Annotated in this window: 420 protein-coding genes, 5 tRNA genes, 1 rRNA gene, 2 pseudogenes and 1 riboswitch (1 of these 429 only partly in view); of the genes and pseudogenes, 257 read left to right on the top strand and 171 right to left on the bottom strand. The window is 61.7% G+C overall.

What is annotated here, in order from left to right; genetic code table 11:
* From AB8A27_RS23835 to AB8A27_RS23820, 4 genes are all read right to left on the bottom strand, one after another.
* Positions 1–130 carry the 5' portion of a hypothetical protein gene (locus AB8A27_RS23835; RefSeq protein WP_441244049.1) on the bottom strand. 47 nt of this gene lie to the left of the window's left edge, so the window shows 130 of its 177 coding nt (coding positions 1–130); its start codon is at positions 128–130; the stop codon falls past the left edge of the window.
* 208 nt (positions 131–338) lie between these two features.
* On the bottom strand, positions 339–1,391 hold the full coding sequence (locus tag AB8A27_RS23830; RefSeq protein ID WP_441244048.1) for a polysaccharide deacetylase family protein: 1,053 nt from the start codon (positions 1,389–1,391) through the stop codon (positions 339–341).
* A gap of 115 nt (positions 1,392–1,506) precedes the next feature.
* Entirely contained in the window at positions 1,507–1,911 is a 405-nt protein-coding gene (locus AB8A27_RS23825) for a YccF domain-containing protein (protein ID WP_441244047.1), read from the bottom strand.
* Between the two features lie 94 nt (positions 1,912–2,005).
* Positions 2,006–3,811 (bottom strand): putative bifunctional diguanylate cyclase/phosphodiesterase, encoded by a 1,806-nt coding sequence (locus tag AB8A27_RS23820; RefSeq protein WP_441244046.1) that lies wholly within the window; start codon positions 3,809–3,811, stop codon positions 2,006–2,008.
* A gap of 528 nt (positions 3,812–4,339) precedes the next feature.
* On the opposite strand from AB8A27_RS23820, the gene ssuD reads away from it, so the two are divergent.
* The 4 genes from ssuD to AB8A27_RS23800 are packed head-to-tail and all read left to right on the top strand — an operon-like array spanning position 4,340 to position 7,815.
* Complete coding sequence (ssuD, locus tag AB8A27_RS23815; RefSeq protein ID WP_441244045.1) at positions 4,340–5,497, top strand: FMNH2-dependent alkanesulfonate monooxygenase; 1,158 nt, start codon at positions 4,340–4,342, stop codon at positions 5,495–5,497.
* Positions 5,498–5,515: 18 nt separating this feature from the next.
* Complete coding sequence (gene ssuC, locus AB8A27_RS23810; RefSeq protein WP_115032426.1) at positions 5,516–6,322, top strand: aliphatic sulfonate ABC transporter permease SsuC; 807 nt, start codon at positions 5,516–5,518, stop codon at positions 6,320–6,322.
* Positions 6,323–6,353: 31 nt separating this feature from the next.
* Positions 6,354–7,205: an ATP-binding cassette domain-containing protein gene (locus AB8A27_RS23805; RefSeq protein WP_441245002.1), complete on the top strand. Its 852-nt coding sequence runs from the start codon at positions 6,354–6,356 to the stop codon at positions 7,203–7,205.
* A 25-nt stretch (positions 7,206–7,230) separates the two neighbouring features.
* Positions 7,231–7,815 carry a flavin reductase family protein gene (locus tag AB8A27_RS23800; protein ID WP_441244044.1) on the top strand — a complete coding sequence of 195 codons (585 nt, stop codon included), beginning with the start codon at positions 7,231–7,233 and terminating at the stop codon, positions 7,813–7,815.
* 862 nt (positions 7,816–8,677) lie between these two features.
* On the opposite strand, the gene AB8A27_RS23795 is transcribed toward AB8A27_RS23800, so the two are convergent.
* The 4 genes from AB8A27_RS23795 to AB8A27_RS23780 all read right to left on the bottom strand — a co-directional run bounded on the left by AB8A27_RS23795 (position 8,678) and on the right by AB8A27_RS23780 (position 18,657).
* The gene (locus AB8A27_RS23795; RefSeq protein WP_441244043.1) at positions 8,678–10,903 is read right to left on the bottom strand and encodes a CHASE2 domain-containing protein; all 2,226 of its coding nucleotides are present in this window, start codon (positions 10,901–10,903) and stop codon (positions 8,678–8,680) included.
* 10 nt (positions 10,904–10,913) lie between these two features.
* Complete coding sequence (locus AB8A27_RS23790) at positions 10,914–12,221, bottom strand: HlyD family type I secretion periplasmic adaptor subunit (RefSeq protein WP_441244042.1); 1,308 nt, start codon at positions 12,219–12,221, stop codon at positions 10,914–10,916.
* A complete protein-coding gene (locus AB8A27_RS23785) occupies positions 12,218–13,996 on the bottom strand; it encodes a type I secretion system permease/ATPase (protein ID WP_441244041.1) in 1,779 nt (592 codons plus the stop codon). The genes AB8A27_RS23790 and AB8A27_RS23785 overlap by 4 nt, the downstream gene beginning before the upstream one ends.
* 116 nt (positions 13,997–14,112) lie before the next feature.
* Positions 14,113–18,657 carry a cadherin-like domain-containing protein gene (locus AB8A27_RS23780; protein WP_441244040.1) on the bottom strand — a complete coding sequence of 1,515 codons (4,545 nt, stop codon included), beginning with the start codon at positions 18,655–18,657 and terminating at the stop codon, positions 14,113–14,115.
* A gap of 443 nt (positions 18,658–19,100) precedes the next feature.
* Here AB8A27_RS23780 and AB8A27_RS23775 point away from each other — a divergent pair, with 443 nt between their 5' ends.
* A complete protein-coding gene (locus AB8A27_RS23775; protein WP_441244039.1) occupies positions 19,101–19,904 on the top strand; it encodes a transglutaminase-like cysteine peptidase in 804 nt (267 codons plus the stop codon).
* Between the two features lie 45 nt (positions 19,905–19,949).
* On the opposite strand, the gene AB8A27_RS23770 is transcribed toward AB8A27_RS23775, so the two are convergent.
* On the bottom strand, positions 19,950–21,638 hold the full coding sequence (locus tag AB8A27_RS23770; RefSeq protein WP_441244038.1) for a methyl-accepting chemotaxis protein: 1,689 nt from the start codon (positions 21,636–21,638) through the stop codon (positions 19,950–19,952).
* Positions 21,639–21,883: 245 nt separating this feature from the next.
* Between AB8A27_RS23770 and AB8A27_RS23765 the strand changes: the two genes are divergently transcribed.
* Together AB8A27_RS23765 and AB8A27_RS23760 are read left to right on the top strand one after the other, a co-directional pair.
* Positions 21,884–22,726, top strand: a complete 843-nt coding sequence (locus AB8A27_RS23765; RefSeq protein WP_441244037.1) for an SDR family NAD(P)-dependent oxidoreductase — start codon at positions 21,884–21,886, stop codon at positions 22,724–22,726.
* Between the two features lie 18 nt (positions 22,727–22,744).
* The gene (locus AB8A27_RS23760; RefSeq protein WP_441244036.1) at positions 22,745–23,254 is read left to right on the top strand and encodes a cupin domain-containing protein; all 510 of its coding nucleotides are present in this window, start codon (positions 22,745–22,747) and stop codon (positions 23,252–23,254) included.
* Here AB8A27_RS23760 and AB8A27_RS23755 read toward each other — a convergent pair.
* Positions 23,235–23,531, bottom strand: a complete 297-nt coding sequence (locus AB8A27_RS23755) for a hypothetical protein (protein ID WP_441244035.1) — start codon at positions 23,529–23,531, stop codon at positions 23,235–23,237. The genes AB8A27_RS23760 and AB8A27_RS23755 overlap by 20 nt on opposite strands.
* Before the next feature lie 119 nt (positions 23,532–23,650).
* Here AB8A27_RS23755 and AB8A27_RS23750 point away from each other — a divergent pair, with 119 nt between their 5' ends.
* Positions 23,651–24,454, top strand: coding sequence for a DUF4886 domain-containing protein (locus AB8A27_RS23750; protein WP_441245001.1), 804 nt, complete (start codon positions 23,651–23,653; stop codon positions 24,452–24,454).
* A 132-nt stretch (positions 24,455–24,586) separates the two neighbouring features.
* Here the strand turns inward: AB8A27_RS23750 and AB8A27_RS23745 are convergent, their stop codons facing one another.
* Both AB8A27_RS23745 and AB8A27_RS23740 read right to left on the bottom strand, forming a co-directional pair.
* Positions 24,587–25,813 carry an LLM class flavin-dependent oxidoreductase gene (locus AB8A27_RS23745; protein ID WP_441244034.1) on the bottom strand — a complete coding sequence of 409 codons (1,227 nt, stop codon included), beginning with the start codon at positions 25,811–25,813 and terminating at the stop codon, positions 24,587–24,589.
* Complete coding sequence (locus tag AB8A27_RS23740; protein WP_441244033.1) at positions 25,801–25,959, bottom strand: hypothetical protein; 159 nt, start codon at positions 25,957–25,959, stop codon at positions 25,801–25,803. Before AB8A27_RS23740 ends, AB8A27_RS23745 begins: the two co-directional genes overlap by 13 nt.
* 60 nt (positions 25,960–26,019) lie before the next feature.
* On the opposite strand from AB8A27_RS23740, the gene htpX reads away from it, so the two are divergent.
* The 3 genes from htpX (at position 26,020) to AB8A27_RS23725 (ending at position 28,384) form a co-directional block, all read left to right on the top strand.
* Positions 26,020–26,949, top strand: coding sequence for a zinc metalloprotease HtpX (gene htpX / locus AB8A27_RS23735; RefSeq protein ID WP_441244032.1), 930 nt, complete (start codon positions 26,020–26,022; stop codon positions 26,947–26,949).
* A gap of 228 nt (positions 26,950–27,177) precedes the next feature.
* Entirely contained in the window at positions 27,178–27,600 is a 423-nt protein-coding gene (locus AB8A27_RS23730; RefSeq protein ID WP_441244031.1) for a hypothetical protein, read from the top strand.
* Between the two features lie 46 nt (positions 27,601–27,646).
* Positions 27,647–28,384, top strand: a complete 738-nt coding sequence (locus AB8A27_RS23725; protein ID WP_441244030.1) for a cupin domain-containing protein — start codon at positions 27,647–27,649, stop codon at positions 28,382–28,384.
* Positions 28,385–28,459: 75 nt separating this feature from the next.
* Here the strand turns inward: AB8A27_RS23725 and sthA are convergent, their stop codons facing one another.
* Positions 28,460–29,854 (bottom strand): Si-specific NAD(P)(+) transhydrogenase, encoded by a 1,395-nt coding sequence (gene sthA / locus AB8A27_RS23720; protein WP_441245000.1) that lies wholly within the window; start codon positions 29,852–29,854, stop codon positions 28,460–28,462.
* A gap of 278 nt (positions 29,855–30,132) precedes the next feature.
* Here sthA and AB8A27_RS23715 point away from each other — a divergent pair, with 278 nt between their 5' ends.
* The 9 genes from AB8A27_RS23715 to AB8A27_RS23675 all read left to right on the top strand — a co-directional run bounded on the left by AB8A27_RS23715 (position 30,133) and on the right by AB8A27_RS23675 (position 40,313).
* Positions 30,133–31,545 (top strand): MFS transporter, encoded by a 1,413-nt coding sequence (locus AB8A27_RS23715; RefSeq protein WP_441244029.1) that lies wholly within the window; start codon positions 30,133–30,135, stop codon positions 31,543–31,545.
* 145 nt (positions 31,546–31,690) lie between these two features.
* Complete coding sequence (locus tag AB8A27_RS23710) at positions 31,691–32,509, top strand: chromate resistance protein ChrB domain-containing protein (RefSeq protein ID WP_441244028.1); 819 nt, start codon at positions 31,691–31,693, stop codon at positions 32,507–32,509.
* Position 32,510: 1 nt separating this feature from the next.
* Complete coding sequence (gene chrA, locus AB8A27_RS23705) at positions 32,511–33,908, top strand: chromate efflux transporter (protein ID WP_441244027.1); 1,398 nt, start codon at positions 32,511–32,513, stop codon at positions 33,906–33,908.
* 101 nt (positions 33,909–34,009) lie between these two features.
* Positions 34,010–34,258 (top strand): hypothetical protein, encoded by a 249-nt coding sequence (locus AB8A27_RS23700; protein ID WP_441244026.1) that lies wholly within the window; start codon positions 34,010–34,012, stop codon positions 34,256–34,258.
* Positions 34,259–34,472: 214 nt separating this feature from the next.
* Positions 34,473–35,660: an extracellular catalytic domain type 1 short-chain-length polyhydroxyalkanoate depolymerase gene (locus AB8A27_RS23695; protein ID WP_441244025.1), complete on the top strand. Its 1,188-nt coding sequence runs from the start codon at positions 34,473–34,475 to the stop codon at positions 35,658–35,660.
* A 104-nt stretch (positions 35,661–35,764) separates the two neighbouring features.
* Positions 35,765–38,254 carry a PAS domain-containing protein gene (locus tag AB8A27_RS23690; RefSeq protein ID WP_441244024.1) on the top strand — a complete coding sequence of 830 codons (2,490 nt, stop codon included), beginning with the start codon at positions 35,765–35,767 and terminating at the stop codon, positions 38,252–38,254.
* Between the two features lie 196 nt (positions 38,255–38,450).
* Complete coding sequence (locus tag AB8A27_RS23685; RefSeq protein WP_092149140.1) at positions 38,451–38,870, top strand: DUF1236 domain-containing protein; 420 nt, start codon at positions 38,451–38,453, stop codon at positions 38,868–38,870.
* 166 nt (positions 38,871–39,036) lie between these two features.
* Entirely contained in the window at positions 39,037–40,008 is a 972-nt protein-coding gene (locus AB8A27_RS23680; protein WP_441244023.1) for an acyl-CoA desaturase, read from the top strand.
* A gap of 65 nt (positions 40,009–40,073) precedes the next feature.
* The gene (locus AB8A27_RS23675) at positions 40,074–40,313 is read left to right on the top strand and encodes a hypothetical protein (RefSeq protein ID WP_441244022.1); all 240 of its coding nucleotides are present in this window, start codon (positions 40,074–40,076) and stop codon (positions 40,311–40,313) included.
* A 45-nt stretch (positions 40,314–40,358) separates the two neighbouring features.
* Here the strand turns inward: AB8A27_RS23675 and AB8A27_RS23670 are convergent, their stop codons facing one another.
* A complete protein-coding gene (locus tag AB8A27_RS23670) occupies positions 40,359–41,027 on the bottom strand; it encodes an MBL fold metallo-hydrolase (RefSeq protein ID WP_441244021.1) in 669 nt (222 codons plus the stop codon).
* 112 nt (positions 41,028–41,139) lie between these two features.
* Positions 41,140–42,264: a vWA domain-containing protein gene (locus AB8A27_RS23665; RefSeq protein ID WP_441244020.1), complete on the bottom strand. Its 1,125-nt coding sequence runs from the start codon at positions 42,262–42,264 to the stop codon at positions 41,140–41,142.
* Between the two features lie 148 nt (positions 42,265–42,412).
* Between AB8A27_RS23665 and AB8A27_RS23660 the strand changes: the two genes are divergently transcribed.
* The gene (locus AB8A27_RS23660) at positions 42,413–42,907 is read left to right on the top strand and encodes an MmcB family DNA repair protein (protein ID WP_441244019.1); all 495 of its coding nucleotides are present in this window, start codon (positions 42,413–42,415) and stop codon (positions 42,905–42,907) included.
* A 14-nt stretch (positions 42,908–42,921) separates the two neighbouring features.
* Here AB8A27_RS23660 and AB8A27_RS23655 read toward each other — a convergent pair whose 3' ends face one another.
* Positions 42,922–43,476, bottom strand: coding sequence for an ActR/PrrA/RegA family redox response regulator transcription factor (locus tag AB8A27_RS23655; protein ID WP_441244018.1), 555 nt, complete (start codon positions 43,474–43,476; stop codon positions 42,922–42,924).
* Between the two features lie 215 nt (positions 43,477–43,691).
* On the opposite strand from AB8A27_RS23655, the gene AB8A27_RS23650 reads away from it, so the two are divergent.
* Complete coding sequence (locus AB8A27_RS23650; RefSeq protein ID WP_441244017.1) at positions 43,692–44,942, top strand: MFS transporter; 1,251 nt, start codon at positions 43,692–43,694, stop codon at positions 44,940–44,942.
* A 158-nt stretch (positions 44,943–45,100) separates the two neighbouring features.
* Here AB8A27_RS23650 and AB8A27_RS23645 read toward each other — a convergent pair whose 3' ends face one another.
* Positions 45,101–45,598: a VOC family protein gene (locus AB8A27_RS23645; RefSeq protein WP_441244016.1), complete on the bottom strand. Its 498-nt coding sequence runs from the start codon at positions 45,596–45,598 to the stop codon at positions 45,101–45,103.
* A 54-nt stretch (positions 45,599–45,652) separates the two neighbouring features.
* Positions 45,653–46,198: a carboxymuconolactone decarboxylase family protein gene (locus tag AB8A27_RS23640; protein WP_441244015.1), complete on the bottom strand. Its 546-nt coding sequence runs from the start codon at positions 46,196–46,198 to the stop codon at positions 45,653–45,655.
* Positions 46,199–46,370: 172 nt separating this feature from the next.
* On the opposite strand from AB8A27_RS23640, the gene AB8A27_RS23635 reads away from it, so the two are divergent.
* Both AB8A27_RS23635 and AB8A27_RS23630 read left to right on the top strand, forming a co-directional pair.
* Positions 46,371–47,555: an acyl-CoA dehydrogenase family protein gene (locus AB8A27_RS23635; protein ID WP_441244014.1), complete on the top strand. Its 1,185-nt coding sequence runs from the start codon at positions 46,371–46,373 to the stop codon at positions 47,553–47,555.
* 166 nt (positions 47,556–47,721) lie between these two features.
* A complete protein-coding gene (locus AB8A27_RS23630) occupies positions 47,722–48,858 on the top strand; it encodes an acyl-CoA dehydrogenase family protein (protein ID WP_441244013.1) in 1,137 nt (378 codons plus the stop codon).
* 265 nt (positions 48,859–49,123) lie between these two features.
* On the opposite strand, the gene AB8A27_RS23625 is transcribed toward AB8A27_RS23630, so the two are convergent.
* The 11 genes from AB8A27_RS23625 to AB8A27_RS23575 all read right to left on the bottom strand — a co-directional run bounded on the left by AB8A27_RS23625 (position 49,124) and on the right by AB8A27_RS23575 (position 60,412).
* On the bottom strand, positions 49,124–50,164 hold the full coding sequence (locus AB8A27_RS23625; RefSeq protein WP_441244999.1) for an amino acid ABC transporter substrate-binding protein: 1,041 nt from the start codon (positions 50,162–50,164) through the stop codon (positions 49,124–49,126).
* Between the two features lie 85 nt (positions 50,165–50,249).
* On the bottom strand, positions 50,250–50,852 hold the full coding sequence (locus tag AB8A27_RS23620) for a L,D-transpeptidase (RefSeq protein WP_441244012.1): 603 nt from the start codon (positions 50,850–50,852) through the stop codon (positions 50,250–50,252).
* Positions 50,853–51,012: 160 nt separating this feature from the next.
* Complete coding sequence (locus AB8A27_RS23615) at positions 51,013–51,162, bottom strand: DUF2474 domain-containing protein (RefSeq protein WP_441244011.1); 150 nt, start codon at positions 51,160–51,162, stop codon at positions 51,013–51,015.
* Entirely contained in the window at positions 51,162–52,163 is a 1,002-nt protein-coding gene (cydB, locus tag AB8A27_RS23610; RefSeq protein WP_441244010.1) for a cytochrome d ubiquinol oxidase subunit II, read from the bottom strand. The genes AB8A27_RS23615 and cydB overlap by 1 nt, the downstream gene beginning before the upstream one ends.
* On the bottom strand, positions 52,160–53,569 hold the full coding sequence (locus AB8A27_RS23605) for a cytochrome ubiquinol oxidase subunit I (RefSeq protein WP_441244009.1): 1,410 nt from the start codon (positions 53,567–53,569) through the stop codon (positions 52,160–52,162). The genes cydB and AB8A27_RS23605 overlap by 4 nt, the downstream gene beginning before the upstream one ends.
* Before the next feature lie 80 nt (positions 53,570–53,649).
* Positions 53,650–54,201 carry a thioredoxin family protein gene (locus tag AB8A27_RS23600; RefSeq protein ID WP_441244008.1) on the bottom strand — a complete coding sequence of 184 codons (552 nt, stop codon included), beginning with the start codon at positions 54,199–54,201 and terminating at the stop codon, positions 53,650–53,652.
* A gap of 24 nt (positions 54,202–54,225) precedes the next feature.
* The gene (locus AB8A27_RS23595; RefSeq protein ID WP_441244007.1) at positions 54,226–54,915 is read right to left on the bottom strand and encodes a cytochrome c biogenesis CcdA family protein; all 690 of its coding nucleotides are present in this window, start codon (positions 54,913–54,915) and stop codon (positions 54,226–54,228) included.
* 229 nt (positions 54,916–55,144) lie between these two features.
* Positions 55,145–55,756, bottom strand: a complete 612-nt coding sequence (locus AB8A27_RS23590; RefSeq protein WP_092148952.1) for a sigma-70 family RNA polymerase sigma factor — start codon at positions 55,754–55,756, stop codon at positions 55,145–55,147.
* Between the two features lie 194 nt (positions 55,757–55,950).
* The gene (locus AB8A27_RS23585; RefSeq protein WP_092148949.1) at positions 55,951–56,688 is read right to left on the bottom strand and encodes a response regulator; all 738 of its coding nucleotides are present in this window, start codon (positions 56,686–56,688) and stop codon (positions 55,951–55,953) included.
* On the bottom strand, positions 56,685–58,439 hold the full coding sequence (locus AB8A27_RS23580) for an ATP-binding response regulator (RefSeq protein ID WP_441244006.1): 1,755 nt from the start codon (positions 58,437–58,439) through the stop codon (positions 56,685–56,687). Before AB8A27_RS23580 ends, AB8A27_RS23585 begins: the two co-directional genes overlap by 4 nt.
* Complete coding sequence (locus AB8A27_RS23575; protein ID WP_441244998.1) at positions 58,409–60,412, bottom strand: ATP-binding protein; 2,004 nt, start codon at positions 60,410–60,412, stop codon at positions 58,409–58,411. The genes AB8A27_RS23580 and AB8A27_RS23575 overlap by 31 nt, the downstream gene beginning before the upstream one ends.
* 439 nt (positions 60,413–60,851) lie before the next feature.
* Here AB8A27_RS23575 and ugpB point away from each other — a divergent pair, with 439 nt between their 5' ends.
* Positions 60,852–62,174: a sn-glycerol-3-phosphate ABC transporter substrate-binding protein UgpB gene (gene ugpB, locus AB8A27_RS23570; RefSeq protein WP_441244005.1), complete on the top strand. Its 1,323-nt coding sequence runs from the start codon at positions 60,852–60,854 to the stop codon at positions 62,172–62,174.
* A gap of 40 nt (positions 62,175–62,214) precedes the next feature.
* On the opposite strand, the gene AB8A27_RS23565 is transcribed toward ugpB, so the two are convergent.
* The 4 genes from AB8A27_RS23565 to AB8A27_RS23550 all read right to left on the bottom strand — a co-directional run bounded on the left by AB8A27_RS23565 (position 62,215) and on the right by AB8A27_RS23550 (position 66,489).
* Complete coding sequence (locus AB8A27_RS23565; RefSeq protein ID WP_441244004.1) at positions 62,215–63,066, bottom strand: energy transducer TonB family protein; 852 nt, start codon at positions 63,064–63,066, stop codon at positions 62,215–62,217.
* A complete protein-coding gene (exbD, locus tag AB8A27_RS23560; protein ID WP_441244003.1) occupies positions 63,063–63,500 on the bottom strand; it encodes a TonB system transport protein ExbD in 438 nt (145 codons plus the stop codon). The genes AB8A27_RS23565 and exbD overlap by 4 nt, the downstream gene beginning before the upstream one ends.
* A gap of 3 nt (positions 63,501–63,503) precedes the next feature.
* Entirely contained in the window at positions 63,504–64,289 is a 786-nt protein-coding gene (gene exbB, locus AB8A27_RS23555; protein WP_441244002.1) for a tonB-system energizer ExbB, read from the bottom strand.
* A gap of 130 nt (positions 64,290–64,419) precedes the next feature.
* Positions 64,420–66,489, bottom strand: a complete 2,070-nt coding sequence (locus AB8A27_RS23550; RefSeq protein ID WP_441244001.1) for a TonB-dependent receptor — start codon at positions 66,487–66,489, stop codon at positions 64,420–64,422.
* Between the two features lie 319 nt (positions 66,490–66,808).
* On the opposite strand from AB8A27_RS23550, the gene AB8A27_RS23545 reads away from it, so the two are divergent.
* The 13 genes from AB8A27_RS23545 (at position 66,809) to AB8A27_RS23485 (ending at position 80,501) form a co-directional block, all read left to right on the top strand.
* Positions 66,809–68,428 carry an ABC transporter substrate-binding protein gene (locus AB8A27_RS23545; RefSeq protein ID WP_441244000.1) on the top strand — a complete coding sequence of 540 codons (1,620 nt, stop codon included), beginning with the start codon at positions 66,809–66,811 and terminating at the stop codon, positions 68,426–68,428.
* Positions 68,429–68,434: 6 nt separating this feature from the next.
* Entirely contained in the window at positions 68,435–69,448 is a 1,014-nt protein-coding gene (locus AB8A27_RS23540) for an ABC transporter permease (protein WP_441243999.1), read from the top strand.
* A gap of 10 nt (positions 69,449–69,458) precedes the next feature.
* Positions 69,459–70,379 carry an ABC transporter permease gene (locus AB8A27_RS23535; RefSeq protein WP_441243998.1) on the top strand — a complete coding sequence of 307 codons (921 nt, stop codon included), beginning with the start codon at positions 69,459–69,461 and terminating at the stop codon, positions 70,377–70,379.
* A 10-nt stretch (positions 70,380–70,389) separates the two neighbouring features.
* On the top strand, positions 70,390–72,111 hold the full coding sequence (locus tag AB8A27_RS23530) for a dipeptide ABC transporter ATP-binding protein (RefSeq protein ID WP_441243997.1): 1,722 nt from the start codon (positions 70,390–70,392) through the stop codon (positions 72,109–72,111).
* A 20-nt stretch (positions 72,112–72,131) separates the two neighbouring features.
* Positions 72,132–72,311, top strand: a complete 180-nt coding sequence (locus tag AB8A27_RS23525) for a DUF4089 domain-containing protein (protein ID WP_441243996.1) — start codon at positions 72,132–72,134, stop codon at positions 72,309–72,311.
* Positions 72,301–73,716: an AtzE family amidohydrolase gene (locus AB8A27_RS23520; RefSeq protein WP_441243995.1), complete on the top strand. Its 1,416-nt coding sequence runs from the start codon at positions 72,301–72,303 to the stop codon at positions 73,714–73,716. Before AB8A27_RS23525 ends, AB8A27_RS23520 begins: the two co-directional genes overlap by 11 nt.
* A 1-nt stretch (position 73,717) precedes the next feature.
* Complete coding sequence (hpxZ, locus tag AB8A27_RS23515; protein ID WP_441243994.1) at positions 73,718–74,116, top strand: oxalurate catabolism protein HpxZ; 399 nt, start codon at positions 73,718–73,720, stop codon at positions 74,114–74,116.
* 11 nt (positions 74,117–74,127) lie between these two features.
* Positions 74,128–74,853, top strand: coding sequence for a GntR family transcriptional regulator (locus AB8A27_RS23510; RefSeq protein ID WP_441244997.1), 726 nt, complete (start codon positions 74,128–74,130; stop codon positions 74,851–74,853).
* 174 nt (positions 74,854–75,027) lie between these two features.
* Positions 75,028–76,521: an MFS transporter gene (locus AB8A27_RS23505; protein ID WP_441243993.1), complete on the top strand. Its 1,494-nt coding sequence runs from the start codon at positions 75,028–75,030 to the stop codon at positions 76,519–76,521.
* A 4-nt stretch (positions 76,522–76,525) separates the two neighbouring features.
* Positions 76,526–77,347, top strand: coding sequence for a trehalose-phosphatase (gene otsB / locus AB8A27_RS23500; RefSeq protein WP_441243992.1), 822 nt, complete (start codon positions 76,526–76,528; stop codon positions 77,345–77,347).
* A 158-nt stretch (positions 77,348–77,505) separates the two neighbouring features.
* Positions 77,506–78,978 (top strand): trehalose-6-phosphate synthase, encoded by a 1,473-nt coding sequence (locus AB8A27_RS23495; protein ID WP_441243991.1) that lies wholly within the window; start codon positions 77,506–77,508, stop codon positions 78,976–78,978.
* 223 nt (positions 78,979–79,201) lie between these two features.
* Positions 79,202–79,291: transfer RNA gene (locus tag AB8A27_RS23490), tRNA-Ser, on the top strand.
* Positions 79,292–79,658: 367 nt separating this feature from the next.
* Positions 79,659–80,501, top strand: a complete 843-nt coding sequence (locus AB8A27_RS23485; RefSeq protein ID WP_441243990.1) for a DUF2778 domain-containing protein — start codon at positions 79,659–79,661, stop codon at positions 80,499–80,501.
* Between the two features lie 298 nt (positions 80,502–80,799).
* Here the strand turns inward: AB8A27_RS23485 and AB8A27_RS23480 are convergent, their stop codons facing one another.
* The 3 genes from AB8A27_RS23480 to AB8A27_RS23470 form a co-directional block, all read right to left on the bottom strand.
* Entirely contained in the window at positions 80,800–82,026 is a 1,227-nt protein-coding gene (locus AB8A27_RS23480) for an alpha/beta fold hydrolase (protein WP_441243989.1), read from the bottom strand.
* 12 nt (positions 82,027–82,038) lie between these two features.
* Positions 82,039–82,929, bottom strand: coding sequence for an NAD(P)-dependent oxidoreductase (locus tag AB8A27_RS23475; RefSeq protein WP_441243988.1), 891 nt, complete (start codon positions 82,927–82,929; stop codon positions 82,039–82,041).
* 61 nt (positions 82,930–82,990) lie between these two features.
* Positions 82,991–83,674 carry a GntR family transcriptional regulator gene (locus AB8A27_RS23470; RefSeq protein WP_441243987.1) on the bottom strand — a complete coding sequence of 228 codons (684 nt, stop codon included), beginning with the start codon at positions 83,672–83,674 and terminating at the stop codon, positions 82,991–82,993.
* A 114-nt stretch (positions 83,675–83,788) separates the two neighbouring features.
* On the opposite strand from AB8A27_RS23470, the gene AB8A27_RS23465 reads away from it, so the two are divergent.
* From AB8A27_RS23465 to AB8A27_RS23440, 6 genes are read left to right on the top strand one after another with little or no spacing between them, the layout of a single operon-like run.
* Complete coding sequence (locus AB8A27_RS23465; protein ID WP_441243986.1) at positions 83,789–85,012, top strand: ABC transporter substrate-binding protein; 1,224 nt, start codon at positions 83,789–83,791, stop codon at positions 85,010–85,012.
* 20 nt (positions 85,013–85,032) lie between these two features.
* On the top strand, positions 85,033–85,893 hold the full coding sequence (locus AB8A27_RS23460) for a branched-chain amino acid ABC transporter permease (protein ID WP_089263519.1): 861 nt from the start codon (positions 85,033–85,035) through the stop codon (positions 85,891–85,893).
* Positions 85,890–86,861 carry a branched-chain amino acid ABC transporter permease gene (locus AB8A27_RS23455; protein ID WP_441243985.1) on the top strand — a complete coding sequence of 324 codons (972 nt, stop codon included), beginning with the start codon at positions 85,890–85,892 and terminating at the stop codon, positions 86,859–86,861. Before AB8A27_RS23460 ends, AB8A27_RS23455 begins: the two co-directional genes overlap by 4 nt.
* Positions 86,858–87,583: an ABC transporter ATP-binding protein gene (locus tag AB8A27_RS23450; RefSeq protein ID WP_441243984.1), complete on the top strand. Its 726-nt coding sequence runs from the start codon at positions 86,858–86,860 to the stop codon at positions 87,581–87,583. Before AB8A27_RS23455 ends, AB8A27_RS23450 begins: the two co-directional genes overlap by 4 nt.
* Positions 87,580–88,302, top strand: a complete 723-nt coding sequence (locus AB8A27_RS23445; protein ID WP_441243983.1) for an ABC transporter ATP-binding protein — start codon at positions 87,580–87,582, stop codon at positions 88,300–88,302. The genes AB8A27_RS23450 and AB8A27_RS23445 overlap by 4 nt, the downstream gene beginning before the upstream one ends.
* Positions 88,303–88,360: 58 nt before the next feature.
* Positions 88,361–88,765, top strand: coding sequence for a carboxymuconolactone decarboxylase family protein (locus tag AB8A27_RS23440; protein WP_175500506.1), 405 nt, complete (start codon positions 88,361–88,363; stop codon positions 88,763–88,765).
* A gap of 180 nt (positions 88,766–88,945) precedes the next feature.
* Here AB8A27_RS23440 and AB8A27_RS23435 read toward each other — a convergent pair whose 3' ends face one another.
* A complete protein-coding gene (locus AB8A27_RS23435) occupies positions 88,946–89,101 on the bottom strand; it encodes a hypothetical protein (protein ID WP_441243982.1) in 156 nt (51 codons plus the stop codon).
* Between the two features lie 200 nt (positions 89,102–89,301).
* Between AB8A27_RS23435 and AB8A27_RS23430 the strand changes: the two genes are divergently transcribed.
* The 6 genes from AB8A27_RS23430 (at position 89,302) to AB8A27_RS23405 (ending at position 94,809) form a co-directional block, all read left to right on the top strand.
* A complete protein-coding gene (locus AB8A27_RS23430; protein WP_441243981.1) occupies positions 89,302–89,808 on the top strand; it encodes a cytochrome c oxidase subunit 3 in 507 nt (168 codons plus the stop codon).
* A gap of 4 nt (positions 89,809–89,812) precedes the next feature.
* Positions 89,813–90,082 (top strand): cytochrome C oxidase subunit IV family protein, encoded by a 270-nt coding sequence (locus AB8A27_RS23425; RefSeq protein ID WP_441243980.1) that lies wholly within the window; start codon positions 89,813–89,815, stop codon positions 90,080–90,082.
* A gap of 94 nt (positions 90,083–90,176) precedes the next feature.
* The gene (locus AB8A27_RS23420; RefSeq protein ID WP_441243979.1) at positions 90,177–90,629 is read left to right on the top strand and encodes a c-type cytochrome; all 453 of its coding nucleotides are present in this window, start codon (positions 90,177–90,179) and stop codon (positions 90,627–90,629) included.
* A 40-nt stretch (positions 90,630–90,669) separates the two neighbouring features.
* A complete protein-coding gene (locus AB8A27_RS23415; RefSeq protein ID WP_441243978.1) occupies positions 90,670–92,016 on the top strand; it encodes a cbb3-type cytochrome c oxidase subunit I in 1,347 nt (448 codons plus the stop codon).
* A 57-nt stretch (positions 92,017–92,073) separates the two neighbouring features.
* Positions 92,074–92,886, top strand: coding sequence for a CbbQ/NirQ/NorQ/GpvN family protein (locus AB8A27_RS23410; protein WP_441243977.1), 813 nt, complete (start codon positions 92,074–92,076; stop codon positions 92,884–92,886).
* A gap of 3 nt (positions 92,887–92,889) precedes the next feature.
* Positions 92,890–94,809, top strand: coding sequence for a nitric oxide reductase activation protein NorD (locus AB8A27_RS23405; RefSeq protein ID WP_441243976.1), 1,920 nt, complete (start codon positions 92,890–92,892; stop codon positions 94,807–94,809).
* An 81-nt stretch (positions 94,810–94,890) separates the two neighbouring features.
* Here the strand turns inward: AB8A27_RS23405 and hemN are convergent, their stop codons facing one another.
* The 5 genes from hemN to AB8A27_RS23380 form a co-directional block, all read right to left on the bottom strand.
* Positions 94,891–96,243 (bottom strand): oxygen-independent coproporphyrinogen III oxidase, encoded by a 1,353-nt coding sequence (gene hemN / locus AB8A27_RS23400; protein ID WP_441243975.1) that lies wholly within the window; start codon positions 96,241–96,243, stop codon positions 94,891–94,893.
* Positions 96,244–96,320: 77 nt separating this feature from the next.
* Entirely contained in the window at positions 96,321–96,743 is a 423-nt protein-coding gene (locus AB8A27_RS23395) for a CopD family protein (RefSeq protein ID WP_441243974.1), read from the bottom strand.
* Between the two features lie 14 nt (positions 96,744–96,757).
* Positions 96,758–97,609, bottom strand: a complete 852-nt coding sequence (locus tag AB8A27_RS23390; RefSeq protein WP_441243973.1) for a formylglycine-generating enzyme family protein — start codon at positions 97,607–97,609, stop codon at positions 96,758–96,760.
* A gap of 58 nt (positions 97,610–97,667) precedes the next feature.
* Positions 97,668–98,795, bottom strand: coding sequence for a copper-containing nitrite reductase (gene nirK, locus AB8A27_RS23385; protein ID WP_441243972.1), 1,128 nt, complete (start codon positions 98,793–98,795; stop codon positions 97,668–97,670).
* 168 nt (positions 98,796–98,963) lie between these two features.
* Positions 98,964–99,686: a Crp/Fnr family transcriptional regulator gene (locus AB8A27_RS23380; RefSeq protein ID WP_441243971.1), complete on the bottom strand. Its 723-nt coding sequence runs from the start codon at positions 99,684–99,686 to the stop codon at positions 98,964–98,966.
* A gap of 176 nt (positions 99,687–99,862) precedes the next feature.
* Here AB8A27_RS23380 and AB8A27_RS23375 point away from each other — a divergent pair, with 176 nt between their 5' ends.
* From AB8A27_RS23375 to AB8A27_RS23355, 5 genes are all read left to right on the top strand, one after another.
* On the top strand, positions 99,863–100,312 hold the full coding sequence (locus AB8A27_RS23375) for a pseudoazurin (RefSeq protein ID WP_441243970.1): 450 nt from the start codon (positions 99,863–99,865) through the stop codon (positions 100,310–100,312).
* Positions 100,313–100,516: 204 nt separating this feature from the next.
* Entirely contained in the window at positions 100,517–100,735 is a 219-nt protein-coding gene (locus AB8A27_RS23370; protein ID WP_441243969.1) for an NnrS family protein, read from the top strand.
* A complete protein-coding gene (locus AB8A27_RS23365; RefSeq protein ID WP_441243968.1) occupies positions 100,735–102,072 on the top strand; it encodes a hypothetical protein in 1,338 nt (445 codons plus the stop codon). Before AB8A27_RS23370 ends, AB8A27_RS23365 begins: the two co-directional genes overlap by 1 nt.
* 12 nt (positions 102,073–102,084) lie before the next feature.
* Complete coding sequence (locus AB8A27_RS23360) at positions 102,085–102,615, top strand: DUF2249 domain-containing protein (RefSeq protein WP_441243967.1); 531 nt, start codon at positions 102,085–102,087, stop codon at positions 102,613–102,615.
* A complete protein-coding gene (locus AB8A27_RS23355; RefSeq protein ID WP_441243966.1) occupies positions 102,612–102,926 on the top strand; it encodes a metal-sulfur cluster assembly factor in 315 nt (104 codons plus the stop codon). Before AB8A27_RS23360 ends, AB8A27_RS23355 begins: the two co-directional genes overlap by 4 nt.
* Positions 102,927–103,033: 107 nt before the next feature.
* On the opposite strand, the gene AB8A27_RS23350 is transcribed toward AB8A27_RS23355, so the two are convergent.
* The 3 genes from AB8A27_RS23350 to AB8A27_RS23340 form a co-directional block, all read right to left on the bottom strand.
* Positions 103,034–103,588 (bottom strand): DUF1269 domain-containing protein, encoded by a 555-nt coding sequence (locus AB8A27_RS23350; RefSeq protein ID WP_441243965.1) that lies wholly within the window; start codon positions 103,586–103,588, stop codon positions 103,034–103,036.
* A 70-nt stretch (positions 103,589–103,658) separates the two neighbouring features.
* Complete coding sequence (locus tag AB8A27_RS23345; RefSeq protein WP_441243964.1) at positions 103,659–104,222, bottom strand: HdeD family acid-resistance protein; 564 nt, start codon at positions 104,220–104,222, stop codon at positions 103,659–103,661.
* A gap of 77 nt (positions 104,223–104,299) precedes the next feature.
* A complete protein-coding gene (locus tag AB8A27_RS23340) occupies positions 104,300–104,578 on the bottom strand; it encodes a hypothetical protein (RefSeq protein ID WP_441243963.1) in 279 nt (92 codons plus the stop codon).
* A 299-nt stretch (positions 104,579–104,877) separates the two neighbouring features.
* On the opposite strand from AB8A27_RS23340, the gene AB8A27_RS23335 reads away from it, so the two are divergent.
* Together AB8A27_RS23335 and AB8A27_RS23330 are read left to right on the top strand one after the other, a co-directional pair.
* Positions 104,878–106,704, top strand: coding sequence for a metallophosphoesterase family protein (locus AB8A27_RS23335; RefSeq protein WP_441243962.1), 1,827 nt, complete (start codon positions 104,878–104,880; stop codon positions 106,702–106,704).
* Positions 106,705–106,878: 174 nt separating this feature from the next.
* Complete coding sequence (locus tag AB8A27_RS23330; protein ID WP_441243961.1) at positions 106,879–107,349, top strand: DUF992 domain-containing protein; 471 nt, start codon at positions 106,879–106,881, stop codon at positions 107,347–107,349.
* A gap of 401 nt (positions 107,350–107,750) precedes the next feature.
* On the opposite strand, the gene AB8A27_RS23325 is transcribed toward AB8A27_RS23330, so the two are convergent.
* Positions 107,751–108,434: a hypothetical protein gene (locus AB8A27_RS23325; protein ID WP_441243960.1), complete on the bottom strand. Its 684-nt coding sequence runs from the start codon at positions 108,432–108,434 to the stop codon at positions 107,751–107,753.
* Between the two features lie 380 nt (positions 108,435–108,814).
* Here AB8A27_RS23325 and AB8A27_RS23320 point away from each other — a divergent pair, with 380 nt between their 5' ends.
* Positions 108,815–109,360, top strand: a complete 546-nt coding sequence (locus tag AB8A27_RS23320) for a hypothetical protein (protein WP_441243959.1) — start codon at positions 108,815–108,817, stop codon at positions 109,358–109,360.
* A gap of 107 nt (positions 109,361–109,467) precedes the next feature.
* On the top strand, positions 109,468–110,907 hold the full coding sequence (locus tag AB8A27_RS23315) for a basic amino acid/polyamine antiporter (protein WP_441243958.1): 1,440 nt from the start codon (positions 109,468–109,470) through the stop codon (positions 110,905–110,907).
* A gap of 16 nt (positions 110,908–110,923) precedes the next feature.
* Here AB8A27_RS23315 and AB8A27_RS23310 read toward each other — a convergent pair whose 3' ends face one another.
* The 4 genes from AB8A27_RS23310 to AB8A27_RS23295 all read right to left on the bottom strand — a co-directional run bounded on the left by AB8A27_RS23310 (position 110,924) and on the right by AB8A27_RS23295 (position 114,437).
* Positions 110,924–112,024, bottom strand: coding sequence for an AI-2E family transporter (locus tag AB8A27_RS23310; RefSeq protein WP_441243957.1), 1,101 nt, complete (start codon positions 112,022–112,024; stop codon positions 110,924–110,926).
* Positions 112,025–112,063: 39 nt separating this feature from the next.
* A complete protein-coding gene (locus AB8A27_RS23305; RefSeq protein ID WP_441243956.1) occupies positions 112,064–112,699 on the bottom strand; it encodes a response regulator transcription factor in 636 nt (211 codons plus the stop codon).
* 132 nt (positions 112,700–112,831) lie between these two features.
* Positions 112,832–113,461 carry a response regulator transcription factor gene (locus AB8A27_RS23300; RefSeq protein WP_441243955.1) on the bottom strand — a complete coding sequence of 210 codons (630 nt, stop codon included), beginning with the start codon at positions 113,459–113,461 and terminating at the stop codon, positions 112,832–112,834.
* A 121-nt stretch (positions 113,462–113,582) separates the two neighbouring features.
* Positions 113,583–114,437: a sensor histidine kinase gene (locus AB8A27_RS23295; protein ID WP_441243954.1), complete on the bottom strand. Its 855-nt coding sequence runs from the start codon at positions 114,435–114,437 to the stop codon at positions 113,583–113,585.
* A gap of 454 nt (positions 114,438–114,891) precedes the next feature.
* On the opposite strand from AB8A27_RS23295, the gene AB8A27_RS23290 reads away from it, so the two are divergent.
* The 13 genes from AB8A27_RS23290 to AB8A27_RS23230 all read left to right on the top strand — a co-directional run bounded on the left by AB8A27_RS23290 (position 114,892) and on the right by AB8A27_RS23230 (position 129,016).
* The gene (locus tag AB8A27_RS23290; RefSeq protein WP_441243953.1) at positions 114,892–116,034 is read left to right on the top strand and encodes an efflux RND transporter periplasmic adaptor subunit; all 1,143 of its coding nucleotides are present in this window, start codon (positions 114,892–114,894) and stop codon (positions 116,032–116,034) included.
* The gene (locus AB8A27_RS23285) at positions 116,031–119,096 is read left to right on the top strand and encodes an efflux RND transporter permease subunit (protein ID WP_441243952.1); all 3,066 of its coding nucleotides are present in this window, start codon (positions 116,031–116,033) and stop codon (positions 119,094–119,096) included. The genes AB8A27_RS23290 and AB8A27_RS23285 overlap by 4 nt, the downstream gene beginning before the upstream one ends.
* A gap of 369 nt (positions 119,097–119,465) precedes the next feature.
* Entirely contained in the window at positions 119,466–120,896 is a 1,431-nt protein-coding gene (locus AB8A27_RS23280) for a basic amino acid/polyamine antiporter (protein ID WP_441243951.1), read from the top strand.
* 20 nt (positions 120,897–120,916) lie between these two features.
* Positions 120,917–122,170, top strand: coding sequence for an arginine deiminase (gene arcA, locus AB8A27_RS23275; RefSeq protein ID WP_441243950.1), 1,254 nt, complete (start codon positions 120,917–120,919; stop codon positions 122,168–122,170).
* Between the two features lie 102 nt (positions 122,171–122,272).
* Entirely contained in the window at positions 122,273–123,085 is an 813-nt protein-coding gene (locus tag AB8A27_RS23270; protein WP_441243949.1) for an outer membrane beta-barrel protein, read from the top strand.
* Between the two features lie 20 nt (positions 123,086–123,105).
* Complete coding sequence (locus AB8A27_RS23265; protein WP_441243948.1) at positions 123,106–123,357, top strand: hypothetical protein; 252 nt, start codon at positions 123,106–123,108, stop codon at positions 123,355–123,357.
* A 63-nt stretch (positions 123,358–123,420) separates the two neighbouring features.
* Positions 123,421–124,017 (top strand): Na+/H+ antiporter subunit E, encoded by a 597-nt coding sequence (locus AB8A27_RS23260; protein WP_441243947.1) that lies wholly within the window; start codon positions 123,421–123,423, stop codon positions 124,015–124,017.
* Entirely contained in the window at positions 124,010–124,285 is a 276-nt protein-coding gene (locus tag AB8A27_RS23255) for a monovalent cation/H+ antiporter complex subunit F (protein ID WP_441243946.1), read from the top strand. The genes AB8A27_RS23260 and AB8A27_RS23255 overlap by 8 nt, the downstream gene beginning before the upstream one ends.
* Before the next feature lie 7 nt (positions 124,286–124,292).
* A complete protein-coding gene (locus AB8A27_RS23250) occupies positions 124,293–124,586 on the top strand; it encodes a monovalent cation/H(+) antiporter subunit G (protein WP_441243945.1) in 294 nt (97 codons plus the stop codon).
* Complete coding sequence (locus AB8A27_RS23245) at positions 124,583–125,524, top strand: MnhB domain-containing protein (RefSeq protein ID WP_441243944.1); 942 nt, start codon at positions 124,583–124,585, stop codon at positions 125,522–125,524. Before AB8A27_RS23250 ends, AB8A27_RS23245 begins: the two co-directional genes overlap by 4 nt.
* Positions 125,521–125,859 carry an NADH-quinone oxidoreductase subunit K gene (locus AB8A27_RS23240; protein WP_441243943.1) on the top strand — a complete coding sequence of 113 codons (339 nt, stop codon included), beginning with the start codon at positions 125,521–125,523 and terminating at the stop codon, positions 125,857–125,859. The genes AB8A27_RS23245 and AB8A27_RS23240 overlap by 4 nt, the downstream gene beginning before the upstream one ends.
* Positions 125,859–127,388 carry a complex I subunit 5 family protein gene (locus tag AB8A27_RS23235; RefSeq protein ID WP_441243942.1) on the top strand — a complete coding sequence of 510 codons (1,530 nt, stop codon included), beginning with the start codon at positions 125,859–125,861 and terminating at the stop codon, positions 127,386–127,388. Before AB8A27_RS23240 ends, AB8A27_RS23235 begins: the two co-directional genes overlap by 1 nt.
* An 86-nt stretch (positions 127,389–127,474) precedes the next feature.
* A complete protein-coding gene (locus AB8A27_RS23230; protein ID WP_441243941.1) occupies positions 127,475–129,016 on the top strand; it encodes a proton-conducting transporter transmembrane domain-containing protein in 1,542 nt (513 codons plus the stop codon).
* Positions 129,017–129,061: 45 nt separating this feature from the next.
* On the opposite strand, the gene AB8A27_RS23225 is transcribed toward AB8A27_RS23230, so the two are convergent.
* Entirely contained in the window at positions 129,062–129,595 is a 534-nt protein-coding gene (locus AB8A27_RS23225) for a TerB family tellurite resistance protein (protein WP_441243940.1), read from the bottom strand.
* Positions 129,596–129,933: 338 nt separating this feature from the next.
* On the opposite strand from AB8A27_RS23225, the gene AB8A27_RS23220 reads away from it, so the two are divergent.
* A complete protein-coding gene (locus AB8A27_RS23220; RefSeq protein ID WP_441243939.1) occupies positions 129,934–130,407 on the top strand; it encodes a DUF992 domain-containing protein in 474 nt (157 codons plus the stop codon).
* Positions 130,408–130,497: 90 nt separating this feature from the next.
* Complete coding sequence (locus tag AB8A27_RS23215) at positions 130,498–130,878, top strand: PLDc N-terminal domain-containing protein (protein ID WP_441243938.1); 381 nt, start codon at positions 130,498–130,500, stop codon at positions 130,876–130,878.
* Between the two features lie 13 nt (positions 130,879–130,891).
* Here the strand turns inward: AB8A27_RS23215 and AB8A27_RS23210 are convergent, their stop codons facing one another.
* Both AB8A27_RS23210 and AB8A27_RS23205 read right to left on the bottom strand, forming a co-directional pair.
* Positions 130,892–132,334: an alpha/beta hydrolase gene (locus tag AB8A27_RS23210; RefSeq protein WP_441243937.1), complete on the bottom strand. Its 1,443-nt coding sequence runs from the start codon at positions 132,332–132,334 to the stop codon at positions 130,892–130,894.
* 208 nt (positions 132,335–132,542) lie between these two features.
* Positions 132,543–132,872: a DUF6894 family protein gene (locus AB8A27_RS23205; RefSeq protein WP_441243936.1), complete on the bottom strand. Its 330-nt coding sequence runs from the start codon at positions 132,870–132,872 to the stop codon at positions 132,543–132,545.
* 98 nt (positions 132,873–132,970) lie between these two features.
* On the opposite strand from AB8A27_RS23205, the gene AB8A27_RS23200 reads away from it, so the two are divergent.
* Positions 132,971–133,255 (top strand): YMGG-like glycine zipper-containing protein, encoded by a 285-nt coding sequence (locus AB8A27_RS23200; RefSeq protein ID WP_441243935.1) that lies wholly within the window; start codon positions 132,971–132,973, stop codon positions 133,253–133,255.
* Between the two features lie 160 nt (positions 133,256–133,415).
* Positions 133,416–133,634, top strand: coding sequence for a DUF3551 domain-containing protein (locus tag AB8A27_RS23195; RefSeq protein WP_441243934.1), 219 nt, complete (start codon positions 133,416–133,418; stop codon positions 133,632–133,634).
* A gap of 113 nt (positions 133,635–133,747) precedes the next feature.
* Here the strand turns inward: AB8A27_RS23195 and AB8A27_RS23190 are convergent, their stop codons facing one another.
* On the bottom strand, positions 133,748–135,394 hold the full coding sequence (locus AB8A27_RS23190) for an amidohydrolase (RefSeq protein ID WP_441243933.1): 1,647 nt from the start codon (positions 135,392–135,394) through the stop codon (positions 133,748–133,750).
* Between the two features lie 190 nt (positions 135,395–135,584).
* Here AB8A27_RS23190 and AB8A27_RS23185 point away from each other — a divergent pair, with 190 nt between their 5' ends.
* The 3 genes from AB8A27_RS23185 to AB8A27_RS23175 all read left to right on the top strand — a co-directional run bounded on the left by AB8A27_RS23185 (position 135,585) and on the right by AB8A27_RS23175 (position 139,372).
* A complete protein-coding gene (locus AB8A27_RS23185) occupies positions 135,585–135,968 on the top strand; it encodes a nitrile hydratase accessory protein (protein ID WP_441243932.1) in 384 nt (127 codons plus the stop codon).
* Positions 135,969–136,405: 437 nt separating this feature from the next.
* A complete protein-coding gene (locus tag AB8A27_RS23180) occupies positions 136,406–137,773 on the top strand; it encodes an aspartate aminotransferase family protein (RefSeq protein ID WP_441243931.1) in 1,368 nt (455 codons plus the stop codon).
* A gap of 27 nt (positions 137,774–137,800) precedes the next feature.
* Complete coding sequence (locus AB8A27_RS23175; RefSeq protein ID WP_441243930.1) at positions 137,801–139,372, top strand: ABC transporter substrate-binding protein; 1,572 nt, start codon at positions 137,801–137,803, stop codon at positions 139,370–139,372.
* 315 nt (positions 139,373–139,687) lie between these two features.
* Here AB8A27_RS23175 and AB8A27_RS23170 read toward each other — a convergent pair whose 3' ends face one another.
* The 4 genes from AB8A27_RS23170 to AB8A27_RS23155 are packed head-to-tail and all read right to left on the bottom strand — an operon-like array spanning position 139,688 to position 144,363.
* Positions 139,688–141,337 (bottom strand): dipeptide ABC transporter ATP-binding protein, encoded by a 1,650-nt coding sequence (locus AB8A27_RS23170; RefSeq protein WP_441244996.1) that lies wholly within the window; start codon positions 141,335–141,337, stop codon positions 139,688–139,690.
* 10 nt (positions 141,338–141,347) lie between these two features.
* Entirely contained in the window at positions 141,348–142,178 is an 831-nt protein-coding gene (locus AB8A27_RS23165) for an ABC transporter permease (RefSeq protein ID WP_441244995.1), read from the bottom strand.
* Between the two features lie 13 nt (positions 142,179–142,191).
* A complete protein-coding gene (locus tag AB8A27_RS23160; RefSeq protein ID WP_441244994.1) occupies positions 142,192–143,133 on the bottom strand; it encodes an ABC transporter permease in 942 nt (313 codons plus the stop codon).
* Between the two features lie 15 nt (positions 143,134–143,148).
* On the bottom strand, positions 143,149–144,363 hold the full coding sequence (locus AB8A27_RS23155; protein ID WP_441243929.1) for a serine hydrolase domain-containing protein: 1,215 nt from the start codon (positions 144,361–144,363) through the stop codon (positions 143,149–143,151).
* Positions 144,364–144,531: 168 nt separating this feature from the next.
* On the opposite strand from AB8A27_RS23155, the gene AB8A27_RS23150 reads away from it, so the two are divergent.
* Positions 144,532–145,662 carry a LysR substrate-binding domain-containing protein gene (locus AB8A27_RS23150; protein WP_441243928.1) on the top strand — a complete coding sequence of 377 codons (1,131 nt, stop codon included), beginning with the start codon at positions 144,532–144,534 and terminating at the stop codon, positions 145,660–145,662.
* A 143-nt stretch (positions 145,663–145,805) separates the two neighbouring features.
* Here AB8A27_RS23150 and AB8A27_RS23145 read toward each other — a convergent pair whose 3' ends face one another.
* Both AB8A27_RS23145 and AB8A27_RS23140 read right to left on the bottom strand, forming a co-directional pair.
* A complete protein-coding gene (locus AB8A27_RS23145; protein ID WP_441244993.1) occupies positions 145,806–147,017 on the bottom strand; it encodes a serine hydrolase domain-containing protein in 1,212 nt (403 codons plus the stop codon).
* 179 nt (positions 147,018–147,196) lie between these two features.
* Positions 147,197–147,394, bottom strand: coding sequence for a hypothetical protein (locus AB8A27_RS23140; RefSeq protein ID WP_089263559.1), 198 nt, complete (start codon positions 147,392–147,394; stop codon positions 147,197–147,199).
* Positions 147,395–148,581: 1,187 nt separating this feature from the next.
* On the opposite strand from AB8A27_RS23140, the gene AB8A27_RS23135 reads away from it, so the two are divergent.
* Both AB8A27_RS23135 and AB8A27_RS23130 read left to right on the top strand, forming a co-directional pair.
* Entirely contained in the window at positions 148,582–149,085 is a 504-nt protein-coding gene (locus AB8A27_RS23135; RefSeq protein ID WP_441243927.1) for a hypothetical protein, read from the top strand.
* 35 nt (positions 149,086–149,120) lie between these two features.
* A complete protein-coding gene (locus tag AB8A27_RS23130) occupies positions 149,121–149,453 on the top strand; it encodes a GYD domain-containing protein (protein ID WP_092148735.1) in 333 nt (110 codons plus the stop codon).
* Positions 149,454–149,476: 23 nt separating this feature from the next.
* Here AB8A27_RS23130 and recQ read toward each other — a convergent pair whose 3' ends face one another.
* The 3 genes from recQ to AB8A27_RS23115 form a co-directional block, all read right to left on the bottom strand.
* Positions 149,477–151,333, bottom strand: coding sequence for a DNA helicase RecQ (gene recQ / locus AB8A27_RS23125; protein WP_441244992.1), 1,857 nt, complete (start codon positions 151,331–151,333; stop codon positions 149,477–149,479).
* 63 nt (positions 151,334–151,396) lie between these two features.
* A complete protein-coding gene (locus tag AB8A27_RS23120; protein ID WP_441243926.1) occupies positions 151,397–152,890 on the bottom strand; it encodes a hypothetical protein in 1,494 nt (497 codons plus the stop codon).
* Between the two features lie 111 nt (positions 152,891–153,001).
* Entirely contained in the window at positions 153,002–154,150 is a 1,149-nt protein-coding gene (locus AB8A27_RS23115) for a hypothetical protein (protein ID WP_441243925.1), read from the bottom strand.
* Positions 154,151–154,601: 451 nt separating this feature from the next.
* On the opposite strand from AB8A27_RS23115, the gene AB8A27_RS23110 reads away from it, so the two are divergent.
* From AB8A27_RS23110 to AB8A27_RS23100, 3 genes are all read left to right on the top strand, one after another.
* The gene (locus AB8A27_RS23110) at positions 154,602–154,829 is read left to right on the top strand and encodes a hypothetical protein (protein ID WP_441243924.1); all 228 of its coding nucleotides are present in this window, start codon (positions 154,602–154,604) and stop codon (positions 154,827–154,829) included.
* Positions 154,830–154,949: 120 nt separating this feature from the next.
* Positions 154,950–155,294: a RidA family protein gene (locus tag AB8A27_RS23105; protein WP_120288051.1), complete on the top strand. Its 345-nt coding sequence runs from the start codon at positions 154,950–154,952 to the stop codon at positions 155,292–155,294.
* Between the two features lie 3 nt (positions 155,295–155,297).
* Positions 155,298–156,113 carry a 3-keto-5-aminohexanoate cleavage protein gene (locus tag AB8A27_RS23100; protein ID WP_441243923.1) on the top strand — a complete coding sequence of 272 codons (816 nt, stop codon included), beginning with the start codon at positions 155,298–155,300 and terminating at the stop codon, positions 156,111–156,113.
* A gap of 216 nt (positions 156,114–156,329) precedes the next feature.
* Here AB8A27_RS23100 and ilvD read toward each other — a convergent pair whose 3' ends face one another.
* Both ilvD and AB8A27_RS23090 read right to left on the bottom strand, forming a co-directional pair.
* A complete protein-coding gene (gene ilvD, locus AB8A27_RS23095) occupies positions 156,330–158,024 on the bottom strand; it encodes a dihydroxy-acid dehydratase (protein WP_441243922.1) in 1,695 nt (564 codons plus the stop codon).
* 100 nt (positions 158,025–158,124) lie between these two features.
* Positions 158,125–159,108 (bottom strand): ABC transporter substrate-binding protein, encoded by a 984-nt coding sequence (locus AB8A27_RS23090; protein WP_441243921.1) that lies wholly within the window; start codon positions 159,106–159,108, stop codon positions 158,125–158,127.
* Positions 159,109–159,351: 243 nt separating this feature from the next.
* On the opposite strand from AB8A27_RS23090, the gene AB8A27_RS23085 reads away from it, so the two are divergent.
* The 3 genes from AB8A27_RS23085 to AB8A27_RS23075 are packed head-to-tail and all read left to right on the top strand — an operon-like array spanning position 159,352 to position 161,762.
* A complete protein-coding gene (locus AB8A27_RS23085) occupies positions 159,352–160,248 on the top strand; it encodes an NAD(P)-dependent oxidoreductase (RefSeq protein WP_441244991.1) in 897 nt (298 codons plus the stop codon).
* Entirely contained in the window at positions 160,245–161,225 is a 981-nt protein-coding gene (gene denD, locus AB8A27_RS23080) for a D-erythronate dehydrogenase (protein WP_441243920.1), read from the top strand. The genes AB8A27_RS23085 and denD overlap by 4 nt, the downstream gene beginning before the upstream one ends.
* Positions 161,226–161,240: 15 nt before the next feature.
* The gene (locus AB8A27_RS23075; protein WP_441243919.1) at positions 161,241–161,762 is read left to right on the top strand and encodes an NUDIX hydrolase; all 522 of its coding nucleotides are present in this window, start codon (positions 161,241–161,243) and stop codon (positions 161,760–161,762) included.
* A 35-nt stretch (positions 161,763–161,797) separates the two neighbouring features.
* Here AB8A27_RS23075 and AB8A27_RS23070 read toward each other — a convergent pair whose 3' ends face one another.
* Positions 161,798–162,163, bottom strand: a complete 366-nt coding sequence (locus tag AB8A27_RS23070; protein WP_441243918.1) for a glyoxalase superfamily protein — start codon at positions 162,161–162,163, stop codon at positions 161,798–161,800.
* Between the two features lie 67 nt (positions 162,164–162,230).
* Positions 162,231–163,301, bottom strand: coding sequence for a methyl-accepting chemotaxis protein (locus AB8A27_RS23065; RefSeq protein ID WP_441244990.1), 1,071 nt, complete (start codon positions 163,299–163,301; stop codon positions 162,231–162,233).
* A 325-nt stretch (positions 163,302–163,626) separates the two neighbouring features.
* Here AB8A27_RS23065 and AB8A27_RS23060 point away from each other — a divergent pair, with 325 nt between their 5' ends.
* The 6 genes from AB8A27_RS23060 (at position 163,627) to AB8A27_RS23035 (ending at position 168,206) form a co-directional block, all read left to right on the top strand.
* A complete protein-coding gene (locus tag AB8A27_RS23060; RefSeq protein WP_441243917.1) occupies positions 163,627–163,941 on the top strand; it encodes a hypothetical protein in 315 nt (104 codons plus the stop codon).
* Positions 163,942–164,082: 141 nt separating this feature from the next.
* A complete protein-coding gene (locus AB8A27_RS23055) occupies positions 164,083–164,259 on the top strand; it encodes a hypothetical protein (protein ID WP_441243916.1) in 177 nt (58 codons plus the stop codon).
* 32 nt (positions 164,260–164,291) lie between these two features.
* A complete protein-coding gene (locus tag AB8A27_RS23050) occupies positions 164,292–164,588 on the top strand; it encodes a DUF3303 family protein (RefSeq protein WP_441243915.1) in 297 nt (98 codons plus the stop codon).
* Positions 164,589–164,710: 122 nt separating this feature from the next.
* The gene (gene htpG, locus AB8A27_RS23045; RefSeq protein WP_441243914.1) at positions 164,711–166,582 is read left to right on the top strand and encodes a molecular chaperone HtpG; all 1,872 of its coding nucleotides are present in this window, start codon (positions 164,711–164,713) and stop codon (positions 166,580–166,582) included.
* A 60-nt stretch (positions 166,583–166,642) separates the two neighbouring features.
* Entirely contained in the window at positions 166,643–166,864 is a 222-nt protein-coding gene (locus AB8A27_RS23040; RefSeq protein WP_441243913.1) for a hypothetical protein, read from the top strand.
* 148 nt (positions 166,865–167,012) lie between these two features.
* Positions 167,013–168,206, top strand: coding sequence for an ABC transporter substrate-binding protein (locus AB8A27_RS23035; protein ID WP_441243912.1), 1,194 nt, complete (start codon positions 167,013–167,015; stop codon positions 168,204–168,206).
* Between the two features lie 140 nt (positions 168,207–168,346).
* Here AB8A27_RS23035 and AB8A27_RS23030 read toward each other — a convergent pair whose 3' ends face one another.
* The 4 genes from AB8A27_RS23030 to AB8A27_RS23015 are packed head-to-tail and all read right to left on the bottom strand — an operon-like array spanning position 168,347 to position 173,797.
* Positions 168,347–169,432, bottom strand: coding sequence for a lipocalin-like domain-containing protein (locus AB8A27_RS23030; RefSeq protein ID WP_441243911.1), 1,086 nt, complete (start codon positions 169,430–169,432; stop codon positions 168,347–168,349).
* Complete coding sequence (locus tag AB8A27_RS23025; protein ID WP_441243910.1) at positions 169,422–171,884, bottom strand: FtsX-like permease family protein; 2,463 nt, start codon at positions 171,882–171,884, stop codon at positions 169,422–169,424. The genes AB8A27_RS23030 and AB8A27_RS23025 overlap by 11 nt, the downstream gene beginning before the upstream one ends.
* On the bottom strand, positions 171,881–172,534 hold the full coding sequence (locus tag AB8A27_RS23020) for an ABC transporter ATP-binding protein (protein ID WP_441243909.1): 654 nt from the start codon (positions 172,532–172,534) through the stop codon (positions 171,881–171,883). The genes AB8A27_RS23025 and AB8A27_RS23020 overlap by 4 nt, the downstream gene beginning before the upstream one ends.
* 48 nt (positions 172,535–172,582) lie before the next feature.
* Positions 172,583–173,797: an MFS transporter gene (locus AB8A27_RS23015; protein WP_441243908.1), complete on the bottom strand. Its 1,215-nt coding sequence runs from the start codon at positions 173,795–173,797 to the stop codon at positions 172,583–172,585.
* Positions 173,798–173,972: 175 nt separating this feature from the next.
* On the opposite strand from AB8A27_RS23015, the gene AB8A27_RS23010 reads away from it, so the two are divergent.
* The 13 genes from AB8A27_RS23010 (at position 173,973) to AB8A27_RS22950 (ending at position 186,978) form a co-directional block, all read left to right on the top strand.
* Complete coding sequence (locus AB8A27_RS23010) at positions 173,973–175,226, top strand: hypothetical protein (protein ID WP_441243907.1); 1,254 nt, start codon at positions 173,973–173,975, stop codon at positions 175,224–175,226.
* A 104-nt stretch (positions 175,227–175,330) separates the two neighbouring features.
* The gene (locus tag AB8A27_RS23005) at positions 175,331–176,041 is read left to right on the top strand and encodes a Crp/Fnr family transcriptional regulator (RefSeq protein ID WP_441243906.1); all 711 of its coding nucleotides are present in this window, start codon (positions 175,331–175,333) and stop codon (positions 176,039–176,041) included.
* Positions 176,042–176,174: 133 nt separating this feature from the next.
* On the top strand, positions 176,175–177,806 hold the full coding sequence (ccoN, locus tag AB8A27_RS23000) for a cytochrome-c oxidase, cbb3-type subunit I (RefSeq protein ID WP_441244989.1): 1,632 nt from the start codon (positions 176,175–176,177) through the stop codon (positions 177,804–177,806).
* 9 nt (positions 177,807–177,815) lie between these two features.
* A complete protein-coding gene (gene ccoO, locus AB8A27_RS22995) occupies positions 177,816–178,550 on the top strand; it encodes a cytochrome-c oxidase, cbb3-type subunit II (protein ID WP_441243905.1) in 735 nt (244 codons plus the stop codon).
* A gap of 12 nt (positions 178,551–178,562) precedes the next feature.
* Positions 178,563–178,727, top strand: coding sequence for a cbb3-type cytochrome oxidase subunit 3 (locus AB8A27_RS22990; RefSeq protein ID WP_068729582.1), 165 nt, complete (start codon positions 178,563–178,565; stop codon positions 178,725–178,727).
* Between the two features lie 7 nt (positions 178,728–178,734).
* Positions 178,735–179,610, top strand: a complete 876-nt coding sequence (gene ccoP, locus AB8A27_RS22985; RefSeq protein ID WP_441243904.1) for a cytochrome-c oxidase, cbb3-type subunit III — start codon at positions 178,735–178,737, stop codon at positions 179,608–179,610.
* 100 nt (positions 179,611–179,710) lie between these two features.
* The gene (gene ccoG, locus AB8A27_RS22980) at positions 179,711–181,159 is read left to right on the top strand and encodes a cytochrome c oxidase accessory protein CcoG (protein WP_441243903.1); all 1,449 of its coding nucleotides are present in this window, start codon (positions 179,711–179,713) and stop codon (positions 181,157–181,159) included.
* Between the two features lie 11 nt (positions 181,160–181,170).
* A complete protein-coding gene (locus tag AB8A27_RS22975) occupies positions 181,171–181,671 on the top strand; it encodes a FixH family protein (protein WP_441243902.1) in 501 nt (166 codons plus the stop codon).
* 7 nt (positions 181,672–181,678) lie between these two features.
* Positions 181,679–181,849 carry a cbb3-type cytochrome oxidase assembly protein CcoS gene (gene ccoS, locus AB8A27_RS22970; protein WP_439090964.1) on the top strand — a complete coding sequence of 57 codons (171 nt, stop codon included), beginning with the start codon at positions 181,679–181,681 and terminating at the stop codon, positions 181,847–181,849.
* Between the two features lie 203 nt (positions 181,850–182,052).
* Entirely contained in the window at positions 182,053–183,633 is a 1,581-nt protein-coding gene (locus tag AB8A27_RS22965; RefSeq protein WP_441243901.1) for a GMC family oxidoreductase, read from the top strand.
* 44 nt (positions 183,634–183,677) lie between these two features.
* The gene (locus tag AB8A27_RS22960) at positions 183,678–184,841 is read left to right on the top strand and encodes a M20 family metallopeptidase (RefSeq protein WP_441243900.1); all 1,164 of its coding nucleotides are present in this window, start codon (positions 183,678–183,680) and stop codon (positions 184,839–184,841) included.
* 83 nt (positions 184,842–184,924) lie between these two features.
* The gene (locus AB8A27_RS22955) at positions 184,925–186,646 is read left to right on the top strand and encodes an FAD-binding protein (protein WP_441243899.1); all 1,722 of its coding nucleotides are present in this window, start codon (positions 184,925–184,927) and stop codon (positions 186,644–186,646) included.
* The gene (locus tag AB8A27_RS22950; protein WP_441243898.1) at positions 186,643–186,978 is read left to right on the top strand and encodes a 2Fe-2S iron-sulfur cluster-binding protein; all 336 of its coding nucleotides are present in this window, start codon (positions 186,643–186,645) and stop codon (positions 186,976–186,978) included. The genes AB8A27_RS22955 and AB8A27_RS22950 overlap by 4 nt, the downstream gene beginning before the upstream one ends.
* Before the next feature lie 78 nt (positions 186,979–187,056).
* Here AB8A27_RS22950 and AB8A27_RS22945 read toward each other — a convergent pair whose 3' ends face one another.
* Complete coding sequence (locus AB8A27_RS22945; RefSeq protein ID WP_441243897.1) at positions 187,057–187,551, bottom strand: MarR family winged helix-turn-helix transcriptional regulator; 495 nt, start codon at positions 187,549–187,551, stop codon at positions 187,057–187,059.
* 160 nt (positions 187,552–187,711) lie between these two features.
* Between AB8A27_RS22945 and AB8A27_RS22940 the strand changes: the two genes are divergently transcribed.
* The 11 genes from AB8A27_RS22940 to AB8A27_RS22890 all read left to right on the top strand — a co-directional run bounded on the left by AB8A27_RS22940 (position 187,712) and on the right by AB8A27_RS22890 (position 199,960).
* Entirely contained in the window at positions 187,712–188,989 is a 1,278-nt protein-coding gene (locus tag AB8A27_RS22940) for an amidohydrolase/deacetylase family metallohydrolase (RefSeq protein WP_441243896.1), read from the top strand.
* Between the two features lie 39 nt (positions 188,990–189,028).
* Entirely contained in the window at positions 189,029–191,410 is a 2,382-nt protein-coding gene (locus tag AB8A27_RS22935; protein ID WP_441243895.1) for a xanthine dehydrogenase family protein molybdopterin-binding subunit, read from the top strand.
* The gene (locus AB8A27_RS22930) at positions 191,407–192,243 is read left to right on the top strand and encodes an FAD binding domain-containing protein (RefSeq protein ID WP_441243894.1); all 837 of its coding nucleotides are present in this window, start codon (positions 191,407–191,409) and stop codon (positions 192,241–192,243) included. The genes AB8A27_RS22935 and AB8A27_RS22930 overlap by 4 nt, the downstream gene beginning before the upstream one ends.
* Positions 192,240–193,445 (top strand): xanthine dehydrogenase family Fe-S subunit, encoded by a 1,206-nt coding sequence (locus AB8A27_RS22925; protein WP_441243893.1) that lies wholly within the window; start codon positions 192,240–192,242, stop codon positions 193,443–193,445. The genes AB8A27_RS22930 and AB8A27_RS22925 overlap by 4 nt, the downstream gene beginning before the upstream one ends.
* 79 nt (positions 193,446–193,524) lie before the next feature.
* Positions 193,525–194,679, top strand: a complete 1,155-nt coding sequence (locus tag AB8A27_RS22920; RefSeq protein ID WP_441243892.1) for an ABC transporter substrate-binding protein — start codon at positions 193,525–193,527, stop codon at positions 194,677–194,679.
* Positions 194,680–194,841: 162 nt separating this feature from the next.
* Complete coding sequence (locus tag AB8A27_RS22915) at positions 194,842–195,714, top strand: branched-chain amino acid ABC transporter permease (protein ID WP_441243891.1); 873 nt, start codon at positions 194,842–194,844, stop codon at positions 195,712–195,714.
* Positions 195,711–196,757, top strand: coding sequence for a branched-chain amino acid ABC transporter permease (locus tag AB8A27_RS22910; RefSeq protein ID WP_441243890.1), 1,047 nt, complete (start codon positions 195,711–195,713; stop codon positions 196,755–196,757). Before AB8A27_RS22915 ends, AB8A27_RS22910 begins: the two co-directional genes overlap by 4 nt.
* Positions 196,757–197,557, top strand: coding sequence for an ABC transporter ATP-binding protein (locus AB8A27_RS22905; RefSeq protein ID WP_441243889.1), 801 nt, complete (start codon positions 196,757–196,759; stop codon positions 197,555–197,557). Before AB8A27_RS22910 ends, AB8A27_RS22905 begins: the two co-directional genes overlap by 1 nt.
* Positions 197,550–198,254 carry an ABC transporter ATP-binding protein gene (locus AB8A27_RS22900; protein ID WP_441243888.1) on the top strand — a complete coding sequence of 235 codons (705 nt, stop codon included), beginning with the start codon at positions 197,550–197,552 and terminating at the stop codon, positions 198,252–198,254. Before AB8A27_RS22905 ends, AB8A27_RS22900 begins: the two co-directional genes overlap by 8 nt.
* The gene (locus AB8A27_RS22895) at positions 198,244–198,588 is read left to right on the top strand and encodes a Rieske (2Fe-2S) protein (protein ID WP_441243887.1); all 345 of its coding nucleotides are present in this window, start codon (positions 198,244–198,246) and stop codon (positions 198,586–198,588) included. Before AB8A27_RS22900 ends, AB8A27_RS22895 begins: the two co-directional genes overlap by 11 nt.
* Before the next feature lie 229 nt (positions 198,589–198,817).
* Entirely contained in the window at positions 198,818–199,960 is a 1,143-nt protein-coding gene (locus AB8A27_RS22890) for an alpha/beta hydrolase family protein (protein ID WP_441243886.1), read from the top strand.
* A 43-nt stretch (positions 199,961–200,003) separates the two neighbouring features.
* Here the strand turns inward: AB8A27_RS22890 and AB8A27_RS22885 are convergent, their stop codons facing one another.
* A complete protein-coding gene (locus AB8A27_RS22885) occupies positions 200,004–200,549 on the bottom strand; it encodes a MarR family winged helix-turn-helix transcriptional regulator (RefSeq protein ID WP_441243885.1) in 546 nt (181 codons plus the stop codon).
* Positions 200,550–200,897: 348 nt separating this feature from the next.
* Here AB8A27_RS22885 and AB8A27_RS22880 point away from each other — a divergent pair, with 348 nt between their 5' ends.
* From AB8A27_RS22880 to AB8A27_RS22840, 9 genes are all read left to right on the top strand, one after another.
* Entirely contained in the window at positions 200,898–202,427 is a 1,530-nt protein-coding gene (locus tag AB8A27_RS22880) for a porin (protein WP_441243884.1), read from the top strand.
* A 196-nt stretch (positions 202,428–202,623) separates the two neighbouring features.
* Entirely contained in the window at positions 202,624–204,621 is a 1,998-nt protein-coding gene (locus tag AB8A27_RS22875; RefSeq protein ID WP_441243883.1) for an O-linked N-acetylglucosamine transferase, SPINDLY family protein, read from the top strand.
* 471 nt (positions 204,622–205,092) lie between these two features.
* Positions 205,093–205,299, top strand: coding sequence for a hypothetical protein (locus AB8A27_RS22870; RefSeq protein ID WP_068729538.1), 207 nt, complete (start codon positions 205,093–205,095; stop codon positions 205,297–205,299).
* Between the two features lie 275 nt (positions 205,300–205,574).
* A complete protein-coding gene (locus tag AB8A27_RS22865) occupies positions 205,575–206,474 on the top strand; it encodes a LysR family transcriptional regulator (RefSeq protein ID WP_441243882.1) in 900 nt (299 codons plus the stop codon).
* 178 nt (positions 206,475–206,652) lie between these two features.
* Complete coding sequence (locus AB8A27_RS22860) at positions 206,653–207,144, top strand: formate dehydrogenase subunit gamma (protein ID WP_184512234.1); 492 nt, start codon at positions 206,653–206,655, stop codon at positions 207,142–207,144.
* On the top strand, positions 207,141–208,697 hold the full coding sequence (locus tag AB8A27_RS22855; RefSeq protein WP_441243881.1) for a formate dehydrogenase beta subunit: 1,557 nt from the start codon (positions 207,141–207,143) through the stop codon (positions 208,695–208,697). The genes AB8A27_RS22860 and AB8A27_RS22855 overlap by 4 nt, the downstream gene beginning before the upstream one ends.
* An 11-nt stretch (positions 208,698–208,708) precedes the next feature.
* Positions 208,709–211,612 (top strand): formate dehydrogenase subunit alpha, encoded by a 2,904-nt coding sequence (fdhF, locus tag AB8A27_RS22850; RefSeq protein ID WP_441243880.1) that lies wholly within the window; start codon positions 208,709–208,711, stop codon positions 211,610–211,612.
* A gap of 3 nt (positions 211,613–211,615) precedes the next feature.
* On the top strand, positions 211,616–212,470 hold the full coding sequence (gene fdhD, locus AB8A27_RS22845) for a formate dehydrogenase accessory sulfurtransferase FdhD (protein WP_441243879.1): 855 nt from the start codon (positions 211,616–211,618) through the stop codon (positions 212,468–212,470).
* Complete coding sequence (locus AB8A27_RS22840; protein ID WP_115032620.1) at positions 212,442–212,669, top strand: formate dehydrogenase subunit delta; 228 nt, start codon at positions 212,442–212,444, stop codon at positions 212,667–212,669. Before fdhD ends, AB8A27_RS22840 begins: the two co-directional genes overlap by 29 nt.
* 167 nt (positions 212,670–212,836) lie before the next feature.
* Here the strand turns inward: AB8A27_RS22840 and AB8A27_RS22835 are convergent, their stop codons facing one another.
* On the bottom strand, positions 212,837–213,112 hold the full coding sequence (locus AB8A27_RS22835) for a BolA family protein (RefSeq protein ID WP_441243878.1): 276 nt from the start codon (positions 213,110–213,112) through the stop codon (positions 212,837–212,839).
* Between the two features lie 137 nt (positions 213,113–213,249).
* Between AB8A27_RS22835 and AB8A27_RS22830 the strand changes: the two genes are divergently transcribed.
* On the top strand, positions 213,250–213,903 hold the full coding sequence (locus AB8A27_RS22830) for a J domain-containing protein (RefSeq protein WP_441243877.1): 654 nt from the start codon (positions 213,250–213,252) through the stop codon (positions 213,901–213,903).
* Positions 213,904–214,204: 301 nt separating this feature from the next.
* Complete coding sequence (locus AB8A27_RS22825; RefSeq protein ID WP_441243876.1) at positions 214,205–215,710, top strand: L,D-transpeptidase family protein; 1,506 nt, start codon at positions 214,205–214,207, stop codon at positions 215,708–215,710.
* A 32-nt stretch (positions 215,711–215,742) separates the two neighbouring features.
* Here the strand turns inward: AB8A27_RS22825 and AB8A27_RS22820 are convergent, their stop codons facing one another.
* A complete protein-coding gene (locus AB8A27_RS22820; protein WP_441243875.1) occupies positions 215,743–216,447 on the bottom strand; it encodes an MgtC/SapB family protein in 705 nt (234 codons plus the stop codon).
* 204 nt (positions 216,448–216,651) lie between these two features.
* Entirely contained in the window at positions 216,652–219,498 is a 2,847-nt protein-coding gene (gene secA / locus AB8A27_RS22815) for a preprotein translocase subunit SecA (RefSeq protein ID WP_441243874.1), read from the bottom strand.
* A 369-nt stretch (positions 219,499–219,867) separates the two neighbouring features.
* Here secA and AB8A27_RS22810 point away from each other — a divergent pair, with 369 nt between their 5' ends.
* Positions 219,868–220,806 (top strand): peptidylprolyl isomerase, encoded by a 939-nt coding sequence (locus AB8A27_RS22810; protein WP_441243873.1) that lies wholly within the window; start codon positions 219,868–219,870, stop codon positions 220,804–220,806.
* A gap of 124 nt (positions 220,807–220,930) precedes the next feature.
* Here AB8A27_RS22810 and AB8A27_RS22805 read toward each other — a convergent pair whose 3' ends face one another.
* Positions 220,931–221,737: an SDR family NAD(P)-dependent oxidoreductase gene (locus tag AB8A27_RS22805; RefSeq protein WP_441243872.1), complete on the bottom strand. Its 807-nt coding sequence runs from the start codon at positions 221,735–221,737 to the stop codon at positions 220,931–220,933.
* Between the two features lie 122 nt (positions 221,738–221,859).
* On the opposite strand from AB8A27_RS22805, the gene AB8A27_RS22800 reads away from it, so the two are divergent.
* Positions 221,860–222,804, top strand: coding sequence for a GlxA family transcriptional regulator (locus tag AB8A27_RS22800; RefSeq protein ID WP_441243871.1), 945 nt, complete (start codon positions 221,860–221,862; stop codon positions 222,802–222,804).
* 12 nt (positions 222,805–222,816) lie between these two features.
* Here the strand turns inward: AB8A27_RS22800 and AB8A27_RS22795 are convergent, their stop codons facing one another.
* From AB8A27_RS22795 to AB8A27_RS22785, 3 genes are all read right to left on the bottom strand, one after another.
* Entirely contained in the window at positions 222,817–223,779 is a 963-nt protein-coding gene (locus AB8A27_RS22795) for an acetyl-CoA carboxylase carboxyltransferase subunit alpha (RefSeq protein WP_441243870.1), read from the bottom strand.
* A gap of 139 nt (positions 223,780–223,918) precedes the next feature.
* Entirely contained in the window at positions 223,919–224,569 is a 651-nt protein-coding gene (locus AB8A27_RS22790; RefSeq protein ID WP_441243869.1) for a DedA family protein, read from the bottom strand.
* 26 nt (positions 224,570–224,595) lie between these two features.
* On the bottom strand, positions 224,596–224,724 hold the full coding sequence (locus AB8A27_RS22785) for a hypothetical protein (protein WP_441243868.1): 129 nt from the start codon (positions 224,722–224,724) through the stop codon (positions 224,596–224,598).
* Positions 224,725–224,882: 158 nt separating this feature from the next.
* On the opposite strand from AB8A27_RS22785, the gene cobS reads away from it, so the two are divergent.
* From cobS to AB8A27_RS22765, 4 genes are read left to right on the top strand one after another with little or no spacing between them, the layout of a single operon-like run.
* Positions 224,883–225,890, top strand: a complete 1,008-nt coding sequence (cobS, locus tag AB8A27_RS22780) for a cobaltochelatase subunit CobS (protein ID WP_092148573.1) — start codon at positions 224,883–224,885, stop codon at positions 225,888–225,890.
* A gap of 4 nt (positions 225,891–225,894) precedes the next feature.
* Complete coding sequence (locus tag AB8A27_RS22775; protein WP_315839533.1) at positions 225,895–226,305, top strand: GNAT family N-acetyltransferase; 411 nt, start codon at positions 225,895–225,897, stop codon at positions 226,303–226,305.
* Between the two features lie 9 nt (positions 226,306–226,314).
* Positions 226,315–228,216, top strand: coding sequence for a cobaltochelatase subunit CobT (cobT, locus tag AB8A27_RS22770; RefSeq protein WP_441243867.1), 1,902 nt, complete (start codon positions 226,315–226,317; stop codon positions 228,214–228,216).
* A 51-nt stretch (positions 228,217–228,267) separates the two neighbouring features.
* Entirely contained in the window at positions 228,268–229,320 is a 1,053-nt protein-coding gene (locus AB8A27_RS22765) for an esterase-like activity of phytase family protein (RefSeq protein ID WP_441243866.1), read from the top strand.
* A 4-nt stretch (positions 229,321–229,324) separates the two neighbouring features.
* Here the strand turns inward: AB8A27_RS22765 and AB8A27_RS22760 are convergent, their stop codons facing one another.
* The 3 genes from AB8A27_RS22760 to AB8A27_RS22750 form a co-directional block, all read right to left on the bottom strand.
* Entirely contained in the window at positions 229,325–232,054 is a 2,730-nt protein-coding gene (locus tag AB8A27_RS22760; protein ID WP_441243865.1) for a bifunctional diguanylate cyclase/phosphodiesterase, read from the bottom strand.
* A 125-nt stretch (positions 232,055–232,179) separates the two neighbouring features.
* The gene (locus AB8A27_RS22755) at positions 232,180–233,670 is read right to left on the bottom strand and encodes a diguanylate cyclase (protein ID WP_441243864.1); all 1,491 of its coding nucleotides are present in this window, start codon (positions 233,668–233,670) and stop codon (positions 232,180–232,182) included.
* Between the two features lie 259 nt (positions 233,671–233,929).
* Positions 233,930–234,679 carry an SDR family NAD(P)-dependent oxidoreductase gene (locus AB8A27_RS22750; RefSeq protein ID WP_441243863.1) on the bottom strand — a complete coding sequence of 250 codons (750 nt, stop codon included), beginning with the start codon at positions 234,677–234,679 and terminating at the stop codon, positions 233,930–233,932.
* Positions 234,680–235,042: 363 nt separating this feature from the next.
* Between AB8A27_RS22750 and AB8A27_RS22745 the strand changes: the two genes are divergently transcribed.
* Together AB8A27_RS22745 and AB8A27_RS22740 are read left to right on the top strand one after the other, a co-directional pair.
* Positions 235,043–235,969, top strand: a complete 927-nt coding sequence (locus tag AB8A27_RS22745; RefSeq protein ID WP_441243862.1) for an AraC family transcriptional regulator — start codon at positions 235,043–235,045, stop codon at positions 235,967–235,969.
* A gap of 223 nt (positions 235,970–236,192) precedes the next feature.
* Entirely contained in the window at positions 236,193–236,825 is a 633-nt protein-coding gene (locus AB8A27_RS22740) for an HAD-IA family hydrolase (RefSeq protein ID WP_441243861.1), read from the top strand.
* Between the two features lie 237 nt (positions 236,826–237,062).
* Here AB8A27_RS22740 and AB8A27_RS22735 read toward each other — a convergent pair whose 3' ends face one another.
* The 5 genes from AB8A27_RS22735 to rpmB form a co-directional block, all read right to left on the bottom strand.
* A complete protein-coding gene (locus AB8A27_RS22735) occupies positions 237,063–237,398 on the bottom strand; it encodes a PepSY domain-containing protein (RefSeq protein WP_441243860.1) in 336 nt (111 codons plus the stop codon).
* Between the two features lie 117 nt (positions 237,399–237,515).
* Positions 237,516–237,677 (bottom strand): hypothetical protein, encoded by a 162-nt coding sequence (locus AB8A27_RS22730; RefSeq protein WP_441243859.1) that lies wholly within the window; start codon positions 237,675–237,677, stop codon positions 237,516–237,518.
* Positions 237,678–237,791: 114 nt separating this feature from the next.
* A complete protein-coding gene (locus AB8A27_RS22725; RefSeq protein ID WP_441243858.1) occupies positions 237,792–240,134 on the bottom strand; it encodes a S8 family peptidase in 2,343 nt (780 codons plus the stop codon).
* Positions 240,135–240,153: 19 nt separating this feature from the next.
* A complete protein-coding gene (locus AB8A27_RS22720; protein WP_441243857.1) occupies positions 240,154–241,113 on the bottom strand; it encodes an AAA family ATPase in 960 nt (319 codons plus the stop codon).
* 175 nt (positions 241,114–241,288) lie between these two features.
* A complete protein-coding gene (gene rpmB, locus AB8A27_RS22715; RefSeq protein WP_092148544.1) occupies positions 241,289–241,594 on the bottom strand; it encodes a 50S ribosomal protein L28 in 306 nt (101 codons plus the stop codon).
* 431 nt (positions 241,595–242,025) lie between these two features.
* On the opposite strand from rpmB, the gene AB8A27_RS22710 reads away from it, so the two are divergent.
* From AB8A27_RS22710 to AB8A27_RS22690, 5 genes are all read left to right on the top strand, one after another.
* Positions 242,026–242,919, top strand: coding sequence for a DUF3108 domain-containing protein (locus tag AB8A27_RS22710; protein WP_441243856.1), 894 nt, complete (start codon positions 242,026–242,028; stop codon positions 242,917–242,919).
* Positions 242,920–243,461: 542 nt separating this feature from the next.
* Positions 243,462–246,893, top strand: a complete 3,432-nt coding sequence (locus AB8A27_RS22705) for a helicase-related protein (protein WP_441243855.1) — start codon at positions 243,462–243,464, stop codon at positions 246,891–246,893.
* Positions 246,894–246,941: 48 nt separating this feature from the next.
* Positions 246,942–247,211: an RNA-binding S4 domain-containing protein gene (locus AB8A27_RS22700; protein ID WP_441243854.1), complete on the top strand. Its 270-nt coding sequence runs from the start codon at positions 246,942–246,944 to the stop codon at positions 247,209–247,211.
* Between the two features lie 151 nt (positions 247,212–247,362).
* Positions 247,363–247,701: a ferredoxin FdxA gene (gene fdxA, locus AB8A27_RS22695; RefSeq protein ID WP_092148535.1), complete on the top strand. Its 339-nt coding sequence runs from the start codon at positions 247,363–247,365 to the stop codon at positions 247,699–247,701.
* 196 nt (positions 247,702–247,897) lie between these two features.
* Complete coding sequence (locus AB8A27_RS22690; protein WP_441243853.1) at positions 247,898–249,040, top strand: CarD family transcriptional regulator; 1,143 nt, start codon at positions 247,898–247,900, stop codon at positions 249,038–249,040.
* 83 nt (positions 249,041–249,123) lie between these two features.
* Here AB8A27_RS22690 and AB8A27_RS22685 read toward each other — a convergent pair whose 3' ends face one another.
* Positions 249,124–250,587, bottom strand: a complete 1,464-nt coding sequence (locus AB8A27_RS22685; RefSeq protein ID WP_441243852.1) for a M48 family metalloprotease — start codon at positions 250,585–250,587, stop codon at positions 249,124–249,126.
* Positions 250,588–250,688: 101 nt separating this feature from the next.
* Positions 250,689–251,687, bottom strand: coding sequence for a thermonuclease family protein (locus tag AB8A27_RS22680; RefSeq protein ID WP_441243851.1), 999 nt, complete (start codon positions 251,685–251,687; stop codon positions 250,689–250,691).
* Between AB8A27_RS22680 and AB8A27_RS22675 the strand changes: the two genes are divergently transcribed.
* The 4 genes from AB8A27_RS22675 (at position 251,674) to AB8A27_RS22660 (ending at position 256,723) form a co-directional block, all read left to right on the top strand.
* Complete coding sequence (locus tag AB8A27_RS22675; RefSeq protein ID WP_441243850.1) at positions 251,674–252,879, top strand: ABC transporter substrate-binding protein; 1,206 nt, start codon at positions 251,674–251,676, stop codon at positions 252,877–252,879. The genes AB8A27_RS22680 and AB8A27_RS22675 overlap by 14 nt on opposite strands.
* Before the next feature lie 52 nt (positions 252,880–252,931).
* Positions 252,932–253,720: an enoyl-CoA hydratase gene (locus AB8A27_RS22670; protein WP_441243849.1), complete on the top strand. Its 789-nt coding sequence runs from the start codon at positions 252,932–252,934 to the stop codon at positions 253,718–253,720.
* 2 nt (positions 253,721–253,722) lie between these two features.
* The gene (locus tag AB8A27_RS22665) at positions 253,723–254,484 is read left to right on the top strand and encodes a hypothetical protein (RefSeq protein WP_441243848.1); all 762 of its coding nucleotides are present in this window, start codon (positions 253,723–253,725) and stop codon (positions 254,482–254,484) included.
* A 109-nt stretch (positions 254,485–254,593) separates the two neighbouring features.
* Positions 254,594–256,723, top strand: a complete 2,130-nt coding sequence (locus AB8A27_RS22660; protein ID WP_441243847.1) for an acetate--CoA ligase family protein — start codon at positions 254,594–254,596, stop codon at positions 256,721–256,723.
* Between the two features lie 121 nt (positions 256,724–256,844).
* On the opposite strand, the gene AB8A27_RS22655 is transcribed toward AB8A27_RS22660, so the two are convergent.
* Genes AB8A27_RS22655 through AB8A27_RS22645 form a run of 3 tightly spaced genes read right to left on the bottom strand, consistent with a single transcriptional unit; the run spans position 256,845 to position 259,929 of the window.
* Positions 256,845–257,651, bottom strand: coding sequence for an enoyl-CoA hydratase/isomerase family protein (locus AB8A27_RS22655; protein ID WP_441243846.1), 807 nt, complete (start codon positions 257,649–257,651; stop codon positions 256,845–256,847).
* Between the two features lie 25 nt (positions 257,652–257,676).
* On the bottom strand, positions 257,677–258,837 hold the full coding sequence (locus AB8A27_RS22650) for an acyl-CoA dehydrogenase family protein (protein WP_441243845.1): 1,161 nt from the start codon (positions 258,835–258,837) through the stop codon (positions 257,677–257,679).
* A 27-nt stretch (positions 258,838–258,864) separates the two neighbouring features.
* A complete protein-coding gene (locus AB8A27_RS22645) occupies positions 258,865–259,929 on the bottom strand; it encodes an acyl-CoA dehydrogenase family protein (RefSeq protein WP_441243844.1) in 1,065 nt (354 codons plus the stop codon).
* A gap of 258 nt (positions 259,930–260,187) precedes the next feature.
* Here AB8A27_RS22645 and AB8A27_RS22640 point away from each other — a divergent pair, with 258 nt between their 5' ends.
* Positions 260,188–260,973 (top strand): SDR family NAD(P)-dependent oxidoreductase, encoded by a 786-nt coding sequence (locus AB8A27_RS22640; protein ID WP_441243843.1) that lies wholly within the window; start codon positions 260,188–260,190, stop codon positions 260,971–260,973.
* A 72-nt stretch (positions 260,974–261,045) separates the two neighbouring features.
* Here AB8A27_RS22640 and AB8A27_RS22635 read toward each other — a convergent pair whose 3' ends face one another.
* A complete protein-coding gene (locus AB8A27_RS22635) occupies positions 261,046–261,315 on the bottom strand; it encodes a GlsB/YeaQ/YmgE family stress response membrane protein (RefSeq protein WP_115032676.1) in 270 nt (89 codons plus the stop codon).
* Between the two features lie 27 nt (positions 261,316–261,342).
* A complete protein-coding gene (locus tag AB8A27_RS22630; protein ID WP_441243842.1) occupies positions 261,343–261,972 on the bottom strand; it encodes a YidB family protein in 630 nt (209 codons plus the stop codon).
* Between the two features lie 133 nt (positions 261,973–262,105).
* Here AB8A27_RS22630 and AB8A27_RS22625 point away from each other — a divergent pair, with 133 nt between their 5' ends.
* The 3 genes from AB8A27_RS22625 to AB8A27_RS22615 all read left to right on the top strand — a co-directional run bounded on the left by AB8A27_RS22625 (position 262,106) and on the right by AB8A27_RS22615 (position 264,627).
* On the top strand, positions 262,106–263,107 hold the full coding sequence (locus AB8A27_RS22625) for a 2-dehydropantoate 2-reductase (protein ID WP_441243841.1): 1,002 nt from the start codon (positions 262,106–262,108) through the stop codon (positions 263,105–263,107).
* Positions 263,108–263,594: 487 nt separating this feature from the next.
* Complete coding sequence (locus AB8A27_RS22620) at positions 263,595–263,852, top strand: hypothetical protein (protein WP_246664137.1); 258 nt, start codon at positions 263,595–263,597, stop codon at positions 263,850–263,852.
* Between the two features lie 310 nt (positions 263,853–264,162).
* Positions 264,163–264,627: a CAP domain-containing protein gene (locus tag AB8A27_RS22615; protein WP_441243840.1), complete on the top strand. Its 465-nt coding sequence runs from the start codon at positions 264,163–264,165 to the stop codon at positions 264,625–264,627.
* 21 nt (positions 264,628–264,648) lie between these two features.
* Here the strand turns inward: AB8A27_RS22615 and AB8A27_RS22610 are convergent, their stop codons facing one another.
* On the bottom strand, positions 264,649–265,374 hold the full coding sequence (locus AB8A27_RS22610; protein ID WP_441243839.1) for a hypothetical protein: 726 nt from the start codon (positions 265,372–265,374) through the stop codon (positions 264,649–264,651).
* A gap of 287 nt (positions 265,375–265,661) precedes the next feature.
* Positions 265,662–265,904 (bottom strand): annotated as a pseudogene (locus AB8A27_RS22605) (hypothetical protein); the annotation flags it as partial.
* A gap of 330 nt (positions 265,905–266,234) precedes the next feature.
* Here AB8A27_RS22605 and AB8A27_RS22600 point away from each other — a divergent pair.
* A tRNA-Arg gene (locus tag AB8A27_RS22600) sits at positions 266,235–266,311 on the top strand.
* A 54-nt stretch (positions 266,312–266,365) separates the two neighbouring features.
* Here the strand turns inward: AB8A27_RS22600 and AB8A27_RS22595 are convergent.
* Positions 266,366–269,093 (bottom strand): annotated as a pseudogene (locus AB8A27_RS22595) (bifunctional diguanylate cyclase/phosphodiesterase).
* A 107-nt stretch (positions 269,094–269,200) separates the two neighbouring features.
* The gene (locus AB8A27_RS22590; RefSeq protein WP_441243838.1) at positions 269,201–269,950 is read right to left on the bottom strand and encodes a GntR family transcriptional regulator; all 750 of its coding nucleotides are present in this window, start codon (positions 269,948–269,950) and stop codon (positions 269,201–269,203) included.
* Between the two features lie 227 nt (positions 269,951–270,177).
* Here AB8A27_RS22590 and AB8A27_RS22585 point away from each other — a divergent pair, with 227 nt between their 5' ends.
* The 22 genes from AB8A27_RS22585 to AB8A27_RS22480 all read left to right on the top strand — a co-directional run bounded on the left by AB8A27_RS22585 (position 270,178) and on the right by AB8A27_RS22480 (position 290,773).
* The gene (locus AB8A27_RS22585; protein WP_441243837.1) at positions 270,178–271,419 is read left to right on the top strand and encodes an alpha/beta hydrolase family protein; all 1,242 of its coding nucleotides are present in this window, start codon (positions 270,178–270,180) and stop codon (positions 271,417–271,419) included.
* 2 nt (positions 271,420–271,421) lie between these two features.
* The gene (locus tag AB8A27_RS22580) at positions 271,422–272,069 is read left to right on the top strand and encodes a cysteine hydrolase (protein WP_441243836.1); all 648 of its coding nucleotides are present in this window, start codon (positions 271,422–271,424) and stop codon (positions 272,067–272,069) included.
* A 37-nt stretch (positions 272,070–272,106) separates the two neighbouring features.
* Complete coding sequence (locus AB8A27_RS22575) at positions 272,107–272,991, top strand: polysaccharide deacetylase family protein (RefSeq protein ID WP_441243835.1); 885 nt, start codon at positions 272,107–272,109, stop codon at positions 272,989–272,991.
* Between the two features lie 2 nt (positions 272,992–272,993).
* Positions 272,994–273,695, top strand: a complete 702-nt coding sequence (locus tag AB8A27_RS22570) for a fumarylacetoacetate hydrolase family protein (RefSeq protein WP_441243834.1) — start codon at positions 272,994–272,996, stop codon at positions 273,693–273,695.
* A gap of 15 nt (positions 273,696–273,710) precedes the next feature.
* Positions 273,711–274,595, top strand: coding sequence for a polysaccharide deacetylase family protein (locus AB8A27_RS22565; protein ID WP_441243833.1), 885 nt, complete (start codon positions 273,711–273,713; stop codon positions 274,593–274,595).
* Positions 274,596–274,614: 19 nt separating this feature from the next.
* Complete coding sequence (locus AB8A27_RS22560) at positions 274,615–275,466, top strand: branched-chain amino acid ABC transporter permease (protein WP_441243832.1); 852 nt, start codon at positions 274,615–274,617, stop codon at positions 275,464–275,466.
* Positions 275,463–276,425: a branched-chain amino acid ABC transporter permease gene (locus AB8A27_RS22555; RefSeq protein WP_441243831.1), complete on the top strand. Its 963-nt coding sequence runs from the start codon at positions 275,463–275,465 to the stop codon at positions 276,423–276,425. The genes AB8A27_RS22560 and AB8A27_RS22555 overlap by 4 nt, the downstream gene beginning before the upstream one ends.
* A gap of 45 nt (positions 276,426–276,470) precedes the next feature.
* Positions 276,471–277,730: an ABC transporter substrate-binding protein gene (locus tag AB8A27_RS22550; RefSeq protein WP_441243830.1), complete on the top strand. Its 1,260-nt coding sequence runs from the start codon at positions 276,471–276,473 to the stop codon at positions 277,728–277,730.
* Between the two features lie 58 nt (positions 277,731–277,788).
* A complete protein-coding gene (locus tag AB8A27_RS22545) occupies positions 277,789–278,544 on the top strand; it encodes an ABC transporter ATP-binding protein (RefSeq protein ID WP_441243829.1) in 756 nt (251 codons plus the stop codon).
* Positions 278,537–279,241 carry an ABC transporter ATP-binding protein gene (locus AB8A27_RS22540; protein WP_441243828.1) on the top strand — a complete coding sequence of 235 codons (705 nt, stop codon included), beginning with the start codon at positions 278,537–278,539 and terminating at the stop codon, positions 279,239–279,241. Before AB8A27_RS22545 ends, AB8A27_RS22540 begins: the two co-directional genes overlap by 8 nt.
* A 7-nt stretch (positions 279,242–279,248) precedes the next feature.
* Entirely contained in the window at positions 279,249–279,443 is a 195-nt protein-coding gene (locus AB8A27_RS22535) for a hypothetical protein (RefSeq protein ID WP_441243827.1), read from the top strand.
* Entirely contained in the window at positions 279,443–280,828 is a 1,386-nt protein-coding gene (locus tag AB8A27_RS22530) for an amidase (RefSeq protein WP_441243826.1), read from the top strand. Before AB8A27_RS22535 ends, AB8A27_RS22530 begins: the two co-directional genes overlap by 1 nt.
* Positions 280,829–280,841: 13 nt before the next feature.
* Positions 280,842–281,831 carry an amidohydrolase family protein gene (locus AB8A27_RS22525; protein WP_441243825.1) on the top strand — a complete coding sequence of 330 codons (990 nt, stop codon included), beginning with the start codon at positions 280,842–280,844 and terminating at the stop codon, positions 281,829–281,831.
* On the top strand, positions 281,803–282,516 hold the full coding sequence (locus AB8A27_RS22520) for a flavin reductase family protein (RefSeq protein WP_441243824.1): 714 nt from the start codon (positions 281,803–281,805) through the stop codon (positions 282,514–282,516). The genes AB8A27_RS22525 and AB8A27_RS22520 overlap by 29 nt, the downstream gene beginning before the upstream one ends.
* A 115-nt stretch (positions 282,517–282,631) precedes the next feature.
* A complete protein-coding gene (locus AB8A27_RS22515) occupies positions 282,632–282,982 on the top strand; it encodes a VanZ family protein (protein WP_441243823.1) in 351 nt (116 codons plus the stop codon).
* 427 nt (positions 282,983–283,409) lie between these two features.
* A complete protein-coding gene (locus tag AB8A27_RS22510; RefSeq protein WP_441243822.1) occupies positions 283,410–284,231 on the top strand; it encodes a LysR family transcriptional regulator in 822 nt (273 codons plus the stop codon).
* A gap of 152 nt (positions 284,232–284,383) precedes the next feature.
* Positions 284,384–284,818: a TadE/TadG family type IV pilus assembly protein gene (locus AB8A27_RS22505; RefSeq protein WP_441243821.1), complete on the top strand. Its 435-nt coding sequence runs from the start codon at positions 284,384–284,386 to the stop codon at positions 284,816–284,818.
* Between the two features lie 3 nt (positions 284,819–284,821).
* Positions 284,822–286,489, top strand: a complete 1,668-nt coding sequence (locus AB8A27_RS22500) for a pilus assembly protein TadG-related protein (protein WP_441243820.1) — start codon at positions 284,822–284,824, stop codon at positions 286,487–286,489.
* Positions 286,490–286,559: 70 nt separating this feature from the next.
* Complete coding sequence (locus tag AB8A27_RS22495) at positions 286,560–286,925, top strand: ribbon-helix-helix domain-containing protein (RefSeq protein ID WP_441243819.1); 366 nt, start codon at positions 286,560–286,562, stop codon at positions 286,923–286,925.
* 115 nt (positions 286,926–287,040) lie between these two features.
* Positions 287,041–288,708 (top strand): methyl-accepting chemotaxis protein, encoded by a 1,668-nt coding sequence (locus AB8A27_RS22490; RefSeq protein WP_441243818.1) that lies wholly within the window; start codon positions 287,041–287,043, stop codon positions 288,706–288,708.
* Between the two features lie 56 nt (positions 288,709–288,764).
* Entirely contained in the window at positions 288,765–289,394 is a 630-nt protein-coding gene (locus AB8A27_RS22485; RefSeq protein ID WP_441243817.1) for an NUDIX hydrolase, read from the top strand.
* Between the two features lie 242 nt (positions 289,395–289,636).
* Entirely contained in the window at positions 289,637–290,773 is a 1,137-nt protein-coding gene (locus AB8A27_RS22480; RefSeq protein ID WP_441244988.1) for a hypothetical protein, read from the top strand.
* Between the two features lie 54 nt (positions 290,774–290,827).
* On the opposite strand, the gene AB8A27_RS22475 is transcribed toward AB8A27_RS22480, so the two are convergent.
* From AB8A27_RS22475 to AB8A27_RS22455, 5 genes are all read right to left on the bottom strand, one after another.
* Complete coding sequence (locus tag AB8A27_RS22475) at positions 290,828–291,601, bottom strand: DUF4167 domain-containing protein (protein WP_441243816.1); 774 nt, start codon at positions 291,599–291,601, stop codon at positions 290,828–290,830.
* A 478-nt stretch (positions 291,602–292,079) separates the two neighbouring features.
* Positions 292,080–292,970: a peptide chain release factor N(5)-glutamine methyltransferase gene (gene prmC, locus AB8A27_RS22470; protein WP_441243815.1), complete on the bottom strand. Its 891-nt coding sequence runs from the start codon at positions 292,968–292,970 to the stop codon at positions 292,080–292,082.
* Entirely contained in the window at positions 292,967–294,052 is a 1,086-nt protein-coding gene (gene prfA, locus AB8A27_RS22465; protein WP_441243814.1) for a peptide chain release factor 1, read from the bottom strand. Before prfA ends, prmC begins: the two co-directional genes overlap by 4 nt.
* A 57-nt stretch (positions 294,053–294,109) precedes the next feature.
* Positions 294,110–296,377 (bottom strand): phosphoenolpyruvate--protein phosphotransferase, encoded by a 2,268-nt coding sequence (gene ptsP, locus AB8A27_RS22460; protein WP_441243813.1) that lies wholly within the window; start codon positions 296,375–296,377, stop codon positions 294,110–294,112.
* A 266-nt stretch (positions 296,378–296,643) separates the two neighbouring features.
* A complete protein-coding gene (locus AB8A27_RS22455; protein ID WP_441243812.1) occupies positions 296,644–297,897 on the bottom strand; it encodes an aspartate kinase in 1,254 nt (417 codons plus the stop codon).
* 155 nt (positions 297,898–298,052) lie between these two features.
* Here AB8A27_RS22455 and AB8A27_RS22450 point away from each other — a divergent pair, with 155 nt between their 5' ends.
* Positions 298,053–298,520: a PH domain-containing protein gene (locus AB8A27_RS22450; protein ID WP_441243811.1), complete on the top strand. Its 468-nt coding sequence runs from the start codon at positions 298,053–298,055 to the stop codon at positions 298,518–298,520.
* 15 nt (positions 298,521–298,535) lie between these two features.
* The gene (gene ubiG, locus AB8A27_RS22445; RefSeq protein WP_441243810.1) at positions 298,536–299,294 is read left to right on the top strand and encodes a bifunctional 2-polyprenyl-6-hydroxyphenol methylase/3-demethylubiquinol 3-O-methyltransferase UbiG; all 759 of its coding nucleotides are present in this window, start codon (positions 298,536–298,538) and stop codon (positions 299,292–299,294) included.
* Positions 299,295–299,330: 36 nt separating this feature from the next.
* Here ubiG and AB8A27_RS22440 read toward each other — a convergent pair whose 3' ends face one another.
* On the bottom strand, positions 299,331–300,152 hold the full coding sequence (locus AB8A27_RS22440) for an MBL fold metallo-hydrolase (protein ID WP_441243809.1): 822 nt from the start codon (positions 300,150–300,152) through the stop codon (positions 299,331–299,333).
* Between the two features lie 219 nt (positions 300,153–300,371).
* On the opposite strand from AB8A27_RS22440, the gene AB8A27_RS22435 reads away from it, so the two are divergent.
* From AB8A27_RS22435 to AB8A27_RS22410, 6 genes are all read left to right on the top strand, one after another.
* Positions 300,372–301,295 carry a GAF domain-containing DNA-binding protein gene (locus AB8A27_RS22435; RefSeq protein WP_441243808.1) on the top strand — a complete coding sequence of 308 codons (924 nt, stop codon included), beginning with the start codon at positions 300,372–300,374 and terminating at the stop codon, positions 301,293–301,295.
* A gap of 279 nt (positions 301,296–301,574) precedes the next feature.
* Positions 301,575–307,715 (top strand): autotransporter-associated beta strand repeat-containing protein, encoded by a 6,141-nt coding sequence (locus tag AB8A27_RS22430; RefSeq protein ID WP_441243807.1) that lies wholly within the window; start codon positions 301,575–301,577, stop codon positions 307,713–307,715.
* Between the two features lie 111 nt (positions 307,716–307,826).
* Complete coding sequence (locus AB8A27_RS22425; protein WP_441243806.1) at positions 307,827–308,726, top strand: EamA family transporter; 900 nt, start codon at positions 307,827–307,829, stop codon at positions 308,724–308,726.
* 91 nt (positions 308,727–308,817) lie between these two features.
* On the top strand, positions 308,818–309,579 hold the full coding sequence (locus AB8A27_RS22420; RefSeq protein ID WP_441243805.1) for a thermonuclease family protein: 762 nt from the start codon (positions 308,818–308,820) through the stop codon (positions 309,577–309,579).
* 130 nt (positions 309,580–309,709) lie between these two features.
* Positions 309,710–310,660, top strand: a complete 951-nt coding sequence (locus AB8A27_RS22415; protein WP_441243804.1) for an AAA family ATPase — start codon at positions 309,710–309,712, stop codon at positions 310,658–310,660.
* A 3-nt stretch (positions 310,661–310,663) separates the two neighbouring features.
* Complete coding sequence (locus AB8A27_RS22410) at positions 310,664–312,043, top strand: VWA domain-containing protein (RefSeq protein ID WP_441243803.1); 1,380 nt, start codon at positions 310,664–310,666, stop codon at positions 312,041–312,043.
* An 11-nt stretch (positions 312,044–312,054) separates the two neighbouring features.
* Here AB8A27_RS22410 and AB8A27_RS22405 read toward each other — a convergent pair whose 3' ends face one another.
* Complete coding sequence (locus tag AB8A27_RS22405) at positions 312,055–313,797, bottom strand: cytochrome c biogenesis protein DipZ (protein ID WP_441243802.1); 1,743 nt, start codon at positions 313,795–313,797, stop codon at positions 312,055–312,057.
* A gap of 95 nt (positions 313,798–313,892) precedes the next feature.
* Complete coding sequence (locus tag AB8A27_RS22400; protein WP_441243801.1) at positions 313,893–314,315, bottom strand: organic hydroperoxide resistance protein; 423 nt, start codon at positions 314,313–314,315, stop codon at positions 313,893–313,895.
* A 149-nt stretch (positions 314,316–314,464) separates the two neighbouring features.
* Here AB8A27_RS22400 and AB8A27_RS22395 point away from each other — a divergent pair, with 149 nt between their 5' ends.
* From AB8A27_RS22395 to AB8A27_RS22385, 3 genes are all read left to right on the top strand, one after another.
* Entirely contained in the window at positions 314,465–314,950 is a 486-nt protein-coding gene (locus AB8A27_RS22395; RefSeq protein WP_441243800.1) for a MarR family winged helix-turn-helix transcriptional regulator, read from the top strand.
* A gap of 93 nt (positions 314,951–315,043) precedes the next feature.
* Positions 315,044–316,252 carry an amidohydrolase family protein gene (locus AB8A27_RS22390; RefSeq protein ID WP_441243799.1) on the top strand — a complete coding sequence of 403 codons (1,209 nt, stop codon included), beginning with the start codon at positions 315,044–315,046 and terminating at the stop codon, positions 316,250–316,252.
* Between the two features lie 70 nt (positions 316,253–316,322).
* Positions 316,323–317,912 carry a gamma-glutamyltransferase family protein gene (locus AB8A27_RS22385; RefSeq protein WP_441243798.1) on the top strand — a complete coding sequence of 530 codons (1,590 nt, stop codon included), beginning with the start codon at positions 316,323–316,325 and terminating at the stop codon, positions 317,910–317,912.
* On the opposite strand, the gene AB8A27_RS22380 is transcribed toward AB8A27_RS22385, so the two are convergent.
* From AB8A27_RS22380 to AB8A27_RS22335, 10 genes are all read right to left on the bottom strand, one after another.
* Positions 317,913–319,505, bottom strand: coding sequence for a class I adenylate-forming enzyme family protein (locus AB8A27_RS22380; RefSeq protein ID WP_441243797.1), 1,593 nt, complete (start codon positions 319,503–319,505; stop codon positions 317,913–317,915). It abuts the gene before it with no gap.
* Positions 319,506–319,648: 143 nt separating this feature from the next.
* Complete coding sequence (dmeF, locus tag AB8A27_RS22375) at positions 319,649–320,590, bottom strand: CDF family Co(II)/Ni(II) efflux transporter DmeF (RefSeq protein ID WP_441243796.1); 942 nt, start codon at positions 320,588–320,590, stop codon at positions 319,649–319,651.
* Between the two features lie 11 nt (positions 320,591–320,601).
* Positions 320,602–320,877, bottom strand: coding sequence for a metal/formaldehyde-sensitive transcriptional repressor (locus AB8A27_RS22370; RefSeq protein WP_441243795.1), 276 nt, complete (start codon positions 320,875–320,877; stop codon positions 320,602–320,604).
* 98 nt (positions 320,878–320,975) lie between these two features.
* Complete coding sequence (locus AB8A27_RS22365; RefSeq protein ID WP_441243794.1) at positions 320,976–322,511, bottom strand: SpoVR family protein; 1,536 nt, start codon at positions 322,509–322,511, stop codon at positions 320,976–320,978.
* Positions 322,508–323,779, bottom strand: a complete 1,272-nt coding sequence (locus tag AB8A27_RS22360; RefSeq protein ID WP_441244987.1) for a YeaH/YhbH family protein — start codon at positions 323,777–323,779, stop codon at positions 322,508–322,510. Before AB8A27_RS22360 ends, AB8A27_RS22365 begins: the two co-directional genes overlap by 4 nt.
* 25 nt (positions 323,780–323,804) lie before the next feature.
* The gene (locus AB8A27_RS22355) at positions 323,805–325,748 is read right to left on the bottom strand and encodes a PrkA family serine protein kinase (protein ID WP_115032743.1); all 1,944 of its coding nucleotides are present in this window, start codon (positions 325,746–325,748) and stop codon (positions 323,805–323,807) included.
* 353 nt (positions 325,749–326,101) lie between these two features.
* Positions 326,102–326,572 (bottom strand): DUF1178 family protein, encoded by a 471-nt coding sequence (locus AB8A27_RS22350; RefSeq protein WP_092150212.1) that lies wholly within the window; start codon positions 326,570–326,572, stop codon positions 326,102–326,104.
* The gene (locus AB8A27_RS22345) at positions 326,569–327,468 is read right to left on the bottom strand and encodes a carbon-nitrogen hydrolase family protein (RefSeq protein WP_441243793.1); all 900 of its coding nucleotides are present in this window, start codon (positions 327,466–327,468) and stop codon (positions 326,569–326,571) included. Before AB8A27_RS22345 ends, AB8A27_RS22350 begins: the two co-directional genes overlap by 4 nt.
* Positions 327,465–327,740, bottom strand: a complete 276-nt coding sequence (gene grxC, locus AB8A27_RS22340) for a glutaredoxin 3 (protein WP_092150217.1) — start codon at positions 327,738–327,740, stop codon at positions 327,465–327,467. The genes AB8A27_RS22345 and grxC overlap by 4 nt, the downstream gene beginning before the upstream one ends.
* Positions 327,741–327,771: 31 nt before the next feature.
* Positions 327,772–328,581: a ComF family protein gene (locus AB8A27_RS22335; RefSeq protein ID WP_441243792.1), complete on the bottom strand. Its 810-nt coding sequence runs from the start codon at positions 328,579–328,581 to the stop codon at positions 327,772–327,774.
* A gap of 77 nt (positions 328,582–328,658) precedes the next feature.
* Between AB8A27_RS22335 and AB8A27_RS22330 the strand changes: the two genes are divergently transcribed.
* Positions 328,659–329,507 carry a methyltransferase domain-containing protein gene (locus AB8A27_RS22330; protein ID WP_441243791.1) on the top strand — a complete coding sequence of 283 codons (849 nt, stop codon included), beginning with the start codon at positions 328,659–328,661 and terminating at the stop codon, positions 329,505–329,507.
* Here the strand turns inward: AB8A27_RS22330 and AB8A27_RS22325 are convergent.
* The 3 genes from AB8A27_RS22325 to AB8A27_RS22315 all read right to left on the bottom strand — a co-directional run bounded on the left by AB8A27_RS22325 (position 329,504) and on the right by AB8A27_RS22315 (position 332,104).
* On the bottom strand, positions 329,504–329,902 hold the full coding sequence (locus AB8A27_RS22325; protein WP_441243790.1) for a (deoxy)nucleoside triphosphate pyrophosphohydrolase: 399 nt from the start codon (positions 329,900–329,902) through the stop codon (positions 329,504–329,506). The two genes, AB8A27_RS22330 and AB8A27_RS22325, sit on opposite strands and share 4 nt — an antisense overlap.
* 505 nt (positions 329,903–330,407) lie before the next feature.
* The gene (gene argJ, locus AB8A27_RS22320; protein ID WP_441243789.1) at positions 330,408–331,655 is read right to left on the bottom strand and encodes a bifunctional glutamate N-acetyltransferase/amino-acid acetyltransferase ArgJ; all 1,248 of its coding nucleotides are present in this window, start codon (positions 331,653–331,655) and stop codon (positions 330,408–330,410) included.
* A gap of 146 nt (positions 331,656–331,801) precedes the next feature.
* Positions 331,802–332,104 carry a hypothetical protein gene (locus AB8A27_RS22315; RefSeq protein WP_441243788.1) on the bottom strand — a complete coding sequence of 101 codons (303 nt, stop codon included), beginning with the start codon at positions 332,102–332,104 and terminating at the stop codon, positions 331,802–331,804.
* Between the two features lie 201 nt (positions 332,105–332,305).
* On the opposite strand from AB8A27_RS22315, the gene AB8A27_RS22310 reads away from it, so the two are divergent.
* Positions 332,306–332,782 (top strand): hypothetical protein, encoded by a 477-nt coding sequence (locus AB8A27_RS22310; protein ID WP_092150239.1) that lies wholly within the window; start codon positions 332,306–332,308, stop codon positions 332,780–332,782.
* Positions 332,783–334,059: 1,277 nt separating this feature from the next.
* Here AB8A27_RS22310 and AB8A27_RS22305 read toward each other — a convergent pair.
* From AB8A27_RS22305 to AB8A27_RS22290, 4 genes are all read right to left on the bottom strand, one after another.
* Positions 334,060–335,061: a Bug family tripartite tricarboxylate transporter substrate binding protein gene (locus AB8A27_RS22305; protein ID WP_441243787.1), complete on the bottom strand. Its 1,002-nt coding sequence runs from the start codon at positions 335,059–335,061 to the stop codon at positions 334,060–334,062.
* Between the two features lie 569 nt (positions 335,062–335,630).
* Complete coding sequence (locus AB8A27_RS22300) at positions 335,631–336,602, bottom strand: TAXI family TRAP transporter solute-binding subunit (RefSeq protein ID WP_441243786.1); 972 nt, start codon at positions 336,600–336,602, stop codon at positions 335,631–335,633.
* A 38-nt stretch (positions 336,603–336,640) separates the two neighbouring features.
* Positions 336,641–337,627 carry a TAXI family TRAP transporter solute-binding subunit gene (locus AB8A27_RS22295; RefSeq protein ID WP_092150251.1) on the bottom strand — a complete coding sequence of 329 codons (987 nt, stop codon included), beginning with the start codon at positions 337,625–337,627 and terminating at the stop codon, positions 336,641–336,643.
* 87 nt (positions 337,628–337,714) lie between these two features.
* Positions 337,715–339,730, bottom strand: a complete 2,016-nt coding sequence (locus AB8A27_RS22290; RefSeq protein WP_441243785.1) for a TRAP transporter permease — start codon at positions 339,728–339,730, stop codon at positions 337,715–337,717.
* Between the two features lie 201 nt (positions 339,731–339,931).
* Here AB8A27_RS22290 and AB8A27_RS22285 point away from each other — a divergent pair, with 201 nt between their 5' ends.
* The 7 genes from AB8A27_RS22285 (at position 339,932) to AB8A27_RS22255 (ending at position 346,139) form a co-directional block, all read left to right on the top strand.
* Complete coding sequence (locus AB8A27_RS22285) at positions 339,932–340,879, top strand: TAXI family TRAP transporter solute-binding subunit (protein WP_441243784.1); 948 nt, start codon at positions 339,932–339,934, stop codon at positions 340,877–340,879.
* Positions 340,880–340,965: 86 nt separating this feature from the next.
* Positions 340,966–341,964 (top strand): tetratricopeptide repeat protein, encoded by a 999-nt coding sequence (locus tag AB8A27_RS22280; RefSeq protein ID WP_441243783.1) that lies wholly within the window; start codon positions 340,966–340,968, stop codon positions 341,962–341,964.
* 2 nt (positions 341,965–341,966) lie between these two features.
* Positions 341,967–342,494 carry a tetratricopeptide repeat protein gene (locus AB8A27_RS22275; protein ID WP_441243782.1) on the top strand — a complete coding sequence of 176 codons (528 nt, stop codon included), beginning with the start codon at positions 341,967–341,969 and terminating at the stop codon, positions 342,492–342,494.
* A 66-nt stretch (positions 342,495–342,560) separates the two neighbouring features.
* A complete protein-coding gene (locus AB8A27_RS22270) occupies positions 342,561–344,471 on the top strand; it encodes a propionyl-CoA synthetase (protein WP_441243781.1) in 1,911 nt (636 codons plus the stop codon).
* A 169-nt stretch (positions 344,472–344,640) separates the two neighbouring features.
* Entirely contained in the window at positions 344,641–344,907 is a 267-nt protein-coding gene (locus AB8A27_RS22265; RefSeq protein ID WP_441243780.1) for a hypothetical protein, read from the top strand.
* Positions 344,908–345,087: 180 nt separating this feature from the next.
* Positions 345,088–345,780 (top strand): OmpW/AlkL family protein, encoded by a 693-nt coding sequence (locus tag AB8A27_RS22260; protein WP_115032770.1) that lies wholly within the window; start codon positions 345,088–345,090, stop codon positions 345,778–345,780.
* Between the two features lie 140 nt (positions 345,781–345,920).
* Positions 345,921–346,139 carry an alkylphosphonate utilization protein gene (locus AB8A27_RS22255; RefSeq protein ID WP_011665834.1) on the top strand — a complete coding sequence of 73 codons (219 nt, stop codon included), beginning with the start codon at positions 345,921–345,923 and terminating at the stop codon, positions 346,137–346,139.
* Between the two features lie 12 nt (positions 346,140–346,151).
* On the opposite strand, the gene AB8A27_RS22250 is transcribed toward AB8A27_RS22255, so the two are convergent.
* From AB8A27_RS22250 to AB8A27_RS22240, 3 genes are all read right to left on the bottom strand, one after another.
* Positions 346,152–346,358, bottom strand: coding sequence for a type II toxin-antitoxin system HicB family antitoxin (locus AB8A27_RS22250; protein WP_441243779.1), 207 nt, complete (start codon positions 346,356–346,358; stop codon positions 346,152–346,154).
* A gap of 77 nt (positions 346,359–346,435) precedes the next feature.
* Complete coding sequence (locus tag AB8A27_RS22245; protein ID WP_441243778.1) at positions 346,436–346,765, bottom strand: potassium channel family protein; 330 nt, start codon at positions 346,763–346,765, stop codon at positions 346,436–346,438.
* A gap of 282 nt (positions 346,766–347,047) precedes the next feature.
* Positions 347,048–347,746, bottom strand: coding sequence for a DUF1013 domain-containing protein (locus tag AB8A27_RS22240; RefSeq protein ID WP_092150281.1), 699 nt, complete (start codon positions 347,744–347,746; stop codon positions 347,048–347,050).
* 258 nt (positions 347,747–348,004) lie between these two features.
* Between AB8A27_RS22240 and ispH the strand changes: the two genes are divergently transcribed.
* Genes ispH through rnhA form a run of 3 tightly spaced genes read left to right on the top strand, consistent with a single transcriptional unit; the run spans position 348,005 to position 350,427 of the window.
* Entirely contained in the window at positions 348,005–348,967 is a 963-nt protein-coding gene (gene ispH / locus AB8A27_RS22235; protein ID WP_441243777.1) for a 4-hydroxy-3-methylbut-2-enyl diphosphate reductase, read from the top strand.
* A gap of 5 nt (positions 348,968–348,972) precedes the next feature.
* The gene (locus tag AB8A27_RS22230) at positions 348,973–349,953 is read left to right on the top strand and encodes a homoserine kinase (protein ID WP_441243776.1); all 981 of its coding nucleotides are present in this window, start codon (positions 348,973–348,975) and stop codon (positions 349,951–349,953) included.
* Positions 349,954–349,977: 24 nt separating this feature from the next.
* Entirely contained in the window at positions 349,978–350,427 is a 450-nt protein-coding gene (rnhA, locus tag AB8A27_RS22225; RefSeq protein ID WP_092150290.1) for a ribonuclease HI, read from the top strand.
* 155 nt (positions 350,428–350,582) lie between these two features.
* Here the strand turns inward: rnhA and AB8A27_RS22220 are convergent, their stop codons facing one another.
* The 6 genes from AB8A27_RS22220 to AB8A27_RS22195 all read right to left on the bottom strand — a co-directional run bounded on the left by AB8A27_RS22220 (position 350,583) and on the right by AB8A27_RS22195 (position 358,313).
* Positions 350,583–351,068, bottom strand: coding sequence for a peroxiredoxin (locus tag AB8A27_RS22220; RefSeq protein ID WP_441243775.1), 486 nt, complete (start codon positions 351,066–351,068; stop codon positions 350,583–350,585).
* A 108-nt stretch (positions 351,069–351,176) separates the two neighbouring features.
* Positions 351,177–351,722, bottom strand: coding sequence for a DUF924 family protein (locus tag AB8A27_RS22215; RefSeq protein WP_441243774.1), 546 nt, complete (start codon positions 351,720–351,722; stop codon positions 351,177–351,179).
* Positions 351,723–351,775: 53 nt separating this feature from the next.
* Positions 351,776–353,464, bottom strand: a complete 1,689-nt coding sequence (locus AB8A27_RS22210) for a long-chain fatty acid--CoA ligase (protein ID WP_441243773.1) — start codon at positions 353,462–353,464, stop codon at positions 351,776–351,778.
* Positions 353,465–353,599: 135 nt separating this feature from the next.
* Positions 353,600–355,099 (bottom strand): D-alanyl-D-alanine carboxypeptidase family protein, encoded by a 1,500-nt coding sequence (locus AB8A27_RS22205; RefSeq protein WP_441243772.1) that lies wholly within the window; start codon positions 355,097–355,099, stop codon positions 353,600–353,602.
* Positions 355,100–355,322: 223 nt separating this feature from the next.
* Complete coding sequence (locus AB8A27_RS22200; protein WP_441243771.1) at positions 355,323–357,119, bottom strand: glucan ABC transporter ATP-binding protein/ permease; 1,797 nt, start codon at positions 357,117–357,119, stop codon at positions 355,323–355,325.
* A gap of 105 nt (positions 357,120–357,224) precedes the next feature.
* Positions 357,225–358,313 (bottom strand): ABC transporter substrate-binding protein, encoded by a 1,089-nt coding sequence (locus tag AB8A27_RS22195; protein WP_441243770.1) that lies wholly within the window; start codon positions 358,311–358,313, stop codon positions 357,225–357,227.
* Positions 358,314–358,544: 231 nt separating this feature from the next.
* Here AB8A27_RS22195 and AB8A27_RS22190 point away from each other — a divergent pair, with 231 nt between their 5' ends.
* From AB8A27_RS22190 to AB8A27_RS22175, 4 genes are all read left to right on the top strand, one after another.
* Positions 358,545–358,979, top strand: coding sequence for a hypothetical protein (locus AB8A27_RS22190; RefSeq protein ID WP_441243769.1), 435 nt, complete (start codon positions 358,545–358,547; stop codon positions 358,977–358,979).
* A gap of 150 nt (positions 358,980–359,129) precedes the next feature.
* Positions 359,130–359,537 carry a phosphoribosyl-ATP diphosphatase gene (hisE, locus tag AB8A27_RS22185; RefSeq protein ID WP_441243768.1) on the top strand — a complete coding sequence of 136 codons (408 nt, stop codon included), beginning with the start codon at positions 359,130–359,132 and terminating at the stop codon, positions 359,535–359,537.
* Between the two features lie 80 nt (positions 359,538–359,617).
* Positions 359,618–360,199 carry a YqaA family protein gene (locus tag AB8A27_RS22180; RefSeq protein ID WP_441243767.1) on the top strand — a complete coding sequence of 194 codons (582 nt, stop codon included), beginning with the start codon at positions 359,618–359,620 and terminating at the stop codon, positions 360,197–360,199.
* A 46-nt stretch (positions 360,200–360,245) separates the two neighbouring features.
* Positions 360,246–360,833, top strand: coding sequence for a hypothetical protein (locus AB8A27_RS22175; RefSeq protein WP_441243766.1), 588 nt, complete (start codon positions 360,246–360,248; stop codon positions 360,831–360,833).
* 2 nt (positions 360,834–360,835) lie between these two features.
* Here the strand turns inward: AB8A27_RS22175 and AB8A27_RS22170 are convergent, their stop codons facing one another.
* The gene (locus AB8A27_RS22170) at positions 360,836–361,399 is read right to left on the bottom strand and encodes a TetR/AcrR family transcriptional regulator (protein WP_441243765.1); all 564 of its coding nucleotides are present in this window, start codon (positions 361,397–361,399) and stop codon (positions 360,836–360,838) included.
* Positions 361,400–361,555: 156 nt separating this feature from the next.
* Between AB8A27_RS22170 and AB8A27_RS22165 the strand changes: the two genes are divergently transcribed.
* The 8 genes from AB8A27_RS22165 (at position 361,556) to AB8A27_RS22130 (ending at position 370,740) form a co-directional block, all read left to right on the top strand.
* Positions 361,556–362,200, top strand: a complete 645-nt coding sequence (locus AB8A27_RS22165) for a glutathione S-transferase (protein ID WP_441244986.1) — start codon at positions 361,556–361,558, stop codon at positions 362,198–362,200.
* Positions 362,201–362,434: 234 nt separating this feature from the next.
* Positions 362,435–363,403 (top strand): NAD(P)H-dependent flavin oxidoreductase, encoded by a 969-nt coding sequence (locus AB8A27_RS22160; RefSeq protein WP_092150320.1) that lies wholly within the window; start codon positions 362,435–362,437, stop codon positions 363,401–363,403.
* Positions 363,404–363,426: 23 nt separating this feature from the next.
* Entirely contained in the window at positions 363,427–364,200 is a 774-nt protein-coding gene (locus AB8A27_RS22155) for a thioesterase family protein (RefSeq protein WP_441243764.1), read from the top strand.
* An 83-nt stretch (positions 364,201–364,283) separates the two neighbouring features.
* Positions 364,284–365,780, top strand: a complete 1,497-nt coding sequence (locus tag AB8A27_RS22150) for an ATPase domain-containing protein (RefSeq protein ID WP_441243763.1) — start codon at positions 364,284–364,286, stop codon at positions 365,778–365,780.
* The gene (locus AB8A27_RS22145; protein ID WP_441243762.1) at positions 365,777–367,834 is read left to right on the top strand and encodes an ATP-binding protein; all 2,058 of its coding nucleotides are present in this window, start codon (positions 365,777–365,779) and stop codon (positions 367,832–367,834) included. Before AB8A27_RS22150 ends, AB8A27_RS22145 begins: the two co-directional genes overlap by 4 nt.
* 114 nt (positions 367,835–367,948) lie before the next feature.
* A complete protein-coding gene (locus AB8A27_RS22140; RefSeq protein WP_092150332.1) occupies positions 367,949–368,197 on the top strand; it encodes a hypothetical protein in 249 nt (82 codons plus the stop codon).
* 106 nt (positions 368,198–368,303) lie between these two features.
* Positions 368,304–368,975 (top strand): hypothetical protein, encoded by a 672-nt coding sequence (locus AB8A27_RS22135; protein WP_441243761.1) that lies wholly within the window; start codon positions 368,304–368,306, stop codon positions 368,973–368,975.
* Positions 368,976–369,111: 136 nt separating this feature from the next.
* Positions 369,112–370,740 (top strand): inorganic phosphate transporter, encoded by a 1,629-nt coding sequence (locus AB8A27_RS22130; RefSeq protein WP_441243760.1) that lies wholly within the window; start codon positions 369,112–369,114, stop codon positions 370,738–370,740.
* A 248-nt stretch (positions 370,741–370,988) separates the two neighbouring features.
* Here AB8A27_RS22130 and AB8A27_RS22125 read toward each other — a convergent pair whose 3' ends face one another.
* A complete protein-coding gene (locus tag AB8A27_RS22125; RefSeq protein ID WP_441243759.1) occupies positions 370,989–372,149 on the bottom strand; it encodes a patatin-like phospholipase family protein in 1,161 nt (386 codons plus the stop codon).
* Positions 372,150–372,353: 204 nt separating this feature from the next.
* On the opposite strand from AB8A27_RS22125, the gene AB8A27_RS22120 reads away from it, so the two are divergent.
* The 4 genes from AB8A27_RS22120 (at position 372,354) to AB8A27_RS22105 (ending at position 376,500) form a co-directional block, all read left to right on the top strand.
* Entirely contained in the window at positions 372,354–373,136 is a 783-nt protein-coding gene (locus AB8A27_RS22120) for a 3-hydroxybutyrate dehydrogenase (protein WP_441243758.1), read from the top strand.
* A gap of 50 nt (positions 373,137–373,186) precedes the next feature.
* Complete coding sequence (locus AB8A27_RS22115) at positions 373,187–373,960, top strand: acetoacetate decarboxylase (protein ID WP_441243757.1); 774 nt, start codon at positions 373,187–373,189, stop codon at positions 373,958–373,960.
* A gap of 138 nt (positions 373,961–374,098) precedes the next feature.
* The gene (locus tag AB8A27_RS22110) at positions 374,099–375,130 is read left to right on the top strand and encodes a transporter (protein ID WP_441243756.1); all 1,032 of its coding nucleotides are present in this window, start codon (positions 374,099–374,101) and stop codon (positions 375,128–375,130) included.
* A gap of 5 nt (positions 375,131–375,135) precedes the next feature.
* Positions 375,136–376,500: a carbohydrate porin gene (locus AB8A27_RS22105; RefSeq protein WP_441243755.1), complete on the top strand. Its 1,365-nt coding sequence runs from the start codon at positions 375,136–375,138 to the stop codon at positions 376,498–376,500.
* Between the two features lie 6 nt (positions 376,501–376,506).
* Here the strand turns inward: AB8A27_RS22105 and AB8A27_RS22100 are convergent, their stop codons facing one another.
* From AB8A27_RS22100 to AB8A27_RS22090, 3 genes are all read right to left on the bottom strand, one after another.
* Entirely contained in the window at positions 376,507–377,520 is a 1,014-nt protein-coding gene (locus AB8A27_RS22100) for an LLM class flavin-dependent oxidoreductase (protein ID WP_441243754.1), read from the bottom strand.
* Positions 377,521–377,618: 98 nt separating this feature from the next.
* Positions 377,619–378,533 carry an alpha/beta fold hydrolase gene (locus AB8A27_RS22095; protein WP_441243753.1) on the bottom strand — a complete coding sequence of 305 codons (915 nt, stop codon included), beginning with the start codon at positions 378,531–378,533 and terminating at the stop codon, positions 377,619–377,621.
* Between the two features lie 189 nt (positions 378,534–378,722).
* A complete protein-coding gene (locus AB8A27_RS22090) occupies positions 378,723–379,949 on the bottom strand; it encodes a hypothetical protein (protein ID WP_441243752.1) in 1,227 nt (408 codons plus the stop codon).
* Positions 379,950–380,232: 283 nt separating this feature from the next.
* On the opposite strand from AB8A27_RS22090, the gene AB8A27_RS22085 reads away from it, so the two are divergent.
* Positions 380,233–381,450 carry an MFS transporter gene (locus AB8A27_RS22085; protein ID WP_441243751.1) on the top strand — a complete coding sequence of 406 codons (1,218 nt, stop codon included), beginning with the start codon at positions 380,233–380,235 and terminating at the stop codon, positions 381,448–381,450.
* An 82-nt stretch (positions 381,451–381,532) separates the two neighbouring features.
* On the opposite strand, the gene AB8A27_RS22080 is transcribed toward AB8A27_RS22085, so the two are convergent.
* Positions 381,533–383,257 (bottom strand): hypothetical protein, encoded by a 1,725-nt coding sequence (locus AB8A27_RS22080; protein ID WP_441243750.1) that lies wholly within the window; start codon positions 383,255–383,257, stop codon positions 381,533–381,535.
* A 236-nt stretch (positions 383,258–383,493) separates the two neighbouring features.
* Positions 383,494–383,578 (bottom strand) — tRNA-Leu (locus tag AB8A27_RS22075).
* A 176-nt stretch (positions 383,579–383,754) separates the two neighbouring features.
* Here AB8A27_RS22075 and AB8A27_RS22070 point away from each other — a divergent pair.
* Complete coding sequence (locus AB8A27_RS22070) at positions 383,755–384,294, top strand: disulfide bond formation protein B (protein ID WP_441243749.1); 540 nt, start codon at positions 383,755–383,757, stop codon at positions 384,292–384,294.
* 31 nt (positions 384,295–384,325) lie between these two features.
* On the opposite strand, the gene AB8A27_RS22065 is transcribed toward AB8A27_RS22070, so the two are convergent.
* From AB8A27_RS22065 to AB8A27_RS22055, 3 genes are all read right to left on the bottom strand, one after another.
* Positions 384,326–386,590 (bottom strand): TonB-dependent siderophore receptor, encoded by a 2,265-nt coding sequence (locus AB8A27_RS22065; protein WP_441243748.1) that lies wholly within the window; start codon positions 386,588–386,590, stop codon positions 384,326–384,328.
* 193 nt (positions 386,591–386,783) lie between these two features.
* Positions 386,784–387,848, bottom strand: a complete 1,065-nt coding sequence (locus tag AB8A27_RS22060) for an AbrB family transcriptional regulator (RefSeq protein ID WP_441243747.1) — start codon at positions 387,846–387,848, stop codon at positions 386,784–386,786.
* Positions 387,849–387,962: 114 nt separating this feature from the next.
* Complete coding sequence (locus tag AB8A27_RS22055) at positions 387,963–388,247, bottom strand: PsiF family protein (RefSeq protein WP_441244985.1); 285 nt, start codon at positions 388,245–388,247, stop codon at positions 387,963–387,965.
* Positions 388,248–388,445: 198 nt separating this feature from the next.
* Between AB8A27_RS22055 and AB8A27_RS22050 the strand changes: the two genes are divergently transcribed.
* From AB8A27_RS22050 to AB8A27_RS22025, 6 genes are all read left to right on the top strand, one after another.
* Positions 388,446–388,952 (top strand): hypothetical protein, encoded by a 507-nt coding sequence (locus AB8A27_RS22050; protein ID WP_441243746.1) that lies wholly within the window; start codon positions 388,446–388,448, stop codon positions 388,950–388,952.
* 168 nt (positions 388,953–389,120) lie between these two features.
* On the top strand, positions 389,121–390,110 hold the full coding sequence (locus AB8A27_RS22045) for an HNH endonuclease (protein ID WP_441243745.1): 990 nt from the start codon (positions 389,121–389,123) through the stop codon (positions 390,108–390,110).
* 144 nt (positions 390,111–390,254) lie between these two features.
* Positions 390,255–390,641: a CidA/LrgA family protein gene (locus AB8A27_RS22040; RefSeq protein ID WP_092150378.1), complete on the top strand. Its 387-nt coding sequence runs from the start codon at positions 390,255–390,257 to the stop codon at positions 390,639–390,641.
* On the top strand, positions 390,638–391,360 hold the full coding sequence (locus AB8A27_RS22035) for an LrgB family protein (RefSeq protein WP_441243744.1): 723 nt from the start codon (positions 390,638–390,640) through the stop codon (positions 391,358–391,360). Before AB8A27_RS22040 ends, AB8A27_RS22035 begins: the two co-directional genes overlap by 4 nt.
* A gap of 165 nt (positions 391,361–391,525) precedes the next feature.
* Entirely contained in the window at positions 391,526–392,305 is a 780-nt protein-coding gene (locus AB8A27_RS22030; protein WP_441243743.1) for a sulfite exporter TauE/SafE family protein, read from the top strand.
* A 34-nt stretch (positions 392,306–392,339) separates the two neighbouring features.
* The gene (locus AB8A27_RS22025) at positions 392,340–393,017 is read left to right on the top strand and encodes a DsbA family protein (RefSeq protein ID WP_441243742.1); all 678 of its coding nucleotides are present in this window, start codon (positions 392,340–392,342) and stop codon (positions 393,015–393,017) included.
* Between the two features lie 86 nt (positions 393,018–393,103).
* Here AB8A27_RS22025 and AB8A27_RS22020 read toward each other — a convergent pair whose 3' ends face one another.
* Positions 393,104–393,319: a hypothetical protein gene (locus AB8A27_RS22020; RefSeq protein WP_439087470.1), complete on the bottom strand. Its 216-nt coding sequence runs from the start codon at positions 393,317–393,319 to the stop codon at positions 393,104–393,106.
* Between the two features lie 135 nt (positions 393,320–393,454).
* Between AB8A27_RS22020 and AB8A27_RS22015 the strand changes: the two genes are divergently transcribed.
* Both AB8A27_RS22015 and AB8A27_RS22010 read left to right on the top strand, forming a co-directional pair.
* Positions 393,455–394,111 carry a DNA-3-methyladenine glycosylase family protein gene (locus tag AB8A27_RS22015; protein WP_441243741.1) on the top strand — a complete coding sequence of 219 codons (657 nt, stop codon included), beginning with the start codon at positions 393,455–393,457 and terminating at the stop codon, positions 394,109–394,111.
* Between the two features lie 132 nt (positions 394,112–394,243).
* Positions 394,244–395,338, top strand: a complete 1,095-nt coding sequence (locus AB8A27_RS22010; RefSeq protein WP_441243740.1) for a DUF2855 family protein — start codon at positions 394,244–394,246, stop codon at positions 395,336–395,338.
* A gap of 10 nt (positions 395,339–395,348) precedes the next feature.
* On the opposite strand, the gene AB8A27_RS22005 is transcribed toward AB8A27_RS22010, so the two are convergent.
* Positions 395,349–397,103, bottom strand: a complete 1,755-nt coding sequence (locus AB8A27_RS22005) for a chloride channel protein (RefSeq protein WP_441243739.1) — start codon at positions 397,101–397,103, stop codon at positions 395,349–395,351.
* Positions 397,104–397,324: 221 nt separating this feature from the next.
* Between AB8A27_RS22005 and AB8A27_RS22000 the strand changes: the two genes are divergently transcribed.
* Positions 397,325–397,882, top strand: a complete 558-nt coding sequence (locus AB8A27_RS22000; protein ID WP_089267641.1) for an HNH endonuclease — start codon at positions 397,325–397,327, stop codon at positions 397,880–397,882.
* A 423-nt stretch (positions 397,883–398,305) separates the two neighbouring features.
* Here the strand turns inward: AB8A27_RS22000 and AB8A27_RS21995 are convergent, their stop codons facing one another.
* From AB8A27_RS21995 to AB8A27_RS21970, 6 genes are all read right to left on the bottom strand, one after another.
* Positions 398,306–398,986: a peroxiredoxin-like family protein gene (locus tag AB8A27_RS21995; protein ID WP_441243738.1), complete on the bottom strand. Its 681-nt coding sequence runs from the start codon at positions 398,984–398,986 to the stop codon at positions 398,306–398,308.
* A gap of 20 nt (positions 398,987–399,006) precedes the next feature.
* Positions 399,007–402,330 carry an adenylate/guanylate cyclase domain-containing protein gene (locus tag AB8A27_RS21990; RefSeq protein WP_441243737.1) on the bottom strand — a complete coding sequence of 1,108 codons (3,324 nt, stop codon included), beginning with the start codon at positions 402,328–402,330 and terminating at the stop codon, positions 399,007–399,009.
* A gap of 143 nt (positions 402,331–402,473) precedes the next feature.
* Positions 402,474–403,451, bottom strand: coding sequence for a Bug family tripartite tricarboxylate transporter substrate binding protein (locus tag AB8A27_RS21985; RefSeq protein ID WP_441243736.1), 978 nt, complete (start codon positions 403,449–403,451; stop codon positions 402,474–402,476).
* 58 nt (positions 403,452–403,509) lie between these two features.
* Positions 403,510–404,406, bottom strand: coding sequence for a polysaccharide deacetylase family protein (locus tag AB8A27_RS21980; protein ID WP_441243735.1), 897 nt, complete (start codon positions 404,404–404,406; stop codon positions 403,510–403,512).
* Positions 404,407–404,442: 36 nt separating this feature from the next.
* Positions 404,443–405,342, bottom strand: a complete 900-nt coding sequence (locus tag AB8A27_RS21975) for a fumarylacetoacetate hydrolase family protein (protein ID WP_441243734.1) — start codon at positions 405,340–405,342, stop codon at positions 404,443–404,445.
* On the bottom strand, positions 405,339–406,034 hold the full coding sequence (locus tag AB8A27_RS21970; RefSeq protein ID WP_441243733.1) for a GntR family transcriptional regulator: 696 nt from the start codon (positions 406,032–406,034) through the stop codon (positions 405,339–405,341). Before AB8A27_RS21970 ends, AB8A27_RS21975 begins: the two co-directional genes overlap by 4 nt.
* A gap of 219 nt (positions 406,035–406,253) precedes the next feature.
* On the opposite strand from AB8A27_RS21970, the gene AB8A27_RS21965 reads away from it, so the two are divergent.
* The 3 genes from AB8A27_RS21965 to AB8A27_RS21955 all read left to right on the top strand — a co-directional run bounded on the left by AB8A27_RS21965 (position 406,254) and on the right by AB8A27_RS21955 (position 408,849).
* Positions 406,254–407,330 carry a phospholipase gene (locus tag AB8A27_RS21965; protein ID WP_441243732.1) on the top strand — a complete coding sequence of 359 codons (1,077 nt, stop codon included), beginning with the start codon at positions 406,254–406,256 and terminating at the stop codon, positions 407,328–407,330.
* A gap of 101 nt (positions 407,331–407,431) precedes the next feature.
* Entirely contained in the window at positions 407,432–408,403 is a 972-nt protein-coding gene (locus AB8A27_RS21960; protein WP_441243731.1) for a S1C family serine protease, read from the top strand.
* A 245-nt stretch (positions 408,404–408,648) separates the two neighbouring features.
* Entirely contained in the window at positions 408,649–408,849 is a 201-nt protein-coding gene (locus AB8A27_RS21955) for a hypothetical protein (protein WP_441243730.1), read from the top strand.
* 47 nt (positions 408,850–408,896) lie between these two features.
* Here the strand turns inward: AB8A27_RS21955 and AB8A27_RS21950 are convergent, their stop codons facing one another.
* From AB8A27_RS21950 to AB8A27_RS21935, 4 genes are all read right to left on the bottom strand, one after another.
* A complete protein-coding gene (locus AB8A27_RS21950; protein ID WP_441243729.1) occupies positions 408,897–409,859 on the bottom strand; it encodes a DUF1775 domain-containing protein in 963 nt (320 codons plus the stop codon).
* Positions 409,860–409,903: 44 nt separating this feature from the next.
* The gene (locus tag AB8A27_RS21945) at positions 409,904–412,108 is read right to left on the bottom strand and encodes a TonB-dependent receptor domain-containing protein (protein ID WP_441243728.1); all 2,205 of its coding nucleotides are present in this window, start codon (positions 412,106–412,108) and stop codon (positions 409,904–409,906) included.
* Positions 412,109–412,178: 70 nt separating this feature from the next.
* Positions 412,179–412,562, bottom strand: a complete 384-nt coding sequence (locus AB8A27_RS21940; RefSeq protein WP_441243727.1) for a DUF2946 family protein — start codon at positions 412,560–412,562, stop codon at positions 412,179–412,181.
* A gap of 78 nt (positions 412,563–412,640) precedes the next feature.
* Positions 412,641–413,528, bottom strand: coding sequence for a cation diffusion facilitator family transporter (locus AB8A27_RS21935; protein WP_441243726.1), 888 nt, complete (start codon positions 413,526–413,528; stop codon positions 412,641–412,643).
* A gap of 653 nt (positions 413,529–414,181) precedes the next feature.
* Here AB8A27_RS21935 and AB8A27_RS21930 point away from each other — a divergent pair.
* A complete protein-coding gene (locus AB8A27_RS21930) occupies positions 414,182–414,766 on the top strand; it encodes a L,D-transpeptidase (RefSeq protein WP_441243725.1) in 585 nt (194 codons plus the stop codon).
* A gap of 93 nt (positions 414,767–414,859) precedes the next feature.
* Positions 414,860–415,987, top strand: coding sequence for a DUF2252 family protein (locus AB8A27_RS21925; RefSeq protein ID WP_441243724.1), 1,128 nt, complete (start codon positions 414,860–414,862; stop codon positions 415,985–415,987).
* A gap of 24 nt (positions 415,988–416,011) precedes the next feature.
* On the opposite strand, the gene AB8A27_RS21920 is transcribed toward AB8A27_RS21925, so the two are convergent.
* On the bottom strand, positions 416,012–416,752 hold the full coding sequence (locus AB8A27_RS21920; RefSeq protein ID WP_441243723.1) for an SDR family oxidoreductase: 741 nt from the start codon (positions 416,750–416,752) through the stop codon (positions 416,012–416,014).
* Between the two features lie 127 nt (positions 416,753–416,879).
* Between AB8A27_RS21920 and AB8A27_RS21915 the strand changes: the two genes are divergently transcribed.
* The 3 genes from AB8A27_RS21915 to AB8A27_RS21905 all read left to right on the top strand — a co-directional run bounded on the left by AB8A27_RS21915 (position 416,880) and on the right by AB8A27_RS21905 (position 420,032).
* Complete coding sequence (locus AB8A27_RS21915) at positions 416,880–417,773, top strand: LysR family transcriptional regulator (protein WP_441243722.1); 894 nt, start codon at positions 416,880–416,882, stop codon at positions 417,771–417,773.
* A gap of 11 nt (positions 417,774–417,784) precedes the next feature.
* Positions 417,785–418,672: a tRNA glutamyl-Q(34) synthetase GluQRS gene (gene gluQRS, locus AB8A27_RS21910; protein ID WP_441243721.1), complete on the top strand. Its 888-nt coding sequence runs from the start codon at positions 417,785–417,787 to the stop codon at positions 418,670–418,672.
* Positions 418,673–418,772: 100 nt separating this feature from the next.
* Entirely contained in the window at positions 418,773–420,032 is a 1,260-nt protein-coding gene (locus tag AB8A27_RS21905) for an ATP-binding protein (protein ID WP_441243720.1), read from the top strand.
* Here the strand turns inward: AB8A27_RS21905 and AB8A27_RS21900 are convergent.
* Positions 419,959–420,852 (bottom strand): YihY/virulence factor BrkB family protein, encoded by an 894-nt coding sequence (locus AB8A27_RS21900; protein WP_441243719.1) that lies wholly within the window; start codon positions 420,850–420,852, stop codon positions 419,959–419,961. The genes AB8A27_RS21905 and AB8A27_RS21900 overlap by 74 nt on opposite strands.
* A 165-nt stretch (positions 420,853–421,017) precedes the next feature.
* Here AB8A27_RS21900 and AB8A27_RS21895 point away from each other — a divergent pair, with 165 nt between their 5' ends.
* The 5 genes from AB8A27_RS21895 to AB8A27_RS21875 all read left to right on the top strand — a co-directional run bounded on the left by AB8A27_RS21895 (position 421,018) and on the right by AB8A27_RS21875 (position 424,714).
* Positions 421,018–421,212, top strand: coding sequence for a twin transmembrane helix small protein (locus tag AB8A27_RS21895; protein WP_068730376.1), 195 nt, complete (start codon positions 421,018–421,020; stop codon positions 421,210–421,212).
* Between the two features lie 32 nt (positions 421,213–421,244).
* Positions 421,245–421,817 (top strand): cob(I)yrinic acid a,c-diamide adenosyltransferase, encoded by a 573-nt coding sequence (locus tag AB8A27_RS21890; RefSeq protein WP_441243718.1) that lies wholly within the window; start codon positions 421,245–421,247, stop codon positions 421,815–421,817.
* Between the two features lie 163 nt (positions 421,818–421,980).
* A complete protein-coding gene (locus AB8A27_RS21885; protein WP_441243717.1) occupies positions 421,981–422,730 on the top strand; it encodes an electron transfer flavoprotein subunit beta/FixA family protein in 750 nt (249 codons plus the stop codon).
* A complete protein-coding gene (locus AB8A27_RS21880; RefSeq protein ID WP_441243716.1) occupies positions 422,730–423,665 on the top strand; it encodes an electron transfer flavoprotein subunit alpha/FixB family protein in 936 nt (311 codons plus the stop codon). Before AB8A27_RS21885 ends, AB8A27_RS21880 begins: the two co-directional genes overlap by 1 nt.
* Before the next feature lie 167 nt (positions 423,666–423,832).
* A complete protein-coding gene (locus AB8A27_RS21875; RefSeq protein WP_441243715.1) occupies positions 423,833–424,714 on the top strand; it encodes a 3-hydroxybutyryl-CoA dehydrogenase in 882 nt (293 codons plus the stop codon).
* 206 nt (positions 424,715–424,920) lie between these two features.
* On the opposite strand, the gene AB8A27_RS21870 is transcribed toward AB8A27_RS21875, so the two are convergent.
* Positions 424,921–425,304 carry a tautomerase family protein gene (locus AB8A27_RS21870; protein ID WP_441243714.1) on the bottom strand — a complete coding sequence of 128 codons (384 nt, stop codon included), beginning with the start codon at positions 425,302–425,304 and terminating at the stop codon, positions 424,921–424,923.
* Between the two features lie 109 nt (positions 425,305–425,413).
* Here AB8A27_RS21870 and AB8A27_RS21865 point away from each other — a divergent pair, with 109 nt between their 5' ends.
* Together AB8A27_RS21865 and AB8A27_RS21860 are read left to right on the top strand one after the other, a co-directional pair.
* A complete protein-coding gene (locus tag AB8A27_RS21865) occupies positions 425,414–426,265 on the top strand; it encodes a LysR family transcriptional regulator (protein WP_441243713.1) in 852 nt (283 codons plus the stop codon).
* Positions 426,266–426,336: 71 nt separating this feature from the next.
* Positions 426,337–426,531: a putative motility protein gene (locus AB8A27_RS21860; protein ID WP_441243712.1), complete on the top strand. Its 195-nt coding sequence runs from the start codon at positions 426,337–426,339 to the stop codon at positions 426,529–426,531.
* 68 nt (positions 426,532–426,599) lie between these two features.
* Here AB8A27_RS21860 and AB8A27_RS21855 read toward each other — a convergent pair whose 3' ends face one another.
* On the bottom strand, positions 426,600–427,577 hold the full coding sequence (locus AB8A27_RS21855) for an AraC family transcriptional regulator (RefSeq protein WP_441243711.1): 978 nt from the start codon (positions 427,575–427,577) through the stop codon (positions 426,600–426,602).
* A gap of 68 nt (positions 427,578–427,645) precedes the next feature.
* On the opposite strand from AB8A27_RS21855, the gene AB8A27_RS21850 reads away from it, so the two are divergent.
* Complete coding sequence (locus tag AB8A27_RS21850) at positions 427,646–428,857, top strand: MFS transporter (RefSeq protein ID WP_441243710.1); 1,212 nt, start codon at positions 427,646–427,648, stop codon at positions 428,855–428,857.
* A 41-nt stretch (positions 428,858–428,898) separates the two neighbouring features.
* On the opposite strand, the gene AB8A27_RS21845 is transcribed toward AB8A27_RS21850, so the two are convergent.
* From AB8A27_RS21845 to AB8A27_RS21835, 3 genes are all read right to left on the bottom strand, one after another.
* Positions 428,899–429,276 carry a VOC family protein gene (locus AB8A27_RS21845; protein WP_441243709.1) on the bottom strand — a complete coding sequence of 126 codons (378 nt, stop codon included), beginning with the start codon at positions 429,274–429,276 and terminating at the stop codon, positions 428,899–428,901.
* 21 nt (positions 429,277–429,297) lie between these two features.
* Entirely contained in the window at positions 429,298–429,657 is a 360-nt protein-coding gene (locus AB8A27_RS21840; RefSeq protein ID WP_441243708.1) for a DUF1428 domain-containing protein, read from the bottom strand.
* Positions 429,658–429,952: 295 nt separating this feature from the next.
* Complete coding sequence (locus AB8A27_RS21835) at positions 429,953–430,675, bottom strand: LytTR family DNA-binding domain-containing protein (RefSeq protein ID WP_441243707.1); 723 nt, start codon at positions 430,673–430,675, stop codon at positions 429,953–429,955.
* Positions 430,676–430,696: 21 nt separating this feature from the next.
* Here AB8A27_RS21835 and AB8A27_RS21830 point away from each other — a divergent pair, with 21 nt between their 5' ends.
* Positions 430,697–431,887, top strand: coding sequence for an alpha/beta hydrolase family protein (locus AB8A27_RS21830; RefSeq protein WP_441243706.1), 1,191 nt, complete (start codon positions 430,697–430,699; stop codon positions 431,885–431,887).
* 24 nt (positions 431,888–431,911) lie between these two features.
* Here AB8A27_RS21830 and tlpA read toward each other — a convergent pair whose 3' ends face one another.
* A complete protein-coding gene (gene tlpA / locus AB8A27_RS21825) occupies positions 431,912–432,571 on the bottom strand; it encodes a thiol:disulfide interchange protein TlpA (protein WP_441243705.1) in 660 nt (219 codons plus the stop codon).
* A gap of 141 nt (positions 432,572–432,712) precedes the next feature.
* Between tlpA and argH the strand changes: the two genes are divergently transcribed.
* From argH to AB8A27_RS21805, 4 genes are all read left to right on the top strand, one after another.
* Positions 432,713–434,110 carry an argininosuccinate lyase gene (gene argH, locus AB8A27_RS21820; RefSeq protein WP_441244984.1) on the top strand — a complete coding sequence of 466 codons (1,398 nt, stop codon included), beginning with the start codon at positions 432,713–432,715 and terminating at the stop codon, positions 434,108–434,110.
* 92 nt (positions 434,111–434,202) lie between these two features.
* A complete protein-coding gene (gene lptM, locus AB8A27_RS21815; RefSeq protein ID WP_441243704.1) occupies positions 434,203–434,487 on the top strand; it encodes an LPS translocon maturation chaperone LptM in 285 nt (94 codons plus the stop codon).
* Positions 434,488–434,493: 6 nt separating this feature from the next.
* Entirely contained in the window at positions 434,494–435,759 is a 1,266-nt protein-coding gene (lysA, locus tag AB8A27_RS21810) for a diaminopimelate decarboxylase (protein WP_441243703.1), read from the top strand.
* A gap of 299 nt (positions 435,760–436,058) precedes the next feature.
* On the top strand, positions 436,059–438,674 hold the full coding sequence (locus AB8A27_RS21805; protein ID WP_441243702.1) for a TIGR02302 family protein: 2,616 nt from the start codon (positions 436,059–436,061) through the stop codon (positions 438,672–438,674).
* Positions 438,675–438,730: 56 nt separating this feature from the next.
* Here the strand turns inward: AB8A27_RS21805 and AB8A27_RS21800 are convergent, their stop codons facing one another.
* Together AB8A27_RS21800 and AB8A27_RS21795 are read right to left on the bottom strand one after the other, a co-directional pair.
* Positions 438,731–439,108, bottom strand: coding sequence for a response regulator (locus AB8A27_RS21800; protein ID WP_441243701.1), 378 nt, complete (start codon positions 439,106–439,108; stop codon positions 438,731–438,733).
* An 83-nt stretch (positions 439,109–439,191) separates the two neighbouring features.
* Complete coding sequence (locus AB8A27_RS21795; protein ID WP_441244983.1) at positions 439,192–440,052, bottom strand: MJ0042-type zinc finger domain-containing protein; 861 nt, start codon at positions 440,050–440,052, stop codon at positions 439,192–439,194.
* Positions 440,053–440,180: 128 nt separating this feature from the next.
* Between AB8A27_RS21795 and ftsE the strand changes: the two genes are divergently transcribed.
* From ftsE to AB8A27_RS21775, 4 genes are all read left to right on the top strand, one after another.
* Positions 440,181–440,840: a cell division ATP-binding protein FtsE gene (gene ftsE / locus AB8A27_RS21790; RefSeq protein WP_441243700.1), complete on the top strand. Its 660-nt coding sequence runs from the start codon at positions 440,181–440,183 to the stop codon at positions 440,838–440,840.
* Positions 440,833–441,804 (top strand): cell division protein FtsX, encoded by a 972-nt coding sequence (locus AB8A27_RS21785; protein WP_441243699.1) that lies wholly within the window; start codon positions 440,833–440,835, stop codon positions 441,802–441,804. Before ftsE ends, AB8A27_RS21785 begins: the two co-directional genes overlap by 8 nt.
* Positions 441,805–441,884: 80 nt before the next feature.
* Entirely contained in the window at positions 441,885–442,610 is a 726-nt protein-coding gene (locus tag AB8A27_RS21780) for a YdcF family protein (RefSeq protein WP_115032861.1), read from the top strand.
* A gap of 26 nt (positions 442,611–442,636) precedes the next feature.
* Positions 442,637–443,410: a lysophospholipid acyltransferase family protein gene (locus AB8A27_RS21775; RefSeq protein WP_441243698.1), complete on the top strand. Its 774-nt coding sequence runs from the start codon at positions 442,637–442,639 to the stop codon at positions 443,408–443,410.
* A gap of 148 nt (positions 443,411–443,558) precedes the next feature.
* On the opposite strand, the gene AB8A27_RS21770 is transcribed toward AB8A27_RS21775, so the two are convergent.
* On the bottom strand, positions 443,559–444,116 hold the full coding sequence (locus AB8A27_RS21770) for a gamma-glutamylcyclotransferase (protein ID WP_441243697.1): 558 nt from the start codon (positions 444,114–444,116) through the stop codon (positions 443,559–443,561).
* 126 nt (positions 444,117–444,242) lie between these two features.
* Here AB8A27_RS21770 and AB8A27_RS21765 point away from each other — a divergent pair, with 126 nt between their 5' ends.
* Positions 444,243–445,433, top strand: a complete 1,191-nt coding sequence (locus AB8A27_RS21765) for a DUF2125 domain-containing protein (protein WP_441244982.1) — start codon at positions 444,243–444,245, stop codon at positions 445,431–445,433.
* 187 nt (positions 445,434–445,620) lie between these two features.
* Here AB8A27_RS21765 and AB8A27_RS21760 read toward each other — a convergent pair whose 3' ends face one another.
* From AB8A27_RS21760 to AB8A27_RS21750, 3 genes are read right to left on the bottom strand one after another with little or no spacing between them, the layout of a single operon-like run.
* Complete coding sequence (locus AB8A27_RS21760) at positions 445,621–446,562, bottom strand: prephenate/arogenate dehydrogenase family protein (RefSeq protein ID WP_441243696.1); 942 nt, start codon at positions 446,560–446,562, stop codon at positions 445,621–445,623.
* 1 nt (position 446,563) lies between these two features.
* Positions 446,564–447,667 carry a histidinol-phosphate transaminase gene (gene hisC, locus AB8A27_RS21755; protein WP_441243695.1) on the bottom strand — a complete coding sequence of 368 codons (1,104 nt, stop codon included), beginning with the start codon at positions 447,665–447,667 and terminating at the stop codon, positions 446,564–446,566.
* A 26-nt stretch (positions 447,668–447,693) separates the two neighbouring features.
* Positions 447,694–448,545: a chorismate mutase gene (locus AB8A27_RS21750; protein WP_441243694.1), complete on the bottom strand. Its 852-nt coding sequence runs from the start codon at positions 448,543–448,545 to the stop codon at positions 447,694–447,696.
* Between the two features lie 214 nt (positions 448,546–448,759).
* Positions 448,760–448,839, top strand: a riboswitch (SAM riboswitch).
* An 87-nt stretch (positions 448,840–448,926) separates the two neighbouring features.
* On the opposite strand from AB8A27_RS21750, the gene metX reads away from it, so the two are divergent.
* From metX to AB8A27_RS21735, 3 genes are all read left to right on the top strand, one after another.
* On the top strand, positions 448,927–450,129 hold the full coding sequence (gene metX / locus AB8A27_RS21745) for a homoserine O-acetyltransferase MetX (RefSeq protein WP_441243693.1): 1,203 nt from the start codon (positions 448,927–448,929) through the stop codon (positions 450,127–450,129).
* Between the two features lie 2 nt (positions 450,130–450,131).
* Positions 450,132–450,818: a methionine biosynthesis protein MetW gene (metW, locus tag AB8A27_RS21740; protein WP_441243692.1), complete on the top strand. Its 687-nt coding sequence runs from the start codon at positions 450,132–450,134 to the stop codon at positions 450,816–450,818.
* 341 nt (positions 450,819–451,159) lie between these two features.
* Positions 451,160–451,804: a TIGR02594 family protein gene (locus AB8A27_RS21735; protein WP_441243691.1), complete on the top strand. Its 645-nt coding sequence runs from the start codon at positions 451,160–451,162 to the stop codon at positions 451,802–451,804.
* A gap of 6 nt (positions 451,805–451,810) precedes the next feature.
* On the opposite strand, the gene AB8A27_RS21730 is transcribed toward AB8A27_RS21735, so the two are convergent.
* Positions 451,811–452,584, bottom strand: coding sequence for an MOSC domain-containing protein (locus AB8A27_RS21730; RefSeq protein WP_441243690.1), 774 nt, complete (start codon positions 452,582–452,584; stop codon positions 451,811–451,813).
* Positions 452,585–452,815: 231 nt separating this feature from the next.
* On the opposite strand from AB8A27_RS21730, the gene clpB reads away from it, so the two are divergent.
* Both clpB and AB8A27_RS21720 read left to right on the top strand, forming a co-directional pair.
* On the top strand, positions 452,816–455,455 hold the full coding sequence (clpB, locus tag AB8A27_RS21725) for an ATP-dependent chaperone ClpB (protein ID WP_441243689.1): 2,640 nt from the start codon (positions 452,816–452,818) through the stop codon (positions 455,453–455,455).
* A 74-nt stretch (positions 455,456–455,529) separates the two neighbouring features.
* Positions 455,530–456,168 carry an NAD(P)H-binding protein gene (locus tag AB8A27_RS21720; protein WP_441243688.1) on the top strand — a complete coding sequence of 213 codons (639 nt, stop codon included), beginning with the start codon at positions 455,530–455,532 and terminating at the stop codon, positions 456,166–456,168.
* 78 nt (positions 456,169–456,246) lie between these two features.
* Here AB8A27_RS21720 and AB8A27_RS21715 read toward each other — a convergent pair whose 3' ends face one another.
* The gene (locus tag AB8A27_RS21715; protein WP_441243687.1) at positions 456,247–458,310 is read right to left on the bottom strand and encodes a peptidoglycan DD-metalloendopeptidase family protein; all 2,064 of its coding nucleotides are present in this window, start codon (positions 458,308–458,310) and stop codon (positions 456,247–456,249) included.
* Positions 458,311–459,143: 833 nt separating this feature from the next.
* Between AB8A27_RS21715 and AB8A27_RS21710 the strand changes: the two genes are divergently transcribed.
* The 3 genes from AB8A27_RS21710 to AB8A27_RS21700 all read left to right on the top strand — a co-directional run bounded on the left by AB8A27_RS21710 (position 459,144) and on the right by AB8A27_RS21700 (position 461,076).
* Positions 459,144–460,630: ribosomal RNA gene (locus AB8A27_RS21710) — 16S ribosomal RNA — on the top strand.
* A gap of 201 nt (positions 460,631–460,831) precedes the next feature.
* Positions 460,832–460,908 (top strand) — tRNA-Ile (locus tag AB8A27_RS21705).
* A 92-nt stretch (positions 460,909–461,000) separates the two neighbouring features.
* Positions 461,001–461,076: transfer RNA gene (locus AB8A27_RS21700), tRNA-Ala, on the top strand.
* The last annotated feature ends 297 nt before the right edge of the window (positions 461,077–461,373 follow it).

Raw genomic sequence — 461,373 nt, 5'->3', positions numbered from 1 at the left:
TATCGGAGGCGATCTGCGCGCCGTTGTATGAAAAGGTGCCGATGCCCGGCAGGTCGTTCATCGCGGTGCCGGAGAATGACGGGCCGGCAAAGGCGAACGAGAAGGCAAAGATGAAACCGATGATGCGCATGTGACTGTCCCTGTTGGGCGGCGCTGTGTGCCGCTTCGTTGGACAGATGGATAACCATGCAAGGTTTCGGGCGGTCTGCGTCGAAGTGGACAATGGTTTCGTCGGGGGATCGTTTTGTTTCGCCGCGTGCCTTGCCACGAAACACAAAAAGGCCGGGGCAGCGGTGCCGCCCCGGCCTGAATTTGGCTTAAGCCAGTTAGATTAGCCGCTAGTCGACCGTCTGGATCACGTTGGAGATCGGGCGGGCGTTGCTGGTCTTCACCGGCTGCAGCTCGGCCGCGATCGCGGCATCATAGCTTGCGATCGTCGGCAGCGTGTCCTTGGCGCGGATATGCACGACCTTGTAGCCGCCGGCCTTGAGCTGGGCGAGCAGGTCCGGCACCGCGGCCGCGGACCACTTGTGCAGGTCATGCATCAGGATGATGCCCTTGCCCTTCTTCTTCAGCTTGTCCATCACCGAGGCGACCAGCTTGCCGGCATTATGGATGCGGAAGTCCTCGGAATCGATGTCGATGGAGAAAGCCGCGATGTTGCGCTCGGCGAGATAGGCCTTCAGCTCCGCATTCTGGCGCAATTGCGGGAAGCGGAAGAAGGGCGACAGCGGCTGGCCGGCCATCAGGGTGATGGCGCTGATGCCGCGCTCGATCTCGTCCTTGGCTTCCTGCGGCGTCTTGCTCGCCAGGTTCTGGTGCGACCAGGTATGGGTGCCGACCGAATGGCCGGCCGCAATCACCTGCTTCAGCACCGCGGGATGCCAGGTGGCATGTTTGCCGATCGGGAAGAACACGGCCTGTACGCATTGCGCGCTGAGCGCAGCCAGCACGGCAGGCGTGGTCACCGGCCACGGGCCGTCGTCGAAGGTCAGCACGACTTCGCCGGGCTGCAGGAAGTCATAGTCGCGATATTGCGACATGCCGAGGCCGGGACCGCCGGTGGTGTCGATCTGCACGGTGCGCGATACGCCGAGCGCATTGGGATTGTTGCAGACGGGTTTGGCGATGGTCGGACGCTTCTCCACGGCCGGAGCGGCGGGTATCGGCGCGGCAGCCGGTGCGGCGGCGACGGCCTGCACGCGCGGCGGCGGTTCGGTCGAATTCGACTTCGGCGCGCGCGTGTCGATCGAGGCGGTGGTCAGCTCGCCTTTATCGGCTTTGGCGCTGGTCTGAGCGCCGGCGGGACCGAAGAAATGCCAGGCGCCAGCGCCTGCGGCGACAACCGCCGTGAAAGAACCTGCAACGATCAAAAAAGGAAGTTTACGCATAATCACTCCGGCGCCCGAGGCCCACCTCGTTTCACCATTGAGCGAAATAGTTAATCACGCGTATGCACGGCGCACTCTCAACGAGAAAATTTGAATTTGTTCAACGCAGTGCGCGTCAGGCCGGTACGATGACCTTGCCGATCGGCCAGAGCGCGATGCCGGCGAGCTTCAGATGCGCCCAGGCAAAGGGAATGCCGACGATGGTGATCGCCAGGGCCAGCGCCGCCAGGAGATGGCCGATTGCCAGCCACCAGCCTGCCAGCACCAGCCAGATGATGTTGCCGATCAGGCCGAGCACGCCGGTGCCGATGTCGCTGCGGCCGGTAACGGTTTCGCGGTCGACCGCGCGCTGACCGAAGGGCAGCAGCGTATAGGCGGCGATATTGAAGGCGGCGCGGGCCCAGGGCAGGCCGATGATGGTGATGGCCATGACAACGGCTGCGATCAGCCAGCCGACCGCCATTCCCAATCCGCCGAACACGATCCAGAGGATATTCAGAAATAGCGGGACGACGGGCATGGGGTCTCTCTGGTGATGTTCAGCGCGTGGTTTTCAGTCCCTTAACAGATGGGATGTGGTTGCGGCATGACAATGACGGGGAGAGGGCGGTGCCTCAATATCCCCGGCCGCCGGCGCGGGAATAGGCCGGGCGAGCATCTGCTGCCGGGCGAGCCGATGATGCGCCGCGCGGGTCGCTACTGGTGTGCGTCTGTGGCTGCAGCTCCTCCAGAAAAATCGGCTTGGAGAAATAATAGCCCTGCGCATAGCGGATCTTGGTCGCGGCCTGCAGATAGGCCAGTTCCTCGAAGGTCTCGACGCCTTCCGCAATCACGGTCATGCCGAGCGCCTCGCTGAGCGACTCGATGGCGCGGAGAATGCCCTGGCTGCGCGGGCGCTTGTGAATGTCCGTAATGAAGGAGCGGTCGATCTTGATTTCGTCGGCAGTGATGTCCGCCAGCGCCGACAGCGAGGAATAGCCGACGCCGAAATCATCGATGGAGATGCCGACGCCAAGCGCGCGGAACATCGGCAGGATGTCGTCCTGGAAATGCGTCTTGGCAACGAATGCGTCTTCGGTCACTTCGACCATGAAGCGCGTCGGGCAGCCAGTCTCCTCGATCGCCCTGGCAAAAGCGCGCATGAATTCCGGATTGCCAGCCTGTTTGGCGGCGACGTTGATGCTGATAGTGGCCGTGGCGCCGAAGGTCTCGTCAATCAGGTCGATCGACTTCATGATCTCGGCGAGCACCAGATGGGTGAGCTCGTCAATCAGGCCGAGTTCGACGGCCAGATTGATGAAGGTGCTGGGCGCCTGAATCACGCCATCGTCGTTACGCAGCCGCACCAGGGCCTCGATACCCTTGATTTCCAGGCTGCGGATATCGACCTTCGGCTGAAACGCGCAGCAGAACCGCTTGTCGAGGATCGCCAGCCGCAATGACTGTTCGGTGGCCATGCGGGTCAGCGCCTCGCTCTCCATGCTGGAGTCGAAGAACACCGCAGCGCCCTTGGTCTCATTCTTCACGCGATACATCGCGATATCGGCGTTCTGATGCAGCGCGTCGTAGTTGCGACCGTGTTCGGGATAAAGGCTGACACCGATCGAGGCGGAGGCGAATATTTCTGAGCCGTCGATGAAGAACGGCGCGCGCAGCCGCTGTACCAGCAGCTCCAGATATTCGGCGACCTCCTGCTGGCTCTGGATCGGGTTCAGCAGCAGCAGGAATTCATCACCGGAAATCCGCGACAGCATATCGGTGCTGCGCAGGTCGAGTGCCAGCCGCTTGGCGAACTGCACCAGCAGCGCATCACCGACGCTGTGACCGTAATAGTCGTTGATGTGCTTGAAATTGTCGATGTCGAGGAAGGCTAGTGCGAAATGTGATGTCTCGCCGGAATGGCCAATGATGTCGCCGACATGTTTCTCGATCACGCGCCGCGTCGGCAGATCGGTCAGCTCGTCGTAATAGGCGCGACGAAACAGCTCTTCTTCCATCTCTTTCTGCCGGCTCACGTCGGTGGCGCTGGACAGCAGCACGCTTCGATCACCGATACGAGCCGGACGATGCGTGGTCAGGAACACCCGCCTGTCGCGCTCGGAATTGACGCGTTCCTCGAACACCGCGGAGCGGCCGGACTGCAGCAGGTCGAGCGCAGTGGCGCGTCGATGCGTCAGTGCCTGCACCAGAAAATGTGATTGCGGATCGGGCCTGTTGAATTGGTCTGCCGATGCATTGAACTGGATTGCCGCGGCATCATTCACCAGCAGAAAGTCACCCTGATCGTCTTGCACGGTGACGGAGGCGGGCAGCATGCGTACGATCTCGCGCAGCATCTCCAATTCGTGTGCGGCATCGCTATCCACGAATCCGGTAGCAGCCTCGGTCGAAGAGGTTGCGGTGGGGCGGTCGTTGTCCATTGGAGAGGTCGACGAGCCTGGGGCGGATGCATTCTGCATGGTGGCCGAGCCTCGCAAAACGCCTTGTCGATTTGGTTAAATCGGTTCGCAAAACGCGGGTAGTTGTGTAAATGCCGCAGGATTTGGAGCGGTAGCGGTGCTGACGTCATTAACAAAGCGTCAATGACCGGAGAGAAAGCGGCAATCTGCCCGATCAGGCCATGAGATATTATGCTCGCGCGATGCCTCCACGCGAAACAATGTGGGTGTCTGATGCTGTCATCTCAGCATGAAATTCCCCACTGAGTTGCGTTGATCACCACGCGCCCCCGTGCGTTCCGACCCACGCGGTTGTGATCGCCGTAAGCTGCAAGATCCGTAGAGAAAAATGCGCTGCATATGCCCGGAAGTTTGAAAGGAACGCCTCGTCATCGGCGTAAGCCACAGTGCGTGCATCGCTATTTTCCCGGGCCACTCGACAGACTTATGTCATGACACCATCCTCTCGCGATGCCGCAATGGTGGCCCGATGCGAGAGAGACGTCGCCGATGAGCAATCCATCCAAAGCCAATATTCTCTGGTTCCTGCCGACCCACGGCGATGGACGCTATCTCGCCTCGACCCAGGGTGCGCGCGACATCGACTTCAAATATCTCCGCCAGATCGCGCAGGCTGCCGATCAGCTGGGCTATTTCGGCGTGCTGCTGCCTACGGGGCGCAGCTGCGAGGACTCGTGGGTGGTTGCTTCCGCTGTGGCCCCGTGGACCGAACAGCTTCGCTATCTCGTTGCCGTGCGACCGGGCCTGCAATCGCCGAGTGTCGCGGCGCGCATGACGGCAACGCTGGACCGCGTTACCAACGGTCGTCTCCTGATCAATGTCGTGACCGGCGGCGATCCGGTCGAGAACAAGGGCGACGGCATCTTTCTGCCGCATGACGAGCGCTATGCCGTCACCCGCGAATTCCTCAACGTCTATAACGACCTGCTGGCCGGCAAGACCGTCAATGTCCAGGGCAAGCATATCCAGATCGAGGATGGTCGTCTGATCTTCCCGCCGGTGCAGTCGCCGCGCCCACCGCTCTATTTCGGTGGTTCGTCGGATGCCGGCATCGACGTCGCGGTGGACACCGTCGACAAGTATCTCACCTGGGGCGAACCGCCGGCGCTGGTCGCCGAGAAGGTCGCGCGCGTCAAGGCTGCTGCCGAGAAGCGCGGCCGCAAGCTGTCGTTTGGCATCCGTCTTCATGTGGTCGTGCGCGAGACCAATGAGGCGGCGTGGAAGGCCGCCGACGAACTCATTCAATATGTCACCGACGACGTCATCGCGAATGCGCAGAAGACATTGGCCCGGCAGGACTCGGTCGGCCAGCAGCGCATGATGCAGCTGCATGGCGGGCGTCGCGACAAGCTCGAGATCAGCCCGAATCTCTGGGCCGGCGTCGGCCTCGTGCGCGGCGGCGCCGGCACCGCGCTGGTCGGCGATGCGCAGACCGTGGCGGCGCGCATCAAGGAATATCAGGACGTCGGCGTCGATACATTCATCATGTCCGGCTATCCGCATCTCGAGGAAGCCTATCGCTTCGCCGAGCTCGTCTTCCCGCTGTTGTCGCTGCAGCAGCATGACAACGTCACGTCGCTGCGTACGCGTAACGGCCCCGTTGGCGAAATCGTCGCCAATGAGCATCGCGCGCAGAGCGCCTCGTAGTTCCGACAGGCACCCATCATGAGCATTGTTGAAATCCTTCCCCGCGTTCGCAGCTTTCGCTTGCCGCGCATCGATGGTCTTACCCAGTGGATCGTGCCGCTGGTGATCCTGCTCGTCTGGCAGGCGGCTTGCGTGACCGGTTACGTGCCGGCGCGGGTGATGCCGGCGCCGACCGATGTGGCCCTGGCCGGGTGGAAGCTGCTGGTCTCGGGAGAACTCGCCCAGAATATCTGGGTGTCGTTCTGGCGTGCCTCCGTCGGCTTCCTGATCGGCGGCAGCATCGGCTTTGCCTTCGGCCTTGCGAATGGTCTGTCTCAGCTCAGCAGCAAGCTCACCGATACGACGTTGCAGATGGTGCGCAACGTGCCGCATCTGGCGCTGATCCCGCTGGTCATCCTGTGGTTCGGCATCGATGAGTCAGCCAAGCTGTTCCTGGTCGCGCTTGGCGTCTTCTTCCCGATCTATCTCAACACGCTGCACGGCATTCGCACCGTCGATCCGCAATTGATCGAGATGGGCCGCATCTATGGCATGAGCAACAGCGAACTGTTCCGCCGCGTGATCTTCCCGGGGGCGCTGCCGTCGATCTTCGTCGGCGTCCGCTTCGCGCTTGGCATCATGTGGCTGACACTGATCGTTGCAGAAACCATCGCGGCATCATCTGGCCTTGGCTACATGGCGATGCAGGCGCGTGAATTCATGCAGATCGACGTCGTGGTGCTGAGCATCCTGATCTATGCCCTGCTGGGTAAGGTCGCCGACAGCGCCTCGCGCGCGCTGGAACGGCTGACATTGTCCTGGCATCCGGCCTTTCAGAAACACTGAGCGAAGTTGAAAGCGAGAATTTGAAATGACCGTGCAACAGTCTCTTCGCCTCAGCCATGCCGATGCTCAGGTCATCGATGCGCCCGTTGATTTCGAACAGGCCCTCGCCACGCAGGCGCGGCGTCCGTCCGAGCAGAAGTCCCGTGGTCTGTCGCTGACCATCCGCGGTCTCCGCAAATCCTTCGGCAGCAATGAGGTGCTGCGCGGCGTCGATCTGCATATTCCTGCCGGCCAGTTCGTTGCCATTGTCGGCCAGAGCGGCTGCGGCAAGAGCACGCTGCTGCGCCTGATCGCTGGCCTCGACAAGCCGACCGCCGGCACGATCAGCTTTGGCGAGGAAACCCGCGCGGAGGACATCCGCGTGATGTTCCAGGAACCGCGCCTGTTGCCATGGGCCAGTGTGCTCTCGAATGTTGAAGTGGGCCTCGGTACCGACCGGACATCGGCCGATGCCAGGGCGCGCGCTGAAAGCGCATTGACGGAAGTCGGCCTCGCCGAGAAGCGCGATCAATGGCCGTCCGTGCTGTCAGGTGGCCAGAAGCAGCGTGTCGCGCTGGCCCGCGCTCTGGTCAGCCATCCGCGCGTGCTGGCGCTGGACGAGCCGCTCGGCGCGCTGGATGCGCTGACACGTATTTCGATGCAGCAGCTGCTCGGTCGTGTGTGGCACGACCAGACCTTCACCTCGATTCTGGTGACGCATGATGTGTCCGAGGCCGTGGCATTGGCCGATCGTGTGCTGGTGATTGAAGACGGCCGTATCGCCCACGATATCAATGTTGACATCGCCCGGCCGCGCCAGCGTGGCTCGGCCGATCTTGCGGCGCTGGAAGGTTCGATCCTGCGCAATCTGCTCGGCCCGGGAGCCGACGCCACTGGCTTGTGAGACTATTGTGACCTGCGAGGCTGCCATGAATTCCATCGTTCGTAACATCACTGTTGATCGCGAGGTTTCTTCGCAGGAATTCCGTGGCGCCATGCGGGTGCTGGCGGGTGGCGTCAGCGTCATCACGGTCGGGCGCGGCAAGGACATCACCGGCATGACGGTGACTTCGGTTTCGTCCCTGTCGGTCGATCCACCGACGCTGATTGTCAGCGTCAACAGGGAGTCGTCGTCCTGGCCGCTGCTGCAGCGCTACGGTGCTTTCGGTGTCAACATTTTGTCGGCTGATCAGCTCGACGTGGCCGAGCGGTTTTCTGGCAAGGGTGGATTGAAGGGCGCAGAACGTTTCGCCGGAGCGCAGTGGGTGACCCGGGCAACCGGCGTGCCGCTGCTGGCGGGCAGCCTTGCGGCGATCGATTGCGACGTCGAGGAAGTCATCGAGCGCCACTCCCACGCCATCGTCATCGGCCGCGTCCGTGATGTCATCACCTCCGTTCCGCATACCGCGCTGACCTATTGGGACGGGCAATATGTGGCGATCGATCAGAACGAGGATAATCTGAAGCTCGCCGAAGTCAGCGTGCCCAGCATGCGGGCGCTCAGGGAGATCTGAGGCGCGTCTGCGCGAAGACGCGCCCGCGCCCTCAGGCAAACCAATTGGTTTGCCGGGGAATGACAATGTACGACCGCGCTGCCCTCTCCGCGTCGTCCCCGCGCAGGCGGGGACCCATAACCACGGTGAGCGTGATTGAAGCGGCAGAGCCACAACGACAACGCTCTCACCAGTTCTCCAGCGTGTATGGGTCCCCGCCTGCGCGGGGACGACAGCGGAGAGGTTCTGGTTAAAGATTTTTTCCTATTTGCGATTGACAATATCCCTGCATAGATTATATTCTCCTCCGTCCTGCCCCACCGAGAGGGGCGATCGCGATCGTCACGTTCGCGGGGCAGGGTGCGGTGGACGCCGGAGATGCGGCGTTACGCGGTTCATGGGGGACGTCTGTCTTCGGGCAGGACGGATCTGCGCCAGCACTGCCACTGGCAAGGACACGGCCAACCTTGAGATGGAAAGACCCCTGGACAGTGTGACGGACGACCAAATCGAAATGCGTCCGGCCCAAGTGCTTGAGGCTCCCTTCCCATCGCCTTGGGACTTTAATTCGGTGATCGGATCGTTCGCTGAGGCAAAGTGCAAGCAAGTCGAAAAAAAACACCGCAGGCGGAACGCCGGGCACTTGCCTGACGCTTCCGAAAGTCCTGATGCACACTCACTTGCGGAAGACCGCATTCGCATCAGGCCCAAGGGTGCAACGGGCACCTGGCGTTCCGCACGCCCTCTTTCAGGAGGGTGGGAATGCAAGAGACGACGGCGCCCCCGCGCCGCAAACAACAGGGGCGATGACGCATGTCTGAAGCAGTGGCTGTTTGAAGTTCAAACGATCGCCGAGTCAGCGGTCGCGCCTCGAAATGACAGCTCACTTCGTCAGCAATGCAAACGCGCCGTTCCAATCCTCAGGCGGCGGGTTCTCCTGATAGGCACGAATACGCTTCTCATAGAGCTCGTAGAGCTTCTCCAGTGCATTCGCGACATCGGAATTGCGGCCACGCTCGATCGCAAACAAGGCTTCGCTCCAATCGCGATTGCGATAGCAAGCCAGCATCTCGATGGTCAGGTTGCGCAGCATCTGGAAGCGTTCCGAATGCGTCACGTCCTCACGTCCGGCGATGGCGTAGATCACTTCCGGTTCTTTCTTGCCCTTCACCATGATGAAGTCGAGCTCGAGAATGGCGAACTTGTCCTTGGCGGCGAGTGCGGTCTTCGAGCCGACGATGATCGGAAAGCCGTATTCCTTTGACTGGCCTTCGAGGCGCGAGGCCAGATTGACGCTGTCGCCGAGCACCGAATAGTCGAAGCGCAGGTCCGATCCCATATTGCCGACGACGCAAATGCCGGTATTAAGCCCGATACCGACATTGATGGGGATATAGACGTGGCCGCCATTCTCGGCCTCGGTCTGGCGCAGCCTGTTCAGCGCGTCGATGCGATCCAGCATGTCGAGCGCCGCGTCACATGCATTGATCTGGTGCCGGTCGTCGTCGAGCGGCGCGTTCCAGAACGCCATGATGGCGTCACCCATATATTTGTCGATGGTGCCCTTGCGATCGAGGATGGCATTGGTGAGCGGCGTGAGAAAACGGTTCATCAGCGTGGTCAGGCCGTGCGGATCGTGCTTGTAGGATTCCGAGATCGTGGTGAAGCCGCGCACGTCCGAGAACATGATGGTCATCTCGCGCTCCTCGCCGCCCAGCACCAGTTTCTCTGGCGACTGCGCGAGCTGTGCCACCAGCGCCGGCGACAGATACTGGCTGAAGGCCGAACGGATGCGACGGCGCTGTGCCTGTTCGCGCACGAAATTGCTGAAGATCAGTGTGAGATAGATCAGCGTGGTCGAGAGCAGGGGGTATGTGAAGTCGATCAGCAGGCGATGCTGCGTGTAGAAGTACCAGGATGTGCCGGCCAGCAGCGCTGCGAACACAGCACCCATGATGACCAGCGTCACGGGACCGAACATCGGTGCCAGCGAGATCACCACAACACCAAGCAGTAACGCGACGCAGAGCTCGACGACGATCGCATAGTTCGGCTGCGACAGTACCTGCCGTGTCAACGCACTTTCCAAGACCTGCGCGTGCACTTCGACGCCCGGCAGCACCGGATCGATCGGTGTTGTCTTGACGTCGAGCAATCCCACCGACGATGTCCCGATCAACACCAGCTTGCCTGCAATGGCACCGGGCGGGAAGCTGCCGTCGAGTATATCCGACGCCGGGATATATATCGTCGGATCGTGCTTTGCGAAATGCACCCAGAATTGTCCGTTGCGATCGGTCGGGATCTGCAGGCCCTTGACCGCGATACTGCGAATACCCGCCTCGTCCGATCTGGTTAGAATGGTATCCGTACCGGTGGCGACGCGCAGCATTTCGAAACTCAGAGAAGGCAGCGTCATGCCCTGGGCCTGCATCAGCATAGGCACGCGCCGTACGATCGCGTCGCGCTCGGTACGAATGGTCAGCAGACCGCGACCGGCAGCGGCGGATTCCAGCGTCGATACGTTGCGGAGCAGCCCCGGAAAATTGATCATGAACGGGCCAGGATCGCCGCCCAGCATGGCGAGCCCCGTCAACGGCAGCGAATTGTCCAACGTCCTGACCGGGTTGGGCAAGCCTGATTCACCCAATACCACGCGCGACTGCTTTATCGCCTGTGCGAGTATCGCATCATTGCTCGGAAGCGCGCGGAGTTTGGCACGGGTCTCATCATCGAGCCCCTGAAAGAAGTCTGCTGCGATGGCGGGCGTCATTCGGTCCGGCTCGGGAAACACGATGTCGAAAGCGATCACCACTGCGCCGGCGCGTGTCAGCTTGGTGACGAGTTCGGCAACGCGGGTGCGAGGCCACGGCCATTGACCGTCTTTTGCAAGACTCTTTTCATCGATGTCGACGATCACGACGGGTCTGACCGTCTTCACGCGTGGTTCGATCACCTGATAGGTGTCGAAAGTCCGCATGCGTAATTCCTCGACGGCCGAAGGATCTGCAATGCGCAGCGCTGCGAGCCCGAGCAGCAGGAGCACGCAGAACGCCCGTGCCCGCCCAAACTTCTGCGCCAGCCGTCTTACTCGCCGCATGCGCTTCATGGTTGTCTGGTCATTTCTCGCGGAAGGCGCGCATCAATTGATCGCTTAGCGGCTTGGCGAGATAGGACAGCATGGTGCGGTCGCCGGTCTGCACGAAGGCTTCGACGGGCATGCCGGGGATCAGGCGCACATCGCCGAGCTTGGCGACTTCCGATGCCGGCATTGAAATCCGGATCGTGTAATAGCTCTGTCCGGTGCGCTGATCCGTCGTCGTATCCGGCGAGACGCGGCTGACGGCGCCGTTGAGCTCGGGCGTGGTGCGCTGGTTGAAGGCGGAGAGTCGCAGTAGCGTCTTCTGGCCGATCTGCAGCTTGTCGATGTCCTGCGGATTGACCCGGGCTTCCACCGACAGATTGTCGGTCTGCGGCACGATCAGCATGATGGCGTCGCCGGCAGTGATGACGCCGCCGATCGTATGCACGGTGGATTGCAGCACCATGCCGTCCTGCGGTGCGCGGATGTCGATGCGGCGCAGCTGGTCTTCGGCAGTGACCTTGCGTTCGACGAACTCGCCGATCTTGTCATTGGTCTCGCGCAGATCCTTGGAGACTTCGCTGACCAGATCCTTGTCGATCTGGAAAATCTGCAGTTCGATCTCGGTGATCTTGCCCTTGGCCTGGGCGCGGGCGGCGACGAACTGGGCGCGTTCGCCGGCGAGGCGGGCGGCATCGCGCTCCAGCACGGTCAGGCGAGAGATCTGCACCAGTTGCTGGTCGAACAGGCCGCGGACGCCGACCAGTTCCTTCTCGACCAGTGCGATCTCGCGCGTTTTGGCGGACTCCTGCGCGGTGAGACCCGCGATTTCCTCGTTGAGCTGGGCGATGCGCTCGCGCAGCTGCGACTTCTGCCCGACGCGTCCTGCGGAGCGGACGTTGAACAGCTTGGTCTCGCTGGCGATGACATTCTTCACGTCGTCATCGGCGATCTGCTCGAGCAGCAGTGTCGGAAAGGTAATGTATTCAGCGCCGCGCTGTTCCGCTTCCAGCCGTGCCGCGCGTGCCCACAATCCGTTGAGGTTCTTGGTAACGATCGCAAGGCCGGCCTTGGTCACGGTGTCGTCGAGGCGCACCACGACATCGCCGCCCTTCACCACGTCGCCATCGCGCGCACGCAATTCGCCGACGACGCCGCCGGTCGGGTGCTGGACTTTCTTGACGTTGGAGTCGACGACCACCGAGCCCGGCGCAATCAGGGCGCCGGAAATCTGCGCCGTCGATGCCCAGCCGCCCAAACCTCCAGCCAGCACGAGCACGACCGCAACGCCGATCATCAGATGGACGCGAATGGAACGGCGCGAACCTGTGAGCGGTGCACTCATGGCTTGGCAACTCCGCCATCGGCGACGATCTTGATCGGCTGCGACGCCGGGCGCTGCAACACCTGGCCGAGCACGGTCTCCTTCGGCCCGAAGGCCTGCATGCGTCCGTCCTTCAGCACCAGCAGCATGTCGACGCCTTCGATGCCGATCGGCCGATGTGCAACTACAATGACGATGGCGCCGCGCGTACGGGCCGCGCGGACGGCCTTGGTCAGCGCTTCGTCGCCTTCGGTATCGAGATTGGAATTGGGTTCGTCCAGAACGATCAGGAACGGATCGCCGTAAAGCGCCCGCGCCAGCGCGATGCGCTGCGCCTGGCCGGCCGACAGAACGCTGCCGTGATCGCCGACCTGCGTGTCGTAGCCCTCGCGCATGCCGACGATGAGGTCATGTACGCCGGCCTGCCTTGCCGCGGCGATGATGTCGTCATCCTTCGCATCGGGATCGAAGCGGCAGATATTGTCGGCAATGGAGCCCGCAAACAGTTCGACATCCTGCGGCAGGTAGCCGATATGGCGGCCGAGATCGTCAGGCGCCCATTGCTCCAGGGCCGCGGCATCAAGCCGGACATGCCCGCGCACCGGCTTCCATACGCCAACCAGCGCGCGCAGCAGCGATGACTTGCCGGAGCCCGACGGTCCGATGATGCCGAGGCCATGACCGGCTTCCAGCGCAAAATTAATGTCGCTGACGGTGACTTTCTGCTCGCCAGGCGGCGCGATACTGACGCCCTCGATGCTCAGCTTCTGCGACGGGCTCTGAAGCTGGGTCAGCGCCGCTTGCTCCGGCAAGGCATGCAGCAGCCCGTTGAGGCGCCGCCAGCTCTGCCGCGCGGTGACAAAACCCTTCCAGTGCGCAATCGCCAGATCGACCGGCGCCAGCGCACGTGCGCTGAGGATCGAGCCGGCGATGATAATGCCGGCGGTGGCTTCCTGATTGATTACGAGATAGGCGCCGACGCCGAGCACCGCGGATTGCAGCACCATGCGCATCACCTTGGCGATGGCGCCGAGACCGCCGGCCACATCGCTGGTGCGCTGGTTGCCGGCCAGATAGGTCTCGTTGGCCTCGCGCCAGCGCTGCGTCAGGCGCCCGGCCATGCCCATCGCGACGACGACTTCGGCATTGCGCCGGCTGGCCGAGGCAATCCCGCTGCGACGTGCCGCAAGATCGTTGGCCTCGCGCGCAGGTTCGCGGGTCATGATTTCCGTGAGGATCGTCAGGCCCACCAGCAGAACTGCACCGACCAGCGCGGTGACGCCGATCATCGGATGGAAGGCAAAGCAGATCGCCAGATAGAGCGGCAGCCAGGGCAGGTCGAACAGTGCGCTTGGCCCCATGCCGGACAGGAAGGAGCGGACGTTATCGAGATCGCGCAGCGGCTGCAGGCCTTCGTTGCGTCCACCGGCGAGCAGCGGCAGTCGCACCACGGTCTGGAAGACGCGTGGGCTCAGCGCCTCGTCGAGCGAACTGCCGATCCGCACCAGGATGCGCCCGCGCAGCAGGTCGAGCACGCCTTGGGCGACATAGAGGCCGCCGGCCAGGATGATGAGACCGACGAGGGTCGGCACGCTGCGGCTCGGCAGCACGCGGTCATAGACCTCGAGCATGAAGAACGAGCCGGTCAGATACAGGATATTGATCATGCAGCTCATCAGCCCGACGCCCAGAAAGGCGCCGCGGCAGGCCCGCAAGGCATCGCCGAGCTCGGTCCGCGCCGGTAGACTGGAGGTTCGTGACAGGCCACGCTGCATCGTCAAACCTTTGCGGATCATGCGGACGGTCGCTCGTCAGGCATCAAGCGCCCCCCAAGCCCCGATCAGATGGCCATTATGCCATCAGTCAGGCGACTTGTGCAGATGCTGTCCACGGGACGGTTAACGGTGCCGCGTTACGCCACGTTGGAATAGGGGTGCACGATGAAGTCGCTGGCGTGCAGTTGGGACATATGCACGTTATTGAGTTGCAGCGTGTCACCGCCATCGAGGTGGATCAGGGTATTGTTTCCCTTTTGCTCGATTCCGCCCGACAATTCCCAAAGGGCCAGCTTCAAATCGCCCAGCGGGCCTGAAAGATTGGGCACGCCACGAATGTGATCGAGCACGATCTTGTCGATGCCGACTTCGAAGTCCGTGACGATATCCTTGTCGATCGATCCGCTATGCGACCCGAAGACGAATTGATCCGAACCGTGGCCACCCGTCAGCGTGTCTTTATTGACCGTTGCGAAGATGACGTCATTTCCGGCCGTGCCGTTCAGCGACACCTGCGTATTGGACTGGAGAGGCGCTGTATTGAAGATGAAGTTGACATGCTCGCTAGCGCCGAACCCGTCGGTGATGGTGACAGCGACAGTGGCCTGAGGCGCGTCGGAACTGGAAGGCTTAAAGGTGAAACCGTCCTCGAGGTAGTGGTCTATAGAGGCGAGTGATCCTGACTTGACGACATGCCCATTGATGTCCAGCTGATAGTTCTCGCTGCCGGACGAATCCCTGTCCCACACGGAGATGTCGGAAATCTTGAAAGATCCGTCGCCGCGCTTGGAAAGTTCAGCTGATGACGTGTCGAATTCCGGCGCATCGTTCTTCCAGGTCATCTCGGTGCCACCGCGATGGTCCGAGTCGATGTCGAGATGTTTCAGCACACCCGGATCTGTCAGCGTGAAATAGTCGTTCTTGCCCCAGCCGTAATGCACATCGACGACACCGTCGTGCTGGTCGAACCAGAGCTGCCAGGGCGAGATGCCCTTCAGGTCGATCGTGTCGCCATAGGACAGACCGGATATCGTGCCGACAAAGTGCGAGCCGCGATCGAGGATCAATTCGTCGCTGCTGGCGCCGGAGAAGATGACATTGGCGTTCGACCAGCCGCCGAATTCGAGATTGCCGCCGCTGATCCTGGCGGTACCGTGTCCGGTGACATCGCCGCCGATCTCGAACAGGCCGGCATAGGCTCCGATGGTCCCGTAATTGACCAGATCGCCTTTGATCTCGAGACCGCCGGTGGCCATCGACGCGATGACACCGAAATTGATCAGGCTGCCCTTGCCGGTGTCGATGATCAGTGCATGCGAGTAGTTGGATGCGATGATCTTGCCGTCGCATTCATTGACGATGCTGAGCTTGCCGTCGCCGAGCTTGCCATAACCATTGATCGTATTGTCGGCATTGATGAGTTTCGAGCTGAGCGAGTCGCCGGTGATCCGGTCGGCGCTTCCGTCGAGCGTCACGGTGCCTTCGCCATCGAGCGTGACCGTGCCGTGGATCAGCAGGGTCGCGCCGGCCGTGTGGTCATCGACCAGCAGCGTGCCGGTGTTTTGCACAACACCGTTGACTTCGAGCGTCGTGCCCGGTGCGAGCTGGATATCGCCGTCGTTCACCAGCGTGCCGGTGACATTCAGCGTTCCAGTGCCGGTCAAATCGAGCTCGGCGCCATCTCCGATGTGAAGCCCCGCAATTTCCAGCAGGCCGTTGAGATTGAAAGTGACCGCCGGCGGAGCAACTGTATTGATATAAACGATCTCGTCTGCCGTCGGGACGATGCCGAGCGACCAGTTGCCCGGCGTGGTCCAGTTGTTGTCACCGGCAGCACCGGTCCAGACGTTGGAAGCGCCGAGGCCGATAATTGCGCCGGTTGCAGAGCTGATGACCGCTTCGTTCGTCCCGTCGCCGTCGGTATAGCTGGCGACGACATAGACGGTCAGGCCGACATCTGCGGCAGTGAGGACGTAGCTGCTACCTGTGGCCTGCGAAATCGCGACAGGTGCATTGGAGCCGGGGCTCGATCGGTACCATTGATAGTGAAACGTCCCCAGTCCATCGACATCGGCCACGCTGCCGGTCAGGGCGGTGATCGTCGCGCCTTCCTGGAACGTTCCGGAGAGCGTGACCTTGCCGCTGGGCAGGTCATTCACTGGCGTGACATCAAGCGTTGCACCGCCGGAAACGGACGTTACGCCGTCGGAGATCTTGTAGGTGAACTCCACAGGGCCATTGAAATTGGCCGCGGGCGTGAAGGTCCAGGTGCCCGCCCCGTTATATGTCAGCGTGCCGCAGCCGTTCGCGACTTCAAGACAGGTCACGTGCAGCGTCTGGCCGTCGGCATCCGTGGCGTTTGCCAGCAGTTGGGCCTCTGTGATGGTCAGGCTGCCGTCTTCGTCGATAGCCGCGAGTGTCACATCGCTCCCGGCAACGGGTGCGTGATTTTGACCGGGCGCGACAGTGCCCTCAAAGGGGGCGCTGAGATTGTTGTGGCTGCCCCCATCGTCGACCTGCACCGTGAAGGTGGGCTCGCTGGTGCTGCCGTCACTGACGAAGCGCACGTGATGCTGGGCGAGCTGCTCGCTCGTGAATGTGTAGGTGGTCTCCGACTCGCTCGTCTCGCTCATGAGCCGGAAGACCGACGGCGTGGCCGGCACCCATTCGGTGCCGTCCCATATTTCAAACGTGCCGCCAGTGACGTTGCTCACCGTGAAAGTGAAGTCGGTCGTTCCGTCGGGATCGTTGACCGTGAAGCTTGTGCCGCTCAGCACCGTCACGCCGCCGAGGACGACTTCGATCGACGTGCCGGTGATCACCGGCGCGTCGTTGACGCCCGTGATCGTAATCGTCTCGGTCTGCGCCACGCTCGCGCCGTGGGCATCGATGATATTATAGGTGACCTTGAGGGTCGCCGTCTGGCCTTCGCCGAGATAGGCAAATGCGCTTGGATCGACATGGAGGGTCGTGCCGTTCAGCGTCACGCCAGTCGGCGCAGCAGGCTGCGCGGTGCCGCCGTTCAGCGCGAACTTGACGTTACCCACGGTCAGCGTTGCTGTTTCGCCAAGATCGGCGTCCGATGCGCCGGCAAGCAGATTGAAACTCTGTGCGCTGTCATTCTGGTTCGCGGCAGCCGTCAGCGCGGATGCAACGACCGGCGCATCATTGGAGCCGTCGACCGTGAAGGTCAGGGTCTCATGGGTCGTGTCCGGCCCGGACTGGCTGTCGAAGCCGATGGTGTAGACGGCCTGTTGTCCTGCGGCGAGGAACTTGAACGCTGCCGGATTGTAACTGACATGGCCGGTTTGCGGATCGACGGTGATCAGCGACTTGAGGTCAAGCGACGTAGGTGTGCCGCTCGGGCCGCTTGCCGAAATGATATGCGCCGTGCCTGGCACATAGGGTGTCGCAACGTCGCCGCTATCCGGATCGGTGATATGCACCTGATCCTTGATCTCGAAGCTCGCCTTGTCGACCGGTAGCATCACGACAACCGGCGCAACGGTGATGGTCGGCGCCGTGTTGAAGCGCGTAATCGTGACCTCGATCGGCGGCGTAATCGGGGTGTCGCCCGGCAGGTTGATCGGGACCTGGAAGTGCTGGCCCGGCAACACATCTGGCAGCTGAAAGAATTTCAGCGGGTCCGGACTAGTGCCCGAATTGGGATCTGCAGGCGACGATCCACCGCCGGATCCGTTGCTGCGTGGATTGGCGTTCGGCACATAGTTCGGGAAGTAGGTCTGCAGCGTCTGCTCAATGATCGCCCGTGCGATCGGCGTCAGCGGATCGGCGATGCCTGTGGCCGTATCGCCATTGCCGAGCACGCTGGTCACCTGACCGGCTGCATTCACGGTGCCGATGATCTGGCCGCTCGTCTTGCTATACAGCACATAAGAGCCGACGCGCCCGCCCGGCTCGACGAGCACCTGGAATTTCACCGGTGGGGCACTGCCTTGACCGGGCACTTCGAAGCCGATTTCGACCAGCACGGCGGTGCCGCGGATGCCCATGGTGGCAACCGGCGTGTCGACGCGCATATTGCCATGCTTGGCCGTCTCGCCGGCAACGAAGGTGATCGTACCCTGCACGAGGCTGAGCAGGGATGAGTTCGACGATCCGTTGGGATCGTAGATCATCTCGTTCAGCACCATGCGTGCATTGGCCGAGAGGCCAAACACGGTGCCATCGACGAAAGTCATGGTCAGCGACGAGTCTGCGCCGGCCTGGACCACGTCGCCTTTCTGAACCTGGTCGCCGACATTGAGCATCACGGAGACGCCATTGCGGATCGCAGTCGCGCTGCCGGCTAGCTTGCTAACAGTACCAATGACTTGCGCGGCGGCATTGGCGCCGCCGCCGAGCTGCGCCACCTGCACTTCGCCAACGAGGGCAGTGACGAGATCGCCGGACAGCTGCGCGCCATCGGGCGACGACAGAGCCGCGCGCAGCGAACCCTTGAAGTAGTCGGAGACGACGTGTTCGTGCCCGTCCTTGGACAGCACAAGATCGACGCCGGAGCGCTTGTAGTCGCCGGAGAACAGCAGGTTGGCATCCTGCACGACAATCGTGGAACCGGCTGTATGAGCGGAAAACGTATGGCCAATAGTATCGGCGCCAGCCGCCGGTTCGGCCGGCGCATCGCCAAATTGCGAAAATTCAAATGGACCCGCGTAGTTCAATGTCTGCCGCGCATGATTATGGTTATTAATTGGCTAATTTTCGAGGCATGCATACCACCGCGGGGTGCAATGCGATAGTGGACGTCTGCGCATCACTTTTTCAGGCTATGGGCCGCTTTGTGAAATCGTCTCGATGCCACTGATCCATATAGTAAATTTTCATTAACGATGTTCCGATTTCAGTTTGTGTTCCGATTACGGAACTCGACGCCTCGGGGAACAAAGAGCCGGGGTAATATAATCCTCTAATCTGGGGTTTCCGGCCATTTCGATAAAATTGTCGCAAAGCCGGTCAGGCCCCTTTCAGCCTGTCTGCGAACTTCGTCGACCCGGCTAACCCCTTTTAATCCCGTCGAAAATCAGCCGCCTCAAGATGGCCCCACAAATGATCCGGTCACGTGCGAGCAGCCCTGCTTGCCGATGCCCGGACAGACGGGGCGTCTATGATGTGGACTTCTGCTTTTGCGCGGGTGCGCTGCGCGTCTGTGCTGGTCTTGGGGCTGGCGATTTTCGCGGCACCCGCTGATCTCCTGGCCGGAACGGCCTTTCCTGATCAGGCGATCGACGCTGTCGACCGGCCTGCGGAGCCGTTTGGCCTCGCCACATCGGCGCTGCCGGAAGGCGAGCTCAAAGCCAAGTGGCGCGGGGTGGAACGCGAGCAGGACGACGAGCAGCTTGCCCTTGAGCTTTGTGCCGAAACGCCCGTCCGCTGCTCGCCAGAGGCGGCGAAGTTTCTGGATATCGTCGGCGATGCCAGTGCCCGCGACGGTCGCGCCCGCATGGGTGAGGTCAATCGCGCGATCAATCTGGCGGTTCGGCCCGGTGACGATCTTGTGCTCTATGGCGCAACGGATGTCTGGCGTTCGCCGCTGGCACTGCTCGCCACCGGCGCTGGCGATTGCGAGGACTATGCCATCGCCAAGTTCAGCGCGCTGCGCGCTGCAGGCGTCGCTGCGGAGGATCTGCGGGTCGTGATCCTGCGCGACACGTTGCGCCAGGAAGACCACGCCGTTGCGGCCGCCCGTCTCGATGGCCGCTGGTTCATGCTCGACAACCGCCGCATGGCGATGGTCGAGGACATCAACATGAAGAACACGAAGCCGCTCTTCGTGATGGACCACAACGGCATCCGGCAATATGTCGATGCGCCGCTGCTGGCAGCTACGCAGCATCCCGTTGCGGATGAAGCAGCTCTGACCACGCTGGCGTACAGTGCCAAAAGGACATCGGGCCGCCCCGCGCTGTAAGCGGAACGGCCCGTATCCGATCGAAGCGTCAGTCGGCCGCCTGATTTAGGCCGCGCGCACCTTGGTCAGGAAGTCCGTCACCGCCGATTGCAGCATGCTTGCCTGCCCGTCGAGCTCACGCGCACCATTGAGAACCTGGCCGGCCGCTTGTCCGGTGGCGGAGGCCGCCGCATTGACGCTGCCGATATTGGTGGCGATTTCGCTGGAGCCCGTGGCCGCAGCCTGAATGTTGCGGGCGATTTCGCGGGTCGCGGCGCCTTGCTCCTCGACGGCCGATGAGATCGCCATCGAAATCTCGCTCATCTTTTCGATGGTCGCGCTGATATTGCCGATCGCCGAGACGGCATCGCCGGTTGTCGACTGCATACTGGCGACCTGCGCCGAGATTTCCTCCGTCGCCTTGGCTGTCTGGGTTGCCAGGGCCTTCACCTCCGAGGCGACAACCGCGAAACCGCGCCCCGCTTCGCCTGCGCGGGCGGCCTCGATGGTGGCATTGAGCGCCAGGAGGTTGGTCTGTGCTGCAATCGTGTCGATCAACTGCACCACAACGCCGATCTTCTCAGCTGCGCCGGACAGGAGCTGAACCGTTGCGTTGGTTCGGTCTGCTTCGCCGACGGCCTGCCGTGCGATCTCGGTCGATTGCGCAACCTGCCGCGAGATTTCCTCGACGGAGGCGGTCAGTTCTTCCGCTGCGGCGGCAACGGTCTGGACATTGTTTAGCGCCTTCTCGGACGCCATGCTGACGCTGGCGACGCGATCGGTGGTTTCGCTTGCGGTGTTGGTCATGGACGATGCGGTGGCCTGCATTCCGGCCGCGGACGTCGCAACCGATTTGACGACGCCGTTGACGCTTTGCTCGAAGCCATCGGCAAGGCTGTTCATCGCCGACTTGCGTTCGGCGGCGGCGCGCTGCTGGACGGCTTCCTCTTCCTGCTCGAGGCCATGCATGCGGATCGCATTGTCCTTGAACACCTGCACCGTCGTGGCCATCGCACCGATCTCGTCGCGACGGTCGGCGCCGGGTATCTCGGCTTCCAGCTTGCCATCGGCGAGATCCCGCATGCGGGTGCCGAGCTGGCTCAGTGGCTTCGTGATGCTGCGGGCGATGAACCAGGCGATCAGGCCGGCAACGACAGCGATACCGAGGATCGCTGTCGCCAGCGACCAGATGATCGGCGTCAGCTTCGCATCGAGATCGTCGAGATAGGCGCCGGTGCCGACGAACAGGTTCCAGTCGGGCACGGCAACCGCATAGGAGAACTTGCGGATCAATTCGGTCGTACCCGGCTTCATGTATTCGTAATACAGCGTGACATCGCCCTTGGCGGCGACGCCATCGCGCAACTCGCGGGTCAGCGCACGGCCGTTGGTCGGGACGTCCAGCCGGTTGGTGCCGAACTGTTTCGGATCCGGTGTCACCAGCGCGATGCCGTTCATGTCATAGGAGAAAACGTAGCCGTTGCCCTTGTCATAGGTCATCGTGCGGGCGCGCTTGACGAATTCCTGGATCGCAGCATCCTTCGTCAGCTCGCCGGCTGTCACCTGCTTCTGCAGACCGAGCGCCAGATTGCGCGCCGTTTCGACGATGGCGAGAACCTGCTCCATGCGGGAGCTGCGCATCTCGGCGCTGACGAGGCGCGTTGCCTGCACGCCGGCGAGGCAGAGACCGATCAGAGTAACGGTGACGAGAAGCCCAAGCTTGGCGGAAATCGGCAGGTTATTGAGCAGCTTCACGGAAAAGGTCTCCAGCAATCGCGAGCCATGCCTGGATGGCGGTACAATGCTGCACAATATGCAGATGCGTCTTAGAACTTCCTTAATCGTAATTCTCGGAGGTCACCGACGGTTGTGACTTGGAAAGTTCGCCGCTTCATCTGCAAATTCAGTGAGCTGCGCGTCGCACTGACTCCAAATACGCCTTGCGTTGTTGCGCGTCAGAGGCGTCAAATACGGACCATAAAAACAAATGGGGAAACGATATGGGGCGTCTCGACAACAAGGTCGCAGTCATCACCGGTGCAACCAGCGGCATCGGATACCGTACGGCGGAAATCTTCATCGAACAGGGTGCGAAAGTCGTGATTGCCGGGCGTCGCGCGTCGGAAGGCAATGCGCTTGCCTTGAGGCTCGGCGCAAATTGCAGTTTCCGTCAGACCGACGTGACCGATGAAACGCAGATGAGCGCGCTGATCGGTCATGCGGTCGAGAAATTCGGCCGCATCGATTGTCTGTTCAACAATGCCGGCGGTCCGGCGCAAACCGGCGGTATCGAGAGTCTCGACGTCGATCGTTTCGATGCGGCGATGGCCACACTCGTGCGTAGCGTCATGCTCGGCATGAAACACGCCGCCCCGCATATGAAGAAGCAGGGCTCGGGCACCATTATCAACAATGGCAGTATCGCCGGCCATCTCGCCGGTTACTCATCCTCGGTGGTCTATGGCGCCGCCAAAGCCGCGGTCATCCACTTGACCAAATGCGTGGCGATGGAGCTCGGTGAGAGCGGCGTGCGCGTCAACAGCATCTCGCCAGGCGCCATCGCGACCGGAATCTTCGGCAAGGCGCTGGGATTATCGGTGGAAGCGGCCGAGCAGACGCCGGCACAGATGCGTGAGGTGTTCAAGGCTGCACAGCCGATTCCGCGCGCTGGTCTGCCGGACGACATTGCTCATGCCGCCGTATTTTTGGCGAGCGACGAGTCCTCCTTCGTCAACGGAACGGATATTGTGATTGACGGCGGTGTGATTGGCGGCCGCAACTGGAGCCAGCAGCAGGCGGGCTATGTGGTGATGCGCAAGGCGTTCGGCCAGGACAATGGCTGACGGGCAGGGGAGCGAAGAATGTCCATCACATACGATGCGATCGTACCGAGGCCGCCTGAAACCCGCTATGTGTCTATTGCCGTTGCCGCCGGACTGATGTGTGCGATTGCCTTTGGCAAGGCACTTCCGACGACGATGGACGCCTTATCGACTGTTCTTGCGCCGCTCTGTGCCGTCAATAATGGCTCCAGCGCCAATCCCGGCGATGCGGTGGAACTGATCACGTCGCATGCGCTGCCGAATGTGCCAGGCAAGCGCGTGACCATTGTGCGCGTGTCCTATGGACCTGGCGGCTTCAGCGCGCCGCATCGTCATTCCGGCACGGTGACGGCCTACATCACCAAGGGTGAGATTCGCTCGCAGCTCGGTGGTGGACCGGTCGAAACCTTCAAGGTTGGGCAGTCATTCTTCGAGCCGCCGGGCTCGACGCATCTCGTCTCGGCCAATGCGAGCAATACGGAGCCGGCCGAGCTGATCGCGGTGTTTGTGGCCGATGAAGGCGCGCAGCTTACGATGCCACTGGACTAGTTGCGGTGATCAGGGCTGGCGTCTTGGGCATGACGCGGTCATGCCGTTGCAGGAAGGACAAGCCTGCGGCCGTCACCTGAACGACGGAGCCATGTCCGGCGACGTGCATGCGCGTGGCAAACCCACGATCGATGCAGTCTTCCCACACCGTCAGTCGCGGGCACGACGTCCGCCATGCATCGAGCACGTCGGCATAGGATCTGGGTTCGCGCGCGATCCACTCCAGGAGATCAAGGATCAGGGGATCGAGGTCATGAGAGGAGAACTCATGGGGCATGGCGCTGTCTGCCTCCCGCGATCGAGGCCGGCGCAATCCGCACAGCTCTATGCTATCGATACGCATATACGCAGATAATAAGAACCGGGAGACACTCCATGTCCAGAACTTTGCGAGTCATGCTCGTCGCTGTGGCGACTCTTGCTGCCACGGCCAGCGCGCCCGCTGCGGCGCAAGCGCAGACCAAACCCAAGGTCACGTCGCTGGGGCCCGATTTTCCGAAGACCGAGATCTTCATCGGCAACAGCTTCTTCTATTTCAACAACAGCATGCACAGCCACGTGCTGGCGATGGTGCGCGCTGCCGACCCCGCCAACAGGACGAGCTATCAGGCGACCTCGGTGACCATCGGCGGTTCCGGCTTCGAATGGCACGATGTCGAGAGCTATTTCCGACCCAACGCCATCGCGTCCTATTCCTTCGATGACAATAACAACATCATCTTCAACAAGCGCGAGCGGCTGTTCGATGCCGCCATCATGATGGATTGCAGCCAGTGCCCGCTCCATCCCAAGCTGAAGTCAGTCTTTACTGAATATGCGAAGAAGGATGCCGACATCGTCAGGGCGCACGGCGCGAAACCGGTCTTCTTCATGTCCTGGGCCTATGAAGACAAGCCGGAGATGACGCAGCAACTGGCCGAGGCCTATACGGTTGCCGGCAACGACAACAATGCCTTGGTGATTCCGGCAGGTCTGGCATTTGCCAGAATGCGTGCGAAGCAGCCCGAGCTCAATCTGTACCAGCCCGACAAGCGCCATCCGAGCATGGCCGGCACATACCTTGCGTCCTGCGTAGTCTTCACCGCGCTGACCGGGCGCTCACCGGTCGGCAATCCCTATCTCGCGGGTCTCGATGAAGCGACTGCGAAGATGCTGCAGATGGCGGCGTGGGAAACGGTGCAGGATTATTACGGGAAGTGAGCGCCACATTCTCCGTCATGGCCGGGCAAAGCGCGAAGCGCGGCTTCGCTGGATGTCCCGGCCATCTACGTCTTTGCCTGGTGGTCTAAGACGTGGATACGCGGGACAAGCCCGCGCATGACGGAACTCTAGCTACCCTTTCTTCTGCAGATCCGGTGCATTCACCAGCGGGATCGCCACGCGTCCCGGTCCCGTCAGTGGCAGCGCCGCCGCTGCCTTGTCGTTGGCCATGATCTTGGCCATCACGGCCTGACCCGCGCGCTCGAACACCTCGCGGTTCTCGATCACGAATTGCTGCGATTTGCGCAGTGATGCGATGTAGCCGTTGATCTCCGGCACCACATAGCGCGCCACCATGTCCCAGCTGCGCCTCGTGTTCTCCGGATTGGCCCAGTCATGCACGAAGCCGATGATGGTGCCGACACCGCCTGAGACCTGCATCAGGTTCTTGATGGTCTTGATCAGGTCATCCGGCGTGCCGATGGTGGAGGCCGCGCTCTCGCCGCCTGCAGTCTTCTCGACAGCATCTTCCGGTGAGGTGAAGGGCTGCAGGCCCGGCCGTTGCAGCGTGCCGACATTATATTCGTTGTGCCAGCGCATCAGGCCGGGGCCGGCCTCACGCGCCGCCTGTTCGCGGGTCTCGGCGATGTGCCAGGACAGCAGCACGCGCCAGTTGGCGCGGTCCACGGTGGTGCCATGCTTCTTCGCCGCATCCTCCGCAAAGCCCCATTGCGTCGGCAGTGCCATCAGGCCCTGTGTCGACATCGAGCCCAGCGAGATGATGCCGATGCCGTATTTGCCGGCCAGCGTCATGCCCGAGGGCGAGATCTGCGACGCCACCACGAAGGGCATCTCCTCCTGCAGGGGCAGGATCTGCAGCGCGGCGTCGTTCATGGTGAACCAGTCGCTTCTGGCGGTGACGCGCTCGCCGTTGAACAGGCGGCGGATGACGGCAATGGCTTCGTCCTGGCGATCGCGTTGCGTCATTGGATCAATGCCGAGCGTATGTGCGTCGGAAGCGAGCGCGCCCGGCCCGGAGCCGAAGATGGCGCGGCCGCCAGTCATATGGTCGAGCTGCACCATGCGCTGGGCGACATTGTAGGGGTGGTGATAGGGCAGCGAGATCACGCCGGTCCCCAGGCGAATGCGCTTGGTGCGCTCGCCGGCCGCGGCGAGGAACATTTCCGGCGAGGCGATCATCTCCCAGCCCGACGAATGATGCTCGCCGCACCAGAATTCATCGTAGCCAAGTGAATCCAGTTGTTCGACGAGATCGAGGTCCCGCCGGAACTGCAGCATCGGATGTTCGCCGATCGGATGATGCGGTGCGAGAAAGGCGCCGAACTTTACGCGAGCCATAGTGTTTCCTCTTTGTAATGTTTTTTAATGTTTTTCGTCGCGCGCAGCCTATGGCCCCATGTCGCGGCATTCAATGCAATCCGCTGCATGGCCGCGACGCGCTGCCGCACAACGCCGTCTTGCGGAACGATCGGGCGGATCACCATTTGATGCCTGCACCGCAGCGTTTCCCGCACATGTGCTGGCGCACGGGGGCAGGAGGACCAATGAGCTACTTCAAGACCGCGATTCTGCTGGCCGGCATGACCGCCCTGTTCATGGGCGTCGGCTATCTCATGGGCGGCGCGTCGGGTGCGATGATCGCGCTGGTGGTTGCCGCCGGCATGAACATGTTCGCCTATTGGAATTCGGACCGCGCGGTCCTGTCGATGCACGGCGCGCAGCCGGTAGATGCGCGTAACGCGCCGGACCTGTATCGCATGGTTGGCGAACTCGCGAACAATGCCGGCCTGCCGATGCCCAAGATCTACATCATGGACAATCCGCAGCCGAACGCCTTTGCGACCGGTCGTAATCCGGAGAACGCGGCCGTTGCCGTGACCACCGGCCTGATGCAGCAGCTGTCGCGCGAGGAACTCGCCGGCGTGGTGGCGCATGAGCTTGCGCATATCAAGCATCACGACACGCTGCTGATGACCATCACCGCGACCATCGCCGGTGCGATTTCGATGATCGCCCAGTTCGGCATGTTCTTCGGCGGCAACCGCAATAGCAATGGCCCCGGCGTCATCGGTCAGATCGCGCTGATGATCCTGGCGCCGCTCGCTGCCATGCTGGTGCAGATGGCGATCAGCCGCACGCGTGAATATGCTGCCGACGAAATGGGCGCGCGGATCTGCGGCCAGCCCATGTGGCTCGCTTCAGCGCTGGCCAAGATCGACAACGCCGCGCATCAGATCCCGAACGAGGATGCCGAGCGCGCCCCTGCGACCGCGCATATGTTCATCATCAACCCGCTGTCGGGTCGTGCCATGGACAATCTGTTCACCACGCATCCTGCGACGCAAAATCGAATCGCGGCGCTGCAGCAGCTTGCGGGGCAGATGAGTGTTCAGTCGCACGCCCCTGTGCGTCCGGCACCGCCCCCGACTGGCCCATGGAACGGCGGCCAGTCGCGCCGTGGTCCGTGGGGCTAGGAAGCTTTCGACCTGACGAGATTGGTCGCCGCGCGGCGCCGAGACCGGCACACTGACGTTGAACATAGTTCTCGCCCCTGCATTTGCGCGCTCCGAATGACGGTCGCGTGAAGGCTTGGCGTTCTCCAAGTTCTACCAAAGCCCAATAGTCTCGAAGAAGCAGCCGGAGATACTGTTATCGGAAGTTGATGGAAAGGTTGTTGCCCGGACAGATAGAAGGGTAATCGCATGACGCCTAATGCCGTCGCCTTGGCCGCTATGGTAATTCTGCTTTTTCCGATGGGTTTCTTTCTGCTGTCGTCGCCGGCCTTTCTGCTGGTGAAGCTGGATATTCCGGAAGTGACCCAGCTGCTGCGGGGCCTGTTCAGTTCCTATTTTCTGATGGTGAGCATTGCCGGTGTCATCGCGACCGGGGCTTTTGCCTGGGCTGGTCGATTGGTTTTCACAATGGGCATTGGCTTGATCACGGCTTTCGCGGTCTGGGCGCGTGGCTGGTTTTTGCGACGGATGGATAGTCAGCTGATTGCCAGAGATGCCGGTGATGCCGATGCGGTGCGCCGGCTGCGACGGATACATTGGGGTGGCATGCTGTCGAATGCACTCCAGCTTGCCGTTGTGCTGGGGAGCACGCCCTACATGATGTCAGCCTGATCGGCTTCGCCATAGAACGAGGCTTCTGTCGCAATGGGGAATGCAGATGAGCAAATTCTCTTGGCGCTGGTTGTCACGACGCAAGTCCAGATCCCCGGATGCCGGCGCGCTTTCTTGTGAACGATTTGAAGACGGAGATCGGCGTCAGCTGCTCCACGCGTTGTCGGCCATCGCCGCCGGTGGCGCTTTGGCTGCGATACCGCAAAGCTCGGACGCGAAAGATTCCAGAGACCTGCCACCTCCCAAACGGGCACTTACCGGCCGCGATGAAGCCGGCAAGTCGGTGTTCAAGTCCTTCGATGTCACGTCCAAGGTCGTGGAGATCGATGCCAATCCCGGCCTGACTTTCTACGAACTCTACATGACTGAGGGAGTGCCCGGCCTCACCGGCCTGGAGCCCGACCCGATGCTCAAGGGAACGCGCGCTTTTCCCGGTCCGGGAGGGACGATGTTTCGCCTGATTTCCTATCCGCCCAAACGGCCCGAAGGCTGGAAGCCGCCGTCCGGCGTCACGTTCGAGAGCGGGCTGAAAGAGATGTCGGACAAGGTCCCTGGCATGGGCGACCATTTCGAACGCGATGCGCCGGGCATGCACACATCGGATACCATCGACTACGGGGTCGTGGTTCGCGGCGAGATGACGCTGGAACTGGACGATGGACAGAAAGTCCATTTACGCCAGGGCGATTGCGTCGTGCAGAACGGGACGCGCCATCGCTGGCGCAATCCGTTGCCGGAGCCCTGTCTCATGGCCTTCATCTCGATCGGCGGCAAGCGTAGTTAGAACCTGGGCGTCCACGCGTGACGTCAGGCCATGAATCCATGTGGCCATAATCCATGTGGCCATAGCGCTCCTGCGCTATCGCGCCGTCATCCTGTTCCACGCATCCAGCCCCGCGATCTTGTAGGCCTCCGCCAGCGTCGGATAGTTGAACGTGTTCTGGATGAAGTAGTCGATCGTGCCTTTGAGATTGAGCACGGCCTGGCCGATATGGATCAGTTCGGTCGCGCCTTCGCCAAGGATATGCACGCCGAGCAGGCGGCGGGTCTTGGTGGAGAAGATCATCTTCATCATGCCGCTATCCAGGCCCATGATGTGGCCGCGCGAGGTTTCGCGAAAGCGAGCGACGCCGACCTCATAGGGGATGCCCTTCTGGCGGACTTCCTCTTCGGTGAGCCCGGTCGTGGAAATCTCCGGCACCGAATAGATGCCGTAGGGGAAGAATTCCGGCGGTGCCAGCGGATCAATGCCGAGCGCGTGGCAGGCAGCAACGCGGCCCTGCTCCATGGACGTGGAGGCCAGCGAGGGAAAGCCGATGACATCGCCCGCGGCATAGATATGCGGCACGCTGGTCTGCAGCGTGACGGGATCGACATTGATACGGCCGCGGTGATCGACTGTGATGCCGGCGGCGTCGAGATTGAGCCGGTCGGTGGCGCCGACGCGGCCGGCGGCGAACAGCAGCATTTCCGAGGTGACGTTGCGGCCGTCTGCGAGTTTGGTCACGATGTGCCCGCTCGGTGCCTGCTCGATCGCATTGACCTTGGAGCCGAGCCGCAGCGCGACATTGCGATCGCGCAGCTCATGCATGAATTCGTCGATCAGTTCCTTGTCGATGAAATCGAGAAAGGTCGGCCGTGGCTCGATCAGTGTCACGGCGACATCGAGCGCGCTGAAGATGGTGGCATATTCGACGCCGATCACGCCCGCGCCGATCACCGCGAGGCTGCGCGGCAGTTTCGGCAGGTCGATGATCTCGTCGCTATCGAACACGGTCTTGTTGTCGAACGGCACGTAATCGGGCCGGAATGGCCGCGTGCCACAGGCAATCAGGATATGGCCGGCGGAGACATTCTTGATCTCGTTCTTCTCGTTGGCGATCTCGATCTGGTGCGGTCCGGTGAAACGCGCCTCGCCGAGCGCCGTCTTCACGGCATTGCGGCTGAACTGATGCTCCAGCACCTCGACCTCGTGGTCGAGTGTCTTCTGCAGCCGCACAATCAGGTCGTGGGCCTCGATATCCTGTTTCACCCGATAGGAGCGGCCGTAGAAGCCGCGCTCGCGCCAGCCGGACAGGTTGAGCACGGTCTCGCGCAGGGTCTTCGAGGGGATGGTGCCGGTATGGACCGAGACGCCGCCGACCCGCCGGCCCTTCTCCACGACCAGCACCGATTTACCTAGCTTGGCGAACTGGACGGCTGCGCGCCGGCCAGAGGGGCCGGAGCCGATCACGATCATGTCGTAGTCATACATCGAAGAGGCCTCGAAACCGGAAGGGCCGGCATATGCAATTGCTTCGCCATGCAGCAATCGGGCCACAGGCGGTATCTTCCTGCACGAGGAATGCAAATTCGGTGTGACTTGGACGGGGAGATCGACCTGCGAAGCCGAGCCTGCGGTCAGCGCGCCACCAATGCTGACGGGAGAGCTCAATTGAATAAAGCTACCTCCGAGGTAATCGACGCGATGACCGGAAGCTGGGATCAACGCGGACGGCCGCTTCAGGCCGAACCGTTGAGCGAGGCGTTGCCATGCACCAGATCATTGCCAATCCTGTCGACTCCGCGCGCCGCTGGTGGGTGCTGTCGATCGTCGTTGCGGCGCAGTTCATGTTTGGCGTCGATGCCTTCATCGTCAATGTCGCGATCCCGACCATCGCCGTGGAGCTTCGTGCCAGCGCGGCGCAGATTGAGGCCGTGATTGCGGTCTATCTGATCGGATATGCGACGCTGGTGATCACTGGCGGCCGGCTCGGTGACATCTATGGCACCAGGAACACCTTTCTCGCCGGCGTGCTCGGCTTCACCCTGACGTCGCTGTGGTGCGGGCTCGCGCAATCCGGACCGGAGCTGATTTTGGCCCGGCTGGCACAGGGCGCCACTGCGGCGCTGATGGTGCCGCAGGTGCTGGCCACCATCCATGTGCTGTTTGTGGATGGAGATAGCCGCGCCCGGGCCTTCGCTGTCTATGGCATGGTGCTCGGCCTTGCCGGCGCTGCGGGCTTTCTGCTCGGTGGCCTGCTGGTGACGATGGACCTTGCAGGCCTCGGCTGGCGTGCGGTGTTCTTCGTCAATGTACCGGTGGGGCTTGTCATCATCGCGGCCGCGTGGCGGCTGATGCCATCCATTCCCCGCCGTCCAGGCACGCGGCTGGATATACCGGGTGCGCTGGTGCTGTTCGCCGGATTACTCGGTCTGATCGGCCCACTGCTGTTCGGGCACGAACTGCAGTGGGCGCCGTCTGTGTGGCTGGCGATGGCTGTGGGGGTGGCAGTGATCGCCGGCTTCGTCAGGCTGGAGCGTCGCGTCGCGCTGCACGGAGGCATGCCGCTGATTGACCTGGCATTGCTGGCGGATGCTGCGTTCATGCGCGGGCTGTGCGCGGTGTTCTTTTTCTTCTTCGCCAATCTGTCATTTTATCTGGTGATGACGTTGTTCATGCAGAACGCGCTGCATATTCCGCCGCTGCGGGCCGGTGTCATCTTCGCACCGCTGGCGCTGGCCTTTGTTGTCGCGTCGCGTCACAGCGGCATGCGGGCGCGCCATCGTGGCGGCTTGGTGCTGATTGAGGGGGGCGTGGTGCAGGTCACCGGTCTTGCCGCGCTGGCTGCAACGGTGCTGGCCGTGAACACGTCGTCTGCATTGCTGCTGGCGGTGCCGCTTGCCGTATTCGGTTACGGCCAGGGTCTGGTCATGGCGCCGCTGTCCAGTGCCGTGCTGTCGACCGTACAGACGTCGAGCGCCGGAGCCGGCTCGGGCATGTACGGCACCACGACGCAAATCGCCAACGCAGCCGGCGTTGCTGCGATCGGCGCGGTCTATTTCGCGGTACAATCCGCCGCATCGGCAGTCATCGCGCTGCTCGCAAGCTTCGCATTGTGTGTGTTGTCGGTCGCCGCCTGCGCGGGCTTTCTGCTGTGGATGCGCCGCGCGGGCAACGCATAGAATTCCTGCACGGCGTTTGACCGCCCAGCACGCGCCTTGACAGGTTAATCGCGATGGCTTGATATTAGAGGCATGGGGACAAAGCGATCTCCCCACGAGGCGACATGCCCAAGTATCGCGTCCCGCATTCCTGCAAGGACGCGCCATGTCATCGATTAACAGCATTTCCGTTGAAAAACTCGCTCGCCTGATCGGGACCCCGAAATGTCCCGCGCTCGTCGATGTCCGCACCGACGAGGATTTCGCCCGGTCGCCGTTTCTCCTGCCAGGTTCGGTCCGGCGGCCATTCGGCGACGTGAATGGTTGGGCCGCGGCGCTGCGCGGTCGGTCCGCCATCGTGATCTGCCAGAAAGGTCTCAAGCTCAGTCACGGCGTTGCCGCGCTGCTGCGCGATGCCGGTATCCCGGCCGAGGATCTGGAAGGCGGGTATCTCGCATGGGAGAGTGCAGGCCTGCCGCGCGTTCCCGCCGGCAAGTTGCCGCCGCAAAACACGCAGGGCCGCACCCTGTGGGTGACGCGCGAACGCCCAAAGATCGACCGCATTGCCTGTCCCTGGCTGATCCGGCGTTTCGTCGATCCGGCGGCGCTGTTCATGTTCGTTGCACCGTCGGAAGTCTCGGCCGTCGGCGAGAAATTTGATGCTGCGCCTTTCGATATCGAAGGCGTGTTCTGGAGCCATCGCGGCGAGCTCTGTACTTTCGATGTAATGATCGAGGAATTCGGCCTCGCCACGCCGCCATTGCTGCGGCTGGCTACCATTGTCCGCGCGGCGGATACAGCGCGGCTCGATCTTGCCCCGGAAGCGCCGGGCCTGTTGGCGGCGTCACTCGGCCTGTCGCGGATGTATGCCGACGATCTCGAGCAGCTTGAGGCTGGACTGAATCTGTACGATGCGTTCTATCGCTGGTGCCGCGATGCCAGCACTGAAACCCACAACTGGCCGACGGCAAAGACGAGAGCTTGAGATGACGGAAGCAACTTCGGTCACGCCACCGGCCATTCCCCAGCCGCAGACCCACGGCGTTTCCTTCTCGGAGGCATTTTCGGTGTGGCTGCGGATCGCGTTGCTTTCCTTCGGCGGTCCGGCGGGGCAGATCGCGGTGATGCATCGCATCCTCGTCGACGAGAAGCGCTGGGTGTCGGAAAGCCGGTTTCTGCATGCGCTGAACTATTGCATGCTGTTGCCGGGCCCGGAGGCGCAGCAGCTCGCCACCTATATCGGCTGGCTGATGCACCGGACCGCTGGAGGGTTGATGGCCGGCGGGCTGTTCATCCTTCCCGGTGCGATCAGCATCATGGTGCTGAGCTGGATCTACGCTGCATTCGGCAATGTCGGCATCGTCGCGGCGCTGTTCTTCGGCCTGAAGGCCGCGGTGCTCGCGATCGTGCTGCAGGCGCTGGTGCGGGTCGGTAGCCGCGCACTGAAGAACAACGTGATGCGCGCGCTGGCGGCCATTGCCTTCCTCGCGATCTTCTTTCTCGATGTGCCGTTCCCGGTGATCGTTTTCGGTGCGGCAGCAATTGGCTTCCTCGGTGGCCGGGCCGGCCTGCCGGCCTTCACGGTGAGTGCGGGCCATGGATCATCAGGCGGCGACGACGCTGATAGTTTGCTCGGAGATCAGCTTCCTCTCCATGCCCGGCCGAGCATACGGCAGTCGCTGATCGTTGCGGCCGTCTGGCTGGTGCTGTGGCTCACGCCCGTCGCTGTGCTGCTCGTGGCGTTCGGCAGCAACGATGTGTTCAGCCAGATTGCCGTTTTCTTCTCCAAGATGGCGATGGTCACCTTTGGCGGCGCCTATGCGGTTCTCGCTTATGTCGCGCAGCAGGCTGTCGATCACTATGCATGGCTGAAGCCGGGCGAGATGCTCGATGGCCTTGGCATGGCCGAGACCACGCCTGGTCCGTTGATCATGGTGCTGCAATTCGTCGGCTTCATGGCCGCCTTCCGTGCGCCGGGGATGTTGCCGCCGCTGCTGGCGGGCACGCTTGGTGGATTGCTCGCGACCTGGGTGACCTTTGCGCCGTGCTTTCTCTGGATTTTCCTCGGGGCGCCGTTCGTCGAAACCCTCCGTGGCAATCGCGCGCTGAGCGCCGCGCTGGCGGCGATTACCGCCGCAGTGGTCGGCGTCATCCTCAACCTGGCAATATGGTTCGCCATCCACACGATGTTTCGCGACGTGAAACCTGTTCGTGCGCTCGGGCTCAGCTTCGACATGCCGGTTCTGCAGAGCGTCAACGGATGGGCTGTCGCGCTGTCGGTCGCGGCCCTGCTTGGGATCTTTTATCTGAGGATTGGTCTGCTGCAGATATTGTTGGCTTGTGCAGGTGCGGGCGTGCTTTTGCATATCGCCGGCCTGGTATGACCTCGCGAAACCGTGTGCGGAAGCGGTATTCGACGGCTGACGGAACAGGAACGTTTCGAACGACGTCGCGTTGAAGGCGGTTCACTCAACAGGAGCCGACCATGCGGAAAACCATTCTTGCTGCGATCTGCGCCACGGCCATCGGTGCTACTCCGTTCGCAGCCATCGCCCAGACGACCGGGCCCTCCGGTCAGGATTCGACCAAGATGGGCACCGGTACGACGGCCAGGGATGGCGAGTCGCGGACCACAGGCACCCAGGGAATGTCGAAAGACAGCGCGAAGAAGAGTTCCATGCACAAGGACGGCATGAAGAAAGACAAGATGATGAAGAACGAAATGAAACAATAACGCGTCATCGTCTCCCCGACTTGCCCCGTTTGGTGTGGTCACGTTATGGCCGGTCCTGCGGGGCTTCCTTTGCAATATAGGTAATTTCTGAAGCGTCCGTGGCGCCTCTCGTTTCCTTGATAGGTATATTGAAACCGTATTTGTTTTATTTCGCAGTGCAGCAACCATATGTCGTCGGTACTGTTGTATAAGCCTGACGACCCTAGGAGCTGCCGTGTCTCTCGCCGATAATATCGATTTCCTCCGCAACCTCCCGAAACCGCCCGGAATCAATACGTTGGAAGGGTTGGTGCGCGGCCGTGCGTCGGCAGGTTTGAGCCCAATCAGCGAATCAACGGGTTTCGGCAGCAATCCCGGCGACCTCCGTATGTTCAGTTACGTGCCCGCCACGCTGGCAGCGAAGCCGGCATTGGTCGTTGTGCTGCACGGATGCACCCAGAACGCGGCGGGTTATGATAGCGGCACCGGCTGGTCTGCTCTTGCCGAGCGCTATGGTTTTGCGCTGCTGATGCCCGAGCAGAAGTCATCCAATAACGGCAACACCTGTTTCAACTGGTTCAATGCCGATGATATCGCGCGCGATAGCGGCGAAGCGCTCTCGATTCGTGAGATGATCGAGCAGATGGCCGTGGACCACGACGTGGATCGCAAGCGCATCTTCGTTACGGGTCTGTCGGCCGGCGGCGCGATGACCTCTGTCATGCTTGCGACTTATCCTGATGTGTTTGCGGCCGGCGCCATCATTGCGGGTTTACCCTATGGCATCGCCACCACCATGCAGGAGGCGCTGAGCGGCATGTATCGCGCGGCATCGCGTCCCGCGAACGACCTCGGCAATCTCGTCCGCAAGGCGTCGCCCTATACAGGGCCATGGCCGAAAGTATCCGTCTGGCACGGCAGCGCCGATCGCACCGTCAATCCGGCCAATGCCGGTGAGATCGTCAAGCAGTGGCTCGACCTTCATGGCCTGCCGCCAGCGCCGATGTCGGCGGTGGATGTCGACGGCTATCCGCGCGAGGTGTGGTGGAACAAGGACGGTGAAACCGTCGTTGAATCCTACACGATCACCGATATGGCGCATGGCGCACCGTTGGCGATTGCCGGACAGGACGAGCCGTATGGTGCCGCCGGTGCCTTCCTGCTCGAAGCCGGCATCTCATCCTCCTATCATATCGCGCAGTTCTTCGGTCTCACCCGGCAGGTCGCACCGCGCAATGTCGGAACTGCGGTGGTAGAAGCCGCGGCTTCGACGGATGCCATTGTCTCGTCGGCGACACAAAAGAAGCGCATGTCGGGCGATCGACGTGCCGCGCGCCGCGATCCGGCAGGGCGGCGGTCCATCGATATCAATGGCGCGATTACCCGGGCCCTCACGGCCGCCGGTCTCATCAAGTCACCCTGACAAGTAAGTAACAGGGCGTGATTTGCGCCGATTTGCGCCAGGTCTGACAGGGCGCTAAGTTCTCGAGATCCGTCAGCCTGGTCCTGCGTACCGGTTGCCCGCGCATGTTGGATGCTCATCGACCGAATTGGCCCGACTTTCTCGCCGGTGGAGGCGAGATGGGGGCGTTGATGCGCGCTTACGATTGGGCATCGCATCCGATCGGCGCACCAGACACCTGGCCGCAGAGTCTGCGTACCGCGATCCGGATCGTTCTGAATACCAACCACCCGATGTTCATCTGGTGGGGACCGGAACTCTTCCAGTTCTACAACGACGCCTGCGCCCGGACACTGGATGCGCAACAGCATCCCGCGGCGCTGGGCGCGCGCGGTCGTGAATTCTGGCATGAGCTCTGGCACATCATCGGCCCGCAGATCGCGCAGGTGATGAGTGGTGGCGGTGCCACCTGGCACGAGAACCAGTTGATCCCCATCACGCGCGACGGCAAGCTCGAACACGGTTACTGGACCTACAGCTACAGTCCGCTTGATCTGGATGACGGTGTCGGCGGCGTGCTGGTGATTTTCCGCGATGTGACCCGGGATCATGAAGCGACGGTCGCCTTGCGCGAGCGCGAAACGGAACTCGCGCGCGTGCAGAAGATTGGCCAAATCGGTGGCCTCGAAGTTGACCTCCGCACCGGGTTTCACAATCGCCGTTCGCCCGAATATCTGATTGTTCACGGTCTGCCGCCGGAGGCAGTCAACGAGTCGCACGAGGATTGGGTGCGCCGTATTCATCCCGAGGATCGCGAGGCGGTCGAGCAGAAGTTTCGTGACGCGGTGGAAAGCGACGTGCGCGATTACACGGCGCAGTATCGCATCATTCGCCCGAGCGATGGCCAGACCCGCTGGATTTCAGTGCGGTCCTATATCGAGCGTGACGAGGCGGGAAAGCCGTTGCGGCTGGTCGGCGCGCATACCGACGTCACCGATCAGGTACTGGTCGAGCAGGCGCTGCGCAAGAGTGAGGAAGAGGCGCGCCAGCTCGCGGCAAAACTCGCGGACCTCAATGAGACGCTGGAACAGCGCGTGCGCGACAAGACGCGCGAGCGCGACCGGATCTGGAGTGTGTCGCAGGATCTCCTGATGGTCTCCGACTATGACGGCGTCTGGCGCACCGTCAATCCGGCCTGGACGCGCATGCTCGGCTGGAGCGAGGCCGAGCTTCTGAACAGGACCTCGCGCTGGCTCGAACATCCCGACGACCAGGCCAGGACGATGGCCGAGATCGGAAAGCTTGCTGATGGCGAACCGACGATCCGTTTCGAGAATCGCATTCGCCACAAGGATGGCTCCTATCGCTGGCTGTCCTGGACGGCGGTGCCGGATCAGAACCAGATCTATTGTGTGGCGCGCGATATCACTGCCGAGAAGGTCGCCGCCGAGCGCCTTAAAAACACGGAAGAGGCGCTGCGGCAGTCGCAGAAAATGGAGGCTGTCGGTCAGCTCACCGGTGGCATCGCGCATGACTTCAACAATCTGCTCACCGGCATCGTCGGCTCGCTCGACCTGATGCAGACACGGCTCGGTCAGGGCCGCACCGACAACATCGCGCGCTATATCGACGCTGCGATGACCTCGGCCAATCGTGCGGCGGCGCTGACGCACCGGCTGCTGGCCTTCGCGCGGCGACAGCCGCTGATTCCCAAAAGCGTCGATGTCAATGCACTGATCGTCTCGCTGGAAGATCTGTTGCGCCGGACCATTGGTGAGACGCTGAATCTCGATATTGCGGCGGCGCCTGATCTGTGGTGCACGCTGTGCGATCCGAACCAGTTGGAGAGCGCGTTGCTCAATCTGGCGATCAATGCGCGCGACGCGATGCCTGATGGTGGGCACTTGAAGATCGCGACACAGAATGTGCGCGTCGATGCCATCAATGCCAGTGGGCCGGCTTTGACGCCTGGCAACTACATTTGTATCAGCGTCAGCGACAGCGGAACCGGCATGAGTCCGGAGGTCGTGGCGCGCGCCTTCGATCCGTTCTTCACGACAAAGCCGATCGGGCAGGGCACGGGCCTCGGCCTGTCGATGATCTACGGCTTCGCGCGTCAGTCCAATGGACATGTCAGCATCGAGAGCGGGGTCGGTATCGGGACGGTCGTGAAATTGTATCTGCCGCGTCACGAGGGAGACGCTGCCGCACAGGATGCCGATCCGCTGAAGGGCGATCAGCACGTGGCTGCGGGCGAAACCCTGCTGGTCGTCGAGGATGAGCCGGTGGTGCGCTCCGTCATCGTCGATATGTTGCAGGACGAAGGCTATCGCGTGCTCGAGGCTGGTGATGGCCCGTCGGGCTTGCGGGTCCTGCGCGAGACGCCGCAGATCGATCTGCTGGTCACCGATATCGGGCTGCCCGGCATGAGCGGCCTTCAGCTTGCCGATCAGGCGCGCGAGGCGCGGCCAGAGTTGAAAATCCTGTTCATCACCGGCTATTCCGAAAGCGTCGTAATGGCGAAGGGCTTTCTGCTGCCCGGGATGGAGATGATCACCAAGCCATTCGACCTCGATCATTTCTTGCGACGCATCCGCGCGATGGTCACGAATTAAAGCGTTTTCAAGCGAAGTGGGTACCGGTTCGCGTCAAGAAAACGCGTCAAAATAAAAGACTCTGATCGCCCGGTTCCATATCTCTCCAGATATTTGAGCGTCTCTGCGCAGGCTCTAACAGTTCAATCTCCGGAACCATCGTGCGGTCGCGAACTTGTATCGGCGCAATATGGATCAATCAGAACTGGAGATCATCATGATCCGCCGTCTTCTTGGAACCGCTGCCATCGTCGCCGTGATGGCTCTTCCCGTTGTTGCTCAGGCCCAGGGTGTCCCTGGAGGCATTGAGCGTGGCGCGCGCGATGGCGAGCGCGCTGCCGGTCCTGTCGGCGCTATCGTTGGCGGCACCATCGGTGGTGTTGTCGGCGGTGTAGCCGGTGTGCTCGGCGTCGACGATCGTCCGCGGTTCCGCAACTACGTCGTGGAACAGCGTCGCCCATCCTACACCTATAGCAACGAGGTTCGTGTCGGTGCCGTGCTGCCCGAGAGCGGCGTGACCTATTACGAAGTTCCGGCGGAATACAATTCCGCTCGTGAATACCGCTACACCGTGGTCAATGGTCGCACGGTTCTCGTCGAGCCGCGCACCCATCGCATCGTGGAAGTGATCGATTAAGCCGATCGCGAAGTAACTTATGGAACAGGCTGCCTTCGGGCAGCCTGTTTTGTTCCGTCTATGGCCTGCAGCGTATCTGTAGTCAGCGCCGATCTTCTCGCGTAGAGAAGTGCAGGGGAATCACACGAGCACCACGCGGCGATCCGTCGCCCGGATGCGGAGTTAAATGGCCGTCAGCAATCGCGACCAGATCGCTCCTGCTATCGCACTCGATGTTCCGCTTGCTGATCGCGCTGAAACAGGTCTCTCTTTGCCGGAGGGCGTGCAGCCTTACCGGATCGACTGGCTCAACACGCTCACCATCGGCACTTTTCACGCACTCGCATTGCTCGCTCTGATGCCGATGTTCTTCAACTGGACCGCGGTGATCGTGGCGGTCATCGCAGCACGGTTGTTCGGCCTCATCGGCATCAATATCGGTTATCACCGGTTGCTGACGCATCGCGGTTTCAAGTGCCCGAAATGGCTGGAGCACGCTTTCGTTGTGGTAGCGATCTGCTGTGCCGAGGATACGCCGGCGCGCTGGGTTGCCATCCATCGCCGTCATCACGAGAAGTCCGACGAGCAGCCGGACCCACACAGCCCGCTTGCCAGCTTCTTCTGGGGCCATATGGGCTGGTTGCTGGTGAAGAACCCAGACCTGTCTCGCCTCGGCATCTATGAACGATATGCCAAGGACGTCCTGCGTGATCCGTTCTATGTCGCGCTGGAGCGTAATCTCTGGCAGCTGAAGATCCTGCTCATCCAGATCAACGTCTTCTTCTTTGCGGGCCTCGCCGGCAAACTGCTGTGGGGCGGCTCATGGGCCGAGGCCGTGCAGTTCGCTCTCAGCATCGTCGTCTGGGCGGTCTTCATGCGAACCGTCCTCGTCTGGCATCAGACCTGGGCGGTCAATTCGGTCACCCACATCTGGGGCTATCGCAACTACGCGACCGACGAGGACAGCCGCAACAATCTGTTCATTGGCTACCTCGCCCATGGTGAGGGCTGGCACAACAATCACCACGCCGATCAGCGCTCCGCGCGCCATGGCCATCGCTGGTGGGAGTTCGATACCACCTATCTGACGATCCGCCTGCTGGAGAAGCTCAGCCTGGTATCGGATGTTGTCGAGCCGCGGCATACAACCAAGAGGTAAGGCCTGCCGAGCCTGAGCGTGCCACACGAGATGCAACTTTTCGTCACAATTCGCGTTACTACACCATGATGACGAAGCCCGATATCTGGTACGTGGCGTTTGGCCCCGACAAATCAGTGAAGTCCGATACCCGCGTGACAAATGGCGTGCGTACGACCAGGACCTTCAAATCCGAAATCGATGCAAAACTGTTCGCCCGGGAAATCCTGGCCAAGGGCTGGACCGCGACGGCCGGTACCCTGAATCCATATCAGCCCAAGCGAACCATTGCGGCATCGCAGATCGAGGACTGGACAAATCTCTGAAGGCGCTGCGAGGCGCTCAGATCACTTCATACGTCGCCTATGACGCTACGCTTCGCCGGTGAGGAACGGGTTGGTCATGCGCTCCTGGCCGATGCTGGAGCCTGGTCCGTGGCCGCAGATGAACCCGACATCGTCGCCGAGCGGGATCAGCTTGGTCATGATCGAACTGATCAGTGTTTCATGGCTACCGCCGGGGAAGTCGGTCCGCCCGATGGAGCCTGCGAACAGCACGTCGCCCACATGGGCGAACTTCATCGCACGGCTGTAATACACGACGCTGCCGGGCGAATGGCCGGGGCAGTGCAACACGTCGAATGTCAGACCGCCGACACTGACGGTGTCGCCTTCATTGAGCCAGCGGTCAGGCATGAAGTTGCGGGTGCCCGTCATGCCGTATTTTGCGCCGCTGTCCTCGACGTGTTCGAGCAGGAACGTATCGGCGACATGCGGGCCGATGATCTCGACCTTCAGCGTCTCGCGGAGTTCGTCGGCGCCGCCGACATGGTCGATATGGCCGTGGGTCAGCCAGATCTGTTCGACCTTCACATTGGCCTTGGCAATGGCGTCCAGGATCAGCGGTACGTCGCCGCCGGGATCGATCACCACGGCCTGCCGCGTGGCCTCATCCCACAGCAACATGCAGTTCTGCTGAAACAGGGTCACCGGGATGATGGTGCCGCCGGCCTGGGCTTTATGTTCGGTTTCGTTTGTCATCGCGCCACAATGCTGATTTTTGCGGGCGAGAAAAGGGGAATCTGATCGCTTTCTTTCTTCCCCTCTCCCGCCAGACGCGACTACGCCGCGCCCGGGGGAGAGGGGACAAAGATCACTTCTTCAATTGTACCTTCAACGTCGCCTCCACCTCGCGGTCGAAGGACGACGTCTTGGCCGGCACCTTGTCGCGCTGGGTCATGAGGTATGCATCGCGCTTGGCCACCAGCGCGGTCAGCTTGTCGTTCAGCGCCTTGCGATCTTTCATCTGCTTGCCGAGTTCTTCGGCGCGCTGCTGCGGTGACAATTTGCGCATGGCCTCAGGCAATTCATCCTCTTTCACGCTGTCGAGCTTCTGCTTGCCGGCGGACACGTCGCTGACGAGATCGCCGCCGCCGGTGACAGCTTCCGACGACACTTTCGCGCGCTTGTTGATGTAGCTCGCCATATCAGTCGCCGATGCTGGCGCCGCCGCAGCGACTTCCGAGAGCTGTCGGGTCTTGTTCTCGGTATGCTTCTGCAGCGGAGGGGGGCCGTAGGGGATCACCGTCTTGTTGATGTCATTCTGCAGGATGATGATCTCTTCGTCATAGGGCGTCTGGATGATGACGACCTGTCCGCCATCCTGGGGGATCGCAATGAAACGGCCGTCGCCGCGCTGGGCGATATCGCGCCACGCCTTCTCCGTGTCGCGCGCCGCGCCGGTCAGTACGGCGTTGACGATGATGTCCTTCTGCTTCGCGACTTCGAGCGTGGTCATGTATTTCGTGTCTTGCTGATAATCCATATGCGGCGGTGCGTCGCCGACCAGGAAGACGATACGCCTGACATCGTTGCCCTTGGTCCATTGCAGCTTGTTGACCGCGACATCGAGTGCTTCGTTGACGCTTTCCGGCCAGTCGCCGCCGCCCTGCGCCCGGACCTGCAGCAGATTGCCATAGAGATCCTGGATGTCGGTGGTGAGGTCGAAGGTCTTGGTGACGTAGTCGTCGCCAATGTCGCGATAGGCGACGAGGCCCATGCGGATGTCAGCGTCAGGATTGCTGTCGAGGATCGTGGTCGCGATCGACCAGATCTTGCGCTTTGCACCCTCGATCAGCCCGCTCATGGAACCGGTGGTGTCGAGCACAAAGGCGACTTCAACGGTCGGCTTGGCACGTGCGGAACCGGCGAAAATCGCTTGCGGCAAAGTTGCGGCAGCCGCGGTCAGGATGACGCGACTGAGATGGGCTAAGCTCATGGGATGTCTCCGTAATCCAGACTGCAACGATGAAAGGCCACGCCCGTTGCCGCTTGCGGAAAACTTGCGTCCGGCTTGCGACATTCGTGCGGCAGACTGGCGGGAGATGTGATGGGCGGTCCCGCCGAAATCGGCTAAGTTTGTCGCCATGGAATCGAATGCCGTTCACACGCCCGCGCTGATTTTCGATGGTCGCCAGTCGGAGACGGCGCTCGCGATTGCGCGCGGAACCACCCGGCTGTTGCGATCGCTCGGGTTTTCATGCGTCAGCGAGTTGCCGCTGCCGTCCGGACGGCGTGCGGACCTGGTCGCGCTGAACGAGCGTGGGGATGTCTGGATCGTCGAGATCAAGTCATCGATCGAGGATTTGCGGGCCGATCAGAAATGGCCGGACTACCGCGCCCATTGCGACCGGCTGTTCTTCGCCTTCACGCAGGATCTGCCCTGCGAGATTTTTCCCGGCGAGACAGGCTTGATCGTGGCGGATTCCTATGGGGCGCATATCCATTGCGATGCGCCGGAACATCGCCTGCCCGCGCCGACGCGCAAAAGCATGATGCTGCGCTTCGCGATGACCGCGGCGCACAGACTGAACAGGCTGCATGACCCTCAAGGTCATGCAGCCTGGCCGAACGAAATCTAGCTTTTAAAGAAGGCTCAGCGCGGCGCGCGCTTGGCGAGAATGCGCTGCAGCGTGCGGCGATGCATGTTCAGACGACGCGCCGTTTCCGAGACGTTGCGATTGCACATCTCATAGATGCGCTGGATGTGTTCCCAGCGCACGCGGTCGGCTGACATCGGGTTGTTCGGCAATTCAGACTTGTCATTGTCGATCGCAAGCAGCGCCGCAACAACGTCGTCGGCATCGGCCGGTTTCGACAGATAGTCGACGGCACCCATCTTCACCGCGGTCACGGCGGTGGCGATGTTGCCATAGCCAGTGAGCACGATGGCGCGCGCATCGGGACGCTGCTGTTTCAGTGCGGATACGACATCGAGGCCGTTGCCGTCGCCAAGACGAAGATCGACCACGGCAAAAGCGGGCGCCGACTTGCCGATCTGGGCGAGACCTTCGGAAACGGAGTCGCAGGATGTTACCGTGAAGCCGCGTGTTTCCATCGCACGCGAAAGACGCTCCAGAAACGGCTTGTCATCCTCTACGATCAGGAGCGAGCGGTCGGTCTGTTCGGTCACTTCGGCGAGTGCATTCACGGTTCAAAATCCTCCATATCCAATACCCTAGCATATGGCTGCGCGAATGGCAGCTGCCAAGGGTGTGAGGCTTTGAATGGCTCGATTGTGAAGTTAATCCAAACGCGATTTTCACCGGTAAAACGGGTGGTTAATTCCAGTCAGGATGGTACATCAGCGCGGCGTGTTGTCGCATAGCGGCATCATGAAGGAAACGTAATGAAGGCAGATCCGGAATGGACGCAACTTCACCTAAGGTAAATGACGAGACATCGGCGCGTTACGACGGCTGGCGTATCGTCGGTGTTTGTTTTCTGCTCGCAACATTCGGCTGGGCCCTCGGCTTCTATGGCCAGAGCGTCTATCTCGCGGAACTGCAGCGCGTGCATGGCTGGCCGGCCTCGACCATCGCAACGGCGACGACCTTCTTCTATCTCGTTGGCGCACTTCTGGTCGCATTCGTGAGCGAAGCGATGCGTGCGCTCGGGCCACGGAACTGCCTGCTGGCCGGCGTCGGCGTGATGGCTTTCGCCACCATCCTGCTCGGACAGATCACCTCGCCCTGGCAACTCTATGCGGTGAATGTGCTGCTCGCGTTCGGATGGGCCGGTACCAGTCTCGGTGCCATCACCAACACGCTTGGTTTGTGGTTCGACAAGAAGCGCGGCATGGCCATCAGCCTCGCGCTGAATGGCGCGAGCTTCGGCGGCATTGTCGGTGTGCCTCTGATGGTGACGGCGAGCAGTGCATTCGGCTTTGGTGGCGCGACCATCGCAGCAGCGGTTGCGATGCTTGTGTTGCTCGTTCCGGTGATCATCATCTTCGTCGGTCATCCGCCGCATCGTGCAGTGTCTGCTGCGCAGGGCGGCATTGCCGCTACGGCTAATGCACCATCGCCGACACGCATGCGCGCGGAGGCGATGCGCGACGTTGCGTTCCTGACGCTCACCATCGCCTTCGCATTCGGATTGTTTGCGCAAGTCGGTTTCATCGTTCACCTGATCTCGTTTCTCGATCCGGTGATCGGCCGGGAGCGTGCAGCGGCCGCGGTATCGCTGCTGACGCTGATGGCGGTGGTTGGCCGCGTGTTATTCTCGACGGTGATCGACAGGCTTAATCAGCGGCTGGCCTCGGCCTGTTCGTTCCTCAGCCAGGCGGCGGCGCTTGCCATCATCATCAATTCGCGTAACGAGGCGCTGGTGTTCTTCGCCTGCGCGTTGTTCGGTTTTTCAGTTGGCAATCTCATCACGCTGCCTGCGCTGATCGTGCAGCGCGAATTCGATGCGCGGTCGTTCGGGGTGCTGGTGAGCCTGATCACGGCTGTGACGCAGGTCACTTACGCTTTCGGTCCGGGCATCGTCGGCTGGCTGCGCGATCTGTCGGGAAGCTATGCCGTGCCGTTCTATGCCTGCATGGCGCTGCAGGCGGCCGCGGCCGTGTTGATCATGGTGCGGGGACGGAGGGGAGCGCCTTCGTCAAAGCCATAGATCGCTACGCCATCCACTGTCGTCCCCGCGAAGGCGGGGACCCATACACGCTGCAGAACTAATTGAAGCGCCGATAGTCGCGGCTCTGCCGTTCCGATTTCTTTATCGGAGGTTATGGGTCCCCGCCTTCGCGGGGACGACGAGAGGTAAGGTGTGCGTCACCCCACCCGTTGTTTCAGCAGCTCCTCGACGTCCAGCCGCTTTGTGAACATCGCAATCCCGCCATTGGCATCGCGTGGCCAGTCCGCCTCCGGTCGGTCCCAATACAGTTCGACGCCATTCTGGTCGGGGTCGCGCAGATACAGCGCCTCACTGACGCCGTGGTCGCTGGCACCGTCGAGCTGAATGCCGGCTTCGAGCACGCGGTGCAGCGCCTCAGCTAATGCTGCTCGGGTCGGATACAGGATCGCGGTATGGAAAAGACCTGTCGTGCCGGGCGCCGGCGGCTGGCCGCCTTTGCTTTCCCAGGTGTTGAGGCCGATGTGATGATGATAATCGCCAGCGGCGATGAAGACGGCCTGATCGCCATAGCGCTGCTTGACCTGAAAGCCGAGCACATCGCGGTAAAAACCGAGCGCGCGCTCGAGATCGGCAACCTTCAGATGAACATGCCCGATCCGTGTGCCTGAGGGGATCGGCGGGGTTGGGGCGGGCATGTGGGGGCTCCTGAGGACCGGGATGCGTCAGGGCGATCTAGTCACGATCGGAACTTACGCAAGCTCCGAGACCAGCCCGTCCGGCAGGCCGAATTCATAGGTGTTCAGCGTCATCGAGACCATCGTGTAGTAACCGCAAAGCCCGATGATCTCGACGAGGCCCTGCGCGCCCAGCGTCTCGGTGGCCTCGTCATAGAGCGGCTTGGACAAACCCTGCGCCTCGTGCAGCGACCGGGCGACGTCATAGATCACCCGCGCCTTCTTCTCGCTGAAGGTCGGTGTGCGGCGGTTCTTGATGTCTTCGATAATGGCGGGATCGAGGCCGCCATCCAGCGCCATCTTCTTGTGCGCATACCATTCGAAATGTGCGGTCCAGTGCCGGGCGGTGACGAGGATCGCCAGCTCGGCATGCGCGGGTGTCAGCGTGGTGTCGTAGCGCAGAAACGCGCCGAGGCGGGTCGCGTGCCGGGCCATGGTCGGGCTGGCGAGCCAGGCCATCATCGGCTCCGGCGGGCGTCCGCGCTTGCTGGCGATCGACTCGTCATAGATGGACTTCTGGTCGGCAGACATTTCGCCAGGCGAAAGCCACTTGAGACGCATGTTGTTTCCTCGTGTGTTTTTGCTCGCTGTCCTCTGGCGATACACCGGAATGGGGAGCCTGACTACTTCCGCTTTGCAGCAAGCCATTGAATTCCACGAAGTGGCGAGTAAGCTTCGCCCAACAACATTGCGGATGCTCGGCATCCCGCGCACAAAACGGATGGAAACGCTGATGTCGGATCTCGATCAATTTCGCAGCGAGACGCGCGCCTGGCTCGAGGCCAATTGCCCGCCGGAGATGCGCAAGCCGATGAGTTCGGACGAAGATACGTTCTGGGGCGGACGTAATGCCAAATATTCATCCGAGCCGCAGCGTCTCTGGTTTGAACGGATGCGCGACAAGGGCTGGACCGTGCCGCATTGGCCCAAGGAATATGGTGGCGGCGGACTCGATGGCGAACAGACGAAGATCCTGCGCCAGGAAATGGCAGCGATCTCGGCCCGTCTGCCACTGGTGTCGTTCGGCATCTCCATGCTCGGACCGGCGCTGCTGAAATACGGCACCGGCGCCCAGAAGCAGGAGCATCTGCCGAAGATCGCTGCAGGTTTGATCCGCTGGTGCCAGGGCTATTCCGAACCCAATGCCGGATCCGATCTCGCCTCGCTCCAGACCCGCGCCGAGAGTGACGGCGACGACTATCTCATCACGGGCCAGAAGATCTGGACGTCCTATGCGAATTATGCCGACTGGATCTTCTGTCTGGTGCGTACCGACGCGTCTGGCAAGAAGCATGATGGCATCAGCTTCATCCTGTTCGACATGACGTCGAAGGGTGTCTCGACCAAGCCGATCCTGCTGATCTCCGGCAAGTCGCCGTTCTGTGAAACCTTCTTCGACAATGTGCGCGTGCCGAAGTCCCATGTGCTCGGCACCGTCAATCGCGGCTGGGACGTCGCGAAATATCTGCTGCAGCACGAGCGCGCGATGATCTCCGGCATGGGTGAGCGCGGCGCCGGCCGGCCGCTCGGCCAGATCGCTGTCGACTCCATCGGCGCTGATGCGGAGGGCCGTCTCGATGATGCGATGCTGCGCGGACAGATCGCAAGCTTCGAAGTCGACGAGGCCGCATTGGCCTGTGCGGCTGAGCGCGCCGTCGATCTGGCGAAAGCCGGGCAGGCGCATCCGGCGTTTTCGTCGGCGATGAAATATTACGGCACCGAGCTCAACAAGCGCCGCCATGAAATCCTGATGTCATCAGGTGGCATCGATGCGCTGGAATGGGAAAGCCAGCGATCCCATGAAGGCGCACGTCCGCGTGCGTGGCTGCGCACCAAGGCAAATTCGATCGAAGGCGGCACCAGCGAGGTGATGTTGGGGATTGTCGCCAAACGCATTCTGGATCTGCCGGGGGCTTAGGCCTCACGCCACCGTCATCCTGAGGAGCGCGCAACGCGCGCGTCTCGAAGGATCGCGGTGGACATGAACATCTCATGGTTCGAGATGGCGCCTTGCGCCTCCTCACCATGAGGGACTGAGTTTCGGATCAATTCGGTCGAAAGACCTTCATTATCGGATCACAACCATGCCTCTCCTCCTCAACGAAGAACAGACCATGCTGCGCGACAGCGCCCGAGGCTTTATCGGCGACAAGGCGCCGGTCAGTCATTTCCGGCAGTTGCGGGATGCCAAGGATGCGACCGGGTTCTCGCGCGACTACTGGCGCACGTTTTCCGAGATGGGGTTTGCCGGGCTGCTGGTGCCGGAAGTATTCGGCGGCAGCGGGCTCGGCGCGGTCGAGGCCGGCGTGGTGATGGAGGAGATCGGCCACACGCTGATGCCGTCGCCATTCTTCTCCACGGCCGTGCTGGGTGTCTCGGCGCTGAACCGCGGCAGCGATGCGCAGAAGGCGGAATACCTGGCAAAGATTGCCAATGGCGCGTTACTCACGGCGCTGGCCATCGATGAAGGCGCGAAGCATCGTCCGCTACAGACGGCGATGAAGGCCGCGCGCTCTGGCAATGGTTTCAAGCTGAACGGCGCGAAGTCTTTCGTCGTCGATGGTCACACCGCCGACCTCCTGATCGTTGCGGCGCGTAGCGCAGGCGCGCCGGGCGAGCGCGACGGGCTCACGCTGTTTCTGGTCGATCCGAAGGCCGAGGGCATCGCGGTGGAGCGCACCGCGATGGTGGATTCGCACAATGCAGCGCGGATCACGTTCGACAACGTCGAAGTCACCGCCGACAGTGTGCTCGGCGATGTCGATCAGGGCGGCGCATTGCTGGACAGCGTGCTGAATATCGGCCGCGGTGCCGTCGCTGCGGAAATGGTCGGCCTGTCAGACGAAGTATTCGGCCGCACCGTGACCTATCTCAAGGAACGCAAGCAGTTCGGCAAACTGATCGGTGAATTCCAGGCGCTGCAGCACCGCGCCGCGCATCTCTATACCGAGATCGAGGTGACTCGCGCGGCGGTGCTGAAGGCGCTGCAACTCATCGATGACGGCGCGCCGACGGCGCCGGCCGCGATTGCCGTCGCCAAGGCCAAGGCCGGCACCACGGCGACGCTCGCGGTGCAGGAAGGTGTGCAGATGCATGGCGGCATGGGCATGACCGACCAGTTCGACATCGGCTTCTTCATGAAGCGGGCGCGGGTCTGTCAGGAATTGCTGGGGGACAGCAATTACCATGCGGATCAACTGGCGCGGCTGAAGAATTATTGAGGCATCTTGCTTAACCTCGCCCCGCTCTTTGCGGGGAGAGGTCGGCGCGCAGCGCCGGGTGAGGGGCATGGCACATATGTGCCTTGCATGCGGGCCATCGGATCGCTCCGATGATTGCCGCGCTCCGATTTGCAAAGAAAATCTTCGATCCAAAAGTTGCGAGATTGGCACTGGCCTTGTGCCATGCCCCTCACCCGACCGGCTACGCTGCGCTTCGCCACTCGACCTCTCCCCGCGCAAGATGCGGGGAGAGGTAAGAAAGAAACTACCTGATCGGTGGCGCGTATTGAATGCCGCCGGCGCTCCAGATCTGGTTGAGCCCACGCGGAATCTTCAGCTTCGAGCCTTCACCGATATTGCGGTCATAGACTTCGCCGTAATTGCCGACATGGCGGATGATGCGGGCGGCCCAGTCCTTGGGAAGGCTGAGGTCTTCGCCGTAAGCGCCTTCGGTGCCAACCAGACGCATCACGTCGGGCTTCTTGGACTTCAGGGCTTCGTCGATGTTCTTCGAGGTGATGCCGAGCTCCTCGGCATTGATCATGGCGTAGAGCGTCCACTTCACGATCATCATCCAGTCGTCGTCACGCTGGCGCACCACGGGAGCCAGCGGCTCCTTGGAGATGACATCGGGCAGGATCAGGTGGTCGTCGGGCTTGCTCATGGTCAGGCGCAGCGCATAGAGCTGCGACGCATCCGCGGTGAAAGTGTCGCACTGGCCGGAATTATAGGCCTTGAGGACATCGTCCAGCTTCGGGAACTTCATTTCGGTGTATTTGATGTTGTTGCTGCGGAAGTAGTCGGCAAGGTTCAGCACTGTGGTCGTGCCGTCCTGGACGCAAACCTTGCTGCCGTCGAGCTCCAGCGCGGAGTCGATCTTGCGGGACTTCGGCACCATGAAGCCCTGGCCGTCATAATAGGACACCGCAGGGAAATAGAGATCGTAATTGGTCTCGCGCGACATGCTCCAGGTGGAGTTGCGCGACAGGATATCGACCTTACGGCTCTGCAACTCCTTGAAGCGGTCGGAGGCATCGAGCGGGACGAACGTCACCTTTTTCGGATCGTTGAAGATCGCGGCGGCGACGGCGCGACAGAAGTCGACATCGAAGCCGGTCCAGGTGCCCTGCGCGTCCGGCGACGAGAAGCCGGGCAGGCCGGTATTGACGCCGCACAAGACGGCATCGCGCTTGACCGTGCGCTTCAGCGTCTTGGTGTCGTAGCGCTCATAGGTGATTGCAGCCGCAGCCACTGCAGTGGCAACCGCCAGGCCGATGGCCAGCCCGGTCGTGAAAGTCCGCTTCATCGCCATGCGAAATCCGCCCTATTGTCGGTGATAAGGTGTGTCAGAGGAAAAGCTGGATCGAAGAGCTGTGCGATCACGCGCAGGATCAGATTTCAGGCTTCTGGCGCACGATGACCTTGGTACCCACCGGGATCCGGTCATAGAGATCGGCGACATCGGCATTGACCAGCCGGAAGCAGCCGGACGACACGGCGGTGCCGATGGTGTCGGGCCGGTTGGTGCCGTGGATGCGATAGACGGTGGCGCCGAGATAGAGTGCGCGGGCGCCGAGCGGATTGCCGGGGCCGCCAGCCATGAAGCGTGGCAGGTAAGGCTGGCGCGCGATCATTTCCGGCGGCGGCGTCCAGTCCGGCCATTCCGCCTTGCGCGAGATCTTCAAGAGGCCCTGCCACTGGAAGCCATCGCGGCCGACGCCGATGCCGTATCGCAGCGCGCGGCCATTGCCTTGCACCACATAGAGATGGCGTTCCGAAGTCGCGATGATGATGGTGCCCGGCGCCTCGGTGGTGCGGTACAGCACCATCTGCTTCTGGAATTCCGGTTCAAGCTGAACGGAGTCGTCGGCAATCAGCCCGGGCTCGTCGCCAACATCCGGACGCGGCTGCTGGGCGAGGCCTTGCGTGATCGACAACATCAGGCTGACTGCGGCGACGAGTTGAAAGCCAAGCAGGCGGCGGATGTTGATCATCGCGGGCATCTCCGGTTTCGCGTCCGATATTCTGTATCATCCCAGCCAAATCACGGAAACCATGAAATCAGCGGGCATAGCGACGGTCCGCGCGCGGACGTCGCGAGGCGTCGGCAGTTTTGCCGTCCGCGGGTGACGATTTGATTAAAGGTCACCGCGCCTATTTCGGTGCGATCCACAGTCGCAGCACGTAGCTGACGAGGGTCACACTGGTGACGCCGCCCAGCCACAGCGCAACAAACCACAACAGGCGCTGCGTCAGCGGGCGCTTGCCCAAAGAGTCAGGCTTTTGCTGCGATGCAGGTGTCATCAGTGATAGCCCACGCCGGCGCGAACCTTGCCGCGAAACACGTAATAGGCCCAAGCGGTGTAACCGAGGATGATGGGAACCAGCACGGCAACGCCGTAGCTCATGAAATGCAGGCTGTTGTCGGGAGATGCGGCCTGCCAGATGGTGATGCTGCGCGGCACGATATAGGGCCACATGCTGATGCCCAATCCGGCATAGGACAATGCGAACAGCGCCAGCGACAGGAAGAACGGCCGGTAGTCTTGCTTCGCTGCGAGGCTCCGCATCAGGAGTGCGGTGACGGCAGCGACCGCGACGGGTACCGGCGCCGTCAGAATGATGTTGGGCCAGGTGAACCAGCGCCGCGCATATTCGGCATCCAGAAATGGTGTCACGATGCTGACGAGACCGATCGCGCCGAGCATGGCGAACAGCAGCCACCAGCTCAGACGATAGGCCTGATCGCGCAATGCGCCTTCGGTCTTCAACACGAGCCATGTGGCGCCGAGCAGGCCGTAGCCGACCATCAGCGCGAGTCCAGTCAGGACGCTGAACGGTGTCAGCCAGTCCCACCAGCCGCCGCCATAGTGGCGACCATTGACGACGATGCCCTGCAGGATCGCGCCGAGCGCGACGCCTTGCGCCAGTGTAGCCATCAGCGATCCGCCGGCAAAGGCGATGTCCCACAGATTGCGCTCGCGCGTGGTGCGCCAGCGGAATTCGAAAGCGACGCCGCGGAATACGAGGCCGAGCAGCATCACGATCATCGGCGTGTACAGCGCCGGCATCAGCACTGCATAGGCCAGCGGAAACGCCGCCATCAACCCGCCGCCGCCCAGCACCAGCCAGGTCTCGTTGCCGTCCCAGACCGGAGCGACCGAGTTCATCATGACGTCACGGTCTTCCTTCTTCGGGAAAAGCGGAAACAGCATGCCGAGGCCGAGATCGAAGCCGTCCATGACGACATAGACGAATACGGCAAAGGCGATGATGAAGGCCCAGACGACCGCGATATCGATCATGACGCGTGCCCCGATGCGGTGGCGCCTACAGCCGGGGTAATGCCCGCCGCACGGCTCGGGACGTCGCCCGACGGGCCTTGCTCGTCATGATGCGGCGGCGCGGCCATGAGCCGGAGCAGATAGATCGTGCCGGCGGCGAAGACCAGGAAATAGACAATGGCGAAGGCGATCAGCGATGACGCAACGGCAGGCGCAGCCAGCGGCGAAACCGAATCGCTGGTCCGCAGCAGGCCGAACACCGTGAAGGGTTGCCGCCCGGTTTCGGTGGTCACCCATCCGGCCAGCACAGCGATGAAGCCGGCCGGGCCCATCGCGAGCGCAAAGCTGTGAAGCAAACGCGACTCATAGAACTTGCCGCGGAAACGCATGAAAAGGCTCAGCAGGCCCAGCCCCAGCATCAGAAAGCCGATGCCGACCATGATACGGAACGACCAGAAGGTCACCGGCACCGGCGGCCAGTTCTCGCGCGGGATGGTGTCGAGGCCGGCCATCGGTGCATTCGGATCGTGCTTCAAGATCAGGGATCCGAGCTTGGGTATCTCGATGGCGTAGTTCACCCTGCCTTCGGTCTCGCTTGGAAGGCCGAACAGGATCAGCGGTGCACCATGGGGATGACTCTCGAAATGGCCTTCCATGGCCATGATCTTGGTTGGCTGGTGCTCGAGCGTGTTGAGGCCGTGTTGATCGCCGGCGAGGATCTGCAGCGGCGCGACCAGCGTGGCCATCCACATCGCCATGGAGAACATCACGCGCGGGCCCGGCAGGCGCGAGTCCTTGAGAAGATGCCAGGCGCCGACGGCACCGACCACGAAAGCCGTGGTGAGATAGGCCGCCAGAACCATATGCACGAGCCGATAGGGGAAGGACGGATTGAAGATCACCTTCCACCAGTCGGCCGCGACGAACTGGCCGGCAGCGTTGATGCTGTAGCCGGCCGGCGTTTGCATCCAGGAATTCGCCGAGAGAATCCAGAACGCTGAAAACAGCGTGCCGATCGCGACCATCAACGTTGCGAAGAAATGCAGCCTTGGACCGACGCGCTTGAGGCCGAACAGCATGACGCCGAGAAAGCCCGCTTCGAGAAAGAAAGCGGTGAGGACTTCATAGGCCATCAGCGGGCCGATGATCGGTCCGGCCTTGTCGGAGAAGGTCGACCAGTTGGTGCCGAACTGGTAGGACATCACGATGCCCGAGACCACGCCCATGCCGAAGGCAACGGCGAAGATCTTGAGCCAGTAATTGAACAGGTTGAGGAAGACGTCGCGCCCGGCCCACAGCCAGAGCGCTTCGAGAACGGCGAGATAGCTCGCGAGCCCGATCGAGAACGCTGGAAAGATGATGTGAAATGACATCGTGAACGCAAATTGCGCTCGGGCTAGTATGACAGGGTCAAAGCCTTCGAACATCTGCATCCGTCCAATTTTAGTTACTGGACGGATGCTATCACGGTGTTGTGGCCAAGCCTACTATACGCAGGTTTCGGGGCTTAGCTGTTTGCGCTCAGCAACTTCTTGATAATACTATCCATCTGCTCGTATTGGCCTTCCCCGTCGTGCTGGTAGACAATTTGTCCACTCTGATCGACGATGTATTGCGCGGGCCAATAGCGGTTGCTGTAGGCGTTCCAGGTCTTGGACTCATTGTCCTGTGCCACGGGATAGGTGATGCCGTGGCGCTTCAGTGCGTTCTGCACGTTGCTGGCAGATTTCTCGAACGGGAATTCCGGCGTGTGAACGCCGACAATGACGAGACCGCGATCCTTGTATTTGGCGTGCAGCGCCGTGACATGCGGCAGCGTGTTGACGCAGTTGATGCAGCCATAGGTCCAGAAGTCCACCAGCACGACCTTGCCGCGCAGGCTCTTGATATCGAGTGGAGGGGAATTAAACCAGTTGCTGATGCCGGTGAAATTCGGTGCGGTGCCTTGCACGGCAGCTATCTGCGCCGGCGTAGTTTCAGCACTAAATCCCGGCGCTGTCGCGCCAAACAGGCACAGCGCGATCAGTGAGGCCGATGTCGCGAGCGATCGTATGGTCATGGCAAACTCCGTTGTCTCAAAGTGTCAAAGGCCTATCTGGCCGCTTGGGTAAAATCCCGTCAGCCACGCGACGATCAGCGTGTCGTACTGAAAGTAGGAGGCGATCGCGAAGCCGATCACGATGACGCCGAAGGCTTGCTGTAGCCGCGGAGTGAGGCGGGCGAGGCTGCGCACGCGCGTCGTGATGGCCTGTCCGCCATAGGCGATGATGAGCATCGGGATAGCTGCACCGATGGTGTAGGCAATGAGCAGAACGCTGGCCCAGGCGACATCCTTGGACGTTGCGATGATGGTGAGGATCGAGCCGAGGACGGGGCCGGCACAGGGTGTCCAGACGAGGCCGAGCGTGGTGCCAAGCACGAAGCCGCCAAGATTGCTGAGATCTGTGGTGGTGGACTGGCTGGCGAGCCCGCCGATCCGGGCTGTCAGCCATTCGAACGGCGTCGGAAAGATCATCAACAGCCCGAAACCGAGCAGAAGCACTGCGGCTATGGTGCGCAGGATGTTCGGATCGAAGTCGAAGATCTGCGTGAGGCCGCCGAGCAGCAACGCAACGGCCGAGAACGACACCACGAAGCCAAAGGCAATCAGCGCCGGGCGAATGCGGCTGGTCTGGCCCACGGAGGACCCGAGCAGGATCGGTAATACCGGTAGCGTGCAAGGTGTCGCTATCGTTACGACACCGGCAAGCACAGCGAGCAGAAGATTGAGCATCGGCCGGATCCATTCAGCGTTGGCGGTCAGGCCTGTTGGCTTGATGCGCGCTTGATGGTCTTCGGCTGATACGGTGCTGATGTTACGCCCTGGGCGTCACGTATTCGTGTTCTCGCCTGAATGGCCAACAGAATGCGACCCGGAAGGGGGCATCCCGTCCGGGTCGCTGGAGGTGGGGAGGTTTACGCGAACTGACGTCTGGAACGTTGGAGCAAAAGGATCCGGCAGATTACGCAGCGATACTGTCGATGCCCGCGGTCTTCAGGAGATCGGCGAGCTGCTTGCGGGCGTAGAACATACGGGTCTTCACCGTCGATGCGGGGATACCGATCAGGCCGGCGACCTCTTCCACTGACTTCTCATGATAGTAGACGAGGTTGACGATCTCGCGATGCGCCGGCGACAGCTTGGCGACACAGGCCCGGAGAATGGCGCTGGTGCGGCTGCGATCGAGCGATGCCTCAGGTGTATCGGCCTCGTCAGCGATTTCCATGACATCGTCCTGGTCGATGTCTTCATATTTACGCTGGCGCAGCGCGGTCAGTGCCTTGAAGCGTGCGATCGACAACAGCCAGGTGGAGACCTGCGAGCGGCCTTCGAACTGGCTGGCGGTCCGCCACACATCGAGGAAAACCTGGCTGACCAGATCTTCCGCCGCCGACGCGTCACGCAGCATGCGGAGAACGAAGCGATAGACCCGCACATTGTGCCGGGCATAAAGCGTGTGCATCGCCGTGCGGTCACCGCCCGCGATATTCTCCAGCAGCATCTCGTCCGAGGTGGCGCGGGCCGTGATGATACCCTGCTGACCGGCGGCATTGAGGGCGATGACGTTCTGCATGACTAACTCCCGTAAGAGACCGCGTGGCGGCTTCGTTGGGAGGATTGTTAAGGAGCCCCGGTTTCAGGACGTTGGCTCCAAAAGCGGAAAATGGTTTCATGGAACCGGAGAATTGTTTCGTCGCAAGCTTGGCGACGAAACATTCAGAGGTGAAATGCGTGCAAATTGAATGAGATAGATTCAAAAAGGGGTGCTCAGGCCTTCTCACCCGATGGGGAGAACAAATAGCCGCCGCCGCGAATTGTACGGATCACGGCGGGCTTCGTCGGATCGGGCTCGATCTTGCGGCGGATTCGCATGATCCGCAGGTCGACCGCCCGGTCGAAAGCCTCGGCATCCCTGGCATTGGCCAGTTCGAGCAACCGTTCGCGCGAGAGCACGCGCTTCGGATTCGCGGCAAATACCTTGAGCAGGCCAAATTCGGAAGCCGTCAGCGGATGTTCGTTGCCTTCGTCGTCACGCAAGGCCTGCGCTTCCAGATCGAGCCATTTCGTGCCGAAGCGCACGAGATGATCCTTGCTCTCCTTGGCAGGCGCTGCATCTGCTGCTGCGCCTTTCACCGGCGTGCTTCGGCGCAAGACCGAGCGGATGCGTGCCATCAATTCGCGGAGTTCGCAGGGCTTGGCGATGTAATCATCGGCGCCGAGTTCGAGGCCGACGACCCGGTCGATCGGGCTTGCGGTGGCGGTGAGCATGATCACCGGCACATTGATGCGGCTCTTGAGATCGCGGATGATCGAGAGCCCGTCTTCCTCGGGCATATTGAGGTCGAGCACCACGAGATCCGGCACCTTGGTCTCGATTTCGCTGCGCAGGCTCTTGCCGCCGTCGCACAGGGTCACGGCAAAGCCGTGCATCTTGAGATAGTCGCCCACCATCTCGCGGGCGGGCGCTTCGTCGTCGACGATGACGATATGCGGGCTCTGGCTCATGACAGGCCCTCGGTGGTGGCTGGCAGCAGGATGGTGAAGATGGCGCCCTGGCCGGGGCCTGGACTGTCAGCATTGACCTCGCCGCCATGCATGTCGATGATGCGCTTGACGATCGACAGGCCAAGGCCGGTCGAGCTTTCGCCCCCGGTCGGCTTGGCTGAAAGCCGCTGGAAACGGCCAAACAAACGGTCGAGATCTTCCGGCGACAGGCCGGGACCTTCGTCGCTGATGCTGATGCGGACATAATCTGCGTCGCCCGTGATGAGCAGCGCGATCTTGCCGCCGATCGGGCTGTACTTGATGGCGTTGCTGACGAGATTGTCGATGGCTTCGCGGATTCTGTCAGCATCGCACATGGTGAGATCGTGGTGATCCGGCGCCGAGACAGAGAGATCCTGCTGTTTGTTCACGGCAGACGGCCGGTTCGCTTCCGCGACATCCCGAACCAGCGTCGCCAGATCGACCGGCTCACGGCGGATGGTGATATCGAACGCGTCCGCCATGGCATCGGAGATCAGGTGATCGACCATCGAGGTCAGTCGCTTGGTGGCGTCACGAATATGATCGATCTGCGCGGAGACGTTCTCCTTCGGTGATCCCGCCGATATCAATTCGGTCAGCATCTCGGTGCGCCCGAGGATCACACCGAGCGGATTCTTCAGGTCATGGGCGACGGTGCCCAGAATCTCGTTCTTGAAGCCGTTGGCGCGCTGCAGCCGCAGCCACTGCGCGGAGAGACGGCGGTTGGCCTGCATCAGCGCGCGGGTGCGCTGTGCCACGCGATCTTCCAACTGCGTATTGGCCTCGTGCAGTTGCTGATAGAGGATCACATTGTCGAAGGCGATCGATAACCGGCTGCCGAAGATCTCCACCAGCGAACGATCGGTCTCCGACAATGGCCGCTCTGCCTGCAGCAGCACGACAACCTCGCGGCCGCTTCCGGTGCGGATATAGAGCGCCGTCCGATGGTCGGCGAAGTCATGCTTGCGGCGCTTGAAGGCCTCTTCGACCATCTGGCGCAGGTCCGGGTCGAGCGACTGCGAAGTCGCGGTACCCATGAAGCGGCTGTAGCAGCCTGATCCGGCAAGGACGGCATAGTCGTCGCCGACAACGCCACCATCGCGCAGCACCAGAATGCCGGCGCAGTCCACATTCAGCAGCGATGCGATCTGGGTCAGCACGCCTTCGGCGAGCCGCTGCATCGATTTGAAATCGTAGAGCGTCGAGGCTGCGTCGATGATGATTTCGAGGCCGCGCCGCGTCTGCACCATGCGCTCGAGCTGCTGATAGCTGCGCAGTGCCGCCGTCAGCGAGGTGAACAGCTTATCGGCGGTCAGTTCGGTCTTCGCCTTGTAGTCGTTGATGTCATAATCGACGATGACGCGACGCTCCGGCGCCTGACCGGGCTGGCCGGTGCGCAGGATGATGCGAACGGTTTCGTTGTGCAGTTCGTTGCGGATGAACTCGACCAGTTCAAGGCCGGCGGCATCCGTCTCCATGATGACGTCGAGCAGTACGGCCGCGATATCCGGATGTTCGCGCATCAGGATCTGACCTTCGGCGGCGGAATAGGCCGACAGGATTTCCAGGGACTGGCCGTTCAGGGTGTAGTCGCTCAGCGCGAAGCGCGTGCCCTCATGCACGGCCTGGTCATCGTCAATGACCGCGATCTTCCATTTTCGATTATTGGATTCTTCCGGGGCGTCCCCGGCATCTTCAATCAGGTAGAGGACATCGTCCTGGTCGGCCATTGCGTAGTCCCGTCAAATGATCCAGCGGCGCCAGTGGCGGCCCGCGGCATGATAATGCGAAATGTCGTGCCTTGTCCCAGTCTTGACTCCAGCATCATCCGGCCACCCAGCTGCTGGGTCACCAGATTGTACACGATGTGGAGGCCGAGGCCGGTGCCGCCTTCGTTGCGGCGCGTGGTGAAAAATGGGTCGAACGCCTGCCGCTGGACGTCCGGGCTCATGCCCGCGCCGTTGTCGGAGAAGCTGATCTCGATATCGTCGGTGCCGCGCGGTTTCGCGGTGATCGCAATGGCGCCGGGCTTGCCGTCCGGGAATGCGTGATTGGCTGCATTCAGGAACAGATTGGTCAGGATCTGGCCATAGGACCCGGGATAGCCGTCGATCATGAGCCCGTCCGGCACATCCACCGTCAGCGTGATCGGGGCCTTCTTCAGGACGGGTCGAAGGCTGGCGATGATCTGATCGGTTGCCTCGGAGAGGCTGAATTGCCGCCGTTCGGCGTGGGAACGATCGACGGCGACCTGTTTGAAGGACTGAATAAGCTCGCCGGCGCGATGTAGGTTGGCGACCAGTTGCTGCGCCGCATCGCGTGACGTCTTGACGAATTCCTCTAGCTGCGAGCGCCTCAGCGGGGCATTGGAGCGCAGCTCGGCCTCGAACATTTCCGAGCGCCGCGCAAAGCTCGATGCCACGGTGAGGCTGATGCCAATCGGGTTATTGACCTCATGGGCCACGCCGGCGACCAGACCGCCGAGTGCGGCCAGCCGTTCGGCGTCAATCAAATTCTGCTGTGCGGCATTTAGTTCGAGCAAGGCACTTTCGGCCTTCTCTTTCGAGGCGCGCAGCTCGTTCTCGGCTTCGCGCTTGGCGACAGCGTTCTCACGGAACACTTCGACCGCGCGGGCCATGGCGCCGACCTCGTCGGTCGCGGCAGTGCCCTGGACCTTGCGATCATAGTCGCCGGAGGTGATTGCGCGCATCGAGGTCATGATCTGCTGCAGCGGCAGGCGGATGCTCAGCGCGATAATGATGCCTGCGGTGATGATCAGCCCAAGAAACGCCGCGGCGATGACCATGACATTGCGGGAGATCGCCGTCAGTGTGCGGTCGAAAGTGGCCTGCGCGGACTGCTCGCGCTGGCGCATCTTGACGGACAGACCATCGATCGCAGCAATCGTGTCGGCCTGGCTGGCATCGATCGAGTTGCGCAGCAGGTCCGTGCGGCTGGAGAGTTGATCGGACAGTTTTGCGAGGCCCTGGCGCAGTGCGACTGCGCGTCCCTTGAGCCGTTGCAGTGCGATGCGCTGCAGATCATTGTCGGCAAGGTCGGTCATGACCGGGATAGTGCGCTCGATCGTTTCTGTGTTGCGCCGCGCCTCCTCGGCCGCGGCGGATGCCAGCGACAGATAATAGGCGTTGGCGGCGACCAGCATCGCGGTGAATGCCTCACGCGACTTGCCGAGTGCGGGCCAGATCAGTGCATCGCGCTGTCCGGTGGCGCCTTCGATGATGGAATACAGTCCCGCCATGTCCTTGGCGGGCCCGAGCACCTGTTCCTCATAGGTCTTCGCAATGGTGGTCTGAAGCGTCCGCAATTCACCGAAGCCGCTGAGGAAGCGCTCGGTGACGCGCTCCAGCTCGGCGACGGAGCCCGACAGCATGGGATCGGTCGAGGCGCGGGTGTTCAGCGTCCCAAGCACGGCCTCGCGCAGCAACAGGATTTCGGCGAACAGTTCGGGGCTGGGCTGATTGATATAGCGATGGATCAGGTTCTGCAGCCGGCCGGTCTCGCTCTCGAGCAGGGCCAGAACCTGATCGGACTGCCGGACCTGGCGCACATCATCCCAGGCGGAAGACAGGACCCGCGAGCCACTCCAGATCAATCCCGCCAGGACGAGGACGACCGCCGAATTCAGGGCTGCGATGGACAGAATGCGCCAGCGGATCGGAATCGCACGGACAGCAGCAACGATGCCGGTCCGGCCTCGTGCCGCCAGCTCGTCCTGTCCGTCAGAAACTCCGTTGTGCGGGCTCGTCACCACAGGTCTGTCATTCGGCCTTGCGAAAGGTTCAATCGGTGAGACAGCCGTGCGTCACAACCCGGCAACTCGATCTTTATAGTCTGAAAGAGTTTCGTTGAGGTTGCGAGACAGTTCAATCTAGCAAATAGAGGTGTTGCTGGCTATTGGCCTGCAACAGCTGGTTGAACTGCGTCCGGTCCGATTGAACCGAATGACGTTTGGTCTCAACAGAGTGCTGCGGCAGATCGTATCCGGTAACCGCTATCGTGCGGGGCTATTTCGATCAAAACTATAACGGAATCATTATTTTATTGGGGGGACGCTTTGGCCTCCCAACAAGAATGATAGCACAGCAGGCCGGCAGCCGACGGCGTTGTAAGGGCAGAATGAAATGAAGTTGAAGGCGGCGCTCGGATATCTCGCGCTTGTGGTGACGGCCAGCCAGATGGCGACGCCCGCACGCGCCACCGACATTCAGTGGTGGCACGCGATGTCCGGAGAACTCGGCCGGCATGTTGAAAAGCTGGCCGCGGATTTCAACGCCACGCAGACGGGCTATCGCATCGTTCCGGTCTACAAGGGCAACTACACCGAGACGGTGACCTCGGCGATCTTCGCTTTCCGGTCCCGGAGCCAGCCGGCCATCGTCCAGGTCAATGAAATCGCGACGGCCACCATGATGGCGGCGAAAGGCGCGACCTATCCGGTCTACGAATTGATGCGCGACCAGGCGGAAGCGTTCAATCCATCGGCCTATCTGCCAGCCATTACGGGCTACTACACCGATATGGCCGGCAACATGCTGTCCTTCCCGTTCAATGCGTCGACGCCGATCCTTTACTACAACAAGGATCTGTTCCGGGCCGCCGGGCTCAATCCGGACGAGCCGCCGCGAACCTGGCCGGAACTCGGCGCCGCTGCCAAGCGATTGCGGATGGCGGGTGCGGTTTGCGGCTTCACCACGGCCTGGCCATCATGGATCAATGTCGAGAACTTCTCGGCATTTCACAACATCCCGGTGGCGACCAAGTCCAATGGCCTAGGCGGATTGGACGCCATGCTAACCTTCAACAATCCGTTGATGGCGCGCCATATCGCGCAACTCGCCGAATGGCAGAAAACCAAGGTCTTCGACTATAGCGGCCGCGCGACAGCGGCCGAGCCGCGCTTTCAGAAGAGCGAATGCGGGATTTTCCTGGGCTCGTCGGGAACCCGCGCAGACATTCTTGCCAATGCGAAATTCGAAGTCGGCTATGGCCTGATGCCTTATTGGCCTGATGTCGCGGGCGCACCGCAGAATTCGATCATCGGCGGCGCCACGCTCTGGGTGTTGCGCGATCGGCCGCGCGAAGAATACAAGGGCGTCGCGAAGTTCTTTGCGTTTCTCTCGCAGCCCGAAGTGCAGGCGGCATGGCACCAGAAGACGGGTTACCTGCCGATCACGCGCGCTGCCTATGAACTCACGCGCCAGCAGGGTTTTTATGATCGCAACCCCGGCACCGTGAAATCCATCGAGCAGATCACGCTCAAGGCGCCGACGGAAAATTCGAAGGGATTGCGCCTCGGCTCGTTCACGCTGATCCGTGACGCCATCGAGGATGAGCTGGAGCAAGCCTTCAGCGGCAAGAAGCCTGCGCAGGAGGCCCTCGACGCCGCAACAGAGCGCGGCAACAAATTGCTGCGCCAGTTCGAGCGCGCCAATCCCGTTCAGTGATATCTGCCACGTCGCGGCACACGACGATCTTCGTTAGTCGCTAACGAAGATCGTATCGCAGCGGAACGTTGAACGCCTCCGTACTGCCAGTCTTCTCCGGCGGAAATGCCGGGAATGGCTGCGCGCGGCGAACCATGGCGAGCGTTTCGGCATCAAGCGCCGAATTTCCCGACGATCCCAGGAGGCGAGAAGACAGCACGCGACCGCTGCGATCGAGCGTAAAGGCGATCCTGACAACTGCCGTGCCTGACTGACCAGTGCGGGCACTCTGGGGAAATTGCTTGAAACGCTGCAAGTGTGATTGGACGAGCTGATTATAAGACGCTGACGCTGCCCTCGATGCACCGGCGGCGGCCGCCGATGCCGCAGGCGCAATGCGCTCTGCGCGCGGTGCTGCGGTGGTCTGCGGCGCTGCCGGCGTATCGTTGGGCTTCTTCTTGACCTCGGCGCGTATCGGCTTCGGCTTGGGCTTTTCCGGCACCGGCTTTGGCGGATCGGGAATGATCTTGGCCTGTTCGGGCGGGGGAGGCGTCGGCTCGGTCTTCTGCTCGGGCGGCGCTTCGACGACCGGCTTCTCCATCAGCGGCGTCGGCGGGATCTGCTCTTCCACCTGCTTCTGCTGAACAGGCTCTGGCGGCGGCTCGGACGGCGCTTCCGCTTGCTGCATCTCGGGGCCGGGCGCGATATCCAGCGGCTGTGTTTCGGGCGCAGCGGTGGCCGGCGCCATATCGATCATGATGGTCGGCATCGCGACGCCTGGAGGGCTAGGTTGATGGTACCACCAGATGCCGGCAGCGATCAGGCCGGCATGAATCGCGACGATGGCGATCGCCGACCCGGTCCAGCGAAGACCGACGCTGTCGGTCGGCGCATGTAGCGCAAAGACATTCATGGCGCGGAGGTTCGTCCGTCGAGGCCGACCAGTGCGACTTTGAGATAGCCTGCATTGCGCAGCAGGTTCATCACTTCCATCAGATCGCCATAGCTCACGACCTTGTCCGCGCGCAGGAAGATGCGCTCGTCCTTGTTGTTTTTGGTCGCAGCATCCAGCGTGCCGCTAAGCGTATCGCGCGGGATGATGTCTTCGCCGACAGCGATTGTCAGGTCAGGCTTGACGGTGACAAAGACCGGCTTGTCAGGACGCGGCTGCGGCTCAACGGCGCTTGCCGGCAGGTCGACACCGAGATCGACTGTTGCCAGCGGCGCTGCCACCATGAAGATGATCAGCAGAACCAGCATCACGTCGATGAAAGGCGTAACATTGATTTCGTGGTTGACTTCGAGGTCGTCACCGCCGCCTGAGCGCCCACCTAATCTTGCAGCCATGGTCTATTCCGCCGCTCGCGAGATCGGCATGCCGCGACGACCGTGGTCACGGCTCATCAGCAACATGACCTGCGCGGAGGCATCGCCGAGCAACGCACGGTAGGTCGTGATATTGCGAACGAGCTGATTGTAGATCACCACCGCCGGAATGGCTGCGACAAGACCAAGTGCTGTCGCGAGCAATGCTTCTGCGATGCCCGGTGCGACGACGGCAAGGTTGGTGGTCTTGGTTTCCGAAATGCCGATGAAGGCGTTCATGATGCCCCAGACGGTTCCGAACAGGCCGACGAAGGGCGCAGTCGCACCGATCGTTGCGACGACGCCGATGCCACGGGAGATCCGGCGCGACATCGCCTGTTCGACACGCTCAAGCCGAAGCGCAATGCGTTCCTTGAAGCCGTCATCGAACAGTCCATGGGAGAGCGCAGTCTCGCGCACTGCCGAATGAATGAGCTGGGCCACGGGATCACGGGCATCGGCGCTGTCGCGCTCGACCTGGGCCAGTGTCGTGTCGCTTTCCAGTATGTCGAGCCGCCGTTTTGCGGAGCGTGTTTCGCGGTTGAGTTCGATGGTCTTTGCGAGCCAGACCGTCCAGGTTACCAGCGAGGCGATAGCAAGACCGATCATCACGGCCTTCACCACGATGTCGGCGTTCATGAACATGCCCCATGGGGACAGATTATGCGGCAGCAACGCTTCCGTGGTCGCAGCTACAGCAATCTGCGGAACCGCCGCCGTTCCGCTAACCGCCACCAATACAGTTGTGATGGGAGACCAGGATCTTGTCATAGGGGCTGCATTCCGTCGGTCGAAGCTTGCGATGTGAGATGATGGCGAAGAATAGCTTCGCATGTGAACGATGTCGCCCTCCGGAGGCGAAGTTGAGGCCTAAACTGGAGCGATTCCAAGGTCTCGGTGCTCAAAATCTCATACTCGTGAAGAGCCGCACGCCGCGTCCGGGCTGCAGCACTTCCGCCTTCTTGAAGGAGATGTGGTTGCGGACCTGTTCGTCGAGCAGATTGTCTCCGGTGACGCCGAAGGTGATGTCGCGCAGGCCGCCGTCGACCTTCGCGAATGTGTGGGTATAGCTCACCTCGGCCTTCAGCAAGTTGTAGCCGGCAGTCGGCGTTTCGTTGAGAGCAATGTCATTTTGCGTGAATGCATGCAGGACACCCAGACGGGCATACCATTCGGCGCTGCGCCACCAGACGCCGCCGCCCACGCGCATCGGTGCGATGCGCGGAACATTGCTGCCATCGGCGAAGGTTGCGCGAACCACGTCGAACTGCGTATCGATGCCGAACATGCCGTCGCTGAGCGGAGTCACATCGAGTTGTGCCATCAGCTCGGCGCCGCGGAAATTCGCGTCGCGTTGGCCATAAGCGACCTGCAGAAGCGGGCCGGTCGCGCCGCAGCTCGCGAAAGTGTCGGTGCAGAAGTTGCCGGTCACCTGCTTGAAGATGAAATCGAGGTAGCGCGTGTAGTAGAGGCTGGCCTCGAAGCGAAGCTGGCCGCTGCTGCGCTTGAGGCCGACTTCGATCGACTCGGCGGTTTCGATTTTCAGATCCGGATTGCCGATGACGAAGGTGCCGGATGCGCCATCAGAGCCGCGCGAATAAAGCTCGGGCGCGGCAGGCGCGCGCTGCGCACGCTGTACGCTCAGATTGGCAACCATGTCCCAGGGTAGTGATTTCAGCAGTCCGAAGCTGAAGCTCTTCGGAGTGAAATCGCGCATCGCTGCGGTCTCGGAGAATGTGTCGGGCGGCGGCAGGAGATTGCTGGGGAAAATCGGCGCCATGCCGGACACGGAAAGATGCTCGATGCGGCCTGCTGCCTGAAATTTGAGAGTGTCCGAGAGCTGCAATTGCTCGAACACGAAGCCTGCGACCGTGTCCGTATTGGTCGGTGCGAGCAACCCGCCGAGCAGGCCTGCAGTGCCGAGCTTGCGATTGCTGGCCTGCACGCCCCAGCTTCCGGTCAACGCGCCGAGTGGCGTTGCGACCGCAGCATGGTCCAGTTCGAAGCGGCCTTCGATTTCCTTGTTGGTGATGGTGTTCTGCAGGCCATCGACGCCATTGCTGCCGATGCCGAGCTCGCCATGCTTGTAGTCGCTGATGCCGAACGTATAGCGGATCGCAGCGATGCCGTCGGTTGGCGCGCGCCATTCGCCCTTGCTGGTCACTTTGGTCTGTTCGAGATCGATGCGAGTCCGCGCCGCTGACTCGGCAACGCCGGGGATATGATAGAGGCTGGTGATGTGCTGGATCGCGGTGCCGATATAGCCGCCATCGAAGATGTAGGAACCGCCGACCGACTGGCCTTCCGAGCGCAGTCTCGTATTGGCCTGCACGCCGCCGCCGGGAATTCTGTAATCGCCGGCGCTGCGGCCGAAGGCGTCGACATGAATGGCGACATTGTTGCCTGACGCATCAATGCTGGCAGCACCGTCGATGCTGCTATCCACCGAGGAGCCGCCGCCCTTGATGCGCGCGCTGAAACTGTCCGGCACGAGATTTTCCGGAATGCGATTGTTGCTGGCATTGACGACGCCGCCGATGGCCTGATTGCCGTAGCGCAGCGTCGCCGGGCCGCGGATCACCTCGATCTTGTCGGCGGAGAGCGGATCGACCGGGACCTGGTGGTCCTGGCTGAAATCCGACGCATCCTGGCTGCCGATGCCGTTCTCCTGAATGCGAACGCGATAATCGTCGAGGCCACGGATATTTGGCCTGCTCGCGCCCGGCGCAAAAGTCGATGCCGCAACACCCGGCTGGGTGGCCAGCAGGTCGGCGAGGGAGGCGGAGGTCGTGCGCTGCAGGGCGTCACCCGTGAGGAGGGTGGAGGACTGGAAGCCGTCCGCTTCTTTCTCGCGCTCGGCGCTGACCACGATTTCCGAGAGCGTCTGTCCCTCCTGGGCCCTCGCCTCCCCAATCCAGATGGATGAGAGGCATGCTGCCCCCGTGATCGACGCCCACAACCTCAAACTCACGCCATTCCCCAAGGTTCTTGATCTGATGCGAATGCTAATGCGAACTATTCGCAATAAGGAGGTGCGAGCCAGTTATGTCAAGCCAGAATCGGGCGAGCAATGACGAGGCAGGCCTGCGGGGATGTTTAAATTATGAGCATATGAATATCTTTGTATGCAATGCGCCTGAGTTCCTGACGATGCCGATCGTTCGGCTTGTTATGGAAATGCTCGATTTATCAGACGCCTAGGCGACTCTTAGGGGTTCATTAAGCTCTGGCACGAAGTTTGCGATGTCTGTTCCCAAGCCGATCCACTCGCGCCCTTGGGGAGAGCAAGAATGAAGCGTCGTGATTTTCTGAAAACCGCCACAGGCGCCGCCGCCGGCGCGATGGTCACCGGTCCGGCGATCTTTTCGTCCGCCAAGGCAGATGTCCGGTCCGAAACCCTGCTGATCGTCTCCGAAAGCGGCCCCAACAATCTCGATATTCATGGCGTTGGCACCAACGTGCCCGGCTATGAAGTGTCGTGGAATTGCTATGACCGTTTGATCGGTCACGAGATGAAGGCCGGCCCCGGTGGCGTGCCCTATTACGACCGCGACAAGTTCAAGCCCGAACTCGCCGAAGACATGACCATCAGCGACATGTCGGCGACCTTCAAGCTGCGCAAGAACGCGAAGTTTCATGACGGCGCGCCGGTGACGGCGAAGGATGTGAAGTGGTCGCTGGATCGTTCGGTCAGCGTCGGTGGTTTTCCGACCTTCCAGATGAGCGCCGGTTCGCTGAAGAAACCCGAGCAGTTCGTCATCGTCGATGATCACACCGTGCGGGTCGATTTCGCCACCAAGGATCGCCTGACGATTCCGGATCTCGCGGTCATCGTGCCCTGCGTGATCAATTCCGAACTGGTGAAGAAGAACGCCACCGAGAAGGATCCGTGGGGTCTCGAATACACCAAGATGCAGACCGCCGGTGGCGGCGCCTACAAGGTGACGAAGTGGACCGCGGGCACCGAAGTCGTCCTCGAGCGCAATGACGACTGGGTCAGCGGCCCGATGCCGAAGATCAAGCGCGTGATCTGGCGCATGGTGCCGCAGGCTGGCAACCGGCGTGCGCTGCTGGAGCGCGGCGATGCCGATATGTCCTATGAGCTGCCCTACAAGGATTTCCAGGAGATCAAGGCCAACGGCAAGCTGAACGTGACCTCGCTGCCGTTCTCCAACGGCATCCAGTATATCGGCATGAACGTCACCAAGCCGCCCTTCGACAATCCGAAGGTGCGCCAGGCTGTAGCCTATGCGCTGCCCTATCAGAAGATCGTCGATGCCGTGCTGTTCGGTCTCGCCAATCCGATGTATGGCGCTGCCGCCGACAAGCCGACCGAAGTCGCCTGGCCGCAGCCGCACAAATACAATACCGACATGGCGAAGGCGAAGGCACTGCTCGCGGAGGCCGGCTATCCCAATGGTTTCGAGACCTCGATCTCGTTTGATCTCGGCTTTGCGGTGGTCAACGAGCCGCTGTGTGTGCTGGTCCAGGAAAGTCTTGCGCAGATCGGTATCAAGGCCACGATCAACAAGATCCCCGGCGCCAACTGGCGCACTGAGCTGAACAAGAAGGAGATGCCGCTCTACACCAACGTGTTCTCCGGCTGGCTCGATTACCCCGAATACTTCTTCTACTGGTGCTATCACGGCGACAATTCGGTGTTTAACACCATGAGCTACAAGTCGCCGGAGATGGACAAGTTCATCAACGGCGCGCGTACCGCCGCCGCGACGGGCGACAAGGCGACCTATGAGAAGGACGTGAAGGGTTTCGTCGATCTCGCTTTCGCCGACATCCCGCGGATCCCGCTGTATCAGCCCTATGTCAACGTGGCGATGCAGAAGAACATTTCCGGCTACCAGTATTGGTTCCACCGCCGGCTCGATTACCGCGCGCTCGTGAAGGCGTGATGCGTCATGCTCAGCCTGATCGGCAAACGCCTGATGTTCGCGATCCCCTCTCTGATCGGGGTCGTGATCGTCACATTCCTGCTGACGCGCGCGCTGCCCGGCGATCCCGCGGCCTATTTCGCGGGGCCTTCAGCGGACAAGCAGGCGGTGGAGGAAATCCGCAAGAAACTCGGTCTCGACAAGCCGCTGATCGAGCAGTTCTTCCGCTATACGGCGGATCTGGCCAAGGGCGATTTTGGTAATTCGCTGACGACAGGCCAGCCGGTGGCGACGGAGCTTCGCAATCGTCTGCCGGCATCGGCCGAACTGACGCTGCTTGGTCTGCTGGTCTCGGTCATGATCGCCATTCCGCTCGGTATTCTCGCGGCCACTCGGCCGGGCTCGTGGATCGATCATCTCTGCCGGGTGACCACGACGGCGGGCGTATCGTTGCCGGTGTTCTTCACCGGTCTGGTGCTAGTCTATGTCTTCTATTTCAGGCTCGGCTGGTCGCCGGCGCCGCTCGGGCGACTGGACGTGTTCGCGTCGACGCCTCCCAGTGTGACCGGCTTCTACCTGATCGACAGTCTCATCGCGCGCGACTGGGAAGCCTTCCGGTCTGCCCTCAACCAATTGATCCTGCCCACAGCGACGCTGGCGATCTTTTCACTTGCGCCGATCGCGCGGATGACCCGCGCCTCGATGCTGGCGATCCTGTCGTCCGACTTCGTCCGCACGGCGCGTGCCAGCGGCCTGTCGCCACGCGCCGTGATCGTCACTTACGCCTTTCGGAACGCCATGCTGCCAGTCATCACCACGCTGTCGATGACGTTCTCGTTCCTGCTCGGCGCCAATGTGCTGGTCGAGAAGGTATTCGCCTGGCCGGGCATCGGCTCATACGCGGTCGAAGCGCTGATCTCGTCGGATTTCGCGCCGGTGCAGGGCTTCGTGCTGACGATGGCCATCATGTATGTGCTGATCAATCTGATCATCGACATTCTCTACGGCGTGATTGATCCCCGCGTGCGGCTGGAAGGGTGAGGTGTAAACCATGAACGCTGTCACGCCTGTCGATTCCGAAGCCGTTCCTGCACCGCAGCCTGCGCCCGTCAAGCGAAGCTCCGGCTTTGCCGCGACGCTGTCGCACACTCGCTACATTCTAGGCGAAAACCGCGTCACGGGTTTTGCGTTCGGCCTGTTGGTGCTGATCGTGTTCGCTGCCTTATTCGGGCCGTATGTCGTGCCCTACGATCCGCTCGCCAGCGACACCGCGCAGGCGTTGAAGGCGCCGTCCGCGGCGCACTGGTTCGGGACCGATCAGCTCGGGCGTGACATTTTCAGCCGCGTCATCGTGGCGACCCGGCTCGACTTCTTCATTGCCATTGCCTCGGTGGCGCTCGTCTTCGCCATGGGCGGCCTCGCCGGCATTGCCTCCGGCTATTTCGGTGGCTGGACCGATCGCATCGTCGGCCGCATCGCCGATACGATCATGGCGTTTCCGCTATTCGTGCTGGCCATGGGCATCGTCGCTGCGCTCGGCAACACCGTGCAGAACATCATCATCGCGACGGCGATCGTGAACTTCCCGCTCTATGCGCGCGTTGCGCGCGCCGAAGCCAATGTCCGCCGCGAGGCCGGTTTCGTGCAGGCGGCGCGGCTATCCGGGAATAGCGAGATGCGCATCCTGCTGGTGCATATCCTGCCGAACATCATGCCGATCATGATCGTGCAGATGTCGTTGACCATGGGCTACGCGATTCTCAATGCCGCGGGCCTCTCCTTCATCGGTCTCGGTGTCCGCCCGCCGACCGCCGAATGGGGCATCATGGTCGCCGAAGGCGCCTCCTTCATGGTGTCGGGCGAATGGTGGATCGCACTGTTTCCCGGTCTCGCGCTGATGATCGCGGTGTTCTGCTTCAATCTGCTGGGCGACGGTCTGCGCGACATCGTCGATCCGCAGCGACGCACGTGAGGGCCTGGCCATGACCGCTCAACCGCTTCTCGACGTCAGCGATCTCACCGTCGAATTCGCTACACGGCGCGGCATCGTCAAGGCCGTGCAGCACGTCAATATCTCCGTCGCCAAGGGCGAGACGCTGGGCATCGTCGGCGAGTCCGGCTCGGGCAAATCCGTGACGTCCTATGCCGTGATGCGCATTCTCGACCGCGCCGGCAAGATCGCCGAAGGTTCGGTGATGTTCTCCGGCGTCGATGTAAAGGCGGCGACCGAGAGCCAGATGCGCGACCTGCGCGGCCGCGAAATTTCGATGATCTTTCAGAACCCGCGGGCGGCGCTCAATCCGATCCGCAAGGTCGGTGACCAGATCGAGGACGTGCTGCGCCAGCATGCGCAGGCGGGCAGCGCAGACCGCGCGGAAAAAGCCATCGAGGCGCTGGAACAGGTCAAGATCGCGCGGCCGCGTGAACGCTATCACGCCTATCCGTTCGAACTCTCCGGCGGCATGTGCCAACGTGTGGTGATCACGCTTGCGCTGGCGTGCAATCCGCAGCTCCTGATCGCCGACGAGCCGACCACAGGGCTCGATGTCACGACGCAGAAGGCGGTGATGGATCTGGTCGTCGAGCTCACCAGGAGCCGCGGTATGTCGACCATCCTGATCACTCACGATCTCGGCCTTGCCGCCGCCTATTGCGACCGCGTGGTGGTGATGGAAAAGGGCAGGGTGGTCGAGACGGCTCTGTCGGCCGATATCTTCGCTAACCCGAAGCATGCCTATACCAAGAAGCTGATGCAGGCGACGCCTCGGCTCGGCATCTCGCTGCGTGATCTGCTGCCCGCCGAAGAGCGCGCCGCAATGCCGGTGCAGCAGCCGGTCGCAGACAGCGTCAGTACTGACGTGACCGCAAAGCCGCTGCTGGTCGTCGAAAACCTCGTCAAGGAATATGCCCGCCAGGGCGCGACCGCATCGCTTGCCAAACTGTTTTCGCGCAAGCCGCCGACCGAGCCGGACAAGTTTCGCGCGGTCGACGGCATCAGCTTCACGGTTGGCCACGGCGAGAGCGTCGGTCTTGTCGGCGAATCCGGCTGCGGCAAGTCCACGACGTCGATGATGGTGATGCGGCTGATCGACAAGACCTCGGGGCGCATCTCGTTCGATGGCGACGAGATCGGCGAGATCGCGCCGAATTCCTTTGCGCGGCTGCCACTGCGCAAGAGCATCCAGATGGTGTTCCAGGATCCGACCGATAGTCTCAATCCGCGCTTCACCGCAGCGCGGGCCATCGCCGATCCGATCATGCAGCTTGGCGACATCAAGGGCGCGGATGCGTTGCGTGCAAAATGCGAGGACCTCGCGCGACAGGTCGGCTTGCCGCTCGAATTGCTCGATCGCTTTCCGCACCAGATGTCCGGCGGCCAGAAGGCGCGCGTCGGCATTGCCCGCGCCATTGCGCTGCAGCCGAAGCTGATCATCCTGGATGAGCCGACGGCGGCGCTGGACGTCTCCGTGCAGGCGGTTGTGCTGAACCTGCTGCAGGACCTGAAGCAGTCGATGGGAATGAGCTATTTGTTCGTGTCCCACGATTTGAATGTGGTGCGTTTGCTGTGTGATCGTGTCATCGTGATGCGCACGGGGCGGATCGTAGAGCAGGGCTTGACCGAGGCCGTGCTGGATGCACCGCAGGACGCCTATACGAAGGAGCTGCTGTCGGCGATCCCGCATCCGCCGCTGCCGGTTCATTGAGACAGATCGAGGGAGGGACCGTGGCCGAACCGTTTGATGACTATATCGACGCCGTCGCAAAGGCGCTGGCATTGCCGATTGAAGACGCATGGAAGCCATCCGTCCGTGCCAATCTTGCCGTGACCCTGAAGCTGGCCGGCATGGTCGACGAATTTTCGCTGCCAGATGAAACCGAGCCGGCGAGCATCTATGCAGCTTGATCCTGTTGTCACACCCGAAGGCGATTGGCGCCCGGCCTCCGAAATCGCACAGGCGGTTGCCGCGAAGAAAATCTCGGCACTCGCCGTCACTGAAGCAGCGCTGGCGCGCATCGCACAGCACAATCCGGTCCTGAACGCCTTCACCGACGTCACCGCCGATCGCGCCCGGGCCACGGCGAAGGCGCTGGATGCCGCGATTGCCGCCGGTCAAAGCGTCGGCCCGCTCGCCGGTGTGCCGTTCGCCGTAAAGAACCTGTTCGATGTCACCGGCCTGCCGACCCGCGCCGGATCGAAGATCAATCGCGATCGTCCGGCTTCAACCCGCGATGCGACGCTGGTCGAACGCATGGAAGCCGCGGGCGCTGTCTTGGTCGGTGCGCTCAACATGGGCGAATACGCCTATGATTTTACGGGTGAGAACATTCACGACGGGCCATCGCGAAATCCGCATGACACGACCCGGATGACCGGCGGCTCATCGGGTGGTTCCGGCGGCGCCGTCGGTGGCCGGCTCGTGCCGATTGCCCTGGGTTCGGACACCAACGGTTCGATCCGCGTGCCGTCGTCATTTTGCGGCATCTTCGGCCTGAAACCGACCTATGGCCGGCTGTCGCGTGCGCGCTCGTTTCCCTTTGTCGCGAGCTTCGATCACCTCGGCCCTTTCGCGCGGTCGGTGGAGGATCTCGCGCTGTCCTACGATGCAATGCAGGGGCCTGATGCCGAGGATGCCGCCTGTTCGACCCGTGCCATCGAGCCGGTGACGCCGCTGCTAGGGCAGGACATTGGCAATCTTAGGATCGCCGCTGCCGGCGGATACTTCCGCAAGAACCTGTTTCCGGAGGCCCAGGAGGCAGTCGCGCATGTCACGAAGGCGCTCGGCGTCACGCGTGACATCGAGCTGCCCGAGGTTGCCCGCGCGCGCGCTGCCGCCTACGTGATCTCGACCGTCGAGGGTGCGTCACTGCATCTGGATCGCTTGCGCACGCGTCCCAATGATTTCGATCCGGCGGTGCGTGACCGGTTGCTGGCCGGCGCCATGGTGCCGGCGCCGCTGGTCGACCGCGCCCAGAAATTCCGTCGCTGGTATCGCGCCAAGGTGCTCGAATTGTTTGAGGACGTCGACGTGATCATCGCGCCGGCGACGCCGTGCATCGCGCCGAAACTGGGACAGGCGACGTTCGTGCTCGACGGCGTCGAACTGCCGGTACGCGCCAATATCGGCATCCACACCCAGCCGATCTCCTTCATCGGTCTGCCCGTGGTCGCTGTCCCGGTGCCGCTCGATCCGATGCCGATTGGCGTGCAGATCATTACGGCGCCGTGGCGGGAAGACATCGCGCTGCGTGTCGCCTATGCTTTGGAGCGGGCCGGCACCGTTGCCGCGCCGCGCGCAAAAGGGTTCTGATATGGACATTGATCTGCCTGACGTCATCGCCGAAGTGGGCGCAGCTTTCGCACGTTACGAAGCCGCCCTGGTGAGCAACGACACCGCAGTGCTGGGGGAGCTGTTTCGCAAGGATCCCCGCACCCTTCGCTACGGTGCGGGCGAAAATCTCTATGGCTACGACGCGATTCAGGCATTTCGCAGCGCACGCTCGCCGATCGGGCTGGGACGCCGGACAGAGCGCACCGTGATTACATCCTATGGCCGCGACACTGCGGTCGCCTCAACGCTATTTTATCGCGATGCGGCTCCGGGTAAGGTCGGTCGACAGATGCAGACGTGGATCCGCTTTCCGGAAGGCTGGCGAATCGTGGCGGCCTCTGTCAGCCTGATCGACGAACCGCAGGATCCCAAGGGATGAGTTTCGACGACATGCTGATCCAGCCGGGGAAGCCGCGCCGCAAGGCGGGCATCGCCGGGCCGGTCAGCCGGGTTGACCGCGCCGGCGCAACCACCGGCAAGCTGACGCGCGCCGAAGAACTTCGCCTGCAACTGGCCGACGAGATCGTGCGCGGCGTGCTGGCACCCGGCACCCCGCTTGACGAAACAGATCTGGCACAACGTTTCAATGTTTCGCGGACGCCCGTTCGTGAAGCGCTGCGCCAGCTCACGGCGAGCGGACTCGTCGACTCGCGTGCGCATCGCGGTGCGGTCGTGGCGCAACCATCGGTCGATCGTCTCACTGGGATGTTCGAGGCTATGGCGGAGCTCGAAGCGTTGTGTGCAGGCCTCGCGGCGGAACGTATGCCGGCCGTGCAACGTCGCGAGCTGGAAGCCATTCACGAAGAGCTGCGGGTGCTGAGCTATGACGGCAATCCGGATCGCTTTCACGAAGTGAACGAGCGTTTTCACAACGCGATCTATACGGGCTCGCAGAACGAATATATCGCCGAGATCACGCTGGCCACGCGCGTGCGCGTGCAGCCGTTCCGGCGTGCCCAGTTCCGCAATCTCGGCCGTCTCGCCAAGTCGCAGGCCGAGCATGACCGCGTCGTCGTCGCCATCATGCGCGGCGATCGCAACGGCGCCGCGGCGGCAATGCGCGCCCATATCGAGCTGGTGCGCGGCGAATACGAGCATTACGCCGTTTCGCTCTAGGTCCCAATTCCCCGCATAAAATGGGAACCAACGCGTTCTTCGCGGGTTGCTTCACGGAGAATGTAACCCTTTGGCGCTGAATCACCCGTCACCGCAAGGTTTCGGGCTTTTCGCGTTGATGTCGATTTCCGCTTGTCCGTGGGGGTGCGAGCAAATGCTCAGGAGCAAGGCGGCATGGCTTATCTGAGCAGCACGGAAATAGCGGCCTCGCCGGTGCCCGGCCGGACGCCAGCTTCTGGCTCGGATCGTACGATTGAAACCGACATTCCTGCGCGCCTGGATGCGCTGCGCTGGAGCGGCTTTCACACGCGGGTCGTTCTGGCCCTTGGCATCACGTGGATTCTCGATGGTCTTGAGGTGACCCTGGCGGGCGCGCTGTCCGGTGCGCTCAAGGAAGATCCGGTGCTACGGTTCTCGAACCTCGATGTCGGCTTTGCCAACAGCGCCTATCTTGCAGGCGCCGTGATTGGCGCGCTGGGCTTCGGCTGGCTGACGGATCGCATCGGGCGGAAGAAGCTGTTCTTCATCACGCTTGCGCTTTATCTCATGGCGACTGCCGCGACGGCGATGTCGTGGAATCTTGCCAGCTATGCCTTGTTTCGCTTCCTGACGGGCGCCGGCATTGGCGGGGAATATACCGCGATCAATTCGACGATCCAGGAGCTGGTGCCGGCACGCTATCGCGGCTGGACCGATCTGGTGATCAACGGCAGTTTCTGGCTCGGCGCGGCGATGGGCGCGGTCTGCGCCATCGTCCTACTCGATCCTGCCGTCATTTCTCAGTCCTATGGCTGGCGCGTCGCATATTTCACCGGCGCCATTCTGGGTCTCATCGTGCTGTTCATGCGGATGTGGATTCCGGAAAGCCCGCGCTGGCTGATGATCCACGGTCAGCCGCAGCGCGCAGAAGCGATCGTGGCCGATATCGAAACCTCAGTGCAGCAGAAAGCCACTCCGTCGGCTTTGCGATCACTGCCGAAGATCAGACTGACCATGCGCGATCACACGCCGCTGAAGGAGGTCGCGCAGACGCTGTTCGTGCTGTATCGCCAGCGGTCGCTGGTCGGTCTCATGCTGATGGCGTCGCAGGCGTTTTTCTACAACGCGATCTTCTTCACCTATGCACTGGTGCTGACGGATTTCTTCGGCATCCCCTCCAGCCACGTCGGCTGGTATATCCTGCCATTTGCCGCTGGTAATTTTCTCGGGCCACTGTTGCTCGGCCGGCTGTTCGATACGCTCGGGCGCCGCGTGATGATTGCGGTCACCTATGGCATGTCGGGCATATTGCTTGCGATCTCCGGCTATCTGTTCTCGATCGATGTGTTGAGTGCGCAGACCCAGACCATCGCCTGGATGATCATTTTCTTCTTTGCATCGCCTGCGGCGAGTGCGGCCTATCTCACGGTCAGCGAGACGTTCCCGATCGAGGTTCGCGCATTGGCGATCGCTGTCTTCTACGCGATCGGTACCGGGATCGGCGGCGTTGCCGGACCGGCTTTGTTTGGCGTGCTGATCGATACCGGGTCGCGCAACAGCGTGTTTGCCGGATACCTGTTTGGTGCTGTTCTGATGGTCGCGGCTGCGATTGTCGGCTGGCGCTATGCCGTCGCGGCGGAACGCCAGCCGCTTGAATCAGTTGCACGGCCGCTGGCCGTGGTGGAGTAATCTCATGAACATGCCTCAGAAAATTATCGAAATTCATGTCGACGATGCGCCGCATTCCGAAGAGGTGCTGTATCCGGGTGCGGAATTGCCGCGGCTTAGCGAATGCGCGCTGCTGCTCGATATCGACGGTACGCTGCTCGACCTGGCGCCGACGCCGCGTGAGGTTTGGGTGCCGCCGGATCTGGCGACGTCCATGGGCAAGCTGCTGCAGCGCACGAATGGCGCCATGGCGCTTGTCTCAGGACGTTCGATCAACGACATCGATCTGATTTTTGCGCCGATGCAATTCCCGGCGGTCGGCGGTCACGGCGCCGAGATGCGACTGTCGGCAGAGAATGAATCGGTTGCGGCAGGTGCGCCGCCGATGGACAAGGAATTGAAGCGTCGCCTTGCTGCCATTGCGAAGTTGAGCCCGGGTATTCTGCTCGAGGACAAGGGCTATGCGCTCGCGCTGCATTACCGTCTCGCGCCGCATGCGGAGAAGGCGATCTATGATGCGGTTTCCGCGATCCGTGCCGATCTGCCGAATGCACCGATCGAAGTGCTGCCCGGCAAGGCTGTCTGCGAGATCAAGCCGGCTGGTGTGACCAAGGCGACGGGCGTGATCGAGTTGATGGCGCATGAGCCGTTCAGCGGGCGCCGTCCGATCTTCATCGGCGACGATGTCACCGATGAATCCGTATTTGCGATCATGCCCGGCATGAATGGTCTCGCATTCTCCGTCGGCCGCCGTGCGCAAGGTGTATCGGGTCACTTCGACGAGCCGCGCGATGTGCGTGCATGGCTCGCGCGCTTGCTGATCGACGATGCAGCGAAATCGAAATAGCGCTGCGCAACATCATTGATACCGCTGCGGATGGAACTCACTGAAAGGTGAGTTCCATCGTCGCGTGCCCGAATTTGGTTTCAATTGGGTCGAATGGTGACGAGGAACCATATTGATGAACGTACGTTTATCAATATGTGCAATCAGGAGGGGACCCTGTGAATCTCGTCGTAGTCTCAAACCGAGTATCGCGCGCTTCGGCGAATGAGCCGATGACCGGCGGTCTGGCAGCAGCCCTGTTGCCTGTGGTGGAGAAATCTGGCGCGATTTGGGTCGGTTCCAGCGGTCGCGTGCGTGATGGCGCGCAGAAGGAGCCTTTTGCCGAAGTCGAAGCGCTTGGCGCTGGCGCGCTGGCAATGCTCGATCTGCCTGCCGCGCATTACGGTGGCTATTATGAAGGCTTCGCCAATTCGGCGCTTTGGCCTGCGCTGCATTCCCGTACCGATCTGATCAGCACATCGCAGGATGATTATCAGTCGTATCGCGAAGTGAATTCGTTCTTCGCACGTGCGCTGCTGCGGTTCCGCAAGCCCGATACCGCGTTCTGGATTCAGGATTACCATTTCCTTGCGCTTGGCGCAGAATTGCGCGCGCTTGGTGTGACGCATCCGCTCGGCTTTTTCCTGCATACGCCGTGGCCGGCACACGATATTTTTAGCGGCGTGCCGCATCATCGCGAACTAGTCGAGGCAATGCTCGCTTACGATCTGATCGGCTTCCAGACCGAAGGTGATCGCGACAACTTCCTGTCTTATGTGGATGGCGATCTCGGCCTGGATACGACGGGTGGCGTGGTGTTGTCGCGTTACGGCGCGTCGCGCTGTGCGGTATTTCCGATCGGCATCGATCCCGCGAAGTTTGCTACGCATGCCGCCAGGGCGGCGTCGCATCCCGATGTGTCGCGGCTGCGCCGCAGCCTGCACGGCGAGAAGCTCGCCATCGGCGTCGATCGCGTCGATTACTCCAAGGGTCTCGTCAATCGTCTCGAGGCGTTCGACCGTATGCTGACGCGGCATCCGCAGCTCAAGCGTTCGGTCTCGCTGTTGCAGATCGCGACACTGTCGCGCGGCACGATCGAGGCCTATGGCGACCTGCAGAACCAGCTTGCCAAGCTGGTGAGCGACGTGAACGGGCGTCACGGCGAAGTTGACTGGACACCGATCCGTTATCTCAACAAGGGCTTCAGCCAGACCGTGCTTGCTGGCCTCTATCGCACCGCGCAGGTCGGCCTGGTGACGCCGCTGCATGACGGCATGAATCTGGTCGCCAAGGAATATGTCGCGGCGCAGAACCCGGTCGATCCCGGTGTGCTGGTGCTGTCGAAATATGCCGGCGCTGCGAATGAGCTCGATACCGCCCTGCTGGTCAATCCGCATGATGTGGACGGCATGGCGCGGACCATCGCGACTGCCCTGTCGATGCCCCTGGTGGAGCGTCGCATGCGCTGGGAAGCCATGATGGCGAAGCTGCGCGCCAGCACGATCCAGGACTGGTTTGCCGATTTCGTCGAGGCGCTGCAGCAGGCTCACATCGCCAATGACAAAATGCCGGTGGAAACGCTGCCGGTTGAGCCGCCCGTGGTCTGGCCGGTTCGGTCGGCCGGTGCGGGATTAGGCAGCCGCTTCCACTGAGCCGGCTGCCAGCCAGGCCAATGGGGGAGGTTCCCCGCGGCGCGCTGGCTCGGGGATTATTGCGCCGACGCATCGCAAGCCGATTCGCCGCTCGCCAGGGCGAGCAGGAGGCGCCAACGTTCACCCGAATTCCCTATATCCTTCAATAATTTGAGAAAAACTGCCGGGCCAGGCCGGCGGTCCCTTGCAAATCTCGCTCCGGCCCGTCATGAGAAGGCGCGCCGGAGAGATGGCCGAGTGGCTTAAGGCGCACGCTTGGAAAGCGTGTGTGCGGGAAACCGTACCGTGGGTTCGAATCCCACTCTCTCCGCCAGCCCCCTCCCGACCAGCTGATCTATTTGCGAGCCGGCCGGCGTCATTCCGCTCCCCGCGCGGTAACGGGATGACGATTGTATCGATGGTCAGGTTTCTAACGAGCCTGTACGGCAGGCTCCGATTGGAAAAGGAGGCTCACGCTCAGGAAGGTGGACCTTCTTGAATCGCGCAAAGTCTGGCGAGGCCAAAATGGCTTAATACGTCAGGCTGGTTGCCTTGATTTGAGCTTGAATCATTGGGTAGCCTTTTTTGCGTCGCGCCTGGGGCATCAATTGCGTAGATCTCGAATTGTTATTGCTGCTGCGTCTGCCGGAGCCTTGGCTGTGGCTCTGACGCTATGTGCATACGTTCGAGAGCCTCAAAATATGCTGCGCTTCTTGAGGGCCGAAAATCCAGATCGTTCCCGGCCCGATGTCGTCTCGTTCGCTCAGCGTTTTCCGCAAGCTTTTGATTTCGAAGTGTCGGTTTCGAACGCCGAACTGGAAGTTCGTCAGGCCAAGTTACAGCTCGCGCAAGCCATGCGATCGCAGCCAATGCTTCCCGCCGACAACTTGCCCGGAAGCTCGGCGGCGAATGGAAAAGTGCCGCTGCCGAGAGTCCGGCCGTCGGCGGCCAATTTGATTGCTGTGTCTCTGCCGGATCAGGCGTCACCGCCGTCTGATCCGTTGTCCAATGTCAGCGCAGCACTTAAAAAAGTCTTCGCGATGCTCCAGCCGTCTGAAACTCTTTTGGCGTCTGCATCGCCCGACGGTGGAATCTCCGGCGACGGAAAGGACAGTGCACCTCCAACGTTGGCGGAAACGCGGACGGCGCTTTACGACATCTCCGCGCGCACCGTTTACATGCCCGACGGAACGAGGCTTGAGGCTCACTCCGGACTTGGCGAGCTCATGGACGATCCGACGCAAGTTCACGTCCATGATCGAGGTGCAACGCCGCCGCAGATATATGAACTGAGCAAGCGAGAGAAGCCGTTCCACGGTGTCGAAGCATTGCGAATGAAGCCGGTGGGTCAAGGTGATCTGTTTGGCCGCTCAGGATTGCTCACACACAGCTACTTGATGGGGCCAAAGGGAGATTCGAACGGTTGCGTATCATTCAAGGACTACGCAACGTTCCTGCAGGCCTACAAAGCAGGCGCCGTGAAGAGATTGATCGTCGTACCGAGCCTGGCCGATCCGAGCGTCATGGTGGCACAAAAAACCTAGACGTAGCTGTATCTGTGAGTACTCAGATATCGCGCTTCAGCCTGAGATTGATCTTCAGAACTAATTTTCGCCCAGATTTGGATTGGTAGTATGCCAACGCTGAATCGGGGGATTCGCATATGACACCCAGTGACTACGCGCGAATGGCGAAAAGTTATGCTGAGCGAGCTGACGCCTTGGAGCCCGGCCCGAAGAGAGACGAGCTGCTTAAGAAGGCACAGCAGTTTCGTTTTTACTCGAAGGTCGAAAACTGGGTCGCGTCACCGGGACTGCAACCCCCGGATTAATTCCCGCGCAGTCAATGCGGCAAACGCCTCAGCGCCTGGAAGACGGGACGCAGATAGTCCAGCATTTTTGGCGGGTTTTCCGTCATCGGAAAATGCCCGAGCTCCGGCATCTCTGTGACCACGGCGCCTTCGATCCATTCGGCGAGCGCGTAGGCGTCGCTCACGGTGGCGGAGAAGTCGTAGTGACCGATCAGAAGATGGACGGGGATCTTGTGGCCGTCGATGAGCTTGGCAGTCTGCTCGCCGTCGAACTCGTCCGAATAGAAAGCCAGATCGCCGTCATAGATGCCCGGCGCACCTTGCGAATAGATCCATGCGGCGCGTCGGCGATCCTCAGCGGGGCTGGACGGGCTCATCAATCCGCGCACATAGGCTGCCGAGTGCCAGCCACCATTGACGCCCGCATGGGTGAGATAGTCATTGCGACGGCCGCGCGGGCGCAAGGGCGCTTCGAGCGCGACCACGGCCTTCACGAGATCAGGTCGCTCTGCGGCGAGCGCCATGGCGATGCCGGCGCCCATCGAGCAGCCCATCACCACAACGGGTTCGCCGATCGCCTGTTCGATAAAGCTCGCGCACCAGTCCAGATAGGTCGGCTGATCGAGCTGATAGATGCTGCCATCCCAGCCGATGGGCGGCATCGAGCGGCCGTGATGCGGCATGTCGAAGCCGATCAGGCGCCAGTCGCGCCCGAGTTCAGGATCGCACATCACGCCGTGAAACTGCCGCGTATCCGCTCCGGCTGTGTGGAGGCACAGCACCGGTCTGCCGGTGCCCGTGCCCTCTGAATAGATTTCGGCAATCTGCCCGCCGGCGCTGTGCACGCGGTGATAGCGACCCTCAAGGCGTGTGAGATCGACTTCGACGGCATGCGCGGCCGGCGTGGTCAGATTCGCGAACACGGCTTCGAGAAATGCGCGGGCCTGCGCAATAACCAGCGCATCGCCGGTCACGGTGAAGCTGGTGTTGCGCAGCTGGATCGATGAAAACGAATGATAGGTCGGTGGCGCGCAGGGGGCCAGTACCTTCAGCCATGCTGTTGCTGGCCCGGATAGCGCGATGTCTGGCGCATTGCTGGGTATACTGACAACCGGCTGGCTATTGCGACAAGCAATTGCGACGGCGGCCTCGTCGATCCCAAACTGAATTTCAAGATTCAGCCCGCGCGCAAAGGACTGCACCTCCGGCGCGGCGATCGCGACCGCAAGTCGATTGCGAAGCTCGTCGATCAGGCCCATGCCCGGTCTCACCTACTTCCTGGCAGTGAGATAGCGGCCGATCTCGACATGATCGGCCGACGGTCCGAGTTTCTCCAGCGCGGCATCCCACAGCGCGGCGACTTCATCTGCCAGCGGCGCGTTGACGCCGATCTGGTGGGCGAGTTCGTCGGCGGTGCGGATATCTTTCGCCATCAAAGCAAGCGCAAAGCCCGAGGTGTATTTCTCGGGAATGACGAATTGCTTGAGCTTGTTCTCGGTCGAGTTGTTGCGCCCGGTGGAGGCATTCAACACGTCGACGAGGACGTTCGGGTCGATGCCGAAGCTGCCACCGATGGCGACGGCTTCGGCGGCAGCGGCGAGGCCTGCTGCCGAGACGTAGTTGTTCAGCGCCTTGGCGGCATGACCGGAGCCGAGCGGGCCGGTACGGAACACTGACTTGCCCATAGCACTCAGCACGGGATCGGCGCGATCGATGGTCTTGCCGTCGCCGCCGGCCATGATCGCCAGTGTGCCGTCGATGGCGCGCTTCACGCCGCCCGATACCGGCGCGTCGATGAAAGCGAGGCCCGCTGCGATCAGCTCTTCGCCGAGCGCGCGCGTGCCCATCGGTGCGGAGGAGCTCATGTCGATCACCACCGTGCCCGGTGTGAGCTTCGCCTTGAAGCCCTCGACGGCGGCGCGCACGATCTTGCCATCGGGCAGCAAGGTGATGACGGCGGCTGCATCCTTGACGGCTTCATCGACGGTCGCCGCCGACGTGCCGCCGGCTTCGGCATATTTGGCACGTGCTTCGGCGAATGTATCGAAACCGACCACCTGATATCCGGCACGCGCGACACAGGCGGCCATGGGGCGTCCCATATTGCCGAGGCCGATCACGGCGATCCTGGCGGGCGGATTGATGGCGGCTGAATTCGACACGGGCGTTCCTCTTCAAGTTCTTATTGTATTCGATATTGGGCGCGGCAAGTGATCGCGCCGGTCAGGGATTATCGCGCTGCAACGCTTCCAGTGCGATCGCGGCGGCATTCTTGATGTGCTGAACGCAAGCCTGCTCGGCTCCATCTTGGTCGCCGGCCTCGATAGCGACAAGGATGGTCTCGATTTCGGCAAGACTGCGGCCGATACGATTGGCCTGCGTCATCGACGTCATGCGCAGCACCGTGACGCGGTTCAGCAGCATTTTCAGAAAGCGTTCGACGAAAACATTGCCGCAGCCTTCGAGCAGCGCGGCATAGAATTCAGTCTTGGCGGCCAGCAGGTCGCTGCGGTCTTCCTGACCGGCAACTGCGCCCATCTGGATAAACTGTTTGCGCAACCGTCCGATAATCTCCGGGTCGCGCAGTCGCGCACATTCACGGCCGGCATAACCTTCCAGCAGCGCGCGCAAATCATAGAGCTGCTCGGCTTCCTCGACGCTGATGGTGCTGACGATGGGGCCGCGATGCGGAATCGTGGTGACGAGGCCCTCGGCCTCCAGCTGTCGGAGCGCCTCGCGGATCGAGGTGCGGCCGACGCCGACCTGCTCGCACAGTTCGCGCTCGATCAGCCGCTGGCCAGGCCTGAAAAGCCCACTTCCGATTGCGGAGCGCAGTCGATTTTCAACCAACAGTCGCAGACTGGTCGATTCCCGCGAGACATTCAGGTCCGATTCGATCTTTACCATGCGTCAAGTTGACCGCCTATCAGACAATCTGTCAAGCAGCTTGACCGCTCGTCTGTTTTATGTCGAATTGCCGGCGAAGCCGCAAAGGCCGTTCTGCATTCGGAGAAAACGCCCATGTCCAAGACAACCTCCCATCGTGGTGGCCTGAGCCGCCGTACGCTGCTTGCCGGAACTGCATCGCTGCTGGCGAGCCCGATGGTGCTGTCGCCCGCACGGGCGCAGGCGAAGCAGGTCAATATCGGCGTGATCATGCCGCTGTCGGGCGCCAATGCGCAGTTCGGCATCAATTCGCGCAACGGTATCGAGCTCGTCGCCGATGAGATCAACGCAGCCGGCGGCATCAAGGCGCTCGGCGGCGCCAAGATCAATCTGATCGTGGCCGACGCGACGTCGACGCCGACCACGGCGGGCACGGTCGCGCAGCGGCTCATCACCCAGAACGAAGTGACGGCGATCCTCGGCGCATTCGCGTCATCGCTGACCATCGCCATTTCGGAAGTCACGGAACGCCGGGACATTCCGCTGCTCACAATGTCCTTTGCCGACCAGATCACCGGTCGCGGCTTCAAGAACATCTTCCAGATCGTCGCCAAGGCCTCTGCGCTCGGCAAGGCGCAGCTCGACTACACGCTGGCGATTGCGCAGGCATCCGGCGCCAAGATCGACAAGATCGCGATCATGTATGAAGACACCGCCTATGGCACTGCGCAGGCTAATGGTCTTCGCGCCGCCGCCAAGGCCGCCAATATCGAAGTGGCCATGGACGATGCCTATCCGCTGGGAATCACCGACACCACGCCGCTGATCAACAAGCTGCGCGCGTCCGGTGCCCAGGCCGTCTTCCCGGTGTCCTATCTCAATGACAGCCTGCTGCTGATCCGCACCATGCGCCAGCAGCGCATCACGATCCCGGCCATCGGCGGTGCTGCCGGTTATGTCATTCCGGATTTCGAGAAAGGTCTCGGCGAATTCGCCGAAAACGTGCTCTCGATCGCGCCCGCCAATTACGATCTCGCGCCGGATCTCACCGAGCGTTTCCGCAAGCGCTTCGGCTACTTCATGGTGCATGAGGCGCTCGAGCATGCCGTCGCGCTCGATGTGCTGGTGCAGGCGATCGAGAAGGCGAAATCGGCCAAGGCCGAGGACGTCACCATGGCGCTGCGCGGTGCGAAGTTCACCGGCGGCTGGACCAAGGCGATGACCGGCGGTGCCGTCGAATTCGACAGCACCGGCCTTAACGTCCTGTCCGTCCCCGTGATGGCGCAGTGGCGCAACAAGGAGCTCGTCACGGTGTGGCCGAAGGATGTGGCCAAAAGTTCCGCTGTCTGGAAATCCTGACGAACTAGCGAAAGATCACCGTGTCATTTCTGCAGGCAATAATCGACGGGCTGTTGGTGGGCGGCGTCTATGCCGTCATCTCCATCGGCCTGACGCTGGTCTATGGCGTGATGGGCATCGTGAATTTCGCGCAGGCGGAATTCCTGATGATCGGCATGTTCGTGTCCTGGTTCGCATGGGCCTATCTCGGCCTTGATCCGGTGCTGGCCGCGCCGCTATCGTTCGCGGTGGCGTTCGGCATCGGCTGGCTGGTGCAGGGGCAATTGATCGCCCGCGTGTTGAAGGCGCCGTCGGTGGCGCAGATCTTCCTCACCGTCGGATTGCTGATCGTGATCGAGAACGGATCGCTGCTGCTGTTCGGCTCGCAATTCCGTTCGGTGACCACGTCCTATCAGACCATGTCGCTGTCGCTCGGCGCGCTGTTCATCAGCGTGCCGTATCTGATTGCCTTCGGCATGTCGCTGGCCTGTGGTCTGGCCCTGTGGTGGTTCATGCGCACGAGCTGGTTCGGGCGCGCCATGCGCGCGACGGCGCAGAACCCGATGGCTGCCCAGCTGATGGGGATCGACACGGCTTTGATGTACAAGATCGCCTTCGCGCTCGGCGTCGGCCTCACAGCCTTCGGCGGCGCGGTGATCCTGCCTTATGTCACGGTCTTCCCCGGTGTCGGTGGCCAGTTCGTCGTGCTGATGTTCACTGTCGTTGTCCTCGGTGGTCTCGGCAGCGTCGCGGGCGCCGTAGTCGGCGGGCTCGCGGTGGGCGTCATTCAGGCGCTGTCGTCGCTGTTCTTCCCGATCCAGTTGCAGAACCTCATTCTGTTCATCGTCTTTATTTTCGTGCTCGCGGTGAGGCCGCAAGGCCTCGTGGGAGCAAGCAGATGAAACGCTGGATCGCAATTCTGGCAGTGATCGCCATTGCAGCCGTGCTGCCGCTGCTGCTCAGCCCGACCGGATACTGGATCCGCGTGCTCACCTTCACACTGCTATTCGCGGCGATGGCACAGGTCTGGAACATCATCGGCGGTCTGGCCAATCAGACGTCGCTTGGACACGCAGCCTTCTTCGGCATCGGCGCCTATACATCCACCATCCTGGTGCTGAAATACGGCATCAGCCCGTGGATCGGCATGTTCGCCGGTGGCTTTCTCGGCGGCGTCGCGGCACTGATCATTGCTGTTCCGACCATGCGCCTGCAGGGCCATTACTTTGCCTTGGCAACGCTGGCCTTCGGCGAAGTGATGCGCGTCATCGCCAATGTCTGGACGTCGCTCACCGGCGGTCCTGTCGGTCTGTCCGTGCCGTTCACCCCGCCCAGTATTGCCGCCTATTCCTTCAAGCAGCTATTGCCGCATGCCTATATCGCCCTCATCGCCTTGATCATCGTGACCTTCATCTTCGAAGCGATCCGGCGCAGTGCCATGGGCTATCGGCTACGCGCCATCAAGGAAAACCCGGCCGCGGCGGAAGTGATCGGCATCGACACCACAAAGGTGAAGCTGCAGACCGCCGTGATCTCCGGCGTGCTGATGGCCATGCTGGGCACGCTCTATGCGCAGGTCGCTGTGTTCTTCGACCCGGATACGGTGTTCAGCGCCGCGTCCATCTCCATTCGCGTCGCATTGATCGCCATTCTCGGCGGCGTCGGAACGGCGATCGGTCCGATCCTCGGCGCGCTGTTCATCATTCCGGTCGAGGAGCTGATGAACGATCTGTTCTCGTCGGGCGCGGCGGGCCTGTCGCAATTGATCTTCGGCGTCATTCTGATCGCTGTCATTCTGTGGCGTCCACGCGGCTTCATCACCGTGTTCGACTCGTTGATGGCACGCTTCTCGAACAAGGCACGCTCATGACCATTCTCGATGTGCGTGGTATCTCGCGCCGCTTCGGCGGGCTTCAGGCGCTGTCCGACGTGACGTTCTCGGTGCCGAAAGGACAGATCGTCGGGCTGATCGGCCCGAATGGCGCCGGCAAGACGACGTTCTTCAGCACGCTGGTCGGCCTCATTCGTCCGGACAGCGGCTCGATCGAGCTCGACGGCACCAGTGTTGTCGGTCAGAAGCCGCACAAGGTTGCGGCGCTTGGCATGACCAAGACGTTCCAGAACGTGGCATTGTTTGCCGAGAGTTCAGTGCTCGACAATGTGCTCACTGCAGGCCTGTTGCGTCACGATGTGGAGACCGCTCGGAAGGAGGCATTGATCTGCCTCGATCGCGTCGGGCTCAAGTCTGTTGCCCATAAGCTCGCGGGCAATCTCTCATTCCCCGAGCGCGCGCGTGTCGAACTGGCACGCGCGTTGTGTACCGGCCCCAAAGTGCTGCTGCTTGATGAGGTGATGGCCGCACTCAATCCGGTCGAGATGCAGGAGATCATGGATCTGATCCGCTCGCTGCGCGACGACGGCATCACGCTGCTGGTCGTCGAGCATCATATGCGCGCGATCATGACGATCTGTGATCGCATCCTGGTGCTGAATTTCGGGCGTCTTCTGGCCGATGGCACGCCGGAGCAGGTGGCGAACGATCCGGTGGTGGTGGAAGCCTATCTCGGCCGTTCGATGGAGGCCCACAAATGAGCGCGTCTCAGCCATTGCTCGAGATCAGGGGTCTCAACGCCGGTTACGGCGAGATCGAAGTCCTGCACGGCATCGATCTGCAGATGTTCGAAGGCGAGTTCGTCTGCATCATCGGCGCCAATACCGCCGGCAAGAGCACGATCCTGCGTACGATCTCGCGCCTGGTGCCGCATGTCACCGGCACGTTGCGTTTTGCAGGCAATGATTTGTCGAGCCGCGCCTCGCATGACATCCCCACGCTGGGCATCGCGCATGTTCCCGAAGGGCGTCATGTGTTTACGGATATGATGGTGGAAGAAAACCTGATGCTCGGTGCCTTCACCGCACGGCATGCCAGGGATCTTCAATCCCGCATGGAAGGCATCTTCGAACTGTTCCCGCGTCTGCGCGAGCGGCGCGGGCAGTTGGCCGGCACGCTTTCGGGCGGAGAGCAGCAGATGGTCGCTGTCGGGCGTGCACTGATGCTGCAGCCGAAGCTGTTGCTGCTGGACGAACCAAGCCACGGTCTGGCGCCAAAGGTCGTCGAAGAGATGCACGATGCCTTCACCAAGATTCATAGCCGTGGAACCTCGATCCTGCTGGTCGAGCAGAATGTCGGACTGGCGCTCGATGTCGCGACACGCGGCTATGTGCTGGAAAGCGGTCGCATTGCACTGCAGGGCACGTCTGCAGAATTGAATGAAAATCCTGCCGTTCGCGCGGCCTATCTCGGCATATGATCAAGGCAGACGGGCGAACGACGTCGAAACCCGGCAATCGCAAATGGAAGGAATAAACATGAGCTACGATCAGAAGATCACCCTCGGCGGAATGTTCGACATCGGCCTTGCCGCACGGCGCGAAGTGCTTGGTGCGGCCTATGTCGACAAGTCGATGCAGTCGACCAATGACTTCATGATGTCGTTCCAGCACATCACCACCGAATGGTGCTGGGGCTATGCCTGGAACCGTCCGGGTCTCGATCGCAAGACCCGCAGCATGCTGAACCTCGCAATGCTGACGGCGCTGAACCGCGCGCCCGAAATCAAACTGCACACCCGCGGCGCCATCACCAATGGCGTCACCGTCGACGAAATCAAGGAAGTGCTGCTGCACGCTACGGTCTATTGCGGTATTCCGGCCGGCCTCGATGCGTTCAAGGCCGCCAATGAAGTGCTCAAGGAAATGGGCAAGGTCGAGTAGGACGCCGTCATAACGCTAGCCGCTTGAGACGTCCTTTGCTGCCCCTGTTGGATGGCCGCCCGGATGCCTCAAGCGTCGTAGCGCGATAGGGTCGAGCGCGTGATCTTCTTCGATCACAGCGCCAAGGGTGCGCATCGGACCCGCCCCGTGGACCCCGTACATGCGTTGCCAAACGTCGCATTATTGGGTCACGAAAAGAAAGACCGCAATCACAGCGGACAGCATAACGGCGGAGACCGTTGCGACGGTCGATAAGACGCCCATCACTCTGAGCGCGCCTGCGAACAGGATAATGATCGGGGCGGTGGTCATCAGGCCAATCTGAGCGTTGGTCATGCGATCGGGTTCCGTAGATAGTTCTTCATCGGCTTCGATCCTACCGCGCAACTTGCATCGATCGTTGCGCCGAGACAAAGACGACACACTTTGCCTGCCGTAACGACTGCCGCATCGGAACCGGGGAATCGGCGATGGATGGCGTGTCGAACAGGCAAGACAGCGAGTGGGAAATATTCGCGGATCTGCCTGGCGACCCGATGATGTGGGTCCTCATATTGAGCGAACTGGCCGTGTTCGGGATATTGCTCGGCGCATTCGCCGTCGCCTCGGTCTTCAACACCCCGACCTTCGCCGCCGGACATCGTCTCTTGAACCCGGCGCTTGCGGGTTTCAATACCGTCCTCCTGATGACGAGCGGATGGGCTGCAGCGCGTGGCGCCCTGGCCGCACGCTTCAACCGCGTGAAAGCATGCCGGCTTTGGCTCTGGCTTGCGATTGCGCTCGGCATCGCATTCGTGGTCGCCAAACTGGTCGAATATGCGGGAGAGATCGCGGCTGGTGCCGTATTCGATGACAACATCTTCTTCACGCTTTACTTTCTCCTCACGGGATTCCACCTCCTGCATGTCGTCCTCGGCGTCATCATCCTGATCGTGGTGCAGCGCGCCGCGCGTCCAACAGCCGTGGAAACCGGAACATCGTTCTGGCACATGGTCGATCTCGTCTGGGTCCTGATGTTTCCCATCATCTATTTGACCAGGTGAGACGATGAGACTGCATCGTCTTGAAGCCGCGCTCCTTGCGCTGTTCGGGCTGACGATCATCGCGCTGTTCGCTGCAGGCCATGTGAGCGCCCGGCCCGCTGCCCACGCGACCATTCTCGGCGTCGCGGCGCTGAAGGGCAGGCGGATATTGTTCGATTTCATCGGTCTTCGCGCGAGGCCCGGGATCTGGCGCGGTCTTCTGAGCGCATGGGTCGTCGCAGTCGCTTCATTCTGCTGGGTCGTGCTTCTCGTCGGTTCGTATGTCCGTGGCTAACCGCCCGATGATTGCTCCAGCACAAAGTACGGCCTGATCGATCTGTCTAAGTCGTCGCAGCGCTCGCTCAAACAATGACCGGAAAGGACGAGTGATGGCTGAACGCCTCACGAAAACAGCAGCCCGCAACATTTTTTACGGGGGATCCGCTTTCTTCTTCGCGATCTTCCTCGGGCTGACGGCCCACAGCCACTACTACATGCTCAACACGTCGACGAACGCGGCGACACTCAAGGATTCGGTCGCCCGCGGTAAGCACGTCTGGGAGAAGAATTCATGCATCAACTGCCACACTTTGCTGGGTGAAGGCGCCTACTTCGCTCCGGAGGTCGGCAATGTGTGGAATCGTTGGGGGGGACGGGAGGACCCGGCCGCCGCGAAGGACATCCTGAAAGCCTGGATGCAGGCACAGCCGTCCGGCGCGCCGGGTCGGCGGCAGATGCCGCAATTCAACCTCACGGATCAGGAGCTCAACGATCTCGCCGACTTCCTTCAATGGACGGACAGCATCAAGACCCAGAACTGGCCGCCGAACAAAGCTGGTTGAGCGCCGCCTTCCCAGATCTCCAGATAGAAGATGATTATCCATGAAGTATCAGACTCAGAAGGTCGCGTTGCTGTATTTCTATGGCGCGCTCACGCTGTTCCTGGCCCAGGTCGCCTTTGGTCTCGTCGCCGGCACCATATACGTGCTTCCGAACACTCTATCGGTTCTGCTGCCGTTCAACATCGTTCGGATGATCCATACCAATGCGCTGATCGTCTGGTCGCTCATGGGCTTCATGGGGGCGACCTACTATCTGCTGCCTGAGGAGACCGAGAACGAGCTGTACAGCCCGCTGCTCGCCAAGGTCCAGTTCTGGATGTTCTTCGGTGCGGCGGGCGTGGCGGTGGTCGGCTATCTCTTCCACTACCATGAGGGCCGCGAATTCCTGGAGCAGCCGTTCGCCATCAAGGTCGGCATCGTCGTCGTCTGTCTCATATTCCTGTTCAACGTCACCTTGACCGCGCTGAGAGGCCGCAAGACGACGGTAACCAACATTCTGCTGTTCGGGCTCTGGGGCGTCGCGATCTTCTTTCTGTTCGCGTTCTACAATCCGATCAATCTCGCGGTCGACAAGATGTACTGGTGGTATGTCGTCCATCTGTGGGTCGAGGGCGTCTGGGAACTCATCATGGCCTCGGTGCTTGCGTTCCTGATGATCAAGCTCAACGGCATCGATCGCGAGGTGGTGGAGAAGTGGCTGTACGTCATCGTCGGTCTGGCCCTGTTCTCCGGCATTCTCGGCACCGGCCACCACTTTTACTGGATCGGCGCTCCCGGCTACTGGCAGTGGATCGGTTCGCTATTCTCGACGCTTGAGGTGGCGCCCTTCTTCACAATGGTAATATTCACGGTGCAGACCACGTGGAAGGCCGGCCGTAAGCATCCGAACCGCGCTGCATTGCTGTGGTCCGTAGGCTGCTCGGTGATGGCGTTCCTCGGTGCCGGCGTATGGGGCTTCCTGCACACGCTATCCTCGGTCAATTACTACACACACGGCACCCAGGTGACGGCGGCACACGGTCATCTCGCTTTCTTCGGCGCCTATGTCATGCTCAATCTGGCGATGATGGCCTATGCGATCCCGCAGATCAAAGGACGCGAGCCGTATAATCAATGGCTCAGCATGGCGAGTTTCTGGATCATGTGCACCGCCATGATGGTGATGACCTTCGCGCTCACCTTTGCAGGTGTTCTCCAGGCTCATCTCCAGCGCGTGCTTGGCCAGGGCTATATGGAAGTTCAGGATCAGCTTGCCTGGTTCTACTGGATCCGACTCGGTTCCGGTGTCTTCGTGGTGATCTCCGCCGCCATGTTCATCTGGGCGGTTCTCGTGCCGGGCCGCGAGAGATCGTCTGCCATGGCGACGAAGCTGCAGCCCGCCGAGTAACGACAAGAAGAGGCGGCCGGATTCATGCCGGCCGCGCTCCCATCCGGAGAATGACACATGCAGCCTGCTCTTCAAGCCGTCGTCGCATCGTTGCCGGAGATTCCGGCATATGTTCCGACCGGAATCGAATGCGAGTTGTTCGAGAATGCCTGGCGCCGCCAGTTGCCGTTGCTGTTAAAAGGACCGACAGGTTGCGGAAAGACCCGGTTCGTGGCCCACATGGCCGCGCGTCTGGGCCTTCCGCTACACACCGTCGCCTGTCATGACGATCTCACCGCAGCGGATCTGACCGGACGCCATCTGCTGAAGGGCGGCGAGACGGTGTGGACCGATGGCCCGCTGACGCGCGCGGTGCGCGAGGGCGGCATCTGCTATCTTGACGAGGTGGTAGAGGCGCGCAAGGACGTCACCGTGGTGTTGCATCCCCTGACGGACCACCGGCGGCTTCTTCCGCTGGAGCGGACCGGAGAGGAGCTACTGGCGCCGCCCGGCTTCATGCTCGTGGTGTCCTACAATCCCGGCTACCAGAGCCTGCTGAAGGCGTTGAAGCCGTCGACCAGACAGCGCTTCGTCGCCATTGATTTCGACTTCCTTCCTCCCGAGCGGGAGATTGCGGTCGTAGCCGCCGAAAGCGGGCTTGCGCCGGACCGCGTGCGTCCGCTGGTCCAGCTCGCCGCACGCTTCCGTGCGCTCAAGGGCCACGATCTCGAGGAGGCCGTGTCGACCCGCCTGATCGTTTATTGCGCCACGCTCATTGCGGCCGGGATTGCGATCGAGAGTGCGATCCTCGCCGGCATGATTGAGCCGTTGAGTGACGATGTCGACGTCAAGGCGGCTTTGATCGAGGTTGCCCGCGCCGTGATTGGGTGAGCGATGTTCGAATTCCTCGAATTGGAGGAGACCGTCGGGCGCGCGTGGCATGGGCTGGTCGGCTCAACCGCGAGCTACCCGGTTTATCCGGAGCATGCGGTCGAACTCGCCGATGTCCGCAGTCGTATCGGCGTCATGTTTCGCGCGCTTGGCGGTCAGGCGGGGGTGCAGATCGCGGGAGCGAAGGCGCGCAAGCGGACGCACCGTCTCGGCTGGCGCCAACGCATCGGTCTTGGCGACGAAAGCCTCGATCAACCCGGTCGTGATGGCGCCACGGTCTTCCTGCCCGAGCGCGTCTGTGTATTTCCCGACCGGGCTTTGAACTCCGAGCTCTACCGCTGGCTTGCCGCATGGTTCGCGGTGGGCGCACTCGATCCCGTCAGCGATGTGGATCCGCTGCGGCAAGACCTCCTGACCTTGCGCCGCGCGTCCGAGACCTCGGCTCTGGTGATTGCGCGATTGCCGGGACTGGCCCGGTCTTACGCCACGCTCGCCGCCGCCATGGCTAGGGCGCGTCCGGAGCGTCCGTTGCCGCGCGCCGAGCGGGAGGTGGAGAATCTCGTTATGACCCTACTTGGTGCCGCCGGGCAGGAGCGGGGAGAATTGTGGCCGGCCGTCTTCGGCATCGGCGAGATTCCGATGAAGGCGCCGCGAGGCTATCGGCCGATGCTGCCCTGTCCGCTTTGGGGAGATTGCTGGATCCGCGACGCGTCGCCGGCGGGCAGCGGAGAGGATGACGTGGAGACGCCGAGCGGCAAGGAAGCCGCCGGTCCCGATATCCAAAAGCGGACCGCGATGCGCGAACGCGAAAGCGGTGCCTCCCGTGATCCGTTCATCCTCAATCGTTTCGAGAAGATCCTCGCCATGGCCGAGATGGTCGATGTCGATCGGCCGTTCGATGACAGCCAGGAGGACGACGCCAGGAAGGCGGCGGACGACCTCGACGAGCTCGCGATCACCAGGCGGAAAGGCAGACCCGCGAGCAAGCTGAAATTCGATCTCGATCTACCGCCTGAAGCCATCGATACTTCGTGGCTCGATGCGGGGCGGCTTTATCCGGAGTGGAATTACCGCAGCGGCAGCTACATGCCGGATCACTGCCGCGTTTTGACCGGCGCGGCGAGCGAGGTCGGCGAGAGCTGGGTTCCGGATGACCTTATGCGTCGCAAGATCCGGCAAGTCCGCCGACAGTTCGAGGCGCTCAAGCCTCGCCATGAACTCATGCGGGCGCAACCGGACGGCCACGATCTGGATCTGGACGCCCTGGTCCGCGCCCGTTGCGAGCTTCGCGCCGGAACCGGTTCGCTCGAGCGCGTCCATCTCGCGATGAGACCGCAGAGACACGACCTGGCGGTCTCGCTGCTGGTCGACGTCTCGCTCTCGACCGATGCATGGGTCGATGGCTGCCGCGTGCTGGACGTTGAAAAGGAGGCGCTTCTGGTTCTGGCGCATGGGCTCGCCGCTTGCGGCGATCACCACAACATATTGACGTTTACGTCGCGCCGGCGCTCCTGGGTGCGTCTTGAGACGATCAAGGATTTCGCCGAACCGATGAGCGCGCGGATCGAAAAGCGCATCGCATCCCTGAAGCCGGGCTATTACACCCGCATCGGGACAGCGATCCGGCACGCTGCCTCGGAGTTGGTTGCGCAACCACAGCGCAAGAAGCTTCTGATCATCCTCACCGATGGCAAACCGAACGACGTGGATCATTACGAGGGGAGGTTCGCGATCGAAGACACCCGCAAGGCGGTTCACGATGTGCGCCGGCTCGGTGCGTCGGTCTTCGGGGTCACCATCGATGCCGCCGCGCAAATCTACCTTCCGACTCTGTTCGGTCACGGCGGATATGCGATCGTGAGCAATATCCGGCGCCTGCCGGCCGCGTTGCCCGCTCTGTACCGTCAACTGACCCAGATCTAGATCGAGCGGGGCCGCGCCAGACTGCTATCGTCCCGCGGACTGCCGCTTCGTCGAGCGACTTGGCGCTTGAGACAGGCTCGATCAAACGGCTCGACTATGCGATGCCGACGATTGCGCGAGATGGGCATCGAATGCCGAAGCGACGCTGCGAACCAGGAATTCCGCGCCATCGCTGACGGAGATGCGATCGCCGATCATGGTCGCAGCGCCGTCTGCGATGAGGCTTTCAAGTCTGGGCCGATCGACGATCGCCATGTCCGACGTACGGCCATGCTTCTGCGCCACCTGGGAAAGATCCACCGTCATTTCGCACATGATGCGTTCGATGATGTCGGCTCGAAAACGATCGTCCTGCGTAAACGCATAACCCCGGGCGGTGGCAAGACGGTTCTCGGCGATCCGCGCGAGATATTCACGGGTCGCCACGACATTCTGGACGTATCCCTGATGCATGCGGCCGATGGAGCTTGCGCCGAGACCGATCAGGATGTCGGCTGCATCGTCCGTATAGCCCTGGAAATTGCGTCGCAACGTGCCGCGCTGTTTGGCTACGGCCAGATTGTCGTCGGCCAGAGCGAAATGGTCGAAGCCGATACGCACATAACCGGCGTCGATCAGGGCTTCGGCGATGCTCTCGGACTGACGATGCCGATCGACACTGTCAGGCAACGTCGCTTCGTCGATTTTGCGCTGATGCTTCTTGAAGGACGGGATGTGAGCATAGCCGAACACGGAGAAGCGGTCGGGACGAAGCTCGATGCATCTCGCGACCGTGTCGAGACACGATTCGACGGTCTGCAACGGCAAGCCGTAGAGCAGGTCAAAGTTGAGTTTGGTAACTCCTGCATCGCGCAGCCTGTCGACCGATGCTGCGGTTTGGTCGAAACTCTGCAAACGGTTGATGGCGCGTTGAACGGCCGGATCGAAGCTCTGGACGCCGAGGCTGGCGCGATTGACGCCGCACGCGCCGAGCGTGTCCGTCATCGGTTCCGTAAGCGTACGAGGATCGATTTCGACCGCGATTTCCGCATCCGGCTGCACCAGATAGGCGCGGCGCAGCGCGCTCATCAGCTCGGCAAACGTCTCGGGTGCCATGATGGTGGGCGTGCCGCCTCCGAAATGAATGTGGGCCAGCGGAAGCTTCTCGCCGATGGCGTCGGCAACCAGCTGGGCTTCGGTCATCAGGCCCGCAATATAGATCGCAATCGGATCATCGCGCTTCGTGACAGAGGTATGGCAGCCGCAATACCAGCACATGGAGCGGCAGAACGGGACATGCAAATAGAGCGATGCCGACTGTTGGCCGCCAATCGTTCTTAGCCACCGCCTATACTCTGCCTCACCGACCTTTGAGGCGAAGTGAGGCGCCGTAGGATAGCTCGTATATCGCGGCAGCCTGTCCAGTCCATGACGTCGAGCGAGTTCCGAATGCATGTTCACGTCTCCGGGTACATCGATTGAGTATCCCGGATTGCGTTGTCATTTATTGCTTTAAGTCAAAGTGCTGCGCATCAGAACGGTCTGACAATGACCAGGATCACGATGGCCGTCAGAGCCGTGATCGGCAGCGTGCTGGCAATGCTGTAGGTGAGGCGCATGTTTCGCTCGCGATCTGCTGCGAAATCCTTCACCCATCGGGCGAAGAGACCATGAACGCCGGAAAGCGCCACAACAACGGCGAGCTTGGCGTGAAACCAGCCGGACGTCCACCAATGGCCGGACCATGCAAGATAAGGTCCGGCCAGCCAGGCCACGATCATGGCGGGGTTAATGATACGCTTCAGAAGGAAATGTTCGATCTTCTTCAGCAGTGCAGACTTTTCCGAACCCACTGCGGCGTCGCAATGACACATGAACAGAAATGGCAGGACGATCATGCCTGCCATCCAGATCATCACAGCGAGCACGTGGAGCGCTTTTATCCATTCGTACACGCCCGGCATTTCCCCTATGAACGCATGAAAAGCTTCGCCGCGTTGCGGGCGGTCCGGGAAACCAGGGATTGCGACGGCTGAACGACGAGCCTGAACCCAAGAGCGGTCGGCGGGACTCCAACGGCACAGCCGCCCGCCTTCGGGTCGCGGATGAAATCCGTCATGTATGACCGGTGAGCGCCCTCCACGACGCGGACGCCGCAATTGACGTTGGTGATCTGCTCGCGCCCATCGTCGATACGGGACCGGATGAAGCAACTGTCGGTCCACTCCCACACGCCACCGGCAAGGTCGTCCAGTCCGTTGCTGTTCGCGCCGAGTGCCCTCCGCGATGAGGTTGCGGGTTTCGCGCGCGAGGCCTCGGCGTCGTAGCGGGCAATCCAGGCTTGCGCCGGGTCGGCGGGATCGACTGGCGGCAGCGTCTCGTCGGGCGCCCTTTCGGCAGCGGCAAATGTCCATTCCTCGTCGGTCGGAAGGCGATAGAACATGCCGGTCTTGCGGGACAACCATGCTGCATATGCCGAAGCATCGTGCCAATTGACGCCGGTCACCGGATTGTCGGGTCCGTTGATGGCGGCGACGCGCGAGCACTCTGCGTCAGCGACGCAGCGCTCATAGTCGGCGACCGTCACCAAACGCTTCATGATCGTCAGATCGGCGGGCAGACGGAGGTGGCGGAGCGGGGCCTGGACAGGGGTACGATCCCGGGAATACTCACCGGTTGCTCGATACTGAAACATGGCGGGCGTGAGGTGACGTGCGTCCGGCGGTCGGTGCGATGCGGGGGGTGTCAGCGCGGTTGCCAGTACGGGGGCCGTCAGCGCGCCGGCAAGCATTGCCATCTTCACTTTCATCAAAAAGAGCATGACATCGTCTCCTTGCGAGGTGACCCGCGGTTTGCGCCGCGAGTCACCTGAACGCTGTCTATTGGTTCGTGGTCGTCGGCTCGATCGCACCGAGCTTGTCAGGCGGGATAGAACTCGGAGGCGAGACCTGCTTCATCAAGTCCTCATTCCACTTGCCATCAACCTTGAAATGCGCAGCGGCACCGAGCTCGAAGGCCTCGATCAGGTTGTGATTGACGTATGCGTAGATGCCGGGCTGACGGAACGTGTAGAGCGCGGCACCGGCGGATCCACCACGAATGAACCAGGTTTCGAGATCCTTTTCAGGTGGATTGGCGAATTTTCCCGTCTCCCAGACATAGTCGCCGTGACCGCCGATCAGATGCGGGCGGGTGTCACGATTGGCCTGGGAATGAACGATCAGTACGGTCTCGCCGACCTTTGCGGTCATCGCGTTCTTGCCCGTCAAAGCTCCGACGCGGCCATTGAACACCACGTGGCTGGGAATCAGCTTCCGCATGACCTCGGTCGTATCGGCGTAGGATTCGCCGGCCGAGGCGTAGGTCTTGTACTTGCCCTTCTCGTCCTTCGGCACGTAGAGGTCGTTCTCGCCAACATAGTAGGCCTTGTCGTAGTGCAACGGCTTGCCCGCAGCATCCTTCAATCCGTCCCGAGGCAGCACCATGACCGTCCCGTGCATGCCGGAAACAACGTGCCAGGGGACCATGCCCTCCGGTGCGCAATGATAGACGAAGACGCCGGCACGCGTTGCCTTCCAGCGCAACACGGCCTGTTCGCCCGGATTGACGCGCGTCAAAGCGCCGCCGCCGAGCGCTCCTGTCGCCGAATGTAGATCGATGTTGTGGGGCATGGAGTTGGAAGCGGGATTGACCAGCGTCAGCTCCATATAGTCGCCTTCGTGCAGGACCATTATCGGGCCGGGCATCGAGCCATCGAACGTCATGGCGTGAAATTTCGTGCCGGCGTCGTCAATGACGACCTCTTCCTCCCGGATCGTGAGCTTGAACTCGACGATCTTGGGTCCCGCCTTGGTCGCCTGTTCGTGTGGATGCACCGCCGGAGGCGCGACCAGCGTCACTCTCTCGCGTGGCAACTTCAAATCGTCAGCAGCCAGTGACAATGACTGCCCGCTCATCATTGACACGGCAATCGCCGCGCTCAGCAATGCAGTTCTACGCGTAAGCATGATGGTCTCCATCCGTCGGTTTCAATCGAACGCATGGATCATGATCAAGCGGAGTGCGCCCCTCTTTGTCGTGGAACAATGAGTATTGCGGTTCGAACTATTCGAACAAGGGAGCCGGATCGGATTTGAAGTGTAGCTCAAACATCGACACGTTCCGGGCGCGACGAGCTACGGTGCCCGTTTGCGGATCTGAGACGGTTCGTCTCCTTCGGCGAGACTGCGCAGTCTCTGCGCGTCACGCAGCACGACGCGCTGGCGTCCACCTTCAACGAGCCCATCGCTCTCCCACGCGCTGAGTATGCGGCTGACGGTATGCAGCGTCGTGCCCGTCATCTCCGCGATGTCCTGCCGGCTGATCGGAAAGTCTATCTCTATGCCGGTATCCACCTTCCTGCCTGCCTGTTTGACCAGGCGAAGAAGCGCGTGTGCGACGCGCTGTTCGACCTGCTCGCTCGATATTTCCATAACGCGGGCCTGCGTATCCTGCAGACGACTACCCACCGTCTGGAGCGCGCTGGCCGCGAGAGATGGATAATTTGCGATCAGGCGCTGCCAGGAGAATGACGGCCAGACAAGGGCGATGCTGTCGACGACGGCCACCGCAGTGGCCGGATAGCGCGCAATATTCATGGCTTGCGCCACTCCGAAGAGCTCGCCCGCGGACACGTAGCGCACCACGGTCTGGTTGCCTTGAGGCGTCGTCTTCTCGACGCGCAGGTGGCCATGAAGAAGAAGGAAAAACCGGTCGGCTTCGGCGCCCTGATCGAAGACTGCGCTGCCCTTGGCATACCGGACCGATCGCGCCTCGCGCAGCAATTCATCCTGCTCCGGGGCAGTCAGCTTCGCGAATATCTCCAGCTTTGCCACCAAGGAGCGATCGATCGTCGCCATGTTTATCCCCGCTTAGGCTCGAGCAAGCTGCCCTACGCTGAACCACGATGCGGTCACCCTTGTGACCGTGAAAAGTCGAGGAAACATTGCGCTGGCTCAAATTGGCCCCGCCCGGGACCGGATATCGATGACCCGAACACCGATGATCAAAGTCGAAAGGGCGACATATGAGAAAAATGACTATTCTGGCTGCCGCAATGGCAAGCCTGGCGCTGTCGGGAACGGTCCATGCGGCCGAGATCGAGGTCAAGCTTCTGAACAAGGGATCAGACGGCGCCCTGATGGTGTTCGAGCCTGCATTCGTGAAGATTGCACCCGGCGATACCGTGAAGTTCATGTCCGTGGACAAAGGACACAACGTCGAGTCGATCAAAGGCATGCTTCCGGACGGAGGCGTGACGTTCGTCGGCAAGAACGGCGAGGACGTCGCCGTCAAATTCGAGCAAGAGGGCATTTACGGTGTGAAGTGTCTGCCTCATTACGGCATGGGTATGGTCGCGATGATCGTCGTCGGCAAGCCCTCCAATATCGATCAGGCAAAGGCCGTTCCCCAGATCGGCAAGGCGAAGCAGGTATTCGCGACGCTCTTCGGCAAGCTCGAGACGAGCAACACCGCGTCAAAATGACGGACGGTACTTCGCCGCCGGAAGGATGCGAGAGAGTTCGCGTCCCTCCAGCGCATCCGTGTCGGACCGCACCAGGCGCCGGCGCAGAAGTCATTGTTGCGCAGCAAGCGGGCGGGCGAAGAAAGCCATAAGTTTGCTGGGCGACAAAGAGATGCTCGCCTCCGCGGTTCATGTTGGCTCTCAGACGGCAGGAGAGAGACATCCATGGCAACGATGCTGTTTGCGGCTCTTGGTTACATTGCGCCCGGCTCGGACATGTATGCGTGGACGGCTGGCGCAATCGGGTCGATGGCGATGGCCGTGATGACGCGCGCGTCACTCGGCGAGATCGGACAGGCTCTTCATGCATCCGCCGCGATCCAGCCGGTCAACGCAGTCATCCATGCGCCACTGCTCTGCCGCGAGCGGAAGGGCGGGGACTGATGATCGGTGCATCCATATCGCGGTGGACCATCACCTATTTCGCCGTCGCGCTGGCGTGGCTGTTCGCTGTTCTGATTCTTATGGTCGCAGGCGTGGGTTATCCGGCAAGCGAGATTGCGGCACCCGACACCCTCGTTCTGGTCCACGTCCTGTGCATCGGGTGGCTCAGCCTCGCGCTTTGCGGCGCGCTCTTCCAGTTCGTTCCGGTCCTTGTTGCGAAGCCGCTGTTTTCCGATCGGATGCCACTTCCTGCGCTCGCTCTTCTGAACATCGGCTTGCTCGCGCTACTGGCTGGCTTTCTGTCTCTCGGAGGGCGGTTGCCGCCGGTGCTCTGGCTGCTTCCGCTCGGAGCGGTTTTACTCGCCGCGGGTTTTGGTCTGGTGCTTGTCGATCTCGGCATGACGGCCTGGCAACGGCGAACCGGGCCGTCCCGCTTCGTCCTCGTCGGCCTTGCTTCGCTGTTCGCGACAACCTGCTTTGGTGTTTTGTTCGCATTCACGCTTGCGGGGGAAGCGGGCCCGATGGGCGACCTCGCCGTGGCCCACGGCATTCCGTTACATGCCATCGCCGGCCTCGGCGGATGGCTGACGCTTACTGCGATGGGGGTCAGCTACCGGCTGCTGCCGATGTTCATGCTTTCTCCAGACGTTGACGACAAGCAGAGTCGCATCACATTCGTGGCCGGCACGTTGGCCATCGTTGTTGCTGTGGTAGGCGGGTCGATCGCGATCGGTGTCGCTTCCGGGTTGTCTGCCGTGCTGTCGGCTGCCGCTATTCTCGGCGCGGTGAGCGCTGCTTCCTACGGGCGCGATGTCGTCAGAATCTTCCGCATGCGCAAGAGGCGGCAGCTCGAGCTGAGCATGCGGATGTCCACACTGTCGTTCGCGAGCCTCACTGGCACGATCGTCCTGGGCGGTGCGATCGTCGTAACCGATACGATCGCCGCCCATATCGGCTCCTTCGTGTTTCTTGCGTCCTTCGGCTGGCTGTCGGGGTTGGTGCTGGCGAAGCTGTACAAGATCGTTGCTTTCCTGACCTGGATCGAGACCTACGGACCTGTGCTTGGGCGGACGCCGACGCCACGCGTCCAGGACCTCGTGACTGAGGGCAGGGCGACCAAATGGTTCGTCATCTACTACGCGTCTGTATGGGCAGGAACGGCTGCGTTGTTGATCGGGCAACCTGTAACGTTCCGACTGAGCATCGCATTCATCTCGCTGGGAATCGTCGGAATCGTTCATGAGATGATCCGGACCAGAAGACTGGCGGATGTGGCCCAGTCGCTTCGGCTACCGGGAGGCGCGTCGATACCTCCCCTCTTGTTCGCACGCAACTGAAGGAGAAGCAGCATGACTACCCTTGTCGATGTGGATGTTCGTCCGATCCTGCGATCCGGCGGAGAGCCGTTTTCGATCATCATGGCCGCGCTGGACGATCTACCTCCGGGACAAGGACTTCGCCTCCTTGCGACATTCAAGCCGGTTCCGTTGTTCGCGGTGATGGAGAAGAAGGGCTTCCTGCACCAGGAGCAAGCGATGGAGGGTGGTGATTGGGAAATCCTGTTCACACCAACGCAGGCCATTCCCGCGCAGGCAATTTCCGAACGAGCGTCAGTCGACGCCGCTATCGACACGATGCTTCCCGAACAGTGGCCCGAACCGGACGTCCGACTGGACAACAGGAATCTTGAACCTCCCGAGCCGATGATCCGCATCCTGGCGGCGGCAGAAAAACTGAAGCCGGGGGCGACCCTGTCAGCACTGCTGTCCCGGGAGCCCATGTTCCTGTTCCCGCAGCTTGAACAGCGCGGCTTTCGCTGGCTCGGGGGATTCACTCCCGACGGCAAGGCTTACGAGCTGACCGTGAGGGCTCCATCGTGACCGCCGAAATCATCAATCGAATACGGGACGCGATGCGCATCGTCATCGATCCGGAGCTTGGTCAGAATATTGTCGATCTCGGCTTCGTCTACGACATCACCGTCGTCGGCCCCGTCGCCCGGATCACGATGACCACGACTTCGCCGGGCTGTCCCGCCTCCAGTTTCCTCCTGGAAGGCGCCCGACATGCAGCAGAGGGGGTGGAGGGCGTCAGTTCCGTCGACGTCGAGATGACCTTCGATCCGCCCTGGACGCCTTCCCGCATCGATCCGTCGGTTTCGACGTCGCTCGGCTTCGCAACCATCAACTGAAAGCCGATCCCGGCGTTCACGGTCGAGATCAGTCATGCCACAGGGGCGACTGGCGCAGATATCTACGCCGGGCGCTTCTGTTGCACTTGCATGCCAGTCCCGCAAGCTCAGGCGGCGGGGTTGGATGCCGTGGTCGTGGACGCGGCTGGTGGTGCTGCCTGAGCCTGGGGCTCGGTTGTGGCCTTGGCGAGCGCGTTCCTGAGCGCCTGTTCCTTGGCGTCGTCGAGGGACGTCTTCAACACGGTGCCGCCGGCGTCCTGGATTTCCTTGAGGACCTTGTCCGCGGTGATGCTCTTGATGAGAACGAACAGCGCCGCATTCCCCGGCTGAAGGTTAGCCGATAGCTCCTTCATGAAATCGTCGTTGATGCCATAGTCCGTCAGTGCGCCGCCCAATGCACCGGATGCCGCGCCCAGTGCCACACCGAGAAGGGGATTCAGGAACAGCACGCCGATCAGCAATCCCCAAAAGCTGCCGGAGGCTGCGCCGGCCATGGTGGTATTCATCAGCTGGTTCAGCTTCACGGGACCGGCTTCGGTTTTCACCGCGATCACGGCATCGCTGATCGTGATCAGATATTCCTTCTGCAGCTTGAACAGACGCTGCCGGACTTCTTCGGCTTTTGCTTCGGATGGATAGATGATCGCAACGAGATCTGACATTTCCAATCCTCCTGGCTGAGAGATTTCTATCGTGTCACGTGGTCTGCTTCGTTGACGGTTTCTTCTGCGGCTATGCTGCCCTGGTTCTCAGCTGCCATGCGTAAGCGAGCCACGCCAAGCCGTGGGAGATCATGTCTATGGCCAGCAGGGTGCCGAGAACCCACAGGCCTGTCCTGGGAAAGCCGGTCAGAATGACCAGGCCGGCCAGAATGCCGAAGAGTCCTGAAGCCAGCATGATCCAGCCCCCTTTGCTCCAGCGGCTCAATCCAAGCAGCACGCGAATGAAGCCGGAAACCAGCAGCAATATACCGAGGACATAGGTGAGGATGATCGCGCTGGCGACGGGCTGCTGCACCAGAACGATGCCGAATGCGAGGTAGAGAATGGCGAGGAGGATTTGCCACAGAAATCCTCCCCATCCCTTGGTCCAGAACGCATGGATCATTTCGAATGCGCCAGCGACAATGGCCGTCCAGCCGATGAATAACGTGCTGATGACGGTGGCGAGAACGACATCGCCGAGGATCAGGAGCCCGGCTAAAATCAGTACTGCACCAAGCAGTACGCACATCCAGAACGGCGGCGAAGGCAAGCCGGTGACGCTTACAGAGGAATCGCTGCCATACGTCGTCATCTTGTCCTCCCGCTCAGGTGCTGCTCTCGCGCCATGATTTGAGGCCGCATGTGGTACAGCGCATTTGCTTCACAACATCAGCGCCACGCGCAGACGCGGCGACCATCGCGCCACCAGCACACACGGCGACGACGTCGCGACGATCGATGCGGCTGGTGAAGGACCCTCCGTGCCGGCCGGCCATCCACGACCACCTGGGCGTTCTCGGTGATGGGCTCCAACCTGTCCGCAAGGTCCTTCTCCAGCGGGATCGGCGCGGCCTTGGCGGCCGTCAGAAAGACGCTCGTGCCAATGCCCGTGGCGACGGCGCTGAATAGAAGGCCTTGCAACAGGCTTCGCCGATCCATCACTTCCATCGGACTTCTCCTTCCAACCATCCCATCATGTCGGAACGATGAGTTCGCGATGGGTATGCATTGCTGTCTCAATTTGTAGAAAGTTTAAGGGCGCGTGATTGGATCGGCATGTCGCAACATGTTCGCGTCGTTGAATGATCTTCAGTCACCTTTCTCTATTTGGGGGGCTCATTTTCTTTAGCGAATACATCAAAACGAGCGGTGGTCACATCGGGTCAAACCCTACATGCGCGGATGTTACCGAAGCTGTGATAGCATTCCGGTAGTCAGGGAATGTGCCTGATCACGCGAGGGTCGTCATGAAGAGAGGGAATGCGGGAGAAGGCAAACCCGCGAAGGGGTGGAACGAAGAAACAATCGACCCGCGCCGGGGCGATATAGAGGACGATGCAGCCAGCCCTGAACAGCGGACCCTGCTCTCGATGGCCGGGAGCCTGCTTGTTGAAGTCAGTCTGCCAAAGCTCCTGTTCGCCTGGACAGTATCGTTGTTGCTGCCGGCGGTGTCGCTGGGCCTCGCGGCATTGGTCGCTTCTGCCTGGCTCTCAACCCTGTCGGACAAGGTTCTTGTGCTGACAGAACTCGGCGCGCTGCTGGTGGCAATCGGGATCTTTGCGCTGGGGTGGATTGGCTGGAAGCCTCTGTTCCGGGTCGCGGAGATCAACTTCTGGTCCCTCAATGCGCTTGCCATCCAGCCCGGATATGTCTTCGGCCGCGAAGGTCTGCGGCATCTGGCGGAGAAGGTGCTGGGGAAAAATCTGACCGTGCATGGAAGAGCACGGGTGCGCGCGGTGAACTCAGCCGCAGCAGGAATCGCCATCTCCATCTGTGCCGTGGCGGTTGCCATGTGGGCGTGGCCAGCCTCGCGCTGGACAGGAAGCCTGGAAGATCTTGGCGTTCCTCATCGTTTGATCATTCCGACGCTGGCAAATGCCGCCGTCCTGATATGCGGCTACCTCGCCGGCGCATCGCTGGTCTGGGGCCTAGCCGATGCCCGGATGGCGCAGCCAGTCGATCTTGTCGCCTTCGATGCAGCGCCGGCGCATGCTAGGATCTGGCGTGTAGCTCATTTGTCGGACCTTCATGTGGTTGGCGAACGTTACGGGTTTCGCATTGAAAGCGGGCGCGCCGGGCCGCAGGGAAATGAGCGTCTCCAGCAGGTGATGGCGCGGCTGGCCGCCATTCACGCCGTTGATCCGCTCGACCATGTGCTGATCAGCGGCGATATGACCGATGCCGGACGGGCGACCGAATGGGCGGAGTTTCTGGACGTCCTGTCGCACTATCCGGACCTCGCTGCGTGCACGCTCGTGCTGCCCGGCAATCACGATATCAACATCGTGGACCGGGCGAATCCGGCACGGCTGGATCTCCCGTTCAGTCCGGGCAAGCGGTTGCGACAGGTCCGCACGCTTTCGGCAATCGCTGCCATTCAAGGCGATCGTGCGTTTGTTGTGAAAGACGGGAAAGGTCTTACAACGACACTGAATGACGCATTGGCGCCGTATCGCCGTCCGATGGCCGATTTCGCAGATCTCGGTGGCTTGCAGCGTGCAGCCCGACTGGGTGGGGTCTTCGATGACTTGTATCCGATGGTCGTTCCGCCTCTGGAGGAGAATGGACTCGGCATCGCGCTTCTCAATTCCAATGCTGAAACGCATTTCTCCTTCACCAATGCTCTTGGCTTCGTTTCGATCGAGCAGACACGCCGGCTGGAGGCTTCCATCGCCGAGTTCCCGAAGGCGCGCTGGATAATCGCATTACACCATCACCTGATGGAGTACCCGATGCCAGTGACTGCCTTTGCTGAACGCATCGGCACGGCTGTGATCAATGGCAGCTGGTTTGTACGCCGGCTGAAGGCGCTTGCCGATCGGGCCATCGTCATGCACGGACATCGCCATATCGACTGGATCGGCACCTTCGGATCGTTGAAGGTCATTTCGGCTCCGTCACCAGTCATGGGCGCTGCTGATGCGGCCAGCACGCACTTCTATGTTCACAGGCTTGCGGCCGGGCCGGATGATCAGCTTTGCTTGCTTGAGCCGGAGCGGATCGACGTGCTGGCAGATGCGAGTGTCCATGGAGATGAGGCGGAGGATACGGCCGTCAGGCCAAAGATCGCGTAACGCTATTACTCGCAATCGTCTGCGGACATGGCTCGATCAGAAAACTGCCCGGGCTGCATCACGTCGTAACTATTCGAATCGAAAGCGAGTCAGCTTGTGAACTGTGTCTGATGGGACGATCTTGCGACGCCAGGTAGCCACTGTCATATTCTCGCGCAGAAAGTGGAGGCTCCCATGATGAAGAAGGCCCTGCTTGGACTTTTCAGCGCATCCCTTTTGCTTTGCGCCTCGTCGCTGCCGGCTTCCTCCGCCGCATTCAGGGCAGGAACGCTGACATGTATGAGCAATCCGCGGATTGGCCTGATTATAGGTTCACGTCAGACACTGCGCTGCGTGTTCAGGGTGCGAAATGGGTCACGGCAGTACATCTATGAGGGAACGGTGCGCCGCATCGGCCTGGATCTCGGCATAACTCCATCGAGCGCGCTGGTCTGGCGGGTCTTCGCCCGAAACTCACAGGTCGGCCGGGGTACGCTTCGCGGAAATTACGTCGGCGCAAGTGGCAGCGTTGCGTTTGGCCCGGGTCTGGGCGCGAATGTTCTGATTGGGGGATCTCGCAGGACTGTGATGCTCCAGCCATTGTCGCTTGAGCACCAGATTGGCGTGAGCCTTGCCGCGGGAATAGCGACGCTGACGTTACGCTAATATCACTGAACTGATTTCTGTTGCTGGCGCAGCCGCAATTGTCGCTCGCTCGGAGGCCGCGGCAAAGCGTGCGTGCGTGGTCGCCCTCTGCGGTGCAGTGTCTGTCCTTGGGGGTGTCGCGGTTGTTCTACCGTGAGCGGCGACGCTGGTGTCTTCAGGCGATTGGTGCGGACATCGTCCCGCATTGCGTCAGTATCCAGTCTCTGACCACGCTCGACGGAATCGCGAGGCTCCGCATGCGCAGATAGCGCAGCGCACAAGAAAATCAGTCCCGAACCTGCTGCAGCAATAAAACGTTTCATGACACCTCCCGTTAAGGATCGCTCGAACGGAAACTCTTAAATGAAAAAGCTGCGCATCTCCATGCGACCCAAACGCAGCTTCCTGGTTTGTCAGCTTCGCTAATCGTCACTCAGTCCAAGGCGCCGGCGAGCCGCTTCGATATCCGATATGTCATCGTCCGGTATATCCCTGTGATCGGTAACCGGATTGCCCGGTGAAGCGGGCCGTGAAGATGCCGTTCGCTCGGATCGACGCGTATCCGTCCGGAACGACCAGAAAGCCATGGCAAGGCCGATCACGAAAACCACAATCAGAATCAGAAAGAGCGCCGATTGCTTAATCCAGGAGATCGCGGGAACTGCCAGAGCCATCGAGAGGCCGAGGAATCCCATTTGCAGCGACATAAGGTTCAGCCCGGCGAGAAAGGTGCCGAGCGCTAGCAACATCAGAAGCACGAGACTTGTCGCAGGTGCGGGCATAAGTTGTTGAACGCCCGCCAGCAGCATGATGTTCATCGTAACAAGAACGGCGATCCAGTGAAGCGCCTGCGTCCATACCAGTCGAACCCGAGCCTGCCTGTCATCGAGCTCGGTCCATTCGGTCACGACACATACAACACCAATTGCGAGGGCAAGGAACTCCCAATAGCCAATGAGTGGTTTGCCTGAAAAATTCGTATAGGCCACGCCCGCAATTGCAAGCGCGAGAAGGGCAAGAAAGGGTAGCTGCCTGAGGACGATGCTTCTCGTTCTGAAGTGCAGGTCTTCAGTATGCCGACCCGGTGGCAGATCCAGTTCACTCATCGACGATCCAGTCGTAATCCCGTCTATTGCCGCGAATTCCAAACGTCGCGTCCTCCTTCAAAGCGTCAGCCTAGGCCTCTGTGAGGCCGATGCGGTATCGGATGATCACCTTAGGGGACCTAGGGGATTTCCCGATGAGTTCGCGGGCGCCAATTTGTTTCTGGCCGGGGTGGGCGTCGCCGGATGCAATGAATGCCGGCATGATCGGCGTTTCGTGATCCGGATCCTGCGCCCCGCCCTAGGGAAAACACCTGATTGTCCTGGTGACGGCGTCAATGATCTGCTGAGCCGAGTCCGGCTCGTGCTGCGTTGCTCGAAGGCAATCGAGAAAGGCTATGAGAAGGGGTTTGACTGAAGGTGCACAAGCCGGGCGAATAGAGATGAAGCTTCGCAAGGTATCGCAGCTCTTCGATACGCTCGATCCATCTCCGTTCCGCGAGACTGATCTCGCGCCACAGGCCGAAGATTACATCGTTGACCGCGCGCTGGAGTTTTCCGACCGTGTTCCAATTGAAATCGTCATCTATCTGCCGCCTGATGAATTCCGGAAAACCCATGTGTCTGACATAGCCGCCGCCGTCAGATATTACTTTGACCTTCGAAGCCAGGCCGTCTCGCGTGAACTCAGCGAGTTGTTCAAGGCCGGCCGGCTGTCCCTCGTCGTCGGAATGGTGATTCTTTTCATCTGCCTTTTGCTTGGCTGGAGCTTTTCCCAGCGAATGACGGAGGGACCGTTTTCAAGGGTTTTCTCGGAGAGCTTTCTTATTCTGGGCTGGGTTGCGATCTGGAAGCCCTCGGAGATATTTCTTTACGCCTGGCCACCCGTTGCAGCTCGCAGAAAACTCTTTGACCGGCTCTCCGGGGCGACTGTTCTGCTCGATGAGGACGACACCGTGTCATCGACTGCGGAAGGTGCGAGCGGATAGCTGGAACGATCTCGGAGGACCTGGAAACGGTGTCCTCGTATTGCTGCGTCTATGTTGATCCTTCTTCATTCGACCGATCGTCTTCGAGCGTCAGGTTCAATAGAAAAATGGCAACATCATCCAGTTCATCCGATCAGAAGCTTTCGCGCGGGGCGTTGATTGGGCTCGTGGTCGGCTCGATGGTCGGCTCCGGAATCTTTGCATTGCCTTCGGCATTTGGTCGCGCCACGGGCGGTCTCGGTGCCCTGGTTGCCTGGTGCATCGCCGGCACCGGAATGCTGATGCTGGCTCTTGTCTTTCAGACGCTATCCCGCCGCCGGCCCGATCTCGATACTGGCATCTACGCCTATGCCGAGGCCGGCTTCGGCGAATATGCCGGCTTTGCGTCTGCGGCCGGTTACTGGATCGGATGCTGTCTTGCCGATGTTGCGTGTCTTGTGCTGATCAAGGCGACATTGGGACAGTTCTTCCCGGTGTTTGGCGATGGCACCACGCCGGTTGCGATCGTGGTCGCGTCGTTGCTGCTCTGGAGCGTTCACATCCTGATTCTCCGGGGCATCAAGGAAGCTGCCGCGCTCAATACGATTGCGACATTCGCGAAGATGATACCGATAGTTCTTTTCATCGTCGTTGCCGCTTTTGCGTTCAAGGCCGACGTCTTCGCGCATAATTTCTGGGGCGATGAGGAGCGGAGCTTCGCCAGTGTGTCGAACCAGGTTCGCAACACGATGCTGGTCACCGTATTCGTTTTCGTGGGGATCGAGGGAGCAAGCGTCTACTCACGCTATGCAAAAAACCGCAACGATGTCGGGATCGCGACGGTTCTCGGCTTTCTAGGCGTGCTCGCCCTGCTTGTCCTGGTCACCATGCTGTCCTACGGAATTCTCCTGCGCCCGGAGCTGGGCGCGCTCGCGACGCCCTCGATGGCAGGCGTACTCGAAGCGATCGTCGGGCCCTGGGGCAAGGTGTTCATCAGCATCGGCCTGCTGATCTCCGTGCTTGGAAATTATCTGTCCTGGTCATTGCTCGCCGCCGAGGTTCTCCATTCCGCAGCCGTGAATGGCACGATGCCGTCTTTCCTCACGCGCGAGAACGTCAATAAAGTGCCCTCGGGCGCGCTGTGGCTCACCAACTGCCTTATTCAGCTGTTCCTGCTCGTCACTTATTTTGCCGAATATGCCTTCAGCTTGGCACTGAAGATGACGAGTTCAATGACGCTCATCCCTTATCTGTTTGTCGCGGCCTACGGACTCAAACTCGCATGGACCGGAGAAACATATCAGACAGAGTCGCATAGCCGCGCCATGGACGGGGTGCGCGGCGCACTTGCCACGGTTTACGCGGCTGTGATGATTTACGCAGGCGGTCCTACCTTCCTGTTGCTTTCGGCGCTTCTCTATGCGCCGGTCACGATCCTGTTTGTGATCGCAAGGCGAGAACAGAAAGCGACGGTCTTTGCGTCTGCCGAGGGGGTCCTGTTCGGAGCGATCCTCGTGGCAGCGGCCGCCGGCCTCTACAATCTTGCGATGGGCAATATTTCGATCTAGCCGGAGTTTCCTGCCATTATCCAAGGTCCTGACCGTTGTTCAGGTGATCCCCCAGGCAGTCCTCGACATAGAGTCGAAGAACAGCGACGCGCCCGATCGCGAAGAGGGGCATCGCAAGCGCAATTCCCAGGACGCCGAACAGAGAGCCGAACAGGACGATGGCGACCAGCGTCCATGCGGGAGGCAGCTCCACTGCTTGCCGCTGAATGAGCGGGCCGATCACATAGCCCTCGATGGATTGAATAACGGTGTAGATTCCGATGGCCCAGATCAGCATCGAGGGGCCCAGCGGCATGGCGACCAATCCCACAGGGATACTCGCCAGTATCGGGCCGAGATAAGGCACAAAGTTCGACAGACCGGCCTGCAGGCCGAGCAGAAAGGCGCTTGGAAGCCCGAGCAGATAGAGCGCCAGCCATACGCAGGCGGTCATCAGGATGATCCGGATCAGTTGTCCCATGAGCCATGAGCGCAACACGGCGCCCATTTCATCCAGAACAGAACGGATGCGTTCGCGCGAGGAGGGTTTGACCAGCAATACCACGCCGTCGCGATAGGCCGCCGGATCGAGCGAAAAGAGAAGGCCGAGAAATATGATGACGAGTGTATTGGCAAGAAAGCTCGAGGCGGTGCCGACGGCCGATTGCGCGTGGCCAAAGAGCTTGTCGTGATCGGGAAACCAGCGGGAAAAGTCACGCCCTCCGTCCGGGCCGAACAGATCCACGCCAAAAGCCAGCAGGCGTTGTTGCAGGATATCCAGCTGCGCGTCCATGACGCGCATCAGGATCCGGGCCTGTTCGGGGATTTTTCCAATTCCCCATATTGTCCCCAGCGCCACCACTGCAGTCAGGGTGACGATCACGATGGCTAACCGCCACGCACGCCCGATCGGAATGTATCGACCAAGCGACCGGGCGCAGGCATCGAGAAACGTTGCAAGCAAGATCGCCGCAAATATGATGAGAAGGCTGGACGACGCCCGCCAGGCGAGGAAGATGCCGCTGGCAACAGCCAGAACAACGAGCGCTGTCCCGAGGGTCAGCCGCCGGCCGGTATGCGCGCTTCCTGTAGGAAGATCCCGACTTCGAACGTCCTCGGCAAAGATGGCTTGATCCACTCTCGGCTCAGGCATGGTCCCCCACATTTGCTATAGCGACTAGAGCCCAATCAATTTTGTGCGAATTGCATACCGGACCAGTTCGGCGGTGGAGGAGATTCCAAGCTTGCGCATGGCGGATGCGCGGTGGGCTTCGACGGTTTTCACGCTGAGAGTCAGAATTGTGCCGACGGACTTGTTGGTGTGTCCTTCGGCGATCAGCTGAACGACGTTCTGCTCGCGTAACGATAGCAGGACTTTCGATTTGTCCTTTTTGCTGGCCAGGTAGTCGTGAAGCAATTTTTCCACGACCACGCTGGTGAAGTAAGGCCGGTGATTGAGGAGGGCGTCGATCGCTGCAACGAGATGATGTCGCGCATCTGACTTCAGCAAGAAGCCCCGCACCCCTGCCAGGAGCGATTCGGTGAGGATTTCATTGCTTTCGTGCATTGTCAGGATGAGCACCTCCGTCCGGGGGTGATGCAACTTGATCTGACGGCTCACCTCCAGACCATTCAGGACGGGCATGGAATAATCGACAATTGCGATATCCGGCTTCAAGTCCCTGATCATGGCGACCGCGGCCCGGCCATCGCTCGCTTCTCCGCTCACAGCCCAGTCCGCACGGCTTTCCACGATCGCGCGCAATCCGGATCGCACGACTTCATGATCGTCTGCAATCAAGATCTGCTTCACAGTGCCGTTCCCATTCCTTGGAACCACTGGCCATATCCAAATTGACGAAAGAAGCTCGCTAGAACGGTCGCCTTGAAATGATATGCGTCACGACGGCCAGTTCAGTGAAGACCGTCGACCACATTTGCGCAGTCATGCTTCTACCAGACTGTTTCGAACGGCGTACCGCACCAGACCTGCAGTCGATTTTATGTTGAGCTTGCGCATCGCCGCAGCCCGGTGCGTCTCGGTCGTTTTGATGCTCAGATTCAAGGCCTCGCTTACACGCTTGTTGCTGTAACCTTCGGCCACCAGTTTGACGATTGTCCTCTCTCGCGGCGAAAGCGACCGGCCTGCACCTATATTTCCGTCTGCCGATCCGGCCATCGCGCCGCAACTATCGCCCGCATAAAACGATCTGTGATGCATCAGTGATTCAACGGCCGCCAGGAGCATTCTGTTGGCGTCGGATTTTCGCAGGAATGCACGAACGCCAACTTGAGACGCCTGCAGCTCGAGCGCGATCGAGTCGTGCATCGTGAAGATAAGAATCTCTGTTGCGAGCTTGTACTCCTTCATTCGCCTCGCAACTTCGATGCCGGTCATGAATGGCATCGAGTAATCAACGATAGCGACATCCGGATGTTTCTCGATGGCGCAGGCGACGGCCTCCTTGCCATCGCGGGCCTCGGCGACGATCTCCCATCCAGGACGTCGTTCGAGAACCGCGCGGATTCCGGCCCGCACCGCGTCATGATCATCGGCTATCATAATCTGCTTCATGGTTCTCGGCACTCCGATGTCATTTCCTTACGGGCGGCGAAATACTTTCATCGAGAAAATCTAGCCTCTGAGATTGCTTGTCCTCTCTGGGCGTAAGATTGTTGAGGGCGTTGGCTGACCTTCAGCCATGCGACGGCCGGATCTTCGCGGGTCCGCGGCCGCGTTGGTGGATATCCACTGGCTTGTTTCCTTTGCGCGAGATGGCTCGCGGAATAGTCGCGCACACCGTGGTCCCGCTGCATTCCGCAGCGGATGACGAGTGGATCTCAAATGTGCCTCCCATCTGATCCAGTCTCGCTCTCATGGCCGGAATTCCAACGCCAAGTGACACTGCTTCATGGCCATCTCTTGTTTGGGAGAGCGGCATTCCGCAGCCGTTATCGCTGATCCGAAGCGTGACGTTGGTGTCCGTGGCCCTGATCGAGACGGTCACCAGCGTCGCTTTCGCGTGCCTGAAGACGTTCGCGAGGGCCTCCTGGACAACTCGCAGCAACGAGCGCTGCGCGTCGTTTGGCAATTTATTGACCGCAGCATCGATCCTGAGACGCGTCTCCAGCGATGTCCGCGATGACAGCCCCATCGCAAACTGCTCGATCGCCGACTTCAGTCCGCCGTCGAGCAAGTTCTGGGGATGCAGGAGATAAGTAAAAGCCCTGATTTCCCTAAGGGCCTCACCTATTGACGCGTCGATCTCATCACAAACTTTTATGGCACTGCCGATATCAGCGACGGCGTGCCTCATGCGCATCATATTCAAACTCGCGGCCAGCAGATGCTGGCAAGTCGAATCGTGAAGGTCTGATGCAATGCGCTGCTGCATATCCTCTTGCAGCGTCAAAAGCTGGATCTCAAGGCTTGATTTGCCGGGTTTCGACTTTGTTCGCGCGCTAGCAGTGCCGTTGAAAGTGTCGTGAACCACGACCTTTGCCCGAACATGAATTCGACACGATTCGTCTACGTGAGCCTTGCCGGCCATCATGTAGTCCGATGCATCTTGGATCGAGCAATGAGCAGATAACCACTAAGGTCAAATGCCATGGCTCTCTCGCGGGAAGTCCTCCCTACTAAGTACCTCTGATTGAATTGACGTCAAGTGAGATGTCGCCAGATTGGTTGATGTCGCGATTGACTATTCTCACGCTGAAAATATCCGAAGTAACAATGGAAGTAATTTCAGTTAATTGCCGCGTTTGCTCTGCACAAGAAACCTGATCGCCTTCAACTGGGCGCGTGAATCTTGTTGCGATTTGGGAGTGTCCGGCAGCGCATCAGAGAATCGTTCGTGCGATCAGTAGTTTTCCCGATACCGGGTAGATGTCCGCAACCCCAGAATACTTTCAGTCATGGAAAAATTGGCGAGCAAGCGATCGTATAGGTAGGAGCTGCTATCCGCTTCTGCATGGCGATCCGGTGAATGTGGCGGCGCAAACATGATCATCGAGGGTCCATTCATGCCTGCGTATGCCAGTGATGCTGACATATGCCGAGTGACACGATGTCGGACGATTACAGTTATTCTAACAATTGTGCCGGCGTTTCTGCTGGCGGCGTGCGGCAGGGAGACCGGTGAAACTGCTCCTGTCGTGCGGCCTGTGCGTACGGTCACTGTTGCGAAGAGCGTAGCGGGCGCGCCGCTTTCATTCACCGGCCGTATCGAAGCGGAAGACGAGGTGGCGCTGGCATTTCGCATCTCCGGCCGGCTCATCGAAAACAACGGCAGAACCGGAGACCGGGTGCAGCCCGGTCAGGTCATCGCGCGGCTTGAATCCCAGAATGAGTTGAACACGTTGCGCCAGGCTCAAGCGGCAGTCGCGGCGGCGCAGGGGCAACTGACCCAGGCGCGCAATCATTTTGATCGTCAGCAGACACTGCTTGCACAGGGCTGGACCACGCGCGTCAATTACGACCAGGCAACGCAGGCGCAACAAACCGCTCAATCGCAGGTCGATGCCGCCGAGGCGCAGCTTAAGACGGCACATGATCTGGTGGGCTTTACCGAGCTGAAGGCGGACGCACCGGGCGTCATCACCGCTGTCGGACCTAGCGCTGGAGAAGTCGTCCAGGCCGGACAAATGATTGTCAGGCTGGCACGTAAAGACGGTCGCGACGCGGTTTTTGACGTACCGGCTCAATTTTTTCGATCAGCACCCAGCGATCCGCAAATAGCCGTCAGCCTGACGGACGATCCCCGGGTGATGGCTCACGGCCGTATCCGCGAGGTCGGCGCCCAGGCCGATCCCGTCACGCGCACCTTTGAAATCAAGGTTGGCTTGACGGATCCGCCGTCGACCATGCGGCTTGGCGCGACCGTCGTGGGGCGCATGGAAATGGATGCCGTCCCCATCATAGAGATTCCGGCATCGGCATTGACGCGGGCCAATCAACAGCCCGCAGTCTGGATCGTCGATCCCGCGAACCGGACGGTTTCGATTCGAAACGTGGACGTGTTGCGCTTCGAGCAAGCGCAGGTCGTCGTATCGCAAGGACTCGATACGGGAGAGATCGTCGTGACCGCGGGTGTGCAGGCACTGCACCCCGGCCAGAAAATACGCCTGCTTGGGTCAGAGCAATGACCGGCTTCAATCTCTCGGAATGGGCACTTAGACACCGTTCCCTGGTGATTTACGTCATGATTGTTGCCGTTATCTTCGGTGTCTTGTCCTATTTCCGCCTCGGTCGCAGCGAGGATCCGTCATTCATCATAAAGACGATGGTCGTTCAGGCGGCATGGCCCGGAGCGACAGTCGAGGAGACCGTCAAACAGGTGACGGAGCGGCTCGAGCGCAAGCTGCAGGAAACACCTCATCTGGATTTCCTGCGCAGCTTTACGCGGGCAGGCGTCACCACAATCTTTGTAAACCTGCAGGGGAGCACGAACGCCGCGCAAGTGGCCGACACCTGGTATCAGGTGCGCAAGAACATTGGCGACATGCGCCATACGCTGCCGGCAGGAGTGGTCGGCCCCGGGTTTGACGATGATTTCGGCGACACGTTCGGAATTATCTATGGCTTCACGAGCGACGGCTTCACGCACCGGGCGCTTCGCGACTATGTGGAGGATGTTCGCTCGAAGCTTCTGCTTGTCCCCGACGTATCGAAAATCGAGTTGCTGGGGGCTCAGGATGAGCGGATCTTCGTTGAATTCTCGATGAAGGAACTGGCAAGCCTCGGCATCGACCGCACGGCACTGCTGTCCGCTCTCCAGACTCAAAATATCATAAGGCCAGCCGGCACGATTCAAACCGGCGACGAGACGTTATCGCTGCGGGTGTCAGGCGCATTCCAGTCCGAGCAGGATGTCGCTGACATCAATTTCGTCGCCGGTGGGCGCATGATCCGCCTGAGCGATATCGCCCGGATTACGCGCGGTTATGCCGATCCGCCGCAGCCTCTGTTTCGCGTCAACGGCGAGCCCGCCATTGGCCTGGCCATCTCGATGCGTGACGGCGGAGACATTCTCGCGCTCGGCAAGAATCTGAAGCGGGCGATGACTGCGATCACGGCGGATCTTCCGATTGGTATCGAACCGAAACTCATTGCCGACCAGGCTGTCACGGTCGAGAGCGCGATTTCGGAATTCATGACGTCGCTGCTGCAGGCAATTGCCATCATTCTCGTGGTGAGTTTTATCAGCCTCGGTGTGCGCCCGGGCCTGATCATTGCGCTTTCGATCCCACTGACATTGGCCATCGTCTTCCCGATCATGAAGCTCGCGGGAATCGACATGCAGCGCATATCGCTCGGCGCACTCATCATCGCCCTCGCGCTCCTCGTCGATGATGCCATGACCACCACGGATGCCACCCTGAATCGCCTGGCCGAAGGCGACGACAAGGTTCAGGCCGCCAGTTTTGCCTTTCGCACCTACGCCTTCGCCATGCTGGCAGGAACGTTGGTGACCATTGCGGGCTTCGTGCCCGTCGGCTTTGCGGCGAGTTCTGCGGGAGAATACACGTTCTCCCTCTTTGCCGTCGTCAGTATCGCACTGATCGTCTCGTGGTTTGTTGCCGTAATCTTTGCTCCGCTGATGGGCGTTGTCATCCTCAAGCCGCCGAAGGAACGCAAGGCGGACGCTCCCGGCAGAATTTTCAGGTGGTATCGCGGCTTTCTGCTATTCGCCATGCGGGCGAAATGGCTGACCATCGCGCTCTCGCTGGTGCTTTTCGTCGGCTCGTTTCTTCTTCTCCCGTTCATCCCTCAGCAATTCTTCCCATCGTCCGATCGTCCGGAATTGATTGTCGATATCACCCTGCCGCAGAGCGCATCCATTCATGCCAGCAGGACAGCCGCACAGAAATTCGATGCCGCCCTGCAGGGCGATCCGGACGTTGCGCGCTGGAGCACCTATGTGGGCCGCGGCGCCATCCGGTTCTACCTTCCGCTCAATGTTCAACTGCCAAATGATTTCTTTACCCAGGCGGTGGTTGTCGCAAAGGATGTCGCGGCGCGTGACCGTATCCGCGCAAAGCTGGTGACACTGCTGGCGAATGATTTTCCCAGTGCGATTACACGGGTCTCGCCCCTCGAGCTTGGGCCACCGGTCGGCTGGCCCGTCCAGTATCGTGTCAGTGGTCCTGACATCGGCATGGTGCGTGAAATTGCGTTCAAGCTTGCCCAGGTCATCGCGGCCAATCCCAAGACGAATGGCGTCAATTTCGACTGGATCGAGCCGGCAAGGCAGGTACGCATTCGAATCAATCAGGACAAGGCGCGGTTGCTGGGTCTGAGTTCTCAAGCTTTGGCAGGCGTGCTGAACACAGTCATCTCGGGTACGACGGTCACCCAGGTTCGTGATGATATTTATTTGGTCGATATCGTTGCGCGCGCGATCGATGAGCAGCGCGTCTCGCTGGCCAATTTGCGAAATTTGCAAGTCCCGCTGCCGAGCGGGCAGACGGTTTCGCTCAGCCAGTTTGCAAGCTTCGAATACGAGCAGGAATATCCCCTGATCTGGCGGCGCGACCGTGTCCCGACCCTGACGGTGCAGACGGATATCACCGCGGGTGCAATTCCGGAATCCGTCGTCAGTTCGCTGAAGCCGGCCATTGCCGCCCTGGCGAAGACCATTCCGGCATCCTACCGCATCGTGGTTGGGGGCACGGTTGAAGAAAGTCAGAAATCGCAGGCGTCGGTCATCGCCGTTGTGCCGGCAATGCTGCTGATCATGTTTACGGTTCTCATGGTCCAGCTCCAGAGCTTTCAGCGGTTGTTTCTGGTCCTGAGCGTGGCGCCGCTTGGGCTCATCGGCGTGGTCGCCGCCCTTCTGCTGTCAGGCAGGCCGCTCGGCTTCGTTGCGATCCTGGGAATTCTCGCACTGATCGGCATGATCACAAAAAATGCGGTGATCCTGATCGGTCAGATCGATGCCGAACGCAATGCAGGGAAAAGCGTGTGGGACGCGGCGCTGGATGCCTCGAGCTCACGTTTCCGCCCGATCATGCTGACGGCCGTGTCGACCGTGCTCGGCATGATACCGATCGCTCCAACGGTGTTTTGGGGGCCGATGGCCTTTGCGATCATGGGTGGGTTATTGGTTGCGACGCTTCTCACCCTGATCTTCCTGCCGACATTGTATGTGGCATGGTTCAGGGGCAAAGAAAGGGCGCCGGACCCACTCCCATCGACGCAAGCATAGTCAGATCGCGCGCTATTCAGCGCCGGCGCCCGCTTCGGCACCTAGGGAAACTCCCGTCTTCGGCCTAGGGCATCACCCGATATCGTGGTGCATCCCGAATGTGCTCTCCTTTTCATTAGTTGGTGTTGGAAAGGGGCGCATGGTGCAGGACCTGATGTCGTTTGCGTCTGCCCGCGCCTTGCGCGCAGCGGCGAGGCTCCCGTGCCCGCCTTATGAGGCTGTGCAAAACATTCGGCGCGCAGGTTCGTCGCGGCCAATCTTTCGTCAATCCCGTCACTTTCCTCAATCTTGCCGTCGCGTCTTGCGGGCCCCGGTCCCAGGTGATCGCCCGCATCTGCCCTTGGGCGTGCTTTGGGGAGTGCTTCGGCCATGAGCAATGCCGGCGACCAGAAACTGCCGCTGTGGACGCTCACGGCCATGGTGGTCGGCGGGATGGTCGGCGCCGGCGTGTTTTCGATACCGCGTAATTTTGCTCAGGCCACGGGCGTCTATGGAGCGCTGATCGCGTGGGCCGTCGCCGGTGCCGGCATGCTGATGCTGGGATTTGTGTTTCAGACGCTGGCCAACCGCAAGCCGGATCTCGATGCGGGCGTCTACGCCTATGCGCGGGAGGGGTTCGGGCCCTATGTCGGCTTCTTCTCCGCCTTCGGCTACTGGGCCAGCGCCTGCGTCGGCAACGTATCCTACTGGATTCTGATCAAGTCGACGCTCGGGGCGCTGTTCCCCGCGCTCGGTCAGGGCAACACGGTCACTGCCATCGTAATATCGTCAGTAGGTGTCTGGGCATTCCATTTCCTTGTGCTGCGCGGCGTCAAGGAGGCGGCGGCGATCAATAAGATCGTGACGATCGCCAAAGTCATTCCGCTGCTGTTGTTCGTCGTCCTGGCGATCTTCTTCCTCAAGCCCGATGTGTTCGCCGGCAACCTCTGGGGCGGCGCAAGCGGGGACTACGGAAATCTCTTCGCGCAGATCAAGGCGACGATGCTGGTCACGGTCTTCGTGTTTCTTGGCATCGAAGGCGCCAGCAACTACTCCCGCTACGCACAGCGGCGCGAGGACGTCGGTATTGCGACTGTGACGGGATTTCTGGCCGTGTTGGCCTTGTTCGCGTCCGTGTCCATTCTTGCATATGGCATCCTCCCCCGCGAAGAACTGGCGCAACTGCGTCAGCCTTCCGTTGGTGGCGTGCTCGAAGCGGCCGTTGGTCATTGGGGCGCCGTTTTCATCGGCTTCGGCGTGATTGTCTCGGTGCTCGGGGCCTATCTTGCCTGGACCCTGATGGCCGCCGAAGTGCTGTCGGTTGCGGCGAAGAGGCGGGACATGCCGTCCTTCCTCGCGCGCGAGAACGCAAACCAGGTTCCGTCAATGGCGCTCCTGATGAGCACGTTGCTCGTTCAGATCGTGCTCATCGCCACGTTGTTTTCCGACGATGCCTTCACCTTTGCTCTCTCGCTGTGCAGTCACCTGTCGCTGATACCTTATTTCCTCTCGGCAGCGTTCGCGCTGATGCTGGTCTACCGCAAGGAGACTTACGAGACTGATCCGAGCGATCTCCGCAAGGACACGATCATCGCTGTTCTGGCGACAGCCTACACGATCTTCCTGCTGTTCGCCGGCGGCATGAAATTTCTGCTGCTCGGCTTCATCATCTACGCGCCCGGAACAATCCTGTATTTCATCACACGGAGGGAGCTCAAACAGCAGCTCTTCACTCCGGCAGAATGGGTCCTGTTCGGCGTCGCTGTTGTCGGATGCATTGTCGGCATCCATGGCCTCGCCACCGGCTATATCAGCATCTAGGAAATCGATGGGAGTTCACGATGGCCAGCGCAAAGAAAGTCCCGTTTGGTGTGCACTCCGAAGTTGGCCAGCTGCGCAAGGTTCTGGTCTGTTCCCCGGGCCTTGCCCATACACGCCTGACCCCGTCCAACTGCGATCAGTTGCTGTTTGACGATGTGCTCTGGGTCGATAATGCGAAGCGCGACCACTTCGATTTCGTCACCAAAATGCGGGACCGCGGCGTCGATGTCGTCGAGATGCATAACCTGCTCGCCGAGACGCTGGCAGTCCCGGAGGGCAAGGCCTGGATCCTCGATAATCAGGTCGTGCCGAACCAGGTCGGCCTTGGCTTCATCGACGAGCTCAAAAGCTACTTGTCCGGGCTGGATAACCGAAAGCTCGCGGAAACGCTGATCGGTGGCCTGTCGACTCATGACTTCCCCGAAGCACATGGGGGCGCCGCACTCAGGATGGTGAAGGAGGCCGCGGGCGCGACTGAGTATCTCCTCCCGCCGCTGCCGAATACGCTATACACGCGCGACACGACCTGCTGGATCTATGGCGGTGTCACCCTCAACGCGCTGTACTGGCCTGCGCGACATGAGGAAACGATCCTCACCACAGCGATCTACAAGTTTCATCCCGATTTTGCCGGCAACGTCAATGTCTGGTGGGGCGACCCGACGGAGGACCATGGCCTGGCCACGCTGGAGGGCGGCGATGTGATGCCCATCGGCAAGGGGGTGGTGCTGATTGGCATGAGCGAACGCACCTCTCGTCAGGCGATCAGCCAGCTAGCCGCGACCTTGTTTAAAAAGAAGGCCGCGGAGCGCGTCATCGTTGCGGCGATGCCGAAGATCCGTGCGGCCATGCATCTCGATACTGTTTTTACATTCGCCGACCGCGACTGCGTGTTGCTCGCGCCCGACTTCATGAACCAGACGCGTACCTATTCCTATCGCCCGAGCGATCATCCGAGCGGGGTCGAACTGCATGCGGAGAAGAAGTCATTTGTCGGCGTCGTCGAGGAAGCACTGGGCCTCAAGAAACTGCGCGTGGTCGAAGCCGGTGGCAGTGACTATCAGAGAGAGCGGACTCAATGGGACAGTGGCGCAAATCTCGTTTGCGCATCACCGGGTGTCGTCTATGCTTATGATCGCAACACCTACACCAACACGCTGCTTCGTAAGGAAGGCATCGAGGTGATTACGATCGTCGGCGCGGAACTCGGTCGCGGTCGTGGTGGCGGTCACTGTATGACTTGTCCGATCATCCGGGATGCCGTGGACTACTAGCACTATCGGCCATTCTCCGCTCGGGGGAGCGAGATCATGGGACTGTCATCATCGACGTCAGTACCATCGACCGACGGAGAGTAATTGTCTGGGGAGTGTGCAATGCGTGGATCGGGAATTGTCCTGGCAGCAACAAGCTTCCTTTATGCCAGCGGGGCAATAGCTGCTGACATCGACCTGACCGAGCTCAGAAAGGTCGAATATACGTCGATGAGCCCGACCTGGAGCGTGGTTGGGTCCCTGTCGCCCACCTACACGGCCAATGCCCTGTTTTCGCGCGATGACCGGCGCGGGGACTTTTACTATGAGCCTGACGTGAGCTTGCGGCTGGACGGCAAGCTTGCGCCGGACCTGTCCTACCGCATTTTTGCACGTGCCCAGTTCGAAGCATTTTCCAGAGAGCATGATGCCAATGCTGCCATTGCGCGTCTGGGAGCGCGGCTGACGAAGAATCTGTATGGCTGGAGAATAAGCGCCACCTACGAAAACAGATATGACTACGATGGCGTGTTTCGCGATCTCGCCTTCACCTCTCACGACGTGACGGGCGCCATCGCGCGCGATTTCAGCTTCGACAATGTCACGCTCTCGCCGCTTCTCCAGCTCACTTATCGCTTCTCCGATCTCGCCGAGGCCAGGCGCTGGCGTTTCGATGCGCTGGTCGGCATCGAGGTCGAACTGAATTCGAAATGGTCCATCGTTAGTACGCCATTTTTCGAGGCATTCTGGTTCACCGATGGCTTGAACCGGGACCGGGAGGATCAGATCTATTCGGCCTCTCTTGGCTTGAAATACAACATCGCCAGCAACGTATCGCTCACCACGAACGTGATCTATGAAGCGCGGAATTCGAACGTGGCGCTGCGTCATTATAGGGACTGGATGATCGGCCCACGGCTGGACTTCGCGTTTTAGAAATCAGGATACGAGAGGCGATGATGCGGCGATTGATGGCGACGACAGGCACGACAATTCTCTTCATCTGCACGGCATTTGCCGCCAGTGCGGAGCCACGCGACTCCGTCGAGCGCGGCGGGCGGCTGGACCGGGATGCCCTGCGGGACGACGTTCGCGTCGATCGTCTGAAGATTCCGCAGCACCCGATCGTCGTCGAAGAGCTCCAGCAGCCCGTTTACAATACGAAGACCAGGCAGAAATCAAAGCAGAGCACGGACGGCAGTCGCTAGCTGTATGGACCTGCCTCGCGATCCCCATGGCTGAAAGGGGCCTGATCATTTCGTGAGCGTATCGTGCAGGGTCGTTCGATATGCAGGGGTACTCATCGCGACCAGATATTGCGGAAACGGGTGGCTTCCATGAGCGCTATCGAGACCGGCAATAAGGGAGAGGCGAGGTGGTCGGAGGTCATCGGCAGCGCTGCGATCCGCGCTACCGGTTTCTTCTGCTTCTGGCTGGTATTGACGCACGGTGATCCCGGCGACATGGGCCCCGGTCTGGTTGCAGCTGCCGCAGCGACCTGGGCAAGCCTCAAACTGCTGCCTGCCGACCAGTGGAGCTTCCGCCCGATCAAGTTTGCCGGATTCGTCCTGCACTTTCTCCTCCAGTCCATTGTCGCGGGAGCAGACGTTGCGCTGCGGGCGCTTCATCCACGGTTGCCATTGGAGCCGGGCTTCGTCGCCTATCGAGCGCAGCTGCCGCCGGGCACGAAGCGGAATATGTTTTGCGCGATCATGAGCCTGATGCCGGGGACGCTCCCGTGCGGAACGTCTGGTGACGGCGATCTGGCCATTCATTGTCTCGATGTGACGCAGCCGGTCGTCGAACAATTGTCGATGGAAGAAGCCCTGTGCATGGGGGCGCTCGGAAGCGCAAAAGCCGATGCCTAGCCTGCTGTTCGCGGCCTCGGTCTTTGTGCTGCTGACCGTGGCGCTGGGTTTGTTCGCCATTCTTCGGCGACCAGCCGATGTCGATCGCCTGATGGCCGTCCAGCTGCTTGGCACCGGAGGAGTCGCCATCCTCCTTTTGCTCGCTGTCGCGAGCGAGACGCCACCCATCGTGGATGTTGCCGTAATGCTCGCGCTGTTCGCGGCATTTGCAGCCGTTGCATTCGTCAGAAACGCGTCCGGTGCTTCACGCGAAGCCAGAGGGGAATGAGGGACGCATGAGCCTTGTCATGGATATCTGGACCATTTGCGCGGTCTCCGCAGGCGCGCTGTTCTTCCTTGCGGGTACGGTGGGTCTGCTGCGTTTCCCGGATACGCTGACGCGTCTGCACGCACTGACCAAGGTTGATAATCTTGGTCTTGGCTTGATCGTTCTGGGCTTGCTGCCGCAGACGAGCAGCCTGCTGCTTGCGGTCAAATTGGTGATCGTCTGGCTGCTCGTCCAGCTATCCGGAGCGGTCGTCACACAACTGGTCGCCGGTGCGATACGTCAACACGGAGCAGATGGATGAGCATCGCTTCCGTCTTCGATATCGCTCTCGTTGCGTTGATCCTGGCGATCGGCGCGTCAACGATCCTTGTGTGCACGGCGTTCGCCGCAGTTGTCATGTTCGCTGTCTATGGGTTGCTGCTGTCCATTGCATGGGTTCGCCTCCACGCTGTCGATGTGGCGTTGACAGAGGCGGCGATCGGCGGCGGAATGACCGGCCTGTTGCTGCTCGGCGCCGTTGCGCGGCCCCGCTCGGGCGATGTCGATCGTGTGAGGGTTGGTTATCCGGTTCGCCTTGCTGCAGGTGCATTGTGCGCGCTGGTCGTGGCGGGTCTTGCCATCGTCGTGCTCCATCCGCCCGCGGCCGTTCCGACGCTCGCACCGGTGGTGATGGAAAACCTGCCGCCGAGTGGTCTTGGCAACCCCGTCGCCGGCGTGTTGTTCGTGTTCCGGGCGCTCGACACGCTGCTCGAAAAGGTGGTCGTGCTGCTTGCCTTGCTCGGAGTCTGGTCGCTGGCGCCGGATCGCGCCTGGGGTGGAGCACCGGGTCTGCAGGTTTACGCAAAGCCCGATCCCACGCTGATCTTTCTGGCCCAGCTTTTGCCGCCGGTGGGAATCGTGTTCGGAATCTATATGTGCTGGGTCGGCGCGAAGGACCCGGGTGGCGCCTTTCAGGGCGGCACGGTGCTGGCTGCGATGTGGCTCCTTGTCATTGTCGCGGGATTACAGAAGGCCCCTGCGATCAGTCGGCTCTGGTTGCGTGGTCTGCTCATCGCCGGGCCGGTGCTGTTCCTTGCCATCGGCTTGGCGGGATGGGTATTCGCCGACGCTTTTCTGGCTTATCCGGAAGGCTACGCCAAACCGCTGATTGTCGCTGTGGAAGCCGCTCTCACGCTGTCGATCGCTGTCGCGCTTGCCATGCTGGCCGCGGGACCGCCAGAACGGGCGCAACAGCAATGAACGCGGCAACGCTGTTCGGCTTGTGTGGCGCTGCTCTGGTGGGCATCGGACTGTACGGGCTCATCACGAATCCCGAACCGCTACGCAAGATCCTTGCATTCAATTTGCTTGGGAGCGGCGTATTTCTGCTGTTCGGTATGATCGCCAGACGGGCGGCAGCGGCTGGGCTCGGCGGTGACCCGGTCCCCCAGGCGATGGTGATCACCGCGATTGTCGTCGCCTTCGCGGCAACAGCCATGGCCATCGCGCTCGTGCAGCGTCTTGCGGATGAGACCGGACGGGCATCGATCAGCTCCGACGGTTCCAGCGCCGTCGATGGCGAGGGCAAATCCTGATGCCGGCGATAACCGTGCTTGATGCGACAACTGCCGACGGCGCGCTTCTTGTTCTGGCCATCGTATTGCCGGTCGTCGGCATCCTGCTGTCGTTTGTCCTTGGCGGACGGTATGCCGAAAGAATTGCCGGGGTTCTGTTGCCCGGAGGCTTTGTCGTAGCATGCATCATCTTTCTGAAAGTGTGGCAGGGCGGAGAGTCGCTGATTTACATTGTGGGCGGTTGGCAGCCTCCACTCGGAATCACGCTGCGCGCCGACGGACTTTCAGTCGCGATGATGGTGGCAATGGCCATCGTTATCTGCCTCATCGGCGTGTTCGCGCATGCGAATTTCGGCAGTCGCGCAGCGTCAGTTGAAACCCGCGCACCTCTGGTGTTCTGGGTCATGCTCATGGCGATCTCGGGCGCGATGAACATGATCTTTCTCGGCGGCGATCTGTTCACATTATACGTTGCGCTTGAGCTGCTGACCTTCGCTGCGGTGCCGCTGGTCTGCCTCGATGGCCGCGTGGAGACCTTGCAGGCCGCGTTGCGCTATCTGCTCTTTGCGCTGCTGGGCTCGATCCTCTATCTGGTCGGAACGGCCTTGCTTTACGGAAGCTATGGGACCCTCGACATCGTTTTGATGTCGCAGCGCGTGCGTCTTGAGCCGGCGACGCTGGCTGCTGCCACGCTGATGACGCTGGGGCTGTTCGCCAAGACGGCGCTCTTTCCCCTGCACCTCTGGCTTCCCCCGGCGCATGCCGGCGCACCGGCGGCTGCCAGTGCGGTGCTGTCGGCAGTCGTCGTGAAGGGATCGTTTTTTCTCATCGTCCGGCTCTGGTTCGATGCCCTGCCGGGGCTCTTGAGTGTGGCCGCCAGTCAACTCATAGGCGTGCTGGGAGCGTCAGCGATTATCTGCGGCAACATTGTCGCGCTCCGACAGAAGCGGCTTAAGCTGCTGATCGCCTATTCGACAGTCGCGCAGATTGGCTATCTGTTTCTGATGTTTCCGCTCGCTTTCAGTGCCGATCCGTCGCCCCTCCGCTATGGCGATGCCCTGACGGCAGGCATGCTTCAGACCATTTCGCACGCGACCGCGAAAGCCGCCATGTTCATGGCTGCCGGACTTGTCTATGCAGCGCTTGGTCATGACCGGATCTCGGAGCTCGGCGGGATCACGCGCGCGCTTCCCATGACGATGTTCGCCTTTGGTCTCGGTGGCCTATGCCTGATCGGGTTGCCACCAACGGGCGGCTTTCTGGCGAAGTGGCTGTTGCTGGAGGCGACGATTGCGACGGCGCAATGGTGGTGGGCAATCGTGATCATCGCAGGAGGGCTGCTCACGAGCGCCTATATCTACATCGTGCTATCGCGCGCGACGGGTCCGCCAAGCGCGCCGCTGACACTGCAGGCCACGGTGCCGAAGTATCAGGAAGTGGCGGCGCTGGGGCTGGCGCTTCTTTCGATACTACTGGGGCTCGTGGCGCTCGGTCCTATCGATGTATTGCAAGTTGGTCGTCCGGAGGCACCGATGGCTGGGTTGCGATGATGGAGGCCTATCCCTTGCTCGCTGGCGCCTTGCTTTTTCCGCTCGGGATGCTGCTGGCATGCCTCTGGCCAGGGGCTTTGCTGCGAATGCCCTCGTATCTGGCCTTTGCTCCGATCCCTGCATTTGCGGCCGTCCTTTTTGTTGCCGATGATTCTCCGCTTGTCGTCGGCCCGCCCCGTCTGCATTTGACTTTCACGCTTGATCTCCCCGGCGCGCTGCTGCTCGGCGTTGCTGCGCTGCTGTGGATCACGGCCGGGGCCTATGCATCGCCATATCTGCAGGGCAGGCGGAACCGCGGGCGGTTCGCCGTGTGCTGGCTCGCCGCACTGACGGGTTGCATCGGTGTATTTCTCGCTGCCGATATGGTGGGCTTCTATTTGTTCCTGGCGATGCTGACGCTCGGCGCCTGCGGCCTCATCATCCAGCATGAAACGGCCGATGCGTGGCGTGCGGGCGCGCTCTATATCGGTCTTGGGCTGCTGGCGGAGACATTGTTGCTGATCGCTTTCGTGCTGCTCGCGGCAGATATTCCCGGCAATGGGCTGTTAATCGCTGATGCCGCGGCCGCACTACCAATGTCGCCACACCGCGACCTGATCATCGGCCTGTTGATCGCAGGCTTTGGCATGAAGGCAGGTCTTGTTCCATTTCACGTCTGGATGCCACGCGCCTATGCGGCAGCGCCGACGCCGGCTGCCGCCGTGCTGAGTGGCGCAGCCGTCAAGGCAAGTATCCTCGGAATGATCCGCTTTCTCCCCCTCGATACGGCGTTGCCCCATACAGGGACGTTACTCGCAGCTGCAGGCTTGTTCGCGGCGCTCTATGGGGTGGTCATTGGAATAACGCAACGCAGGCCCAAAGTTGTGCTGGCCTATTCGAGCGTCAGCCAGATGGGATTCATCGTAGCTGTCATTGGCATGGGCATGATCGCGGGAGATGGCCGTGCTGCACTGGCGGCGATCTTCTATTCTGCAAACCACGTTCTGGTCAAAGGCGCGCTATTTCTTTCCATCGGCGTCATCGCCGCGACCGGTCGCCGGTATCTGTGGCCCATGCTGCTTCCTGTGGCGATCATCGCAGTCGGCCTTGGCGGTCTCCCGCTGACCGGCGGTGCGCTGGCAAAGATCGTGGTCGACGGACCGCTCGGGGATGGGGCCGCCAATACGGTTGCAACGCTGTCGGCTGTCGGCACGACGCTGCTCATGCTGCAGTTCGTACGACGCCTTATCACGACCGTATCAACGGATCAGGAGGCGACAGCGGCGCCAAGCCTGTTCTGGCCATGGCTGTCGACCGCTGCAGCGTCGCTCGTCGTACCATGGGCCCTATTCCTCGCGGTCCCCGAAGGAATGTTGCCCAACCCTCTGGCGCCAGAGTTGCTGTGGAAAGCCCTGTTCCCAGTGCTGTTGGGCGCCATATTGGCGGCAGTGGTGTGGCGCTGGGTGCGGCGGCTGCCACATATTCCCGAAGGAGATATCGTCGTCGTTCTGGACAGCTGCGTGAAGGTCGCTCCGGCCTGGGGCAAGACGATCGAGCAAGCGGAGGGCATGCTTCGCCAATGGCATGTCGCAGGAATTTCACTGCTCGTGCTAACGCTGGCTCTCGGAGCGGCACTGTTGGCCCAGTGAGCACGCCGGAAGATCGACATCTCCATGGATACGATGATCGTGTCGTCAGGCCGTCACCGCGGCCAAATTCTTGATGCCAGCGACGACGCGCTGACGAAGTTCGACGCGCTGCCGGGACGATACACCCAGAAGGTCCGCGGCGCGCCAGATCGCATTCTCTTCGAATTCGTTGACCCGCTGATCGGCGTAAACGATCTCCCACATCAGTTGAACGATCCGTCGACGTCCATCGTCGTCGAGCGATTCATTCAGCTGCCGCGTAAAGCGATAGAGATCGACGGCGCGACGGGCGACTATATCCGCGTCAGCGAGCAGCTGAGCCGTCGCCGTGTCATCGAGCCCATCAAGCGATCTGAAAATGGCGTGCAATCTGGCGCGCCTGAGGTCCGATAGCTCACTATGGACGGTGGCAACGCGGATGAGCAATGCCGCGGTCGCGACGAGAAGCTCTCTCTGCCCGATGTGTTTCCGTTGATTGGCGTCTTCGATCGCACGCGAGATGAACGCCTTGATTGATCCAAACATCACTCGACCATTCTCTCCAGGGACGATGATGACTGTGCTCTGACGGCCGGCCATCCAGGCTCGCGATATCTGGGAAGTTCAGGAGCAATCGTCCAAGCTGGAGATGGCGTTCGCCCATCAGCACTGCAACTTTCTTACAGAATTTTAAAGTTTCGGATTCAGCCAAAACAGGGGCAAAACAGCCGCACTTGTGGCGCTCCGCTCCCTGCGAATGACCTGAAGCTCTCCACGGGGCGCGCGCTGCGCACCTGAATCCAGGCCGTTATTCCGGGCAATCCGGGTACTCATCATGACCTCCTCAGGGTTTTTCCCGATTACCTATTACGTGCTGACGGCTAGCCTCGTGCGGCAGAGGTCAGGTCATTCTTGTCGCGGCTTCGAGAGGGGAGCAAATGTTCAACATTCGCATATTGACGGTGGCATGTGCCTTCCTGATCCCGCAGATGTTACCCGCACAGGCTCACGCGCAACAGCTTTTGCGCGTCGGCGGGCTGACATGCAGCACCGGTCCGAGAGTCGGGCTGGTTCTTGGCTCACGCCAGGAGATGCAATGTGTCTTCCTGTCCACCGTGGGTGCGCGGCAATATAACTACAGAGGCACGATCAGGCGGGTTGGCCTCGATGTTGGCGTCACCCGGGGTGGGACACTGTTCTGGGGCGTCTTTGCGCGAAACAGTAATATCGGCCGCGGCACATTGAGAGGCAGCTATGTCGGGGCAAGCGCAAATGTTGCACTTGGCCTGGGTCTTGGTGCCAACGTCCTGATCGGCGGATCACGCCGCACGATCACGCTGCAGCCGCTGTCCGTCGAGGGCCAGATCGGACTGAACCTGGCACTGGGCATATCCAATCTCGTTCTTCGATAGTCGGTATTTATTATAGGTCATCGCCGGCATCGGAATCGGGAGTCCAGAGGCGAAGGTGATCGCAAACGAATTTCGGAATGGAGACTGATCATGCTGTTTCAGGGTGGCTTCACATTCGCGAATTTCGTGGCCGATGTATTTGCAGTGTTCATGTTCGTGCTGTGGTTCTGGCTCTTTATCGTGATCACCGGCGATTTGTTTCGCCGCCATGACGTGTCCGGTATCGGCAAGGTATGCTGGGTGATACTGCTCATTGTCCTGCCCTATATCGGCATCTTTGCTTACCTGCTCGTGCACGGCCGCAGCATGGCTGAGCGGAACGCCGAGCGGGCCAAGGAGGCTCGCGACGACTTGCGCCGGGCGGTGGGATTCAGTGTTGCCGATGAGATCGAGAAACTCGATCGCCTGAAATCGGCGGGCTCTATTACAGAGGCGGAATATACGCGCCTCAGGACCGGTCTGGTCCGATAGGTCCGATATCGCTCTACCGGGTGGATGGGGCGGTCTTTGCAGGGGCGAGAATGCTCTCGCCGATCCGGCCGACCATATAGGGGAAGAACGGGTTTGATGACGCCCGCATCAGCGAGTCGAGGCTGGCGATCAGCACATTGCGTTCCCCGCGCGGCGCCAGGGTCCCGAGATTCTCGCCAAAATCCTCGGACTTGTCCGGCTCCACTCCATAGAGGGAATCGCTGACCGGAAATGGCAGCGCCACATGCGATAGCGAGTAGAAGCCGCGTGGATAGTTCAGGCCGAGCGGGCGAGAATGCTCGGCGAAAGCGCCGGCCTCGGTCACGCGCTCGATCACGTCGTCATTATTGTCGCCGGAATTGGTAATGACGGCGAGGCGGTAGCGCCGCGGGCCGGCGGGTACGATGCGTGCCAGCGCGGTATCGGTGCTGGTGCGGAGCAGGGGACCAAACCGGGCGGTGCGGTTGACGTCGAACAGAACGAGTTCGCTCCCATTGGCCGGCAGATGGGCATAAAGGTCGGAGACGATGGCCCGGGTGCTCACCGTGAAATCCATCAGCGACTGGAATGTCAGGATGGGTGGAAACTGACCCAGTCTGCCTTCACCCGCATAGCGCGCGAGCCTTCTTTGCAGAGCCCTGGTTAGAAGATGCGATTGACGCGCGCCGTTCACCGGGAATGAATTGTACTTGAAGGGATTGAACTCCGGCACGATGTCGAGCCATGCGGCCTTGGCGAAGGCGGGCAGAATTGCCGGAAATCCCGCGAGGCCGGCAAAGCGCGCAAAACTGGTGATGCCGACCATCGGCGAGATCAGTATCAGGCGGTCGGGTCGCGACAGTTTTTCATCGTCGATGGCATCCAGCGCATACATGATGGCCAGTGCACCGCCATTGGAAAATCCCACCAGATGCAGCGGTACAGACGGATCCATACGCTTCTTGACTTCCCGCACTGCCAGCCGTGTGGCAGCCAACCAGTCTTCCCATTCGACGTCGGTCAGAGCGGCTGGAACCGTGCCATGTGCCGGCAGCCTTGGTACGATCGCCAGGAAGCCCTGATCGCGGTAGAAGCGCGCAATATGGCGTTGGCTGTAGGGGGAATCGGTCAGGCCGTGAAGGAGCACGACCGCTCCGATCGGCTTGCCCTTCGGCTCCAGCACAAAGGAGCGGTTGAAATCCTGCACGAAATGCGGGGGATAGACCGGGCTGCCTTCGAAATACCGATTGGGTGGCACACGTTCTGTCGCATCGAGCTTCTGCGATACTTCGCGCCGGACTTCGTCGAAAAGCACCGCCTCGGCCGCCATGTATTGCGCCCAGTCGGCAGTATCCAGCTTGCTCGCATGGAGCTCATGCGGAACGTAAGTATGCCATGTCTCGAGTGGCAGCCCTCGCTGTGAATCGTAGATGCGGACAGCGAAGATCGTCATCAGCGCGATGCCGACAAACGCCATCAGGATCTTTGCAAATCTGAAGATTCTGGCCCGCACGACCGAACCCCGTAAATGACGATGTGGTGCAGGATAGCCCGGAAAACTTGAAGCGCGACAGGAGATATAGGGGAAAGCACCCGAGCGGGTATCGGGCTTTACCCTGATACGCGGCAACTCCTTCGACGGATGTCACGATCCGTATAGACGGCGGCAGCCATATACGAAGCCGTCAGTTGGCCCGGCATCCGAATATACGGTTGCCATTCTCGTCGAGAACAAACACCAGGTGAGACCTGCAAAGCGCGCCGGCCTTGCTCAATTCCGTAGCAAGGGCCCGTGCCTGCGTGATCGCGAGCGTCGGATTTGCAAGGCGGCTTCCGACCTCATCGGGAAAAACTTTCGGCCCGTCCAGGATATGGAAAAAGTATCGCATCGCGCTCCAGTAATTCGGAAGGGCGGCGCGTCCCAGTGAATAATTAGTAAGGCGCTGGCACATGCGGTCGGCGTTGGTTCCGCTACAGATGGTGGCGTGCAGGGTCGCCGAGCGCGTCACGCGCACCGGCCAAGGGTTTTCCCCGATAGCTATGGCTCTGCAAGTGCATTTCAAATTGGGACAGGTGAGGGGGCCACAGAGCATCAATTGTCAGGGAGTTACGCATGCGCCGGATCTCAACCTTGCTCGTTCTACTCACGCTGTCTGCAGTAGTTCCGCTGGCGGATGCGCTTGCCCAAAGCGCAGCAGGACGCGGCGCAGTGTCCGGTGCGATCATTGGTGGCGCCGTCGGCGGGCGACGCGGTGCGGCCATTGGCGCTGCCACCGGAGCGGTGGTGGGGAGCCAGAGGCGGCATATGCACAGCCGGTATTACTGGCGCCATGGCCGTTGTTGGGTTCGGTCATCGCACGGAAGATCCCACCCGGTATCGCATCGCTATTGCAGGTAAGCGATACGATTGCACCGCCGCAGCTGCGATAACCATTCCGGCGCATCGCGATCTTTCGCCGTTGGCGCATGAGTAGTTCCGCGGCTCGGACTCAGGTCAATACCCGATATCGTCACGCAATCGGTTCATCCATTGTTTCGTGATTGAAAAGGAGGATGCGATGCAGAACCTGAAGAAGCGTTTTCTATTGTCCCTGCTTGCTTCCACGATCGTCGCGAGCGCAAGCATGGTATTCGTCACCACGCAGAGCGAAGCCAAGGGAAGGGCATGGTGCGCCAAATCGCAGTCGCGGGGCACCGATTGTAGTTATGACACGATCGACCAATGCCGTGCAGCGGTCAGCGGCACAGGTGCTTCCTGTCGCAAGCGCGTCCGTTAAGGCGTTACGTCGCTTTTGAATCGGCGGCCGTCGCCATGTCGTTTGGCGACGGTACATTTATGCACAGACGAAGCGGCGACCTCCCGGCAAGGTCGCCGCTTCTCGCGCTCTCTTTATTCCGCCGCGACGGCGACCTGACCCAGCCTGTCGAAGACGACGTTGCCACCGAGAATGGTGAGATCGCAGCGGGTGCCCTTCTCCACTTCCTCGGGCGCGCAGGTGAAGACGTCGTGGCTGAGCACGGCGATATCGGCGAGCTGACCCGGCACCAGACGGCCGACGCGCTCCTCGGCGAATTGCGTATAGGCGCCGAAATAAGTGTAGGCGTGGATCGCTTCCGCCATCGACAGCTTTTGTCCTTCGCCAAGCACCGTATGGCGGTTCGACATACGCGTCGTCATCGTGAACAGGTTCTTGAACGGATCGGTGGTGGAGACCGGCGCGTCCGAGCTTGCGGCCGGATGCAGGCCGGCGTCGAACCACTTGCGCATGGGATAGGCGACATCGGTGCGCGCCTGGCCGAGATTGGTGATGTAGAGATCGCCGAATTCATACATGAAGACCGGCTGCGGAACCGGGTCGATGCCCGCGGCTGCCATGCGTGCGATCTGGCTGTCGCTCAGGAAGCCGCAATGCTCGATGCGATGGCGGCGGCCGAGCACCGGTTTGTCCGCCGTACCCGCCTTCTCGATCCCTGACAGCACCTGCTCGATGGCGGCATCGCCGATGGCGTGGATGGCAAGCTGGTAACCGAGGCCATGATAATGCGCGAGATAGTCGTGCATTTCCTTGTCGGTGTAGCAGAAGATGCCGCGGTTATCGGGATCGCCCACGAGATAGGGCTCGGACATCGCGGCGGTGAGGCCGCCGGCGCTGCCGTCGCCGAACACTTTCATCGCGCCGTAGCGCAGCATGCCGACCTCGCGGCCGAAACGATAACCGGCGGCATGTGCCTGATCGCCGATACCGTCGGTGTTGCCATAGATACAGACCCAGGTGCGGATCGGCAGCGTGTTCGATTTGGCAAGGTGCTCATAGGCATCGATCTCGTCCATGCCCGCGGTCATGCCGACCGCAGCATCCATCACGCTGGTGAAGCCTTGCTCGAGCATGAATCGGCTGGCGCGGTCGATCGCATCGCGCAGGCGTTCGGCGCTCGGCTTCGGCGCGGCATCCACGATCAGGCGCAGCGCGCGTTCGGCGAGCAGGCCTGTCAGCTTGTTGTCGCGGCGTTCGATCATGCCGCCATCGGGCTGCGGCGTGTTGTGGCCGATGCCGGCCGCGCGCATCGCCTGCGTGTTGATCACGGCGACATGGCCGCAGGTGCGCTTGAGATAGACTGGATTGTTCGGCGCAACCTGATCGAGCTCTTCGGCGGTGGGGTGTCGCTTTTCGGCGAGCTCGTAATGGTCGTAGCCGCGTCCGTTGATCCATTCGCCGGGCTTGGCCGTCTTGGCCTTCTCGGCGACGCGACGCAGGATTTCGCTAATCGAGTTGGCGCCGGTCTCCGGCCGCAGATTGATTTCGGTCATGGTCAGGCCGAGCGGCAGCAGATGCATATGCGCATCGTTCAGGCCGGGGATGGCGGTGCGGCCGGCGAGTTCGACGATGCGCGTCTCCGGGCCGGCAAGCTCGGCGATCGTTTCGGCGCTGCCCGTGGCCAGCACGCGGCCGTCCTTGATCGCGATCGCTTCGACGAAGCCTTCGTTGAGGCCGCAGAAAATGCGACCTCCGGTAAGGATCAGGCTCGGCTCGTTCATATGCATTCCACCTTCAGTCAATTGGCCACGCGCAGCGAATGACGCAAATTCGCGCGCGCGGCAAGATTGCACATTGGGCAATGCAAGCCCGCGGTTTCAGCATTGCCCCGCACATTGCCTTGCAGCGGCATCTGTGATGGATTCCGATGTTGGCAGCATGTTCAGATAACAAGTGATGTGAGCTCGTGTGATGACGACCAATACCCAGGCTGCAACCCGTGCGACGGTCGAAATCCCGAGCATCCCCTGTGACGCCGAGGGGCCGGTGTTTCGCGAGCCGTGGGAGGCCCAGGCTTTCGCCATGGCCGTGACGCTGCATGAGCGCGGCGTGTTCACCTGGACGGAATGGGCTGCGGCGCTCGCAGCCGAGATCAAGCGCGCACAGGCCGGCGGCGATGCCGACACCGGCGAGACCTATTACCGGCACTGGCTGGCGACGCTGGAAAACCTGATCGCCGAGAAGGGCGTGACCACGGCCGATACGCTGCACCGTTATCGCGATGCCTGGGACCACGCCGCCGATCGCACGCCGCATGGCCAGCCGATCGAACTGACCCCGGCGGATTTTCACTAGCTGCAGCGACGCGTCCCTTAAACCTCTCCCCGCTTGCGGGGAGAGGTCGTCCTTCACATGCGAAGCATGTGGAGGGCGGGTGAGGGGGACTCTCCACGCGCTCGGAGCCTGTGGTGAGGGGGGGGGGGGGGGGGGGGGGGGGTGGGGGGGGGGGGGGGGGGGGGGGCGCCCCCCCCCCGGGGGGGGGGGGGGGGGGGGGGGGGCGCCCCCCCCTCTCCACGCGCTCGGAGCCTGTGGTGACTCCCCCTCACCCGAAGGCTCCGCTTCGCTCGCCTTCGACCTCTCCCCGCAAGCGGGGAGAGGTAAGCATCCCCCACGGTGCGCGCTGCGCACCACCGCCCCCCTGTTTGGCATCTCCCACAATCGCTCGGGCAATTCGATGATCCCTTCGTTGACGCTGGCCCTGTCGTGGCTGTCCGGCGTCGTCGGAGAAAAAGATGCTCGATACAACAAGAACAACCGGCGATTGGCAGGCGCTCGACGGCGCGCATCACGTCCATTCGTTCACCGATCCCGCCGTGATCACCGGCGGCAAGACCCGCGTCGTTGTGCGTGGCGAGGGCTGCCAGATCTGGGACAGTGACGGCCGCCGGTTTCTCGACGGGATGGCCGGGCTGTGGTGCGTGAATGTCGGCTATGGCCGGCAGGAACTGGTGGATGCCGCCGCCCGGCAGATGGCGGAGCTGCCATTCTACAGCAACCACTTCCAGTCGACGACGCCGGCCATGACGGAGCTCGCGCACAAGCTCTCGCAGCTCACGCCGGAAGGGCTCGACCACTTCCTGTTCACCTCGTCCGGCTCCGAGGCCAACGACACCATCGTCCGCATGGTGCGCTATTTCTGGAAACTGCAGGGCAAGCCTAACAAGCGCACCTTCATCAGCCGCACCATGGCCTATCATGGCAGCACGCTGGCCGCTGCCAGCCTGTGCGGAATGCCGCATATGCATGCCATGGACGGGGGCACGCTCCCCGGTTTCGCGCATATCCAGCATCCGCACTGGTACATGTTCGGCGGCGAGCTGACCAAGGAGGAGTTCGGGCTGCAGGCCGCGCAGGCGCTGGAGCAGAAGATCCTCGAACTCGGAGCCGAGAACGTCGCGGCCTTTATCGGCGAACCCGTGCAGGGCGCCGGCGGTGTGATCGATCCGCCTTTGACCTATTGGCCGGAAATCCAGCGCATCTGCCGCAAATACGATGTTCTGCTGATTGCGGACGAAGTGATCTGCGGCTTCGGCCGCACCGGCGAATGGTTCGGGGCGCAGGCCTATGGCATCACGCCGGATCTGATGACCATGGCCAAGGGCCTCTCCTCTGGCTATCTGCCCATTGCCGCGGTGGCGATGAACAAGCGGGTGTTCGAGACCATCGGCGCCGGCGGCCTGCTGGCCCATGGCTACACCTATTCGGGCCATCCCGTTGCCTGCGCCGTGGCGCTCGCCAATATCGACATTATTGAACGCGAATGCCTTGTCGATCGCGTGCGCGACGATATCGGTCCCTATCTGCATCAGGCGCTGGCGCAGTTCGAACAGCATCCGATCGTCGGCGAGGTGCGCGGCATCGGCACATTGGCGGCGCTGCAACTGGTCAGGGACAAGGACACCCGCGAGATTTTCACGGTCGAGGACGGCGCCGGCATCTTCTGCCGCGAAGCCTCCTACAATCAGGGCTTGATCGTCCGCGCGGTCGGCCAGTCCATCGTGCTCAGTCCGTCGCTGGTCATCACCCATGCCGAGATCGACGAGATCGTCGACAAGCTCAAGCGCGCGCTCGACGAGACGGCACGGCATTTTGACCTGTAAATATTTCAACGTAATTTGGAGAACCGCATGAGGATGAGATCAGCTTTCGCCGTGCTTGTTGCGGCCTTTGCTTTTGCGGGGGCGGTCGCCGCCGAGGAGCCGATTCGCGGTGGCACGATGCGGATCGTGATGACGGCGGATATCCGCACGCTCGACGCCTCGCGCAGCGACAATCTCACCGATCACGTCCTCAACCATATCTATGAGCAGCTTGTCGCACACCGAAACGACATGACCATCGGCCCCGCGGCGGCCGAGAGCTGGGATGTCTCGCCGGACGGCAGGACCTACAGCTTCAAGCTGCGTGAAAACATGGTCTATCACAACGGCGACAGAGTGAAGGCCGCCGACGTCAAGTGGCTGTGGGAGCGCCGCATGGCGGCTCCCAAGTCGGGGGCACCGTGGGTGTGTGCCGCGAGCTTCGATGGCTCGCGGGGCATGAAGGTCGAGTCGGTGGAAGCGCCGGACGACGGCACCGTCGTGTTTACTCTCGACAAGCCGAATACGCTGTTTCTGGTGCGGCTCGCCGACATCGTCTGCAATTTCTGGATCGCCAGCCCGAGGAATGTCGATGCCGACGGCAACTGGATCGCCAATTCGGCCATCGGCTCCGGGTCGTTCAAGCTGAAGGAGTGGCGCAAGGAGCAATATGTCTCGCTGGAGCGCTTTGTGGACTATGTCCCGTCGAAGCAGAAGCGCGATGGCTTCGGCGGCGACCGCACCAGCTATTTCGACGAGGTCCGTTTCGTCGTCATTCCCGACAAGACAGCGGCGGAAACCGCGCTGCTCGCCGGACAGGTCGATATCGTCACCTATCTGCAGGTCTCGCGCATCGAGGAGATGAAGAAGCGCGGCGCCATCGTGAAGACCGCGCCGGGCCTGTCGCTGTCGGCGATCCTGATCCAGACCTCCGATCCCCTGATGTCGAACGTCAAGATTCGCCGCGCTCTGGCGCATGCGATCGACTTCAAGGAAATGGCCGAAACCAAACTGCTCGGGCTCACCGAGTTCAATCCGTCGGGTGTCGCGGAATCCTCGGCCTATTTCGACAAGTCGTTCCAGGCCTGGCCGAAATACGATCCGGAAGCCGCGAAGAAGCTGCTGAAGGAGGCCGGCTATAAGGGCGAGCCGATCAAGATGCAGACCAACAAGCGCTATATCGGCATGTATGAGAATGCCGTTGTGGTGCAGGCCATGCTCAACGCCGCCGGCTTCAACGTGCAGCTCGACGTGATCGACTGGGCCGCTCAGCTCGAGAACTGGATGAGCGGCAAGTTCCAGCTGCAGTCCTTCGGCTATTCCTCCCGCGCCGACCCGATGCTGATGTATGGCACCATCATCGGCAACAAGGCCAAGGCGCCGACCTCGCAATGGGACGATGCGGAGGCGCAGGCGCTTTATCTCAAGGCGCTCACGACCACCAGCTTCGACGAGCGCAAGGCGCTCCTGAAGCAGCTCCATGCCAAGATGGCGGAGGAAGTGCCGATCCTCGGCCTTTATTATTATCCCGTGATCGAGGCGGTCTCGCCGAAACTCGTGAATTACGAGTCGTGGCCGCTCGAAAAACCGCGCGCCTGGGGTGTGTGGAAGAAGCCGTAACGCCCCGCAGCGTTACGGCCAACTTGAAGACCCGGAGCCAGCGACGGCTCCGGGTTTTTTCGTACTCCGCCCTCATGGTGAGGAGCGCGCTCTTGCGCGCGTCTCGAACCATGGATGTCAGACGCCGGCGTCTGCGGCCATCCTTCGAGACGCGGTCGAAGACGACCGCTCCTCAGGATGAGGACAGAGCTCCAACGTGAGCTTTACGAAACTCCGTCATGGCCGGGCTTGTCCCGGCCATCCACGTCTTACTTGCTCAAGGCCAAGGCGTGGATGCCCGGGACAAGCCCGGGCATGACGAAGATGGGGGTGGAGCTAGATAGCCGTCGCCACCGCCGCTCCCTCAAACCTCCGGTCCAGCAGCATCGCCGCATTCAGCAGCCGCTTCGTATAATCATGCTGCGGGCGATCGAAGATATCGTCGCGGCTGCCGACTTCGACGATCCGCCCGTTCTGCATGACGGCGACACGATCCGCGACCTGTTCCACGGCGCCGAGATCATGCGAGACGAACAAACATGCAAACCCGTAGCGGTCCTGCAGATCGCGGATCAGTTTCAGGATCTGCTTCTGCACGGTCATGTCGAGCGCCGAGACCGGCTCGTCGGCAACCACGAAGGCGGGACGCCTTGCGATAGCGCGGGCGATGGCCACGCGCTGGCGCTGGCCGCCGGAGAGCTGATGCGGCAGCCGGCGAAGGAAGTCTTTGGGGAGGCCGACCTCGTCCAACACCTCGCGCACGCGTTTGTCGCGCGCCTTGCCGTCCATCGTGGTGTCAAGGCGCAGTGGTTCGCCGACGATATCGCCGATGCGCTGGCGCGGATCGAGCGACGAATAGGGGTCCTGGAAAATGATCTGCATTTCCTCGCGCTGCAGCCGCGCCGCGCGGCCGCGCCAGGTCATGATCTGTCCGCCGCGGAAGGCGATGTTGCCCGAGGTCGGCGTGATCAGGCCGACAGTGGCGCGCCCGAGCGTGGTCTTGCCGGAGCCGGAGCCGCCGACCAGCGCCAGCGTCTCGCCCTCGCCGATGGTGAGATCGACGCCGTCGACGGCGCGCTTGGCCTCGGTGCGGCCGAACAGGCGCGGGCGTCCCGCATAGTCGATCACGACATCGCGCAGTTCGACCAGCGGCTTGACCGTGCGGGCGCTGCGCAGTCCGCCGGCGCTTCGCCGCGGCAGCGCGTCGACCAGACGCTGCGTGTAGTCGTGCTGCGGCGACGACAGCACCTCATAGCTGCGGCCCTGTTCGACGATCCGGCCTTTCAGCATCACCGCGACGTCGCGCACATAATGCGAAACCATCCCGAGATCGTGGCTGATCAGCAGCACCGCGGTGCCGTTCTCCTGCGTCAGTTCCACCATCAGGTCGAGCACGTCACGCTGCACCAGCGTATCGAGCGCCGTGGTCGGCTCGTCCGCGATCAAGAGATCCGGCTTCAGCAGCATCACCGAGGCCAGCATGATGCGCTGGCGCATGCCGCCGGAAAATTCATGCGGATAGGCGTCGAGGCAATGAACCGGATTGGGAATGCTGACGCGTTTCAGCATCGTGAGGCAGCGGTCGCGGATCTCGCCTGATGACAGCCGGCGATGATGCAGTTTGAGGCCTTCCGCCATCTGGCGGCCGATGGTCATCGACGGGTTGAGCGACACCATCGGCTCCTGGAACACCATGCCGATATGCGCGCCGCGGATTTTGCGCAGCGCCGGCGGCGCGATGCCGACGAGTTCAGTGTGGCGAAACCTGATGCTGCTGCCGGGTGCGGCGATCAATGGCGTCGGCAATAGGCCGAGCACGGCGCGCGCGGCCATGGTCTTGCCGGACCCGCTTTCGCCGACCAGCGCCAGCATGCTGCCGGGCATGATGGAGAAGCTGGCATCGTCGACGAGTCTGTTGCCGCCGGGGCCGACGGTCACCGTCAGATGCTCGGCTGATATCACGGGCTGCGATGGATCATGTGTCATTTTCATCGCATCACGCCTGCATTTTCGGGTCGAGCCAGTCGCGCAGCGCGTCGCCCAGCATATTGATGCCGAGCAACGTCAGCGAGATGCACAGGCCCGGCAGGATGAGCAGATACGGCGCCTGGGTGATGAACGGCCGGCCCGAGGCCAGCATGTTGCCCCAGCTCGGCGCCGGCGGCGGTACGCCGAGGCCGAGAAAGCTCAGCGCGCTCTCCGACAGGATCACCCATCCGAACATGGTGGTGGCGAGCACGGTGATCGGCGCCATGCAGTTCGGCAGCACATGGCGCACCATGGTCACCAGTTCCGAATTGCCCATCACCCGCGACGCCTCGATATACTCGCGCTCGCGCACCGACAGCACGCTGGCGCGGGCGACGCGCACCACCGCCGGCATATAGGCGACGCTGAGCGCGAGGATCAGCGCTTCGCGGCTCGCGCCGGAGATGGCCATGATGAACAGCGCCAGCAGCAGGCCGGGAAAGGCCAGCAGCGAGTCGTTGAGGATCATCAGGATGCGATCGGTCCAGCCGCGCAGGAAGCCGGCAACGATGCCGAACAGGAGGCCGAGCGAGACGGCGATGGCAACGGTTGCAAGGGCGATCCATCCGGTGGTGCGCGCGCCATAGATCAGGCGGCTCAGTACATCGCGGCCGAATTCGTCGGCGCCGAACAGGTGCGATGCGGAAGGCGCTTTCAGAACGGCGCGCAGATTGAGCTTGAGCGGATCATAGGGCGCCAGCATCGGCCCGAAGATGGCGAGCAGGGCCAGCAGCAGGACGAGGCCGCCGCCGATCAGCAGATTGGCGCGGCCGCGCGTGAGGCGGGGGAGATAGCGCATCATTGGGCGATCTTCATTGGGCGATCTTGGGATCGAACAGCGGATACAGCATGTCGACCACCAGATTGACGATGACATAGATGACGCTGATGAACAGGATGCAGCCCTGCACCACCGGATAGTCGCGGGCATAGATCGCCTCGACCAGCAGGCGGCCGAGGCCGGGAATGGTGAACACCGTCTCGGTGATGGCGATGCCGCCGAGCAATCCGCCGAGGATCAGGCCGATCAGCGTCCAGGTCGGCGCAAAGGCGTTGCGGAAGGCATGGCGCCACATCACCTCGGATTCCGACAGGCCCTTGGCGCGGGCATGGGTGATGTATTCGAGCCGCGACACTTCGATGGTTGAGGCGCGCGCCATGCGCACGATCGGGCCGAGCTCGACCATGATCAGCGTCAGCACCGGCATGAAGATGAACAGCACGCCCTGGCGAAAGTTTTCGCCGAGCGACACATAGCCGATGACGGGAAACCATTCGAGCCACATGCCGAATACCAGCAGGATCATCAGGCCGAGCCAGAAGCTCGGGATCGACAGCAAGAGAGTCGACAGCGCGACGGTGCCGTAGTCGGCGAACGAGCCCTGTTTCCATGCCGCGAACATGCCGGCCGGCACCGCGATGAGCGCGGCAAACACCACGGCTGTAACGACGATGGTCGCGGACACCGCGAAGCGATCCAGCATCAGCGGCAACACGTGTTCGTCTGACGAGATCGACTTGCCGAAGTCGCCGGAGAAGATATGGCCGAGCCAGGTCAGATACTGCGACGGCAGCGAACCGGACAGGCCCATCTCCCGGCGCAGCGCCTCGACCTGTTCGGGCGTTGCGAGATCGCCGAGCATCACCGAGGCGGGATCGCCGGGGATCAGCCGCATGGCAAAGAAGATCGCTGCCGATACGATGATCAGTGTCGGCACCGCCTGCAGCAGACGTCCGAGCAGGAAGCGGCCCATCACGCGGCCTTTCGGTTATCGTGTGAGCGCATCGCGGATCGCATGCGCGGCGGCGACGGCCTCGCGGGCACGCGGCACGCTGGTGACGTCGGGCCAGGTCGAGAGCTTGACGAAAGCGAATTCGGATTCGGGATCGATATAGATCAATTGCCCGAAGATGCCGCGCGCCAGCATGGCGCGGCCTTTCGGGTCCTCGATCCACCATTTGTTGTGATAGGCGCCCTCGGGCAGCGTCTCGCGGAAGAAGCCCTGGAAGATCTCGGTATTGCCGTTGTTGCGGGTCTCGTCGATCCACGTCTTCGGAATGACCTGGCGGTCATTGGCGCGGCCGCCATTGATGATCATCTGCGCGAAGCGGCCATAGTCGCGCAGGCTGGCGCAGAAGCCGCCATCGGCCAGCGCGAAGCCGCCGTGATCGACAGTGAAATAGCCGTCCTCCTGCGCGCCCATCGGCGCCCATAATTCGCGGCTCACCAGTTCGGAGAGCGAGGTTGCGGTGGCGCGTTCGAGGATGAAGCCGAGCACGTCGGTCTCGATGGAGCGATACTGGAACAGCGATCCGTGCGGGCGGTCTTGTTCGGTGAGCGTCAGGATCAGTTCCCACATGGTGCGCGGCCAGTCCGGCTGGTCGTTGACGCGCCAGCCGCAGGCATAGCCGAGCTTCACCATATGCGAGCCGGGCGTGGTGTAGGATTCGTCGAACACGACGCCGGTGGTCATGTCGAGCACATGCTGCACGGTGGCGCCGCTATAGGCCGTGCGCGCAAGCTCCGGCAGATACTGCGTCACCGGCGCGGTGGGATCGAGCACGCCGCGATCGGTGAGGATGCCGGCCACCATGCCGACCATGGATTTCGCCATCGACATCGACAGGTGTTGGCTGTGCGGCTTCATATCGTTGAAGTAGCGTTCATAGACGATGGCGCCGCGATGCAGCACCAGCATGCCGTCGGTGGCGTTGTCTGCGAGGAAGCGGTCGAAACTCAGCTCGCGGCCATCGAAGGTAAAGGCGACATCGTCCAGCGTCTGAAGATTCTCGCGCATCGGCATCACCGGGCCCGGGCCGCGCCAGACCTGCGCGGTCGGCGTCATCTCGCGGATATGCTGGAAGGTCCAGCGATGCATCGGCGCCCGGCTCCAGCCGGAGCGCGGCAGCAGCGGACCGCCGGGATTGAGCGGGTCGCGGTAGGGTGGCCGTTGAAACAGGTCGGTCAGTGTCGTCATCCCCATGCAGCGGCCGCCGCGCCGCGCGCGATGAGCCATTGTTAGACCGCACGAGGGTAACGTCATCAAGATGGCTCGGAAGATGCCAATGAGGGGCATGGTGGTGCACCGGGCGCACCGTGCTAGACTGCCATCTTGCCGCAGCCCTGCCGACTTGCCTCTGCGCATACCGGCATGTCTCTTGCTTCGCTGAATGTTTGTCTCACTGGCACGATCCGCCTGGCGGTCGCGCCGCCAACCGAATGTGGATGGATGATGAAGCCGGTCTCCGGTCCAGGCCCCAATCCTGTCGTGATGGACGATAGCGGAGCTGCGCCGGCCCCGGCGCTGAACCCGCCGTCGCGCAAGTCGATCCCGCCTTTCGAGGCGCTGCGTGCCTTCGATGCGGTGGCCCGGCTCGGCGGCGTGCGCCGTGCGGCGCAGAGTCTCGGGCGCGATCACGCGGTGATCAGCCGGCATTTGCGCACGCTGGAATCATGGACCGGCACCAAGCTGATCGACCGGACGTCGTCGAGCATTTCGCTGACCGACGATGGCGTGCGCTATCACCGGCATATTGCGGCGGCGATGGATGCCATCGCCGATGCCACCATCGACCTGATGCGGCGCGGCGACAATCATCGCCTGCTGATCTGGTGCGCGCCGGGTTTCGCGCTGCATTGGATGTCGCGCAAGATCGGATTGTTCGAGAAAGCCAATCGCGACGTCGAGATCGAGCTGCGCCCTACCGATCGCCGGCCGGATTTCGCTTCGCACGAGACGGATATCGATATCCGCTTCGAGTCGGTCTATGGCAATCCGCTGCAGCTCGCCCCCGGCCTGCGCTGCACCGAGGCGGCGCGGGTGCCGATCGTCGCGGTGGCGAGCCCGGCCTACCTTGCCTCTATGCCGGCAATCGAGACGCCGCGTGATCTGCTCAGCCAGCGCCTGCTGCATGAAGAGGATTTCGACAGCTGGGCGCACTGGCTGGCGGCCCATGGCATCTATGACGAGCTCGATCTTGGCGGTCCTCGCCTGTGGCAGGGCCACATGACGCTGGACGCTGCGGTCCACGGCCGCGGCGTTGCGCTGTCCAACCATATGGTGGTCGCGCATGAGCTGGAATCCGGCCGCCTCGTCGAGATCGGAAAGGACAATGCGAGCTTTCAGCCTTATTCCGACGGCATCTATTACTTCATCACCCGCGCGGACCGCTGGGACGCGCCGCTGATCCGGCGCTATCGCAACTGGCTGATCGAGACCATCGCGAAGGACTGGCCCGAGCTGAGCGTCGCCGCACAGGCGAAGCGGAGCAAAGTGGGGTAGGCGAGTGTCGTCCCCGCGAAGGCGGGGACCCATAGCCATTGTCGATATGGTTCAAACAGCAGAGCTACGACTGCGTTGCTTTCACTGATCCCGCAGCGTGTATGGGTCCCCGCCTTCGCGGGGACGACAGCCGTGAGAGCCGCTTACTTCAGCGCTTTCACCACCGCATTGAAGAAATCATTGTCCAGAATCGGCGCGTTCAGCGTTGTCGGTTTTGAGCGTGCGCTCAGCACCACGCAGATCACGCGCTGTTTTGGATTGATGTACAGCATCTGGCCGAAAATGCCGCGCGCCACGAAGGCGCCGTCATCGAGCGTGCCGTCGGGCGCCGGAACGATCCACCACATGTAACCGTAATCGACGCGCTGGCCGTTGATCTGTCTGGAGGCCCCGGCCTCGCGGACCCAGCCTTCCGGCAGCACGCGTTCACCGTCGATCACGCCGTCATCGAGAATGAACCGGCCGAAGCGGGCATAGTCGCGCATGGTGGCGAACATGCCGCTGCCGGCAACCTCAAGTCCACCCGGCGCTTCCAGCCACCAGGCGCCGTCCTGCTCCATGCCGAGCTTCGACCAGATCTTCTCCGAGAGATAATCGCTCAGCCATTTGCCGGTGGCGGCCTTCACCAGCGCGCCGACCACATGGGTGTCGCCGGTCGAATAGGTCCATTGTGTGCCGGGCGCCGCGGCGCGCGGACGCTCGGCCATATAGCGCATGACGGCGCCGGGCTCCTGTCCGACCTGCAATGCCAGCATCGCGCGGCGCTCGGAATTCGCGTCGGTCTGGTCGTCGCTCCAGCGCAGGCCCGAGGTCATCTGCATCAGCGTCTTCACGCTGACGCCCTCGAAAGCGGTGCCGGAAAATTCGGGAAGATATCTGGTCAGCGAGTCGTCGACGCTCTGGATATAGCCGTCCTGGATGGCGGCGCCCACCAGCGTGGTGCTGAAGGATTTCGCCATCGACATCGACAGCCAGCGCATGGCGGCATTGATGCCGAGGTCGTAATGTTCGAGCAGGACCTCGTCATTCTTCATCACCAGAATGCCGGCGACGCGATTGCGCGAGACATAGTCGTAGATGTCGAATCTGCCGGCCGTGGAGACGATCGGAAAGTCAGGCAGGCCGCGCTTCGCATAAGTCAGCGGCCGCACCGGCGCGCCAGCCTTGATGATGCGCGTCGCGAAATTCATCTCGGGCGTGACGAAGGTCCGCAGATGATCGATAGGCATCGATCGGCCGGCATAGGAATTGATGATCGCGTCGGTTGCGGTCTGGTTTGCGGTCTTGGGGCTCGTCGCGGAAGCCTGACGAATGGTGCTGTTGGCTTCGCCTGCACCCGGCGCCATATCTGTCACAGTCAACGGTCTGTCCTGCATCTTCGGCGCGTCGATGCGCCCAAGGTTTTCGCTAGGATTTTACTATGGCAGGGCAGAGGGGCTGTCGAGGGTGCCAAGGTTGAATCGCGCGGTGCGCCGGGATCACCGGCGCATCACGTTGATTAAGGTCAAACCGGTCCGGTGTCCTGATGCGACAATCAGCGAACCGCCGTCGTGTTCGAACTGGTGAGCGCGGTCGGCTGGCCGGCCTTGATGACGCGGGCCGTCTGGGTGCCGTCGCTGGTGCCCGTGCGGGCGGCGATGCCGAAACCTGCAACCGCGATGCCGGCAACGAGGGCGACAACGACGATCTTCAGATGCGTGCTGCGGTCTGCGCTGTGGATCGAGTGGTTCATGGCGGCCTCCTGCCGTCTACGCGGCTACCTGTCACATAGAGGTGTAGTCCCGGCCGGTTTCCAGCCGATGGCGTCCGTGTGGAAAATTGTTCCGTGGGTGCAGAGATTTGTTTCGTCGCGTAACCGGATACGCACGGATGCGGCGGTTTTGGTCGTTTGGCGGTATTTACGTCACACGTATCGTTCGACGCCGGGGAATCCCGACCCACGCTTGTCATTCCGGGGCAGGACGGACCGCGAAGCGGCCGGACTGAACCCGGAATCCCGGAATGTTTTGCGCTGAACAGGTCGGGATTCCGGGTTCGTCTGCGCGAAGGCGCGCAGCCGCCCCGGAATGACGAGTGTATGGCCATGCTGACCTCTCCGCGTCGTCCCCGCGCAGGCGGGGACCCATAACCACGGTGAGCGTGATTGAAGCCGCAGAGCCACAACGACAACGCTCTCACCAGTTCTTCAGCGTGTATGGGTCCCCGCCTGCGCGGGGACGACAGCGGAGAGGTCCGGGTCAAACATTTTTTCCTATCTCCCATTGACGCCATCCCTATAAGGATTATTATCCCCATCGTCCTGCCCCACTGAGAGGGGCGAGCGCGATCGTCACGTTCGCGGGGCTGGATGCGGTGGACGCCGGAGATGCGGCGTTACGCGGTTCATGGGTGACGTCTGTCTTCGGGCAGGACGGATCTGCGCCAGCACTGCCACTGGCAAGGAGACGGCCGACCTTGAGATGGAAAGATCCCTGGACAGTGTGACGGACGACCAAATCGAAATGCGTCCGGCCTAAGTGCTTGAGGCTCCCTTCCCATCGCCTTGGGACTTTAATTCGGTGATCGGATCGTTCGCTGAGGCAAAGTGCAAGCAAGTCGAAAAAAACACCGCAGGCGGAACGTCGGGCACTTGCTCGGCGCGTCCGAAAGTCCTGATGCACACTCACTTGCGGAAGACCGCATTCGCATCAGGCCCAAGGGTGCAACGGGCACCTGGCGTTCCGCACGCCCTCTCACAAGGGGGCGGGAAGGAATGCTCACAACTCGGACGCGAAAGCGCCGCGAGAATGCGAAGGTGTGTTTTTACTTTACTGAAGCAGGGGCCGCCAACTCACTTAGGTTAGGTAAGTACTACTGCTTGTTATTGCGGAGAGCGGATTTAAAACGCCCTCGACAAGGTCATGGGCAGACGAGGATCATATGATCATCAAGCCCAACGCATCGTGGCATAGCCGCTCGACTCTCAGCAGGTTGGCGCACATCCTCGAACGGACTGGCCTCGCTTTGCTTGGGGCTGCCTGCGGGTTGTTCGTTGCCGAGGTCGGCCGCTTCATCGACTTCATTGGTTCGGGTGAAGTCGTGTTCGCCATGATCATTTACGGGGCTACCGGTTTCTATCTCGGGATCGATCTGCCTCAGGTCCCTGCCGATTACCGCATGCATCTGCCACTATGGCGCGGCCTGGGCACCAGCGCGGATATGGTGGAGCTGCTCACTGCGGCCGGTACTTTCATCACATCGGTGACGGCGATCACGTCAGTCTCCAGTATCATTCTGGGTGAAACCATGGGCCCGAGGACGGCTGGCATCATCTGTCTGAGCTGGGCCATCGGCGCCACCATGCAGATCGCTGCCGGTATCATCGCGCGAATAGAGTTAGGTCGTGCCGTGAAAATGGCGAAGCTCGCACTCTTCTCTCGGTGAAGGGGCAGGCCAATCCCGGCTGACGGAGGTCGAACATGCCGCTCTATATGTATCAGGCGGCCTACACGCCGGAATCATGGGCCGCGCAAATGAAGAATCCGCAGAACCGCGTTGAATCCGTCGGACGGCAGACGACGGAGGTCGTCGGAGGAACATTGATCGGTGGCTGGTACTGCCTCGGCGAATATGACGTGATGCTGATTGCCGATGTGCCGGATATCGAGAGCATGGCGGCCATAGCCGTCGCGATTGCAGCGGGCGGCGCCATCAAGTCCAGCCAGACGACTGCATTGATGACCGGGGCAGAACTTGTGACGGCGCTGCAGAAATCGGCGTCCGTCATCAGGGGGTACAAGCCCGCCCGATAGACATCCGTGGCTTCGATCGCTCGCTATCGTCCCGGCGTCGCATTCACCAAAGCGAGTATCTCTGCGCCGTAATGCTCCAGCTTCTTGTCGCCGATCCCCGGGATTTCGCGGAGCTGGCTGAGCGTGGTGGGATGTTCGCTGGCGATGCCATCGATGGTGGCGTCGTGCAGCACCACATAGGCCGGGACGTTGCGCTTCTTCGCGACTTCCGAACGCCAGGCGCGCAGCACGGCGAGCAGATCGGGATTGGCGTTGTCGCTGCGCGGTGCCGCGAGATCGCCGCGACGGGATTTGCTGCGCGGGGCACGGCCGCTACCGCCGGTTTCCTCGCGAAACATCAGCTCGATCTCGCCCTTGAGCACACCGCGGGCGTTCTCGGTGAGCTTCAGCGCGTTGAAACTATCTGCATCCGCATAGAGAAAGCCGCGCGCCACGAGCTGGCGCATCACCGCACGCCACTGCTTCTCCGAGAGTTCACCGCCGATGCCGAATACCGAGAGCTTGTCGTGGCCGAACTGCTTGACCTTGTCGGTGAGGCGCCCGATCAGCACGTCCACCAGATGCATGGCGCCGAATTTCTGTCCGGTGCGATAGGTACAGGACAGTAGTTTCTGCGCGGCGACGCTGCCGTTCCAGACCTTTGGCGGTGAGAGACAATTGTCGCAATTGCCGCAGCGCGTGCCGGTGGCTTCCTCACCGAAATAGCCCAGCAGTCGCGTGCGCCGGCAATCAACGGTTTCGGCGAGGCCGACCAGCGCATCGAGCTTGCCGATGGAGACGCGCTTGAAGGTTTCGGAGCCGGTGGACTCGTCGATCATGCGACGCTGCTGCACGATGTCCTGCAGACCATAGGCCATCCACGCATTCGACGGTTTGCCGTCGCGTCCGGCGCGTCCAGTCTCCTGATAATAGGCCTCGACGCTTTTCGGCAGATCGAGATGGCAGACGAAGCGCACGTCAGGCTTGTCGATGCCCATGCCGAAGGCGACGGTGGCGACGATCACCACGCCGTCTTCATTGATGAAGCGGTCCTGATTGGTCTCGCGGGTGCGCGCATCGAGCCCGGCATGATAGGGCAGTGCGAGAATGCCGGCCTTGTTCAGGGCCGCAGCGGTGTCCTCGACCTTGGCGCGCGACAGGCAATAGACCACGCCGGCCTCGCCCGAATGCCGGTCGCTAATGAAAGCCTGCAGCTGTTTCTGCGCGTTGGTCTTGTCGACGATTTCGTATTTGATGTTGGGCCTGTCGAAACTCGCCACGAAATTCGGTGCGTCGTCGAGGCCCAGTCGCTGCACGATCTCCTGCCGGGTCAGATCGTCGGCAGTGGCGGTCAGCGCGATGCGCGGAATATTCGGGAAACGTTCGGCGATGACCGAGAGGCCGATATATTCGGGGCGGAAATCGTGGCCCCATTGCGAAACGCAATGGGCTTCATCGATGGCGAACAGGGCAATGCTGGCGCGGCCGAGCATCGAGAGGCAGCGCGGCGTCACCAGCCGTTCCGGGGCGATATAGAGAAGGTCCAGCTCGCCGGCGAGCAATTGCCGCTCAACTTCGTTGGCTTCGTCCCATGACAAAGTAGAGTTCAGGACCGCCGCCTTGACGCCGGCTTCGAGCAGGCCCGCAACCTGGTCGCGCATCAGCGCGATCAGGGGCGATACGACGATGCCGCAGCCCGGGCGCAGCAGGGATGGCAACTGGTAACACAGGGACTTGCCGCCGCCGGTCGGCATCAGTACGAGGCAATTGCCGCCATCGGTCACGTGGCGGACAATGTCCTCCTGCGCACCGCGAAAACCCGGCAGGCCGAACACCGAATGCAGTACGGACAGTGCCGTCGGCATGCTCTCGGAACGGCGAATCGCTGCGGGGGACGTCATCATGTCTGCACGTCTAACCCTGATTCGGCTGTCGTGCATCCCGGCGTGCGGACAGGGAACCTGCTAGATTTTCTCGACACTCCCATAGCCCGCAACGTCGCAGGTCGCGGGCGGTGCGCCACCGAGGTCGGGAAACTGCTTGGCGATTGCCGTGACATTGGCCGATCGCCGCTTGACGTCGGTGGCATGGTCGCTGCCTGAACTGGCGTCGAGAATGCGCTGGATCATGGCTTTCTCGATATCCTCGACGGATTGCGAGCGTGCGAGCGACTGGGCATAGCGTGCAAGCTTGAGGGCTGTTGTCGGCCCCTTCTGGTTGGCAACGTCCATCACATAGAGCTGGGCAAACGGGCTCTTCGCGAAAACGCCACCGCGGGATCGAAGCACAGCCATGCAGCCCGTGCTGGTGTCGAGGAACTTGCGATACAGTCCCGCATATTCTGTCCGGCCCTGCGACGATCTCAGATCCTTGGTCAGTTCGTCCGAGACACGATAGAAATCGCCCCAGGTGGCAATCGAATAGACCCGCCCCCAGGTTTCAAGCGGACGCACGGTCTTGCCGCCGACGGTACGGTCACGGATCGCGCCCAGCGTTGCCGCATCGTGTTTGGCGAGAACGCGCGTGAGCGAGGTCCGGAACGGCCCGAGGTCTCCGCCATCGTTGGAGCCGATGTCGATCTGGTGTGCGCCATAGCTGGGGGAGCTGTTCCACAGCACAGCGTCAACCAGCTCGAAGGGTGAGGCGTAGATGAACTTGTTGTCCGGCACGGGACCGTCGGTCACGCTGATTTCGTTGAGCATGATCGCGCGGTGTAGCGCCTTCTGTCCAAGCGTCAGATCGTGGAATGTTGTCAGAAAGCCGCGGACGTCTGCGCGCCGGTCGGCGACGGGGAGTGCGCCCAGCCGATGCTGCCGCAGCGCCGTCAGGAGCGACTTCTCGGCGGCGACAATCTTCTTGTTGCGACAGGCGGTGCCGCGACCGCAGGCGATCGCGCCGGCGCGTTCCAGCGTGATGGCGCCTTCGTCGCGCTTGCGGCCGTAGCGATCGATCCGCCGGCGTGGAAGCAGCGCAAAATACTTGCCGTTCTGCGGCGGTGTCACCTCTCCATTCTTGTCAACCTTCAGGACTTCCTCGCTCGCATTGCGGGTCATATCCACGCGCATCGTCACGAGCGTTGCGTCACCGCTGATTTCCGATTTGACGACGCAGGCGGTGCGGACCTTCACCTTGTTGCAGCGCCATTCGCCGTCGGGTTTGTCGGTTGTCAGGATCGGATAGAAGTTGGCGAAGCCGCCGTTGGGAAGGCTGATGCGCACGATGCCCGTGCCCAGCGTATCGACCAGCTCGGTCCCTAATCCACAGCCCTGTGTAAGCGTCGGTGCGTAGGTCGTCGTTGCCGGCGGTGGCTCGGGGGTCTCGACGTCGGCTTCGACGATGCGGGTCGTTGCCCGTACATATGCGGCCTCCTGCTCCCAATCGCATTTCGGCCCTTTGGCCGCTGCGGCAGGCGATGTGAGCAGAAAGCTCAGTGCGAGCAAACCAAGTATAATTTTCATGGCAATGCCTCTGTTCGGGAACATCCCCGTCGCAGCTTGAAAATGAAGTGTCTGAAAACGCGATCCGCCGGTCGAACAGGAATGCGACCGGCGGATTGTCACGCGATGGATCTATCGCGGGATGTTGGCAGCAACGACCTGTGGAGCACCCGGCCATGGCGCGTTCTGAAATGAGAGGGCGCTATCGAACGGCCTTGCCCAGCCACGCTTCGCCAGAAGTTTGACTTCTTGCGTATTGAGGCACGTGCGATTGGCGACTTGTCCATAGGAGTCGGCATTGGCTGCGGCGTGATAATAGAGCCCGACGGCAATCGAGACGGTGTCGGAATGAGCGGCTGCCGACAGGGTGTTGCGCAGCGCCGGGCAGAAGCGCGCCATGTTCTCCCAGAACGCGGGATGGGCATTGAGGACGTCCCGTACGACGTCATTCCAGTCCTTGCCGGCGACACGGCTGAAGTCGGCGGGGATCGCCCAGTATGGTTGCGACGGCTCGGATTTGATCAACGCGTCGTAGTAGGATTTCTGGACCGCGAAGACCTCCTTCTGCTGGGCGCGGTAGCTCGCGCGACCGGTCGATCGAGCGATCTCGGCGACCACGCCGCGCGGCTTGCGATCGCGGTCCAGCAGTTTCAGCAGTTCATTGGTTGCGTCGGTCAGATCCTTGAGAGGCTTTGTATTTGAAGCCAGGAACGACACCGCGGCGGCAGCTCCCGTAAAGACCACGCCACCGCCCGGCGCTGCCAGTCCGCCCACGGCGCCCGCGAGCTTGCCGAACGATGCAACGGCGCCTGAAGCATCGAGAAAGCGTACGCCTTCTTTTGTCGAAAAGTCGAAACGCGCAGTCACTTCCTGATTACGTGGAATATCCTTGACGGTGATCGGTGCGCAGTTCTGAACACCGCGATCGCCAGTGTTTGCGACCGCGATTAGAGGGATCGTGATGTTGGATAGATTTGGATAGCTGTTTGGGAAGGTGTAGGTTACCGACATGGCGACCGCTTTTTCCGTGATCGCCCATTCATCGACCCAGGCAGTGGCTGCCTCCGTGATGCTGCCGGCGCCACACAGATTTTCGATTTTGAGTTCGTAATAGGCATAATCACCCGCCCCACTCACGGAAACGGCTTTGGGTATTTTTTGAACGGCTGCAAGGATACGGTCGGTCGGTGAAGACTGCGCATGGGCCGGGTGAACGATCTCGCAGATCGATGTCACGCCGAACAAGATTGTCAGGCAAAGCCCTAAAGTCACACGCTGCATGATGATCTCTCAAAATGAGTAATCGAATTTGGGCGGATGAAACGCGGAATGGATGCGGACCGCCGACATTGTCGACATCCACAAAATCCCAGCATCAGACAAAGGCAGGCCGCGTGCAATCTAAAATTGTATGGCTCCGGCGGGTTTCCGTGCACCTTTGTCCTGCCATGTCGATACCGGCCTGCCGTCAATGCGCGGCGCGTGGCCATGGACCGTGTGTCCCCCGATCGCCGCGCGCGAACGTCGCGACGTTTCGCCTTGATCGCGCCGCTTTACCCCTGTGGATGCTCGTTCTAAGACTGACCATGCGGCGAACCTGCCGAACTCGCTGCAACCGGGCAAAAAGAAAAGCCGTATGCCATTCATTTTGCGAATCTTTTCTTGGCTTCTGAACCGCCGGCGTGGGCCGCGGATCCGCTGGCAGGCGGCCAATGAGAATGCCGCGCGAAAAGTGCGCCGGAAATTCAGGAAGGGGCCGAAATCCACGGTCCTGTCTCATGTCATCGCGCATCGGCCGCCTGTGACGCTGGTGGGGCGGCTGCCAGCCGTCGAAATCTGGAACCTGTCCGACCCGAAGCGCGTCGCGCTGTTGTATCTGCAGCATGGCCGCCGGTTGCGGCTGCCTGCGCCCAAGGCGCTGATGGACGATGCCGTGAAACGGGCTCGCGCCGCGGAATAGTGGAAGTGGTCCACGCGTGGCCACTTCTGCCGTGTGGCGTCATGGGCTTGACGGGCCAGTTCCGAGCGAGGATGGTCGCCGCCGGGTCACTCCGTTCCACATTCAATGAAAGACTTCTGCATGATCAAGCGTCTCGGTCCTGGCAAGCGCCTCAGCCAGGCTTCCATCCATGGCAACACCGTCTATCTCGCCGGCCAGGTGCCGGATGAGTATTCGGGCGACGTCAAGACGCAGACCAAGCAGGTGCTCGACAAGATCGACGCGCTGCTCAAGGAAGCCGGCACCGACAAGAACAACATCCTCAGCGCGACCGTCTGGCTGCCGAATATCAACGACCGCGATGCCATGAACACGGTGTGGGATGCCTGGGTGCCCGAAGTTGGCCCGGCACGCGCCTGCGTCGAGTCGAAGCTCGCGGACCCCGCCATCAAGGTCGAGATCGCCGTCATCGCAGCGATTCCGTAAATCATGCCCCCCGTTGCCATTGCGGTCGCCCCCAACGGCGGCCGCAAGGTCAAGGCCGACCATCCCGCGGTGCCGCTGACGCCGGCGGAGTTGGCGGTGACGGCCGCGCATTGCCTTGAGGCAGGCGCGGCGATGATCCATGCCCATGTGCGCAATGCCGATGGCAGTCACCTGCTCGATGCGGCCGCATATCAGGATGCGATCGCGGCAATCCGCAGTGCCGTCGGCGAGCGGCTCGTCATCCAGATCACGTCCGAGGCGCTCGGCAAATACACACCGGCGCAGCAGCGTGCGGTGGTGCAGGCGGTGAAGCCGGAAGCAGCATCGCTGGCGCTGCGCGAACTGGTGCCCGATGCCGGCGAGGAGCAGGCCTTCGCCGATCTGCTCGGCTGGATGAAGCGCGAGCGCGTGACGCCGCAGATCATTCTCTATGATGCGGCGGATGCCATCAGGCTGGCGGAGTTCCGCAAGCGTGGCCTCGTGCCGTTCGAAAAACTGCCGGTGCTGTTCGTGCTTGGCCGTTATACGGCGGGGCAGACGTCAAGCCCGGCCGATTTGTTGCCGTTCGTGGATGGCGCCGCGCCAAAATTCGAACACTGGAGTGTCTGCGCCTTCGGTGCGCAGGAGACGGCCTGCGTCACCGCGGGCGCATTGCTCGGCGGCCATATTCGCGTCGGCTTCGAGAACAACGAATTGCTGCCCGATGGTTGCCGCGCCAAAAGCAACCAGGATCTGGTTGCGGCGGCGCGACGCGCGATCGAAGCTGTCGGGCTGAAGCACGCGACGGCGGGTGAGTTGCGCGCCGCGACGGCGGAGTAACTAACCTCTCCCCGTTCTTTACGGGGAGAGGTCGCCGCGTCTTCGCGGCGGGTGAGGGGCGGCGCGCCATAGTCCTTGCACAATTGCACTCACGGTTCGCACCGATCCCGACCCGATAAGACCATGCGAGATGATAGGCCATTGCCTTGCCCCTCATCCCGACCTTCTCCCCGCGCAGTGCGGGGAGAAGGAGCGCGCCGCCGACGCCAGGATTACTCACTCAAACCACGGCCATTCCGCGCCGCCGTCATGGGTAACGGCGCCGCCGGGTGCCTGTCCGACGAGCTTGGCATATTTCGCCAGCGCACCGGCGCGGTGGCGCGGCGGACGCTGGGTCCACGCCGCCTTGCGCGCCGCAAACTCCGTCTCGTCGATCATCAGATCCAGCCGTCGCGCCGTCGCGTCGATGCGGATCTTGTCACCATCGCGCACCAGTGCGAGCGGGCCCCCGATATAGGCTTCCGGCGAGACATAGCCGATACACATGCCGCGTGTCGCGCCGGAGAAGCGGCCATCGGTGATCAGCGCGACCTTCTCGCCCATGCCCTGACCATAGATCAAAGCGGTGACCCCGAGCATCTCGCGCATGCCGGGGCCGCCGACCGGACCCTCGTTGCGGATGATCAGGACGTCGCCTTCCTTGTAGTTGCGGTCCTTCACGGCGGCGACGCAGCTCTCCTCGTCCTCGAACACGCGGGCGGTGCCTTCGAACACCGTCTTCTTCAGGCCGGCCACCTTGATCACCGCGCCATCGGGCGAGAGATTGCCCTTCAGCACTGCAACGCCGCCATCCGGCATGATCGGCTTCGACGGTGAATAGATGATCTCGCCATCGGCCTTGTTGGCGTTGCCGTATTCTTCCGCGATGGTCCGGCCGGTGATGGTCAGGCACGAGCCGTCGATATGGCCGCTCTCGATCAGTGCACGAATGACGACCGCGGTGCCGCCGATGTCGTAGACGTCCTTGGCGACATATTTGCCGCCTGGCCGCAGATTGCCGATCAGCGGCGTGCGGGCGAATACTTCGCCGACATCGTCGATGGTGAACTTGATGCCGGCTTCATTGGCGATGGCTGGCAGATGCAGCGCGGCATTGGTCGAGCCGCCGGTTGCAGCGACGATGGCGGCACCGTTTTCCAGCGATTTGCGGGTGACGATGTCGCGTGGCAGCGGGCCATTCTTGCGCAGCATCTCCATCACCAGACGTCCGGCACGGCGCGCGAATTGCGCACGCTCGGCATAGACGCCGGGGATCATCGAGACATTGGGCATGGTGATTCCCAGTGCCTCGGAGACCATCGCCATCGTATTGGCAGTGAACTGGCCGGCGCAGGCACCGATGGTGGGGAGGCACGCGCGTTCGATGGCGTCCAGCTCCTGCTTGTCGATGTCACCGGTCATGAAGGCGCCGACGGCCTCATAGGAATCCAGCGCAGTGAGCGTCTTGCCCTTGTGCAGCCCCGGCAGCGAACTGCCGCCATAGATGAAGATCGACGGCACGTTGCAGCGGACCATGCCCATGATGACGCCGGGCAGCGTCTTGTCGCAGCCGCCGAAGCCGATCAGCGCATCATAAGCAAGGCCATGCATTACGGCTTCGATGGAGTCGGCGATGATCTCGCGCGACAGTAGCGAGAACTTCATGCCTTCGTGGTTCATGCTGATGGCGTCGGAGACGGAGATGGTCGAGAATTCGCGCGGCGTGCCGCCGGCTTCCGAGATGCCCGTCTTGGCGGCGTCGACCTGAAAGTCGTGGGTCATGTTGCAGGGCGTCTGCTCGCCCTTCATCGATACGACGCCGATCATAGGCCTCGCGATCGCATCGTCGTCGAGGCCCATGGCGCGCATGAAGGCGCGGTGCGGCGCGCGGTCGAGGCCGTCGGTGGTGACGCGGGATCGCAATTTTTTCATCACTCGTATCTTTCCGTTTCTTGGTCTTGTCGTCCAATGCATTGAGGCCACGCCGTGGGCGTGGCCTCAGGACATCATATAATGAGTGTCGTGTCTTGCCTTACTGGATCGGCGCCACGATGGTCGGATGCTTGAACTGCATCACGTCCATCTTCGGCAGCATGCCGGCTTCCTGATAGATGTCGAGCATCTTCTGCATCGCCGGGAAGTTCGGCGCAGCGCCGGGATCTCGGCCGAAGTCATTATCCTTCAGAAGGTAAGTTTCGAGCACCGGGATCGGCGCCTTCAGCACTTCGTTGACGACCTTCAGCGTTTCGTCGCGATCCGCCAGCGCCTTCTTCATGCCAAGGGTTATGTCGGCGACATACATTTTGGCGAGTTCGGGATTCTTGTCGACGAAATCGGCGCGGCAGGCTTCGAGGATGTGCACGATGTTGGGCATCGCCTCGTTGAGTGCGAACAGCTTGCGCGTGCCGCCCTTGGCTTCCATGCGTGCGGCGAACGGCTGGTTCATGTTGATGGCGTCGACGCGGCCCTGACGCAGCGCATCTTCCGATGCGGCAAAGCCGATCTCGATCAGCTTGATGTCCTTCTCCGGATCGACGCCGCCGCCCTTCAGCAACATCTTGAACGGCCCGTAGGTGCCGCCGCCGATGACCGAGATGCCGACATTCTTGCCCTTCAGGTCCGCAATGGTCTTGATCGGCGAGTCGTCCTTCACGGCCCAGTAGACCGAGAAGCCGCCTGGCTTTTCGAACACGTGCTGCGCAACGATATAGGCCTTGAGGTTGCCGCCAGTCACGCCGTTGGCAAGCGACAGCACGCCCTGCGTGGCGCAATCCAGCGCGCCGGCGGCCAGCGCCTGCGTCATCGGCGAGGTGCCCTGAAACTGGGTCCACTCGATATTGTATTTCTTGCCCAGGTTGGTGAATTCGGTGGGCCGTTTCATCATCCAGTATTTGGATTCCTCGGCCGGAATGGTCCAGCCGACCTTGATGGTCGGAATTGTCTGGGCCTGCGCACCCGACACTGCCCCCGCCGCGAGAACCGCCGCCACCAGCCACTTCGTAGAACCCAGCTTCATGCCCGCTCGCTCCGTTTGATAATGGCCAGACATGGCCATAGGACAGACCCGCTGCCTTGAAGCCTTTCATGCCTCAAATATTCTGGCAAGCGAACTGCGTGCCCAACATTCATTCGTGCTGTGGCGCAACAATTGGCAGCCCGGCAGGCGATGATATCACCGTTGCTGCGGCTGCGGACGCAGCGTAGATAGCTCGCAGAGGCGAGCAGCGCGGCTCGGCGATAGAAGGACAGTGGCGTGACCATGGCGGATTCGGCAGGCAGCAAAGAGAAGCTCGGTTACCTCGGTCTCGGTCTGATGGGATTACCGATGACCAAACGGCTGCTGAGTGCCGGCTTTGACGTGGCCGTGTGGAATCGCTCGCCCGGCAAGGTGAATGCACTCGTCGAGGCCGGTGCGAAAGCCGCCGCAAGCCCGCGCGATGTCGTCGCGCATGCCAGCATCATCTTCATGTGCCTCACCGATGCATCGGCGGTGGAAGAGGTGGTATTCGGCGACAACGGCCTGTCCGGCACCGATGGCAAGGGCAAGCTCGTCGTGGACTTCTCATCGATCCATCCAGACAAGACGAAGGCCATCGCGGCGCGGTTGAAAGCCGCAAACGGCATGGGCTGGGTCGATGCGCCGGTGTCGGGCGGCACCAAGGGTGCAGAGGAAGCCACGCTCGCGATCATGGCGGGCGGTGAGGCCACCGATGTCGAACGTATCAGGCCCTATATTCTGGCGATGGCGCGCAACTTCACGCATATGGGGCCGACCGGCGCCGGGCAGATGACCAAGCTCTGCAACCAGGTGATCGTTGGCTGCGCCATGGCTGTGCTGGCCGAAGCGACGCGACTGGCTGTGAATGCCGGTATCGACGCCAAACGCTTGCCGGAAGCGCTCGCGGGCGGTTTTGCGGATTCGATCCCGCTGCAATTGTTCGTGCCACGGATGGCGCAGGGCATTCATTCGCCGCCGCTCGGCCACATCCATACGATGCTCAAGGATCTCGATACGGTCGTCGACGTGGCGCAGGACACATCGACGCCGGTGCCGATGGCGGCACTGGCGGCGCAGATCTTCCGCATGGGCAAGGCGGTGCGTGGCGCCGACGCCGATGCGCTCGAGATCTATAAATTGTCGGCGCCAAAAGAATGAAGGTTCTGGTGATCGGCGCGGCCGGCATGATCGGCCGCAAGCTGTGCGAGAGGTTGCTCAAGGACGGTCGGATCGGTGGCGCTGCTATCACCGACCTGGTCATGGCCGATGCCGTCGCGAGCGATCTCGGGGTGGGGTCAGGCTTTGCGCGTAGCATCACCGTCGATCTCGCGCAGCCCGATGCATCGACTACGCTGCTGGCGTCGAAGCCCGAGCTGATTTTCCACCTGGCGGCAGTCGTCTCTGGCGAAGCCGAGCAGAATTTCGACAAGGGCTATGCCGTCAATCTCGATGGTACGCGCAATCTGTTCGAGGCGATCCGCGCGATGGGCGACGGCTATCATCCCCGCATCGTCTATACGTCGTCCATCGCCACCTTCGGCGCGCCGTATAACGGGCCGATCGTGGACGAATTCTTTCACACACCGCTGTCGAGCTACGGCACGCAGAAGGCGATCTGCGAATTGCTGCTGGCGGATTATACGCGCCGCGGTTTCTTCGACGGCATCGGAATTCGCCTGCCGAACATCTGCGTGCGGCCGGGCAAACCCAATGCGGCGGCGTCGGGCTTCTTCTCCAATATCATCCGCGAGCCGCTGGCCGGGCGCGAGGCGGTGCTGCCGGTGTCAGACGACGTCGGTCAGACCCATGCCAGTCCGCGTGCGACGACGGAGTTTCTGTTGCGCGGTGCGCAGCTCGACAGCACCCAGCTCGGCGCGCGCCGCACGCTGATGATGCCCGGCGTGCGAGCCTCGGTCGCCGACATGATCGCCGCGCTGCGCCGCGTGGCAGGTGACAGTATTGTGACGCGTATCAGACGCATGCCCGATCCTGCCGTGATGGCCATGGTTGCCGGATGGCCGACGATGTTCGCGACCAAACGCGCACTGGCATTGGGCTTCCTGGCGGAGCCGGATTTCGATTCCATCATTCGTGCCCATATCGAGGATGACCTCGATGGCGTCTTTGTGCGTTAGCGGTTAAGGACAATCATGGCGCGCGATATCATCATGGCAGCGGGAGGCATTGTCGTGCAGCGAGGCGAGACGCCGCTGTTCGCCGTGGTCTGCCTGCGCAAGCGCGGCGACTGGGTGCTGCCGAAAGGCAAGCTCGACAATGGCGAGACGCCGCGCGACGCGGCCGAGCGGGAAGTGCTGGAAGAGACTGGCCACGCCGCGTCGGTGCATGATTATCTCGGCGCGCTGGCCTATCCACTCGGCGAGCGCACCAAGGTCGTGCATTTCTGGCACATGGAGGCGGCGCCTACGCCATCACGCAAGCTGATGAAGGATATCAGCGAAGTCGCGTGGCTGCCCTTCGACGCCGCGCTGGCGCGGCTGACCCGCAGTCATGAACACGCGTTTTTGGCGCAGGTCGGACCGATGGCGCTTGCGGCAGCAAGAACGGCATTGGTCGTCGACGGCGAGCCGGTGCGGCCAATTGCTGTAGGCCCCGTCACCGCGCGGCGAGACCCGGGCTTTTTCGCGAAGATCAGGAACTGGCTAAACGGGTAAGGTCCATCGTCGCCGCGAATACCGGTATGATGGCCTCAATGCCTGTTGGTCTCGTCATCGAACCGCAGCACATTGCCGAATGGATCCGTGATGGCTGGCGCCTTGTCCGTCGGGCTCGGCCGCGCGAAGCGGGCCTGCCTGTCATGCAGCTCCTTCGCGAAAGCCGCGATATTGCTGCCACGGATATAGACCACGCTACCCGGCGTGCCGTCGCCATAGTGCTCGCTGAGATGCAGCTTCACGCAGCCGCGCGACACCTGCATGTAGAGCGGGGAGTCCGGCTCGTAGCGATGTTCCCAGTCGATCGCAAAGCCGAGGAAATCGACATAGAACTCCCTGGCCTTGGCGATGTCATAGATACGCAGAACCGGAATTGCCGGTTCGAAGGTAACGTCGGTCATCGCGATCTCCCACTAGTGACGTGCGCGAGATTATCGCAGCGAGATTGCCAAACGCCAGAACGCTCGGTCAGGCGCCGCGCATGATCACGCCGTACCAGCCGAGACCCTTATAGGTCTCATAGCCCGGTGTGGCATGGAAGGCGACGAGGCCGCCCGAACGGTCGTGATAGAAACCGCTGCGACGACCGTTCAAGGCCAGCGGGATTCGTTCGGTGAGCAGGCCCTGACCGTCGGACGAAGCGATTACGCGCAGGTTCGAATCCACCAGCAGCACACGCGTCTTGTCGTCATCGACGCGAACGCCTTCGACGATGGCGCGCGCCTGGGCTTCCCAGTCGAAATGAATCGCGAGCACGCCGATGGCGCGGCCATTGGCCTTGCCGCCTTCGCGCACGCTGGCGCAATAGGTTGCGACCTGTGCATTGTTCAGGAGCGGCTGGCGCTCGACATCGCCCGCGGTGTAGTCGTCGCCGGAGCGCAGCGTACGGGCGTCGCGAAACCAGGCGGTGCTAGCAATGTTCTGACCCGTGACATTGAAACGATCGCCACGGCCGCTGGCGATGACATTGCCTTGCATGTCGCACAGCCAGAGATCGAGATAGACGGTGTAGGCGCCGAGGATCACGGCAAGTCGCTCGGAGACATGGGCGACGGTGGCATCGCCCGGTGCGGCCGCGCAATCGACGACGGCGGAGTCGGTGGCCCACCAGCGCACGTCGCAGGTGCGCTCATAGAGATTGCGGTCGATCAGCTCGATGGCATTGAGGGACAGATCGACCATGCGTTCGCCGCGCGAGCGTTCGGTCATCTTCTCGATCGACGCCATCAGGCTGCCGGTGCGCGCGGTGAGCTGGGATTCCAGATCGCGCGCGATGGTCTCGACCTGCTGGCCGACATTGCGCACTTCCTGCGCCACGACGGCGAAGCCCGCGCCCTGTGCGCCGGCGCGGGAGCTTTCGATCAGCGCGTTCAGCGCCAGCATCTTCATCTGGTTGGTGATGTGCTGGATCGACTTGGTCTTTTCGCAGGCGATCTCGTTGACCTCGGCGGTCAACCGCCCGATCAGCGCGGAGATATCGGAGCTGTCGTCAGTCTCTTCAGTCGCATTGGCATACGCAGAATTGCGGCTGCGGTTCATCGCCAAAACCATCGTCGCATCCCCGTTGAGACAGCAATCAGTTACCTTTCGTTTTTATCGCCCAGTCATGGTTAATCGTGACTTAATTTTCCGCGTGCCGGGTTCCACCGACCTGCACGAATAAGAGGCAAGAGTGCGCAACAGGCACTGTCTCACTGCGCCTGATCGCTTGCAGACTGCATTCGCGCGAAGTCCGGCGCCACTAACGGTATAAATTAGGGTGGCATTAGTGATGCTTATGCGCGCGCTCCCGATTGTTGTGACGAACAACGCGATATCAACCTCGTTCTGGCAGGCTGGCTACTTCATGGGCTGAGCCATTGTGATGAGCGTTCTCGAAGACCTGACCGGTGCGACCACGTCGGAACTATCCGACGAATTGATCTTCCAGATCGCCTCGGCTTCCAGCCCCGAGCAGCGCAAATACACGGCTGACCTGTTCCGGCATTTCGCCAAACAGCTCGAATTCGAGTCCTATCGGCGCGGGCAGCAGAGCATGGCCGTTCCGCAGCTTCCGTCGCCGGCCATGATCATCGACGCGACACCCGAGCGGGGCGACGCACCCACGATCCAGCCGTCGGATGACCCTGGCGAGGACCCGTCCGTCGGGCTGATCCCGCCGGTGCGCTGGCAGGATTGACGGCGGCGCGACAGTTTTACGTCAGATCCGTTGCTTCCTATCGATTGGCTTAACCATTCGCAGGCCAAATAGTCACGAGTGATTCGAGCGTTGCAATCGTGAAGAGCGGGCGTCCCAGTGAGTGTAGTTATTCCATTCCCCATGCGTGCGGCGGCCCCTCAGGCCGATGAGTGTGAAATCGATCTGCTGAGCGCCGTCGATCTGGCGATCCGCGATCTTCGTGAAATTTCCCAGACCGCTAACGACATCGCGCAGGCGCGTGCGCGCGAATGCCTGGCCATGCTGGAAAGCGCCTATGCGGGCGCGCTGCAGGGCTGACGCGTTCTGAGCGCGCCAACAGGAGATCAGCGATGCTGTTTCTGGTGATCTCGAATCCGCGCGCCGATCGTCCCTCCGACATGGCGGCCGCGCGCCAGGGCTTCTGGCCGTGGATGGCGGGGTATCAGGCGTCGGGCATCTGCCAGCACATCTATCCCCGCGTCGGCCGCGGCGCGGTCGCGGTGTTCGAGGTCGATGGCAATGAGGTGCTGCATCGTATCCTGAACGAATGGGCCGACATCATTCCGGCGCAGTTCGAGGTCTATCCGCTGGTCGATCTCGACGCCACGACCAGGCTGCTGGCCGCGCAGGTCGCAGCTTCCAAGTAACGTCAGCAACTACAGTTCCCGGTGGGGTATTTCACGCGGAATCCATTGGTTTGCACCATGGACTCGGCAAATCCGCGTCGCTATATGCGTCATCTCTCCCTTACCAGTATCGGGCACTTTTCATGACGACCTCTGACACCGCTGCACCCGTTTCCCAGCCGTTCCAGGCCGAAGTCGCCGAATTGCTGAACCTGATGGTTCACTCGGTCTATTCCGAGACCGATATCTTCCTGCGCGAACTGGTGTCCAACGCGTCCGACGCCTGCGACAAGCTGCGCTATGAGGCGATCGCGAATCCGTCGCTGATCCCCGACGGCCAGTCGCCCAACATCACCATTGTCCCGGACAAATCAGCCAATACGCTGTCGATCATCGATACCGGTATCGGCATGGATCGCCAGGAACTGATCGACAACTTGGGGACGATCGCGCGTTCCGGCACCAAGTCATTCCTGTCGCGCCTCACCGAAGTCAAGGATGGCTCCAACCTGATCGGGCAGTTCGGCGTCGGCTTCTATGCGGCTTTCATGGTGGCTGAGAAAATCGTCGTCACCAGCCACCGCGCCGGTACCCACGATGCCTTCACCTGGACCTCGACCGGCGGCGCCGGCTTCGAGATAGGTCAGGTTGCTGACGGCATGAGCGTGCCGACCGGCACGTCGATCGTGCTGCATCTGAAGGACGACGCGAAGAAGTATCTCGAAACCTACGAGATCGAGCGCATCGTCGGCGCCTATTCGGACAACATCCAGTTTCCGATCATGCTCAAGGATGGCGATGCCGAGCCACGCCAGATCAATTCGGCCAGCGCGCTGTGGCAGCGCTCCAAGTCGGAACTGAAGCCGGAAGATTACAGCGCGGCCTACAAGTCCATTGCGCATGCCTATGACGAACCGGCGATGACACTGCACTACCGCGCCGAGGGCCGCTATTCCTATGCGGTGTTGCTGTTTGCGCCATCGACTAAGCCGTTTGATCTCTTCGAGCCGAACCGCAAGGGTCATGTGAAGCTCTATGTGCGCCGCGTCTTCATCACCGACGATGCGGATCTGCTGCCGTCCTATCTGCGCTTCATCCGCGGTGTCATCGATGCCGAGGATCTGCCGCTCAATCTCTCGCGCGAGATGTTGCAGAACAATCCGCAACTTGCGCAAATCAGGAAGGCAGTGGCGACCCGCGTGATCGGCGAGCTGGAGAACCTCAGCGAGAAGGATGCAGAGACCTTCGCCAAGATCTGGGACGCCTTCGGCCCGGTAATCAAGGAAGGCATCTATGAGGATTTCGAGCGCCGCGAAAAGTTGCTCGCGCTGTCGCGCTTCACCACGACTGCAGGCGAGAAGCGCTCGCTGAAGGATTATATCGCTGACCTGAAGCCAAACCAGACCGAGATCTATTATCTTGCCGGCGACAGCCTTGACCGCCTGAAGTCGAATCCGAAGCTGGAGGCCGCCAAGTCGCGCGGCATCGAGGTGCTCCTGCTGACCGACGCGGTCGACGCATTCTGGAGCTCGGCGCCGCTCGATTTCGACGGCAAGCCGCTGAAGTCGCTGAGCCAGGGCGAGGTCAATCTCGATCTGGTCCCGCGCATCGACGACGAGGCGACCAAGGACGAGCCGAAGACCGAGACCGACGAGGCTGCGACGATTGCCGTGATCAAGGATGCACTCGGCGAGCGCGTTTCCGACGTGAAGGTCTCGACGCGCCTGACCACATCGGCCTCGTGCCTCGTGGCCGGCGGCGCCGGCCCGGATCGCGAGCTCGAACGCATGCTGGCGATGCAGAACCGCGGCAGCGTCACCAAGCCGATCCTCGAGATCAATCTGCGCCATCCGCTGGTGGCAAAGATTGCCGGCGCGGACAAGGCGGCAGGCGGCGAAGCATCGGACATCGCGTTCCTGCTGTTGGAGCAGGCGCAGATCCTCGATGGCGAGTTGCCAGAAGATCCTGCGGCCTTTGCAAGCCGTCTCAATCGGCTGGTCCTGCGCGGCCTCTGATCGCCGACCATTTCACGGCGCGGGGCATCGCTCCCCGCGCTTTCGATGCAAGGAATTCCCATGAGCAGCGTCTTCGAGAAACTCATCGCGAAATATGCCGAGCGCGGCGATTTCGAGCGTTTGAAGGGCTACAAGACCGACCGGATGGCCATCCTGAAAAGCATCCAGGATGGCACTTACGAGAAAATGCATCTCATTTCCGACGCCGATCCGGTGTCGATGGTCGCCGAAATCGAGCGGGAATTGGCCTGTATCGAAGCGGCGCTGAAGAAGCAGCATTAGTCGAGTGCGTTGCAGCAAATGGTGCAACGACTGCGTTCGGCGATGACGCAAAGCTGATCTGCAAATTCTGTCTAGGCCGAAAGATTATCTGGTTCGACCTCCGCTTCTAAAATAGCGTGCGCCCAAATTAAAACCTTGGGAGGCATTGATGAAATTCGGACTGTTGTCGACGGCTGCGCTGTGCGGTCTTTTCCTGGCGGCTCCGGCCTCGGCGCAAGGCGTCAAGATCGGCATTCTCAACGATCAGTCCGGTGTCTATGCCGACTACGGTGGCAAGTGGTCACTCGAAGCCGCGAAGATGGCCGTCGAGGAATTCGGCGGCGAGGTGCTCGGCCAGAAGATCGAGGTCATCTCCGCCGACCATCAGAACAAGCCGGATCTCGCCGTCACCATCGCGCGCAAATGGTACGACGTCGATGGCGTCGATATGATCACCGAACTGACCACCTCGTCGGTGGCTCTGGCGGTGCAGGAGCTGTCCAAGGAAAAGAAGAAGATCGATATCGTTGTTGGTGCCGCGACCTCGCGCATTACCGGCGACGCTTGCCAGCCCTCCGGTTTCCACTGGGCCTACGACACCCATGCGCTCGCGGTCGGTACCGGCGGTGCGCTGGTGGAGGCAGGCGGTGACACCTGGTTCTTCCTCACCGCCGACTATGCGTTCGGCTATGCGCTTGAAAAGGATACCGGTGAGATCGTGACTGCCAAGGGCGGCAAGGTTCTCGGCGCCGTACGTCACCCGCTCAATTCCTCGGATTTCTCATCCTTTTTGCTGCAAGCGCAGAGCTCGAAAGCCAAGATCGTCGGCCTTGCCAATGCCGGGCTCGACACCTCCAATTCGATCAAGCAGGCGGCGGAATTCGGCATCGTTGCCGGCGGCCAGAAACTTGCCGGCCTGCTGTTGACGCTGGCAGAGGTGCATGGGCTAGGTCTGCAGGCTGCGCAGGGCCTTGTCCTGACGGAGGCCTATTACTGGGACCGCGATGACAAGTCGCGCGAATTCGCCGAGCGCTTCTTCAAGCGTACCCAGCGGATGCCGAACATGATTCAGGCAGGCACCTATTCGGCGACGCTGTCCTATCTCAAGGCGGTGAAGGCCGCCGGCAGCAAGGACACCGAAGCGGTGACGAAGAAGCTGAAGGAGCTGCCGGTCAACGACGCCTTCGCGCAGGGCGGCAAGGTGCTCGCCAACGGTCGCATGATCCACGACCTCTATCTGTTCGAGGTCAAGAAGCCTGCGGAATCAAAGAAGCCGTGGGATTATTACAAGCAGCTCGCCGTGGTGCCCGGCGACAAGGCGTTTCCAACGGCGGCCGAGAGCGGCTGCCCGCTGACGAAGTAAAACACGAGCGTTACCGAAATAAATCCAAACACCGTCATGGCCGGGCTTGTCCCGGCCATCTACGTCTTAATCCTGCATCGAAAGTCGTGGAAGCCCGGCTCAAGCCCGGGCATGACGGTGCTTGTGGCAGGCATCGCGCTTCAATACCCCGTCATTTCCAGATAGCCCGTACCGCTGTGACTGCCGGTGAAGCTCACCGGCCCTTCCCAATACGGGAAGCTTGTCGTCATCCAGCTCTTGGCATTCAGCGGCGAGGTCGCGATCTGTAATCCGCGCGATGCGATCGATACCTTCCATGATGTCGGGATCCTGCGGCCGGCGATTTCCGTCATGACTGTCGGCGCCATATCCATGGCGCCTGGGGCAAGCTGTTCGGATTTTCCGTCTGCGGTGATCCAGTTGCCAGCAAAATAATGCGCGCCATCTTTCTGCCTGAGACGAAACAGCATCAGCTTCGCATTGTCAGGCAGATGCAGCGAGAACCAGTCCCAGCCGGTCTGGTCGGAGGCCAGCGGCTGGCTCGAATATTCCCTGTCCATCCAGGCGCGGCCGGTGACGGCAATCTCCTTGCCGTCGATGGTCAGCACGCCCGATGCGGTGAAATATGGCTGGCTGTAATAATACGATGCCTGGCCGCGTTCGGATTTGCGGCTGAAGCCATTTTCGCCCTGCAGCACGAGCGGCTGCTTTGCATCGAGCCGTAGCTGGTAGCTGAAATCCGCTGACGATGCCGACACGTCAACCGGCGCAACCGACCTGTCGTCGAAGTTCTCAAGCCCGCGGATTTCCCACGCATCGATCCAAGCACGGAACGGTGTTGTCGTGACGCCGGCCTGACCAACGCCGCCGCGGGCAAAACTCTCGGCCGCATGATGCGCGGTCGCCGATGTCACCGCCGCATGACCCATCCAGATCTGCGGCGTCGCCCAGCCGTCGCCTTGCGCGCCCGCCGCCATCGCCTGACGAAATAGCGTCCATTGCACGCCATAGGCATTGCCCGACCCGTCCGTGAGATTGGCGGTGAGGTACCACCATTCGATGCGATAGTCCGGATGCGGGCCGTGATCGGCGGGAAAGGTGAGGGGGCGTCCGGGCACGACGCTGGCAAAGCCCTCGGCGTCGCGGCCGAGACCTGCGAAACCTTGCGCGAGCGCGCGTGAGCCGCCGAGGCTGAGCAGGGCGATGCCGCCGATCAAACTGCGACGCGTGACGAGGCTAGCGCTCATTGGCGAATACCTTCACCAGTGTGGCCGGCTGCATGCGCAGCAGCTTCAAGATCGGTAGCAGAGCTGCGAGCAGCGAGGCCAGCATGGCAACGCCGAGCAACTGGACCAGTTGCAGCGGAAACACATGGAACGGCAGGCGCCAGCCGAAGGCCTTCACATTGACGATAGCGATGAGACACCACGCCACCAGGAGGCCGAGCGGCAGCGCCAGCAGTGAGGTAATCAAGGCGACCGACAGCGTCTTCAGCAGCTCGATGCCGGCCAGGCGGCGACGTGTGATGCCAATGGCCCAGAGGGGCGCCAATTGGGGCAGGCGCGAATTGCTCAGTGTGAGCAGGCTGGTGAGCAGTGCGACGCCTGCGACACCGAGTGTGAAGGCATTGAGCGCTGCAGTGACGGCGAAGGTGCGGTTGAAGATCGCCAGTGACTCTGTCTTCACCGTCGTCTGATCTGCGAGATTGCGGCCGTCGAGGCCGAAGCGCGTGCGGATGGCGTCGATCAGCCCGGGTACGGCCGCGGGGGCTACGCGCAGGCCCATGCGGGTCTGCGAAATGTCAGGGACATGTTTGACCAGCGCATCGATGTTCACGCCGATCTGGCCTTTTGGATTACCGTAATCCGCATACACGGCAACGACGTCCATCGGCCATGTGCCGGTCGGCGTCGGCACGTCCAGACGATCGCCGAGTTTGAGCTTCATGCGCAGCGAGAGTTGTTCGCTGACGAGTGCGCCGTCGCCGCTGCGTACGCGGTCCCATGCATCACGAGTGGAATCCAGTAGCGGCCACTGATCGCGATAGGTGGCGTGATCGGCGAAACCGAGAAGCTCGATCGGCGCGCCGTTGAACTGCAGGTCGGTGCGGCTGCCCGGCAGAACTGCCTGCACGTCGGGGCGCGTCTTCAGCCAGGTCTTGATCTCGACTGCTTGTTTCTCACTCGTTGCGTTCAGATAGATCTCCGACGCCAGTCGGCCATCGAGCCAGCCTGTGAAAGTGCGGCTGAAACTCTCCACCATGGTGCCGACGCCGACATTGACGGCGAGCGCCAGCAGCAACGCCATCAGCGCCAGCGACAGGCCGGAAAGCTGCAGCCGGCTATCGGCCCAGAACCATGTGGCGAGCGGGCGTCGGGTACTGCGTTCCCCGCCGGCAAGGACGAGGCCGAGGATGACCGGCAATGCGAGTGCCGCGCCGAGCAGCAATGCGGCAAGCACGAAGAAGCCGGCAATCAGCGAATCGCCAAGCCAGAGCGTAAGTCCGGCAGCGATGAACACGAGCAAAGCGCCCGCGCCTTGCAGCCGCAGCCAGCGATGCTGGGCCTGTTGCCATGCGTAGGGCTGTGCGGTGGCGAGCAAGGGGAGGCGGACGGCTTTCAGCAGGCTCGATGTCGCCGCCAGCAGCGCGCCGATGATGGAAATCGCGAGCCCAGCGAACCACCATTCGGGCTTCAGTGTGAGTTGTCCCGGGATCTGCGCGCCATAGAGCCCGCGCAGGCTGGCCGCAACATCGGGCAGCAGCGATGCGGCGATGAAATAGCCGCAGACGAGACCGATGACGCCGGCGACGAGTGCGATGCTGACAAGCTCCAGCACGAGCACGCTGTTGAGTTGGCGCGCCGAGACGCCGCAAGCACGCAAGGTGCGCAGCATCGGCAGACGCTGTTCGAAGCCGAGGCCGATGGCCGAATTGACGATGAACAGCCCGACGAAGAAGGATAGCAGGCCGAAGGCGGTGAGATTGAGATGGAAACTGTCGGTGAGACGTTCGAGGTCTGTTTCGGCGTCGGGCTGCACCAGCCGCAACCGATTACCCGCAACGCTGTCGAGCGATGCGCGGGGACCTTTCGCGCTGCCGATCAGCAGGCGCGAAATCCGGTCCGGCATCTTCAGAAGTTTCTGGGCGATGCCGATATCGACCACCAGCACACCCGGCGCGAGCTGCGGCTGCAGTTTCAGGGGCGGCAGCAGCGCTCCGTCATTGAGCGCAGGTGTCGCGCCCTCAGCAAGGCCGAGACTGGCCAGCGTTTCCGGTGCGATCAGCGCCTGACCGGGCGGCGTGAGAAACGCCTGCGCGCCGGTCCTGCCGATCTCCGTCGCAGCGCTGGCTTCGACAGGCATGGTCACCGGCTCAATGCCGAGCAGACGCACCGAGCGACCGCCGATTTGCACGCGGCCTTCGACGACAGGCGAGACCGGCCAGCCTGCGCGGCGGAGATCGACGAAGAGTTGTTGCGCGAATGCGCCGCCATTGGTCGCGACCAGCATCGGCGCGCGCGTCCCGCCGAACGCTGCGGCGGCGCGGTCATAGCTGATGCGGGCTTGCTGATTGAGCGCCTGCACGCCGCTCCACAACGCGGTCGCTGCGATCAGGCCGATCAGGAGCGTCGCGAACTGCATCGGATGCCGGCGCCAGTGGCTGAGCAGTACCGCGAGGATCCAGAGCGCGCGTCTCACGCGATCAATCCGGCATGGAGATGGACGTGACGATCGAGCGTGGCGGCGAGGCGCTCGCTATGGGTCACCATCAGGAAGCCGCAGCCGGTGCGTGCGACGAGATCGCGCGCCAGTTTCAGAACGTCGTCAGCGGTGTCTTCGTCGAGATTGCCGGTGGGTTCATCCGCGAGCAGCAGCAGCGGTTTCGAGGCCAGCGCGCGGCCGATGGCGACGCGTTGCTGCTGGCCGCCAGAGAGTTGTTCGGGATAGCGCTTGAGCAGCGCGCCGAGGCCAAGGCGCTCGGAGAGTTCGTGCTGCCAGGCTGCGTCATGCTTGCCGGAGATGCGCGACTGGAACGCCAGATTGTCGGCGACCGACAGCGACGGGATCAGGTTGAACTGTTGGAACACGAGCCCGAGGCGGTCGCGGCGCAGCGCGGCGCGAGCGGAATCATGGAGGCCGGTGACGACAATGTCGCCGAGCTGGATCTCGCCGCTGTCGGCCTCATCGAGGCCGGCGATCAGATGCAACAGCGTGCTCTTGCCGCTGCCGGATTCGCCGGTCAGCGCCACGCTCTCGCCGGCGGCAACGCTGAGATCGACGCCGCGCAGAACGGCGACCTGTTCCTGGGCTGAACGATAGGATTTGGTGAGATGGCGAACCGTGAGCATGCGGCGCCATCATAGCAGATGCATGTCGCCGACGCGATGACGCCAGCGTTACCGCTTGCGTTCAGATACCAGCGCCAGCAGCACCGTCGCCGCCATGAAGCAGGCGGAGGCGCCGAACACCCAGTGTGGCAAGGCGTGGTCCATGAACCAGCCGAACAGGATCGGGCTGATGATGCCGCCGAAATTGAAGCCGGTGGAGACGATGCCGAAGGCGCGGCCGGCAGCACCCGGAGGGGCGGCCTCGCGCACCAGCATGTCGCGCGACGGCGTCAGCACGCCGCCGAGGAAACCTGCGGTGGTCATGGCCGCGACGATCACCGGCGTCGGCAGGGTGAACACTGCGATGGCGCAGATGATGGCGGCATTGATCGTGAAACACACCGCGGCGACGCGGCTATGGTGTCTGGTCCGATCGGCCAGCCAGCCGCCGGCAAGCACGCCGACGGCGCTGGCCGCGAGGAAAGCGGTGAGGGCGATATTCGCCGATGACAGCGATGTGCCGTAGCCATTCATCAGCGCGACGATGCCGAAGCTGTTGATCCCGTTCTGCGACAGCGAGAGCAGCGTGAAGAACAGCGTCAGCATCAGGATCGCCGGGGTCATCATGCTGACCTTGGGCAACTCCGCATTGTTGGCGTCATCGCCATCTGCCATCGCGCCGGCATCGGGAATGCCGACCACGATCAGCATCAGTGCAATCGCCACGCCGATGGCGCCCGCGACGATCAGTGCGCCTTGGCCGCCGATACCGACCAGCAGCGCGGCCATCACGGGAGGCGCAACTGCGCCGCCAACGAATCCTGCGAATGTGTGGATCGAGAACGCACGACCCATCTTCGACTCGTCCATATGGGCGGCGAGGATGGCGTAGTCGGCCGGATGGTAGACGCTGTTGGCGAGGCCAAGCAGCGCGGCGCAGACGATCAGAGCGGGATAGCTGAGCAACAGGCCGAGGGCGATCAGCGCGCAGCCGCCGAGCGTGACGCCGAGGATCAGGATCTTACGCGCGCCGATGCGATCGACGAGATAGCCGATCGGCGCCTGGGTGAGGCCGGAGACGACCGCGAAGGTGGTGAGCGCGAAGCCCAGTTCGATATAGCCGACGCCAAGCTTCTCCTTCAGGAAGGGAAACAGCATCGGTAGCACGAAGATGTGGAAGTGGCTGACCCAATGCGCAGTGGAGATCGCCGTCAGCGTGCGCGTCGCCGAAGGGACGTGATCGCGCGACGTGAGATGCGAGGTCGAGGCCGGGATATCGACCATATGCGTTTCCACCCAGGGCGGCTGATGGCCGCTTGTTGCAGCCTCGAAAAGGTGCGTTATGCCTACGTTCGCAGCAGGTTAATGTCTATGAGCGCTGCGACATGCAGGTGTTGCGGCCCGTGCAGGGCGGCATCGGTGCGGGCGACGGCGGTACGAAAATGCGACATGATTGAGCATGATGACGAGCCGCCCGTTTTTTAAGCCACTGCGCATCCTGCTGTCGGAAGGTACCAGCACCTCCGCGCGGGAGGCTGTCACCGTGCTCGGTCTCGCCGGCCATGTGGTGGATGCCTGCGATCCTGCCACTGCAGGACTGGCGCGGTTCTCGCGATTTGTCCGCAGATATCACCGCTGCCCGGGAATGCGGGAAAATCCCCTGGGCTTCCTGCGGTTCATCGAAAGCCTGCTGGCGACAGGCGACTACGACGTGCTGCTGCCGATCCACGAACAGGGATTTCTGTTCGCCAGGGCGCAGGAGCGGCTGAGGCCGCTGGCCAGCCTGGCCTTGCCGTCCTTCGCCAACTATCGGGCGGCGCACAGCAAGGCCGGCTTCAGCCGCATACTCAGCGAACTTGGATTGCCGCAGCCCGAGACGCAGATCGTCGCCAGCGCCGATGCGCTCCGCACCGCTGTTCGTTTTCCCTGCGTCATCAAGACGGCCATCGGCACCGCGAGCCGCGGCGTCTGGATGGTGCGTGACGGTGCTGACCTTGCGCTGGCAATGAGGGAGCTTGAGGCCGGCAACCGCTTTGCTGGCGAGGTGCTGGTGCAGGCCCGCGTCACGGGCGCGACCGAGAAGGCGCAGGGTGTATTCTGTCGCGGCGAACTGATCGGCTTTCACGCCTATCGCCAGATCATGGAAGGCGCCGGCGGTGGCGATGCCATCAAGCGTAGCGTGCGGCGAGACCGTGTGCGCGACGATCTCGCCACCATTGGCCGGCATCTCGCATGGCACGGCGCCCTGTCCATCGATGTCATCATGCCGGATGACGGCACCGGGCCATATTATATCGACTGCAACCCGCGACTGGTCGAGCCGATGGCGGCTTATCTGGCCGGTGTCGATCTGGTCGATCAGCTGCTGCGCATTTCGATTGGCGAGACACCCGAGGCGACGCCAACGACGCAGGAGGGCGTGGTTACGCATCAGGCCATGCAGGTGCTGCTCGGCAGTGCGCAGCGCGGCGGCGACAGGCGCGATTTGCTGCGCATCTGCCGCGATATCTGGCGTCGTCGCGGCGATTATGCCGGTAGCACCGAGGAGCTTACGCCGGCGCGCATCGACTGGCTCAGCGCCGTGCCCTTGGTCATGACCGCGCTGTTGCTGCTGGTGTCGCCAAGGCTGTCGCACGTATTGGCGAAACGCGGTTGGGGCCAACATCTGCTCGATATCAGAAGTGTAGCAATCATCGAAAGTGAGATGTTCTAACATTCGCGGCTGTACGGATTGATGTGTATCAATGTGTGCCGCGCCAACCCGGCTATCGTATGGTGCCTCGCAACTCCGCGAGGCCAACGAAACCCGGGAAGCGCATGACAAAGCTGATGGCTGCATCGTCGTTCGCGGCGCCTTTGGCGAATGCGGCCACACAGCCGGGCGCCTTCCTGTCCCACCTTGGCGCGGCTGATCTGCGCCAGTTGATGGCTCTGGGCGAGCGGGTACCCCATGCCTCGCAGGATGTCCTGTTCACGCAAGGAGCGCCGGCCGCCAAATGCTTCAGCGTGGTGGAGGGGGTCGTTTGCGTCTATCGCACCGAGCACGACAATCGTCGCCAGATCACGGGCTTCGCGCTGCCCGGCGACGTTCTGGAGATCGCCGCACAGGGGTATCATGAAGTGTCTGCCGCCGCCGTCGGGCCGGCGCTGGTCTGGGAAATCCCGCGCGAGAAATTTGCGCAATTCGCCAGTCACCGCCCCTATGTGCTGAACGAGATCGTCGCGCTGATGGCTGCCGAGATAGCCGACGCACACGACAAAATGTTCTCGCTCGGCCGCCGTGCAGCGGAAGAGAAGCTTATGGTCTTCCTGACATGCTGGCGCGACCGGCTGGCGCGGCTCGGCCGCGATGTCGATCCGTTGCCGGTGCCAATGAGCCGACGCGATATCGCCGATCATCTCGGCCTCACCGTCGAAACGGTGTGCCGGACGCTGGCCAAGCTCGAACGTCGCGGCGCGATCGAGATTCTGCCCGGTCGTATCCGACTGCTGGATACCGAATCCGTCGCGGCTCCCGCTTTCGCCTGACCCGTTGCGCTACGCATGCGCGACCTTCTCCCGACTTTGATTTCAATCAATTCGCAAAACGCAGTGTCGTGATTGATGGAGACGTGTTCGGGAAAGAATCATCATGACGAAACAGACTGACAGCGTGAAGTGGATGACGATCGGCGAAGGCGGTCTCACCGTGATCTTCGCGGCCACCGTGTTTCTCTCCATCATCGCAGCGGCAAAGGCGGAAGATACGGCCTACGCCTTCCACGTGACGCTGGCCGGTTTCGCCAGCCTGGCCTCCATATTCGTCATCCTCAACCGTTACTTCGAACGCGGTGCATTGCCGCCGCAGGAAATTGATGGACGGCCGAATTACAATTTCGGGCCGATCAAGTTTGCCGCAGCGGCCTCCGTGTTCTGGGGCATCGCCGGCTTCACGGTGGGATTGCTGATCGCCTTGCAGCTCGCCTGGCCGGATCTGAACTTCAATTTGCCCTGGACAAGCTTTGGCCGGCTGCGGCCGCTGCATACGTCAGCGGTGGTGTTTGCTTTCGGCGGCAACGTGTTGATCGCGACGTCCTTCTTCGTGGTGCAGAAGACCTGTCGCACGCGCCTCGCCGGCGATCTGGCGCCATGGTTCGTGGTGCTCGGCTATAATTTCTTCATCGTCATTGCCGGCACCGGCTATCTGCTCGGTGTCACGCAGTCGAAGGAATATGCCGAACCGGAATGGTATGCCGACCTCTGGCTGACCATTGTCTGGGTCGCCTATCTGCTGGTGTTCCTGATGACGCTGGTGAAGCGCAAGGAGCCGCATATCTTTGTCGCCAACTGGTTCTATCTCGCCTTCATCATCACCATTGCGGTGCTGCATCTCGGCAATAACCCGGCGCTTCCCGTCTCGATCTTCGGCTCCAAGTCGTATGTCGCCTGGAGCGGTGTGCAGGATGCCATGTTCCAGTGGTGGTACGGCCACAACGCGGTGGGCTTCTTCCTCACCGCCGGCTTCCTCGCCATCATGTATTACTTCATTCCGAAGCGCGCGGAGCGGCCGGTCTATTCCTATCGGCTGTCCATCGTGCATTTCTGGGCGATCATCTTCCTCTATATCTGGGCCGGTCCGCATCACCTGCACTATTCGGCGCTGCCCGACTGGACGCAGACACTCGGCATGACCTTCTCGATCATGCTGTGGATGCCCTCCTGGGGTGGCATGATCAACGGGTTGATGACGCTGTCCGGCGCATGGGACAAGCTGCGCACTGATCCCGTACTGCGCATGCTGGTGGTGTCGGTGGCGTTCTACGGCATGGCGACCTTCGAAGGCCCGCTGATGTCGATCAAGGTGGTCAATTCGCTCAGCCACTATACGGACTGGACCATCGGCCACGTGCATTCCGGGGCGCTCGGCTGGGTCGGCTTCGTCTCCTTCGGCGCGCTCTATTGCCTGGTGCCGTGGCTGTGGAATCGCAAGCAGCTCTACAGCCTCAAGCTGGTGGAGTGGCACTTCTGGATCGCGACGCTCGGCATCGTTCTCTACATCTCGGCGATGTGGGTGTCGGGCATCCTGCAGGGTCTGATGTGGCGTGCCTACACGTCGCTGGGCTTCCTGGAATATTCCTTCATCGAAAGCGTCGAGGCGATGCACCCGTTCTACATCATCCGCGCAGCGGGCGGCGGTCTGTTCCTGATCGGTGCGCTGATCATGGCCTGGAATTTGTGGATGACCGTGCGCGTCGGCGAGGCGGAAGAAGGGGCGCTATCGAGCCCCGGCGCCACGTTGCAGCCGGCGGAGTAAGGATCAATCATGTCGTTCTGGAGCCGGCACCAAATCTTCGAGAAGAACTCGATCGTCCTGATCGTGGGCATCATTCTCGTCATCGCCATCGGCGGCATCGTCGAGATCGCGCCTTTGTTCTATCTCAAGAGCACCATCGAAGCCGTCGAGGGCATGCGGCCCTACACGCCGCTCGAACTCGCCGGGCGCAACATCTATGTCCGCGAGGGTTGCTATCTCTGCCATTCGCAGATGGTGCGTCCGCTGCGTGACGAGGTCGAGCGCTACGGGCACTATTCGCTCGCGGCGGAGAGCATGTATGACCATCCGTTCCAGTGGGGTTCAAAGCGCACCGGGCCTGATCTCGCCCGTGTCGGCGCCAAGTATTCCGATGAGTGGCACGTCACGCATCTGAGCAATCCGCGCGCCATCGTCCCGCAATCGGTGATGCCGTCCTACAAGTTCCTGGCCGAGACGCCTGTCAGCACCGAGACCATCGCCGATCATCTGCGCACCAACCGCGCGGTGGGCGTGCCCTATACGGATGATCAGATCGCCAATGCGGTGGCGGACCTGAAGACCCAGGCCGATCCCGACAATGGCGATACCGACGCGCTGCTCAAGCGCTATCCGAAATCGGTCGCGCGTAACTTCGACGGCAAGCCGGGTCTGCCTACCGAGATGGATGCACTGGTCGCCTATCTGCAGATGCTCGGCACGCTGGTCGATTTCAAACTCTACAATGAAAAAGCAAACCTCCGCTGAGGAGATGGAAGCATGCGCGCAATCCTGACCGTCGAGAACTTCGCGTCGAACCTCGTCCTGACATTCTGGACGCCGGTCTTCGTCGGGATCTTCATCGCAATTCTGACTTACGCATTGTGGCCCCGCAACAAGGCGATGTTTGACGCAGCCGCGCGTCAGCCGTTGCGAGAGGATTGATCAGATCATGAGCGATCACCAAGGCGAATTCGACAAGGCCACTGGCAAGACCACCACAGGTCACTCCTGGGATGGCATCAAGGAACTCAACACGCCGCTGCCGCGCTGGTGGGTGATGACCTTCTATCTCACCATCGTCTGGGCGATCGGCTATTGGGTCGTGTATCCGTCCTGGCCGCTGGTGCAGAGCTATGCGACGGGCGTCATGGGTTATTCGTCACGTGCGGATGTCGCTGCCGATCTCGCCAATCTCGAGAAGATCCGCGGAGGCAGGATGGCGGAACTCGGCGCTGCACCGCTCGCGGAAATCGAGAAGGATCCGGCGCTGTTGGCGCTGGGGCGCGCCAGAGGCCGTGTGGTGTTCGGCGACAATTGCGCGCCGTGTCATGGCACTGGGGCGACCGGTGCCAAGGGCTTCCCCAACCTGAACGATGACGACTGGCTGTGGGGCGGCACGTTGGAGCAGATCCAGAAGACCATCCAGTTCGGCGCGCGTTCCGCCCATGCGGAATCGCGCGAAGGATCGATGCTGGCCTTCGGCCGCGATGGTATCCTGAAGAAGCCGGAGATCGAGACGGTTGCGAACTACGTGCGTTCACTGTCGGGATTGTCGACGGCCAAGGGTTACGACGCCAATGCCGGCCGGAAGCTGTTCGCCGACAACTGTGCCTCGTGTCACGGTGACGCCGGCAAGGGAAATCCCGACATGGGTGCGCCGAACCTGACCGATAATATCTGGCTTTACGGTTCGGACGAGGCGACCATCGTCGAGACCATCACCAACGGCCGCAATGGCGTGATGCCGGCCTGGATTGGCCGTCTCGATCCGACGACCATCAAGGCGCTGACGATCTATGTCCACTCGCTGGGGGGTGGACAATAAGTCATAGCCGCGCGCGGCCAATCCCGTGCGCGCGTTTGACGTACATCAATTGCATCGCACCAGCGAAGTCTAGGGTCATTCCAAAGACGAGAGTGACCCCATGAACAAGCCTGTTGCGCCAGAGGAATTCGACTACGGTCCGCTCTATGCGGCGCAGAAGAAGGTCTATCCGCAGAAGGTCTCCGGCAGGTATCGCAACGTCAAATGGGTGCTGATGGCGGTTTGCCTCGGCATCTATTATCTGCTGCCCTTCGTACGCTGGAATCGCGGTCCCGGTGCTCCCGATCAGGCGGTGCTGGTCGACCTGCCGAACAGTCGCTTCTATTTCTTTTTCATCGAGCTGTGGCCGCAGGAGGTTTATTTCTTCACCGGCCTGCTGATCCTTGCCGCCCTTACGCTGTTCCTGATGAATGCCGTCGGTGGCCGTGTCTGGTGCGGCTATCTCTGCCCACAGACGGTCTGGACCGACTTGTTCTTCGCTGTCGAGCGGTTGATCGAAGGCGATCGCCGCGAGCGGATGAAGAAGGAGGCCCAAGGCGTTACATTGCAGCGGATCGTCGAGTTGACGATGAAGCATTCGATCTGGCTCCTGATCGCGTGGTGGACCGGCGGCGCATGGGTGCTCTATTTCAACGATGCACCAACACTGGTGCGCGAACTCGTGACGTTCCAGGCGCCAGCGCTGGCTTATATCTGGATCGCGATCCTGACGGCGACGACCTACACGCTGGCGGGCTGGATGCGCGAGCAGGTCTGTCTCTATATGTGTCCGTGGCCGCGTATCCAGGCGGCGCTGACCGACGAGTGGGCGCTCAACGTCACCTACAAGACCGATCGCGGTGAACAGCGCACCTCGCTGAAGAAGGCGAATGAGTTGCGCGCGCTGGGGCAGCCCGCCGGCGACTGCATCGACTGCTATCAATGCGTCAATGTTTGCCCGGTCGGCATCGATATCCGCAATGGCTTGCAGATGGATTGCATCCAGTGCGGATTGTGTATCGACGCCTGCGACGGTGTGATGACCAAGATCGGTCGGCCGACCCGGCTGATCGGCTATGACACCGACATCAACATTGCCAGGCGCAAGGCGGGTAAGCCCGAGATCACGCGCATCATCAGGCCGCGCACAATTGTTTATGCGGGTCTCATCGTCGTCGTCGGCGTCGTCATGCTCTATGCGCTGCTGACCCGCTCGCTGCTCGATATCAATGTGTTGCATGATCGTAATCCGGTCGCCGTGCGCCTCAGCGATGGTTCGATTCGCAATGCCTATACGGTGAGACTGCTGAACAAGCGCGGTGCTGGCCGCGTGGTCACGCTCGACGTCAACGGGCCGGCAAATGCCACGGTCCATGTGGTGGGCATGGATGCCGCGTCGTCGGGCCGCCCGGAGATCGTGCTGGGCCGCGATCAGACCACTGAATTACGTGTGCTGGTGACAGCGCCCGCGGCCAGCAATTCCGAGAAGTCGATCCCGCTGGTGATGCGTGTCACCGATGCCACCCATGGCGATATGGCGTCGGCGACCGATCATTTCGTTGCACCGTGAAGGAGAACAGCATGAGCGCCGCCGTTGCCGCACCTCGTCCGATCACCGGCCGGTTCGTCCTGATCTGCCTGATCCTGTTTTTCGGCATGATCATCGGCGTCAATGTCGTCATGATGAAACTCGCACTGGAGACGTTGCCGGGGGTCGAGGTGGATAGTCCCTATACAGCGAGCCTTGCTTACGGCAACGAGATCGAGGCCGCGCGCGGCCAGAGCAGCCGCGGCTGGAAGGTCAGCGCGCATGTCGAGCGCGATGCTGCAGGTGACGCTGCCGTCCGCGTCGAAGCGCGTGATCGCAACGGCAACCCGATCGTCGGATTGAGCTTCACTGGTCGGCTGGAGCGGCCGGCGGATCGTCGCGCCGACCGGACGGTTGAGCTCGTCGGGGCTGGCGGGGCGCTGTATCGCGGCAAGGTTGCCGAGCTTGCGCCGGGACTATGGGATCTGGTGCTTGAAGGCGAGGCCGGTGGACAGCGCATGTTCCTGTCGAAGAACCGCCTCGTGCTGAAATAGGTCCGTCATGCAGTCCCTCGTCGTCCTCGTGCCGCTGGCGCTCGCGCTTGGGTTGCTTGGCCTGTGGGCCTTCATGTGGTCGCTGAGATCAGGCCAGTTCGATGATCTCGATGGCGCAGGCTGGCGTGCCATTCTTGATGACGATCCGCCTGCGAAGAAGCCCGGCGATCCCGTCTGAGGCGGCTCTTTCCGTTCAGTTCATCACCGCCACAACCTGTGGCCATATCTTTCTAACCGCCATGTCTTTGCCGCGCGTTGCCTCTGCAGCGCGCCTGCTGGCGTCTGCCGCGCGCCCGGCGCATAATGACGGGAATGGATTTTGCACGCGTTCGGTCGGCCGAGATCGGCGCAAGGCGCCGCAGCGGAAAGAAATGAAGCACTATGTATGATGTGATCGTCGTCGGCGGTGGATCTGCCGGCGCTGCCGTGGCCGCCAGGCTCTCTGAAAATCCCGCGACGCGTGTGCTGCTGCTGGAGGCCGGCCTCGACTGGCGCGCGGCGGATGCGCCCTGGGAAGTGACCACGCCGAACCCGATTCCGATCATTCACCAGCGCGAATTTCAGGAGAAGTGGCAGTGGCCGCAACTGCATTCGCGCCGCGTCGCCGGGCAGGATCAGCGCTTCTACTGGCGCGGCAAGGGCCTTGGCGGTTCGTCGATGATGAACGGCCAGATCGCGATTCGCGGCGTCGCCGACGCATTCGACGAATGGGCGTCGCTGGGGTGCACCGGCTGGTCGGCCAAGGAGATCATGCCGCTGTTCTCGGTGATCGAGGACGATCTGGAATTCGGCGACAGGCCCGGTCATGGCCGCGGTGGTCCGCTGCCGGTCTATCGCGCGCCGCCCGAGACATGGGGGCCGATCGACAAGGGCTTGCGCGATGCGGCGCTGGCCTCGGGCTATGCGTGGTGTGACGACGTCAACGGGCCAGATGGCGAAGGCGTCGCCTGCTACCCGATCAACAGCCGTGATCTGCGTCGCATTTCCACCAATGAGGGTTATCTCGAGCCGGTGCGCGGCCGTGCGAATCTCGAGATCCGCGGCCACGCGCTGGTCGATCGCGTTGTGATCAAGGACGGTCAGGCGACCGGTGTGATCGTGCACTTCGAGGGGCACGGTACGCAGGAAATCAGCGCGCGCGAGATCGTGCTGTGCGGCGGCGCGATCCACAGTCCGGCGATCCTGCTGCGCTCAGGCGTCGGCCCGGCGGCTGAGCTACAGGCGATGGGTATTGCCGTTCAACGCGACCTGCCTGTCGGCCAGCATTTCTTCGATCATCCGCTGTTCCGTACCACCATCAAGCTGCATGACGACGTTGAGCCGAAGGATAGGGATGCGCGCCACACCAATTGCTGCGTCACCTATTCGTCCGGCCTCGACGATGGCCGGCGCGACATGATCCTGATCGCCTTCAATCATCGCGGCATCGGCAATCCCGGCGCGATCGGCGCGGGGCTGTATCGCGCTTATTCTCGGGGCACACTGAAGCTCGCATCACCCGATGCGACGATCGATCCGATCGTTGAAGAGAACATGCTGTCGGATCCACGCGACATGGCGCGTATGGTCGACGCGGTGAAGCGACTTGCTGTGATCACCACGCAGCCGGCGCTCGCCGGTATCGCCGACTGGATTCGCCTGACCGATACGGATCTCACGCTGCCGCAGGCGGCGGCGCTGCCCTTGCATGAACTGGAGGCTCTGCTGCGCCGTGATACTGGCGACATCCAGCACGCTTCGGGCACTTGCCGCATGACGGGCTTCGATATGACTGACGGCGTCGTCAATCCGGATGGCACGGTGAAAGGTATTGCAGGCCTGCGCGTCGCCGATGCGTCGATCATGCCGGCCGACTGCCGCGCCAACACTCACTTCACCACGGTGGTGATTGGCGAAGCCATTGCGCGCATGATGATGCGCAGGCAGGACAGTGCCGCGCCCGCCGTGGCGATGGCCAAATAGCAACGCGCAACGCAAGCGCTTCAAGAATGACTGAAGGACTACGCATGTCGAACACTACCGAAGCCCAGATCATCAACTGGCTGGCCTCACAGAAGCAGCCGATGATCGATCTGCTGCGCGATGTCGTGAACATCGATTCCGGTTCCTTCGACAAGGAAGGCGTCGATGCCGTCGGGGCTCGTTTCGAGCAGCACTTCGCCGAATATGGCATCGAAACCTGGCGCGAGCCCCATGACGTCTATGGCGATGCCGTGCATGGGCTGATTACCAAGCCCGGCAGCAACGAGAAGCCGATCCTGCTGATGGGTCATCGCGACACGGTGTTTCCCAAGGGCGAAGTCGCCAAGCGCCCCTTCACCATTAAGGGTAATCTTGCTCATGGCCCCGGCGTGGCTGACATGAAGGCCGGCGTCGTGATCAACGTGTTCGTCGCTGCAGCGCTGAAGAAATTCGATGCCGCACCGTGCCCGATCAAGCTGCTCATCACCGGCGACGAGGAGATCGCGTCGCGCTCGTCGCGGCCGATCATCGAGCGCGAAGGCCGCGCCGCCCGGGCGGTCTATAATTCGGAGCCTGGGCGTCCGACCGGCAATATCACGACCGGGCGCAAGGGCGGCGTATTCATGCGTTTCGAGGTGTTCGGCAAGGCCGCGCATTCCGGCAATAATTTTGCGGTGGGCATCAGTGCCATCGGCGAACTCGCGCACAAGATCGTGCAGATCCACGCTCTGACCGATATGGACAAGGGCATCACGCTCAATGTCGGTCTGGTCTCGGGCGGCCAGTCGGTCAACACCACGGCGCCGCATGCGGAAGGCGAGATCGATTTCCGCTACATCGAGCCGACCGATCGCGCGACCATCATGGCGGCGATCGAGAAGATCATCGCGACGTCGACCGTGCCGGGCACGACAGCGAAGCTGCACATCAACGGTGAATTTTTGCCGCTGGTGCAGGACGCTGCAGCCAAGGCGATGTTCGAAGCCTATCAGGCGGCTGCTGTCGACTCGGGTCTCACCACGCTGACCGGCGAATTCGCCGGCGGCTGCGCAGATTCCGGTTTCACCGCCAGCGTTGGCACGCCGACATTGTGCGGGCTCGGGCCGGTTGGTGGCAATGTCCACACCGATCTGGAGTGGCTGGATATTGAGAGTATCGTTCCGCGTGCGCAGACGCTGGCGCGGGCTATTTTGCGGACGGAGATCTGACGACGGGAGATGCCGTGTGGCATGGTTCTGGCACGGCGATGGTTACTGACAACGCCTTTGTTTGAAGAGACACTCGCCTGACCATGACATCACCTTCTCCCGATACTTCGGTTCCCACCCATCTCAAAGCCGATGTCCTCGTGATCGGCGCCGGTGGTGCCGGCATGTATGCCGCGCTGGAAGCCGCTAGGAACGGTGCGTCGGTCATTCTCGCTGATCGCAGCCTGATCGGGCGTGGCGGCGCGACCGTCATGGCGCAGATGACGGTGGCTGCGGCGCTCGGCGAGCAGACGCCGGATCACTGGGAACATCATTTCGCCGATACGCTCGCCGCCGGCCGCGGGCTCTGCGATGAGCGTCTTGCCGCGCTGTTGTGCGAAGACGGCCCGCAACGGCTGCGCGAGATGGATGCCTGGAAGGTCGGCTGGGCGCGCGAGGATGGTCATATCAAACAGGCACAGGCGCCAGGCCATGACCGGCCGCGCTGCGCCTATGTGGACTTTCTCTCGACGGGTCCCGCGGTGTCGAAGACGCTGCGCACGCAGCTGAACAATGCGAGCGGCATTCGCCGTATCGGCGATCTCACCATCGTCGATATCGCATTGCGTGATGGCGAAGCCTGCGGCGCGATAGCACTGCATCTGCCGACCGGGCAGGCGGTGACGCTGGCGGCGAAGGCGGTGGTGATCGCGACAGGCGGGCTCACCGGGCTCTATCGGCGCAACAGCGCATCGTCGAATATGGGCGGCGACGGTTATGCGCTGGCCCTGCGCGCGGGCGCCGAATTGATCGACATGGAGTTCGTGCAGTTCTTCCCGATCGGCCATCTCGCGCCAAGACTGGTTGGCATGGATCCGATCATGTGGGACCCGTTTCGCTACAAGCTTGGCGGCAAGCTGCTCAATTCCCAGATGCGCGAGTTCGAAGAGGATTATGTGACGCGCGACAAGCGCAGCGATGGCACCTATGTGCTGACGCGCGATCTCGCCACCTATGCGATCACCAAGGAAGTCGAGGCCGGCCGCGGCAGCCCCGCTGGTGGCGCCTATCTGAGCTTCCAGCATGTGCCCGAAGTCGAGATACGCAAGGCGTTCGGGCCGGTGGTGGATCGGCTGGCGGAGAACGGCATTGATCTCGCGCAGCGTCCTGTCGAGGTCGCGCCGATCGCGCATTATCATATGGGCGGTATCCGCGTGGACGAGATGATGGCGACCGGCGTCCCCGGACTGTTCGCTTGCGGCGAAGCGGTCGGCGGCGCCAATGGTGCCAACCGGCTGTCGGGCAATGCGATCACCGAAGCCTTTGTATTCGGCGCGCGAGCGGGTCGTAGCGCGGCAGAACGCGCGAAGCAGGGGACTTCGATGTGGTCCACTGAAGCGGCGAAGCCGGCACTCGATCTGCTGCGCAGTGCCAGCAGACGCGATGCGCCAAATCCTGCGGCAGTCATCGTGAAACTGCAGGCCGTGATGGCCGATGATGTCGGTCCGTTCCGCACTGACACCAAGCTGCGTTCGGCGATTTCCCAGATCGCGGAATTGAAGGTCGATGTCGGCGATAGGCCATTTGCATCTGCAGACGCGTTTGATCCTGTACTGGCCGACTGGCTCGACCTCCGCAATATGCTCGCCGTTGCACAATCCGTCGCCGTCCCCGCGCTCGCGCGCACCGAAAGTCGCGGCGCGCATCAGCGTGACGATCATCTCGGCCTCGACGACGCATGGAGTGTCAACCAGATCGTGGCACTGTCGGGCAGCGACATGACCCTGCGCAAAGTCATGCCCACCACCGGAAAGGCTGCCGCATGAAGGCGACACTCAGCATTCAGCGCGGCACGCTCGGCGAGGCCCCGCACCAGGACACGTTCGACATTTCCTTCGAGCACGGTCAATCCATTCTCGATGGTTTGCGCACGGTGCGTCGCGATATGGATCCGTCGCTGGCATTCCGCTTCGCCTGCATCAATGCCAATGCGTGCAAGGAATGCATGATGCTGATCGACGGCAAGGTCGATTACGCCTGCACAGTGCGCCTGAAGGAAGGGACGACCACCCTGGCGCCGCTGCCGAAGAAGGCGCTGATCCGCGATCTCGTCACCGAAATCGCGCCGCCGGATGAGCGGTTGGTGCTGCGACCCTGAATATCTGTCTGCCTCTAAGGCGGTCAGCCTGATTAATTTATAGTCGTTCTAATCTGGCGAAGTTGCTGTCCAGTGCGCTTATTCCGCGAGATCGGGCGCGGCATTGCGGGTGGCATTCTCTGCGACAATGCGTTGCATCAGCGCAATGAAGGTGGCCTGTTCCGGTTTCGACAGGCTGCCAAGGGTTGCGCGATGCGCGTCGCGGGCGGCGGCCTCGATCTTGTTCAGCAGTGTCGTGCCGGCGGGAGTCAGTCTGCATACGCGCGCCCGACGATCGTCGTCGCTGACCGGACGCTCCACCAGTTTGCGCGCCTCCAGCCGCTTCAGTGCGCCCGTCGTCGTCGTGCGATCCAGAGCAATATCAGCGGCTAAAGTCGTTTGATCCGCGGTTCCGCGCACCGCCAGCGCCGACAACAGGCTGTATTGCAGCGGCGTCATCTCGAAGGCGCTGCACGCCTCCTGGAACAGTGCGACATGGATCTGGTGCAGCCTGCGGATCAGAAATCCCGGCCGCTGTTCCAGTGGCCAGGGCTTGTGGGCGGCCTGATCGCGCCGCGGCTTCGCTCTCGGCAAGGTCGTGTCTCCTGCTATCGGCCGCTTCTCGCATGGTGCAAGCGCTCTGAAAAGTTGCCGCACTGCAATCCTATGGCACGGACTTTGCTTTTGTAAAATACGAAGTATGCTTCGTATTTTGGTGGGCCTCTAATGTCCGCCGGAACGCAAGGAGACCGCTATGTCCGTTACTGCCTCATTCGACCTGCTGCTGCGCGGTGGTCGTGTCATCGATCCCGCCGCCAGTGTTGACGGCATCAAGGATGTTGCCATTCGGAACGGCAAGGTCGCGGCCGTGCAGGCTGACATCCTGCCGACCAGCGCGCGCGAAGTCATCGACGTCACCGGCAAGCTGGTGCTGCCGGGGCTGATCGATACGCATGGTCATGTCTTTCAATATGTCTCCGGCCGCTTCGGCATGAATCCCGACATGGTCGGCGTGCAATCGGGCGTCACCACGCTGGTCGATCAGGGCGGGCCGTCCTGCATGACGCTTCCCGGTTTTCGTCACTTCATCGCCGAGCCCGCGAAGTCGCGCGTCTACGCGTTTCTCTCGGCCTATCTGGTCGGTGGCCTCGAAGGCCATCTCTATCCCAATCTCTACAGCCCCGACTGCGTCGACATCGACGCCACGGTGAAGTCGGCGGTTGCCAATCGCGATCTCGTGCGCGGCATCAAGGCGCATGCGGAAATCGGCGGCTTCGCACGCTGGGGCATCAAGGTGATCCAGATGGCAGCGGAGATCGGCAAGCGCGCCGAACTGCCGGTCTATGTGCATTTCGGCCAGCTCTGGGGCCTGCCGGAGTCGGGCACCAATGGCGAGGATGTCGATACGATCCTCGAGCGCGTGATCCCGCTGCTCAAGGAAGGCGATGTGCTGGCCCATCCGTTCACGCGGCATCCCGGCGGCTTCGTCAATCGCGAAGGCGAGGTGCATCCGGTGATCCAGGCGGCAATCGATCGCGGCCTCAAGGTGGATGTCGGCCATGGTAGTCACTTCTCCTATCGCCTGGCGAAGAAGGCGATCGCGGCCGGCATCGTGCCCAGCACGCTCGGCGCCGATATCCATGGCTACAACACATCGATGCCGGCGCCTGCCGGCACGCCGGAAGAACATGAGGACGACGAGAACCATCCGTTCAAGGGCCAGGCCAAGTTCAGCCTGGTGCAGGCGATGAGCTCGATGATGGCGCTCGGCCTGACGCTGGAGCAGGTGGTGCCGATGGTGACGTCGAACCCGGCCAAGATGATCGGCCTCGAAGGCACCATCGGTTCGCTCAAGGTTGGCATGGACGCCGACGTCTCGGTGCTCTCGCAGATCCCCGGCAAGTTCATCCTGCGCGACAACGAGGATACCAAGACGGTGTCGGACGGCCTGCTGCAGCCGGCCTTCTGCCTGCGCGCCGGCATTCGTCACGACGCCGTCGCTCCGATCCTGCCTCAGGCCGTCGCGGCCTGAGGTTTGCAAGCCCATACGGAAGACGCCGGGAGTCCGTCGATGCGCAATGAGCGGGATATCTCGCCTGCCGCGCCTGCTTCAAAGCAGGGCGTTGGCGCGCGCGTGCCGCGCAAGGAGGACGATCGCCTCATGCGCGGGCGTGGACAATTCGTCGGCGATATCAGGCTGGCGGGATTGCAGGACGTCGCTTTCGTCCGCAGTCCGCTGGCGCATGCACGAATCCGGGCGATCCATATTCCTGAGCGCTATCGTGACGTGGTGTTCACGTCCGCCGATCTTGTCGGCATCAAGCCGATCCGTGCGATCACAGGATTGGCCGGCTTCAAGCCGTCCGATCAACCCATTCTGGCCACCGACAAAATCCGTCAGGTCGGCGAACTCGTCGCCATGTGTGTCGCGCCCACGCGCGCCGAGGCCGAGGATATCGCGGCCTCCGTCACGCTCGATCTCGAAGAGCTGCCCGCCGTCTATGACATGCTCAAGGCGCGCGAACCCGGCGCGCCTTTGGTGCACGAGCACTGGGGCGACAATGTCTTTCTCGAAAGCTTTTTCGAGCTCGATATCAGCAAAGCCCTCGACGCGCCGATCAAGGTAACGCGCGAAATCTCGACCGCGCGGCAATGCATGTCGCCGTTGGAAGGTCGGGGTGTCATCGCCACGTTCGATCATCGTCTCGATCAGCTCACGCTCTATACGGGCAGTCAGATGCCGCACATTGTGCGTAACGGGCTGTCCGACTGCCTTGAGATGGATCAAGGACAGATCAGGATCGTCTCGCCGGATGTCGGTGGTGGCTTCGGCCACAAGGGCATTTTGCTGCCGGAAGAAGTCTGCCTGTCATGGCTCACCATGAAGCGCGGCTTCCCGGTGCGCTGGATCGAGGATCGCCGCGAACATCTCGTCGCGAGCTCGAACTGCCGCGAGCATCATTACAAGATCACCGTCTATGCCGATCGCGACGGCACGCTGCGCGGCATCGATTGCGAAGCCACGGTCGATTCCGGTGCCTATTCGTCCTATCCGTTCTCGGCGTGCCTCGAAGCGGCGCAGGTCGTTAGCATCCTGCCAGGGCCCTATCAGATGCCGGCCTATCGCTGCCGCACCTATTCGGTGGCCACCAACAAATGTCCGATCCTGCCCTATCGCGGTGTTGCGCGCACCGGCGTGTGTTTTGCGCTGGAGCTGATGCTCGATCTCGTTGCCGCCGAAGCGGGGCTTGAGCCCGGTGACGTCCGGCTGCGCAATCTGGTGCGGCCGGAGCAGATGCCGTTCGACAACATCACCAAGAAGCATTTCGACAGTGGTGACTATCCCGAAGCCTTGCGTCGCGCGGTCGCGCAGATCGATATCGATGGCATCCGTGCGCGCCAGCGCAAGGGTGAGAATGACGGCCGGCTGATCGGGGTCGGCCTGTCGATCTATTGCGAACAGGCAGCGCACGGCACCTCGGTCTATTCGGGCTGGGGCATTCCCATGGTGCCGGGCCATGAACAGGCGAGTGCTAGGCTGACACCGGATGGAGGCCTTGAACTGAAAGTGGGTGTGCATTCGCACGGCCAGGGCCTTGAGACCACGCTGTCGCAGGTCGCGTTCGAGCTGCTCGGTGTCGATGTCGGCAAGATTCGTGTCGTCCATGGCGATACGGCGATGACGCCCTATTCCACGGGTACCTGGGGTTCGCGCTGCATGGTCATGGCCGGAGGCGCTGTCGCCACGGCCTGTCACGAACTCGGCGAACGCGCCAAGAAGATCGGCGCCAAGCTGCTGCAGGTCGATGAAGCCAACGTGGTGCTGGTCGACGGCGAAATCCGCGGGCCGAATGGCAGCGTAACGCTGAAGGAAATCGCCCACACCTGGTATCGCCGGCCGCAGGATCTGCCGGGTGATGTCGATCCCGGCGGGCTTGAAGCGACCTCCGGTTATAAGCCGCAGCGCGACAGCGGCACGTTCAGCTATGCCGCCCATGCGGTGACCGTCGCAGTCGATCCCGATCTCGGCGATGTGGAAATTCTCGATTACGTGATCGTCGAAGACGGCGGCGTGTTGGTCAATCCGATGATTGTCGACGGCCAGATCTATGGTGGTCTCGCGCAAGGCATCGGCACCGCGCTCTATGAAGAAATGCCGTTCGATCGCGCGGGTCAGCCGCTCAACACTACGCTCGCCGATTATCTGCTGCCGGGCCCGACGGAAGTGCCGGCGCCGTGGCTTGATCACATGGAAACACCGTCGCCTTACACCAAGTTCGGCGTCAAGGGCATCGGCGAGGGCGGGGCGATTGCGCCGCCTGCTGCGATCGGCAATGCGGTGAACGATGCGCTGCGCGGCCTCGGCGTCGAGATGTTGCAGTCGCCGATCACGCCGCGCCGCGTGCTCGAAGGCATTCTGGCCGCACGCGATGCGAAGAGGACGGCCGCATGAAGCCGGCACCCTTCGCCTATGAGCGTCCGCGCGACATCGCCTCGGCTCTTGCCGTGATGGCCGGAACCGAAGGCGTGGTGAAGATCATCGCCGGCGGCCAGTCGCTCGGGCCGATGCTGAATCTGCGTCTGGTCGCGCCCGATACGATCGTCGACATAACGGGTCTCGCCGAGCTGAAGCATGTGGAAGTCTCCGGCGACGAACTGGTGATCGGCGCTTGCGTGACCCATGCGGATATCGAGGATGGCCGCATTCCCGACGTCACCCGCGGCGCGATGCAGCGTGTCGCATCCGCCATCGCCTATCGTGCGGTGCGCAATCGCGGCACCGTCGGTGGTTCGCTCAGCCATGCCGATCCGTCCGCAGACTGGGTGTCTACCTTTGCGGCGCTCGGCGCGACGCTGTCGCTGCGCAGCGCCAAGGGCGCGCGCCGTGTCGCGATGAAGGATTTCATGCTGGGTGCGCTGGAAAGCGTGCTGCAGCCCGGCGAAATACTGGAAGCTGTTCGCGTGCCAGTGATGTCTGCGTCGGCGCGCTGGGGCTATGTGAAGAGCTGCCGCAAGACCGGTGAGTTCGCCCATGCCATCGGCGCGGTGCTGATCGACCCCGAGGCCGGCAAGGCACGCGTGGTGATCGGCGCAGTCGAGGCCGCGCCCATCATCGTCGAGAATGCCGAGGAGTTGTTCGGTGGCCGTATCACCAGTGATTTCAGGACAAAATTCGATGCGCGGGTCGCCGATAGTCTGCTGTCGAAAGCCGGCATGAGCGACGCTGCCGACCGGCACATCCATGTCACGGTGCTGCGCCGCGCCGTTGCGGAGACTGCGGCATGAATTCGGTAGAGCTCACCGTCAACAAGCGGTTGGTCCAGAAGGCGGTCGAGCCCCGCACCAGCCTTGCCGACATGATGCGCGATACGCTGGATCTCACCGGCACGCATCTTGGCTGCGAACATGGCGTCTGCGGCGCCTGCACGATCCTGGTCGACGGCGTGCCGACGCGCTCCTGCATTACCTATGCAGTGGCCTGCGATGGCGCTGATGTCACCACCATCGAGGGCCTCGATGACGACGAGATTGCTGGCGAGTTACGCGCCGCCTTTACGCGCGAACATGCCTTGCAGTGCGGCTACTGCACGCCGGGCATGCTGGTCTCGGCCCGCGATCTGGTGAAGCGCCTGCCGGATGCCGACGAGAAGCAGATCCGCATCGGCATGTCAGGTAATCTCTGTCGTTGCACCGGCTATGTCGGCATTGTGCGGGCCGTGCAGTCGGTGATTACCGAACGCCGTGCACGCGATATCGCGCCGGAGCCGGATGGCGGCCGCAAGGTGCTTGGGCCTGCCGGGTCGGGTCACAAGGCCTGCGTCAGTTCGCAAAAGCTTGCGGTGATGAAGTCTGCCGCACATGCTCCGTCGGAAGTTGTCGCTCCACTCGATATTCCCGATTTTACACCATCGACCACGCTCGATCAGCAGTTCACCGTCGCGCATCCACCGGCGAAAGTCTTCGCATTGTTCGGCGACATCGCTGCCGTCGCATCGTGCCTGCCGGGCGCCACATTGGTCGGCACGCCCAGGCCGGAGCGCGTCGAAGGCGCGATCCGTGTCAAGATCGGTCCCATCTCCGCGAACTTCAATGGCGCTGCACGCGTCGAGCGCGACGAAGCCAATCTTTCCGGCCGCATTCTCGGCGTCGGTAACGATCAGCGCAGCCGCTCCACGACACAGGGCGAAATCCGCTACCGACTGGTCCCCCTCGATGACGGTGCAGCGACGCAAGTCGAGTTGACCATCGGCTACAGCCTCACAGGCGTGCTGGCACAGGTCGGTCGCAGCGGGCTGGTGCGCGATCTCGCGGCGCGGCTGGTGGCGGAATTCGCCGGCAATCTCGATCGTCGCCTGTCGGGCGATGCGACGTCGGTGCCGTCAGCGGCCGCTGACCTGAATGGTGTTTCGTTGATCTTCGGTCTCCTGCGTGAGCGCGCGATGGATGTCGTTCGCCGTTTCACCGGGCGCGGAGGAGGATCAGCGTGAGAGATCGACGTTCGCTTGGACATGCGAGCGGCGAGGTTTGGACTGCGCAAGTTTCATCAGCGTCACACTGGAGGACCATATGATACGGACCATCAAGGCAGCTTCGGCTGCCGCTCTGGCAATTGCTTTCCTGGGCAGCGCCGCCACTGCGCAAACCATCAAGATCGGCGTCAACGAGCCCTTGACCGGCGCCTTTGCCGCGTCGGGCACCTATGTCGTTAATGGTGCCAAGATCGCCGCCGACGAGATCAATGCCAAGGGCGGCCTGCTCGGCAAGAAGATCGAGCTCGTAATCGAAGACAACAAGAGCAACCCGACCGAGGCTGCTGCCGTCGCCGAGAAGCTGATCACCCGCGACAAGACGCCGGTCATGCTGGGCGCCTGGGGGTCCAGCCTCACCCTCGCGGTGATGCCGAAGCTGGTCGAATACGAAACCGCGATGGTGGTCGAGACCTCCTCGGCCAGCAAGATCACCACGTCGGGTAATCCTTACGTGTTCCGCATCTCGCCGCCGTCCTTCGTCGAAGCGGCAGCCTTCAAGAATATCGTCGACAAACTGGCGCTGAAGAAGGTCGATTTCCTCGTGATCAACAACGACTGGGGCCGCGGCACCGCCGAGGACTTCAGCAAGATGATGAAGGAGAAGGGCATCACCATCGGTCTGGTCGAGACCATGGACCAGTCGGCGCAGGACATGAGCGCGCAGCTCGCCAAGATCAAGGCGACGGACTCCGAGACCGTGATCATCACAGCTGCAGTCGATCAGCTGACGCTGATCTTCAAGCAGGCCGCGGCACTCGGTCTGAAGAAGCGGATCATCACCACCGGCGGTTCGCAGAATCCGGATCAGATCATCGCGCAGGCCGGCGCCGCCGCGAACGACACCATGCATCTGACGACGTTCCTGCCGTGGATGCCAGAAAAGACGCCGAACCCGGAAGCCACGACCTACTTCATTGGTGAGTGGAAGAAGCGCGGCTTCGACTTCGCCGGCTGCACCGAGAGCTTCCGTGGCTATGACGGCATCCGCACCATTGCGGCCGCCATCGAGAAGGCCGGCAAGGCCGAACCCGCAGCGATCAAGGACGCGCTCTGGAAGATCGACGTCAAGGGCCTGAATGGCGACATCGTGTTCAAGAAGTCGGGCCCGGCCGGCTCGGAGAGCGGCCAGAGCTTCCCGAACGTCTATCTGGTCGAGATCGCCGGCGGCAAGATCGTGATGAAGGATCTGTGAGGCACTTCTCCCTCTCCCCGCTTGCGGGGAGAGGGCTGGGGTGAGGGGGCTATCCACAAGCTCGGAGCAAGTGGATAGCCCCCTCACTCGCCCGGCTTCGCCGAGCGACCTCTCCTCGCAAGCGGGGCGAGGTTAGCAACTCACTGAGATCGAGGAAATTTCGTGGACCAGCTCCTGCAACATGTCGTCAACATGCTCGTGCTCGGCGGCACCTATGCGCTGCTCGGCATCGGGCTGACTCTGATCTTCGGCATCATGAACGTGGTGAATTTCACCCACGGCATTCTGTACACGTTCGGCGCCTATATGATGTTCATCGTCGTGCATCAGCTCGGCCTGAATTTCTTTCTCGCGCTGCCGGTAGCGATTGTCGCCGGCTGGCTGCTGGGCGCCGTGATCGAGATCACGCTGCTGCGGCCGCTGCGCGGCGCGGATATCGACACCACCATGCTGGTGATGATCGGCGCCTGGATCGCCATGCAGTCTGGCGCGCTGTGGATCTGGGGCGGTGTCGCCAAATCCATCGACAATCCGTTTCCCGATGCGCCGCTGGTGATCGGACCCGTGTCGGTGTCGTGGCTGCGCCTGTTCGTTCTGTTCGCAGCGGCGCTGCTGATCGTGCTGGCTTACTCACTGATCAATCTCACGAAACTCGGCAAGGCGATGCGTGCGACCTTCCAGGATTCCGACACGGCCGCACTGATGGGCGTCAATGTCAGCCTGATCTACACATCCACCTTCGCCATCGGTTCGAGCCTTGCCGCAGCCGCCGGTGCCTTGCTTGGCCCGGTCTATGTCGTGTTCCCGCAGATGGGTGATCTTGCTGCGGTGAAGGCCTTTGCCATCGTCATTCTCGGCGGTCTCGGCAACATCACCGGGGCAGTTATTGGGGGCTTCATTCTCGCGTTGGCGGAAGAGCTCGGCGCCGGCTACGTCTCGTCGGGCTATCGCGATGCCATGGGCTTCCTGATCATCATCATGGTGCTGATCTTCAAACCCACCGGGCTGTTCGCACGCGCGGAGCGCGTCGGATGAAACAGATCGTCACGCTCCTTTGTCTCGCCTTCTTCGTCTCCGTGCCCATGTGGTTGACGGACCCGTATCTGCTCAATGCGCTGATCACCACCGGCATCTTCATCATCGGCGCCATGAGTCTCAATCTGCTGCTCGGCTTCACCGGGCAACTCAGCCTTGGTCATATCGCTTTCTTCGGTATCGGTGCCTATGTCAGCGCGCTGACATCGCTGGGCTTCGATGTGCCGATCTACGGTGATTTCCATATCGTTCACGTGCCGTGGCCGCCGATTGTCGGCTTCGTGCTGGCAATCGTCATCTCGGGCTTCTGCGGCTATCTGGTCGGACGCCTGTCCTTCAGCGTGCGCGGCGCCTATTTCGTGATCGTCACGATCTCATTCGCTGAAGTGGTGCGACTGGTCGCGCTGAACTGGGTCGAGCTGACGCAGGGCCCACTGGCGCTGACCAATATTCCGTCGATCACCATAGGCCTGCCTGGGCTTGGTTATCTCGCGCTGAAGACCAAGTTTCACAATTACTATCTCGTGCTCGCTGTCGCCGCGATCTCGTATGTCCTGATCTCGCGCCTCGTTCATTCGCATTACGGCCGCGCCATGCGCGGGCTGATGGAGAACGAGACCTTGGCTGTCGCCGTCGGTATCGACGTCACCAAGACGCTGACATTGGCGGCCGTGCTCTCTGCCGGTATCGCCGGCGCGGCTGGCAGTCTCTATGCGCATTACATCCGCATTATCGATCCCGACGTCTTTGCCTTCATCTCGACGGTGACGATGGTGATCATGGTGGTGTCGGGCGGCAAGGGCTCACTGGCGGGGCCCGTGATCGGCGGCGTCATCTTCGGCCTGCTGCCGGTGTTCCTGCGGCCGATCATGCCGCCGGAAGCGCAGTGGATTACCTATGGCGTGGTGCTCATCGTCATCCTGTTCGTGATGCCACGCGGCATTGTGCCGTCGCTTGCCGCGAAACTCGGTTTGGCCCGTGCCGGCGGAACCAGACGGGCCTCCATCGCCGTCTCCGAACGCACTGCCGAGGAGCACGCGTGATGGCCGAGACAATACTCAGCATCGAACATGTCGCGGTCCATTTCGGCGGCCTCGTCGCGATCTCGGACATGAATTTCCATGTCAACAAAGGCGAGATCGTCAGCCTGATCGGGCCGAACGGCGCCGGCAAGACCACGGCGTTCAACGTCATGACCGGCTTCCTCACGCCCACCAAGGGCGCGGTGAAATATTGTGGTACGGACCTTAAGGGCAAGAAGCCGCATGAAATCGCGGATCTCGGCCTGATTCGCACCTTTCAGCGCACCAGCGTGTTTCCAAACGACACGGTTTACGACAACGTCCTGATCGGTCTCCACCGACAGGGCAAGCTTGGCCTTGCCGAAGCCATTCTCGGACTGCCGCGGGCCCGCGCCTCCGAGAAGGCGCAGCGCGCGCGTGCCGCCGAACTGGTGCGCTGGATCGGCCTCGAAGCCCGCGCAAACGATCTCGCCGGCTCGCTGTCCTATGGCGAGCAGCGCCTCGTCGGTGTCGCGCTGGCGCTCGCGGCGCAGCCGAAGATGCTGCTGATGGATGAGCCTGTATCTGGCATGAATGCATCGGAGACGCACACTTTCGTGCAACTGATACGCAAGATCCGCGATAGCGGCGTCACGATCCTTCTGGTCGAGCACGACATGCCGATGGTGATGAGCGTGTCCGACCGCATCGTGGTGCTGAATTACGGGCGTATCATCGCCGAAGGGCCGCCCGATGAAATCCGCAAGAATCCCGCGGTGATCGAGGCCTATCTCGGTCAGAGTGCGAAGGATGTGGTCAAGGAGGTCGCGGTTCATGCTTGAGATCCGTGACATGGTCTGCGCCTACGGCCAGATCTCGGCCCTCAAGGGCATCTCGCTTTCGGTCAAGGCCGGGCAACTTGTGGCGCTGATTGGCGCCAACGGCGCTGGCAAGAGCACGACGCTGCGCGCGATCTCGGGCCTCGTCCCGTCACGCTCCGGCAGTCTGCATTTTAACGGCGAAGACATCACCGGCATCGGCGCGCAGCGTGTGCTCGCCAAAGGCATCGCGCATTGTCCGGAGGGGCGTCGCGTATTTCCGCACATGACGGTCGCCGAAAATCTCGACATGGGCGCCTATCTGCGCTCCGACACGTCCGAAGTCGCAGTGGATCGCGACCGCATCTATGGCGAATTCCCGCGCCTCGCCGAACGCCGCAAGCAGGCGGCGGGCACGCTGTCCGGCGGCGAGCAGCAGATGCTGGCGATCGGTCGCGCGCTGATGTCGCGGCCACGCCTGGTGATGTTCGATGAGCCGTCGCTTGGTCTCGCGCCCAACATCGTCGAGCGTACCTTTGCGATCATTCGTGCGATCCGTGACGCCGGCACGACTGTCTTGCTCGTTGAGCAGAATGCCTTTGCCGCGCTCGAGATGTGCGATCATGCCTATCTGCTGGAGTCCGGTCGTGTCGTACTGTCGGGCGCAGGAGCGGAGCTGATCGAGAACGAGCATGTGCGACGGGCCTATCTTGGCGGGTGACGACGATCCCGCTCGATGGGTCGCGGTCTGTTCGCGCGAGCGCCTGACCGAACAGACGATCGTCTGCGTCAATGTGGCTGGCCTCGGTGTTCTCATCGTGCGGGATGGTGAGACAATTTACGCCTGCGAGCGCGCCTGTCCGCATGAGCAGGCGGATCTCAGCCTTGGCCGCGTCGTCGATCGCCGGCTGCACTGTCCGCGTCATCTGGTCTGGTTCGATCTGGCAGATGGCAGCATGTCGCCGGGCTGGCCGAGCAGGGGTCTGCGACGCTATCCGGTGCGCGAAAGCGATGCGCAGATTTGGGTCGACGCACAGGCCATTGTCCCGAAGTAACACGCCTTCGCGAGAGTTACGCGGCATCGGGCCTGGATGCAGAATTCGTTGGCGCTGCAGCATTCAATTGGTGCAACTGCGGTATAATAATCATGCTTGCCCCCTCGTAAAGCGCGGATAATACTGCTGAAAAGTCAGTCTCCTGAGTGTGTCTGGCCGTTACAAAAATGGGCGTAAGACCCATGCTTCTCGTCGATCTTTCAAGCGATCTCCGTCAAGGGCTAGGGATGTGACCATTATCGATTTCGGCAGGGCCATCCCGTCGTCGCAGGCGCGTGGCTGGCAGCAATGGCCTGGCCATGAAGACTTTTCGCTGCAGTTCCTGCGCGTGCTGCGCGCGGCCCAGGAGGGCGGAAGTACTGTTTCGGAATGTTTCCTGGCGGCGGAGCGCATCAATCCGCGCGATGACGAGAGCTGGTATCGCGAATGGCACAGCGCGGCTGATATCAACCGTGAGCGCGCCGCGGAGGCGCTGGAGAGTGGCCGCATCCCAACGGCGCTAAGCAACTGGCTGCGCGCGGCCAACTACTATCGCACGGCTCAGGTCATGCTCGCTTGCAGCGATCCGCGGCAGGGCGCTGCCATTGCCTCGATGCAGGATTGCGCCCGACTTTACGTGCAGCATGCAACGCCTGCCGGCGAGATCGTCGAGATCCCGTGGCGCGACGGCGTGTTGCAGGGATACTTCGTTCCTGCGCCGCGCGCGACGCGGCCGATGCCGGTCGTTCTCTGCGTCGTCGGACAGGGCCACTACAAGGAAGAACATCTGCACAGGGTGCCCAGCTACGCGCTGGAACGCGGTCTCTCGCTGTTGCTCGTCGATTTACCCGGTCAATCCTATAGCCAGGAGATGATAGGGTCGCCTTGTCGGTATGAGGTCGAAACGGCGATCAGCGGCTGGGTCGATTTCCTGGCCGACCGCAACGATATCGATCAGGAGCGAATTGCGATCTTCGGAGACGGCCTGGGAGCTGCCTTTGCGACGCGCGGCGCCAATCTCGACGATCGCTTTGCAGCAGCTGTTTGCGATGCCGGGATCTGGGAGCTTCACGAGCGCGCATTTATTGCCAGCCGCATTTCAGGCCGGGCTGGTCTGGGTTGTCCGAGTGAAATCGAGGGCTTCAACAGCAGCAGCGTTGCCGCCAACATCAAATGCCCGGTCCTGGTCGCGATGGGCGAACGCGACTGGCTCGATGTCGATCACGTCACGGAATGTTGCCGCGTCCTGAAACAAAACGGCCTCGACATCGAACTGAAGATCTTCCGTGCGTCAGAAACGGTGGCCCCGCCCGCCCAGATCGATATTCCGACAGTGGGTAACGAGTTCATTTTCGACTGGATTGTCGATCGTTTGAACTCAAGGATGAAGTAGGGGGGCGGCTCGGTCGATTGACCCGCCGCTCATCCGGCGGTGTTCAGCTCTCGACTTCCAGCATCAGTGTCGCCTTTTCGAGGCGACTCTTGAGCCGGGACATATGCTGTCCGATCTCCTTCAAGGCCTGCTCGTCGAAATCGCTAAGAATGAAATCCCCAAGCGACTCCCTGCGGGCCGACAGGGCGGAGATCTTTTTGCTAGCCTTGTCGGATAGCGACATCAGCACGACGCGGGCATCCTCGCGGGACGCGACGCGCCGCATGAACCCGTTCTTCTCGAGCATCTTGGATTGGGTCGTGACGAAGGAGGGGTCGACGTGGAGCATGGCCGAGACGTCTTTGACCGGCACGCCGTTGCCGCGATCAAGGTCGCTGACGGCCATCAGGATCATCCATTGCGGTCCGCTAATGCCGAGCTCCTTGGCCCAGAACTGGCGGATTCCTTCAAGGTGAACGTTGATCGAAGCGATGTCCCAGATGAACTGTCGGATGACTTCCTGATTCTGGCCGGTCACCCAAATCGAAAGCTCATTTTCGTTCCAGCCCGCAGATCCCCCACGCATAGTCGCTGTCGCCCCGCCGGCCATTCCCACCGTCTCACAGATTTCAGATTTCTATAATTGTATCAGTGAATTGTGACGTGCAAACCACGATTTCGTGTGTTGCTGGGAAACCACACTGCATCGCGATAAAGTTACCTGAGTTCATAAAGTATTTTGCTTCTAAGAATTGCGCAGGCATTGTTGGTTCCGGCGATGGGGAAACCCTCAATCGTCCCGTTGAAGTAGTTCGCTTGAGTGCCTCGCGTTATGCGGGTGTTTCCGAAAGCGCGAAGTACGCCGGCGGTTAGTTTGGGGACTTGGGGGACTAAATCTTCGGGCGCTCGCGCCTGGCAGATCCGGAACCTTCCCTTTTGGACAACTTGGAGGTTTAACATGACGATGATTAAGAGCCTTATCCTCGGCTCGGCGGCGGGTCTGATCGCCATCGGCGGAGCTCAGGCAGCCGATCTTCCGGTGAAGGCCAAGGCAGTTGAATACGTGAAGATCTGCTCGCTCTACGGCGCAGGCTTCTACTACATCCCGGGCACCGATACTTGCATCAAGATCGGCGGCGCGATCCGTTTGGACGTTGCGTTCAACGGCAGCACCTATGACGTTCCGTTCTGGCAGGGTGGTGCTGGCGGCAACAATCTCTGGACCAAGAACTATTTCTCGACCCGTGAACGCGTCAACTTGACGACGGACACCCGCACCGCGACCGAATACGGCGTGGTTCGTACCTACGCGAACATCCAGTTCGACTTCCTCCAGGATCGTGAATCGATCGCTGGCGGTTACACCGAAGTCGACTACGCGTTCATCCAGTTCGCCGGCTTCACCTTCGGTAAGGCCGTCTCGCAGTTCGATCCCCAGTGGGCGCTCGCCAAGCCATACATTTCGTCGGGCTTCAACGCTGGTTCGAACAACGCGACCGGTATCCCGCAGCTCGCCTACACCGCTTCGTTCGGTAACGGCGTGTCGGGCACGATCTCGATCGAAAACGCTTCGGCCTACCGCAACGCCGGTCTCTGGAACACCAACGGGTTCATCGTTGGCCCCGGTGCACCTTCGTTCACGGGTGCGTTCTACGGCTCTTCGTCGAACACCTTCCTCGGCAATGCCTACGGCGGCAACCACATTCCTGACATCGTTGGCAACATCCGCCTCGATCAGGCTTGGGGCACCCTGCACTTCGCTGCTGCGATGCATGCCGCGACCCCGGGCTTCTACGGCGCGAACGAAGCTACCGGCCATGCTGACGACAAGTACGGTTTCGCTGTAAGCGGCGCGGTCGAGTTCAAGAACCTGCCCACCGGCGCAGGTGACAGCTTGAAGATCGAAGCATCGTACGGCAAGGGCGCAGCCAAGTACGTCTTCGGTGGCACCACCGATACCTCGGGTGGCGGTCGCTATGCGAAGGTTGATGGCAACAGCCTCGGCTTCGGCTATGTCCTCGATGGCGTTTACTCCACCAACGGCCAGATCATCCAGAGCTCCGCTTGGGAAGTCAGCGCTTTCTACGAGCACTACTGGAACCCGGCCTGGCGCACCTCACTGTTCGGTAACTACAGCCATATCTCGTATGGCTCCGGCAACGACCTGATGATGGCCGCCTTCACTGGTGTCAGCACCGGTGGCCCGGGCTTCAACTCGTCGTCGGCTGCTGCCGCTCGTGCGGGTGTGTTCGCCGGTACGGGTAACTTCGACCTGGGTCTCGCCCAGATCGGTACCCGCACCGCCTGGACCCCGGTTCAGAACCTGACCCTGTCGGCTCAGTTCACCTATAGCCGCCTCGATCAGAACCTGAACGGCACCTACACCACCAATGCTGGTGGCATGTCGGGCAAGCCGGCCGGTACGGTCTTCAACACCGCCGATCAGAACCTCTACAACGGTTCGGTGCAGATCCTGCGCTCCTTCTAATTCTGATCGTCTCACGACGACCAGTCTTTGAAACAAAGACCCCCGGCAGGAAACTGCCGGGGGTTTTTGGTTTTATGGAGCCGGGCCGGACTTCATCGGCTTAAGCGGACGTTCTCGACGCAGCGGAGGCGGGCGTCTATACCGGGCGGCGTGGCCCCCGACCGTGCAAGCCGCAAAGCCCTAAGTCCGCAGGATCATGGCGTCTCCAGCTGAACTATTTCAAAGCGCATTCGCCGCCTTCCAGCAGGGCCGCCTTCAGGAGGCCGAGCGCGGGTTCAGCAAGTTCTTGCGCAAGGATCCGAAGCATTTCCCGGCGCTGAATATTCTTGCCATCGTGCTGGTCGCGCTGAAGCGCCATGCGGAAGCCGAGCCGCATCTGAAAGCCGCTCTGCGCATCAATGCGACATCGGATGCGACATTCTACAATTACGGTCTGGTGCTGAAGGCGTTGAACAGGCCGGATGAGGCGCTTCAGCGCTTCACCGAAGCGCTGGCGCTCAATTCCGGCAATGCCGAAACGCTGAATAACCGTGGCACGGTTCTGAACGATCTGCGCGACTACCCCGCCGCGCTGGCTGATTTCGATCGCGCGCTGGCGCTCAATCCGCGTTACGCCGCGGCTTTTTTCAACAAGAGCAAGTCACTGGCGGAGTTGAAGCGCTATGACGAGGCCCTCGCGGCTTGCGAGTCGGCGCTCGCCTTGCAGCCCGATCTGGCGGAAGCGTGGTTTGGCCGCGGCTACATCTTTGGTCAGATGCGAATGCCGGCTCAAGCGGTGGAGGCCTATGGCCGCGCGCGCCAGCTCAATCCGGACATGCCGCTGCTGAAGGGCAACCTGCTGCATCAGAAGATGCTGGTCTGCGACTGGCATGACGCGAATGCGCTCATTGCCGAGATCGAGGCCGATCTCATCGCCGGCAAACTGGCCGCCGAGCCGTTCGGCTGGCAAGGCGTCGCCACCTCGGAACGTAGTCTGCAGCGCTGCGCCGAACTGACCAACGCCTCGCGTTTTCCCGTGCAAGCTCCACCGCTGCGGGCTTACCCAACCGGGCCGAATGCAAAAGTTCGTATCGGCTATCTCTCCGGCGAATTTCGTCAGCAGGCGACCTCGCTGCTGCTGGTCGGTGTGCTGGAGCAGCACGACAAAGGCGCGTTCGAGATTTTTGCCATCGATAACGGGTATGACGACGGCAGCGACATCAGGCGACGCATCGCTGGCGCCGTGGATGGGATCATCGATATCTCCACACTGAGCGATCCACAGGCGGTGAACGCCATTCGCGCGCAGCGCATCGACATCCTCGTCAATCTCAACGGCTATTTCGGCGAACAGCGTACCGGCGTATTCGCGCGTAGGGCCGCGCCGGTGCAGGTCAATTATCTCGGCTTTCCCGGTACGCTCGGCGCAGGTTTTATGGATTACATCCTCGCCGATGCGCATGTCCTGCCGCCCGAGCACCGGCAATTCTATAACGAGAAAGTCGCCTGGCTGCCGAATAGCTATCAGGCCAACGACGATCGCCGTGAGATCTCGACGCGTGCATTCACGCGCGCCGAGGTCGGCTTGCCCGCGCAAGGCTTCGTGTTCTGTTGCTTCAACAATGCCTACAAGATCACGCCCGACGTCTTCGATAGCTGGATGCGGATCCTCTCGGCCGTTGACGGAAGTGTTCTCTGGCTACTGGAGGACAGCGCTGCGGCTGTGGCGAATCTGCGCCGCGAAGCGCGAGCACGGGGCGTCGACCCCGCGCGCCTGGTCTTCGCCGGCCGCATGTCGCCGGCCGAGCATCTGGCGCGACATCGTTGTGCGGATCTGTTTCTCGATACGTTGCCATACAACGCGCATACGACAGCGAGCGACGCATTATGGGCTGGATTGCCTTTGCTGACGTGTTGTGGAGAAACTTTTGCAGGCCGCGTCGCCGCGAGTCTTCTCAAGAATCTGGATGTGCCGGAGTTGATTGCGACGAAGCGAGATGACTATGAGCGCATGGCGATCGAACTGGCGCAAAATCCCGAGCGGTTGTTGTCCATCCGGGAAAAGTTATCGGCCAATCGCCTGAAAATGCCGACCTTCGACACACGGCGTCTGGGGCGTGATATCGAAACGGCATTTCGCAAGATGGTCGAACGGGCCCGGGCAGGGCTGGCGCCAGCCCACATAACGTTTCCTGCTAACGATAGCGGCCAATAATATATTTGATTGAGCAAATCAGGTATTGCGCTCAACATTCTGGCTCATGTAATATTTTAGTGCGCAGCCGGCAAATTTTTGACGGCCCTAAGTCTTCGAGGAGACTCGCGCACTCTGCTGTAAATCTCCGAAACCACCGGCAATGCCCTGCCGGTGGTTTTTCGGCTTTTTGGAGCCAATTTCGGGTGGCCCGGCTGGTATTCCACGATTATTGCTAACGCGGAAAGCGCGCGGGAACTGTGTCATGGCGGCACGCCCTTGAATCAGTCCAACCCCCTCTGAAAACGACAGAATTGCTGCTGACCGGATCGGCAGCATGAGATGGAATCTGTCGCAGCGGCGTCCAAATTATGACCTGTTGCCCATCGTTGCATATCAGGACTGACGAGCTATCTGACCGAAATTGCTAGAGATTTCTTGCTTTTTGAGCAAGTTGTGGCTAAAAGCCGCTCATCGTGGAGAGTATGAATAATGGCGCATAACTACGCAATTAATGAGGACGTTCACCACCAGCTGCAGGGGCCGCAGGGCCGTTCCACCATCAAGGAACGCAGCATCTACACCATCACGTCTCGCCTTCCGATCGAAGCCGATGGTCGCCCGCGTTACCGGATCAAGAGCAAGTCCGAGAACATTGAGCGCGTCGTGACCGAAGAACAGATCAGCCGCCTCGGTTGATCTCGGATCAGCCTCTGGCTGATCGTACTTGCCGTTTGCTGTCGTCGCCGGGGCCTTGGACCCCGCGACGAAGCAGACCGCCGCAAAGATCCCAACCAGATATATCTTGAAGCGGGAAGCTTGCCCGGGGCTGATCCCTGGCTGCATTGCTGCGATGGTTGCGGCAAGGCGGATTTGCACAATATGCTTTGCCCCGAGGGCGGACACCGAAGGCCACACACGCGATCGTCGCGCCGCACCTCGGCAAAAATGATGTGGTCGGAGCGGGGCGTCCCTTGATCGATAAACTTGAACTGCTGTTGTCGCTGGCGAAGGAACGGCATTTTGGCCGCGCTGCCGAAGCATGCGGCGTCACCCAGCCCACCATGTCTACCAGCCTCAAGCAGCTCGAAGACATGCTCGGCGTGATGCTGGTGCAGCGTGGCTCGCGCTTCCAGGGGTTTACGCCGGAAGGTGAGCGTGCGCTCGATTGGGCGCGCCGCATCGTTGGCGATGCCCGCGCAATGAAGCAGGAGATCAACGGCCTCAAGGACAGTCTGTCCGGCGAGATTCGCATCGCGGCTATCCCCACCGTACTTGGCATGGTCGCCTCGCTGACAACGCCGTTTCGCGCGCGGCATCCCGATGTGCGCTTTCGCATCGTGTCCTGCACCTCCGCGGCGGTGCTCGGTTTGCTCGAAAATCTCGAAGTCGATGCGGGCCTGACTTACATCGAGAACGAACCGCTCGGCAAAGTGCGTTCGATCCCGCTTTACAAGGAAAGCTACCGCTTGCTGACCTCGCCGGACGGTATGTTCGGCGATCGCAAGAGTGTCACCTGGTCCGAAGTCGGCCAGGTGCCGCTGTGCCTGCTGACCCCCGACATGCAGAACCGTCGCATTATCGATCGTGCCCTGAAGTCGGTGGGCGCCGAGGCGATGCCGATGCTGACGTCGAATTCGATTATCGTGCTCTATACCCACGTGAAGACCGGCCGTTGGGCCAGCGTGATGCCGGCCAAACTGGCGGAGACGCTGGGTCTGACCGCCAATGACTCGGTGCGCATGATCCCGATCGTCGATCCCGTGGTAAATTACGGCGTCGGCCTCGTGGTCCCACAGCGCGATCCCATGACCCCGCTGGTGGCGACCCTGGTGCAAATTGCCCGGGAAGTCGCGCCGTCGCTGGAGGCGTAAGATCTTCGTTTTGGGCGCCGCAATTGTTGCATTGCAACCAAGCTAACCATTTCAAACTCATTGGTTTCGCCGGGTGTCGATACCGTTTCCGTATCGCAGCATGAGACAGCTTTATTGATCTTTGGATCGATTCCAATTCTGATTGGTTTTCCAGTCATAAGATCAATCGAGTACCGGGATGAACGCAGCCTACGAGCCCAACGCTTATGAGCCCTGGAGTGCCGACCGAGGCACCGAGATCATCGAGAGCCTGTCCCATGTGGAAGGCGGCGTGATCGTGATCCTGCATGCGATGCAGGAAGCCTTCGGTTATGTGCCGGAGCCGGCAATCCCGATGATCGCGCTGGCGCGCAACCTGTCGCGTGCCGAGGTCCATGGGGTATTCACTTTCTACCATGACTTCCGGCATGAACCGGCCGGCAAACATGTGCTGAAGATCTGCCGCGCCGAGGCTTGCCAGGCGGCCGGCGGCGATGCACTGGCGGCACGCGCGGAAGCGAAATTGGGTGTAAAGTTTGGAAACACGACGGCGGATCAGCGTGTTACACTAGAGCCGATCTATTGCCTCGGGCTTTGCGCCACGGCGCCATCGGCGATGCTTGATGGCCGTCTGGTTGGCCGCCTCGATGAGAAGCGCATTGATGCGCTGGTCGCGGAGGCACAGCGATGACTCTCAAGATTTACATCCCGCGCGACGCTGCAGCCGTTTCGGTTGGCGCCGATGAACTCGTTAGTGCCTTCGAAGCGCAGGCTGAAAACCGCAAGCTCGCAATCGAGATCATTCGCCCCGGTTCGCGCGGATTGTTGTGGCTGGAGCCGATGATCGAAGTCGCGACGCCGGAAGGCCGCGTCGCTTTCGGGCCGGTCGAAGAGAAAGATGTTGCGTCGGTGCTCGACGCCATGGTCGCAAACGGCCCACACGCGCTGCGTCTTGGTGTCGCGGAGGAGATTCCGTGGCTCAAGAAGCAGACGCGTCTGACCTTTGTGCGTTGCGGTGTCGTCGATCCCCGGTCGATCGAGGATTACATCGCGCATGGCGGCTATAAGGGCCTGGCGCGCGCGCTGACCCTGGACGGCGCCGCCATCATCGCCGACGTCACCGCCTCTGGTTTGCGTGGCCGTGGCGGCGCCGGTTTCCCCACCGGCATCAAGGCGAAGACCGTGGCCGAAACCCAGGCCGACCGCAAATTCATCGTCTGCAACGCAGACGAGGGCGATAGCGGCACCTTTGCCGACCGCATGATCATGGAAGGCGATCCCTTCGTCGTGATCGAGGGCATGACCATCGCCGGTGTCGCCGTAGGCGCGACCAAGGGCTACATCTATATTCGCTCGGAATATCCTCACGCTGTCATTGCGATGGAAGAGGGCATAAAGGCCGCGAAGCGCGCGGGCTGGCTCGGCAACAACATCCAGGGCTCCGCGCATAGTTTTGATATGGAAGTCCGCGTTGGCGCCGGCGCCTATGTCTGCGGCGAGGAGACTGCGCTGCTGGAGAGCCTTGAGGGCCGTCGCGGCATCGTCAGGGCAAAACCGCCACTGCCGGCGCATAAGGGCCTGTTCGGGAAGCCCACAGTCATCAACAACGTGCTGTCGTTCGCCGCGGTCCCGTTCATTCTTGACGGCGGAGCCAAGGCTTATGCCGATTTCGGTATGGGTCGTTCCCGTGGCACCATGCCGATCCAGCTCGCTGGCAACGTCAAGCATGGTGGCCTGTTCGAAGTCGCCTTCGGCATCACGCTGGGTGAGTTGGTCGACGATATCGGCGGCGGCACGCTGACGGGCCGGCCGGTGCGCGCAGTGCAGGTCGGCGGTCCGCTCGGGGCGTACTTCCCACGCGAATTGTTCGATACGCCGTTCGACTACGAGGCCTTTGCCAAGCGCGACGGCTTGATCGGCCATGGCGGCATCGTCGTGTTCGACGATACGGTCGACATGTCGAAGCAAGCGCGTTTCGCGATGGAATTCTGCGCCATCGAATCCTGCGGCAAGTGTACGCCGTGTCGTATCGGCTCCACCCGCGGCGTCGAGACCATCGACAAGATCCGGCGTGGCGAACGCGTGGCCGAGAACATCGCGGTGCTGCAGGACCTCAGCAACACCATGAAGTTCGGTTCGCTTTGCGCGCTGGGCGGCTTCACGCCGTATCCGGTGATGAGTGCGCTGAAACATTTCCCTGAGGATTTCGGCCCGGCGCCCACGCGTCTTCAGGCCGCAGAGTAAAGGAGCACATCATGTCGCTCATCCACGAAATCGACTACGGCACCCCGCTTTCCAAGTCCGAAAAGATGGTGACACTGACCATCGACGGTCAGAGCGTCTCGGTGCCCGAGGGCACCTCGATCATGCGCGCTGCCATGGAGATGGGCACGGAGATTCCGAAACTCTGCGCCACCGACATGGTGGATGCCTTCGGCTCCTGCCGTCTCTGTCTCGTCGAAATCGAAGGCCGCGCCGGCACGCCGGCCTCGTGCACGACGCCTGCGATGGATGGCCTTGTGGTTCACACCCAGAATGCGCGGCTCGCGGCGCTGCGCAAGGGCGTGATGGAGCTCTATATCTCCGACCATCCGCTCGACTGTCTCACCTGCGCCGCCAATGGCGATTGCGAATTGCAGGATATGGCCGGCGCCGTCGGCCTGCGCGACGTGCGCTACGGCTATGACGGCGAGAACCATGTGTTCGCCAAGTCGGGTCCGCAGCACACCCACAATTCGCCGGAAGCCTGCGAAAACGATCGCTGGATGGCGAAGGACGAGTCGAATCCGTACTTCACCTTTGATTCCTCCAAGTGCATCGTCTGCTCGCGCTGCGTTCGCGCCTGTGAGGAAGTGCAGGGCACGTTCGCGCTGACGATTTCCGGCCGTGGCTTCGACAGCCGCGTGTCGCCGGGCATGAACGAATCTTTCCTGGGCTCGGAATGCGTCTCCTGCGGCGCCTGCGTGCAGGCCTGCCCGACCGCGACACTGACCGAGAAGGCCGTGATCGAGATCGGCCAGCCCGAACATTCCAAGATCACCACCTGCGCCTATTGCGGCGTCGGCTGTACCTTCAAGGCGGAAATGCGCGGCGAAGAGCTGGTGCGCATGGTGCCGTGGAAGGACGGCAAGGCCAATCGTGGCCATTCCTGCGTTAAAGGCCGCTTCGCCTGGGGCTATGCGAACCACAAGGAGCGTATCCTCAATCCGATGATCCGCGAAAAGATCACCGATCCGTGGCGCGAAGTGTCGTGGGACGAGGCGTTCAATTTCGCAGCCAGCAAGTTCAAGGGTATCCAGGCCAAATACGGCCGCGACTCCATCGGCGGCATCACGTCGTCACGCTGCACCAATGAAGAAGTCTATGTGGTGCAGAAGCTGATCCGCGCCGGCTTCGGCAACAACAATGTCGACACCTGCGCCCGTGTCTGCCACTCGCCCACCGGCTATGGCCTGTCCTCCACTTTCGGCACCTCGGCCGGCACGCAGGATTTCGACTCAGTGGAAGACACCGATGTCGTCATGATCATCGGCGCCAATCCGACCGATGGTCATCCGGTGTTCGGTTCGCGCTTGAAGAAGCGCCTGCGCCAGGGCGCCAAGCTCATTGTTGTGGACCCGCGCCGCACCGACATCGTGCGTTCGGCCCATATCGAGGCACAGCATCATCTGCCGCTGCTGCCCGGCACCAATGTGGCTGTGCTCACCGCGATCGCGCATGTCATCGTCACCGAGGGACTCGTCAACGAGACCTTCGTGCGCGAGCGCTGCGACTGGAGCGAGTTCGAGGATTGGGCGTCCTTCGTCGCCGAACCCTCGCGCAGCCCGGAAGCCACCGCCATCATGACCGGTGTCGATCCGAAAGAACTGCGCGCAGCCGCACGGCTCTATTCCACCGGTGGCAATGGCGCGATCTATTATGGCCTCGGCGTCACCGAGCATAGCCAGGGTTCGACCACGGTCATCGCCATCGCCAATCTCGCAATGGCCACCGGCAATATCGGTCGTTCCGGTGTCGGCGTGAACCCGCTGCGCGGCCAGAACAATGTGCAGGGCTCCTGCGACATGGGCTCGTTCCCGCACGAACTGCCGGGCTATCGTCATATCGCGGGCGACGCGGTGCGCGAGAGCTTCGAGGCGATGTGGAACGTCAAGCTCAATCCCGAGCCGGGCCTGCGCATTCCGAACATGTTCGATGCGGCCACCGAAGGCACCTTCATGGGCCTTTACGTGCAGGGCGAGGACATCCTGCAGTCCGACCCGAACACCTCGCATGTGGTCGCGGCGCTCTCCTCGATGGAATGTGTCATCGTTCACGACCTCTTCCTCAACGAGACCGCCAACTACGCCCATGTGTTCTTCCCGGGTTCTACCTTCCTGGAGAAGAACGGCACCTTCACCAATGCCGAACGTCGCATCCAGCGCGTCCGCAAGGTGATGTCGCCGAAGAACGGCCTTGAGGACTGGGAAGTGACCTTGGGATTTGCCAAGGCACTGGGCTTCGAGATGAAGTATGACAACCCGTCGCAGATCATGGATGAGATCGCGGCGCTGACGCCGACCTTTGCCGGCGTCTCCTACGAGAAGCTGGAGAAGGAAGGGTCCGTGCAGTGGCCGTGTAACGAGAAGCAGCCTTTGGGCACGCCGATCATGCATATGGACGGCTTTGTGCGCGGCAAGGGCAAGTTCATGCGCACCGAATATGTCGCTACGGACGAGCGCACCGGCCCGCGTTTCCCGCTGCTGCTCACCACCGGCCGTATTCTCAGCCAGTACAATGTCGGCGCGCAGACGCGGCGCACCGAGAACGTAATCTGGCATGAAGAGGATCGTCTGGAGCTGCATCCGCACGATGCCGAACAGCGTGGCATTCGCGATGGTGACTGGGTGCGGCTGCAGAGCCGTGCCGGCGAGACGACGCTGCGTGCGCTGATCACCGAGCGTGTGGCGCCGGGTGTGGTCTATACGACCTTCCATCACCCGACGACGCAGGCCAACGTCATCACCACCGAATTCTCGGACTGGGCAACCAACTGTCCGGAATACAAGGTGACGGCGGTGCAGATCTCGCCCTCCAACGGTCCGTCGGAGTGGCAGAAGGAATACGAGGAGCAGGCCCGCCACTCGCGTCGCATCGCGCCGCTGGAGGCTGCCGAGTAAGTCATGCACGATCCGGTTCGCAAAGCCTCGCGAAAGGTCTGGCGCCAAACCGGCGTCAGCGAGGGGCTGCGCGCCGTGCCGGAAGAGACTGCGCTGGCGATCACCTATAATGGCGGCACCTATGCCGTCATGATGGGGACGCCGCAGGACTATCGCGACTTTGCTTATGGCTTCAGCCTGAGCGAAGGCGTGGTTGCCTCCATCGACGAGATCGAGAGCTTTGAGGCGGTCGAATTCGACGACGGCGTTGAGTTGCGCATGTGGTTGGCGGCAGAGAAAGCCGAAAGCATCAGCGCACGGCGCCGGCAGATCGCAGGCCCGACGGGCTGTGGTCTGTGCGGCATCGACTCGATCACCGAGGCGGTGAAGCCCGCTGCGGTGGTTGCTGCCGGTGGCTCGTTCTCGTTCGATCAGATCATGGCGGCAATGGATACATTGGCGCCGTTGCAGAAGATCAATATCGAAACCCGTGCGGTGCATGCTGCCGCGTTCTGGACGCCCGAGAAGGGCATCGTCGCGCTCCGCGAGGATGTCGGACGGCACAATGCGCTCGACAAGCTGGCCGGTGCACTGGCACAGGCCAAGGTCGATGCAGGGCAGGGCATGGTATTGCTCACCAGCCGCGTCTCTGTCGAAATGGTGCAGAAGACGGCGGCCATCGGCGCGCCGCTGATGGTGTCGGTCTCGGCACCCACCGCGCTGGCCATCCGCATGGCGGAGGCTGCCGGTATCACGCTTGCCGCGATCGCGCGCAGCGACGGTTTTGAAGTTTTCACACATCCGCACCGCGTGCTTCCGCACGTCGTGGCGGATGCATCAGGACAAGAGCATGGACACCCACACATCGACGTCGCCTGACCGGCTGATCTACATGGCCAACCAGATTGGCGACTTCTTCAACAGCCAGGGGCACGATCACGCCGTTGCCGGCATTGCGGAGCATATCAAGAAGTTCTGGGATCCGCGCATGCGCAAGAAGATCTTCGAACATCTGGACAACGGCGGGGCGGGATTGAAGCCGAACGTCCTCGAGGCGATCGCGTCGCTGAAGAAGTAGGACCAACCCGCACCCGTCATTCCGGGATTCGCCGCAGCCGGCGTTTGCCGGCGTAGGCGAAGACCCGGAATCCCGTAGTGTTCAACCATGTCGGGATTCCGGGCTCGCGTGCGCAAAGGTGCGTTTGCACCCCGGAATGACAGATTGGGGTCGGCGAGGTAGGCGAGCTAACCGCCCGCTTCCTTCGGCGTCTGCGGTTTCAGCGCCAGCGCATGTACCGTTCCCGCGAGTTCCGTCGCCAGCAGTTCGTTGATCATGCGATGGCGGTCGATCCGGCTCTTCCCTTCGAAGGCCTCCGACACAATATTGACCCTGAAGTGGGTTTCACCCTCCTCGCGGTGGCCCATGTGACCGGCATGCAAATGCGATTCATCGGTCACGGCGAGGCTGAGAGGCGCGAAAGCCTCTGTCAGCTTCTTTGTGATGTTATCTTTCATGGTCATGATGGCCGGCTTAGCGGTTCGCGCCGCTCATGGTCAATCACGATATGGCGACCACATTGGTGCGGCGCAGGGCGCTGAATGAGGTAATCCGAATGTCAAGACTTGAAGCTTTTTGCATTGCGTTGTCATAGTCAGCCATGCCCATCGACTCATCCAAATTCTTCGACAGCATCCGTATCAAGCCGAACAAGCTGAGCGCGAAGCAGCAGGCCGCTGCGCGCGAAGAAGCTATTATGTGCGAATGGCCCGAGTGCAAGAACAAGGGGCCGCACCGCGCGCCCAAGGGCCGTGCGCAGGACAAGGAATACTGGCACTTCTGCCTGAACCACGTCCGCGAATACAATCAGGGCTACAACTTCTTCCAGGGCATGGCTCCCGACGCGGTCGCCAAGTACCAGAAGGATGCGCTGACCGGCCATCGTCCGACCTGGAAGATGGGCGCCAACGGCTCTCCGGATAAGGCCAAGGGGCAGCCCGACCTCGACGGCGCGATCGACCCGTTCGCCATGTTCAACGAGATGAACGGTATGGGCATGGGCCGCGGCCGGGCCCGCAAACCGCAGGCGCCGATCAAGGAAGAAACCCGCAAGATCTTCAATGCCGAGCGCAAGGCGCTGCAGGTGATGGGTCTCGGCCCCAGCGCAACGCTGGACGACGTCAAGACACAGTACAAGGCGCTGGTGAAGCAGCACCACCCCGACGCCAATGGCGGCGACCGTTCCACGGAAGACCGGTTGATCGAAATCATCAAGGCTTACAACTACTTGAAGACCGTGGTGCGGGGCTCGTAGGCGCTCTCTCGTGTCATCCCCGCCTTCGCGGGGCTGACGACAGTGTGCCAAACCATTAAGCATAAGCTGTCCCCGCCCGCTTAATTCGCTCCGGTGCCGGATCCCGCCGTAATTCCGCCCGGCCTCAGATCTTCAATCTCTGTTGACCATCGCCGGAAGGGAAGCTGCCGCTCACGGCCAGTTGCCTTGCGAGCAGGGGGCCTTAAGGCTAATATTTGCGTACGAATAAGGGCTAATTTGTCTTTATTCCGGGACTTCAGAACTTGGGGTGTCGGCGTCCTGCCGGCTGCGGAGCTTGGCTTTGAAACATCGCTCGCTTGTTCGCGCGCTGCTGACGTCGGTCGTACTTGCGACAGGCGTGGTGCTTGCCGGCTGCAATGGCGAAGACATGTCGCTCGCCAGCAATGCCAAGGCCAACCAGCCCGTTCCTCCCAAGCTCGTCGCCGAGATGACTGAAAAGGACATGGACCTGCAGTCGCCGATGCTGGTCCGCGTGTTCAAGCAGGAAGCCGAACTCGAAGTCTGGAAGCAGAACCGCTCCGGCCAGTTCGCGCTGCTGAAGACCTATCCGATCTGCCGCTGGTCCGGCGATCTCGGTCCGAAGGTCAAGGAAGGCGATCGTCAGGCGCCGGAAGGTTTCTATTCGATCACGCCGGCGCAGATGAATCCGCGCTCGTCCTACTATCTCTCCTTCAATACCGGTTTCCCCAACGCCTTCGACAAGTCGCTGGGACGCACCGGTTCGCAGCTGATGGTGCATGGCGATTGCTCGTCGCGCGGCTGCTTCGCCATGACCGACGAGCAGATCGCCGAGATCTACTCGCTGGGTCGTGAGTCTTTCTTCGGCGGGCAGCGCTCGTTCCAGTTCGCGGCGTTCCCGTTCAAGATGACGCCGGTCAACATGGCCAAGCATCGCAACAACCCGAACATGCCGTTCTGGAAGATGATTAAGCAGGGCTATGATCATTTCGAAGTGACGCGGCAGGAGCCGAAGGTCGAGTTCTGCGAGAACAAGTATGTGTTCGATCCGGCCGCGCCCGCGGGATCGACCAAGCCGCTGGTGTTCAATGCCTCGGCCAAGTGCCCGGTCTACCAGATCCCGTCCGAGATCGCCGATGCCGTCAGCGCCAAGCAGGCGCAGGATGACGCCAAGGTCGCCGAACTGATCGCCAAAGGCACGCCGGTCGCGCAGCGCCGTCCCGATATCGACGGTGGCATGAACCGCGTTTTCGCCGCCAAGCTGCCTGATGCCTCCACCGGCCTGTCGGATCCGGAGCTGCCGGGCATGCAGACCGCCGCCTATTCGCGCGCACCGGGCACCATCCCGCCGCACGTCAATCCGCCGAAGGCAACCGCTGCGGCGACAGCCTCCTATTCGGCGTCGCTCTTCGCGGCATCGGAAGAGCCGGTCGTCGCCGCGCCTTCCACGCGTGTCGCGTCGGCCTCGTCGGATGGCGGCTTCTTCAGCAATCTCGCCAAGAAGGTCGGCATCGGCGGTTCGGACACGACGGCCACCACCACCGCTGCGCCGCCGGCTGCTGCACCGGTGCCGACACCGGCCGCCAAGCCAAAGGCTGCGACCGCTGCCAAACCTGCCCCGGCGCCCGCCGCCGTCGCTGCACCAAAGCCGGCTGCTGCGCCTGCGCCGGTCGTTGCAGCAACCCCACGCCCGCCGCTCAAGCCGACGCTGTCGGCCGAACCATCCGCGCCGGCCTCCGGCGGCGGCGCCGGCACAGCCGCGCTGTCAGGCGCAGCCCCGGTGGTGTCAGCGAATTCGTTCTCGGATCGCTTCTCTGCGATGCGCTGAGACGCGCGTCGCTCTTCCTGCAGACATCTCGCTTACGTGTGATTGGCGCCGTTGTTGCTCGCACGCTTCACGATGCTCACCCGGTTCACGCCATCAAGCTCCTGCAGCTTCGAAGGATAGCTGGCGATATCCTGTGACGACACCTTGCTGAGCAGGATCGAGAGCTGGTCGGTGCCCTGAGGATCGCGACTTTCCACGAGGAAGCGCTTCACCTGGCTGGGGCGCAGCGACAATGTCTCGCGCAGCAATTCCGGCGTCAGGCCATTGTTCTCGACTTCCACCTTGAGCATGCAGGTCTGGTTGCGCGAGCGATAGGCCTCTTCGAGCGGTTTGATGCCGACGAGGATGATCAGGATGATCACCGTCGACGCGCCGGCTGCGAGATACAACCCGCCGCCCACCGCAAGCCCGATCGCCGCCACCGTCCAGATACTTGCTGCTGTCGTGAGTCCTTTCACGATCTCGCCGCGCGCCAGGATCGATCCCGCGCCGAGAAAGCCGATGCCCGACACCACCTGCGCCGCGATGCGCGAGGGATCGAGCACGACATGATCCTGAGCGAGAATGTTCGAGAAGCCGTATTGCGAGACCAGCATGATCAGGCAGGAGCCGACGCAGACCAGCATATGCGTCCGAATGCCCGCAGCCCACAGTAACCGCTCGCGCTCGAAGCCGATCAGACTGCCGAGCGCTGCAGCGGAAACCAGGCGGATCAGCATCTCGGAATTGGACATCATCAGGACGCCTCCTCATTCCTGCGGCCGTTCATGTCGGCGCGGCGGATCAGGCTAGTCCTCTGCGACGCGTTGTCCAATCGTCGTGAGCGATATCCAGCGCAGTGCTTGGCTGCGTGAATGCGTGGAACTAACAGGCTCAAAAGAAAAATCCCTCCCGCGAGGGGAGGGATTTCCGATGGTTTGGCGATCTACCCGGTGGTGAGCTTACGTATATCGCCCGTGGCAGTGCTTGAACTTCTTGCCCGAACCGCATGGGCAATCCTCGTTGCGGCCGACCTTGCCCCAGGTGTCCTGGTTGTTCGGATCGCGGGCGGCAGCGGGCTGCTGCTGGCCCATCGGAGCCAGCGCCGCATTGGCGAAGGCCATCTCGTCCTCGCCGGTGTTGTAGTCGAGCTTGTGGGCTTCCATGACAGGCAGTTCGGGCTGCACGTCCGGCGGCACGATCTCGACGCGCATCAATTGTGCCGTGACGGCTTCGCGCAGATTGGAGATCATTGCCTCGAACAGGTTGAAGGCTTCTGCCTTGTATTCCTGCAGCGGATCGCGTTGGCCATAGCCGCGCAGGCCGATGACCTGACGCAGGTGATCCAGCATCACCAGATGCTCGCGCCACAGGTGATCCAGCGTCTGCAGCAGGATGGTCTTCTCGACGTAACGCATCACGTCGGGGCCCCACTGGGCGACCTTCGCCGCCATATGCTCGTCGGCCTTCTGCTCGATACGGTTGAGCAGTTCCTCGTCGGCGATGCCTTCTTCCTTGGCCCATTCGTCGACCGGAAGATCGAGGTCGAGCACGCGCTTGAGCTCTTCCTTCAGGCCGGCCACGTCCCACTGCTCGGCATACTGGTTTTCCGGCACGTGTTTGGTGACCAGATCCTCGACGAAGGCGCGGCGCATGTCGTTGACGGTCTCGGCGACGCTCTCGTTCTGCATCAGATCGACGCGCTGTTCGAAGATCACCTTGCGCTGATCGTTCTGAACGTCGTCATATTTCAGCAGGTTCTTGCGGATGTCGAAGTTGCGCGCCTCGACCTTCTGCTGGGCTTTCTCGAGCGCCTTGTTGATCCACGGATGGATGATGGCCTCGCCTTCCTTGAGGCCAAGGCGGGTCAGCATCGTATCGAGACGATCCGAACCGAAGATGCGCATCAGATCGTCTTCCAGCGACAGGAAGAACTTGGACCGGCCAGGGTCACCCTGACGGCCGGAGCGGCCGCGCAGCTGGTTGTCGATGCGGCGTGACTCGTGACGCTCTGAGCCCATGATGTAGAGGCCGCCGGGTTTCTCGACGGTCTTGGCCGGCTTGCTGCCCTTGGCCGGCTCGATCTCGACGATTTCCTTGGCGTTCAGCACGGTCTCGCGGAAGCGCTCGATCTCGGCCTTGATCTCGGCGATCTTGGCGGCCTTCTCGGTCTCGTCGGTGATGTCAGCCGTTTCGATCTGCGCGCGCATCTCGAACGAGCCGCCGAGTTTGATGTCGGTGCCGCGGCCGGCCATGTTGGTGGCGATGGTGATGGCACCGGGAACGCCGGCTTCGGCGACGATATAGGCTTCCTGTTCGTGGAAGCGCGCATTCAGCACCGCGAACAGTTTCGCGGGTTTGCCGGAGCGGGCTGCCGCATAGAGCTTGGTCATGCCCTTCGGATCGCTGAAGTCGATCTGCTTGTAGCCGTTCTTCAGCAGGTACTCGCCGAGCACTTCGGACTTCTCGATCGACGCAGTACCGACCAGCACAGGCTGCATGCGCTTGTTGGCGCGCTCGATCTCGGCCAGGATCGCGGCATGCTTCTCGTTCTGGGTGCGATAGACCTCGTCGTCCTCATCCAGACGGGCGATGCCGATATTGGTGGGCACCTCGACGACTTCGAGCTTGTAGATGTCGAACAGTTCGTCCGCTTCGGTCAGCGCCGTACCGGTCATGCCGGCCAGCTTCTTGTACATGCGGAAGTAGTTCTGGAAGGTGATCGAGGCCAGCGTCTGGTTTTCCGGCTGGACCGTCACATGTTCCTTGGCTTCCAGAGCCTGGTGCAGGCCTTCCGAATAGCGGCGGCCCTGCATCATGCGGCCGGTGAATTCGTCGATGATGATCACCTCGTCGTCGCGGACGATGTAGTCCTTGTCGCGGGTGAACAGCGAGTGGGCGCGCAGCGCCTGATTGATGTGATGTACGACGGAGACGTTCTCGACGTCGTACAGGGTCTCGCCCTTGAGCTGGCCAGCGTCGCGCAGCAGGGTTTCGATCTTCTCCATGCCGGCTTCGGTCAGCGTCACGGTGCGCTGTTTCTCGTCGACCTCGAAGTCGGTGAGTTTTTCAAGCTTCGGCAGGAAGGTATCGATGGTGTTGTAGAATTCCGAGCGGTCGTCGAGCGGGCCGGAAATGATCAGCGGCGTACGCGCTTCGTCGATCAGGATCGAGTCGACTTCGTCGACGATGGCGTAGAAATGCGCGCGCTGGACCATGTCCTCCAGCCGGTACTTCATGTTGTCGCGCAGATAGTCGAAGCCGTATTCGTTGTTGGTGCCGTAGGTGATGTCGCAGGCATAGGCCGCCTGGCGCTCGGCATCATCGAGGCCGTGCACGATCACGCCGGTGGTGAGGCCCAGGAACGAGTAGATCTGGCCCATCCAGCCGCTATCGCGCTTGGCGAGGTAGTCGTTGACGGTGACGACATGCACGCCCTTGCCGGCGAGCGCGTTCAGATAGACGGCGAGGGTCGCGACCAGCGTCTTGCCTTCGCCGGTCTTCATCTCGGCGATGTCGCCCTCATGCAGCACCATGCCGCCGATCAGCTGGACGTCGAAATGACGCTGGCCGAGGGTACGCTTGGCAGCTTCGCGGACGGTGGCGAAAGCGGGAACGAGCAGATCGTCGAGGGTCTTGCCGGCCTCGAGCTGCGCCTTGAACTCGGCGGTGCGCGCTTTCAGCGCATCGTCCGACAGTGCCGAGACTTCCGGCTCCAGCGCATTGATCGCGGCAACGCGCGATTGATATCCCTTGACGCGGCGGTCGTTGGCAGAGCCGAAGAACTTGCGGGCGAGCGCGCCGATCATCACGAAATCCTGTCTTTAGCAGTGCGGCCCGAAAGCCGTGGAATGGTGCAGCGGTCGCCCAGCCTCGTCATATCCAAAGTCTGTGGCGGATTGCTGTCTGGACCCCGGTGCGGGAGAGCCAAAAAAGCAAGACCCCGGGAGATGAGTGGGTGCAGGGCAATCAGGGGTTCAATGACCACGGCGCGGCCGAAATCGCGCCTTCGCCACCGGCCCGGTCGGGGAGAGATATGGCCCGTGTGGGGGGTTGTCAACGGCGCGAACCTCTCAAGGATTTCATCATTTTGACAGAGTTTTCGCGTTGCCAAGACGGCACGTTTGGGAGAGTGTCCGCCGTCCCCAACAGGCTCTTATCCGAGATAAGGATTTTCCATGACCTTCGTATCGCCCGCTCTTAAGCCGGGCCAGCGCCCGGTCCGCACTCTGGCTGCCCTGACCGGCGCTGTTGCGGTGGCCTTCCTCACCAGTTTCCCGGTTTACGCGCAGGACGCCAATCCGGTCCTCGCCAGGGTCAACGGCCAGGAAATCCGCCAGAGCGACGTCACCATTGCCGAGGAAGAACTCGGTCCGAGCCTCGCCCAGATGGATCCCGCGACCCGGAAGGACAATGTCCTGTCGTTCCTGATCGACATGAAGATCGTCGCCAAGGCGGCCGAGGACAAGAAGATCGCCGACCGCGACGACTTCAAGTCCAAGCTGGCCTTCGCCCGCAACCGTCTGCTGATGGACAATCTGCTGGCCGTCGAGGGCAAGGAAGCCCTGACCGACGACAACATGAAGAAGGTCTATGAGGACGCGGCCAAGCAGATCACCGGCGAAGCCGAGGTCCATGCCCGCCACATCCTGGTGGAGAGCGAGGCCGAGGCCAAGACGGTTGCGGACGAGCTGAAGAAGGGCGCCGATTTCGCCGAACTCGCCAAGAAGAAGTCGAAGGATCCGGGCGCGGCCGATGGCGGCGATCTCGGTTTCTTCACCAAGGACCAGATGGTGCCGGAATTCTCCGCCGTCGCCTTCGCGCTGGAGCCGGGCAAGATCTCGGACCCCGTGAAGTCGCAGTTCGGTTGGCACATCATCAAGGTCGAGGAAAAGCGCAACCGCAAGGCGCCGGAATTCGAGCAGGTGAAGCCGCAGATCGAACAGTATGTGGTGCGCAAGGCGCAGGCCGACTACGTCACCAAGCTGCGTGAAGGCGCCAAGGTCGAGCGCATCGACCAGGCTGCTGCAAAGCCCGCGGACGCTGCTCCCGCCGCACCTGCCGCCAAGGACGCGCCGAAGCCGGCCGACAGCAAGATGGCCCCGGCCAAGAAGTAATTCGGGAATTGAAAAGCCCGCCCTCTTTCGAGAGGGCGGGCTTTTTGCTGTCTGCAACACATACTCCGTCATGCCCGGGATAAGCCCGGGCGCGACGGAGTTCTAGTTGCCGAGCCGGCAACGCTTATGCTGGCACCTTCACCCGATAGCGCGGGGCCGGCTTCGAATGACCAAACTTCGCCGATAGCGTGCGGCGATCCGCCTCAAAACGTGTCCAGTCGTCGCCGTCCTGCAGACCCGGGATGGTGACGCGTTCACCCTGATCGAGACCAGCCAACGCCGCATCCACCATGTCGTTCGCATGCATGACGATGGCCTGGTCCATATTCTGGTGCGGGAAGCCCGCGATATCCCAGAACTCGGTGGCCGTTGCTCCGGGCAATACCGCCTGCACGCGGATGCCCTTGTCGGCCAGTTCATGCACCAGCGAATGGCTGAAGCTGAGCACATAGGCCTTGCTGGCTCCGTAGACGCCATTGAGCATCTCCGCGGCAATGCCGACGATCGACGAGATGTTGATAATCGTGCCTTTCTTGCGCGCGACGAAGCCGGGCACCGCGGCATAGGTCAGTCGTGTCAGCGCGGTGACATTCAGCGTGATCATGTCTTCCATTTTGTCGATATCGGCATTGAGCAACGGTGCCACCGCGCCGACGCCGGCATTGTTGACCAGCATCGTGATGCTCGCATCGTCGCGCAGCACAGCTTCGACTTTGGCGAGATCGGCCTTGGCGCCGAGATCGGCCGCGAGTGTGCGAACCGATCTTCCCGTCTCACTGGTCAGCCGTTTGGCGAGTGCCGTGAGCTTGTCCTGATTGCGCGCCACCAGAATGAGATCATAGCCACGCTTGGCCAGCCGGTCCGCGTAGACAGCGCCAATGCCGGTCGAAGCGCCCGTAATCAGCGCCGTGCCCTGGTGTGAAACAGTCATTGTCGTTCTCCTGAATGCTCTCGGCCGCAGCGGCCGTGTCAGGAAACCTAGTCTTGCGCTGTTATGTCTTAAATGTCATATAAACGGCGTTTTAGGACGTATTATCTTGCGGGAGCCAACACATGCAGCGCATCGGTTTGGTTGTATCGCCCGGCTGTTCGCCGATCAGCTTTGCGGCACTCTCGGTGTTCGAATTGGCCAACGTCTTTATCGAACCAAAGCCCTACGATCTGCGCATTCTGTCGGAGCAGGGCGGTCCGGTCGGCATGTCGCTGGGTATGAGCGTCACGACCGAAGCATTCGATGACACCGCCTACGATACGCTGATCGTCGGCGGCGGACTCACGGTTGAGATACCGCCTCCCGGATTGGTCGACTTCATGCGCGAGGCTCCAGACCGCGCGCGTCGGGTGGCCGCGATTTGCGTCGGAGCCTTCGTGCTTGCCGAAGCGGGCGTGCTCGATGGTCGGCGCGCGACCACGCACTGGGCCTATGCCCGCGACATGCAGAAACAGTATCCGCAGGTGAAGGTCGAGGAGGATCGCATCTTCATTTGCGACGATGCAGTGTGGACCTCTGCCGGCATGTCAGCGGGTATCGATTTGGCGCTCGCTCTGGTCGAAGCCGATCTTGGCGCTGATGTGGCGCGCAACATCGCGCGTAAAATGGTGATGTATCATCGCCGTGCGGGCGGTCAGTCGCAGTTCTCGGCGTTACTTGAACTGTCACCAAAATCGGATCGCATCCAGAAGGCGCTCGCCTTCGCGCGTGACAATCTGCAGAAGCCGCTGACGGTGAATGATCTCGCCGATGCCGCAAGTCTCAGCCCGCGTCAGTTCAGTCGCGCCTTTCATGCCGAGACAGGTCAGTCACCCGCCAAGGCGATCGAACATCTGCGGCTGGAGGCTGCGCGACTGATGATGGAGCAAAGCCGGCATCCGATCGATACTGTCGCGGAGCAGACGGGCTTTGCCGATCGCGATCGCATGCGACGCGCGTTTCTGCGCGCCTACGGCCAGCCACCGCAGGTGATCCGCCGCAACGCGCGTTCGCCAATGGATGCGTGAGATAAGTGCCTATCAGCCGATCTTGCGGCCGATATCCAGAAACTTCTGCCGCCGCTGCTGACGCACCGCCGTCGCATCCATGCCGCGCAGGTCGTTGAAGGCCTGGGCGATGGCGCCGCCGGTGGTGGCAATCATCGCGGCGGGGTCGCGGTGGGCGCCGCCGGGCGGCTCTTTCAGAACAGAATCGATCACGCCGAACTTCAGCAGATCCTGCGCGGTGATCTTCATGTTGGTCGCGGCTTCCTGCGCTTTCGAGCTGTCGCGCCACAGGATCGAGGATGCGGCTTCCGGCGAGATCACGCTATAGATCGCGTGCTCCAGCATCAGCACCTTGTTGGCGGTGGCAATCGCGATCGCGCCACCCGAGCCGCCTTCGCCGATGATCACGGCGACATTGGCGACGCCGAGGCCCAAGCAGGCATCGGTCGAGCGCGCAATGGCTTCAGCCTGACCGCGTTCTTCCGCGCCGATGCCGGGATAGGCGCCGGCGGTATCGACCAGCGACAGCACGGGAATGTTGAAACGGTCGGCCATCTCCATCAGGCGTACCGCCTTGCGGTAACCCTCGGGGCGGGCCATGCCGAAATTATGTTTGAGCCGGCTTTCGGTGGTGTTGCCCTTTTCCTGGCCAAGCACGCAGACGCTCTCGCCGCGGAAACGGCCGAAGCCGGCCACCAGCGCTTCATCCTCGCCGAACTTGCGGTCGCCGGCGAGCGGCGTGAATTCGGTGATCAGCGCTTCCACGTAATTCATGCAGTGTGGGCGCTGTGGGTGGCGCGCGACCTGGGTCTTCTGCCACGGCGTCAGATTCGCGTAGAGCTCGTGCAGCGCCGCGACGGCCTTGTCCTCGATACGCACGATCTCCTCGCCGATGTCGCTGCCGCCGGCAGCCAGCGTGCGCAATTCATCGATCTTGGAATCAAGCTCGGCGACGGGCTTTTCGAAGTCGAGATAGCTGCGCATGGGTTCGGACATTCACTGGATATGGGGAGGACGGATGGCGGGCGAAACTGCCGGTGCAGGCTTTTCAAGTCAATCGGGGCTGCAAGTCAAGCCGCGATGGCGTCATTTGCTCTGAAAAATCAAAGAGATATTTCAACGTTGAAATGCCTTTTTATGACGCTTCCATCGCTGTGTTGCGTTTGCGGCGATGCCACCACCAGATGGTGGCGCCGGCCAGCGCGGCCGTCACGATCACTGCCTGAATCCAGTAGTGTTTGGCCTGGCCTTCGAGGCCGGCAATGCCGCCATAGCGGTCCAGGACCGACACTGCGAGCACGCCAGGCAGCACATGCGCCGGCGCCCAGATCAATGCTGCGGGGATGTTCACGGCATAGAATTTCGCCGGCGCGGTCCCCAGCGCGCCGGCTGTGACTGGCACAAAAGCGCGGATCGGCGGCACGAAGCGGCCGAGAAACACAGCCAGCGTCCCGAAGCGGTGGAAGAAGGCCTCGCTCTGCGCCACCACGCCCGGATAATTCGACAGCGGCCACGCATCGAGCAGTTGCCGCTGCCGGACATGGCCGATCCAGAATGCACCGCCGTCGCCGAGCACGGCGCCCGCCACGGCAGCCACCAGCACCCCCACCAGGCCGAGGTCGCCTGCCGGGATCAGGGCGCTCAGCGCCAGAATGATCGTGGTGCCGGGAATGAACGTGCCCAGCACGGGTACCGCCTCCAGCAGGGCGGCGAGGAAGATGGTGAGGTAACCCAGCCAGCCATGCGCGGCGACGAAATGGGTCAGGGCATCAATGAAGGACGTCACGAATATCCGATCCGGCGCCAGGCGCCTCAATCAACGGTAATGCCAATATACGGATCAAATTGCGCGCCGCCCGGATTGATCCCCGAATAGTCATGCAAATTCATCGGCATGCCAGCCGCGCCCGTTTCGCAGGGCAGGCTTCCAAAAATCGTCATTACAACCTATCTCGATGATAACATTTGGGAACTTTGATAGCGCCGATCATGTTGTCTTGGGCTTTGTCCGGCCGCGGCTCTCTGCTACGTTCCACAAAGCACCCCATCCGCAGCCGTAACTAGACTGGTTTCGGGATATCCGGGACCACGGAGGATTGATGACCGCCGCCTCGACCAAACTGCAAGAAAAGCCCGACGCGTTGACTGGCATACCCGATATCAAGGTCTCGGTGCGCAAGGTATTCGGCATCGATTCCGACCTCGAAGTGCCTGCGTTCTCTGAATCCGATCCGCATGTGCCGGACGCCGATCCCGATTACCGGTTCGATCGCGCCACAACGCTTGCCATTCTCGCCGGCTTCTCGCGCAACCGCCGCGTGATGGTGACGGGCTTCCACGGTACCGGCAAATCGACCCATATCGAACAGGTCGCCGCGCGCCTCAACTGGCCGTGCGTACGCGTCAACCTCGACAGCCACATCAGCCGTATCGACCTCGTCGGCAAGGACTCGATCGTGGTCCGCGACGGCAAGCAGGTCACCGAATTCCGTGACGGCATCCTCCCCTGGGCACTGCAGCACAACGTCGCGCTGGTGTTCGACGAATATGACGCCGGCCGCCCGGACGTGATGTTCGTGATCCAGCGCGTGCTGGAAGTCTCCGGCCGCCTGACGCTGCTCGACCAGAACAAGGTCATCAAGCCGCATCCGGCGTTCCGTCTGTTCGCAACCGCGAACACGATCGGTCTCGGCGATACGTCGGGCCTCTATCATGGCACCCAGCAGATCAACCAGGGCCAGATGGACCGCTGGTCGATCGTCACGACGCTGAACTATCTGGCACATGACGAGGAAGTGCAGATCGTGCTGGCGAAGGCCAAGCACTATCAGAACGCCGAGGGTCGCGACATCGTCAACAAGATGGTGCGCCTCGCCGATCTCACGCGTAACGCTTTCGCCAATGGTGATCTGTCGACGGTGATGAGCCCGCGTACGGTGATCACCTGGGCGGAAAACTCCGACATCTTCGGCGATATCGGCTTCGCCTTCCGCGTCACCTTCCTCAACAAGTGCGACGAACTCGAGCGTCCGCTGGTCGCCGAATTCTATCAGCGCTGCTTCAATGCAGAGCTGCCGGAAAGCTCGGTCAACGTGGCGCTGAGCTGATGTGATGGCGCAGGTCACTGTGGAGCGCACGATTGGAGCAACCAAGCGCGCGGTTCAAGGTGGCCTGTTTCGCTACAATGTCGAGAAGATGGGGAAGCAGAAGCACAAGAGCTTCGCCATCTCGTTGCGCGACAAGAAAGAGGTCGTCGGCGGCATTGTTGGCGAAGTCTGGATGACCGTGCTGTTCATCCAGCTCTTCTGGATCGATCAGCAGTTTCGCGGCAAGGGTCATGGCAAGGCGCTGATCGAAGCGATTGAGGATCAAGCGCGAAACTTCGGCGCAGTGCGTGCCTATGTTGATACGATGAGTTTTCAGGCGCCAGACTTCTACCGCGCCTGTGACTATGAAGCTTTAGGCACCATTGATGGTTATCCAGGTGGCGTGACGCGCCACTGGTTTACCAAGGCGCTGTAAGGACTGGCGATGAGCACGACGACGACCAATAAATTCCGTCCCGGAGCCAAGGAAGCACCGACCGAACCGTTCAAGCGCGCGGTGACGTCGTGTTTGCGCGCGATCGCCAAGACGCCCGAGCTTGAAGTGACCTTCGCGGCCGAGCGGCCGGGTCTCTCACCGGGCAAAGCCCGTCTTCCTGAGCCCGCGCGAAAGATGAGCAAGCGCGACGCCGCCATTGTGCGCGGCCACGCGGATTCTGTTGCGCTCAAGCTCGCCTGTCACGATCCCAAGGTTCACCGCAAGCTGATGCCGGGCAATCCGCAGGCGCGCGGCGTGTTCGAAGCCGTCGAGCAGGCCCGCGTGGAAGCGCTCGGGTCACGCCGCATGGCCGGCGTGGCCAAGAACCTGACCGCGATGCTCGACGATCATTTCCATCGCGGCAAGTTCGACGAGATCACCGACCGTGCCGATGCGCCCCTGGCCGATGCGCTGGCGATGCTGGTGCGCGAGCGCCTCACGGGCCTCGCGCCGCCCGCCGCCGCGAAGAAGATGGTCGACCTCTGGCGGCCGGTCCTCGAAGACAAGATCAGCGGTCGCCTCGACCAGCTCGATCAGTTCGCGGAGAACCAAGCCAAGTTCGGCGATGCCGTGCATGATCTGCTGTCGGCGCTGGAGCTCGGCGACGATCGCAATGCCGAGCCGGACGACGAGGAGAGCGAGGACGACGAGCGTCAGGGCGAGAACGATCAGGCCGGTGCTGAAGGCTCGCCGGAGAGCGACGCCTCGCAGAAAATGAGCGCCGACCAGGCGCAGCAGTCGTCCGAGGAAATGTCCGACAGTTCGATGGAGAGCGCGCAGGCCTCCGCATCGGACACCTTCGACGAAGATGGCGAGATGGGCGACGACGAGACGCCGGGCGAAGCCACGCGGCCGAATTCGCGCGGCCAGAACGAACGCCTCGGCCCGGAATATCATGCCTTCGCGCCAAAATTCGACGAAGTCATCGCGGCCGAAGATCTCTGCGATCACGACGAACTCGAACGGCTGCGCAGCTATCTCGACAAACAGCTCGCGCATCTGCAGGGCGTCGTTGCGCGCCTTGCCAACCGGCTTCAACGCAAGCTCATGGCGCAGCAGAATCGCGCCTGGGATTTCGACCTTGAGGAAGGCATCCTCGATCCCGCGCGTCTATCACGTGTGGTCACCGATCCGTTCTCGCCGCTGTCCTTCATGCATGAGAAGGAAGCGACCTTCCGCGATACGGTCGTGACGCTGCTGCTCGACAATTCCGGCTCCATGCGCGGTCGCCCGATCACGGTCGCTGCGACCTGCGCCGATATTCTCGCGCGGACGCTGGAGCGTTGTGGCGTCAAGGTCGAGATTCTCGGCTTCACGACGCGTGCCTGGAAGGGCGGGCAGTCGCGCGAGGCGTGGCTTGGCGCCGGCAAGCCGGCGAATCCCGGCCGTCTCAACGATCTCCGTCACATCATCTACAAGTCGGCGGATGCGCCGTGGCGCCGCGCGCGCAAGAATCTCGGTTTGATGATGCGCGAAGGTTTACTCAAGGAGAACATCGACGGCGAGGCGCTCGACTGGGCGCACAAGCGCCTGCTCGGCCGTCCCGAGCAGCGCAAGATCCTGATGATGATTTCTGACGGCGCGCCGGTGGACGACAGCACGTTGTCGGTCAATCCCGGCAATTATCTGGAACGTCATCTGCGCCACATCATCGAAGAGATCGAGACCCGCTCGCCGGTCGAACTGATCGCCATCGGCATCGGCCATGACGTGACGCGCTACTACCGCCGCGCCGTGACCATCGTCGACGCCGAAGAACTCGGCGGCGCCATCACCGAGAAACTGGCGGAATTGTTCAGCGAAACGGCCGTGCCGGCACCGACCCATGGCCGGCGACGCAGGACGCATTAGGCTTTACAGGATGGGTTTTGCTTTGCTCTACCCATCCTCCGGGGCCATCACTTGACCGCTGACCTCACCCGTCGTCACTTTCTTGCCATCGCGGCTTCGGCAGCCGCGCTGCCGTCGCTTGCCCGTGCGCAGTCCGTGCCTGTGCCGGCAACGCCATTGGCGCGTGCGCCGGTGTCCATCGAGGTCGAAGCCCGCCCGATTCCGGCTTTCGACACGCGTGATCGCGTGCATACAAGGTTCGGGTCGCTGCAATATCGCAGCGGATTGATCCTGACTTCGAAATACAAGGACTTCGGCGGCATCTCCGGTCTTCGCCTGGATGACAAGGGCGAGGGTTTCATCGCCATCAGCGACAAGGGCAAGTGGTTCACCGGCAAGATCGCCTATAGCGGCGATGCCATGGTCGGCATTGTCGATGTCGAGGCGGCGCCGATGCTGGGGGCCGACGGCAGGCCGATCACCGCGCGCGGCTGGTACGATACCGAGTCGATCGCGGTGGATGGGCCGACGGTCTATATCGGCCTCGAACGCGTGCATCAGATTCTGAAATTCGACTTCGGCCGCGATGGCATGCGCGCCCGGGGCGAGCCGATCCCGCAGCCGCCCGGCATGCGCAAGCTGCCCAATAATGGCAGTCTCGAAGCGCTGGTGATGGTGCGCAGGGACAGGTTCAAGACCTCGCCGCTGGCCGGCATGCTGCTGGCGATCTCGGAGCGTGGGCTCGACAGCGCCGGCAATATCTCGGCATGGATCATCGGCGGCAAGGCGCCGGCGACTTTCTCGATTCGTCGCACCAAAAATTACGACATCAGCGATGCGGCGCTGCTGCCATCCGGCGATCTGCTGCTGCTGGAACGCAAGTTCTCGCTGTTCGGCGACACCGGCGTTCGCATCCGCCGCATTCCCCTCGCATCGATCGTGCCGGACGCCGTCATCGACGGCCCCACCATCTTCGATGCGGATCTCGGCTACGAGATCGACAATTTCGAAGGGCTCGACGTCCATGTCACGCCCGAGGGCGACACGGTGCTGACGCTGTTCTCGGACGATAATTTCTCGATGCTGCAGCGAACCCTGCTGATGCAGTTCACGCTGCTGGAGTAGGCCGTCACGCCGCAGCCTCGGCCTTGTTGGCCTGATGGGCGATCAATAGATCCCGCAACTCTGCTGCGGGTTTGGCGGCGCTGAACAGGTAGCCCTGCATCTCGGTGCAGCCGAGTGCGCGCAGCAGTTCCTTCTGCCGGAGCGTCTCGACGCCTTCTGCCGTTGTCGTCATGTTGCGTGAACTCGCGATATTGACCACGGCCTGCACGATCGAGGACGACCCCTGCGCATCGGCGATATCGGTCACGAAACAACGGTCGATCTTGATCTTGTCGAACGGGAAGCGCTGCAGATAGGACAGCGACGAATAGCCGGTGCCGAAATCGTCGAGTGCAATCCGCACGCCGATCTCGCGCAGCCCGTGCAGGATTTCCAGTGCGGTCTCGTCGTCGCGGATCAGCACGGCCTCGGTGATTTCGAGTTCGAGCCGCCGTGCCGGCAGGCCGGAGGCGGCGAGGGCAGAGGTCACCTTCAGCGCCAGTGATGCGCAGCGGAACTGAACCGGCGACACATTGATCGCCACCCGGACCTCGTCGGGCCAGTTGGTGGCCTCGGCGCAGGCGGTGTTCATCACCCATTCGCCGAGCTCATTGATGATGCCGATATCTTCGGCGACCGGAATGAACTCGGCCGGCGAGATCATGCCGCGTTCGGGATGACGCCAGCGCAGCAAGGCCTCGCAGCCCACGACGGTGTCGTCGCGCAGCGTCAGCAGCGGTTGATAATAGACTTCGAAGCCGCCTTTCGCGAAGCCGCCATCACCGGCGGCGTGACGCAGTTCAAGCTCCAGGGAGCGGCGGGCCTTCACCCGCGCATCCATTTCGGGCTCGAAGAAGCGGAACGTGCGGCGGCCGTCGGCCTTGGCGCCATACATCGCCAGATCCGCATTCTTCAGCAGCGTATCGAGGTCTGCGCCGTCGCGCGGCGCCAGCGCGATGCCGATCGAGGCGTCGGTGAGCAGGCTGTGGCCGAGACAATCGAATGGCTGACGGACCGCATCATAGATGCGGCCGACAAGGTCTGTGATGTCGGAATGGGTCTCGACGCCGGTCTGCACGATGGCGAATTCGTCGCCGCCGAGCCGCGCCACCACGTCGGAGCCGCGCACGCAGCCGCGTAGCCGCAGCGCGATGCCCTTGAGCAGTTCGTCGCCGACGGGATGGCCGAGCGAGTCATTGATGCCCTTGAATTCGTCGATGTCGATATAGAGCACCGCGCATTGCGCGCCGCGTGCGACGCGCTTCAGTTCGCGTTCGAGCTCGTTGCGGAACAGCGTGCGGTTCGGCAGGTCTGTCAGCGCATCGTAATGCGCCAGATGCGCGATCTTCTCCTCGGCATTGCGCCGCTCGGTGATGTCTTCATGGGTCGCGACCCAGCCGCCATCGGCCACCGGGCGCGACGAGATCTGGATGGTGCGCCCATCGGCCGTCTGCATGATCTGGATGTGCGACCGCCCGACATCGCGCATCACCTCCGCGATATAGGCATCCACATCTCCCGCAAACGAGCCGGTCTCCTTGCGATGCGCGATCACGTCACGGAATGGACGGCCGGGTGTGATGACCTCGCGCGACAGCCTGTACATGTCGAGATAGCGCTGGTTGCAGACCACCACGCGCGCCTGCGCGTCGAACAGCAGCAGGCCCTGCGTCATGTTGTTGATGGCGGTGTCGAGGCGCATTTTCTCCAGCGTCGTTTCCAGTTGCGCTGCACGGCTCTGCCGCTGGATGTGACGGATCACCAGATAGATCAGGCCCGCCAGGATCAGGGCCGACAGTGTCGCGAGGGTCACGAGAAATTTGGTCTGGTCGCGCCAGTTGGCCAGCGTGCCCTCCACCGTCGTGGTTGCGACCAGCGCGATCGGAAAGTTCTGCAGCAGGCGGATCGAGCCAAGGCGATCGATATTGTCGATAGGGCTGACGGTGCGGATGGTCGCGGGCGCGTCGCTGAAGCGCAGGTGCTGCAGCAGCGGGCCGGTATTGAAGACCTTGCCGATCGATGCGTTCATTTGCGGGTAGCGCGCCAGCAGCGTGCCATTGCGGTGGAACATCGCGATGGTCCCGTTCTCGCCGAGCGAGACGGAGGCAAAGAATTTCTCGAATTGCACCGGCTCGACGCTGCGCGTCACGATGCCGAAGAATTCGCCCTTGGGCCCTGTGATGCGACGCGCGAACAAGGTCTTCCATTTGCCGGTGATGCGGCTCAGGACGGGCTGCACGATCTCGTCGTCCTGGGTGTAGCTCTGCGATTTCAGCTTCTGGAAATATTCACGGTCGGCAAGCACCAAGTCCGGTCCGGGCCAGGCGCCTGTCCAGTTGACCAGACGGCCTTCGGCGTCGAGCACGGTGATGTCGTTGGCGAATTCATCATCCACCTTCGACTTGAGCATCATGTGAGACTCGTAGCTCGACATGCTGCTGGCGAAGCTGTGCACCGACATTACGCCATTGGCGAGAAGATGAGCCGTGAGGCTCTTCTGGATCCGCTGCAGATCCTGGAATTGCTGATCGAAATGCCGGCTCAGCAGCAGCACGGTGTTTTCAAGTTCGCGGTTGGAATTGTCGATCGTGCGCTGACGGAAATTGTTCACGGTCATCGCCGTGCCGGCGGCAATGGTGATGACCAGCACGACGCCGACCAGCACGAGCCAGCGCACCGGCGCACGACGGGGCGTCGAGCGCCCATCGCCATACTCGGCGGAGCCCGGCGCTGAAGCGCGCACGTCGTTCGTCATTCGCCTCCCCGGCACCCGCATGAATTCCTACCCCTCGTGCATAGAAATACCCGGGCAAGGGTGGAAGACGCGTTAGCAAGTCAGGTGAACCGCGGGTTAATTACAACCGTACAAGTGGTATTTTATTACGCAGCAAGGCTTTTCTGCCGCGGTGCAGCCGGCCATGTCCGGTTACGGCCATGCGCCTTGGCCGTATAGAGCGCACTGTCGGCATTGTTGATCAGGTCGTTCGACGTGGTCATCGATGATGGCACGAGACAGGCTGCGCCGACGCTGATCGTCGTGGTGGTCATGCCGTCGCGCTCGAGATGGCCCACTTCGATGCGGATCCGTTCGCCAAGTTCGATGGCGTCGGCCAGAGAGAGGCCCGGCAGGATCAGTGCGAATTCCTCGCCGCCATAGCGCGCAGCGCAATCGCTGGCGCGTTTGGCATGCCGGGCGATGCTCCAGGCGATTCCGCACAGAACGAGGTCGCCGGCCTGATGGCCGAAATTGTCGTTGAATGTCTTGAAGTGGTCGGCGTCGATCATCAGCAGCGAGATCGGCGCGCGGGCGCGCTGGGCGCGCTGCCATTCGTTGTCCATCACCACGTCGAAATGACGTCGGTTAGCGAGACCGGTGAGGCCGTCGGTCATGGCGAGGCGCGCCATCCTGTCTTCCATCTCGCCGCGCTTGCCCATCTCGCGCGCCAGGATCAGCATCAGCGCGCAGGCGATCAGGCCGAGCGCCCCCATGGCGCCGCCGATCTGCAGCGCTTCCTTGCGCCACTGGCCGAAGATCACGTCGGTGGACCGCCCCACCATCACGATCAGCGGATGCGAGCCCTCACGCCAGACATAAAGACGCTGCACGCCGTCCACCGCGGAATTGCCGATATGGGAGCCGGAGAAATAGGCCAGCGCTTTCTGTACGGCCGGGACCCGACTGAGATCGCGGCCGATGATCGCCATGTCGAACGGTGAGCGCATGATCAACACGCCGTCCTGCCGGACGACGGAAATCAGGTCGTTCGGCTCGAGCTGCAGGCGATCGGAGATCTCGTGGAAATAACTGTAGCGGATGAAGCCGGCGACGATGCCGAGAAAAGTCCCGTCGCGCGCGGCGATGCGGCGGCTCAGCACGATGCCGTAACTGCCCTGATGCAGCGTCGGCGCGGAGATATAGAGGCCGAACAGCGGATCGCGCTTGTGGACCTTGAAGAATTCCTCATCGGCGAAATTCTGCGGCTTCGGATCCAGCGTCGATGAATCCAGCGTGACGTTGCCGGCGACGTCCGTGACCTGGATGGCGCCGAAGTGGCGCGCGGTGGCGGCATGGTCGAACAGGATCAGTTGCCGCATCGGCCGCGAGATCTCGACCAGTGCCGGCTCGGTCATGTTGCCGACCACATTGCGCAGCGAGAGGTCGTAGAGTTCGATATTGCGGGCGATATCGGCATCGATGCTGGAAGCGAGATTGCCGAGCGTCTGGTGTGCCAGCTTCTCGTCGCCGCGCCGCATGCTGAGCAGCACGCTGCCGCAGATCGCAGTGAATCCGATAACGACGATCGCCGCGGCGGCCAGGAGCCAGCGCGGGGAAATCCGGCGGGTCGTCTCGGAGGTGTTGCGGGCCAGCATTGGCTTTCGTCGATCAAAAGAACTGCGTTGCAATCACCGAGCCATAGCATCACAACCGGTAATTCTTTGACAGCTACGCGGTGATCAACAGTTTCGTTTCGCCGTTTTGTGACGGGCGGTTAACGAGGTGTGAAAGAATTTCGCGGGCTTTGACGGCCAAGTGCGCAACAGGTGCGCAACGGGTGCGCAAAAAGAAACGTTGGGCGTGCCTGCGCGGCACGCCCAACGTCGGTGGTTCTGTAAAGCCGGTTCCCTGCGATCACCGCATGGCGCCGGCGACCACGATGTCGCGGCCGGAGCGATGCCCGTTGTCGTCGCAGGTCAGCGCCACGGCGATATCGGCGATACTGTCGGGCGTGTGGCTCCGCGCAGCGGGCAGAGCGATGAACTGCCGGTTGCGCACGCTGCCGTCGAGCACGTCGATGGCGGCGGGTTCCTCCGGGCCGAGCATGCCGGGCGCGATGGTGCTGACGCGGACATTGCGCGTGCCATAGGCGCGTGACAACCCGCGCGTCATGGCATCGATGGCGGCGTCCGCGCCGGGATCCGGCAGCGATGCAGGCGCTGTCGGAATGCCGTCGAGGGCCGTGAGATTGACGATGCTGCCGCCGCCTGAGCCGAACATCCGCACCGCCTCCTGGCACAGCAGCATGGCGCCGAACACCTTGAGCTCGCGCTGCCGGTGCAACTCGTCCTCGGCCACCACGTCCTCCACCTCGCTTCGTGCGAAGGCGCCGTTATTGACGAGAATATCGAGCCGGCCGAAGGTCGCCGCGATCTCCTCATAGAGCCGCCGCACATCCGGCCAGCGTGCGATGTCGCCCTGTACGGCGATGGCGCGGCCGCCGCGCCAGACGATTTCGGCGACCACGCGCGCCGCGCCGTGCGGATCGCCCGCGTGATGCACGATCACCGCCGCGCCTTCTGCGCCGAAGCGCCGTGCAATGCCCGCGCCGATGCCGTCCGCGGCGCCGGTCACGAGCGCAACTTTTCCTGCCAGTCTTGTCATGGCATGTCCTTGGATATGGATGATGTCTGTCTTGATCGTCAGTCGTGTGCGCAGGTCGCGTGTCGGAATCGATCCGGGCGGGATCGCGCTCCGGATTGACTCTGGGAGCGCAAGGCGGGGATTTCGACCCGATTGCCGCGAACTTGGCACCATATGCCCTGGCAGATCCGAGGCCCGCGGGCGGCTCGCCGATCTGCTCTGTGGCTGGTGCTGTTATCGCAAACGGAGCCGCATCGGCGTTAGCGCGATCCTGCATCTGTTTTGCACGATCCTGCAAAAGTGATCCCGCAGCCATTTCCCCGCCACGGCACTGCACCTAGATACACCTCGGCATAAAAGGCCTGCCGCCTGAGGGGTTTGTGTGTGACCGAGACGATTCGTGAGATTGCCGACATCATTGCCCGTTACGCCGCCAATGGCAGCGACCACCCGGCCGGGCTCCCCAGCCTCTATCTGAAGAGGCAGGCCGAGCCGACCCAGCTCGTGCATACCGCGCAGTGGCCGTGTTTCGGCCTTGTGGCGCAGGGCGCCAAGCGGCTGCAGCTCGGCACCGAGACCTATACCTATGCCGCCGGCGATTATGTGCTGGTGTCGCTCGACCTGCCGATGTCGTCCTGCATCGTCGAGGCCTCAGAGGCGGAGCCGCATCTCGGCATGGGCTTTGCGATCGATCCGCAGCTCTTGAAGGAAGTGCTCGGCCGTTTCGGCAGCGGACCTGCCGACGGCCATGCCCATCCGCAAGTGCCCGAGCGCGGCGTCGTCGTCGCCAAGGCTTCCGCCGATCTGCTCGATGCCACGCTGCGGCTGCTCCGCCTGCTCGACCGGCCGCAGGACATTCCGGTGATGGCGCCGCTCCTCGAACAGGAAGTGCTGTATCGCCTGCTGGTCGGCCCCTACGGCGCGCGTCTGCGGCAGATCGCGCTGGCGGAAAGCCCGAGCAACAAGGTCGCCAAGGCGATTTCCTGGCTGCGCAGCAACTATGCCAGCCCGCTCCGCATCGAGGATCTCGCCGACCGCGTCGGCATGAGCGAAAGTTCACTGCATCACAATTTCAAGACCGTCACCGCAATGACGCCGATGCAGTATCAGAAGCAGCTTCGTTTGCACGAAGCGCGCCGCCTGATGCTGGTCGAACGCCTCGATGTCGGCAGCGCCGGCTATGCGGTCGGCTATCAGAGCCCGTCGCAATTCTCCCGCGAATATGCCCGGCTCTACGGCCAGCCCCCGATCCGCGACGTCGGCGCCGCACGCGGCCCCGTGCTCGGCGGCGAGGCGCGTATCGCGGGGTAGTGGCTTTCTTTACCTCGCCCCGCCTAGCGAAGCTTCGCTTCGCGCGGGCGGGGAGAGGTCAGCGCCACCGGGTCGGCGCTTCGCGCCGCCCGATGACAGGCTCCGCGCCGGGTGAGGGGACTTTCCCCACGCGCGGAGATCAAGTACCCCCTCACCCCAGCCCTCTCCCCGCAAGCGGGGCGAGGGAGCGCACGGCCGGTGCGCGCAACAATAAGGGGCGGGAATGATCTCTGCGGTGATCTTTGATTTCGGCGGGGTGATCACCTCCTCGCCCTTCGAGGCCTTTGCGCATTACGAGCAGAGCCATGGCCTGCCGAAGGACATCATCCGCCGCACCAATGCGGACAACCATTTCGAGAATGCCTGGGCGAAATTCGAGCGCGCCGAAATCGATCTCGCCACCTTCGACGCACTGTTCGCCGCCGAGTCCAAAGCGCTCGGCGCCGAAGTGCCGGGCCGCGACGTGGTCAAGCTGCTGAAAGGCGAGATCCGCCCCGAAATGGTCGAGGCGCTGCGCCGTATCAAGGCGGCGTTCAAGACCGGCTGCATCACCAACAACCTGCCGGCCAATGCCATGGGCTCCACCGACGGCCGCGCACTCTATGTGGCCGAGGTGATGGTGCTGTTCGATCACGTCATCGAGTCCGCGAAAATCGGCCTGCGCAAGCCCGATCCGCGCATCTACACGATGATGACCGACAAACTGTCGGTCGATCCGAAACATTGCGTCTATCTCGACGACCTCGGCGTCAACCTCAAGCCCGCGCGCGACCTCGGCATGACCACGATCAAGGTGACATCCGCCGCGCAGGCGCTGGCCGAGCTGGAAGCCGCGACGGGATTGAAGCTGACGTAGGGGCGGCAAACTCTGCTGTCGTCCCCGCGAAGGCGGGGACCCATAACCACGGTCGGCATGGTTGAAACGGCAGAGTTACAACGACAGCATTCTCACTATCTATCCGGCGTGTATGGGTCCCCGCCTTCGCGGGGACGACAATGAGATTAATTGAGCGCGCCGTTCAGTGACGCACGTACAAAAACACAAAAACAAACGGCGCGCCTCTCAGCGCGCCGCCTGCTCACTTCCCCCCGATCAGATGATCGAACGATCCACATTCCTGATCTCGCCGGTGCGCGCGTCGATATCGACCTCGATCCACTTGCCATAGGTATCGCGGCCCTCGATCTCCCATTCGTTGCCGTCGAAATGGGTGTTCTGCACCGTCACCACGCCGATGCCATAGGCGATGCCCAGCGCCTGCTCCAGCGTCAGCGGCCCGGCGGGCACCGGGGCCACGACAGCGCGCGGCGCGCGTCCGCCCACATAGACATCGGCGGCGACAGCCGGCGCAGCCGCACCGATCGCGCCTGCCAGCGCCAGCGGAAGCAAAGCCTTCAAAAACACGGGCTTTTTCAAAATCTGTGGCATCGAAATCTCCTCATCTGTCCCACGCACCGCATGCGGCGCAACCGGGTTAAGAACGGTGCACGCTGCACTGCGTTCCCGAAGGAAATGAGGCGATTTGGTGGGCTGACAGTCGCAATTTCAGGCCAGTCGCCGTGCGGCATCGTTGTCGCCTTTGATCGCTCCGCTGCGAAAACTCGCCGTTGCCTGACCATTCGGGAGCGACGAGATGGCTACAGTCAGGTAGAACTTCTGCCCACCGCTGATGCGGCAGGTGCTGGATTTCGTCGTCACCTTGCGCAAGGACCGATATGCTACCTAATAGCGGGACCTGATGCAGCGCAGGCAAACGGGTTAAACGCCGTCTGAGATAATGTTGAGGACGAAGCCTCAAATGATGTGTGAGAGAGGAGGCATCTACGTTTGCAGTTTAATGGGCTGCTTGAGCGTCTGATACAAAGTGGTCACGTTCTCATGCCGTAACTGTACGCATAGCGCGAATTTCTGCGAAGCAATATCGTTCGGAGCCCAGCGTCTTGAGCACCATACCGCGACAAAATACTTTCCGCCGTAAGCGCTAATGTTCGTTTTGCGGCTGTGTGTTCCTACTTGCAAAGTGCCGTACTCTCGCAAGTCTGAGCCGATGTCGGTTGCGCAAATGAACTTCTGAGGGAATTTCGGCGGTTTTCCCTCTTCTTTCGTCCATTTCCGAAACTGATTGAATACATCGCCCTCATTTGTTCCGCGGAGTAGGCGCCACCCCATCGTTACGCCGAGATAATCAGCTCTTGTGTGCCGAACAGGCGGGTCGAACGCCAGTGATACTTTGATTTCTCGAGATCCTTTAGCGGTTTGGAATTCGTCGGGAATGGGGACTTCAAACACTGCAAAATGATCTAGAGGCAGTTCATCTTCAGCGAAGAACACGACACGGCCGTCGTCAGAACTAGCAGCGTGTTCGGCATTAGAAATTCCCATGCCGCAAGCCATCCAAGCATCTTTCTGCTTTAGTCCGCCTATGCGCGCTGTCACAGCGGGAGGAATTGTTGCTGAGAGAGCCAGAAGAGATCGGAGAAGATTGGCAGATGCGGTTGGGAAACTTGATAACAGAAGCGCGGCTTTATAGGCGATGTTCGGCGCAGAAAAAGATGTTCCTGATCGTGATCTGAATAGCTTTTCGATAGGCTTGTGGTGCATGGTCCAGATGCCGGCGGCACCTTTCCGATCGCCGTTCACTACAGCGCGAGTTGGACCATCCCACACGGCGTTGCCGCCGATGTCGACCAAATCGGGTTTGATCATTCCCCGTACACCGGGGCCGGAACGAGTGAATGGGGCGGGCTCATTTGCTCCGCAAATCGGGCGAACGCCCGCCAGCTCCTCGTCGTCGCTCTCGATGCCGTTCGAGTGAGCTACTGCACCGACAGATAGAACGTTAGCTGCTGTTGCTGGGTCCAGTATTCGCGACGCGCCTGTCAGGAGGTATTGAGGGTAAGCTGCAATGATGCCGTCGTGAAACGAGTTGGTGAGATCATTCCTGTTGCCAGCCGATACAATAAGGAGAACGTCTAGGTCTCGAGCAATTGCATCCAAAGCAGCTGCCCATGCATCCGGCTTTCCGCCTCTGTATACTTTCTTTGAGTCTCCCAAAGAAATGTTGAAGATGCGGCATCCATACTCAGTATGTAGCTTGCCAATCGCCTCTTCCATCAGACTAGGGACAGATCGTTCCTTGGGGAAGCGGCCTTCATCGTTAACTACGCGACCGCTCGCTATCCAGAATTCGGCATCAAAATCTTGTGCTGCGACGCGGGCGGCGATGTCGCCATATGCAGCAATGGAGGCGACGGAGGTTCCGTGCCCCGCAATGTCAGACAGGCTCCACGCTGGATCGAGGGCTATCGATCCCGCCTCTGTATTTGCTAGCAACGGGTGTCCGAAATTGATGCCGCTATCGATAATCCCAATCACGACCGCATCCGCCGCAGGCGAACTACCTGCCTGGATTTGAGAGATATCCAAGGTGCCAAGATCTTCGCCGGCGAGATCCGGTTGTGGTGGTAGGTCGGCTATTGCGACTTCGGGCAACTCAAGCGCAGCGCGCACGGCATTTCCATTGCACTCCGCCCGCGCGATGAGCAGGTGATAGCCGGAGTACACGCTCAAGAGGGTTCCTCCTGCAGGAAGAATTGCCTGTTTTAAACGATGGACGAATATTTCACTCTCGTCTTGAGTAGGTGGGCGATGTAGTTCAAAATCTAGGACATAGTTATCGGTCGCGGCGAAGTCTGTGGGTTCATTAATTCCATCAGCTCGGAGGGCCGGACCAATTCGGTCAGATGCGTTCAGCAGGGAAACCGCTTCAATCGACGCAATAAGGCTTGCAAATTGAGGAGATTTTTGTCCGAGGGGTAATTCACCTTGATACGCCTCGACCTTGTTGCGGAAGTCCTGCAACGATTTATCGTTCGCGAAGAGAACTACAGAATTGTCGCCGTCGACGGATAGGACCGTCAGGTTGACTCTTCGCCATTCGTCTTCGTCGATATTTCCTTTGATCGAAATTTTTAGGATTAGAGAAGGATCGATTCCGTCGATAGCGGGCAAGGACGTGAAAGAGGCGATCGTCTCTTCGATCTCTTTTTGAATTCGAGCTCCGTGCTGTTTCGCTTCTCGTTGAGGTAATACTCCGAAGCCATGCATTCGGCGCGCAAGAACGCCTTCAAGCCGCTTGAGCGGCAAGTGCTCATAGATAGCCATCTTCCCCCCGGACAGACGATTAGTCCTGAACGCGCTCCCTAATTTTCATTCGTCGGCGTTCAGCATCAATCGCGCGTTCGAACAATAAAATTGGAACGGCTGTCTCTCGTGCCAAGATCGATGCCCTAATAGAGCTCACGCAAATGCGCTCTATCTCAGCGAAAGACATTCCCTCAAGACGATCAGCGTAAATTGCAGGTTCGAATTGTGTTGGATAATTACGCAACTTTAAGCGTAGCGTGGATTTTATTTGATGTATAGTTGGTCTCTCAAACAAAACGACTTCGTCGAAACGTCGCCATGCAGCATGGTCGATGGAACTGTCGAGATTGGTTGCCGCAACTAGTACACCCGTCCCTGTGAAGCGATCGATCATCATCAGTAGACTGTTCACGACGCGCCGGATTTCGTTGTGTTCTGTCGAGTCCGTTCGGGCACGAGCCAGTGCATCGAACTCGTCTAAGAACAGGACGGCCGGTATTTGGCTGATCGTCTCGAATACCTTTCTGAGATTGCTTGCCGTTTCGCCGAGGTAAGTTGTGATGATGCCATCGAGTCGTGCAACTAAAAGCGGGAGCTTTAGCTCTCCTGCGAGTACTTCAGCGCAAAGCGTCTTGCCGCAGCCGGGTGGGCCGCAGAAAAGAAGCTTGGATCGAGGCAATAAGCCGTGCCGCTTTATCTCTTCGCCGCGCCGGACCTCATCGACGACGTCGGAAAGAGTTTTATAATTCTCTGGGCTAAGAATTAGGTCCGAAACGTTGTGTTGAGGCTCGATCAATTCGAGCAAGCCAGACGTTGACAACTGAGTTTTCGCGATGGCCGAGAGGCGCCCCCCAGGCAGCTGCTCTCTTCGCGCTGCGGCCCTTTTTTTGATAGTCCCGGCTGGTAGCCCTTCTTCGTGCGCTTGAGTCACTGCTGAGCTATCGCCTGTGTCCGACGCTCGAGTTGCAAAGGAGAAGCCGCGAAATTTGGCGTTCATGATCCCTACCGGCCGGCGCAAGCAATCGAGCTAATCATTGCTGTTGGAAGAGTGCGCTTGGTGTGTGTCATTAGCAACCGCTGGGCTAATGCCATCCCCAAACGAAAAACGGCCGGATCTTGCGATCCAGCCGTTTTCAAATTTCAGTCCGCCCAGCGTGAGCGGCTAGTCAGGCTCAGGCGGCCGCTGCGGGGGCGGTCTCGGCCTTCTTCTTCTCGATGGCGCGCTTGAGCAGCACGGCCTTCTGCGACAGCTCGCTCTCGCGGGCCTTGATCAGATAGGCATCGAGGCCGCCGCGGTGGTCGACCGACTTCACGGCATTCGCCGACACGCGCAGGCGCACGCCGCGGCCGAGCACGTCCGACAGGAAGGTCACGTTCACCAGGTTCGGCAGAAACCGGCGCTTGGTCTTGATGTTCGAGTGGCTCACCTTGTGGCCCACCTGGGGGCCCTTCAGTGTCAGTTCACAGCGCCGAGACATGGCGAAAATCCTCTGTCATCCCCGCAGCTAAAGGGCGAAGAGCCCAAAGCCGGGCAGGGGTTCAAAATCACGTCCATTTCAGGAGTGGCGGACGTATAGGGGGCTTGGCCACGGCCGTCAAGATATCGAGCCTGCGAAAGTCGCGGCAAAACCGGCAAAAACCGCCATTTGCGGGCGCTGTATAACCCGTCCCACCGGCGGAAACCACATGGAAATCAACGCGGTTCCCATCATATAAACGACGTATTCGGGCTGGAAACACAGCTTTCAGCCCCGATATGCGATGCAACCCCGCGCCCCGCGCGGGATTTGCCGACCAGGTGATGCCCCAAGTGAGTTCCCAAGAGAGTTCCAAGGTGAGCCCCCGAGTGAGCCCTCACGCGACCTTTTCTGCGCCCCTTCCGGCGATAGCCGCTCCGGTGACAGGCCGGATGGCGCGCGCCGTTGTTGCTGCGGGTCTGCTGCTGGCGCTGCCGGTGATGGTGTCCGGCGCCGCGCGGGCGCAAACGCCGGCTGCGACTCCGGCGCAGCCCTCCCTTCAGCCGCCTGCACAGGCGGTGACCCTCGGCGGCAAGCTGGAGGCCAAATATGAAGCCAGCCTCGCCGGCATCGCGGTCGGCAAGGGCCAGTGGGCCATCGACATCAATGACGACCAGTATTCCGCGACGGCCTCGGGCGGCACCGCCGGTCTGCTGAAAGCCTTTGCCGGCGGCTCGGGCTCCGGCCAGTCCACCGGCCGCGTGGTCGCGGGCACTCTGGTGCCGTCGAATTATCAGGCCGTCACCACTTCCGCGAAGAAGTCCGAGACGATCAGGATGCTGATCACACCGGGCTATGTGAAGGAGTTCTCCATCGAGCCGGAGCCGCCGCTCGATCCCGAGAAGATTCCGATCAGCGATGCGCATCGCCGTAATGTGATCGATCCGATGACCGGCTCGCTGCTGCGCGTGGCCGGCACCGGCGAATTGATGACGCCGGATTCCTGCCGCACCGGGACGTCGATCTTCGACGGCCGCATGCGCTACGATCTCAAGCTCGACTACAAGCGCATGGAAAATGTGAAGGCCGAAAAGGGCTATCATGGTCCGGCCATTGTCTGCGCCGTCTATTTCACGCCGATCGCCGGCTATGTGCCCGACCGCGCCGCCATCAAATATCTTGCCGCCCAGCGCAATATCGAAGTGACCCTGGTGCCGATCGCCGGAACCCGCGTGCTGGTGCCCTATCGCATGACGGTGCCGACCCCGCTCGGCGTCGCCATGCTGGAAGCCACCGAATTCGTCACCACAGCCGCGCCGCCGAAGGCCGTGGCGAAGACGAACTGAGGGGCGGACAAGACGAACCGAGTGAGAAGGAGGCCGCTCCACACACCGGCCTCATCCTGAGGAGCCGCGCCCCTGCGCGGCGTCTCGAAGGGTGGCGACGAGTTCCGGCCCTGCAGCTCATGGTTCGAGACGCGCGAAGACGCGCTCCTCACCATGAGGGACTGAGAACAGGCGCTGCCGCAGGATTGCCGCAAGCGCGGATGACGATCGGGCGGTGCGGGCGGTTTTTCCTGCGACTTTCCTGCAGCAAGGCTGCAGCATTCTTGCGACAGGGCGCTTGACTCAAAGCCGGTTCGGAGTCCGTGCGCTGTTCATAACTTGAGAGATTTGTCGGCCCTTGTTGCGCTGTCACAAACTTGATCTAGTCAGTTTTGTTGGACGTCAGCGCGAGATATTGGGGTGATGCGGCCGCGGAGGTGCCGAGTCACCGATTCGGGCCGCTTTCGTTCCGGACTCGTTCCAGACCATCCAAATGCGCGGCTCTGAAGCGTCGCAAGCTGTTCCAGTCTTGAAAGTCGGCGACGCGGAAATACCTGAAAAACATGGCCTTTTCTTCTTCTCCGCCCATGCCCTCGAACGGCAGGGCCCCCGGCGCCGGCGTCACCGCGGTGCTCGGCCCCACCAATACCGGCAAGACCCATCTCGCCATCGAGCGCATGCTCGCGCATTCGTCGGGCATCATCGGCCTGCCGCTGCGGCTTTTGGCGCGCGAGGTCTATAACAAGATCGTCGACCGCGTCGGACCACAAGCTGTTGCGCTGATCACCGGCGAGGAGAAGATCAAGCCCGCCAGGCCGCGCTACTGGGTGTCGACCGTCGAGGCGATGCCCAGGGATCTCGACGTGTCGTTTCTGGCCGTCGATGAAATCCAGATCGCGGCTGATCTCGAACGCGGCCACGTCTTCACCGATCGCATCCTGCATCGCCGCGGCCGCGACGAGACGCTGCTTCTGGGCGCTGCGACCATGCGCCCGATCATCGAGCGCCTGCTGCCCGGCGCCAGTATCGTGACGCGGCCGCGGCTGTCGCATCTGGAATTCGCCGGGGATCGCAAGATCACGCGGCAGCCGCGCCGGACAGCGATTGTCGCGTTTTCCGCCGATGAGGTTTACGCGATCGCCGAACTCATCAAGCGCCAGCATGGCGGCGCTGCGGTGGTTCTGGGCTCGCTGTCGCCGCGCACGCGCAACGCGCAGGTGGCGATGTTCCAGAATGGTGACGTTGACTACCTAGTGGCAACCGACGCGGTCGGAATGGGCCTCAACCTCGACGTCGACCACGTCGCCTTCGCCTCTGACCGCAAATATGATGGCTATCAATTCCGCCGCCTCACGCCGTCGGAATTCGCGCAGATCGCCGGCCGCGCCGGCCGTGCAACGCGTAACGGTACTTTCGGGACTACGGGTCGCTGCGAGCCGTTTGAACCCGAACTCGTCAATCAGTTGCAGAACCATATTTTCGAGCCGGTGAAGGTGCTGCAGTGGCGCAATTCGAAGCTGGATTTCTCTTCGATCGCCTCATTGCAGGTGTCATTGGCTCAAACGCCGCGCCATGAGGCGCTGACGCGCGCGCCGATCGCCGAGGACCTTCGCGTGCTCGATCATACCGCGCGCGACGTCGACGTGCGCGACAGGGCCCAGGGCAAGGACGCTGTGGAGAAGCTGTGGGACGCCTGCCAGATCCCCGATTATCGCCGCATCGCGCCTGCTGCACACGCAGAGCTGGTAGTCACCATCTTCAATTTCCTGATGCAGCGAGGCCGTGTGCCCGATGCCTGGTTTGGCGCTCAAATCGCGCAAGCAGACCGAACAGATGGCGATATCGACACGTTATCGGGCCGAATCGCGCAAATCCGGACCTGGACATTCGTGGCAAATCGCCCGGATTGGCTCTCAGATCCGGATCATTGGCAGGGAATCTCGCGCGAATTGGAAAATAAACTGTCAGATGCCCTTCATGAGAGGCTCACAGAGCGTTTCGTTGATCGTCGTACCAGTGTATTGATGCGCCGCTTGCGGGAAAACACGATGCTGAATACTGAAATTGGTAAGACGGGCGAAGTGATCGTAGAGGGCCATGTGATTGGCCGTCTCGACGGATTTACATTCTTGCCCGATGCGGCCGAGGCTGGCTCGGATGCGAAGGCCTTGCAGGCCACGGCGCTGAAGGCGCTGGCCGGCGAGATCGATGCGCGCGCCGAGAAACTTGGCAACGCGCCGGACGATCAGTTCGTGCTCGCCTCCGACGGCACCCTGCGCTGGACCGGCGACGCGGTGGCCCGTCTGGTCGCAGCCGACGATGCATTGCATCCCCGTCTCCGTATCATTGCCGACGAGCGCCTCTCCGGCGCGCCGCGCGATGCTGTTCAGGCCCGTCTCGATCTCTGGCTGAAGACACATATCGAAAAGCTGCTCGGGCCGCTGTTCGATCTCACCAAGGCCGAAGACATCACCGGCATCGCACGCGGCATCGCATTCCAGCTCACTGAAGCGCTGGGCGTGCTTGAGCGGCAGAAGATCGCGACCGAGATGAAGGATCTCGACCAGCCGTCGCGCGCCGTGCTGCGCAAATACGGCGTCCGTTTCGGCGCCTATCACATCTATATTCCCGGTCTGCTGAAGCCTGCCGGGCGTTCGCTCGCGGCGCTGCTCTGGGCGTTGAAGCAGGACAATGTCGACATGTCGGCGCTGTCGAGCGCACAGCATCTCGCAGGGTCGGGCCGTACATCCTTCCCGGTCGACAAGCTGCTCGATCGCGATGCCTATCGCGTGCTCGGCTATCGCCAGTGCGGTGAGCGCGCGGTGCGCGTCGATATTCTGGAGCGTTTGGCCGATCTGATCCGTCCTGCGCTGGCGTGGCGTGAAGCGTCGCCGGGCGAAAAGCCCGCTGGTGCCTTCGATGGCCGCCATTTCGTGGTGACGCAGGCGATGACCTCGCTCACCGGTTCGGCCGGCGAAGATTTCGCCTCGATCCTGCGCGCCCTTGGCTATCGCATGGAGAAGAAAGCGCCGCTGCCGCCGGCGCCGCCGAAGCCGGTCGCTGCGACGACGCCGATCGAGGTCAAGGCAGACGACAACACGGGCGATCAGCCCGACGCGCTGGTGGGACTTGCCGAGTCCGACAAGCCCGGTGAGGACAATGTCATTGCGGTCGAGGCTGCCGCTGAGGTCGCCGCGGCGGCTGATGTCGCACCTGCGGAGGTCGCACCGGCTGAGGTTGCGACCGAAGCGGCCCCGGCCGAGGAAGCTGCAGCCGTGCCGTCGGCATCGCTGTTGCCCGAAGTCGCATTGGTACCGAGCACCGAGCCGGAAGCGGCGCCTGTTGCCGAGGCCGCATCCGTTGATGCGCAGCCGGATTCGGCGCCGGCCGCTGAGGGGGCTGATGCTGTAGTGGCTGCTGAAGGCGAAGCCGCTGCAACGCCTGCCGTCGCTGCCGAGCCCGAACTGGTCGAAGTCTGGCGCCCCGGTGGCCGGTCGGAAGAACGCCGTCCGCCGCGTCACGATCGCAACCGCCACCACCGGAACAACACGGCGTCCCAGGGTGGTGCTCAAGGTGCACCGGCCGAAGGCGCTGCAGCCGATGGCGAGAGGCGCGAGCGGCATGACCGTGGCGGCCAGGGCCGCCGCGATCGCAATAACAACGAGTTCCGCCGTCCGCGCAGCGATGCGCCGGGCGCCACCGCCTCCGCTGAGGGGGCGCCGAACCGCGACAACCGTGGCAATCGCGGTCCGCGCGACAATAAGGGCGAGGGTGGCCGTCCGCCGCGCGAGCGCGAACGCTTCCAGGGCAAGGGTAAAGGCGGTTTCAAGGGCGGCGACAAGGGCCGCGAGGGCCGTGGCAACGACCGCGGCGGCGCGACCCGCCCGTTCGCCACGTCGGCCGCACCGCGCGAACGGGACCGTCCGATCGATCCGAACTCCCCCTTCGCGAAACTCGCCGCGCTCAAGGAGCAACTGAGCGGTCGCAAGGATTGATACAGGTCATGTAGGGCGGTACCGCGCCGCCGTTTGATGGTGTGTTGATTGGAGCGCCAGCGTCTCGATAAATGGCTGTGGCACGCGCGGGTGGTCAAAGCCCGCACCAGTGCCGCTGCGCTGGTGGAAGGTGGCCAGGTTCGCATCAATGGCGCGCGCGAGAAATCGCCGGGGCACGGTGTGAAGATCGGCGATGTGCTCACGGTGGCGCTGGACCGTACCGTGCGGGTGATGAAGGTCGAGGGCTTCTCGGAACGGCGCGGCGATGCCACTGCGGCGCGGGTGCTCTATACCGATTTGCAACATCTTCCGGAGTAACTATCTAGGCCAGACGCTGCGTCCAATGATGGTTTCGTGGCAGGCTTTTCCCTTGGTCGAAATGCCCTGACCTATGCCGGCCGCATCCCTTGCGGCAGCGGGGTTGGTGCGCTACGCAAACACTGAATATCGATCGTTTCCGGAGTTATGGATGACTTACGTCGTCACCGACAATTGCATCAAATGTAAATACACCGACTGCGTCGAAGTTTGTCCCGTGGACTGCTTCTACGAGGGTGAAAACATGCTGGTCATCCATCCGGACGAATGCATCGACTGCGGCGTGTGCGAGCCCGAATGCCCTGCGGATGCGATCAAGCCGGATACCGAAGGCAACATCGAGAAGTGGCTGCAGATCAATCTGGAACACGCCAAGAAGTGGCCGAACATCACCCAGAAGATCGACGAGTTGCCGGAAGCCAAGGAATTCGACGGCCAGGAAGGCAAGTACGAGAAGTATTTCTCGGCGGCACCTGGCAAGGGCGACTGAGTTTTCCGATCGCGTCGATCAACTCACGATTTGCGTTATCCCGGTACCTGTGACCACGGGAAATTTACCCTAGCCCCGATTATGCTCCGGAAGCGGCCACCAGGCGGCCGCGATAGGGCATAAATCATTGATTTTTGCGGGAAATGTGCTATAATAGGCACAATTCAAGAGGCTGGACCGTGTGGTGCCGCTCGATATGGCTCTGCCAGGTTCCCGTTTAAACATCAAACAGGGGCGTGGCGGTTTCCACGCGCAGGCTGTGTCACAGAAAACGCGTAAAAAGAGTGTTTCCAAGGCTGCTTCGAAGAAGGCTACTGCTTCGAAGGTTTTGGATCCGAAGGCTTCCAAGAAAACAACTGCGGCGAGCCGCGTTGTGAAGGGTCCTGCTGCGAAGAATTCTGTCACCAAAGGCCGCGCCCGGGCCCCTGTCAAGGACACCCGGACCGCCGCGAAGGCTGCGGCTGAAAAGTCCTCCAAAAATAAAAGAAGTGCAATGCCCAACAAGACTGCCAAACCTGCCCCCAAGGCTGCTGCTTCGAAGACCACTGCCGCCAAGCCTGCTGCGCCGAAACCGGCCGCGAAGGCTCCCGCGGTCGCGAAGGCCCCCGCTGCAGCTCCCGCTGTGAAGGCTGCAGCGCCGAAGGAAGTTGCCAAGGTTGCTGCGAAGCCCGTCGTTGCCAAACCGGTGGCCGCCAAGCCGGCGCCCGCTGCCGCGCCGCGTGCCGAAGAACCGAAGAAGCCGCTGACCCAGCGTCAGGGCTTCAAGACCAATGAATTCGTGGTCTATCCAGCGCATGGTGTTGGCCAGATCCTCGCCATCGAGGAACAGGAAATTGCAGGCGCCAGGCTCGAGCTCTTCGTGATCAATTTCATGAAAGACAAGATGACCCTGCGCGTTCCGACCGCGAAGGTCGCGAATGTCGGTATGCGTAAGCTGTCCGAGCCGGCGCTGGTCAAGCGCGCGCTGGAGACACTGAAGGGCCGTGCCCGCATCAAGCGCACCATGTGGTCGCGCCGTGCGCAGGAATACGAAGCAAAGATCAATTCGGGCGATATCGTTGCCATCGCCGAGGTGGTCCGTGATCTGTTCCGCTCCGACTCGCAGCCCGAGCAGTCCTACAGCGAACGTCAGCTGTATGAAGCAGCCCTCGATCGTCTGTCGCGCGAAATCGCTGTGGTCCAGCACGTCACCGAGACCGAAGCGGTCAAGGAGATCGAAGGTCAGCTTGCCAAGAGCCCGCGCCGTGGCGCCAAGGCTGAGGCAGGCGCCGACGCCAGTGTTGACGACGCCGATAGCGATGGTGACGATGATGTCGCCGCGGCGGACGAAGCTGCATAAGCAACGTCTCGCAAGTCGAATACGAAAAGCCCGGCCGAGAGGCCGGGCTTTTTTGTTGTCGATGAGCAGTAACCGGGTGGATCTCAATCCACTACGATCTTGACGCGGTCGCGGGCTTTCACGCTGGCGTTGTTCTCAAGCCCGTTCAACACGCGGAAGCGCTCCAGCGGACGATCGATGCCGCTCATGCGATGCGACAGTGACTCCACGGTGTCTCCGGGTTGCACTGTGATCACCTTGATGCGCAGCGGACGGGCGGCCTGAATCTCGGCCAGCGTCAGGCGGCGGAACGAGTTGACCGTTTCGCGGGCGTTGCGTTCGCTCTCGGTGCTCTTCTGCTTGGCAGCGAAGATGAAGCGGTAAACGTCGCTGCCGAAGCGCAGTGCGTAGACGCGGAATTGCCACTGGTCGCCGCGTGCGATGGCGGAAGCTGCCGGGAAGCCGTTGATGGTCAGCTCTTCCGTGGTGGCCTTGTCGACATTCTCCATCCAGCCGGAATTGAGGTAGTCGCTCAGCGTCTGTTCGGACGGTACGCGCACCACATCGAAGCGCATGGCCTGATTGCCGCCTTCACGGACGCCGATCACCGCCTGCGCCGTATTGTCGAGGGTGAAGGCCTCCGGCGCCTGGAAGGTGAAGCCGAGCTTGGGATGCAGGAAACGGCGGCCGCGCACGAAACCCTCGCTCGGATCCTCGCCATAGACGATGCCGTCAATGGCCGACAGATAGGTCTCGCGATCGCGCTCGCCGCCGTCGGGCGAGGAATATTGCCGCGCATTGGCCTGCGCATTCTGCACGCGCTCTGGTGTCGCCGGATGCGACGACAGGAAGTCCTGCGCGCGGGGATCGAGCGGCGTACGGCTGGCCTTCAGCGCCGCGTTACGCTCCATCGCCGCGAGAAAGCGCGACGCGCCATAGGGATCGAACTTCGCGCGGGCCGAGATGCCGACGCCGATACCGTCGGCTTCGAACTCCTGCGCACGCGAGAAGCTCGCCATCGTCAGTTTGGATTTGGCGAGTGCGAGCGCTGTCAGATCGGGATCGCTGCCCATATCGGTGACGACGCGCGTGACGATCGATGCCTGCCGTGCCTGCTCCTCGCGGATGGACGCGTGCTTGGCGAGCACATGCGCCATCTCGTGCGACAGAACCGACGAAATCTCGGATGTATCGCTGGCCAGCGCGATCAGGCCGCGCGTGACATAGAGTTGTCCGGTCGGCAGGGCAAAGGCGTTGACGGCGCCCGAATTGAGGATCGTGACCTTGTAGGCCAGGTCCGGTCGCTCGGAGGCTGCGACCAGCCGTTCGACGGTCTTGGTGATCAGTGCTTCCAGCCGCGGGTCGTCATAGGCGCCGCCATAGGATGCGAGGATGCGCTCGTGTTCTTTTTCGGCGGCCGGGGTCTGCACCATGGCAGGCTTAGGCGGCTTGGCCGACACCGTTGGCTTGACCGACGAGGCGGCCTCGAATCGGCTGGCGTCGCCGCAGGCCGATAGCGCGAGCGCAGCGCACAGCAGAGCCGGCGCAGCCCAAAGGCGGCGGCTCAAGCTGGTTTGCCGTCCCACACCCGTCACGTCATCCACTTTCTGCCCAAACAGCCCATTCGCCCAAATCATCTTCGCTCAAGCGATCTTGCTGCCCAAGTGGCCTAATTGTCCCCGACCACTTCGATCTGCCGCACCCCGAGCGCTTCGATCCGCGGCCCGCCGCGCCTCTCGATCCATCCCCGAACGCGAATATATCGTCTTTCCAGGGACTTAAGCGTAATTCCTGCCGTCTCGAAGGCGGCCATCATGCGCCTTGAAACAGTCACCGCAAAGTCCTCAGTCCAGCGACGTCCGAAATTGACGTAGGTCACCGTTCCGGCCTGGCGAACCGATAAAACCCGCCCCTCGACCACCCTGAAACGCCCCACATCGGCCAAGATATCGCCGGGACTTTCCGCGTTTTTTATGACGTTGGTTTGAGCCCAGATTCCGCGCTTCAACCGGCGCGCCGAGCCTTCTGCAGCGGCGAGTTCCGCCGCGCAGGTTTTATCCGAAATCGTACCGGAGGCGAGGGCAGCGCCCTGCGCCAGAAGCTGCGCCTGCAGCGACGGTGCAGCGGGATCGACGAAGACAAAAGCCGGCTGCCGGCCATAGCGATCCGGCATGTCGCTTTCGCCGTACAAGGTGACATCGCGGCCGGAGACCAGTGCGACAAGTTCGTTCGTCGACTTCGGTGAGTCGGCTAGCGGCTCGATCCCCGCCAGACGGATCACATTGCCGTCGCTCAAACGCAATGTCCTGACATCGATCACGTCGGCGACACGACCTTCGCCCTGCGCGGCGAACATGCAGGCGGCGGACGCAGACTGCATGGATGTTGAAATGCCGATCACTGCCAGCAACAGCGTTGTAGCATGCGACACGTCACACTTTGCAGATGCGGCACGCATCACGCCACCTTGCGAGCTTCGGTCAACCTCTCGTCGATCATAGCAAGCAATCCATTCCGCTTTGCGGAAAACCTTGATGCCTTTGCAACTATTCTTGGCAGCACCGCCGCTTGCCGCTGTTGTTCCATTGCGGCATGATCGCGATAACAACAAGCACCGCGCACGAATAATAACGGCGCGTCTGAGGGAGGGACTTTTGAAGAAGATCATTTCAGGTCTGCTGGCGTCAGCAATGGCATTCGCGGCCACAAGTGCCATGGCGCAGACCAAGCCGCTGAAGCTCGGCGCCATTCTCGATATGTCGGGCCTGTATGCCGATATCACTGGCCCGGGCAGCGAGACCGCTGCGAAGATGGCTGCGGAAGATTTTGGCGGTGAAGTGCTGGGCCGCAAGATCGAGATCATTGCCGCCGACCATCTTAACAAGGCTGATCTGTCAGCCAACATCGCGCGCGATATGCTCGACAATCAGGGCGTCGAGGCGATCATCGACGTTGCGGCATCGGCGACTGCGCTGGCAGCAAGCGAAATCGCGCGCGCGCGCAACAAGATCATCATCTTCAACGGTCCGGGCTCAATCCGCCTCAGCAACGAGGCCTGCGGCCCCTATACGGTGCATTACGTATTCGACACCTACGCGCAGGCGAATGTGACCGGCCTCGCCACCGTGAAGAATGGCCTCGATACCTGGTTCTTCCTGTCGGCGGACTATGCATTCGGTCAGGATCTCGAAAAGGACACCACAGCTGTCGTCACCAAGGCTGGCGGCAAGGTGGTGGGCTCGGTCAAGCATCCGCTGAATACGTCCGACTTCTCGTCCTTCCTGCTGCAGGCGCAGAGCTCCAAGGCCAAGGTCGTCGGCCTCGCCAATGCCGGCGGTGATACCATCACGGCGATCAAGCAGGCGGCTGAATTCGGCCTGACGCGTAGCGGTGGCCAAAAGCTGTCGCCGCTGCTGGCCTTCATCTCCGACATTGACAGCGTCGGTCTCGATACCGCGCAGGGCCTGATCCTGGCGGAAGCGTTCTACTGGGATCTCAATGACGAAACGCGCGCTTTCACCAAGCGCTTCCAGGAACGCACCAAGCGCGTGCCGACCTCGGCCCAGGCCGGCGTCTATTCATCGGTGCTGCATTATCTCAAGGCGGTGAAGGCGGCCGGCACCACGGACTCGGCTCCGGTCATGAAGCTCATGAAGGAGACGCCGATCAACGACATGTTTGCCAAGAATGGCCGGATTCGCGAGGATGGCCGCATGGTGCATGACATGTACCTGTTCGAGGTGAAGAAGCCGTCGGAATCCAAGGGCCGCTGGGACGACTACAAGCTGCTCGCGACCGTTCCCGCAGAGCAGGCCTTCCAGCCGCTGGAGGCCTCGCGCTGCCCGCTGGTGAAGAAGTAATCGTCAGGGCCTGAAGCTTGCCGGATGATCAAGAACAACAAGGAGCGCAATCATGAGCGACATCGTCCTGCAGGACCTCGATAACGGTCTTCTGACCATCACCATGAATCGTCCGGATCGGCGCAATGCGCTCAATCCGGAGATGACACAGGGCCTGGTCGCAGCGGCCCGCCGCGCGCAGGAAGATCACGACGTCCGCGCCGTACTCATCAAGGGCGCGGGCGGAACCTTTTGCGTCGGCGGTGACGTCAAGTCGATGGCGGCTGGCCGCGCGCCGCTGCCGTTCGAGGCCAAGCGCACCAACTTGCGCCGCGGCATGGAAGTGTCGCGGATCCTGCACCAGATGGCGAAGCCGGTGGTGGCGCAGCTCGACGGCGCTGCCGCAGGTGCCGGCCTCTCCATCGCGCTGTCCTGCGATCTGCGCGTCGCCGCAAGCTCGGTGAAGATCACCACGGCTTTCGCCAAGGTCGGCTTCTCCGGCGATTATGGTGGCACCTATTTCCTGACCAAAATGCTCGGCAGCGCCAAGGCGCGCGAGCTTTACCTGATGTCGCCGGTGCTCTCCGCGCAGGAAGCGCTGGCGCTCGGCATCGTGACCAAGGTTGTCGATGACGCCGAGGTGGAGAAAGCGGCGCGTGACCTGGCGATGTCGCTCGCGCAAGGTCCGAGCATCACCTATGGCTACATCAAAACCAACATCAACAATGCCGAGACGATGACGCTGGAAGCCTGTTTCGACGGCGAATCGATCCACCACACCCGCTGCAGCGATACCGATGATCACAAGGAGGCCGCGAAGGCTTTCGTCGAGAAGCGCAAGCCGGTCTTCAAGGGGCAATGATCATGAGCCAGATGCGGTTGCGGCAAGTTTGTCTGGTCGCTCCGCATCTGGAGCCGGTGGTGAGTGATATCGCGGCCGTTCTCGGCCTCGATATCTGTTATCGCGATCCTCATGTCGGCAAATACGGTCTCGAAAATGCGCTGATGCCGGTCGATGTGACGCTGCTTGAAGTGGTAGCGCCGACGCAGCCGGGCACGGCGGCCGGGCGCTTCCTGGAGAAGTCCGGTGGCCGCGGCGGTTATATGGTGATCCTGTCCTGCGAGGATCCCGATGAGCGCGGTCGCTTCGCCGCCAGCATTGGCGTGCGCACCGCCAACGTGATCAATCATCCACCTTATCACGGCGTGCAATTGCATCCACGGGATTGCCGGGCTGCCTTTATCGAATTCAACCACACCGAAGGCAGTGACGATGATTTCGGGCTGTATCCGCCGGCCGGTCCGGATTGGCAGGAAGCGATCCGCCACGACATTACGCGCGCGCTCATCGAAGTCGAACTTCAGAGCCCCGATCACTATGATCTTGCGCAGCACTGGAGCAACATCATCGGTGTGCCGCTGACCTCGGCCCGCAATGACGATCCGCAGATCGCGTTCACGAATGGTTGCCTGCGCTTTGCCATGGGCAAGACCGAGGCGATGACCGGGCTCACCTTTCGCGTCAACGACGTCGCGCAGGTGCTCGGCAGTGCACGGGCGCGCGGCTGTCCCTGCGCTGGTGATGCATTTCTGCTGGCCGGGGTCACGTTTCGCGTCGTTGCATGATCGCGGCAATCGCCGCACGATCAGTTCCTGTTCGACGCGTTTTCTTCATGCGAGCCCGTATCCACTTCGCTCGAAAACGCTATGGCTATAACAATAACCGAGAAACGCCATGACCGTGACACGTCCGCATCCGCTGGACTCGTTCTTCAATCCATCCAGCATCGCCATCATTGGCGCCTCCCGCGATGTCACGAAGATTCCTGGCCTGCTCCTCTCCTTTCTGCGCAAGAACCAGTTTTCCGGCGCGATCTATCCGGTCAATCCGAACTATCCGGATATCGATGGGCTCACCTGCTATCCGACCATCGAAGCCATTGGGCAGCCGATCGATCTCGCTATCGTGATCATTCCTGCACGCGTCGTGCTCGGCGCGCTTGAGGACTGCGCGAAGCTTGGCGCCAAACACGCGATCATCATCTCTTCGGGTTTCGCCGAGGAAGGCGGCGATTCCATCGCGATGCAGGATGCGATCGTGGCGCTGGCGAAGCGCACGGGAATGCGCATATCCGGGCCGAATGCCGAAGGGTACTACAACCAGATCGCCGGCGTTGCCGCGACTTTCAGCCCGACTGTCGATGTGAGGCCAGACCAGCCAAGCCTGATCGCCACTTCAAAGCGGATCGGCATCGTCGCACAGTCCGGTGGCATCGGCTTTGCGATCTATAACCGCGCCAAGGCACTTGGCATTGCGCTCAGCACCGTGATTTCGACCGGTAACGAGTCCGATCTCGGGGCCGGTGAATTCTTCGATTACATGGTGCAGGATCCCGCCACCGACGTAATCCTGCTGTTTATCGAAGGCATTCGCGACGTCGACAAGTTTCTGGCTGCGGCCCGCAAGGCGGCGGAGCTGGGCAAACCGGTCATTGTCACCAAGGTCGGCCGGTCGGGTGCGGGCGGACGCGCAGCGGCGTCGCATACGGCGAGCATGGCTGGATGGACTGCGGCCTATGATGCGGTGTTCGCGCGCCAAGGCTTCATCGTCTCCAACGACCTCGATGAGGCCGTGACGATCGCTGCTGTGCTCACCACGTCGCCGCTGCCGAAAGGCGAGCGCGTTGCCGTCGTCACTGTCTCGGGCGGCGCGGGTATCTGGGGTGCTGACATAATCTCGGAGCAAGGGCTGCAGGTGCCTGAACTCTCCGATGGTGTACAGGCCACCATCCGCGGTCTGATCCCGTCCTATGGTTCCCCGTGCAACCCGATCGATATCACGGCGCAGGCGGTGCATAGCGGCGGGCTGCAGAAGACCATTGAACTGCTCGATAAGTCCGATGAGGTCGATATTATTCTGGTGGTGATCTCGCTGTCGAGCGAGACGCGGATGCCGTTCAAGACACCGGAGCTGAAGCCCGTCATTGCTGCGCAGAACAAGCCGGTCGTGTTCTGGTCCTACACGCTGCCGTCGAACTTTGCGCGCACAGGTCTAGCAGAATCCGGCGTTGTGGCGCTGTCGGGTCTCGCACATGTCAGCGCCGCGTTGCGGCGACTTGTCGATCACGCCAGGTTCAAGCCGGCAGAGCCAGTCGCAACAGTTGCCGTCGCGCCGAACGATCTGACCGAGCATCTGACCGCACCGACGCTCTCCGAGTATGACAGCAAAACGCTGTTGCGGATTGCCGGTGTCGCGCTGCCAGGCGAGATTCTTGTGACCGACAGATCGGCGCTGGATGCAGCGATTGCCAAGATTGGCTTCCCGCTGGTGATGAAAATCCAGTCGCGCGACATTCCGCACAAAAGTGAGATTGGTGGCGTCAGGGTCAACATCACCACGAATAATGAAGCCGCAGCTGCCTATGATGCGCTGACAGCCAGCGCCCGGCAGCATCGACCGCAGGCCGCGCTGCAGGGCGTGCTTGTTTCGCCGATGGCTAGGAAGGGCGTCGAGATCATCGTGGGTACGCTGCTGGACGAGACCTTCGGGCCCATGGTGATGGTCGGTCTTGGTGGCATCACCACGGAACTGTTTAAGGATGTGATCTATCGCCCAGCGCCGGTCAGTGCCGGTGAGGCTGCATCCATGCTCAGTGAGCTCAAGGCGGCGCCTCTGCTGAACGGATTTCGCGGGGCAGCGAAGGCTGACGTGCCCGCAGCAGCGGAGCTGATTGCGCAGCTCTCGCAGCTTGCAGCGCAGTTCAAGGGCGAGATCGCCGAGATCGAGCTCAATCCGGTGTTGGTGCATCCGGCAGGCGAGGGCGTCACCATCGTTGATGCGTTGGTAGTGAGGAAGAGTTCTTAGTATTGTCGTTCCCGCCTACGCGGGGATGACAACGAGTGCTTGACGATCATCAATAAATAAAAATGGCCGGGCGAACCCGACCATTTCATAGTGAGGTTTGAAAAACAAACCCGACGGGGACTTAGCGCCCCTTGAAGTTCGGCACCCGGCGTTCGGCTGTGGCGGCCACGCCTTCCTTGAAATCTTCCGTCTTGCGGAGGCGTGTTTGTTCCGCGAGCTCGTGCTCGGTCGCCTTGGCGACGCGGTCGGCGAGGCCATTGCGCATGGTGGCACGGGTCGAGAGCAGGCCCAGCGGGGAGTTTTCGGCAATCTCCTCGGCGAGCTTGATCGCGGCATCGCGGACCTCGGCCTGCGGCACCAGCACATTGGCGAGACCCATCTTCAGCGCTTCCTCGCCACCGACGCGGCGCGACGTGTAGAACATCAGCTCGGCATTGTTCTTGCCGACCAGTTCGGTGAGCGCGACGGTGAGGCCGAAACCGGGATGGAAGCCGAGCTTGGTGAAGTTGGCTGCGAAGCGCGTCTCCGGACAGGCGACCCGGAAGTCGGCCGACACCGCGAGGCCGAGCCCGCCGCCAATAGCTGCGCCATGAACGGCAGCGACGATGGGCTTTTTGGCGCGGAAGATGCGGACGGCTTCCATATAGAGATGGCCGATGGAGCCGAGATTGTCGGCCGGATCGCCGCTCCTGGCCGCCGTTTCGGTTTCCTTACGGTTGGGATCGCTGAAATCGGCGCCTGCACAGAACGCCTTGCCCTGAGCGCACAGAACCGTCGCGCGGATTTCGGGATTGGCGTCGATCTCGTCCAGCGCATTGGCGATCTGCTGGATCAGCAGGATGTCGAAGAAGTTCAGTGGCGGTTTGCGTATCTCGATGATCGCGATATGGCCGCGGGTCTCGACGGCGATGTCTTTGTAGGTGGTCATGATAGCTCTCTGTTGAATGGATGAATCAGCGCAATCCCAGTCCGCGCGCGATGATGCCGCGCAGGACTTCGGTGGTGCCGCCCTGAATGGTGAGTTTCGGCGCTGTCTTGATGGCGAAGCCCAGCATCTCGTCCAGCGTGGCGTGGTTCGAGGCGCTGTCGTCGACGAAGGCAGCGAGTTCGCGCACGCGGTGCGGTAACTGCTGTTCCCAGATCGTACCGATATCCTTGACGATGGATGCTTCCACCACCGGCTCCTTGCCAGCCTGCAGCATGCCGGCCACTGACACCGACATGCGCCGCATCGTGTGCAGCTGCGCAACAAGGCGGCCGATGCCTTCCGCGCTGCGGGTATCCGGCTTCGGGCCGACAGCGCGAACCAGCTCGGTCAGCACGTAATAGGTTTCAAGGAAGCGTTCTGGGCCGGATCGCTCATAAGCGAGCTCGCTGGTGGCCTGCTTCCAGGCACTGTCGATCTCGCCCAGCATGTGGTCGTCCGGCACAAAGTAATCAGTGAAGACAACTTCGTTGAATTCATACTGGCCGGTGATCTGCGCGATCGGGTTCACCGTGATCCCGGGTTTCTTCATATTGACCAAAAACTGCGTCAATCCGTGGCGGCGATTTTCCTTGGTCGGCGGCGACGTCCGGAAGATCGCGATCATGTAGTCGGCCATATGGGCCGAGGTCGTCCAGATCTTGCTGCCGTTGATCAGCCAGCCGCCGTCGGTTTTGGTGGCCTTGGTCTTGGCGGCGAACAGGTCGGAGCCCGAATTCGGCTCGCTCATGCCGATGGAGAAGCAGACCTCGCCGCGGCAGATGCGTGGCAGGATATCCATCTTGATGTGTTCGGGCGCGTATTTCAGCAGCACCGGACCGCTTTGGCGGTCAGCAACGAAGAAGCGGCGCACCGGCGCGTTCGCCACGCGCATCTCTTCGGTAACGACGTAACGTTCTAGGAACGAGCGCTCGTGGCCGCCATATTTCTTGGGCCAGGTCATGCCGAGCCAGCCGCGTTCGCCGACGCGGCGGGAAAATTCGGGGTTATCGCTATCCTCGCGCTGGGGCTTGTGCGGATCGAAGGTGCCGGCGGCAATTTCCTCGGCGAGGAACGCACGGACTTCCTTGCGCAACTGCTCGCATTCGGGCGGCAAACGGATCGGATCGAAACGAAGGGCTGCAGTCATGGGAAAGATCTCGTTTCTTTGTTTCGATCAGCGCGAGGCGACCAGAGGCCACAACTCGTCGGCGCCGCGGGATGCGACGAGCTTCCCGAGCTCGACAGCCCAGTAGCTCTCGCTGCCGAAATCATCGCGCCATGCCAATGCGCGCAACGTGTAGCGATGCAGAATGTGTTCCTGCGTGAAGCCGATGGCACCAAGAACCTGATGCGCGATGGCGGCGCCCTTTTCAGCGGCCTCCGAGCAACGGATTTTCGCAGCGGCGGCTTCGAGGAAGAGTGCGTCATCGAGCGGCGCGCCGCTGGAGAAGGCGTCAGCCGCGGAACTGGCAGCGGCGAGGGCCGCGGAGGTCTCGCCCGCGAGCTTCGCCAGATTGTGCTGTACTGCCTGGAATTTCGAGATCTTCTTCTCGAACGCCACACGCTCGCCGGAATAGGTCACGCCAATGCCAAGCATGGTCTCCAACGCACCGGCAATTTGCTGGCTGCGCACCAGTGCGCCCATCAGCAACAGCGCGTTTTGATCGAAGCCCGATGGCGCAGATTGCATGGTGACCGGCTTCACAGCATCGAAATGTACCGTGTCGGATGGGTCATCGGCCAGACCGAGCCCGGCTTCAATCCGGCAGGCGCTGGCGTCTACCAGTGCAATAGAGGCGCCGCCAATGCCGGAGGCGACGACGGCGATGTGTTTTGCATCCTTCGCGAACGGCACGCTGCGTGCGCGGCCGGTGATTGTACCATCTGCGTTGAGCGTGAGGCGATCGCGCGGGCTTGCCGGCGCGACGGTCATCATGCCGTCCGGTGACTTAATCTTGGCCTGCGCGAGTAGCCAACCCGCCAACATGGTTTCCGCGAGTGGCACCGCAACGCCGGCGCGGCCGGCGACGCTGAGGACGCTGAAACCTTCGGCCATGCTGGTGCCGGAGCCGTCGCATTCTTCAGGCACCCAGGACAGCGGCAGGCCGGCATCGGTCAGCGCTTGCCAGAGCGGTGCTTTCCACTTGCCTTCTTTGTCGTGGTTGATGGTCTGTGCGTCCGCTAGATCGGTGAAGATACGTTCCGCAGTTTCCGCAACGATATTGTCTGTGTCCGTCAAGGCGTTCCCCGTGTGCTAGCGCATCTCATTCGGCAGGGAATGCCGGGCATGGGCGCTGCCACTCTTGTTGCATTCATGATGCGGAAAAGGCGAAGGGAAGACAAGCGGGCTGGCCGCAGAGGGGCCTGCGGTGGCGGCATGATGTGTTGGTGCAGCGCAATTTAATTCCGCAAAGCGAACTTGCGCCGCGTTGTATACCAGCGCGATCGCATTATGGTAGATCGCATCAGCGTCCGAAACAAAGCAGAGGAAATGCAGATGGCAAGTGACGGTTTGTGCGTCGTGATTACAGGGGCGGCATCGGGGCTTGGTGCCGCGACTGCGACCATTCTCGCCAGGGACGGCGCCCGTATTGTCATCAACTATTCGTCGAGTCAGAAGGAAGCCGAAGCCACTGCCGAACTGTGCCGTGATGCGGGTGCAACCGAGGTCATCGTGGTTCAGGGCGACGTGTCGAAGGACGACGATTGCAAGAATATCATCGCCGCCGCCCAGCACTGGGGGCGGCTCGATGCACTGATCAACAATGCCGGCATGACCAAGCACGTGCCGCATCACGATCTCGATGGCCTGTCAGCGGAAGATTTCCAGCGCATCTACGCGGTCAATACGATCGGGCCCTTTCAGATGGTGCGTGCAGCGCGCGCCCTGCTCGAGGCCGGCGCCAGGGCGTCGGGGCGTGCCTCGGCCGTCGTCAATGTCTCGTCGATGGCCGGTATCACAGGCGGCGGTTCGTCGGTCGCCTATGCCGCCAGCAAGGGTGCACTGAATTCGATGACGCTGTCGCTTGGCCGAGCACTGGCTCCGCTGATCCGCGTCAATACAGTCTGCCCTGGCTATATAGATACGCCGTGGTTCACCAAGGGACGTGGTGCGGAAGGTGCTGCTAAAGTTCGCGATGCCGTGATCGCGCGAGTTCCGCTGAAAGTGGCCTCGACCGCGGAGGACGTCGCTGCCCTGATCTGCTTCCTCGCGACGCCGCCGTCGAGCAACATGACGGGCGAATTGGTGCGGATGGATGCCGGCATGCATCTGCTGGCCTGATCGGAACCTGCGTCAAACAGCAAAAAGCCTCGGGTGATGCCCGAGGCTTTTTTGTTCTCGATTGCTGGCAGGTCAGCGATTGCCCGGATCTGAAATCACATTACGGGCAACCAGCCTGTTCCAGATGAACAACACCACGAGGGCGCCGATCGTGGCGGTGATGAAGCCGGCACCCTGGTTCGGGCCGTAATGGCCAATTTGCTGGCCCACGAATGTTGCCAGGAATGCGCCGGCGATACCCAGGATAGTGGTCAGAATGAAGCCGCTGGGATTGTTGGGCCCGGGTGACAAAAGGCGGGCGATAATGCCAGCGACAAAGCCGACAACGAGAATCCAGATCATAGCAATATCCCCTCTTTCAAGTGCGTGTTAAACCCAGCTGGACTTAACTTCGTCTTCCGTGGGTAGCCGGCCGTGCGGAGTGAACTGATTAACGGCATCGGGCAGTTCATTGCTCAGCTCGGCGAGAAGCTGTTCACGTGACATGCCGGTGCGTGACGTCAATTGCGCGATCTGATCCGCGCCAAGTGCGGCGCCGAGATCGTTGGGCGAGATCTGCTTGTTCGGGCCGGAACTGACCCAGGAATCCGCGGCGTCGCCATGGCCGTTCTGTTGGAACTGCTTGAGCAGGTCGTCAAGGCCACCGCTAAGCACGCTGCCAGCGGCACCGCCCGCCAACAGACCGCCAAGCGGGCCCTTCAGAAGGTCGCCAAGGCCGCCACCGCCTGCTGCAGTGCCAGAATTTCCGCCGAGGAGGCCGCCAAGCATACCGCCTAGGCCGCTATCTTGCGCACTGGCCTGTGTTGTATTCGGCGGCGGGATTTCTTGCGGATGCCCCTGTGCCGCCGGTTGGCTGCCAGTGAAGTGTTTGTAGCCCTTGTAGGCGAGCAGCGCGAGGATCGCCATCGTCATCGGCGACATGCCGCCGCTCTTGTCGTTGGGATCGCTGGGGCCACGCGGCCCATTGGCCATGCCATTCAGAATGTCGAGCAAACCCATGATCATCTCCTGTTCTGCCAGCCCTGCGAAAGCATAGCTGCGCGGTATGACGCCTACAAGGCGCGTCGGTTCCGCCGATAGGCAGCGCTGCGGCATTTTGCTAGTAACGGATGCCGGATGAACGGGAGATGACGTGATCAAAACGCGACCCATTTGTATCGCCGGTGCCGGCAGTATCGGCTGTTTCGTGGGGGGCGCCCTGGCGGCAGCTGGCCGCGACGTCGCCATACTGGCGCGGCGGCGCATCGTGGACAGTATCGAGGCGCACGGTCTGAGGCTGACGAGCTTCGAGGGCCTCGATCAATGTCTCGCCCCCGGTCAGCTGCGGCTGTCGGATGATCCCACCATCATGAGTGAGGCGAAGATCATTCTGGTCACGGTCAAGAGCGGCGATACTGCGGAGATGGCAAGGCTGATCGCGGATCATGCTGCGAAAGATGCGATCGTCGTCAGCCTGCAGAACGGCGTCGGCAATGTCGAAGTCCTGCGCGCAGCTCTGCCCGGGCGCCGTATCCTCGGCGGAATGGTGCCATTTAATGTCATCGCAAAGGGCGATGGCCATGTTCACCGCGCGACATCCGGAAACATCGTCGTCGAACGCGATGAGGCCGATACCGCTTCGGCGCTATCCGTGCCGCATCTTGCCGTCCTTGCGGGCGATGACATTGTCGGTGTCCAGTGGGGCAAGTTGCTGGTCAATTTGAACAACGCGCTCAATGCGCTGTCGGATATACCGCTGCGATCGCAGCTTGCGCAGCGCGCATGGCGTTCGCTATTCGCCGATCAAATGGCGGAAGGTCTGGCCGTTCTGAAGGCGGCTGGTATCAAGCCCGTCTCGGCGACACCGATTCCCGCTTGGCTAACACCGCATTTGCTGCGGCTGCCTGACGGCTTGTTCAGTATGCTACTCGGGCGGACCATGAAGATCGATGCAAATGCGCGCTCGTCCATGTGGGAGGATCTGCAGCGCGATCGCCGCACCGAGATTGATTATTTGCAGGGTGTCGTCGTTGAGCTGGCGGCGAAATATCAGATCACAGCTCCGCTTTCGCTGCGTGTGATGACACTGATCAAGCACGCGGAGACGTCAGGCAGGGGATCGCCCGCACTCACGCCAGATCAGATTCGCAGTTAGCGTGAAATTGATTGAGCCGAAGGGAGTGGACCGAATTCTGCGCTATCATTACGAGAATGTTACTAATCATTTCGGCTACTATCGGCGGACTCAACTATCCGAATGTTCAAATCGTGTCTGCCGGTCAATGCGATGGTACCATTATCCGTTGCATTCGCATCAAGCCGATGATTCTCCGTTAAATATCAATTGCCAATACGCGTCGGTGAATTCTCAGTAAATGAGATGTAAAGAGTCTTTTAGTCCATCATTACGCGGGCAAGTAGCAGTTCACCTCGTGAAGAATGCCCGCAAGGGTACGGCTGGTTCGATACTGAACATCATGATGTGACATCAGGGGCTATGTCATTCGCGACATCTTTAGTATAGAAGGCCGCGTGATTTGACGGTGGTTCGCGCTTCGCGCGCTGGGCTGAACGTTTGATCCTTTCATATCATCGGTAAAGCGTGTGCCGGTCGAATTATTCAACTAACAATCGGAGCTACAATGGCCAAGAAAGCGAAAAAGAAACTCGTCCGTCGCGAGTACACCAAGGAAGACGTGAAGATCCTGAAGGCGCATTCGAAGGCCCAGACCCCGCTCGAGAAGATTTCCAAGGAGATGAAGCGCACCGGTGGTTCGCTGCGTCAGAAAGCCATCAAGCTGGGCATTCCGCTCGGTCATCGCCGCCGCAAGGCGAAGAAGGTTGCCACGAAGGCCGCCAAGGTGACCAAGACCGCGAAGGCCAAGAAGGCCAAGAAGTAAGCTTCCGTTTTGAACGAAGCCGGCCTGAAGCGCGTTAGCGCTTCAGGCCGGCTTCTTGGGTGGAGCGATCGATGCGAGCCGTGCTTTTGAAGGTCATGAAGCGGAAATCCTTCGTCGCTATCGCTGTCGCAGTGGCCATATCTAGCATCGGTGCTATCGCACCTGCCCTTGCGGTTCCGCCGACGGTCACCCCGTCGCCGGGTTATGATGCCCGGCTTGCCGAGCAACGGCGCGCGGCTGAAGTGCAGGCCCCAGCCCATGCCCGCAAGCCGTTGCCGCGATCTCCTGCTCAACGTCGTCGGTATAGTCATTGAAACTGACCCGTAAAGCGATTGTCATGAATTGCCGCCCCGCGAGGTTGTTTGTGCTGTGTGGCGCGTTGATCGCGGCAACCATAGTCGAGGCCCGAGCGGCGGATTATGCGACCCAAATCAGTGCCTTTCGCCGGGCGCACAAACTCTCCTCTGTCACGCTGGACAGCAAACTGAATGCGGTCGCGCTTGCTCAGGCGCAGGCGATGTCATCCAGTGGCAAGGTCAGCCACGAGGTCGGCGGTGTTTTCTCCGCACGTGTGAGGAAGCTCCGCAAATCCAAAGCAGCCGAAAACATCGCCGCGGGCTTCCTGACATTTCCCGAAACGTTGAAGCAATGGGAAGAGAGCCCAGGGCATCGCGAGAACCTGCTCATGTCAGGCGCACGCAAGGTCGGCGTTGCTTACGTGGCCAATCCCAAGTCGCCCTACCGGATGTTCTGGGCGATGGTCATCACGGATTGATATTTGACGGGTTGTTATGGCTCAGGTGCGCTTGGTCTTGGCCGGCGCGGGCGTACCGAACAGTGCGTCCTTGATGTCTTTCAGCCCAGACGACAATTTGGACCATCCGCAGGCAAGCGGCTCGATTGCGCAGTCCGGCTCCTTGGCGCGCACTTTGGGCCGAGGCCTAGGTAACACGACAGGTTTCACGTTGCTTGGGGTTTCCGCGGTCTGCCGAAAGTCCGTTTCGAGCGCAGCCTGGGTTTGCGCCTCGCGCTGCTTTTCAGCGAAGGCCGCGACGATGACGCTGCGACGCTGACTGTCCAGATAGGTCTTGTACTGCTCGTCGATCGCCTTCTGTTCGGCCGTGGTTGGATTCGGGCCAGCGATATCAAAGCTGCGGTTCTGCATGAAGTCGTGATACGTATAGCCGCCACCGCGCTTGCGCCGTCCTGCGAACTTGCTTTCGCAATCCGACAGCGCCGCAGCCTTGGCGTCTTTTGAAGCAGTCGATTTTTCGACGCGCTCGGCGCAATCTTCATAGTCCGCAGGCGCGGCAGTCCACCATTGCGCAAGAGCAGGCGAAGACATCAGCGCGAGACCGGAGAGTGATGCGGTCGTCAGTAGCGCAAATATGAGCGACTTGTATGCGGACGAATGAGCCACGTGGGTTCCGATGTAGATAACAGACCCAATTCTCGCCATTTGTCGGCCGTTTTTCAACCTCGGATGTGTTACTTCTCCCCGCTTTTGGAACAAGTGCAGCATGACTGCATCAGTGCGGTCTTCTGGTCAGCAGATCAGCGCAATTTCGCGATATAGTGCTGATATGGAAGTGTTTTCAGGTTGAGATCTCTTGTTGCTCTCACATTACTGAAATTGATGACCTCACAGTTTTGAGGCGTTCTCGACAGTAGTTTGCACCTCGCGCTGCTACTCGACGTGCAATCACCTACACGGGACCACACGTAGTTCGAGAAGCGTTCGCTTGGGACTCTGTCCAACACGAAAAGGGCGGTCCATCCGGGCCGCCTTTTTCTCAGATGTCAGTTATACTACTGGCAGATATGTCGTCGGCCATCCTCGCCGCGGAACCAGGTTCCCGGCTGACACACGAAGCCCATGCGCTGTAAGTAGGAATCGCGCTGGACGTCATTGTAGCCATCATAGGAATTGTAGCTGTTCCGGAACGGCGTAGTTGCGATGGCCCCGGCGGTGCCCGCAGCCGCACCTGCTACACCCACGGCACCGCCAACCATGCCTGCCGCTACGTCACCTGGCCAGAAGCCCGAATCACGATAGCCGCTGTCGACCGTGCTGGCTCGATACTCCTGAGTGGCCTGTGCGCGGCGATTCATCGGATCCTTTGCATTACTGGCGTAGCCATCAAGCCAGAGACCACGGCAGCGGCAGTTGGAAGTCTCATCTTTGTCATGTGAGGTTCTCCATCGTTATGCGACGGCGACCCAACGACGGGGGGACGAGACGTTCCGTGATCGATGTCTGGAGCTTTCAAGGGTACGTGATGCCGATTCCGGCCCCGCCGTATTTGAACGGCCAACGGGTAGCGATGATCGAACGGCTCTGATATGGAACTGTCCATGCCCGGTGTTCCTGACCGGGATCGCGGTCCCGTAGCTCAGCCGGATAGAGCGACGGTTTCCTAAACCGTAGGTCGCATGTTCGAGTCATGCCGGGATCGCCAGCTTTCCTTCCTGTTTAATCCGAAACGGGCCATTTTCGCGACGACTTCAGACCGTCAGGCGACAGCAATCTCGGGTTTTCGCAGCATGGCCCGAATCTCCCGTGACGGCTTGGCGGCGCTGAAAAGAAAGCCCTGCATCTGGGTGCAACCGAGCAAACGCAGTGCGTCGAGTTGATCGGCTGTCTCGACGCCTTCCGCTGTGATGATCATGTTGCGCGCGGCTGCGATGGTTACGACCGCCTGTACGATCGATGACGATCCGCCGGGCGCTACGATGTCCCGGATGAAACTGCGGTCGATCTTGACCTTGTCGAAAGGGAATCGCTGTAGATAGCTGAGCGATGAATAGCCCGTCCCGAAATCGTCCAGTGCAATCCCGACACCGATGCCGCGGAGCTGATGAAGGATCGCGAGCGCCATCTCGTCATCGCGGATCAGCACTGTTTCGGTGACCTCAAGTTCGAGTCGGTGAGCCGGCAAGTTTGCTGCCACGAGAGCTCGAGCGACATTCAAGGCCAGGGTCTGCGTTGTGAATTGAATTGGCGACACATTGACGGCGAGCTTGATCGGTGTTGGCCAGGAGGCCGCCTCAGCGCATGCCGTTCGCAATACCCATTCGCCGAGTTCCGCAATCAGGCCGGTTTCCTCGGCGATCGGAATGAATTCTGCCGGCGAAATCATGCCGCGAACCGGATGCCGCCAGCGTAGCAATGCTTCGCAGCCAGTGATCTCGTTGCTGGCGATATCGATGACGGGTTGATAGTGAACCTCAAGCCCGCCTTCCGCGAGCGCCTTCCGCAGATCCTGTTCCAGCGCGCGGCGCGCTCTTGCGTCTTCATCCATGGCAGGCTCGAAGAAGCGAAAGGTGCGTCGTCCAGCGGCCTTGGCGCTATACATCGCAAGGTCGGCATGTCTCAGCAATTCGTCAAGATCGGAGCCGTCATCGGGGGCCACAGCGATTCCGATGCTGGCATCGGTCGTGATCTGGTGGCCAAGGCATTCATAGGGTTGCCGGATGGCGTCATAGAGCGGCACCACCAGATGGGTGACGTCGCTGCGGCGAGCAATTCCCGTATGCACAATGGCGAATTCATCGCCGCCAAGTCGCGCGACAAAGCCCGCATTACCGACACAGCTGCGTAGCCGCGTGGCCACGATTTTCAGCAGTTCGTCGCCGATGGCATGACCGAGCGTGTCATTGACGCTCTTGAACTCATCGATATCGATATAGAGAATCGCAAATCGCGCGCCATCGTGGACCGTTGCGATTTCCGCTTCGAGGCGCTCACGGAACATCACCCGATTGGGGAGATCTGTCAGAGCGTCGTAATGCGCAAGATGGGCGATGCGCTCTTCCGAACGTTTGCGATCGGTGATGTCCTCGAGCGTCGAGGCCCAGCCGCCGTCCTCCGATCTCTGAACGAGGATCTGGATCGAACGACCATCCGGTGTGGTCAGCAGCGTGTCGTGGACGGGGCCTTCGGCAACGCTTCGCAAGAATGACGTGCAGTATTCGTCGACATCGCCGACGAAGGTTCCATTGTCCTTGCGATGCTGGATGGTCTCGGAAATGACAGCCCGGCTTCACGACTGTGCCGGAGAGCCCGAACATGTCGACGAAGCGCTGATTGCAGACGACCAGTCTGGCATTCGCGTCGAACAGCAGCAGGCCCTGCGTCATATTGTTGATTGCAGTATCGAGATGCGTGGATTTTTGCGCCAGCATCCGCTCGGCTGAGCGGTGCTGGCGGTTCAGTTGCCGGACGATCAGGAATAGCGTCGCCAGGATCACCAATGCGGCAAGCGTCGCACCGATGATTTGATATTTGGTCTGCTCGCGCCAGTCATGCAGGGCCGCGGGCATGCTGGTGGTCGCGACGATCATCACTGGAGCTGCCGCGAGGCGCCTTGCAGAGCCCAACTCGTCTTCCCCGTCGATGGGGCTGATATAGTGCCCCGTCGAGGTTCCGCCCGACGACCAGAGGTCTTTGAAGACCGAACTGCTACTGAGATTCTGGCCGATAACGGTCTCATTCTGCGGATAGCGAGCAAGCACGGTGCCGTTGCGGTGGATCATCAAGATCTTGGCGTCTTTTTCGAGCGCAAGGGATGCGAAGAAGCTCTCGAAGTGAACGGGTTCGACGCCGCGGCCGATCATGCCCATGAATTCGCCATGGCGTCCGATCAGCTTGCGCGCAAACACAGCGGTCCATGCACCGGTCACCCTGCTGATGACGGGTTCTGCCAACACGACCGTGGGTCCGTTGTCGGCCTGCAGCGTCTGGAAGTGCTGACGGTCGGCGATGTTAATGGCCGGTACGGGCCAGGTTTCCGACGAATTGAGTAGCTTGCCATCGGAATCGAACAGGTTGATGCCGCCGACATAGGGTAGGCTGCTGAGCTTGGTACGCAGCATGCGGTGGACGTCGATCCCCGACATCAGGTGCTGGTAGGCAGCACTGTTCTGGATGTTGGCCGACTTCATATAGGTGATAACGTCGTTCTGGATGCCTTGCAGGTCTCCGAACTGTTGGTCGAAGTGTCGTGCGACCAGCAGAACCGTGTTTTCCAGTTCGCGCTTCTTGCTCTCGATGGCGCGGTCTCTGAAATGGACGGTGATGCAGGCCGTGCCGATGGCGATGGCGGCAATCAGCAGGCAGCCACACAGGATGAGGCCTTGGATCGGTCCGCCTTGGAATCGAAAACGGCGCAGCGCGGCAAAGCCGGCAAGACCGCCAGCGCCATCAGACCGCTCCCCCGACTTTGCGTCGTTTTGCCCCATGCGGACTTTTGTACCGGGGGGGCCGCCAACACGCCGTTACGAACTTCGGTGAACGATGGGTTAAGACAGCTGGGCCGTCACGCCGATTTCGATATCGCGCCGGAGACCTATCCCGCCGCCGAACCGTTGACGATATCGGCCTGCTCGCCGCGCTCGATTAGCGATTTGACCAGCGAGGATTTCACGCCAGAGACGTGTTCGCGCATCAGTACCTCGGCGCGCCAGGGCTCGCGGGCCATAATGGCGTCGTAGATCCGGTGGTGATCATCATGACGCCGGCGCACGTCGCGATGCTCGAAGGCGACGATGTTGCGGCTCGATGACATCGGGACGTGGTGGCAGATCCGGATCATCTCCGCCAGCATGCGGTTACGAGCGGCGCCTAGCAAGGTATCGTGGAAGTCGCCGTTGATGCCGCGATAGATGGTGAGATCGCCTTCCGCGAACTCACCGCGCGCCAGCAGCTTGTCGCCGGCGACGAGGCTTTCCTCGATGATGGCGCGCTCCTCTGCGCTCAGTCCACGTTCGGCGGCGAAGCGTGCGGCCACGCCTTCCAGCGATGCGCGGATTTCGTAGGCGTCGACAATGGCGGAGAGCGGGAATTCACGGACGGTGAAGCCGCGATTGGGGGCGTAGTCGAGCAGCCCTTCGCCGGCCAGTGCCTGCAAGGCGGCGCGGACGGGTGTCCGCGAGACCTCCAGCGTCTTGCTGAAGCGGACCTCGTTGATCCGCTCGCCCGCGCTGACCGTGCCATCCAGAATGGCGTCGCGGATCTGATCCGTGACCGACAGCGACCGGTTGGCGGCGCGGCCGGGGCCGCCAGCTTCGGGCGGTGGCGAGAGGGATGAGTCGGGCATCCGTGGTGCTCCGCAGCAAAGTGAATACAATTCAATCCGAGTGTGACCCGTCTTTGCTACTCAGCATACAGGAAAGCGCAATTTTGCTGCATAAATATCGCGCAAAAAGGGAAGGCAATTCGCAGAAATGATGGGCATTGAGAAAAGTGTATGTAATTCTGATTGACACATGACCCGAACCCGCAATGATGCGGTCACGTTCACAAGAAGCAGGCGGTACGCGTCTCATGACAGCAGGGAAGTCGATCGGCGAAAACGCGATCGAAGAGATCACGGCGGATCGCACCCCGCATTACGAGCCGTTTGGCTGGCATCACTGGCCCGAGCATCCCTGGCTTGCCTATCAATTTCGCCGCGGTCTTGGTGAGACCCAGGAGGGCGGCGGCAGCGTATCCGAGGTGATGCTGGCTGGTTCGAGGATGATCCCGGGCGATCTCGAAAGCTGGCATAAAGAGTGGATGGTGATTGCGGACGCCAACTGGCAGCGCGGCCTTTCCGAAGAGGGGCTCGGCCACATCCGTACGGCGATGAACTGCTTCCTGCGGGCCGCCGATTATTACCGGCAGGCCGAATTCCATCTCGAGCCGACCGACCCGCGCCGGCTGCCGACCTTCGAGAAGATGGAGGCCTGCTCGCACAAGTTCATTTCCTATCTCAATCCGCCGGGCGAGGTGGTTGAGATCCCCTATGAGCCGGGCAAGCCGATCTGCGGCTACTTCATCCGTGCGCCATTTCCGGGCGACAAGCTGCCAGTGCTGATCTGCATGGGCGGTCTCGATTCCATCAAGGACGAGATGTGGTTCATGCAGGCCCATGGCTGTCTGCAACGCGGCATTTCGGTGCTGATGGTCGATCTGCCCGGGCAGGGCGGTACCTTGCGCCGCCACGGTCTCGCGACCCGCGCCGATACGGAAGTGCCAGTCGGAAAATGTATCGATTGGCTGGAAAAGCGCGCCGATGTCGATGGCTCGCGCATCGCGGTCTGCGGCTCCAGCATGGGCGGTTACTATGCCGCGCGCGCCGGTTGCTACGAGCATCGCCTCGCTGCAGTGATCTCGCACGGTGCCGTCTGGTCCGTCCACGACATGTGGGGTCAGAAGGGCGACGACTTCGGCTTGGCGATGCATATCCGCTGGGTATTCGGCGCCAAAACGATGAAGGAAGCCCATGAGCTGATGAAGCCCTTCACGCTCAAGGGTCATCTCGAGCACATGAAATGTCCCTATCTCGTGCTGCATGGCGGTCACGACGTGCTGACGGTGACTGCGGCGCGCTCGACCTATGACCACGCCATTGCCAATGGTGTCGATGCGACACTGCGCGTGCTTGAGCCGAATGAGACTGGCGCCGAGCATTGCCAGCATGACAATCCGACGATTGGTCAGGAAGTGCTTGCCGATTGGCTCGCCGATAAATTCAAGATCGATCAGCGCGCGCTGCTGAAGACCTCATTCAACTCGCTGGTGTGATCATGAATCTCGGCGTCAATCAAATTAAGGCAGCCGTCGTTGCGATCGACCTGCATCGCGGTCATCTCGACATGTCGGTGGCAACTATGCCGACGACGCCGGATGTCGCGAAACAGGTCATTGCCTCTAACAAGCGGCTATTTGACTGGTGCCGTAGTGTCGGCATCCCCGTGATCCATCAGGTCACGTCCTATCGCGACGAAGAAGAAATCCGCGCCAACCCGTTCTGGCGGACCCGCGCCGAGGATCCAAGGGCAACGCGCAAGAATGTGATGCGGCACAATATCATGGGCGGCCCCGGCTGCACCGTGATGCCGGAGCTGCTGGACCCCAGCGACTTCATCGTCAATACCAAGAAACGCTACGACTGCTTCTTGGGCACCGATCTCGATTTCGTGCTGCGTTCGCACGGCGTCAACACGCTGCTGATCACCGGCGTAAACACTAATTCCTGTGTGCTGGCGACGACGACGGCCGCCAATGTACGCGACTACTCGGTGATCGTCGTTGAGGACTGCGTCGACAGCATGGACGGGCCAGAGTTGCATGCCGCCGGCCTCGCCTGCATCCGCACCGCCTTCGGTTTCGTGATGGATACCGATGCGGTGATGCAGCTCGATGGCCTCAAGAGCGCAGGACGCGCCGTATGATCTCCTACAATCTTTCACTTTCGAAGGGCATCCAGCCATGACCGGTCCCATGCAGCCGCGTGAGCGTTGCGACTATTCCGCCATTGTCGATCGTCCCAAGCTGAAGCTGCCGGGCAACGCCCGCATGATCGTCTGGACCATCGTCAATCTCGAGGTCTGGGACATTGCCAAGCCGATGGCGCGTCAGGTTCTGCCGGCACCGACCGGAATTCCGCTGCTGCCCGATGTCGCCAATTGGGGTTGGCACGAATACGGCATGCGTGTCGGTGTCTGGCGTTTCTTCGATCTCTACAAGAAGCTCGGCATCAAGCCTACGCTGTCGATCAATGCGCGTGTCTGTGAGGATTATCCGCGCGTGGCCCAGCAGGCGAAGGACGCCGGCTGGGAGTTCATGGGCCATGCCTATGAACAAGGGCCCATCCACAAGGAGGCCGACCAGAAGGCGATGATCAATCGCTCGATGGATGTAATCGAGAACTTCACCGGCAAGCGCCCGGTTGGCTGGCTCGGACCGGGTCTGACGCAGACGCTGGACACCCCGGAATTCCTCGCCGAAGCCGGCGTGAAATATATCGGCGACTGGGTCTATGACGACGAACCGACGGTGATCCGTACCGAGAAAGGGCCGCTCACTACGCTGCCTTACACGGTGGAGATGAACGACATCCCGATGATGATGGTGCAACATCACGAGAGCACGCAGCTCCTGAATCGTGCCAAGGATCAGTTTGATCGCCTCTATGCCGAAAGCGCGGAGCGGCCGAAGATCATGTCGATTGCGATCCACCCGTATATTTCGGGTCAGCCGTTCCGCATCAAGTATCTCGAAGCGATCTATGATTACGTCAACCAGTTCGAAGGCGTTGTGCATTGGAATGGCGCCCAGATCCTCGATTGGTACAATACCCAGGTGGCGAAGTGAGCGTGACGTCCCAGCAGATGCTACCCGCAATTCCCGTCACCGGCGTGCCGGTCGTGGGCGGCGGCTTTTTCCCCGTACGTCGCGTCTATTGCGTGGGGCGTAACTATCTCGACCACATCCGCGAGATGAAGGAAGCCGACGAGCGCGATCCGCCGTTCTTCTTCCAGAAGCCGCGCGACAGCGTGGTGCCGGATGGCGCTCGCGTGCCTTATCCTGCTTTCACCGAAGACTTCCAGTTCGAAGTCGAGCTGGTGCTGGCGATCGGCCGTGGTGGACGCGACATAGCGGTGGAGGATGCTCTCGATCACATCTGGGGTTATGCCGTCGGCATCGATCTCACCCGTCGCGACCGCCAGCGCGATGCCCGCGATATGCGACTGCCTTGGGAAATGGGCAAGAGCTTCGACGCGTCTGCGCCTTGCGGCGAAATTGCGCCGGCACGTGATGCCCGGCATTTCAACAATTGCGCGATCACGCTGTCGGTGAACGGCGTCGAGAAGCAGCGCGGTGATATCGGTCAGATGATCTGGAGCGTGCCGGAGATCGTGGCGCAGCTGTCGAAGCAGATGAAGCTCGAGCCGGGCGATCTCATCTATACGGGTACGCCTGCCGGTGTGGGTCCCGTCGTTCCCGGCGACGTCATCGATGCGCGAATCGAAGGTTTGCCGTCGCTCGGCATCACCATCGTCGAGGCGCAAGATTAAGGACTGGATCTGATCATGTTGCCGACCGAACGCATTTCCTATTCGCCCATCGACGCCCGCCCGCCGCTGAAACTGCCGAATGGCAAGCGCATGGCTGTGTGGATCATCGTCAATGTCGAGGAATGGGACGCCAAGCAGCCGATGCCGCGCACGGTGTTGACGCCCCCGGCCGGCGGCTCGCCCTCGCCGGATGTTCCGAACTGGGCCTGGCACGAATACGGCAACCGTGTCGGCTTCTGGCGCATGTTGAAAGTGTTCGACGACTACAAACTCCCCGCCGCGCTGGCGATCAACGGCTCGGCGATCGCTGCTTACCCGCCCATCGTCGAAGCGGCCAAGGCGCGCGATTGGGAGTTCATGGGTCACGGCTTCACCCAGCGCAACATGCAAAAGGTGGAGAACGAGCGCGAGGATATCCGCAAGACCGCCGATGTGATCGAGGGCGTGACCGGCAAGCGTCCGCGCGGCTGGCTCGGGCCTGGCCTTACGGAGACCTGGGAGACGCCGGACCTGCTCAAGCAGGAGGGGTATGAATATGTCTGCGATTGGGTGCTGGACGATCAGCCGGTGTGGCTGAAGACGACGACCGCACCCATCGTCAATGTCCCCTACACGCAGGAATGCAACGACGTCGCGATGATGCTGATCCAGCATCACAAGGCGTCGGAATATTACGACCGGGCCATCGACCAGTTCGAGCAGATTTACGAGGATTCCGAGAATTCGGCCCGGGTCATGGCATTGGTTGTGCATCCCTACATCATGGGCGCGCCGCATCGCCTGAAGCACTTCCGCCGGATCTTCGAGACCATCCAGAAGAAGTCCGACGTGGCCTTCATGACCGGCGAGCAGATTCTCGATTGGTACCTTTCGGTCGGTCCGAAAGCGCCGGAAGCATAGATCAGGCAAGCAGCAGGGCATGAGTCTCTTTCAACTCCTCAACGGCCTGACCTTCGCCGCGCTGCTGTTCGTGGTGGCGAGCGGCTTTACGCTGATTTTTGGGCTGCTGCGGATCGTTAATCTTGCGCATGGTGCGCTATATCTGTTCGGTGGCTATATCGGCTACAGCATCGCTGTGAAGACCGGCAGCTTCGTCGTCGGTGGCATCGGAGCCATGGCTGCCATCGCGGCCATTGGTTTCGTGCTCGATCAGGGCTTATTGCGTTTCGTGCGCGGTAATGAGTTGCGGCAAGTGCTGCTGACGCTTGGCGTCGCGTTCTTTCTCAACGATCTTGCTCTGGTGATCTGGGGCGGCGACAGCTTCACTGTGCCGATCCCGGAGATGTTGCGCGGCGGCACGCGGGTGTTCGGCACCTTCTATCCGATCTACCGGCTGTTTGTGTTGGGGATGGGCATCTTCGTGTTCATCGGCCTGTGGGTGTTGCTCAACCATACGAGGCTCGGTGCGCTGATCCGCGCCGGTGTCGACGATGCCGAGATGGTCGAGGCATCCGGCGTCAATATCCGTCGGGTCTTCCTCTTCACCTTCCTGTTCGGTTCGGCACTGGCCGGTCTTGGCGGCCTGATGGGAGGCGCGTTCTTGTCGCTCTATCCCTCGGCTGACGCCGAAATTCTGACCTTCAGTCTTGCCGTCGTCATTATCGGCGGGCGCGGCAGTCTCGTTGGGGTGGGCGTCGGCAGTCTGCTAGTCGGGCTTCTGAATACGCTTGGCCAGGTGATGTTCCCCGAACTCGCTTATTTCGTGATCTTCGGCCCGATGGCGGTGCTGCTCGCATTCCGTCCACTCGGCCTGTTCGGACGTGCCACATGACGCAGCCCGTATCCAAAACGTCAGTTCTCGCCGGCATGACCGGCCGTGGACTCGTTATCGCCGCGCTGGTGGTGATCGTCGCGGCCTGCCTGCCGATGGTGCTATCGAGCTATCAGGTCGGTCTCGCCACCGAAGTACTGATCTTTGGTGTTCTCGCCATGTCGATCGACATTCTTGCTGGCTTTGCCGGTCGGACCTCCCTCGGCCATGGCGCCATCTTCGGTGTCTCGACCTATGTCGTCGTCTATGCGACCGGCCAGGCTGGCCTGTCACCTTGGACGGGCTTCGCGCTCGGTGTATTGGCCGCCACCGCGGTGGCTTCGGTATTTGCGCTACTCGCGGTGCGCACCTCCGGTGTCTATTTCCTGCTGCTGACGTTGGCGCTGGGCATGATCGTGTGGGGTGTCTGCCTGCGCTGGACGCAGGTGACCGGCGGCGAGAACGGCATGCGCGCCGATGTGCGGCCAGCGATCCTGATGGGTCATAGTGCGTTCTACTGGGCGGTGCTCGCCGGCGCGGTTGTCGTGTCCTTTGCCATGTGGCGCTTCGTGCGCTCGCCGTTCGGCTTGACGCTGCGCGGCATCCGCGACAGCGAAAGCCGCATGCGCAGCCTCGGTTACAATGTGCCTCTGCATCTGTTTATCGGCTTCACGGTGTCCGGCATCTTCGCCGGCATCGCTGGGGGACTCTATGCGATGTTCAACAATTTTGTCAGCCCTTCGACCGTCGCGCTCGCGCAGTCGGTGGAGGGGGTGTTGATGATGATCGCCGGCGGTGTCGGCACGCTGTTCGGCGCCTTTGTGGGCGCAGCGGCGATCATCGTGCTGGAGAATATCGTCAGCTCCTATACCGAGCGCTGGCTGATGGTGCTCGGCATCACTTTCGTTCTCATCATGATATTCGCCCCCGAGGGCATCATAGGCAAGCTGCGCGCGATCACCTCGCGCAAGGTGCGATAAGTCGGTTTCACGTTTCAATCGGGTTGCTCACGAAAGGACTTCGAGATGGATCGCAGGCAATTTCTCAAGAACACTACGGCGGCTGTCGCGGCCGCGGGCGTCGGTGTCGCTCCGTGGCGCTCCGCACAGGCTCAGGCCGGCCCGATCAAGATCGGTCTGCTGGCGCCGCTGACCGGCGTTGTGGCTTCGGGCGGCAAGGAGATGGTCGAAGGCGTGCAATTCTATCTCGACCAGGTCAAGAACGAGATGGGCGGTCGCAAGGTCGAGCTGGTGATCGAGGACGATGCGTCGAATCCCGACACAGCACTGCAGAAGGCTCGTCGCCTGGTCGAGCAGGGTAATTGCCACATGCTGATCGGCAACCTGCTCGCCAATACCGGCCTCGCCGTCGCCAATTACGTCAAGGGTACCGGCACGCCTTACTTCATTCCGATCATCGCGGCCGACGACCTCACCCAGCGCGCCCGCATCAAGAACGTGATCCGCGTCGCTGGCTATTCCGCCAGCGCCTTCACCCACCCGTTCGGCGATTGGGCTTTGAAGCAGGGCTACAAGAAGATCGCTACCATCAGCCAGGACTACACTTTCGGTCACGAACAGTGCGGCGGTCTCGCCCAGGTATTTACCGAAGGCGGCGGCCAGATCGTGCAGCAGTTCTGGCATCCGTTGAACACAGCAGACTTCAGCCCCTATCTCGGCCAGCTCGCCGACCTCCAGGTCGACGCGATCTTTGCGATGGAGACTGGTGCGGACTCAACTCGTCTGATCCAGCAATATGCGTCGTTCGGCCTGAAAGGGAAGACGCCTCTGCTGATGGCCATGAACGGCACCGACCAGTCGGTGATCCGCACTATGGGTGACGAATGCGAAGGCATCGTCGCGGCGGCGCATTTCGCCGAAGGCTCGGACGTTCCGACCACCGCGAAGTTCGAGAAGGATTACGAAGCGAAGTACGGCAAGATCCCGTCGCTTTATGGTTTCTCGATGTATTCCGGCATGATGTGGATCGATGCCGCGCTGAAGAAGATGGGCGGCAAGGTCGAGGACCGCGAAACCTTTATCGACACGGTGCTGAAGACCGAGCTCGATAACTCGCCCCTCGGCAAGACCGTGAAGTTCGACGATTACGGCAACCCGATCTACGACGTTTATATCCGCAAGGTCGTCAAACGCGCCGACGGAAAATACTGGAACGTGCCGATCGAGACCTATTCGAATGTCTCGCAGTTCTGGAAATACGATCCGGCGACCTACCTGAAGCAGCCGCCATACTCGCGGACCTTCCAAGGCATCAAGAAGACCTGATCTATAGCGCTGACATCGGAGCGCGGCCATGCCGCGCTCCGCCCAACGGGAAATTTTCGTGTCCGAACCGATCCTGACGCTGAGCGATGTAACGGTGGCTTTCGACGCCCTGAAGGCGGTCGATGGCGTCAGCCTGACCGTACCGCGGGGCCAGCGCCGGGCCATCATTGGCCCGAATGGCGCTGGCAAGACCACGCTTTTCAATGCCATTGCCGGCGCGCATCCGCCAACGTCCGGCAAAATCAGCTTCAATGGACATGACGTGTCCAGGCTGCCGCCCCACCGGCGTGCGCAGCTCGGCATCTCGCGCACCTTCCAGATCACCAACCTGTTTCCTACGCTCAGCGTGCAGGACAACATGATGCTGGCGCTGCGCGGATTGAAGCCGAAGAAGTTTTCGCTGTTTGGCTCGCCCGATCCGGATGATAGCGAGGCTACGCGCATCGCGGCCGCGCTGAACGCCGCACGGATCGCCGAGCGGGCCAATATCATCGTCAAGGAAATGTCCTATGGCGAGCAGCGGCAGCTCGAAATCGCGATTGCGCTGGTGACAACGCCGACCATGTTGCTGCTGGATGAGCCGGCTGCCGGCCTGTCGCCGTCGGAGCGCTCGATGATTGCCGAGGTGATCCGCTCGCTCGACCTGGCAATTACCGTGATCCTGATCGAACACGACATGGATCTGGCGCTCGGGCTGGTCGACTACGTGACCTGCATGTTTGAGGGCCGCGTGCTGGTCGAGGAGCCGCCGGAAGGCATTCGCCGCAACGCCAAGGTCCAGGAAGTCTATCTCGGGAAGCCGCGTCATGCTTGAGGTCAAGGATCTGCACAGCGGTTACGGCGACGCGGTCGTGGTACGCGGCGCGTCACTCGAGGTGCGTCCTGGTGAGATCGTGGCGCTGCTTGGTCGCAATGGCATGGGCAAGACCACTTTCATTCGCTCCATCATGGGCCTGACGCCGCCACAGGTGAGCTCGGGCACGATCACCTGGCGCGACGAGAGCCTCGTTGGTCTGCGTCCTCATGATATCGCCAATCGCAAGATCGCCATTGTGCCGCAGGGGCGCCGGCTGTTTCCGTCGTTGACGGTGACCGAGCATCTGACCATGCTGAAGAGTGCGCGCGCCAAGGATGGCTGGACGCTCGATCGCGTATTCGCCATTTTTCCGCGGCTTGCCGAGCGTCGTCATCACCGTGGCGGCCAGTTGTCGGGTGGTGAGCGTGGCATGCTGGCGGTCGGCCGCGCGCTGATGATCGATCCCGAATTGATCCTGATGGACGAGCCCTCGGAAGGTCTCGCGCCGGTGATGGTGCAGCACCTCGAAAGCATCATTCTCGACCTCAAGAAGGAGGGGCTGTCGATCCTGCTGGTCGAGCAGAATCTCTACAGCGCGCTGGCCGTCGCCGATCGCGTCTACATTATGGAAACAGGGCAGATCGTGCATCACGGCACGTCGCAGGAGATGAACCAGCAGACGGACGTATTGTTCAAGCGGCTCGGCGTGCATTGAGGTGACCATGAGCGAAGACCTGTTGCGCCAAGTCGCTGCCGAATTGAACAAGGTGCCCGGCGCCGCTGAACGCGCACCGCGCATGACGGGGCTGGTTGCGGAAAATAACACGCGCGTCGCGACTGCAGCTGTTCAAGACATGGTGTTCGATTCGACGCCCTATGCCTATCAGGCGTGGCTCGCTGATATGGACAAGCGCTGATGCAGAGCGCGATCGCCACTCTTGATCTCTGCGCCCTCGCGGATGCCATCGCCAAGGGCGACGTCACGTCCGTAAAGGCCACAACGGTGGCGCTGGAACGGCTTGATCTGATCGGCCGCAAACTGAATGCCGTAGTGCGGCTTGATGACGAACGGGCGCTGGACGCGGCCGAAGCCGCCGACAAGTTGCGCGCATCGAGCGCGGTATTGCCGGTGCTGCATGGCGTGCCGCTTGCTCATAAAGATCTCTTCTATCGTGCCGGTGATCTGTCCGGTGGCGGCTCGAAAATCCGGGCTGACTTTCGCGCTGACGTGACAGCCACGGTGATCGCTCGGCTCGACGCCGCCGGCGCGCTCGATCTCGGCCGTCTGCAGCTAGCGGAATTCGCCATGAGCCCAACGGGCTATAACGAGTCGCTGGGTCATGCGCGCAACCCGTGGAATCCGGCGCATGTGCCGGGCGGCTCGTCCTCCGGTTCCGGCGTCGCCGTCGCCGCGCGCCTCGTGACCGGCTCGCTCGGGACGGATACCGGCGGTTCACTACGCCATCCCGGCGCCATGTGCGGCCTGATAGGGTTGAAGCCGACCTGGGGACTGGTTCCGACCGATGGTGTGATGCCGCTATCTGCCTCACTGGATTGCACGGGACCTCTGGCCCGTACCGCGCAGGATGCCGCGCGACTGCTGTCGGTGATCTCCGAGCGAGACTATGAAGCTGCGCTCGATACGGGTGTGGCCGGGATGCGCATCGCAATTCCCGGGGGGTACTACCGCGAACTTCTGCATCCGGATGTAGCGGCAGCGCTGGATGAAGCCGTGAAGGTGCTCCGGTCGCTCGGCGTCACCATCCTCGAGACCACTCCGCCGGACATGGCCCTGATCAACGCGCTGATGCAGATCGTCATGAGCGTCGAGGCTGCGACGATCCATCGCCGCTGGTTGATCGAGCGACCGCAGGACTATGCCGATCAGGTACGCTCGCGCATCGAGCCAGGCCTGCTCTATCCGGCGACACGTTATGTGGAAGCGCTGTCGCTGCGCGCGCAGATCACCCAGCAATGGATCGCGTCCTGCATCGGATCCGCCGATCTCGCGCTGCTGCCGGCGATCTCGATTCCGGTGCCGACCATCGCGGCAACCACCGAAGGCGATCCTGCCGACGTCGCTGCCGTGATCGGCCAGCTCACACATTGCACCCGCGGCATCAATTATCTCGGTCTACCGGGAGCCTCAGTGCCGTGCGGCTTCGATGCGGCGGGTCTGCCCATCGCGTTCCAACTGGTCGGTCGCCCCTATGCGGAGACTGATATCCTGCGCGTCGCTCACGCCTATCAGGGCGCGACCGACTGGCATCAGCGCATCCCCGCTGGTGCCGAACTGAACTGAGAAGAGATTTCGAATGCCCATCATCGACATGCACACCCATGCTCTCAGCAAGCGCGTCGAGCCGCTGGTGGCTGGACATTATGATCCGATGGACAATCCCTATCGGCGCGATATGTCGCCGGCGAGCCGTGAAACTGATGCGGAACAGGGCAAGCTGCTTCCGGGCCTGATGCTCGACATCGCCAAGCGCCGCGAGATGATGGCGAAGATGGGCGTCGACTTTCAGGTGATCGCGCCGGCCCCGGCGCAACAGAATTACTGGGCCGGCGAAGATTTGCAGTGTGCGCTGTCGCGCGTGCAGAACGAAGACATTGCCGCGCTCGTGGCGCAGGATCCTGCGCATTTCGCGGGGATGGGCACGCTGCCGATGCGGTTTCCCGCGCGCGCGGTGGACGAGGCGGTTCATGCGGTCGAGCAACTCGGCTTGCGCGGCTTCCAGATCGATACCCGCGTCGAAAACCTCGAACTGTCTCACGCCTCGTTCGATCCGCTCTATGCACGGCTTGCCAAACTGCGGGTGCCGCTGTTCGTGCATCCCCTGGGTTTCTCCCATGGTCAGCGGCTCGGCGATTTCTTCATGGTCAATAGCGTCGGCCAGCCCATCGAGGAAACCATTGCGATCTCCCACTTCATCATGGGCGGCATTCTCGACCGGCATCCGGATCTTGACGTGGTTATCGCTCATGGCGGTGGTTTCTACCCATTTTACGCAGCTCGACTGGATCACGCCTGGAAGGTGCGCCCGGAAGTGCGCCGGCTCACGGCAGATGCGCCGTCGACCTATCTTGGGCGGCTCTGGTTCGACACCTGCGTGTTCTCTGCGGATTTGATCGACAACCTGGTCAAGACGGTGGGCGTCGATCGCGTGATGATGGGCTCGGATTACCCGTTCGACATGGGGGACCCCGATCCGGTGGGGCTGGTCAACAAGGCCAAGCTATCGGAAACTGACCGTCAGAAGGTCCTGTCCGGCAATGCGAGCCGGCTGTTCAAGATCGGATAAGCTCCTGCCTCGTTGCGGCAAGGCGGCAACTGATGAGGCAAGATTGGCGATGGTTCATTTTGACTTTGCGAAGCTCAGTGGCCCCGAGCGTTACAAGTTGTTGTGCGGTCTGGTGGTGCCGCGTCCGATTGCGTTGATCACCACCATCTCAGATGCCGGCGTGGTCAATGCAGCGCCGTTCTCGTTCTTTAATGTGTTCTCCGAGAAGCCGCCGCTGGTGGTGGTCGGCCTGCAGGCCAGGCCCGATCTGTCGGTCAAGGACACGACCCGCAATGTGCGCGCCAATGGGCTGTTTGTTATCAACATGGTGGATGAGGCCCTCGCCAACGATATGGTCGACTGTTCGATCAGCTTTCCATCCGACATCGGCGAACTGGATGCCCTGCAGCTTCCAATGACGGCTGGCATCAATGTGCCGGTACCGCATTTGGCGAAGGCGCCTGCGGCACTGGAATGCCGGAAAGTGACAATGATGAACTTTGGCGCAGAACGCGACCTGCTGGTCGGGGAGGTCCTGGGTATTCAGGTTCGCGATGGCGTTGTCGACCCCGTCACCTTGCGTACGGATTATGATCACTATCTTCCGGTCGCCCGCATCGCGGGAACCATGTATGCACGGATGCAAGATCGGTTCGAGATCAAACCCGACAGTTTCGACACCTGGCAACTCCGTGGCTCCCGTTGAGGGAATTTTTTGTCCAGGAGTGCGTCGGAATGCCGGTGGTAGTTTTCTGCGTGTTCGATTAACCGTCAGAGGTGAGAAATCGCCGCTCCGCGGTTGTATAGGATATGACTGCTGGATGTATCGAAAAACCCTCATTGCTATTGCATGGACTATACTTGCGCTGATTGCTTTTGCGACTCTGTCACCGATCGGGCTGCGACCGCATTTTGGCGGTGTCAGTCTTGAGCGCTTCGGCGCATTCGCACTCGTGGGCCTTTTGTTCGGTCTCGCTTATCCCCGCCATCTCTGGCTTGTCCTGACGCTCGTTGGGGGGGCGGCAGTCGGGCTTGAGGTGCTGCAACATCTGACGCCGGACCGGCACGGCGAGGTGCGGGATGCGCTGGTCAAACTTGCAGGCGGCGTCACCGGCATCGGGATGTCGCTCGCGCTCCATCAGACTCTAAAAAGATTTATCACCTTAGGTTGAGATCGATCTGAACTATATCGCCAAGGGTGCGTCAGCTCTTTTTGCGAATCGCGTTTGATAGTTCCGGCCTGTGAGGGGTATCTTCGATGCTCTGCATTTCGCGGCATTAAAAAATACCTGCAAGCACGGTAGCGTTCTACCCGCGACCCCGCCTTGAGCCTGCGAATCGCAGAAATCACGCATGCCTCCACGTGAAAGTACTTGGCATGTGTAAAAGGACACCGATACAACTTGTGGGAAGGTGTGTATCGCAGTGTCTACAATTTCAACGATCTAAGAAACGTTTCGGTCAGGTTGGTGTAGATGGCCGATGACTTTGGTGTGACGTCTCGAAGCGGACAATTCCGTTGCGTGGAGAGACGTCGATCTCAAAGGACAACGTATTATGCATCGGCGGTACCAGCATTCGAGTATCCCAACCGAAATCATGCGATCGGTTGTTGGTATTTCCGAAGCCGGCAGCATCACCAAGGCCGCCAAGCTGCTCGGCCTGAGCCAGCCAGCCATCAGCTCGCAGATCAAGCGCATTGAGCATGCGGTCGGCGGCAGTATCTTCCAAAAGTCTGCCAATGGTTCATCGACAACAGAGCTCGGAAAGTTGGTTCTGATCCAGGCCAGGAAGATCCTGGAGGCGAACGATCAGCTGCTCTTGCTGCGTGGCGCTTCGCCCGAAGATCAAACTATTCGGCTTGGACTGGCCAACTTCTATTCGCAACGCGCAATGGAAGGGATGAGCAAGGCGGCGATGAGTAATGTCTGCATCTATGCAGATAATTCGACTGAGATCGCAAAAAGCATGCTCGACGGCTACATCGATGTGGGCGTGTTCCTCAGTATCTCCGATATGCCCGTGGATGCGGCCGTCGATGTCGTCGCACAACGCGACGATGAATTGACCTGGGTCCGATCGAAGGATTTCACGTTAAGTCCTGGCGCACCCATTCCGTTGCTGACTTGGCCAGGGCAGATCGCGCATGACGTTATGATTGAGGCGCTCGAGCGCAAGAGTATGATCTATCGCATTGCATTCTCCAGCCCGGACTATCATGCACGGATCGAAGCTGCGAAGGCAGGCGTCGGTTTAACTCTGCTGCCAACAGCTCTGATCCCCGCGCCGCTCTTGGCGGCCAATGAATATTATCTTCCGAAGCTGGCGATACCCAAACTCTTGCTATGCGCGCGCGAGGGCATTCGCAAGAAACACAGTGTTCTAATGGAGGAACTGCGCGTTAAATTCTTCGGTATATAGTTCTCTCATTGGCGTGTATCAGAAAACATGATGCCTCCATCAAATCCAATGCCGTCATTCAACACTATCCGGGCATTGGAGATGATTGATCCCATCAGGTGGTAACAGAAGTTGTATAGGTAGTTTTCACGCGCTTTTGCGAATCTCAGTGCATGTTGAGATTCGGCACCAGCATGAGAAGACTCCTGTCGTGTCGACGCGGTGCTTCCGCAGTCGAATTCGCGATGCTGCTTCCCGTCTTTCTGTCGATCGTTTTCGGCATCGTCGTCTTCGGATCATATCTTGCGGTCGTTCACGGTGTTCAGCAGCTTGCTGCCGAGGCAGCACGTTCCTCTGTCGCCGGACTGTCCGAGACCGAACGCGGCTCGATCGCATCGACCTATGTCGCGTCGAATGCAGCGACTTATCCGCTGATCAATGCGTCGAAGCTGAGCGTCAATGCGGCGACATCATCATCGAACGCAAACGTTTTCGTGGTCACGGTCAACTACGACGCGTCGACCATGTTCATCTATTCGCTTCCTTTCGTGCCGATGCCCCCATCGCAAGTCACGCGATCTGCCGCCATTCCCTACGGAGGGTTTTGAGCGATGGAATCGATGTGCGTACTTCTCAAGAGGTTTCGCTCCGACCAACGCGGAAATATTGCCATCATGTCCGCGGGCGGCATGGTTCTGGCCATTTGCTGTGCTGCACTGGGTGTCGATATCGGGACCATCGCTGCCGATCGTCGCAAGACACAGGCCGCCGCAGATCTCGCGGCGATCGTCGCCGCTAGCAATCTGAGCAATGCGACGAACGCCGCGCGGGCGGCGGTCACCAGCAATAATTATCCGGCCAGTTCCCTCGTCGGTGTAGAACTCGGAACTTACACAGCCAATTCGGCCGTCGCTGCGCAAAGCCGCTTTGTTACGCCAGCGACTGGAACAGCCAATGCGGCGCGGGTCAGTCTTCAGACCGCGACACCGCTGTACTTCAGCCATTTCTTTACCGGTAGCAACAATTTCACCATCAAGACGACGGCAACCGCAACAACGACGGCTATAGCGTCGTTCTCGATCGGTTCGCGATTGGCGTCGTTAAATGGCGGTCTGTTGAATAGCGTTCTTGGATCGATGCTGGGAACGACCCTGTCGCTGTCGGTCATGGACTACAATGCGCTTCTTGGTGCGCGTATCGATGCTTTCACCTTCCTCTCGGCGCTGGCGACGCGTGTCAGTCTGACCGGCGTGACTTATGACACGCTGCTGAAATCGAACATCAAGATCGGAGATATTCTATCCGCAGCGTTGAGTGCGCAGCAGGCTGCCAATGGCAGCGGGACGGCGACCACCGCGCTCTCGACGATATCGCAGGCGTCAGCCTCTGTGACGACCAAGATTGCGCCTGGTACGCTGATTGATGCGGGCCCCTACGCAAACCTGATCGTGGGCGTCAAGCCGAAAGACGGTGTGAGCATCTCGCTCTACGACTTGCTGCAGGCAACGGCTGGAGTCGCTAACGGTACCAACCAGATCGCCGCATCCGTCTATTTGGGTCTACCGGGCATTGCCAGTGCATCACTTACGGCGACCATTGGCGCACGTCCACAGGGATCCGGCTGGATTGCCGTGGGTACGCAGGGCGTCAGTGTTCATACAGCCCAGACACGGGTGCTGCTATCCATCCAGTTGATCGGAAGTGGTTCGGCGTCATTGGTCAATCTGCCGGTTTATGTGGAGGTCGCGTCGGGCACAGCGACGCTGAACAAGGTCAGTTGCGGCTATCCGAACGTCAATACATCGAGCGTCACGCTTGGCGTCACACCCGGCATTGTTGATGCATGGATAGGTAATGTCACTGCGGCTGATCTCAACAACATTACGACCAAACCGAACCCGGGGTCGGCACCGCTTGTGAATCTCCTGGGGCTTCCAATCGTGACGGGAAAGGCCCATGCGGGCATGGGCAACACCACGCCGGTCAGTGTCAACTTCAGCTATTCGGATATCACGTCGCAGACGAAGAAGACCGTGAACACGACAAACTTCACGTCGTCCCTGACGGGCAGTCTGCTTGGCGACCTCAACATCAGTGTTCTTGGATTGGGTCTGGCGATCCCGGGTCTCGGCGGGCTCGTCACCAGCATCATCAGCGGGGCGACCAGCTCAATCGATCAATTGCTGGCGGCAACGTTGGCAAGTCTCGGCGTCGGAATTGGACAGGCCGATGTGTGGGTATCCGGTGTTCGCTGTGACGGCGCAGTGTTGGTGAACTGAATCAGTAACGCGTGAACTTCAATGCCACCTTTAACAGAAGAGGACTGATAAAATGGGATACGAAGCCGCAATGAACCGCCCTAACGTTAACCGCAAGCGCTCGGTTGTCGTCTCGAAGAAGCGCACCAGCGTCAGCCTGGAAGACAGTTTCTGGGCCAGCCTGCAGGCGATCGTTCGCATGGAAAATACCACCATCGAACACTATATCGAGAAGATCGAGCGCAAGCGCGAAACGCCAAATTTGTCGTCCAATCTACGTATCGCTGTGCTCGAATATTTTCAGCAGATTGCTGCACGCAGCTTGACGGCCGGCACCGCCGATCAGCCGGCGGGGAACAACAATGCCAAGCTGGATGCCAACCACAACCAGCTAGCTGAGAAAGTTGCGGCCTATTGGGGGCGTGTGGAATCGCAGAACCGGCAGCTGGCCGACTAGGCCAGCTGCTCGAACTTTCCAGTTTATTTGATTTGAGGAAACGACGCGCAGTGCCGCGCGACGTCGTATCGCCGACTATTTGAAGATAACGGCCGTTTGGGCCACGGAGCGACAGATGTTTAATCGACACAGCAAGACCGATTTACAAGATGCATTGGTGCAGGCGACCGCGATCAGTCGCTCCCAGGCCGTCATCGAATTCAATCTCGATGGCACGGTCATCAAGGCGAATGAAAATTTTCTCAAGGCGCTCGGCTATACTCTCGATGAGATCAAGGGCAAGCACCACAGTATGTTTGTGGAGCCTACTGTGCGCGAGAGTGTCACTTATCGGGAGTTCTGGGGTAACCTTAACAGGGGCGTTTTTCAGGTTGGGCAATTCAAGCGGGTTGCCAAGGGCGGCAAAGAGATCTGGATCGAGGCCTCCTATAATCCGGTCATGGACAAGAGCGGTAAGCCGTTCAAGGTCATCAAATTCGCTACAGATATCACGGCGCAGAAGTTTGAAAGTCTTGAGGCGCACGGAAAGGTGATTGCGATCAGCCGTGCGCAGGCAGTCATCGAATTCAATCTTGATGGTACCGTGATTGTCGCCAACGAGAATTTCCTGAACACGCTTGGTTACACGCTGTCCGAAATACAGGGGCGGCATCACAGCATGTTCGTGGAAGCCGGCGAACGCGATAGCGCAGCCTACCGGGATTTCTGGGTGCGGCTCGGCCGGGGTGAGTATCAGGCGGCTGAATACAAGCGTATCGGCAAGGGCGGCAAGGAAATCTGGATTCTCGCGACCTACAATCCGATTCTCAATGACGCCGGCAAGCCGTTCAAGGTTGTGAAATTCGCGACAGATGTGACACAACAGAAGCTGCTTGCCGCTGATAGCAACAGCCAGATGGCGGCTATTCGCAAGTCGCAGGCAGTCATCGAGTTTCGCATGGATGGCACCATCCTGACGGCAAACCAGAATTTCCTTGATGCGGTCGGTTACACGATCGACGAAATCCGCGACCGGCATCACAGTATGTTCGTCGATCCGATCGAGCGATCTGGTGCGGCCTATGTGGAATTCTGGGCGAGTCTCAATCGCGGCACCTATCAGGCCGCGGAATACAGGCGCATCGGGAAAGGGGGGCGGGAGATCTGGATCCAGGCGTCCTACAATCCGATTTTCGATCTCAACGGCAAGCCGTTCAAAGTGGTCAAATACGCTGCCGATATTACGGCACAGGCTATGGCCCGCGTGAAAGCGGAGCGCGCTCGTTCCTTGATCGAGTCGGTCGCAGCCGGTAGCGAAGAAATGAACGCCTCTATCCGCGAAATCTCCGAGACGATGGTGAAGTCGCGACAGACGGCGGAGTCAGCGGTGCAACAGGTGGAGACGGCGGATATCCAGGCGCAGCGGCTTACCTCGGCGGCTCATGCGATGGGAGGCATCGTTGGGCTCATCGGCGACATTACCGGCCAGATCAATCTGCTCGCGCTTAATGCGACCATCGAATCGGCTCGCGCTGGTGAGGCGGGGCGGGGCTTTGCCGTGGTGGCGGCGGAGGTCAAGAATTTGGCCAACCAGGCCAAACAGGCCACCGACAAGATCAGCAGTGAAATCGAGGCCCTGAACGGCATCTCCGGAGACGTGGTTGGCGCGCTGGTCTCGATCAAGCAGGCGATCGAACATGTCAACGAGTTCGTGACCTCGACGGCGGCGGCCGTCGAGGAGCAGAGCACTGTGACCAGCGATATGTCGGACAACATGCAGCGCGCGGCATCTGAACTGGCTTGATGCGCAGAATTTGTACGGCTTTGTCGGATCATCCGCGATTGTGCTATCAATCACGGATGATCCTGCCGTTCAATGCCGCCACCCGGACAATGATCGAGACGCGCCTGGCCGCATTCACGCGGGCCGACGAGGGCCAGTACGCTTCAGGCCTGAAGCGTGCGGCGGTGGCCCTCGTGATGGCTGAAGCGGTGACTGAATTGGAGACCTCTCTGTTGCTGACGCTACGTGCGTCCGGTCTGCGCGCTCACAGCAATCAATGGGCGCCTCCTGGCGGTCGCTGCGATCCCGGAGAGACGCCCGAGCAGGCGGCAATCCGCGAGTTACATGAGGAGCTCGGTCTGCAGCTCACGCGGGACGATGTCATCGGCGTTCTCGATGATTACCCAACCCGCTCCGGCTATCTGATCACGCCTGTCGTCATGTGGGCGCAAGACAGCCTTCAATTGATGCCGAACCCCGATGAAGTCGCCTCGGTTCATCGCATCGCGCTGTCGGAGCTCGCGCGGCCGCAGGCGTTTGATTTCGTTGCTATTCCCGAGAGCGACCGGCGCCTGATCCGCTACAGTCATTTCGGCCACCTTATTCACGCGCCGACCGCCGCGCTGATCTATCAGTTCAGCGAAGTTCTTGCGGGGCGCACCACCCGTGTGGCCGAGCTGGAGCAGCCGGTCTTCGCCTGGAAGTGATTCTGCTCCCCGGCGCGACGTGTCGGCGCAGGCAGCGCCCGGCCTTGGAAAGACATTGTTCACCAAACTCATCCAACGTCATTCTAAGCGGGATATGTTTGACCCGCCTGGGAGGGGCGCGGGGCGGCGTCCTGCCTCATTCCTTTGCATTGCCGGCTACGCCGGCAGCCATCTCGACAGGTCCCATGTCTCATTTGATTCGCGCCTTTACTGCCACTGTCCCGCTAGCGGTATTTTTGTTCATGCCGGTCGCGCATGGGCTGGATTCCGCCCAGTTGCCGGCAGGCGTCGCCAATGCGGTGGCCCAGGGCGCTTCGCCGCAAGCGATGGCTGAATACCGACGCAAGCTCGCGGAATATCAGGAAGCGCGCGCTGCCTTTGATCAGGAGGCTGGTGCCTATTGGGATGCAATCTCTGAGAAGCGAAAAATCCGCAACGCCAAGCGCCGTGACCGCCAGCAGATTACGCTGAATGACTACGTGCTGGAACAGGCGCCGCTCTATGAAGGACCGAAGCGTCCGGTGAATCCGGAGCCTGAAGATGCCGGTCCGCGCGTTCGCAAGGATCTTCCGGTGGTGGCGGATTTTCTCGCGGCGGCGAGGGACCAATTCCAGTTCGTGCCGCAGCGGCCTGCCAATGAGATGGAGTTCAAGCGCGCCTATGCTCGTGCCGCTCTGCAGGCCGGGCTGACACGCGACATTGCGGTGCGCGTCTATTCTTTCGAGACCGGTGGCAATGGCGGCCATGACATGCAGTCGGGCCTGAACCCGTCACGTCCGGGGTCGCGCGCGATCTCTACCGCTATCGGCTACAATCAGCTGCTCACAGCCAATACGACCACGCTCGTTGCCGAACAGGGATCTCATATTCTGAAAGTGCTGATCGAGAAAGCATCGACGCTCTCGGGTCCGCAGCGTAAGGCGATGGATCACAAGATTGCGGTCTTTAAGCGCATGCAGGCGACTGTACGCACCGTTCCGCAAAACTGGAGCGCGCTTGAGAAGCTTGGCACGACTCCGCAAGGCTGGGCGATGCATGCGCTCGTGTTGGACATGGATATCGGCCCGCAATTGCAGGTCCACAAACTGCTGACCTCTGTGAATTTTGCGCGCGCCCGTGGCTTCGACCGTCCGCTCAGCGCAGCCGAGCTTGAGATGATGAACCTCACTGGCGATGGCAACGGCTTCGATATGGTGACCATGCCATTGGCGATGCGTGAACAGGTGCCGACGGCGAACTTCTTCCAGCGTGGCGGCTATGAGCGCAATCCGGTGGCGATTCGCCACAATACCGTAGCCAAGCTGCTCGCAGTCACTAATGCGCGGATGGATAGCAACAGCAATTTGCCAGGCGCAAAGGAATTGGCCGCGGCTTTTTGAGCCACGGCCAATCTATGCCTCGTAATATGCGCTCTCGCCGGAGAGTGGCTGAGCTTATGAGTTCCCCGGATTGAAATCGTCGCTCGATGCTTCTGCCGGCGCGCCAGCAGCAGCAACGTCGGGGCGAGGACCGTGCGGACGGCGGCGGCGACGCGGCGGGAAGCGCTCTCCACCACCATTCTGCTCGAAGCCACCTGGAGCACCACCGGGCTGAGGTTGTGCGCCACCCGTGATGAAAGAAGGCAGACGATCGACACCGTCGCCGACCGGCATCATGGGCTGCGGTTGCGGCTGATATTGCGGCTGATTTTGCTGGCGGTGTTCGCGGTGATTGTTCTCGCGGGGCTGATAAGGCTGTTCGCCGCGTTGCTGATAGGGCTGACCACCCTCACGCTGTTGAGGCTGTTCGCGCTGCGCAAAGGGCTGCTGTTGCACCGGTACGAAACCAGGCTCGGCGCCGAAGTTCGAGAAGCTCTCGCTCTCGTCATCATTTTCCTCAGGCGGCATCTCGTTTTCGGTACGTGGTTGCGGCTGGTTCTGCCGAAACTGCTCCTGCGCGGCAGCGATCAGGCGGAAATAGTGCTCGGCGTGCTGATAGTAGTTCTCGGCGGCAACGGGGTCACCGGAGCTGCGCGCATCGCGGGCGAGCTGGACGTATTTCTCTGCGACGTGGGAGGCGGTACCGCGGATCTTGATATCGGGGCCATTCGATTCGAAGACCCGGGTCATCGGGTTCTGGCCGCGCCGATTGTTATTGTTGTTATTATTATTGTTGCGGTTGTTGTTGTTGTTCCGCATCCGCTTGTTGTTGTTCTGACCGTTTCGCATGTGTCGCCTTCAGTTATCGATCCAGAGTGTCACAGAGCTATGTTTCAAAGAGATGATTGCCGCAGCACATTGCGGGATGCGGACGCGTCAAGCATCCGAATCGTCGTGCAGACCTTTGCTGCATCGATGTTGCCGTCATTCGCGTTCAACAAAGACGCGTTCCCCAACCGCCTGCTGACCGTGCCAGCCGGACCAAATCACTCACCTGCCGAAACAAGGTCAGGCTTCTGTGCGTGAAGTTTAAAGCGCAATATCAGGCTTTCGTTCGCTTTGCGGTCGCGAGCAGCGCAGCTCTCTCAGCCATCGCGCTCAACCAAACCTGCCTGTTGGAACCTTTCACCCGGACGGGCTCTCTAGCGAGAATTCTGGCTTCCAGCCGTAAATCTACGGGGCGAGCCAACCCTGAACCGATGTTGTGAGTGGAAGGTAGTCGCTCCCCGGGGATATTCCAAGCGGTTTTTTCTGTCCTAAGAAGGCTTTATCGGGGCTTTTTTTGTCCAGATACCGCCCTGCGGATGCCTCCCAGATCAGCTTTTGGGGGGGCTGGCGGGGTTAGCCCGGATGCCGCCATCAGGCCGGCGACATCGTCGCTCTGGTCGTGGCCCACCTCGACCACCAGCAAGCCGCCGGGCACCAGCAGCTGCGCGGCTTCAGGGGCGATTATCCGATAGGCATCCAATCCGTCCGTTCCACCATCCAGGGCGCGGAGCGGGTCGTGGTCGCGCACCTCGATGTCGAGGTCGGCAATGTCGGCCGAGGGAATATAGGGCGGATTGGAGACGATCAGGTCGAAGCCGCCGACCAGGGCCGAGGCATAGTCGCAGACAACGAAATGAGCGCGCTCGATCAAGCCGAGTTGCGCAGCATTGGAGCGAGCCGTCCGCAGGGCATCGAGATTGATATCAGTCGCAATGCCGGTGGCATTGGATAACTCCGAAAGCAGCGCCAGCAGGATCGCGCCGGAGCCAGTGCCGAGATCGGCGATCACAAGCGGACGGTCGCGCGGACCTATCGCGTCGAGAAGTTCGAGCGCCGCCTCGACGAGGGTTTCGGTATCGGGGCGGGGCACCAGCGTATCGGGCGATAATTGAAGCGGCAGGCCCCAGAATTCTTTCATGCCAAGGATGCGGGCGACGGGTTCGCCATCGATGCGGCGCTGCACGAAGTGGGCAAGTTGGGCCGCTTCGTTGGACGTCAGGATGCGCTTTGCAGCCGAGATCAACCCGGTCAGATCGAGTTCGAGCGCGGCGCCAGTCAGCAAGCGCGCGTCGAGTTCAGCGGAATCGATGCCTTGGGTGCGGAGCAGATTGGTCAATGAGCGTCGTGCGTTCTCGACGCTCTGTCCGGCGAACGCGTCGCCGGCGCTCACGCCGCGTCGCCCTGGGCAGCGAGTTGTGCAGCCTGATGCTCTGTCGTCAGCGCATCGACCAGTTCGCCCAGCGCTTCGCCGGCAATCACCTGCGGCAGCTTGTAGAGTGTGAGATTGATGCGGTGGTCGGTGACGCGACCCTGCGGAAAGTTGTAGGTGCGGATGCGCTCCGAGCGGTCGCCGGAACCGACCTTCTCCTTGCGCTCGGCCGAGCGGGCGGAATCGATGCGCTGTTGCTCGGCGTCATAGATGCGCGAGCGCAGGATGTTCATCGCCGAAGCGCGGTTTTTATGCTGCGAGCGGCTATCCTGCATCATCACCACGATGCCGGTCGGGATATGCGTGATGCGGATCGCCGATTCGGTCTTGTTGACGTGCTGGCCGCCGGCGCCCTGGGCGCGCATGGTTTCGATGCGCAGGTCGTCCTGCTTGATCTCGACGTCGACTTCCTCGACTTCCGGCAGCACCGCCACCGTTGCTGCGGAGGTGTGGATGCGTCCCTGCGTTTCGGTATCGGGCACACGTTGGACGCGATGCACGCCGGATTCGAATTTCAGCTTGGCGAAGGCGCCGCGGCCTTTCACCTCGGCGATGATTTCCTTGTAGCCGCCCATGGTGCCTTCGGAGGCCGATATCACCTCGACTTTCCAGCCCTGCAGGCTGGCGAAGCGCTCATACATCCGGAACAGGTCGCCGGCGAAGAGTGATGCTTCATCCCCGCCGGTGCCGGCGCGGATTTCGAGCATTACGTTGCGTTCGTCCATCGCGTCTTTCGGCAATAGGGCGACGCGAATTTCTTGCGCCAAGGCCTCGATACGCTCTTCCAGCGCCGGGCGCTCCGTCTCTGCCATCCCCCGCATCTCGGCGTCGGTCGACGGATCGGAGATCATCGCATCGATGTCTTTGATCTCTGCAAGCACGCCGCGATAGGTTTTCACCGCGTCGATCAGTGGATTGAGCTCGGAGAGCTCACGCGTCATTTTCACATAGTCCTCGGCGGCAAGCTGGCCGAGAACGGCGGCTTCGAGCGAGGCGTGATGTGCGAGGAGTACGTCGAGTTTGGTTTCAGGCAGCAGGGACATGGTCGAATCTCGGAGATCGCGGAAAGGGGAAAAGCGCGTCGTACGGGCAGAGCCTCGCTACAACGACAGCCCCTCGGCTTCGGCGAATTCGGTGAGCTTCTGCCGGATCGAGACGCTGCCCGAAGGCGCGTCGAGCAGTTGTGTCATCAAGGCCTCAGCCTTCTTGGCATCGAGATCGAGGATGAGCGCTTTCACCGGGCCGTGCGCGGTGGCGGATAGCGATAGCGAACGATACCCCATGGCGACCAGCGCCAGTGCGCCGATCGGCTGCGACGCCATCTCGCCGCATAGCGAGACGTGACGTTTGGCGGCGTCGCCTTTTTGCACGATCTCGCGCAGCACGCGCAGGATCGGCGCCGACAGGGTGTCGAAACGCTCGGAGACCTTGGCGTTGCCGCGATCGACTGCGAACAGGAATTGGAACAGGTCGTTGGAGCCGACCGAGACGAAGTCGACCTTCTTCAGGAGTTCGTCCAGCTGATAGACCAGCGCAGGCACCTCGATCATGGTGCCAACATCGATTCGCTCTGGCAGCGCATGTCCATGCTGGCGCAGATAGGTCAGTTCACGCTCGATGATCGCCTTGGCCTGATCGAATTCGGCCACTTCCGAAATCATCGGAAACATGATGCGCAGCGCACGCCCTCCGCCTGCACGCAGCAGTGCGCGGATCTGACCGCGCAGCAGGCCCGGGCGATCGAGGCCAAGACGGATTGCGCGCCAGCCCAGTGCCGGGTTCTCCTCGACGATGCTCTCCATATAAGGGAGCGCCTTGTCGCCGCCGATATCGAGGGTGCGGAACGTCACCGGCTTGGGGCCGGCAGCATCGAGCACCGCACGATACAGCGCCAATTGATCGCTGGAGCGGGGCAGGCTTTCCCCGACCATGAATTGCAGTTCGGTGCGGAACAGGCCGATGCCCGCCGAGCCGGTATCGTCGATATGCGGCAGGTCGATGATCAGACCGGCATTGATCAGCAGGTCGACCTTCTGGCCATCTTTGGTCACGCAGGGACGGTCGCGCAATGCTGAATACTGCGCCTGTCGCCGCGCGCGGAAACGCACGCGCTCCGCATAGGCGGATTCGATTTCCTGCGATGGGCGGATATAGATCGAGCCGGATGTGCCATCGACAATGACGGCATCGCCTGGATCCGCAATGCCCGGCGCATTTGCGACTTCGCCGATCGCAGGAATGCCGAGCGCGCGTGCCACAATCGAGACGTGCGAATTGGCCGTGCCTTCCTCCAGTACCAGGCCACGCAGCTTTTTGCGATCGTAGTCGAGGAGGGCGGCCGGGCCCATCGCGCGTGCGATCAGGATCGCATTGTCCGGCATCTGCTCGCGCGACGGCGCGTGATCCTGACCGACCAGCTGCCGCATCAGGCGATGGCCGAGATCTTCAAGATCGTGCAATCGGTCGCGCAGATAGGGATCGGTGGAGCGCAGCATGCGGGCACGGGTATCCGATTGCACCCGTTCGACGGCGGCTTCGGCGGTGAGGCCGGTGGCGACGGCTTCGTGCAGCTTGTGCGACCAGCCGTGGTCATTGGCGAACATGCGATAGGCTTCGAGCACGTCGCGGTGTTCGCCACTATCGGCGACGTCGCCGCGTTCCAGCATGCGGTCGAGGTCCGAGCGCAGCTTGGTCAACGCCGTATCCAGCCGCTTGATTTCTTTCGGCAGGTCTTCGGCGATGTAATTGGTGATGACGACGCGCGGCTCATGCAGAACCACGTGGCCGAGCGCGATGCCATCGGAGAGAATGGCGCCGGTCTTGTGCAAGGAATGCCGTGCAGCGGGTTCAGCGCCCGGCTGGGCCAGCGCCGAAAGTTCGCCGGAGGCGATCATCTCGGCGAGCACCATCGCCGTTGTCTGCAGCGCCTCGACCTCTTCCTCGACATAAGTGCGCTTGGCGCGGTTCTGCACCACCAGCACGCCAAGCGTATTGCCGGCGCGCAGGATCGGCACGCCCAGGAACGAATGGTAGATTTCTTCGCCGGTTTCCGGGCGGAACGAGAACGCCGGATGGCTCTGCGCGTCGTTGAGATTGAGCGGTGTGGCTTCGGAGGCGACCAGACCGACCAGGCCCTCATGGGAGCTCAGCACGGTCTGGTGGACGGCGTCGCGGTTGAGGCCTTCGGTGGCATAGAGCTCGAGTGTATTGTCGACGCGCAACACGTATGTCGAGCAGACTTCCGCCACCATATTGGCAGCGATCAGCACCACGATCTTGTCGAGGCGTTCCTGAGCGCTGACCTGCTCCGCCATCACTTCGCGGAGCCGTCTCAGCAAGACTCGGGGACCACCCGACGCGCTCCGCATGTGCCGACACCCTCCCCGCGAAGCCGGCACCCGGAAAGAACCGCGTGTCGGCGCTAAGCCTCAGAAAACAACAAAATTTCTGCCGCCGCGCAACAAGAGGCACAGCGACAGTACCGTATCAGATTGTCCGAAACGGTGCCCTCAGCCGCGACGGCTGCCCATTCAGGCCGTATAGCGAATTGAAGCTTGTTTTGCCAAGCAAAACGCCTGCCAGACAAGAAACACACCGTTCACATCAAAATAACGGATGTTTCAGGAAGAATTTTCTACGCTTTGTCGAGGCCATACAGCGTGTGCAGGGTGCGAACCGCCAGTTCCGTATAGGCCGTATCGATCAGGACCGAGAACTTGATCTCGGACGTGGTGATTGCCCGGATATTGATCTGACGCTCGGAGAGGGCAGCGAAGGCTTGCGCGGCGACGCCAGCATGGCTGCGCATGCCCGAACCGATCACCGAGACCTTGGCGACATCGGTTGCGCTGTCGATCCGGGCATAGCCGATCTTGGCCTTGGCCGCCGTGATGGTCTCCTTGGCGCGGGCATAGTCGGTGGCCGGCACGGTGAAGGTCAGGTCGGTGGTCTTGCCGTCTTCGGAGACGTTCTGGACGATCATGTCCACATTGATGTTGGCTTCGGCCAGCGGCACGAAGATCGAGGCGGCAACGCCCGGCTTGTCCTCGATCTGGCGGACGGAAATCTGGGCCTCGTCCTTGGAAAAGGCGATTCCGGTGACGACGTGGCTTTCCATGATTTCCTCCTCGCTGCAGATCAGCGTGCCCGGCGGGGTGCCGTGCGGGTCGATGTCTTCGGGTTTGTCGAAACTTGAGCGTACGAAAATCGGCATGTTGTGGGTCATGCCGAGTTCCACGGAGCGGACCTGCAGCACCTTCGCGCCTTGCGACGCCAGTTCCAGCATTTCCTCGAACGCCACCTTGTTCATGCGTTGTGCTTTTGGCACGACGCGCGGATCGGTGGTGTAGACGCCGTCCACATCGGTATAGATGTCGCAACGGTCGGCTTTGATGGCAGCTGCAATCGCGACGGCCGAGGTATCCGAGCCGCCGCGGCCGAGCGTGGTGACGCGGCCGGTCTCGGCATGGATGCCCTGGAATCCGGCGATGACGGCCACTTCCTTACGCTCCTTGAAGCGCTTGACGAGCTTGTCGCCGTCGATCTCGTCGATCCGGGCCGAGGCATGGGCGTCCGACGTCTTGATCGGGATCTGCCAGCCCTGCCAGGAGCGGGCCTGGATGCCGATGGTCTGCAGCGCGATCGCCAGCAGGCCGGCGGTCACGAGCTCTCCGGACGCGACGATGGCATCGTATTCCCGGGCGTCATGCATCGGCGACACCTCGGTGCACCAAGCCACCAGTTCGTTGGTTTTGCCCGACATCGCCGACACCACCACCGCGACCTCATGACCGGCATCGACCTCGCGTTTGACGTGCTGCGCGACGTTGCGGATACGGTCAATGTTGGCGACGGACGTACCGCCGAATTTCATTACGAGCCGGCCCATGACGAGTGGTGCATTCCCTGACGACAGTGGGTAAAGATACCGCGCACTACGCACGCGGACGAAAACGCGCGTATACATAGCGGCGAGGGTGGGGGCAAGCAACCCGGGCTTCTGGTCCCTTAGAACGCACCGAGACAGGGCATTTTGGACGGTTTATGGGGCGCTATATCGACGATATCCTGCAGCCGGGCGAGAAGGTGCTGTATTCCAGCAACTTGCACTGGGTGGTCTATGCCCCGGCCATTGCGGCCTGGATTGTCTCCGCGGCTTTGCTGGTCCTGACGCGTTACGCGATTAACGAAACCCTTGTTCTGCTCTGCCTGGCATCCTCGGCCGTAGTGGCCTTCGCGGCGCTGTACTGGTCGATGAGGGGCTGGTTCCAGCGCTGGACAACCGAGACGGATGTCACCACGCTGCGGGTCGTCCACAAGGAAGGCTTTATCACGCGCAAGACTTTCGAGATCAGTATCGACAAGGTCGCGAGCGTCAGCGTCAATCAGAGCATTCTGGGACGCATCTTGAATTATGGTGACATCGCCATCGAGAACATGGGTGACGATGAAGAGGTCATCAAGATGATCGCGTCGCCACTCGCATTTCGCAGCCACATCACAGCGCGATAGGACAACGGCTCCACAATGGCCATCCAAGCAAACTTTTCCGACGCTTCCGCATCCTCCGTCGATGCCAGCGAGGTCGCGAAATTCTCAAAGCTGTCGGAGGAATGGTGGGACCCGCGCGGCAAGATGGCGCCGCTGCACAAGATCAACCCGCTGCGCCTGACATATATTCGCGACGCTGCCTGCCGCAAGTTCGATCGCAATGTTCGCAGCCTGAACTGTCTGAGCGGATTGCGGATGCTCGATATCGGCTGCGGGGCTGGTCTTCTGTGCGAGCCGTTCACCCGGCTTGGCGCACAGGTGATCGGCATCGATCCCTCTGCCACCAACATCGCCGCCGCAAAGCTCCATGCCGAAAAGGGTCATCTGTCCATCGACTATCGCTGCACTACTATCGAGGACATGGACAAACGTGAGCGCTTCGACATCGTGCTGGCGATGGAAGTGATCGAGCATGTCGTCGATGTCGGCGCTTTCCTCGACCGCTGCGCGTCGATGCTGAAGCCTGGTGGCCTGATGGTGGTCTCGACGCTGAACCGAAACTGGAAGAGCTTTGCGCTCGGCATCGTTGCCGCTGAATATGTGCTGCGCTGGCTGCCGCGCGGTACGCATCAGTGGGACAAGTTCGTCACCCCCGACGAACTCGCGCATCATCTGTCGCGCAACAAGCTGGAAATCACCGAACAGTCAGGCGTCGTCTACAACCCGCTCGGCGATCGCTGGACGCTGTCGTCCGATATGGACGTGAACTATATGGTGGTCGCGGAAGAGGTGTAGCGTTTCAATTCCGCCTGCTTCTGCCTCGCAAGGCCGTCAAACCCCGTTGAGAATAATCACCGTCGGCGCCTTGGGCAGCGCACTGAGCGATATTGTCAGCGTTTGGGCGCTCCGTTGGTCGATCTCGAACTGTTTCCCGATCTTTGCCATGAAGTCGCTGAGCGGCGTCATGAAACGATGCATCGGCAGCACCACTGAGGCCCGCAGCCGCTTGGTGATCTCGGATACGCCGTCGAGGGACATTGTGTAGCTGCCATCGATCGGCACCATCACGATGTCGAGGCGGCCTATCGCTGCGAAGTGGCTTTCGTCGAGCTTGTGATGCAGATGGCCGAGATGGCCGATGCACAGACCGGCAACTTCGAAGATGAAGATCGAATTGCCGTCCTTCACCATCTCGCCGCCCGCGTCATCGCCATAATAGCGGCGGATGTCGGTCGTGACGTTGCGGATCAGCACGTCGCCGATGCGCTCATGGATCTGCGCCGGCTGTCCACCCTCGCCCCACCCATGCAATACCGTCTTGATGCGCGGGTCGGGGTACAGCGTGTAGTGCGTGCTGTGCGCCCGGTTCATCGTCACCACGTCCGGGATGCGATCAAGCTTGTAGACGCCGTTATAGTCGGTGGCGATGGTCACGCCGCCGGGAGTGTCGATATAGTAGGTGGAGTGTCCGGCATAGGTGATGGCGATCTCATCGGCCTTCGCCGCAGTCCGGCGCAAACTGACCGGAACCGCGAGTGGTGGCCGTGTGGCCATTGCCAGACACTCACTGCCGCGCGGGGCATTTTGCGCGAGCGCCGGCGTAACGAACCAACAAGTCAGGGCGCCGAGGACGGCAGGCAGAAATCGCAGCATGATCCGGCAGTCTCCGAATGCGCTTTGCTTCAATGTATCGCCAAAAGCGGGCGCTGCAATGCTGGTTGTGGCGCCGGAGATTGCCCAAGATCGCGGCGCATCGCACGATGCGGATGCTCGGGTGCCGCGATGGTGTAGTTGCCATGCCGCAGGGATTGACAGGTTGCCGAAGGTAAGGTGGTTGGATAGGTCTTGTGATCACTACCGCGAGCATTGCAGTTGTCATCCGCTTCAATCCAGCCCTGGGAATTCGTCAGCCGCGATGATCGTGTTGCGGCGTCGCAATCGGGCTGGGTGTTTGACACGGCGATGCTGCTGCTGACGCGGCCGCTCGATGCGGCGATTGCCGAGATCCTTCAAGCCGTAGGTGTGGACGCCGAAGCTGATCGCGCATGGATGTTCGAATACGACGCCGACCATCTGCGCTTTCGCAATACCCATGAGTGGAGCCGCGGCGGGGTTGGATCATTTGTGCAGGATCTGCAGCATGTGCCGGTCACCATGATCGGCTGGCTGCATCAAAGGCTGGTCCTGGGGCAGGCGGTCATGGTCAATGACATCGAGGCACTGCCTCGCAGCGCCGGTGCGTTGCGCGCGGAGTTTATCCGGCAGAACAACAAAAGTGTACTCAGTGTGCCGGTGTTTCATGACGGCAGGCTCGTCGCCTGTATCGGCTTCGATGCGGTTGCAGTATCGCGCCGGTGGTCGGATGAAATCGGTGATCTGTTTCGTTGCGCCGATCTCATCGCGGCAGCGCGTTATGGCCGGCCGCCGATCGCCTCTGCTGGGGGAGATTCGCAGGCCGCATATCCTGCATTGATCTATCTACGTCGCGCACATGGCATTCTCGGCACTCCATTGACCGAAATCGTCGGCCTGCGCTCGTCGAAAGATTATACCGAGGTGTGGTTGATAGATGGCGCGATGGTGCTCGATCCAAGGCCGCTGACACAGTGGCTCGGCCTGATCCCGTCGGGCTGGTTCGTGCGCATTCATCGCACGGCCGTTGTCAATCATCAGTTCGTCCGCGAGGTCGTGCGCCGGTCGAGTGGGGCATGGCAATTGCGCGTTCATGACTATGACGATCATTGGCCAGTGTCGCGCGCCGGCCGTGCTGAGTTGCGTGCGCGCCTTGGTGTTTGAACTACACGACGTGAGACGAATGCGAGCGCGTTGACGACTCACATTTTCGGGCTCGGATTTCCATCAATTCCCTGCTGATCATGACTTAATAAATCGTTATCAGTGTCGGCGCGCCGAGTGTTTTACGCCTCGCGTGTTGCTGCGTTTCAACATGCGAAAATCCTGCAGGGCATTCGTCGAACCTGTAAGTCGATTCGTCGATCTTTGATTGCGACTCATCATGTGACCGCGTGTCTCATGGAGCTTCACTCGCGTCGATCTGCGAGCTGGAGTTGGATAGTGAAGCTCCCAGTATTTTTAGTCGTCGGCGCAGCGCGCCGCAGCGGCTCGGGCAAGAGCAGTGGCACCGGCGTGCGCCCCGCTCATACGTTGATGTCGTCGACGGCTATGACGCTTTCGTTTGCTGGCTCGTTGCTGGTTGTTGCGGCTATTGCCTCGTCGCAAGCGGTTCACGCTCAGTCCTCCGGACTTGGCGGCACTGGCGGCGCTCACTCCACCAGCGATCCGAAGGCCGGTGGTGCAGGCGGCGTGATCGATCCGGCGAATGGCGGCGGCGGCGGCGGTGGCGGCGGCGGCAGGGATGCCGACAAGAAGTATCCGAAAGATGCTGATGTCGGCAATGGCGGCAAGGGTGGCAGCGGTGCGAATGCCAAAGGCGGGGGCCTCGGCGGTCATGGCGGCGCGCCGGGCTTCAATGGCGCTCAGCTCCAGGGCGGCGCTATCCAGGGCGAGATGGGACAATACGGCTCGTTTCCGGAGAAGGGCAAAGGCGCCGACGGTACCAACTGGTTTCACGGAATGGGTCATGACGGCGGCAGTGGCGGCGGTGGAGGCGGCGGTGGCACCGGCGCGATCTTCAGCGGGGCGTTCGTTCCCGGCAACCAGTTCATCGCAGGCGGCAAAGGCGGCTATGGCAGCGTCGGCGCCGCCGGCGGCGATGGCGTGTTGGCGTTTTATGGCGCCTTCATGGAGCCCGGTTACGGCGGTGGGGGCGGAGGAGGCGGAGGTGGCGGTGGCGGCGGCATAGGTCTCTTCTCGACCGGAGACACTCTGGAAACGCTGGCACCGACGATCAGGGGTGGTCTTGGTGGTTGGGGCGGCGCTGGCGGCGGCGGAGGCACTGGCGCCCCCGATGCTATCGGCAACTATTGTCCCGGCGGACAGCCGCCCTGCATCACCACTGCGACCGACGGCGGCATCGGAGGCGATGGCGGCAGTGGCGGCAATGGTGGCAACGGCGGCGCCGGCATCGTCGTCTCTCGCGCGCGCATGACGGTTATCGAGGGCGGCGCATCGGTGCTCGGCGGAGCCGCGGGCGGCGGTGGCGCCGGGGGATCGGGCGGCCAGGGCGTTTCCGGCGGCAATGGTGGCAATGGCGGTGCCGGTGGTAACGGCGGCAATGGCGTCGTGATGGCGACTCCCGGCACCATACGCGTCGACCGCGGCGGACTGGTGCAAGGCGGCGATGCCGGGATCGGCGGTGCCGCTGGCCCGGGCGGCGGCGGATGGGAGCTCGGCAACGGAAGCAGCGGTCACGCCGGTGCGAATGGAGCGGGCGGAGCCGGCATCTTCGGCCAGAGCGCCGGCATCACGGTAGTTTCGGCGGGGACGATCGAGGGCGGACAGAACGTCGACGGATCGCGCGCTGCGGCGGTTCTGTTCACCGGCGGCGGCAACAGGCTCGAATTGTGGTCCGGCTCGAACATTACCGGCGATGTCGTCGTTGGTCTGGATACGAGCAATCCCAATATCTTTGCGTTGGGTGGCTCTCAGGACGGAGCTTTCGATCTCTCCGCACTCGGCACGAAGTATCGCGGCTTCTCGGCGCTGGAAAAAAATGGCGACGCCGTTTGGACGCTTGCGGGAACATCGACGTCTTTCAACGGTGATCTGCGAGCCAATGCGGGCACACTGGCGTTCGCCAGCGGCGCCAGGCTAACGACGGCCAATGGGTATGTCGGCTATGACAGCGCTACTGATGCCAATGTCACTGTCGCGGGCACCGGCGCATCGTGGCTCAATACCAATCTGTTTGTCGGCTATCGTGGCAATGGTTCTTTGTTGATTGCGGATGGCATGCATGTAACTGCAGCCACCGTTTCGATCGGCAATGATGCGACCTATGTCTCGCATGGTGCTGTGAAAGTCGATGGTGCGGGATCGGCTCTCGACGCCCAGACCTTGAAGATCGGGGCAGCGTCTGTGGGTTCGCTCACGGTAAGCAACGGGGGGACTGCGAAGGCGCGTACGATTCAGATCGGCGCCCTCGGCGTCAGCGGCACATTGAGTATCGGCGCCGAGGCGGGCTCGGCGGCTCTGGCGCCCGGTTTCGTGACAGGTCTGATTGACCTCGCGCAAAGTGGTGCGCTCAATTTCAACCATACGAGCAGCGATTATCTCTTTAACAATTCGATCACCGGCAATGGTGTGATCAACGCACTCGCCGGAACCACGATCCTTTCCGGCCGGAGCACTGCTTTCACGGGCACCACGGAAATCCTGAACGCAACATTGGGCGTGACCGGACAACTCGGCGGCACCGTCACGGTGGATCACGGCGGCAGACTGATCGGAAACGGATCGGTGGGCAGTACGACGGTCCTGAACGGCGGCAAGCTGGCGCCTGACGGTACCGGCCACCTGACTGTGAACGGCAATCTGTCGATGCTTGCGGGTAGCAATTTCGATTTCAATCTCGGCCATTTCTCCGGCGCCGCGTCGTCGACCTCGACCTCGGTTTGGGTCAATGGCGATGTCGCGCTCAACAATGTGACGTTCAATATCAGTACCACCGGCGAGCCACCCGTCGGCTATTACCGCATGATCAATTATTCCGGCGGTGCGTCGATCTCCGGTCTGACCATCGGCACCATCCCGCCGATCTCGGGGCTGTTTCCTGTCACTTATGCAATCGACAGTTCTCGTGCGCATGTCGTCGATCTCGTCGCGTCCCCGAACGGCACTGACATTCTTCAACGCTGGGATGATGCGTCGAGCGGCACGGCCGGCGGCAGCGGGACCTGGAATGCGACCAACAACAACTGGTTCGACTTCGGCGGTGTCGCCAATACGCAGTGGGGCTCCATTTATGGTGTGTTCAGCGGGCCCGGTGGGACCGTCACGGTAAACGGGTCGCAAAAGTTTTATGGACTGCAATTTGTCAGCGGTGTCTACGATCTCACGCAAGGAACCGGTGAGTTGCGGCCAACGTCGCTCGGTGGCACGGACGGCATTGGTGAGCTGCGTGTCCTGTCAGGCGAGAACGCGACCATTTCGGCACCGATTGTCGGCTCCGGCGGCATCAACAAGACTGGTGGCGGCACGCTCGTGCTCGCCGGTGCCAACGCCTATACCGGAGGCACCACGATCAGTGGCGGCACGCTGCAGATTTCGTCGAATGCAAATCTTGGCGCCACCACGGGTGGTCTGACGTTCGACAACGGCATCCTCCACACGACGGCCAATATCAATTCGGCACGCAATGTGTCGCTGCTCGGGATCGGCGAAATCGACACCGACGCGGCAACCGCGCTGGTGCTGACTGGCACGGTGTCCGGCGCCGGCAGCCTCGTCAAGACGGGCGATGGCGCACTGGTCCTCACGAATATCAATAGCTGGACCGGCGGCACCGTGCTCGAGGCCGGCACGCTGCAGCTCGGCACCTTCGGTGCACTGCCCAGCGGCAGCGATGTCATCGTCTATGGCGGCAAGCTCGATCTTAACGGCTACAATACCACGACGAATTCCTTGGTCGGTTTCGGCGGCGAGATCGCGCTTGCGAGCGCGCAACTGACGCTCAACCAGGCCGCCGACACGGTCATTGCAAGCACGATTACAGGCGTTGGCGGCAGTCTCGTGAAAACGGGCAGCGGTACGCTGCTGTTGTCTGGAACGAATACATATACGGGTGGCACGACAATCTCGGGCGGGACCATTGCCATATTGGCAGATGCCAATCTCGGCGCAGGCGCGCTTGCTTTGTCGGGTGGCAGGCTGCTGACGCTGGCCGACATCACATCCACGCGCAGCATCTCGCTCACGGGCAGTTCGACGATCGAGGCACTGTTCGGGACGACATACTCGACCACCGGCAACGTCACGGGCACTGGCACTCTGATTAAGGACGGCTGGGGCACCCTGATTCTCGCTGGCAACAACAATTATAACGGCGGGACGACGGTCGCGGCTGGTATGCTGCAGATCGGCAATGGCGGCACGTCGGGCACACTGACGGGCAATGTCGCAAACAGTGGCATGTTGGCCGTCAACCGCTCCAACACTCTCTTCTACAATGATGTCATTTCCGGCACGGGGTCATTCGTTCAGATGGGCGCTGGCCTCACCGCGCTTCAGAACGACAACACCTATACAGGTGGCACGCTGGTCAGCGCGGGCACTCTGCAACTTGGTTCCGGCGGTGCCGCTGGCTCGATTGTCGGTGATGTCGTCAACAACGGGACATTCCAGATTTTCCGTTCGGATATCTACACGTTTGGCGGCACGATCTCTGGCAGCGGCGTGTTCCGGCAGGTCGGTGCCGGCACCACGATCCTCACCGGCGAAAACACCTATAGCGGTGGCTCTGTCATTACGAACGGTACCCTGCAGATCGGCAATGGCGGCCTGACCGGCTCGATCACGGGCAATGTCATCAACAATGGCGCTCTGGTTGCCAATCGCGAGGGACTGCTCACGCTCGCAGGCGCCATCTCGGGCAACGGCACGTTTACGCAGGCTGGTAACGGCATCACGCGCCTCGACGGCCTCAACAGCTATACGGGCGCCACCTACGTGAGGGCCGGAACGCTCAGCGTCAACGGCTCGATCGCCGCGTCGTCGCTGGTGAGCGTCGAGCGGGGCGCGACGCTCGGCGGCAACGGTATTGTCAACACGACGCAGATTGCCGATGGTGGTGCGCTGTCGCCCGGCAATTCGGTTGGGCTGCTGTCAGTTCAAGGCAATCTGACGTTTGCAGCGGCTTCGCACTATCTGGTTGAAGTATCGGGCATGGCCGCGGACCGGACCAATGTCACCGGCACGGCAACGCTCAACAATGCCAGCGTTCGCGTCAGTTTTGATCCTGCGTCCTATGTCCGCGAACGCTACACCATTCTGAACGCCGCAGGCGGCGTTGCAGGCGCGTTCAGCCGGAATATCGTCAGCGACGAGCCGCCCTCATTCATCACGACGCTGAGCTACGGTGCTCAAAACGTCTATCTCGATGTCGATCTGAAACTGACCGGACTCAACGTCAACCAGAATAACATCGGCTCGTCTCTGAACACTTATTTTGGCAGCCATGGCGGCATTCCCTATGCGCTCGGCGCGATGTCGCCGGAAGATCTGACGCGTTCATCGGGCGAACTCTCGACCGGCGTACAGCAGAATACCGTGCAGGCCATGACGCAGTTCATGGGTGTGTTGACCGATCCCTTCATAGCCAATCGCGGCCTCGCAGCAGCAGGCACAGTATCAAACGCCTTCGCATCGGCCGATCGTTCGACGACGTCGTGGCGGGACGCCTACGGTGCGATCGCCAAAGCGCCGCTCGCGGCGGCGAGCTTCGAATCGCGCTGGAACGTCTGGGCCGCGGGCTTCGGTGGTGGTCAGACGACCGATGGCAATACGGTCGTCGGCTCGCATAGTAGTAGCAGCCGGATCGGGGGTGTTGCCGTGGGGGCCGATACCTGGCTGTCGTCGCAGACGCTTGCCGGCTTTGCCGTGGCCGGTGGCGGCACCAGTTTCGGCTTGTCGGATAATCTCGGTTCAGGTCATTCGGACCTGTTCCAGATCGGTGGCTTCATCCGCCATCACCAAGGCCCCGCTTATATCACAGCTGCGCTCGCCTACGGATGGCAGAACGTCACCACCGAGCGGCTGGTGACCATCGTCGATGCCGAGCGGCTGGGCGCGAACTTCACCGCGCACGCTTTCTCGGCGCGCGTCGAAGCCGGCCATCGCAGCGTGGCGCCATGGTTCGGCGGTGTAGGCGTGACGCCGTATGCGGCTGGACAGGTCACGAATATCGATCTGCCTGCCTATGCAGAGGCGCTCGTCTCTGGCGGCAATGATTTCGCGCTCAGTTACACCGGACGCAACGTCACTGCCACGCGTAGCGAACTCGGTCTCCGCACCGACAAATCCTTCGTTCTCGATGATGCGTTGCTCACGCTTCGTGGCCGAGCGGCGTGGGCGCATGATTTCAATCGCGACCGCGTCGCGCAGGCCTCGTTCCAGTCGCTGCCTGGCGCGAGCTTCGTGGTGAACGGCGCCGCGATGGCACCCGACGCGGCGCTAACCAGCGCGAGTGCGGAAATCTTGCTCGGCAGCGGGTTGTCGGTCGCGGCGACATATGAGGGCGAGTTCTCCAACCTCACCCGCAGCCATGCCGGCAAAGGCGTCGTTCGCTTCGTTTGGTAAGCGAGCTCTGAGGCGGTCGTGATCGCATCGCAGGCATGGGCATAGACAGCTTGACCCTGCGGCGTTGCGCGGTCAGGTTCCGCGCCATCTCACGCGGACCCATCCTGCCTCATGTTCACCATCGCCTCACTCTGGATTCCCTTCACCATCGTCGCCTCGCTGGGGCAGGTGGCGCGCAATGCCATGCAGCGCTCGCTCACCGGGCCGCTCGGGACCTGGGGCGCTACCAACATCCGCTTCCTGTTCGGCTTCCCGTTTTCACTGGTGTTCTTCGCAGTCATCCTGGTCGCCACCGGCGATAGCGTGACATGGCCTCCGATGGCATTCTGGCCGTGGCTGCTGCTTGGCGCCTTGAGCCAGATCTTCGCCACCGGGCTGATGCTGGCGGCGATGAACGAGCGCTCTTTCGTGGTCACCACGGCCTATCTGAAGACTGAGGCGATTCAGACTGCGATCTTCGGCTTCGTGTTCCTCGGCGATCACCTGACTGCTTGGCGGGTGATCGCGATCCTGATTGCGACCTTCGGCGTCGTCGTCACGGCGCTGCGGCCGGGCGCCACGCGCGATCTCGGCAGCGTCCGGCCGACAGCGTTGGGGCTTGTCGCCGCGGCGGCCTTTGCACTCTCGGCGGTCGGCTTCCGCGGCGCCATCATCAACGTGCCAGGCGTCAGCTTCGTCACTGCCGCATCCTATGCGCTGGTCTGGGCGCTGTTCGTGCAGACGTTGATCCTGACGGCCTATCTGCTGGCCCGTGCACCCAAGGTGCTGAGCGACATTCTCGGCCTGTGGAAGCCATCGATGCTGGCCGGCTTCATGGGTGCGGCCGCCTCGCAATTCTGGTTCCTGGCCTTTGCGCTAACGGCCGCCGCCAATGTCCGGACGCTGGCGCTGGTCGAGGTGCTGTTCGCGCAGGCCGTCGCCTATTACTCGTTCAAGCAGCCGCTGTCGGCGCGGGAGCTGGCCGGCGTGGTGATGATCGTGGCTGGCGTGGCGCTGCTGGTGGCGGTGTAACGGCGCAGTGCGTCTGATGTCTCTTTCGTGGACGCGCCTGCTGCGATAGGACTGATCGCAGTCCTCCCGTGCCGATCCCGAGACCAGATTGATGCGCATCCTTTCCCTGCTGTTCCTGCTGCTTGTCGCCAACCCGGCCTCGGCGGTCGAAGCCATCGTCAAGGACGGCGACACTATCCAGATCGGTAATGTCGCCTACAAGCTTGCCGGCCTGGACGCGCCGGAGGTTGATCAGCCCTGTGTCGATGAGCATGCCGACAACTGGGCCTGCGGTATCGAGGCAAGGGACCAGCTGGTGAAACTGATCGGCAAGCGCGAGGTTCGCTGCGAGGATCGGGGCGAGGACAAGATCTACAAGAACCGCCGTTCCGGTCTCTGCAGCGTTGTTGGCGAGGCAGAGAGCCTCAATCAGGCGGTGATCCGATCGGGCTATGCGGTGAGCATCGAGCCGTCGGACAAGGCAAGCGCCAGGACCAGCTTCAAGCCCGACGAGACAGCCGCCAAAGACAAGCGCCAAGGGCTGTGGCGCGGGTGCTTCGTGACACCCGCAGAATTCCGCGGCAAGGCGAGCGACAGCCCATTGCTCGGCTCGGCCTGCCGGAGCGACAAGGACAAGGAGTTGCGCGCGGCGCTGTTCCCCACCGATCTCACGATGCCGGCCGGCTGCAACATTAGGGCGAAACAGGTCCGCCGGGCCAAGTTTACCGGCCATGTCGGCGTCTATCTTATTCCCCAGTGCCAGAATTACGCGACCCAGCCGAGGCCGGACCGCTGGTTCTGCAGCGAGGACGACGCCCGCGCCGCAGGGTACCGCAAAGCGCTCAACTGTCAGGCTCCCAGCCGCCGCAACTGAGCGATGAGCCGGTGGCGCTGGACGCGGCTGGCTGAACCACGTAGCAAATCAGGACGCCGGAATGAGCCGGGCGAGCACGCTATAACGTGTTCCGGGCTTATTCCAGCATGCGAAATCCGGAGTGAAGCGCGTGGCCGAGAGCACCAGTTCGTCAGCATCGATTGAAGCCGTTGAGCGCAGCCTGGCGGCCGCCGGCTATATCGCCAGCCGGCAGATCGCCACCGCCGTCTATCTCGCCGAGAAGATCGAAAAGCCGATCCTGGTCGAAGGTCCTGCCGGCGTGGGCAAGACCGAACTTGCCAAGGCGATTGCTGCCTCGCGCGGTCTCGAGATGATCCGGATGCAATGCTACGAGGGCCTCGACGAGGCCAAGGCGCTGTATGAGTGGAAATACGCCAAGCAGTTGCTCTACACCCAGATCCTGAAAGACAAGCTCGGTGAAGTGCTGGGCGATGCCGACACGCTCGCCAAGGCGCTCGATCAACTTCATACTTTCGGCGACGTGTTCTTCTCGAAGGAGTTCGTCGAACCGCGCCCGCTGTTGCGCGCGCTGGAACAGCCGATGGGGTGTGTGCTGTTGATCGATGAGATCGACAAATCCGACGCCGAATTCGAGTCGCTGCTGCTCGAAATCCTGTCCGACTTCCAGGTCACGATTCCCGAACTCGGCACCGTTGCGGCCATCGTACCGCCGACGGTGATCCTCACCTCGAATGGCGAACGCGATCTCGGCGATGCGCTGAAGCGCCGTTGTCTGCATCTGCATATCGGCTTCCCCGAGCCCAAGCTGGAAGAGCGCATCGTCGAAACCCGTGTACCCGGAATTCCCGCGGTGCTGCGCAAGCAGCTCGTCGGCTTCGTCAATCAGGTCCGCACGCTCGACCTCAAGAAGTTGCCGTCAGTGAGCGAGACCATCGACTGGGCCAAGGTGCTGGTGCTGCTCGGCGCATCCGAACTCGGCCATGAGATGGTCAAGGACACGCTCAATGTACTGTTAAAGTATGAGGCAGACATCGAAGCCACGCTGCCGCAGGTCTCGGGTTTTGTCGCCAAGTCCGGCCGGCAAGGCGTATTCGGCTAGCCGATGCGTGACACCCTGCATCGTTTCTTTCGGGCGGCGCGCGGCGCCGGGGTGAGAATCTCGCCCGCCGAAAGTATCGATGCCATGCGTGCGGTCGCCGAGGTCGGCCCTTCCGATCGCGGCATCCTGCGCGATGCGCTGCTGCTGACGCTGGCGAAGTCCGGCGATGACAAGGCCGCGCTCGGCGCGTGTTTCGATACCTTCTTTACCCACCCCGACTTCGAGCAGCCTCCAGCGGCGAATGACGACGACGCGGAGAATGCGGACGAAGGTGCGAGCGAGAGTGGCGCCGAAACCGCGGAAGGCGCGGCGTCCGGTCAGGCCTCTGCCGAACTCGGCGCTCTCGCGCAGATGCTGCTTGCGCAGGACCGTGCGGCGATTGCTGCGGCGCTGTCCAATGCCTCGAATGCCGCAGGCTTGACCGATATTCGGGTCTTCACCCAGCGTGGGTTGTTTGCCAGCCGGGTGCTCGAACAGCTGGGGATCGCGCAATTGCGCGATGATATCGACGCTCTCAATGCCCGGAATTCGGCGGATGCCGAGCGGCTCGCAGCGGCGCTCGGCAGCCTGCGCGAGACCGTTAGCGAAATGGTTGCGCAGGCGCTGCTGCTCTATGGCCGCGAAGAGAAAGAGGCGCTGCGCAATGAGATCCTGCGCAATGCGCCGATGGCGCGGCTGGAACAGCGCCAGATCGAGCAGATGAGGGCACTGATCCGTAACATCGCACGGCGGCTGCGCGAGCGCTTCAGCAAGCCGCGCAAACGGCAGCGCCGTGGCCATCTCGACGTCCGCCGTACCATCCGCCGCAATGCTGCTTGGGGTGGCATACCGTTCATGACGGCATGGAAACGCCGTCATCGTGACAAGCCGAAGATCGTGGCCATCTGCGACGTCTCGGGCTCGGTGGCGCAGGTTTCCGACTTCTTCCTGCTGCTGATCCACAGCCTGCATGAAGTTGTGTCCGATGTCCGCTCCTTCGCTTTTTCCGGCAACTTGATCGAAGTCAGTGAGGTCCTGGAGAAGAACAAACCTGAAGAGGCGATGAAGCAGATCATGTCTTCGGTCGGTTATGGCTCGTCAGACTACGGTCGCTCCTTCGTTGATTTCGAGAAGGGCTTCATGAGTGCGATCACGCCACAGACCACGGTCATCGTTCTCGGCGACGCCCGCAGCAACAATCTGGATCCGCGCGCTGACATCCTGCGCCGCATCGGCGAGCGGTCGAAGCGGCTGGTCTGGCTCAATCCCGAGGGGCGCATGGCCTGGGGCTTCGGCGATTCCGAAATGCCGCGCTATGCGACCTTCTGCAATGTCGTGCGCCAATGCGCGACGGCGCAGCAATTGGAGCGCGCCGTCGCGGATATTGTGGCGACCTATCAATAGCCCCGTCGTCATCAGCCGAAGGTGAAGGCATAGGCCCGCACGCCCGGATCGAGGAATTCGATTCCGAATGTGCGGTCGGCGACGTCGCCGGCCTGCCGCACCAGCTGATACAGCTTCGCATCCGTCACGGTTCCATACCCCTCCGCATCGGTATCCGTGCCATGGCTGGCGCCGGGCGCTGCGCCGTCGATGGTCACACGGAAGCGCACCGGCTTGCCGTCCCGTGATGGGCCGAGAACCAGATGCAGGTCGCGAGCGTGGAAACGATAGGCGATGCGACCTGGTTGATCGTCGAGCTGTGCATATTCGCGGCCGATGGTCCATGTGCCGCCCAGCGTCCAGCGGTTCAGTGGCAGCATGTCGATGCCGCGATAGAGACTCGGTACGTCTTCGCGTGCGCCGCCCGGCGACGTGAAGCCGCTGGCCTGCGCATAGCCGAGATAGGTCTCCGACGAGCGGAGTTGCTCCTCGTCGGCGGCGACCTGGGTGCCTTCCGCCTGGATCTTCGCGGCCTCAACAGTCGGCTTCTGGCCGGCTTCTGCGAGCAGTTGCTGGATCACCTTTTCGGACGTCGTGTAATTGCCTTCGCCGATCGCCTGATGACGGATGTGACCATCGGCGCCGACGAAGTAGAGCGCAGGCCAGGCATTATTGCTGAAGGCGCGCCAGATCCGGAAGTCGTTGTCGATCGCGACGGGATAGCTGACTCCGAGCTTCGTCGTTGCGATGCTGACATTGCCGACGTTCTTCTCGAACGCAAATTCCGGCGTGTGCACGCCGATCACGACGAGGCCCTGATCGCGATACTTGTCGGCCCAGGCGCGGACATGCGGCAGCACGCGCAGGCAGTTGATGCAGGAATAGGTCCAGAAATTCACCAGCACGACCTTGCCCTGTAGGTCCTCAGCCTTCAGTGGCGACGTGTTGAGCCATTGCCGGCTGCCCACGATCGACGCAAGCGGACCCGACAGCGTCGCATGGACCGTGGCATTGCCGATTGTCGTTCCGGCCTGCGCGGATGGTGTGGGCTGCAGCGTGTCGATCAGCTTGCTTTCGAACGCGGTCGTCGACGGTAGTGATAATTGCGTCAGCAGGCGCGTATCCAGCCCGGTCCAGATCGCGATGGCGCCGAGCACCACTGCGCCACCCAGCGTGCGACGCACGCCGTCGCTCCATGGCATCAGCTCGCGTGCCTTGGCGAGCAAACGTCCGCCCAGCAGCATGCCGGCGGCGAGTGAGGTTGCCGCACCAAGGCCATAAGCGAGCAACAGCAACACGGTGTCGATTCCTGGTCCATGCAGTGCTGCGCCGGTAAGGATCAGGCCCAGCACCGGTCCGGCGCAGGGTGCCCAGACGAGGCCCGTCGCAATGCCGAGCAGCAGCGAAGCGACCGGTGTGCGACGTGTATTTGCACCGCTTTCGCCCGCCCAGTTCGTCAGCCTCGCACCGAGCAGCACCAGCGGCGCCATCAGTCGCGTGGCGAGAGCCGGCAACAGCAGTGCCAGGCCGAACAGCGTCATCGCGATGAGGGCGATGGTTCTGCCGTATCGGTTGGCCTCGATCGCCCAGTTGCCGGCGACAGAGGCGAGGCTAGCGGCCACTGCGAAGGTCAGTGCGAGGCCGATCAGCAAAGGCAACCCGCTGCGGCGAAACGGTTCGTCCGCGCGGGCGAGAATGATCGGCAAAATCGGGAAGATGCAGGGCGATGCGATGGTGAGCAGGCCGGCTGCATAAGCGAGGATGAAGAACGTCACGCTGATCTCCAGAAATACACGAGTGAAGCCGGCGACCGTTCGGTGGAGCGCCGCGATCCGCGGACCGGTTGACGGTCCGCGGAAGAAGGTGAGGGTCAGATCAGGTTGATCGCGACATTGATGTTGCCGCGCGTTGCCTTGGAATAGGGGCAAATCTGATGCGCGGCATCGACCACTTGGCGAGCGACGTCCGGTGCCAGGCCGGGCAGGCTGACATTGAGGCGGGCCTGTAGGAAGAAGTCGCCGCCTGTGGTGCCGAGATCGACTTCGTTATCGACGGCAACGTCAGCCGGCAGCTTGACCTTCAGATTGCTGGCGGCGCGGCCCATGGCGCCAATGAAACAAGCCGACCAGCCGGCCGCGAACATCTGCTCAGGATTGGTGCCGGCGCCCGCCGAGCCGGGAGGCGACAGCTTGACGTCGAGCCGGCCGTCGGAGCTTCGCGAGGCGCCATCGCGGCCACCGGTGGTGTGGGTCTGGGCGGTGTAGAGAACCTTCTCGATGGTGGTCGTGGTCATGATCGCTTCTCTTTTTAAATCGTATACGATGTAATCGAATGCGATATAAGTAGCGGTATGACTGCTCTTGTCAACTCTTCCGATCTAATCGCATCCGATATATATGTGTTCGACAGGTCACGTTCTCGTGTCCCTGACGGAGTGCAAACATGCCATCCATCAAGCCCAAATCGATTGAACAAACCTCCGCCGATTTCGGGCAGGCCGGGCCGAAACTGTCCGATTTCCTGTGCTTTTCGATTTATTCAGCCAATCTGGCCTATGGCCGGGCCTACAAGCCGATCCTCGAAAAGCTCGGCCTGACCTATACCCAGTACATCGCCATCGTCGCGCTGTGGGAGCAGGACGGGCAAACCGTCGGCAGCCTCGGCGAGAAGCTGTTTCTGGAGTCGAACACGCTGACGCCGATCCTGAAGAAGCTGGAAACCATGGGCTATCTGCGCCGGCAGCGCGATCCCGAGGACGAGCGGCAGGTGGTGATCACCCTGACCGACGAAGGCCGGCGATTGCGCGAGAAGGGGCTGACCATGAATCTCGTGAAGGCATCCGGCCTTGAGCCCGACGAATTCAAGAAGATGCAGCTGGGCGTTGCCACGTTGCGCGACAACCTCATCAAGGCTGCGCGCGAAAGCTGATCCGCAGGTCGGCCATGTAGCGCCTGGCATGCGGATACATGCCGCGCCGTCCTCCTGTAACCTCAGGGCAGCAGATCAGTCCGAGAGGTTGGCGTGAGCGACATCGACACGATATTTACGCAGGCGAAGTTCGCCGATGGCAGCCTCAACACGATCGCGGTCAGTGGCGGTCTGATCACCGGGATCATATCCGGCAGCGATCCAGCACCGACAGCCGCAGAGACCGTCGATCTCGGCGGCACGCTCGTGATCCCGTCCTTCGTCGAAGGCCATGTTCATCTCGACACTAGTTTCTATGGCGATATCTGGCGGCCGCACGTGCCGTATTCGAACGGCTTCAATGTGCAGGAACGTGTCGCGATCCAGGCAGACAACATGGCCAAGGCCGCGCCGATGGCGGAACGGGCGCGGAGCCAGCTTGAGCTTTGCCTCGGGCACGGCAGCACACGGATGCGCAGCCATGTGATGGTCGATGGTTCGGTCGGTCTCAAATCGCTGGAGACCATCCTCGCCGTGCGCGAGGCGCATCGCGACCTCATCGACATCCAGCTTGTCGCCTTCCCGCAAAGCGGCATCCTGCGCAGCCCAGGCACGCCGGATCTGCTCGATGCTGCTTTCGATCTCGGTGCGGACGTGATCGGTGGCCTCGACCCCGGCGGATTCGATCGCGATGTCGAGAAGCATCTCGACGTCGTGTTCGGTATCGCGGAGCGCCGCGGGGTCGATGTCGATATTCATCTGCACGATCCCTCCATGCTCGGCATTTTCGAGATCGAGCAGATCTGCGCGCGCACACAGGCGCTGGGCATGCAGGGCCATGTGGCTATCAGCCACGCTTATTCGCTCGGCGATGTCGCCGCCGATGTGGTGCAGCGAACAGCCGAGTTGCTGGCCGTGAGCGGCGTCGCCATCATGACCAATGCGCCCGGGGCGCGGCCGTTTCCGCCGGTGAAACTGCTGCGTGTGGCCGGTGTCACCGTGTTCGGCGGCTGCGACAACATCCGCGACTCGTGGTGGCCCTATGGCGATGGCGACATGCTCGGTCGCGCAATGATGATCGGCTACCGTTCGGGCTTCAACACCGATGCAGACCTGATGCTGGCCTTCGATATTGTCACCGCCGGTGGCGCCAAGGCGTTGCGGCTCGAAGATCATGGCCTGCGCGTCGGCGCCAGAGCCGATTTCGTTGCCATCGATGCGCCTGAAGTGCCGCAAGCGGTGGTCGATCTGCCGAAGCGCCGCGCGGTCTACAAGAATGGCCGGCTGGTGGCGCGCGACGGCGAGGTCGTCCGAAAGGCTTGAATCATCGGCCAGACCCGTTACGACTGCGCCCGACGATCCGCTGGCATGCCAGAGACTTTGGAGACGATGAATGCTTGAAACACCGCGCGCGCGACGGGGCATGGTGACCTCTCCGCATCACCTGGCGTCGCAGGCCGGCCTCGATGTGCTCAAGGACGGCGGTACGGCCGTTGAAGCCGCGATTGCCACGGCAGCGGCGCTGGCCGTGGTCTATCCGCATATGACCGGCATCGGCGGCGATGGCTTCTGGCTGATCGCCGAGCCCGGCAAGGCGCCGATCACGGTGGATGCCTGCGGTCGCGCCGGCGCGGCAGTGGATCTGGCCTACTATGCGGCGAAGGGCGCTGCGACGATTCCGTTCCGCGGCCCGCTCGCTGCCAATACTGTCGCCGGCACAGTGTCCGGCTGGCAGAAGGCGCTGGATGTTTCCAAGCACTGGCAGAAGCCGTTGTCGCGCGAACGCCTGCTGGACAGCGCAATCTATTATGCCGAGAGCGGCATCGTGGTCACGCGCAGCCAGTCTGAGCTCACTGCGGAGAAATCTGCCGAGCTGAAGGACCAGCCGAATTTCGCCGGGACTTTCATGCCGAACGGTCAGGCGCCCGCCGAAGGCGATGTGATAAAGCTCCCCGCGCTCGGCGTGACGCTGAAGCGTCTGGCTGCCGAGGGCTTCGAGAGTTTCTACAAGGGCAAACTCGCCGATGCGATCGCCGCCGATCTTGCCAAGGTGGGGTCGCCGGTCACTGCGGCCGATCTGCAAAATCATCAGGCCAGCGAGCGCCCGCCGCTATCGACCACTGTCCGCGGCGCGCAGCTGTTCAACATGGCGCCGCCAACGCAGGGTCTGTCATCGCTGATGATCCTCGCAATGTTCGATCGGCTCGGCGTCACCCAGGCCGAAGGTTTCGATCACATTCACGGCCTCGTCGAGGCTACCAAGCAGGCCTTCATCGTCCGTGACGAGCATGTTGGCGATCCCGATCACATGACGGTGGATCCCGCGACGTTCCTTGAGGACGCGAAGCTTGATGAACTGGCGCGCCATATCGATCGCAAGGTTGCCTTGCCGTGGCCGCATGTGCGCAAGCCCGGCGATACGATCTGGCTCGGCGTCATCGACGGACAGGGCCGTTCGGTGTCGTTCATCCAGTCGGTCTATTTCGAGTTTGGCTCCGGCGTGGTGCTGCCGGAAACCGGCATCTGTTGGCAGAATCGCGGCGCCTCGTTCCGGCTTACCGAGAGCGGCTGGAATGCGCTGAAGCCGGGTCGCAAGCCATTCCACACGCTCAATCCCGCGATGGCGATCTTCGATGACGGCCGTCGTATGGTCTACGGCAACATGGGCGGCGAAGGGCAGCCGCAGACACAGTCGGCGGTGTTTTCGCGCTACGGCATGTTCGGCATGCCGCTGCAGCAGGCCGTGACCGCGCCGCGCTGGTTGCTCGGCAAGACCTGGGGTGACGAGAGCGTCACGCTGAAGGTCGAGGACCGCTTTTCACCCGCACTGATCCAGCAGCTTCGGGATGCTGGTCACGTGGTTGAGGTGCTCGGCAGCTATACCGGCACCATGGGTCATGCCGGCGCCATTGTGCTGCACGCCAATGGCGTGCTCGAAGGCGCGACGGACCCGCGCTCGGATGGTGCTGTCGCCGCCTGGTGATCAGCTCGCCATCATCCTGCGTAGCTCGGTCTTGAGGATCTTGCCGTTGGCGTTGCGCGGTAGCGGCTCCTTCAGGAAGGTGATGCTGTCCGGCACCTTGTAATCGGACAGCCGCTCCGCGCAGTATTTGCGGATATCGGCCTCATCGCCGCCATCTGGGCTATAGGCGAAGGCGTGGACGCGCTCGCCGAGCACCGGATCGGGCTTGCCCACCACGGCGCTTTCGACGATGGCGGGATGATGTGACATCACGTTTTCGACCTCGGTACAGTAGATCTTGAAGCCGGCGCGATTGATCATGTCCTTCTTGCGGTCGACCACATAGACATAGCCGTCCGCATCCATGCGGCCGATATCGCCGGAGCGCCAGTAGCCGCCGACGAAGCCGGTGCGCGTCGCATCCGGATTGTCCCAATAGCCCGGCACGACCATCGCGCCAGCTATCAGCAATTCGCCGTCCTGGCCGGCCGGCACCTCGCGGCCGTTGTCATCGGCGACCACGATATGCGCGCCGATCACAGGGCGCCCGACCGAATTGATCTTGCTGACGGGCGAGCCGGGCGGAAACATTGTCGCGGGTGATGAGGTTTCCGTCGAGCCATAGGCATTGCAGAGATTGAGGTTCGGCAGCGCCTGTGCCAGGCGCGTGATGGTCGCTTCCGGCATCGGCGCCCCGCCGAAGCCGGCGATACGCCAGGACGACAGATCGTGGCGATCGAAATCCGGCTGCAGCAAGCAGAGATTATACATTGCCGGCACCATCAGCGTGTAGGTCATGCGTTCGCGCGTCGCGGCGGCGAGAAATTCCGGCGCCTTGAAGGCTGGCAGGATCACGGTGGTGCCGGCGACATTGATGGTCGCGAGGATCAGCGCCACGAGGCCGGTGACATGCGATGCTGGCACCGCCAGCATGGTGACGTCATCGTCATGCAGGCCATAGCCGTGCTGGAAGTTCAGCAGCGAATGGATGATGCTTGCATGGGTAAGCATCGCCCCTTTCGGATTGCCCGTCGTGCCCGAGGTATAGAGCAGATGGGCGGTGTCCTCCTGAGTCAGCTCGGGCAGAGCAGCGACCGGCGCATCCTTCATCAACTCCGCAAAGGATGGCGCACGTCCGCTGCCGACGACCCATTGCCTGCGCAAGTCCGCACGCGGTGCGGGCAGGTTGGTCTCGCAGTCGGCATCATAGACGAGCGCCGAAGCCCCGCACTGCTGCAACACATAGTCGATCTCGGGGGCGCGCTGCCGCGTATTAAGCGGGACGACGATCATGCCGGCGCGGCCGGCACCGAGGGCGCAGAAGATGAATTCCAGGCAGTTGCCGAGCAGCATCGCGATGCGCTCGCCTTTCTTGAAGCCGGCGGCAATCAGATTGCGGGCGACATTCTCCGCGACGCGATCGAGCTCCGCATAAGTGACTCGTTTTTCGCCGAGCACCAACGCAACGCCATCGGGCTTCCGCGCGACTGCGGCGCGCAGCATGGCGTCGAGGGTCGGCGGGCGATCGGAGAAACAGGTGACGACGCGTTCGCCGTAGAGAATTTCATGGCGTGTGGCCGGCGTTGATGTGTCCGGCGCGATTTGTCCTTGCATGTCCATCCCAGACGTTTTTTTGCGCGCCGTGGTCGGCGCGCGCCGCCATTTGGCTGGCGATGATGACGTCAGGTTAATCAGCCACGCGACGAATGCCAACCCGCCTCGCCGCATGGCTCGTAACGCGGGAGATCTGCGTCCGGCTAGCGCGCTTCCACAGTCACGTGCTGCAATTCATGTACGGCTGTGAGGCGCTGCCGCACCGTCTCTGTGCTCGCTCCGCCGGCAAAGCCGACGATCGCGGCATGCGCACCGGGGCCGACGCGCCAGACGTGGAGGTCGAAGATGCGGGCATCGCCGGGGCGCTCGACCTCGTCGCGGATTTCCTGTTCGAGATGCGGATCTGACGTGTCGAGCAACACGGCCGCCGTGTCGCGCAGCAGATTCCACGCCCAGGAGGCGATGACGATGCCGCCGACGATGCCCATCACAGGATCGAGCCAGACCCAGTTAAGGTAGCGGCCGGCTAGCAGCGCGGCGATGGCCAGCACCGAGGTCAGTGCATCGGCCAGCACATGCATGAAGGCGGAACGCATATTGTTGTCGCGATGATGCGCGCCGTGGTGATGGTCGTGGTCATGGCCGTGAGCGTGATGTCCATGATGATCGTGGCCATGGTGATGATGCCCGCCGCTCAGCAAAAACGCGCTGGCGATATTCACGATCAAACCGATGACGGCAATCACCGTGGCTTCCCCGAAGGCGACGGTGGATGGATTGAGCAGCCGCTGCACGGATTCGACGGCGATGCCGATGGCAATGATCGCTAGCACCAATGCGGAGGCAAAGCCGGCGAGATCGCCGACCTTGCCCGTGCCGAAAGTAAAGCGGCGGTTATGTGCGTTGCGGCGTGCATAGGCATAGGCGCCCGCAGCAATGGCGAGCGCCATGGCATGGGTCGCCATGTGGAAACCGTCGGCCAGCAGGGCCATCGAGTTGAAGACCGTGCCGGCAACGATCTCGCCGACCATCATCAGCGCCGTAAGGACGACCACCCACAGCGTGCGGCGGGTGTTCTCGTCATGATTGTCGCCCAGAAACATGTGCTCGTGGGACAGGGTGTCGATCTCGGCGTGGGTGCGCATGCTGCCGGTCCTTATTTCGCGTAGCGCCGGATGGCGGCGATGAGTTCTTCGGCGCCGGCCGCACGAGCGTCGGCGTTGAGACCGGGATGGGCGACATGCTCGCGGACATGGTCCTCGATCAGTTCATCCATCAGCCCGCTCACGGAACCTCGCACGCCTGCGACCTGATGCAGGATCGTGGCACAGCCGGCGTCTTCGGTGATGGCCTTCTCAATGGCGGCCATTTGGCCGGTGAGCCGACGGACCCGGGCGAGCAGCTTGGTCTTGTTGGTCGTGAGATGTGACATAGGATAGCCCCCTACCCTATATTTCTTCCGAACGAAAGTCCCTACCCGGCGAAAAGCCGGGCAGGGGAAGTTTACGGGAGAATATGAACAGGGATCGATCAGGCGGCCGCGGCCATCACGCGAGGATGGGCGACGTGTTCCTTGAGCACCAGGCCGGAGGTATCGACCTCGGCAAGCGAGACGTCGTAGCTCCAGAGATCGGCGAGATGCTGCAGTACTCGCTTGGCGTCGGGCTCATTGAGCAGGGCACCGTTGAGTACGGCGTGACGGAGCATCAGCCGGCGGTCGCCGGCGAGATCGACATCCACCACTTCGATATTCGCGTCGATCAGGCCGACGTCATATTGCCGCGCCAAGGCACGGCGGACCCGGCGATAACCTCGCTCGTCATGGATGGCGTCGACGCGGATGCCTTCCGAGACGGCCGGATCGTCATGCAGGTGGAACATCCGCATGTGGCGCATCAGTCGCGGGCTCAGGAACTGGCTGATGAAACTCTCGTCGCGGTAGTTCGCCCAGATATCACGTAGCACTGCCATGGCATCGCCTTTGCCGGCGATATCGGGGAACCAGGCGCGGTCTTCGTCGGTCGGATCGGTGACGATCTTCTCGATGTCCTGCATCATGGCGAAACCGAGCGCATAGGGGTTAAAGCCCGAAAAGCGCCGGTCGTCGTAATTCGGCTGGAATACGACATTGGTGTGCGACTGCAGGAATTCGAGAAAGTTGCCGTCGGTAATCTGCCCGTTCTGATGCAGCCGGTTCATGATGCGATAGTGCACGTAAGTCGCCGTGCCTTCGTTCATGACCTTGGTCTGGCCCTGCGGATAGAAATACTGCGAAATGTGGCGAACAATGCGGATGAGTTCGCGCTGCCAGGTCTTCAGGCGCGGTGCGGACTTCTCCAGGAAATACAAAAGATTTTCCTGCGGCAGGCCGAGCAAGGCCCGACGCCGTTCGGTGCTGAGCGCCGACGCGCTCTTGCTTGGGCCGGTCGGCACAGTGCGCCACAGGTCGTTGAACGCAGCCTCTTTATGGGTACGGCGTTCTCGTGCGCGCTTTTCCTCGGCTCGCAAATCCAGTGATTTCTTGCCGGGATAGCGATCGACGCCGTGCGACATCAGCGCGTGTGCGGCGTCGAGTGTCTGCTCCACCGCTGCCCGGCCATGTCTTTCCTCGCACTGTGCCACATAGCCCTTGGCGAAATCGAGATAGTCGAGAATGCCGTCGGCGTCGGTCCACTGCTTGAACAAATAGTTGTTCTTGAAGAAGTGATTATGGCCGAAAGCGGCGTGGGCAATCACCAGCGTCTGCATCGTCGCGGTGTTTTCCTCCATCAGGTAGGAAATGCACGGCGACGAGTTGATCACGATCTCATAGGCGAGACCCATCAGGCCCTTGCGATAGGAGGCTTCCTGATGGGCGAATTGTTTGCCGAACGACCAGTGCTTGTAATAGAGCGGCATGCCGACCGACGAGTAAGCGTCCAGCATCTGTTCGGCGGTGATGACTTCGATCTGGTTCGGATAAACGTTGAGGCCGAGCTCCTTTTCGGCGATCTCCTCGCAGGCATCGTGGATACGCTGGAGTGTGGGGAAGTCCCAGTCGGCGCCTTCGTAGAGACGGTCTGTCATGGAGCCACCTTCTCCTTGGCCTGGCGACGCTGAAACAGGTCGTGGAACACCGGAAAAATCTCGCTGCGGTCGTTGACCTTGCGCATCGACAGCGGTGCGCCTTCTGCGCGCAGTCGCTGATACAGCGTCCACAGCGAGGATTCAGACATCTCGAACGGGTGACTACCGGCTTCGCCCACTTCCAGATAGGCGAAGAACTGCGTCACCGGCAGAATCATGTCCTTGAGCAGACGGCCGGAGAGATCACCGTCGGCATAGGAGTTGTCGCCGTCCGAGGCCTGTGCGGCATAGATATTCCAGTCGGCGGGGCGATAGCGTGACTGCACGATCTCATGCATGGCCTGCAGTGCGCTGGAGACCAGCGTGCCGCCCGACGCAGGGCCGTGGAAGAAGGTTTGTTCGTCGACCTCCTCGGCGCGGTCGGTGTGACGGATGAAGACGATCTCGACCTTGCGATATCGACGCGTCAGGAAGACGTAGAGCAGCATGTAGAACCGTTTGGCGAGATCCTTCATGTGCTCGGACATCGAACCGGAAACGTCCATCAGGCAGAACATGACAGCCTGTGCCACCGGCTTCGGCATGGTCTCGAAGCGGCGAAAGCGGATATCGATGGGATCGATGAAAGGAATCCGCCGCATCTTGGATTTCAGCCGCTCGATTTCTGCCAGCAACTCTGGGCGAGCCTCGTCACCACAATGCTCCAGTTCTGCTTCCAGCTGCGCAATGGCTTCTGGTCGCGGTCGCTGCAGTGCAACCCGTCGCGCCATGGCCAAGCGCACGGTGCGGCTGACCGAGATATTGGCAGGCGACCCCGACGTCGTATAACCGGCGCGCCGCAGGCCTTCGTTTTCGACTTCAGCCAGCTTGCGCTTGGAGAGATCCGGCAATTCCAGGTCGTCGAGGAAAATGTCGACGAACTCATCCCGGCTGAGCACAAACCGGAACGCATCCTCGCCATCGCCTTCACCGGCATCGTTCGATCTGCCGCTCTTCGATTGCGGTCGCTGAAGATAATCACCTTCCACGAACTTTACGTTGCCGGGTAATACCCGATCGCGAACTCCGCCTTCACGATGAAAGCGGGGTTCGTTCATCCCGTCCAGCGGGATGGAGACTTCCCCGCCTTCCAGGACGTCTTTAATGTCGCGGTCCTGGGAGGCTTTCTTGACGGCTCCCTGAACCAGAGCTTTCGCGCGCCGCAAGAACCGCTGGCGGTTCTCAAGACTCTTGCTGCTCGGGTTCAGGCGTCTATCGACGATATGCATGGCCACGTTATGTTGGCTCCTTGCGTCAGCCGGCCTGTTTCACGCGCATGTACCATTCGACGAGACGACGAACCTGGCGCTCGGTGTAGCCGCGATCGACCATCCGCGCGACGAAGTCGTCATGCTTCTTCTCGGTCTCGCCGTCCTTCTTCGATCCGAAGGAGATCACCGGAAGCAGATCTTCAACTTGAGAGAAGATGCGCTTTTCAATGACTTCCCTGATCTTCTCATAACTCGTCCAGGTCGGATTCTTTCCACCATTCTGTGCCCGCGAGCGAAGCGAGAACTTCACGACTTCGTTGCGGAAGTCCTTCGGGTTGGCGATTCCGGCCGGTTTTTCGATCTTGCTCAGCTCCTGATTGAGCAATTCGCGATCGAGCAACTGTCCGGTGTCAGGATCCTTGAAGTCCTGATCCTCGATCCAGGCATCGGCATAGTCGACGTAACGATCGAACAGGTTCTGCCCGTAGTCTGAATATGATTCCAGATAGGCTTTCTGGATTTCGTGACCGATGAACTCCGCATAACGCGGCACCAGCTCGGCCTTGATGAATTCGAGATAACGTTTCTCGACTTCATCAGGCATCTGCTCCCTGCGGATCGCCTGCTCCAGCGTATACATCAGGTGCACGGGATCGGCCCCAATCTCCGACGTGTCGTGATTGTAGGTTGCGGCCAGGACCTTGAACGCGAAGCGCGTCGAGGCACCGTCCATGCCTTCATCAACACCGGCGGCGTCCTTGTATTCCTGAACGCTGCGGGCCTTCGGATCCGACTCTTTCAGGCTTTCGCCGTCATAGACCCGCATCTTGGCGAAGGTGGTGGAGTTTTCGTGCTTGCGAAGCCGCGACATTACGGAGAAGCGCGCAAGGGTTTCCAGCGTCGCCGGTGCGCAAGGTGCGGTGGCGAGTTCGGAGCCCTGAATGAGCTTCTCATAGATCTTCTGTTCTTCGGTGACGCGCAGGCAATACGGCACCTTGATGACGCAGATACGATCGATGAAGGCTTCATTGTTCTTGTTGGCCTTGAAACTCTGCCACTCGGACTCGTTGGAGTGGGCGAGAATCACGCCAGTGAACGGAATCGCGCCGATATTTTCGGTTCCGATATAGTTGCCTTCCTGCGTCGCCGTCAGCAGCGGATGCAGCATCTTGATCGGCGCCTTGAACATTTCAACGAATTCAAGCACGCCCTGATTGGAGCGGTTGAGGCCGCCGGAATAGCTGTAAGCGTCGGGATCGTTCTGGGCGAAGATTTCGAGCTTGCGGATATCCACCTTGCCGACCAGCGAGGAAATGTCCTGGTTGTTCTCGTCGCCGGGTTCGGTCTTGGCGATGGCGATCTGGCGTAGTCGTGACGGCTGGATGCGGGCGACGCGGAACTGCGAGATGTCGCCGCCGAAAGCTTCGAGCCGCTTGTAGCACCACGGACTCATAAGGCCCGTAAGCCGCCGGCGAGGAATGCCGTATTTCTCTTCGATCATCGGGCCGAGCGTGTCCGGATCGAACAGGCTGAGCGGACTTTCATAAACCGGAGAGAGTTCGTCGCCGGCTTTTAACACATAGATGGGGTGGACTTCCATCAAGGCCTTGAGGCGCTCGGCAAGCGATGATTTGCCGCCGCCGACCGGGCCGAGCAGATAGAGAATCTGCTTGCGCTCTTCGAGGCCCTGCGCCGCATGACGGAAGAAGGCGACGATGCGTTCGATCGTATCTTCCATGCCGTGAAAGCCGGCAAAGGCTGGATAGCTACGGATGGTACGATTCAAAAAAATACGGCCAAGGCGTGGATCCTTGGCCGTGTCTATCATTTGAGGTTCGCCGATCGCCGCTAGGAGGCGTTCCGCCGCGTTCGCATATCGCATCGGGTCTCCTCTGCAGGATTCCAGATACTCGGACATCGACATGTCCGTCTCACTTCTAGCCTCGTAACTTCTAGCGAACGCATTGAACAGAGAATCGTTGTACATGATCCCTCTCTCCTTGCTGGTCGGCCGTCCTGTTGGTCGCGGTGCTCCTAATGTGGTAACGGAACGCGTCTTTCCGATCGCGACTCAACATCAGCACTATAGCCTTCAGGACACATCCAGGTCCGAAATCGCGCAATGCGATCTGAGTGCAGTGTGCGACTCATATTCAGGCACTTGCTTATAAGTTAGGCGAGTTTTGCCATCTCTCAAGGGCCGGCAAAGCGATTGTCCACGTCTGTGACTCGAACGCCACAAAGTTGCCGTATGTTTTAAAGCTTTCGGAGTCCTGTACCGGTGGCGCTGTTTGGATGAGTCGAAACGCGCACAAGAGTGCTGGTGAGCGGAGGTTGCGCTCAGTTCCGATCGCTGGGCAGGACGGGCAGCGGAGTCACCTCGATACCTTCATCGATCAGCGACCGTGCTTCATCCGGCGTCGCTTCGCCGTAGATCGGACGATGTTCAATGTCGCCATAATGCATCTTGCGGGCTTCGGTCGGGAAACTTTCACCGACATTGTCCGCGTTTCTGGTGACGTGATCGCGCAGTTCTTTCAGCTTGGCGCGCAGCGCGGCTTCCTGCGGCGCCATCATCAGCGGGGCCGTGGTCTCGGAACCCGCGTCAGGGGCGGGGGCCTCTGCGGATGCCGGGTGATTCTTGCTCTTGCTCAGGATACGCGGGGCCATAATGGCCTTCTCGACCTTCACCGATCCGCAATTCGGGCAATTAACCAGTTTGCGCTTCACCTGGGAGTCGTAGGCGCCGGAACTCTGGAACCAGCTTTCGAAAGCATGGCCCTTCTCGCAGCGCAGGTCGTAACGGATCATGTCGCTTGCCGGACAAGGTGCAGATAGTCAGGGCCCGATTTGGGATCGCTGACGCTGAAGCGGCGGCCGTGCTGCAGGGACGGCACGGTCTTGCGCGCTTCCGTCACCTTCGCAGGATCGATCTTGGCCAGAATGAAGCCCGGCTCGACGCCGGTCGCTTCGGCCAGAACCACGCCCCACGGGTCGATAATCAGGGAGTGTCCATAGGTCGCACGCTTGTTCTCATGCACGCCGCCCTGCGCCGCCGCAAAGACGAAGCAGCCGGTTTCGATGGCGCGGGCGCGCAGCAGCGTGTGCCAGTGGGCTTCGCCGGTCTTCTGGGTAAAAGCCGACGGCACCGTCAGGAACGACGCGCCGCTTTCGGCCAATGCGCGGTACAGCGCCGGGAAGCGGACGTCGTAGCAGATGGTCAGGCCGATGCGGCCCCAGGGAAGGTCGGAGATGACGGCAGTCTCGCCGGGCTGATAATTCGCGGATTCGCGATAGCTCTCGCCGTTCGGCAGGTCGATGTCGAACATGTGGATCTTGTCGTAGCTCGCCAGGACATTGCCGTCCGGTCCGATCAGAAACGAGCGGTTGGCGGCGCGTTCCGGATTGGCCAGCACAGCCAGCGATCCGATATGCAGGTAGATCTTCAGCTCTGCGGCGAGCGCGCGATAGGACTTTAGCGAGAGGTCGTCTTCCTCCGGGCGCAGATGTTCGAACAGCGCTGTGCGATTGAGCTGCATCATGTTGCTCACTTCCGGCGTGAGCACATAGTCGGCGCCGGCGAGCGCGGCTTCGCGGATCAGATGGCGGCCCTGTTCGAGGCTCGGCTCCGGCAGCAGGCCAGTGCGCATCTGCACCATGGCGGCGGTGAAGGTCTGGGGCTCGGACGTCGGGGATGTCTGGCTCATGAGGTGGCCTTTTCACCTGCGATCAAGGCGTCAAATTTGCCTTCGCGGTCCAATGCATAGAGATCGTCGCAGCCGCCGATCAGGGTGCCGCCGATGAAGATCTGCGGGAAGGTGGCGCCTGGATAGGTACGGTCGAACATTTCCTGGCGCAGCTTCGGATCGGTCGCGGTGTCGAAATGGGTAAATGCAGCTTTCTTGCGCTGGAGCAGCGATATCGCCGCGCTGCAATAGCCGCAGCCGGGGCGGGTGTAGATTTCAATCGCGGCGGCCATCTGGTGCTCCGGTTCGCAGGGAAGTGTCTGATTATATGGGGACCTTGTGGGCCTCCACAACCCGCGCAAAGACCAACACATCGACCTGGGCCGCCTTGGCGCGCAGCAGCGCCCGTGCGCAGGCGTCCGTCGTGGCACCCGAAGTCAGCACGTCGTCGACCAGAATGACGCGGCGGCCCTGGATTTCAGCCCGGCGTTCAGGCGGGACCTTGAAGGCGCCCTGCACATTGCTGGCGCGTTCGGTGCGCGACAGGCCAATCTGGTGTGCGGTCGGGCGTATTCGCCGCAAGGCATCGCGGGATATCGCAACGCCGCTCTGCTGGCTAATTGCCCGCGCCAGCGCGCCGGACTGGTTGAAGCGCCGGCTGAAGCCGCGCCGCCAATGCAGCGGCACCGGCACCAGAATATCGGCGTCGGCTAGCAATTCCTTCCCCGCACGCGCCATCCAGCGACCCATGGTTGGCGCGAGATCTGTCCGGTCGTGATATTTTAACTGATGCACCAGCGTGCGGGCGACATCGTCATAGCGCACGGCTGCGCGGGCGCGCTGATAGGCCGGCGGATCGGCAATCGCCTGCATCGACAGGATGCCTGGGCCGGGATCATAGACAAACGGAATGCCGAGCCGGTTGCAAAAGGGCGGTGCGATGAAGGAGAGCTTGCCCCAGCAGGTCGCGCAGACACCTTGACCCGCAACAGGTTCCCGGCAGGCGACGCAGAGTGTCGGCAGTGCGATGTCGAGCGCCGCTCGGGCAGTCTGCGTCCATGCAGACCGGCAAAACTTCAGCGCGCCGCGCAATTGCGCGGGGAGGGACCATGACACTGTGGCCTCTGCGTCCATAGGTTGAAGGCTAGAGCCCTCCTGCGCTGATCTCAAGCGCGATTGCCAGATCCCCGGTGTTCGGCGTACCAAGCCGCATGGCTCAGACCCCAAATGCCGCACCTATTCTGTTCGACCGAGCTCTGCTGCGGGCGCGGCAGGCGCGTGCGTCGCGGTTGGGCGTCGAGAATTTCCTGCTGGATCGTGTCATCGCCGACATGGATGAGCGATTGCAGGCGGTGCTGCGCCAGTTCGACAATGCCGCTGACGTCGCGACGCCGGGCAACCGTCTGCGTGATGCCGTGGCCGGGCGTGTCGGCCGTCTCGCACATGCCGAGGTGCCCGATGTCGAAAGCGATGGTCTCAATCTCGCGCCGGCGTCGCTCGATCTCGTCATCTCCGCGCTCGGGCTGCACTTCGTTAACGATCTGCCCGGCGTGATGGCGCAGATCCGCCGCGCGCTGAAGCCTGACGGCTTGCTGTTGTCAGCGATGCTCGGCGGCGACACACTGACCGAGCTGCGGCAGAGCTTCGCCGCGGCGGAAGCCGAACGCGAAGGCGGCATCTCGCCGCGTGTCGCACCAATGGCTGATCTGCGCGATGTCGGCGCCTTGCTGCAGCGCGCGGGATTTGCGCTGCCGGTGACCGATGTCGATCGCGTCGTGGTGCGTTACGACAGCGCCTTCGGTCTGATGCAGGATCTGCGCAGGATGGGCGCCACCAATGTGCTGGTCGAGCGCCGCCGCGCACCGCTCCGCCGCGCGACGCTGCTGCGCATGGCGCAGATCTATGGCGAGCGTTTCGCCGATCCCGACGGTCGCATCCGCGCGACCTTCGACGTCATCTGGTTGTCCGGCTGGGCGCCGCATGAGAGCCAGCAGAAGCCGCTGAAGCCGGGCTCGGCGAAAGCAAGTCTCGCCGATGCGGTGAGGGGGCTGAAGCCCTAAAGCAGATCGATCAGATGCGGGATCAGCGGGATATCCGCGGCCGGCATCGGATAGTCGCGCAGTTTGTTGGGGCGCACCCAGGCCAGGTTCTGGCCTTCCCTGGAGATCGCGAGGCCTTCCCAGCGCCGGCAGATATAGAGCGGCATCAACAGATGGAAGTCCTCATAGGCATGGCTGGCGAAGGTCAGCGGCGCGAGGCAGGCTTCCTTCACGGAGATCCCGAGCTCCTCGTGCAGCTCGCGGATCAGTGCCGCTTCCGGCCGTTCGCCGGGCTCGAGCTTGCCGCCGGGAAACTCCCATAGGCCGGCCAGCGCCTTGCCTTCCGGCCGCTGCGCGATCAGCACGCGGCCGTCGGGATCGATCAAAGCGCAGGCAACGACGAGAACCATTTTCATCGGTAATATCTCACTTCAAGAAACGAGCGCTGCGCAGCCTGGAATCTCGCCCGGAGACTGGCGCGTAAACGTCGGGTCATCGTCCTTGCGCGCAATGCCTGCAGCGGGCTTGACGCGGATATCGACAATCAACGGCTTCGTACCGCGCGGAAATCTTAGCGTATAGCCGAGCGTGTCGGTGCCGTCGAACCCCCGGGCGGGACCGATACACGATCTCCACGCCTTCGATTTCCATCGGCATGCAGTGCTTGGCGCCACCGAACAACACATTGCTTGGTTTGACCAGGCCGCTGCGCAGGCAGACGAAACCATGAGCGGGTGCGGTGTCGAGCTGAACCTGCGGAATGCCGACGCTCTTGCAGGCATTGTTCCAGCGTGCGCCAATGCCGATGCCGACTTCCTTGTTGCTCTCGGTCGCGCCGCATGCGCCCGACCGGCAGGTCCTTGGCCAGGGCCTCTGTCGAAAAGACGATCGCCGCCAGACTGACGCTCGCGGCGATTCTCCTCACGACCGATAGTCACCGTTGATGGCGACATATTCCTTGGTGAGGTCGCAGGTCAGCACGCGGTCGCGGCCCTTGCCGAGGCCGAGCGTGACCTTGATCTGCACCTTCGGGTTCTTCATCGCGTTGGACACTTCGGTCTCGTCATAGGACGGATCGCGCGCGCCCAGTTTGGCGACGCGGATGCCGTTGAAGGAGATCGAGAGCTTGTCGCGATTGGCGGGTTCGCCGGCCTTGCCGACCGCCATCACCACGCGGCCCCAATTGGCGTCCTCGCCGGCGATCGCCGTCTTCACCAGCGGTGAATTGGCGATCGACATGGCGATCTTGCGTGCCGAGGCCTTGGTGGTCGCGCCTTCGACAACGACTTCCACCAGCTTGCGGGCGCCTTCGCCGTCGCGTGCGACCTGTTCGGCGAGGTCGTTAAGGATCACGTTCAGCGCCTTCACGAAGGGTTTCAGCCTGATATCGCTGGCCTTGGTGATCTTCGGTGCGCCCTGGGCGGCTGCTGCACCGGTGGCGAACATCAGCAGCGTATCGGAGGTCGAGGTGTCGCCGTCGATGGTCACCGCGTTGAACGAATCTTCAACGCCGGCCTTCAGCAGGGCCTGCAATGCGGCTGCGCTGATCGGCGCATCGGTGAAGATGAAGGACAGCATCGTCGCCATGTCGGGCGCGATCATGCCCGCGCCCTTGGCCATGCCGTTGATCGTGACCTTCGCCTTGCCGAGTTTCACGGTGGCGGTGGCGACCTTCGGGAAAGTGTCGGTGGTCATGATCGCCCTGGCGGCATCCATCCAGCCGTCAGGTCCGGCGCTTTCCGCGAGCGTGGCGAGCACGCCGTCGAACTTGGTGGCATCGAGCGGCTCGCCGATCACGCCGGTCGAAGCGAGGAAGATCTCGTTCGGCTTGCAGCCGACGGCCTTGGACGCGATGTCGCCGGTGAGTTTGGTCGAGGCTTTGCCGGTCTTGCCGGTGAAGGCATTGGCATTGCCGGAATTGACCACCAGCGCCTGTGCCTTGCCGTTTTTCAGCACCGCGCGGCACCACTCCACGGGAGCCGACGGACACTTCGATTTGGTGAACACACCCGCTGCCGTCGTGCCCTTGTCCATCACCGCGAGCAGCACGTCGGTGCGGCCCTTGTAGCGGATGCCGGCGGCGGCGGTGGCGAGGCGCACACCTGCAATGGCGGGCATCTCGGGAACGTCGGTCGGGGCGAGGGGGGAGATGGGGGACGGCTTGGCCATGAGTGCTTTCAGCTTTCGTAAAAAGATGAAGCGCTCTGTATCACCTCTGCCACCATGGTGGGAGAGGGCTTCATGGAGAAGGGAGCAATGTCATGGCTCCGTCATGCGGCCCCGTCCGGTCGCGCATGATCCTCCGAAAACCGGGACTAGCCCGGGCCGAATTTGAACTTGCCGTCGTCTTCGAGGAACGGGCCGCTGCGCATATAGAGCTGGCCGTTCTCGCCGATAAAGAAGAGCGTGTTCTTCGGCACTTTCTTGGCGCCTTTCAGCAGAAACTTGGCATTGTTGGTGCCCATCTTGTACGCGAAGGTCTTGCCTGATGCGTCGTAGCCATAGCCCATGTCGGGCGAGAGCACCCAAGGGGTCGGCGCCTGTGCCAGAGCCGGGCCCGCGAGGATCGACGTCACCAGTGACGTGGCGCACAGCATCGTAAAGGCTCGAGCGGTCATCCCTAATTCTCCGAAAAGTGTCTTTTGAAAGTGCAGCGCGACTGTGCGTTTGTCTTGAACAAATCACGAACGGCAACAGGCCGTCAATACGACATGCGGTCGCGACAGAGTTTGTTATTTCGCAAGCCTGGTCTGGCGACTATCTTTCGCATTCGGGCTAAGCCGGTCCACGATGAATTCGGCGATGGGGATGATTCGACAATGCGCGTGATGGTGAAAAGTCTTCTGGTTGCGGGTGCGGTGGTATTGGCGCCCGGTCTTGCTGCGGCGGATGATTACAAGCTCAGCAACAACCAGCGTATTGCCTGCGGCCGCGGCCTCAGTGCCGGCAAGCTGAGCACGGCCACCTGCCGTTCCTACGCCTATCTGTTCAATACCAGGACCTCCGAATATTTCCGGTGCTCGGTGTCGCTGTCGATGACGCGTGACGCCAAGGAAGTCATCAATGTGCAGACCGACGGCGGATGCGTGAAGAAGCCGCGCGTGTTCGATACCGACTCCAGCTATTCCTTCGATGCGACCGAAACCGAACCGCCGAACACCAATTCGTTCTTCGGCAATGGCGGCTTTGTCATATGGGCGAGTGATAACACCCAGCAGAAGGTCCGCGGCTGCGTCACGATTCCATCTGGACTCGGCTCCGACGTGTCGCGCTGCATCGACATGAAGTTCGAGTAGGCGGTCTTACTTTTTTCCCTCCCTCAAGCGGCGAAGCCGCGCAGTGGGGAGGGTGGATCGATGCGAGCGTTCAGCGAGCATCGAGACGGGTGGGGTGGTGCAGCAAGCGCCGTCCTTCCGTGGGGAGAGACCCCACCCCGGCCTATCGGCCGACCCTCCCCACTGCGCGGCTTCGCCGCTTGAGGGAGGGATGCCTCTGACGCCTGCGCGTCGTTGCTGATGTGAATTTCAAACAGCCATTGCGCTTCAGACATGCGCCATCACCCCTGTTGTTTGCGGCGCGGGGGCGCCGTCGTGTTTTGCATTCCCGCCCCCTTATGAGAGGGCGTGCGGAACGCCGGGTGCCCGTTGCACCCTTGGGCCTGATGCGATGCGGTCTTCCGCAATCTATAGAGTGCATCAGGACTTTCGGAGGCGCCGAGCAAGTGCCCGACGTTCCGCCTGCGGTGTTTTTTCGACTTGCTTGCACTTTGCCTCAGCGAACGATCCGATCACCGAATTAAAGTCCCAAGGCGATGGGAAGGGAGCCTCAAGCACTTAGGCCGGACGCGTTTCGATTTGGTCGTCCGTCACACTGTCCAGGGATCTTTCCATCTCAAGGTCGGCCGTGTCCTTGCCAGTGGCAGTGCTGGCGCAGATCCGTCCTGCCCGAAGACAGACGTCACCCATGAACCGCGTAACGCCGCATCTCCGGCGTCCACCGCACCCTGCCCCGCGAACGTGACGATCGCGATCGCCCCTCTCGGTGGGGCAGGACAGTGGGGAATATAATCAATAAAGGGATATTGTCAACGGGCGATAGGAAAAAATGTTTGACCCAAATCTATCAGCCGTCGTCCCCGCGCAGGCGGGGACCCATACACGCTGGAGAACTGGTGAAAGCGCCGTCCGTTGTAACTCTGCCGCTCTAACCACACTGACCGTGGCTATGGATCCCCGCCCCGCGCACGCCTCCGGCGTGCTAGGCGGGGATGACGCGGAGAGGTCAGCGCGACCCCACACTCGTCATTTCGGGGCGGCTGGGCACCTTCGCGCAGACGAACCCGGAATCTCAGCATAGGAGTCTCTAGTCAGCGCCAAACACTCCGGGATTCCGGGTTCGCACTTCAGCGGCTTCGCCGCTTTCGTGCGCCCCGGAATGACAGTGTGAAGCAGGCGCCCGCCCACTCCCAAAATAAAAGGGCACGCGCAGATGCGCGTGCCCTTCGATCAACTTGCGATGACTATCACAGCCGGTACGGCATGATCAGCCTGTGCCGGGCTCTGATTGTCAGCCCTTACTCCGGCTTGATGCCGGCGAACTGGGCGACCTTGCCCCACTTCTCGATTTCCGACTGCACATAGGCATCCATGTCGGCCGGCGAACCGCCGGTCGGATCGGCGCCGAGCTTGATCAGGCGGGCAGTGCCATCGGCCGACTTGATGAACTTGTCGGTCGAGGCGTTGAGCTTGGCGATGATCTCCTTCGGCGTCTTGGCCGGTGCCGCGATGGTGAACCAGGAGGCGGCGTCGTAGCCGGGAACGCCAGCTTCGGCGATGGTCGGAATGTCCTTCATCGGCTCCCAGCGCTTGGCGGTGGAGACGGCGAGCGGACGGATCTGGCCGCTTTCCGCGAAAGGCTGTGCGGCGGGCAGGTTGTCGATCATCAGATGGACGCGGCCGCCGATCAGGTCGGTGAGCGCGGGGGCGCTGCCCTTATAGGGCACGTGGGTCAGCTTCACGCCGGTCATGGACTTGAAGAGTTCGGTCGACAGATGCGCGGTCGAGCCGAGGCCCGGCGTGCCGTAGAAATATTCGTCCGGCTTGGCCTTGGCGAGTTCAATGAATTCCTTGACGCTCTTGGCCGGCAGCGAGTTGGTCACCGAGAACAGGTTCGGCACCTTGGCGATCACGATCACCGATGCCAGATCCTTGACCGGATCATAGGTCATGTTCTTGAACACGAACTTGTTGATGGCGTGGGTGCCCGGAGTGCCGACCAGGAAGGTGTAGCCATCGCCTTCGGTCTTGGCGACGAAATCGGCGGCGATGTTGCCGCCGGCGCCGGCCTTGTTCTCGACGATGAACTGCTGGCCCATCTCTTCGGACATCTTCTGCGCGACGACGCGGGCCAGAATGTCGGTGGTGCCGCCGGCCGCGAACGGAACGATGAACTTCACTGGCTTGGTGGGCCACTCTGCGGCGCTGGCGCGGCGCGACAGGATCGGCAGCGTGCCGAGGGCAGCCGCACCGCCGAGGATCACGGAGCGGCGGGACGGGAAGCGGGTCGATGATGACATCTCGAAGAGTCCTTTTGCATATCGGGCAGGCCGCGCGGCTGCGACGCGCGATCTGATTGAGGGTGTTTAAGACAATGACGGGAGGCCGGGATCAAGTGGGAACCGGCACGGCTGGGGTAACGAACCCGAGGGCGGTTCGCTCCTACGACTCATCTGCGCAACCGGCAGGTCCTTTCAGCTTCTCCCGATCAGCGTTTCCATGGACAACATGCATGGGAACGTACTGGGTGGATGGTACTATCCTGCACTGCAAGTTGCTACCGCAATGCAATACCATCCTTAAGCATTTGGTACTAAGGCGTGATGACGTGCGTCGGAAGGTCGCGTTTCCGGCATGGTGAGGACGAAGCCTGGGGCGAACGGCAGCACGATCGAACCGAGGGGGACGGTATTGCCCGGCAGGCAATGGCGGCTGAGTGATCCGGTTCCACGGTATTCGTCGTCGTAACACCGTCCTGTCAGGTGTGGTCCCCGCCTGCGCGGGGACGACGTGGAGAGAATATCGCAGAACAAAGGCCGCGATGCGTGTGCATCGCGGCCTTTCAAACTTGTGGGATTGTGGGCCGGCCTTACTTCCCGATGCCCTTTTCCTTGAAGTATTTCAGCGCGCCCGGATGGAACGGCACCGGCGAGCGGTCCTGCACCTGGTTGTCGAGCGAGAAGCTTTCGGCTTCCTTGTGCACGGCGACGATGTCGGCCTTCTTCTCCACCAGCGTCTTGACGATGTTGTAGGCGTCGTCATCGCTCATCTTGTTGCCGGTGACGATGATGTTCCAGACTTCGGTATTGGCGTTGTCCTTGTCCATGCCGGGATAGATGCTCTTGGCTATGGTCGAGGGTGAATACAGCTTGCCGTATTTGACGTTCATCTTCTCGGCGAGGTCGCTGTGGTCGATCAGCTTCATCTTCACGCCCGGCGTGGCGGCGAGATCGGTGACGGCTGCGGTCGGAACGCCCCCGACCCACATGAAGGCGTCGATCTTGCGATCCTTGATGGCGTTGACACTTTCGGCGACGCCGAGACGCTCGCGCTTCATGTCCTTGTCCTTGTCGAGGCCGGCGGCTTCCAGCACACGGAACGCCATCACCTCGGTGGCGCTGCCTGGCGAGCCCGTGGAGACGCGCTTGCCCTTGAGGTCGGACATCTTCTCGATGCCGGTGCCTTCCACGGTCACCACATGCATGCGGTTCGGATAGACCACCAGCAGGGTCTGCAGCGGCACCTTGCCGCTCTTGAACTTGTCTTCGCCCTTGAAAGCATCGAGCGCGGCGTCGGCCATGGTGAAGCCCATTTCGCTCTGGCCCGAGGCGATCAGCTTGAGGTTATCGACCGAACCGCCGGTGACTTCCGCAGTGGCCTGGGTGTTCGGGAGTGCCTTCGACAGCACATTGGCGATGGCGCCGCCGAGCGGATAATAGACGCCGCCGGTGCCGCCGGTGCCGATCGCCATGGTCTTCTGCTGTGCGATGGCTGCGCCGGCAAGGCCGGCAGTGGCGACCAGCGCCACGGCAATCGATGTCTTTCTGAAACGCTTGAACATGGTTCCTCTCCTCCAGTTTTCCTGTGATGTCGCGGTGACTATTTCACCGCGCCGACTTCCTTGAGATATTTGAGCGTGCCGGGATGGTATGGCGCCGGCGATTGCGCGGGTGTCTGCGTGGCGAGATTGATGTTCTCGGCCTCCTTATGCACGGCGACGAGGTCGGCCTTGTTCTCGAAGATGGTCTTGGTGATCGCATAGGCCGTCTCGTCCGACATCTTGTCGGTGGCCATGATCTGATTCCAGGCGGCGAAACCACGGCTGTCGGTGGTCTGGCCCGGATAGCTGCCGGCCTTGATGACGCTGGGTGCGAAGATCTGGCCGTATTTCTTCACGATCGGATCCAGCAGATAGTCGATATCGATCAGCTTGATGGTGACGCCCGGCGTCGCCGCGAGGTCGACCACCGCGGCAGTCGGCACGCCGCCGCCCCAGAAGAAGGCATCGATCTTGCGATCCTTGAGCGCGGATGCGGATTCAGCCACCGACAGCCGCTCGCGCTTGACGTCCTTGTCCTTGTCGAGGCCGGCGGCTTCGAGCAGGCGGAAGGTCTGCGCTTCGGTGGCGCTGCCCGGCGCGCCGCCGGAAATGCGCTTGCCTTTCAGATCGGCGAATTTCTCGATGCCGGTGCCGGCGATGGTCACCACATGCACCGGGCTGGAATAGACGGCGACGATGGTGAGCAGTGGCACCGGCTTCTTGAACTTGTTCTCGCCCTTCACGGCGTCGGATGCGACGTCTCCGGTCATGAAGCCGAGATCGGCCTGGCCGGTTTCCAAGAGCTTGATGTTGTCGACACTGCCGCCGGTGACTTCGCCGGTGGCCTGGGTGTGCGGAAGCTTCTTCGACAGCAGGTTCGCAAGGCCGCCGCCGAGCGGATAGAAGATGCCGCCGGTCCCGCCAGTGGCAATGGCGATGGTCCTGTCTTCCGCAGAAGCACCGGTCGCGGCGCAGGCCATGCCGAGCAGAGCAAGGCTGAACGCCCCATGTCTGAACGCCCCGTGTCTGAAAGCTGTCCATCTCATCGCGTCACTCCCTGAAGTCGGCGGCGCCGCTTATCTGCGGCGTCCGCTGTCATGCGATAACTTGACGTTATTCGTTTCTGTCGTTGGTCATGCCGGTAACGGTTGCGTCCTCGTCCTTGCCTGCCACACCAGCACGCCGAGGCCGATGATGAGGCCGGGCACGAATGTGTAGCTGATGTCGCGGCCGATGATCGATTCGATGATCGCCTCGATCAGGCTTGGAAACACCAGCAGCAATCCCGATAGCAGAAGCAGGCCGCGCTCCACTGGCGTATTATGTCGCAGGCCCCAGTTTTGCGCGACGGCGGCGAGCGCGAGCAGGCCGCAGGTGGTCTTGAAGGTGATTTCCAGGATATCCACCCACGAGCCGCCCTTCGGAATGTTCAGCAACAGGCCGACGCCTTGCGGATCGCAGACGAAGACGAATGGCACCAGGAAGGCGGGTAGCGTGTATTTCCACGACTGCAGCGTGGTGCGGTAGGGATCGCCGCCGGTGATCGCGGCCGCCGCGAAAGGCGACAATGCGGTCGGCGGAGAGACTTCCGAGAGCACCGCATAATAGAAGATGAACATGTGGGCGGCGTAATCGGGTACGCCGAGCTTGATCAGCGCGGGCGCGGCGATCACGGCGCAGATGATGTAGGACGCGGTGACCGGTACGGCGAGGCCGATGATCCAGACGATCAGGGCGGTGTAGATCGCCGTCAGCAACAGGCTGCCGCCGGCATAGGAAATCACGATCGACGAGAATTTCAGGCCGAGGCCGGTGAGCGTGACGACGCCGACCACGATACCGGCGCAGGCGCAGGTGGTGGCCGCGTTGAGCGCGCCGATCGAACCGTCGGCCAGCGCCTTCACCAGCTTCTTCGGCACCAGCGCGGTATCCTTGCGCAGGAAGCTGAGCGCGAAGGTGACCAGCGTGGCGTAGAACACCGACAGCGACGGCGAATAGCCGATGATCATGAAGACGACGACGGCGAGCAGGGAGATGAAGTGGAAGCCGTAGCGCTTGGTCATTTCGCCGAGGCCCAGCTCGGGCTTGATCTGTACGTTTTTCGCACCGAAGCGCTTGGCGTCGATCTCGACCATGATCAGCAGCGACAGATAATAGAGACAGGTCGGGATGGTCGCCATCCAGATCACGTCGAGATAGCTGATCTTGAGAAACTCAGCGATCAGGAATGCCGCAGCGCCGAGCACCGGCGGCGACAGGATCGCGCCGAGGCCGCCCGCTGCAAGCAGGCCGCCGGCGGCGTTCTTCTCGAAGCCGGCCTTGGACAGCATGGGTGCAGCGACGGTGCCGATCATCACCGTGGTGGCGACGCCGGAGCCCGAAGGGCCGCCGAGCAGGAATGACGACAGCACCACGGTGCGGCCGGCGGCATTCGGCTTGCCGCCCATCAGTGCCAGCGAGAAATCGATGAAGAATTTGCCGGCGCCGGACATCGACAGGAAGGCGCCATAGATGGTGAACAGGATGATCAGCGTGGCCGATACGTCGACGGCGACGCCGAAAATGCCTTCCAGGGTGATGAAGAGATGGCCGACGAGGCGCGGCAGGTCGTAGCCGCGATGGGTCCATGGCGCGGGCAGATGCGGGCCGAGCATCGCATAGGCGATGAAGAACAGCGACACGACCGGCATGATCAGGCCGGTGGTGCGGCGCGTCGCTTCCAGCAGCAGCACGATGAAGACGATGCCGACAATGACGTCCATATGATCCGGCACGGTGGCGCGGTCGGTGAAGTCATCGCCGCCCCATAGCGCATAGACGATGGTGGCAATGGCGACGATGCCGGGCACGATGTCCCACCAGCGCACGCGATTGCGGAAGCGCGCGGCCACGGGGAACAGCAGGAAGCTCAGGATCAGGGTGAAGGCGACGTGGATATAACGCAGCTCCTGCGTCGGTACGATTGCGTAGGCGGCATAGAGATGAAACAGGCTCATCACCACGGCGATGCCGGTGGAGATCGTCCCGGCCCAGCCAAGCAGGCGATTGGTTGCGCCTTCATCGGCTTCGATGAACGCTTCAGCCTTTGCCAATGCCTCGTCGGAGACGGCAACGGTTTCATCGTTCGCGTTAGATTTCTGGTCAGTCATGTTTCTTCCCCCGGGATATTTCCCGCAGCCGGCTTTGCCGGCCTTATTCTTCTGAGTGCGGGGCATTCATGCCGTTTTACCCGGCTGGCGCAAGGGCTTACGGGTGAAACTTTCGTCGCGGCGACGGCGTTCGCTCTTGCAACGCCGTTGACCGCATGAGGGCCGCGGTTCACTTTCGCGGTCCGCATGACGGGAAATGACATGACAACGAGGAAGCGTCTGCTGGCGGCACTGGCGAGTGCCGTCGTCCTATGCAGTGCAACCGCGCGCGCCGAGCCGTCCATCACGCTGCTGACCGGCAATACGTCCGGGATCTATTTTCCGCTCGGCGTGTCGATCGCGATGATCTATGCGGATATCCCCGGCGCGAAAGTTCAGGTGCAGACAACCGACGGTTCGGTCGAAAACCTCTCGCGGCTGCAGCAAGGCACAGGGCAGGTGGCTTTTGCACTGGGCGACGCGCTGAAGGACGCCTGGGCCGGCAATGCCACGGCGGGCTTCGACGGCAGGCAGGACCGGCTGCGGGTGATCGGCGCGCTCTATCCGAATTACATCCAGATCGTTGCCACCAAAGCGAGCGGCATCAGGACGCTCGGCGATCTCAAGGGCAGGAGCCTGTCAGCCGGCGACAGGCGATCCGGCACCGAGCTGAATGCGCGCACCATCCTGCGCGCAGTGGGACAACCGGTCGAGGTTCTCGGCGAAGTACGCTATGTCTCGTTTGCCGAATCCACGACGCTGATGATCGAGAAGAAGCTGGACGCGGCGGTGCAGTCGGCCGGCCTTGGCGTGACGTCAATCAAGGAGCTCAGCGAAGCCACCGATATCACCCTTGTGCCGCTGCCGCGGTCGGTGGTCAGGAAGATGGGTGCACCATTCAAGCCGGATATCATTCCGGCGAACACCTATGTCAGCCAGAACAGGCCCGTGCCGACGGCATCGGTGATGAATTATCTGGTGACGAGCACGGCCGTGCCGGACGACCTCGTCTATGAGATGACGAAACGCCTGTTCGACGGTCTTGATGAGTTGGCGGTCGCGCATCGCGCCGGCCACGAAATCCGACTGGCGAGCGCCGTGAGCAAAAGCCCGGTGCCACTGCATCCCGGCGCGCTGCGCTACTACCGGGAAAAGGGATTGATCAAATAAGTCATCGTTGTCCGTGCCCGGCGGCCATTGGCGCTCTTTGAGGCGCGGGTCATCCGGGCTAGGATGATGGCGGGCTGGGCGCGTCGATGAAATTCTCCTGGACGGCATTGTGTCTGTGTGTTGCCGCATCAGTGCTTGCACTGATGAACACGGCTGCGCCGGGATGGGCCGCCGATGGAGAGCTGAGCTGTGCGCTCGACAGCCCCCTGCCGCTTGATGAGACCATCGGAATCTGCGGGCTGGTCATCAATTCCACTGCCGGCCTTCGCGAACGCGTCGGTGCCCTGATCGTGCGCGCCGAGCTGCGGTTGAAGCAGGACGATCCCGGCAAGGCCATTGAAGACTGCGGTCAGGCCATCGATCTCGATCCGTTGTCGACCGCTGCGCTCGATATGCGCGGCAGGGCGCTGGCTGCGGACAAGAAATTCGATCGTGCGCTCGATGATTTCGATCGCGCGATCAAGCTCAATCCACATAGCGCCACGCTGTTTGCCGGGCGTGCGTCGACCTTCGCAGCCATGCATGAAAATCGCCTCGCGGTGCGCGACTATACCGAAGCGGTTCGCCTCGATCCCACTCGCGTGCAAAGCCTCGTTGACCGGGCCGCCGCCTATGCCAAGGTCAAGCGCTTCGATCTGGTCATCGACGACCAGAGCGACATCATTCGTCTGGAGCCGACTGCGGAACATTACGATGCGCGCGGTCAGTCCTATGCGCGCAACAATGCCTATACTCGCGCGATTGCGGATTTCGACGCGGCGATCAGGCTGGAGCCGAAGGCCAGCTACTTCATGAATCGCGGCAACGCCTTCAGCCTCAGCGGCGCCTATGATCGCGCCATCGCCGATCACGACATGGCCGTGCAGCTTCAGCCCGATCTGGCGATGGCCTACAACAATCGCGGCGTCGCCTGGCGCGACAAGGGCGACCCTGCGCGTGCTCTGGCCGATTTCGACGCGGCCGTTCAGATCGATTCAACGCTGGATATCGCTTTGCGACATCGCAAGCAGCTTGAGAAATATCGGGTGGCGGCACGCAAGCCGGCGATCGGATTGCATCCATCCGCCGATGCGAGCACGCGATAGCAATGACTTTTCGCAATTCATACGTAGGCGTATCGCGCGTCGTCGGCGTTCTGATCGCACTGTGCTGCGTGATCCCGGACACAGCATGGCCAGCAGTCAACGAACCCGCAGCCGCGCCAGTCGATCCCGCGCTGTGCGTTGCAGCAGTTGCGTCAGGCGATGACGAGAAGATTCTCGCGGTTTGCAGCACGCTGATCGACAACGAAAAGACCGAGCGGCCCGACCGGCTGAAAGCGCTGATCGCACGCGCCGGTGTCTATGTGCGCAAGGAGCAGACCGATCGCGCCATCGCCGATTATGACGCGGCGCTGCGGCTCGATCCGACGCAGGCCGTTCTGTTCAATGCGCGCGGCGAGCTCTGGCGCAAGAAGGGCGATCGGCCGCGCGCAGTGCGCGATTTTGGCGTGGCAATCAAGCTCGATCCGCAACTGGACGTGGCGCGCGCCAATTACAAGGCGCTCGCGCAGGAGATCGAGCGGATCGGCGTGGAGATGTCGGTCAAGCCACAACCAAAGGCACCCTTGAAATAGCTGGCCATCCCGTGACAATGACGAGGCAATGAACCCCGGCGGTAAGCGGGGGCGGGAGAGACGCCAATGACAAATCGCAATGCCAGCCGCTATCACGAGGTTCACGCGCGCTCGCTCGCGGACCCCGAAGGCTTCTGGGGCGAGGCCGCGCAGGCGATCGACTGGATCGCGCCGGCGAAGAAGGTGTTCGATCCGTCCGTGGGTCTTTACGGCCGCTGGTTTGTCGGCGGCGTGCTCAACACCTGCTACAACGCGCTGGATCGCCATGTCGCGGGTGGCCGCGCCGATCAGGTCGCGTTGATTCACGACTCGCCGCTGACGGGTGAGGTCCGGAAATTCACCTATGCCGACATGCTGCATGAGGTGCAGGTACTCGGCGCCATCCTGCAGGATCTTGGCGTCGGCAAGGGCGATCGCGTCATCCTCTATATGCCGATGGTGCCGGAAGCTGTGGTCGCCATGCTCGCCTGCGCGCGCATCGGCGCGGTGCATTCGGTGGTGTTCGGCGGCTTCGCGGCGAAGGAGCTCGCGACGCGCATCGAGGATGCGCGGCCGAAGCTGATCCTGTCCGCGAGTTGCGGGATCGAGCCCGGCCGCATCGTGCAATACAAGCCGCTGCTGGATGAAGCGATCGCGCTCGCCAGCGTGAAGCCCGATGGCTGCATCATCCTGCAGCGCCCGCAGCATGGTTGCGATCTCAAAGCCGGCCGCGATCACGACTGGGCCGAATTGCGCAGCAAGGCGATGGCGGCGAAGAAGTCCGCCGATTGCGTGCCGGTGCTGGCGACCGATCCGCTCTACATCCTCTATACGTCCGGCACGACCGGCAAGCCCAAGGGCGTGGTGCGCGACAATGGCGGCCATGCCGTCGCGCTGGCTTGGTCGATGGAGAATCTCTACGGCGTGAAGCCGGGTGAGGTCTGGTGGTGCGGCTCCGACATCGGCTGGGTGGTCGGCCATAGCTACATCGTCTATGGCCCGCTGCTGCATGGCGCGACCTCGATCATGTATGAAGGCAAGCCGGTCGGTACGCCGGATGCCGGCGCGTTCTGGCGCGTCATCTCCGAACACAAGGCCGTTGCTTTTTTCACCGCGCCGACCGCCTTCCGCGCCATCCGCAAGGACGATCCGGACGGCAGCTTCATCCGCAAATACGATCTCTCGCATTTCCGCACGCTGTTTTTGGCCGGCGAGCGCGCCGATCCGCCGACGGTTGACTGGGCCGAGAAGCAATTGAAGGTGCCGGTGATCGATCACTGGTGGCAGACCGAGACCGGCTGGTGCATCGCCGGCAATCCGGTGGGCCTTGGCCAGTTGCCGGTGAAGCACGGCTCGCCGACAGTGCCGATGCCCGGCTACAAGGTCGAGGTGGTGGATGAGGCGGCAAAGCCGCTGCCTGCGGGCACCATGGGCTCCATCGTGATCAAGCTGCCGATGCCGCCGGCCTGTCTGCCGACTTTGTGGGAGCAGGACGAACGCTGCAAGGAAGCCTATTTCAACGAATTCCCCGGCTACTACAAAACGTCCGATGCCGGTTATCTTGATGACGACGGCTACGTCTATGTGATGGGCCGCACCGACGACATCATCAATGTCGCCGGCCATCGCCTCTCCACTGGCGGCATGGAAGAGATTCTGGCCTCGCATCCCGACGTCGCCGAATGCGCCGTGCTGGGCATCAAGGATACGATCAAGGGCGAGGTGCCCTGCGGCTTCCTGGTGTTGAAGGCCGGCGTCGCGCGCTCCACTGCGGAGATCGAAAAGGAAGTCGTCGCTTTGGTGCGCGAGAAACTTGGGCCGGTCGCCGCCTTCAAGCTCGCCATCGCCGTGGCACGCCTGCCGAAGACGCGGTCGGGCAAGATCCTGCGCGGCACCATCAAGAAGATCGCGGACGGCGACAGCTGGACCATGCCCGCGACCATCGAGGATCCGAAGTCGCTGGACGAAATCGGCGCGGCGCTGAAGGGCAGGGTGTGAGGCTCGGTCGTAGGATGGGTAGAGCGGAGCGAAACCCATCACTCTGCCACTGACCCGGCCGATGGGTTTCGCTTTGGCGCGATGCGCCTCCGCTCTACCCATCCTACCCACCTTACAAATCCCGCATTTCGCGCTAAACACGGCGTCACCGACGTGACAGGAACCATGCATGCGACTGACCTCGACCTCTCTCATCGCGCTGACGCTGGCCGCGACGCTGCTCAGCGCCTGCGCGCGCCGTACCGATGTGCCGATCTCGAGTCTCGGCGACGACGATGACGCGATCTGCCGCGCCAATGGTGTCGTTGCCGGGTCAACGGAATATGCAGCCTGCCGCAAGGACCGCGACGTCCAGCGCAGCAATGCGATCAATCGTGCCGACCGCGCGCAGCGTAATCTCGGCGAGTACATGCTGAACAATCCGAACCGGCCGTAACGCCGCGGATTGATATTCCGCAAGACTGTGTCACCCAAAGGCAACGACCGCGCAGCGAGACGCTGTGCGGTCGTTTGCTTTTGATGGAGATCAACGTGCAGGCGCCGCAGCGAGCGTCTTTCGGATTTGATCGGGTGAGATCGTTCACTCCGAACGAATCGAAAGACAGGGCGCTTCGTGATGAAGAGAATTTTGACAACGATGTCGTTGCTGATGGCGGCAACGGCGATGACCAGCATGGCGACGACGGCAGGCGCCGCCGATCTTCCGGCCGCGACACCGTATTACAAGGCGCCGGTGGTCGAGGCGTGGAATCCCTGGATGATCCGTTTGCGCGTGCTCGGCGTCATTCCGGAGAATGGCGGCACGGTTCACCAGGTGCCGGGCTCCAGCCTGAAGACCTCCGATCAGGTCGTTCCCGAACTCGACATCTCGTATTTCTTCACGCCGAACCTCGCAGCAGAACTGATCCTCGGCGTCACCAAGCACCACGTCACCGGCGATGGCGCCATCGCCGGCCTCGATGTTGGCAAGGCCTGGCTGCTGCCGCCGACGCTGACCTTCCAGTATCACTTCACGCAGTTCGGCGCCTTCAAGCCCTATATCGGCGCAGGCGTGAACTACACCTGGTTCTTCAGCCAGAGTGCCAGCGGCGTGGGCGTGACCAACAGCCGTCTGAAGGACACCGCCGCGCCGGTGCTGCAGTTCGGCTTCGATTACATGATCGACAAGCACTGGGGCTGGAATGTCGACGTGAAGAAGATGTGGATGCGCCCGGATTGGGAAGGCACGCTGGCGTCAGGCGCAGCGATCACCGGTCAGGTCAAGCTCGACCCGTGGCTGGTCGGCACCGGCATCACCTACAAGTTCTGATTCTGTCGGTCTCTCTCTGACTGAAGGGCCGATGTCAGTCGGCCCTTCTTTTTTGCCATTTTGCCGCGCAACTGTTGCTTTCGGCGCTCCCATCCTGTTGGGTGCCCCGCTCCAAACCATCGCACCATCAGGACAACATCATGGATATCAAGGTCAGGGATTCGAACGGCGCGCTGCTCGCCGAGGGTGACACCGTCACACTGATCAAGGACCTCAAGCTGAAAGGCTCGTCCACCGTGCTCAAGCGCGGCACTGTGATCAAGAACATCCATCTCACCGACAATGAAGACGAGATCGAAGGCCGCACCGACAAGGTGAAGGGCCTGGTGCTGCGGACGGAATTTCTGAAGAAGGCGTGAGGGCCCGCAACGTCAGGTCTCGACGTAATCCGCAATGCTGGTCGGGGCGGGGACAGGTAGCCCGTCTTCTTTCAAGCCTTCGATATGAAAGCGGACAGCGTCCCGGATCTCGGCCTCGACGATCTTCACTGTATCGCCGGTTGCGACGCAGCCGGGCAGGTCCGGCACGTATGCGGAATAGTTGTTGTCGGTCTTCTCGATGACAACTGCATAGCGCACTAGGGTTTCTCCGTCAGGGCTGCCTGACTATCACATCCTGAAACTCGCTGCGGGAAGAAATTCTGACTTTCCTCATGCTACTCCCGCCCTTCCTCATGCTCGCGGAACGTCGATAGCCGCGACAGGAATGCCAGCATCAGTCCGATGCCTGATATCGAGAACAGCATGGTGAAGATTTTGGCGATGGCGGTGGTCGGCGACAGCGTGGCGTCGCCGACAGTGGTGAGTGCCATCGCGCTGAAATAGGCAGCGTCGATCCACGGCCAGCCTTCCACGGCGTGAAAGAACACGGCGCCGGCGGCCATGGCGATGGCCAGCAGAAACAGGGTCGCGCGAAATTCGGGATCGCGCAGGCCGCGGCGGAAGCCGGCCAGCAATCGCACCAGACCGAGCCAGAGAGATGCCATCGTCGCCACTCCAAGCGTTGCCGTCCATGCGCGATGTCGCAGGATTCGATGGCGTTTGGAAAGTGAAGATTATGCGTCGGTTGCTGGTGTAGCGGGATGGAAGGTGTTTGTAGGATGGGTAGAGCGCAGCGAAACCCATCTCTTTCGTGCGGTAACGATGGGTTTCGCGAAGACGCTCTACCCATCCTACAAACTACAGAAACAAAAAAAAACGCGGCGGGATGAACCGCCGCGTTTTCAATTCTGCAATTGCCGCCGCGCATCTGTGCGCAGCGCAGGCGCCTATTCTTCCTCGTCGTCCTGCTTCTTGCCGCCGCCGATGGTCTTCAGCTTGGCGAATACGGCATCGACATTGAGGTCGTCGCGGCTGCTCTCGGTGGTCTCGAACTCGTCCTTGCGGGTGGTTTCCGAGGCCGGTAGCAGGGTCGCGCCGCCATAAGCCTGATCGGTCGGCTTTTCCTTGGCCGCGCGCTGGACTTCGAAATCGAGTTCGATCTGCGAGCACAGGCCGAGGGTCACCGGATCCATCGGGGTCAGGGTCGAGGCGTTCCAGTGGGTGCGGTCGCGGATCGAGGCGATCGTGGTCTTGGTGGTGCCGACCAGACGCATGATCTGGCTGTCCTTGAGCTCCGGATGGCTGCGGACCAGCCACAGGATCGCGCTCGGGCGCTCGTGGCGGCGCGACACCGGGGTGTAGCGCGGGCCCTTCTTCTTGGCGGCCGGCGGGAGGATCACCTTGCTCTCTTCGAGCTTGAGCCGGTAATTCTTGTCCTTTTCGCCCTTTTCGATCTCGTCGCGGGTCAGCTGGCCGTTGGAAATCGGGTCCATGCCCTTGATGCCCTGGGCGGCGTCGCCGTCGGCAATGGCGCGGACTTCGAGCACGTGCATCTTGGTGAAATCGGCGACCTGGTCGAAGGTCAGCGCCGTATTGTCAACGAGCCACACGGCCGTCGCTTTTGGCATCAGCGGGGCATTGCTCATGGCAAATCTCCTTTGTGCCTCGCCCACCTCTTTCGGAGGCGAAGCCGTCTGGTCATCGGGGATGACGGGAATTAAGCCTCTATATAATCTGTCCGAGGGCAACCACGCAATGCCCGACAGTTCGGCCTTGACACCGCCGCAAACCGGCCCCAAGTCCTTATGCAAACAAGCCCTTTGGCTGATTTCTCCATTAAATTGAGCGCTCGCATCCGCGGTTCCGGTTGCTGAACCTGCTCCAAGGCCCCTGGATCGCCCGATATGACGACCAAACCGCCCCTTAAACTCGTGCTTTGCTCGCCGCGTGGCTTCTGCGCAGGCGTCGTCCGGGCGATCGATACGGTCGAACGCGCACTCGCCATCCATGGCGCGCCGGTCTATGTCCGGCACGAAATCGTCCATAACAAATATGTGGTGGACAGCCTGAAGACCAAGGGCGCGATCTTCGTCGAGGAACTGGCCGAGATTCCAGATAATACCTCCGCACCGGTCGTATTTTCCGCCCACGGCGTGCCGAAGTCGGTTCCGGAAGATGCGCGCCAGCGCAATTTCTTCTCCCTGGACGCGACCTGCCCGCTGGTGACCAAGGTTCACCGCGAGGCGGCGATCCACTTCAAGCGTGGCCGCGAAATCCTGCTGATCGGGCATTCCCATCATCCGGAAGTGGTCGGCACGGTCGGCCAGCTGCCGCCGGGCGCCGTCCAGCTGATCGAGACGGCCGAGGATGCGCAGACCTTCCAGCCGAAGGATCCGGACAACCTCGCTTTCGTGACCCAGACGACGCTGTCGATCGATGACACGGCGGAGATTGTCGCCGTGCTCAAGGAGCGCTTCCCGACCATCAACGGACCGCACAAGGAAGACATCTGCTACGCCACCACCAACCGCCAGCTCGCGGTGAAGAAGGTGGCGCCGGTGGTCGATGCGCTGATCGTGGTCGGCGCGCCGAACTCATCGAATTCGCAGCGGCTGCGTGAAGTGGCCGAGCGCGAAGGCTGCAAGGTGTCGGTGCTGGCGCAGCGCGCCAGCGATCTCGACTGGTCCATGTTCGACGGCATCTCCAGCCTTGGCATCACCGCAGGCGCATCGGCGCCGGAAGTGATCGTCGAAGAGATCATGGACGCGTTCGCGCAGCGCTACACGCTGCATGTCGAGACCGTGTCGGCCGCTGAGGAGAACGAGTTCTTCCCGCTGCCGCGTTCGTTGCGCCCTGACGCGGCATAAGTGCGATGGCGGTTTACACCGACGTCGCTGCCGATGATCTCGCGGACTTTCTGAAAAGCTACGATGTCGGCGAATTGCTCTCCTACAAGGGCATCGCCGAAGGCGTCGAGAATTCCAACTTCCTGCTCCACACCTCCAAGGGCGCGTATATCCTCACGCTCTATGAGAAGCGCGTGGCGGCGGACGATCTGCCATATTTTCTGGGCCTGATGGCGCATCTCTGCGCGCGCGGTGTGAATTGCCCGCAGCCGCAGAAGAATCGCGATGGCGAGGTCTACAGCACGCTCGCCGGCCGGCCGGCGGCGATCATCAACTTCCTCGAAGGCATGTGGCCGCGCCGTCCCAATGTGATGCATTGCGCCGGTGTCGGCGAGGCGCTGGCGAAGATGCATGTCGCTGGGCGCGATTTCCCCCTGGTGCGCAGGAACCCGCTCTCGGTGGATGGCTGGCACACGCTGCTCGAGGCGGCGGGGCCGCGCGCGGACACCGTGCAGCACGGCTTGTTCAACTTTCTGCAGACCGAGCTGGATTATCTCACCGCGCGCTGGCCGGGCGATCTGCCGGTCGGCGTCATCCATGCGGATCTGTTTCCGGACAATGTCTTCTTCCTTGGCGACAAGCTTTCGGGCCTGATCGACTTTCCGTTCGCCTGCAATGACCTGCTGGCCTATGACGTGGCGATCTGCCTGAATGCCTGGTGCTTCGAGCAGGACTATTCCTTCAACGCCACCAAGGCCCGCGCATTCTTCAACGCCTATAACAGTGTGCGGCAGCTCACCGAAGCCGAGCAGAAGGCATTTCCGCTGCTGGCGCGTGGCGCTGCCATCCGCTTCCTGCTCACGCGTCTGGTGGATTTTCTCAACGTGCCGGAAGGCGCCTTCGTGAAGCCGAAGAACCCGCTGGACTATGTCCGCATCCTGCGCTTCCACCAGTCGGTGGCATCCATGGCGGATTACGGCGTCGAAGCTCCCAAACTCCCCGCATAAGACTTGCCGCATGAGACTGCCCGCGTGACGACATCGACGCCTGTGACGATCTATACGGACGGCGCCTGCTCCGGGAATCCCGGCCCCGGCGGCTGGGGCGCGATCCTTCGGTTCGGCGATGCCGAGAAGGAATTGAAGGGCGGCGAGGCGCACACCACCAATAATCGCATGGAGCTGATGGCGGCGATCTCCGCGCTGGAGGCGCTGAAGAAGCCGTGCTCCGTCGATCTGCACACCGACAGCCAGTACTTACGCAATGGCATCATGAGCTGGATTCACGGCTGGAAGAAAAACGGCTGGAAGACCGCCGACAAGAAGCCGGTGAAGAATGTCGACCTGTGGCAGCGGCTCGACGCCGCGCTGAAGACCCATGACGTACGCTGGCACTGGGTCAAGGGCCATGCCGGTCACGCGGAGAACGAACGCGCGGATCAGCTGTCGCGGGATGGTCTGGCGGAGAACCGGGGCCGGTAGGAGCGGGCGGCATTTTGCGCTGACTGCGCATCCAACTCTGTCGTCATGCCCGGCGAATGCCGGGTATCCACGTCTTGGCCTGAGGCGAAGACGTGGATGGCCGGGACAAGCCCGGCCATGACGGAGTTCGTGGTTCTGTAATCGAAGATCTCAGCTCAGAGCTGGCCCAGCAGCGTGTCGCCGCCGGAGACTTCGACCTTGCCGGGTGCCGGCTCAAGGTTGAGCTTGGTCACCTTGCCGTCTTCCACCAGCATCGAATAGCGCTTCGAGCGGATGCCGAGGCCGTTGCCGGATGCGTCGAGCTCCATGCCGATGGCCTTGGTGAAGTCGGCATTGCCGTCGGCCAGGAAGGTCGCTTCGTCGCGCAGGTCGGTGTCTTTCTTCCAGGCGTTCATCACGAAGGCGTCGTTGACGGAAATGATCGCGATGGTGTCGACGCCCTTGTCCTTGATGGCATAGGCGTTGAGGAAGATGCTCGGCAGATGCATCTTGTGGCAGGTGCCGGTATAGGCGCCGGGGACGGCGAACAGCGCCACCTTTTTGCCCTTGAAGATGTCGTCGGTGGTCTTCACGGCCGGACCCTCGGAGGTCATGACACGGAGCTTGGACTCGGGCAGCTTGTCGCCAACTTGAATGGTCATCGTCGGTCTCTCCTGAAAGTAAGGGTGAGTGTGTTTAGACCGGCTGCATGACGCGGGCAATATTACGCGCTGCGCAAAGCTTGGCCTGCCGCGCGTATCACGACGATGTCACCCGCCGAAGCCGCCGGCATCGAGAAAGGCCTGCTCCTCCGCCGTGGTGCTGCGCCCCAGCACCCGGTTACGGTGCGGGAAACGGCCGAAGCGCCGGATGATATCGGCGTGCTCGTCGGCATATTTCAGATTGTCGCTCTCGCCGGTGGCGCGAAACAGCGCGCAGCAGTGCTCCTGATCGGCGAGGTCTTCCGAATGCATCAGCGGCATATAGACGAATTGCTGCATCTGCTGGTCGACCCGCTGATCGACACCGCGCTCGACCGCCCTCACCGTGAGGTCGCGGGCGAGGCGATCGCTGGAAAAGGCACGCGCGTCGTTGCGGAACATGTTGCGGGGAAACTGGTCGAGCACGAGGATCAGGGCGAGGGTGCCCTCGTCGCTGGTCTCCCACGACGCGAGCCCGCCCGTGACAGCCTCGTCCCACAGCGCCCGGAAGCGACGGGTGATCTCGGCGTCGAAATCGTCGTTCTTGGCGTACCAGCGCTCCCAGCCGGCGTCTGCCCAGAAGGCGATGATGTCGGCGGGAGTCGTTGCAGTCATATTGAAATCCATAGGGTGGGCCATGCGAAAGCGGCCCACCCTATAGCAGTGTGTCAGGCCGCTGAGGCCTGCTTCTTCTCGTCGCGGAGCTCGCGGCGCAGGATCTTGCCGACATTGGTCTTCGGCAAAGCAGTGCGGAATTCGATCTGTTTCGGCACCTTGTAATTGGTGAGCTGGGTGCCGCAGAACTTGATGATGTCCTCGGCGGTGACGTTCGGGTCCTTCTTGACGACGAAGGCCTTCACCGCCTCGGTGGTCTTCGGATCAGGCACGCCGATCACGGCGCATTCCAGCACGCCGGGATGGCTGGCGATGACGTCCTCGACCTCGTTCGGATAGACGTTGAAGCCCGAGACCAGCACCATGTCCTTCTTGCGATCCACGATCTTGGTGAAGCCGTCGGGGGTCATGATGCCGATGTCGCCGGTGCGGAAGAAACCGTCCGCGGTCATCACCTTGGCGGTCTCGTCCGGCCGGTTCCAGTAGCCCGACATGATCTGCGGACCCTTGGCGCAAATCTCGCCGGCCTGGCCGAGCGGGACTTCGTTGCCGTCGTCATCGCGGATCGAGATGTAAGTCGATGGCACGGGCACGCCGATGGAGCCGTTGAACTGATCGACATCGGCGGGGTTGCAGGTCAGCGTCGGCGAGGTTTCGGAGAGGCCGTAGCCTTCGGCGACGAAGCAGCCGGTCACCTTCAGCCACTTCTCGGCCACAGCCTTCTGCACCGCCATGCCGCCGCCGTTGGAAATCTTCAGCTTGGAGAAGTCCACCTGGTCGAAGCCCGGCGTATTCAGCAATCCGTTATAGAGCGTGTTGACCGCCGGGAAGCTGTTGACCTGATACTTCATCAGCTCCTTCACGAAGCCCGGCATATCACGCGGATTCGGGATCAGGAGGTTGACGCCGCCGGCGCGCACGGCCAGCAGGAAGCAGGCCGTCAGCGCGAAGATATGGTACAGCGGCAGTGCGCAGACGATGAACAGCTGGTCCACATGCGGCGGCTTGCGCAGCGCCGGCTGCAGCCAGGCATCGTTCTGCAGCACATTGGCCAGGATGTTGCGATGGCGCAGCGTCGCGCCCTTGGAAACGCCGGTGGTGCCGCCGGTATATTGCAGGAAGGCGACGTCGTCGGGTCCGAGCACCGGCTTCTTCAGCTTCATGCTGCGGCCGGCGGAGACTGCATCGTTGAACCAGACGGCGCCCGGCAATTCGTAAGCCGGCACCATCTTCTTCACGCGGCGGACCACGAGATTGACGATCACGCCCTTGAAGCCGAGCATGTCGCCCATGCTGCCAAGGATCACATGTTTCACATTGGTCTTGGCGATCACCTGCTGCACCGTGGAGGCGAAGTTCTCCAGCACGATGATGGCTTCGGCGCCGGAATCCTTGAGCTGATGCTCGAGTTCGCGCGGGGTGTAGAGCGGGTTGACGTTGACCACGGCATAGCCGGCGCGCAGCACCGCAGAGGTGGCGATCGGATATTGCAGCACATTCGGCATCATCAGCGCGACGCGGGCACCCTTGGCGAGGCCCTTGCTCTGCAGATAGGCGCCGAGCGAGGCGGACATTTCGTCGAGCTCACGATAGGTGATCGACTTGTCCATGCAGATGAAGGCTTTGCGATCGCGGAACTTGGCAAAGCTCTCTTCGAGCAGATCGACCAGCGACGGATACAGACTGACATCGATGTCGGCTGGCACGCCTGCCGGATATTGTTTGAGCCAGATACGCTCCATGACACTTCCCCCTCGATTTGATTATTTCAGGGAAGTATTGAGCAAAGCTGCCCTTGATAGCAAGGCGCGGCGCAACATGACGCCGCCGGAAACCGGCCGCGTTAACGATGATAGTTGAGCTTTGTCGACGAAGGTCTAACTGCGCGGAGCTGCCGCAGCCGGCTTGGCTTCGCCAGTGGTAGCCTTCGGTGCGGGTTTCGCCGCTGCCTTCGGCTTGGCCGGCGTTGTGGCCGGAGCGGCGGCTGCCGTGGCAGGCTTGCCGGCTGCAGGTTTGGCTGCTGCGGGTTTCGCCGTTGCAGGCGCGGCTGCCGCTGCAGGTTTTGGCGCGGCGGCATCCGGCTTGACTGCGGCCTGTTTGGAGGCGGCGGGTTTGGCGGCTGGCTTCGCTTCGGCGGTTGCTGCGGGTTTGGCGTCCTTGGTGTCGGCTGCGGCGTCAGGCTTCTTGGCGGCGGTCTTGGTGCCCTTCTTGCCCTTGGGCTTCGGCGTCTGCCGGGCTTCTTCCACCGCATTGGCGGCAATCAGGTCGGCGCCCACTTTCTTCGGGCCGGTATAGACGATCACCGGTTCGACCGGCGCGGCGGCTGCGGCGATCATGTCGACCGGGCGCAGCGTTGGCGGCTGCAGGCCGGCGGTGAAGAACGACATCGCCTGGCTGCCGGCTTCGTTACTGGCGACGACTTCGTCATCGGCATCGCTGGCCGGGCGCTTGCGCTTCGGTCCGCACATGTCGTCGCGCAGGTTCGGGGGCGCGGCATCGATCGGCGCGAGGGCGTCCACGGTGCCGAGGGCCGGACGCAGCCAGGTCAGGCCGCCGGCGCCGGTGTTGAAGCCGCGCTCCAGGAGTTGCGCCGCCTTGACGGCGCGGGCCTGGCCTGAGGAGGCGCCGAGCACCACGGCGATCAGCCGCTTGTTGCCGCGGGTGGCGGTGGCGACGAGATTGTAGCCGGAGGCGCAGATGAAACCGGTCTTCATGCCGTCGGCGCCGGGATAGCGGCCGATCAGCTTGTTGAAGTTCGGCGTGATGCGGCGGCCGAATTTGATCGCGGGAATGTGGACGAAATATTCGTATTCCGGCAGGTCGTGAATGATCGCGCGGGCGAGGATCGCAAGATCGCGCGCCGAGGTGACCTGACCATCGGCCGGCAGGCCGTTCGGATTGACGTAGTTGGTCTGCGTCATGCCGAGCTTCTGCGCGGTGGCATTCATCATCGCCGAGAAACCGTCGACAGAGCCGCCGACGCCTTCGGCGAGCACGACGGCCATGTCATTGGCCGACTTCACCATCATCATCTTCAGCGCGTTGTCGATGGTGACCTGCGTGCCGGCCTTGAAGCCCATCTTCGAGGGCGACTGTGCCGCGGCGATCGGCGACACCGTGACCAGCGTGTCGAGACTGATGCGTCCCTGCTTCACCGCCTGCAGCGTGACATAGGTCGTCATCAGCTTGGTGACGGAGGCGGGATACCACGGATAGGTCGCGTTCTCGGCCTGCAACACCTTGCCGGTATCGACTTCGACGAGCAGGAGTGCTTCAGCGCTGGCCGTGCGTGGCGCGGCCACGCCGAGCACAAGTGCCGCGGCGAGAACGAACCAGTTGAGTGATAGCAGGCGGCGCGATGCGAAGTGAAATTGCACTATCCGATTCCGGTCCTTTGCGGCCCGCCTGCAGTGCCGTGACACCGCGCGCAGCAATTCTTGGATTTGAGGTTCGGGACTCTCATGTCGGTTTGGCCGTCACGCGGTGACCGCAGCAAACCTATACCGGCCGAGAGCATCAGAACAGTGGCGAGCCGGTTAAATCGGTGATGAAAGGGGCCAAATTTCGGCCGCTCGCAAAGGCTTTACCTCGCGAACGACATCACAGCGGCTGGGCGGCGTCCGGCAGGGCCATGCTGGCGCGGGCGTCCTCCTGAACCATGAACTGGGCGGCGGCAAGATTGGCGAAATAGCCGCCCTGCATCACGAGTTCATCGAAAGTTCCCGCTTCGATCACGCGGCCGTTCTCAAATACAAGGATACGCGTGGCATTGCGGATGGTGGACAGCCGGTGCGCGATCACAAAAGTGGTGCGGCCCTTCATCACTTCATCGAGAGCGACGTTGAGCTTGGCCTCGGTCACGGCATCGAGCGCGCTGGTGGCCTCGTCGAGGATCAGGATCGGCGGGTCTTTCAGCAGTGCACGGGCGATCGACAGCCGTTGCCGCTCGCCGCCGGACAGCATGCGGCCACGTTCGCCGGCATTGGTGTTGAAACCGTTATCGCTGCGCTCGATGAAATCGAGCGCCTGGGCGCGGGCGGCGGCGATACGCAACTCTTCATCCGTCGCGTCCGGTTTGCCGACGCGCAGGTTGTCGGCGATGGAGCGGTTGAACAGCAGCGCCTCCTGGAACACGACGCCGATGTTCCGGCGCAGGCCCGACAGCGTGAGCGCACGGATATCCATACCGTCGATCGAGATGATGCCGGATTGCGGATCGAAGGCCCGGTGCAGCAGTGCGATAGCGGTGGATTTGCCCGCGCCGGTGGAACCGACGAGGGCGATGGTCTGGCCGGGCAGGGCCGTGAAGGACAGATCCTGGATCGCGGGCCGCTTGCCGTCATAGGAGAACGACACGTCGTTGAACTCGACCATGCCCTGCAGCCGGCCGGGATCCATGGCGTCGATGCGGTCGCGCACGGTGGGCACCGCGTCGAGTACGTTCATGAAATCGCGCAGCCGCGGCGCTTCCATGAAGATGGTGTTGATGAAGGCGACCACCTGTTCGAGCTTCTGGATCAGCATCGTCGCAAAACTGACGAACATCACAATCTCACCCACGGTGGTGAGACCCTGCTGATGCAGCGCGATGCCGACGGTGAAGATCGCCAGCACCGTGATGGTGGTGGAGGTGCGCGTCATCACCGAGACCAGTGCCCACCACGACAGCACCGGCATCTGCTTTTCGAGCAACTGACTGGAGACGCCGCGCAGGCCCTGCACCTCGGCATCGATGCGCGTGAAGCTCTGCACCAGCGCGACATTCCCCAGCGCATCGGAGGCGCGCGCGGACAGATCGCCGTAATGTTCCTCGACATCGCTTTGCATGCCCGAGGTCTTGCGCACGACCATCGTGGTCAGCACCGTGAAGACGACGCACAGGATCACGAGCAGGATGGCAAGCCGCCAGTTCAGATAGACCGACAGCGGCAGCAGTACGAACAGCGAGACGATGGCGGCGAAGTGCTCGCGGAAGAAGCCGAGCCAGACGCGCCAGAGGGCATCGGTGCCGGCCAGCATCACTTTCATCAGGCGGCCGGAATGCGTACCGGTGTGGAAGGTCAGCGGCAATTGCATGATGTGTTCGAAGTAATCGGTCAGCACCGCCTGGCGCTGGCGATGCGCGAGGCGATCCGCATGCAGCGCGACCACTGTGCCGCAGACGATCGTGAACAGGCCGAACGCGACCCAGGCCGCGAGCAGTGGCCAGGGCGACGTGCCATCCGTCTGCATCGCGGCCGTCGAGAGATTGTTCGACAGCACGTCGATGATCCGGCCGAACAGCACCGGTTCGGCGAATTGCGCGCCGGCGAGCAGCAGGTTCGCGCCCGCAAGAAACCAGCCGAGGCGCCTCTCCTTGCCGAGCAGCTCCAGCACACGGGTGTAAAGACGGATCATGGGAGGTCACTCAGCGCAGCGCGAACGGGATAACCGATTGCGCATAGTCTAAGCGGGGACGGCAGCCGAATACAGCTTCGGGAAAAGTTGTTCAGTTGAACTTCTTCAGTTGATTTTGCGGCCGACCGTGCCCGGCAGGAAGCTGTCGTCGAAGATGTTCGCGGCCGTGGGGCGCTTCTTGAAGGTAAAATCTTCGGCAATCTCGTCAAGCGATGCTTCAAAACGTGCGGCGTCCATGCCGCCCAGCCCGTCGCGGCGGACATCGTCGGTCAGGATATTGTCGGTAATGGCAGTGTGCAGCCGCGTCAGTTCAAGCTCGCGCGACCCGTTCTCCATCTGGGTCATGACGTCGTTGATCGCCCTGGCCGGGTCCTTGATGGTCAACTGCGTCCCGGCGGTGACGGCGCGGATGAACGCCTTCACGGCCTCGGGTCTGGTGGCAGCGAATTTCGGATTGACGATCAGGGCGAGGCCATAGGCGGCGGAACCGAACTCGGCGAAACGAAACACCGCGAGGTCATCGGCGGGGACGCCGCGGTCGCGCAGGTTGACCGCCGAGAGATAGGAGAAGCCGGTGATCGCATCGACCTGACCGGCCGAGAGCATCGGTTCGCGCACCGCAGCGCTGATCCTCTCCTGCTTCACGGCTGCAAGCTTGATGTTGTTGCGCTTGGCCAGCGCCGGCCACAGCCGGATCGCGAGATCGCGGTCAGCGACCCCAAGCACTTTTCCTTCAAGACTGCCGAGCGAGATCACGCCGCGGCTCTTGCGGGCGACAATGGCATAGGGGGCTGCGTTAAGTAGCACGAAGACGGCTTTCACCGCCGCTGCATCGGGATCGCCGCGATAGCGGATCAACGCATTGAGATCGGCCAGCGCCATGTCGCTGGCGCCTGAGGCGACCCGCGCGATGGTCTCCTTCGATCCCGCGGCCACGGTGGTCGTCACATTCACGTTCTCGGCCCGGTACAGGCCGCGGGTCTCGGCCAGCACGAACGGGGCGGCAATCGCATCGATCGCGCGCTCGAGCGCAAACTGGATATTGGCCGGGGTTTTGTCGTCAGCTGCCTTGTCACTAGGCGTCTTGTCGTCGGCGGAGGCTTGTACCGATGATGCGCAAAGAGCCACCGACCCCAGCGCACTCAGCGAGAGGAGGACATGCCGCCGGGAAATGTGGGTCGCGGTTCTGGGCATCAAGATACTTAACGACTGGGCCGGCAGTTACCCCGCCGGCATGTTCGATTGATGGCAGTAAGGTGCGACATCTTGCGCGTCGTTTCTAACCGTAAAAGGCTGAACGGGAGATGACTGCCCCGATTTGGACACCGATCGTTCAGCTGCCGTTGGGGTTGAGGAACTCATACTGTCCGAAGTGGTTGGCTATCTAGAGGCCCGCAGGGCCAGACGACCACGGAGGACATTGAGATGTTCGTACGAAATGGATTGTTTAAGTCGACTGGCCGCGCCGCCATCGTGGCGAGTGTTGCGGCCATGACCATCTCGGCAATTGCGCCGACCGGAGCAATCGCGGCGCCTGTCGCCAAGAGCACGAGCCAGGCTGTCGCCACGCATGGCACCAGCGACGCCACCGATTTCAGCAGCGCGCGCCGCCGCTATTATCGCGGTGGCGGAAATGCCGCGGGCCTCGCGGCCTTTGGCGCCATCGTCGGCACCATTGGCGCGATCGCTGCCACGCAGAGCCGTCGCGACTATTACGACAGCTACGGTTACTATGGCGGCGGTCCGGTCTATTACGGTGGTGGTCCTGCCTATTATGACGGCGGCGGCTATTATGGTGGACCGTATCGCGGCTACGGCGGTGGTCATGGTTACGATAATTCGCGTCGCATGACCTGGTAGTTCGCGATCGGTCACAACTCGTTCCGTCATGCAACCGTCACTTAACTATCAAACGCCGGTCGCGTTCGCGGCCGGCGTTTTGACGTTGTTGCAGACACTTGAGGGCCGGCCGTTAACACGCTGGCCACAGCTTTGAGATAGTGTAGTTCCATGAGTGATTCGCTCGACCGGCTTTATCAGGCGGTGATCGCGGCCAAGGATCTCGATCCGTCGGTCTCGCGAACGGCCCGGCTTTATCAGCAGGGGCCGGAAAAGATGGCGAAGAAGCTGGCCGAGGAGGCGATCGAGGTCGTCATCGACGCGGTCAATCGCAAGCCGGACGCTGTGATCCGTGAGAGCGCCGATCTTCTCTACAATTTGACTGTGCTGTGGGCGGCCGCTGGTGTGCGTCCTGAGCAGGTCTGGGCTGAGATGAGCCGGCGCGAGCGAATGATGGGTATCGCCGAGAAATTGCCGAAGTCGCCCAAGTCGATATCAAAGGGCGCTAAGTCGCGTGCTTCCGCTGATGGTCGGCGACCAATTGCCGCGCTGGAAGATCGTATCCGCAAGGTGATCTGAGCCGGTCATCGGTTCCTTGTTATCTGGCCGTCACCAATCAAGCATGGACAAATCGGCCTCAGGATGGTTCATCGCGGACCATGCTCAGACGAATGTATGACTGGTGTATCGACGCCGCCCACAAGCCCTACGCCCTCTGGATTCTGGGCATCGTGTCCTTCGCGGAAAGTTCGTTCTTTCCGGTGCCGCCGGATGTGATGCTGATTCCGATGGCGCTGGCCCGGCCACAGAAGGCCTGGCTCTATGCAGGCATCTGCACCATCACATCGGTCGCGGGCGGCGTGGTCGGTTATCTGATCGGCCACTTGCTCTATGACAGCGTCGGCCAGTGGGTCATTCATTTCTACGGCTATGGCGACAAGGTCGAGGCATTCCGCGCCGGCTATGCCGAATATGGCGCATGGATCATCCTGCTGAAGGGACTGACGCCGATTCCCTACAAGCTCGTCACCATCACGTCGGGCTTCGCCAACTATAATATCTGGATGTTCATCGCGCTCTCGTTCGTCGCCCGCGGCGCGCGCTTCTATGTGGTTGCGGTCCTCATGAACCGCTATGGCGTGTGGATCCGCGAGACCATCGAGAAGCGGCTTGGCCTGTGGGTTGGGCTCGCGGTAGGCGTGGTCGTACTCGGCTTCATCATCGCGTTCCGGCTGTTCTAGATCAGGGTGCTTCCCCCGGCGCAGGTGCCGGGATACGTTCCACATCATGTTCGATTTGACTCGTCTGTTGGCTCCGGTAACCCGCAACTGCGTCGTCGCTGCGACCGCGGCACTGGCCGTCGGCGCAGCCACCGTCTGTGCCTGGTCGCAGGCCATGCAGCAGCAACCGGCGCCGCAGAAATCGATCACGATTCAGGTTGTCCCGGCTCCCTCGGCGGCACCTCCGCCTGCCGCGGCTTTTGCGCCGGCTCCCATGGCTCAACAGGCGCCACCGCCATCACCGCCGCCAGCGCCCGAGAATCCCGGCCTGTTCAACGAGATCGGGAAGCTGTTCAAGAATTCCACCTCGCTGCTGCCATCACTGCCCGCGATGCCGTCGCTCGGTACAGACAGCCTGACCAAGCTGAACACGGTGGTGAAGGGGCGGGTCGCTTGCCCGATCGCGGCCAACGGCGCGCCGGACTGCAAGGCGGCCTCGGACAGACTGTGTCAGAGCAAGGGCTTCAAGGACGGCAAGAGCCTCGACACCGATGCAGCGCAAAGCTGCTCGCCCAAGGCCATGATCCCCGGCCGCGCGCCGGAGCCGGGTGACTGCAAGACGGAAAATTACGTCACCCAGGCGCTCTGCCAGTAGATCTATGCCGGCAGCAGTCCCGCCGCGCGATAGCTCTCGATAAGCGTGTCGTAGAGCGAGACATCCGCGCGGCTTCTTGCCATCAGCTGCGCGCCGGTAATGGCGGCGAAGATGGCGCGCGCACGCGGTTCGCTCTTCTCGGGGCTCGCGGCGGTCACAGCGACGAGAACCTTGCTCAGCCATGCCACATTGATATCGGTGAAGGTCTGGATCTCTTTCTTCACCGGCTCCGGCAGGTCGTCATATTCGGCGGCCATGAAGCTGCACAGGCACATGCGATTGCCGCTCTCCAGCGCCTTGCGAAACGTGCCGGGATATTGGCGGAGGCAGGCGGCCGGGTCCTTGGACTCGGCCAGCAGTATCTCCAGATAGGCGGCCGAGTCCTCCCAATAGCGCCTGGCAACCGCGGCGCCGAGATCGGCCTTGCTCGGGAAGTGGTGGTAGATGCTCGCGGCCTTGATGCCCACATCGGCCGCAAGATCACGAAAATTCAGGCCGCTATAGCCATGGGCCTGCGCCGTCAGTTTCGCTGCCGCCAGGATGGCTTCTCTGGAATTCGAACTCATATCCCGGTCTCACAACCCCGTGTTTGCAGCCTACCAAGTGATAGATAGGCGTTGACGGCAATAAATCAAAGCCGTAAGTGCGGCCTACCAACTGATAGGTAGGACAAGACAATGAGCACTCAGATCCCCAATGGCGACGCAACAGAGCTGCCGATGATGACGATCCACGATTGGAGCACCGGGCCTTACCCGGCGCGCGTCCGGATCGCTGTGGCCGAGAAGAACCTCCGATCGCGTATCAATTTCGTGTCGGTCGATCTCACGAAAGGCGAGCACAAGAAGCCTGAATTCCTCGCCAAGAACTATTCAGGCACGCTGCCTGTGCTCGAACTCGACGACGGCACTTTCATTGCCGAGTGCACGGCCATCACCGAATATCTCGATGGACTTGACGGCTCCCCCTCGCTTACCGGCGGCACGCCGCGCGAGAAAGGCTTGATCCACATGATGAGCAAGCGTGCCGAGCTGGAGCTGCTCGACGCCATTAGTGTCTATTTTCATCACGCGACACCGGGGCTCGGGCCCCATGTCGAGATCTATCAAAATGCCGAATGGGGCTTCCGCCAGCGCGATAAGGCGCTGAGGGGAATGGCGTACTTCGACGGGGTGCTGAAAAAGCAGCCGTTTATTGCCGGCGAGTTTTTCTCGATGGCCGATATCACAGTGATTGGCGGTTTGATCTTCGCCGGCCTCGTGAAGCTCGAAGTACCTGCGGAGTGCGCGGCGCTTCAGGCCTGGTATGCGCGGATGCAGGAACGCCCCAGCGTCAAAAATCGCGTGACGATGTCAGACCCGGCTTGATGAGGTGGATGGCTGTCATTGCGCAGCCATCCCGATAACGGGACATCGCCCGGGTCATGTGATGTCCCATTATTCCGCGTCCTGAACCAACGCCGTTCGGCCCGGCTTTTTTCTCCCGCAGCGCAATTGCCATCCGCCCTCGGCTTCTGGCATCGTCCGGCGGCCTCCCGGATCGACCGGGGGCGGGCGCGTTCGATCGCGCACAAATCAAGAAAAGAAGTCGAGGAATTTTCCATGTCGATGCCGGCTTTGTTCAAGAACCGCCTGTCGCTGCCCGTGATCGGTTCGCCGCTGTTCATCATTTCGGTGCCGGATCTCGTGATCGCGCAGTGCAAGGCCGGTATCGTCGGCTCGTTTCCCGCGCTGAATGCGCGTCCGGCGGCGCTGCTCGACGAATGGCTGCACCGGATCAAGGAAGAACTCGCCGCACATGACAAGGCGCATCCGGATCGCCTCTCCGCGCCCTTCGCGGTCAACCAGATCGTGCACAAGTCCAACAACCGGCTCGAGCAGGACCTGGCGCTTTGCGAAAAGCATAAAGTGCCGATGATGATCACCTCGCTTGGCGCGCGTGAAGAACTCAACCAGGCGGCCCATGCCTGGGGTGGCATCGTGTTTCATGACGTCATCAATCAGCGTTTCGCGCACAAGGCGATCGAGAAGGGTGCTGACGGCCTGATCCTCGTTGCGGCAGGCGCCGGCGGCCATGCCGGCGAGATCTCGCCGCTCGCATTCGTCGCCGAGACCCGGCAGTGGTTCGACGGCCCGATCGCGCTGTCGGGCGCCATCGCAAACGGCCGCGCCATTCGCGCCGCGCGTATCCTCGGGGCCGACTTCGCCTATATCGGTTCGGCCTTCATCGCCACCACCGAAGCCAATGCGGTGCCGGGCTACAAGGACATGATCGCGGCCTCCGCTTCGGAAGACATCGTCTATTCGAATCTCTTCACCGGCGTTCACGGCAACTATCTGAAGCCGTCCATCGTTGCCGCCGGCATGGATCCGGACAATCTGCCGGAGTCCGATCCGACCAAGATGAATTTCGGCACCGACGCGAGTGGCGAGCGTGCCAAGCCGAAGGCCTGGAAGGAAATCTGGGGCAGCGGCCAGGGCATCGGCAGCGTGTCGAAGGTCGTGCCGGTGGCCGAGCTCGTTGCGCGCTTCAAGAAGGAATATGACGAAGCGATCGATCCGCCGCTCTGATCCTGCATGAGAAGGCTGATCTGATGGACGCCATCTATCGCGTGGACGGCAATCATGTCGTCACCAGTCCGCATGCTGCGGGCCCATGGAACGAGACCATGCAGCATGGCTCCGCACCGTCGGCGCTGGTGACGTGGCTTGCCGAACAGATGCCCACTGCAGGCCCGATGCATGTGACGCGGGTTACCATCGACCTGTTGCGGCCGGTGCCGGTGGCGCCGCTCACTTTCGAGACGGAAGTGCTGCGCGAGGGTCGCAAGATCCAGCTCGTTGGCGTCAGGCTGATGGCGAATGGCACCGTCGTGGTGCGTGCGACGGTGCTGAAGATCAGGGCGGAGGCGCAGCCGCTGCCGCCGGAGATTGTCGATCCGCCGGTCACGGTGCCGCCGCCGGATCAGGGCGGTTTGCTGGAGCCACGTTACGCCAGCAGTCCCTTCGTCAGCGGCATGAGCGTTCGCGCCGTGCGCGGCGGCTTCCTGTCGCTCGGTCCGGGCGCGATCTGGTATCGCGCCAATCGGCCGATCGTCGAAGGCGCCGGCCTATCGCAGGTGATGCGTGCCGTCATCGCGGCCGACTTCAGCAACGGCTCGTCGCCGGTGCTGAGTTTCAACGACTGGACCTTCCTCAATGCCGACCTCACGGTGAGCCTGTCGCGTCCGCCGGTGGGCGACTGGATCCTGCTGGATGGGGAGAGCTGGATCGGGCCGGACGGCGCCGGTCTTGCTGCGTCGAAGCTCGCCGATATCAACGGTTATTTCGGCCGGGCCGTGCAGAGCCTGGTGATCGAGAAGCGCTGACCGCCCTGCGCCGATCGATAACTTTTTAGCACTAGCTCGGAACTACTTGATACTGCGCGTGTTATTTGGCGTCAGGGGTTGGTATGGGTTCGACGCACGTGCAAAACGAAAAGGCTAGAACCGGCATCTGGGGGTTGGACGCTATCCTCTCGGGTGGTTTTTCCCGAGGACATGTTTTTCTCGTCGAGGGTGCGCCCGGCACCGGCAAGACGACGGTTGCTTTGCAGTTTTTGCTCGAAGGTGCGCGCGCCGGCGAGAAGAGCCTCTACATTACACTGTCGGAAACCGAGCAGGAGTTGCGCCAGGGTGCGGCCTCTCATGGTTGGGAGCTCGGCGATCGCATCGCAGTCTACGAGTTGCTGCCGCCCGAGAGTCTGCTCGATGAAGACCAGCAGCAGAGCCTCTTGTATTCGTCCGATCTCGAACTCGGCGAAACCACCAAGCAGATATTCGAGGCCGTTGAGCGCTTCCAGCCGAGTCGCGTCGTACTCGATAGCCTTTCAGAAATCCGGTTGCTGGCGCAGAGCTCGCTGCGCTATCGCCGCCAGATCCTGGCCATCAAGCATTACTTCGCCAAGTTTGGCACCACGGTGATGTTGCTCGATGACCTCACAGCGGAAGTCGCCGACAAGACGGTCCATAGTGTTGCCCATGGCGTGCTGCGGCTGGAAGAACTCGCTCCGTCCTATGGCGCCGAACGTCGCCGGGTGCGCATCATCAAATATCGTGGCGTCAAATTTCGTGGCGGTTATCACGACTCCACCATCACGACGGGCGGAGTGAATGTCTTTCCGCGTCTGGTGGCGTCGGAATTCCGCGGCAGCCTGAAGCGCAGCACCAAATCGACGGGAAGTGCCGAGTTCGACGGCTTGCTGGGCGGCGGCATCGAAACCGGATCGAGCACGCTCATCCTCGGCCCCGCCGGCACCGGCAAGTCTCTCGTCGCCATCACCAATGTCGTTGCGGCGATCAAGCGCGGTGAGAAGGCCGCGATGTTCGTGTTCGACGAGGAGCTAGGACTGCTGTTCGACCGCATGACGAAACTCGGGATCGATCTGGGCGCGATGCAGGAGGCCGGCAACCTGTTTGTCGAGCAGGTCGACGCGGCCGAACTGTCGCCCGGCGAATTCGCGCATCGGGTGCGCCGGCAGGTCGATGAACAGGACATCAAGATCGTCGTGATCGACAGTCTGAACGGCTATCAGGCGGCGATGCCGGAAGAGAATTCGCTGATCCTGCACATGCACGAGTTGCTGCAATATCTGAATCGGCGAGGTGCGGCGACGTTCATGACTGTCGCTCAACATGGTCTGGTTGGCGATATGAAAGCGCCGGTGGATGTGACCTATCTGGCCGACACCGTGATTTTGCTCCGCTACTTCGAGGCGCTCGGGAGTGTCCGTCGCGCCATTTCCGTCATCAAGAAGCGAACCGGTGTGCATGAAGCGACGATTCGGGAATACAGGATCGACCAGAGAGGGCTCACGATCGGCGCGCCCTTGAACGAGTTTCAGGGCGTGTTGCGCGGCGTACCGGTTTATGCCGGCGAGCGCCAGCTTCTCGACGGACAATCGGAGTGAGGCCGGGGCGTTCATCCGAGCGCGCCGTTGTCCTTGCGCCGACAGGACGCGATGCCGCTGTTGCCGCGGCACTGATCCGCGAAGCCGGCTTCTATGCGCAGCCTTGTGCGGACTTCCAGTCGCTGTTCGAAGAGATCAAAGGCGGCGCCGGCGTGGCTGTGATTGCCGACGAGGCGATCAAGACTGTCGATCTGCGCGGTCTCGGCAATTGGCTGCACGACCAGCCGTCATGGTCCGATTTTCCCATCGTGCTGCTGACGCGTCAGGGCGGCGGACCGGAGCGCAATCCGGATGCGGCAAGGCTCGGGCAATTACTCGGCAATGTGACCTTCATCGAGCGCCCGTTTCACCCGACAACCCTGATTTCGATCGTGGGTTCGGCCGTTCGTGCGCGCCGGCGTCAATATCAGACGCGTGCCATTCTCGAGGATCTTGGCGACAGTCAGGGGCTGCTGCAGACGGCGCTCGATGCGGGGCGGCTCGGCACGCTCGAATTGCACCTGCCCGAACTGCGGCTTGAGGTCTCGGATACGACCAAGGCATGCTTCGGCCGCCGGCCGGATCAGTCATTCACGTTCAGCGAGTTGCAGGCCGCGGTTCATCCTGATGATCGCGAGCAACGCCAGCAGGCGCTCGATGCGACGCTGATGACCGGCGCGGATTACAATGTCGAATACCGCAACATCTGGCCGAACGGCTCGGTGCATTGGGTCGAGACGCGTGCGCGCATCGTCCGTGGGCCTGACGGCAAGCCGAAAACGCTGGTGGGCGTCTCCGTCGATATCACGGCGCGCAAGTCTTCCGATATCGATCGCGACAATTTGCTGGATCAGTTGACGGCGGAGCGGTCGGCGCTCGCCGAACTCACGGCGACGCTCGAACAGCGCGTCGAGGAACGCACCAATGACCTGATGAAGGAAGTCGCGGCGCGCGAGAAAGCGCAGGACCAACTGCGTCAGGCACAGAAGATGGAGACCATCGGCCAGCTCACTGGCGGCGTCGCGCATGACTTCAACAATCTGCTGATGGCGGTGATGGGCAATCTCGATCTGCTGCGCAAGCGCATGCCCGACGATCCGCGCCTGAAACGACTGGTCGATGGCGCGATCCAGGGCGCCGAACGCGGCGCCTCGCTGACGCAGCGGCTGCTGGCCTTTGCGCGGCAGCAGGATCTGAAAGCCGTGGCCGTCGATCTCGGTGCGCTCGTCCGTGGCATGAGCGATTTGCTCGAGCGTTCGCTCGGGCCGCGCGTTGCGCTGCGTCTCGATATTCCCGACAATCTGCCGCGGGCGCAGATTGATCCCAATCAGCTCGAACTCGCCATCCTCAATCTCGCGATCAATGCGCGCGACGCCATGCAGGATGGCGGCTCCATCGATATCAAAGTGAAGAAGCATCGGGTCGTCAGAGGCGACCCGGTTCTGAAGCCCGGCGACTATCTCAAGGTGTCGATCATCGACAATGGCGCCGGCATGTCGCCGGAGACGTTGAAGAAGGCGATCGAGCCGTTCTTCTCGACCAAGCCCGTCGGCAAGGGGACAGGTCTGGGACTGTCCATGGTGCACGGTCTGGCCGTACAGCTCGGCGGTACACTCGATCTTTCGAGTGTCGTCGGCAAGGGAACGACGGCGACCCTCGTGCTGCCGGTCACCGACAGGAAGCCAGAGGTGGCCGATACGGCCCATGTCCTGCGCCATGCCGCGCGCTCTGCCGTAATTCTGTTTGTCGATGACGATCCCCTGATCGCGATGTCGACAACGGAGATGCTGGAGGATCTCGGCCATCGCGTCATCCCGGCGAGTTCGGGGCGACATGCGCTGGAGATTCTGAAGAGCGACGAGCCGCTCGATCTGATGATGACGGATCATGTGATGCCCGGCATGACGGGCATCGAGCTTGCGGCTTATTCGCGCGAAATGCGGCCGTCGTTGCCGATCCTGCTCGCCACCGGCTATGCGGATCTGCCCGAAGGCGCTCAGCTCGATCTGCCGCGGCTTGCCAAGCCGTATCATCAGGACCAGCTCCGGGATCGGCTCGATCAATTGCTGGGCTGACCCTCGCCGCAGCTGCGGTATCAATCTGCCGGCGGCGCAGTGAAATTAACCATTCATTAAATCCTGTGGAACCAACAATGCCCTGATCGGGAATCAACCGATTCAGGGGCCATCATGGATATCGAAGCCTATTTCGCGAAGACGCCGGCCACGATCGAGGAGATCAAGGCACGCGTGGCCGCAGCTTTCGGCCGTCATCCACTGTGTCGCGATGTGCAATTCGACATCGTCAGTACGCCTCGCGCCGGAAAGGGCGCGAACTGGACCATCAGCATGCAGTCGGTCGCCCCGGATGCGCTGTGGGAAGCCTCCGATATCGTGAGCGACATCCAGGAAGCCTACGTTCTCGCCAACGCCGCCTGAGCGTCGCCGTTAAGTATTATGGCACCGTTGCGGTATGGTTAGGCCATAATTAATCTCCATTTGTGACGACAGGTACCTGTGGTGGTCCTGAATTTCGGAGACTGGCTTGACGCGTGCGCTGACCCTTCTTGTGCTGGGCTGCCTGTTGCTGACCGGCGTGGCCGTTGCGAGCATCCTCGGTCGCGATAGCGTCCCGTCGCCGTCCTATGGCGAGAGCGCCGCGCAAAATTCGGTCGCCGTGTCGCGCGGACCGGTTTCCAATACGCAAGGCAAGAAGGACAAACTGCCATTGGCCGGCGCCATGATGGCGTCGCTCGATCCGCAGCAGGTCCCGAGCGTTGACGGCAGTCCGTTGCGTCAGGCCTTCGCATCCGACAGTCCGATCGAAGTGCCCGGTTCGACGGTGCTTGCGCCGATCGTGGTGCCGCAGCCGACCGCCAAGCCCAAGGCTGCCGCCAAGCCGGTGCAGAAGACCTATACGCTGCTCAGCGATGCGCAGATTTCGGCGATCAAGACGCGGCTCAATCTGACCGCATCGCAGGAATCCTACTGGCCCGGCGTCGAAGCGGCGCTGCGCAACGTGGCGCGCAGAATCCATGAGACCAGACAGGCCAGTCCTTCAGCCGGTGCTCCGCCGATCGATCCCGACAGCGACGAGGTGCAGCAGCTCAAATCCGCTGCGATGCCGTTGCTGTTTCAGTTGCGTGAGGATCAGAAGCGCGAAGTCCGTGCACTGGCACGCATGATCGGGCTCGAAAAGGTCGCGTCGGCGATCTGATCGCCTGTCACATGCCGGCCCGTCGGCGACGCAGGACTGTCACAACCCGTAGCTGACATATTGTCGCGCCTGTCATCCGGGCTTCGCATCCATGGTGCAGAGATTAACGCCTCTTAACCTGTAACGGGGGCGTTTCATGACCGATTTCACACTCAATCAATCCATTTCCGGAAGCGGACCAGTCGAGCCTGCGTCGCGGCCCAATCTCGACAAGGGTTTTAACCCGCTGACGATGATCCTGTTTTTCGGCATTCTGGCCGCCGGCGCGCTGTTTGTCGCCTACAGCATCTATGCGGATGTCCATGCCACCGGCACCCGCGTCACCAGCTACATGCCGTATCTGCTGCTGTTCGTGGCGCTGCTGATCGCGCTCGGCTTCGAATTCGTCAACGGCTTCCATGACACTGCCAATGCGGTGGCCACGGTCATCTACACCCACTCGCTGCCGGCGGAATTCGCCGTGATGTGGTCGGGCTTCTTCAACTTCCTCGGCGTGCTGTTCTCCACGGGCGCGGTGGCCTTCGGCATCGTCTCGCTGCTGCCGGTGGAGTTGATCCTGCAGGTTGGCAGCAGCGCCGGTTTCGCCATGGTGTTCGCGCTATTGATTGCTGCGATCATCTGGAATCTCGGCACCTGGTATCTCGGCCTGCCGGCTTCGAGCTCGCACACGCTGATCGGCTCGATCATCGGCGTCGGTATCGCCAATGCCGTGATGCGCGGCCGCGACGGCACCTCGGGCGTGGATTGGACCAAGGCCACGGAAATCGGTTACGCGCTGCTGCTGTCGCCGCTGTTCGGCTTTGCCTGCGCCGCCATCCTGCTGCTGATGCTGAAATTCGTCGTGCGCAATCCCGCTCTGTACCAGGCTCCCGATGGCGCCAAGGCGCCGCCGCTGTGGATCCGGGGCATCCTGATCGCCACCTGCACTGGCGTGTCCTTCGCACATGGTTCGAATGACGGCCAGAAGGGCATGGGCCTGATCATGCTGGTGCTGATCGGCACCGTGCCGACCGCCTATGCGCTGAACCGCGCATTGCCGGAATCCCGGGTCGCCCAGTTCCAGGTCTCCTCGATCGCAGCCGCCAAGGTGATCGCAGCCAAGGGCGCCGGCCACAGCATCATCGGCGATCCCCGCCCGGCTGTGACGCAATATGTCGCCGCGCGCAAGATCAGCGAAGGCACCTATCCGTCGCTCGCCGTTCTCGTGCAGCAGGTCGGCGATCAGGTCCGCACCTATGGCACGCTGGACAAGGTGCCGGCGGAAGTTGTCGGCAACACGCGTAACGATATGTATCTCGCATCGGAAGCCATCCGCTTCCTGATGAAGGACAAGGAAAACGACCTCAACAAGGAAGAGGTCGCGACCCTCAATGCCTATAAGGGCGCGCTCGATTCCGCCACCAAGTTCATCCCGGATTGGGTGAAGATCGCGGTGGCCATCGCACTCGGCCTTGGCACCATGGTGGGCTGGAAGCGCATCGTCGTCACCGTCGGCGAGAAGATCGGCAAGACGCATCTGACCTATGCGCAGGGCGCCTCCGCCGAGCTCGTGGCTGCCGCGACCATTGGCGCGGCCGACGTATTCGGCCTGCCGGTCTCGACCACCCACGTGCTGTCGTCCGGCGTCGCCGGCACCATGGCCGCGAATGGTTCGGGCCTGCAGATGGCGACCATCCGCAACCTGCTGATGGCCTGGGTGCTGACGCTGCCCTGCGCCATCATGATCTCGGCCTCGCTCTACGTGCTGTTCAGCCAGTTGTTCTGAGAATAGACGAGGCCGCCGCGGAAACGCGGCGGCCTCGTTCTTTTCACATCATCAAATAAAAGGCCCGCGCATCGTCTGCACGGGCCTTTTATTTGAATACTCTCACGGCCGTCATTGCGAGGAGCGAAGCGACGCGGCAATCCAGAAGGCCAAAAGCGAAGGAAGACTGGATTGCTTCGTCGCAAGATGCTCCTCGCAATGACGACGGAGAGGCTGTCGCCAGCGTCTTGCGAGGAGCACCGCTTGTTTTACGAACTGCTCTCGCGATGCACGTCGTGCACGACGATGCCTTTGCCCTGCTCGGGCAGGGCCAGCCAGTCGCGGCGCTTGAGGGTGCGGCGGGTATCGTCGAGGCCGCTCTGCCAGTGCTCGCGCATCGAGGTGGCCGAGAATTCGTGATCCTTGGAATCGCCCTCATAGGCCTTCTGCTGATAGATCATCTGCAGGATGGTGATCTCCGGCAGATCCGCCAGGCTGTCACGCCGCGCGCGTTCCTCATCGCTGAGCTGGTCGTCGGGAATACGCTGCAGCACCTTGTAGAGTTCCGACTTCAGATTGTTCATGCGCCGGTAGATGTCGGTGTTATGGCGGGTGCGGGACGAATAGACGATGTCCTTGTGCCGGGCCAGAACCTCCTGGATATCGCGCGGCAGCACGCCGCGCGCGCTGAAGAGGTCGACCTGGAAGACCAGCGAATTCATCTTGTCGTCCTGGTCGAGCAGATGCTGCAACGGCGTGTTGGAGACGATGCCGCCGTCCCAGAAATGATCGGTGCCGATCTTCACCATCGGCAGGGCAGGCGGCAGCGCGCCTGATGCCATCACGTGTTCGGGCGCAATCACTTCCTTCTTGTTGTCGAAATACAGGAAGTTGCCCGTGATGACGTTCACCGCACCGACGGCGAAATGGGTCTTGCGCGCATTGATCAGGTCGAAGTCGACCAGTTCGAGCAGGGTGTCGCGCAGGGGTGAGGTGTCGTAATAGCTCGTCGCCGTTTTTGCACCGGCAGGGCTGAACCACGGATTGACCTCGTGTGGCTTGAAGAAGCCGGGCTGGCCGAGGGTCGTGGTCATGAACGAGCTCGCGAGATTGCGGGCCTTGCGATAGACGTCGCCGTCCGGTGTGTAGTGCCAGACCTTGCGGGCGGTGATGCGGTCCCAGAAGATCTGCAGCTTTTCCAGCCGGTCTTCCGGCGGATTGCCGGCGATGATCGCCGAATTGATGGCGCCGATCGACACGCCGCAAACCCAGTCCGGCTCCATGCCCTCTTCATGCAGCGCCTGATACACACCAGCCTGATAGGCGCCGAGTGCGCCGCCGCCTTGCAGCACCAGCGCGACACGATCACAGCGATCGGGGCGCCAGCTGGCTTCGGTGGTCGTCTCTGAACCGGGTGTCCGCGCGTCCATCTTCGTTTTCTCCTCAACGATCACATGATGTTGGCGGCAGAATTCAGATGAGCAGTGACGGCGTTGTGACAAATGGCAAATTCGATGATTGCGCATCAGTCCATGAAGTGCGTCACGCCCCTGAAGGAAATTCCTCACACCGCCGTCAAACACCATCGTTAGCAAAGGGCAGATATTAATGATTGCTTACGAAGGGCCGCGCGCATGTTGTCTGGAAAGTCCGCTATCATCACCGGCTCCACCAGCGGCATCGGCCTTGGTATCGCGCGCGGTCTTGCGGCCAGCGGTGCAAACATTGTGCTGAACGGCTTTGGCGACGCCCGCGAGATCGAGGCGATCCGTAGCGAGCTCGCCGACAGCCATCAGGTGCGCGTACTCTATAGCGGCGCCAACATGGCCGACGGCAATGATATCGCGGCGATGATGGCGCAGGCCGCGCAGGAATTCGGCGGCGTCGATATCCTAGTCAACAATGCCGGCATTCAATATGTGGCGCCGCTCGAGGAATTCCCGGTCGAGAAGTGGGATGCGATCACGGCGATCAACCTCACGAGTGCGTTTCACACCACACGTCTCGCCATCCCCCACATGAAGGCGAAGTCCTGGGGCCGCATTGTCAATATCGCCTCGGCCCATGCGCTGGTCGCCTCGCCGTTCAAGTCGGCCTATGTCGCGGCCAAGCACGGCATTGCCGGCCTGACCAAGACGGCGGCGCTGGAAGTCGCCGAACACGGCATCACCGTGAACGCGGTATGCCCGGGCTATGTGATGACGCCGCTGGTTGAGAAGCAGATCCCGGAGCAGGCCAAGGCGCGCGGCATTACGGAGCAGCAGGTGATCTCGGATGTGCTGCTGGCCGCGCAGCCCACCAAACGTTTTGTCACCGTCGAAGAACTATCGTCCGTCGTCAATTTCCTCTGCACCGACCACGCCCGTTCGATCACCGGCATCACGCTGCCGGTCGATGGGGGCTGGACCGCTCACTGATTTCCACCCGGCGAATTCTACCCAGCGATTTCACACTCAAGGAGTTTCCGATGCGCCAGGAAGACATCCTCCGTTTGCCGTCGATGCCGATGGCCGGTCCGAGCTATCCCGCCGGTCCCTATCGCTTCATCAATCGCGAATTCCTTGTCATCACCTATGAGACCGATCCTGATCTGATCCGGATGGGCCTGCCCGAACCGCTGGAGCCGATCGAACAGCCCATCGTCCATTATGAGTGGATCAAGATGCCGGACTCATCCGGCTTCGGCAGCTATACGGAAACTGGCCTTGTGATCCCCGCACGCTTCAAGGGCGAGGACGTCAACTTCGTCTCGCAGATGTATCTGGACGATGATCCGCCGATCGCCGCCGGCCGCGAGATCTGGGGCTTTCCGAAGAAATACGCCCATCCCAAACTCGAAGTGGTCAAGGACACGCTGACCGGTACGCTCGAATATGCCGGGCAGCAGGTGGCCATGGGCACGATGGCCTACAAGCACGGCGCCATGGCTGGAAACGGGGAGGCGACGCTTGCGACGCTGTCCAAGACCCAGATCAATCTGAAGCTGATCCCCGGCGTCGATGGTAGCGCGGAAGTCTGCCAGCTCGTGGCGATCAACCTGACTGATATCACTGTCAAGGGCTCATGGTTCGGACCCGGACGTCTGCATCTGATCCCGCATGTCAACGCTCCGGTCGCCGACTTCCCCGTGCGCCGCGTGCTTGGCGCGCATCACTTCCTGGCCGACCTGACACTGCCTTATGGCCGTGTCGTCCACGACTACAACAAACAGGGCGACGAACTCGCCGAAGCCGCTGAATAGCAGCGGCTGACACACCCCTGTAACAAGGGTGTCATTAAGTGCCTGCGGCGGACTGACACAGTTGGAAAGCCGCAGGCATATTTTTTCAATTTTGGTGATGCATGCGTTTTGCGTGGCGTGAAGAGAAGCTGGTGCCCCATGCAGCTTGAGGTCCCGGTCGCATCGACACAGAGCGATTTCGCGTTGAACCCGTCCGATCCGATTCCGGGACTGGTCTGGGCTTTCCGCATCCATTCGGATGGCAAGCCGGAGCCGCTGCCTGTCGATGCGGGTATCGACATTGCCCATGGCGGTCTGTTGTGGCTGCATTTCAATCTCGCCGATACGCGCGCGCTGCAATGGCTGGCGCAGATCCCGTTGCATGCGCCGGAGCAGGCGCGGACGCTGCTGTTGTCGAAGGACACCTATCAGCAGCTTCATGCCACCGATGACAGCATCTATGGCGTGATCTCGGACCTGTTGCGCGATATCGATGAGGCGACCGAAGACACCGGCTATCTGCGCTTCGTGATGACCGAGCGTCTGTTGGTCAGCGGTCGACATCACGCGCTGTGTGCCGTCGATGCCACGCGCCGTTCGCTCGAGCAGGGCCAGCGCATCGACAGCATGGCCGCGCTGCTTGAAACCATCGTCGAAAATGTCTGCGACACCATGGACGGCGTCGCCGATAGTCTCGCACTGTCGCTCGACCAGATCGAGGAGCAGGTGGTCTCGGGCGATTCCCGTGACTTGCTGCAGAAGCTCGGTCGGTTGCGCCGGACCTGCGTCCGGCTGCATCGGCAACTCTCGGGACTGCGCATCGTATTCCAGCGGCTTGAGGCCAAAGGTCTGCGCGAGCTGAAGCCTGCGCTACAACTGCGCGCCGGCAAGCTGGCGCAGCGGCTCGACGGGCTGGATCACAACGTCGTCGAGATGCGCGAGCGCAGCCGGCTGTTGCAGGAAGAGCTGCATTTGCAGATCGAGGAACGCGGCAATGAAAGCCTGCGTGTGCTCTCGGTGCTCACCGCCCTGCTGCTGCCGCCGACGCTCGTCACTGGCATCTTCGGCATGAACACCAAGGGCCTGCCGCTCACCGATGTCGAAACCGGATTTCTCTGGGCGGGGTTACTGATTCTGGTGTCGTCGGCATCGGCCTATGCCGTGATGAAGCGCCTCAAGATCATCAGGTAGCCATCATGGTCGGTGCGTTTCCGTGCTCGATGGTCCGTGCGATCACGGCGCTCGCCGGCTTTGTTGTCATGTGTTGCATGATCTCGCTGTCTTCTGCCTATGCGGGCGACTGGCGCGATAGCGGCCTGAAGCCGATCAATGACCGGCTCGCCGAATGGGGCGTGGCGCTGTCAGCCACCTATATCGGCGAAGCGCTCGGCAATGCCTCCGGCGGCATCCGGCGCGGCGCGATTTACGAGGGACGGTTGGATGTCGGCGTCGATGTTGATCTCGACAAGGCGGTCGGCTGGAGCGGCGCCACCTTTCACGCCAATGTCTATCAGATCCACGGACCAGGCCTGTCGCGCGACTATATCGGCAATCTGATGCTGGTCAGCGGCATCGAGGCGCTGCCGGCGACGCGGCTCTATGAATTCTGGATCGAACAGTCGCTGTTCGGCGGCAGGCTGCTGGTGAAGGTCGGTCAGCAGCCCTCCGATATCGAATTCATCGACAGCAAATATGACGACATCTTCGTCAATTCGGCGCTGGGCTGGCCCGGCATCACCGGCGTGATCCTGCCGGCGGGCGGACCGTCGCCGCCGCTCGCGGTGCCGGGCGTTCGCTTCAAGGCCAATCTGTCGGATGCGTTCACGGCCTATCTCGCCGTGTTCAATGGCAGTGCGGCTGCGCCCGGCCTGAACGATCCGCAAATCGCCAACGCGCATGGCCTCGCATTTCGCGTCAACGATCCGCCGTGGATCATCGGGCAGTTGAAATACAGCTACAAGCTCGGGCCGTCGGAGTTGCCGGGGTCGATCACCGGCGGCGGCTGGGTGCATCTTGCCGAATTCGATGACGAGCGCTGGACCGCACAGGGCCTGTCGCAGGCCGATCCGGCCGGCACCGGCGAGCCGCTGATGCGGCGCGGCAATCGCGGCGTTTTCGCCGTCTATGAACAGCGGCTCGCCTTCAGCGCACTCGGGCCCGACAAGGGCATCGGCTTCTTTGCGCGCACATCGATCAGCCCGTCCGATCGCAATCTGATCACCTTCTATCTCGATGGCGGCATTCAGGTGTCGGGTTTCTCGGCGGAGCGGCCGGATGACCGGTTCGGCATCGCCATGACCTATGCACGCATTTCGGATGGCGCGCGCGGGCTGGATCGTGACGTGCAGCTCTTCACCGGCATTCAATCGCCCATTCGCGATTTCGAAGCCGTGCTGGAAATGACGTATCTTGCAATGGTTGCGCCTGGTGTCGCGGTGCAGCCGGTGTTTCAATATGTGATGCATCCCGCTGGCGGCGCCGTCGATCCCAACGATGCCACGCAGACGAAGCGAATCAAGGACGCCGCGGTGTTCGGCGTCCGCACCACCATCAATTTCTGAAACGTTTCAGCAGGCAGCTTCGGCCGGCGTTTTGCTCAGGCCTGCAGCGGCCTCCGCAATCATCTCGTAGGACTTCAGCCGCGTGGCGTGATCGTAAACGTCCGAGACGATCATCAGCTCATCCGCGCCGGTCTCCTCGACCAGCGCGGCGATGCCGGCGCGGACCGTTTCCTTGGAGCCGATGATCGATCGCCGCAGCATGCCCATGGCCTGCATCTTCTCGGCCGGCGACCAGTAGGTCTCGATATCGTCGATGGGCGGCGCGCTCAGGCCGCGGGTGCCGCGGAACATGTTGGTGAAGGACATTTGCTGCGTGGTCCACAGCCGCTTCGCTTCCGCATCGGTGTCGGCGGCGATGATGTTGACGCCGACCATGGCGTAAGGCTTCGCCGACTGTTCTGAGGCCTCGAAATGCTGGTGATAGATCTGCAGGGCGTGCAGCAATTGCTCGGGCGCGAAATGGGAGGCGAAAGCGTAGGGCAGGCCGAGGGCGGCGGCGAGCTGCGCGCCATAGGTCGAGGAGCCGAGAATCCACAGTGGCACGTCGGTGCCCGCGGCGGGCACCGCCTGCAGGCTCTGGTTCGGGCCGGCCGGTGCGAAATAGGCCTGCAGCTCCTGGATGTCCTGCGGGAAGTTGTCGGAATTCTGCAGCGAGCGGCGCAGCGCCCGCATGGTCATCTGGTCGGTGCCGGGCGCACGTCCCAGGCCGAGATCGATGCGGCCGGGAAACAGCCGGGCCAGCGTGCCGAACTGTTCGGCGATGACGATGGGCGCATGATTCGGGAGCATGATGCCGCCGGCGCCGACGCGAATGGTTTTGGTCCCCGCCGCGATATGGCCGATCACCACCGATGTCGCGGCGCTGGCGATGCCGATCATGTTGTGATGTTCGGCGACCCAGAAGCGCTGATAGCCCCACTTCTCCGCATGGCCGGCGAGATCGCGGGAATTGTCGAGCGCGCCGTGCGCATCGGTATCCTGGGTGACGCGGACGAGGTCGAGAATCGAAAGTGCGGTCATGACGGGGCTCCCATTGCCCCTGCCATGTGGGCATGGCCGGGGCCGATTGCCAGCCGGTTGCGTGGCCAGCATGGCAGCCCGGCGTTACCCCCGAGTGGTCAGGTCAGGCCCGCATGGAAGGCACGGACGATCGCGGCGCATTCGGCCGGCTTTTCCATCTGCATGAAATGCGAGGCGTCAGGCACGGTGGCGAAGGCGAAGCCGCCATCGCGCGCGAAGGCACGCTCCATGTCGACGAACGGGCTGGTTCTCGTCTTGGGCTCCCCGGCGACGAGCAGCACCGGCAGGCCGACGCTGCACATCCGCTCCCAGGCGCCCGGGAGATCCTGCATGGAGAAGATGCTGGCCTCGAATTCCCTGACGCAGGCGAGTTCATAGAGCTGCTTGTCGTCGTTCCAGCGCAGCGTGGATGCGGCGAGCGCCTGCAGCCCGGCATCGTCGACGCCGGCAAATGCCCTGCTGCGGCGATAGGAGTCGAACAGCTCCTGCACATTCGGAAAGCTGGTGCGACGCTGCGCGGCGCGTTCGGCGAGTCTGGTATTTTCCGCAAGGAAACTTGCGAATTCCGGATAGCTCGCTGGCGGCGTCGCCGGCGGTTCGAAGCCGACGATGCCGATCCACGGCGTCTTGTATTCGGCGGCATGCAGCAGGGTCGTCAGTGCGCTCATCGAATGAAATGCACCGAGGCTCGGCGCTGCGCCGAGTTCGCGCGTGATCCCCTGCATGATCGCCTCATAGTCGCGGATGAGCTGCGGCCAGACCTGCGGGATGGGCTGACGATACGGGCTGCTGCGGCCGTGATGACGAAAGTCAAACACCACGGTCTGGTAGTCATCGGTGAAGTGGCGCCAGAAACTTTGAAAAGCATCGATGGCGAGGCCATTGCCATGGCTGCAGATGATCCGCGGGCCTTGTCCATACACACGGACGCTGGCGGTGGCGCCGTCTTCGAGCGGAACCTGAAAAGAATGCGTCTCGGCCGCAAGGGCCGGCGCGGAAGGCGCATAGTCCATATGGGGAAGAATCCGTTATATATTGGAGCAGAAGGCGAAGCCGTTGCAGGCTTGGCCGGACCGCAGAGTCTAAGAGACTTTGTCTAAGAGACTTTGTCTAAAAGACTTTGCTGCTCACCGTCAGTTCGTACGTATTTGCAGGATACAAAGCGCTGCGGGGCGGTTCAAGCCGCAGCAGGTCATACCAGCTCAGCTGGAACGCCGGACGATGGCCACGCGCCCGTCGAGCGGAATCGTCGCGCGCCCGTCCGTTACCGGCACGCGGCGCCAGTCGGCATCGTCATTCGGACGGTTGAATGAGAGCGAAGCGGCAGGACCATCGACGGAAATGTCGATCGGTTCCGTGGGCACCGGGATGTCTTCGGCCTTCTCCACATTCCAGCAGCGCACCGCGCGCCATACCGCAAACAGCGGTTGTCCCTGCACATCCTGAAACGCGATGTGCCGCAGGTCCGGTGCCGCGGATGCCACGCGTAGCGGCTGGTTGTCGCTGGCGCGGCGTGCGTCTTTCAGCGCGGAGAGAAGATTCCGGATGGCGTGGTAGCCGGGCTTCGGCGCGCCGTCATTGCGGACAAGTCCCCAATGATGTTCGCCATCATTGGGATCGGTACCGCTATCGAAGAATTCGTAGAGGAACGTCCGGAGAATGCCGAGGCGGAAGTTGTTGAGCAGCAGCCGCGGCAGATAGAGCGCCGCGGCCGTCTCCGACACGCCGGAGGTGCCGGGCTTCACGACATTGCAGTAGCCGCATTCGGTTGCCAGCGCAGGCGCGCCGGGTTTGAACGCGTCGCGCATATTGTGGAGATACCACGACACCGCGGCGTAATCGTCGGATGTTTCCGGCTCCTGCGCACGCTGCACATAGGAATGGATAGCGACGGCGTCGCTGAACGGCGCGGCCGGGCGTAGCAGTGCGACGTCGGCGGGCTTCCAGTTGATCACACTCGGTGACAGCAGCGGCAACTCCGCCGCCGCATAGCGCGCGCGTAGTGCATCGTGCACCTCGCGCTGATAGTTCACGACGACATTGCTCCAGCCGGGCTTCGCCAGCGGCAGCGACAGGAACCAGTCGCTGTTGCCCTCGTTCTGGCCCTCCATCGCCGAGACGCGCTCGATGCCCAGTGCGGCGAGATAGGTCATCATCTCCGGCACGGTATTGGTCGCCGGCGACACCACAAGATTGAACAGGATGTTCGCGCGTTTGTTCAACGCGCGCCAGCGATCGAGATCGTTGCTTGGCCGCAACTCGTCGCGCAGATGGCGAATGCCGCTGGCTGCGAGCAGGTCGTGGAAACGGTGGAAATTACTCGCATATGGCTCGCTGCTGATATGCACATTGACGCCGACGCTGTCGGTGAAGCTGTCGGACGGGCCGGGAAGCGGCAGGGCGGCCAATGGACCAGGGCGCAGCATCATCGATGCCGCGCCTCCCCTCAGGATGGCTCGCCTGCTCAGGCTAGTCATTTCGATCCCGCACGCTTGAAGCCCAGTGCCCCTCCGGGCAGTCTGGGCCTGTTAGACTTAATAAACCGCCGATCGACAAGAGATGTTCTCGTCAGCGATCAACCGCGCGCTGGTCATGCTATCGGCAAACCACCTGCGCGCTCGCAAAAACGTGAGCTGCGACGGCCCTTGGCCTGTCGGCTCCGGGCCGCCCCGTGCGTCTTTCACTCAGTGAACGCTGACATGGAGACCTGGAATGACCGATTCTCACTATCGCTGGGTAATCGTCGCCGCGGGCGGCCTTCTGGGCTGCGTCGCCATCGGCGGCATGTTTTCGCTGCCGGTGTTCCTGCAGCCGATCGCGCGGGATACCGGCTGGTCGGTCACCGGTATATCGAGTGCCATGACGATTGGTTTCCTCGCAATGGCTGTCACCAGCATGATCTGGGGCACCTTGTCCGACCGGATGGGGCCACTCCCGGTAGTGTTGACCGGGTCGGTCGTGCTCGCGTCAAGTCTGGCGCTCGCGAGTCTCGCGACATCTCTGATCGTGTTTCAGTTTGTTTTCGGGCTGATGGTCGGCGGCGCCACCGCCGCGATTTTTGCGCCGATGATGGCGGCGGTCACCGGCTGGTTCGATACGCATCGCAGCCTGGCCGTGTCGCTGGTTTCGGCGGGGATGGGCATGGCGCCCATGACCATGTCGCCGCTGGCGGCCTGGCTCGTTTCGAACCACGATTGGCGCACCTCGATGCAGATCGTGGCCGTCGTCGTGGCCGCGATCATGATTCCAGTCTCGCTGCTGGTGCGCCGCGCGCCGGCGCTGGCGAGCGCGCCTCCCGCTCCATCCGCCGAGCCGGTGCAAGCAGAGATGTCGCGCGCGCAGGCGCTACGCTCGCCGCAGTTCATCATCCTGCTGCTGACGAATTTCTTCTGCTGTGCCACGCATTCAGGGCCGATCATCCATACTGTGAGCTACGCGATCAGCTGCGGCATACCGATTGTCACTGCGGTCACGATCTATAGCGTCGAAGGTCTGGCAGGGATGGGCGGCCGTATTGCCTTCGGCCTGCTCGGCGACCGTTTTGGCGCCAAGCGTATACTGGTCCTTGGCTTGCTCGCCCAGGCGTTCGGCGCGCTCGGTTTTGTCTTCGTGCGTGAGCTCGGCGGGTTCTACACCGTGGCGTCGGTCTTTGGCTTCATCTATGCCGGCACCATGCCGCTCTACGCCGTTCTCGCGCGCGAAAACTTTCCGTTGCGGATGATGGGCACAGTGATCGGTGGAACGGCCATGGCCGGCAGTCTTGGCATGGCGACTGGACCTCTCGCCGGAGGTTTGATCTACGACGCGTTCGCCAGCTACGCTTGGCTCTATATCGGCTCCTGGATCATGGGGCTCGGCGCTTTCCTGATCGCAATGACATTCAGGCCGATGCCGGTCGTGAAAGCGGAGCCCGCCGCCCTGCCGGCGTGAGGACAAATCGTCCAGAGCATGTCGGTCCGTGCAATTTGCTGCGTGGTTAAGAGGCCCGGAACTTCATACGAAACGATCGTGTCTAATTGCGGCATTCGGCAGCTCGGCCGATATCATAGAGCGACCGTTCCGGGTCCTCGTAGATCAAACATGTAGCAGGCAGTTCTCGCTTCACAGCGGACATGACCGCTTCTGACGTATCCCGCTTCTCTATGAACACGCCGTCAAATCCGATCGCTCTGGCCCGCGCGATAAGTTTGGCAGGCTCTTCGTCCGCGGAAAGCTTTGATTTCAAATCCGCGAAGCCCGGCTGGCGTTCTGATGTACCAAAACTCCATTTGGTGTTTGATCCGCGAGCGTCAAAGATGGGGCCATAGTGATGCATCTGATATTCGGGCCACGAAGCGATGGGCAATTGCAGGATGTGGGTGAGGCCAGCACTGCTTTTGGCCTTGAGCGCCTCAGTGAAGCTTCTGATCATGCCCTGGGTTTTGATGTCATTTGAGGTCCACGCAAGTCTATCGGTCAAAATGCCTGCCACGGAGACGCTTGACGAGAGTATGCCGATCAAAGCCAGATATGCGAGCAGCCTTCCCCATCTTGAGCGCCCTTGCAATGCGAAGTGAACGACCGAAGCGGCAACGAAGATTGCAAGAAACGTCAGAAATGGCATTAGCCTTGATTGCCCCCGAAGCGCAGGATTTACCAACGTATTAAAGAGATATCCCGTGCCCCCACGGCTAGCGAAAACCAGTCCAATTGTGATCAGCGTGGCTGCGGGAATGATGCGTCGAAGACCGCGGTCAATCGTGTTGTTGTTGAACGCCCAGAGTGCGACCAAGGGCGAAGAAATGATAATCACCGACAGTACGATGCCCGGCCATTCGTGGTGACCTTCTCCAATCAACGTATCAATTCGCTCGCGGTCATATCTCGTGATCACTTTGGGAAGACCGGGTATCCAGCTGAAAGAATAGAGTGCGTCTGAAATTGAAAGCCCGTGTCTGAACTGCTCCCACGGAGCGCGTTTCGGAGCGCCAGACGTTAGAAGGCTGATATTCGGGCCGAGAGATCCTGCAAGAAGGAGGACCACGACTATGGTGGACAGCCCCGCAAACACGACAATGGGCCGGACACTCATGGTCCGAAACGAAAATGCGATGATCGAGAACCCCATGAGCAGCAGGGTAAACATCGCGTAGTATAGACCCGACGTCGAGATGATGAACAAAGACACCAGAAAGAATCGTGATTTTATCAGTTGAAAGAGCTGGGTTTCATTCTCCGCGAAATTGATCAAAAGCGTGAGGGTCGCGCCAAATGCTGCTGCGGCGTAGACCGAAAGAAAGTCATGATTGACACCGCGTATTTGAAAGTAACCAGTTACCGTGAACGCAATCGCTCCGATCAGCGAGAGTATGGGGCCAACGTCTAGTTTGCGCAGGCAGACAAATCCCGAGATTGCCATGGCGGCGATTGCAATGACGTAGAAGATCTTCACCGTTGTGAAGACGTCGAATCCGAGCTTCGCGATCAGGAGCAAAGCGAATTTGAGCAGTGGCTCGAACTCCGGCCAGTAGGCCGTTTTAAGGCCGTAGGGGTAGCCGAGGAGATTGCTGCTCCAAAATCCTTGCCCCTCCATCAGCTGCCGGGCGGGCGACAGAAGAAACACATGGTCTCCGGAAACAGATAGCGGTCCAGCTGACCAGATGCTCAATGCGCCTTGGATGATCAGGCAAGCTGCAACTGCTGCCGAGCAGCAAATGACATCCAGCCAACGCGTATCAAGTCGAATTGACGATCGCATGGGTTCTCCTGGCTCGCATCCAAGGTAGAAACTCAACGACTGGGCGTAAAGTGGCTCGGCGAACCGTCGTGGAGACTGTTTTCCGCTTCACGGGGGCGTTCATAGGGTGATCAGGCGCTGGCTTGGAGGGGCACGGCTTTCGGCAATCTGGCCGACACGGAAACGTCGCGAAGGAGTGGCGAGCGAGTCGTCGAAGTGCCGAATGAAAGAGGCGATCAACGCGCGCAACAAGCTGTTGGTGCCCCTGGCCGGAATCGAACCAGCACTCCTTGCGGAACTCGATTTTGAGTCGAGCGCGTCTACCAATTCCGCCACAGGGGCCTTCGGACGCCGGCCGGGGCCGGGGTCGCGAAGCGGGCGGAATATAGCGGGCGCGGGCGGCGGGTCAACCTGCGGTTTGGCCGATAGGGCCGCCGCGCACACTCCAGTGTGATCGGGGCTGTCTCGACAGGGTGGTGCCCCCGGGATAGGACGCAGCAGCCACTCCGGAGAGCACCGTGACTGCCCAGACCGCCCCTCGATCCGCGCCCGCGCAGGCGTCATCCAACCCGGCGCTGGTCGCCGCACTGGTGGTCGGCCTGATCGCACTGGCGACGCTGGCAGGGGCCTGGTTCTTCCAGCTGGTGCTGGATATCCGGCCGTGCCCGCTCTGCCTCGAACAGCGTTATGCCTATTATCTCGCGATCCCGCTGGCGGTGCTGGTGGCGATTGCGGCCGCCAGGGACGCGCCGCGCGGTCTGGTTGTAACCGGCCTCGTGGTGCTGGCGCTGGCGGCGCTCGGCAATGCGGTGCTCGGCGGCTATCACGCCGGGGTCGAATGGAAATTCTGGCAGGGGCCGACGGACTGTTCGGGGCCGGTGGTCGATCTCGGCAAGGCCGGCAGCCTGCTGGAGCGCCTTGACACCGTGAAAGTGATCCGCTGCGACGAGGTGCAGTGGCGTTTCCTCGGCCTGTCGCTGGCCGGCTACAATGTGCTGATCTCGCTGTTGATGGCGGCGATCGCAGTGTGGGGCGCCGGCAAGACCGCACGGCGCTGATCCGCCGCCGGTCCTGCCTGCTGGCGCACCGCTACCAGCGATAGCGCAGCGTGCCGATTACCGTGCGACCCTGGCTCAGATAGCAGTAGCCGGAATTGCAGACCGCGACCTGCTCGTCGGCAACGTTATTGGCGTTGATCGAGGCCTGATAGCCCGCGAACTTGGGTCCAAGCTTGGCGAGATCGTAACGCGCGGCCAGATCGAACAGCGTATAGCCGTTGTTGCGCGAGGTGTTGTCGTTCGACGTCCAGGTTGCGTCGATATAACGGACACCGGCGCCGAGACCTAAGCCTTCGAGCGAACCGTTCAGGAAGGTGTAGTTCATCCAGCTCGACGCGGTGTGCTTCGGTGTCACCGCGGGGGTCTTGCCGAGCTCCGACGCGATCGAGCTCCTGGTGATCTCTGCGTCGGAATAGGTGTAGGCCGTCACCGTTTCGAGTTCCGGCGTGAGTCGTGCGCGTGCCTCGAATTCGAAGCCCTGCACGCGGATCTCGCCGACCGAAGCGTAATAGGCGATGCCGTTGACATAGCCGGCGAGCTTGGCGGCGTTCTTCTCCTTGAGGTCATAGATCGACGCCGTGAGTAGCACGTCGGGCCGTGGCTGATACTTCACGCCGCCTTCGATCTGTTCGCCTTCGGATGGCGCCAGCACGATGCCGTTGATGCCGAGCGAGGTCTCCGGCTGGAACGAGGTCGCATAGCTCACATAGGGCGCGATGCCGTTCTCGAAGTGATAGAGCAGGCCGGCGCTGTAGGAGAACGCACTGTCGCTCCGCGCGCCCGTGACAGCGCCCGTATAGGAATTGGTTTGCGTGCGATCGGTCCAGTCCTGCCGGCCGCTGAGCGACAGGTGCCAGTTGCCGAGCCGCATCTGGTCCTGCAGATAGACGCCAACCTGTTCCTGTGTCGAACGCGAACCGGACGTATAGCCCGGGGTTGGGCCGGCAATGCCGTAGACGGGATTGAGGATGTTGAGCGCATAGCTGGGATTCACGGGGCCCAGGCCGAGCTTGAAGTCCCAGGTATTGTGATCGTAATTCACGCCGAACAGCGTGCGGTGGACGATCGGGCCGGTGGCGAAGTCGGCCTGCAGCGCATTGTCGGTCTGCCAGCTCGTCTGGTCGTCGCCGACGGCCACGGCACCGCGGTCATAGACGGTCGATGTCGCCGTCGCAAAGCTGCCGCTGACATAGCGCGATTCCGCATGCAGCACGCCGAACCGCGTGTGTTGGCGGAACGTGAAGACGTCGTCGAAGCGATGCTCGAGCTTGTACCCGACTTGCGCCTGCTGCTGCCGCAAATAGTCGTATTTCGGATCGCTCGAGCGCAATTTGAGCGTCGCGCCGTTGACGTTCACCAGTTGGCCGTCGCGATTGAGCATGGCGACGCTGGCGTCGGTTTCGTCCTTCTGCAGGATGGCATAGGCCGTCAGCGTGGTGTCGATGGTCGGTCGCCAGGTGATCGACGGCGCCAGCATCAGCCGCTCGTCGGCGATGTCGTAATTGGTCTCGCCGGCGCGGCCGAGGCCCACCAGGCGGTACAGCAGCGACTTGTCAGAATTGGCGCCACCGATGTCGAACGCCGTTTGCATGCGGCCATAGGTGCCGCCTTCCAGTGAAATCTCGTTGACCTGATTCTCGACCGGGAATTTCGATCGGCGATCGACGAGACCGCCGGGGACAGACTGCCCATAGAGCACGGCGGCCGGGCCCTTGATCACCTCGACGCTGTTGAGCTGATAGGGTTCGGTCCGGAATGTGGTGAAGCCGGAGGGAAACTGCTTCAATCCGTCGCGGAAGTCACCGAGCGTCGTCGTCGAGAAGCCGCGGACATAGATCTGATCGAAACGCGGATCGTAGCCGAAGCCGCCGGTGGTGACGCCGGCTGTGTAACGCACTGCTTCGGGAATGCTGGTGACGCCACGATCATCGAGTTCCTTGCGGTCGATGACGCTCACCGAACGTGGCGTGTCGATCAGCGGCGTATTCGTCTTCGATGCCGAGCTGGCATGACCTGCGACATAGCTGTTGTTGTCGGCGCTATAGATGCGCTTGTTGACCGATGACGCGGGTGCAATCTGCGGCGTCGTCGCGCGCGTGCGTTGTGTTGCGCGTGTCGATGTCTGTGATCTCGTTGCCGTCGTGTTGCGCGCGCGCTGCTGGGGCTGCGGAGCATCCACCGTGACCGGTGGCAGGCTGGCCTGTGCGAATGCGTCGCGCGGAAGGTCCATCGCCAATGCCATCACACTGACGGTGCAAAGCAGTGCAGTCTGCTTCGTCGATCTTGTCGTTCTCAATTTCATTTCAACGCCCCGATGATGCTGGTCACACCAGCTTGATCGGGCGTCTAACTTGATTGGTCCTGTGGCGCACTACGGTGCGCGGTAGAATACGTCTAGACCTTGTGACGCGGGTATCTGCAACGCTGCAAGAAGCTCACATCGTTAGATCAATTCTATTATTTCAATCGGTGTCTGCGAGGACTGAAGATCAGTCGTCGATGTCGTCCTGCGCCTTGCCGAACAGATGCACGATGCCGGGCGTGACGATCGAGACATAGATGAAGCGCGACAGATGATGCGCGCCAACGAACACCGGATCGATATGCAGCGTCAGCGCCAGTGCGAGCATGGCGTCCATGGCGCCGGGCGCGAAGGCGACGACGACATCGCTCAGCTTCACGGTCGTAGTCAGCGCGATGATCGTGACGAACACCGACGAGATCGCGATGGCCACTGCGAATGAACCGAGCGCGGCCCAGACATGGCTGAGAATGGTGCGCGGCGAGATCTTGCCGAAGCGCGAGCCGATCAGGCTGCCGATGCCGACCAGCGCGGTGATATAGGCCCATTGCGGCAGCGTGCCGTGGACCCAGCCGGTGCCGTGCAGCACTGACGAAGCCATCATCGCGCCGAACATCCAGCTCGCCGGAAACTTGATCCAGCGCATGAACAGCGAGACGGCAACGGCTGCTGCGGCGAGTTCGGCAAGCGCCAGCGGTGAGGCTTCCGGTCCGCGCGATGGCAGCGGGCCATGGCCCATCAGGCCGGTGGCAGCGAGCAGCAGTGGCACCATGCCGGTGAGGATGATGACGCGGAAAATCTGCACGACCGCGATGCCCGGCACGTCGGCATTGCGCTCGGTGGCCAGCATGATGATTTGCGAGAGCGCGCCGGGGCTGCCGGCCAGCAGCGCGGAGGTGCGGTCCCAGCCATGGACACGTTGCAGATAGATGCTGCTGCCGAAGGTGGCGCAGAACGTGGCCAGCGCCAGCAGCGCGATGGTCACCGGATAGGCGCTGAGATTGTGCACCATCTCCGGCGACACCATCGAGCCAAGCGACAGGCCCAGTGTCATCAGGATGACATGAGCCATCGGCTGCGGCAGGCCGACCGGGCGGCCGAGGATGCCGTAGATGGCGACCGCGATCATCGCGCCGGAGATCAGTCCGCCCGGCAATTCCGCCCAATAGAATAGCGCGCCGCCGATCGTGCCGATGACGAGCGTCTCAAGGGTGGTGCGGATCTGCAGGGAGCTGGGAAGAGCGATGGCCATTTGCGCGGGAAGCTGAAGGAGCCCGCTTTATGGCAAAGTCCGGTCGAGCCGACAAATGCGGTGTGGTCTACCTGTCCCTCGCTTTCGGGCGAGGGACAGGCCGATGACGAGAGTTTAGTTCGGTTTTGCGGTCTTCTTGCACTCCGAACGGAATTTACGGCGCTCGGTGCCATGCAAGCCCTTGGCGTCGGCCTGCTTCGAACATTCGAGCGACGCCGCCGTGCGGGGCTTCTCGGCTGTCTTGTCCGCAGGCGCCATCTTGTCGGCGGGGGCCGCCTTGGCAGGCGCAGTCTTGGTGGCCGCCGGCGCAGGTGCCTGAGCGGCGGTCTGAGCGGATGCCGCCCCCATCAGCAGGACTGAGGCAACGGCGGCAGTGGCAAGGCTGGAAGCGAATCGGATCATGGCAGCACCTCGAATTGAACAGGGAGGACAGGGTGGGCGCGCCGGGCTGAACGGCAGGTGAATGAGTTGAAATATATCTGACGGTGCGATCACGATAATTTTTCGCAGGGAGCTGCGATCTCGTTGCCACATTCAGTGGTAGCTATAGGATGCCGCCGTCTATTTTTACTTAGTGTAGCAAAGGGAGAGAACGCCATGACGATGCCTGTCAAATTCGCCTGTGCGATTGCAGTGTCCAGTTTTGCTCTGCTTGCCTTCAGTCCGGCCCAGGCACTCACCGCGACTGAATGCAGTGCAAAATATCAGGCGGCCAAGACCGCCGGCACGCTGAACGGCCAGAAATGGAACGACTTCCGCAAAGCTGAATGCGGGACCGATGCCGCTGCGACGACGCCCGCTGCCACGCCCGCAGCAACCGCGGCGCCGAAGGCTGCCGAAACCAAACCTGCGGCTACGCCGAAAGCTGCTGCAGCCCCCAAGCCGGCAGCCACGACGGCTGCGGCTCCGGCAGGCCCTGCTACCTTCCCGTCGGCGGTCGATCCGAAATACGCCAAGGAAACGGCAGGCAAGGCGCGAATGCACACCTGCGTCGATCAATACAATGCCAACAAGGCCAGCAATGCCAATGGCGGCATGAAGTGGATCGAAAAGGGCGGCGGCTACTACAGCGAGTGCACCAAGAAGCTGAAGGGCGCCGCCTGATCAGGTCTGTCATATGCCGGCGCAACAAAAGCAGCGCGATCCGCGTCACAAGGAATGACGCGTGCCAGCGATTTCTTTGAGCTTTCGGCTGCAATGAGCTGTATCGCGTGGCTCGTGCCGCATCTGCACTAGCAAGACCCTGGGTTGATGCAATTGTCGAAAGCTCAAATGATCGAAGAGTACAAAAAGAACGCCGCGGACGCCGCGGCGTTCTATGATCAGAACTATGATGGTCTCTGCGCCTGGATCGTGCAGCCGACCGGCGAGAAATTCGTGCTCGGACCGAAAGAGAAGCGCGTCTGCCGATTTTGCGGCCTCGACGAGAGCAAGACGACGTTCAAGCTCGAAGCGCACGCTATTCCGGAAGCTTTCGGCAACAAGAGCATTTCCACCAATTACGAGTGCGATCCCTGCAATCAGTTGTTCGGCGGGGGAATAGAGACGGATCTCGGGGGCTGGTCCAAGCCCATGAGGACCTTCGCGCGAATACGTGGCAAGAACGGTGTCCCGACCATCAAGAAAGGCGGTCCGGGGCCGGGATGGAGGATCGAATACGGCGAGACCGGCTTCAAGATGAGTCAGTATGAAGATGATCCATTCTTCGAGGTCGACGAGGAGAAGAGGCAGCTGCGGTTCAGCCTCACGCGCGACAGCTATACGCCTGTGGCCGTCCTGAAGGCTTTCGTGAAGATCGGCCTGTCGCTCATGCCCGAGGAAGAAATCTTGAATTTTTCCGAGGCGCTCGCATGGATCCGGGAGAAGGATCACACGAAAAAGTTCTTCGAGGGCGCATCTGTGATCCGTACCTTCCGCCCTGGCCCGATGCCCAACGACGTGCTCTCGGTTATGATTCTGCGGCGAAAGGCAGGCGTTAGCGGAATCCCCTATTCCTTTCTTGTTCTCGGTTTTGGAAATGACCTTTTTCAGGTCGTCCTTCCTTCGCCAAGGAACGATGCGAGCGTGAAAGGAAAGGACATCACCTTGCCGCCGTTTCCAATGATAGCTGGTCCCGATCTGGAGAAGTACGGGTTGGGTCGTCGCGGCGTTCTCAATCTCTCGGGGCGCGATGTCGTGCGGGGCGAGAAGTTGCCAATTGTCCTCGGCTTTGAGTCGGCCACACTTATTCCTGGCAAACCGGTTCCGGGCAAAACGGACTGATCCTCGCAGGCCTGGTCCGGGTCGATTCGCAGTCATTCAGGTGCCGGCGGCGCTGTTCCTGTCGTGACCGCAGAACCCCCAGGCTTGTCCTGATCGACTTTTCCGGCTCTGCGGGCGATAAGAATCGTCACCCGCGGAGTCCCCATGATTGCCAGTCTGTCCCTGATCCTGCTGTGCCAGCTCGCTGGCGAGATCGCCGTGCGCGCTTTTGCGTGGCCGGTACCTGGCCCGGTGCTCGGCATGCTGCTGCTGCTCGTTCTGTTGTTGCTGCGTGACCGTGCCGTGCTGTTCGCGCAAGGGCCGCTGCAGGGCGGCGGCGTGGAGAATGCCGCGAGGGGCCTGCTCGCGCATCTGTCGCTGATGTTCATTCCCGCCGGTGTCGGCGTGGTGCAGAAGCTCGATCTGCTGGCCGAGCATGGCACGGCCATTGTCGGCGTTCTGGCGATCTCGGTCGTGATCACGCTGCTGGTAACGGTGGCGACGTTTCTCGTCATCAGCCGGATGACGACCCGCGGGCGAAGCGCGTCATGAGCGCCAATCCGTTCTCGCTCTGGGTCTATCTCTCGCAGCAGCCGCTGCTGTGGCTGACCGTGACGCTGCTGGTCTATGCGACTGCCGATGCGCTGTCGCTGGCGACCGGCCGGCATCCGTTCGCCAATCCGGTGTTCAACTCGATGTGGATCATCGCCGTGTTCCTGCTGCTGACCGGGACGTCCTACACGACCTATTTCAGCGGTGCGCAATTCGTCCACTTCCTGCTCGGTCCGGCGACGGTGGCGCTGGCGGTGCCGCTCTACGAAAATCGCAAGGTGGTGGCGGCGGCGATCGTGCCGATGCTGGCTGCGCTGGTGGTCGGCTGCGCCACGGCGATCGTCTCTGTCGTGTTGCTGGCAAAGGCCTTCGGCCTGCCGCAAAACGTGGTGCTGTCGCTGGCGCCGAAATCGGTCACCGCTGGCGTTGCCATGGGCATCAGCGAATCGCTTGGCGCCGACGCATCGCTGACCGCGGTGGCGGTGGTACTCACCGGCATCATGGGCGCGATCATCGTCACGCCGATGATGAACCGCATGGGCATCACGGACTATCGCGCCCGCGGCTTTGCCGTGGGCCTTGCCTCGCACGGCATCGGCACTGCAAGGGCTTTTCAGGTGGATGCGGTGGCCGGCGTCTTCGCCGGCATTGCCATGAGCCTCAATGCGCTGGTGACCTCCCTGCTGGTGCCGCTGGCCGTCACCCTGCTGGTGCGCTGACGGTCACGACAGCGTTTTTCCGGCAGGCGGATTTGTGATGTTGACTGCATGGAGCCGGGCCCAAAAGGCCATTATGGTCGCGCGTCCCCAGAACAGGATCCGGAAAGGTGGACACCGGTTTTTCTGGAGATCATGCTCGAATGAAAAGGTGAGAATCGACCGCTGATGATGACTGTGATGCAAGGGGCGCTCGGCCTGGCTTCGGGCGCGCTGGTCGGCTTCTCGCTCGGCCTGGTTGGTGGCGGCGGCTCGATCCTCGCCGTGCCGCTGATGGTCTATGTCGTCGGCGTGCCTGAGCCGCATGTCGCGATCGGCACCAGCGCCATTGCGGTCGCGGCCAATGCGGCGGTCAATCTCGGCAATCATGCGCGTGGCGGCAATGTGCACTGGTCCTGCGCGCTGGTATTTGCCGCTGCAGGAATCGTCGGTGCGCTCGGAGGTTCGATCCTCGGCAAGCGGGTGGACGGGCAGAATCTGCTGGCGCTGTTCGCGGTCCTGATGCTGGTGATCGCCGTGCTGATGCTGAAGACGCGCGCCCATGCCGGCGAGCAACGCGTCGAGATCAGCATGTCGAACACGCCATCGCTGCTGGCGCTGGGTCTTGTCACCGGCGGGCTGTCCGGCTTCTTCGGGATTGGTGGTGGCTTTCTGATCGTGCCGGCGCTGATGGCGGCCACGGGCATGTCGATCATGAGTGCGATCTCGTCGTCGCTGGTGGCGGTCACCGCTTTCGGCCTCACCACGGCGTCGAGCTATGCCTGGTCCGGACTGATCTCCTGGAAGCTTGCGCTGGTGTTCATTCTCGGTGGTCTGCTTGGCGGCCTGGTCGGAACCAGTTTCGCCCGGCATCTGTCGCTGCGGCGTGGTGCGCTGAATACCGTTTTTGCGTCTATCATTATTATGGTGGCGCTCTATATGTTGGCCCGCAACATCTACGTGACCTGAGCACTGGCGCCTGATGCGTCTTTCGGAGAACATCATGACCGCCACAATCCGCCAAAACTCACATGGCCTCACGACGCGCCGCGCTGCGCTCGGACTGCTTGGCGGCGCCATATTGTTGGGCACCCATGGCGAGATGCTGGCTGCTGCCGGTGCAGCCAAGGGCGATGACGTCCTCAACGAAGCCGCGGTGCTTCGCGATCCGGACATCCCGGCCGCCGGGAATCCGAAGGGCGACGTCACCATCGTCGAATATTTCGACTATCAGTGCCCTTATTGCCGCAAGATCGCGCCTGACCTGCGCGCCTTGGTGAAGGAAGACGGCAAGGTGCGACTGGTGTCGAAGGATTGGCCGATCCTGGGGCCGGTGTCGGTCCATGCCGCCCGTCTCGTGCTCGCGGCGAAGTATCAGAACAAGTTCCTCGAGGCGCAGGAGGCCCTGATCAGCCTCGATACCAAACTGACCGAGGCTATCGCCCGCGACCGGCTCGCAAAGGCTGGCATCGACGTCGATCGCGCCGTCGCCGATCTGCAGAAAAATCAGGATGCGATTGTCGCGAAGCTGAAGCAGATCGACGAGCAGGCGACCGCCTTCGGCTTCAACGGTACGCCATCCTTCATCGTCGGCAAGTTCCGCATTCCCGGGCCGATCACGAAAGAACAATTCGTTCTCGCGATCGCCGATGCGCGTAAAGCTGCGGCTGCGAAGAAGTAAAAGCCGGCACGTTCACGACAGAAAAACGCCCTCGCTCATCAGCGAGGGCGTTTTTGGCTGGCTTCAGCCGGTTTGTCGTTGGCGTCTTACGACTTCACTTGCGAGGTCAGCTTGGCCCAATCCTGTTTGGTGCGCGTTTTCAGCGCTTCCCATTCATTGGCGGCGACGTCCCAATTGACGATGGTCCGGCGCTCCTGCGCGGTCTGGCCGTTGGCCACAGACGAGGTCGACATCGAATCGTAGATGTAAACACCGACGCCCAGGATCAGCGCACCCAGGATCATTCCAAAAAACGTCCGCATGTCGATAAGCCTCCGTTGAGTGTGGATAACGTGTCTTCCAGAGCTTTGGTTCCCGGCCGGGTGGTGCGCTATTGCCGCAGCGCATTCATTGGCGGCATTGATCTTGCGGTCGCGGCGTGGTGATCCTTGGGAATCATGACCGTTCATCTCACAGATCAGTCCGTGCTCGACGACGCCGTGATGAAGCTGGTGAAACTGGACCCGCGCCTGAAGCCAATCCTGGCCATGGCCGGGATGCCGGCGCTGCGGCAACGCGCGCCGGGCTTCGAGGGGCTTGCGCAGATTATCTGCGGGCAGCAGGTCTCGGTGGCCTCAGCCTCTGCGATCTGGGGCCGCGTCTCCGGCGCCTTCTCGCCGTTCGATCATCATGCCATCCGCAAGGCGCGCACCGATCGCCTGGGCCGGCTTGGCCTGTCGGCGGCGAAGATCAAGACGCTGAAAGCGCTGGCGCGCGAACTCGTCGAGGAGCGGCTGAATCTCGACGTGCTTGCCGAGGAAGACGCCGATGCTGCGCATAACACGCTGGTCGCATTGCACGGCATCGGACCATGGACTGCCGACGTCTATCTGCTGTTCTGTCTCGGTCACGGCGACGCCTGGCCCGCGGGCGATGTCGCCATTCAGGAATCGATCAAGGTCGGGCTCGGTCTCAAGGAGCGCCCGACCGTGAAGCAGATGGCGCCGCTGGCAGAATCATGGCGCCCGCTGCGCGGCGCCGCGGCGCATCTGTGGTGGGCCTACTATCACGCCATCAAGAAGCGCGAAGGCGTGATCGGCAAGGTGACGACTTAACAGGGCTGCGACGTAAGACGGTCTGTCTTAAACGGCGTTTGAAACGGACGTTGTTTTAAACAACTCCGCTGTCGCAAAACAGACATTGGTCGCGGGAATGATCGCAGCAGAACAACGCTGCGGAGTTCGAACATGAGCACATGCACGCAATTCAATATCGCGAAGAATGATTTTCAAGGCACCGCGTTGGTGCAGATGTCGCTGCCGCGACTGGACGAACTATCCGATGATTGCCTTCTGGTCGAAGTCGAGCGCTTCGCCTTCACCGCAAACAACATCACTTATGCGATGCTGGGTGACCAGATGAAATACTGGCAGCTGTTCAAGGCGCCTGACGGCTTCGGCAACATTCCGGTCTGGGGGTTTGGCAGAGTGATTGCCTCGATGCATCCGCAGATCGCCGAAGGCGAGCGGCTGTTCGGCTATTTCCCGATGGCCTCGCATCTGGTGATCGAGGCCGCGGATGTCAGCAAGCGCGGCCTGCGCGATGGCGCGGCGCATCGGCAAAGCGTGGCGCCGGTCTACAATGCCTATGCGCGGGTGACCGGGGATCCGGCCTTTGCCGGGCGCAACGGCGACTATCAGGCGTTGCTGCGGCCGCTCTTCATGCTCTCGTTCCTGGTGGACGATTTTCTCGCCGAGCAGGAATTCTTCGGTGCCCGCACTGTCATTCTCTCCAGTGCGTCCAGCAAGACCGCTTTCGGTCTCGCGCATCTGCTGCACAGCAAGCGCAAACCGCTCCGCGTGATCGGCCTGACCTCGGCGGGGAATGCCGATTTCGTGCGGTCGCTCGGCTGCTACGACGACGTCGTGCTCTACGACCACATCGATAAGCTGCCTGTCGGTCAACCGGTGGCCTTCGTCGATATGGCCGGGAATGCCGATCTGCGCGGCCGGCTGCATCGGCACTTCAACGACAAGCTCGTCTATAGCGGCCGCGTCGGGCTCACCCATCAGGATGCAGCGGTGGATGAGGAGCTTCCCGGCGCCAAACCCTCATGGTTCTTCGCGCCGGACCAGATCCGCAAGCGCGCCAAGGAATGGGGACCGGGCGGCATCGATACACGCTTCAATGCGGCGTGGTCAGGATTCCTGCCGCTGCTGGAACAGTCGCTCGAGATTGCCGAGAACCGTGGCCCTGTCGCCGTCGAGCACATCTATCGCGATACACTGGCCGGCCGGGTGCCGCCGCATCAGGGGCATATGCTGTCGCTCGCGGACGGCTGACGACAGACCGTCACATCTCGCCGATCGCTTCGCGGCGACGCTGCTCGGACTCTTCGGCATAGCGCCGCGTCGCGTGGGCTTCCGATAGCGTGCCGAGCACGCGGTGGCTTGCTGGCTCGACGACGGCCAGCGATTCCGCTTCGGCGCCCTCGAATACCACCATGGCGTCGCGGATGTTCATGTCGGGATGCAGGACGACATCGCGACAATGCAGCAGGCTGTCGAGGCGGAATGCCGTCACATCAGGTGAATGCGCTTCAGCGACGGTGGCGAGGCCGACATAGCGGCCTTCGGGATCGACGGCGACAACCTGGGTCTTCGAGCCGAGCGGAAACTTCTCGCGGAATTCGTCGAGCGGCATGGTGGAGTCGACAGTCGGCACGTCCGGGCGGAGCAGGCGCTTGACGGTGAGATCGCGGATCCAGCCGACGTCGGCGGCGCTGCGGATGGTCTCGCCGCGCAGATGCAGGCGCCATGTGGCGAAGGAGTAGCCGAACAGTTCGCGCGTCAGCTGGGTGGAGATGATGACGGCCACCAGCACCGCGGTGGTGAGCCAAAGATTGCCGGTGGATTCGAGCGCGATGAACGACATGGTGAGCGGGCCGCCGATCACCGAGGCGGACAGCGCGCTCATGCCGATGATGGTGTAGACGGCGGGATCGATGGTGAAGCCGGCGCCGATCGCATTGAAACCGACCGCGAACAGATGGCCGCCGAGGGCGCCGAGAAACAGCGTGGCAAAAAACAGGCCGCCACGAAAACCCGTGCCGAGCGAGACGATCGAGGCAAGGGTCTTCAGCGCCATCACGAAGGCCACCAATGCGACCGGATAGGCTGTCATGCCGCCGAAATGCAGCGCGCCGTGTCCGGATGCCATGATTTGCGGCGTCAGCAGCGCCATCAAGCCGACCAGCAGCCCGCCCAGCGCCGGACGCAGCGGCGGCCACAAATTGATTTTGGTGAGCAGCGCTTCGGTCCAGGCGACGACACGCATGATGCCGATGCCGAAGGTCGCGGCGAAGACGCCGAGCAGGGCAGCCACGACGAGATCATGACCGAGCACGTCGCCAAACCGTCCGGCAACGATGCCGAGTGACAGCGGATCGAAGGCATGGGCGACGAAATAGCCGATCACCGCGGCGATGCCGACCGGCATCAGGCTCGCCGATGTGTAGCTGCCGATCACCAGTTCGAAGGCATAGAACGCGCCCGCCAGCGGCGCACCGAATGCGCCGGCGATCGCGGCCGCCGCACCGCAGCCGACCATGACGCGCTGATCGCCACGCCGCAGATGGAAGGCGCGCCCGATGGAGGCGCCGAGGCCGCTGGCGAGCTGGGTGTAGCCGGCCTCGAGACCCACCGAGGCGCCGACGCCGCTGGACCACACGGTTTGCAGCGCGACGATGACGCTGCCGCGGAACGACATCCGCCCCCCATGGAGCGCATTGGCCTCGATGGGGTCGACCTCGCGGGCCGGTCGCCAGCGCAACAAAAGCAGGAACGCGATGCCAAGCAGCAGCCCGCCCAAGCTGGGAACCAGAATCGCGCGCACCGGATCGATCCAGAACTGGCTGGAGAGCCGCTGGCCCCATTCCAGATTGAACAACACGGCGTGAAGGACACTGACCGCAGCGCTCATGGCGGCCACCACGAGACCCCCGATCACGCCGATCAGCGCCGCCAGAACCGCAAGGCTGGTTTCATGCGCGCGGACAAAGGCGCGCAGCCGTTGCGGGGCTTCGAGATAGCGGGAGGAAGGGACCATCGGGCAGCGTCCGGTATTCGCGGCCGCGAACCGGGCGCGCGCCACGGGGTTTAGCGGCAGGCGCTGCGACAGACCACCCGCAGTTCCCAGAAAAGCGTCCCAACACGGCGCTTTTGTGAGGGGATAAGGTCTGCCCTATGCCCTTCACAACCCTGTCACGCTGCCTGTAGTATGTGGAGACAGGTTGCTTCGCAGCCATATGTGGGGGTCAGGAGCGTTACTTGAACGCACATGTCTCGCAAGGCGGTTGGCCGGTTCTGGTCCTCAATGCGGACTTCCGGCCGCTGAGTTACTACCCACTGTCCCTGTGGTCGTGGCAAGACGCGATCAAGGCAGTGTTTCTCGACCGTGTGAATATCGTAGAGCACTACGATCACGCGGTGCGGAGCCCTTCGTTCGAATTTCAGCTGCCCAGCGTGGTGTCGCTGAAGTCGTTCGTGAAGCCGACGACGCATCCTGCTTTCACCCGGTTCAACGTCTTCTTGCGCGACCGCTTCTCCTGTCAGTATTGCGGCTCGCATGACGATCTGACCTTCGATCATATCATCCCACGCTCCAAGGGCGGCCAGACCACTTGGGAGAACGTTGTTGCGGCCTGTTCGCCCTGCAATCTGCGCAAGGGCAACATGACCACGCAGCAGGCGCGCATGTTCCCGCGCCAGACGGCCTTCGCGCCGACGGTGCACCAGCTCCATCGCAACGGCCGGCTGTTTCCGCCGAACTATCTGCACGGCAGCTGGCTCGACTATCTCTACTGGGATACGGAACTCGATCCGTAGGCGTCGTCGGGCGCTACTGTCGTGGGACTCATTCCTCAACGGCATGTCGAGCGGGCGGATTCTGGCCTAGAGGGGGACTATGATCGATGTGGTGGCTGGCGGTTGTTCCTTAGGAGTGCCGTGCCCCATGCGTTTCTCCGTCCGAGCCGGAATTGCGGGCGCCAGCGAGATCCACGCCTTCATTCTTTGACCGGTCGGCTCATGGCGCTTCGCTGACCTAGTCGTTGATCGCGCGAATGTCGACTCGTTAGGGTTTAGCGGACATGTACATTGCGCCCTCGTAAGGACGCGAATGACCCCAACCGAATATCCAAGCTTGCGAAGCACAGTCAGGTCTCGTGCTTTGGCCGGACAGAGCACGCTTCTCGCGACAGTCCTAGCGCCGCCCGTGGCAGAAGTGCACGCCGAAACGCGCTATGATACTTAGCCTGCAACCTGGGAGGCGGCCGACATCAGCTCTCGTGGGGTCGGAGCCCCAAACATGCGACGGCCCTCCTCGGGAACTTCGGTAAAGCTCCAGCGCACGATACCCTCCCGATCAAGCAGGAATTGGCCAAAGAGTTGGCCATGGCCAGTTGCCTTCATGTGCTCGTCGGCTTCGGTCATTTCGTAGCCGTCCTTATTGTTGAGGAGATCAGCCGCGGCCATCGGATTCATCGGCTCGGGCAGCTCGCCCGGCATGTCTATCCGCATGGTCATGACAGCGTCCATTCCCATCTTGTGCGGCCACTCGCTTTCGTTCTCCGTGAATTCGAGATTGGGCAAGCCAAACGCGCGGTGCGAAACGCGCTCGGGGTCGGACGCGGCGAGCAGATTGGGCAACGGATGATAACGGAAATAGAGCCGCGCACGCTCGATTGGCGTGTTGACCACCACCAGACTCTCGACGCCTTTCTCGCGCAGGGCTGGGTCAAGTTGCGCCTGGGTCGCGAGATGGCGCCGACAGAACGGGCAATGCAGGCCTCGAAATAAGCCGACCAATACTGGGCTGTGGCCGCGAAAGTCATCAAGCGCAATCTTGCCGTCGCGTGTAATCGCATCCAGCACAATGTTCGGTGCGCGGTCGCCCGGGTGGAGTAGCCCATCGACATGATGTTCGGACATGGTCAACCTCCTTCAGTTTACTAATCAAGAAACGGCAATACGATCAGAGCTTCAGGATCAAGCCCGTGATGGGCGCAAACATCGTGCGCCAAAGCAAAATACCGCTCGGCCTCAGGCATGTCGCCTCGATCGAGGTTCAGCGTTGCTAGACCATCATAACATGGAAAGAGCTGCTGTGGCTCGCCCGTTTCGCGCGCCACCTCGATTGCTTCATTGTAGCAGCGGGCCGCAAGTTCCGGCTGGCCATGGCATTGATGAATTTGTCCGAGCACAATCAATGGCACAGCGAGATGCTCGCGCTGATCGAGCGCACGGTCGAGTTCGATCGCCTTTTCGGCAGCAGGCACGCCTTCGTCGGCACATCTGTCCGTAAAAGTGCAACAAGCGACAGCGAGATTGGCAAGAAGGCGCGCCTGAAAGCCGAGATCGCCGATACGGCGCGCGACATCAAGGCCGCGCCGGCATACCTCCATGGCTTGTGCCGGATCGACCATCGTGTAGAGCACACTAAGATTCGTGTAACCGCGACAGGCTGCGCTGAGGAGGCCAGCGGCTTCGGCGACTGCGACGCTACGTTCCACCTCGCGCACGGCCTCCCGGCTTCGGCCCAGCCGCGCGAGTGCAACTCCTTTGGTATTGAGCGCTTCTGCAGTAGCGCGAGCCGCCTCAAGCCCGGCTTGTATATCTACGTCCGGCGGCACGGATTGAGCGTAACCCAGCGCATCGTCTGCCCATCTCGCAGCCGCGGCGTGATCGCCCGTCCGAAACGCGAGGTGGCCGCGCTCTTGCACGAGATGCGCCCACTCGATCGGCGCGTCCGTTCCTTCAAGCAACGCAGCCGCCTCGGCGTAATGCGCCTCCGCCCTGGTTCGTTTGCCAGCGTCCCACATCAATCGACCAAGTTTGCGCAGTATCCGCGCTGCGGCGGCGCGGTCCCCGGCCGCGCGATGGATCTCCAACACCGTCTCGTAGTGTTCGTCGGCCGTGTCTCGTCGGCCAGCAGCTCCACAAAGGTCGGCAATTCGCTCGTACAGCACAAGCCGTTCCGGTCCTTGATCGCCAGAGGTCAACAAGACGGCGAGTGCCTGCTGATAGAGGCGGATGGCGTCATCGTTGGCGTAGATCGCGCGCGCTCGATCACCTGCTGCGCTCAGGTAATGTGCGCCCTTCGGCTTGCTTGCACTGAGGCTGAAATGATGTCCCAGCAAGGTAAGGTCTTCGAGCTGCTCGGGATCATCCCCGCACAACTGCTCGAGAGCAGTACCGATCCGCCCATGCATCTCAATACGCCGTTGCAGAAGGAGATTTTGGTAGATCACATCCTGAAGCAGGGTTTGCGTGAAACGATAGGATTGCAGCGAAATCGAGTTCGCACCTGCGATCTCCTCGATGATCTCGGCGTCGCACAACAGTTCAAGCCCTGCCTCTACTTTCACCGGGGCGGTCGCCGTGGCACCGAGAAGAGCAACATCAAAGCGCGGGCCGATAACCGCTGCCTCTTGAGCCAACCGACGCACGTCGTGTGGCAGTCGGTCCACTCGCGCGAGTAACAAGGCCTGAATGCTCGCCGGGATGTCAGCGGCCGCTTCATCGGACTTGATCTGCCAATGCGGGCCGTCACGCGCCAAGACGCCAGCTTCGATAAGACCGCGTATGATTTCTTCAACGAACAGCGGATTACCGCTCGCCCGTTCAAGAATTCGATTGAATAGATTTCCGGAAGACCCACTCCAACCGTCACCGAAGAATGCCGCGAGCAGCTTTTTTCCGTCAGCGACGCAAAGGGGTGCCAGCCGGAGTGTTGTATGGCTAATTCGACTTGACTCGAGCGGATCCATTTCAAGCGCCGGTCGGTGTGTGAACAATAGCATCAGCCGCCTGCGCTCCAGCCGATCCATCACGAACCGCAGTACCTCAAGCGACACGGCATCGGCCCAGTGCAGGTCCTCGACAATAATCAGGAGGGGCGATAGGGCCAGACGCCGTTCGAAGACTGTGCGGATCGCGAAAAAAATCTGTCGCCGGAGCTGTTCCGGCTCAACATGCTGCAAAGCGGCATCGGGGTCGCCGAGACCAAGAACATAGAAGTAGAGGGGTATCAGCCGCTCGATTTCTTCGGTCGCCAGGCCAAGCTCCGACAGCGCTTCGGCCAGCTTGGTCTGCGTCTCTGCCGCCGAAGCCTTGTGCGCGATGCCGTAAGCACTGCGCAGCACCGCGGCGAGGGTACCGTAGGATTGTTCACCCAGGGGCGAGCAAACGGCCCGTCGAATCGCCACGCTCGCGAAGCGGTCATCATCGCGAGCGCGGGTAACGAACTCATTCATCAGGCGCGTTTTTCCGATGCCGGCTTCGCCGACCAGCCGCACCAGTTGAGCAGCTCCGCCACACGCCAGATTAAGGCACCCCATCATACGGGCGATCTCTTCGTCGCGTCCGATCAGCGGCGCGCTAAGGCCCAGTATTTCGAGTCCGCGCGCCGCACGCGGTGTGTCGAGAGGCCCCTTGAGACGATGTACCAGGACGCTGCCAACCTTGCCGCGAAGCGCAACGTCGCCAAGTGATTCATACGAGAATGCATGCCGCGTGAGGCGGTAGGTGAGTGGCCCCACCAGCACTTCGCCCGGGGCTGCCATCGATTGCAATCGCTGAGCGGTATTCACCGTGTCACCGGTCACTGAATAGGATTTGGCAGCGCCCGCACCAAGTCCCCCCGCAACCACGTGCCCGGTGTTGATGCCGATATGGAGCATGAGCGGCGCACCTGCGTATGCCTTCAAACGTTCTCCCAGGTGCGCCGTTCGCTGGATCATGTCGAGGGCCGCGCGGAGCGCCCGCTCAGGGTCGTCTTCGTGCGTGGCCGGCGCACCAAACAGTGCGAGCAGCGCATCGCCGATGAATTTGTCCACGAAGCCGCCAAAATTTTGCACCGCTGCCGTTAGTTCCTCAAACAATTCGTTCTGAAGAGTCTGCATGACTTCCGGGTCGAGCCGCTCGCTCATCGTGGTAAAGCCACTGAGATCCGCAAACAGCACGGTAACGGTGCGGCGGTTCGCTTCGGTATCGACCTTGTGGGGTGTCCGCCGCGATGCTCGCTCGATCTCGACTGCCGGGCTCGGCTTGAGCGCTGGTCGATCGGGCCCTACCGGAATCGTCGGTGATGACGCCTCCCGTCGGTCGCCGGCATTAGAGTCGTCATCGACGTGGGCGCCACATTTCGGGCAATACGTAAAATCGGGTGCGCATACATAGCCGCAACCGGGGCACGAGTTCGGCTGCTTTGCACCGCACTTCGGGCAGAAAGCAAAGCCGCTCTGAACCTCGAAACCGCAACGGGAGCAGGTCATGGATCAAGACCTCGCGGGAGTCGCGATAGCACGATCTGATCTTGGACCTCACCGAATGGGTCCTAGATCATTGGTAAGATGGCCTCACAGCGTCGGAAGAGCAAGCGGGGGTTCTGGTATGGAGCCGGGCTACACCAGAATCGCTAATCCTGCTTCAGCTCGAGCTTGCGGATGATATCGCCCCATTTGGTGATCTCTCCGCGCACATAGTTTTGGGAGTCGGTCACCGAACTACCAACGGCCGCGAAGCCGATGCGGTCGAATTGTTCGCGAACACTTGCATCTGCAAGCGTCTTGTTCACGTCAGCGTTGAGCTTGTCGATGACTGCCTGCGGCGTCTTCGCCGGCACCAGGAATGCCACCCAGGTTGCGTCCTCGTCGTCGCTCAGTCCGAGCTCGCGCGCGGTCGGGACATCCGGAAGCGATGGCATACGCTCGCGGCTCGTCACGGCCAGCGCCTTGACCTGTTTGCCCTTCACCAGCTCCATCGCGGCGGGTAAGGCGACACTGGCCAGAGGCGTGTGTCCGCCCATCACCGCGTTGAGCGCGGGACCTGCTCCCGTGAACGGCGCATGTATGATGTTGGCCTTGGCGTTGAGCTTGAATATTTTTTCGGCCGACAGATGCGGCGTAGTGCCGACACCGGCGGTGCCATAGGTGAAGTTTTCCTTGGCGGCAGAGGCAATCACCTCACGCAGGGTCGATGCTGCGAGATTCGGCGCGCCGACGATCAGATTGGGCGTGGTCGCCGCGACCACCACGGTCTTGAATTCATCCGGCGAATAGCCGGCCTTTGCCGACAGGCTCGGATTGACGGCGAATGCGCTTGTGGTCACCAGCACGGTATAGCCATTGGGTTCGGCTCTTGCAGCCGCGGCAGCCGCGATATTGCCGCCGGCACCACCGCGATTCTCGATCACGACGGGTTCGCGCCACAGATCGTTCAGTTTCTGTCCGACAATGCGCGCGATGATATCCGCGGGACCGCCCGGGGCGAAAGCGACGAGCAGGCGCACCGGCTGCGATGGGTAGGGCTGCTGGGCGACGGCGGGATCGATCGCCGTCAGCAGCGCTGCGGTGATGACGACCGCGCAGGATGCGCGCTTGAAGAAGTGCGTCACGATATTCCTCCTCGATATCTTTTCGGGAGGCTTTTGCGCCTCCTCAAATGGGCGTGGATCAGAACACCTCGTCCTTGAACCACCGGCCCTGCGCCAGCGCGTATTCGGCAATCTCCATACGCGTGCCAATCCAGACATCGTCGCGCTTGCGCGCCAGCTTGATCATGGCGTCGTAAACCCACGCGCCTGCCGGCCGACCGAACACATGAGTGTGCGCGGTGACGTCGAGCATGAACGGCGCCGCGTCGGCCTGGCTAGCATTGTCGAGGATGGCGCGGAACTGGTCGATCAGTGTTGCCGGCGCATTGCCGTAGCGGATGCTGTGCGGCAGATCGTTCACGTCCATCGTTAGCGGGATGCCGACGATGCGCTGCTCCGGCGCATCTTTCTGAGCAATGATCGAGGGCAGGTCGTCGTCATTGCAGTCGCCGAACCAGACATAGCCTTCCTCAGCGAGCAGCTTTGGCGAAATCAGGCTTCCGGTGCCGCGTGGGCTGATCCATCCTTTCGGACGTTCGCCGGTGACGGCGGCGATGAGGTCACCGGTGCGGCGGATATTGGCGCGCTCACCGGCCTCGTCGAAATAGACCGGGATGACATCCATGCCATAGGAATGCGCCACGATCTCGTGGCCAGCGGCATGCAGCTCCTTCAACACGGTCGGGTGGGTTTCGGCCAGCACGCCGTTGACCATGATGCTGGTCTTCACATCGTTTGCGGCGGCGATCCGCGTGAGGCGCTGGATGCCGCGCACGGCGCCATAGCTCGCCCAGGAGTGCGCGTTGGTATCGAAAAAGCCGGGCTGCAACACGTTGCCCATCGGCCCGATGCCCGGAGCCTTGCCGGGCGACCAGGCTTCGTAGGCCAGGTTGAAGACGACGCCGATGCGTGCGCCATTCGGCCAGCGAAAGTCCGACGTTGCACGCTGCACGCGGAATGCCCGGGAGTCACTCATGTTGTTGTCCTTGTTTTTGGCGAGTGCGGTGCCGTGTCAGGCCACGATGTTGTTGGACAGGATGCCGATGCCTTCGATCTCGGCCGTGACGCGATCTCCCCTGAGCAGGAAGCGCGGCGGCGTCATCGCATAACCGACCCCGGACGGGGTCCCGGTGGCGATCACGTCTCCGGACTCCAGCGTGAGGCCGCGCGTCAGATGTTCGATGATGGCCGGGATATCGAAGATCATGCGGCTGGTGCGGCTGTCCTGGCGTACCTCGCCATTGACCGTGCTGAAGATCCGAAGGTCGCCAACATTCGGCAGCGCGGACGCATGGACCACAACCGGCCCGAATGGGCAGGAGCGATCGAGGCCCTTGCCCTTGAACCACTGGCCGTAGCGGCGCTGCATGTCGCGACCGGTGATATCGTTGATGATCGAATAGCCGAACACATGATCGAAGGCGTTCTGTGCGGAAATGTTGCTGCCCGGCTTGCCGACGATGACGGCGAGCTCGACTTCGTAATCGAGCTGTTCGGTGACATTGGCATGCTGCGGAATCGTTTCACCTGAAGCGATCACGGCGGTCGGCGGTTTGGTGAAGAATTCCGGCACGCTTGGCAGCGGGGCGGGCGCCTTGCCCTGCGCGCGCATGCCTTCGTCGATATGGTCCTTGTAATTGCGGCCGACGCAGAAAACGTTCTTTTTTGGCCGCGGGATCGGTGCCATCAGAGTCAGCGATGCCAGCGCAACAAGGTTCGCGGCCTTCGCGGTGGATGCGAGATCACGCACGATGGCGAGCCCCGCTTCGCCGGCTTCGGCGAGATCGCCGACATGACGCGGCGCGGAGACCTGGCCTGCACCCGGCCACGCCTTCGTCAGATCGAGAACCTTGTCATCGATCAGGAGGCCGAGATGCGGTCCGTCTGCGGCTGCGAAAGTGAGGAAGATCATGTCGGGGTCTCATCCTGTTCGTGGAGGTCAAATTCTTTCAACGACGCTGCTGCCTGGTCGCGCAGCAAACGGACATGCCGTCGCGCGAGCATTTCCGCGCGGTCGGGATCGCGCTGTGCGATTGCGTCGATGATGTCGTGATGCTCGTGAAACGACTGCGAGCCGCGGTTGAGACGCTCGATGAAGCGCAGTCCCGCCATTTTCAGATGGCCGAATGAGTCCCATGTCTTGCCGAGCAGGGCGTTGCCGCTCTCTTCGATCATCAGTGCATGAAAGGCAGTGTTCGCAGCGGCATATTCGGCGGGGCGTGCCAGCGCGCCGGCTTCATCGAAATCGGCGAACACGGCCCGCAGGCGGGACGCGACATCAGCCGCACCGTGGAGGGCTACCTCGCGCGCTGCCAGACCTTCCAGCATTTCCCGGATCGACAGCCATTCGAGATATTCCGGCAGCGATGTCGGCATCAGCCGCGCGCCGCGGCGCGGGCGAAACGTGATCAGCCCTTCCTGTTCGAGCCTGCGCATGGCCTCGCGTACGGGAGTCCGGCTGACCCCGAGCTCGGCCGCAAGCTCTTCCTCTCGAAGTCGCAAGGGGGCCGTGAGGCCGGCCGCGCGCACCCCCAGCCGAACTTTCAGGGCCGTATAGACTTCGTCTCTCAGATAGGGCCTGGCGGCGATCGGGCTGATGCTCATAAATTTCTGTATATGTATACAAAACTTGAAAGTCTACGGTATTTCAATGCTGCGTCGCAGCGATTTCGCCGGATGTCGGTGATTTGGATGATCGATAGCTGTGGTTGGCAGATATCGCGGGGGCGCGGAGATGGCCGCTTTGCCGTCGTATCGGTATGGTCTTTGGCCTCTCGCTCGGTCCTGGGTTGATAGGGCCAAGTGATTTGCCGGGAGTTTCCGATGAGCGACATTGTCGTCGACGATATCGTGGTGCTGTTGCCGCCGCTGCTGCAGTCGCTCGAGGCGCTGCAATTCGTTGCGCGCAATCTGCATCCGCCGACGTTCGGTGCCGTCATGGAAGCGGTGGGCGAGCCCGATCAGGCGCTCAAGGCGGTGCGCGCAGAACTCAACGCATGGCCGGATGATTTTAGTGATCTGCGGGCGCATCTCGATGCGGCGAGCGACGCAGCGCTGACCGCCTTTACCGGCCTGCGCGCCGCCCAGCAGCCCGGTGGCGATTTGCCGATGGTGGCTCGCGCATTGCGCCATGCGACGCGCGCGCAGGAGGCGCTCTACGCCACGGTGGCGCGGCTGCCGCCTGTGAGTACGTTCTTCCTTTCGCCTGACATGCGCGAGAACACGGCACTGCTTGAACGGCTGGCCTCGCCTTCGGCAGAGAACACCGGCGTCATTCATGATGGCGAGCCCGGTCGTCGCGGCGGTTTCTCGATGTATGTGCCAGAAACCTACACGCCGGATCGGGCATGGCCGCTGGTGATGGCGCTGCATGGCGGCAGCGGCAACGGCCGGGCTTTCCTGTGGAGCTGGCTCGCCGATGCCCGCAGCTCTGGCGCGATTCTCGTCGCGCCGACGGCGATCGGCAGCACCTGGGCGCTGATGGGCGATGATGCCGATACGCCAAATCTTTCGCGCATTCTCGAACTGGTGCAGTCGCGCTGGCATATTGATCCCGCGCAGCTCCTGCTGACCGGCATGAGCGATGGCGGCACCTTCTGCTATGTCAGCGGCCTCCGCGCCGAGTCGCCCTTCACCCATCTGGCGCCGGTGGCCTCGACCTTCCATCCGCTGATGGCGCAGTTTGCTGATGCAGATCGCCTGCGCGGTCTGCCCATCCATCTGGTCCATGGCCGTCTCGACTGGATGTTCCCGGTGCAGACCGCACGCGAGGCACAGCAGGCGCTCACGATCGCCGGCGCTGATGTCACCTATCGCGAGATCGACGATCTCAGCCACTGCTATCCGCGCGAGATCAACGCAGTGCTGCTGGCGTGGCTCGCACAACGTTCCGGTGCGTAGCCAAACGCCGCAGGGCCGCCAAGTTCACAGGCTGGACTTCCACGTCGGCGATCGGTTCTTATATGGCGGGGACTGGCCATTCCGGGCAAAGGAGAATTTGCATGCCTTCACTGACCGAGTGGAAAGTCCCCCCGGACGTGCAGCCGCGTGCTGAGGATTACGGCTTCGACCTCGAACAGGCGCTGGACGCGGTGGTCGGGCTGCATTGCATTGTTCCTGAAGATGCTTTCACGGCAGAAACGCTCGGCACCGAGCGCGCCGGCAATGGCGTGCTGATCGGTGACGGTCTCATCCTCACCATCGGATATCTCATCACTGAAGCCGAAACGATCTGGGTCCATCTCGGCGACGGCCGTGTGGTGCAGGGGACCGCGCTGGGCGTCGATCAGGAAAGCGGCTTCGGACTCGTGCAGGCGCTCGGCGAGATCGACATCGCGCCGCTGCCGCTCGGCGAGTCGGCGACAGCGAAGATCGGCGATCGCGTGGTGATCGGCGGCGTCGGTGGGCGCACGCGCTCCGTGGCCGGCAAGATCGCCGCGACTCAGGAATTCGCGGGCTATTGGGAATACCTGCTCGACGACGCGATTTTCACACATCCGGCGCATCCGAACTGGGGCGGTGCCGCCCTGATCAACGCCAGAGGCGAGTTGATCGGCATCGGCTCGCTGCAGATCGAGCGCGAGCATGGCGGCAAGAACGAGCATCTCAACATGATCGTGCCGATCGACCTGCTGAAGCCGGTCCTCGACGATCTCAGGACCTATGGTCGTGTCAACAAGCCGCCGCGGCCGTGGCTCGGCCTGTATGCCGCCGAGGTCGAGGACAGGGTGGTCGTGGTCGGGATTGCCAAGAAGGGCCCCGCGGCCCGGGCCGAGCTCAAGACCGGCGACGTGATTCTTGCCGTCAACGGTGAGGAGGTATCCGATTCCGTCGAGTTCTATCGCGCGCTCTGGGCGCTCGGTCCGGCCGGCGTCGACGTGCCGCTGACGCTCTATCGCGGCGGCGATACGTTCGACGTCGAATTGGTATCCACGGACCGCTCCAAGATGTTGAAAGCTCCCCGGCTGCACTGACGCCAGGTAGAACCGTGGCCTGCAACGATGGTGGATTGCATGCCAGACCGTTGCGTCAGGGAGCGCTGACAAAAAATTGAGACATTCAGAATTGCAAGCTATCAGAATTAGCTAAATATTATGAGCGAAGCGACTTCTGATTCGTGCTGCGCGTGATTCACGTCAATTCCAGGTCAATCTCATTGTCACGCGCATCATTTGACAGTTCGCAACGGGGCGGACTGTCTGTCGTCAAGAGTTCTGATATGCCTCATCGTGCGATGCCGTTCGGCAATGACAATATCCGCACCAGCCATTTGAAATGCGATCAGTGCAAGACGCGCACGTTCTTGCAAGACATTGAGCGATCCCAGGGTTTCGAGATCAGGCTGTTCGGCTGCGCCCATTGCGGCGCGGTCAAGGCAATCCGGATCGATACACGCGACGCAATCGCGGCCTCGTCCTAGCCATCAGGCGCACCGCAACATGTGCGGTGCGCCTGATGTCGACGTGATCAGTGCGCGTGTCCGCCACCGGCCGGTGCCGAGGCGCCAACGGCATTGACGTCGAGTTCGATGTCCACCTTGCCGGCTTTCTCGAACTGTAGCTGCACCTTCACTTTGTCGCCCTTGGCGAACGGCTTGGCGAGATCCATCAGCATCAAATGATAGCCGCCGGGCTCGAGCTTCACGGTGGCGCCGGGCTTGATCTCGAGCCCTTCATTGAGCAGGCGCATCTTCATCACGCCATCGGTCATGCTCATCTCATGCACCTCGATGCGGCTGCCGCCGGTGAATGTCCCACCGAGCAGCTTGTCGCTGGTCTTGCCGCTATTCGTGATGGTGAGATAGCCGCCGGCCACCTTGGCTGCGGGCGGCGTCGCGCGCGTCCAGGGCGTCATGATCATCAGGTCGCCCGCGTGGACCATGCCGGCCATCTGCGCCATGGCATCGTGCGGCGAGGCGGCGGCAAGGCGCACGGTCGGCGCCGGAGATTTCAGGCTGTGCGGATCCTGCCCAGCAGCCGGGATCTGCGCCCAGTCTTCCGAGCCCTGCTCGCAGCTCTGCAGCGTCGGCAGATACAGCGGCGCATCGGCCTTCAATGCGGCAGGCAGATAGGCCGAGAATACGAACTCGTCATAGAAGTCGTTGTCGAGCTTGCCGGTCCAGGTGATTTCCTTGACGCCTTCCGACGCCTTCATGCCGTGCATGAAGTCGTAAGTTTGCGCATAGGCGCCCTTCTTGATCGCGATGGTCCAGCCTGGCTTCGCCATGGGCTTCACGGCGATCATCCCTTCCGGAATCTGCACGGTGATCTTTGTCGTTGGCGAGGCGCCGCAGCCATGCGGCACGGCGAGCACTGCGCGATAGGAGCCGCCGACCGTGGCCGGACCGCTCTGCACGAAGACATGGGCATAAGCGGGTGAGGCCACTGCGCCCAGCGCAGTGAGAAGCAACAGCATGGAGCGGTTGGTCATGGAACGTCCTTTCGTGAATTGAAGCATAGCGGAATTCGTCATCTTCACCACCTCGCCTTGACGCCGGCATAGACGGCGCGGCCGGTGCCGGGTTCGAACAGCGGCGACGTCGCTGTGGCCCTGTCGAGGATACTGGCGGAGGCGATGTAGCGGGTATCGAGCACGTTGCGCGCCTCGATATAGCCGGAATAAGTGCCGCCATTGTCGACGCCGGCTTTCAGGCCGAGCAGCGCATAGGGTTCGGTCTTCAGCGTGTTGGCGCTGTCGACATAGTAGGCTTCCGGCACCCATTCGACATTGGGGCCGAGATAGAAGCCGTTGGCGTGCTTGTAGAGCAGTTCCGCGCGCAGATAGTGCCGCGGCGCGCCCGGCAGCAGGTTGTTGCCGAACGTCGCGTCATTGTCGAAGCGGAAGTCGTTGAACGTATAGGCCATGTTGAGCCAGAGCTTGTCCGGCTGCGGCCCTGCATCGAACATGCCCTTGAAGACAGCGATGCCGAGGCTGGCCTCGATGCCCTGATGGATGGTGCGGTCCGCATTGGTGACGTTGCAATTGCCGAAGGCGCTATAGATGCATTGCAATTCGTCGGTGATGTTGGCGCGGTAACCCGTCAGCTCCCATGTCAGGTCGGGACGTCGTCCGCGGGTGCCGATTTCATAGGTGGTCGCACGCTGTGGCCGGATGCTGGTGAATGGAATCGTCGGGATGCTCGGGCCGTTCGAACTCTCGCCAAAGCTCGGCACTTCGGCACTGCGCGAGACATTGGCATAGGCTTGCCATGTCGGATCGATATTCCAGAGCAATCCGCCCTTCGGACTCCACAGGTTGAATTCGGTGGCGCCCGACTGGTCACCATCGCTCAGGAAGCGGTCCTGGCGATTTCGCGTGGCATAGAGGAACTGCGTGCCACCAATCACGGCAACAGTCGGTAGAACGTAGAGCGAGTTTTCGGCATAGACCGAGGTATTCTTCGAGCGGTCGATCGAGGATGACGCCAGCGCGCCCTTCTGGCCGGCGACATTGACATACTGGTTGTTGTCGATCCGGCCATTGATCACATTGACGCCGGCGATGAAGACGTTGCGATAGCCACCGATGATGCGATCGTCGGTCACTTTTCCGAAGCCGCCATAGTCCTGATAGCTGTAGTCCAGATACTGGAAGATCGGATGCATCAGGTGGCGGTCGACGCCGAAGACGCCAAAGTCGATCGTGGTATTGTCGAGCCGGATCGTCGTCTTGTTGGCGAGACGTACTGTGTCGATGTTGCGCTGCTGGTCCCCGGTGAGGTTATTGGCCGCCGCGGTGGTCGGCGAATTCAGCGCGCTGTCCTTGCTCACCGAGCCGGGAATGCGCTGCCTTACGCTGTTGGCATTGAGATAGAAGCGCGTCTCGAAGTCCGGCGAGAACTGGTAGCCGACATTGCCGCTGACGCGCGTGGCCTCGCCGTAGCTGTGATCGCGAAAGCCGTCGGCGGATTGCGTCGAGGCCGTGATGAAGCCGTCCCACGGACCGTTCACGCCGCCGGTGTTGGCCTGCAGCCGGCGGAAGCCGAAGGCGCCCATGTCGACCGATGCGCCGTTCGCGAACGGATCGCGGCCGGTGGGCGTCACGAAGTTGATCGCGCCGCCGAGCGAATTGGCGCCGAAGCGCAATGCGTTGCCGCCCTTGAACACCTCGACATATTTATAGGCGGTTGGGTCGATTTCCTGGAAATCGCCATAGCCGTCGGCGGTGTTGATCGGGATGCCGTCCATATAGAGCTGCACGCCGCGCAGATGGAAATTGCGCGACAGGCTCGATCCGCGGATCGAGAGGCGGGTGTCGTCGCCCCATTTCGGCTGTGCGAACACGCCTGGCACATAATCGAGGATGTCCTTGATGGTGTTCGACGGAGTTGAGTTCCGCCACGCATCTGCGGTCACCAGCGCGACGCCGCCCGGCGTCTGCTGGATCTCGCGCAGCGCCTGCTGCGCGGTCAGCACCGTAAGGGCGCCTGGGACGCTCGGAGCCTGCGCGCCGGCAGGTGTTGGCGTTGCCGCAGGGCCGGTACGGGCCGTGCGGGCGTTTGGCGCAGTTTGAGTTTGGTGCGGTTTGCGCGCGGCGACAGCGCGCTGTTGCGCCGGCGCATCGACGGTGACCGCCGGAAGCGATGTCGAGGAGGCCGATTGGGCCGACACCGCGCCTGGAATGAGCGCGGCCGCGGATGCGAGCAGGACGCTGCGCAGCCGCATGGAAACGGATAGCATGGGGAAAACTCCACCGGGATTGAACTGAGATACGCGCGCGTTGGTGCGCGGCGTCTGACGGCGTGGAACGTCAGCTCAGGCGCGGTGGCGCGCGGGCCCGGTGGTCGGAAGTTGCGGCTTCTGCGACGATGCGATCGTCGCGGGCGGCAACAGGAGCGATCGCGATGGCGATACGCGAGACGAGGAAAGTCGCGGAGGCAGGCGGGGCGCCCGGCGCATGGGTGCCGACGCAGATCGGGCAATGTACCGCCGGAGCGCCGGTAGTCTTGCCGGCGTCATCCGGGGATGCGGCAAGATCGGGATGGGTGAGGCAGAGCTCGAAGCCTGCGGCCTGCGCAGTCGGCGAGATCGCGGCCAGCAACAGGCTGGACAGCACGACATTGAGCACAAGCGCATAGGCAGCGGCCAAAGATGCCACGGCCCCAAACCAGCGTTTGCGCGAAACATGTGTCACGGGAACGATCCTCGCCTCCCGATTAACACGGGGGCGGAACCTGTCAAAGCCGTTCGTGACCGGATTCGTTGATCCAGGTCAGAGAACCACGATTCCGGAATGCTTGGCCTTGTCGTCGGGTTCGACATGGATGGTGATCAGCGCCTCGCCGATCTCCTGGCGGATCGCGGTCTCCAGCTTGTCGCAAATGTCGTGCGCGGCGCTCACGGTGGTCGATCCTGCCACCACCAGATGGAAATCGATAAAGGTCATGCTGCCGGCGCGGCGGGTGCGCAGGTCATGCGCCTCGATGGCGCCGTCGGCATGGGTCGATATGGTCTGCTTGATGCTCGCGAGCATGGCTGGCGGGATTGCCTCGTCCATCAATCCGCTGAGCGACGCCTTCATCAGGCCCCAACCGGCCCACAGGATATTGAGGGCGACGAGTGCCGCAAGGATCGGGTCGAGGATCGCGATGCCCGACAGTGCCGCTACTCCGACGCCGCCGAGAACGCCGATCGAGGAATACACGTCGGACAATAAATGGCGGCCATCTGCTTCGAGGGCAGGCGAGCGATGGATGCGGCCTTGCCGGATCAGCACCCATGCCCAGCCGGCATTGATGATGCTCGCCGCTGCGTTGACGAGCAGCCCGAGCCAGGGCGCTTCGACGAGGCGAGGCGTCAGATAGCTTTGATAGGCTTCACGCATGATCAGGATCGCGGCGAGCACGATCAGCACGCCTTCGAGCACGGCCGAAAAATATTCAACCTTATGATGCCCATAGGGATGATCGTCGTCTGCCGGTTTCGCGCTCAGCGTGGTCGCAAGCAAAACGACGATGGCCGTCACGACATTGACGATGCTTTCAATCGCATCGGACAGCAGTGCGACGCTGCCGGTCAGATAATAGGCGGCATATTTCATGCCGAGGACCAGCAGGCCAACGGCAATGCTGCCTTGCGCAAGACTGCGAACGCTTGTCATCTGAAAATCTCGTTGGGGTAACGCGAAGTCTCACGCGGCTGTGTGCTCTAATATGCCGATCCCGACGATGCAAGCCGTGAAATCCAGCTGCAAGTGCTTCGCATTACAATGCGCGTGTACTTCATCGGGCGCGTCGCTCGATCAACTGACATGATATCGATCCCGTCATGCGCGTGGCATTTGTAGCGGTCGTCCGCGCATTGATAGTTGCGGGATGACATCGTGCTGAATCGCGTCGTCATGGCGCGGTCCTCAATGTCGCTGGTCCCAACAAGGCCGGCGAGGCTCACGCTGGAGCCCTTCGGCACGCATCGGCGGGCATCGCTGCTGCGGTTCCGCGGAGAGGCTCGCGCTGCGCGCCGGCAGACCCTCAAAGGCGATCGATCAACCTGAGGTTATTCGTGAACCTGCGCGGCTGTGGCGCGATCACCACAGCGGCGCGCAAAGTGCACCGCAGAGCTGTTCCATGACCCGAATGACACGCTGTTGAGCCTGATTTGATCGCTCAGCCCTGTATGAGGTGCGGGTCGTCCGGGTTGGACGCGTTGCAGCAAGGGATGGGAATGACTGGTTTTGGTGGATCACGCGGGCTGCGCCTTCTGGCGCTTTTGATGTTGCCCGCTTTGCTGGTGGGGTGTGCAAGCAGCGGTGGGATGATGTCGTCCACCGGCTTTGGCGGTCCGTCCGCCAGTTATGCCGAGTTGAATGACGGTGGGTACACGCTGCCGGCCATCGACGTCTCCGCAATCGATCCGGCGATGCTGCGTCAGCGCGTCGCTTACCGCACCAAGGAGCCCGTCGGCACCATCGTGGTCGATACGGCCGCGCGACATCTCTACCTCGTCGAGGGCGACGGCAAGGCGATGCGCTATGGCATCGGTGTCGGCAAGGCCGGCCTCGCTTTTGCGGGCAACGCCACGATCAAGCGCAAGGCCGAGTGGCCGCATTGGACCCCGACGGAAAACATGATGAACCGCGAACCTGCGCGCTACCGCAAGATGGCGGGCGGCATGGAGGGCGGCATCGACAATCCGCTCGGACCTCGCGCGATGTATCTCTATCAGGGTGACCGCGACACCATGTTCCGGATCCACGGCACCACCGAGCCCGAGACCATCGGCCATGCGGTGTCCAGCGGCTGCATCCGGCTGATGAACCAGGATGTCGTTGATCTCTACAATCGCGTGAAGATCGGCAGCCGCGTGGTGGTGATCCAGAGCGGCCGCGCCGACTCCTGAGACGCGTCTTCGACCGGGAATTCAAAACGCCGGGTGTCCCTGATACCCGGCGTTTTGCGTTTGGCGCCGCAAATTTTGCCATAGCCGGTTTCGTTGCACGGCTTTATGGTGCATTTACTTAAAATACATCTTTTGATTGTTTTTTTAGCGAGCGAGGCCCGGATGTCTTTCCGCGAAGATAACAGTGCGTATGAGGATTGGCTGCGTCGCCAGTGCCACGTCGTGGAAAAAGACCTCAGGCTCAAGCACAAATTGATGCGCGAGGATGCGTTCGTCTTTTTGCGCGGGACATATTTTCGGTGGGCAAGGAAGGTCGAAGACCTCTGCCCGACTTTATGTGACGCGCCGCATGTCCTCTGCGTTGGAGACGTGCATCTCGAGAATTACGGCACCTGGCGGGATGCCGAAGGGCGTCTCGTATGGGGGATCAACGATTTCGATGAGGCGGCGAAGATGCCGTATCTGTTCGATCTCGTTCGTCTTGCGACCAGCGCGCTGCTTGCTCCGGGTATGAGGCTTGGGAGAGCGGCGATTTCGCGTGCCATTCTCGCCGGCTACCGCAAGGGTCTGGCCGATCCCCATCCGGCATTATTGGATCAACGCGAATTCTGGATGCGGCCCTATGCCGTTCGCGCGCGCAAGAAGCCGGCGAAGTTCTGGAACGAGGTGAAGAAGTATCCGACCGCCAAGCCGCCTTCTATTGTCGTCCGGGCGCTGAAGAAGTCGCTGAAGGGGGCGACGATCGAGAGATTTGGCAGCCGTGTCGCGGGCACCGGCGGCCTCGGCCGGCCGCGCTATGTCGCAGTTGCTGTAGCGGAAGGCGGTTGGTCGTTGCGAGAAGCAAAGGCGCTCGTCCCTTCGGCCTGGCTGTGGGCGCATCGGTCAAAATCCGAAGTCTCGCATCTTCACGCTCTGGCGTTTGGACGCTATCGCGCACCGGATCCGTTTTTGACCATTGATGGCAAGTTCGTGATCCGCCGGCTTGCGCCGGATTCCCGCAAGATCGAACTCGGCAAACGCCCGGGCTCCGAACTCGCAAAACTGACCACGCAGCTTTTGAATGCGATGGGGCAGGATCTCGCGGCCATTCATGCCGCGGGCAGGATCGGCGCAAAGGCTTTGCGCGCCGATCTTAAAAAGCGCCCTCCGGGATGGCTCGGCAAGGCCGCCAAGACAATGTCGGAGCTGGTGGAAAGCGACTACCGCGCCTGGAAAAAGTAATGAGCCGCGGCAGTTGCTCCGATCTCACACAAGCCCGCCATTGGCGCGCAGCACCTGGGCGTTGATCCAGCCGCCTTCAGGGCCGACCAGGAAAGCAACGGCATTGGCGATGTCTTCGGGCGTGCCGAGACGCTCCATTGGCGTCGCCTTGGCGAAACGCTCGATCAGTTCCGGCGACTTGCCATTGAGGAACAGGTCGGTTGCGGTCGGGCCGGGTGCGATGGCGTTCACGGTGATCGAGCGGCCACGCATCTCCTTGGCCATGATACCCGTCATGGTTTCGACCGCGGCCTTGGTGGCGGCATAAATGCCATAGGTTTCCAGCTTGGTGCCGACGACTCCCGTGGAGAAATTCACGACCCGTCCGCCATCTCGCAATCGCTTCGCCGCCTCGCGCATGGTGTTGAACGTGCCTTTCAAATTGACCGCGATCTGCTGGTCGAACGACGCATCGTCGGCATTGGCGAATGTGGCGAGCTTCATGATGCCAGCATTGTTGATCAGCACATCGATCCCGCCAAAGGCGGTCTCCGCTGCATCGAACATGCCGCGCACTGCGGCGGGATCGCTGACATCGGCCTTGGCGGTGAGCGCGCGGCCGCCGGCTGCCTCGATCTTCTGTGCGACGGCTTCGGCAGGTGCGGCGCTGCCGGAGTAATTAACGATCACCGTGAAGCCGTCGCGGCCCAGCCGTTCGGCGATGGCTGCGCCGATGCCGCGGGATGCGCCCGTCACGATGGCTACCTTGCTGGATGGGTTTGTCATGTCGCTTCTCCTCGTTGCGGCGGCCGACTGGCAGGACCGTTCTGACGGGAGAAATCTAGACGGTTTCATTTTTCGGATAATGATGCATTATCTGGCATCACAATTCGGATTTAACGAACAAAGAGAGATGGACCGTTTCGAGACGATGCGGGTGTTCACCCGGGTGGTGGAGCGGCGCAGCTTTACGGCTGCGGCGGCGGATCTCGGCCTGCCGCGCTCGACCGTCACCGATGCGGTCAAGCAGATCGAGGCACGGCTCGGTGTGCGGTTGCTCGAGCGCACCACGCGGCTGGTGCGGCCGACGCTGGACGGCGAGGCCTATCACCAGCGCTGCCTGACGCTGATCGCCGATCTCGAGGACGCCGAAAGCGCGTTTTGTGGCGCCAAGCCCAAGGGACCGTTACGGGTTGATATGAACGGCACGCTGGCGCGCAATTTCGTGCTGCCGCATCTGCCGGACTTTCTAGCCGAATATCCGGATATCCAGCTCTATCTCAGCGAGGGCGACCGGCTGGTCGACCTGATCCGCGAAGGCATCGATTGCGTGGTACGTGTCGGCGAGCTCCGCGACAGCGATATGGTGGCGCGCCGGCTGACCATAATGGACGAGGTCACCTGTGCGGCGCCGTCCTATCTCGCGCGCATGGGCATGCCTTTGTCCATCGATGCGCTCGCAGGTCATCGCATGGTCGGCTATCACTCCTCGGCGACAGGCGCGGTGTTGCCGCTGGAATTTCAGGACAACGGCGCGTTGCGTCATGTCACCTTGCCGGTGGCGATCACGGTGAACAGCGCCGACAATTACGCGGCGATGGCGAAACTCGGTTTCGGTCTGGTGCAGGTGCCGCGCTATCGCATCAAGGATGAACTCGCCGATGGCACGCTGGTCGAGGTGCTGCCGCAACATCCGCCAATGCCGTCGCCGGTGTCGCTGCTCTATCCGCGCAACCGCCAGCTCTCGCCGCGGGTGCGTGCGTTCATGGACTGGCTGACGCGTGCTTTCGCGCGCGACCTCATTTAGGGAAACCTGTGATGGTCCCTGTCTTTCGCTTCGCGCCCAGCCCCAATGGCTATCTGCATCTCGGCCACGCCGCTTCGGCGCTGCTGAATTTCGATCTGGCGCGCGAGGCCCGCGGCCGGTTGCTGCTGCGGATCGAGGATATCGATGTCACGCGTTGCCGGCCGGAATTCGAGGCGGCGATCTACGAGGATCTCGCCTGGCTCGGCATCGTCTGGGAGGTGCCGGTGCGGCGACAGTCGCTGCATTTCGCCGACTACCGTGCCGCGACCGAGCGGCTTACATCCATGGGACTGCTCTATCCAAGCTTCGAGAGCCGCGCCGAGATCGCACGCATGATCGCGGCCAAAGAAGCGAAAGGCTCATGGCCGCGCGATCCCGACGGTGCGCCTCTCTATCCGGGCATTGCCAGATCGTTGTCGCCGCAGGCTGTCGCCGAACTCAGACAGGCAGATGCCCCGATGGCGTTGCGGCTCGATATGGCCAAAGCCATTGCAGCCGGCGGTCCGCTCGCATGGACCGAGCAGGGCGCGGGTCCGGGCGGCGAGACGGGTATCGTCGCCGCACAGCCAGAGGCCTGGGGCGACGTGATCCTGGCTCGCAAGGAAACGCCGACCAGCTATCACCTCTCGGTCGTCATCGACGATGCGCTGCAGGGTGTGACCCATGTGGTGCGCGGCGAGGATCTGTTCTGGTCGACCAGCGTTCATCGGCTGCTGCAGCAACTGCTCGGCCTGCCGCAACCGCTCTATCGGCATCATTCACTCGTGCGCGATGACACCGGCGCCAAACTGTCCAAATCGACCGGCTCGACCAGCCTGCGTGAGTTGCGGGCGCAAGGCGCCACACCGGCTGATATCCGCCGCATGGTCGGTTTGTCTGACCCGACGGCCGCAAGTTAGCCGCAAGCGCGCCGCAAGAAATTCGCAAGCCTGACTTGGCCTGCTGCGTGACTCCGTGTGCTCCGCCGTGGCATGGTGCCGCCGGGACGGGTGGCAACATATGGCGCTGACATCGCGCTCTCCGCGCAAGATGCGGACGCGCACCAAGCAAACGCTGAAGAAACGCGTGGCCAAGAAGCGTGTGGTGAAGAAGCCCGCGCCGAAGCCGCGCGCCAAGCGCAGGTCCGTGCGTGCGGATACGATGGTGGAAACCGCGCTGGCAGTATTTGCCCATGAGGTGCGCACGCCGCTGACGGGCATTCTTGCGGTCAGCGATCTGCTGGCCACTTCCGATCTCGACGAGCGTGAGCGGCGTTGGGTCGACACGATCAAGGCCGGCGCCGAACATCTGGCGGGTCTCGCGACATTGTTCGTCGATGCGGCGCGCAGCAGCAAATCCAGGTTCGAGCTGCGGCAGGATTTCTTCGATCTGCGCGCGCTTGCCCGCAACATCGGCGACTCGCTCGCGGGCCGCGCGGCTGCCAAGGGGCTGCTGTCGCGGGTCGCGATCTCCGACAGGCTGCCGGTGTTCGTGGTCGGCGATCCCGTGCGGCTGCGCGCGGCGCTGGAAAATCTGATCGACAATGCAGTGAAGTTCACCGAGCAAGGCAACGTGACCCTGAAGGTCTCGCCCGTTCGCATGGCCGGCAAGGTCGGCGTCTCCTTTGCCGTCTCCGACAGTGGCATCGGACTTACGCTGGCCGAGATCAAGCGACTGTTCAAACCGTTCTCGCAGGCCAATGTCTCTATTGCTTCGCGCTTCGGCGGCGCCGGCCTCGGCCTGTCGTCGGTCAAGCAACTCGCGCGCGCGATGGGTGGCGACATCACGGTGGCGCAGCGCCGTGGCGGTGGCACGGTGTTCACGCTGACGGTGGGCCTCGCCAAAGCCAACGGTCCGATCGCCATCATGTCGCGCGATGATGCTTTCATTGCGCCGGGACAGGCGCTGCGGGTCTTGAGCGTCGAAGACAATCCGTTCGGCCGTGTCGTGCTCAATGCCATTCTCACCGAACTCGGCCATCAGGCAGAGTTCATCGGTCGTGGCGAGGCAGCGGCGGAGCGTGTCGCACAGGGCACGTTCGATGCGGTCCTCATGGACATGGTGCTGCCGGGGATCGACGGCGTCGAGGCGATCAGGCAAATCCGTGCGTTGAAGGCGCCGCATGGCCGGGTCGCGATCATTGGCGTGTCCGGTCGCAGTGAAGACGAAGCCGCGTCGCGTCAGGCAGGCGCTGACGCATTCCTGATCAAACCGGTGTCTCCGCGTGCGCTAGCGACTGCGCTGCTTGAAGCGAGACGCCGTGGGGCAGCCGCGACTTGATGATGGCGGCGTTGAGTTCGCCGCCAAACACGAAGATCGCGGCAATAAAGTACAAAAACACCAGCGCGATAATCACCGACGCCAAGCCCGCATACATCGTCACGTAGTTGTTGGCGAAGCGCGCCAGATAAAGACCGAAGCCGATACCCGACGCCAGCGAGGCCAGCATCGTGAAGATGATGCCCGGCAGGATCTGGCCGAAGGTGCGCCGGCCCGACGGAAGCCAGGCATGCAGGATGAACAAGGCGATCACCATCGCGATGCTGGTGATGCCATAACGCGCAATCGTCAGCAGCCGTTCGTTGTTCTCCACCATCAGCGGCACATAGCGCCTGATGATTTCAAGCATCAGCGGGCCGAGCACGATCAGGAATGCCATGGCCAGCGCAGTGACGGCGGCGATCAGCGTGTAGCCGATCGACTCCAGCCGCAGCCAGTACCAGCGCCGCAGCTCGACTACTGAATAGGCGCGGTTCAGCGCTACGCGCAGGCTCTCGACGCCGTTGGAGGCGAAATAGACTGCGAGCACGAGGCCGATGGTCAGCGCATCGCCGCGGGTCGTGGTCAGCACGTCATGGATCTGTCCGGACAATGCGCCGGCCACCTGGTCCGGCCAGATTTCCAGCAACAATCCGACCGCCTGGTCGGCCAGATCCTTGGAGCCGAAAAAGCCGGCCAGCGAGGCCAGTACGATGAGGAACGGAAACAGCGCCATCAGGGCGGAAAGGGCGATATGGCTAGCAATCGCCCAGCCGTCATCGGCGAGAAACGTGTAGAAGGCATCCAGCCCGATATCGAAGACGGTGCGTATCTGCCTCACATGCCACCTGGTTCGGGATCGGCCGGCAAATCACCGGTTGTCACGTTAGCTTCTGATATCTAACGCGAAAAAGCCAGATCGTTGCATTGCTGCCGGCGCTTTATCGCTTGGCCATTTTGACGGCCGGCGATAGCGAAGCCTGTGACGCAGTGTTATGTAGCCGATATGACATCAACACTCAGCAACATCATTCTCCCCATCGCGGTCGGTGCCGTTGCACTGGTCCTGCTGCTCGGCCTGTTCAATATGATGCGCGGCGGCTCGCCGGATCGCTCGCAGAAGCTGATGCGGTGGCGCGTGGTGCTGCAATTCGTCGCTATTATCCTCACCATGGCCACCGTCTGGGCGATGGGTCGCTGATGTAAGCTCCTCACTGATACCGGATCAATTCGATGGTCGTTCTCAACCGAATCTACACCCGCACCGGCGATGACGGCACCACGGCCCTCGGTACCGGCGAACGCCGGCCGAAATACGATCTCCGCGTCAGCGCCTATGGAACAGTGGACGAGACCAACGCCGCGATCGGTGTTGTCCGGCTGCATCTCGCCCATGCGCGATCGCTTGATGGGATGCTGGGATTGATCCAGAACGACCTGTTCGATCTCGGGGCTGATCTCGCGGTTCCGCAGCGTGAGGGCAAGGCCGAGCGGCTGCGTCTGCTGGCCAGCCAGGTCGAACGGCTGGAGAACGACATCGACATACTCAATGCGCCGTTGGCCGATCTGACCTCGTTTGTTTTGCCTGGCGGAACTCCGGCCGCCGCTCACCTTCATGTCGCCCGGACGATCTGCCGCCGTGCGGAACGGATCATGGTGGAACTCGCCGCTCAGCCCGATGAGCCGGTTTCGGATGCTGGTATCCAGTATATGAACCGGCTCTCGGATTTCCTGTTTGTTGCCAGCCGCTCGCAGAACGATAATGGCGCCGGCGACGTGCTTTGGGTGCCCGGGCAGAATCGCTAGATTGTGCCCGGCCAGAACCGGTAATTTCGGCCATAATTGGCTGACCTAGAGATATTCGATTTTCGGGTCAGGCGCGTTGACCCCGTGTGGCAGGGGCTTTAGGTTCCGCGCCCAAGCTTCCGAGCAAGCTCTGAAACAATAAAACTCACACGAAAGAGGATCGATGAAGGTTCTGGTCGCGGTCAAACGGGTGGTCGATTACAACGTCAAGGTTCGCGTCAAGAGCGACGGATCGGGCGTCGAACTGTCCAACGTCAAGATGTCGATGAATCCGTTCGACGAAATCGCCGTTGAGGAAGCCCTGCGCCTGAAAGAGGCCGGCAAGGCAACCGAAGTGGTGGTGGTATCGATCGGTCCCGCACAGGCGTCCGAAACCCTCCGCACTGGTCTCGCGATGGGCGCCGACCGTGGCATCCTCGTCAAGGTCGAAGGCACCGTCGAGCCGCTCGCTGTCGCCAAGATCCTCAAGGCTGTCACCGATGAGGAAAAGCCAGGTCTCGTGATCCTGGGCAAGCAGGCGATCGACGACGATAGCAACCAGACCGGCCAGATGCTGGCCGCGCTGCTCGGCTGGCCGCAGGCGACCTTCGCCAACAAGCTCATGCTCGAGGGCGACGACGTCACCGTGACCCGTGAAGTCGATGGCGGTCTGCAGACCGTCAAGCTCAAGGGACCGGCGATCGTGACTACCGATCTTCGTCTGAACGAGCCGCGCTATGCGTCGCTGCCGAACATCATGAAGGCGAAGAAGAAGCCGATCGACGAGAAGACCGCCGATGGTTACGGCGTCGATATCTCTCCACGTCTCGAGATCATCAAGACCAGCGAACCGGGCGGCCGCAAGGCCGGCGTCAAGGTCAAGGACGTCGCCGAACTGGTATCGAAACTCAAGACTGAAGCCGGGGTGCTCTAATGCCGACATTGCTGCTTGCCGATCACGACAACGCCACCCTGAAGGATTCCACCAACAAGGCGCTCACCGCTGCGACCCAGATCGGCGGCGAGGTGCATATCCTCGTTGCCGGCCAGAATGCGAAGCCGGCCGCGGAAGCTGCCGCCAAGCTGCAGGGTGTCACCAAGGTGCTGCTCGCCGACGACGCTTCCTATGCCCACGATCTCGCCGAGCCGCTGGCCGCGCTGATCGTGTCGCTCGCGCCCGCCTATGACGTGCTGATCGCCGCTGCGACCACGCGGTCGAAGAACACCATGCCGCGCGTTGCTGCCCTGCTCGACGTGATGCAGGTGTCGGAAATCACCAAGGTGGTTGCGCCCGACACGTTCGAGCGTCCGATCTATGCCGGTAACGCGATCCAGACCGTGAAGTCCAAGGACGCCAAGAAGGTCATCACGGTGCGTACCTCGACCTTCGCTGCAGCCGGTGAAGGCGGCAGCGCGGCGGTGGAAGACGCCAAGACGGCCGAGAATCCCGGTCTGTCGACCTTCGTCGGCGAGGACATGGCCAAGAGCGATCGTCCGGAACTGACCTCGGCGAAGATCATCGTCTCCGGTGGCCGCGCCATGCAGAGCCGCGAGAACTTCACCAAGTACATCGAGCCGCTCGCCGACAAGCTCGGCGCCGGTGTCGGCGCCTCGCGCGCCGCGGTGGATGCCGGTTATGCGCCGAACGACTGGCAGGTCGGCCAGACCGGCAAGGTCGTGGCTCCTGAGCTGTATATCGCCGTCGGCATTTCCGGCGCGATCCAGCATCTCGCCGGTATGAAGGACTCCAAGGTGATCGTCGCGATCAACAAGGACGAAGACGCGCCGATCTTCCAGGTTGCCGATTACGGCCTGGTCGCGGACCTCTACCAGGCCGTGCCGGAGCTGACCGAAGCACTCGGCAAGTAGAGGCTGGGCAGGCAAGGATTTGGCAAATAAGGCCTTGCTGAATGAGGGCTTTGCGCCTCAATTAACGACATCGGCCGGAGTGACTGACTCCGGCCGATATTTTATGTAAAGATAGCTTTCCGAACGCGGCATGCGCGGGCGGCGTGTTCCCTGAGATGACAAGCAAGATGGCGGTTATGATCAAGAAAGTCGGCGTGATCGGCTCGGGCCAGATGGGCAATGGCATTGCGCATGTGGCTGCATTAGGCGGCCTCGAAGTTGTCCTGAACGATGTCTCCGCCGACCGACTGAAGTCTGCCATGGCGACGATCAACGGCAACCTGTCGCGTCAGGTTGCCAAGAAGGTCATCACGGAAGATGCCCGCAAGGCGGCGCTGGACCGCATCACGTCATCCGACACGATGGATGGCCTGGCCGATTGCGATCTCGTGATCGAGTCCGCGGTCGAGAAGGAAGAGGTCAAGCGCAAGATTTTCCACGATCTCTGTGCGGTGCTGAAGCCGGAGGCGATCGTCGCCTCCAACACATCGTCGATCTCGATCACGCGCCTCGCGGCGTCGACAGACCGTCCCGAGAAGTTCATCGGCATTCACTTTATGAATCCGGTGCCGGTGATGGAGCTGGTCGAATTGATCCGCGGCATTGCCACTGATGACGCGACCTTCGACGCCTCGAAGGAGTTTGTTACCAAGCTCGGCAAGCAGGTCGCCGTCTCGGAAGATTTCCCGGCCTTCATCGTCAATCGTATTCTTTTGCCGATGATCAACGAGGCGATCTACACGCTGTATGAAGGCGTCGGCAATGTCGAAGCCATCGACATGGCGATGAAGCTCGGCGCACATCATCCGATGGGCCCGCTCGAACTCGCCGACTTCATCGGCCTCGATACGTGCCTGTCGATCATGCAGGTGCTGCATGAAGGCCTCGCCGATTCCAAGTATCGGCCATGCCCGCTGCTGGTGAAATATGTCGAAGCCGGCTGGCTCGGTCGCAAGACGCAGCGTGGCTTCTACGATTACCGCGGCGAGAAGCCGGTCCCGACGCGCTAAGCGTTGCGCGCTGTCGCTCACATGCGACGTCGTCATGGCCGGGCAAAGCGCGAAGCGCGGCTTCGCGAGATATCCCGGCCATCCGCGTTTTTGCGGTCAGATGAAAACCCGCAGCAAGCTCACCGTCGCCGGCACAAGACCGACGATAACCGCCATTCCCATGCTGATACCGCACAGATGCGCCATCAATGCCGCGTGCTGTGTAATCATGTCACGTACTGCGCCACGCCGTTGCCGAATGACCAGTTCTCCGGCAGCACCTCGACGAGATTGATGAAGACGTCTTCGGGCCGCAGGCCCGGTCTGTCAGTCAGCTTCTCGACGATCCGTTTGTAGAGCGCCTGCTTCTGCTCGCGTGGGCGGGTGTTGCTCACCGTCAGCTGGATAATGACGAGGTCATCTGTCCGGCGAATGCCGAGATAATTCGGATCATAGATAAAAGTGCCATCCTCGTGCTCGTGGATGGTGACGAAACGGTCGTTTTCGGGGACGGCGAAACTCTCCCGCAGCGCCTGATAGACGCCTTCGGCGATCGCTTCCCGATAGGCGGCGGGCTTGCCCTTCTTCAGTGAAATGCGAACCAGCGGCATGGTGGTCTCCTGTCGTTCAAATCCGATGCAGCAAACCTAATCCCATATTGATCATTGGAAAATCGTATGAAAGAATATTTCAATGATGTCATATTGAAATGATGGGCTGATGAAAGCGCTCGATATCGAGGCGGTGCAGGCTTTTGTACTGGTGGCCGATCTCACCAGCTTCACCCGCGCCGCCGAGGCGATGGGAAGCACGCAGTCGGCGATCAGTCTGAAGGTCAAGCGGCTGGAAAGCGGGCTTGGCAAGCGCCTGCTGGAGCGAACGCCGCGGCTGGTGCGCCTGTCGGCGGAGGGGGCGGCGTTTCTGGCCTCCGCGCGAAATCTCGTCGCGGCGCATCAGTCGGCCATTGGCTCATTTGCCGCCGAGCGGCGAAGGCTGGTGGTCGGGATCAGCCATCATCTCGTTGGCGCCGATCTTGCCGACGTCTTGAAACGCATGAGCGCGACCGATCCGTCCCTGGTGATCGAATTGCGGATCGAGTCATCGCGGGTCGTGCTGTCTGCCTATGACGCCGGCGATCTCGATGCGGCGATCGTGCTGCGGATCGACAAGCGGCGCCGCGACGGCGAGGTCCTGATGGAAGAGCCGTTTGGCTGGATGGGGGCGCCGGATTTCCTGCACACGCCCGGTGAGCCGTTGCGACTCGCGGCGCAGTCCGCGCCATGCACGGTCCGTTCGGCGGCGATCACGGCGCTCGATGGGGCTGGTATTCCGTGGACCGAAGCCTTCGTTGGCGGCGGTGTTGCGACCATCGGCGCGGCGATCTCCGCCGGTCTCGCCGTTGGTGCGCTGGTCCGCCGTGTTGCTCCCGCCGGCAGCATCGATCTCGGTCCGCGCCTCGGTCTGCCGAAATTGCAGGATGCGGAGACGATGCTGCATTCCAGTCTCACCGATGCACGGGCGCGCGGCGCGCTGCGTACGCTGGGTGCGGCCTTTCGGGCGAATGCCGGCTGATTGTTGCCCAAGGTCAACATTCGTTAACCCCGCACCGCTATACCGGCGGTACGTCGTTACGGAGTATTTCCATGGATATGGCCTTGGTCGCCAGCGCGCTTGCCATGCAGGCAGCGGGAACGCAGCAGCAGATTTCGACCTCGATCATGAAGTCGAATGCCGACATGGAAAAGAACACCGTGCTCACGCTGCTTGGCGGCGCACAGCAGGCATCCCAGGCCAATCTCGGCCCAGGCGTCGGCGGCAATCTCGATATCGCGGCCTAAAGCGTTTTCGAGCGAAGTGGATACCGGTTCGCGTTAAGAAAACGCGGAAAAAGAATCCAAGGCGCTATCTAGTCCGGCCGTTCGCCATTAGAGGCAGCAGTCAGTGTCGTCCGAAAATGGCTCGGCGGCGCGCCGATAATGCGCTTGAAGGCGCGGCTGAACGCGGCTTCCGATTCATAGCCGAGCCGGCGTGCGACGACCGCAATCTTCAGGCGGTCGCGAACGAGCCACTGTTTTGCTTCCCGCATCCGCAATTGCGCGACGTAACGGGCTGGTGTCTGGCCGACGACATTGGCGAAGCGCAACGCAAATGCCGAGCGTGATGCATGCATGACCTCCGCCAGTGCCTCGACGGTCCAGTCCCGGGTCGGATCGCGATGGATGGCGGCGAGAACACGGCCGATACCGGGGTCGCGCGCGGCTGCGACCCAACCGTCGGAGCCACAACCTTTCTCTACCCAGTTGCGGATCAGTGCCGCGGCGACGACGTCGGCCAGCCGCGTCAGCATTCCGCCGGCACCGACGCGGTCCAGCGCCAGTTCGGATGTCATGGCCTCGAGCAGATGCGGGATGGCGGGTTCGTCGGTGGCAAGTTCGTGCATCTGCATCAGCTCAGGCATCATCAGAAGCAAGGGATGCTGGCTGTCGAGGTTGAAGGTCATGCCGGCACCGAACAGTACGGTTTCCTCGCCATTGCGGCCGCCACCGCTGCAGGTGTCGAGGATGCCGCAGCACACCGGCTCGAACTGGCAATTCTCGACAGGCGCGGGGAAGGCATCGGGTGAACTCGCCAGTGCGTGTTCCGCGCCGCGCGGCAGCAAGACCGCATCGCCTGGTTCAAGACGGACCCACTCACCGTCCAGAGTCCGCAGCCAGCAGCCGCGCTCGGCGACGAAGTGAAATTGCGCCTTTGGCCGCGCCGGGAATACCAGCCCCCATGGTTCGGTCATGCGGCAGCGGACGTAATCGACGCCCTCTATCTTCAAGCCCCTGAGCATTTCGGTCAGGGGGTGAGTGGCGACACCTGTGGACGAATGATCAAGCATTACGGGTTTTCTAGCATGGAAACTCCAGAAGGTCACCTCCATCTCCGGGGTCCCTTCTGGAGGCTGCCATGACTGATTCCGCCACTGCCGCACTTGATGCCGATGTTTCTCCCGTAACCACTGAGCGGACGGACGCAGCCTGGGCGGCTGTTGTCTCCCTGATGCTTGGTGCGTTCAGCCAGGTCACTGCTGAATTCCTGCCCGCCAGCCTGCTCACGCCGATCGCCAGAGATCTCGGTGTTTCAGTTGGTGCTGCCGGGCAGGTGGTCACGGCGACCTCTCTTGTCGGGATCATTGCCGGGCTTGCGACCGCCATTGTGACACGCGCCATGGATCGCCGGGTCGTCCTGTGGCTGCTGACGGTGCTGCTGATCGTGTCCAACCTGCTGTCGGCGACGGCGAGCAACCTGCCGATCCTGTTGTTTGCCCGCGTGCTGCTCGGCATCAGCCTCAGCGGCTTTTGGGCGATGGCAACCGCCACCGCCATGCGGCTTGTTCCGGCGGAGGCGCTGCCGCGCGCGATCTCGCTGATTTTCAGCGGCGTTTCGATTGCCACCGTCAGCGCTGCGCCGATCGGTGCATATCTCGGCGATCTCTGGGGCTGGCGGAATGTGTTCTTGCTGGCGGCCGCCGTCAGCGCCGTCGTGCTTGTCTTTCAGATGCTGACGCTGCCACGCCTGCCGCCGCTCACGTCACCGGACGTGCGCACGCTGTTCGTGCTGATGCGTCGGCCCAGCGTCCGGCTCGTGATGATCGCAATCGCTGTCAGTATCTCGGGCCACTTCGCAGGGTTCACTTACGTCCGGCATTTCCTTGAGCAGGTGCCGCAACTTCCGGTCACTGCAATCTCAATCGTCCTGTTGGTCTACGGTGTGGGCGGCTTCTTCGGCAATTTCGCGGGTGGCGTGCTTGTCGCCCGTAGTGCGAAACTTGCGATCGTCACGGGGTCTGCGGCCATCGCCGTCCTCGCGCTGGTCCTGCTGTTTTTTGGCGGTTCGGGACTTGTCGCTGGCATCGCTGTGGGCCTGTGGGGCTTTGCATTCGGCGTGCTGCCGGTTGGCTTCCAGACATGGATGGTGCGGGTCGCATCGGATGAAGCCGAATCTGCGGGTGGTTTGCTCGTCTCGGCTTTTCAGGTTGCGATCACGGTCGGCGCAGTCGTCGGCGGCATTCTGGTCGACGGTCTCGGCCCGTTCGGCGCCGTCGGCTATCTCGCAGCGGCGACGCTGGCGGGCGCGCTGCTCGTGTCGTTGTCGCGCAGCGGCGAGGTGCCAGCCTGAAGCATGAAGAGAGGCAGCAGCTTGCTGCCTCTCGGCTTCTCTTACGTGAACGGCGTGACCCAACCGATCCCGGCGCCGCCGGGCTGCAACAGGATTGCGAGCCGGCCGACATCGGGAATGTCGAATACCGGCCGCATCAGCGTGGCGCCGGCGGCGACCGCTTTCTTCACTCTGATATCGACGTCATCGACGGCCAGATATGGCATCCAGCCGTCGGGGACATTCGCGTAGCCCGGACCTTCCGCGTGGAAGATGCCGCCGACGCGCACATCGTCCATCATCGCAATCCAGTAGATTCCGCCGCCCGCAAGCGTCTTGGCCTGATAGGTCCAGCCGATCGTCTCCTGATAGAAGCGCTTGGCGCGTTCGGGATCGCGCGTCACGAATTCATTCCAGTTGAAATGGCCGTGCGGAGTCATGGGCGTCCTCCCTTTGTTGCGTCAGACAGAAACCAGCGTCTTGAAGCCACCATAGATCATGCGCTTCGCATCGAACGGCATCGCCTTCGGATCCATCATCTTGGCAAGGCGCGGATCCTTCATCACCTTCGCATTGATGCGGTCGCGATCCCGTCGTGACTTGTAGATGATATAGGAAAACACGACGGTCTCGTTAGGTTTCAGCTTCACGCTGCGCGGGAACGAGGTCCATTTGCCAACGCTGACGTCATCGGCAACATATTCATGATAGTCGAGCGCGCCGTATTCGCGCCAGATCTTGCCGGCCTTGCGTGCGAGGCTGCGATAGGCGGCGAGGTTCTTCTTCGGCACCGGAACAATGAATCCGTCAGTATAAGCCATCGGTCGTTTCTCCCTGCTGTCATGCACAAGCGCCGGGCATGAGGCCCGGTTGTTTTCAAGACGAACGTCACTGCGTTCATCCGACAGGATGGCGGGGGATTTCGCGGCTGGGGCAGGCGGCCGTATGTCGCAGTCGGTGCCTAAGGCGGATCCGCGTAGCCTAATCCGTCGTCTCGCTGTTAGGGCGAGTTACGGCTTCGCCGAACCCGCCCTGCGCTTTTGCGACAAAAGTCTGTGCGGGTTTTGCGACTATTGCGACGGGAAGCCGATCCCGCCGCGATAATTCTGACGCGCTCTATAGGGGCCGATTGTGCAATTGGCAGAGCAGCTTGCGCCCGGCACGGCTGACCGGCAAAACGGTGTCCTTATCGATCCTGATACCTTCGCGGCTGGTTCGTGTGTCGACCGACGCAGCCAATGAACGCGAAACCCAATGCGAACGATGGATGCGGACGCCGACCTCTGGACCGAGCGCCGTAATGGCGCTCGACAGCTTCATCAGGATCAATGCCTGGCCGCGATCGGTACGCACGCGCACATAGTGCTCCTCTGCGCTCAACGCCACGATTGCCGCCTGCCGAAGCGTGATCGGCAGTCTCGCGCGCAATTCGCTTGAAATATCGTCCGTCTGTGCATGCCGAACATCTTTGGACGGGCTCGCAACGCTGTCGTCCGATTGTCGGAATGCCATCCATGCCACAACCGCGACAAAAAAATTGATGAGCAGAACCTGCCCCGTCAGTTCGGAAAGCGAGACATAGGGTAGCGCTTGCGGCGCAAACAGCCGCAGCGACTGCTGAACAATAAGGCCGCCGAGGGGCGCGATCGCCAGCGCCACAATTAAAGACGCCCAGAAAGGGAACGCGCCTCCCAGCACGTATCGGCGGAGGGAAGCCGACAGGCCGAATGCGAGGATACTGATCGCGAGTGACGTCCCCAAAAAATGGAGCAGCCGAAGCGGGAGTCCCATGGCAACATAGGAGCCAAACGCTCCGACGACGGCGAGGCCAACGGCCATGAGCGTTATGACGGCGACCGAATGGTACCGCGCCGTCCCGTTCGCATTGAACCGGAAAAGGCCGACAGTGGTCATTGGCGAATAATCCGTGCCGTTCGCGAAACCGAAATGGACCTTAACGACAACGTTCTTGTAGCAGCACGGCATTGCATTGTGCGAGGTAGCTTCATGCGAAGGTCGAAAACTTTTGTGGTTGGATGGCTCTGCTCCGGGTTGCTCGTTATCGCAAACCTGCTGTCAGGGCACCCGGCGATGGCAACCGAGGCCGGTTGGCGGCAATACAGTGTGCCGGTCTCGGCCTCAAATCCGGAACCCATTCAGGTTGCGCTATATTATCCGACGGAGGCACCGGCGCGGGAAATAGCGATGGGTCCTTTCAGGGTGCATGCTGCTATCATGGCGCCGCCTAATGCACAGTTCAAAGGCCTGATCGTTCTCAGTCATGGAACGGGCGGATCGGAACTCGCACACAGCAGTCTTGCGGAAGCTCTCGCCCAAGGTGGCTACCTGGTTGCCGCGCTTCGGCATCCCGGCGACAACTTTGCGGACCACTCGGTGTGGCAGAAAGCGCCAGGCGCATTTTTCACGGAACGTCCGCGGCAGGCATCCGCGGTGATCGACGCTCTGATCGGCGATCCTGTGTGGAAGGACCGCATTGCGACCGATACGAAAGGACCACGCATTGGCGTGCTCGGGCATTCTGCAGGCGGTTTTACAGCGATTGCCTTGGCCGGCGGGCAGTCCGACCTGTCGCGGATCGTCGCGCATTGCGGCGCGGAGCGCGGGGACGATCCTGTCTTTTGCAGCATGGTTCGAGCTGATCAGCCATTGCAAGGGTCGCCGATGATTCCACTCACGACCGACAAGCGCGTTCGCGCGGTCGTTGCAATGGCGCCGATGGGTGTTGCTTTTACGGCCTCTTCGTTGGCGACGATCGATATTCCGACATCGATCTACGCGGCGGAGCAAGACCGCTGGCTGGTGCCGCGGTTTCACGCCGCGTGGATTACAAAGAATGTGCCGGGCGCGGAATTCCAGTCGGTCGCCAATGCGTGGCACTTTGCCTTCATGGATCGGCCCGATACTCCCATTCAGACGCTGGATGGCGATGCCGCTGCCGATCCGCTCGGGTTTGATCGCGCAATATTTCTTTCGCGGTTGCGCAGCGAGGTCCCGGCTTTCTTCGACAGGGTTTTCGCGGCTACCCAGTAGCTAAACCTGGATTGATCGCGCGGATTATCTGCCAGTCGCGACCTTCAGCAGCTTGATAGCATCTTCGCTGTCCCATTCGGCGGGGCCGGCGATGGTCGCGATCTCGCAGCCCTTGCCGTCGACCAGCACCGAGGTCGGCATGCCCAGCGCGCGGCCGATGCCCTTGAGGTCCTGGAACACCTTGGCCGAGGTGTCGGTGAAATAATCCAGCCGGTTGAGGCCGCCGTCTTTCAGGAAGGCCTTCGGCTTCTCGGCGTCGCGGGTGTCGATATTGATCGCCACGACCTGGAAGTCCGGGCCGCCGAGCTTGGTCTCGAGGTTGTTCAGGGCCGGCATTTCCTTGCGGCAGGGCACGCACCAGGTGGCCCACAGGTTCACCAGCACCGTTCGGCCGCGCCAGTCTGACAATCTCTTCTCCTGGCCGTCGGCATCCCTGAAAGCGAGATCCGGCAGTTTCAGCGGCGTCCTGGCCATGGTCAGGCCGGCGACTTCGCCGCGCGCCAGCGGTTCGATCTTCTTCGACAGCGCCACAGCCGGTGCGCAGGTCGGATCGCCCGGCGCAGCCTGCTGCCCCAGCCGATCCATATTGGAGACCGCGGCAAAGCCGATCACGGCACCCACGAGCACCGCGCCGAGCACGATCAGGCGGCGTTTGACCGGACGGGGGGCGGGCTGGTCTGGCATAGGGTTTGTCATTCGGTCTCAGTTAGGGCTATGCAACGGTTGGCGACGGACGATCCGTCGGCTGCGGTTAAAGATGAGTGAGAATTCATGGCTTCGCGCAAGGGCAACGGCAAGTCCAGCAACGACGGTAAAGACTCCGGTGTGAGCAACAAGATGTGGGGCGGGCTGTTCGATGAAAGCCCCGACGCCATCATGGAGGAAATCAATGTCTCCATCGACGTCGATCGCCACCTTTATGCCCAGGACATTACCGCGTCCAAGGCCCATGCTGCGATGCTTGCCAAGCAAGGGATTATCACCGCGAAAGATGCGAAAAATATCGCAGGCGGTCTAGACACGATCCTGTCAGAAATCACCAAGGGGTCGTTCACATTCAAGCGTGCGCTCGAAGACATTCACATGAATGTGGAGAGCCGGCTCGGCGAGCTGATCGGCCCGGCCTCAGGCCGCCTGCACACCGCGCGTTCGCGCAACGATCAGGTGGCGACCGATTTCCGCCTGTTCGTGCGCGATACGATCGACGAGATCGACAGTGCTTTCACCTCGCTGCAACAGGCGCTGGTCGATCGCGCGCTGGAACATGCCGACACGGTGATGCCCGGCTTCACCCATCTGCAGACCGCGCAGCCGGTGACCTTCGGCCATCATCTGCTGGCCTATGTGGAAATGGTGTCGCGCGATCGCGGCCGCTTTGCCGATGCGCGCAAGCGCCTCAATGAAAGCCCGCTCGGCGCCGCTGCGCTGGCCGGCACCTCATTTCCGATCGATCGCTATGCCACGGCAAAGGCGCTCGGCTTCGATCGGCCGATGGCGAATTCGCTCGATGCGGTGTCGGATCGCGATTTCGTGCTGGAGACGCTATCGGCTGCGTCCATCGCCGCTGTGCATCTGTCGCGCTTCGCCGAGGAGATCGTGATCTGGACCTCGCCGCTGGTCGGTCTTGTCAGGCTTTCGGACAAGTTCACCACCGGCTCCTCGATCATGCCGCAGAAGCGCAATCCGGATGCGGCCGAACTGGTCCGCGCCAAGACCGGCCGCGTGATCGGCTCGCTCAATGGCTTGCTGATCGTGATGAAGGGCCTGCCGCTCGCCTATCAGAAGGACATGCAGGAGGACAAAGCCGGTGCGATGGAAGCCTATTCGGCGCTGTCGCTGGCGATCCGCGCCATTGCCGGCATGGTCCGCGATCTCGTGCCCAACGAGGAGCGCATGAAGCTTGCGGCCGGCGAGGGCTATGCCACCGCCACCGACCTCGCCGACTGGCTGGTGCGGACGCTGAAGATGCCATTCCGCGACGCGCATCACGTCACCGGCCGCATCGTCGGCATCGCCACCAGGAAGGGCGTGGCGTTGCACGAGCTCGACCTGAAGGAGATGCAGACGGTGGAACCGAAGATCACGGCAGAAGTGATGAAGGTCCTGTCGGTGGAATCCTCGGTGAAGAGCCGTGTCAGCTACGGCGGCACGGCGCCGAAGAATGTGACGTCGCAGGCGAAGGCCTGGCTCAAGCGACTGGAAAAAGAGCGGAAATTGGGCTGATCAGGCCTCGCGTGCGAAAATTCAATGGATTTCGGGGTCTCGCCAGAGCGAAGCAATCTTTGTATGGTGCGCCCGCATTTGGGGATTTCGCTGTGACTTGTCCGACCCGCCCTGCGTCCGCGCGATGGGCCATTCTCGTTCTGACCGCTTCTGCTTTGGCGCTGGCTGGCTGCGGCCGTAAAGGCGGCCTCGATCTGCCGCCACAGGCGTCCGCGCAGCCGATGGGCACCGGCGCTCCGGCGTCCGATCCCGATGCACAGTCGGCTGCCAACAAGGGCAGGGACGTGTTCGCGCCTTCGAACGGCGTCGATGAGGGCCCGCCGTCGGCGACCCGTGGCCGCAAGAAGCCGTTCCTGCTCGATCCGATCCTGGACTAAATCGCCATGCGCCATTTCGACTATCGCAACGGCGTGCTGCACGCCGAAGGCGTTGATATTGCCGAAATGGCGGATGCCGTCGGCACGCCATTCTATTGCTATTCGACCGCCACGCTGGAGCGGCACTACCGCGTCTTCACCGACGCCTTTGCCGATACCAAGGCGCTGGTCTGCTACGCCATGAAGGCGAATTCCAACCAGTCGGTGCTGCGCACGCTGGCCAAGCTCGGCGCAGGCGCCGACGTGGTCTCCGGTGGCGAGTTAAAGCGCGCGCTGGCCGCGGGCATCCCGTCGCGAAAGATCGTGTTTTCCGGTGTCGGCAAGACCGCGGATGAACTGCGGCTGGCGCTCGACGAAGACATTCTTTGCCTCAATATCGAGTCGGAGCCCGAACTCGCATTGCTGTCGGAGATCGCCAGCGAGACCGGCCGCACCGCACGTATTTCGATCCGCGTAAACCCCGACGTGGATTCCGGCACCCACGCCAAGATCTCCACCGGCAAGTCGGAAAACAAGTTCGGCATCCCTATCAGCAAGGCACGCGAGGTCTATGCCCGCGCTGCGAAGCTGCCGGGAATTGAGGTCACCGGCGTCGACATGCATATCGGCAGCCAGATCACCGATCTGGGCCCGATGGAGCAGGCGTTCCGCATTCTGGCCGATTTCGTCACCGTGCTGCGCAGCGACGGCCACACGATTTCACATGTCGATTTCGGCGGCGGTCTCGGCATTCCCTATTACGAAGACCGCGCCGCGCCGCCGGAGCCGATGGCCTATGCGGCGATGGTCAAGCGCGTCACGCATAATCTCGGCTGCACGCTGATGTTCGAGCCCGGCCGGATGATCGTCGGCAATGCCGGCATCCTCGTCGCGCGCGTCATTCATGTGAAGCATGGCGACGGCAAGACCTTCGTCATCATCGACGCGGCCATGAACGATCTGATCCGGCCGACGCTCTATGAGGCCTATCACGAGATCCTGCCGGTAGCTGAGCCCAAGCCTGGTGCGAAGCTGACGGCCGTCGACGTCGTCGGCCCGGTCTGTGAGACCGGCGATTACCTCGCCTTGGATCGCAAGCTGCCAGAGCTGAAATCCGGCGATCTGGTCGCGATCATGACCGCCGGCGCCTATGGCGCCGTGCAGGCGGGAACCTACAATACCCGCGCGCTGGTCCCGGAAGTGCTGGTGAAGGACGATCAGTACGCGGTGGTTCGTCCGCGCATCGAGGTCGAGCAGCTGATCGCCATGGACAAGGCCGCGCCCTGGCTGTGACCGTCGGTGCTTCCCGCATCCACCGGTGTCATCGCTCGGCCTTGCGCGCAATTGCGCGCTTGGACCGGGCGACCCAGTAATCACCGGCCTCGGGAGCGGACCATTGGCCTCCCTGGATACTAGGTCACCCGGTCAAGCCGGGTGGCGACAGCGGTAGATTTCGCCCCTCACGCCTTCGTGACCCCAATCGCTCCGAATCGACTTAGGCTCAGGCTTTGCATGTGAATGGATGGCCCCGTGGCCATGCCTCATTGCCGCCGCCGTGCTAGTGTGTCGTGCGGTAACATCGGAGATCGTCGTTGAGCGCTGCGCCCCCCGACCGACCACAACCACCACACGATCCAAATGCCGATCGTCAGGCGGCGGCGCAGCTTCAGCTGGCGCAGGCGCTGCAGCGTGCCCGGCTGGCGATTGGCTGGGAGCGGGGATGGCCCCATCTGGCCCGGCTGCTCAGTGTCATCGGGCTGTTCCTGGTGGCGTCCTGGGCCGGTCTGTGGCTGACGCTTCCCTTCACTGCGCGCGCCATCGGTCTGGTGTTGTTCGTCATTGCCGCGCTGGCGACGCTCGTTCCTCTCATCAAGTTTCGCTGGCCGTCGCGTGAAGAGGGCTTGTCGCGTCTCGATCGCGGCACAGGCATTGCACATCGCCCCGCCACTGCGTTGACCGACACGCTGTCGTCGCAGGACCCGATGGCCCGGGCGCTGTGGCTGGTTCAGCGCGAGCGTACGCTGGCCTCGCTCAAGAAAATCCGCGCCGGTCTGCCGTCGCCGCGCCTTGCGATCCATGACCCTTGGGCGCTGCGCGCGATCGTCGTCGTGCTGCTGTTCGCCACCTGGTTTGCCGCCAGTGGCGAGCGCGGTGCGCGGATCATGGCGGCGTTCGACTGGAACGGCGTGCTGGCGCCGGCGAATGTGCGCGTCGATGCCTGGGTCACGCCGCCGCCTTACACCGGCAGGCCGCCGATCATCCTTTCCGCAGCCAACAAGGACGCGTCCACGACCGATGCCGCTGCGTTGCCGGTGCCGTCGGGCTCGACGCTGATCGTGCGCTCCAGCGGCGGCGCGCTTGATGTCGTTCTCACCGGCGGCGTCGCTGAAGTGGCGCCGACGGCGGAAGCCCCCAAGGGTACCAGTGAAAAGCACTTCACCATCACCTCTGACGGGACAGCGCATGTGCGTGCGCCGTCCGGCCAGCCGCAATGGAAGTTCACGGCAACGGGTGATCGTCCGCCGACCATCGCGCTCGCTAAGGACCCGGAGCGTCAGGCGCGCGGTTCGCTGCAGATGTCCTACAAGCTCGAGGACGACTACGGCGTCACCGAAGCCCATGCGCAATTCGCGGCGCGTCCCGCCGAGACCAAGGATGGCATCAAGGACGCCGCCAAGCCGCGCCCGCTGTTCGATGCGCCGTCCTTCGCGCTGGTGCTGCCGAATGCGCGCACGCGCAACGGTGTCGGCCAGACCGTCAAGGATCTCAGCGAGGATCCCTATGCGGGCGCCGATGTCACGCTGACGCTGACCGCGAAGGATGAGTCCGGCAACGAGGGCAAGAGCGAGCCGTTCAACATGCGGCTGCCGGAGCGGCTGTTCACCAAGCCGTTGCCGCGCGCGCTGATCGAACAGCGCCGTATCCTGGCGCTCGACGCCAACCAGCGCGGCCAGGTCTCCTACGCGCTGCAGGCTCTGATGATCGCTCCGGAAGTTTTCACACCGGAAGCCGGCCAGTATCTCGGGCTGCGCAGCGTTGCCACCCAGATCGAACGCGCCCGCACCGACGCGGCTTTGAAGGAAGTCGTCGCCAGCCTGTGGGCGCTCGCCGTCACCATCGAGGACGGCGACATCACCGATATCGACAAGGCGCTGAAGGCGGCGCAGGACGCGCTGAAGCAGGCACTGGAGCGCGGCGCCAGCGACGAGGAGATCAAGAAGCTCACCGAGAACCTGCGTGCGGCGCTGGACAATTTCCTGAAGCAGCTCGTGGAGAAGATGCGCGAGAATCCGCAGCAGTTGGCGCGTCCGCTCGACAAGAACACCAAGGTGATGCGGCAGCAGGACCTCAACAATATGATCGAGCGCATGGAGCGGCTGTCGCGTTCCGGCGACAAGGACGCTGCCAAGCAGTTGCTCGAACAGATGCAGCAGATGCTGGAAAATCTGCAGATGGCGCAGCCCGGCCAGTCCGGTGACAGCGAGATGGATCAGGCGATGAACGAGCTTGGGGACATGATCCGCAAGCAGCAGCAGCTTCGCGACAAGACCTTCAAGCAGGGCCAGGACCAGCGCAACGAGCGGCGCCGCGGCAAGCAGGGCGAGCAGAGCATGAGCGATCTGCAGCAGGATCAGCAGAACCTGCGTGATCGCCTCAAGCAGCTCCAGGACCAGCTCGCCAAGCAGGGCATGGGCCAGGGTCAGAAGGGCCAAAAAGGGCAGGGGCAAAAGGGCCAGCAGGGGCAACAAGGCCAGCAAGGTCAAGGCGGCGACGATCAGGCGGACGCCGATGGTGACGGCGACGGTGATGGTCTCGGCGATGCCGACAGCGCCATGGGCGATGCAGGCGGCCAGCTCGGCGATGGCAATGCCGACGGCGCGGTGGGTTCGCAGGGCAAGGCGCTCGATGCGTTGCGCAAGGGTGCCCAGAAGCTCGCGCAGGCCATGCAGCAGGGCGAGGGTGAAGGGCAGAACGACGGCCCCGGCAACAATCCGGGCCGCCAGCAGAGCGGTGGCCGGCAGAGCGATCCGCTCGGGCGTCCGCTGCGCGGCCGCGAACTTGGCGACGATCTCACGGTGAAGATCCCCGGCGAGATCGACGTGCAGCGCGTGCGGAGAATCCTGGAAGAACTGCGCCGTCGCCTCGGCGACACGACGCGGCCGCAGCTTGAGCTGGATTATATCGAGCGGCTGCTGAAGGATTATTGAGGGGCTGCCGGGTTCGCGTGCGCAAGATGCGCCCGCGTCCCGGAATGACGCGAGAGCTATCCCTTGTTCTTCACTGCCAGCGCATCCGCCACCGCCGTGCGGATATCCGCCACCGAAAACGGCTTCGTCACCACGTCGTGCACGATGGCATTCAGGCCAGTCGCGCGTTCACGCTGGTCGGCATAGCCGGTCATCAGCAGGATCGTGAGCTCGGGGAAATCGCGCGCGGTGGCCAACGCCAGCGCAATGCCGTCCATCACGGGCATCTTGATGTCGGTCAGCAGCAGGTCGAAGGCACCTTCCTGCTCCATGAGGATCTCCAGCGCCTCGGCGCCGTCTTCGGCAGTGACGATCTCGTGGCCATCCATGGCGATGGCGCGGCCGACCAGGAGCCGCATCGATTCCTCGTCATCTGCAATCAGGATACGCGCCACGACAACTCCTCAGACCAAAATTCTATTGTTTTTCAGACGCGTTTTCTTCACGCGAGCCGGAAGTCACTTCGCTCGAAAACGCTTTAAGCGCCGGCGACGTCGCGCTTGTTGAAGAAGCGCACGTCGATACTGCGGCCCTCGGCCGGCGGCGAAGCCAGCCGTGACCGGAACCATGTCTTGTCGCCGGGATTGAGGCCGGGCTGTTCGAGCACGGCGTTCCAGCCATAGATCTCAGTGCCTTGGGCGTCGCGGACCACGAAACGCAGGCGGGGCAATGCGGTGGGCGTGCGGGTCTCGGACACGATCAGGCCTTCGATGAGCAAAACCGACTTGCCGTCCACCGTCTCGGTCGTAACCTTCACGTCCTTGAAGGCGAGGCCCCGGATATTCACGTCGAGACCGACTGCCTGATAGAAGGCTGCGGTCTGTGGCATCAGTCTGACCATGTCGATGCGCCAGACCACCAGCGCAAACAACAACGCTGCCATGGCAGCGGTGGCGATGGGGAGGCTGTGGCGCGGCATGAAGGACAGGCGCGGCAGCGACGGTTTGAGACGGCGGAGCGCCGCAAAGCGCGACGGCGGGGTGGCCCGCATCGCGTCCAGCGTATCGTGCTGCGCCAGCGTGGCCCAGTCGGCGTCCTGCGTGCGATCATTGGCGTCGGCTGGCCAGTCGGCCGAAATCGACGGGCTTTCGACCACCGGGACGTCCGGCGCGGCGTCGTCATCCTCGCTCACGCCCCAGGCGCTCATGTCCTCGTTCGGATCCGGCTCGCTGGCCTTGGCCGCCATCGCGGGAACACGGGCCTCGGCGCGGGACAGGTCTTCCGGCCGCGCCAGCCAGACTTCCTTGCAGCGGGCGCAGCGCACCGTCCGTCCGGCATCGCCGAACGTGGCCGGATTCACGGCGTAGGACGTCGTGCAATTGGGGCAAACGATATGCATGGAGCCGATAGCCGATGACATGGCCGGCAGGCTACAAGACGACCGTTAACGAATCGGAAACCATAACGGCCGCACAAGCAATTGACCGTCTTTTTGAGGCTTTTTGAACCCATCGAACGGAGCTGAATGTGGTCCGGTTCGAAAATGTTGGTTTGCGCTACGGGCTCGGCCCGGAGATTCTGCGCGACCTCAGTTTCCAGATCCCTGCGCATTCGTTCCAGTTTCTGACCGGGCCTTCCGGCGCCGGCAAGACGTCGCTGCTGCGCCTCCTGTTCCTGTCGCTGCGGCCGACCCGCGGGCTGGTCAATCTGTTCGGCCATGACATCTCGCTGCTCGGCAAGGACGAGATCGCGGACCTGCGCAAGCGCATCGGTATCGTGCTGCAGGATTTCCGCCTGCTCGACCACATGACGACCTATGAGAATGTCGCATTGCCGTTCCGGGTGATGGGCCGGGATGAATCCAGCTATCGGCGTGAGGTCATCGATCTCCTGAAATGGGTCGGCCTCGGCGATCGCATGGACGCACTGCCGCCGATCCTCTCGGGCGGCGAGAAGCAGCGCGCCGCGATTGCGCGCGCGGTGATCGCGCGTCCTATGCTGCTGCTGGCGGACGAGCCGACGGGCAACGTCGATCCGACGCTGGGCCGGCGCCTGCTGCGGCTGTTCATCGAACTCAACAAATCCGGCACCGCGGTGATTATCGCGACCCACGATATTACATTGATGGATCAATACGACGCGCGGCGCATGGTGCTGCATCAAGGCCGGTTGCATATATATGAGTAAAATCGGCGAAGAACACGGCCCGCTGATGGACCTCGGCACCGATCGCCCGCAGGTCCCGGCGAAGGCGCGCAACGCATCCCCGATCGTGCCGCGCGGCTCGATCGCCGGCCGCGCGCTGGTCGCCGTCGTCGCCATCATGACCTTCCTTGCTTCCATCACCACAGGCGCCGTGCTGCTGATCAGCGCATCGGCATCGGAGTGGCAATCGGAAGTCGCCAGCGAAATCACGATCCAGGTGAAGCCGCTGGGCGGCCGCGATCTCGACCGCGATACGCAGGCGGTGACCGACGCCATTCGCGGACAGCCGGGGATTGTCGAGGTGCAGCCCTATAGCAGGGAGCAATCGGCGCAGTTGCTGGAGCCGTGGCTCGGTACCGGACTGTCGCTCGACGACCTGCCGGTGCCTCGCGTGATCATTGCGCGCGTCGCACCGGGCGCGGCGCTCGATATCGTTGGCTTGCGCAAGCGGGTGACGCAGGCCGTGCCCTCGGCCAGCGTTGACGATCACCGCGCCTGGGTCGAACGGATGCGGTCGATGACGTCGGCAACGGTGCTGGCCGGGCTCGGCATCCTTGCACTTGTGATCATCGCCACCATTATCTCCGTGTCCTTTGCGACGCGCGGCGCGATGGCGGCGAACCGACCCATCGTCGAGGTGCTGCATTTCGTCGGCGCCGGCGACCGCTATATTGCCAACCGCTTCTTCCGCCATTTCCTGCGGCTCGGCTTTCAAGGCGGTATCATTGGCGGCGGCGCCGCGATGCTGATGTTCGGGTTTTCCGAGTCGATCGCCAGCTGGTTCTCCGGCACGCCGGTGGGCGACCAGTTCGCCGCACTGCTCGGGACATTCTCGCTGCGCTCGTCGGGATATCTCGCCGTAGCGGGGCAGGCCGTGCTGATCGCCGGAATCACTGCCTGGGCCTCGCGCCGCACGTTGTTTTCGACGCTGAACGATATCGAGTAACGCGTCAGGCGCGGGCGGTGGCATCGCCAAGGCGCCGAAAAATAATTAAGATTGCTGCCAAAGGACCCAACGCCAGACCGATGACCTTGCTTGACGACCAGGACACCACGGAGATGCACGTCGCCGCGCCGCCGCGGCGGCGCGTCATCCGTGCGGCACTCGTGGTCGCATTTGCGCTGTCCTTCATGGTCGGTGCCATCGGTTTCGTCGCGTTCCTCGCGCAATTGCGCAGCGGCGAGCTGAAGCCCTCGGCGAAGGCCGATGGCATCGTCGTCCTGACCGGCGGTTCGTCGCGCGTTGCGGATGCGCTCGAACTGCTCGCCAATGGCTTCGGCAAACGGCTGCTGATCTCTGGCGTCCATCCCACCAATGGCGCGGCCAATATCTCGCGCACGCTGCCGGACAGCCAGCGGCTGCTGGATTGCTGCGTCGATCTCGACCGCTCCGCCGTCAATACCCGCAGCAATGCGGTGGAGACCAAGCGCTGGGCTCATGAGCGCGGCTTTCGCTCGCTGATCGTGGTGACCTCGAATTATCACATGCCGCGCGCGATCGTCGAAATGTCGCATGAGATGCCGGATATCGAGCTGATTCCGTTCTCGGTGATAGGCGACAAATGGCGTGACGAACCGTGGTGGACCAGTGGCCCGACGCTGCGGTTGCTGCTATCGGAATATGTCAAATATCTCGCGGCTGAAGCGCGGGTGCGGCTGGCGAATATCGGCATTGATCTGATGCCGGATTCCGGCGGCGACCAGCAGAGCGACGCGCCGCAGCGCCGGCCGGCCACGGCGTCCGCGAATTGAACTGCAATTGAGCTGATCGGAACACCATGACTTCGATATTCGTGCGTTCGTTGATCTACAACGTGCTGTTCTATGTGCTGCTGGTGTTCTGGATCCTGGTGGCGATTCCAACCTTCGTGATGCCGCCGCGCGCCTTCATGGCGATCGCGAAGGCCTGGGCGACCAGCAGCATCTGGCTGATGCGCGTCGTCTGCAACACCAGGGTCGACTATCGCGGGCTCGAGAAAATTCCCGCGGGGCCGCTGATCGTCGCATCGAAACATCAGTCGATGTGGGAAACCTTCGCGCTGATGCCGTTCTTCGACTGGCCTTTGTTCATCTACAAGCGTGAGCTGGGACAAATCCCGTTTTTCGGCTGGTATCTGAAGAAATCGAAGATGATCGGCGTCGATCGCGAAGGCGGCGCGCGTTCGCTCATCGACATGGCCAAGCGCGCTACCGAGGAAGTCCAGCTCGGCCGTCAGCTCATTATCTTTCCCGAAGGCACGCGTCGTCCCGTCGAAGCACCGCCGGATTACAAACCCGGTGTCGCGCAGATCTACGCCAAATGCGGCGCGCCGTGTCTGCCGGTGGCGCTGAATTCCGGCCTGTTCTGGCCGCGCCGCACCTTCCTGCGCTATCCCGGCACGCTGGTGGTGGAGTTTCTCGATCCGTTGCCGCCCGGCCTGCCACGCAAGGAATTCATCGCGGCGATCAGCGATGCCATTGAAGCCGCGACCGACCGGATCGTCGCCGAGGCGCGCGCGGAGCAGGCGCAAATTTTCGGGCGCGTGCCGAATGTCGCGGTGAAAGAGAGTTAGGACACCAGTGTCGTCCCCGCGAAGGCGGGGACCCATAACCAGGGTCAGTGAAATCGAAACGGCAGAGTTGCCGCGACAGCGTTCTGACCAGAGCTCCAGCGTGTATGGGTCCCCGCCTTCGCGGGGACGACACCTGGGAGACGACACATCACTCGTGCAGCATGGCCGCCAGCTGATGCAACTGTGCGTCGCGAAAACCTTCGGCCTCGATGGCCTTCACGGTCGAGAGCACGTAATCGCGGTTGAGCCCGGAACGGCCGTGGCCCTGCCGCACGAAATGCAACTGCTCGCTGAGGCTCAATCGCCCCGCATATTGCACATGGCCGCGATCGACCACATAGGCCAGCGCGCTGACGCGGGTGCGCTCCACGTCATCCAGCCAGACCGAGCGCATGACTTCGCGATAGACATGGGTGGTCTGCTCGCGCTCCCTGAGATAGGCGATGGTGTCATGGCGGAGCTTTGCCGCCACGCGAAAGGCAATGCCGCGACAGGCGCCGCCGCGGTCCAGGCCGAGCACGAGGCCGGGCTTCTCCGGTGTGCCTCGGTGGTCGAAGGAATAGACGCAGAGCGCCCGATGCTCGCCGATCAGCCGGGCCGGGACCTGTTCAATGAACTCGAAGCCCGGCCGCCACATCAGCGAGCCATAGCCGAACACCCAGAGATCGCTGTCGGAATCGGGCTCAGGGTTGATTTTCGCGGTCATGCTGCCGACCTAGCAGAAACCTTGGGCCCGGGCGATCCGGATTTCCTGCAATATGGCCCTGCGACCGCAGGATAACCCCATGAAAGGGATCGCCGATTTGACAAAATCATGCGATCTACGTCCGCCATGTCCGAATATGCACAGCCGACCCAGCGCCGCCTCTGGCCGATTTTCATCCTGCCCGTCATCATCGTCGTCCTGGCGGCGGCGTGGAGCGGCTTCTGGTTCTATGCCGCGTCCAAGGTCGACGAAAACGTCGATATCTGGCGCGCCCGCGAGGCCGCGGCCGGCCGCGTCTATGATTGCGCCAACCGTTCGGTCTCCGGCTTCCCGTTCCGGCTCGAAGTCCGCTGCAGCGGTGTCAGCGTTTCGCTGACCTCGCAAACGGCCACCCAGAATGCGACGCAGGTGCCGATCACTGCCAAGCTTGGTGAGATCGTCGTGGTTGCGCAGATCTACACGCCGCGGCTCCTGATCGCCGAATTCACTGCGCCGGCCGTTTTGTCCGATCGCGGCCAGCCGGCCATGGTGATGAACTGGGGCTCCGCGCGCAGCAGCATCACCGGTCTGCCTGGTACGCCTGACAGCGCCGACATCGTGTTCGACGACGTGTCGCTCGACCGCTTCTCTGGCTCCGTGCAGGCGCCGACCGCGCGCGCCAAACATGTTGAACTGCATGGCCGCACGGCAGCGAATTCGACGCCGGACAAACCGGTGATCGAGACAGCCTTGCAGATCACAAGCGGTAGCATTGCCGATGTTCATCCGATCCTCGCGGCGCCGTTCGATGCCGATATCCGCGCATTGCTCAGCGGGCTCAAGGATGTCTCGCCCAAGCCCTGGCCGCAGCGTTTCCGCGAGCTTCAGGCCGCAGGTGGACGCGTCGAGATCGTGCAGTCGCGCGTGCAGCAGGGCGAGATCATTTCTCTGGCGACCGGTTCGCTTGGGCTGACCGCATCCGGCAATCTCGATGGCGAGTTGCAGATGACCGTGGCCGGCCTCGACAAGGCCATTGCCGCCCTCGGGATCGACAAGTTGCTGGAGATGGGCGTGCCTCAGGAGGCGCTGGATCGCATTGCTCCCGGCGTGAAATCGCAGGACGTCAACAACATCCTCGGTGCGCTGGATCGCGCGATTCCCGGTCTCGGCAATGTCGTGCGCAAGAATGCCGGCAGCGGCCTTGCCGCCGGCGTCAATTCGATTGGCTCGCCGGCGACGCTCGAAGGCAAGCCGGCGCGGGCGTTCCCGTTGAAGTTTGTTGATGGTGCGGTGTTCTTGGGCCCGCTACGCGTGGCGCAGGTGCCGCCGCTTTTCTAAGGTTTCTTCCCCTCGCCCACTAGCGAAGCTTCGCTTCGCGTAGGGGGAGAGGGTGGCCGCGCGTAGCGCGGACGGGAGAGGGGGCGCCACAAGCTCCGAGCGCAGCCGCTCCCTCTCCCGTCTCGCCCGCTTCGCGGTCGATCCACCCTCTCCCGCAAGCGGGAGAGGGGACGAGAGAGCGCCTCCGCTAGCCGTCCTTCTTCGTCAGTGCCTGATGCTTGCGCCCGAAGTCCGGCGCCGCTTCATCCTGACCAATACTGACGATGCCGCGGCGGATCGCGCGCGTCCGGGTGAAATGCTCGAACAGCGCATCGCCGTCATCGCGGCGAATGGCACGGGTCAGCTTCGACAGGTCTTCCTGGAAGGTGCCGAGCATTTCCAGCACCGCGTCCTTGTTGGCGAGAAACACGTCGCGCCACATGGTCGGGTCTGATGCTGCGATACGGGTGAAATCGCGGAAACCGCCCGCGGAGAACTTCAGCACTTCCGAACGAGTCACGTCTTCGAGCTCGTCGGCCGTGCCTACGATTGTATAAGCGATCAGATGCGGCAGATGGCTGGTGACCGCGAGCACCAGGTCGTGATGCGCGGCCTGCATGATCTCGACATTGGCGCCGAGCGCAGCCCAGAAGCCGGTGAGCTTCTCGACGGCTGCGGGATCCGCACCCTCAGGCGGCGTCAGAATGCACCAGCGATTGCTGAACAGTTCTGCGAAGCCTGAGTCGGGACCGGAGTTCTCCGTGCCCGCGACCGGATGCGCGGGAATGAAGTGGATGTTGTCCGGCAGATATTCCGACATCGCCTGCAGCACCGAGGCCTTTACCGAACCGACGTCGGACACGATCGCGCCGGGCGAAAGATGCGCCGCGATGCTCTTCGCCACGTTGCCCGCCACGCCGACGGGTACGCAGGCGATGACCAGATCGGCATCCTTGACGGCGCTGGCATTGTCGTCCGCGATGCGGTCGGCGAGCTTGATCTCGACGGCGCGCGCGCGCACGGCCGCCGAATTGTCGGTGGCAACCAATTCACCGGCAAGGCCGAGCTGCTGGATGCCGCGCGCCAGCGACGAGCCGATCAGGCCGAGGCCGATCAGCGCGATACGTTTGAAGGGCGGCGTGGCGCTCACGTCATTGCCCCGAATTCGATGCCATGAATTCACGCAGCGTCTCGATCACCAGCCTGTTGGCTTCCTCGGTGCCGATGGTCATGCGCAGCGAGTTCGGCAGGCCGTAATTGGTCACGGCACGCAACACCAGCCCGCGCCTGGTCAGGAACGCATCGGCATCCGCTGCAGTCTTGCCGGTTTCCGGAAAATGCATCAGCAAGAAATTGGCTACGCTTGGCGTCACCTCGATGCCGAGCTTGGTGATTTCCTCGGTCAGGATGCCGATCCACTTGGCGGTGTACGTGCGCGACATCTCGACATGGCCGGTGTCCTCGATCGCCCCCACCGCGGCCATCATCGCCGGCGCGGAGACGTTGAACGGCCCACGAATACGGTTCATCGCATCGACGATATGCGCAGGGCCGAACATCCAGCCGATCCGCAACGCAGCCAGGCCGTGCACCTTCGAAAAGGTGTAGGTGGCGACGGTGTTCTCGGTGGTCTTCGCCAGCTCCAGGCCGTTGTCGTAGTCGCCCTTGGTCACGTAGTCCCAATACGCGGCGTCGAGCACCAGCAGCACATGCTCCGGCAGGCCGGCGCGCAGGCGCTTGATCTCGGAGGACGGCAGATAAGTGCCGGTCGGATTGTTCGGGTTCGCCAGCCACACCAGCTTGGTGCGATCAGTGACGCAGTTCAGGATCGCGTCGACGTTGCAGGTGAAGTTAGTTTCCGGAGCAACCACATTGGTGGCGCCGTTCGCTTGGGTAGCGATCGGGTAGACTAGGAAGCCGTGCGCGGTCGAAATCGCCTCGTCGCCGGGGCCGAGATAGACATGTGCGATCAGGTTGAGAATTTCGTCGGAGCCGGCGCCACAGATGATCTGCGCGGGATCGAGGCCGAAACGCTTGCCGAGCGCCTCGCGCAGCACCTTCGACGTGCCTTCCGGATAATCCTCGAGATGCGCGACAGCGGTGGCAAAGGCGTCCTTGGCGCGCGACGATGGGCCGAACGGCGTCTCGTTGGCCGACAGCTTGTAGGTCTTGCGGCCGGGCTCCACCACTGGGCTCTTGCCAGGGGTGTAGGGCGCGATATCGAGAATGCCGGGCTTCGGCACGGGACGGGACATCTTCAACTCCGGAACGTCAGATTGGCTTACGAGCGCGGTGCGCCGTTGGCGGGCACGGTATAGCGGGTTGCGTGGCTGCCGACGAGAGCCGTGGAGCGCACCGAGGCACCGGCCTCGATCAGCGCCGACTTGATCTTGTCGAGGCTTGAAGTCGACGTGATCGAGATCAGCAGCGCCGCGCCGTCAAAGGCGGTATCCGGCACGGCGACGATTTCGGCCAGCGGCGACAGCGCACGCGCGGTTTCGGCATTCCAGCCCGACACCCGTACGCTCCACATCTCGACTTCGGTCACCATGGCGCTGTCGGCGACGCGCGAGACCACAAATACGGGAAGCGCGGCCGGATGGTCGGCGCGTTCGATGAACGGCAGGCGCGCGATGATCTTCGGCGCGCCCTGAGCTTCCAGCGGGATCCACCACGGCGTGCGACTGGACGTGGCCGAGACCAGTGCGAGATCGCCCTTGGACTTGGCCACGGCCTCGACCGCTGCAGCAGCGCTGAAGTGCCCGACATACGGCACGGTGAAGCCGAAGTGAAAGCGCGCGGAATCCCGCATCGCGCTTTCGCCCAGCGACACATCCGCATGAACCGAGAACGGCGCCTGCACGTAAGTGAAAGTCGAGATGATCACCCGCCAGATGCTCTCGACGGTGTCGATCGGCAGGATGCCGCGATGGCGCTGCACCAGGCGGCGCATCATGTCGGCCTCGCGCGCTGGCCGGAAGGCCGAGCCGACCTCCTGGGTCTGCTTCACCGAGATCAGCCGGTCGATGATGTCGCCGCGCTGCATCAACAGGGCGTGAACCTGCGCGTCGATGCTGTCGATCTCTTTGCGCAGTTCGTCCAGCGAGGGCGGGGCGGGTGGTAATTTCGACATGTTCAAAACCTTCGGGACGGGAGGCGTGATAGGTCCCGTCAAGCTTGGCCGGGCCGGCTCCGGAGAGCCGGCGGGCACGGCCATTGATTAGGTAAGACGGTGCCGGAAAGCAAAGAAAACATGGAGGATTTTCCCGCAGGGCAGTTGGTCAATTTGACCGGGCCACAGCTTCGTTTGCCCATATTGACGGCATGCAGGTGTGGGACTAATATCTTGTCACTTCCGTGGTCATTTGAGCCGGCCGGCTTGCAGCCACGTTAAACAACTCGCTAAACAGGCCGGGGACAGTTTGATCCCGGCCGAACTATTTGTTCAGGCCGGGTTTTTTATGGCCTGATTCCGGTTTTGGTTTGAGCACCTCCTGAGGAGGCCGGTATCAAGATGGTAAATGTCGAACTGGTGAAGAGTCCGGTTGTCCGCCCCGATGAGCGCGGCCATGAAGCCGATCATCCAACCTCGCTGGTCGCGGGTTTTCGCATGGATCAGCCGCTGCGGCTCGACTGCGGCATCGACCTGGCCCCGTTCCAGATCGCCTATCAGACCTATGGAACGCTCAACGCCGACAAATCCAACGCCATCCTGGTTTGTCACGCACTGACCGGCGACCAGCATGTCGCCAATCCGCATCCGGTCACCGGCAAGCCGGGCTGGTGGCAGACGCTGGTCGGTCCCGGTAAGGCTCTCGATACCGACCGCTACTTCATCATCTGTTCGAACGTGCTCGGCGGTTGTATGGGCTCGACCGGTCCGGCCTCGACCAATCCCGTCACCGGCAAGATCTGGGGACTGGATTTCCCGGTCATCACCATTCCCGACATGGTGCGCGCGCAGGCGATGCTGATCGACAGTCTCGGCATCGGCCAACTGTTCTGCGTGGTCGGCGGCTCCATGGGCGGCATGCAGACGCTGCAATGGACCGCGGCCTATCCGGAGCGCGTGTTTTCCGCGCTGGCGGTCGCCTGCAGTACGCGGCATTCGGCGCAGAACATCGCATTCCATGAGCTGGGTCGTCAGGCCGTGATGGCCGATCCCGACTGGCGCGGCGGGCGTTATTTCGAGGAAGGCACGCATCCGCATCGCGGCCTCGGCGTTGCGCGCATGGCCGCGCATATCACCTATCTGTCGGATGCCGCCTTGCACCGCAAGTTCGGCCGCCGCATGCAGGACAGGGAGTTGCCGACATTCTCCTTCGATGCGGATTTCCAGGTCGAGAGCTATCTGCGCTATCAGGGCTCATCCTTCGTCGAGCGCTTCGATGCCAACTCCTATCTCTATCTGACGCGTGCGATGGACTATTTCGATATCGCAGCCGATCACAACGGCAAGCTCTCGGAAGCGTTTCGCGATACGCAGACGCGCTTCTGCCTGATGTCGTTCACGTCCGACTGGCTGTTCCCGACGGCGGAATCGCGCGACGTCGTGCATGCGCTGAATGCCGGCGGCGTCCGCGTGTCCTTTGCGGAGATCGAAACCGACAAGGGCCATGATGCCTTCCTGCTCGACGTGCCCGAGTTTCTCGATATCGCCGATGCATTCCTGAACTCCGCAGCCTCCGTGCGCGGCCTGCCTGTGACGGGGGCATAGAGATGGCGTTTCCACAACAGACCTTGCCGCTGAACTCCGCAGTGGCGACGCCGGCGCCGCGCGGCAAGCAGGATTATCGTGGCGATCACCTTCTGGTCGCGGAGATGATCAAGCCGGGCTCGAAGGTGCTCGACGTCGGCTGCGGTGACGGCGATCTGCTGCAATTGCTGGAGAGCCGCGGCATCGACGGCCGCGGCATCGAATTGTCGCGCGAGGGCGTCAACCGCTGTGTCGGCAAAGGCCTCGCAGTGGTGCAGGGCGATGCCGATACGGACTTGATCAACTATCCCGACGATGCGTTCGACTATGTGATTCTGTCGCAGACGCTGCAGGCGACGCGGCAGCCGCGCGTGGTGCTGGAGAATCTGCTGCGCATCGGCCGCAGCGCTATCGTGTCGTTTCCGAATTTCGGTTTCTGGAAGATGCGCGTGCAGTTGCTTGTCGGCGGCCGCATGCCGCGCACGGAGAATCTGCCGGCGACGTGGTACGACACGCCGAACATTCACTTCTGTACCATCAAGGATTTCGTTGTCCTGTGCGACGAGATCAACGTGAAGATGGAGCGTGCCGTTGCGCTCGATCTCTATGGCCGCCCGCTACGGCTCAATGCGCCGTGGTGGTTCTGGAACATGTTCGGAGAGCAGGGCGTTTTCCTGCTGAGCCGCGCGAATAAATCCGCACAGCCCTGATCGCGTGTAGATTTCTGCAGGATGGGAGCAGAAATACCGCGTCCTGCGCCATCTTTCCGCCGTGCATCGCAAGCCGATGCACGCATGAAGTGCGCGCAAAAAGCTAATTCAAATAGGTAATATAAGTGCGACTTGCGTGAGACGGGCGGCTGCTATGTCTATACGTATTGCAACCGTTGAAGTTGAGGCGGGTTACTCCGTTATTGCCGTTAAAAAATCGTCATCCGTTCCGTTAGAGGTCTTGTTATCGCCATACCAACTTCGTTACCACGCCCGTCCCGTTTCTCGGTCCGCGTATTTGGATCGATGGGGTTCGGGGGTGTTAAGAGGAAAAATCTGGTATGGTTCAGTTCTATGCGTATCGCCGTGCACTTCGCATCTCGGCTCTTGCGATGTGTTCGGCGGCAGTTCTTGCGTCAGTCTCTCCCGCGTCGGCACGACCCCAGCACGGTGCCTCGCGTCATTCGCACCACGTCGGCAAATACTCACACAGCGCACGTCATCACGTCCGGCATCGCGCGCGTTATGCGCGGCACAGAGGCGAAGCCACGCAGCAGGCGCCATCGTTCGGCGACTCCGCGAATTTCAATAACGCCAATGCGAGCATGAATCAGCCCTCCGGCGGTTTCGGCGGTTCGGGTATCGTCGATGCAGCGCGCAGCTTCATCGGCCGCGGCAATCCGACCGGCCGCGCGAGTTTGTGGTGTGCGCGTTTCATGAACCTGGTGCTACAGCGCACCGGTCATCAGGGCACCGGTTCGGATATGGCGCGCTCGTTCTCGAGCTACGGCCAGCGCATCTCCGGTCCGCAGGTCGGCGCCATCGCCGTGATGTCCCGCGGTCGTCGCGGCGGTCATGTCGGTGTCGTCTCGGGCATCGATGCCAAGGGCAATCCGATCATCGTGTCGGGCAATCACGGCAACCGCGTCGCCGAAGCCACCTATTCCAAGGGCCGCGTCTACGCTTACGTGATGCCGACGAGCTAAGCTCGTCTATTCTTCGACAACGATCTTATCACCGGCGGTGATCGTGCCGCCGGTGATAACCTCGGCATAGATGCCGCAATCGGCATGGCCGTAGGTCTGCAGCAGCGTTTTCGGAATCGTCAGATCCCGCGCGGCCGTATCCGGATCGACATTGGTCGCTGCACAGCGAACGATGCGCTTCACCACCTTGAGCCGGGTGCTGCCGATCGCGAGCGTCCGGTCGATCAGTTCGAATTCATGCCAGGCCGGCCAGCCCGCCACATGCAGGTTGCCGCGGAAGCGCAGCGGATGCACCGGCTGCCCGACGGCCTTTTCGAGATCCTTGACGCTGGCGAGGTTGATGATCGACACCACCTTGCGCGGGACGTCCGAAAAACTATGGCCGTCCGCGAACAGCACCTTCGGTGGTCCGCGTAGCTCGTCGGCAAAATTCGCGGCGAAAAACGCTTCGATCTCGGCTCGCCCCTCGGAGGTCTGCAGGTCGGCCCGCGCTGCCTCCACATTGTCCTGCCGGATCGTCAGCGTATGGCTGGCGTCGTCATAGTGGCTGCGCAGGGCCGCGAGGCGTTCGTTGCGCATCAGCATCAGAAACTGGGTCTTGGGAAAATATTGCGGCGCTGCCGGGTCGAACCCGATCGGGCCGTTCTCGATGGCATAGCGCCGGTCGCCCGGCAGGGTCTGGCCGGGCTTCAGCGCGACGTCTTCCAGGGGCTCGGGCGTCAGGCCCTTCACGGGATAGCGGTAGATGCTGGCAACGCTGGCGTAAGACTGTTCTGGCATGGTTCCGGTCTTAAGAGATTTGGGCTCGTGGCGCCATCGCCCAGCCGATTGGAAATTTATGCTGACCCCTTCCGTTTCCGGAACTGGCTGCCCACATTTGCATCAAGCTGGTTTTGACGCCAGCGACGACCGCAGCCGGTTGACGACAATCAATGCGGCCTGCGGATACCCAATGAAGATGCCCCATCCGTGCTTTCGAGGCGGACAGGGCAGGCCGAGGGACAACACACGATGAATATTGAGAAATACACCGAACGGGTGCGCGGCTTCATCCAGTCGGCGCAATCGCTGGCCGTGCGCGAGGGCCATCAGCAATTCTCGCCGCTGCACATTCTGAAAGTTCTGCTGGACGACAGCGAAGGTCTGGCCGGCGGCCTGATCGACCGCGCCGGCGGCAACTCCCGCGCCATCCTGAAGGCGACGGAAACCGAGCTGGGCAAGATGCCCAAGGTCTCGGGTGCCGGGGCCGGGCAGGTCTATTTGGCGCCGGCGACTGCGCGCGCCTTTGATGCCGCCGAGCAGGCGGCCGAGAAGGCCGGCGACAGTTTCGTCACCGTGGAACGGCTGCTGCTCGCGCTCTCGCTCGACAAGGATTCGGAGGCCGGCAGCCTGCTCAACAAGGGCGGCGTCACTCCGCAAAATCTCAATGCCGCGATCAATGCGCTGCGCAAGGGCCGCACGGCGGATTCCGCCACGGCCGAAAACGCCTATGACGCGTTGAAGAAATATGCCCGCGACCTGACCCAGGCCGCGCGTGACGGCAAGCTCGACCCGGTGATCGGCCGCGACGAGGAAATCCGCCGTACCATTCAGGTATTGTCGCGGCGAACCAAGAACAATCCCGTGCTGATCGGCGAACCCGGCGTCGGCAAGACCGCCATTGTCGAAGGTCTCGCGCTGCGCATCCTCAATGGCGACGTGCCGGAGAGCCTGAAGGACAAGAGCCTTCTCTCGCTCGATCTCGGTGCGCTCATCGCCGGCGCGAAATATCGCGGCGAGTTCGAGGAGCGGCTGAAGGCGGTGCTCGGCGAGGTCACCTCGGCCGAAGGCGGCATCATCCTGTTCATCGACGAAATGCATCAGCTGATCGGGGCCGGCAAGGGCGACGGCGCGATGGATGCGTCGAACCTGCTGAAGCCGGCACTGGCGCGCGGTGAGCTCCATTGTATCGGCGCGACCACGCTCGACGAATATCGCAAGCATGTGGAGAAGGATGCGGCCCTTGCACGGCGTTTCCAACCGGTCTTCGTGGCGGAACCGACCGTCGAAGACACGGTCTCGATCCTGCGCGGCCTGAAAGACAAGTACGAGCAGCATCACGGTGTTCGCATCACGGACAGCGCGCTGGTTGCTGCCGTGACGCTGTCGAACCGCTACATCACCGATCGCTTCCTGCCGGATAAAGCCATCGACCTGATGGATGAGGCTTCAGCGCGGCTGAAGATGCAGGTCGACTCCAAGCCCGAAGAACTCGACTCGATGGACCGCGAGATCGTCCGGCTCAAGATCGAGCAGGAAGCCCTGAAGAAGGAAACCGATGCCGGCTCCAAGACCCGGCTGGAAAACCTTGAAAGGGAACTCGCCGATCTCGAGGAGAAATCCGCCGCGCTGACCCAGCGCTGGTCGGCCGAGAAGAACAAGCTGTCGAATGCGCAGAAGCTCAAGAGTGAGCTCGATGGCTTGCGTCTCGAACTCGCCGAAGCGCAGCGCCGCGGCGAATATCAGCGTGCCGGCGAACTGGCCTATGGCCGGATTCCGGAACTTGAAAAGCGGCTGGCCGATATCGAAGCCAACGAGAATGCCGGCGAGATGATGGAAGAGGCGGTCACCGCCAACCACATCGCGCAGGTGGTCTCGCGCTGGACCGGCGTGCCCGTCGACAAGATGCTGGAAGGCGAGAAAGACAAGCTGCTGCGGATGGAACTGAGTCTCGGCGAACGCGTCGTCGGCCAGGCCGAAGCCGTGCGCGCAGTGGCGACGGCAGTCCGTCGTTCGCGTGCGGGTCTGCAGGATCCAAATCGGCCGATCGGCTCGTTCATGTTCCTCGGCCCCACCGGCGTCGGCAAGACCGAGCTGACCAAGGCGCTGGCGGCCTATCTGTTCGACGACGAGACCGCGATGGTCCGCTTGGACATGTCGGAATATATGGAGAAGCACTCCGTCTCCCGCCTGATCGGCGCGCCTCCGGGCTATGTCGGTTATGACGAGGGCGGCGCGCTCACCGAAGCCGTGCGGCGGCGGCCCTATCAGGTCGTGCTGTTCGACGAGGTCGAGAAGGCGCATCCGGATGTGTTCAACGTGCTGCTGCAGGTGCTCGACGATGGCCGCCTGACCGATGGTCAGGGCCGCACCGTCGATTTCCGCAACACGCTGATCATCATGACGTCGAATCTCGGCTCGGAATTCCTGGTCAACCAGCCAGAGGGCGAGGATACGTCCGCCGTGCGTGAACAGGTGATGGGCATGGTGCGCGGGCATTTCCGCCCCGAATTCCTCAACCGTGTCGACGAGATCATCCTGTTCCATCGCCTGCAGCGGAGCGAAATGGGCCGGATCGTCGAGATCCAGTTTGCGCGGCTGCAGAAGCTCTTGGAAGATCGCAAGATCACGCTGGTGCTGGACAACGATGCGCGCGACTGGCTCGCCGACAAGGGCTGGGATCCCGCCTATGGCGCCCGGCCCCTGAAGCGGGTGATCCAGCGCAGCGTCCAGGATCCGCTGGCCGAGATGATCCTCGCCGGCGACATCAAGGACGGTGACCATGTCGACATAAGCGCCGCCGGCAACGTCCTGACCTTCAACGGCCAGGCCTCCCAAACCGCGGAGATCGCGGCGTTCGAGGCGCCGGTGCCGAAGCGAAAGCTGAATTGAGCGGTTTGACGTAACCTGAATGAGCGGCCTGAATCTCTCGGTTCAGGCCGCTTTTATATTCTCGGGAGCCATTCATGACCCGCATCCTCGTCGCCGGCGCCACTGGTCTCGTCGGCCGTCACGTGATTGCCAAAGCGCTTGCCGACAGTCGGATCACGCGTGTCGTGGCGCCGACGCGTCGGCCGCTAGCGGCGCATGCGAAGCTCGATAACCCGCTGGTCGATTTTAATCGGCTGCCTGCCGAGGCCGATTGGTGGGATGTCGACGGGGTGGTTTGCGCGCTGGGAACGACGCGCGCAAAGGCCGGCTCGGACGAGGCGTTTCGCGTCGTGGATTACGACTACCCGCTCGACGTCGCCCGGCTAGCGCGCAAGCACGGCGCTAGCCGTTTCGCACTGAATTCCTCAGTCGGTGCCGACGTGCACTCAAAGCTGCTTTATCCGCGTACCAAAGGCGAAGTGGAGGAAGCGCTGAAGGCGATGGGCTTTCCGTCATTGACGATTGTGCGGCCGGGCCTGATCGGCGGCGATCGTGATGAATTCCGGCTGGGCGAACGCATCGCGGCGACGGTGCTCGGTATCTTCGGTCCGGTCCTGCCGCGCAGCTACCGGATCAGCCCCGCCGACAAGATCGCCGACGCATTGATTGAGGCCGCCGTGACAGGCGCGCCTGGTGTTCACCTGATCGGGTCTGCAGAGCTCGCTGCGAATTGATCGCCGGACCTCAGCGTCCCTTTCGGCAAGCCCGCACGGCATCGGTCTGACGCGCGGAACAAGGCGAAGAATACCGATTTAGCGACTGGTCGTCGGCCGTGCCGGAGGCACTGCGCTGGTCGCGCCGGCGTCGGACACGCGGGCGCCGGGGCCGCGCATGGTCATCTGGGTATCGATCCGGTCACGCTCCTTCTCGAAGTTTGCCATGATCGGCCCTTCGAGCGAGCGGCCGCGCGGCAGTTTCACGCGCATCGGATCGACGAAGCGGCCGTTGACCAGAATTTCGTAGTGAACGTGGGCGCCGGTGGACATGCCGGTCGAACCGACGAAGCCGATGACCTGGCCCTGCCGCACGCGCTTGCCGGGCTCCATGCCCTTGGCGAAGGCCGACATATGGCCGTAGGCGGTTTCGTAGCCGTTATTGTGCTTGATGCGGATATATTTGCCGTAGCCGCCTTCCCAGGCTGCCTTTTCGATCACGCCGTTGCCGGATGCGAAAATCGGAGTGCCGTAGGGTGTCGACCAGTCCACGCCGGTATGCATCTTGGTGTAGCCGAGGATCGGGTGGCGGCGTCCGCCGAAGCCTGAACGCATGATGGCGTTATTGACGGGTTTGCGGACCAGGAACTTCTTCGCGCTCTTGCCGGTCTCGTCATAGTAGTCGACGACCGAGTCGTCGGTGGTCAGGAAGCGATAGTATTTCTTGGTTTCGCCGCCCACCGTGAGCGAAGCGAACAGTACTTCGGTCTTTTCGGTGATGGTGGCGCCTTCATCTTCGCCGGCAAAGAACACGTCGAACGAGTCGCCGGGCTGTACTTTGCGCTGGAAATCCACGTCGTAGGAGTAGATCCGGATCATGTCCTCGATGACGGTCGCCGGAACCTTGTTGCGCAGCGCCGTCTCGTAAATGCTCTGATAGAGCCGTACGCCGGTGCCGTCATCCTCCTCGTCGTCATCCGATGCGCTTGGCGCTTCGGCGACGGTATTCATGCTGGAGACATCGACGGCGACGTATTTGCCGAGATCCGAGAGGGCGGCGACCGCCTCGATGGTGGAATCGTTGGCAACGATGACTCGGTAGGGCTGCAAACGCTGGCCCGGTCCGGCCGGCGACATCAGAATTCGAACTTTCTGGCCTTCCTTCAGTCCGCCGTCACGGCCGCGGGCACCCAGCGTAGTAGCGATTGCCTTGGCTTCCTCGGGCATTGCGCCCTGGTCGCGCAGGATGGTCAGAATGGTGTCGCCCTTCTTGACGATATGGATACGCTCGCCATTCGGGTTGCCGCCGGTCGCCTGATCCTTGGTCTTGGCCAGCAGCGTTACGTTTTCCGGCACGATGCGGGTCTCAAAACCAGCATATGGATCGGCCGTGGTGCCTTCGGCGGCATAGGCCATCTTCATGTCAGGTTGCCCGCCGATATCGCCGGTGGCGCTGGCGACGGTCGTATAGCGAACGCCGGTATTGCCGCGCCAGTTGGAGGCATCGCGCACGCGCATCAAGACTTCATCGATGGCAACGCTGGCGCCGATCTTTGCTTTCGGCAGTACCTGACCGAGATCGCGAGTGACAAAGGAGACTTCGGCGTCGGGCTCGACGGCATTCGGATTCGCCGCGGCGTCGTCGCTGTTGGGAGCGGGGCTGCCGACATCGGTCAGCAGGCGCTGCGCATTAAAGGGCGGGATCTTGGCGCTGAGATCGCTGGTCGCCATCGCCAGATTGCCGGAAATCCGGATGAAGGGCCGCACACGCATCACGTCGCGATTGCCGACGCGGGTGACGGTGGAAACTTTGAGTACCTGGCGCGCGGCGGAAGCTTCGCTCGGCGGCGGCAGGCGGTCAGACTTATGCAGGCTGGCTTGTTTGTCGGTGGCACTAAAGGCGCCGCGCAGCGCGCCTTCGACGCGTTCGGGGACCTTGGCAAAGGTCATCTCGCCGTCGAGCGACGCAAAAACGGCGCCGCCGATCAGAGCCGCGCCGCAGAGACCTGTGAGGATAGTACCACTGAACCACTGTACCGATACGCGGCGACGATCGATCACCGCGGCTTCGGAGCCATCAACGGATAGCGGCGGCTCGTGGCCGAGATCGATCATCCCGGTCTCACGATTATAGGCGCCACTGCGTGACAGTCCGTGGTTCAAGCCGACATCCCCCGAATTCCCAGCATCATGCGAAGAGTCTTCCCCAAGCACATCGCATCGACGGTCGAACAGTGCGCGCCAAAATGCTGGCCGAATGGACGAACGTCAATGCTGCAAACTCTTTCGCGGTGTTATCATTGGCCCAAAAGAGCGCTGCGATGGCGCAGTTCGTTCTTTCGAGAGACCGTTGAGCCCAGATCCCGGTCCGACCGACCCCAAAAAGTTTCAGGGGCGACGCAGAATCTTTGCACAAGGCATGCTCAGAACGTCGGAGGAATGTGGCTCTTGTACGGCGTTACCCCTGTAAAACCTACGCTTTTTGGGCCCTGACGCCTCCTCCACAGCACGTGACGATTTTCTGACGAATGGCGTTGACAGTCTCGGGTGAGGGGGCCTATAACCCGGCCACTGAGCGCGGCGGCGCCGGGGCCTTCGGCCCGGGCGATTGTTTGTGTCTCGGAAGCTTCATCACCGCGAAGAGTGCTTCAGTAGCCGATAGGTGTCGGCTGCTGATCTGTCGTCGGGTGGTTGGGTGGCAAGATTTTCTCCCTCTCCGGGAGAGTGACGCATCTGCGTCGGGCTGTTTGACAAGTTGAAAAGAAGAAAGAGAAACGTGGACGGCGGAGTCCTTGCGGGTCTTGGTGTAGAGCTTCGGCTTTATCATTGAGACCGGACGAAAGACTTCGGCGGTACACGTTTTGAACAAAGGTTAACACCATCGTTGCCAGCGCTGTGAAGCGCAGGCAGCAGATCAAATGAGCTTCGGTTTGTTTGGTTTAGTATGGTGGGACCTCGTCAATACGTTGTGATCAGCCGGTTTAAAGTTTCAAGTCCAACTTGAGAGTTTGATCCTGGCTCAGAGCGAACGCTGGCGGCAGGCTTAACACATGCAAGTCGAACGGGCGTAGCAATACGTCAGTGGCAGACGGGTGAGTAACGCGTGGGAACGTACCTTTTGGTTCGGAACAACACAGGGAAACTTGTGCTAATACCGGATAAGCCCTTACGGGGAAAGATTTATCGCCGAAAGATCGGCCCGCGTCTGATTAGCTAGTTGGTAGGGTAATGGCCTACCAAGGCGACGATCAGTAGCTGGTCTGAGAGGATGATCAGCCACATTGGGACTGAGACACGGCCCAAACTCCTACGGGAGGCAGCAGTGGGGAATATTGGACAATGGGCGCAAGCCTGATCCAGCCATGCCGCGTGAGTGATGAAGGCCCTAGGGTTGTAAAGCTCTTTTGTACGGGAAGATAATGACGGTACCGTAAGAATAAGCCCCGGCTAACTTCGTGCCAGCAGCCGCGGTAATACGAAGGGGGCTAGCGTTGCTCGGAATCACTGGGCGTAAAGGGTGCGTAGGCGGGTTTTTAAGTCAGAGGTGAAATCCTGGAGCTCAACTCCAGAACTGCCTTTGATACTGAAAGTCTTGAGTATGGGAGAGGTGAGTGGAACTGCGAGTGTAGAGGTGAAATTCGTAGATATTCGCAAGAACACCAGTGGCGAAGGCGGCTCACTGGCCCATAACTGACGCTGAGGCACGAAAGCGTGGGGAGCAAACAGGATTAGATACCCTGGTAGTCCACGCCGTAAACGATGAATGCCAGCCGTTAGTGGGTTTACTCACTAGTGGCGCAGCTAACGCTTTAAGCATTCCGCCTGGGGAGTACGGTCGCAAGATTAAAACTCAAAGGAATTGACGGGGGCCCGCACAAGCGGTGGAGCATGTGGTTTAATTCGACGCAACGCGCAGAACCTTACCAGCCCTTGACATGTCTATGACCGGTACCAGAGATGGAACCTTCCCTTCGGGGCATAGAGCACAGGTGCTGCATGGCTGTCGTCAGCTCGTGTCGTGAGATGTTGGGTTAAGTCCCGCAACGAGCGCAACCCCCGTCCTTAGTTGCTACCATTTAGTTGAGCACTCTAAGGAGACTGCCGGTGATAAGCCGCGAGGAAGGTGGGGATGACGTCAAGTCCTCATGGCCCTTACGGGCTGGGCTACACACGTGCTACAATGGCGGTGACAATGGGATGCAAAAGGGCGACCTCTCGCAAATCTCAAAAAGCCGTCTCAGTTCGGATTGGGCTCTGCAACTCGAGCCCATGAAGTTGGAATCGCTAGTAATCGTGGATCAGCATGCCACGGTGAATACGTTCCCGGGCCTTGTACACACCGCCCGTCACACCATGGGAGTTGGTTCTACCTGAAGGCAGTGCGCTAACCGCAAGGGGGCAGCTGACCACGGTAGGGTCAGCGACTGGGGTGAAGTCGTAACAAGGTAGCCGTAGGGGAACCTGCGGCTGGATCACCTCCTTTCTAAGGATGGTTCTTCAGATGCTTGCATCTATCGAACCTCTTTTGAAACATCAGTGGCCAGACATTGGATCAATGTCTGAGCTGCATAGGCGGGACACCGCCGTCTTCGTTTCTCTTTCTTCGCGGACGAACACACGCTGGGGCGTGCTTGTGTCGTGCATCTGGCGGAAGCGGATGTCGATCGCAGGCCCTATGTTGTTAGGGCTTGTAGCTCAGTTGGTTAGAGCGCGCGCTTGATAAGCGTGAGGTCGGAAGTTCAAGTCTTCCCAGGCCCACCATATTTGCGCGCTTTGCTTTCAAGGCTGCTGCTGACGTCGACATCGCATCTGCAAAACGCGAACTACAGCGTTGAGCATTCGTCTTCTGGAACGGGGGCATAGCTCAGCTGGGAGAGCGCGTGCTTTGCAAGCATGAGGTCGTCGGTTCGATCCCGTCTGCCTCCACCAGAAACTTGGTGTTGGCGATGGTATCAAAACAAACATTCAGTGTGTTCACAGTGAGCGCTATCCGAGCTGCTCCTGATTAGTCCGCTTATCACTTCGCTTGTTGGTCTTACGAGATCGACTGCGGGATTTATGACATCGTAAAGAGGAGATCGTTCCGAGGTTCGGATCTGCAAGCAATTGCGGGTACCGATCCATTATCTCCAGAGTTCATGTTCGAACGCTTCGCTTGCGAAGCTTCCGGATGATGGCTCTTTTTGGTGAAGCTTGACCGCCTCATCATCGGATCGATCTTACGAA

Source organism: Tardiphaga sp. 768_D3_N2_1 (assembly GCF_052076105.1).
Taxonomy (GTDB): Bacteria; Pseudomonadota; Alphaproteobacteria; order Rhizobiales; family Xanthobacteraceae; genus Tardiphaga.
This window is presented reverse-complemented; position numbering and strand designations above follow the sequence as displayed.

Bases quoted from the DNA above. Each gene is read 5' to 3' on its own strand.
- AB8A27_RS23830 (WP_441244048.1), bottom strand. From the start codon at position 1,391: ATGCGTAAACTTCCTTTTTTGATCGTTGCAGGTTCTTTCACGGCGGTT.
- AB8A27_RS23825 (WP_441244047.1), bottom strand. From the start codon at position 1,911: ATGCCCGTCGTCCCGCTATTTCTGAATATCCTCTGGATCGTGTTCGGC.
- AB8A27_RS23820 (WP_441244046.1), bottom strand. From the start codon at position 3,811: ATGGACAACGACCGCCCCACCGCAACCTCTTCGACCGAGGCTGCTACC.
- ssuD (WP_441244045.1), top strand. From the start codon at position 4,340: ATGAGCAATCCATCCAAAGCCAATATTCTCTGGTTCCTGCCGACCCAC.
- ssuC (WP_115032426.1), top strand. From the start codon at position 5,516: ATGAGCATTGTTGAAATCCTTCCCCGCGTTCGCAGCTTTCGCTTGCCG.
- AB8A27_RS23800 (WP_441244044.1), top strand. From the start codon at position 7,231: ATGAATTCCATCGTTCGTAACATCACTGTTGATCGCGAGGTTTCTTCG.
- AB8A27_RS23795 (WP_441244043.1), bottom strand. From the start codon at position 10,903: ATGAAGCGCATGCGGCGAGTAAGACGGCTGGCGCAGAAGTTTGGGCGG.
- AB8A27_RS23790 (WP_441244042.1), bottom strand. From the start codon at position 12,221: ATGAGTGCACCGCTCACAGGTTCGCGCCGTTCCATTCGCGTCCATCTG.
- AB8A27_RS23785 (WP_441244041.1), bottom strand. From the start codon at position 13,996: ATGATCCGCAAAGGTTTGACGATGCAGCGTGGCCTGTCACGAACCTCC.
- AB8A27_RS23775 (WP_441244039.1), top strand. From the start codon at position 19,101: ATGATGTGGACTTCTGCTTTTGCGCGGGTGCGCTGCGCGTCTGTGCTG.
- AB8A27_RS23765 (WP_441244037.1), top strand. From the start codon at position 21,884: ATGGGGCGTCTCGACAACAAGGTCGCAGTCATCACCGGTGCAACCAGC.
- AB8A27_RS23760 (WP_441244036.1), top strand. From the start codon at position 22,745: ATGTCCATCACATACGATGCGATCGTACCGAGGCCGCCTGAAACCCGC.
- AB8A27_RS23755 (WP_441244035.1), bottom strand. From the start codon at position 23,531: ATGCCCCATGAGTTCTCCTCTCATGACCTCGATCCCCTGATCCTTGAT.
- AB8A27_RS23750 (WP_441245001.1), top strand. From the start codon at position 23,651: ATGCTCGTCGCTGTGGCGACTCTTGCTGCCACGGCCAGCGCGCCCGCT.
- AB8A27_RS23745 (WP_441244034.1), bottom strand. From the start codon at position 25,813: ATGGCTCGCGTAAAGTTCGGCGCCTTTCTCGCACCGCATCATCCGATC.
- AB8A27_RS23740 (WP_441244033.1), bottom strand. From the start codon at position 25,959: ATGGTGATCCGCCCGATCGTTCCGCAAGACGGCGTTGTGCGGCAGCGC.
- htpX (WP_441244032.1), top strand. From the start codon at position 26,020: ATGAGCTACTTCAAGACCGCGATTCTGCTGGCCGGCATGACCGCCCTG.
- AB8A27_RS23730 (WP_441244031.1), top strand. From the start codon at position 27,178: ATGACGCCTAATGCCGTCGCCTTGGCCGCTATGGTAATTCTGCTTTTT.
- AB8A27_RS23725 (WP_441244030.1), top strand. From the start codon at position 27,647: ATGAGCAAATTCTCTTGGCGCTGGTTGTCACGACGCAAGTCCAGATCC.
- sthA (WP_441245000.1), bottom strand. From the start codon at position 29,854: ATGTATGACTACGACATGATCGTGATCGGCTCCGGCCCCTCTGGCCGG.
- AB8A27_RS23715 (WP_441244029.1), top strand. From the start codon at position 30,133: ATGCACCAGATCATTGCCAATCCTGTCGACTCCGCGCGCCGCTGGTGG.
- AB8A27_RS23710 (WP_441244028.1), top strand. From the start codon at position 31,691: ATGTCATCGATTAACAGCATTTCCGTTGAAAAACTCGCTCGCCTGATC.
- chrA (WP_441244027.1), top strand. From the start codon at position 32,511: ATGACGGAAGCAACTTCGGTCACGCCACCGGCCATTCCCCAGCCGCAG.
- AB8A27_RS23700 (WP_441244026.1), top strand. From the start codon at position 34,010: ATGCGGAAAACCATTCTTGCTGCGATCTGCGCCACGGCCATCGGTGCT.
- AB8A27_RS23690 (WP_441244024.1), top strand. From the start codon at position 35,765: ATGTTGGATGCTCATCGACCGAATTGGCCCGACTTTCTCGCCGGTGGA.
- AB8A27_RS23685 (WP_092149140.1), top strand. From the start codon at position 38,451: ATGATCCGCCGTCTTCTTGGAACCGCTGCCATCGTCGCCGTGATGGCT.
- AB8A27_RS23680 (WP_441244023.1), top strand. From the start codon at position 39,037: ATGGCCGTCAGCAATCGCGACCAGATCGCTCCTGCTATCGCACTCGAT.
- AB8A27_RS23675 (WP_441244022.1), top strand. From the start codon at position 40,074: ATGATGACGAAGCCCGATATCTGGTACGTGGCGTTTGGCCCCGACAAA.
- AB8A27_RS23670 (WP_441244021.1), bottom strand. From the start codon at position 41,027: ATGACAAACGAAACCGAACATAAAGCCCAGGCCGGCGGCACCATCATC.
- AB8A27_RS23665 (WP_441244020.1), bottom strand. From the start codon at position 42,264: ATGAGCTTAGCCCATCTCAGTCGCGTCATCCTGACCGCGGCTGCCGCA.
- AB8A27_RS23660 (WP_441244019.1), top strand. From the start codon at position 42,413: ATGGAATCGAATGCCGTTCACACGCCCGCGCTGATTTTCGATGGTCGC.
- AB8A27_RS23650 (WP_441244017.1), top strand. From the start codon at position 43,692: ATGGACGCAACTTCACCTAAGGTAAATGACGAGACATCGGCGCGTTAC.
- AB8A27_RS23645 (WP_441244016.1), bottom strand. From the start codon at position 45,598: ATGCCCGCCCCAACCCCGCCGATCCCCTCAGGCACACGGATCGGGCAT.
- AB8A27_RS23640 (WP_441244015.1), bottom strand. From the start codon at position 46,198: ATGCGTCTCAAGTGGCTTTCGCCTGGCGAAATGTCTGCCGACCAGAAG.
- AB8A27_RS23635 (WP_441244014.1), top strand. From the start codon at position 46,371: ATGTCGGATCTCGATCAATTTCGCAGCGAGACGCGCGCCTGGCTCGAG.
- AB8A27_RS23630 (WP_441244013.1), top strand. From the start codon at position 47,722: ATGCCTCTCCTCCTCAACGAAGAACAGACCATGCTGCGCGACAGCGCC.
- AB8A27_RS23625 (WP_441244999.1), bottom strand. From the start codon at position 50,164: ATGAAGCGGACTTTCACGACCGGGCTGGCCATCGGCCTGGCGGTTGCC.
- AB8A27_RS23620 (WP_441244012.1), bottom strand. From the start codon at position 50,852: ATGATCAACATCCGCCGCCTGCTTGGCTTTCAACTCGTCGCCGCAGTC.
- AB8A27_RS23615 (WP_441244011.1), bottom strand. From the start codon at position 51,162: ATGACACCTGCATCGCAGCAAAAGCCTGACTCTTTGGGCAAGCGCCCG.
- cydB (WP_441244010.1), bottom strand. From the start codon at position 52,163: ATGATCGATATCGCGGTCGTCTGGGCCTTCATCATCGCCTTTGCCGTA.
- AB8A27_RS23605 (WP_441244009.1), bottom strand. From the start codon at position 53,569: ATGTTCGAAGGCTTTGACCCTGTCATACTAGCCCGAGCGCAATTTGCG.
- AB8A27_RS23600 (WP_441244008.1), bottom strand. From the start codon at position 54,201: ATGACCATACGATCGCTCGCGACATCGGCCTCACTGATCGCGCTGTGC.
- AB8A27_RS23595 (WP_441244007.1), bottom strand. From the start codon at position 54,915: ATGCTCAATCTTCTGCTCGCTGTGCTTGCCGGTGTCGTAACGATAGCG.
- AB8A27_RS23590 (WP_092148952.1), bottom strand. From the start codon at position 55,756: ATGCAGAACGTCATCGCCCTCAATGCCGCCGGTCAGCAGGGTATCATC.
- AB8A27_RS23585 (WP_092148949.1), bottom strand. From the start codon at position 56,688: ATGAGCCAGAGCCCGCATATCGTCATCGTCGACGACGAAGCGCCCGCC.
- AB8A27_RS23580 (WP_441244006.1), bottom strand. From the start codon at position 58,439: ATGGCCGACCAGGACGATGTCCTCTACCTGATTGAAGATGCCGGGGAC.
- ugpB (WP_441244005.1), top strand. From the start codon at position 60,852: ATGAAGTTGAAGGCGGCGCTCGGATATCTCGCGCTTGTGGTGACGGCC.
- AB8A27_RS23565 (WP_441244004.1), bottom strand. From the start codon at position 63,066: ATGAATGTCTTTGCGCTACATGCGCCGACCGACAGCGTCGGTCTTCGC.
- exbD (WP_441244003.1), bottom strand. From the start codon at position 63,500: ATGGCTGCAAGATTAGGTGGGCGCTCAGGCGGCGGTGACGACCTCGAA.
- exbB (WP_441244002.1), bottom strand. From the start codon at position 64,289: ATGACAAGATCCTGGTCTCCCATCACAACTGTATTGGTGGCGGTTAGC.
- AB8A27_RS23545 (WP_441244000.1), top strand. From the start codon at position 66,809: ATGAAGCGTCGTGATTTTCTGAAAACCGCCACAGGCGCCGCCGCCGGC.
- AB8A27_RS23540 (WP_441243999.1), top strand. From the start codon at position 68,435: ATGCTCAGCCTGATCGGCAAACGCCTGATGTTCGCGATCCCCTCTCTG.
- AB8A27_RS23535 (WP_441243998.1), top strand. From the start codon at position 69,459: ATGAACGCTGTCACGCCTGTCGATTCCGAAGCCGTTCCTGCACCGCAG.
- AB8A27_RS23530 (WP_441243997.1), top strand. From the start codon at position 70,390: ATGACCGCTCAACCGCTTCTCGACGTCAGCGATCTCACCGTCGAATTC.
- AB8A27_RS23520 (WP_441243995.1), top strand. From the start codon at position 72,301: ATGCAGCTTGATCCTGTTGTCACACCCGAAGGCGATTGGCGCCCGGCC.
- hpxZ (WP_441243994.1), top strand. From the start codon at position 73,718: ATGGACATTGATCTGCCTGACGTCATCGCCGAAGTGGGCGCAGCTTTC.
- AB8A27_RS23510 (WP_441244997.1), top strand. From the start codon at position 74,128: ATGCTGATCCAGCCGGGGAAGCCGCGCCGCAAGGCGGGCATCGCCGGG.
- AB8A27_RS23505 (WP_441243993.1), top strand. From the start codon at position 75,028: ATGGCTTATCTGAGCAGCACGGAAATAGCGGCCTCGCCGGTGCCCGGC.
- otsB (WP_441243992.1), top strand. From the start codon at position 76,526: ATGAACATGCCTCAGAAAATTATCGAAATTCATGTCGACGATGCGCCG.
- AB8A27_RS23485 (WP_441243990.1), top strand. From the start codon at position 79,659: ATGCTGCGCTTCTTGAGGGCCGAAAATCCAGATCGTTCCCGGCCCGAT.
- AB8A27_RS23480 (WP_441243989.1), bottom strand. From the start codon at position 82,026: ATGGGCCTGATCGACGAGCTTCGCAATCGACTTGCGGTCGCGATCGCC.
- AB8A27_RS23470 (WP_441243987.1), bottom strand. From the start codon at position 83,674: ATGGTAAAGATCGAATCGGACCTGAATGTCTCGCGGGAATCGACCAGT.
- AB8A27_RS23465 (WP_441243986.1), top strand. From the start codon at position 83,789: ATGTCCAAGACAACCTCCCATCGTGGTGGCCTGAGCCGCCGTACGCTG.
- AB8A27_RS23455 (WP_441243985.1), top strand. From the start codon at position 85,890: ATGAAACGCTGGATCGCAATTCTGGCAGTGATCGCCATTGCAGCCGTG.
- AB8A27_RS23450 (WP_441243984.1), top strand. From the start codon at position 86,858: ATGACCATTCTCGATGTGCGTGGTATCTCGCGCCGCTTCGGCGGGCTT.
- AB8A27_RS23445 (WP_441243983.1), top strand. From the start codon at position 87,580: ATGAGCGCGTCTCAGCCATTGCTCGAGATCAGGGGTCTCAACGCCGGT.
- AB8A27_RS23440 (WP_175500506.1), top strand. From the start codon at position 88,361: ATGAGCTACGATCAGAAGATCACCCTCGGCGGAATGTTCGACATCGGC.
- AB8A27_RS23435 (WP_441243982.1), bottom strand. From the start codon at position 89,101: ATGACCAACGCTCAGATTGGCCTGATGACCACCGCCCCGATCATTATC.
- AB8A27_RS23430 (WP_441243981.1), top strand. From the start codon at position 89,302: ATGATGTGGGTCCTCATATTGAGCGAACTGGCCGTGTTCGGGATATTG.
- AB8A27_RS23425 (WP_441243980.1), top strand. From the start codon at position 89,813: ATGAGACTGCATCGTCTTGAAGCCGCGCTCCTTGCGCTGTTCGGGCTG.
- AB8A27_RS23420 (WP_441243979.1), top strand. From the start codon at position 90,177: ATGGCTGAACGCCTCACGAAAACAGCAGCCCGCAACATTTTTTACGGG.
- AB8A27_RS23415 (WP_441243978.1), top strand. From the start codon at position 90,670: ATGAAGTATCAGACTCAGAAGGTCGCGTTGCTGTATTTCTATGGCGCG.
- AB8A27_RS23410 (WP_441243977.1), top strand. From the start codon at position 92,074: ATGCAGCCTGCTCTTCAAGCCGTCGTCGCATCGTTGCCGGAGATTCCG.
- AB8A27_RS23405 (WP_441243976.1), top strand. From the start codon at position 92,890: ATGTTCGAATTCCTCGAATTGGAGGAGACCGTCGGGCGCGCGTGGCAT.
- hemN (WP_441243975.1), bottom strand. From the start codon at position 96,243: ATGCATTCGGAACTCGCTCGACGTCATGGACTGGACAGGCTGCCGCGA.
- AB8A27_RS23390 (WP_441243973.1), bottom strand. From the start codon at position 97,609: ATGCTCTTTTTGATGAAAGTGAAGATGGCAATGCTTGCCGGCGCGCTG.
- nirK (WP_441243972.1), bottom strand. From the start codon at position 98,795: ATGCTTACGCGTAGAACTGCATTGCTGAGCGCGGCGATTGCCGTGTCA.
- AB8A27_RS23380 (WP_441243971.1), bottom strand. From the start codon at position 99,686: ATGGCGACGATCGATCGCTCCTTGGTGGCAAAGCTGGAGATATTCGCG.
- AB8A27_RS23375 (WP_441243970.1), top strand. From the start codon at position 99,863: ATGACTATTCTGGCTGCCGCAATGGCAAGCCTGGCGCTGTCGGGAACG.
- AB8A27_RS23370 (WP_441243969.1), top strand. From the start codon at position 100,517: ATGGCAACGATGCTGTTTGCGGCTCTTGGTTACATTGCGCCCGGCTCG.
- AB8A27_RS23365 (WP_441243968.1), top strand. From the start codon at position 100,735: ATGATCGGTGCATCCATATCGCGGTGGACCATCACCTATTTCGCCGTC.
- AB8A27_RS23360 (WP_441243967.1), top strand. From the start codon at position 102,085: ATGACTACCCTTGTCGATGTGGATGTTCGTCCGATCCTGCGATCCGGC.
- AB8A27_RS23350 (WP_441243965.1), bottom strand. From the start codon at position 103,588: ATGTCAGATCTCGTTGCGATCATCTATCCATCCGAAGCAAAAGCCGAA.
- AB8A27_RS23345 (WP_441243964.1), bottom strand. From the start codon at position 104,222: ATGACGACGTATGGCAGCGATTCCTCTGTAAGCGTCACCGGCTTGCCT.
- AB8A27_RS23340 (WP_441243963.1), bottom strand. From the start codon at position 104,578: ATGGAAGTGATGGATCGGCGAAGCCTGTTGCAAGGCCTTCTATTCAGC.
- AB8A27_RS23335 (WP_441243962.1), top strand. From the start codon at position 104,878: ATGAAGAGAGGGAATGCGGGAGAAGGCAAACCCGCGAAGGGGTGGAAC.
- AB8A27_RS23330 (WP_441243961.1), top strand. From the start codon at position 106,879: ATGATGAAGAAGGCCCTGCTTGGACTTTTCAGCGCATCCCTTTTGCTT.
- AB8A27_RS23325 (WP_441243960.1), bottom strand. From the start codon at position 108,434: ATGAGTGAACTGGATCTGCCACCGGGTCGGCATACTGAAGACCTGCAC.
- AB8A27_RS23320 (WP_441243959.1), top strand. From the start codon at position 108,815: ATGAAGCTTCGCAAGGTATCGCAGCTCTTCGATACGCTCGATCCATCT.
- AB8A27_RS23315 (WP_441243958.1), top strand. From the start codon at position 109,468: ATGGCAACATCATCCAGTTCATCCGATCAGAAGCTTTCGCGCGGGGCG.
- AB8A27_RS23300 (WP_441243955.1), bottom strand. From the start codon at position 113,461: ATGAAGCAGATTATGATAGCCGATGATCATGACGCGGTGCGGGCCGGA.
- AB8A27_RS23295 (WP_441243954.1), bottom strand. From the start codon at position 114,437: ATGGCCGGCAAGGCTCACGTAGACGAATCGTGTCGAATTCATGTTCGG.
- AB8A27_RS23290 (WP_441243953.1), top strand. From the start codon at position 114,892: ATGATCATCGAGGGTCCATTCATGCCTGCGTATGCCAGTGATGCTGAC.
- AB8A27_RS23285 (WP_441243952.1), top strand. From the start codon at position 116,031: ATGACCGGCTTCAATCTCTCGGAATGGGCACTTAGACACCGTTCCCTG.
- AB8A27_RS23280 (WP_441243951.1), top strand. From the start codon at position 119,466: ATGAGCAATGCCGGCGACCAGAAACTGCCGCTGTGGACGCTCACGGCC.
- arcA (WP_441243950.1), top strand. From the start codon at position 120,917: ATGGCCAGCGCAAAGAAAGTCCCGTTTGGTGTGCACTCCGAAGTTGGC.
- AB8A27_RS23270 (WP_441243949.1), top strand. From the start codon at position 122,273: ATGCGTGGATCGGGAATTGTCCTGGCAGCAACAAGCTTCCTTTATGCC.
- AB8A27_RS23265 (WP_441243948.1), top strand. From the start codon at position 123,106: ATGATGCGGCGATTGATGGCGACGACAGGCACGACAATTCTCTTCATC.
- AB8A27_RS23255 (WP_441243946.1), top strand. From the start codon at position 124,010: ATGCCTAGCCTGCTGTTCGCGGCCTCGGTCTTTGTGCTGCTGACCGTG.
- AB8A27_RS23250 (WP_441243945.1), top strand. From the start codon at position 124,293: ATGAGCCTTGTCATGGATATCTGGACCATTTGCGCGGTCTCCGCAGGC.
- AB8A27_RS23245 (WP_441243944.1), top strand. From the start codon at position 124,583: ATGAGCATCGCTTCCGTCTTCGATATCGCTCTCGTTGCGTTGATCCTG.
- AB8A27_RS23240 (WP_441243943.1), top strand. From the start codon at position 125,521: ATGAACGCGGCAACGCTGTTCGGCTTGTGTGGCGCTGCTCTGGTGGGC.
- AB8A27_RS23235 (WP_441243942.1), top strand. From the start codon at position 125,859: ATGCCGGCGATAACCGTGCTTGATGCGACAACTGCCGACGGCGCGCTT.
- AB8A27_RS23230 (WP_441243941.1), top strand. From the start codon at position 127,475: ATGCCCTCGTATCTGGCCTTTGCTCCGATCCCTGCATTTGCGGCCGTC.
- AB8A27_RS23225 (WP_441243940.1), bottom strand. From the start codon at position 129,595: ATGGCCGGCCGTCAGAGCACAGTCATCATCGTCCCTGGAGAGAATGGT.
- AB8A27_RS23220 (WP_441243939.1), top strand. From the start codon at position 129,934: ATGTTCAACATTCGCATATTGACGGTGGCATGTGCCTTCCTGATCCCG.
- AB8A27_RS23215 (WP_441243938.1), top strand. From the start codon at position 130,498: ATGCTGTTTCAGGGTGGCTTCACATTCGCGAATTTCGTGGCCGATGTA.
- AB8A27_RS23210 (WP_441243937.1), bottom strand. From the start codon at position 132,334: ATGGCGTTTGTCGGCATCGCGCTGATGACGATCTTCGCTGTCCGCATC.
- AB8A27_RS23200 (WP_441243935.1), top strand. From the start codon at position 132,971: ATGCGCCGGATCTCAACCTTGCTCGTTCTACTCACGCTGTCTGCAGTA.
- AB8A27_RS23195 (WP_441243934.1), top strand. From the start codon at position 133,416: ATGCAGAACCTGAAGAAGCGTTTTCTATTGTCCCTGCTTGCTTCCACG.
- AB8A27_RS23190 (WP_441243933.1), bottom strand. From the start codon at position 135,394: ATGAACGAGCCGAGCCTGATCCTTACCGGAGGTCGCATTTTCTGCGGC.
- AB8A27_RS23185 (WP_441243932.1), top strand. From the start codon at position 135,585: ATGACGACCAATACCCAGGCTGCAACCCGTGCGACGGTCGAAATCCCG.
- AB8A27_RS23180 (WP_441243931.1), top strand. From the start codon at position 136,406: ATGCTCGATACAACAAGAACAACCGGCGATTGGCAGGCGCTCGACGGC.
- AB8A27_RS23175 (WP_441243930.1), top strand. From the start codon at position 137,801: ATGAGGATGAGATCAGCTTTCGCCGTGCTTGTTGCGGCCTTTGCTTTT.
- AB8A27_RS23170 (WP_441244996.1), bottom strand. From the start codon at position 141,337: ATGACACATGATCCATCGCAGCCCGTGATATCAGCCGAGCATCTGACG.
- AB8A27_RS23165 (WP_441244995.1), bottom strand. From the start codon at position 142,178: ATGCGCTATCTCCCCCGCCTCACGCGCGGCCGCGCCAATCTGCTGATC.
- AB8A27_RS23160 (WP_441244994.1), bottom strand. From the start codon at position 143,133: ATGGGCCGCTTCCTGCTCGGACGTCTGCTGCAGGCGGTGCCGACACTG.
- AB8A27_RS23155 (WP_441243929.1), bottom strand. From the start codon at position 144,363: ATGGGGATGACGACACTGACCGACCTGTTTCAACGGCCACCCTACCGC.
- AB8A27_RS23150 (WP_441243928.1), top strand. From the start codon at position 144,532: ATGTCTCTTGCTTCGCTGAATGTTTGTCTCACTGGCACGATCCGCCTG.
- AB8A27_RS23140 (WP_089263559.1), bottom strand. From the start codon at position 147,394: ATGAACCACTCGATCCACAGCGCAGACCGCAGCACGCATCTGAAGATC.
- AB8A27_RS23135 (WP_441243927.1), top strand. From the start codon at position 148,582: ATGATCATCAAGCCCAACGCATCGTGGCATAGCCGCTCGACTCTCAGC.
- AB8A27_RS23130 (WP_092148735.1), top strand. From the start codon at position 149,121: ATGCCGCTCTATATGTATCAGGCGGCCTACACGCCGGAATCATGGGCC.
- recQ (WP_441244992.1), bottom strand. From the start codon at position 151,333: ATGACGTCCCCCGCAGCGATTCGCCGTTCCGAGAGCATGCCGACGGCA.
- AB8A27_RS23120 (WP_441243926.1), bottom strand. From the start codon at position 152,890: ATGAAAATTATACTTGGTTTGCTCGCACTGAGCTTTCTGCTCACATCG.
- AB8A27_RS23115 (WP_441243925.1), bottom strand. From the start codon at position 154,150: ATGCAGCGTGTGACTTTAGGGCTTTGCCTGACAATCTTGTTCGGCGTG.
- AB8A27_RS23105 (WP_120288051.1), top strand. From the start codon at position 154,950: ATGATCAAGCGTCTCGGTCCTGGCAAGCGCCTCAGCCAGGCTTCCATC.
- AB8A27_RS23100 (WP_441243923.1), top strand. From the start codon at position 155,298: ATGCCCCCCGTTGCCATTGCGGTCGCCCCCAACGGCGGCCGCAAGGTC.
- ilvD (WP_441243922.1), bottom strand. From the start codon at position 158,024: ATGAAAAAATTGCGATCCCGCGTCACCACCGACGGCCTCGACCGCGCG.
- AB8A27_RS23090 (WP_441243921.1), bottom strand. From the start codon at position 159,108: ATGAAGCTGGGTTCTACGAAGTGGCTGGTGGCGGCGGTTCTCGCGGCG.
- AB8A27_RS23085 (WP_441244991.1), top strand. From the start codon at position 159,352: ATGGCGGATTCGGCAGGCAGCAAAGAGAAGCTCGGTTACCTCGGTCTC.
- denD (WP_441243920.1), top strand. From the start codon at position 160,245: ATGAAGGTTCTGGTGATCGGCGCGGCCGGCATGATCGGCCGCAAGCTG.
- AB8A27_RS23075 (WP_441243919.1), top strand. From the start codon at position 161,241: ATGGCGCGCGATATCATCATGGCAGCGGGAGGCATTGTCGTGCAGCGA.
- AB8A27_RS23070 (WP_441243918.1), bottom strand. From the start codon at position 162,163: ATGACCGACGTTACCTTCGAACCGGCAATTCCGGTTCTGCGTATCTAT.
- AB8A27_RS23065 (WP_441244990.1), bottom strand. From the start codon at position 163,301: ATGAACCGCAGCCGCAATTCTGCGTATGCCAATGCGACTGAAGAGACT.
- AB8A27_RS23060 (WP_441243917.1), top strand. From the start codon at position 163,627: ATGAGCGTTCTCGAAGACCTGACCGGTGCGACCACGTCGGAACTATCC.
- AB8A27_RS23055 (WP_441243916.1), top strand. From the start codon at position 164,083: ATGCGTGCGGCGGCCCCTCAGGCCGATGAGTGTGAAATCGATCTGCTG.
- AB8A27_RS23050 (WP_441243915.1), top strand. From the start codon at position 164,292: ATGCTGTTTCTGGTGATCTCGAATCCGCGCGCCGATCGTCCCTCCGAC.
- htpG (WP_441243914.1), top strand. From the start codon at position 164,711: ATGACGACCTCTGACACCGCTGCACCCGTTTCCCAGCCGTTCCAGGCC.
- AB8A27_RS23040 (WP_441243913.1), top strand. From the start codon at position 166,643: ATGAGCAGCGTCTTCGAGAAACTCATCGCGAAATATGCCGAGCGCGGC.
- AB8A27_RS23035 (WP_441243912.1), top strand. From the start codon at position 167,013: ATGAAATTCGGACTGTTGTCGACGGCTGCGCTGTGCGGTCTTTTCCTG.
- AB8A27_RS23030 (WP_441243911.1), bottom strand. From the start codon at position 169,432: ATGAGCGCTAGCCTCGTCACGCGTCGCAGTTTGATCGGCGGCATCGCC.
- AB8A27_RS23020 (WP_441243909.1), bottom strand. From the start codon at position 172,534: ATGCTCACGGTTCGCCATCTCACCAAATCCTATCGTTCAGCCCAGGAA.
- AB8A27_RS23015 (WP_441243908.1), bottom strand. From the start codon at position 173,797: ATGGTCGATATCCCGGCCTCGACCTCGCATCTCACGTCGCGCGATCAC.
- AB8A27_RS23010 (WP_441243907.1), top strand. From the start codon at position 173,973: ATGATGACGAGCCGCCCGTTTTTTAAGCCACTGCGCATCCTGCTGTCG.
- AB8A27_RS23005 (WP_441243906.1), top strand. From the start codon at position 175,331: ATGACAAAGCTGATGGCTGCATCGTCGTTCGCGGCGCCTTTGGCGAAT.
- ccoN (WP_441244989.1), top strand. From the start codon at position 176,175: ATGACGATCGGCGAAGGCGGTCTCACCGTGATCTTCGCGGCCACCGTG.
- ccoO (WP_441243905.1), top strand. From the start codon at position 177,816: ATGTCGTTCTGGAGCCGGCACCAAATCTTCGAGAAGAACTCGATCGTC.
- AB8A27_RS22990 (WP_068729582.1), top strand. From the start codon at position 178,563: ATGCGCGCAATCCTGACCGTCGAGAACTTCGCGTCGAACCTCGTCCTG.
- ccoP (WP_441243904.1), top strand. From the start codon at position 178,735: ATGAGCGATCACCAAGGCGAATTCGACAAGGCCACTGGCAAGACCACC.
- ccoG (WP_441243903.1), top strand. From the start codon at position 179,711: ATGAACAAGCCTGTTGCGCCAGAGGAATTCGACTACGGTCCGCTCTAT.
- AB8A27_RS22975 (WP_441243902.1), top strand. From the start codon at position 181,171: ATGAGCGCCGCCGTTGCCGCACCTCGTCCGATCACCGGCCGGTTCGTC.
- ccoS (WP_439090964.1), top strand. From the start codon at position 181,679: ATGCAGTCCCTCGTCGTCCTCGTGCCGCTGGCGCTCGCGCTTGGGTTG.
- AB8A27_RS22965 (WP_441243901.1), top strand. From the start codon at position 182,053: ATGTATGATGTGATCGTCGTCGGCGGTGGATCTGCCGGCGCTGCCGTG.
- AB8A27_RS22960 (WP_441243900.1), top strand. From the start codon at position 183,678: ATGTCGAACACTACCGAAGCCCAGATCATCAACTGGCTGGCCTCACAG.
- AB8A27_RS22955 (WP_441243899.1), top strand. From the start codon at position 184,925: ATGACATCACCTTCTCCCGATACTTCGGTTCCCACCCATCTCAAAGCC.
- AB8A27_RS22950 (WP_441243898.1), top strand. From the start codon at position 186,643: ATGAAGGCGACACTCAGCATTCAGCGCGGCACGCTCGGCGAGGCCCCG.
- AB8A27_RS22940 (WP_441243896.1), top strand. From the start codon at position 187,712: ATGTCCGTTACTGCCTCATTCGACCTGCTGCTGCGCGGTGGTCGTGTC.
- AB8A27_RS22935 (WP_441243895.1), top strand. From the start codon at position 189,029: ATGCGCAATGAGCGGGATATCTCGCCTGCCGCGCCTGCTTCAAAGCAG.
- AB8A27_RS22930 (WP_441243894.1), top strand. From the start codon at position 191,407: ATGAAGCCGGCACCCTTCGCCTATGAGCGTCCGCGCGACATCGCCTCG.
- AB8A27_RS22925 (WP_441243893.1), top strand. From the start codon at position 192,240: ATGAATTCGGTAGAGCTCACCGTCAACAAGCGGTTGGTCCAGAAGGCG.
- AB8A27_RS22920 (WP_441243892.1), top strand. From the start codon at position 193,525: ATGATACGGACCATCAAGGCAGCTTCGGCTGCCGCTCTGGCAATTGCT.
- AB8A27_RS22910 (WP_441243890.1), top strand. From the start codon at position 195,711: ATGAAACAGATCGTCACGCTCCTTTGTCTCGCCTTCTTCGTCTCCGTG.
- AB8A27_RS22905 (WP_441243889.1), top strand. From the start codon at position 196,757: ATGGCCGAGACAATACTCAGCATCGAACATGTCGCGGTCCATTTCGGC.
- AB8A27_RS22900 (WP_441243888.1), top strand. From the start codon at position 197,550: ATGCTTGAGATCCGTGACATGGTCTGCGCCTACGGCCAGATCTCGGCC.
- AB8A27_RS22885 (WP_441243885.1), bottom strand. From the start codon at position 200,549: ATGGCCGGCGGGGCGACAGCGACTATGCGTGGGGGATCTGCGGGCTGG.
- AB8A27_RS22880 (WP_441243884.1), top strand. From the start codon at position 200,898: ATGACGATGATTAAGAGCCTTATCCTCGGCTCGGCGGCGGGTCTGATC.
- AB8A27_RS22875 (WP_441243883.1), top strand. From the start codon at position 202,624: ATGGCGTCTCCAGCTGAACTATTTCAAAGCGCATTCGCCGCCTTCCAG.
- AB8A27_RS22870 (WP_068729538.1), top strand. From the start codon at position 205,093: ATGGCGCATAACTACGCAATTAATGAGGACGTTCACCACCAGCTGCAG.
- AB8A27_RS22860 (WP_184512234.1), top strand. From the start codon at position 206,653: ATGAACGCAGCCTACGAGCCCAACGCTTATGAGCCCTGGAGTGCCGAC.
- AB8A27_RS22855 (WP_441243881.1), top strand. From the start codon at position 207,141: ATGACTCTCAAGATTTACATCCCGCGCGACGCTGCAGCCGTTTCGGTT.
- fdhF (WP_441243880.1), top strand. From the start codon at position 208,709: ATGTCGCTCATCCACGAAATCGACTACGGCACCCCGCTTTCCAAGTCC.
- fdhD (WP_441243879.1), top strand. From the start codon at position 211,616: ATGCACGATCCGGTTCGCAAAGCCTCGCGAAAGGTCTGGCGCCAAACC.
- AB8A27_RS22840 (WP_115032620.1), top strand. From the start codon at position 212,442: ATGGACACCCACACATCGACGTCGCCTGACCGGCTGATCTACATGGCC.
- AB8A27_RS22835 (WP_441243878.1), bottom strand. From the start codon at position 213,112: ATGACCATGAAAGATAACATCACAAAGAAGCTGACAGAGGCTTTCGCG.
- AB8A27_RS22830 (WP_441243877.1), top strand. From the start codon at position 213,250: ATGCCCATCGACTCATCCAAATTCTTCGACAGCATCCGTATCAAGCCG.
- AB8A27_RS22820 (WP_441243875.1), bottom strand. From the start codon at position 216,447: ATGATGTCCAATTCCGAGATGCTGATCCGCCTGGTTTCCGCTGCAGCG.
- secA (WP_441243874.1), bottom strand. From the start codon at position 219,498: ATGATCGGCGCGCTCGCCCGCAAGTTCTTCGGCTCTGCCAACGACCGC.
- AB8A27_RS22810 (WP_441243873.1), top strand. From the start codon at position 219,868: ATGACCTTCGTATCGCCCGCTCTTAAGCCGGGCCAGCGCCCGGTCCGC.
- AB8A27_RS22805 (WP_441243872.1), bottom strand. From the start codon at position 221,737: ATGACTGTTTCACACCAGGGCACGGCGCTGATTACGGGCGCTTCGACC.
- AB8A27_RS22800 (WP_441243871.1), top strand. From the start codon at position 221,860: ATGCAGCGCATCGGTTTGGTTGTATCGCCCGGCTGTTCGCCGATCAGC.
- AB8A27_RS22795 (WP_441243870.1), bottom strand. From the start codon at position 223,779: ATGTCCGAACCCATGCGCAGCTATCTCGACTTCGAAAAGCCCGTCGCC.
- AB8A27_RS22785 (WP_441243868.1), bottom strand. From the start codon at position 224,724: ATGACGATTTTTGGAAGCCTGCCCTGCGAAACGGGCGCGGCTGGCATG.
- cobS (WP_092148573.1), top strand. From the start codon at position 224,883: ATGACCGCCGCCTCGACCAAACTGCAAGAAAAGCCCGACGCGTTGACT.
- AB8A27_RS22775 (WP_315839533.1), top strand. From the start codon at position 225,895: ATGGCGCAGGTCACTGTGGAGCGCACGATTGGAGCAACCAAGCGCGCG.
- cobT (WP_441243867.1), top strand. From the start codon at position 226,315: ATGAGCACGACGACGACCAATAAATTCCGTCCCGGAGCCAAGGAAGCA.
- AB8A27_RS22760 (WP_441243865.1), bottom strand. From the start codon at position 232,054: ATGACGAACGACGTGCGCGCTTCAGCGCCGGGCTCCGCCGAGTATGGC.
- AB8A27_RS22755 (WP_441243864.1), bottom strand. From the start codon at position 233,670: ATGCTGGCCCGCAACACCTCCGAGACGACCCGCCGGATTTCCCCGCGC.
- AB8A27_RS22750 (WP_441243863.1), bottom strand. From the start codon at position 234,679: ATGACAAGACTGGCAGGAAAAGTTGCGCTCGTGACCGGCGCCGCGGAC.
- AB8A27_RS22740 (WP_441243861.1), top strand. From the start codon at position 236,193: ATGATCTCTGCGGTGATCTTTGATTTCGGCGGGGTGATCACCTCCTCG.
- AB8A27_RS22735 (WP_441243860.1), bottom strand. From the start codon at position 237,398: ATGCCACAGATTTTGAAAAAGCCCGTGTTTTTGAAGGCTTTGCTTCCG.
- AB8A27_RS22725 (WP_441243858.1), bottom strand. From the start codon at position 240,134: ATGGCTATCTATGAGCACTTGCCGCTCAAGCGGCTTGAAGGCGTTCTT.
- AB8A27_RS22720 (WP_441243857.1), bottom strand. From the start codon at position 241,113: ATGAACGCCAAATTTCGCGGCTTCTCCTTTGCAACTCGAGCGTCGGAC.
- rpmB (WP_092148544.1), bottom strand. From the start codon at position 241,594: ATGTCTCGGCGCTGTGAACTGACACTGAAGGGCCCCCAGGTGGGCCAC.
- AB8A27_RS22710 (WP_441243856.1), top strand. From the start codon at position 242,026: ATGGCGCGCGCCGTTGTTGCTGCGGGTCTGCTGCTGGCGCTGCCGGTG.
- AB8A27_RS22705 (WP_441243855.1), top strand. From the start codon at position 243,462: ATGGCCTTTTCTTCTTCTCCGCCCATGCCCTCGAACGGCAGGGCCCCC.
- fdxA (WP_092148535.1), top strand. From the start codon at position 247,363: ATGACTTACGTCGTCACCGACAATTGCATCAAATGTAAATACACCGAC.
- AB8A27_RS22690 (WP_441243853.1), top strand. From the start codon at position 247,898: ATGGCTCTGCCAGGTTCCCGTTTAAACATCAAACAGGGGCGTGGCGGT.
- AB8A27_RS22680 (WP_441243851.1), bottom strand. From the start codon at position 251,687: ATGATCTTCTTCAAAAGTCCCTCCCTCAGACGCGCCGTTATTATTCGT.
- AB8A27_RS22670 (WP_441243849.1), top strand. From the start codon at position 252,932: ATGAGCGACATCGTCCTGCAGGACCTCGATAACGGTCTTCTGACCATC.
- AB8A27_RS22665 (WP_441243848.1), top strand. From the start codon at position 253,723: ATGAGCCAGATGCGGTTGCGGCAAGTTTGTCTGGTCGCTCCGCATCTG.
- AB8A27_RS22660 (WP_441243847.1), top strand. From the start codon at position 254,594: ATGACCGTGACACGTCCGCATCCGCTGGACTCGTTCTTCAATCCATCC.
- AB8A27_RS22655 (WP_441243846.1), bottom strand. From the start codon at position 257,651: ATGACCACCTACAAAGACATCGCCGTCGAGACCCGCGGCCATATCGCG.
- AB8A27_RS22650 (WP_441243845.1), bottom strand. From the start codon at position 258,837: ATGACTGCAGCCCTTCGTTTCGATCCGATCCGTTTGCCGCCCGAATGC.
- AB8A27_RS22640 (WP_441243843.1), top strand. From the start codon at position 260,188: ATGGCAAGTGACGGTTTGTGCGTCGTGATTACAGGGGCGGCATCGGGG.
- AB8A27_RS22635 (WP_115032676.1), bottom strand. From the start codon at position 261,315: ATGATCTGGATTCTCGTTGTCGGCTTTGTCGCTGGCATTATCGCCCGC.
- AB8A27_RS22630 (WP_441243842.1), bottom strand. From the start codon at position 261,972: ATGGGTTTGCTCGACATTCTGAATGGCATGGCCAATGGGCCGCGTGGC.
- AB8A27_RS22620 (WP_246664137.1), top strand. From the start codon at position 263,595: ATGGCCAAGAAAGCGAAAAAGAAACTCGTCCGTCGCGAGTACACCAAG.
- AB8A27_RS22610 (WP_441243839.1), bottom strand. From the start codon at position 265,374: ATGCTGCACTTGTTCCAAAAGCGGGGAGAAGTAACACATCCGAGGTTG.
- AB8A27_RS22590 (WP_441243838.1), bottom strand. From the start codon at position 269,950: ATGCCCGACTCATCCCTCTCGCCACCGCCCGAAGCTGGCGGCCCCGGC.
- AB8A27_RS22585 (WP_441243837.1), top strand. From the start codon at position 270,178: ATGACAGCAGGGAAGTCGATCGGCGAAAACGCGATCGAAGAGATCACG.
- AB8A27_RS22580 (WP_441243836.1), top strand. From the start codon at position 271,422: ATGAATCTCGGCGTCAATCAAATTAAGGCAGCCGTCGTTGCGATCGAC.
- AB8A27_RS22575 (WP_441243835.1), top strand. From the start codon at position 272,107: ATGACCGGTCCCATGCAGCCGCGTGAGCGTTGCGACTATTCCGCCATT.
- AB8A27_RS22565 (WP_441243833.1), top strand. From the start codon at position 273,711: ATGTTGCCGACCGAACGCATTTCCTATTCGCCCATCGACGCCCGCCCG.
- AB8A27_RS22560 (WP_441243832.1), top strand. From the start codon at position 274,615: ATGAGTCTCTTTCAACTCCTCAACGGCCTGACCTTCGCCGCGCTGCTG.
- AB8A27_RS22555 (WP_441243831.1), top strand. From the start codon at position 275,463: ATGACGCAGCCCGTATCCAAAACGTCAGTTCTCGCCGGCATGACCGGC.
- AB8A27_RS22550 (WP_441243830.1), top strand. From the start codon at position 276,471: ATGGATCGCAGGCAATTTCTCAAGAACACTACGGCGGCTGTCGCGGCC.
- AB8A27_RS22540 (WP_441243828.1), top strand. From the start codon at position 278,537: ATGCTTGAGGTCAAGGATCTGCACAGCGGTTACGGCGACGCGGTCGTG.
- AB8A27_RS22535 (WP_441243827.1), top strand. From the start codon at position 279,249: ATGAGCGAAGACCTGTTGCGCCAAGTCGCTGCCGAATTGAACAAGGTG.
- AB8A27_RS22530 (WP_441243826.1), top strand. From the start codon at position 279,443: ATGCAGAGCGCGATCGCCACTCTTGATCTCTGCGCCCTCGCGGATGCC.
- AB8A27_RS22525 (WP_441243825.1), top strand. From the start codon at position 280,842: ATGCCCATCATCGACATGCACACCCATGCTCTCAGCAAGCGCGTCGAG.
- AB8A27_RS22520 (WP_441243824.1), top strand. From the start codon at position 281,803: ATGCGAGCCGGCTGTTCAAGATCGGATAAGCTCCTGCCTCGTTGCGGC.
- AB8A27_RS22515 (WP_441243823.1), top strand. From the start codon at position 282,632: ATGTATCGAAAAACCCTCATTGCTATTGCATGGACTATACTTGCGCTG.
- AB8A27_RS22510 (WP_441243822.1), top strand. From the start codon at position 283,410: ATGCGATCGGTTGTTGGTATTTCCGAAGCCGGCAGCATCACCAAGGCC.
- AB8A27_RS22505 (WP_441243821.1), top strand. From the start codon at position 284,384: ATGTTGAGATTCGGCACCAGCATGAGAAGACTCCTGTCGTGTCGACGC.
- AB8A27_RS22500 (WP_441243820.1), top strand. From the start codon at position 284,822: ATGGAATCGATGTGCGTACTTCTCAAGAGGTTTCGCTCCGACCAACGC.
- AB8A27_RS22495 (WP_441243819.1), top strand. From the start codon at position 286,560: ATGAACCGCCCTAACGTTAACCGCAAGCGCTCGGTTGTCGTCTCGAAG.
- AB8A27_RS22490 (WP_441243818.1), top strand. From the start codon at position 287,041: ATGTTTAATCGACACAGCAAGACCGATTTACAAGATGCATTGGTGCAG.
- AB8A27_RS22485 (WP_441243817.1), top strand. From the start codon at position 288,765: ATGATCCTGCCGTTCAATGCCGCCACCCGGACAATGATCGAGACGCGC.
- AB8A27_RS22480 (WP_441244988.1), top strand. From the start codon at position 289,637: ATGCCGGTCGCGCATGGGCTGGATTCCGCCCAGTTGCCGGCAGGCGTC.
- AB8A27_RS22475 (WP_441243816.1), bottom strand. From the start codon at position 291,601: ATGCGAAACGGTCAGAACAACAACAAGCGGATGCGGAACAACAACAAC.
- prfA (WP_441243814.1), bottom strand. From the start codon at position 294,052: ATGTCCCTGCTGCCTGAAACCAAACTCGACGTACTCCTCGCACATCAC.
- ptsP (WP_441243813.1), bottom strand. From the start codon at position 296,377: ATGCGGAGCGCGTCGGGTGGTCCCCGAGTCTTGCTGAGACGGCTCCGC.
- AB8A27_RS22455 (WP_441243812.1), bottom strand. From the start codon at position 297,897: ATGGGCCGGCTCGTAATGAAATTCGGCGGTACGTCCGTCGCCAACATT.
- AB8A27_RS22450 (WP_441243811.1), top strand. From the start codon at position 298,053: ATGGGGCGCTATATCGACGATATCCTGCAGCCGGGCGAGAAGGTGCTG.
- ubiG (WP_441243810.1), top strand. From the start codon at position 298,536: ATGGCCATCCAAGCAAACTTTTCCGACGCTTCCGCATCCTCCGTCGAT.
- AB8A27_RS22440 (WP_441243809.1), bottom strand. From the start codon at position 300,152: ATGCTGCGATTTCTGCCTGCCGTCCTCGGCGCCCTGACTTGTTGGTTC.
- AB8A27_RS22425 (WP_441243806.1), top strand. From the start codon at position 307,827: ATGTTCACCATCGCCTCACTCTGGATTCCCTTCACCATCGTCGCCTCG.
- AB8A27_RS22420 (WP_441243805.1), top strand. From the start codon at position 308,818: ATGCGCATCCTTTCCCTGCTGTTCCTGCTGCTTGTCGCCAACCCGGCC.
- AB8A27_RS22410 (WP_441243803.1), top strand. From the start codon at position 310,664: ATGCGTGACACCCTGCATCGTTTCTTTCGGGCGGCGCGCGGCGCCGGG.
- AB8A27_RS22400 (WP_441243801.1), bottom strand. From the start codon at position 314,315: ATGACCACGACCACCATCGAGAAGGTTCTCTACACCGCCCAGACCCAC.
- AB8A27_RS22395 (WP_441243800.1), top strand. From the start codon at position 314,465: ATGCCATCCATCAAGCCCAAATCGATTGAACAAACCTCCGCCGATTTC.
- AB8A27_RS22385 (WP_441243798.1), top strand. From the start codon at position 316,323: ATGCTTGAAACACCGCGCGCGCGACGGGGCATGGTGACCTCTCCGCAT.
- AB8A27_RS22380 (WP_441243797.1), bottom strand. From the start codon at position 319,505: ATGCAAGGACAAATCGCGCCGGACACATCAACGCCGGCCACACGCCAT.
- dmeF (WP_441243796.1), bottom strand. From the start codon at position 320,590: ATGCGCACCCACGCCGAGATCGACACCCTGTCCCACGAGCACATGTTT.
- AB8A27_RS22370 (WP_441243795.1), bottom strand. From the start codon at position 320,877: ATGTCACATCTCACGACCAACAAGACCAAGCTGCTCGCCCGGGTCCGT.
- AB8A27_RS22365 (WP_441243794.1), bottom strand. From the start codon at position 322,511: ATGACAGACCGTCTCTACGAAGGCGCCGACTGGGACTTCCCCACACTC.
- AB8A27_RS22360 (WP_441244987.1), bottom strand. From the start codon at position 323,779: ATGCATATCGTCGATAGACGCCTGAACCCGAGCAGCAAGAGTCTTGAG.
- AB8A27_RS22355 (WP_115032743.1), bottom strand. From the start codon at position 325,748: ATGTACAACGATTCTCTGTTCAATGCGTTCGCTAGAAGTTACGAGGCT.
- AB8A27_RS22350 (WP_092150212.1), bottom strand. From the start codon at position 326,572: ATGATCCGTTACGACCTGCGCTGCGAGAAGGGCCATGCTTTCGAAAGC.
- AB8A27_RS22345 (WP_441243793.1), bottom strand. From the start codon at position 327,468: ATGAGCCAGACATCCCCGACGTCCGAGCCCCAGACCTTCACCGCCGCC.
- grxC (WP_092150217.1), bottom strand. From the start codon at position 327,740: ATGGCCGCCGCGATTGAAATCTACACCCGCCCCGGCTGCGGCTATTGC.
- AB8A27_RS22335 (WP_441243792.1), bottom strand. From the start codon at position 328,581: ATGGACGCAGAGGCCACAGTGTCATGGTCCCTCCCCGCGCAATTGCGC.
- AB8A27_RS22330 (WP_441243791.1), top strand. From the start codon at position 328,659: ATGGCTCAGACCCCAAATGCCGCACCTATTCTGTTCGACCGAGCTCTG.
- AB8A27_RS22325 (WP_441243790.1), bottom strand. From the start codon at position 329,902: ATGAAAATGGTTCTCGTCGTTGCCTGCGCTTTGATCGATCCCGACGGC.
- argJ (WP_441243789.1), bottom strand. From the start codon at position 331,655: ATGGCCAAGCCGTCCCCCATCTCCCCCCTCGCCCCGACCGACGTTCCC.
- AB8A27_RS22315 (WP_441243788.1), bottom strand. From the start codon at position 332,104: ATGACCGCTCGAGCCTTTACGATGCTGTGCGCCACGTCACTGGTGACG.
- AB8A27_RS22310 (WP_092150239.1), top strand. From the start codon at position 332,306: ATGCGCGTGATGGTGAAAAGTCTTCTGGTTGCGGGTGCGGTGGTATTG.
- AB8A27_RS22305 (WP_441243787.1), bottom strand. From the start codon at position 335,061: ATGTCATCATCGACCCGCTTCCCGTCCCGCCGCTCCGTGATCCTCGGC.
- AB8A27_RS22300 (WP_441243786.1), bottom strand. From the start codon at position 336,602: ATGTTCAAGCGTTTCAGAAAGACATCGATTGCCGTGGCGCTGGTCGCC.
- AB8A27_RS22295 (WP_092150251.1), bottom strand. From the start codon at position 337,627: ATGAGATGGACAGCTTTCAGACACGGGGCGTTCAGACATGGGGCGTTC.
- AB8A27_RS22290 (WP_441243785.1), bottom strand. From the start codon at position 339,730: ATGACTGACCAGAAATCTAACGCGAACGATGAAACCGTTGCCGTCTCC.
- AB8A27_RS22285 (WP_441243784.1), top strand. From the start codon at position 339,932: ATGACAACGAGGAAGCGTCTGCTGGCGGCACTGGCGAGTGCCGTCGTC.
- AB8A27_RS22280 (WP_441243783.1), top strand. From the start codon at position 340,966: ATGAAATTCTCCTGGACGGCATTGTGTCTGTGTGTTGCCGCATCAGTG.
- AB8A27_RS22275 (WP_441243782.1), top strand. From the start codon at position 341,967: ATGACTTTTCGCAATTCATACGTAGGCGTATCGCGCGTCGTCGGCGTT.
- AB8A27_RS22270 (WP_441243781.1), top strand. From the start codon at position 342,561: ATGACAAATCGCAATGCCAGCCGCTATCACGAGGTTCACGCGCGCTCG.
- AB8A27_RS22265 (WP_441243780.1), top strand. From the start codon at position 344,641: ATGCGACTGACCTCGACCTCTCTCATCGCGCTGACGCTGGCCGCGACG.
- AB8A27_RS22260 (WP_115032770.1), top strand. From the start codon at position 345,088: ATGAAGAGAATTTTGACAACGATGTCGTTGCTGATGGCGGCAACGGCG.
- AB8A27_RS22255 (WP_011665834.1), top strand. From the start codon at position 345,921: ATGGATATCAAGGTCAGGGATTCGAACGGCGCGCTGCTCGCCGAGGGT.
- AB8A27_RS22245 (WP_441243778.1), bottom strand. From the start codon at position 346,765: ATGGCATCTCTCTGGCTCGGTCTGGTGCGATTGCTGGCCGGCTTCCGC.
- AB8A27_RS22240 (WP_092150281.1), bottom strand. From the start codon at position 347,746: ATGAGCAATGCCCCGCTGATGCCAAAAGCGACGGCCGTGTGGCTCGTT.
- ispH (WP_441243777.1), top strand. From the start codon at position 348,005: ATGACGACCAAACCGCCCCTTAAACTCGTGCTTTGCTCGCCGCGTGGC.
- AB8A27_RS22230 (WP_441243776.1), top strand. From the start codon at position 348,973: ATGGCGGTTTACACCGACGTCGCTGCCGATGATCTCGCGGACTTTCTG.
- AB8A27_RS22220 (WP_441243775.1), bottom strand. From the start codon at position 351,068: ATGACCATTCAAGTTGGCGACAAGCTGCCCGAGTCCAAGCTCCGTGTC.
- AB8A27_RS22215 (WP_441243774.1), bottom strand. From the start codon at position 351,722: ATGACTGCAACGACTCCCGCCGACATCATCGCCTTCTGGGCAGACGCC.
- AB8A27_RS22210 (WP_441243773.1), bottom strand. From the start codon at position 353,464: ATGGAGCGTATCTGGCTCAAACAATATCCGGCAGGCGTGCCAGCCGAC.
- AB8A27_RS22200 (WP_441243771.1), bottom strand. From the start codon at position 357,119: ATGATCCGTCTTTACACCCGTGTGCTGGAGCTGCTCGGCAAGGAGAGG.
- AB8A27_RS22195 (WP_441243770.1), bottom strand. From the start codon at position 358,313: ATGCCCAGAACCGCGACCCACATTTCCCGGCGGCATGTCCTCCTCTCG.
- AB8A27_RS22190 (WP_441243769.1), top strand. From the start codon at position 358,545: ATGTTCGTACGAAATGGATTGTTTAAGTCGACTGGCCGCGCCGCCATC.
- hisE (WP_441243768.1), top strand. From the start codon at position 359,130: ATGAGTGATTCGCTCGACCGGCTTTATCAGGCGGTGATCGCGGCCAAG.
- AB8A27_RS22180 (WP_441243767.1), top strand. From the start codon at position 359,618: ATGCTCAGACGAATGTATGACTGGTGTATCGACGCCGCCCACAAGCCC.
- AB8A27_RS22175 (WP_441243766.1), top strand. From the start codon at position 360,246: ATGTTCGATTTGACTCGTCTGTTGGCTCCGGTAACCCGCAACTGCGTC.
- AB8A27_RS22170 (WP_441243765.1), bottom strand. From the start codon at position 361,399: ATGAGTTCGAATTCCAGAGAAGCCATCCTGGCGGCAGCGAAACTGACG.
- AB8A27_RS22165 (WP_441244986.1), top strand. From the start codon at position 361,556: ATGACGATCCACGATTGGAGCACCGGGCCTTACCCGGCGCGCGTCCGG.
- AB8A27_RS22160 (WP_092150320.1), top strand. From the start codon at position 362,435: ATGTCGATGCCGGCTTTGTTCAAGAACCGCCTGTCGCTGCCCGTGATC.
- AB8A27_RS22155 (WP_441243764.1), top strand. From the start codon at position 363,427: ATGGACGCCATCTATCGCGTGGACGGCAATCATGTCGTCACCAGTCCG.
- AB8A27_RS22150 (WP_441243763.1), top strand. From the start codon at position 364,284: ATGGGTTCGACGCACGTGCAAAACGAAAAGGCTAGAACCGGCATCTGG.
- AB8A27_RS22140 (WP_092150332.1), top strand. From the start codon at position 367,949: ATGGATATCGAAGCCTATTTCGCGAAGACGCCGGCCACGATCGAGGAG.
- AB8A27_RS22130 (WP_441243760.1), top strand. From the start codon at position 369,112: ATGACCGATTTCACACTCAATCAATCCATTTCCGGAAGCGGACCAGTC.
- AB8A27_RS22125 (WP_441243759.1), bottom strand. From the start codon at position 372,149: ATGGACGCGCGGACACCCGGTTCAGAGACGACCACCGAAGCCAGCTGG.
- AB8A27_RS22120 (WP_441243758.1), top strand. From the start codon at position 372,354: ATGTTGTCTGGAAAGTCCGCTATCATCACCGGCTCCACCAGCGGCATC.
- AB8A27_RS22115 (WP_441243757.1), top strand. From the start codon at position 373,187: ATGCGCCAGGAAGACATCCTCCGTTTGCCGTCGATGCCGATGGCCGGT.
- AB8A27_RS22110 (WP_441243756.1), top strand. From the start codon at position 374,099: ATGCAGCTTGAGGTCCCGGTCGCATCGACACAGAGCGATTTCGCGTTG.
- AB8A27_RS22105 (WP_441243755.1), top strand. From the start codon at position 375,136: ATGGTCGGTGCGTTTCCGTGCTCGATGGTCCGTGCGATCACGGCGCTC.
- AB8A27_RS22100 (WP_441243754.1), bottom strand. From the start codon at position 377,520: ATGACCGCACTTTCGATTCTCGACCTCGTCCGCGTCACCCAGGATACC.
- AB8A27_RS22095 (WP_441243753.1), bottom strand. From the start codon at position 378,533: ATGGACTATGCGCCTTCCGCGCCGGCCCTTGCGGCCGAGACGCATTCT.
- AB8A27_RS22090 (WP_441243752.1), bottom strand. From the start codon at position 379,949: ATGATGCTGCGCCCTGGTCCATTGGCCGCCCTGCCGCTTCCCGGCCCG.
- AB8A27_RS22085 (WP_441243751.1), top strand. From the start codon at position 380,233: ATGACCGATTCTCACTATCGCTGGGTAATCGTCGCCGCGGGCGGCCTT.
- AB8A27_RS22080 (WP_441243750.1), bottom strand. From the start codon at position 383,257: ATGCGATCGTCAATTCGACTTGATACGCGTTGGCTGGATGTCATTTGC.
- AB8A27_RS22060 (WP_441243747.1), bottom strand. From the start codon at position 387,848: ATGGCCATCGCTCTTCCCAGCTCCCTGCAGATCCGCACCACCCTTGAG.
- AB8A27_RS22050 (WP_441243746.1), top strand. From the start codon at position 388,446: ATGACGATGCCTGTCAAATTCGCCTGTGCGATTGCAGTGTCCAGTTTT.
- AB8A27_RS22045 (WP_441243745.1), top strand. From the start codon at position 389,121: ATGATCGAAGAGTACAAAAAGAACGCCGCGGACGCCGCGGCGTTCTAT.
- AB8A27_RS22040 (WP_092150378.1), top strand. From the start codon at position 390,255: ATGATTGCCAGTCTGTCCCTGATCCTGCTGTGCCAGCTCGCTGGCGAG.
- AB8A27_RS22035 (WP_441243744.1), top strand. From the start codon at position 390,638: ATGAGCGCCAATCCGTTCTCGCTCTGGGTCTATCTCTCGCAGCAGCCG.
- AB8A27_RS22030 (WP_441243743.1), top strand. From the start codon at position 391,526: ATGATGACTGTGATGCAAGGGGCGCTCGGCCTGGCTTCGGGCGCGCTG.
- AB8A27_RS22025 (WP_441243742.1), top strand. From the start codon at position 392,340: ATGACCGCCACAATCCGCCAAAACTCACATGGCCTCACGACGCGCCGC.
- AB8A27_RS22020 (WP_439087470.1), bottom strand. From the start codon at position 393,319: ATGCGGACGTTTTTTGGAATGATCCTGGGTGCGCTGATCCTGGGCGTC.
- AB8A27_RS22015 (WP_441243741.1), top strand. From the start codon at position 393,455: ATGACCGTTCATCTCACAGATCAGTCCGTGCTCGACGACGCCGTGATG.
- AB8A27_RS22010 (WP_441243740.1), top strand. From the start codon at position 394,244: ATGAGCACATGCACGCAATTCAATATCGCGAAGAATGATTTTCAAGGC.
- AB8A27_RS22005 (WP_441243739.1), bottom strand. From the start codon at position 397,103: ATGGTCCCTTCCTCCCGCTATCTCGAAGCCCCGCAACGGCTGCGCGCC.
- AB8A27_RS21995 (WP_441243738.1), bottom strand. From the start codon at position 398,986: ATGTCCGAACATCATGTCGATGGGCTACTCCACCCGGGCGACCGCGCA.
- AB8A27_RS21990 (WP_441243737.1), bottom strand. From the start codon at position 402,330: ATGACCTGCTCCCGTTGCGGTTTCGAGGTTCAGAGCGGCTTTGCTTTC.
- AB8A27_RS21980 (WP_441243735.1), bottom strand. From the start codon at position 404,406: ATGAGTGACTCCCGGGCATTCCGCGTGCAGCGTGCAACGTCGGACTTT.
- AB8A27_RS21975 (WP_441243734.1), bottom strand. From the start codon at position 405,342: ATGATCTTCCTCACTTTCGCAGCCGCAGACGGACCGCATCTCGGCCTC.
- AB8A27_RS21970 (WP_441243733.1), bottom strand. From the start codon at position 406,034: ATGAGCATCAGCCCGATCGCCGCCAGGCCCTATCTGAGAGACGAAGTC.
- AB8A27_RS21965 (WP_441243732.1), top strand. From the start codon at position 406,254: ATGAGCGACATTGTCGTCGACGATATCGTGGTGCTGTTGCCGCCGCTG.
- AB8A27_RS21960 (WP_441243731.1), top strand. From the start codon at position 407,432: ATGCCTTCACTGACCGAGTGGAAAGTCCCCCCGGACGTGCAGCCGCGT.
- AB8A27_RS21955 (WP_441243730.1), top strand. From the start codon at position 408,649: ATGCCTCATCGTGCGATGCCGTTCGGCAATGACAATATCCGCACCAGC.
- AB8A27_RS21950 (WP_441243729.1), bottom strand. From the start codon at position 409,859: ATGACCAACCGCTCCATGCTGTTGCTTCTCACTGCGCTGGGCGCAGTG.
- AB8A27_RS21945 (WP_441243728.1), bottom strand. From the start codon at position 412,108: ATGCTATCCGTTTCCATGCGGCTGCGCAGCGTCCTGCTCGCATCCGCG.
- AB8A27_RS21935 (WP_441243726.1), bottom strand. From the start codon at position 413,528: ATGACAAGCGTTCGCAGTCTTGCGCAAGGCAGCATTGCCGTTGGCCTG.
- AB8A27_RS21930 (WP_441243725.1), top strand. From the start codon at position 414,182: ATGATGTCGTCCACCGGCTTTGGCGGTCCGTCCGCCAGTTATGCCGAG.
- AB8A27_RS21920 (WP_441243723.1), bottom strand. From the start codon at position 416,752: ATGACAAACCCATCCAGCAAGGTAGCCATCGTGACGGGCGCATCCCGC.
- AB8A27_RS21915 (WP_441243722.1), top strand. From the start codon at position 416,880: ATGGACCGTTTCGAGACGATGCGGGTGTTCACCCGGGTGGTGGAGCGG.
- gluQRS (WP_441243721.1), top strand. From the start codon at position 417,785: ATGGTCCCTGTCTTTCGCTTCGCGCCCAGCCCCAATGGCTATCTGCAT.
- AB8A27_RS21905 (WP_441243720.1), top strand. From the start codon at position 418,773: ATGGCGCTGACATCGCGCTCTCCGCGCAAGATGCGGACGCGCACCAAG.
- AB8A27_RS21895 (WP_068730376.1), top strand. From the start codon at position 421,018: ATGACATCAACACTCAGCAACATCATTCTCCCCATCGCGGTCGGTGCC.
- AB8A27_RS21890 (WP_441243718.1), top strand. From the start codon at position 421,245: ATGGTCGTTCTCAACCGAATCTACACCCGCACCGGCGATGACGGCACC.
- AB8A27_RS21885 (WP_441243717.1), top strand. From the start codon at position 421,981: ATGAAGGTTCTGGTCGCGGTCAAACGGGTGGTCGATTACAACGTCAAG.
- AB8A27_RS21880 (WP_441243716.1), top strand. From the start codon at position 422,730: ATGCCGACATTGCTGCTTGCCGATCACGACAACGCCACCCTGAAGGAT.
- AB8A27_RS21875 (WP_441243715.1), top strand. From the start codon at position 423,833: ATGGCGGTTATGATCAAGAAAGTCGGCGTGATCGGCTCGGGCCAGATG.
- AB8A27_RS21870 (WP_441243714.1), bottom strand. From the start codon at position 425,304: ATGCCGCTGGTTCGCATTTCACTGAAGAAGGGCAAGCCCGCCGCCTAT.
- AB8A27_RS21865 (WP_441243713.1), top strand. From the start codon at position 425,414: ATGAAAGCGCTCGATATCGAGGCGGTGCAGGCTTTTGTACTGGTGGCC.
- AB8A27_RS21860 (WP_441243712.1), top strand. From the start codon at position 426,337: ATGGATATGGCCTTGGTCGCCAGCGCGCTTGCCATGCAGGCAGCGGGA.
- AB8A27_RS21855 (WP_441243711.1), bottom strand. From the start codon at position 427,577: ATGCTTGATCATTCGTCCACAGGTGTCGCCACTCACCCCCTGACCGAA.
- AB8A27_RS21850 (WP_441243710.1), top strand. From the start codon at position 427,646: ATGACTGATTCCGCCACTGCCGCACTTGATGCCGATGTTTCTCCCGTA.
- AB8A27_RS21845 (WP_441243709.1), bottom strand. From the start codon at position 429,276: ATGACTCCGCACGGCCATTTCAACTGGAATGAATTCGTGACGCGCGAT.
- AB8A27_RS21840 (WP_441243708.1), bottom strand. From the start codon at position 429,657: ATGGCTTATACTGACGGATTCATTGTTCCGGTGCCGAAGAAGAACCTC.
- AB8A27_RS21835 (WP_441243707.1), bottom strand. From the start codon at position 430,675: ATGGCCGTTGGCCTCGCCGTCGTCGGAGCGTTTGGCTCCTATGTTGCC.
- AB8A27_RS21830 (WP_441243706.1), top strand. From the start codon at position 430,697: ATGGTACCGCGCCGTCCCGTTCGCATTGAACCGGAAAAGGCCGACAGT.
- tlpA (WP_441243705.1), bottom strand. From the start codon at position 432,571: ATGCCAGACCAGCCCGCCCCCCGTCCGGTCAAACGCCGCCTGATCGTG.
- lysA (WP_441243703.1), top strand. From the start codon at position 434,494: ATGCGCCATTTCGACTATCGCAACGGCGTGCTGCACGCCGAAGGCGTT.
- AB8A27_RS21795 (WP_441244983.1), bottom strand. From the start codon at position 440,052: ATGCATATCGTTTGCCCCAATTGCACGACGTCCTACGCCGTGAATCCG.
- AB8A27_RS21785 (WP_441243699.1), top strand. From the start codon at position 440,833: ATGAGTAAAATCGGCGAAGAACACGGCCCGCTGATGGACCTCGGCACC.
- AB8A27_RS21780 (WP_115032861.1), top strand. From the start codon at position 441,885: ATGACCTTGCTTGACGACCAGGACACCACGGAGATGCACGTCGCCGCG.
- AB8A27_RS21775 (WP_441243698.1), top strand. From the start codon at position 442,637: ATGACTTCGATATTCGTGCGTTCGTTGATCTACAACGTGCTGTTCTAT.
- AB8A27_RS21770 (WP_441243697.1), bottom strand. From the start codon at position 444,116: ATGACCGCGAAAATCAACCCTGAGCCCGATTCCGACAGCGATCTCTGG.
- AB8A27_RS21765 (WP_441244982.1), top strand. From the start codon at position 444,243: ATGTCCGAATATGCACAGCCGACCCAGCGCCGCCTCTGGCCGATTTTC.
- hisC (WP_441243695.1), bottom strand. From the start codon at position 447,667: ATGTCCCGTCCCGTGCCGAAGCCCGGCATTCTCGATATCGCGCCCTAC.
- AB8A27_RS21750 (WP_441243694.1), bottom strand. From the start codon at position 448,545: ATGTCGAAATTACCACCCGCCCCGCCCTCGCTGGACGAACTGCGCAAA.
- metX (WP_441243693.1), top strand. From the start codon at position 448,927: ATGGTAAATGTCGAACTGGTGAAGAGTCCGGTTGTCCGCCCCGATGAG.
- metW (WP_441243692.1), top strand. From the start codon at position 450,132: ATGGCGTTTCCACAACAGACCTTGCCGCTGAACTCCGCAGTGGCGACG.
- AB8A27_RS21735 (WP_441243691.1), top strand. From the start codon at position 451,160: ATGGTTCAGTTCTATGCGTATCGCCGTGCACTTCGCATCTCGGCTCTT.
- AB8A27_RS21730 (WP_441243690.1), bottom strand. From the start codon at position 452,584: ATGCCAGAACAGTCTTACGCCAGCGTTGCCAGCATCTACCGCTATCCC.
- clpB (WP_441243689.1), top strand. From the start codon at position 452,816: ATGAATATTGAGAAATACACCGAACGGGTGCGCGGCTTCATCCAGTCG.
- AB8A27_RS21720 (WP_441243688.1), top strand. From the start codon at position 455,530: ATGACCCGCATCCTCGTCGCCGGCGCCACTGGTCTCGTCGGCCGTCAC.